Annotated in this window: 333 protein-coding genes, 5 tRNA genes, 11 pseudogenes and 1 riboswitch; of the genes and pseudogenes, 161 read left to right on the top strand and 188 right to left on the bottom strand. The window is 68.7% G+C overall.

Annotated features, from left to right (window positions below; genetic code table 11):
* From ACS5Q7_RS11245 to ACS5Q7_RS11215, 7 genes are all read left to right on the top strand, one after another.
* The coding region (locus ACS5Q7_RS11245) for a hypothetical protein (RefSeq protein WP_478339383.1) at window positions 1–760 on the top strand (760 nt) is incomplete at its 5' end.
* On the top strand, window positions 757–1,404 hold the full coding sequence (locus tag ACS5Q7_RS11240) for a DUF3540 domain-containing protein (protein WP_478339382.1): 648 nt from the start codon (window positions 757–759) through the stop codon (window positions 1,402–1,404). The genes ACS5Q7_RS11245 and ACS5Q7_RS11240, both read left to right, overlap by 4 nt.
* Window positions 1,405–1,414: 10 nt before the next feature.
* On the top strand, window positions 1,415–3,166 hold the full coding sequence (locus ACS5Q7_RS11235) for a tetratricopeptide repeat protein (RefSeq protein WP_478339381.1): 1,752 nt from the start codon (window positions 1,415–1,417) through the stop codon (window positions 3,164–3,166).
* Between the two features lie 108 nt (window positions 3,167–3,274).
* Complete coding sequence (locus ACS5Q7_RS11230) at window positions 3,275–3,712, top strand: GlcG/HbpS family heme-binding protein (protein WP_478339380.1); 438 nt, start codon at window positions 3,275–3,277, stop codon at window positions 3,710–3,712.
* Window positions 3,712–5,304 carry a peptide ABC transporter substrate-binding protein gene (locus ACS5Q7_RS11225; RefSeq protein ID WP_478339379.1) on the top strand — a complete coding sequence of 531 codons (1,593 nt, stop codon included), beginning with the start codon at window positions 3,712–3,714 and terminating at the stop codon, window positions 5,302–5,304. The genes ACS5Q7_RS11230 and ACS5Q7_RS11225 overlap by 1 nt, the downstream gene beginning before the upstream one ends.
* Window positions 5,301–6,224, top strand: a complete 924-nt coding sequence (locus ACS5Q7_RS11220; RefSeq protein ID WP_478339378.1) for an ABC transporter permease — start codon at window positions 5,301–5,303, stop codon at window positions 6,222–6,224. The genes ACS5Q7_RS11225 and ACS5Q7_RS11220 overlap by 4 nt, the downstream gene beginning before the upstream one ends.
* Window positions 6,221–7,285 carry an ABC transporter permease gene (locus ACS5Q7_RS11215; protein WP_478339377.1) on the top strand — a complete coding sequence of 355 codons (1,065 nt, stop codon included), beginning with the start codon at window positions 6,221–6,223 and terminating at the stop codon, window positions 7,283–7,285. The genes ACS5Q7_RS11220 and ACS5Q7_RS11215 overlap by 4 nt, the downstream gene beginning before the upstream one ends.
* A gap of 144 nt (window positions 7,286–7,429) precedes the next feature.
* Here ACS5Q7_RS11215 and ACS5Q7_RS11210 read toward each other — a convergent pair whose 3' ends face one another.
* Complete coding sequence (locus ACS5Q7_RS11210; protein WP_478339376.1) at window positions 7,430–8,380, bottom strand: D-2-hydroxyacid dehydrogenase family protein; 951 nt, start codon at window positions 8,378–8,380, stop codon at window positions 7,430–7,432.
* 9 nt (window positions 8,381–8,389) lie between these two features.
* Window positions 8,390–10,024, bottom strand: coding sequence for a dihydroxyacetone kinase subunit DhaK (locus ACS5Q7_RS11205; RefSeq protein ID WP_478339375.1), 1,635 nt, complete (start codon window positions 10,022–10,024; stop codon window positions 8,390–8,392).
* Between the two features lie 231 nt (window positions 10,025–10,255).
* Between ACS5Q7_RS11205 and ACS5Q7_RS11200 the strand changes: the two genes are divergently transcribed.
* The 4 genes from ACS5Q7_RS11200 to ACS5Q7_RS11185 are packed head-to-tail and all read left to right on the top strand — an operon-like array spanning window position 10,256 to window position 14,599.
* A complete protein-coding gene (locus ACS5Q7_RS11200; protein WP_478339374.1) occupies window positions 10,256–11,272 on the top strand; it encodes a TRAP transporter substrate-binding protein in 1,017 nt (338 codons plus the stop codon).
* Window positions 11,272–12,879, top strand: coding sequence for an acyl-CoA synthetase (locus ACS5Q7_RS11195; protein WP_478339373.1), 1,608 nt, complete (start codon window positions 11,272–11,274; stop codon window positions 12,877–12,879). Before ACS5Q7_RS11200 ends, ACS5Q7_RS11195 begins: the two co-directional genes overlap by 1 nt.
* A gap of 33 nt (window positions 12,880–12,912) precedes the next feature.
* Window positions 12,913–14,283 (top strand): FAD-binding oxidoreductase, encoded by a 1,371-nt coding sequence (locus ACS5Q7_RS11190; protein ID WP_478339372.1) that lies wholly within the window; start codon window positions 12,913–12,915, stop codon window positions 14,281–14,283.
* A gap of 4 nt (window positions 14,284–14,287) precedes the next feature.
* Window positions 14,288–14,599, top strand: coding sequence for a DUF167 domain-containing protein (locus ACS5Q7_RS11185; protein ID WP_478339371.1), 312 nt, complete (start codon window positions 14,288–14,290; stop codon window positions 14,597–14,599).
* Window positions 14,600–14,602: 3 nt separating this feature from the next.
* On the opposite strand, the gene ACS5Q7_RS11180 is transcribed toward ACS5Q7_RS11185, so the two are convergent.
* From ACS5Q7_RS11180 to ACS5Q7_RS11150, 7 genes are all read right to left on the bottom strand, one after another.
* Window positions 14,603–15,025, bottom strand: a complete 423-nt coding sequence (locus ACS5Q7_RS11180) for a type II toxin-antitoxin system HicB family antitoxin (RefSeq protein ID WP_478339370.1) — start codon at window positions 15,023–15,025, stop codon at window positions 14,603–14,605.
* Window positions 15,025–15,213, bottom strand: coding sequence for a type II toxin-antitoxin system HicA family toxin (locus tag ACS5Q7_RS11175; RefSeq protein WP_478339369.1), 189 nt, complete (start codon window positions 15,211–15,213; stop codon window positions 15,025–15,027). Before ACS5Q7_RS11175 ends, ACS5Q7_RS11180 begins: the two co-directional genes overlap by 1 nt.
* A gap of 82 nt (window positions 15,214–15,295) precedes the next feature.
* A complete protein-coding gene (gene kce, locus ACS5Q7_RS11170; protein WP_478339368.1) occupies window positions 15,296–16,225 on the bottom strand; it encodes a 3,5-dioxohexanoate:acetyl-CoA acetone transferase in 930 nt (309 codons plus the stop codon).
* Window positions 16,226–16,227: 2 nt separating this feature from the next.
* Window positions 16,228–17,151: a 3-hydroxyacyl-CoA dehydrogenase gene (locus ACS5Q7_RS11165; protein WP_478339367.1), complete on the bottom strand. Its 924-nt coding sequence runs from the start codon at window positions 17,149–17,151 to the stop codon at window positions 16,228–16,230.
* Window positions 17,148–19,706, bottom strand: coding sequence for a branched-chain amino acid ABC transporter ATP-binding protein/permease (locus ACS5Q7_RS11160; protein ID WP_478339366.1), 2,559 nt, complete (start codon window positions 19,704–19,706; stop codon window positions 17,148–17,150). Before ACS5Q7_RS11160 ends, ACS5Q7_RS11165 begins: the two co-directional genes overlap by 4 nt.
* Before the next feature lie 8 nt (window positions 19,707–19,714).
* On the bottom strand, window positions 19,715–20,590 hold the full coding sequence (locus ACS5Q7_RS11155; RefSeq protein WP_478339365.1) for a branched-chain amino acid ABC transporter permease: 876 nt from the start codon (window positions 20,588–20,590) through the stop codon (window positions 19,715–19,717).
* 10 nt (window positions 20,591–20,600) lie between these two features.
* Complete coding sequence (locus tag ACS5Q7_RS11150; RefSeq protein WP_478339364.1) at window positions 20,601–21,857, bottom strand: ABC transporter substrate-binding protein; 1,257 nt, start codon at window positions 21,855–21,857, stop codon at window positions 20,601–20,603.
* Window positions 21,858–21,976: 119 nt separating this feature from the next.
* Here ACS5Q7_RS11150 and ACS5Q7_RS11145 point away from each other — a divergent pair, with 119 nt between their 5' ends.
* The 3 genes from ACS5Q7_RS11145 (at window position 21,977) to ACS5Q7_RS11135 (ending at window position 24,280) form a co-directional block, all read left to right on the top strand.
* Window positions 21,977–22,687 carry a GntR family transcriptional regulator gene (locus ACS5Q7_RS11145; RefSeq protein WP_478339363.1) on the top strand — a complete coding sequence of 237 codons (711 nt, stop codon included), beginning with the start codon at window positions 21,977–21,979 and terminating at the stop codon, window positions 22,685–22,687.
* Between the two features lie 27 nt (window positions 22,688–22,714).
* Window positions 22,715–23,482 (top strand): SDR family oxidoreductase, encoded by a 768-nt coding sequence (locus tag ACS5Q7_RS11140; RefSeq protein ID WP_478339362.1) that lies wholly within the window; start codon window positions 22,715–22,717, stop codon window positions 23,480–23,482.
* 66 nt (window positions 23,483–23,548) lie between these two features.
* Window positions 23,549–24,280 (top strand): dihydrofolate reductase family protein, encoded by a 732-nt coding sequence (locus ACS5Q7_RS11135; protein WP_478339361.1) that lies wholly within the window; start codon window positions 23,549–23,551, stop codon window positions 24,278–24,280.
* Here ACS5Q7_RS11135 and ACS5Q7_RS11130 read toward each other — a convergent pair.
* Both ACS5Q7_RS11130 and ACS5Q7_RS11125 read right to left on the bottom strand, forming a co-directional pair.
* The gene (locus tag ACS5Q7_RS11130; RefSeq protein ID WP_478339406.1) at window positions 24,255–25,262 is read right to left on the bottom strand and encodes an alpha/beta fold hydrolase; all 1,008 of its coding nucleotides are present in this window, start codon (window positions 25,260–25,262) and stop codon (window positions 24,255–24,257) included. The genes ACS5Q7_RS11135 and ACS5Q7_RS11130 overlap by 26 nt on opposite strands.
* Before the next feature lie 43 nt (window positions 25,263–25,305).
* On the bottom strand, window positions 25,306–26,367 hold the full coding sequence (locus ACS5Q7_RS11125) for a WcbI family polysaccharide biosynthesis putative acetyltransferase (RefSeq protein ID WP_478339360.1): 1,062 nt from the start codon (window positions 26,365–26,367) through the stop codon (window positions 25,306–25,308).
* A gap of 296 nt (window positions 26,368–26,663) precedes the next feature.
* On the opposite strand from ACS5Q7_RS11125, the gene ACS5Q7_RS11120 reads away from it, so the two are divergent.
* Complete coding sequence (locus ACS5Q7_RS11120; protein WP_478339359.1) at window positions 26,664–28,361, top strand: methyl-accepting chemotaxis protein; 1,698 nt, start codon at window positions 26,664–26,666, stop codon at window positions 28,359–28,361.
* Between the two features lie 19 nt (window positions 28,362–28,380).
* Here ACS5Q7_RS11120 and ACS5Q7_RS11115 read toward each other — a convergent pair whose 3' ends face one another.
* Window positions 28,381–30,252 carry an ABC-F family ATP-binding cassette domain-containing protein gene (locus ACS5Q7_RS11115; protein WP_478339358.1) on the bottom strand — a complete coding sequence of 624 codons (1,872 nt, stop codon included), beginning with the start codon at window positions 30,250–30,252 and terminating at the stop codon, window positions 28,381–28,383.
* 168 nt (window positions 30,253–30,420) lie between these two features.
* On the opposite strand from ACS5Q7_RS11115, the gene ACS5Q7_RS11110 reads away from it, so the two are divergent.
* Window positions 30,421–31,476: an HD-GYP domain-containing protein gene (locus ACS5Q7_RS11110; protein ID WP_478339357.1), complete on the top strand. Its 1,056-nt coding sequence runs from the start codon at window positions 30,421–30,423 to the stop codon at window positions 31,474–31,476.
* Window positions 31,477–31,480: 4 nt separating this feature from the next.
* Here the strand turns inward: ACS5Q7_RS11110 and ACS5Q7_RS11105 are convergent, their stop codons facing one another.
* Window positions 31,481–32,386 (bottom strand): UDP-3-O-acyl-N-acetylglucosamine deacetylase, encoded by a 906-nt coding sequence (locus ACS5Q7_RS11105; RefSeq protein WP_478339356.1) that lies wholly within the window; start codon window positions 32,384–32,386, stop codon window positions 31,481–31,483.
* Window positions 32,387–32,596: 210 nt separating this feature from the next.
* On the opposite strand from ACS5Q7_RS11105, the gene ACS5Q7_RS11100 reads away from it, so the two are divergent.
* Genes ACS5Q7_RS11100 through ACS5Q7_RS11085 form a run of 4 tightly spaced genes read left to right on the top strand, consistent with a single transcriptional unit; the run spans window position 32,597 to window position 36,018 of the window.
* Window positions 32,597–33,283: a Crp/Fnr family transcriptional regulator gene (locus ACS5Q7_RS11100; RefSeq protein WP_478339355.1), complete on the top strand. Its 687-nt coding sequence runs from the start codon at window positions 32,597–32,599 to the stop codon at window positions 33,281–33,283.
* Window positions 33,284–33,287: 4 nt separating this feature from the next.
* On the top strand, window positions 33,288–34,331 hold the full coding sequence (locus ACS5Q7_RS11095; RefSeq protein ID WP_478339354.1) for an ABC transporter ATP-binding protein: 1,044 nt from the start codon (window positions 33,288–33,290) through the stop codon (window positions 34,329–34,331).
* Between the two features lie 8 nt (window positions 34,332–34,339).
* On the top strand, window positions 34,340–35,251 hold the full coding sequence (locus ACS5Q7_RS11090) for an ABC transporter permease (protein WP_478339353.1): 912 nt from the start codon (window positions 34,340–34,342) through the stop codon (window positions 35,249–35,251).
* On the top strand, window positions 35,248–36,018 hold the full coding sequence (locus ACS5Q7_RS11085) for an ABC transporter permease (protein WP_478339352.1): 771 nt from the start codon (window positions 35,248–35,250) through the stop codon (window positions 36,016–36,018). Before ACS5Q7_RS11090 ends, ACS5Q7_RS11085 begins: the two co-directional genes overlap by 4 nt.
* Here the strand turns inward: ACS5Q7_RS11085 and ACS5Q7_RS11080 are convergent.
* Together ACS5Q7_RS11080 and ACS5Q7_RS11075 are read right to left on the bottom strand one after the other, a co-directional pair.
* On the bottom strand, window positions 35,996–37,459 hold the full coding sequence (locus tag ACS5Q7_RS11080; RefSeq protein ID WP_478339351.1) for a sodium:solute symporter family protein: 1,464 nt from the start codon (window positions 37,457–37,459) through the stop codon (window positions 35,996–35,998). The two genes, ACS5Q7_RS11085 and ACS5Q7_RS11080, sit on opposite strands and share 23 nt — an antisense overlap.
* Window positions 37,456–37,659, bottom strand: a complete 204-nt coding sequence (locus ACS5Q7_RS11075) for a DUF3311 domain-containing protein (RefSeq protein ID WP_478339350.1) — start codon at window positions 37,657–37,659, stop codon at window positions 37,456–37,458. Before ACS5Q7_RS11075 ends, ACS5Q7_RS11080 begins: the two co-directional genes overlap by 4 nt.
* A gap of 269 nt (window positions 37,660–37,928) precedes the next feature.
* Here ACS5Q7_RS11075 and ACS5Q7_RS11070 point away from each other — a divergent pair, with 269 nt between their 5' ends.
* Window positions 37,929–38,057: a hypothetical protein gene (locus ACS5Q7_RS11070; protein WP_478339349.1), complete on the top strand. Its 129-nt coding sequence runs from the start codon at window positions 37,929–37,931 to the stop codon at window positions 38,055–38,057.
* 193 nt (window positions 38,058–38,250) lie between these two features.
* Here ACS5Q7_RS11070 and ureG read toward each other — a convergent pair whose 3' ends face one another.
* From ureG to ACS5Q7_RS11035, 7 genes are all read right to left on the bottom strand, one after another.
* A complete protein-coding gene (gene ureG / locus ACS5Q7_RS11065) occupies window positions 38,251–38,871 on the bottom strand; it encodes an urease accessory protein UreG (RefSeq protein WP_342165691.1) in 621 nt (206 codons plus the stop codon).
* Between the two features lie 10 nt (window positions 38,872–38,881).
* Window positions 38,882–39,568: an urease accessory protein UreF gene (locus tag ACS5Q7_RS11060; RefSeq protein ID WP_478339348.1), complete on the bottom strand. Its 687-nt coding sequence runs from the start codon at window positions 39,566–39,568 to the stop codon at window positions 38,882–38,884.
* Window positions 39,561–40,019, bottom strand: a complete 459-nt coding sequence (locus tag ACS5Q7_RS11055) for an urease accessory protein UreE (protein ID WP_478339347.1) — start codon at window positions 40,017–40,019, stop codon at window positions 39,561–39,563. Before ACS5Q7_RS11055 ends, ACS5Q7_RS11060 begins: the two co-directional genes overlap by 8 nt.
* Window positions 40,016–41,743, bottom strand: coding sequence for an urease subunit alpha (gene ureC / locus ACS5Q7_RS11050; protein WP_478339346.1), 1,728 nt, complete (start codon window positions 41,741–41,743; stop codon window positions 40,016–40,018). The genes ACS5Q7_RS11055 and ureC overlap by 4 nt, the downstream gene beginning before the upstream one ends.
* Before the next feature lie 31 nt (window positions 41,744–41,774).
* Window positions 41,775–42,395, bottom strand: coding sequence for an urease subunit gamma (locus ACS5Q7_RS11045; RefSeq protein WP_478339345.1), 621 nt, complete (start codon window positions 42,393–42,395; stop codon window positions 41,775–41,777).
* A gap of 703 nt (window positions 42,396–43,098) precedes the next feature.
* Window positions 43,099–43,281, bottom strand: coding sequence for a hypothetical protein (locus tag ACS5Q7_RS11040; RefSeq protein ID WP_478339344.1), 183 nt, complete (start codon window positions 43,279–43,281; stop codon window positions 43,099–43,101).
* 130 nt (window positions 43,282–43,411) lie between these two features.
* The gene (locus ACS5Q7_RS11035; RefSeq protein WP_478339343.1) at window positions 43,412–43,888 is read right to left on the bottom strand and encodes a Ros/MucR family transcriptional regulator; all 477 of its coding nucleotides are present in this window, start codon (window positions 43,886–43,888) and stop codon (window positions 43,412–43,414) included.
* A gap of 257 nt (window positions 43,889–44,145) precedes the next feature.
* Between ACS5Q7_RS11035 and ACS5Q7_RS11030 the strand changes: the two genes are divergently transcribed.
* The 3 genes from ACS5Q7_RS11030 (at window position 44,146) to ACS5Q7_RS11020 (ending at window position 46,922) form a co-directional block, all read left to right on the top strand.
* Window positions 44,146–45,300, top strand: a complete 1,155-nt coding sequence (locus ACS5Q7_RS11030) for a CaiB/BaiF CoA transferase family protein (protein ID WP_478339342.1) — start codon at window positions 44,146–44,148, stop codon at window positions 45,298–45,300.
* Window positions 45,301–45,324: 24 nt separating this feature from the next.
* Window positions 45,325–46,074: a glucose 1-dehydrogenase gene (locus ACS5Q7_RS11025; protein WP_478339341.1), complete on the top strand. Its 750-nt coding sequence runs from the start codon at window positions 45,325–45,327 to the stop codon at window positions 46,072–46,074.
* Window positions 46,075–46,154: 80 nt separating this feature from the next.
* On the top strand, window positions 46,155–46,922 hold the full coding sequence (locus tag ACS5Q7_RS11020) for an HTD2 family dehydratase (protein ID WP_478339405.1): 768 nt from the start codon (window positions 46,155–46,157) through the stop codon (window positions 46,920–46,922).
* A gap of 4 nt (window positions 46,923–46,926) precedes the next feature.
* Here the strand turns inward: ACS5Q7_RS11020 and ruvX are convergent, their stop codons facing one another.
* Window positions 46,927–47,424 carry a Holliday junction resolvase RuvX gene (gene ruvX / locus ACS5Q7_RS11015; RefSeq protein ID WP_478339340.1) on the bottom strand — a complete coding sequence of 166 codons (498 nt, stop codon included), beginning with the start codon at window positions 47,422–47,424 and terminating at the stop codon, window positions 46,927–46,929.
* 148 nt (window positions 47,425–47,572) lie between these two features.
* Here ruvX and ACS5Q7_RS11010 point away from each other — a divergent pair, with 148 nt between their 5' ends.
* From ACS5Q7_RS11010 to gatB, 5 genes are all read left to right on the top strand, one after another.
* Window positions 47,573–47,782 (top strand): hypothetical protein, encoded by a 210-nt coding sequence (locus ACS5Q7_RS11010; RefSeq protein WP_478339339.1) that lies wholly within the window; start codon window positions 47,573–47,575, stop codon window positions 47,780–47,782.
* 87 nt (window positions 47,783–47,869) lie between these two features.
* Window positions 47,870–48,157 (top strand): Asp-tRNA(Asn)/Glu-tRNA(Gln) amidotransferase subunit GatC, encoded by a 288-nt coding sequence (gene gatC, locus ACS5Q7_RS11005; protein ID WP_478339338.1) that lies wholly within the window; start codon window positions 47,870–47,872, stop codon window positions 48,155–48,157.
* A 61-nt stretch (window positions 48,158–48,218) separates the two neighbouring features.
* The gene (gatA, locus tag ACS5Q7_RS11000) at window positions 48,219–49,700 is read left to right on the top strand and encodes an Asp-tRNA(Asn)/Glu-tRNA(Gln) amidotransferase subunit GatA (RefSeq protein WP_478339337.1); all 1,482 of its coding nucleotides are present in this window, start codon (window positions 48,219–48,221) and stop codon (window positions 49,698–49,700) included.
* Window positions 49,697–49,996, top strand: coding sequence for a hypothetical protein (locus ACS5Q7_RS10995; protein ID WP_478339336.1), 300 nt, complete (start codon window positions 49,697–49,699; stop codon window positions 49,994–49,996). Before gatA ends, ACS5Q7_RS10995 begins: the two co-directional genes overlap by 4 nt.
* 205 nt (window positions 49,997–50,201) lie before the next feature.
* Complete coding sequence (gatB, locus tag ACS5Q7_RS10990) at window positions 50,202–51,674, top strand: Asp-tRNA(Asn)/Glu-tRNA(Gln) amidotransferase subunit GatB (protein WP_478339335.1); 1,473 nt, start codon at window positions 50,202–50,204, stop codon at window positions 51,672–51,674.
* 313 nt (window positions 51,675–51,987) lie between these two features.
* On the opposite strand, the gene ACS5Q7_RS10985 is transcribed toward gatB, so the two are convergent.
* Window positions 51,988–52,455, bottom strand: coding sequence for an Lrp/AsnC family transcriptional regulator (locus ACS5Q7_RS10985; RefSeq protein WP_478339334.1), 468 nt, complete (start codon window positions 52,453–52,455; stop codon window positions 51,988–51,990).
* A gap of 123 nt (window positions 52,456–52,578) precedes the next feature.
* Between ACS5Q7_RS10985 and ACS5Q7_RS10980 the strand changes: the two genes are divergently transcribed.
* Both ACS5Q7_RS10980 and ACS5Q7_RS10975 read left to right on the top strand, forming a co-directional pair.
* A complete protein-coding gene (locus ACS5Q7_RS10980) occupies window positions 52,579–54,996 on the top strand; it encodes a transketolase-like TK C-terminal-containing protein (protein WP_478339333.1) in 2,418 nt (805 codons plus the stop codon).
* A gap of 174 nt (window positions 54,997–55,170) precedes the next feature.
* Window positions 55,171–55,629, top strand: a complete 459-nt coding sequence (locus tag ACS5Q7_RS10975; RefSeq protein WP_478339332.1) for a helix-turn-helix domain-containing protein — start codon at window positions 55,171–55,173, stop codon at window positions 55,627–55,629.
* A gap of 6 nt (window positions 55,630–55,635) precedes the next feature.
* Here ACS5Q7_RS10975 and rsmD read toward each other — a convergent pair whose 3' ends face one another.
* The 4 genes from rsmD to ACS5Q7_RS10955 form a co-directional block, all read right to left on the bottom strand.
* Window positions 55,636–56,193 (bottom strand): 16S rRNA (guanine(966)-N(2))-methyltransferase RsmD, encoded by a 558-nt coding sequence (rsmD, locus tag ACS5Q7_RS10970; RefSeq protein WP_478339331.1) that lies wholly within the window; start codon window positions 56,191–56,193, stop codon window positions 55,636–55,638.
* Window positions 56,194–56,204: 11 nt separating this feature from the next.
* The gene (locus ACS5Q7_RS10965; protein ID WP_478339330.1) at window positions 56,205–58,160 is read right to left on the bottom strand and encodes a pseudouridine synthase; all 1,956 of its coding nucleotides are present in this window, start codon (window positions 58,158–58,160) and stop codon (window positions 56,205–56,207) included.
* A gap of 101 nt (window positions 58,161–58,261) precedes the next feature.
* Entirely contained in the window at window positions 58,262–58,438 is a 177-nt protein-coding gene (locus ACS5Q7_RS10960; RefSeq protein WP_238249729.1) for a DUF1328 domain-containing protein, read from the bottom strand.
* Window positions 58,439–58,555: 117 nt separating this feature from the next.
* Window positions 58,556–58,747, bottom strand: a complete 192-nt coding sequence (locus tag ACS5Q7_RS10955) for a CsbD family protein (RefSeq protein WP_478339329.1) — start codon at window positions 58,745–58,747, stop codon at window positions 58,556–58,558.
* A 122-nt stretch (window positions 58,748–58,869) separates the two neighbouring features.
* Here ACS5Q7_RS10955 and ACS5Q7_RS10950 point away from each other — a divergent pair, with 122 nt between their 5' ends.
* Window positions 58,870–59,319 (top strand): nucleoside deaminase, encoded by a 450-nt coding sequence (locus ACS5Q7_RS10950; protein WP_478339328.1) that lies wholly within the window; start codon window positions 58,870–58,872, stop codon window positions 59,317–59,319.
* Between the two features lie 229 nt (window positions 59,320–59,548).
* On the opposite strand, the gene ACS5Q7_RS10945 is transcribed toward ACS5Q7_RS10950, so the two are convergent.
* Window positions 59,549–61,372, bottom strand: a complete 1,824-nt coding sequence (locus ACS5Q7_RS10945; protein WP_478339327.1) for an outer membrane beta-barrel protein — start codon at window positions 61,370–61,372, stop codon at window positions 59,549–59,551.
* A gap of 215 nt (window positions 61,373–61,587) precedes the next feature.
* A complete protein-coding gene (locus tag ACS5Q7_RS10940) occupies window positions 61,588–66,423 on the bottom strand; it encodes an NAD-glutamate dehydrogenase (RefSeq protein ID WP_478339326.1) in 4,836 nt (1,611 codons plus the stop codon).
* A gap of 147 nt (window positions 66,424–66,570) precedes the next feature.
* On the opposite strand from ACS5Q7_RS10940, the gene ACS5Q7_RS10935 reads away from it, so the two are divergent.
* The 4 genes from ACS5Q7_RS10935 (at window position 66,571) to ACS5Q7_RS10920 (ending at window position 70,220) form a co-directional block, all read left to right on the top strand.
* Window positions 66,571–66,990 (top strand): MarR family winged helix-turn-helix transcriptional regulator, encoded by a 420-nt coding sequence (locus tag ACS5Q7_RS10935; RefSeq protein ID WP_478339325.1) that lies wholly within the window; start codon window positions 66,571–66,573, stop codon window positions 66,988–66,990.
* A gap of 19 nt (window positions 66,991–67,009) precedes the next feature.
* Window positions 67,010–68,299 (top strand): MFS transporter, encoded by a 1,290-nt coding sequence (locus ACS5Q7_RS10930; protein ID WP_478339324.1) that lies wholly within the window; start codon window positions 67,010–67,012, stop codon window positions 68,297–68,299.
* A gap of 183 nt (window positions 68,300–68,482) precedes the next feature.
* A complete protein-coding gene (locus ACS5Q7_RS10925; protein WP_478339404.1) occupies window positions 68,483–69,649 on the top strand; it encodes a multidrug effflux MFS transporter in 1,167 nt (388 codons plus the stop codon).
* 76 nt (window positions 69,650–69,725) lie between these two features.
* Window positions 69,726–70,220, top strand: coding sequence for a DoxX family protein (locus ACS5Q7_RS10920; protein WP_478339323.1), 495 nt, complete (start codon window positions 69,726–69,728; stop codon window positions 70,218–70,220).
* A gap of 3 nt (window positions 70,221–70,223) precedes the next feature.
* Here the strand turns inward: ACS5Q7_RS10920 and ACS5Q7_RS10915 are convergent, their stop codons facing one another.
* The gene (locus ACS5Q7_RS10915) at window positions 70,224–71,660 is read right to left on the bottom strand and encodes an MDR family MFS transporter (protein ID WP_478339322.1); all 1,437 of its coding nucleotides are present in this window, start codon (window positions 71,658–71,660) and stop codon (window positions 70,224–70,226) included.
* 226 nt (window positions 71,661–71,886) lie between these two features.
* Here ACS5Q7_RS10915 and ACS5Q7_RS10910 point away from each other — a divergent pair, with 226 nt between their 5' ends.
* From ACS5Q7_RS10910 to panE, 3 genes are all read left to right on the top strand, one after another.
* The gene (locus tag ACS5Q7_RS10910; RefSeq protein WP_478339321.1) at window positions 71,887–72,774 is read left to right on the top strand and encodes a DUF3313 domain-containing protein; all 888 of its coding nucleotides are present in this window, start codon (window positions 71,887–71,889) and stop codon (window positions 72,772–72,774) included.
* A gap of 147 nt (window positions 72,775–72,921) precedes the next feature.
* Window positions 72,922–74,415: an IMP dehydrogenase gene (guaB, locus tag ACS5Q7_RS10905; RefSeq protein ID WP_478339320.1), complete on the top strand. Its 1,494-nt coding sequence runs from the start codon at window positions 72,922–72,924 to the stop codon at window positions 74,413–74,415.
* Between the two features lie 19 nt (window positions 74,416–74,434).
* Window positions 74,435–75,385 carry a 2-dehydropantoate 2-reductase gene (panE, locus tag ACS5Q7_RS10900; RefSeq protein ID WP_478339319.1) on the top strand — a complete coding sequence of 317 codons (951 nt, stop codon included), beginning with the start codon at window positions 74,435–74,437 and terminating at the stop codon, window positions 75,383–75,385.
* Window positions 75,386–75,416: 31 nt separating this feature from the next.
* Here panE and ACS5Q7_RS10895 read toward each other — a convergent pair whose 3' ends face one another.
* On the bottom strand, window positions 75,417–75,596 hold the full coding sequence (locus ACS5Q7_RS10895) for a hypothetical protein (RefSeq protein ID WP_478339318.1): 180 nt from the start codon (window positions 75,594–75,596) through the stop codon (window positions 75,417–75,419).
* Window positions 75,597–75,774: 178 nt separating this feature from the next.
* Here ACS5Q7_RS10895 and ACS5Q7_RS10890 point away from each other — a divergent pair, with 178 nt between their 5' ends.
* A complete protein-coding gene (locus tag ACS5Q7_RS10890) occupies window positions 75,775–77,076 on the top strand; it encodes an RsmB/NOP family class I SAM-dependent RNA methyltransferase (RefSeq protein ID WP_478339403.1) in 1,302 nt (433 codons plus the stop codon).
* Window positions 77,077–77,101: 25 nt separating this feature from the next.
* The gene (locus ACS5Q7_RS10885) at window positions 77,102–77,353 is read left to right on the top strand and encodes a hypothetical protein (protein ID WP_478339317.1); all 252 of its coding nucleotides are present in this window, start codon (window positions 77,102–77,104) and stop codon (window positions 77,351–77,353) included.
* Between the two features lie 36 nt (window positions 77,354–77,389).
* On the opposite strand, the gene ACS5Q7_RS10880 is transcribed toward ACS5Q7_RS10885, so the two are convergent.
* Window positions 77,390–77,479 (bottom strand) — tRNA-Ser (locus ACS5Q7_RS10880).
* Window positions 77,480–77,630: 151 nt separating this feature from the next.
* Here ACS5Q7_RS10880 and ACS5Q7_RS10875 point away from each other — a divergent pair.
* A tRNA-Arg gene (locus tag ACS5Q7_RS10875) sits at window positions 77,631–77,707 on the top strand.
* A gap of 71 nt (window positions 77,708–77,778) precedes the next feature.
* Here the strand turns inward: ACS5Q7_RS10875 and ACS5Q7_RS10870 are convergent.
* Window positions 77,779–78,495, bottom strand: a complete 717-nt coding sequence (locus ACS5Q7_RS10870) for a GntR family transcriptional regulator (protein WP_478339316.1) — start codon at window positions 78,493–78,495, stop codon at window positions 77,779–77,781.
* A gap of 149 nt (window positions 78,496–78,644) precedes the next feature.
* Here ACS5Q7_RS10870 and ACS5Q7_RS10865 point away from each other — a divergent pair, with 149 nt between their 5' ends.
* The 4 genes from ACS5Q7_RS10865 to ACS5Q7_RS10850 all read left to right on the top strand — a co-directional run bounded on the left by ACS5Q7_RS10865 (window position 78,645) and on the right by ACS5Q7_RS10850 (window position 83,112).
* Window positions 78,645–79,943, top strand: coding sequence for an MFS transporter (locus ACS5Q7_RS10865; protein ID WP_478339315.1), 1,299 nt, complete (start codon window positions 78,645–78,647; stop codon window positions 79,941–79,943).
* Between the two features lie 29 nt (window positions 79,944–79,972).
* A complete protein-coding gene (locus tag ACS5Q7_RS10860) occupies window positions 79,973–81,049 on the top strand; it encodes a tartrate dehydrogenase (protein WP_478339314.1) in 1,077 nt (358 codons plus the stop codon).
* A gap of 113 nt (window positions 81,050–81,162) precedes the next feature.
* Window positions 81,163–82,575, top strand: coding sequence for a pyruvate kinase (gene pyk / locus ACS5Q7_RS10855; protein ID WP_478339313.1), 1,413 nt, complete (start codon window positions 81,163–81,165; stop codon window positions 82,573–82,575).
* Between the two features lie 276 nt (window positions 82,576–82,851).
* Window positions 82,852–83,112 carry a hypothetical protein gene (locus tag ACS5Q7_RS10850; RefSeq protein ID WP_478339312.1) on the top strand — a complete coding sequence of 87 codons (261 nt, stop codon included), beginning with the start codon at window positions 82,852–82,854 and terminating at the stop codon, window positions 83,110–83,112.
* Here ACS5Q7_RS10850 and bhcR read toward each other — a convergent pair.
* Window positions 83,097–83,924, bottom strand: a complete 828-nt coding sequence (gene bhcR, locus ACS5Q7_RS10845) for an HTH-type transcriptional regulator BhcR (protein ID WP_478339311.1) — start codon at window positions 83,922–83,924, stop codon at window positions 83,097–83,099. The two genes, ACS5Q7_RS10850 and bhcR, sit on opposite strands and share 16 nt — an antisense overlap.
* A 187-nt stretch (window positions 83,925–84,111) precedes the next feature.
* Between bhcR and bhcA the strand changes: the two genes are divergently transcribed.
* From bhcA to bhcD, 4 genes are read left to right on the top strand one after another with little or no spacing between them, the layout of a single operon-like run.
* On the top strand, window positions 84,112–85,302 hold the full coding sequence (gene bhcA, locus ACS5Q7_RS10840; protein ID WP_478339310.1) for an L-aspartate--glyoxylate aminotransferase BhcA: 1,191 nt from the start codon (window positions 84,112–84,114) through the stop codon (window positions 85,300–85,302).
* Between the two features lie 14 nt (window positions 85,303–85,316).
* A complete protein-coding gene (gene bhcB / locus ACS5Q7_RS10835; protein WP_478339309.1) occupies window positions 85,317–86,264 on the top strand; it encodes a beta-hydroxyaspartate dehydratase BhcB in 948 nt (315 codons plus the stop codon).
* 13 nt (window positions 86,265–86,277) lie between these two features.
* Complete coding sequence (bhcC, locus tag ACS5Q7_RS10830; protein ID WP_478339308.1) at window positions 86,278–87,441, top strand: 3-hydroxy-D-aspartate aldolase BhcC; 1,164 nt, start codon at window positions 86,278–86,280, stop codon at window positions 87,439–87,441.
* Window positions 87,442–87,457: 16 nt separating this feature from the next.
* Window positions 87,458–88,423 carry an iminosuccinate reductase BhcD gene (bhcD, locus tag ACS5Q7_RS10825; RefSeq protein ID WP_478339307.1) on the top strand — a complete coding sequence of 322 codons (966 nt, stop codon included), beginning with the start codon at window positions 87,458–87,460 and terminating at the stop codon, window positions 88,421–88,423.
* Between the two features lie 217 nt (window positions 88,424–88,640).
* On the opposite strand, the gene ACS5Q7_RS10820 is transcribed toward bhcD, so the two are convergent.
* From ACS5Q7_RS10820 to ACS5Q7_RS10800, 5 genes are read right to left on the bottom strand one after another with little or no spacing between them, the layout of a single operon-like run.
* A complete protein-coding gene (locus ACS5Q7_RS10820; RefSeq protein WP_478339306.1) occupies window positions 88,641–89,636 on the bottom strand; it encodes a hypothetical protein in 996 nt (331 codons plus the stop codon).
* A gap of 29 nt (window positions 89,637–89,665) precedes the next feature.
* Window positions 89,666–90,985 (bottom strand): cytochrome c, encoded by a 1,320-nt coding sequence (locus ACS5Q7_RS10815; RefSeq protein ID WP_478339305.1) that lies wholly within the window; start codon window positions 90,983–90,985, stop codon window positions 89,666–89,668.
* Between the two features lie 8 nt (window positions 90,986–90,993).
* Window positions 90,994–91,539 carry a (2Fe-2S)-binding protein gene (locus ACS5Q7_RS10810; protein WP_478339304.1) on the bottom strand — a complete coding sequence of 182 codons (546 nt, stop codon included), beginning with the start codon at window positions 91,537–91,539 and terminating at the stop codon, window positions 90,994–90,996.
* A complete protein-coding gene (locus tag ACS5Q7_RS10805) occupies window positions 91,536–94,373 on the bottom strand; it encodes a xanthine dehydrogenase family protein molybdopterin-binding subunit (protein WP_478339303.1) in 2,838 nt (945 codons plus the stop codon). The genes ACS5Q7_RS10810 and ACS5Q7_RS10805 overlap by 4 nt, the downstream gene beginning before the upstream one ends.
* 10 nt (window positions 94,374–94,383) lie before the next feature.
* Window positions 94,384–95,772 (bottom strand): nucleobase:cation symporter-2 family protein, encoded by a 1,389-nt coding sequence (locus ACS5Q7_RS10800; protein ID WP_478339302.1) that lies wholly within the window; start codon window positions 95,770–95,772, stop codon window positions 94,384–94,386.
* A gap of 353 nt (window positions 95,773–96,125) precedes the next feature.
* Between ACS5Q7_RS10800 and ACS5Q7_RS10795 the strand changes: the two genes are divergently transcribed.
* Complete coding sequence (locus ACS5Q7_RS10795) at window positions 96,126–97,484, top strand: 8-oxoguanine deaminase (protein WP_478339301.1); 1,359 nt, start codon at window positions 96,126–96,128, stop codon at window positions 97,482–97,484.
* Between the two features lie 6 nt (window positions 97,485–97,490).
* Here the strand turns inward: ACS5Q7_RS10795 and ACS5Q7_RS10790 are convergent, their stop codons facing one another.
* A complete protein-coding gene (locus ACS5Q7_RS10790) occupies window positions 97,491–98,000 on the bottom strand; it encodes an ureidoglycolate lyase (RefSeq protein WP_478339300.1) in 510 nt (169 codons plus the stop codon).
* Complete coding sequence (locus ACS5Q7_RS10785; RefSeq protein WP_478339299.1) at window positions 97,997–98,836, bottom strand: bifunctional allantoicase/(S)-ureidoglycine aminohydrolase; 840 nt, start codon at window positions 98,834–98,836, stop codon at window positions 97,997–97,999. Before ACS5Q7_RS10785 ends, ACS5Q7_RS10790 begins: the two co-directional genes overlap by 4 nt.
* Before the next feature lie 132 nt (window positions 98,837–98,968).
* On the opposite strand from ACS5Q7_RS10785, the gene ACS5Q7_RS10780 reads away from it, so the two are divergent.
* Window positions 98,969–99,898: a LysR family transcriptional regulator gene (locus ACS5Q7_RS10780; protein ID WP_478339298.1), complete on the top strand. Its 930-nt coding sequence runs from the start codon at window positions 98,969–98,971 to the stop codon at window positions 99,896–99,898.
* Here the strand turns inward: ACS5Q7_RS10780 and uraD are convergent.
* The 3 genes from uraD to ACS5Q7_RS10765 all read right to left on the bottom strand — a co-directional run bounded on the left by uraD (window position 99,895) and on the right by ACS5Q7_RS10765 (window position 102,777).
* Complete coding sequence (gene uraD, locus ACS5Q7_RS10775; RefSeq protein ID WP_478339297.1) at window positions 99,895–100,404, bottom strand: 2-oxo-4-hydroxy-4-carboxy-5-ureidoimidazoline decarboxylase; 510 nt, start codon at window positions 100,402–100,404, stop codon at window positions 99,895–99,897. The genes ACS5Q7_RS10780 and uraD overlap by 4 nt on opposite strands.
* Window positions 100,405–100,583: 179 nt before the next feature.
* Window positions 100,584–101,507, bottom strand: a complete 924-nt coding sequence (puuE, locus tag ACS5Q7_RS10770; RefSeq protein WP_478339296.1) for an allantoinase PuuE — start codon at window positions 101,505–101,507, stop codon at window positions 100,584–100,586.
* 31 nt (window positions 101,508–101,538) lie between these two features.
* On the bottom strand, window positions 101,539–102,777 hold the full coding sequence (locus ACS5Q7_RS10765; protein ID WP_478339295.1) for a urate hydroxylase PuuD: 1,239 nt from the start codon (window positions 102,775–102,777) through the stop codon (window positions 101,539–101,541).
* A 204-nt stretch (window positions 102,778–102,981) separates the two neighbouring features.
* Between ACS5Q7_RS10765 and uraH the strand changes: the two genes are divergently transcribed.
* From uraH to ACS5Q7_RS10750, 3 genes are all read left to right on the top strand, one after another.
* Window positions 102,982–103,335 carry a hydroxyisourate hydrolase gene (gene uraH / locus ACS5Q7_RS10760; protein WP_243954333.1) on the top strand — a complete coding sequence of 118 codons (354 nt, stop codon included), beginning with the start codon at window positions 102,982–102,984 and terminating at the stop codon, window positions 103,333–103,335.
* A gap of 62 nt (window positions 103,336–103,397) precedes the next feature.
* Complete coding sequence (locus ACS5Q7_RS10755; RefSeq protein ID WP_478339294.1) at window positions 103,398–103,835, top strand: hypothetical protein; 438 nt, start codon at window positions 103,398–103,400, stop codon at window positions 103,833–103,835.
* A gap of 84 nt (window positions 103,836–103,919) precedes the next feature.
* Window positions 103,920–106,082 (top strand): molybdopterin-containing oxidoreductase family protein, encoded by a 2,163-nt coding sequence (locus ACS5Q7_RS10750; RefSeq protein WP_478339293.1) that lies wholly within the window; start codon window positions 103,920–103,922, stop codon window positions 106,080–106,082.
* 28 nt (window positions 106,083–106,110) lie between these two features.
* Here ACS5Q7_RS10750 and ACS5Q7_RS10745 read toward each other — a convergent pair whose 3' ends face one another.
* Window positions 106,111–107,133 (bottom strand): sensor histidine kinase, encoded by a 1,023-nt coding sequence (locus tag ACS5Q7_RS10745; protein ID WP_478339292.1) that lies wholly within the window; start codon window positions 107,131–107,133, stop codon window positions 106,111–106,113.
* Between the two features lie 206 nt (window positions 107,134–107,339).
* Between ACS5Q7_RS10745 and ACS5Q7_RS10740 the strand changes: the two genes are divergently transcribed.
* Together ACS5Q7_RS10740 and ACS5Q7_RS10735 are read left to right on the top strand one after the other, a co-directional pair.
* Window positions 107,340–107,999 carry an SCO family protein gene (locus ACS5Q7_RS10740; protein ID WP_478339291.1) on the top strand — a complete coding sequence of 220 codons (660 nt, stop codon included), beginning with the start codon at window positions 107,340–107,342 and terminating at the stop codon, window positions 107,997–107,999.
* 35 nt (window positions 108,000–108,034) lie between these two features.
* On the top strand, window positions 108,035–110,719 hold the full coding sequence (locus tag ACS5Q7_RS10735) for a ricin-type beta-trefoil lectin domain protein (protein WP_478339290.1): 2,685 nt from the start codon (window positions 108,035–108,037) through the stop codon (window positions 110,717–110,719).
* On the opposite strand, the gene ACS5Q7_RS10730 is transcribed toward ACS5Q7_RS10735, so the two are convergent.
* Genes ACS5Q7_RS10730 through ACS5Q7_RS10715 form a run of 4 tightly spaced genes read right to left on the bottom strand, consistent with a single transcriptional unit; the run spans window position 110,699 to window position 113,028 of the window.
* Window positions 110,699–111,604, bottom strand: coding sequence for a type II secretion system minor pseudopilin (locus ACS5Q7_RS10730; protein ID WP_478339289.1), 906 nt, complete (start codon window positions 111,602–111,604; stop codon window positions 110,699–110,701). The two genes, ACS5Q7_RS10735 and ACS5Q7_RS10730, sit on opposite strands and share 21 nt — an antisense overlap.
* Window positions 111,601–112,212: a hypothetical protein gene (locus ACS5Q7_RS10725; RefSeq protein WP_478339288.1), complete on the bottom strand. Its 612-nt coding sequence runs from the start codon at window positions 112,210–112,212 to the stop codon at window positions 111,601–111,603. Before ACS5Q7_RS10725 ends, ACS5Q7_RS10730 begins: the two co-directional genes overlap by 4 nt.
* Entirely contained in the window at window positions 112,205–112,579 is a 375-nt protein-coding gene (locus tag ACS5Q7_RS10720; protein WP_478339287.1) for a type IV pilus modification PilV family protein, read from the bottom strand. Before ACS5Q7_RS10720 ends, ACS5Q7_RS10725 begins: the two co-directional genes overlap by 8 nt.
* Window positions 112,576–113,028, bottom strand: coding sequence for a pilus assembly FimT family protein (locus tag ACS5Q7_RS10715; protein ID WP_478339286.1), 453 nt, complete (start codon window positions 113,026–113,028; stop codon window positions 112,576–112,578). The genes ACS5Q7_RS10720 and ACS5Q7_RS10715 overlap by 4 nt, the downstream gene beginning before the upstream one ends.
* A 167-nt stretch (window positions 113,029–113,195) precedes the next feature.
* Here ACS5Q7_RS10715 and ACS5Q7_RS10710 point away from each other — a divergent pair, with 167 nt between their 5' ends.
* The 4 genes and pseudogenes from ACS5Q7_RS10710 to ACS5Q7_RS10695 form a co-directional block, all read left to right on the top strand.
* Window positions 113,196–114,746 carry an ABC transporter substrate-binding protein gene (locus ACS5Q7_RS10710; protein WP_478339285.1) on the top strand — a complete coding sequence of 517 codons (1,551 nt, stop codon included), beginning with the start codon at window positions 113,196–113,198 and terminating at the stop codon, window positions 114,744–114,746.
* 73 nt (window positions 114,747–114,819) lie between these two features.
* Window positions 114,820–115,983 (top strand): acyl-CoA dehydrogenase family protein, encoded by a 1,164-nt coding sequence (locus ACS5Q7_RS10705; protein ID WP_478339284.1) that lies wholly within the window; start codon window positions 114,820–114,822, stop codon window positions 115,981–115,983.
* A gap of 134 nt (window positions 115,984–116,117) precedes the next feature.
* Window positions 116,118–117,310: pseudogene (nhaA, locus tag ACS5Q7_RS10700) on the top strand (Na+/H+ antiporter NhaA).
* Window positions 117,311–117,358: 48 nt separating this feature from the next.
* A pseudogene (locus ACS5Q7_RS10695) lies at window positions 117,359–117,538 on the top strand (transposase); the annotation flags it as partial.
* Here ACS5Q7_RS10695 and ACS5Q7_RS10690 read toward each other — a convergent pair.
* From ACS5Q7_RS10690 to ACS5Q7_RS10660, 7 genes and pseudogenes are all read right to left on the bottom strand, one after another.
* Window positions 117,526–117,771 (bottom strand): annotated as a pseudogene (locus ACS5Q7_RS10690) (transposase); the annotation flags it as partial. The pseudogenes ACS5Q7_RS10695 and ACS5Q7_RS10690 sit on opposite strands and share 13 nt — an antisense overlap.
* 284 nt (window positions 117,772–118,055) lie before the next feature.
* Window positions 118,056–118,976 (bottom strand): NAD-dependent epimerase/dehydratase family protein, encoded by a 921-nt coding sequence (locus ACS5Q7_RS10685; RefSeq protein WP_478339283.1) that lies wholly within the window; start codon window positions 118,974–118,976, stop codon window positions 118,056–118,058.
* A complete protein-coding gene (locus ACS5Q7_RS10680; RefSeq protein WP_478339282.1) occupies window positions 118,973–119,551 on the bottom strand; it encodes a dTDP-4-dehydrorhamnose 3,5-epimerase family protein in 579 nt (192 codons plus the stop codon). Before ACS5Q7_RS10680 ends, ACS5Q7_RS10685 begins: the two co-directional genes overlap by 4 nt.
* Entirely contained in the window at window positions 119,500–120,738 is a 1,239-nt protein-coding gene (locus tag ACS5Q7_RS10675) for a methyltransferase domain-containing protein (protein ID WP_478339281.1), read from the bottom strand. The genes ACS5Q7_RS10680 and ACS5Q7_RS10675 overlap by 52 nt, the downstream gene beginning before the upstream one ends.
* Window positions 120,739–120,847: 109 nt before the next feature.
* Entirely contained in the window at window positions 120,848–121,918 is a 1,071-nt protein-coding gene (rfbG, locus tag ACS5Q7_RS10670; RefSeq protein WP_478339280.1) for a CDP-glucose 4,6-dehydratase, read from the bottom strand.
* On the bottom strand, window positions 121,903–122,670 hold the full coding sequence (rfbF, locus tag ACS5Q7_RS10665; RefSeq protein WP_478339279.1) for a glucose-1-phosphate cytidylyltransferase: 768 nt from the start codon (window positions 122,668–122,670) through the stop codon (window positions 121,903–121,905). The genes rfbG and rfbF overlap by 16 nt, the downstream gene beginning before the upstream one ends.
* A gap of 1,581 nt (window positions 122,671–124,251) precedes the next feature.
* A pseudogene (locus ACS5Q7_RS10660) lies at window positions 124,252–124,518 on the bottom strand (IS5/IS1182 family transposase); the annotation flags it as partial.
* A 61-nt stretch (window positions 124,519–124,579) separates the two neighbouring features.
* On the opposite strand from ACS5Q7_RS10660, the pseudogene ACS5Q7_RS10655 reads away from it, so the two are divergent.
* Window positions 124,580–125,230, top strand: a pseudogene (locus tag ACS5Q7_RS10655) (transposase).
* A 717-nt stretch (window positions 125,231–125,947) separates the two neighbouring features.
* Here ACS5Q7_RS10655 and ACS5Q7_RS10650 read toward each other — a convergent pair.
* Window positions 125,948–131,215: a rhamnosyltransferase WsaF family glycosyltransferase gene (locus tag ACS5Q7_RS10650; protein WP_478339278.1), complete on the bottom strand. Its 5,268-nt coding sequence runs from the start codon at window positions 131,213–131,215 to the stop codon at window positions 125,948–125,950.
* 31 nt (window positions 131,216–131,246) lie between these two features.
* Window positions 131,247–132,371: a class I SAM-dependent methyltransferase gene (locus ACS5Q7_RS10645; protein ID WP_478339277.1), complete on the bottom strand. Its 1,125-nt coding sequence runs from the start codon at window positions 132,369–132,371 to the stop codon at window positions 131,247–131,249.
* A gap of 1,188 nt (window positions 132,372–133,559) precedes the next feature.
* Here ACS5Q7_RS10645 and ACS5Q7_RS10640 point away from each other — a divergent pair.
* From ACS5Q7_RS10640 to ACS5Q7_RS10620, 5 genes and pseudogenes are all read left to right on the top strand, one after another.
* Window positions 133,560–133,688, top strand: a complete 129-nt coding sequence (locus tag ACS5Q7_RS10640; RefSeq protein ID WP_478339276.1) for a hypothetical protein — start codon at window positions 133,560–133,562, stop codon at window positions 133,686–133,688.
* Window positions 133,689–134,068: 380 nt separating this feature from the next.
* Window positions 134,069–134,475, top strand: a pseudogene (locus ACS5Q7_RS10635) (dTDP-4-dehydrorhamnose 3,5-epimerase family protein); the annotation flags it as partial.
* Window positions 134,476–134,489: 14 nt separating this feature from the next.
* Window positions 134,490–134,758, top strand: a pseudogene (locus ACS5Q7_RS10630) (sugar nucleotide-binding protein); the annotation flags it as partial.
* Window positions 134,759–134,784: 26 nt separating this feature from the next.
* Window positions 134,785–135,303: pseudogene (locus ACS5Q7_RS10625) on the top strand (sugar nucleotidyltransferase); the annotation flags it as partial.
* 79 nt (window positions 135,304–135,382) lie between these two features.
* Window positions 135,383–136,478: pseudogene (locus tag ACS5Q7_RS10620) on the top strand (IS3 family transposase); the annotation flags it as partial.
* Window positions 136,479–136,559: 81 nt separating this feature from the next.
* Here ACS5Q7_RS10620 and ACS5Q7_RS10615 read toward each other — a convergent pair.
* From ACS5Q7_RS10615 to ACS5Q7_RS10575, 9 genes are all read right to left on the bottom strand, one after another.
* On the bottom strand, window positions 136,560–137,117 hold the full coding sequence (locus tag ACS5Q7_RS10615) for a cytochrome b (protein ID WP_478339275.1): 558 nt from the start codon (window positions 137,115–137,117) through the stop codon (window positions 136,560–136,562).
* A complete protein-coding gene (locus ACS5Q7_RS10610) occupies window positions 137,114–137,713 on the bottom strand; it encodes a class I SAM-dependent DNA methyltransferase (RefSeq protein ID WP_478339274.1) in 600 nt (199 codons plus the stop codon). Before ACS5Q7_RS10610 ends, ACS5Q7_RS10615 begins: the two co-directional genes overlap by 4 nt.
* The gene (locus ACS5Q7_RS10605; protein WP_478339273.1) at window positions 137,710–138,858 is read right to left on the bottom strand and encodes an acyl-CoA dehydrogenase family protein; all 1,149 of its coding nucleotides are present in this window, start codon (window positions 138,856–138,858) and stop codon (window positions 137,710–137,712) included. The genes ACS5Q7_RS10610 and ACS5Q7_RS10605 overlap by 4 nt, the downstream gene beginning before the upstream one ends.
* Window positions 138,859–139,009: 151 nt before the next feature.
* On the bottom strand, window positions 139,010–140,095 hold the full coding sequence (locus ACS5Q7_RS10600; RefSeq protein WP_478339272.1) for an ABC transporter ATP-binding protein: 1,086 nt from the start codon (window positions 140,093–140,095) through the stop codon (window positions 139,010–139,012).
* Window positions 140,095–140,928, bottom strand: a complete 834-nt coding sequence (ugpE, locus tag ACS5Q7_RS10595) for a sn-glycerol-3-phosphate ABC transporter permease UgpE (RefSeq protein WP_478339271.1) — start codon at window positions 140,926–140,928, stop codon at window positions 140,095–140,097. The genes ACS5Q7_RS10600 and ugpE overlap by 1 nt, the downstream gene beginning before the upstream one ends.
* Window positions 140,928–141,809 (bottom strand): ABC transporter permease subunit, encoded by an 882-nt coding sequence (locus ACS5Q7_RS10590; RefSeq protein ID WP_478339270.1) that lies wholly within the window; start codon window positions 141,807–141,809, stop codon window positions 140,928–140,930. Before ACS5Q7_RS10590 ends, ugpE begins: the two co-directional genes overlap by 1 nt.
* Window positions 141,810–141,836: 27 nt before the next feature.
* Complete coding sequence (gene ugpB / locus ACS5Q7_RS10585) at window positions 141,837–143,180, bottom strand: sn-glycerol-3-phosphate ABC transporter substrate-binding protein UgpB (RefSeq protein WP_478339269.1); 1,344 nt, start codon at window positions 143,178–143,180, stop codon at window positions 141,837–141,839.
* Window positions 143,181–143,325: 145 nt separating this feature from the next.
* The gene (locus ACS5Q7_RS10580; protein WP_478339268.1) at window positions 143,326–145,128 is read right to left on the bottom strand and encodes an ATP-binding response regulator; all 1,803 of its coding nucleotides are present in this window, start codon (window positions 145,126–145,128) and stop codon (window positions 143,326–143,328) included.
* Entirely contained in the window at window positions 145,125–145,721 is a 597-nt protein-coding gene (locus ACS5Q7_RS10575; protein ID WP_478339267.1) for a response regulator, read from the bottom strand. The genes ACS5Q7_RS10580 and ACS5Q7_RS10575 overlap by 4 nt, the downstream gene beginning before the upstream one ends.
* A 131-nt stretch (window positions 145,722–145,852) precedes the next feature.
* On the opposite strand from ACS5Q7_RS10575, the gene ACS5Q7_RS10570 reads away from it, so the two are divergent.
* The gene (locus ACS5Q7_RS10570; protein WP_478339266.1) at window positions 145,853–146,149 is read left to right on the top strand and encodes a hypothetical protein; all 297 of its coding nucleotides are present in this window, start codon (window positions 145,853–145,855) and stop codon (window positions 146,147–146,149) included.
* 86 nt (window positions 146,150–146,235) lie between these two features.
* Here ACS5Q7_RS10570 and ACS5Q7_RS10565 read toward each other — a convergent pair.
* The 6 genes from ACS5Q7_RS10565 to murI all read right to left on the bottom strand — a co-directional run bounded on the left by ACS5Q7_RS10565 (window position 146,236) and on the right by murI (window position 152,425).
* Window positions 146,236–146,311, bottom strand: a tRNA-Ile gene (locus ACS5Q7_RS10565).
* Window positions 146,312–146,905: 594 nt separating this feature from the next.
* Window positions 146,906–147,337 (bottom strand): GNAT family N-acetyltransferase, encoded by a 432-nt coding sequence (locus tag ACS5Q7_RS10560; protein ID WP_478339265.1) that lies wholly within the window; start codon window positions 147,335–147,337, stop codon window positions 146,906–146,908.
* A 5-nt stretch (window positions 147,338–147,342) separates the two neighbouring features.
* Window positions 147,343–148,056: a WbqC family protein gene (locus tag ACS5Q7_RS10555; RefSeq protein ID WP_478339264.1), complete on the bottom strand. Its 714-nt coding sequence runs from the start codon at window positions 148,054–148,056 to the stop codon at window positions 147,343–147,345.
* A gap of 6 nt (window positions 148,057–148,062) precedes the next feature.
* A complete protein-coding gene (locus tag ACS5Q7_RS10550; RefSeq protein WP_478339263.1) occupies window positions 148,063–149,343 on the bottom strand; it encodes a DegT/DnrJ/EryC1/StrS family aminotransferase in 1,281 nt (426 codons plus the stop codon).
* The gene (locus tag ACS5Q7_RS10545) at window positions 149,328–151,478 is read right to left on the bottom strand and encodes a tetratricopeptide repeat protein (protein ID WP_478339262.1); all 2,151 of its coding nucleotides are present in this window, start codon (window positions 151,476–151,478) and stop codon (window positions 149,328–149,330) included. The genes ACS5Q7_RS10550 and ACS5Q7_RS10545 overlap by 16 nt, the downstream gene beginning before the upstream one ends.
* A 77-nt stretch (window positions 151,479–151,555) precedes the next feature.
* A complete protein-coding gene (murI, locus tag ACS5Q7_RS10540; protein ID WP_478339261.1) occupies window positions 151,556–152,425 on the bottom strand; it encodes a glutamate racemase in 870 nt (289 codons plus the stop codon).
* A gap of 235 nt (window positions 152,426–152,660) precedes the next feature.
* On the opposite strand from murI, the gene egtB reads away from it, so the two are divergent.
* Both egtB and egtD read left to right on the top strand, forming a co-directional pair.
* The gene (egtB, locus tag ACS5Q7_RS10535) at window positions 152,661–153,932 is read left to right on the top strand and encodes an ergothioneine biosynthesis protein EgtB (protein WP_478339260.1); all 1,272 of its coding nucleotides are present in this window, start codon (window positions 152,661–152,663) and stop codon (window positions 153,930–153,932) included.
* 59 nt (window positions 153,933–153,991) lie between these two features.
* On the top strand, window positions 153,992–154,951 hold the full coding sequence (egtD, locus tag ACS5Q7_RS10530) for an L-histidine N(alpha)-methyltransferase (protein WP_478339259.1): 960 nt from the start codon (window positions 153,992–153,994) through the stop codon (window positions 154,949–154,951).
* Between the two features lie 4 nt (window positions 154,952–154,955).
* On the opposite strand, the gene ACS5Q7_RS10525 is transcribed toward egtD, so the two are convergent.
* The 5 genes from ACS5Q7_RS10525 to ACS5Q7_RS10505 form a co-directional block, all read right to left on the bottom strand.
* Window positions 154,956–156,245: a flavin monoamine oxidase family protein gene (locus ACS5Q7_RS10525; protein WP_478339258.1), complete on the bottom strand. Its 1,290-nt coding sequence runs from the start codon at window positions 156,243–156,245 to the stop codon at window positions 154,956–154,958.
* Between the two features lie 40 nt (window positions 156,246–156,285).
* Complete coding sequence (locus ACS5Q7_RS10520) at window positions 156,286–156,558, bottom strand: hypothetical protein (RefSeq protein ID WP_478339257.1); 273 nt, start codon at window positions 156,556–156,558, stop codon at window positions 156,286–156,288.
* A 91-nt stretch (window positions 156,559–156,649) separates the two neighbouring features.
* Window positions 156,650–159,130: an ATP-dependent Clp protease ATP-binding subunit ClpA gene (clpA, locus tag ACS5Q7_RS10515; protein WP_478339256.1), complete on the bottom strand. Its 2,481-nt coding sequence runs from the start codon at window positions 159,128–159,130 to the stop codon at window positions 156,650–156,652.
* Window positions 159,131–159,168: 38 nt separating this feature from the next.
* Window positions 159,169–159,537, bottom strand: a complete 369-nt coding sequence (gene clpS / locus ACS5Q7_RS10510) for an ATP-dependent Clp protease adapter ClpS (protein WP_478339402.1) — start codon at window positions 159,535–159,537, stop codon at window positions 159,169–159,171.
* Window positions 159,538–159,782: 245 nt separating this feature from the next.
* The gene (locus ACS5Q7_RS10505) at window positions 159,783–160,073 is read right to left on the bottom strand and encodes a phasin family protein (RefSeq protein ID WP_478339255.1); all 291 of its coding nucleotides are present in this window, start codon (window positions 160,071–160,073) and stop codon (window positions 159,783–159,785) included.
* Between the two features lie 265 nt (window positions 160,074–160,338).
* Here ACS5Q7_RS10505 and ACS5Q7_RS10500 point away from each other — a divergent pair, with 265 nt between their 5' ends.
* Complete coding sequence (locus ACS5Q7_RS10500) at window positions 160,339–161,805, top strand: SPOR domain-containing protein (RefSeq protein WP_478339254.1); 1,467 nt, start codon at window positions 160,339–160,341, stop codon at window positions 161,803–161,805.
* A gap of 142 nt (window positions 161,806–161,947) precedes the next feature.
* Here the strand turns inward: ACS5Q7_RS10500 and ACS5Q7_RS10495 are convergent, their stop codons facing one another.
* The 3 genes from ACS5Q7_RS10495 to ACS5Q7_RS10485 are packed head-to-tail and all read right to left on the bottom strand — an operon-like array spanning window position 161,948 to window position 164,033.
* Entirely contained in the window at window positions 161,948–162,658 is a 711-nt protein-coding gene (locus ACS5Q7_RS10495) for a J domain-containing protein (protein WP_478339253.1), read from the bottom strand.
* Window positions 162,658–162,903, bottom strand: a complete 246-nt coding sequence (locus ACS5Q7_RS10490; RefSeq protein WP_478339252.1) for a hypothetical protein — start codon at window positions 162,901–162,903, stop codon at window positions 162,658–162,660. Before ACS5Q7_RS10490 ends, ACS5Q7_RS10495 begins: the two co-directional genes overlap by 1 nt.
* Entirely contained in the window at window positions 162,900–164,033 is a 1,134-nt protein-coding gene (locus ACS5Q7_RS10485; RefSeq protein WP_478339251.1) for a S1C family serine protease, read from the bottom strand. Before ACS5Q7_RS10485 ends, ACS5Q7_RS10490 begins: the two co-directional genes overlap by 4 nt.
* Before the next feature lie 401 nt (window positions 164,034–164,434).
* On the opposite strand from ACS5Q7_RS10485, the gene ACS5Q7_RS10480 reads away from it, so the two are divergent.
* Entirely contained in the window at window positions 164,435–164,650 is a 216-nt protein-coding gene (locus ACS5Q7_RS10480; protein WP_147909957.1) for a hypothetical protein, read from the top strand.
* A gap of 49 nt (window positions 164,651–164,699) precedes the next feature.
* Here ACS5Q7_RS10480 and ACS5Q7_RS10475 read toward each other — a convergent pair whose 3' ends face one another.
* The 4 genes from ACS5Q7_RS10475 to ACS5Q7_RS10460 all read right to left on the bottom strand — a co-directional run bounded on the left by ACS5Q7_RS10475 (window position 164,700) and on the right by ACS5Q7_RS10460 (window position 170,764).
* Window positions 164,700–168,137, bottom strand: a complete 3,438-nt coding sequence (locus ACS5Q7_RS10475) for an SbcC/MukB-like Walker B domain-containing protein (RefSeq protein WP_478339250.1) — start codon at window positions 168,135–168,137, stop codon at window positions 164,700–164,702.
* 171 nt (window positions 168,138–168,308) lie between these two features.
* Window positions 168,309–168,932: a DUF4194 domain-containing protein gene (locus ACS5Q7_RS10470; RefSeq protein ID WP_463849881.1), complete on the bottom strand. Its 624-nt coding sequence runs from the start codon at window positions 168,930–168,932 to the stop codon at window positions 168,309–168,311.
* Complete coding sequence (locus tag ACS5Q7_RS10465) at window positions 168,925–170,307, bottom strand: Wadjet anti-phage system protein JetA family protein (protein WP_478339249.1); 1,383 nt, start codon at window positions 170,305–170,307, stop codon at window positions 168,925–168,927. The genes ACS5Q7_RS10470 and ACS5Q7_RS10465 overlap by 8 nt, the downstream gene beginning before the upstream one ends.
* Before the next feature lie 37 nt (window positions 170,308–170,344).
* Window positions 170,345–170,764, bottom strand: coding sequence for an FKBP-type peptidyl-prolyl cis-trans isomerase (locus ACS5Q7_RS10460; RefSeq protein ID WP_478339248.1), 420 nt, complete (start codon window positions 170,762–170,764; stop codon window positions 170,345–170,347).
* Window positions 170,765–170,988: 224 nt separating this feature from the next.
* On the opposite strand from ACS5Q7_RS10460, the gene ACS5Q7_RS10455 reads away from it, so the two are divergent.
* Window positions 170,989–171,213 carry a hypothetical protein gene (locus ACS5Q7_RS10455; protein ID WP_478339247.1) on the top strand — a complete coding sequence of 75 codons (225 nt, stop codon included), beginning with the start codon at window positions 170,989–170,991 and terminating at the stop codon, window positions 171,211–171,213.
* Window positions 171,214–171,262: 49 nt separating this feature from the next.
* On the opposite strand, the gene coaBC is transcribed toward ACS5Q7_RS10455, so the two are convergent.
* The 4 genes from coaBC to ACS5Q7_RS10435 form a co-directional block, all read right to left on the bottom strand.
* The gene (coaBC, locus tag ACS5Q7_RS10450) at window positions 171,263–172,537 is read right to left on the bottom strand and encodes a bifunctional phosphopantothenoylcysteine decarboxylase/phosphopantothenate--cysteine ligase CoaBC (protein WP_478339246.1); all 1,275 of its coding nucleotides are present in this window, start codon (window positions 172,535–172,537) and stop codon (window positions 171,263–171,265) included.
* Between the two features lie 46 nt (window positions 172,538–172,583).
* Window positions 172,584–173,306 carry a di-trans,poly-cis-decaprenylcistransferase gene (locus tag ACS5Q7_RS10445; RefSeq protein ID WP_478339245.1) on the bottom strand — a complete coding sequence of 241 codons (723 nt, stop codon included), beginning with the start codon at window positions 173,304–173,306 and terminating at the stop codon, window positions 172,584–172,586.
* A gap of 77 nt (window positions 173,307–173,383) precedes the next feature.
* On the bottom strand, window positions 173,384–173,776 hold the full coding sequence (locus tag ACS5Q7_RS10440; RefSeq protein ID WP_478339244.1) for a transcriptional regulator: 393 nt from the start codon (window positions 173,774–173,776) through the stop codon (window positions 173,384–173,386).
* Window positions 173,763–174,377, bottom strand: a complete 615-nt coding sequence (locus ACS5Q7_RS10435) for a hypothetical protein (RefSeq protein ID WP_478339401.1) — start codon at window positions 174,375–174,377, stop codon at window positions 173,763–173,765. Before ACS5Q7_RS10435 ends, ACS5Q7_RS10440 begins: the two co-directional genes overlap by 14 nt.
* Before the next feature lie 174 nt (window positions 174,378–174,551).
* Here ACS5Q7_RS10435 and uvrB point away from each other — a divergent pair, with 174 nt between their 5' ends.
* The 3 genes from uvrB (at window position 174,552) to ACS5Q7_RS10420 (ending at window position 179,715) form a co-directional block, all read left to right on the top strand.
* Complete coding sequence (gene uvrB, locus ACS5Q7_RS10430; protein WP_478339243.1) at window positions 174,552–177,230, top strand: excinuclease ABC subunit UvrB; 2,679 nt, start codon at window positions 174,552–174,554, stop codon at window positions 177,228–177,230.
* A gap of 74 nt (window positions 177,231–177,304) precedes the next feature.
* Window positions 177,305–177,829 carry an ankyrin repeat domain-containing protein gene (locus ACS5Q7_RS10425; protein ID WP_478339242.1) on the top strand — a complete coding sequence of 175 codons (525 nt, stop codon included), beginning with the start codon at window positions 177,305–177,307 and terminating at the stop codon, window positions 177,827–177,829.
* 140 nt (window positions 177,830–177,969) lie between these two features.
* Window positions 177,970–179,715, top strand: coding sequence for an outer membrane protein assembly factor BamB family protein (locus ACS5Q7_RS10420; RefSeq protein WP_478339241.1), 1,746 nt, complete (start codon window positions 177,970–177,972; stop codon window positions 179,713–179,715).
* A gap of 4 nt (window positions 179,716–179,719) precedes the next feature.
* Here the strand turns inward: ACS5Q7_RS10420 and ACS5Q7_RS10415 are convergent, their stop codons facing one another.
* From ACS5Q7_RS10415 to ACS5Q7_RS10400, 4 genes are all read right to left on the bottom strand, one after another.
* Window positions 179,720–180,874, bottom strand: a complete 1,155-nt coding sequence (locus tag ACS5Q7_RS10415) for an acyltransferase family protein (protein ID WP_478339240.1) — start codon at window positions 180,872–180,874, stop codon at window positions 179,720–179,722.
* Between the two features lie 184 nt (window positions 180,875–181,058).
* Window positions 181,059–182,384 (bottom strand): O-antigen ligase family protein, encoded by a 1,326-nt coding sequence (locus tag ACS5Q7_RS10410; protein ID WP_478339239.1) that lies wholly within the window; start codon window positions 182,382–182,384, stop codon window positions 181,059–181,061.
* Between the two features lie 113 nt (window positions 182,385–182,497).
* Window positions 182,498–183,427 (bottom strand): alpha/beta hydrolase, encoded by a 930-nt coding sequence (locus ACS5Q7_RS10405; protein WP_478339238.1) that lies wholly within the window; start codon window positions 183,425–183,427, stop codon window positions 182,498–182,500.
* Window positions 183,428–183,512: 85 nt separating this feature from the next.
* Window positions 183,513–184,457 carry a lytic transglycosylase domain-containing protein gene (locus tag ACS5Q7_RS10400; protein WP_478339237.1) on the bottom strand — a complete coding sequence of 315 codons (945 nt, stop codon included), beginning with the start codon at window positions 184,455–184,457 and terminating at the stop codon, window positions 183,513–183,515.
* Between the two features lie 111 nt (window positions 184,458–184,568).
* Here ACS5Q7_RS10400 and ACS5Q7_RS10395 point away from each other — a divergent pair, with 111 nt between their 5' ends.
* From ACS5Q7_RS10395 to ACS5Q7_RS10380, 4 genes are read left to right on the top strand one after another with little or no spacing between them, the layout of a single operon-like run.
* On the top strand, window positions 184,569–186,203 hold the full coding sequence (locus tag ACS5Q7_RS10395; RefSeq protein WP_478339236.1) for an ABC transporter ATP-binding protein: 1,635 nt from the start codon (window positions 184,569–184,571) through the stop codon (window positions 186,201–186,203).
* Between the two features lie 3 nt (window positions 186,204–186,206).
* Complete coding sequence (locus tag ACS5Q7_RS10390; RefSeq protein ID WP_478339235.1) at window positions 186,207–187,427, top strand: phosphopentomutase; 1,221 nt, start codon at window positions 186,207–186,209, stop codon at window positions 187,425–187,427.
* A 9-nt stretch (window positions 187,428–187,436) separates the two neighbouring features.
* Complete coding sequence (locus ACS5Q7_RS10385; RefSeq protein ID WP_478339234.1) at window positions 187,437–187,625, top strand: DUF1192 domain-containing protein; 189 nt, start codon at window positions 187,437–187,439, stop codon at window positions 187,623–187,625.
* A 1-nt stretch (window position 187,626) separates the two neighbouring features.
* Window positions 187,627–188,895, top strand: a complete 1,269-nt coding sequence (locus tag ACS5Q7_RS10380; RefSeq protein WP_478339233.1) for a leucine-rich repeat-containing protein kinase family protein — start codon at window positions 187,627–187,629, stop codon at window positions 188,893–188,895.
* Window positions 188,896–189,087: 192 nt separating this feature from the next.
* Here the strand turns inward: ACS5Q7_RS10380 and ACS5Q7_RS10375 are convergent, their stop codons facing one another.
* Genes ACS5Q7_RS10375 through fliL form a run of 4 tightly spaced genes read right to left on the bottom strand, consistent with a single transcriptional unit; the run spans window position 189,088 to window position 192,252 of the window.
* Window positions 189,088–189,936 carry a MotE family protein gene (locus tag ACS5Q7_RS10375; RefSeq protein WP_478339232.1) on the bottom strand — a complete coding sequence of 283 codons (849 nt, stop codon included), beginning with the start codon at window positions 189,934–189,936 and terminating at the stop codon, window positions 189,088–189,090.
* Window positions 189,937–189,950: 14 nt separating this feature from the next.
* Window positions 189,951–190,457 carry a DUF6468 domain-containing protein gene (locus ACS5Q7_RS10370; protein ID WP_478339231.1) on the bottom strand — a complete coding sequence of 169 codons (507 nt, stop codon included), beginning with the start codon at window positions 190,455–190,457 and terminating at the stop codon, window positions 189,951–189,953.
* A gap of 6 nt (window positions 190,458–190,463) precedes the next feature.
* The gene (gene fliM / locus ACS5Q7_RS10365) at window positions 190,464–191,678 is read right to left on the bottom strand and encodes a flagellar motor switch protein FliM (protein WP_478339230.1); all 1,215 of its coding nucleotides are present in this window, start codon (window positions 191,676–191,678) and stop codon (window positions 190,464–190,466) included.
* Between the two features lie 7 nt (window positions 191,679–191,685).
* Entirely contained in the window at window positions 191,686–192,252 is a 567-nt protein-coding gene (gene fliL / locus ACS5Q7_RS10360) for a flagellar basal body-associated protein FliL (protein ID WP_478339229.1), read from the bottom strand.
* A gap of 249 nt (window positions 192,253–192,501) precedes the next feature.
* On the opposite strand from fliL, the gene flgF reads away from it, so the two are divergent.
* Genes flgF through flgH form a run of 4 tightly spaced genes read left to right on the top strand, consistent with a single transcriptional unit; the run spans window position 192,502 to window position 195,928 of the window.
* Window positions 192,502–193,242 (top strand): flagellar basal-body rod protein FlgF, encoded by a 741-nt coding sequence (gene flgF, locus ACS5Q7_RS10355; RefSeq protein ID WP_478339228.1) that lies wholly within the window; start codon window positions 192,502–192,504, stop codon window positions 193,240–193,242.
* An 11-nt stretch (window positions 193,243–193,253) separates the two neighbouring features.
* Window positions 193,254–194,045 carry a flagellar basal-body rod protein FlgG gene (gene flgG / locus ACS5Q7_RS10350; RefSeq protein WP_478339227.1) on the top strand — a complete coding sequence of 264 codons (792 nt, stop codon included), beginning with the start codon at window positions 193,254–193,256 and terminating at the stop codon, window positions 194,043–194,045.
* A 23-nt stretch (window positions 194,046–194,068) separates the two neighbouring features.
* Complete coding sequence (gene flgA / locus ACS5Q7_RS10345) at window positions 194,069–195,157, top strand: flagellar basal body P-ring formation chaperone FlgA (RefSeq protein WP_478339226.1); 1,089 nt, start codon at window positions 194,069–194,071, stop codon at window positions 195,155–195,157.
* A gap of 30 nt (window positions 195,158–195,187) precedes the next feature.
* On the top strand, window positions 195,188–195,928 hold the full coding sequence (flgH, locus tag ACS5Q7_RS10340) for a flagellar basal body L-ring protein FlgH (protein WP_478339225.1): 741 nt from the start codon (window positions 195,188–195,190) through the stop codon (window positions 195,926–195,928).
* A gap of 7 nt (window positions 195,929–195,935) precedes the next feature.
* On the opposite strand, the gene ACS5Q7_RS10335 is transcribed toward flgH, so the two are convergent.
* The 7 genes from ACS5Q7_RS10335 to ACS5Q7_RS10305 all read right to left on the bottom strand — a co-directional run bounded on the left by ACS5Q7_RS10335 (window position 195,936) and on the right by ACS5Q7_RS10305 (window position 201,168).
* Window positions 195,936–196,379 carry a DMT family transporter gene (locus ACS5Q7_RS10335; RefSeq protein ID WP_478339224.1) on the bottom strand — a complete coding sequence of 148 codons (444 nt, stop codon included), beginning with the start codon at window positions 196,377–196,379 and terminating at the stop codon, window positions 195,936–195,938.
* An 80-nt stretch (window positions 196,380–196,459) separates the two neighbouring features.
* On the bottom strand, window positions 196,460–197,761 hold the full coding sequence (locus ACS5Q7_RS10330; RefSeq protein ID WP_478339223.1) for a Gfo/Idh/MocA family protein: 1,302 nt from the start codon (window positions 197,759–197,761) through the stop codon (window positions 196,460–196,462).
* A gap of 74 nt (window positions 197,762–197,835) precedes the next feature.
* Window positions 197,836–198,186, bottom strand: a complete 351-nt coding sequence (locus ACS5Q7_RS10325) for a PilZ domain-containing protein (protein WP_478339222.1) — start codon at window positions 198,184–198,186, stop codon at window positions 197,836–197,838.
* 89 nt (window positions 198,187–198,275) lie between these two features.
* Window positions 198,276–199,043, bottom strand: coding sequence for a phosphatase PAP2 family protein (locus tag ACS5Q7_RS10320; RefSeq protein ID WP_478339221.1), 768 nt, complete (start codon window positions 199,041–199,043; stop codon window positions 198,276–198,278).
* A gap of 15 nt (window positions 199,044–199,058) precedes the next feature.
* A complete protein-coding gene (locus ACS5Q7_RS10315) occupies window positions 199,059–199,289 on the bottom strand; it encodes a helix-turn-helix domain-containing protein (RefSeq protein ID WP_478339220.1) in 231 nt (76 codons plus the stop codon).
* Between the two features lie 233 nt (window positions 199,290–199,522).
* Window positions 199,523–200,041 (bottom strand): 2'-5' RNA ligase family protein, encoded by a 519-nt coding sequence (locus ACS5Q7_RS10310; RefSeq protein WP_478339219.1) that lies wholly within the window; start codon window positions 200,039–200,041, stop codon window positions 199,523–199,525.
* A 26-nt stretch (window positions 200,042–200,067) separates the two neighbouring features.
* Entirely contained in the window at window positions 200,068–201,168 is a 1,101-nt protein-coding gene (locus ACS5Q7_RS10305) for an SPL family radical SAM protein (RefSeq protein ID WP_478339218.1), read from the bottom strand.
* Between the two features lie 80 nt (window positions 201,169–201,248).
* Between ACS5Q7_RS10305 and ACS5Q7_RS10300 the strand changes: the two genes are divergently transcribed.
* Window positions 201,249–202,178 (top strand): alginate O-acetyltransferase AlgX-related protein, encoded by a 930-nt coding sequence (locus tag ACS5Q7_RS10300; protein ID WP_478339217.1) that lies wholly within the window; start codon window positions 201,249–201,251, stop codon window positions 202,176–202,178.
* Here ACS5Q7_RS10300 and ACS5Q7_RS10295 read toward each other — a convergent pair.
* Window positions 202,172–202,387, bottom strand: coding sequence for a hypothetical protein (locus ACS5Q7_RS10295; protein ID WP_478339216.1), 216 nt, complete (start codon window positions 202,385–202,387; stop codon window positions 202,172–202,174). The two genes, ACS5Q7_RS10300 and ACS5Q7_RS10295, sit on opposite strands and share 7 nt — an antisense overlap.
* Before the next feature lie 217 nt (window positions 202,388–202,604).
* Between ACS5Q7_RS10295 and ACS5Q7_RS10290 the strand changes: the two genes are divergently transcribed.
* From ACS5Q7_RS10290 to ACS5Q7_RS10270, 5 genes are all read left to right on the top strand, one after another.
* Window positions 202,605–203,078, top strand: coding sequence for a hypothetical protein (locus ACS5Q7_RS10290; protein ID WP_478339215.1), 474 nt, complete (start codon window positions 202,605–202,607; stop codon window positions 203,076–203,078).
* 113 nt (window positions 203,079–203,191) lie between these two features.
* On the top strand, window positions 203,192–204,094 hold the full coding sequence (gene trxA / locus ACS5Q7_RS10285) for a thioredoxin (RefSeq protein ID WP_478339214.1): 903 nt from the start codon (window positions 203,192–203,194) through the stop codon (window positions 204,092–204,094).
* A 73-nt stretch (window positions 204,095–204,167) separates the two neighbouring features.
* Window positions 204,168–204,833: an LON peptidase substrate-binding domain-containing protein gene (locus ACS5Q7_RS10280; protein WP_478339213.1), complete on the top strand. Its 666-nt coding sequence runs from the start codon at window positions 204,168–204,170 to the stop codon at window positions 204,831–204,833.
* A gap of 14 nt (window positions 204,834–204,847) precedes the next feature.
* The gene (locus ACS5Q7_RS10275; protein WP_478339212.1) at window positions 204,848–205,054 is read left to right on the top strand and encodes a Trm112 family protein; all 207 of its coding nucleotides are present in this window, start codon (window positions 204,848–204,850) and stop codon (window positions 205,052–205,054) included.
* A gap of 201 nt (window positions 205,055–205,255) precedes the next feature.
* Entirely contained in the window at window positions 205,256–205,645 is a 390-nt protein-coding gene (locus ACS5Q7_RS10270; protein WP_478339211.1) for a hypothetical protein, read from the top strand.
* A gap of 6 nt (window positions 205,646–205,651) precedes the next feature.
* Here ACS5Q7_RS10270 and ACS5Q7_RS10265 read toward each other — a convergent pair whose 3' ends face one another.
* From ACS5Q7_RS10265 to ACS5Q7_RS10250, 4 genes and pseudogenes are all read right to left on the bottom strand, one after another.
* Complete coding sequence (locus ACS5Q7_RS10265; protein WP_478339210.1) at window positions 205,652–206,014, bottom strand: SpoIIAA family protein; 363 nt, start codon at window positions 206,012–206,014, stop codon at window positions 205,652–205,654.
* Window positions 206,015–206,059: 45 nt separating this feature from the next.
* Window positions 206,060–208,441 (bottom strand): annotated as a pseudogene (locus ACS5Q7_RS10260) (primosomal protein N'); the annotation flags it as partial.
* Between the two features lie 334 nt (window positions 208,442–208,775).
* Window positions 208,776–210,020, bottom strand: coding sequence for an App1 family protein (locus ACS5Q7_RS10255; protein WP_478339209.1), 1,245 nt, complete (start codon window positions 210,018–210,020; stop codon window positions 208,776–208,778).
* Between the two features lie 13 nt (window positions 210,021–210,033).
* Window positions 210,034–210,432, bottom strand: a complete 399-nt coding sequence (locus tag ACS5Q7_RS10250) for a DUF3775 domain-containing protein (protein ID WP_463849843.1) — start codon at window positions 210,430–210,432, stop codon at window positions 210,034–210,036.
* 259 nt (window positions 210,433–210,691) lie between these two features.
* Between ACS5Q7_RS10250 and ACS5Q7_RS10245 the strand changes: the two genes are divergently transcribed.
* Together ACS5Q7_RS10245 and ACS5Q7_RS10240 are read left to right on the top strand one after the other, a co-directional pair.
* Window positions 210,692–212,098 carry a hypothetical protein gene (locus ACS5Q7_RS10245; RefSeq protein ID WP_478339208.1) on the top strand — a complete coding sequence of 469 codons (1,407 nt, stop codon included), beginning with the start codon at window positions 210,692–210,694 and terminating at the stop codon, window positions 212,096–212,098.
* Window positions 212,099–212,176: 78 nt separating this feature from the next.
* Entirely contained in the window at window positions 212,177–213,496 is a 1,320-nt protein-coding gene (locus ACS5Q7_RS10240) for an HlyC/CorC family transporter (protein ID WP_478339207.1), read from the top strand.
* A 14-nt stretch (window positions 213,497–213,510) separates the two neighbouring features.
* Here ACS5Q7_RS10240 and ACS5Q7_RS10235 read toward each other — a convergent pair whose 3' ends face one another.
* The 4 genes from ACS5Q7_RS10235 to groES all read right to left on the bottom strand — a co-directional run bounded on the left by ACS5Q7_RS10235 (window position 213,511) and on the right by groES (window position 216,182).
* Complete coding sequence (locus ACS5Q7_RS10235; RefSeq protein WP_478339206.1) at window positions 213,511–213,807, bottom strand: type II toxin-antitoxin system RelE/ParE family toxin; 297 nt, start codon at window positions 213,805–213,807, stop codon at window positions 213,511–213,513.
* Between the two features lie 2 nt (window positions 213,808–213,809).
* On the bottom strand, window positions 213,810–214,046 hold the full coding sequence (locus tag ACS5Q7_RS10230) for a type II toxin-antitoxin system ParD family antitoxin (protein ID WP_478339205.1): 237 nt from the start codon (window positions 214,044–214,046) through the stop codon (window positions 213,810–213,812).
* A gap of 117 nt (window positions 214,047–214,163) precedes the next feature.
* On the bottom strand, window positions 214,164–215,807 hold the full coding sequence (groL, locus tag ACS5Q7_RS10225; protein ID WP_478339204.1) for a chaperonin GroEL: 1,644 nt from the start codon (window positions 215,805–215,807) through the stop codon (window positions 214,164–214,166).
* A gap of 84 nt (window positions 215,808–215,891) precedes the next feature.
* A complete protein-coding gene (gene groES, locus ACS5Q7_RS10220) occupies window positions 215,892–216,182 on the bottom strand; it encodes a co-chaperone GroES (protein WP_238249590.1) in 291 nt (96 codons plus the stop codon).
* 205 nt (window positions 216,183–216,387) lie between these two features.
* On the opposite strand from groES, the gene ACS5Q7_RS10215 reads away from it, so the two are divergent.
* Complete coding sequence (locus ACS5Q7_RS10215) at window positions 216,388–217,323, top strand: magnesium transporter CorA family protein (RefSeq protein ID WP_478339203.1); 936 nt, start codon at window positions 216,388–216,390, stop codon at window positions 217,321–217,323.
* A gap of 177 nt (window positions 217,324–217,500) precedes the next feature.
* Here ACS5Q7_RS10215 and pdeM read toward each other — a convergent pair whose 3' ends face one another.
* From pdeM to ACS5Q7_RS10200, 3 genes are read right to left on the bottom strand one after another with little or no spacing between them, the layout of a single operon-like run.
* A complete protein-coding gene (gene pdeM / locus ACS5Q7_RS10210; RefSeq protein WP_478339202.1) occupies window positions 217,501–218,214 on the bottom strand; it encodes a ligase-associated DNA damage response endonuclease PdeM in 714 nt (237 codons plus the stop codon).
* A 53-nt stretch (window positions 218,215–218,267) separates the two neighbouring features.
* Complete coding sequence (locus ACS5Q7_RS10205) at window positions 218,268–220,937, bottom strand: ligase-associated DNA damage response DEXH box helicase (protein ID WP_478339400.1); 2,670 nt, start codon at window positions 220,935–220,937, stop codon at window positions 218,268–218,270.
* On the bottom strand, window positions 220,934–221,890 hold the full coding sequence (locus ACS5Q7_RS10200) for an alpha/beta hydrolase (RefSeq protein WP_243954005.1): 957 nt from the start codon (window positions 221,888–221,890) through the stop codon (window positions 220,934–220,936). Before ACS5Q7_RS10200 ends, ACS5Q7_RS10205 begins: the two co-directional genes overlap by 4 nt.
* 198 nt (window positions 221,891–222,088) lie before the next feature.
* Here ACS5Q7_RS10200 and ACS5Q7_RS10195 point away from each other — a divergent pair, with 198 nt between their 5' ends.
* Window positions 222,089–222,418, top strand: a complete 330-nt coding sequence (locus ACS5Q7_RS10195) for a DUF6460 domain-containing protein (RefSeq protein ID WP_478339201.1) — start codon at window positions 222,089–222,091, stop codon at window positions 222,416–222,418.
* A gap of 150 nt (window positions 222,419–222,568) precedes the next feature.
* Entirely contained in the window at window positions 222,569–223,834 is a 1,266-nt protein-coding gene (locus tag ACS5Q7_RS10190; RefSeq protein ID WP_478339399.1) for an MATE family efflux transporter, read from the top strand.
* Window positions 223,835–223,841: 7 nt separating this feature from the next.
* On the opposite strand, the gene ACS5Q7_RS10185 is transcribed toward ACS5Q7_RS10190, so the two are convergent.
* Window positions 223,842–224,159, bottom strand: a complete 318-nt coding sequence (locus ACS5Q7_RS10185; RefSeq protein WP_478339200.1) for a hypothetical protein — start codon at window positions 224,157–224,159, stop codon at window positions 223,842–223,844.
* A 256-nt stretch (window positions 224,160–224,415) separates the two neighbouring features.
* Between ACS5Q7_RS10185 and ACS5Q7_RS10180 the strand changes: the two genes are divergently transcribed.
* Window positions 224,416–225,309: an HpcH/HpaI aldolase/citrate lyase family protein gene (locus ACS5Q7_RS10180; RefSeq protein ID WP_342164827.1), complete on the top strand. Its 894-nt coding sequence runs from the start codon at window positions 224,416–224,418 to the stop codon at window positions 225,307–225,309.
* On the opposite strand, the gene ACS5Q7_RS10175 is transcribed toward ACS5Q7_RS10180, so the two are convergent.
* Both ACS5Q7_RS10175 and ACS5Q7_RS10170 read right to left on the bottom strand, forming a co-directional pair.
* Complete coding sequence (locus ACS5Q7_RS10175; protein WP_478339199.1) at window positions 225,306–226,379, bottom strand: quinone-dependent dihydroorotate dehydrogenase; 1,074 nt, start codon at window positions 226,377–226,379, stop codon at window positions 225,306–225,308. The two genes, ACS5Q7_RS10180 and ACS5Q7_RS10175, sit on opposite strands and share 4 nt — an antisense overlap.
* Window positions 226,376–226,726: a DUF952 domain-containing protein gene (locus ACS5Q7_RS10170; RefSeq protein WP_478339198.1), complete on the bottom strand. Its 351-nt coding sequence runs from the start codon at window positions 226,724–226,726 to the stop codon at window positions 226,376–226,378. The genes ACS5Q7_RS10175 and ACS5Q7_RS10170 overlap by 4 nt, the downstream gene beginning before the upstream one ends.
* A 237-nt stretch (window positions 226,727–226,963) precedes the next feature.
* Here ACS5Q7_RS10170 and ACS5Q7_RS10165 point away from each other — a divergent pair, with 237 nt between their 5' ends.
* The 3 genes from ACS5Q7_RS10165 (at window position 226,964) to ACS5Q7_RS10155 (ending at window position 229,906) form a co-directional block, all read left to right on the top strand.
* Window positions 226,964–227,596 (top strand): S24 family peptidase, encoded by a 633-nt coding sequence (locus ACS5Q7_RS10165; protein ID WP_478339197.1) that lies wholly within the window; start codon window positions 226,964–226,966, stop codon window positions 227,594–227,596.
* A gap of 145 nt (window positions 227,597–227,741) precedes the next feature.
* Window positions 227,742–228,815, top strand: coding sequence for a two-component system sensor histidine kinase NtrB (locus ACS5Q7_RS10160; protein ID WP_478339196.1), 1,074 nt, complete (start codon window positions 227,742–227,744; stop codon window positions 228,813–228,815).
* 107 nt (window positions 228,816–228,922) lie between these two features.
* Entirely contained in the window at window positions 228,923–229,906 is a 984-nt protein-coding gene (locus tag ACS5Q7_RS10155; RefSeq protein WP_478339195.1) for a TIM44-like domain-containing protein, read from the top strand.
* A 22-nt stretch (window positions 229,907–229,928) separates the two neighbouring features.
* Here ACS5Q7_RS10155 and rsmA read toward each other — a convergent pair whose 3' ends face one another.
* The 5 genes from rsmA to lptF all read right to left on the bottom strand — a co-directional run bounded on the left by rsmA (window position 229,929) and on the right by lptF (window position 236,846).
* A complete protein-coding gene (rsmA, locus tag ACS5Q7_RS10150) occupies window positions 229,929–230,792 on the bottom strand; it encodes a 16S rRNA (adenine(1518)-N(6)/adenine(1519)-N(6))-dimethyltransferase RsmA (RefSeq protein ID WP_478339194.1) in 864 nt (287 codons plus the stop codon).
* Window positions 230,789–231,892, bottom strand: a complete 1,104-nt coding sequence (pdxA, locus tag ACS5Q7_RS10145) for a 4-hydroxythreonine-4-phosphate dehydrogenase PdxA (protein ID WP_478339193.1) — start codon at window positions 231,890–231,892, stop codon at window positions 230,789–230,791. Before pdxA ends, rsmA begins: the two co-directional genes overlap by 4 nt.
* 35 nt (window positions 231,893–231,927) lie before the next feature.
* On the bottom strand, window positions 231,928–234,513 hold the full coding sequence (locus ACS5Q7_RS10140; RefSeq protein ID WP_478339192.1) for an LPS-assembly protein LptD: 2,586 nt from the start codon (window positions 234,511–234,513) through the stop codon (window positions 231,928–231,930).
* 74 nt (window positions 234,514–234,587) lie between these two features.
* The gene (gene lptG, locus ACS5Q7_RS10135; RefSeq protein ID WP_478339191.1) at window positions 234,588–235,676 is read right to left on the bottom strand and encodes an LPS export ABC transporter permease LptG; all 1,089 of its coding nucleotides are present in this window, start codon (window positions 235,674–235,676) and stop codon (window positions 234,588–234,590) included.
* A 9-nt stretch (window positions 235,677–235,685) separates the two neighbouring features.
* The gene (gene lptF, locus ACS5Q7_RS10130) at window positions 235,686–236,846 is read right to left on the bottom strand and encodes an LPS export ABC transporter permease LptF (RefSeq protein WP_478339190.1); all 1,161 of its coding nucleotides are present in this window, start codon (window positions 236,844–236,846) and stop codon (window positions 235,686–235,688) included.
* A gap of 172 nt (window positions 236,847–237,018) precedes the next feature.
* Between lptF and ACS5Q7_RS10125 the strand changes: the two genes are divergently transcribed.
* The 4 genes from ACS5Q7_RS10125 to msrP all read left to right on the top strand — a co-directional run bounded on the left by ACS5Q7_RS10125 (window position 237,019) and on the right by msrP (window position 242,186).
* A complete protein-coding gene (locus ACS5Q7_RS10125) occupies window positions 237,019–238,527 on the top strand; it encodes a leucyl aminopeptidase (protein ID WP_478339189.1) in 1,509 nt (502 codons plus the stop codon).
* 19 nt (window positions 238,528–238,546) lie between these two features.
* Complete coding sequence (locus ACS5Q7_RS10120; protein ID WP_478339188.1) at window positions 238,547–239,305, top strand: hypothetical protein; 759 nt, start codon at window positions 238,547–238,549, stop codon at window positions 239,303–239,305.
* Between the two features lie 94 nt (window positions 239,306–239,399).
* A complete protein-coding gene (locus ACS5Q7_RS10115) occupies window positions 239,400–241,133 on the top strand; it encodes an AMP-binding protein (RefSeq protein ID WP_478339187.1) in 1,734 nt (577 codons plus the stop codon).
* A gap of 105 nt (window positions 241,134–241,238) precedes the next feature.
* Complete coding sequence (msrP, locus tag ACS5Q7_RS10110) at window positions 241,239–242,186, top strand: protein-methionine-sulfoxide reductase catalytic subunit MsrP (RefSeq protein ID WP_478339186.1); 948 nt, start codon at window positions 241,239–241,241, stop codon at window positions 242,184–242,186.
* Between the two features lie 16 nt (window positions 242,187–242,202).
* Here msrP and ACS5Q7_RS10105 read toward each other — a convergent pair whose 3' ends face one another.
* The 9 genes from ACS5Q7_RS10105 to carA all read right to left on the bottom strand — a co-directional run bounded on the left by ACS5Q7_RS10105 (window position 242,203) and on the right by carA (window position 252,919).
* Window positions 242,203–243,210, bottom strand: coding sequence for a zinc-dependent alcohol dehydrogenase family protein (locus tag ACS5Q7_RS10105; RefSeq protein ID WP_478339185.1), 1,008 nt, complete (start codon window positions 243,208–243,210; stop codon window positions 242,203–242,205).
* A gap of 171 nt (window positions 243,211–243,381) precedes the next feature.
* Entirely contained in the window at window positions 243,382–244,272 is an 891-nt protein-coding gene (locus tag ACS5Q7_RS10100; protein ID WP_243954023.1) for a LysR family transcriptional regulator, read from the bottom strand.
* 229 nt (window positions 244,273–244,501) lie between these two features.
* Complete coding sequence (gene trxB / locus ACS5Q7_RS10095; RefSeq protein ID WP_478339184.1) at window positions 244,502–245,479, bottom strand: thioredoxin-disulfide reductase; 978 nt, start codon at window positions 245,477–245,479, stop codon at window positions 244,502–244,504.
* Window positions 245,480–245,512: 33 nt separating this feature from the next.
* Window positions 245,513–246,484, bottom strand: a complete 972-nt coding sequence (locus tag ACS5Q7_RS10090; protein WP_478339183.1) for a mitochondrial fission ELM1 family protein — start codon at window positions 246,482–246,484, stop codon at window positions 245,513–245,515.
* A 2-nt stretch (window positions 246,485–246,486) separates the two neighbouring features.
* Window positions 246,487–246,987: a hypothetical protein gene (locus ACS5Q7_RS10085; protein WP_478339182.1), complete on the bottom strand. Its 501-nt coding sequence runs from the start codon at window positions 246,985–246,987 to the stop codon at window positions 246,487–246,489.
* 4 nt (window positions 246,988–246,991) lie between these two features.
* Window positions 246,992–247,468, bottom strand: coding sequence for a transcription elongation factor GreA (gene greA / locus ACS5Q7_RS10080; protein WP_478339398.1), 477 nt, complete (start codon window positions 247,466–247,468; stop codon window positions 246,992–246,994).
* An 88-nt stretch (window positions 247,469–247,556) separates the two neighbouring features.
* On the bottom strand, window positions 247,557–251,030 hold the full coding sequence (gene carB / locus ACS5Q7_RS10075) for a carbamoyl-phosphate synthase large subunit (RefSeq protein ID WP_478339181.1): 3,474 nt from the start codon (window positions 251,028–251,030) through the stop codon (window positions 247,557–247,559).
* Between the two features lie 159 nt (window positions 251,031–251,189).
* Complete coding sequence (locus ACS5Q7_RS10070; protein WP_478339180.1) at window positions 251,190–251,567, bottom strand: hypothetical protein; 378 nt, start codon at window positions 251,565–251,567, stop codon at window positions 251,190–251,192.
* A gap of 119 nt (window positions 251,568–251,686) precedes the next feature.
* Complete coding sequence (carA, locus tag ACS5Q7_RS10065) at window positions 251,687–252,919, bottom strand: glutamine-hydrolyzing carbamoyl-phosphate synthase small subunit (protein ID WP_243954029.1); 1,233 nt, start codon at window positions 252,917–252,919, stop codon at window positions 251,687–251,689.
* Between the two features lie 179 nt (window positions 252,920–253,098).
* On the opposite strand from carA, the gene ACS5Q7_RS10060 reads away from it, so the two are divergent.
* From ACS5Q7_RS10060 to ACS5Q7_RS10025, 8 genes are all read left to right on the top strand, one after another.
* Window positions 253,099–253,563 (top strand): GatB/YqeY domain-containing protein, encoded by a 465-nt coding sequence (locus ACS5Q7_RS10060; protein WP_243954030.1) that lies wholly within the window; start codon window positions 253,099–253,101, stop codon window positions 253,561–253,563.
* A 124-nt stretch (window positions 253,564–253,687) separates the two neighbouring features.
* Entirely contained in the window at window positions 253,688–255,568 is a 1,881-nt protein-coding gene (dnaG, locus tag ACS5Q7_RS10055) for a DNA primase (RefSeq protein ID WP_478339179.1), read from the top strand.
* 219 nt (window positions 255,569–255,787) lie between these two features.
* Complete coding sequence (gene rpoD, locus ACS5Q7_RS10050; protein WP_478339178.1) at window positions 255,788–257,770, top strand: RNA polymerase sigma factor RpoD; 1,983 nt, start codon at window positions 255,788–255,790, stop codon at window positions 257,768–257,770.
* 69 nt (window positions 257,771–257,839) lie between these two features.
* The gene (locus ACS5Q7_RS10045) at window positions 257,840–259,099 is read left to right on the top strand and encodes an adenylate/guanylate cyclase domain-containing protein (RefSeq protein WP_478339177.1); all 1,260 of its coding nucleotides are present in this window, start codon (window positions 257,840–257,842) and stop codon (window positions 259,097–259,099) included.
* 171 nt (window positions 259,100–259,270) lie between these two features.
* Window positions 259,271–259,399, top strand: a riboswitch (TPP riboswitch).
* Between the two features lie 68 nt (window positions 259,400–259,467).
* Window positions 259,468–260,685: a glycine oxidase ThiO gene (thiO, locus tag ACS5Q7_RS10040; RefSeq protein ID WP_478339176.1), complete on the top strand. Its 1,218-nt coding sequence runs from the start codon at window positions 259,468–259,470 to the stop codon at window positions 260,683–260,685.
* Window positions 260,682–260,894 carry a sulfur carrier protein ThiS gene (thiS, locus tag ACS5Q7_RS10035; RefSeq protein ID WP_478339175.1) on the top strand — a complete coding sequence of 71 codons (213 nt, stop codon included), beginning with the start codon at window positions 260,682–260,684 and terminating at the stop codon, window positions 260,892–260,894. Before thiO ends, thiS begins: the two co-directional genes overlap by 4 nt.
* A 3-nt stretch (window positions 260,895–260,897) precedes the next feature.
* On the top strand, window positions 260,898–261,698 hold the full coding sequence (gene thiG / locus ACS5Q7_RS10030) for a thiazole synthase (RefSeq protein WP_478339174.1): 801 nt from the start codon (window positions 260,898–260,900) through the stop codon (window positions 261,696–261,698).
* A complete protein-coding gene (locus ACS5Q7_RS10025; protein WP_478339397.1) occupies window positions 261,698–262,309 on the top strand; it encodes a thiamine phosphate synthase in 612 nt (203 codons plus the stop codon). Before thiG ends, ACS5Q7_RS10025 begins: the two co-directional genes overlap by 1 nt.
* A gap of 589 nt (window positions 262,310–262,898) precedes the next feature.
* Here the strand turns inward: ACS5Q7_RS10025 and ACS5Q7_RS10020 are convergent.
* From ACS5Q7_RS10020 to map, 6 genes are all read right to left on the bottom strand, one after another.
* Window positions 262,899–263,645: a proteasome-type protease gene (locus ACS5Q7_RS10020; protein ID WP_478339173.1), complete on the bottom strand. Its 747-nt coding sequence runs from the start codon at window positions 263,643–263,645 to the stop codon at window positions 262,899–262,901.
* Window positions 263,646–263,672: 27 nt separating this feature from the next.
* Entirely contained in the window at window positions 263,673–264,497 is an 825-nt protein-coding gene (locus ACS5Q7_RS10015) for a transglutaminase family protein (protein WP_478339172.1), read from the bottom strand.
* Between the two features lie 50 nt (window positions 264,498–264,547).
* Complete coding sequence (locus ACS5Q7_RS10010) at window positions 264,548–265,489, bottom strand: alpha-E domain-containing protein (protein ID WP_478339171.1); 942 nt, start codon at window positions 265,487–265,489, stop codon at window positions 264,548–264,550.
* A 59-nt stretch (window positions 265,490–265,548) separates the two neighbouring features.
* Window positions 265,549–266,985, bottom strand: coding sequence for a circularly permuted type 2 ATP-grasp protein (locus ACS5Q7_RS10005; RefSeq protein WP_478339170.1), 1,437 nt, complete (start codon window positions 266,983–266,985; stop codon window positions 265,549–265,551).
* A gap of 98 nt (window positions 266,986–267,083) precedes the next feature.
* A complete protein-coding gene (gene radC, locus ACS5Q7_RS10000; protein WP_478339169.1) occupies window positions 267,084–267,833 on the bottom strand; it encodes a RadC family protein in 750 nt (249 codons plus the stop codon).
* Between the two features lie 8 nt (window positions 267,834–267,841).
* On the bottom strand, window positions 267,842–268,666 hold the full coding sequence (gene map / locus ACS5Q7_RS09995) for a type I methionyl aminopeptidase (protein ID WP_478339168.1): 825 nt from the start codon (window positions 268,664–268,666) through the stop codon (window positions 267,842–267,844).
* A 210-nt stretch (window positions 268,667–268,876) separates the two neighbouring features.
* On the opposite strand from map, the gene ACS5Q7_RS09990 reads away from it, so the two are divergent.
* The 4 genes from ACS5Q7_RS09990 to ACS5Q7_RS09975 all read left to right on the top strand — a co-directional run bounded on the left by ACS5Q7_RS09990 (window position 268,877) and on the right by ACS5Q7_RS09975 (window position 271,160).
* Window positions 268,877–269,134, top strand: coding sequence for a zinc-finger domain-containing protein (locus ACS5Q7_RS09990; protein WP_478339396.1), 258 nt, complete (start codon window positions 268,877–268,879; stop codon window positions 269,132–269,134).
* 17 nt (window positions 269,135–269,151) lie between these two features.
* Window positions 269,152–270,357 (top strand): FAD-dependent monooxygenase, encoded by a 1,206-nt coding sequence (locus tag ACS5Q7_RS09985; protein WP_478339167.1) that lies wholly within the window; start codon window positions 269,152–269,154, stop codon window positions 270,355–270,357.
* A gap of 35 nt (window positions 270,358–270,392) precedes the next feature.
* Window positions 270,393–270,479 (top strand) — tRNA-Leu (locus ACS5Q7_RS09980).
* Window positions 270,480–270,680: 201 nt separating this feature from the next.
* Complete coding sequence (locus tag ACS5Q7_RS09975; protein ID WP_478339166.1) at window positions 270,681–271,160, top strand: hypothetical protein; 480 nt, start codon at window positions 270,681–270,683, stop codon at window positions 271,158–271,160.
* 52 nt (window positions 271,161–271,212) lie between these two features.
* On the opposite strand, the gene ACS5Q7_RS09970 is transcribed toward ACS5Q7_RS09975, so the two are convergent.
* The 4 genes from ACS5Q7_RS09970 to ACS5Q7_RS09955 form a co-directional block, all read right to left on the bottom strand.
* Window positions 271,213–272,898 (bottom strand): methyl-accepting chemotaxis protein, encoded by a 1,686-nt coding sequence (locus ACS5Q7_RS09970; RefSeq protein ID WP_478339165.1) that lies wholly within the window; start codon window positions 272,896–272,898, stop codon window positions 271,213–271,215.
* Between the two features lie 152 nt (window positions 272,899–273,050).
* Window positions 273,051–273,440: a hypothetical protein gene (locus tag ACS5Q7_RS09965; RefSeq protein ID WP_478339164.1), complete on the bottom strand. Its 390-nt coding sequence runs from the start codon at window positions 273,438–273,440 to the stop codon at window positions 273,051–273,053.
* A 116-nt stretch (window positions 273,441–273,556) separates the two neighbouring features.
* Entirely contained in the window at window positions 273,557–274,282 is a 726-nt protein-coding gene (locus ACS5Q7_RS09960) for a YoaK family protein (protein ID WP_478339163.1), read from the bottom strand.
* Window positions 274,283–274,351: 69 nt separating this feature from the next.
* Window positions 274,352–275,947 carry a gamma-glutamyltransferase family protein gene (locus ACS5Q7_RS09955; protein WP_478339162.1) on the bottom strand — a complete coding sequence of 532 codons (1,596 nt, stop codon included), beginning with the start codon at window positions 275,945–275,947 and terminating at the stop codon, window positions 274,352–274,354.
* A gap of 97 nt (window positions 275,948–276,044) precedes the next feature.
* On the opposite strand from ACS5Q7_RS09955, the gene ACS5Q7_RS09950 reads away from it, so the two are divergent.
* Window positions 276,045–277,580, top strand: coding sequence for a cation:proton antiporter (locus ACS5Q7_RS09950; RefSeq protein ID WP_478339161.1), 1,536 nt, complete (start codon window positions 276,045–276,047; stop codon window positions 277,578–277,580).
* Between the two features lie 3 nt (window positions 277,581–277,583).
* Here the strand turns inward: ACS5Q7_RS09950 and gshB are convergent, their stop codons facing one another.
* Both gshB and ACS5Q7_RS09940 read right to left on the bottom strand, forming a co-directional pair.
* Window positions 277,584–278,540: a glutathione synthase gene (gshB, locus tag ACS5Q7_RS09945; protein ID WP_478339160.1), complete on the bottom strand. Its 957-nt coding sequence runs from the start codon at window positions 278,538–278,540 to the stop codon at window positions 277,584–277,586.
* Between the two features lie 32 nt (window positions 278,541–278,572).
* On the bottom strand, window positions 278,573–278,860 hold the full coding sequence (locus tag ACS5Q7_RS09940; RefSeq protein WP_478339159.1) for a hypothetical protein: 288 nt from the start codon (window positions 278,858–278,860) through the stop codon (window positions 278,573–278,575).
* Window positions 278,861–279,258: 398 nt separating this feature from the next.
* Here ACS5Q7_RS09940 and ACS5Q7_RS09935 point away from each other — a divergent pair, with 398 nt between their 5' ends.
* Both ACS5Q7_RS09935 and ACS5Q7_RS09930 read left to right on the top strand, forming a co-directional pair.
* A complete protein-coding gene (locus ACS5Q7_RS09935) occupies window positions 279,259–279,450 on the top strand; it encodes a hypothetical protein (protein WP_478339158.1) in 192 nt (63 codons plus the stop codon).
* Window positions 279,451–279,546: 96 nt separating this feature from the next.
* Window positions 279,547–280,377, top strand: a complete 831-nt coding sequence (locus ACS5Q7_RS09930; RefSeq protein ID WP_478339157.1) for a hypothetical protein — start codon at window positions 279,547–279,549, stop codon at window positions 280,375–280,377.
* 316 nt (window positions 280,378–280,693) lie between these two features.
* Here the strand turns inward: ACS5Q7_RS09930 and ACS5Q7_RS09925 are convergent, their stop codons facing one another.
* The 3 genes from ACS5Q7_RS09925 to ACS5Q7_RS09915 are packed head-to-tail and all read right to left on the bottom strand — an operon-like array spanning window position 280,694 to window position 284,210.
* Complete coding sequence (locus ACS5Q7_RS09925) at window positions 280,694–281,293, bottom strand: DUF1254 domain-containing protein (RefSeq protein ID WP_478339395.1); 600 nt, start codon at window positions 281,291–281,293, stop codon at window positions 280,694–280,696.
* Window positions 281,281–281,952 (bottom strand): DUF1214 domain-containing protein, encoded by a 672-nt coding sequence (locus ACS5Q7_RS09920; protein WP_478339156.1) that lies wholly within the window; start codon window positions 281,950–281,952, stop codon window positions 281,281–281,283. The genes ACS5Q7_RS09925 and ACS5Q7_RS09920 overlap by 13 nt, the downstream gene beginning before the upstream one ends.
* Window positions 281,953–281,963: 11 nt before the next feature.
* On the bottom strand, window positions 281,964–284,210 hold the full coding sequence (locus ACS5Q7_RS09915) for a transglycosylase domain-containing protein (RefSeq protein ID WP_478339394.1): 2,247 nt from the start codon (window positions 284,208–284,210) through the stop codon (window positions 281,964–281,966).
* A 220-nt stretch (window positions 284,211–284,430) separates the two neighbouring features.
* Here ACS5Q7_RS09915 and ACS5Q7_RS09910 point away from each other — a divergent pair, with 220 nt between their 5' ends.
* Window positions 284,431–284,928, top strand: coding sequence for a YcgN family cysteine cluster protein (locus ACS5Q7_RS09910; RefSeq protein ID WP_478339155.1), 498 nt, complete (start codon window positions 284,431–284,433; stop codon window positions 284,926–284,928).
* 9 nt (window positions 284,929–284,937) lie between these two features.
* On the opposite strand, the gene ACS5Q7_RS09905 is transcribed toward ACS5Q7_RS09910, so the two are convergent.
* The 3 genes from ACS5Q7_RS09905 to ACS5Q7_RS09895 form a co-directional block, all read right to left on the bottom strand.
* On the bottom strand, window positions 284,938–285,588 hold the full coding sequence (locus tag ACS5Q7_RS09905; RefSeq protein ID WP_478339154.1) for an NrsF family protein: 651 nt from the start codon (window positions 285,586–285,588) through the stop codon (window positions 284,938–284,940).
* Window positions 285,588–286,145 carry a sigma-70 family RNA polymerase sigma factor gene (locus ACS5Q7_RS09900; protein ID WP_478339153.1) on the bottom strand — a complete coding sequence of 186 codons (558 nt, stop codon included), beginning with the start codon at window positions 286,143–286,145 and terminating at the stop codon, window positions 285,588–285,590. The genes ACS5Q7_RS09905 and ACS5Q7_RS09900 overlap by 1 nt, the downstream gene beginning before the upstream one ends.
* A 113-nt stretch (window positions 286,146–286,258) precedes the next feature.
* Entirely contained in the window at window positions 286,259–286,912 is a 654-nt protein-coding gene (locus ACS5Q7_RS09895; protein WP_478339152.1) for a DUF1223 domain-containing protein, read from the bottom strand.
* Window positions 286,913–287,224: 312 nt separating this feature from the next.
* On the opposite strand from ACS5Q7_RS09895, the gene ACS5Q7_RS09890 reads away from it, so the two are divergent.
* Complete coding sequence (locus ACS5Q7_RS09890; protein WP_478339151.1) at window positions 287,225–288,046, top strand: glycosyltransferase family 2 protein; 822 nt, start codon at window positions 287,225–287,227, stop codon at window positions 288,044–288,046.
* A gap of 5 nt (window positions 288,047–288,051) precedes the next feature.
* On the opposite strand, the gene ACS5Q7_RS09885 is transcribed toward ACS5Q7_RS09890, so the two are convergent.
* The 3 genes from ACS5Q7_RS09885 to ACS5Q7_RS09875 all read right to left on the bottom strand — a co-directional run bounded on the left by ACS5Q7_RS09885 (window position 288,052) and on the right by ACS5Q7_RS09875 (window position 289,918).
* Window positions 288,052–288,828 (bottom strand): creatininase family protein, encoded by a 777-nt coding sequence (locus tag ACS5Q7_RS09885; protein WP_478339150.1) that lies wholly within the window; start codon window positions 288,826–288,828, stop codon window positions 288,052–288,054.
* Window positions 288,829–288,893: 65 nt separating this feature from the next.
* Window positions 288,894–289,430 (bottom strand): protein phosphatase CheZ, encoded by a 537-nt coding sequence (locus ACS5Q7_RS09880; protein ID WP_478339149.1) that lies wholly within the window; start codon window positions 289,428–289,430, stop codon window positions 288,894–288,896.
* Window positions 289,431–289,534: 104 nt separating this feature from the next.
* Window positions 289,535–289,918, bottom strand: a complete 384-nt coding sequence (locus ACS5Q7_RS09875) for a response regulator (protein WP_238250447.1) — start codon at window positions 289,916–289,918, stop codon at window positions 289,535–289,537.
* A gap of 242 nt (window positions 289,919–290,160) precedes the next feature.
* On the opposite strand from ACS5Q7_RS09875, the gene ACS5Q7_RS09870 reads away from it, so the two are divergent.
* Window positions 290,161–291,147: a bifunctional riboflavin kinase/FAD synthetase gene (locus ACS5Q7_RS09870; RefSeq protein WP_478339148.1), complete on the top strand. Its 987-nt coding sequence runs from the start codon at window positions 290,161–290,163 to the stop codon at window positions 291,145–291,147.
* Window positions 291,148–291,196: 49 nt separating this feature from the next.
* Entirely contained in the window at window positions 291,197–291,415 is a 219-nt protein-coding gene (locus ACS5Q7_RS09865) for a DUF2093 domain-containing protein (protein ID WP_478339147.1), read from the top strand.
* A 40-nt stretch (window positions 291,416–291,455) separates the two neighbouring features.
* Here ACS5Q7_RS09865 and lpxK read toward each other — a convergent pair whose 3' ends face one another.
* The 3 genes from lpxK to ACS5Q7_RS09850 are packed head-to-tail and all read right to left on the bottom strand — an operon-like array spanning window position 291,456 to window position 294,555.
* Window positions 291,456–292,448 carry a tetraacyldisaccharide 4'-kinase gene (gene lpxK, locus ACS5Q7_RS09860; RefSeq protein WP_478339146.1) on the bottom strand — a complete coding sequence of 331 codons (993 nt, stop codon included), beginning with the start codon at window positions 292,446–292,448 and terminating at the stop codon, window positions 291,456–291,458.
* Window positions 292,448–293,767, bottom strand: coding sequence for a 3-deoxy-D-manno-octulosonic acid transferase (locus ACS5Q7_RS09855; RefSeq protein WP_478339145.1), 1,320 nt, complete (start codon window positions 293,765–293,767; stop codon window positions 292,448–292,450). Before ACS5Q7_RS09855 ends, lpxK begins: the two co-directional genes overlap by 1 nt.
* A complete protein-coding gene (locus ACS5Q7_RS09850) occupies window positions 293,764–294,555 on the bottom strand; it encodes a lysophospholipid acyltransferase family protein (protein WP_478339144.1) in 792 nt (263 codons plus the stop codon). The genes ACS5Q7_RS09855 and ACS5Q7_RS09850 overlap by 4 nt, the downstream gene beginning before the upstream one ends.
* Window positions 294,556–294,742: 187 nt before the next feature.
* On the opposite strand from ACS5Q7_RS09850, the gene ACS5Q7_RS09845 reads away from it, so the two are divergent.
* A complete protein-coding gene (locus ACS5Q7_RS09845; RefSeq protein ID WP_478339143.1) occupies window positions 294,743–295,279 on the top strand; it encodes a VIT1/CCC1 transporter family protein in 537 nt (178 codons plus the stop codon).
* Window positions 295,280–295,336: 57 nt separating this feature from the next.
* The gene (locus tag ACS5Q7_RS09840; RefSeq protein ID WP_478339393.1) at window positions 295,337–296,263 is read left to right on the top strand and encodes a metallophosphoesterase family protein; all 927 of its coding nucleotides are present in this window, start codon (window positions 295,337–295,339) and stop codon (window positions 296,261–296,263) included.
* Between the two features lie 3 nt (window positions 296,264–296,266).
* Here ACS5Q7_RS09840 and ACS5Q7_RS09835 read toward each other — a convergent pair whose 3' ends face one another.
* The gene (locus tag ACS5Q7_RS09835) at window positions 296,267–296,425 is read right to left on the bottom strand and encodes a hypothetical protein (RefSeq protein ID WP_243954067.1); all 159 of its coding nucleotides are present in this window, start codon (window positions 296,423–296,425) and stop codon (window positions 296,267–296,269) included.
* Between the two features lie 317 nt (window positions 296,426–296,742).
* Here ACS5Q7_RS09835 and ACS5Q7_RS09830 point away from each other — a divergent pair, with 317 nt between their 5' ends.
* Window positions 296,743–298,140: an amidase family protein gene (locus ACS5Q7_RS09830; protein ID WP_478339142.1), complete on the top strand. Its 1,398-nt coding sequence runs from the start codon at window positions 296,743–296,745 to the stop codon at window positions 298,138–298,140.
* A gap of 3 nt (window positions 298,141–298,143) precedes the next feature.
* Here the strand turns inward: ACS5Q7_RS09830 and ACS5Q7_RS09825 are convergent, their stop codons facing one another.
* The 4 genes from ACS5Q7_RS09825 to ACS5Q7_RS09810 all read right to left on the bottom strand — a co-directional run bounded on the left by ACS5Q7_RS09825 (window position 298,144) and on the right by ACS5Q7_RS09810 (window position 304,899).
* Window positions 298,144–299,274 carry a M20/M25/M40 family metallo-hydrolase gene (locus ACS5Q7_RS09825; protein WP_478339141.1) on the bottom strand — a complete coding sequence of 377 codons (1,131 nt, stop codon included), beginning with the start codon at window positions 299,272–299,274 and terminating at the stop codon, window positions 298,144–298,146.
* Window positions 299,271–300,752, bottom strand: coding sequence for a M81 family metallopeptidase (locus tag ACS5Q7_RS09820; RefSeq protein WP_478339140.1), 1,482 nt, complete (start codon window positions 300,750–300,752; stop codon window positions 299,271–299,273). Before ACS5Q7_RS09820 ends, ACS5Q7_RS09825 begins: the two co-directional genes overlap by 4 nt.
* Before the next feature lie 275 nt (window positions 300,753–301,027).
* Window positions 301,028–303,361, bottom strand: coding sequence for a penicillin acylase family protein (locus ACS5Q7_RS09815; RefSeq protein ID WP_478339392.1), 2,334 nt, complete (start codon window positions 303,359–303,361; stop codon window positions 301,028–301,030).
* Window positions 303,355–304,899 carry an acetolactate synthase large subunit gene (locus ACS5Q7_RS09810; RefSeq protein WP_478339391.1) on the bottom strand — a complete coding sequence of 515 codons (1,545 nt, stop codon included), beginning with the start codon at window positions 304,897–304,899 and terminating at the stop codon, window positions 303,355–303,357. The genes ACS5Q7_RS09815 and ACS5Q7_RS09810 overlap by 7 nt, the downstream gene beginning before the upstream one ends.
* A 204-nt stretch (window positions 304,900–305,103) precedes the next feature.
* On the opposite strand from ACS5Q7_RS09810, the gene ACS5Q7_RS09805 reads away from it, so the two are divergent.
* The 5 genes from ACS5Q7_RS09805 to ACS5Q7_RS09785 all read left to right on the top strand — a co-directional run bounded on the left by ACS5Q7_RS09805 (window position 305,104) and on the right by ACS5Q7_RS09785 (window position 309,910).
* Window positions 305,104–306,702 carry an ABC transporter substrate-binding protein gene (locus tag ACS5Q7_RS09805; RefSeq protein ID WP_478339139.1) on the top strand — a complete coding sequence of 533 codons (1,599 nt, stop codon included), beginning with the start codon at window positions 305,104–305,106 and terminating at the stop codon, window positions 306,700–306,702.
* A gap of 16 nt (window positions 306,703–306,718) precedes the next feature.
* The gene (locus ACS5Q7_RS09800) at window positions 306,719–308,104 is read left to right on the top strand and encodes an amidase (protein ID WP_478339138.1); all 1,386 of its coding nucleotides are present in this window, start codon (window positions 306,719–306,721) and stop codon (window positions 308,102–308,104) included.
* 170 nt (window positions 308,105–308,274) lie between these two features.
* On the top strand, window positions 308,275–308,913 hold the full coding sequence (gene nthA, locus ACS5Q7_RS09795) for a nitrile hydratase subunit alpha (RefSeq protein WP_478339137.1): 639 nt from the start codon (window positions 308,275–308,277) through the stop codon (window positions 308,911–308,913).
* Window positions 308,910–309,569, top strand: coding sequence for a nitrile hydratase subunit beta (gene nthB, locus ACS5Q7_RS09790; protein WP_478339136.1), 660 nt, complete (start codon window positions 308,910–308,912; stop codon window positions 309,567–309,569). The genes nthA and nthB overlap by 4 nt, the downstream gene beginning before the upstream one ends.
* Complete coding sequence (locus ACS5Q7_RS09785) at window positions 309,566–309,910, top strand: nitrile hydratase accessory protein (RefSeq protein WP_478339135.1); 345 nt, start codon at window positions 309,566–309,568, stop codon at window positions 309,908–309,910. The genes nthB and ACS5Q7_RS09785 overlap by 4 nt, the downstream gene beginning before the upstream one ends.
* 96 nt (window positions 309,911–310,006) lie before the next feature.
* Here the strand turns inward: ACS5Q7_RS09785 and ACS5Q7_RS09780 are convergent, their stop codons facing one another.
* The gene (locus ACS5Q7_RS09780) at window positions 310,007–310,873 is read right to left on the bottom strand and encodes an MBL fold metallo-hydrolase (RefSeq protein ID WP_478339134.1); all 867 of its coding nucleotides are present in this window, start codon (window positions 310,871–310,873) and stop codon (window positions 310,007–310,009) included.
* Between the two features lie 169 nt (window positions 310,874–311,042).
* Here ACS5Q7_RS09780 and ACS5Q7_RS09775 point away from each other — a divergent pair, with 169 nt between their 5' ends.
* From ACS5Q7_RS09775 to ACS5Q7_RS09760, 4 genes are all read left to right on the top strand, one after another.
* Window positions 311,043–311,273: a hypothetical protein gene (locus ACS5Q7_RS09775; RefSeq protein ID WP_478339133.1), complete on the top strand. Its 231-nt coding sequence runs from the start codon at window positions 311,043–311,045 to the stop codon at window positions 311,271–311,273.
* 80 nt (window positions 311,274–311,353) lie between these two features.
* Window positions 311,354–314,779 carry an acyl-[ACP]--phospholipid O-acyltransferase gene (locus ACS5Q7_RS09770; protein ID WP_478339132.1) on the top strand — a complete coding sequence of 1,142 codons (3,426 nt, stop codon included), beginning with the start codon at window positions 311,354–311,356 and terminating at the stop codon, window positions 314,777–314,779.
* Window positions 314,780–314,798: 19 nt separating this feature from the next.
* Window positions 314,799–316,835, top strand: coding sequence for a penicillin-binding protein 1C (gene pbpC / locus ACS5Q7_RS09765; RefSeq protein ID WP_478339131.1), 2,037 nt, complete (start codon window positions 314,799–314,801; stop codon window positions 316,833–316,835).
* Between the two features lie 90 nt (window positions 316,836–316,925).
* Window positions 316,926–317,978: a cytochrome-c peroxidase gene (locus ACS5Q7_RS09760; protein WP_478339130.1), complete on the top strand. Its 1,053-nt coding sequence runs from the start codon at window positions 316,926–316,928 to the stop codon at window positions 317,976–317,978.
* Window positions 317,979–318,110: 132 nt separating this feature from the next.
* On the opposite strand, the gene ACS5Q7_RS09755 is transcribed toward ACS5Q7_RS09760, so the two are convergent.
* On the bottom strand, window positions 318,111–318,272 hold the full coding sequence (locus ACS5Q7_RS09755; protein ID WP_478339129.1) for a hypothetical protein: 162 nt from the start codon (window positions 318,270–318,272) through the stop codon (window positions 318,111–318,113).
* A gap of 250 nt (window positions 318,273–318,522) precedes the next feature.
* On the opposite strand from ACS5Q7_RS09755, the gene ACS5Q7_RS09750 reads away from it, so the two are divergent.
* The gene (locus tag ACS5Q7_RS09750) at window positions 318,523–319,575 is read left to right on the top strand and encodes a hypothetical protein (RefSeq protein WP_478339128.1); all 1,053 of its coding nucleotides are present in this window, start codon (window positions 318,523–318,525) and stop codon (window positions 319,573–319,575) included.
* Window positions 319,576–319,579: 4 nt separating this feature from the next.
* Here ACS5Q7_RS09750 and ACS5Q7_RS09745 read toward each other — a convergent pair whose 3' ends face one another.
* Both ACS5Q7_RS09745 and ACS5Q7_RS09740 read right to left on the bottom strand, forming a co-directional pair.
* Complete coding sequence (locus ACS5Q7_RS09745; protein ID WP_478339127.1) at window positions 319,580–320,296, bottom strand: MarC family protein; 717 nt, start codon at window positions 320,294–320,296, stop codon at window positions 319,580–319,582.
* 20 nt (window positions 320,297–320,316) lie between these two features.
* Entirely contained in the window at window positions 320,317–321,051 is a 735-nt protein-coding gene (locus tag ACS5Q7_RS09740) for a class I SAM-dependent methyltransferase (RefSeq protein WP_478339126.1), read from the bottom strand.
* A 186-nt stretch (window positions 321,052–321,237) separates the two neighbouring features.
* Here ACS5Q7_RS09740 and gloB point away from each other — a divergent pair, with 186 nt between their 5' ends.
* The 11 genes from gloB to lpdA all read left to right on the top strand — a co-directional run bounded on the left by gloB (window position 321,238) and on the right by lpdA (window position 333,869).
* On the top strand, window positions 321,238–322,008 hold the full coding sequence (gloB, locus tag ACS5Q7_RS09735) for a hydroxyacylglutathione hydrolase (RefSeq protein ID WP_478339125.1): 771 nt from the start codon (window positions 321,238–321,240) through the stop codon (window positions 322,006–322,008).
* A gap of 349 nt (window positions 322,009–322,357) precedes the next feature.
* Window positions 322,358–322,933: a TetR family transcriptional regulator gene (locus ACS5Q7_RS09730; RefSeq protein ID WP_478339390.1), complete on the top strand. Its 576-nt coding sequence runs from the start codon at window positions 322,358–322,360 to the stop codon at window positions 322,931–322,933.
* Window positions 322,934–323,300: 367 nt separating this feature from the next.
* Window positions 323,301–324,263 (top strand): malate dehydrogenase, encoded by a 963-nt coding sequence (gene mdh, locus ACS5Q7_RS09725; protein WP_478339124.1) that lies wholly within the window; start codon window positions 323,301–323,303, stop codon window positions 324,261–324,263.
* Window positions 324,264–324,421: 158 nt separating this feature from the next.
* Window positions 324,422–325,618 carry an ADP-forming succinate--CoA ligase subunit beta gene (gene sucC / locus ACS5Q7_RS09720; RefSeq protein WP_478339123.1) on the top strand — a complete coding sequence of 399 codons (1,197 nt, stop codon included), beginning with the start codon at window positions 324,422–324,424 and terminating at the stop codon, window positions 325,616–325,618.
* Between the two features lie 2 nt (window positions 325,619–325,620).
* Window positions 325,621–326,505: a succinate--CoA ligase subunit alpha gene (gene sucD, locus ACS5Q7_RS09715; protein WP_243954091.1), complete on the top strand. Its 885-nt coding sequence runs from the start codon at window positions 325,621–325,623 to the stop codon at window positions 326,503–326,505.
* Window positions 326,506–326,657: 152 nt separating this feature from the next.
* Entirely contained in the window at window positions 326,658–329,660 is a 3,003-nt protein-coding gene (locus ACS5Q7_RS09710; protein ID WP_478339122.1) for a 2-oxoglutarate dehydrogenase E1 component, read from the top strand.
* A gap of 88 nt (window positions 329,661–329,748) precedes the next feature.
* Window positions 329,749–331,059, top strand: a complete 1,311-nt coding sequence (gene odhB, locus ACS5Q7_RS09705; protein WP_478339121.1) for a 2-oxoglutarate dehydrogenase complex dihydrolipoyllysine-residue succinyltransferase — start codon at window positions 329,749–329,751, stop codon at window positions 331,057–331,059.
* 40 nt (window positions 331,060–331,099) lie between these two features.
* A complete protein-coding gene (locus tag ACS5Q7_RS09700; protein WP_478339120.1) occupies window positions 331,100–331,351 on the top strand; it encodes a DUF4160 domain-containing protein in 252 nt (83 codons plus the stop codon).
* Window positions 331,348–331,638 (top strand): DUF2442 domain-containing protein, encoded by a 291-nt coding sequence (locus ACS5Q7_RS09695; protein WP_478339119.1) that lies wholly within the window; start codon window positions 331,348–331,350, stop codon window positions 331,636–331,638. The genes ACS5Q7_RS09700 and ACS5Q7_RS09695 overlap by 4 nt, the downstream gene beginning before the upstream one ends.
* Before the next feature lie 11 nt (window positions 331,639–331,649).
* Complete coding sequence (locus ACS5Q7_RS09690; protein WP_478339118.1) at window positions 331,650–332,405, top strand: SDR family oxidoreductase; 756 nt, start codon at window positions 331,650–331,652, stop codon at window positions 332,403–332,405.
* A gap of 63 nt (window positions 332,406–332,468) precedes the next feature.
* Window positions 332,469–333,869: a dihydrolipoyl dehydrogenase gene (gene lpdA, locus ACS5Q7_RS09685; RefSeq protein ID WP_478339117.1), complete on the top strand. Its 1,401-nt coding sequence runs from the start codon at window positions 332,469–332,471 to the stop codon at window positions 333,867–333,869.
* Between the two features lie 4 nt (window positions 333,870–333,873).
* Here lpdA and ACS5Q7_RS09680 read toward each other — a convergent pair whose 3' ends face one another.
* Entirely contained in the window at window positions 333,874–334,857 is a 984-nt protein-coding gene (locus ACS5Q7_RS09680; protein WP_478339116.1) for a tyrosine recombinase XerC, read from the bottom strand.
* Window positions 334,858–334,893: 36 nt separating this feature from the next.
* Window positions 334,894–335,289, bottom strand: a complete 396-nt coding sequence (locus tag ACS5Q7_RS09675; protein ID WP_478339115.1) for a (R)-mandelonitrile lyase — start codon at window positions 335,287–335,289, stop codon at window positions 334,894–334,896.
* A 127-nt stretch (window positions 335,290–335,416) separates the two neighbouring features.
* Between ACS5Q7_RS09675 and ACS5Q7_RS09670 the strand changes: the two genes are divergently transcribed.
* A complete protein-coding gene (locus tag ACS5Q7_RS09670) occupies window positions 335,417–335,737 on the top strand; it encodes a YnfA family protein (RefSeq protein ID WP_478339114.1) in 321 nt (106 codons plus the stop codon).
* A 6-nt stretch (window positions 335,738–335,743) separates the two neighbouring features.
* On the opposite strand, the gene ACS5Q7_RS09665 is transcribed toward ACS5Q7_RS09670, so the two are convergent.
* Entirely contained in the window at window positions 335,744–336,319 is a 576-nt protein-coding gene (locus ACS5Q7_RS09665) for a peroxidase-related enzyme (protein ID WP_478339113.1), read from the bottom strand.
* A 108-nt stretch (window positions 336,320–336,427) separates the two neighbouring features.
* Between ACS5Q7_RS09665 and ruvC the strand changes: the two genes are divergently transcribed.
* Window positions 336,428–337,063 (top strand): crossover junction endodeoxyribonuclease RuvC, encoded by a 636-nt coding sequence (gene ruvC, locus ACS5Q7_RS09660; protein WP_478339389.1) that lies wholly within the window; start codon window positions 336,428–336,430, stop codon window positions 337,061–337,063.
* A 16-nt stretch (window positions 337,064–337,079) separates the two neighbouring features.
* On the opposite strand, the gene ACS5Q7_RS09655 is transcribed toward ruvC, so the two are convergent.
* Window positions 337,080–337,163 (bottom strand) — tRNA-Tyr (locus ACS5Q7_RS09655).
* 748 nt (window positions 337,164–337,911) lie between these two features.
* On the opposite strand from ACS5Q7_RS09655, the gene ACS5Q7_RS09650 reads away from it, so the two are divergent.
* A complete protein-coding gene (locus ACS5Q7_RS09650) occupies window positions 337,912–338,319 on the top strand; it encodes a DUF3597 domain-containing protein (RefSeq protein ID WP_478339112.1) in 408 nt (135 codons plus the stop codon).
* Window positions 338,320–338,369: 50 nt separating this feature from the next.
* Here ACS5Q7_RS09650 and ACS5Q7_RS09645 read toward each other — a convergent pair whose 3' ends face one another.
* Window positions 338,370–339,500, bottom strand: a complete 1,131-nt coding sequence (locus ACS5Q7_RS09645) for a polyamine ABC transporter substrate-binding protein (protein ID WP_478339111.1) — start codon at window positions 339,498–339,500, stop codon at window positions 338,370–338,372.
* Between the two features lie 2 nt (window positions 339,501–339,502).
* Complete coding sequence (locus ACS5Q7_RS09640; protein ID WP_478339110.1) at window positions 339,503–339,859, bottom strand: RidA family protein; 357 nt, start codon at window positions 339,857–339,859, stop codon at window positions 339,503–339,505.
* Between the two features lie 213 nt (window positions 339,860–340,072).
* Here ACS5Q7_RS09640 and ACS5Q7_RS09635 point away from each other — a divergent pair, with 213 nt between their 5' ends.
* Entirely contained in the window at window positions 340,073–340,336 is a 264-nt protein-coding gene (locus ACS5Q7_RS09635) for a GlsB/YeaQ/YmgE family stress response membrane protein (RefSeq protein ID WP_478339109.1), read from the top strand.
* A 55-nt stretch (window positions 340,337–340,391) separates the two neighbouring features.
* Here ACS5Q7_RS09635 and ACS5Q7_RS09630 read toward each other — a convergent pair whose 3' ends face one another.
* The 3 genes from ACS5Q7_RS09630 to rpsO all read right to left on the bottom strand — a co-directional run bounded on the left by ACS5Q7_RS09630 (window position 340,392) and on the right by rpsO (window position 343,492).
* The gene (locus tag ACS5Q7_RS09630) at window positions 340,392–340,613 is read right to left on the bottom strand and encodes a YgaP-like transmembrane domain (RefSeq protein WP_478339108.1); all 222 of its coding nucleotides are present in this window, start codon (window positions 340,611–340,613) and stop codon (window positions 340,392–340,394) included.
* Window positions 340,614–340,788: 175 nt separating this feature from the next.
* Complete coding sequence (gene pnp / locus ACS5Q7_RS09625) at window positions 340,789–343,023, bottom strand: polyribonucleotide nucleotidyltransferase (RefSeq protein WP_478339107.1); 2,235 nt, start codon at window positions 343,021–343,023, stop codon at window positions 340,789–340,791.
* A 199-nt stretch (window positions 343,024–343,222) separates the two neighbouring features.
* A complete protein-coding gene (gene rpsO, locus ACS5Q7_RS09620; protein ID WP_478339106.1) occupies window positions 343,223–343,492 on the bottom strand; it encodes a 30S ribosomal protein S15 in 270 nt (89 codons plus the stop codon).
* 309 nt (window positions 343,493–343,801) lie between these two features.
* On the opposite strand from rpsO, the gene ACS5Q7_RS09615 reads away from it, so the two are divergent.
* Together ACS5Q7_RS09615 and ACS5Q7_RS09610 are read left to right on the top strand one after the other, a co-directional pair.
* Window positions 343,802–345,178, top strand: a complete 1,377-nt coding sequence (locus tag ACS5Q7_RS09615) for an APC family permease (protein ID WP_478339105.1) — start codon at window positions 343,802–343,804, stop codon at window positions 345,176–345,178.
* A gap of 143 nt (window positions 345,179–345,321) precedes the next feature.
* Complete coding sequence (locus ACS5Q7_RS09610; protein ID WP_478339104.1) at window positions 345,322–346,341, top strand: SMP-30/gluconolactonase/LRE family protein; 1,020 nt, start codon at window positions 345,322–345,324, stop codon at window positions 346,339–346,341.
* A gap of 8 nt (window positions 346,342–346,349) precedes the next feature.
* Here ACS5Q7_RS09610 and ACS5Q7_RS09605 read toward each other — a convergent pair whose 3' ends face one another.
* Window positions 346,350–347,204, bottom strand: a complete 855-nt coding sequence (locus ACS5Q7_RS09605) for a formyltransferase family protein (protein WP_478339103.1) — start codon at window positions 347,202–347,204, stop codon at window positions 346,350–346,352.
* Window positions 347,201–347,959, bottom strand: coding sequence for an SDR family NAD(P)-dependent oxidoreductase (locus tag ACS5Q7_RS09600; protein ID WP_478339102.1), 759 nt, complete (start codon window positions 347,957–347,959; stop codon window positions 347,201–347,203). Before ACS5Q7_RS09600 ends, ACS5Q7_RS09605 begins: the two co-directional genes overlap by 4 nt.
* Window positions 347,960–348,225: 266 nt before the next feature.
* Here ACS5Q7_RS09600 and ACS5Q7_RS09595 point away from each other — a divergent pair, with 266 nt between their 5' ends.
* Window positions 348,226–350,217 (top strand): capsular polysaccharide biosynthesis protein, encoded by a 1,992-nt coding sequence (locus ACS5Q7_RS09595; protein WP_478339101.1) that lies wholly within the window; start codon window positions 348,226–348,228, stop codon window positions 350,215–350,217.
* An 11-nt stretch (window positions 350,218–350,228) separates the two neighbouring features.
* On the opposite strand, the gene ACS5Q7_RS09590 is transcribed toward ACS5Q7_RS09595, so the two are convergent.
* Window positions 350,229–351,575, bottom strand: a complete 1,347-nt coding sequence (locus ACS5Q7_RS09590) for a capsule biosynthesis protein (RefSeq protein ID WP_478339100.1) — start codon at window positions 351,573–351,575, stop codon at window positions 350,229–350,231.
* A gap of 384 nt (window positions 351,576–351,959) precedes the next feature.
* Between ACS5Q7_RS09590 and ACS5Q7_RS09585 the strand changes: the two genes are divergently transcribed.
* Window positions 351,960–353,144 (top strand): polysaccharide biosynthesis/export family protein, encoded by a 1,185-nt coding sequence (locus ACS5Q7_RS09585; protein ID WP_478339099.1) that lies wholly within the window; start codon window positions 351,960–351,962, stop codon window positions 353,142–353,144.
* Between the two features lie 70 nt (window positions 353,145–353,214).
* Here ACS5Q7_RS09585 and ACS5Q7_RS09580 read toward each other — a convergent pair whose 3' ends face one another.
* The 3 genes from ACS5Q7_RS09580 to ACS5Q7_RS09570 all read right to left on the bottom strand — a co-directional run bounded on the left by ACS5Q7_RS09580 (window position 353,215) and on the right by ACS5Q7_RS09570 (window position 363,714).
* Entirely contained in the window at window positions 353,215–354,579 is a 1,365-nt protein-coding gene (locus tag ACS5Q7_RS09580; RefSeq protein WP_478339098.1) for an aminotransferase class I/II-fold pyridoxal phosphate-dependent enzyme, read from the bottom strand.
* A complete protein-coding gene (locus tag ACS5Q7_RS09575; protein WP_478339097.1) occupies window positions 354,576–362,015 on the bottom strand; it encodes an SDR family NAD(P)-dependent oxidoreductase in 7,440 nt (2,479 codons plus the stop codon). The genes ACS5Q7_RS09580 and ACS5Q7_RS09575 overlap by 4 nt, the downstream gene beginning before the upstream one ends.
* A 367-nt stretch (window positions 362,016–362,382) precedes the next feature.
* Window positions 362,383–363,714, bottom strand: coding sequence for a UDP-glucose dehydrogenase family protein (locus tag ACS5Q7_RS09570; RefSeq protein WP_478339096.1), 1,332 nt, complete (start codon window positions 363,712–363,714; stop codon window positions 362,383–362,385).
* Between the two features lie 267 nt (window positions 363,715–363,981).
* Here ACS5Q7_RS09570 and argB point away from each other — a divergent pair, with 267 nt between their 5' ends.
* The 3 genes from argB to ACS5Q7_RS09555 all read left to right on the top strand — a co-directional run bounded on the left by argB (window position 363,982) and on the right by ACS5Q7_RS09555 (window position 366,087).
* On the top strand, window positions 363,982–364,875 hold the full coding sequence (gene argB, locus ACS5Q7_RS09565; protein WP_478339095.1) for an acetylglutamate kinase: 894 nt from the start codon (window positions 363,982–363,984) through the stop codon (window positions 364,873–364,875).
* Window positions 364,876–364,945: 70 nt separating this feature from the next.
* The gene (locus ACS5Q7_RS09560) at window positions 364,946–365,680 is read left to right on the top strand and encodes a pyrimidine 5'-nucleotidase (protein WP_478339094.1); all 735 of its coding nucleotides are present in this window, start codon (window positions 364,946–364,948) and stop codon (window positions 365,678–365,680) included.
* Complete coding sequence (locus tag ACS5Q7_RS09555; RefSeq protein ID WP_478339093.1) at window positions 365,677–366,087, top strand: metallopeptidase family protein; 411 nt, start codon at window positions 365,677–365,679, stop codon at window positions 366,085–366,087. Before ACS5Q7_RS09560 ends, ACS5Q7_RS09555 begins: the two co-directional genes overlap by 4 nt.
* A gap of 20 nt (window positions 366,088–366,107) precedes the next feature.
* On the opposite strand, the gene ACS5Q7_RS09550 is transcribed toward ACS5Q7_RS09555, so the two are convergent.
* Window positions 366,108–367,445, bottom strand: a complete 1,338-nt coding sequence (locus ACS5Q7_RS09550; protein ID WP_478339092.1) for an aminotransferase-like domain-containing protein — start codon at window positions 367,443–367,445, stop codon at window positions 366,108–366,110.
* Window positions 367,446–367,549: 104 nt separating this feature from the next.
* On the opposite strand from ACS5Q7_RS09550, the gene ACS5Q7_RS09545 reads away from it, so the two are divergent.
* Entirely contained in the window at window positions 367,550–367,750 is a 201-nt protein-coding gene (locus tag ACS5Q7_RS09545) for a DUF1127 domain-containing protein (protein WP_478339091.1), read from the top strand.
* Window positions 367,751–367,881: 131 nt separating this feature from the next.
* Window positions 367,882–368,289, top strand: coding sequence for a 50S ribosomal protein L19 (gene rplS, locus ACS5Q7_RS09540; RefSeq protein ID WP_478339090.1), 408 nt, complete (start codon window positions 367,882–367,884; stop codon window positions 368,287–368,289).
* 82 nt (window positions 368,290–368,371) lie between these two features.
* On the opposite strand, the gene ACS5Q7_RS09535 is transcribed toward rplS, so the two are convergent.
* The 5 genes and pseudogenes from ACS5Q7_RS09535 to ACS5Q7_RS09515 all read right to left on the bottom strand — a co-directional run bounded on the left by ACS5Q7_RS09535 (window position 368,372) and on the right by ACS5Q7_RS09515 (window position 371,746).
* Window positions 368,372–368,767, bottom strand: coding sequence for a LysE family translocator (locus tag ACS5Q7_RS09535; RefSeq protein ID WP_478339089.1), 396 nt, complete (start codon window positions 368,765–368,767; stop codon window positions 368,372–368,374).
* A gap of 65 nt (window positions 368,768–368,832) precedes the next feature.
* Window positions 368,833–368,976, bottom strand: a pseudogene (locus tag ACS5Q7_RS09530) (LysE family translocator); the annotation flags it as partial.
* 57 nt (window positions 368,977–369,033) lie between these two features.
* Window positions 369,034–370,230 (bottom strand): lytic murein transglycosylase, encoded by a 1,197-nt coding sequence (locus ACS5Q7_RS09525; protein WP_478339088.1) that lies wholly within the window; start codon window positions 370,228–370,230, stop codon window positions 369,034–369,036.
* Between the two features lie 105 nt (window positions 370,231–370,335).
* Window positions 370,336–370,938 carry a 3-isopropylmalate dehydratase small subunit gene (gene leuD, locus ACS5Q7_RS09520; RefSeq protein WP_478339087.1) on the bottom strand — a complete coding sequence of 201 codons (603 nt, stop codon included), beginning with the start codon at window positions 370,936–370,938 and terminating at the stop codon, window positions 370,336–370,338.
* A gap of 70 nt (window positions 370,939–371,008) precedes the next feature.
* Complete coding sequence (locus ACS5Q7_RS09515; RefSeq protein ID WP_478339086.1) at window positions 371,009–371,746, bottom strand: HisA/HisF-related TIM barrel protein; 738 nt, start codon at window positions 371,744–371,746, stop codon at window positions 371,009–371,011.
* 6 nt (window positions 371,747–371,752) lie between these two features.
* Here ACS5Q7_RS09515 and ACS5Q7_RS09510 point away from each other — a divergent pair, with 6 nt between their 5' ends.
* Together ACS5Q7_RS09510 and ACS5Q7_RS09505 are read left to right on the top strand one after the other, a co-directional pair.
* Window positions 371,753–372,799 (top strand): hydantoinase/oxoprolinase family protein, encoded by a 1,047-nt coding sequence (locus ACS5Q7_RS09510; protein ID WP_478339085.1) that lies wholly within the window; start codon window positions 371,753–371,755, stop codon window positions 372,797–372,799.
* On the top strand, window positions 372,796–372,996 hold the full coding sequence (locus ACS5Q7_RS09505) for a hypothetical protein (protein WP_243955969.1): 201 nt from the start codon (window positions 372,796–372,798) through the stop codon (window positions 372,994–372,996). Before ACS5Q7_RS09510 ends, ACS5Q7_RS09505 begins: the two co-directional genes overlap by 4 nt.
* Window positions 372,997–373,139: the final 143 nt, after the last annotated feature.

Here is a 373,139-nt window from a genome sequence, read left to right as displayed (position 1 = left end):
TGCCAGCCTTCACCGCTTGGCCGGCTGCGCTCGCCCGACCAAATCCGCTGGCCAAGCTACCCATGGTGGCGCGGCCTACCGCGCACTAACTTTGATCTTGGACCACCTCGTGGGGGCCGATCACTCACCGGGCAAACGGGCAAATATAGAACTTAATTCGGAGGGAAACTTCGAACTTAAAGTCAAAGGCCATAGCAATCTGCACGTATCAGGAAATTCGACAAGCAAAAAAATTGGAACGACATTTGATTATTTCATCGGTGCAAAAGCTGCCTTGCTCGTTGGACTTGAATCCTCAGTAAAAATGTCAGGATCAGTGACAGTCTTTGTCGGCATCGAAGTGGTGTTCAAAGCGTCAGGTCGAATGAGCATCGCGATGGCGGCCGAAAAAAGTGTCACCTTTGGCGTCCTCTCAACGACTACGTTCGGACGGAAGATAGATGCTGTATTTGGCGCAGATTCGAAGACCGTAGTCGGCGATTCTCGAAAGAACGTCATTGGATTTGATAAAAAAATGACACTTGGCGACTTCAAATTGATTGAGGGCAATTCTTCAAGTATTGTAAATGGAACGGATGAAAAAATATTTCGGATGAACGCAACGATCTGCGACATTGATTATAAAAAAGAATTAGCGAGCGCAGAGGATAGTGAGTTGAAATCAGCGAAAACAGAAATGACAACGAAGTACGATGAACTGACGGCCAAGCAAGTGACTGTGGCGAATCTCATATCTTCCAACCTGACATTGTTCCAATGACCATGCTCGTCCAAAGGTGCCCTTCTCCCGCTATCACGGAAGAAATTCAACGGCCCTATGCCAGTGCGGTCGTGCTGGAGATTGGCGAAGGTGGAAACTGGGCCGAAATCGCAGCGGGTGATCGCATTTCACCGGTCCAGATCGCGGCGGGTTGTGTACTTCGCCCGCAAGCCGGGGATATCGTATTGGTATTCCACGATGGCGAAGACCAGTACATCATCCAGGTACTGCGGCGCTTCAGCAATCATGCCGCCACACTTTCTATGCCCGGCGGCGGTGCCCTCGCGATCGAGGGCGAGAGCCTCACCCTGACCGGGCGGCGACGTCTCCTGCTCAGCGGCGACCGGCTGGACCTGCATGGCCGCAGCCTCGCCCTCGTCGCCGAGACGACGACGTGGCTCGGCAAGGTCCTGACCGGTGTGGTGGACCGCTTCCGCCTCTCGGCCCGCAGCCACGAGACCAGCGCCGAGACGCTCGTGGAGAAGGTCGGGGAACGCACCGCCATCATCGAAGGCATCGATTCGGTGCGTGCGGAGACCCGCGTGGTGACGGTGACGGGCGTCGCCAGCGAGACCGCCCAGAGCAAGGTCGTCGCCGTCGCGGACGATCTTCGCATGGACGGCAAGCGCATCACGATGGGCTGAGGCCGCGGATATGAGCGAAGCGTCCAGGCCCGCCACGGCCCTGCATCGTGAGCGACTGAGCGCGACCGAGCGGTTCGCCGCTGCCGGCCGTTATCGGGAGGCCGCCGCCCTCATCGAGGCGGCTCTGAAGGAGCACCCCACCGACCCAGAGGCGTTGAACGCCTACGGGGCGCTGTGCCTCGCTCAACGCGACTTCGCCCGGGCCAGCGAAATCCTCGGCGCGGCGGCGACCGCCAATCCCGATCACCCCAGCCTCATCGCCAATCTCGGCCTTGCCCATCAAGCGAGTGGGCGCCACGATGAGGCCCGCCTATGCCTGCGGCGAGCCGTGGCCCTGGCGCCGGACAGCGTCGTGCCGCTGCAATCCCTGGCGATGGCGCGCTTTTTCGCCGGAGATTTCGGCGAGGCGCGGGAAGCCGCCGACAGGCTGCTCGCCCTCGATCCCGGCTCGGCCACCGTCCCGGGCCTGCTTGGCCTGCTGGCACTGGCGGAGGGAGATTGGACGACCGCCGCCGAGTCGTTCCAGATTGCGCTGGAGCGAGGCTCGAAGGAGCCGAATGTCCTGCGGGGCCTGTCCGCCTGCTTCTTGAGAGGCGGGGAGACGGCCCAGGCGCTCGCCCTGGCCGAACAGGCTCGCATCGTCGATCCCCTGGATGTCGACACCCTCGAACACCTCGCTCGCTGCCAAGCGGAGGCGGGCCTCTGGAAGGAGGCGGAGGATACATGCCTCGGGGTGCTGGCCTTCGCGCCCGACCATCTCGGCCTCCGGGTGATCCACGCGCGGATCAGGATGGCCCTGGGACAACCGGAGGCCGCGCTGGCCGACCTGACCCGGTTCACCCGCGCCCATTCCGGTTCGGTCGAGGCGCTGGTCGCCCTCGCCTCGGCGGCCCGGCAGACCGGACAATTGGCGCAGGCTCAGCCGCTGCTGCGGGAGGCGTTGCGGCGCGAGCCGGACCACGCCCTCGCCCTGTCGCTCGATGCCGAGATCACCCTGGCGCTGGGGCAGCGCCTCCCCAGGATCGAAGGCGGGATCCCGCCCGGCGCCCGCATCCTCGTGCCGGGGGATATGACGGCCGGCGAATTCGTCACGCTGGCAAGGTTCCTCCCGCCCCTCGCCAACGAAACCGGCAGAGTGAAGCTCAGCGCCGCCGATCCGTTCCGGCCGCTCGCCGCCCACCTTTCGGTCGATCTCGACATGGGGCCGCCACTCCCCGACGAGGCGAGTTTGGCCCTGCCGATGCTGTTACGGTATCTGGAGGAGGGCGCGCCGGTCCCATACCTCGAGCCCGATCGCGACTTTGCGGCTTTGTGGCATCATGCGTTGTCCGAGCACCCGCGCCCGTGGATCGGCGTGCTGTGGGACGGGGAGGCCCCTGGCCTCACGATGGAGCAGATCCGCCGGGCCATGCCGCTCCAAGCCAGCGCGGTGAGCCTGATGATCGGCCGCCATCGCCACAGCCTCGCGGATTGGCCCGAGGCCATCGATGCTGGCTGCCACATCCATGGGTTCGCCGACATGATCGCGGCGATCGCCAATCTGGATTTCGTGATCGGGCCCGACCTCGCGCCGATGCAGATCGCGGGCGCTCTCGGCCGGCCGGGCGCCGTGGCGGTGGGAACGCATCAGCCCTGGTATTGGGCCACCGAGAAAGACGCGTCGCTGTGGTTTCCGACCCTGCACGTGGCGCAGCAGACGCGGATTGGCGACTGGGAGGGCGTGATCGCGTGCATCGGCGAGGCGGCTGCATCGTCCGGTTGAAGGCAAACTTCAACGCCGTCCTGACCTTCTCTTCGAAACGCGGTTTGCCAGCGCGGCTTGTCCGGCTCTAAGGGTCCTGCGCACGCATCTCCCGAGAAGGAACGCCGGATGATCGACCTGACCCTCGACGCGGCCCGCATCATCGTGGCGACGGCCCTCCGCACGGCGCGCGAGCGCGGCCTCAAGCCCTTGGCGGTGGTGGTGTACGATGCGCGTGGCGCGTTGAAAGCTGTCGAGGTCGAGGACGGCACCTCTCTGCGCCGGGCAGAGATCGCCTGCGGTAAGGCCAACGGATCGCTGGCGCTGGGCATGGGCTCGCGGGCGATCCATGCCCGCGCCGAGGCGCAGCCCTATTTCGTCGCCGCGGTCAGCCATATCGCCGGGCCGGCGGCGCTGGTGCCCGTGCCGGGCGGCGTGCTGATCCGTGGCAAGGACGGGCGGTTGCTCGGTGCGGTCGGCATCTCGGGCGACACCTCGGACAACGACGAGATCTGCGCCGTGGCCGGCATCGAGGCCGCCGGCTGCGTGGCCGAGACCGGCGCCTGATGCGCCTGCGCCGGCGGGATTGGCTGGCCGGCGCTGCCGCGCTCGCGGCCACGTCGGCCGCTGCGGCCGGGGCCGATCCCCTCTACCGGCGCGGCAACGACGCCGACCCGGAAACCCTCGATCCGCACAAGTCCTCCACCGTCGCGGAGGCGCATCTCCTGCGCGACCTCTGCGACGGGTTGCTCTCCTACGACAATCACGGCGCCATCGTGCCCGGCGCGGCGAGGGACTGGACCGTCTCGGAGGACGGCACGACCTATCGCTTCACGCTGAATGCAGACGGGCGCTGGTCGAACGGCGAGCCGGTGACGGCGGCGGACTTCGTCTATTCGCTCCGGCGGATCATGGATCCGGCCACGGGCGCCAAATACGCCGAGGTGCTGTTTCCCATCGCCAACGCGGCCGCGATCAATCGCGGCGAGAAGCCCGTGGAGACTCTCGGCGTCTCGGCGCCGGACCCGGCGACGGTCGAGATCAGGCTCGAGGAGCCGACTCCGTACTTCCTCGAACTCCTCACCCATCAGACGGCGGCGCCCGTCCACGCCGCCTCGGTGGCGCAGCACGGCGAATCCTTCACCCGGCCGGGCAACCTCGTGACGAACGGTCCCTACCGGCTGATCGACAACGTGCCCGGCGACCGCATCCTGCTGGAAGCGAACCCGCACCATCCCGCCGCCGCCACGGTGGCGATCCGCCGGGTCGCCTTCCTGCCGACGCCGGATCTGTCGGGCGCCGTGCGCCGCTACGCCGCCGGGGAGATCGATTCCCTGTCCGACCTGCCGGGCGACCAGATGGTGGCGCTTCAGGACCGGTTCGGACCGCAGGTGGTGCTCGGCCCGGCGCTGGGCCTCGCGGCGCTCGCCGTCAACACCCGCAAGGCGCCGTTCTCGGACGTTCGGGTGCGCCGCGCACTCTCCCTGGTGATCGACCGGGACTACCTCGCCCAGGCGCTCTTCGGCGACACGATGAGCCCGGCCTATTCCCTCTGCCCGGAGGGCCTAGACCATTACCGCACGCCGCCGGAAACGGCGGGACGCAAGGGCCTGCCCATCGACCACGAGGAGGAGGCCCGCGCCCTCCTCACCGCCGCCGGGTTCGATCCGAAGAGCAACCCGCTCAAGGTCGAGTATCGCTTCAACATGAGCGACAATAACCGCAATACGGCGGTGGCGCTCGCGGAGATGTGGCGCGACCTCGGGATCGTGACGCGCTTCGTCTATACCGATGCGAAGACGCATTTCGCCTATCTCCGCGACGGCGGCGATTTCGACATCGCGCGCATGTCGTGGATCGCCGACTATTCCGATCCGCAGAACTTCCTGTTCCTGCTCCAGACCGGCAATGACGGCTTCAACGCCGGCCGCTGGTCGAACCCGGATTACGACGCGCTGCTGAAGGAGGGCGCCCGCGAGCGTGACCTCGCGCGGCGGGCCGACCTCCTGTACCGGGCCGAGGAGATCGCGCTGCGCGAGCTGCCCTGGATTCCGCTGATGCATTACCGGACCAAGGCGCTGATCTCGCCGCGCCTTCAGGGCTACCACCCGAACCTGCGCAACGCCGCGCCGACCCGCTACCTCAGGCTGACGGCATGATCGGCCTCGTCCTGCGACGGCTGGGGCAGGGGGTGCCGACGCTGCTCGCGGTAGTGGCGCTGAGCTTCTTCCTGATGCGCCTCGCGCCCGGCGGGCCGTTCGATCTCGAACGTCCGCTCTCGCCGGCCGCGATGGAGAACCTGCGCAGGGTCTATGGGCTGGATCGACCGCTCATCGCGCAGTTCGGTAGCTACCTCGCGGCGTTGGCGCGGGGCGATCTCGGGCCGTCGTTCTCGTTCCGTGACATGAGCGTCGCCGGGCTGATCGCGCGGGGCCTGCCGGTCTCGGCGACCCTCGGCGCCCTGGCCCTCGTTGTCGCCTGTGTCCCCGGCATTGGGCTCGGCTGCATCGCGGCGCTGCGGCGGGACGGATGGATCGACCATGCCATCGGGCTCGGCGCCGCGCTCACCCTGTCGCTGCCGAGCTTCGTCGTCGCGCCCCTGTTGCAGATCGCCTTCGGGCTCACCCTGCGCTGGCTCCCGGTGAGCGGATGGGAGGCGGGCGATCCGCGCCATCTCATCCTGCCCGTCCTCACCCTGGCCCTGCCACAGATCGGGGCGCTGGCGCGCCTGACCCGCGCATCTCTCGGGGAGGTGCTGCGCACCCAGCCGGTGCGGACCATGCGCGCCTTCGGCCTGCCGCCCGTCCTCGTCACGCGCCATGCCCTGCGCGGGGCGTTGCTGCCGGTGGTGGCCTATCTCGGGCCGCTCGCCGCCGCCCTGCTGACAGGCTCGGTGGTGGTGGAGACGATCTTCGGCCTACCGGGCATCGGGCGCTACTTCGTCGAGGGCGCCGTCAACCGCGACTACACGCTGGTGATGGGCGTTGTGCTGCTCGTGGCGGTGCTGGTCATCGTCCTGAACCTTGCCGCCGACCTCGCCTGCGCGTGGCTCGATCCGCGCCTGCGGGCGGGAACATGATCCGGCGGCTGCCCCGCGCGCGGAGCGCCGTTGCCTCCCTCGCCGTGCTGGCGCTTCTGGCGCTCGCCTGCCTCGTCGGCCCCGCCTTCACCGGCCACGAGCCCGACCGTTTCTACCCGGACCTGCGCCAATTGCCCGCCGGGCTGACGGCCCAGCCGGACGACGCGCATCTGAAACCCGCCCTGGACCGCATCGCGTTCCGAATGCGTGCCCGCGTCGCCACCTTCGCGCGGGACGGTGACCGCCTGCACCTCACCCTGGCGGCGGACCAGCCCATCGACCGGCGCAGCCTCGTCTACCTGCCGCGCTCCGACCTGTTCGGCTCGCCGTCGGTGGTGGCGGAGGAGGAGGGCGGGCGCCGACTCGTCCTCGACGTACCGATCCGCCATCTGCGCTTCCTCCTCGGAACCGACGTGCATGGACGCGACCTGCTCACCCGCAGCCTCGTGGCGGGGCGGGTCTCCCTGGCGGTGGGGCTCACGGCGACGCTGGTGGCGCTGCTGATCGGCGTCGGCTACGGCGCGGTGGCGGGCTATGCCGGCGGGGCGTTGGACGCCGCGATGATGCGCGCGGTCGATGCGCTCTACGCGCTGCCCTTCGTGTTCTTCGTCATCCTGCTGCTGGTGTTCTTCCGGGCGAGCCTCGTGCTCATGCTGCTCGCCATCGCCGCCGTGGAATGGCTGGACATGGCGCGGATCGTCCGCGCGCAGACCCTCTCCCTGCGCGAGCGCGATTTCGTCCGCGCCGCCCGCGCGCTGGGCCTGTCGGCGCGGGGCATCGTGCTCCGGCACATCGTGCCGAACACGCTGGGGCCGGTGGCCGTCGCGGCGACGCTCCTCGTGCCGCGCGTGATCCTGTTGGAAAGCTTCCTGTCGTTCCTCGGCCTCGGCGTGCAGGAGCCGCAGACGAGTTGGGGCGTGCTGATCGCGGAAGGCGCCCGCGCCATCGAGGCTGCGCCGCACATGCTCGCCGCGCCGGCCGCCTTCCTCATCGCGACGCTGGTCTCGCTGAACCTCCTCGGCGACGGCCTCGCCGACGCCCTCGACCCCCGAACCGGCTGACACCCTCGCTGCCAGTGCGCGCGCCCCCGTCATTGCGAACGGAGTGAAGCAATCCAGGGCAGCGGGACGTCTCACGAGGTTGGCGGAACCCTGGATTGCTTCGCTGACGCTCGCAAAGACGGGGGTGATGACCGGCGCGGGCGCTTATCCCAACAGACGCACCGGCGCCCCGGCCTGCCACGCCGCGATATCCTCGACGGCCTGGGTGAAGAAGCGCGTGTAATTTGCCCGCGAGACGTAGCCGAGATGCGGCAGGGAGAGGACGTTCGGCAGGCGGCGGAACGGGCTGTCGGAGGGCAGGGGCTCTATGTCGAACACGTCGAGTCCGGCGCCCGCGATCCAGCCTTCCTCCAGCGCGCGGAGCAGGGCGGCCTGATCCACGAGCCCGGCGCGAGATGTGTTGATGAGGTAGGCGCTCGGCCGCATCCGCCGCAACTCGGCCTCGCCGACGATGCCCCGGCTGCGCTCGCTCAGCACGAGGTGCAGGGTGAGGAAGTCGGCGGCCTCGCAGAGGGCTTCCTTGGACGGCGCCAGCGTCGCACCGGCCGCCTCGGCGCGCTCCGCCGTGAGGTTCGGGCTCCAGGCGAGCACGTTCATGCCAAAGGCCTGCCCCACCCGCGCGACGAGCGCGCCGATCTTGCCGAGGCCGAGGATGCCGAGCGTCGCGCCGGACAGGTCGGCGCCGATGCTGGTCTGCCATCCTCCGCTATGAATGTTCGCGACTTCCTCCGGCAGGTGCCGGGCGAGGCCGAGGATCAGCGCCCAGGTCAGTTCGGTGGGCGGCGTCGGGCTCGAGTCCGTGCCGCAGACGATCACGCCCCGTGCCTTCGCCGCCGCGAGGTCGATGGAGGCGTTGCGCATCCCGCTGGTGACGAGCAGCTTCAGCTTCGGCAGACGCGCGAGCAGATCCGCCGGAAAGGGCGTCCGCTCCCGCATGATCACCAGGATTTCGGCCTCCGCGATCCGCGCCACCAGGGCCTCCCGGTCGCCGATATACTCCGCGACGGTAGAGACATCGATGCCGTCGAGGCGCCCCCACTCGGCAAGCGAGAGGGCGGCGTTCTGGTAATCGTCGAGGATCAGGCAGGTGGGCATCGTCGGCTTTCAGGCGAGGGCGGCGAAGGCGATGGCGATGGCCGACGCGCCGGGATCCTCGACGCCCCGCAGATCGCCCGCCGCGAGGTAGCTCGACCTGCCGGTCGCGGCGCGGCTCATGCCGGCGGTGGCGCGGGCGCCCTCGCGGGCAGCCGAGGCCGCGCCGGCGAGATCGCCCGATCTCAGCGCTTCGATGGCGGGGATGAGGGCGTCGAGTAGGGTCCGGTCGCCGGGATTGGCGCCGCCATAGGCCCGCACTCGCACGACGCCCTCCGCCAGGGCATCCGGCCAGCCGGCTCCGTCCGCAAGGGCCGCGCCGCCGGCGGCGAAGAAGATCGAGGCAAGGACGCCGCTCGACCCGCCGGCCGCGCGGCCGATCCGTTCGGCCAGGGCGCGGGCTAGGGCAGGCGGATCGGCTTGCGGCAGCCGGTCGAGATCGGCCAGCACGGCGCGGGCGGCGCCCGCGAAGGTGGTGCCGGTGTCGCCGTCGCCGACCTTCGCGTCGAGGGCGTTGAGATCGGCTTCGGCCGCGATCAGCGCCTTTGCCACCGCCGCGATGCGCCCGGCGGCGAGGGCGTCCTGCGAGGGCGTGAAGCGCTCGCCTTCGAGACCGCCGGGAAGCGGCTTCACCGCGGGCGCCACCACCGTCACCGCCGCCGGCCACGACGGCACGGGCACCGGGGCGAGCAAAGCCTCTTCCATCGTTCCGTCGAGGGGAAGGAAGCTGAGGGACGCGCCGTGCATGTCGAGCGCGGTCATGGCCGGAGCCGGGCCGAGGAGCAGCCGCACCCGCTTGCCGAGATCGGTCGCGAGCACGGCGCGGGTCAGGACCTGCATTTCGAGGGCGGTCGTCGCGCCGAGATTGTTGACGAAGAGCGCCAGCGGCCCAGCCGCCGGCAGCGTCGGCGCAAGGCGCTCGGCCATGATCCGCGCCAGTTCGGAGGCCTGCGGCAGGGCGAGGCGCTCGACCCCCGGCTCGCCATGGATGCCGAGCCCGAGTTCCGCCTGCCCCTCCGCCATGCGCTCGGCCCTGTGCGAGCCGGGGATAGTCGCGGTGGAGACGGCGATGCCGAGCGACCGCGCGACCGACGCCGCCTTCCGCGCCCGCTCCGCGACCTCCGCGAGGGGCAATCCGGCGGCGGCGGCATGGCCCGCCACCTTGTGGACGAACAATGTGCCGGCGATGCCGCGCGGCTGCTTGGCCTCCGGCAGGGCGATGTCGTCGGCCACCAGCACCGTCTCGACCGCGATGCCGAGGCCCCGCGCCCGCTCGGCGGCGAGGCCGAAATTGAGCCGGTCGCCCGCGTAGTTCTTCACCACCACGAGGCAGCCCGCCGGGCCGCTCACCGCGAGGATGCCCGCCAGCACCGCATCCGCCGAGGGCGAGGCGAAGACATCACCACACACCGCCGCGTCGAGCAGCCCTTCTCCAACGAACCCGGCATGGGTGGGCTCATGCCCCGAGCCGCCACCGGAGATGACGGCGACCTTGTTGGGATCGCGCTCGGCCCGGACCACGACGCGGATGTCGGGATAGCCGTCGAGCCGGGCCAGCGCCCCGCCCCGCGCGGCCAGCAGCCCGTCGATGGCGTCGGTGACGAGGCTGTCGCGCGCCTCGATGAAATGCCCGAGCAGTTGCGCCATGACACCCCTCCCCATTGGCCGCGATACCCCGCGCGGTCCTGAATTCGAGGGTGGCGCGATCCGTGTCGGCTGACAACGGCCATGGGCGCCCGGCGCATCGTATGTCTTGGCCGTTGACACGACCTCGACCGAAGCTATCGATGGCTCCGCATACAAAATCCGCGGGGTTCACCCGTGGGTCACGAGGAAATGCCGGGCTCGTTCGAAGCCCCCACCGGGAAGGCGTTCGCCATGCTTGTCACCCGCCGCCGCATCCTGTCGGCCGGTTCCACCGCTTTGCTCGCCGGGGTCGCCGCGCCCCACGTCGCCCGCGCCCAGCGAGCCGAGTTCACCTACAAATACGCGAACAACCTGCCCGACACGCACCCGATGAACGTGCGCGCCCGGGAGATGGCGGAAGCCCTGCGCACCGAGAGCGGCGGCCGGTTCGACCTGAAGATCTTCCCGACCAGCCAGCTCGGCTCCGACACCGACACGTTGAGCCAGCTGCGCAACGGCGGCGTCGAGTTCTTCACGATGTCGCCGCTCATCCTCTCGACGCTCGTGCCGAACGCCTCGATCAACGGCATCGGCTACGCCTTCCCCGACTACGACAAGGTCTGGGCGGCGATGGACGGTGAGCTCGGCGCCTGGGTGCGCGGGCAGATCGCCAAGGCGAACCTCATCGCCATGGAGAAGATCTGGGACAACGGCTACCGGCAGACGACCTCGTCCACCAAGCCGATCGCGACGCCCGACGACTTTAAGGCCTTCAAGATCCGCGTGCCGGTGTCGCCGCTCTGGACCTCGATGTTCAAGGCCTTCGATGCCGCGCCGACCTCGATCAACCTGAACGAGACCTATTCCGCCCTCCAGACCAAGATCGTGGAAGGCCAGGAGAACCCGCTGGCAGTCATCTCCACCACGAAGTTCTACGAGGTGCAGAAGTACTGCTCCCTCACGAACCACATGTGGGACGGATACTGGTTCCTGGCCAACCGCCGCGCCTTCGAGAAGCTTCCCGCCGACCTGCGCGAGATGGTGGCCAAGCACATCAACGCCGCCGGCATGAAGGAGCGCGAGGATGTCGCCAAGCTCAACGCCAACCTTCAGGACGAGCTGACCAAGAACGGTCTCGCCTTCAACAAGCCCGACCCGGCGCCCTTCCGCGACAAGCTGCGCAAGGCCGGCTTCTACACCGAGTGGAAGGGCCGCTACGGCGAAGAGGGCTGGTCGATCCTCGAGAAGTACACGGGGAAGCTCGCCTGATGGCGGCCACCGCGCCGCGCGGCGGGGTCGCCCCCTGCACGCGGCGGGTGATGAACCTCGCCCATGTCCTGCGCAAGAACGGCCGTCGCCTGCGCGACGGCCTCGGCCTCGTCCAGGCCGAACGCCGCTGGACATGGGCGGACCTCGATTCCCGCGTCGATGCCATGGCCGCCGCGCTCGCGCAGCGCGGCGTGGTGAAGGGCGACCGGGTGCTGGTGCAGTCGCGCAACTGCCACCAGTTGTTCGAATCGATGTTCGTCTGCTTCCGGCTCGGCGCCGTCTGGGTGCCGACGAACTACCGGCAGACTCCCGCAGAGGTCGCCTATCTCGCCAAGGCGAGCGGCGCCCGCGCGATGATCTGCGGCAGCGTCTTCCCCGACCACGCCGCCGCCATCCGGGCCGAGTGCCCCGCCATCGACATCGTGGTCGAGATCGGCGGGGCGACCTTCGGGGAGGATTACGACACCCTCGTCGCGGACCATGCGGGGCAGGCCGCTCCCACGGCGGATGTCGAGCACGACGACCCGTGCTGGTTCTTCTTCACCTCCGGCACGACCGGGCGGCCCAAGGCGGCGGTGCTGACGCATGGCCAGATGGGCTTCGTCATCACCAACCACCTCTGCGACCTGATGCCGGGCACGCAGGAGGGCGACACCTCCCTCGTCGTGGCGCCGCTCTCGCACGGCGCCGGCATCCACCAACTGGCGCAGGCCGCCGCCGGGGCGACGACGGTGCTGACGGCCGGCGACCGGCTCGACCCGGCGGAGGTGTGGTCGCTGGTCGAGGAATGGCGCATCGCCAACATGTTCACGGTGCCGACCATCGTGAAGCTGCTGACCGAGCACCCGTCGGTGGCGCATCACGACCATTCGAGCTTGCGCCACGTCATCTATGCCGGCGCGCCCATGTACCGGGAGGATCAGAAGCGGGCGCTGAAGGCCATCGGGCCGGTGCTTGTGCAGTATTTCGGCCTCGGCGAGGTGACGGGCAACATCACCGTCCTGCCGCCGCGTCTCCACGCGGCCGAGGATGGGCCGTCGGTGAAGGTCGGCACCTGCGGCTTCGAGCGCACGGGCATGCAGGTCGATATCCAGGACACGGAGGGCCGCTCCCTCCCGGCGGGGGAGACCGGCGAAATCTGCGTCTGCGGCCCGGCGGTGTTCGCGGGCTATTACGACAACCCGAAAGCCAATGCGGAGGCGTTTCGCAATGGCTGGTTCCGCACGGGCGACCTGGGCCATCTCGATGACGAGGGCTTCCTGTTCATCACCGGCCGCGCCTCGGACATGTACATCTCCGGCGGCTCGAACGTGTATCCGCGCGAGACCGAGGAAAAGCTTCTGAAGCACCCGGCCATCGCCGAGGCCGCGATCCTCGGCGTGCCCGACCCGACCTGGGGCGAGGTCGGCGTCGCGGTCTGCGTCCTGCGGCCCGGCGAAGAGGTGGACGAGGCTGCGCTGATCGCATGGCTCTCGGCCGAGGTGGCGCGCTATAAGCTGCCGAAGCGTATCTTCTTCTGGAACGAGTTGCCGAAATCCGGCTACGGCAAGATCACCAAGCGCGCCATCCGCGAAGGGCTCGACGCCAGAGGCAGCCTTCCGCTGTGACCGTACGCTCACTCGAATGATAGCTCACGCGCCATGACCCAAGCGTCCGCGATTCTCGACCGCCTCGCCGCCATCGTCGGGCCGAACGGCCTCGTGACGGGCGAGGAATTGCGCAGCCGCCCGGCCGCCTGGACCCGCCCCGCCGAACCCTGCGCCGCCCTTGCCCTCGTGCGCCCCCGCGACACGGAAGAGACCTCCGGCGTGTTGAAGGCCTGCGCGGAGATGGGGGTGAGCATCGTGCCGCGCGGCGGGGCCACCGGCCTCGTGGACGGCATCCTCTGCGAGACCGATCAGATCACCCTCTCCACCGAGCGGATGACCGGCATCGCCCCCGTCGATCCCTTGTCGATGACCGTGGTGGCGGGCAGCGGCGCGACGGTGGAATCGGTGCAGAACGCCGCCCGCGACGCCGGCCTGTTCTTCCCGCTGGATCTCGGCGCGCGGGGCTCGGCCACCGTGGGCGGGACGATCTCCACCAATGCCGGCGGCCTGCGCGTTCTGCGCTACGGCATGATGCGCGAGATGGTGCTGGGGCTCGAAGCCGTGCTGGCGGACGGCACCATCGTGTCGTCCATGCGCCCGCTCATCAAGAACAACACCGGGCTCGACCTGAAGCAGTTGTTCCTCGGCACGGAGGGCACGCTCGGCATCGTCACCCGCGCGGTGCTGCGCCTGCGGCCGGAACCGGCGGGTTACGTCACCGCCCTCGTCGCCTGCCCCGGCGTCGATGACGGTGCCCGGCTGCTGCGGGCCGCGCAATCGGCCTTCCAGGGCCGCGTCTCCTCCTTCGAAGGCCTGTGGCCCGACTTCTACCGGCTGATGACCAAGCCCGGCCGCGCCACCCCGCCGCTCGGGCCGGACTACCCGTTCTACGCCATCATCGAAGTCGAATGCGTTCCGGAGGAAACGGACCGCTTCGTCGACCTCCTCGACCGCCTGATGGGCGAGGGCACGGTGCTCGACGCGGCGCTCGCCTCATCCGAGGAGCAGCGGCAGGCGATGTGGCGCATCCGCGACCGCGTGGAAAACATGAACGCCGACGGGATCGAGCGCGCCTTCGACGTAAGCGTGCCCCTCGACACCATGAACGGTTACGTCGAGGGCGCCCTGGCGCGGATGGGCGCGATCCCCGGCTGTCGCGCTGTGGTCTATGGCCATATCGGCGACAACAACCTGCACTGGAACACGACCGACCTCGACGCCGCCGGCAACGCGGCCATCGACGCGGCGATCTACGAACCGTTGGCCGAGTTGAACGGCTCGGTCTCGGCCGAGCACGGGATCGGCTTGATGAAGCGGGGCAAGCTGAAGCTGTCGCGCTCGCCGGAGGAGATCGCCACGATGCGGCTCATCAAGCGGGCGCTGGATCCCGACAACCGGCTGAATCCTGGCAAGGTCTTCTGAGGCCATGGCCCGCTCTCCCGCCGAGGCGGACAAGCCCGCGCGCCTCGTGGTCAGACTCACCCCGCGCGGCGGAAGGGACGCCGTGGACGGTTGGATGCGCGATGCCGATGGCGCGCCCTGCCTGAAGGTCCGGGTCTCGGCGCCGCCGGTCGAGGGCGCAGCGAACGAGGCGCTGGAAAAGCTCATCGCGAGCACGCTGAACGTGCCCGGCCGCGCCGTGAAGGTCGTCGCCGGCCATCAGGCACGGGTGAAGCGGCTGGAGATCGCGGGGATCGCTGAGGCAGACCTGACGCGGGTGTTCGGCGCGGTGCCTTGAAGTCTAAGCGGCGGCCCGAACGTCCAGCGACAATTCCCGACCGAGTGCGGCGAACGCGGCTTCAAGCTGCTCCAGCTTCGATCCGTGATCGAGGCGGAAGAGGCGATCGACGCTCTCCCGCTTCCAGCCGAGGCGCCTTTGCAGTTCCGCGCGGGTGATCCCAGCTTCCCGCAGCGCCCAGTACAACTCGACCTTCAGCCCAGTAAGGGCCGGGAGCCGAACGGTGTCGCCTCTTTCTCCCACAGGACGGGGAATTGCTTCACCATCGGCAATCATACTGGCAAGGGCAGTCTCGATCGCATCGACGGCGTGACGACGCGCGTCGGCTTCGGTGTCGCCGTAGGTCAGGACGATCGGCAGGAGCGGGCATGTCACCAGCAGCGTGCCGTTGTCGTCCGGTTCAAGGGTGATGGGGTAGGCCAGCATCACTTCAAACCCAATTGCCGCTTGATCGCGTTGACGAGCCCAGTGCCCAACTCCTTCCGGCCACCATGCATGGGGAGTTCGGTCTTTCGATCTCCCCGCCTGACGATGATATGGCCGGAGCCGCCACGCTTCGGTTCGAACGTGCAGCCCTGGGCCGCCAGCCATCGCCGAAGCTCTTGTGCATTCATCGATATAGCTTGCTCAACACCTGTGTTGAAGTCAACACAAGTGTTGATTGCATGGTGCGGCCGGCCTTGCTGGGGAAAACCCTCAGAAGCCCACCTTGTCCCCGCCCTTCAGCGACAGCATCTCCCGCGCCTCGTCGGGCGTGGCGACCGAGAGGCCCAGCCCTTCGATGATGCTGCGCACCCGGCGGACCTGGGCGGCGTTGGTCTCGGCGAGCTTCCCGGGGCCGTCCCAGAGGCTGTCCTCCAGGCCGACGCGGACGTTGCCGCCCATCGCGGCGGCCATGGCGGCAATGTTCATCTGGTTGCGGCCCGCGCCGAGCACCGACCACCGGTACTGGTCTCCGAACAGCCGGTCGGCGGTGCGCTTCATGTGCATCACGTCGTCCGGGTGGGCGCCGATGCCGCCCTGAAGGCCGAACACGGTCTGGATGAACAGCGGCGCCTGCACGAGGCCACGGTCGAAAAAGTATTTGAGATTATAGAGATGCGCGGTGTCGTAGCATTCGAACTCGAACCGCGTGCCGTTCGGGCCGCAGGTGGTGAGGATGTGCTCGATCTGCCCGAACGTGTTGCGGAAGATGATGTCCTTGTTGCCGAGGTAGTCGCGCTCCCACTGGTGCTTCAGATCCTTGAAGCGGTCGAGCATCCCGAACAGGCCGAAATTCATCGAGCCGAGGTTCAGGGAGGCGACCTCCGGCTTGAACGTGGCGGCGGGGCGCACGCGCTCTTCGATGGACATGGTCGGCGCGCCGCCGGTCGTGAGGTTCACGACGCAGTTCGAGCGCTGCTTGATGACCGGCAGGAACTTCGCGAACGCCTCCGGGCTCTGGTCCGGGCGCCCGTCCTGTGGGTCGCGGGCGTGCAGGTGGACGATGGCCGCGCCCGCTTCCGCCGCGCCGATGGCGGCGTCCGCGATCTCCTCGGGCGAGACCGGCAGGTGGGGGGACATGCTCGGCGTGTGGATCGCCCCCGTCACCGCGCAGGTGATGATGACCTTCCGCTGGGTGGCCATGCTCAATCCTTCTGTTGGCTCTTATGGGCGCGAAGGGCGGCCAAGCGCTCGTCGCGACGTTTCATCCGCGCCGGCAGGTCGCCGGGCGCGGTCCATTGGGCAAGAATCGTCTCGACCGCCGCCGGTTCGTAGACGGCGGGGGCCGGCGGCTCGGCGGCGAGGCGCTTGTAGAAGCCGGTGTAGCGCGCGCAGTAATCCGAGATGCCGCCCGGTGCGTTCAGTTCGATGGTCTCGAACGGGCCCATGAAGCTCCAACGCAGGCCGAGCCCATCCTTGACGGTACGGTCGAGATCCTGCGGCGTCACGTAGCCCTCCGAGGCGAGGCGGAAGGCTTCCGCCAGCAGCGCCCCCTGGAGACGGTTGAGGATGAAGCCCTCAACCTCCTTCAGCACGGTGATCGGCACCTGCCCGATGGCCTCGTAGACGGCCCGCGCCCGTGTCAGGGCGGACGGATCGGTCCAGGGCGCGCCGGAAATCTCCACGAGGGGGATGAGATGCGGCGGGTTCACCGGATGGCCGATGAGGCACCGGCCCCTTCCGGCGAGCTCCTCGGTGAAGAGCGAGCAGCGGATCGCCGACGAGGACGAGGCGATCACCGTCTTCGGCGGCGCGAGGGCGTCCATCTCCGCGAAGAGGGCGCGCTTCACCTCCGCCACCTCAGGCCCATTCTCCTGCACGAAGGTGCAGCCGGCCAGGGCTTCGGCGAGGCGCGGCACCGCGCGGATGCGGCGGGCGGCGCCCTCGGGATCGTCGCAGAGACCGTGGGCGGCGAGCGTCTGCAATCCTTCGGCGCAGAGCGGCACCGCCCCGGCGGCGACGCCCTCGGCCTTGTCGAAGAGGCGCACGTCCCAGCCGGCGCGGGCGAAGATCATCGCCCAGGCCCGGCCGATCAGGCCCGAGCCGACGATGGCGACGGATTCGGTCATAGCCACAGCACCTTGCGCCTCAGTTCCTGGTCTTCGCGCAGCAGGCGCGACTCGCCGCTCCACTGCACGGCGCCGCGTTCCAGGGCGACCGTCCGGTCGGACAGCGCCAGAGCGAGGTCCAGGTGATGGTCGACGATGATGATCGCGAGTTCGCGGCGCAGCCGGTCGAAGGCTTCGAACAGCTCTTCCGTCACGGCCGGCGACAGGCCCTCGAAAGGCTCGTCCAGCAGGAGCAGGCGGGTATCGCCGGAAAGGGCGCGGGCCACCGCCACCATCTGCTGCTCGCCCCCGGACAGGCGGGCGGCGTCGACGGTCCAGCGCTGTTTGAGACGCGGGAAGAATTCGAGCACCCGCTCTTCGTCCCAATGGATGCCCGCGCCGGTAAGCCGCCGCAGGCGCCCGAGGCCAAGGTTTTCAGCGACCGTCATGCCGGCGAACAGGGCGCGGCCCTGCGGCACGTAGCCGATGCCGAGCCGCGAGATCCGGTCGGGCAAGAGACCGGCGATGTCCTGATTGTTCAGGGCGATCCGGCCGGAAGCCGGCGGCGCGATGCCGATCAGCGTCTTCAGCAGTGTCGATTTGCCCGCACCGTTGCGGCCGAGCAGCGCCACCACCTCACCTTTGCGGACCGTGAGGTTCACGCCGTTGAGGATGTGCGACTTGCCGTAGAAGGTATTGACCCCCTCCATGGCGAGGAGATCTTCCTTCGCGGCAGAGCTGGCGCGGGGCTTGGCGGCAATCGCCTCCGTGCCCGAGCCAAGATAGACCGCCTGCACCTTCACGTCGTCGCGGGCGTCGGCCACGGTGCCGTCCACCAGAACGGCGCCATCGGCCATCACCGTCACCCGGTCGGCGAGGCGGAACACCCGGTCGATGTCGTGCTCCACCAGCAGGACGGGGATGTCGGACGACAGCGCCTTGATGAGGTCGCCGACGCGTTCCCGCTCAGCCGCCGCGAGGCCTGCCAGCGGCTCGTCGAGGAGCAGCACGCGGGGCCGGGTGGCGAGCGCGAGCCCCATGTCCAGCAGGCGCTGGCCGCCGTAGGACAGGCTTCCGGCCTCCGCCCGCTCGATGCCGGCGAGGCCGGTCCAGCGCAGCAATTCGGCGGTGTCGTTCTCGATCTCGCGGAGGCTGAGCGCATCCCGCCACGGGCTGAAATGCGACGGGTGGCGGGCCTGGACGGCGAGGCGCACGTTCTCCTGCACCGAGAGGCCGGGGAACAGGTTGGTGATCTGGAACGAGCGGCCGATGCCGGCCCGCGTGATGGCGTGGGGTTCGAGGCCGCCGATGTCGCGGCCATCGAGGGTCACGCGGCCATTGTCGGGTCGGTAGAGGCCGGAGAGCAGGTTGAAAGCCGATGTCTTGCCCGCGCCGTTGGGGCCGATCAGGGCGTGGAGCGTCCGGTCCGCGACGGCGAAGGACACGCCGCGCACCGCCGCCACGGCTCCGAAGCTCTTGGCGATCCCGTCCGCGACGAGGACCGGGCCAGTGCCTCGACCCTCGGCGATGAAGCGCGGCGGCACGCGCCCGCTCGCCCCGGCGCGCCGGGCGGCCATGGCCGCGCCCTCGGTCGCGACCTTGCGGAAGGGCTTCAGGAGCCGCGTCCCGATGCCGACGAGCCCGTCCGGCGAAAGCACGATGAAGGCGACGAACAGCAGGCCGAAATACAGGAGCCAGTCGCCCGTGTAGATCGACAGGAACTCCCGGAACAGGATGAAGAACAAAACCCCGATCGCCGGCCCGAGGAACGAGCGCATCCCGCCGATCACCGTCATGGCGAGCAATTCGCCGGAGAAGGCGATGGAGATCGGGTCGGCCGAAGCGAAGCGGTGGTTGTAGGCCGAGAGCGCCCCCGCCAGGCCCGTGATGGTGGCGGAGAGCACGAAGGCCGCGAGCTTGTAGCGGTTGGTTGCGTAGCCGAGGAAGCCGGCGCGCTGCTCGTTCTCGCGGATCGCGACGAGCACGGTGCCCATGGGTGAGCGGCGGAAGCGCCACAGGCAGAACAGCACCAGCGCGGCGATGGCCGAGGTCGCGGCGTAGAGCGCGCCGGGGGTGTCCAGCGCGGCCCAGCGCTGCACGCCGCCGATGCCGTTCTCGCCGCCCGTCATGTCCGTCCAGCGGAAGGCGATGGCGTAGAGCATCGCCGTCAGCGCCAGCGTTAGGAGTGAGAAATACACGCCCCGCCGCCGCAGAATCAGCGCCCCTGCCACCAAAGCGCAGCCGGCGGTGATGGCGAGCGCGCCGACGAGGGGCAACGCCATGTCGCCGGGGAGCACGCGCGTTTGCAGTATCGCCACGGCATACGCTCCGATGCCGAACCACGCCCCGTGGCCGAAGGAGACTAGCCCCGTCCAGCCGACGAGAATATTCAGGCCGAGCACGGCAAGGGCGAAGATCACCACGTCCGTGGCGGTGATCAGGGTGAGGCCGATCGCGTCGAGGGCGAAGGGCAGGGCGACGAGCGCGGCGAGGGCGGCCCAGAGCTGGCGGCTCTCGCGGATGAGGCCGCCGCGCTGGGGCGGGGCGAGGGGCAGGGCCTCGGCGGTACCGGACATGGCGGGCCTCACTCGAACCGGGCGATGTGTTCGCCAAACAGGCCGCGCGGCCGCAACAGCAGCACGAGCACCATCAGGCCGTAGACCGCCGCCTCGGTGGCGGGCGGGTATGCATAGGCCGTGAGGCCCCGCACCACGCCGACGATCAGCGCCGCCAGCACGACGCCCCAGAAGGAGCCGAGCCCGCCGATCACCACCACCACGAAGGCGAAGGTCAGGATCTCGGCGCCCATGGCCGGCTGCACGCCCGTCACCGGGGCCATCATCGTGCCGGCGAGCGCAGCCAGCCCGGTGGCGATGACGACGACCGCCGTCATGTACGGCTTCAGCGAGATGCCGAGGGCCGCCACCATGTCGGGGTTCTGCACACCGGCGCGGACGACGCGGCCGAAGGCGGTCTTCTTGAGGAGCAGCCACAGACCGAGCACGCAGACGAGTGCCACGGCGAGGATCGCGAGCCGATAGCGCGAATAGATCAGGTCGCCGATGAAGACCTGCCCTCGCAGCCAGGGCGGGATGCCGAAGGGCAGGGGGGCCGCGCCGAAGGCCATGCGCAGCGCCTGCTCCGCCACCATGGCGAGACCGAATGTCAGCAGCAGGCCCAGCGCCGGATCGCCCCGGTAGAACCGCCGCAGCACGAACCGCTCGATTACCAGGCCGAGCAGCCCGACCGCCAGAGGCGAGGCGATGAGCGCCCCGCCGAAGCCGATCTCCGGCGCCAGCGCCACGGTGAGATAGGCGCCGATGGCGTAGAACGCCCCATGCGCCAAGTTCACGATGCCGCCGAGGCTGAAGATCAGCGACAGGCCGAGCGCGATCAGCAGATATTGCACGCCGATCAGCAGGCCGTTCAGCACCTGCTCCAGGATGAAGACGAGCGTCATGGGCGCGTCCTCAGGCCGGGAAGGTGCAGGCGTTCTCCTCCTTGGTGGTCGCAATGACCTCCAGGCTCTCCCCCGCGCCCGGCAGCGGGCCGGACGAGGTGAAGATGTCGTAGGGGTTCTTGACCTTTTCCGGCGGCAGGGCGGTGATGGCGTACATCTCCTGCATCAGTTCGTGGTCCCACGCCCGGAAGTAGCCCTCCCGGCCCTTGTGGATGTCGAACTTCGCGCCGCCTTCGAAATACTCCACGAGCTTCATCGAATCGGTCGATTTCGTCTCGTTCATCGCGCGGGCGAGGATCTTCGTCGCCGTGTAGTCGCCCCAACCCTGGTTTTCGGGCGGGCGCTTGTACTTGGCCTTGAACGCGGCCACGAACTTCTGGGCCGAGGGCGAATCCACCATGTGGTGCCAGATCACCGGCCACGTCCCGAGGAAGTTGCCCGGTCCCGCACCCCAGGCAAGGGCCGTGTCGAACCCGAACCCGGCGACCGGGAAGGGCAGGCCGAACTCGCTGTATTGCTTGAGGAAGTTGGTGATCTGCGCGCCGGCAAGGTTGCAGATCACCGCATCCGGCCGCGCTTGGCGGATCTTGAGCAAGAAGGGCGAGAAGTCGGTCAGCTCGGTCGGAATCAGATCCTCGCCGACGATCGTCGCACCGTTGGCGGCGAAGAACTTCTTGGCCTGCTTCAGGAGATCGTGCCCGAAGGCGTAGTCGGCGGTCAGGGTGTAAATCTTCTTGCCCTTGATCAGCCCCTGGTCGAGCAGCGCGCGGCCGGCGGCGCGCACCATCATCGTGTTCTGGGCCTCGACGTGGAACATGAAGCGCTTGCAGTCGGAGCCGCGCAGGGCATCCGAATTCGCGCCCGTGTTCAGGAACAGCGTCTTCTCGCGCTGGGCCACCTGGGAGATCGCCAGCGCGGACGCCGAATTGATCTCACCGACGATGCAGGCCACCTTGTCCCGCTGCACCATGCGCTCGGCCTTCGCCGAGGCGGTCTGCGGGTTCACGCTGTCCTCGGTCAGCAGCTCGACCTTGCGCCCGTTGATGCCGCCCGCCGCATTGATTTCCTCGACGGCGAGTTGCGCCGCCTGCACGGCGAATTCGCCGAGCGGGCCGAGAAAGCCGGTGCGCGGCGTCAGGTGGCCGAAGCGGATCACATCCGCCTGCCCCTGCGAAAGGGCCGGCGCGGCCAAGGCCGGTGTGAGCAGGGCGGCACCGCCGGCGCGAAGCAGCGTCCGGCGTGACATCGTATCGGTGAGATGGCTCATGGCGCGGGACCTCCCCAGACGTTTCCTCCAGCCGGGTCCTTGATGCGGCTCTGCGGCCCGCCCGAACTGTGATCACACATCACTAGCGCGATAGTGCATCTTTCGTCTAGTGTCGGCACATGAGTTCCTCACCGGCCCTTGCGGAGTTGCCCCAGATCGAGCGGCGCACCCTGGCGGACACCGCCTACGACGCCCTGTGCGATCTGCTGGCCTCAGGACGCCTCGCGCCCGGCGACAAGCTCTCGCTCCGGCAGACGGCGGCGGCGCTGGGCGTGTCTGTGATGCCGGTGCGCGAGGCGGTGAGCCGTCTCGCCTCGGATGGCGCCTTGGAAGTCGCGCCGAACCGCGCCCTGCGGGTGCCTGTCCTCGGTGCGGAGGCGTTCCGCGAACTCGCGGAGACGCGCATGGCGGTCGAAGGTCTTGCCGCCGCGCGGGCCGCGACCCGGCGCAGCGCCGAGGAACTGGCGACGATCCGCCGGGCGGAGGCCTCCTTCCGCTCGCTGGCCGAATCGCCCCACCCGGACGGCACCCGCGCGGTGGCGCTGAATCGCGACCTGCATTTCGCGATCTACGCGGCCTGCGGCCTCGCCCCGCTTCGGGAGATCATCACCCGCCTGTGGCTGAAGGCCGGGCCGGTGCTGAACCTCGACCTGAGGGCGCACCCGGAACGGCTGCGGCAGGGTTTCGCCGTCCGCCGCCACGCCGAGTTGCTCGCGGCCATCGCGGCGCAGGACGGCCCCGCCGCCGAAGCGGCCATCGCCGCCGATATCGGCGACGCGGCGGACTTCATCCTCTCGCGCGGCGCCCTCCCGGCGGCTGGTGCGCCTTGAACGACCTCCAACCCGACAGGACGGACCATGGACCTCGGCATCAACGGATTGGGCGTGCTGGTGACGGCGGGCGGCAACGGCATCGGGCGAGCCATCGTCGATGCCTTTCTCGAAGAGGGCGCGCGGGTCTTCACCTGCGATGTCGATGAGGCCGCCCTGGACGGGCTTCCCGCCGAGGTCGGGCGATGCCGCGCCGATGTCGGCGAACGGGATCAGGTCGCCGCGCTGATGGAGGCGGCGGTGGCCGATCTCGGCGGCCTCGACGTGCTGGTGAACAATGCCGGCATCGCCGGGCCGACCGGCCGGGTCGAGGACATCGCCCCGGAGGAATGGGACCGCTGCCTCACCGTGTGCCTGACGAGCCAGTTCAATTGTGCCCGGCTCGCGGTGCCGTATCTGCGGGCGAGCGACAACGCGTCGATCGTCAACCTGTCCTCGGCGGCCGGCAAGTTCGGCTTCGCCCTGCGCAGCCCCTACGCGGCGGCGAAGTGGGGGGTGATCGGCTTCACCAAGTCGCTGGCCATCGAGCTGGGCGAGGCGGGCATCCGCGTGAACGCGATCCTGCCGGGCCTCGTGGCGGGCGACAGGCAGCGTCGGGTGCTCGAAGCCAAGGCGCAGCAGCAGGGTACGAGCTTCGCGGACATGGAGGCGCGGGCCTTCTCCTTCGTCTCGATGAAGGAATACGTCACCGCGCGGCAACTGGCCGACCAGATCCTGCTGCTGGCCTCGCACCGGGGCCGCACGATCTCGGGGCAGGCCATCTCCATCGACGGCGACACGCGGATGCTTTCGTAGAACGTTCCGGAACCAATCGCGTCGCCGAAGCGATACCGGCTTTCCGCGACGCGATCCGAGCCGACCATGGACACTGCCCACGCCGACCGCCCTTACGTCCTGTGCCACATGACGAGTTCCGTCGATGGCCGGATCAAGGTCCGCCGCTGGCTGGCCGATGCCGACCGGCATTACGAGCGGATCCATGCCGAACTTGGCGGCGACGCCTGGATGTGCGGGCGCATCACCATGCAGGGCTATGCCGACAGCGCCGATCCGCTGCCGCAGCCTCCCACCGATGACGGCGTGCCGGTCCCGCGCGAGGATCATGTCGCGAAGCGCGACGCGAACGGCTACGCCATCGCCCTCGACGCGCGCGGCCGGCTCGATTGGGGCGCCCGCAACGACATCACCGGCGATCATGTGGTCGTGGTGCTGACGGAATCGGTGCCGGACGAGCATCTGCGCGCCCTCAAGGCCGGCGGCCAATCCTACCTGTTCGCCGGGGAGCGTGAGGTCGATTTCGCGCTGGCCGTGCGCAAGCTGAAGGCGCTGTTCGGCATCGAGCGGCTGCTGGTCGAGGGCGGTGGCCACATCAACGGCTCGATGCTGCGCGCGGGCGTCATCGATGAACTGAGCCTGCTCCTCGCGCCGGCCGTCGATGGCGTCTCCGGAACGCCCGCCGTGTTCGATGTCCGTGGCGACGAATCCGACAGCATGGGCAAGCGTCGCAAGCTCGATCTGCAATCCTGCGAGCGGCTGGACGACGGCACCGTCTGGCTGCGCTACCGCATCACGCCCGTCGAGGCGGAAGCCTGACCGCCGCGAGGAAACTTTCGTAGAAGGCCGTCACGGCGCGCAGCCGCTCGAATTGCGGCAGCGCGCCGGTCGGCACCGTGTCGATCCGCCAATTGCGCCGGTCGGCGAAGCGGGGGGCGAGGCGGTAATCCACGAAGTCGCCGCGCTGGCCATGGATCATCCACACCGGGAGGCGGAGGCGGTCGTAGAGCAGCGTCGAGTCGGTCGGGAACAGGTGCCCGGCGATGAAGCAGTAGGGCGCGTGCTCCGCTCCCGGCTGGTGGGCCGTCGCGTAGGCGTAGTCGAGCAGCCCCTCATCGATCTTGGTGGCGCCGAAGGTTTTCTCCAGGAAGAAGCGGATGCTCACCCGGCTTGCCAGCGCATTGAACAGCGTCGGACCCAGCACCGGCCGGTCGAGGATCTGGCGCACGATGTCCCGCCCGCGATGCCCATCCGGCGGCCCGTCGCCGGAGAGGCGGCCATCGAAGCCGGTGGGGCTGATCAGTCCGAGCGTCGCGTAATCCGCCGGACGGGCGAGGCAGGCCTTGGCGAGGTAGGAGCAGGAGAGCGAGAGCGCGATGGCGTCCACCGCGTCGCCGCCGTGCCGGGCGCGGATGCGCGCCACGACGGCATGGATCGCCTCGGCCATCAGGCGCGGCGTATAGCGGCGACGGCTGCGCTCGGAGAAGCCGAAGCCCGGCAAGTCGAGGGCGTAGACCGGCCGGGTCTCCCGGTAATGCAGGTAGAGCGGGCGCGTCTCGTAGGCGCTGCCGGCGGCGTTGATCGAGTGGATCAGCAGGAGCGGGCGCCCGCTGCCCTCCGGCGAGGCATAGTACGACACCGTTCCGGCCTGCGGATCCGACACGCTCTCGCGGGCACCGGGCAGGGCGGCGGGCAGGGGCTCGGGCGTCTCGCGCAGGAAGTTCCGTGCGACGGCCATGGCTCCCACCGAGGCGGCCAGGGCGAGGATTGTGCGCCCGGAGGGGCGAGCAAGCGAGCACATCGGATCGAGGCGGATCAAGTTGAGGTGGCCCGTCAACGCGGTGTCAGGCCGAAGGTGCCAGGACATCGCCACCCAAAAGCCGGCGAGAGGCCGAGGGTGAAGGCGCGTCGCCCGCGTGCCCGGCTGCCGCGCGCAGAAAATCGACCGTGGCGGCATCTCCGCGCCAAGCCTGAACCCGCTGGTTCACCAGGATGTCCCTGGGGCGTCTTCCGTAATAGGCGTAGGCCGCCGCGATGTAGGCGGCTCGCGTCATCGTGCGGGCCGGGCCGGAACGGGGCGTCTCTGCCTTGAAGAACAGGGCGCTGCCCGGCACGCCGTAATGCTGCGCGATCTCCGGGTAGACCGGCCAGCTGCCCATGCCGCCGAGATCGTCAGGCAGGAAGGCGTCGAGGTCGCATGGCTCGAACGGGATGCCCGCCTTGCCCAGCAATCCGCGGGCGATGTCGCTCATCACGTAAAGTTTCGGGTGGTTGGTCGAGTGCATGAAGCAGCCGCGCCGTGCCCACCGATTCAGATGCTCGTCGAGGTCGTAGCCAGCCTCGGCGCCTAGGCGGCGCAGGCTCACGACGGACTGGTCCCAGAAGTCGTAATAGCCGAGCCGCTCGAAGACCGGCTCGCTGAACAGGCGGAGCGTCTGCCCCGGCGAGAAGCCCGCGAGATAGGCGTAAAGCGTCACCGCCGAGTGCGAATGGCCCATCGGGCCGGATAAGAGCCCGCGCAGGGTCGCGTGGTCCTGCACGCCGATGGACACGACATCGGGGTGGTACGCCGCGAAGGCGATGGTCGGGATGACGTGGACGTTCGGCCGAGCGCGCAGGTCGAGGATCGTGCCCCCATCCCGGAAAGGCGGCAGGTAAATGTTCGTGAACACCGCATCGTAGCGGTCGGCGCGCGCGATCACGTCCGCGAGGCGGCCATAGCGGCGGCCGAGGGTGAAGACCGACAGGAAGTCCACCTGCGCATCGGGCAGGAGGTAGCGCATCGCCTTCGCCACGGCGCCTGCTTGGCAGATCCCGAGCACGAGCAGGCGGGGCGAAAGCTTCCGGGGCTTTCCGACTTGCGAAAGCCAGTACTGGGCTCGCCGAACTGCGTCGAGGGAGGACATGGCCCGTCCATGGCACGACATCGCCCGACGGGCAATCGACGCCGTGAGGCATAACAACCTACGATAGATATCACCGTTCTACTTGTGTTTTTGATTGTATAAATGACCAGATACTCTTTATATAAATTCTAGAAACTGGTTTAAAGACTGTTTTTCTGCCAAAATTTTTCTCGCAAGACCATCGATCGCCGCACCGAAGGGGTCTCGCGCTCAGACTTAAGGGAAGGTTTTGCGCGAGGCTTAGGCAGCGACGCTCCATCGTGAGGAGCCGTCGGGCTTCGCTGGCGATGGGACCCATGCATTTTTTCCGTGACACGCGCCTCGTGGTGAAGGCGGCCATTCCCCTCATCATCCTTGCGGTTCTGTCGGGGGGGTTGGTGCTCTATGCGCGCGGGATGCTGATGAGCCTCGCCGAGGACATTCGCCTGATCACCGACGTGCAGGTCATACGTCTCGAGAACATCCTCGAGTTGAATATCGAGGCGAGCGAAGCCTCGATCGCCGTGCGCAACATGGTCCTCGACAAACGCGAGGAGCGCCTGAGCGCGAACAAAGTTCGGTACGAGACGGCTATCGCTGCGGCGAAGGCCGCCATCGATGGACTGAACCGCATCGCCGATTCGGCCGAGCGGCGGTCGGCCAACGACAAGATGAGTGAGAATCTCAACGAACTCACGACCGTCATGGAGCACGCGATCGCCCTTCGAGTGAAAGGTGACTTCGAGGCTTCGGCCAAGCTCATCGTGGTGGACACGTCGGCAGCGCATTTGAAGCTGCGGGACATGATCCAGAGCCGCACCGCGCTTCTGAAGAAGGAATTGGAGGCCGTGCGCGACGCGACCGCCCAGGCCGAGAGCCACGCGGATTTCGTGCTGATCGGCTCGGCGCTATTGGGCCTCCTTGTCACCGCCGTCCTGTCCTTTGTGATCGTCGTCTTCGGCATCAATCGACCGCTCGGACGCCTCGTCTCGGTGCTGCAGCGGATGGCCAAGGGTGAGATCGACGCGCAGATTGACGAGGCGGCGCGCGGCGATGAGATCGGCGCCGTCGGCAAGGCGGTCGAGGGCATCAAGGAGATGGTCTCGAAAAAGGCCATCGAGCAGGCCGAGATGCAACATGTCGCCGAGGAAGCGGCGGCGCAGGAACGCCGACGCGCCATGGTCGAACTGGCGGACGGGTTCGAGGCCGCCGTCGGCGGCATCGTCGGCATGGTCTCGTCCTCGGCCACCGAGTTGCAGGCCACCGCCCAGCAGATGAGCTCCGCTGCCGCCGAGACCGCCGCGCAGTCGACCACCGTCGCGACGGCCGCCGAGGAAGCGGCCTCGAACGTCGGCACCGTCGCGGCGGCGGCGGAGGAACTCGGCACCTCGGTGCAGGAGATCGGCCGGCAGGTGCAGGGCTCGGCCACGCTGGCCCAGGCCGCCGTGGGCGAGGCCGACCAGACGGCAGCCCTGGTCCAGGCCCTGCGCCAGACCTCGGCGCGGATCGGCGACATGGTCGGGCTGATCTCGAACATCGCGAGCCAGACCAACCTACTCGCGCTGAACGCCACCATCGAGGCCGCCCGCGCGGGCGAGGCGGGCCGCGGCTTCGCGGTGGTCGCCGCCGAGGTGAAGGAACTGGCCAACCAGACAGCCAAGGCCACCGACGAGATCGGCAGCCAGATCGGCGAGATCCAGGGGGTGACGGATCAGGCGGTGTCGGCGATCGGCGCGATCACCGGGCGGATCCGCGAGATCAACAGCGTAGCGACGTCGATCGCGGCGGCGGTGGAGCAGCAGGGCACGGCGACGCAGGAGATCGTACGTAACGTGGCCCAGGCATCCTCGGGCACTTCGGAGGTCACGAGCAACATCGTGAGCGTGGCCCGCGCGTCGGAGGATACCGGCGCGGCGGCGCGGCAGGTTCTGTCGGCGTCGGGCGAACTGTCCCGGCAATCCGAGCACCTGACGGAGGAAGTCGCCCGCTTCCTTCAGACCGTCCGGGCCGCCTGAGCGAGGGGAGGCGGCCCGCTCAGGCGAGGGCCGCTTCGATCTCCCCGGAGAGTTCCAGCCATTCCTCTTCGGCCGAGGCGAGGGCGCTGGCGGCGTCGGCGCGCATCTTGGCGATCTCACCGGCCTTCGCGGCGTTCTCGCGGAAGGCGGTGCCGTCTTCCAGCGCGGCGTCGATCTTCTGGATGGCGGCCGAGAGCTTGGCCATCCGTGCCTCGACGCCGTCGAGGCGCTTGCGCAGGGGGGCGAGCGCCGCCCGGCGCTCCACGCCCGCTCGCCGGGCCTCCGCCTTCTGGCCGCCGACGACCTCGGCCGCGCGCTCGCCGTCGCGCTCCGGCCCCGCCAGCACGAGGCGGCGGTAATCGTCCATGTCGCCGTCGAAGGTCTTCACCGTGCCGTCCGTGACGAGCCACAGCCTGTCGGCACAAGCCTCGATGAGGAAGCGGTCGTGGCTGACGAGGATCACGGCGCCCTCGTAGTCGTTGATCGCCTCCACGAGGGCTTGGCGGCTCTCGATGTCGAGGTGGTTGGTCGGTTCGTCGAGGATCAGCAGGTGCGGCCCGTGGAAGGCCGCGAGCCCCATGAGCAGGCGGGCCTTCTCGCCGCCGGACAGCTTCTCGACGGGCGTGTCGGCCTTGGCCGCGCCGAAACCGAGGCGAGCGGTCGCGGAGCGCACCTTCGCCTCCGGCACATCGGGCATCATGGTGCGCACGTGGGCGTAGGCGCTCTCGGACGGGCGCAGCTCATCGAGCTGGTGCTGGGCGAAATACGCCACGTCCATCTTGGACGAGCGCTTCATCTCTCCCGCCAGAGGCGGAAGGCGCCCGCCGATCAGCTTGCAGAAGGTCGACTTGCCGTTGCCGTTCGCGCCGAGCAGCGCCACCCGGTCGTCCGGCGCGAGGCTGAGGTTGAGGCCCGTCAGCACCACGCGCTCGCCATAGCCCGCCTTCACCCGGTCCATCGCGACGATAGGCGGCGAAAGCGGCTTTTCCGGGCTCGGCAGATGGATCACCGGCACGTCGTCATCGAGGAGGGCGGCGATCGGCTCCATCTTGGCGAGGCGCTTCATGCGCGATTGCGCCTGCCGCGCCTTGGTCGCCTTGGCCTTGAACCGGTCGATGAAGCTCTGCAGGTGCGCGCGTTCCGCATCCTGCTTCGCCTTGGCCTTCGCTTGAAGCGTCCGCTTCTCGGACAGTTGCCGCGCGAAGCTCGTGTAGCCGCCCCGGTAGATCGAGAGCTTGCCCCGGTCGAGATGCAGGATGTGATCGACGGACGTGTCGAGCAGGTCCCGGTCGTGGCTGATGACGATGGCCGTTCGCGGATAGCGTTCGAGATAGTCGTACAGCCAGAGCGTGCCCTCGATATCGAGGTAGTTGGTGGGCTCGTCCAGGAGCAGCAGGTCGGGCTCGGAGAACAGCACCGCCGCCAGCGCCACGCGCATCCGCCAGCCGCCGGAAAAGTCCGAGCAGGGTCGCGCCTGCGCCGCCGCATCGAAGCCGAGGCCGTGCAGGATCGCCGCCGCGCGCGCGGGCGCCGAATGGGCGCCAATATCCACGAGACGCGTCTCGATCTCGGCCCGGCGCAGGCCGTCCGCGTGCTCGGCCTCCGCCATCAGCGTGGCGCGTTCGGTATCGGCGGCGAGCACCACCGCGTGAAGGGTTTCCGGCCCGGCCGGCGCTTCCTGCGCCACGGCGCCGATGCGCATGCCCTTGGGCAGGGAGATCGCCTTCGAGTCGACCGGCAAATCGCCGAGGATCGCCCGGAACAGCGTCGTCTTGCCGGCCCCGTTGCGGCCGACGAGCCCGACATGGGCGCCCTCCGGGATGGTGAAGCTCGCGGCGTCGAGAATCAGCCGTTCGCCGATGCGGTAGGTGAGGTCGTTAACGCGCAGCATCGCGGCGTTCTGGCCGGGCGCGGCCCGCGAAGCAAGGCCCGTCCGTAAGGGGGCCCTTAACGGTTTGGAATCCTCGCGCTGTATCTATTAGTCGATGCGACATAGCGAGCATTTGCAGTCGAGAAAATTGCCTATAGACATTATGACTGCATCAGAAAGACATATTTCGTGGCAAAATCGATACTCGTTCTGACGGATAATCCTGAAAACGGTCATCGCCTCGCCCGCTCCCTCGGTGGGGGCGCCCTCCTGCACGACCTTTATGACGACGGCCCGATTGCGGGCGAAAACCGGGTGGTGGTCGCCGACATTCACTTCCCGCACTCGGATTCGATCAACCGGCTCAAGCATGCGCTGGCGATCGCGCGGGGGCCGGCCACGCCCCTTCTGTACCTGTTCCACGGCAACCAGGAGCGAGGCGAGATCCAGGCGGCCATGCTCGGCGCCACGAAATGCCTCTCGGCCATGTCCGCCGCCGCGCTGCTGGCGAAGACAGTCGAAACCCTAGCACCATCGCCGTCGGGCACACCGAAAACGCCCATCGAGCATGTTCAAGCTGCCCGCGCGGCATTCGCGGAGCTGTTCACGCCGGAAGGCCCGGCGCACGATCTGGTCGATACCGGCACGGAGATCGTCAATCGGGCGATCCTCGACATGAAGGTCGGGAACTGGCTCAGCCTCGTCGCCGCCTTCGACGACGTGACACACCGGCATTGCCTGACCGTCGCCGGGCTGGCAGCCGCCTTCGCCGCGACACTGCACTTCAACGCGACCGACGCGCATCTCCTGACCAAGGGCGCGCTGCTGCACGACATCGGCAAGGCGCGCATTCCGCTGGAGATCCTGAATAAGCCCGGGCCGCTCACCGTGGACGAGCGGCATGTCATGGCGCAACATGCGCAGATCGGGTTCGACATGCTGCAAGGCCGTGGGTTCAGCGATGCCGCGATGCAGGTCGTGCGCTCGCACCATGAAGCGCTCGACGGCTCGGGTTATCCCGATGGGCTCCGTGGTCGCGCGATACCCGACATCGTCCGGCTGGTGACGATCTGCGATATCTTCGCCGCGCTGATCGAGCGGCGGTCCTACAAGGCGCCGATGGGCGCGCGCACCGCCTACGAGATCATGCTCGGCATGACGGGCAAGCTCGATGGCGATCTCCTGCGCGCCTTCGGCCCCGTGGCCTTCGCCAGCGACATCGAGGACGTCCAGCTCTCGGCGTGAGTATTCAGACCAGTTCCCACGCCGTCCGGTCGCCCATGAGCGCGGCGACGAGCGCATGGTTGAGGTCGTGGCACGTGTGGGAGGCGATGACCAAGCCCTCGATCGGATGACCCACCAGGGCGAGGTCGCCGACGATGTCGAGGACCCGGTGGCGGACGAGTTCGTCCTCCATGCGCAGGCCGCCGATCACCCTGTCGCGGAACAGCAGTGCCGCCGAGCGAGGTCCGCAGCCCTGAAGCAGGGGCTTGCGCGTGACCAGGCCATAGGCCCGTCCCGCCATCACACGGATGAAGCGGCCGAAGCTGCGCGCGGGGGCGATCTCTATGGGGAACGCCTCGGGCAGGATCGGCCCCTGCCAATCGAACGCCCCGAGATGACAGAGCTCGATATGGGCGCAGACCGTGAAGTCACCTCCGGGGCCGATGGACAGGCGGCGGTGACGGTCGGTGACGCTGATCGGCCGAATGACGCGAAGGATCCGCGTCCGCTCTGCCTGTTCGAGGCGGCCCGCCGCCGCGATGCCCTCGCACCACGGCACCGCGCTGCCGTCGAAGATCGGCAATTCCTCGGCGTCGATTTCGATCAGCGCGTTGTCGATGCGCAGCGCATAGAGCGAGGCGAGCAGATGCTCGACGGTGCGCACGATCACGCCCTCGAAGCGGAGCGCCGTGCAGGCCGGCTGCGTCTCCTGATGCATCCAGAGGGCCGGGATATCGACGCAGCGTCCGTCGCGCATCCGCCTGCGGAAGACGATCCCATGGCCTGTCGGCGCGGGGGACACCCTCACGCGCGCCCTGCGCCCCGTATGCAAGCCGCGCCCGGACCGCTCGAAGGCACCGCCGAGGGTGGCTTGGCGCCGGCCCGTCTCCGCGCGAAGCGATGGAGCGGAGAGGTTCAGGACGTTCGGCATTATAAGTTAGTCTGTCGGCGAGGAGATCCATATGCCTCGATCCACGCCAAAGGAGGAATCACACTGTCGTGGTGGCTTGACCCTGCGCGACGCCCCGGCCACCATCGATCCAGGGCCCGGCGGATCTCGCATCGCGAGGGGGCGGGCGGTTTCTATCCTGGGCGCCGGCCGTAAGCCGAAGGGGCTGGGGGACGGCGAGGTACATCGGTAATGGCGCGCCTGGGGTCCATTCCGTTCTTCAAGGATGCGGGTATCGAGCTCGTGACCTTCGAGAACCGCTGCCATTGGCGGCGCTTCGATGAGAACGAGACGCTCGTCGACTTCGACGACATTTCCACGGACGTCTATTTCATCGCCTCGGGCGAGGTGCGCATCCTCAACCGGACGCAATCGGGCAAGGAAGTGATCCTCGGCGAGATGCGCGGAGGCGCGTTCTTCGGCGAACTCGCCGCCATTGACGGGATCGGCCGTTCGGCCAACGTTACGGCGCTGACGCGCGGCGAGGTCTGCGTCGTGCCGGCGAGCGTGTTCCGGCAGATCGTCTTCGCGTCCGAGGCCATCGCCGACCGGCTGATGCGCCTGCTCGCCAAGCGTGTGCGCGAACTGAACACCCGGCTGATGGAGCATGCGCTCCTCGATCTGCGCCACCGGCTCTATGCCGAGTTGCTGCGCCTTTCCGTGCCCCGGGCGGGCGCCGGCGGTGAGCGCGTGGTGACGCCGCCGCCCTATCACCACGTCCTCGCGGCACGCATCGGCTGCCGGCGCGAGCAGGTGACGCGGGAATTCACCGCCATGGCGGCCGAGGGCCTCGTGGACCGGACGCGCGGCGCCCTCGTCCTGCGCCGGCCCGACCTGTTGGAGGCGCGGGTCGCCGAGGCCCTGCGCGAGGATTCCTGACCCCTTGGCGGCGCCATCCCTGAGGATCCGGGGCCTCGTCAAACGGTTCGGCACGCATGTCGCCGTCGATGGCGTCGATCTGGAACTGGCGCCGGGGGAATTCTTCTGCCTGCTCGGCCCCTCGGGCTGCGGGAAGAGCACGCTCCTGCGGATGATCGCCGGGTTCGAGAGCCCGAGCGGGGGCGTTATCGAAGTCGGCGGGGCCGACATCACCGCCCTGCCGCCGCATCGGCGCCCGGTGAACATGATGTTCCAGTCCTACGCCCTGTTTCCCCACATGAGCGTGGCGGCGAACATCGCCTACGGGCTGAAGGGGCGGCCGGATGCAGGGGAGCGTGTCGCGGCGCTGTTGCGCCTCGTGCGCCTCGACGGTTTCGGCGAGCGCCGGCCGGACACGCTCTCGGGCGGCCAGCGCCAGCGGGTGGCGCTGGCCCGCGCCATCGCCCGCGAGCCGGGGCTTCTCCTGCTGGACGAGCCCTTGGGCGCCCTCGACCGGGGATTGCGGGAGGAGACGCAAGGTGAGTTGCGCAGCCTGCAACGGCGGCTCGGCACGAGCTTCGTGGTCGTGACGCACGATCCCGAGGAGGCGATGATGCTGGCCGACCGGATCGGGGTGATGGAGCGCGGGCGCCTCGTGCAGGTCGGCAAACCCACCGATCTGTATCGTCGCCCGGCCAGCCGCTACGTCGCGGGCCTCCTGGGCGACGTGAACCTCATTCCCGGCCGGATCGGGCCGGCGGGTCCGGGCGACACGAGGGAGATCGTCACCGCTCATGGCACGCTGACGGCCCAGGCCGGCGATGCCGTGTCGGCCGAGGGCGCGGAGGTCGTGATCGCGGTGCGGCCGGAAAGCCTGATCCTCGGCGAAGGCACCCTGACCGCCACCGTCGAGGACGAGACCTTCCTCGGCGACCGCATCCGCCGTGTGCTGCGGCTGCCCGACGGAACACTCCTGCGCGCGAGCGGCCCGCCCGGTCCCGGCCCGGCACGGGGAGCGACGACGCCTGTCGGCTTCGCCCCGGCGGATGCCGTCATCCTTCCGGCCTGAGGCGCGCGATGGCGGCCCCCAAGCCCGACAGGATCGTCGCCCGCCTTCTCCGGCTTCCGCCGTTCCTGTGGCTCGGCGCGTTCTTCCTCTTGCCGTTCCTCGTCACGCTGAAGATCAGCCTGTCCGAGCCGGCGACGGCCATTCCGCCGTACCTGCCGATCCTCGATTGGCAGGGCGGCCTCGACGGCTGGTCGAGCTTCCTCGAAGCGCTGAACTTCACCAACTACCTGACGCTCGGCCGCGACGACCTCTATCGGGCGGCCGTCATCGGCTCGCTCTCCTATGCGGGGGCGGCGACGCTGCTGCTCGCCCTCATCGGCACGCCGATCGCCTACGCCCTCGCCCGTGCGCCTCGGCGCTGGCAACCCGTGCTGGTGGCGCTCGTGGTGGTGCCGTTCTGGACGAGCTTTCTGATCCGCATCTACGCCTGGATTGCAATTCTGAAGCAGGAGGGGCTGTTGAACCTCGTGCTCCTGAAGCTCGGGGTGATCTCTCAGCCTCTGGTGATCCTGAACACCGACGTGGCGGTGATGATCGGCCTCGTCTACGCCTACCTGCCGTTCATGGTCCTGCCGCTCTACGCGGTGATGAACCGGCTCGATCCGAGCTTGGGCGAGGCCGCCGCCGATCTTGGCGCGAGCCCGACGCGGGTGTTCTGGACCGTGACGCTGCCCCTCAGCCTGCCCGGCATCGCGGCCGGCGCCGGGCTGTGCTTCATCCCGATGGTCGGCGAGTTCGTGATCCCCGACCTCCTCGGCGGCTCCGAGACGCTGATGCTCGGCCGGGTGCTGTGGAGCGAGTTCTTCTCCAACCGCGACTGGCCGCTCGCGGCGGCGGTCGCGGTCGTGCTGCTCGTCATCGTCATCGGCCCGGTCGTGCTGTTCCGCGATAGCCTGCGGGCGGGCGGAGAGGGCGCATGAGCGGGGTGACGCGCGCCGCACTCTGGCTCGGGCTCGGTTTCCTCTACGCGCCGATCCTCGTGCTGGTCGCGTATTCCTTCAACGCCTCCGCGCTGGTTACGGTCTGGGGCGGATTCTCCACCCGCTGGTACGCGGCCCTGTTTTCCGACGCGCCGCTGATCGCCGCCGCCTGGGTCTCCCTGCGCGTGGCCGTGCTCGCGAGCCTCATCGCGACCATCCTCGGGACGCTCGCCGCCCTGGCGATGGAGCGGCACGGGCGCTTCCCGGGGCGCTCGCTCTTCACCGGCCTCGTCTACGGGCCGATGGTGATGCCGGAGGTGATGATCGGCCTGTCGCTGCTCCTCACCTTCATCGGCATCGGGCTCGATCGGGGGGTCGCCACCATCGTCATCGCGCATGCCACCTTCTCCACGGGCTTCGTCGCGGTGGTGGTCTCGGCGCGGCTGCGCGGGCTAGACCGCTCGCTGGAGGAGGCTGCGGCGGACCTCGGCGCCGGGCCGCTGCGGGTGCTCGGCACCATCACCCTGCCGCTCCTGGCGCCGGCCATCGCGGCGGGGGCGCTCCTCGCCTTCACCCTGTCGCTGGACGATCTCGTCATCGCGAGCTTCGTCTCCGGCCCCGGCGCGACCACCCTGCCGATGCGCCTTTACAGCCAGGTGCGGCTCGGGGTGAACCCCGAGATCAACGCGGCCTCGACGCTGCTCGTCGGTCTTGTCAGCGTCGCGGTGCTGGCCGCCTCGTGGCTCACCGCGAGGCGAGGGGCCTGACGCGCTCGGACGGCTGTGCGAGCTTCGCGACGAGGGCCGTGACGACGAGGTTCAGCACCAGCGCCAGCACGCCGATATTCACGTCGCGCATGGGGCCGAGCTGCGGGTAACGCGCGAGGCTAAACCCGCCGATGGTGGTGGCCGCCACCGTCGCCACGCCCGCCACGATTCCCGCCGCCGCCGCGCGCTTGTCGAGGGGGTTGCGGCGCATCAGGCTCGCGAGGAAGCACGGAAAGAGCTGCGTGACGAAGTTGTAGCCCATCAGCAGCAATTGGACGATGGTATCGCCGCCCGACAGGGTGAAGCCGACGCAGACCAGCGCCATCACCGGCACGAAGGCCTTCGACAGGCTGGCGGTCGCCGCGTCGTCCATGCCGGGCCGCAGGGGCCGCACGATGTTGTTCGCGAGGAGCGTCGCCCCCGCGATCAAAATCATCGAGCCGGGCACGAGGGCGGTCAGCACCCCCGTCGCGCCTATGATGCCCACGAACCACGGCGGGAAGCTCTGGAGCGACAGCTTGAACAGGGCGAGGTCGACATCCGGCCCCGCCAGTCCCGGCACCTGCAGCACGGCGGCGAAGCCGACCACGAACACGAACAGGTTGATCAACTGGTAGAGCGGCAGGACCGCCGCGTTGCGCCGGAACGAGCGTGGCTCCTTCGCGGTGTAGAGCGAGCCGAAGGTGTGCGGCCACATATAGGCGCCCAGCGCCGTCAGGAGCGTGGTCGTCGCGAACCATGTGGGGCTTTGGCCTTGGGCCGGCAGGGCGAGGAAGCCGGGCTTCTGCGCCTCGATCGTCCGGAACATGGCCTCGTAGCCGCCGTAATAGTGCAGCGGCAGGTAGATGCCGAGGAACACCACCACGCAGAGGATGCTGATATCCTTCAGCACGGCGTTCCAGGCCGAACCGTGCACCCCCGACACGACGACGTAGGCGGTGACCGCGACGGCGCCGATCCATACCGCGACGGTGGGTGAAATCGCGCCGTAGGAGGCCGTTGAGACGATGATGCCGAGGCCCTTGAACTGCAGGACCATGTAGGGAACGAGCGCCACGAGCCCGACCAGGGCCACGAGCATCCCGAGGCCGGGGCTCTCGTACTTCGCGGCGAAGAAATCGGGCTGCGTGAAGAGGCGTCGCTCCTTGGCGAAGCGCCAGACCGGCGGCAGCAGCCAATACGAGGTCACGTAGCCGAGGGTGAGGTAACAGAGGATGTAATAGGCCGGCGCGCCCTTGCCGTAGGCGATGCCGGAACCGCCGAGGAAGGTGAAGGTCGTGTAGATCTCTCCCGCCATCAGCAGGAAGACGAAGGCGGTGCCGAAGCCCCGCCCACCCACCGTCCATTGCTCGAGGCCCATGTCCCGCCCGGCGCGGGCGCGAAGACCGAGGCCGAGGGCGGCCGCGAAAGCCGCCGCGACGATGACGAGGGCGGCGCTCAACGGCCTTCCTCCGAAGCGCGGTTCTGCGGATCGGTGATGTAGATGAGCGCCATGATCGCGCTGGTGGCGAGCACGCAGAGCACCAGCCACGCCAACAGGAACGGCAGGCCCAGGATAAAGGGCTCGACCCGGTTCAAGAAAAATGGGCCGATCAACATGCCGAAAAACGGCAGAGCCGCGAGCCACCGGAGATGTCGCATGGACTGCCTCCTCGTCAGACGCCGCCAGGGCGGCCACGCGAGGGGGGAACAGTCCATGGCGCCGGACGGTTCACCGTAGCCGGCGAAACTGTCGCCGTTACTTTTGTGCGAAATCGCACGGTCGAACGGCCAAGCCGGGATTACTCTCGGGTCTTCTGACTTTCGAGACACGTCCCATGACGAATCTCTTTCGCATACTCGCATTCGGGGTCGCGCTTACTGCGACGACGCTCGCCGCACAGGCCCGACCGGTTCACCACGGAAAGGCCGTGGCGGCGACCCCGGCCAAGGCCCGGCAGGCGGCGATGGACGGTTTCTCCGCCCGGATGAACCGCCTCGACGCCCTGATGGGCACGTCGCCGACGGCGCGCACCCGCTCGGCCTCGGCCGAGCGTTAGCGCCGTCATCGAACAGGTCGGTTCAGCTCGGCCTCCCCTCCCTACCCTCATCCTGAGGTGCGGCGACAGCCGCCTCGAAGGAGGGCTCCAGGGATCGCAGCGCTGTCTGGAGCCCTCCTTCGAGGCCCGCCGGGGCGGGCACCTCAGGATGAGGCGGAGGGTTGGGTCCGCCTCACTATGATCGGTAGCGAACCTAGCGCCCGAGGCCGCCGGCCTCCTCGATGAAGCGGGCGACGGTATCCGCGCCGTCGCCCGCCCGAAGGGACGCGAAGACGTAGGGCCGCGCGCCGCGCATCCGCTTGGTGTCCGATTCCATCACCGACAGATCCGCCCCGACCAGGGGCGCGAGATCGGTCTTGTTGACGATCAGCAGGTCCGACCGGGTGATACCCGGCCCGCCCTTGCGCGGGATCTTCTCGCCGCCAGCCACGTCGATCACATAGAGGGTGATGTCGGCGAGTTCCGGCGAGAACGTCGCGGCGAGGTTGTCGCCGCCGGATTCGATCAGCACCAGATCGAGCTTCGGGAATTTCGCCCGCATCTGCGCCACCGCGGCGAGGTTGATCGAGGCGTCCTCGCGGATCGCGGTGTGCGGGCACCCGCCGGTCTCGACGCCGAGAATCCGCTCCTCCGGCAGGGCGCCGGCCACGGTGAGGATGCGGGCATCCTCTTTCGTGTAGATGTCGTTGGTGATGGCGCAGATCTCGTAGCGGTCGCGGAACCGCTTGCAGAGCTGTTCCATCAGCGCCGTCTTGCCGGAGCCCACCGGGCCGCCGATGCCGACCCGCAGGGGTCCGTTGGCGGATGTGCTCATCGCTGAAGCCTCATGATCGGAAGATGCGGGAATACTGCGTCTCGTGCCGGAACGAGCCAAGATCGAGCCGCAGGCAGGAGGAGCCGATCTCGTCCAGGCTCGCGCCCTCGGCCGCTTGCGCCAGCGACACAAGACGGGCGGAGAGGGCAGCCACCACGCGCGTGCCCGCCGCCTGCCCCACGGGCGCCGACCGCAGGGCCGCCGAGACGAGGTTCTGCACGAAGGCGAGGGCGTAGGCGCTAAGGACGGGCCGCAGCGACATGCCATGCGCGCCGGAGGCCGCGCCTACCGCCACCGGATAGGCCACGGCCGCCGCCAGCGCGGCCGATAGGTCCTTAAGGGCCGGGCAGGGCCATGCGCCGAGCGTCGCGTCGAGGAAGCTGCGCCCCTGCTGGCTGGTCTCCAGATGCAGCTCCCGCGAGGGGGCAAGGGCCAAAGCCAGGTCGTTGACGGCGGCGAGGTCGTCCGTCCCCCGCGCCAGCGCGGCGGCGTGGGCATGGCGCACGAGGATCAAATCGTTGCGGAGCGATCCGCGTTCGCAGACATCGCCGAGCCACGCGGCGAGGCTGTCCTCGCCGGTGACATCGCCGGCCTCCACCGCCGCTTCGAGCCCGTGCGAATAGGCGTAGGCCCCGACGGGGTAGCCGGGGGAGAGCCACGCGAACAGCCGAAGCGCCTCGGCGGCGTCCTCAGCCATGGGAATGGGAATGGCCGTGGCCGGAATAGGCGCCGCCCTCGGGGCGGAACGGGCGCTCCACCTCCTCGGCCGTGCCGCCGAGGCCCCGAACCATCTCCGCGAGCACGTGATCGTAGGCGATCCAGACAGCCTCCGGCCCGATCTCGGCCGGGATGTGCCGGTTGCCGATGTGCCAGATCAGCCGTCGCAGGGCGTGCTCGGTTGGCGCACGGATTTCGAGAAGGCGCTCCGGCGCCGCCTCGACTTCCACGAGCCGCCCGTTCTCCAGAACGAGGGCGTCGCCGTCATCGAGCACCGTCGCGTCGGCCAGATCGAGCAGGAAGCGCGTGCCGCCAACACCCCGCATGGCGGTGCGGCGGCGGTGGCGCTCGCCATGGTCCAGCACGACGCGGTCGACGATCTCGCCGCCCGTGAGGGCGGCGGCACGGAGGTGGCGTGTGGCGCGGATCAAAATAAAAAGTACCTCTGAGCCATCGGCAGGATGTCGGCCGGTTCGCAGACCAGCAACTCGCCATCGGCGCGCACGTCATACGTCTCGGGATCGACCTCGATGACCGGGGTGGCGTCGTTGAGGATCATGCTCTTCTTCGAGATGCCGCCGCGCACGTTCTCGACCGCCACCATCTGCTTCTGCACGCCGAGCTTCTCCCGCAGGCCATCCTCCAGGGCGGCCTTCGAGACGAAGGTGAGCGCGGTGGAATAGGGCGCGCGGCCGTAGGCGCCGAACATCGGCCGGTAATGGACCGGCTGCGGCGTCGGGATCGAGGCGTTCGGGTCGCCCATCGGCGCGGCGGCGATGGTGCCGCCCTTCAGCACCAGATCGGGCTTCACGCCGAAGAAAGCCGGCGTCCACAGCACGAGATCGGCGAGCTTGCCGGGTTCCACCGAGCCGATATGCCGGGATACGCCGTGGGCGATGGCCGGGTTGATCGTGTACTTCGCCACGTAGCGCCGGGCGCGCAGGTTGTCCGTGCCGGATGAATCGCCCGGCAGGGCGCCGCGCTGGCGCTTCATCTTGTCGGCGGTCTGCCACGTGCGGATGATGACCTCTCCGACCCGGCCCATAGCTTGGCTGTCCGACGACATCATCGAGAGAGCGCCGATGTCGTGCAGGATATCCTCGGCGGCGATGGTCTCCTTGCGGATCCGGCTCTCGGCGAAAGCCAGATCCTCGGGAATCGACGGGTCGAGGTGGTGGCACACCATCAGCATGTCGAGATGCTCATCGATGGTGTTGCGGGTGTAGGGCCGCGTCGGGTTCGTGGATGAGGGCAGCACGTTCGGCAGCCCCGCCACCTTGATGATGTCCGGCGCGTGGCCGCCGCCCGCGCCCTCGGTGTGGAAGGCGTGGATCGTCCGGCCCTTGAAGGCGGCGATCGTGTCTTCCACGAAGCCCGATTCGTTCAGCGTATCGGTATGGATCATCACCTGCACGTCGTGTTCGTCGGCGACGCTCAGGCAGGTGTCGATGGCGGCGGGGGTGGTGCCCCAATCCTCGTGCAGCTTCAGCGCGCAGGCGCCACCGCGCACCATCTCGATCAGGCTCTCCGGGCGCGAGGCGTTGCCCTTGCCGGCGAAGGCGAGGTTCATCGGGAAGGCATCCGCCGCCTCGATCATCCGCGCGATGTGCCAGGGGCCGGGGGTGCAGGTGGTGGCGAAGGTGCCGTGCGCCGGGCCTGTCCCACCGCCGAGCATCGTGGTGACGCCCGAGCACAGGGCCTCCTCGATCTGCTGCGGGCAGATGAAGTGGATGTGGCTGTCGAAGCCGCCGGCCGTGAGGATCTTGCCCTCGCCCGCGATCACTTCCGTGCCCGGCCCGACCACGATGTCGACGCCCGGCTGCACGTCCGGGTTGCCGGCCTTGCCGAGCTTGAAGATCCGCCCGCGCACGATCCCGACATCGCATTTCACGATGCCCCAATGGTCCAGCACCACCGCGTTGGTGATGACGGTATCGACCGCGCCCGCCGCGTTCGGCGCCTGCGATTGGCCCATGCCGTCGCGGATCACCTTACCGCCGCCGAACTTCACTTCCTCCCCGTACGTGGTGAAGTCGCGCTCTACCGTGATTTCCAGGGAGGTGTCGGCCAGCCGGATCCTGTCGCCGGTCGTCGGCCCGAACATGTCGGCATAGGCCGCGCGCGGCAGGCTCGCGGGCTTCGGGGTGTTGCTCACGGCGTCGGCCTCCGTACTGCGCTCGCACCCATCACAGCTTGCCCATCACGTCGCCGCGGAACCCGTGGACGATCCGCTCGCCCGACAACGGCACGAGCGACACCTGCCGGGTCGAGCCCGGCTCGAACCGCACGGCCGTGCCCGGCGCGATGTCGAGGCGCTTGCCCCGCGCCGCCGGCCGGTCGAACACGAGGCCGGGATTGGCCTCGAAGAAATGGTAGTGCGAGCCGACCTGGATCGGCCGATCGCCAATATTGGCGACCTCGAGAAGGGTCCGCTCGGCATCGGCGTTGAAGACAATCTCGCCCGGCTGGGTCGTCACCACGCCGGGCACGTCCTGCGAGGCCGCGCCGCGAATCGGGTGATGGACCGTCACGAGCTTGGTGCCGTCCGGAAAGGTCGCCTCGACCTGGATGTCGTGGATCATCTCAGGCACGCCTTCCATCACCTGATCGGCGGTGAGGACCGTGCCGCCCGCCGCCATCAGTTCGGCGACCGTGCGCCCGTCGCGGGCCCCCTCGACCACGAAATCCGTGATCAGCGCCACCGCCTCGGGATGGTTGAGCTTCACGCCCCGGGCGAGCCGATTGCGCGCCACCTGCGCCGCCATGGCGATCAGCAGCTTGTCCTTCTCGCGGGGGGTGAGCAGCACGATCGCCTCGTCTGGTGGCCGGTCAACGCCGCCGGAGCAAGGATCATGCTCGGCTATGCGTCAAGGGCATCCGCTGGTTGAGCGAGGGGCCGGGCGCTCAGCGGAGGACGCGATCCACAATTCCGATATCCCAGAACCGATCAGCAGGGAGGAGGGTCAGGATCTCCACTCCGCCCGGCCTCGCGCGGCGTGGCAGCCACTGGCCATGGTCGGGGCGGGCGGCGCCAGGGAGCGGCGGGAGATCGCCTTGCGCGGCTACTGTTCGCGTCGAGGCAGCCCCAACCCTCCGCCACCGTCCTTGCTTCGCTGCGCTCGCAAAGATGGTGAGGGTGTCGTCGGCGGCTTAGAAACGTCTTCTCCTTCGCCGGACTTTCACAGCTGCCTGCTAGAGCCGCACCCGAACGAGTTGATTCAGCCAGCCTTCTCCAGATCGCCCCCTCATCCTGAGGTGCGGCGACGCCGCCTCGAAGGAGGGCTTCAGGGATCGCGCGGCAGGCTGGAGCCCTCCTTCGAGGCCCGCTGACGCGGGCACCTCAGGATGAGGTGAGTGGGTTGGGGCGCCTCACGATGATCGGTCGCGGCGCTAGGGCGGGATGGCACGCCTCGACCGCCCCTCAATCCTTCGGGAGGAGGGTGAAAGCGACCGACGCACAAACCCCGCCCATCCGCAGGCGCGGACGAGCGGGGTCGAGGTTCGAGACGTTCAGGAGCCGGCTTCTTCTCCGATGGCCAGCAGCATGGCGCGAAGCCGGGCGGTCCGCTCATCGCGGGCTCGCCGATCGGCGCGGAGGGCCGAGTGAAGCGCTTCCGATTCCGCCTTCCGCTGCCGAAGATTTGCGTCGTTCGAAGCCGACGCGCGCGTCATCGCGTAGACGACAGCGTCCATGTCGCACCTCCCAGGATCGTTTGAGCCTTTCGGTAGTATTCCGCGTGAAAGCGGTCCAGCCCGAATAATAGGCATTGCCCAACGAACAGGGACGAAAGCCCGTCGTTGTCTCACGACAACGCGGATTTCCTTAGGCGGCGTTGCGACTCGCCTGACGGGCAGCCAAAGCGCCCGGACGGCCCAGGCCGATCTCCTTGGCCAGGGCAGAGCGGCGCGCGGCATAACTCGGCGCGACCATCGGGTAATCGGAGGGGAGGCCGTAGCGCTCGCGATAGCTGTCCGGGTCGAGACCATGGCTGGACAGGTGCCGCTTCAGCGTCTTGTAGACCTTGCCGTCGATGAAGCTCACGAGGCCGTCGCGTCCGATGGACTTGCGGATCTCGCCGTTCGACGGGCGATGGACCTTGTCGGCTTCCTTCGTGCCGCTGTCGGCCATGTCGGTCTCGGCCAGCCGCTTCAGCGCGGCGTGCACAGACCCGATCAGCGCCGGAAGCTCGGCCGCCGGGAGCGGATTGTTCGCCACGTAGGCGGAGATCACATCGCTCGCGTACAGTGCGAGCTGATGCATTACATCACCACCGGTAGGTTGCGCGGCGCCATCTGCCATGTTGTCGGTCCCCTTTGTTTTGATTCGTTCGTCAGTAATGTCACCAGGTATCGGGTATTTTCAAGATCCCGTTGTTACTTTTGCTCGCGATCACCATAAAGAGAGTGCGCAAACTAAACTCGAGGTTTTGTGCAATCTGAGTTCCTCACTCTGTGAATGAATCGAACCCCCTCCCGATGATTGGACAGCGTGGATTGGGTGGGTTGGACAGGCCGCGGACCCGCGCCATGTGAAGGGCGGGACGGGGAGGGGATGCGATGCCGCCGGAAAGGCAGGGCCGAGGGACTTCGCTGCCGTTGAAGGGTCTGACGGTGCTGGCCCTGGAGCAGGCGGTGGCCGCGCCCTATTGCACCTCGCGGCTCGCCGATGCCGGTGCCCGCGTCATCAAGATCGAGCGGCCGGAGGGCGATTTCGCCCGGGGCTACGACGCGGCGGTCAACGGGCTGGCGAGCTACTTCGTCTGGCTCAACCGGGGCAAGGAAAGCCTCGTGGCCGACATCAAGAACCCGGACGACGCGGCGCTGCTACACCGGATCCTCGAAGAGACGGACGTGTTCGTGCAGAACCTCGCCCCCGGCGCCGCCGCGCGGGCCGGCTTCGGCTCGGCGGACCTGCGTCGCCGCCATCCGCGCCTCATCACAGTCGACATCACCGGCTACGGCACGGGCCATTCCTATTCGGACATGAAGGCCTACGATCTGCTGGTGCAGGCCGAGAGCGGGCTTGCCGGGATCACCGGGCATCCCGCCGGGCCGGGGCGGGTGGGCGTCTCGGTCTGCGATGTCGCCTGCGGGATGGACGCCCATGCCGCCGTGCTGGAAGCGCTGATCGCCAGGGGCATCACGGGGGAGGGCGCCGCGCTGGAGGTCAGCCTGTTCAGCGGCGCCGCCGACTGGATGAACGTGCCGCTCCTCTACTTCGAGGGCACGGGGCGAACGCCGCAACGGCTCGGCCTCGCCCATCCCTCGATCAGCCCGTACGGCGCCTATGCCACCGCCGACGACAGCCTGGTGCTGATCTCGATCCAGAACGAGCGGGAATGGGCCGCTTTCTGCGCGGGCGTGCTGGACGAGCCGTCCCTGGCGCGGGCCGAAGGCTACGATTCGAACAATGCCCGCGTCGCCAATCGCGAGGCGGTCGATGGCCGCATCGGGCGGGCGCTCGGCCGGCTCACCCGCGACGAGGCTGCCGCGCGGCTGAAGGCGGCGGGCACCGCCTATGGGTTCGTGAATACCCTCGCCGATCTCGCGACCCATCCGGCGCTGATCCGCGCCGAGGTCGAGACGCCGGCCGGGACGGCGCGGATCGTGGCGCCGCCGGTCCTGATCGACGGCGAGGTCCGCCCCCTCGGGCCGGTCCCGGCGGTGGGCGAACACAGCGCGCGCATCCGGGAGGAATTTCGGGCGGGCTGAGACCAAGCAAGACGGGAGGACAGAATGCGGCTCGAAGACAAGATCGCCATCGTCACCGGCGCCGGAGGCGGATTCGGCGCCGGCATCGCGGAGCGCTTCGCGGCCGAAGGCGCGCGGGTCGCACTGGTCGACATCCGCCGGGAGGCGGTTGAGGATCTGGCGCGCAAGCTCGGGACCCAGGCCATCGCGCTTGCGGCGGATGTCGGCTCGGCGGCCGACGTGGCCTCCGTCATCGAGGAGACCGGCAAGCGGTTCGGCGCGCCGCAGATCCTCGTCAACAATGCCGGCACCACCCACCGCAACAAGCCGCTGATGGAGGTGACGGAGGAGGATTTCGACCGGGTCTTCCGCGTGAACGTGAAGTCGATCTTCCACTTCGTCCGCTCGGCCGCGCCGGTGATGCGCGACAATGGCGGCGGGGTGATCCTCAACGTCAGTTCGACGGCGGCGCTCAGGCCGCGTCCGGGGCTGACATGGTACAACGCCTCGAAGGGGGCGGCGAGCCTCGCGACCCACTCGCTCGCCCTCGAACTGGCACCCTGGAAGATCCGCGTGAACGCCCTCTGCCCCGTCATGGGCGCGACCGGGCTGCTCGAGGATTTCATGGGCATGCCCGACACGCCCGAAAACCGTGAGAGATTCATCGCGACGATTCCCCTTGGCCGGCTCTCGACAGCACGGGACATCGCGGCGGCGGCCCTGTTCCTCGCCTCCGACGAGGCCGCGTTCATCACGGGCATCGACCTGCCGGTGGATGGCGGACGGACCGCGTGAGGGAGCCGGTGGTGAGCAGCGATTTCGCGGAGTGGATCGGCCGGACGCGCGAGAACAGTGACCTCGTGACGCCCCGGCTGATGGCCGAGTTCCGGGCGACCTTCACGCCTCATCTGGCGCCGGTTCCGGCGGGGGGGGCATGGCCCGCGCTGCATTGGTGCCTCGCGCCGGACACCCCGGCCATCGACGCCCTCGGGCCGGACGGCCACGCGGCCAAGGGCGGCTTCCTGCCTCCGGTGCCGCTGCCCCGGCGGATGTGGGCCGGCGGCGAGGTCGAGACGCTGGCGCCGCTGCGCGAGGGCGATCCGGTGACGCGCACCGAGACCGTCCGCGACATCGCCTTCAAGGAGGGACGCAGCGGGCGCCTGTGCTTCGTGACGGTCGATCACGTCGTGAACGGCCCGCGCGGCCCCGCGATCCGCGAGCGGCAGGACATCGTCTACCGCGAGGCGGCCGGTGCGCAGACCGGCGCGGGCGCCGAGGCGGAGCGCGGCGATCCTGCGGATTACACCGCGTGTTGGACGCTGCCCGCGACCCCGACGCTTCTGTTCCGCTATTCGGCGATGACCTTTAACGGGCACCGTTTCCACTACGATCAGCCCTACGCCACGAAGGTCGAAGGCTATGTCGACCTCGTGGTGCACGGGCCGATCCAGGCGACGTTGCTCATGAATTTGGCCACGGCGATGCTCGGCCGGGTGCCGGCCCGCTTCCGCCACCGGGGCGTCTCGCCCATGACCGCGAACCAGGATTTCCACATCTGCGGGCGCGCGACCGGGGATGGCTGGGAGGGCGTGACCCTCGATGCGGCGAACCGCGTCTGCATGAGGGCGAGCGCGGCCAACTGAAGCGCTACCGCTCCTCTTCGTCGCCGGCATCCTCGTCGGCGATGTTGCGCATCACGTCGAGGCATCCCTGCAGGATGTAGGCGGCGGCGAGCTTGTCCACGAGTTCGCTCCGGCGCTGGCGCGAGGCATCCGCCTCGATCAGCGCCCGCGTGACGACCGCCGTCGAGAGCCGCTCATCGAAGTACAGCACCGGCAGGGGCAGGATCGGCGCGAGGTTGCGGGCGAAGGCGCGGGTGGATTGCACGCGCGGCCCCTCGCTCCCGTCCATGTTGAGGGGCAGCCCCAGCACCAGCCCGCCGACGCGATGCTCCGCGCAGATCGCCTTCAGCCGCTGGGCATCCGGCGTGAACTTCACGCGCTTGATCGTCTCCAGCGGGGTCGCGATCTGCCGGCCCAGATCCGACAGGGCGAGCCCGATCGTCTTGGTGCCGAGGTCGAGGCCGATCAGGCGGGCGCCCCCGCGCGAGGCCACCGCGAAATCGCGGAACGTCTGCTTGTCCATGGCGCAGGGCCTACGCGAGGCGCGCCCCCGGCGCCACCGTCCCGTCCACAGACTTAACCATCTCCGCGCTCGCGCCGGATGTACGGGGAGCCCAAGCCCGCTAAGTAGGTTGGTTAAGACTTCGTTAATCGGCTTTGCGGGGACGGCAGTGCGGGTCGCTTCAATTTCGAGCCAAGATTCGGCCAGCCAGGAATTGTCCACGCGGGAATCGCGGGGGCGCCGCCGCCGCCACCGCTGGATGCTGGTCCTCGCCTTCGAGGTTCTGGTGTTCGGCGCGGCGCAATCCGTTCTGCGGCCGGTCAAGGCGCCGGGCATCGCCGTGGAACAGACCCTGCGGCCGAACCACGTCGTCACGTGAGCGCATTGCGTTGCGGGGCTTCGAACCGCAATGCTATAGCCCGCCCGGCCGAGGGAACGAGTCCCCGGCCACGATGAACGGGGCGGCATGTCGGTCGACGAGAAGACTGTGCGGCGGATCGCACATCTGGCGCGGATCGCGGTCACCGACGAGGAAGTCGGGCCGCTGGGCGCCGAACTGAACAACATCCTGGCCTTCGTGGAGCAACTCGGCACGGTCGATGTCTCCGGCGTCGAGCCGATGACCTCCGTGCTGCCGATGGCGATGAAGAAGCGCGAGGATGCCGTGACCGAGGGCGGTCGCGCGTTCGACGTGGTCGCCAACGCGCCCGAGACGGAGGACAATTTCTTCCTCGTGCCGAAGGTCGTCGAGTAATCCTCCGGGCCGGACCCTTCCGTTTGCACGCGCCTCCGGGGCGCGCAGGGACTTGAGACGCGTGAGCAGCCCCAACGAACTCACCCTTGCCGAGGCGCGGGACGCCCTGAAGGCGAAGACCCTCTCGGCCCGAGAGCTGACGCAGGCGCATCTCGACGCCATGGCCAAGGCGCGCGCGCTCAACGCCTACGTCCTCGAGACGCCCGAGCGCGCGCTCGCCATGGCCGACGTCTCGGACGCGAAGATCGCCGCCGGCGAGGCTCGCCCGCTGGAGGGCATTCCGCTCGGCATCAAGGACCTGTTCTGCACCCACGGCATCGAGACGACGGCCGGCTCCAAGATCCTCAAGGGCTTCGAGCCGCATTACGAATCGGCGGTCTCGGCCAATCTCTGGCGCGACGGCGCCGTGATGCTCGGCAAGCTCAACCTCGATGAGTTCGCCATGGGCTCCTCGAACGAGACAAGCGCCTTCGGCAACGTGGTCTCGCCCTGGCGGCGCAAGGATTCGGACGCGCAGATCGTCCCCGGCGGGTCCTCCGGCGGCTCGGCGGCGGCTGTCGCGGCGCGGCTCTGCCTCGGCGCCACCGCCACCGACACGGGCGGCTCCATCCGCCAGCCCGCCGCCTTCACCGGCACGGTCGGCATCAAGCCGACCTACGGGCGCTGCTCCCGCTGGGGCACGGTGGCCTTCGCCTCCTCGCTGGATCAGGCCGGCCCCATCGCCCGCACGGTGAAGGATTGCGCGATCCTGCTCGCGTCCATGAGCGGCGCGGATGCCCGCGACACCACCTGCGCCGACCTGCCGGTGCCGGATTTCGAAGCCTCGGTGGGTCGCGGCGTGAAGGGCCTGACCATCGGCATCCCGAAGGAATATCGGGTCGACGGCATGCCGGCCGAGATCCAGAGGCTCTGGGACGAGGGCGCGGCGTGGCTGAAGGCGGCCGGGGCGACGATCAAGGAGATCTCGCTGCCGCACACCTCCTACGCCCTGCCGGCCTATTACATCGTGGCCCCGGCCGAGGCCTCTTCGAACCTCGCCCGCTACGACGGCGTCCGCTACGGCCTGCGCGTGCCGGGCAAGGACATCGCTTCGATGTACGAGAACACCCGCGCCGCGGGGTTCGGCCGCGAGGTGAAGCGCCGGATCATGATCGGCACCTACGTGCTCTCGGCCGGCTACTACGACGCCTATTACGTACGCGCCCAGAAGATCCGCACGCTGATCAAGCGCGACTTCGAGGCGGCCTACGCGGAGGGCGTGGATGCCATCCTCACCCCGGCGACGCCCTCGGCCGCCTTCGGCATCGGCGAGAAGGCCAATGCCGACCCGGTGGAGATGTACCTCAACGACGTCTTCACGGTGACGGTGAACATGGCGGGCCTGCCGGGCATCGCGGTGCCGGCGGGGCTCGACTCGCAGGGGTTGCCGCTGGGCTTGCAGCTCATCGGCCGCCCGTTCGATGAGGAGACGTTGTTCGCCGCCGCGCAGGTGATCGAGGATTCGGCCGGAAGGACGCAGCTTCCCGCGCCGTGGTGGGCATGACCGTCCCGTTCTATCCCTGGACCGTCTGGATCTGGGCCGGGTTCGACCCCGCCTTGATCGTCGTGGCGCTCTATCTCGGCTGGAAGGCCGATCAGTTCGGCAAGTGCTTCATCGCGGCGATCATCGCCTTCGCGATCGCCGTGCTGTTCTCGTGGGCGGTGTCGGCGGCGGGCATCCCCTGGCCGGCGCCGATCACCCATGACGGGCCGACCTTCTTCACCGTCCGCGCCGTGGCGGCCCTGCTCTGGGCGATGCTCGGCTACGGCGCGCGCTGGGTCGCCAGCCGGCGCGCTTGATCTTTTCGCGACGCGGCTCGTAATTGACCGCGATACGGCCGCTCCCACCCGCGCCCTCATCCTGAGGTGCCCGCGTGCGCGGGCCTCGAAGGATCCTCCAGCGGTCGCACGATCCCTGGACCCCTCCTTCGAGGCTGCTGCGCAGCACCTCAGGATGAGGGTGGAGGATGGGACGACATCACCGCTCAGTGCCTTCGGACCGATCATGAACGCACCCGTTGACCCCAAGAAGCTGATCAAGGGCGGCCTGCACGACTGGGAAGTCGTGATCGGGATGGAAATCCACGCCCAGGTCACCAGCAAGGCGAAGCTCTTCTCCGGCGCCGCGACGGCGTTCGGCGGCGAGCCGAACGATCACGTTTCGCTGGTCGACGCGGCGATGCCGGGGATGCTGCCGGTCATCAACCAGGAATGCGTCGCGCAGGCGGTGCGCACGGGGCTCGGCCTGAAGGCGCAGATCAACCTTCGCTCGGTGTTCGACCGGAAGAACTACTTCTACCCGGATCTTCCCCAGGGCTACCAGATCTCGCAGTACAAGGATCCCATCGTCGGCGAGGGCGAAGTGCTGGTGGATATGCTCGACGGCACGTCCTTCACCGTCGGCATCGAGCGGCTCCATCTGGAGCAGGATGCCGGCAAGTCCCTGCACGATCAGGACCCGACCCGCAGCTTCGTGGACCTCAACCGGTCCGGCGTGGCGCTGATGGAGATCGTCTCCCGGCCGGACCTGCGCTCGTCGGAGGAGGCCAAGGCCTACGTGACGAAGCTGCGCACGATCCTGCGCTACCTCGGCACCTGCGACGGCGACATGGAGAAGGGCAACCTCCGCGCCGACGTGAACGTCTCCGTCCGCCGCCCCGGCGAGCCGCTGGGAACGCGCTGCGAGATCAAGAACGTCAACTCGATCCGCTTCATCGGGCAGGCCATCGAAACCGAGGCCCGGCGCCAGATCGCGATCCTTGAGGATGGCGGCAAGATCGATCAGGAGACGCGTCTGTTCGATCCCGGCAAGGGCGAGACCCGCTCGATGCGCTCGAAGGAAGAGGCGCACGATTACCGCTACTTCCCCGACCCGGACCTGCTGCCGCTCGAATTCGACCAGGCCTTCGTGGACGACCTCGCCAAGGGCCTGCCGGAACTGCCGGACGCCAAGAAGGCCCGGTTCGTCAGCGCGTTCGGGCTTTCGCCCTACGATGCCGGGGTGCTCGTGGCCGAGCGCGCCTCCGCCGATTATTACGAGGCGGTCGCCAAGGGCCGGGACGGCAAGGCGGCGGCCAATTGGGTCATCAACGAGCTTTTCGGGCGCCTGAACAAGGAAGGGCTCGGCATCGAGGAGACGCCGGTCTCGGCCGAACAGCTCGGTGCCATCGTGGACCTGATCGGCGAAGGCGTGATTTCCGGCAAGATCGCCAAGGATCTGTTCGAGATCGTGTGGTCGGAGGGCGGGGACCCGCGCGCCATCGTCGAGACGCGCGGCATGAAGCAGGTGACGGACACCGGCGCCATCGAAGCCGCCGTGGACGACATCATCGCCAAGAACCCGGACAAGGTCGCCCAGGCGAAGGAGAAGCCGACCCTGCTCGGCTGGTTCGTCGGCCAGACCATGAAGGCGACCGGCGGCAAGGCGAACCCGGCCGCCGTCAACGCGCTGCTGAAGGCCAAGCTCGGGATCGAGTGAAGCGGGCGGTCTCTCCGCTGCGAGATCCGTAGCGGCGGGCATCCCACCCATGGCCTCATCCTGAGGCGCCCGCATCAGCGGGCCTCGAAGAAGGGCTCCAAAAATCGCGGAGCCCTCTGGAGCCCTCCTTCGAGGCGGCTGACGCCGCACCTCAGGATGAGGGAGGAGGGTGGGACCGGCGGTCGAACAGCGACTTCTGCAATACCCCCCGCCGTCATTGCGAGCGCAGCGAAGCAATCCAGGGAGCCGCCACATTCTGAGGCGTCCCGCCGCCCTGGATTGCTTCGCTCTCGCTCGCAATGACGGTGGCGGGTCAGAGCGGCAGCACGTTCGTATACTTCACTTGGCCGAGGGCGAAGCTCGATTCGATCGAGCCGACGCCGCCGAGGCGCGTGAGCTTGTCCTTCAGGAAGCGCTCGTAGGCGGCGAGGTCCGGCACCACCACTCGCACGAGGTAGTCGTGCCGGCCGGTCATCAGGTAGCATTCCACCACCTCAGGCCACCGCGAGACCGCCTCGGCGAAGCGATCGAGTTCCTCCTCGCGCTGCCGTTCGAGCTTCACCGAGGCGAAGACCGAGATCGGCAGGCCGACCCGCGCCTGATCGACCAATGCGACGTAGCCCTTAAGGATACCCGCTTCTTCCAGAAGTCGGATGCGCCGCAGGGTGGGGGAGGGTGAGAGGCCGACCCGTTCGGCGAGGTCCTGCACCGTGATCCGCCCGTCGCGCTGCAATTGCGCGAGGATCTTGCGGTCAATCGCGTCGATGGCGCGCTCTGGCATATTCCGCCGCCCCGGGCCGCCCCATTAGCAGCTTCAGCCAAAAAATAATCTCGCCGGGGCGGATTTGGCAACTTCCGCCTTTTCCTCCGTGAGATGGTGGCCCATCTGCCGAAGAGACCGCCGATGTCCCCCGCCATCTCACCCGACGCCACCCCCGCCGATCCGCGCCTGCCCTTCCTCGGGGAACTCGAACGCCGCGCCCTGTGGCTGTCGACGTGGATGATCCACAACGCCAACCACATTCGCCCTAATCACGACGGCATGAAGGTCGGCGGCCATCAGGCGTCATCCGCCTCGATGGCGACGATCCTCACAGCGCTCTACTTCGCGGCGCTTCGTCCCGAGGACCGCGTGGCGGTGAAGCCCCATGCCGGGCCTGTCTTCCATGCCCTTCAGTATCTGGCCGGGCGCCAGACCCGCGAGAAGATGGAGAACTTCCGCGGCTTCGGCGGCGTGCAATCGTACCCGTCGCGGACCAAGGATACCGACGACGTCGATTTCTCCACCGGCTCGGTCGGGCTCGGCGTCGCGCAGACGCTGTTCGGCTCGTTGGTGCAGGATTACGTCCGTGCCCACGGTTGGGGCCTGGAGCGGCCGGAGGGCCGCATGGTCGCCCTCGTCGGCGACGCCGAGATGGACGAGGGCAACATCTTCGAGGCCCTGATGGAGGGCTGGAAGCACGGCCTGCGCCGGACGTGGTGGATCATCGATTACAACCGCCAGAGCCTCGACGCGGTGATCCGCGAGGGCCTCTACACCCGCTTCGAGGAGATCTTCCGCTCCTTCGGGTGGGACGTGGTCGTCCTGAAATACGGGTGCCTGATGGACGCGGCCTTCGCCGAGCCCGGCGGCGAAAGCCTGCGTCAGTGGATCGACACCGCGCCGAACCAGCTCTACGCGGCCCTGACGTTCCAGGGCGGCGCCGCGTGGCGCAAGCGCCTGAACCAGGATCTCGCGAGCGAGCCCGAGGCGCTGGCCCTCATCGCCCGGCGCGATGACGAGGAACTGGCTGCGCTGATGGGCAACCTCGGCGGGCACGACATGGTGAACCTGCTCAAGGCCTTCGAGGCAGCCGACAACGACCGCCCGACCGTGTTCATCGCCTACACGGTGAAGGGCTATGGCCTGCCGCTCGCCGGCCACAAGGACAACCATTCGGGCCTCCTAACCCCGGCCCAGACGGAGCTGTTCCGCGACAAAGTCGGCGTCCGTGCCGGCCACGAATGGGAGCCCTTTGAGGGCGCGCAGATGCCGGAGGCGGACCTGCGCCACTTCATCGAGCACTCGCCGTTCTTCTCGGCCGGGCCGCGCCGCTACTCGGCGCCGAAGCTGCCGGTGCCGGAGGATTTCCCGTGCCCGCGCCAGCCGAGCCTATTTACGCAGGCCGGCTTCGGCCTGATCCTCAACGAGTTGGCGAAACAGGATACGCCGCTCTCCGAGCGCATCGTCACCACCTCGCCCGACGTGACCGTCTCCACCAATCTCGGCGGTTGGGTGAACCGGCGCGGCCTGTTCGCGAAGCAGGAGATGCGCGACCTGTTCAAGTCCGAGCGCATCCCGTCCACCTTCAACTGGGACTTCTCCACGAAGGGCCAGCACATGGAGCTGGGCATCGCGGAGATGAACCTGTTCCTGCTGCTCTCGGCGCTGGGTCTCTCCGACCGGCTGTTCGGCGAGCGGCTGATCCCGATTGGGACGCTCTACGATCCCTTCATCTGCCGGGGCCTCGATGCCCTGAACTACGCCTGCTACCAGGACGCCCGTTTCATCATCGGCTCGACCCCCTCGGGCGTGACGCTGGCGCCGGAGGGCGGCGCGCACCAATCGATCAACACGCCGCTGATCGGCATGGCGCAGGATGGGCTCCTGACCTTCGAGCCCGCCTTCGTGGACGAACTCTCCGTCATCATGGCCCATGCCTTCGATTACGTGCAGCGGGACGGCAAGGAGGGCGGCTCAATCTACCTGCGGCTCTCCACCCGCAGCCTCGCCCAGCCGCAACGTGAGATGACCCCCGCGCTGAAACACGGGATCATCGAAGGGGCCTATTGGCTGCGCGAGCCCGGCCCGAACGCCGACCTCGTCGTGGCCGTGACCGGCGCGCCGACGCCCGAAGCGATCGAGGCGGTCGGCTTGATGGCCGAGGACCGCCGCGACATCGGCCTGCTCGCCGTCACCTCCTACGACCGGCTCAATGCCGGCTGGTCGGCGGCGCAGCGTGCCCGCGAAGACGGAGACCGGGAGGCCCGCTCGCATATCGAAGATCTGCTCGATGGGCTGCCCCCGCATTGCCGGCTCGTCACCGTGGTCGACGGGCACCCGGCGACGCTCGGCTGGCTCGGCTCGGTTCATGGCCACCGCACCCGCGCCCTCGGCATCGAGCGGTTCGGCCAGACCGGCACCGTCGCGGACCTGTATCGGCACTACGGCATCGACGCGGAGGGCATCGTCGCCGCCGCCGGGGCGCTCTCGCCGGAGCGGCCGATCCGCTCGCGCGGCTATGGCCACCGCATCGGTCGCGGCGGGCCACTTCACGCCTGAAGGCATACCCCGGCCAGGCGCCAAACCGCGCCTGGCCGATTTTCTGTCAAAGGGAGGCGGTCTTTCCGCGCGCGAGGCATGGCGTCTTCGGCAGCTTCGCATTAGATCGCATTGCGACCAGGGGTTGAGGCATCGAGGGAATTTGGCGGTCCCAAACCCTGCCGGAGCATGCGCATGAGACAACCGAAGCCGAAGCAGTCCACGCCCGTCGATCAGGGCATCGGGAGCCGGATCGCGCTCCTTCGGACGGCGAACGGCCTGAGCCAATCGCAGCTGGCCGAGGCGCTGGGCATCAGCTTCCAGCAGGTCCAGAAATACGAGGCCGGCAAGAACCGGATCGGCGCCGGGCGCCTTCAGGCCATCGCCGACCGGCTCGGCGTGTCCGTCGCGACCTTCTTCGAGGACACGACGCAGCCTCCCCCCGATGACGCCGTCGAGTTGCTGCTTCACAGCGACGGGGCCATCGACCTCCTGCGGGCCTACGCCTCGATCCGCGACGAGGAGGTGCGCCGCAGCATCCTCACCATGGTGAAGGCGATGCTGCGCGTCTCCAAGGTGACTGCCGGCACCGACGAAGACACGGCGAAGGCGCCCGCCGCGAAGCCGCGCGCGGAAAAGCGCTCCGCGCACTGAGCCCCGTTACGCCGCGTAGCGCGCGATGGTTACGGCAGTGTCGCCATAGACGCGCCGTTCCAGTTCGGTGAAGCCCTGCGGCAGGCTCACCGTCACGGAGGCGACCTCTTCGACGACGGCCAACGCATCCTGGGCGAGCCAGCCGCCTGACGCGGCACTCACCAGGGCCGCCGGGGCGAGATCCCTGCCATACGGTGGATCGCAGAAGAGCAGGGAGAAGCGCCCGGCCGGGCCGGACTCCCCGAGCTTCGTCGCGTCGCGCCGGAACAGGCGGGTGATGCCCTCCGCTCCGAACGCCTCGATATTCGCGCGGATGACGCTGCGTGCCTCCGTGCCCTCATCGACGAGCAGCGCATAGGACGCCCCCCGCGACAGGGCTTCGAAACCGAGGGCGCCCGTCCCGCTGAACAGGTCGAGGACCCGCGCGCCCTCCACGGCATCGTCGTAGCCGTGGGTCAGCACGTTGAAGAGGGACTCGCGCAGGCGGTCGGAGGTCGGACGGATGGCATCCGTCCGAGGGGTGGCGAGGCGCCGCCCGCGCCACTGCCCGCCGACGATCCGCATCGGCGCCGACCTTAGCGGTCGCCGCGCGGCGGACGGCCGCCACCCTTCGACCCACCGGGCTTGCCGCCGCCGGGACGGCTACCGCCGGGCTTGCCGCCACGACCGGCCGCGCCGCCGGGCTTACCGCCACCGGGCCGGCCACCGCCGAACGACTTGCCTGCCGGGCGATCACCGAAGGACTTGCCCGCCGGGCGGTCCCCGAAGGACTTGCCCGCGGGACGATCGCCGAACGACTTTCCTGCCGAACGGTCACCGAAGGACTTGCCCGCCGGACGATCACCAAAGGACTTGCCTGCCGGACGGTCGCCGAACGACTTGCCCGGGCCAGCGGAACGGCCCCGGAAGCCCTCACCCTCGGGGCGGGGACCGCGCCGCTCGCCACCACGGTTGCCGCCGGCGTCGTTGCGCTCGGTCGAGCGGCCGCGGAAGCCCTCGCTCTCACGGCGCGGTCCGCTTACCCGGAAGCTGGAGCCCTCGGCATCGTCACGCGGGCGCGCCGCCCTCGGCGGACGGGCGGAGAAAGGCCGATCCTGGGCGGACCGGTCCTGCCCGCGCGGGGCGCGCTCGTCGCGACGTTCCTCGAATTGGGCACCACCGGGGGCCGCCTTCGAATAGCGGCGCCGGGGCTGCTCCTGTGCGGCAGGCTGGGCCGGCGTGGGCGACAGCCGCTCCACCAGTACCCGACGGTCGCCGGCCTTGATGGCACCGACACGCTCGCGCCCGCGCTCGGCCGCCGCCGCCTGATCGATGCGGGGGTCGGCACCGCGACGGGGCGGACGGCCGGGCTTGTAGGGCCCGTCATTCGGTTTCTCTTCGCGCCACACGGAGCGGTGGGGGCCAGGGCCGGCACCGCCGGTCGAGACGCGCTGCGGCGCAGGCCGGGCCGGGGCACGGCGGTCCTGGCGCTTGCCCTGATCCGACTCGGAGCGGGCCGGCTTGGCCGAGGCGCCGAAGGTCGCGATGGGCTCGCGCACGGGGCTTTCGAAATCGACCCCCGCCTGCTCGGCCAGGGTCTTGCCCAACTGGTCCTTGAGGACGCGGGTGCGCACCTCGTCCACCAGCCCGACTTCGAGATCGCCGAGCTGGAACGGCCCGAACGACATGCGGATGAGCCGGTTCACCTGCAGGCCGAGATGTTCGAGGATCCGCTTGACCTCGCGGTTCTTGCCCTCGCGCAGGCCGAGTGTCAGCCAGAGGTTGTCGCCCTGCACGCGATCGAGGGTAGCCTCGATGGGGCCATACTCCATGCCGTCGATGATCACGCCCTTGGAGAGGCGGTCGAGCTGCGCCTGATCGGTGTCGCCATGGGCGCGCACGCGGTAGCGGCGCAGCCAGCCCGTATCGGGATGAGCGATGACCTTGGCGAGGCCGCCGTCGTTCGTGAGAAGCAGCAGGCCTTCGGTGTTGATGTCGAGGCGGCCCACGGCGACGACGCGGGGCATGTCCTCGGGCAGAACCTCGAAGACGGTCTGGCGGCCCTCGGGGTCGCGGGCGGTGGTGACGAGGCCGCGCGGCTTATGGAAGATCCACAAGCGCGTACGCTCGCGCGCCGGCATCGGCTCGCCGTCCACGACGACGACATCGTCGTCGGTGACGTTCAGGGCGGGGGAATCGATCACAGCGCCGTTGACGCTCACACGGCCTGCGAGAATCATCGCCTCGGCATCCCGGCGGGAGGCGAGGCCCGCTCGCGCAATCGCCTTCGCGATGCGCTCACCGGCAAAGACCGGTTCGGCCTCGCCCTCGGTGGGCGCTGACTCTACGGGGGCGGCGGGCGCTGCGGCGCGGCGCTTCACGGGAGCATCGCCGGAGGGGGCGGAGCGGGCCTTGCCGCGCGGCGCCTTCTCTTCGGTCAGTTCCTTGGCGCTGCCCGCGTCGGTCGCCGGCCGCCAGGAGGGGTCGCGCTCGTTGGACTGCGCGTCGTCCCCGTCCTTGCCGGAATTGTCGTCGTTTGGAATGTCGGTCATCCGCGGCCCATACCAGAGCCGCCCTTCTCAGGCGAGACCAACAAGGGCATCCGGCGGGCGAGGATACGCAATCGCCCGGCCGGATGGCTCATTCGAGCCTGTTACAGCCTGGGCGAACGCCCGCGCATCACGCCGAACACGGCCGAGATCAGAAACAGGGCGATGGCGACGAAGAAGACGAGCTTGGCCGCTTCGACAGCCGTGCCGGCGATGCCGCCGAAGCCGAGAAGGGCCGCCACGAGGGCGACGACGAGAAAGGTAATGGCCCAGCCGATCATGGGAAACTCCTACGCCGTGGGGACGAGCGATACCCCCACGGCATCGCCCAACTCAGGAACGACACGGCCCGGCGCGCTGGCGTTTCCTCGGAAACGTCGCGGCCGGGCCTGAATGGATCAGAGCTTGTCGGTGGCCGACTTGACGGCGCCCTTGGCGTCGCCGACCGTGCTCTGGGCCTTGCCCTTGAGCTCCTGGGCGGCACCGTCGGTCTTCATCTTGTCGTTGTTGGTCGCGTCGCCGATTCCCTGCTTGGCCTTGCCGACCAGCTCGTTGGCCGCGCCCTTGATCTTGTCGGTGGTGCTGCTCATGGCGTCACTCCATTCTGTCTTGTTACGGCAAAGCCGCATCGGCCTAGCAACGGGCAAGCATCCAGGAATGTTCCGGTTGTTAACATCTTCGCCGATCACGAAGCTCGGAGCACCGCGCATCGATGGCTGACGCGGCGCCGTTCGACCTCGCCTTCGCGGCCGCCCGCCGAGCGGCGGAGGAGGGGGAGGTGCCGGTCGGGGCCGCCGTGGTGAAGGACGGGCGGATGGTCGCGGTGGCGCATAACCGACCTAAGGCGCTCCGCGACCCCACGGCCCATGCCGAAATCCTGGCGATCCGCGCGGCCTGCCTCGCCCTCGACGACGAGCGCCTGTCGGGCTGCGATCTCTACGTGACGCTGGAGCCCTGCCCGATGTGCGCGGGGGCGATCTCCTTCGCCCGGATCCGCCGCGTCTATTATGGCGCGCTCGATCCGAAGGGCGGCGGCGTCGAGCACGGGCCGCGCGTCTTCAATCAGCCGACGTGCCATCACGTGCCGGAGGTCTATGGCGGTTTCCGCGAAGCGGAGGCCGCCGCGCTGCTTCGGGACTTCTTCGCCGCGCGGCGCGACTAGAGTCGAACGCGAACGATTTGGTTCAGCCAGTGTTCCCCAAATCTTCCCCTCATCCTGAGGTGCGGCGAAGCCGCCTCGAAGGAGGGCTCCAGGAATAGCGCGGCAGGCTGGAGCCCTCCTTCGAGGCCCGCTGACGCGGGCACCTCAGGATGAGGGGAGAGGGTTGGAGCCGCCTCACTATGATCGGTAGCCGTCCTCAGACGGTTTCGCTTCAGCTTGGATCGTCAGCTCAAGGGTTCACGCGCATCCCGAGCAGGAACGTGTTGTCCCGGAAGCTCGAGAAGGGCGAGTTGCTGTTGATCTGCTGATAGATGTAAGTGCCGCGCAGCGTCAGCCAGCGGTTGAAGCGGTAATCGAGCCGGGCGGTCGCCGAGAAGCCGTTGTCGCGGATCGTGCTGTTCTTGTACTCGTTGTGCAGGATCGAGCCGCCCAGCACGATGGACAGGTTGCGCAGCAGATCGTGCTGCACCTCCAGCGTCGCGATTTCGGTCAACACGCCCGCCGAGCCGGGAATCGTCGTTTCGGTGACGCCCGTGGCGGCGTTGAGGCGCACGGTGGTGAGCGGCGTCGCGGCCCAGACCAGCGTGGCGTTCACGAGCGGCGCATCGATATTCGCCAGCGTGCGATCGTTGTAGGTGCGGTGCTGGATGCCGGCCGACACCTCGCCGCTCACCTGCCGCGCGAGGCCCAGCGTGGCGCCGAACAAGACGCCGACGCCATCCGAATCGCGCTGGACGCCGGAGGCATCGAAGCGCTGATCGTAGACGCGGGTATCGCCGATCACGTCGATGAAGGGCTTCAGGTCGGGGTTGATCTCATAGGCCGTGCGCAGGCGCAGGCTGTACTGGTTGAGGTTGCGGTCCGACTGCCGGATCGTGCCGCCATTGGTGAGGCGCACATCCTCGAACTCGGAGCGGTCGACGAGGCCGCTCAGCGTCACCGAGAGGCGGTTGAAGGTCTGCGTCGCGCCGAGCGTCGCGCCGTACAGGGCGACGAGCGGGCGGCTCACGGCCGAGGCGGCCTGAAGGTTGGGGTTCGTCGTCCGCTGGGTATCCACGAGGAACCGGCCCTGCGCATCGATGCGCAGGTCGCGGTTGGCGTCGATGCGGAGGTTGACGATGCCATCCGCGGCCGGGCGGCTCGCCATCTCGTTCTGCGGCGTCTCGAAATAGGCGCCGCGGAGCGAGCCATCGAGCGAACTGGACGACCAGTCGCTTCGGAAATCCACCGTCGCCTCGGTGCGCAGGGCAGCGGAGCCCTTCGCGAGCTGGCGCGTGGTCTGGTCGGGGTTCGAATCGTAGCCGATGCTCTGGGCGAAGGTCGGCAGCACGGTGAAGGTGCCGATGTTGTAGCCGATGGGCGCATAGGCCGGGTCGGCGGCGGGAATCGGCCGCGAGAGGTCGGTGCCGAGGATGAAACCCGGCGTCAGCAAGCCGAGGGCCGGGTTCGTGGCCAGAAGCGGCAGGCGAGATCCGGTGCCGGTGACCGGCAACGGGATACCGACCACGGCTTCCTGCACCACGGGCGTCAGGTTGGGCGATTGCACCGGGGCCTGAGTGCCGGCCCGTATCACCCCTTGCACGGCCGAGCCGCTGCGCCGTGCCGGTGCCGCGCGGAGACGAAGGGCGGGAGACAGCCCGCGATTGAACACCGCCGTCGACTTTCCGCCCGTGCGCTGGCCGCCGACCGTCACCCGGTCGTCGAGGCGGAAGGTGTTCGGGTCCTGAACGCCCTGGTTCGCGGCATTCGGTACCGAGGCGCCCGCACCGGAATCGCCGCCGATTCCCGGCCTCGGCTGATCGGGTCGGCCATCGTTGGTCGGCCCATCGGACAAACGCTTGCGTAATTGCGGCAGGCCGTTCGGCCCGGCATCCAGCCCGGTGCCGGGATTGTCCGGCGCGCCCTGGACCGGGCTGATCGCATCGAAGCGTGGGGTCTGCGCGGCAGCGACACCCGGAAGCCCGACGAGGCTCAGAACGACGACCGCGCCGGCGGCCGGCGCAAAGGCGGCGCGCGCTGTTCCGGCCTCGCTGTCGGTCTTCCGGCCCCGCACTCGCCGCTCCCGTTCTGCAGAACGCAACGCAAGATCGGCAAAAGAACCGACCTGAAAGCGTCGATTGCAACCGATCACATGGTTAATCGGTCGTAGCAGCGTACGGTTAATGGGCGGTCAACGGCTGTAAGCCGGCAAGACCTCGGCGCGGCGATCCATTCATTGCTATCGCCGAAGCCGGGATCTTTCCCGGCCTCGGTTTGCGGGCTTTCCGATCAAGTCGCGCGGGCGAGATCGGCGAGCAGGCTCGCGGCGACGGTCGCCTTCGACACCGTGAGGTTCGAGGCCGCGATCCCCTCCACCGCGTCGCGGATCCGGGCGAGCGCCGGTCCCCGCGCCTTCACCCAGGCCGCCACCGCCTCCGGCCCGGCGCCGATATCGGCGACGACCTCGGCGGTGAGTCGGCGGTGGGCCGAGGCGATGCCCGCCACCGCGCGTTCGAGGGCGATACGGTCGAACGTGTCGGCCACGGGCGCCGTGCGCGCGGCGGCGGCCAGGGCGTCAAGGCCGAATTCGTGTTCCAGCACGAAGTGGGTCGAGGCGATGTCCTCCACCGGCCGCCCGCTGGTCTCGGCGACACGAACGATGTCGGGCGCGGACACCAGGGCGCGCAGGCTCGCGAGGCGACGGGCGCGAGGCTGCGCCATGCCCCGCTCGGTCAATTCCGCCTCGCGGGCCTCGACCTCGGCACGGGCTTCCGCGCCGAGAACCTGCGGCAGCGCCGCCTCGACCGCCGCGACGCCGTCCCGGTAGCGGGCGACGATGGGCGAGAGGCCACCCGAGAGGTCGAGGTTGCGGATGAACCAGACGATGCGGTTCGCCAGAACCTCCTGCACCTCGGCATAGAGGTCGAGTTGCGCCTGCCCGCCGATCCGGCCGCTCAGGTCGTCGATGGCGAGGTTCAGTTCCATCAGGCCGAAGGCATCGCGGGTGGCGGCGTAGGCCTTGGCGATGGTGGCGGCATCCGCCCCCGTCCCGTCGACGAGGCGCGTCACCAGCGAGGGGCCGCCCCGGTTGACGATGATGTTGGCGAGCGCGGTCGCAATGATCTCCCGGCGCAGGCGATGGCCCTTGATGGCGTCGGGGAAGCGCTCGCGCAGCTCCTTCGGGAAGTAGCGCTGCAACTCGCGGTCGAAATAAGGGTCGTTCGGCACGGCGCTCGACAGGATCGCGTCGTGCAGCGAGAGCTTCGCGTAGGCGAGGAGCACCGCGTATTCCGGCCGGGTCAGGCCCTCGCCCCGGCGCATCCGCTCGGCCAGCGTGCCGTCGTCGGGCAGGTATTCCACCCCCCGGTCGAGGCGCCCATCGGCCTCCAGCGCCTGCATGGTCCGCATGGCGAAGCCGGTCTCGCCGAGCCCGCCGCGCTGGGCGAGGGACAGGCTGAGGGTCTGCAACTCGTTGTTGCGCAAGACGAGGCGCCCGACCTCATCGGTCATGGCGGCGAGCAAGGCGTTGCGCGCCTCGTAGGTCAGGCGGCCGTCGCGCTCGGGGCCCATCAGGGCGATCTTGATGTTCACCTCCACGTCCGAGGTGTTCACGCCGGCCGAGTTGTCGATGGCGTCGGTGTTGAGGCGAACGCCGGAGCGGGCCGCCTCGATGCGCCCGCGCTGGGTGAGGCCGAGATTGGCGCCCTCGCCGATCACCTTGGCGCGCAGCTCCGGCGCGGCGATGCGGATCGCGTCGTTGGCGCGATCACCGGCATCGTCGTCGGTCTCGGTGGTGGCGCGGATATAGGTGCCGATGCCGCCGAACCAGAGCAGGTCGGCGGGTGCCTTCAGGATCGCCTGCATCAGCTCGGCGGGCGTCGCCTCGGCGCGGTCGAAGCCGAGGGCGGCGCGGATCTCCGGCGAGAGCGGGATAGTCTTCAGGCTGCGGGAGAACACCCCGCCGCCGGGGGAGATCAGCGACCTGTCGTAATCCGCCCAGGACGAGCGACCGAGGGCGAACAGCCGCTCGCGCTCAGCGAAGCTCGTCGCCGCGTCGGGGTTCGGGTCGAGGAAGATGTCGCGGTGGTCGAAGGCCGCGACGAGGCGGATGGTCTTCGAGAGCAGCATCCCGTTGCCGAACACGTCGCCCGACATGTCGCCCACGCCGACGACGGTGAAGGGGTCGGATTGGGTGTCGACGTCCATCTCGAGGAAGTGGCGCTTCACCGCCTCCCAGGCGCCGCGCGCCGTGATGCCCATGCCCTTGTGGTCGTAGCCCTGGCTTCCGCCGGAGGCGAACGCGTCGCCGAGCCAGTGGCCCTTCTCGATGGAGATGGCGTTGGCGATGTCGGAGAAGGTCGCGGTGCCCTTGTCGGCGGCGACGACGAGATAGGCGTCGTCGGGGTCCTGCCGCACGGTGTTCGGCGGCGGGACGATCTCGCCGTCGACGATGTTGTCGGTGAGTTCGAGCAGGGTGCGGATGAAGATGCGGTAGCTCTCGGTGCCCTCCGCCATCCAGGCCGCCCGGTCGGAAGCCGGCGGCAGGCGCTTCGGAAAGAAGCCGCCCTTGGCGCCCACGGGAACGATCACGGCGTTCTTCACCTGCTGCGCCTTCACGAGGCCCAGGATCTCGGTGCGGAAATCCTCCGGCCGGTCGGACCAGCGCAGGCCGCCGCGCGCGACGTAGCCGAAGCGCAGGTGCACGCCCTCGACGCGGGGCGAATAGACGAAGATCTCGAAGAGCGGGCGGGGCAGGGGCATCCCCGAGACCTTGGCGCAGGCGAACTTGAAGCTGATCGTCCCGCGCGGAGCGCCGGCCGCGTCGACCTGGAAGAAGTTCGTGCGGATCGCCGCCTCGATCAGGTTCACGAAGCGCCGCAGGATACGGTCGTCGTCGAGGCTCGTGACCTCGGCGAGCGCGGCCTCGATCCTCGCGCGGATCCCGGCCTGAGCCTCGTCGCGATCACCCTCCGCCGCCGGGTCGAAGCGGGCGCGGAACAGGGCGACGAGATCGCGGGTGATGCCCGCGTGCCGGGCGAGCGTCCCGGCGATGTAGTCCTGCCCGTAGCGGATGCGCAGCTGCCGGAGGTAGCGACCAAAGGCGCGCAGGAGCGCGGCCTCGCGCCAGGGCAGGGCCGCTTCGAGCACGAGGCGGTTGTAGCCGTCCGATTCGGCGAGATCGTCGGCGATGGCGAGCATCGCGGCTTCGAGGGGCTTCTCCAGCGCCGGCACGTCGATAGAAGCGCCGGTCGCGCGCTCGATCAGCATGTCGTGCAGCCAGACCCGCTCGGTCTCCCCCGTGCCCGGGGGCTCGACGCGGTAGGTGCGCTCGTTGATCACGCGGAAGCCGAGGTTTTCCAGCCCCGGCACCCGGTCGGACAAGGCGATGGCGGTGCCGCGCGAGAACACCTTCAGGCGGATCTGCGCGGGCGGGTCCGTCTCGCGCCGCCCGATGGAGACGGCGCGGGGGTTGGTTTCGCCGAGCGATTCGAGGTTCGCGATGTCGTCCACGGCGACGTCGGGCAGGAAGTTCTCCCGGTAGGCGGCGGAGAACGCCTCGGCGTAGCGGGCGGCGAGGCCGCGCGCCCGGCCGCGATCCGCCAGGGCCGCACGCAACCCATCCGCCCAGGTGCGGACGATGGACGCGATGCCGGCCTCGAGGGTGGCGGGGTCCCGCTCCGGCGGCGTCTCCTCCGAGAGGCCGATGATGTAATGGGTGCGCGCCAGCGGCCCTTCCGGGAAGTCCGGCTGTGCGAGCGAGAGACGCCCGCCGTAGCTCTGCGCCAGATAGGCGCCGATCTTGGCGCGGATGCCCGAATCGTAGCGATCCTTCGGCACGTAGACGAGGAGCGAGACGAAGCGCCCGAACCGGTCGGGCCGGGACAGGACGCGGATGCGCGGCCGGTCCGCGAGGTCCACGATGCCGAGGGCGAAGCGCGTCAGGCGGTCGATGTCGATCTGGAACAGGTCGTCGCGGGGATAGGTCTCCAGCACGGCGAGCAGGCTGCGCCCGGCATGGCTCGTCGGGTCGAGCCCCGCGCGGGCGACCACCGCCTCGACCTTGCGGCGGATCACCGGCACGTCGCGGGCCGGGCTCGCATAGGCGGCCGCCGTGAACAAGCCGACGATTCGCACCTCCCCCGCGAGCTTGCCGGACGGGGAGAACAGCTTCACCCCGATATAATCGAGGTGGTCCGAGCGGCGGACGCGGCTGCGGGCGCTCGCCTTGGTGATGATGAGCGCCTGCGGCTCCTCGAGGAAGGCGAGGATTTCCGGGGTGTAGTCCACGAGGCTCCCGCCCCGGCGCAGCACCGCCGTGCCGGGATCGCGCAGGACGCCGAGGCTCGAACCGGGCACCAGCGGATGCTGGTCGCCCTGGATGCCGTGCTCCTGCATTCCGAGGAGGGTGAAATGGCCGTCTCCGAGCCAGTTCAGGAAGGCGCGGGCCTCGCTCGTCTCGGTTTCGGGCAGGGGGGAGGGCGTGTGCCCGTAGCTCTCGGCCAGGGCGGCGAGCCGGGCCTGCATCGCCTCGTGGTCGGCGGCGACATGGGCGACGTCGTGGTGGACCTGAACGAGGCTCGCTTCTAGGAACTTGCGCGCCTCACCCTCCACTCGGTCGAGATGGATGTGCAGCAGGCTCTCGCGGGCGAGCGTCCCGTGGGCGTCGGCCGTCGTCTCGCCCACCACGCGGACCAACGCGCCGCTCGCGTCGCGCTCGACCCCGAGGATCGGGTGGGCGACGAGCTGCGCGGTCAATCCGTGGAAGGTCAGCGCCGCCAGGGTCGAATCGAGCAGGAACGGACGGTTGTCGTTGACGATCTCGAGGACCGTCACCTCCCGCGTCTTCCCCTCGCGCGGCAACGAGAGGTCCGACAGGCGCAAGCGCGCGGGATCGCCGGGGTGACGGGGTGCGGCCAGGAAGTCGCGCGCGCGGCCCGCGAGCTCGGCCAGGGCATCGGCCGGATAGGGCGACAGGTCGTCCGGCGGAACGCGGCCGAACAGGTCGCGCACGAAGCCGCCGGGACCGCCCCTGCCGGCCACGAGGTCGGCTGCGGCGTCGATGAGCCCCGTCCGGGCGCTGCGCTCTTCGTGGGAGGAGAGGGCGGTGGCGGTTTCGAGGGTCATGCGCGTCTCCCGTACCGGGTTTGCAGACGGCGTGAGCGTTAGCAGAGCCGACCCGCGTGTCGATGACGCCCGGCGGGCCGCGCGAGTTAATCCCATCGATCCGTCACCCGCTTGCCGGGGGGCAGATAGGTGCATATACACGCATCCATGAGCGGCGCCCCGGCCCACGAGTTCGATACCTGCACCTGCGGCGCGCTGCGGCGGGCGGCCCGTGCCGCGACGGCGCTCTACGATCAGGCGTTGAAGCCGACCGGGCTGCGCGTCACGCAATTCGCGATTCTCAAGATCCTCGACCGCTGCGGGACGCTGCCCGTCACCCGGCTCGCCGCCGAAGCGGCGCTCGAACGCACCACCATGGCGCGCAACCTCGATCCGTTGGAGCGGCGCGGCCTCGTGCGCATCAGCACCGCGGAGACGGATGCGCGCAGTCGCCTCGCCGAATTGACGGAGGCCGGGCGCGCGACGCTGGCCGAAGCACGGCCGCACTGGCAGGCGGCGCAGAAGGAACTGGCGCAGCGGGTCGATCCCGACTCGGTGCGGGCATTGGCCGAAGCGATGCGCACGTGAGCGCGGGAGACCCGAAACGATGACCTCCTCCGCTGACGTGCGCGCCAACCCGAGATTGCACTACGCCTGGGTGGTGGCGGCGGTGACGTTCGTCGTGCTGCTCGTGGGCGCCGGGGTGCGCGCCACGCCGGGCGTCCTGATCGTGCCCTGGGAGAAGGAGTTCGGCTGGAGCGCGGCCACGATCGGCATCGCCATCGCCATCAACATTTTCCTCTACGGGATGATCGGCCCCTTCGCGGTGGCGATCATCGAACGGTTCGGCCTGCGCGCCTCGGTCTGCGGCGCGCTGCTGATCCTCGCCGTCGGCACCAGCGCCACGAGCCTGATGCAGGCACCCTGGCAGATGATGCTGCTGTGGGGCCTCGTCGTGGGCTCGGGGTCCGGCATGGTCGCCAACGTGCTCGGCGCCACGGTGGCCGGGCGGTGGTTCGGCCAGCGCCGGGGCCTCGTGATAGGCCTGCTGACGGCGAGCAGCGCCACCGGCCAGCTCGTCTTCCTGCCGCTGCTGGCGCGGCTCGCGGTCGATCAGGGGTGGCGGACGGTCTCCTTCACCGTGTCGGGGGCGACGCTCGTCCTCGTGCCACTGGTCTGGCTGCTGCTGCGCGACCGGCCGTCCGATCTCGGCCTGCCGCGCTACGGCGAAACCGCCCTTCAGCCGGTGCCGGTGCTGACGGAGAATCCCGCCAAGCGCGCGCTGCGCGGCCTCGCCATGGGCCTGCGCTCGAAGGATTTCTGGCTGCTCGCCGGCACGTTCTTCATCTGCGGCGCCTCGACCAACGGTCTGGTGGGCACGCATCTGATCCCGGCCTGTTTCGACCACGGCATCCCGGAAGTCACCGCCGCCGGCCTGCTGGCGCTGATGGGCATCTGCGATCTCGTCGGCACCACGGCCTCCGGCTGGCTCACCGACCGGTTCGATTCGCGCAAGCTGCTGGCGTGGTACTACGCCCTGCGCGGCCTCTCGCTGATCTTCCTGCCCTATTCGTTCGATCTCAGCTTCTACGGCCTGTCGCTCTTCGCCGTGTTCTACGGGCTCGACTGGATCGCCACGGTCCCGCCAACGGTGAACCTCGCAGGCAAGGCCTTCGGCGAGGGCAATGCCGCGCTGATGTTCGGCTGGATCGCCGCCGCGCACCAGATCGGCGCGGCCTCGGCGGCGTGGCTCGGCGGCGTCGCCCGCACCGGCAGCGGCACCTACACCCAGGCCTTCGTGGCGGCGGGCATCCTGTGCCTCGTGGCGGCGATGATGTCCCTGTTCGTCGGGCGCCGGACGGAGGCCGATGCCGGGATGCGTCCGCTGCCGGCCTGAACTGCGACCCGTGCGGGGCGATGAGCGTTAGATAGGGACGTGCCGTGGCGGCGTGCCGCCCGGCCCTCCCTGTCCGCGAGTCGCCCTTTGTCCGATGCCCTTCCGACGGTGAAGACCGCCGAGTCCCGCCGCGCCTGGGTGGGACCCGGCTTCACCGAATTCGTCGCCATCGTCGCCCTGATGATGGCGGTGACTGCGATCTCCATCGACAACCTGCTGCCCGCCTTCCCGGCCATCGAGGCGCGCTTCGGCGTCGCCGATCCGAACCACCTGCAGCTTCTCGTCTACGTCTACATGCTGGGCTTCGGGCCGGCGCAGATCGTCTATGGCCCGCTCTCGGATGCCCTCGGGCGACGGCCGGTGCTGCTCGCCAGCCTCGGCGTCTACGTCGCGGGCTGCGTGCTCGCCATGCTGGCGCCGAGCTTCGGCTGGCTGCTCGCGGCGCGGGTCATCCAGGGCATGGGCGCGGCGGGCGGGCGGGTGCTCTCCACCGCCATCGTCCGCGACCGCTTCGCCGGCCGCGAGATGGCGAGCGTGATGTCCCTCATCATGATGGTGTTCCTGATCGTCCCGATGATCGCCCCGGCCATCGGCGGCGCGATGCTGGCCTTCGGCTCGTGGATCTACGTTTTCGTCTCGATGCTGATCCTCGCCTTCATCGTCACGGCGTGGTTCGGCTGGCGGATGCCGGAGACGCTGCACCCGGAGTATCGCCGCCCGCTCTCCCTGAAGGCGACGGCGCAGGCGGTGCGGCTCACCCTCTCCACCCGCGTGGCGGTCGGCTACGCCACGGCCCTCGGCCTGCTGACCGGCTGCATCATGGGCTATGTCGGCTCGGCGCAGCAGGTGTTCGACACCGGGCTCTACAAGCTCGGCCCGCTCTTTCCCGTCGCTTTCGGCCTCGTGGCGGGCGCCATGGGCGCGGCGACGCTCATCAACGCGCGCGTCGTGCGCCGGCTCGGGATGCGGACGCTCTCGCAGGCCGGGACGCTCGCCTTCACCATCGTCGGGTTGGGGCAGGTGGCGCTGGGATTTGCCTATGGCGGACACCCGCCGCTCGCCCTGTTCCTCGGCGTGCTGGCGGCGAACCAGTTCCTCATCAGCTTCGCCATGCCGAACTTCAACGCCCTGGCGCTCGAACCCCTCGGCGCGGTGGCAGGCACCGCCTCGTCGTTCCTCGGCTGCTACACGACGATCCTCGGCGCGCTGTGCGGCTACCTGATCGGCCATGCCTTCGACGGCAGCGTCATGCCCATCGGCATCGGCTACGCCACCCTCGGCGGCCTCGCCCTGGCGGTGGTCGCCTGGACGGAGCGCGGACGGCTGTTCGCGCCCGGATCATCCACGTGATTCACGGTTGCGCTTAACGGGGCGTTCAAACGATCCCGCGAGTCTGAGGGACTTCCTCGCGCCCCGGACCAAACCCATGCTCGCCCGCGCCAACGATGCCACCCTGCTCGCCGCGCGCCTGTTCCTCGCGGCGGCGCTGCTGCCGACCGGGATCGCCCGTGCGCTGAACGTCTCCGGCTTCGCCCTGACGCTCGCCGGTTCCGGGATGCCCTTCCCGAACGCCGTGGCGACGGCGGGTGTGGTGGTGCAGGTGTTCGGGCCGCTCGCGATCATCCTCGGGGTGCTGCCGCGCCTCACCGGCCTCGCGCTGGCTCTGTTCGCCGCCGCGACGGCCTGCGTGCTGCACGCCTTCTGGCACTTCACCGGCCCGGCCCTGGTCGCCGAGCGGACGCTGATGCTGGCCGATCTCGGCCTCGCCGGCGGCTACCTGCTTTACGCGATGACCGGTCCCGGCGCCTGGAGCTGGCAGGGTTGGCGGTCCGGTGCCGTTGCGCCCCGTGCCAAGGCGACATCGAAATCCGGTGCGAAGTCGGGCGGCGGTCGCCGGGCACCCCAGGCCCGCGCGGCCTGAGCCTCAGCTCCGCCCCGGCGCCGTGTTCGACGGCGTCGCGGCGATCTGGCGGCCGGACACCTCGGCGCCGGCCTCCGGCGCGAGGGCGCGGAACGGAAACACCGACAGGATGGAGATGACGGCCACCGCCAGGAAGGCCGGGCCGAAATCGGACGCCTCGATCGCCGTCCGTCCGTGCAGGGCCGCCGTGCCTTCCAGGGCCAGCGCCCCGAAGGTGACGCCGAGGCTCAGCGAGAGTTGCTGCGCCACGCTGGCGAAGCTTGTCGCGGCGCTCATCTGCGGCTTATCGAGATCGGCATAGGCGATGGCGTTCACGCAGGTGAACTGCACCGAGCGGCAGCACCCGCCGACGAACAGCACCATGAGCATCACGAGGTGAGGGGTCTGCGCCGTGAACAACCCGTTCACCGCCAGGAAGCCCGAGGCCAGCATGGCGTTCACCACCATCACCCGCCGGAAGCCGAAGCGGCGCAGGATCGCGGGCGCCATCGCCTTTACGAACATCGCCCCCGCCGCCGCCGCGAAGGTGATGAGCCCGGAGCGGAGGGCATCGAGCCCGAAGCCGATCTGCAGCATCAACGGCAGCAGGAAGGGGATGGCCCCCGTGCCGATGCGGAACAGGCTTCCGCCCGTCACCGCCGCGCGGAAGGTCGGATAGCGCAGCAGGTCGAGGCGCACGACGGGGTGCGCCACCCGCCGCGAATGCCGGAAATAGGCGGGCAGCAGGATGAGCGCGGCGGCGAAGCATCCCCAGGTCACGGAGGACGGCAGCAGGTGCCGGCCGAGGGAGGCGAGCCCGAGCATCAGCGAGGCGAGGCCGGAGCCCAGGAGCAGGAAGCCCAGCACATCGAGCGGCGGGCGCTCCTCCTCGCGCAGGTCCTCGAAATAGAGCGTCGCCAGGATGAACCCGACGATGCCGATGGGCACGTTGATGAAGAAGATCCAGCGCCAGTCGAGCCAGGTGGTGATGAGCCCGCCGAGCGGCGGCCCGATCACCGGCCCGACCATCGCCGGCAGGGTGAGATAGGAGAGGGCGGTGACGAGCTGCGCCTTGGGCGCGGAGCGCAGCACGACGAGGCGTCCCACCGGCACCATCATCGCCCCACCCATGCCCTGGAGGAAGCGGGCCGCCACGAACCCGCCGAGCCCGTTCGCCCCGGCGCAGGCCAGCGACCCGGCGAGGAACACGCAGAGGGCCGCGCGGAACACCGTGCGGGCGCCGAACCGGTCCGCCGCCCAGCCGCTGACCGGGATGAAGATCGCGAGGCTGACGAGGTACGCGGTCAGCGCGAGCTTCAGGGCGATGGGATCCTCGTGCAGGCTCGCCGCGATGCTCGGGAGGGCCGTGGCGATCACCGTCGAATCGGTGTTCTCCATGAACAGGGCGGTCGCCACCGTGAGGGGCACGATCCGTTGGGAAAAGGTCAGGGAGCGAGGCATCGGACGGGAGACGCGCAAGGCGATGTGGGGTTGCGGCGTTTTCCATCCTGGCGTTTCAGAATTGTATCCGCGAAGCCACAGGCGGCCCTCGGCGGCATGGGCCGGGCAGCTTGGCCGCTATCCTCACGGGGGCGTGAGGGCTAAGCTTCCGGAGAGGATCGGCAACGCGCCCATCCGGCCCGCGCGAGCGGGTGCTCCGTCGTGAGCGTGATTATTGAGAGAGCGGATGCAGTTCAGCCGGCCCGACCGTCGCGCCTTGTCTCGCCTGTTGGCTGCGGCGGCCCTGATGACGGGGGTCGCGGCCTGCGGCACCGTGCTGATCAACACCTCCGGTTCGCTGACGCGCTACGACCGGCTCCAGCGCTCGGCGGCGACCGCCACCGAGGCGCGGCTGTACATCGACAAGCCGGCCGTCGCGCGTGCGCGCACCGTGCGCATCATTCCCACCGCGTTCCCGGCCGAGGTGGAGGGGTCCGCCCCGCTCTCGGCGGCTGACCGCCGGCTCATCGCCAATGCCGCCGACCGGGCGCTCTGCTACGATCTGTCCCTGCGCTACGACATCGTGACGAGCCGGGATGCGGACCTCACCGTCCGTGCCCAGGTGACGCGCGTCGAGCCCACCAATCTCATCGGCGCGGGCGGCACTATCGCGGGCTCGGCCGCCCTCACAGTGGCCTCGCAGGTCGGTGTCGGCTTCGCGGAGGGCATCGGCCGCATCCCGGTTCCCCGCCTGCCCATCGGCCTCGGCAGCCTCACCGTCGAGGCCGAGGCGCTCGACCGGCGCCACCAGCAGCGGGCCGCGATGGTCTGGGGCGGCGCGGCGAATTCCTTCACCAGCCAGCCGCGCTTCTCCGCATCCAGCGATCCCTACGATCTCGCGGGCGAGTTCGGGCAGGATTTCGGGTACTTCATGGCGCGCGGCGAGGATCCGTTCCTGGCCCCCAACACGCTGCCGACCTGGGACCGCATCCGCGTGACCATCCTCGGCGAGGCGCCCCTCGACCCGGATTGCGAAGCCTTCGGCCGGGCCCCCGGCATCGACGGGATCGCGGCGGATTACATCGGCCTGCCCCCGGAGTTCACCGACAAGGGGCCGGCTGTCCCGGCTCGCTGAGGCCGGCGCACCGTCGAGCCATGCACACAGTCTTACCGCGACGCGGCATCCTCGCATTGGCGTGGCCGCGTTTCGCGTGATAGGGGCACTTGCCAACCCGCTCCCCGCTGCGCGACCCGCGCCGCTCGTTCCAAGGACCGTTGGCACATGGCCCGACTCAGTTCCGCGTCGATCATCGAGGGCCTGACCTTCGACGACGTGCTGTTGAGGCCCGCCGCCTCTTCGGTGATGCCGACCGAGGTGAACATCGCCTCCCGGCTCACCCGCACCATCGCACTCCACATGCCCATCATGTCCTCAGCGATGGACACGGTGACGGAGGCGCCGATGGCCATCGCCATGGCCGCCATGGGCGGGCTCGGCGTCATCCACCGCAACCTCGAACCGCCGGAGCAGGCCGAGCAGGTCCGCCTCGTCAAGAAGTACGAGTCCGGCATGGTGATGAACCCCATCACCGTCCACCCCGACGAGACCCTGGCGGACGCCCTGGAGATCATGCGGGCGAACCGCATTTCCGGCATCCCGGTGGTCGAGCGCGGGCCGAACGGCAATCGCGGCAAGCTCGTCGGCATCCTCACCAACCGCGACGTGCGCTTCGCCACCGAGGCGAGCCAGCCGGTCTCCGAGTTGATGACCCGCGACCGGCTCATCACCGTCCGCGAGGGCACGACGCAGGACGAGGCCAAGCGCCTGCTGCACCAATTCCGCATCGAGAAGTTGCTCGTCGTCGACGACCATTACCGCTGCATCGGCCTGATCACGGTGAAGGACATCGAGAAGCGGGTCGCCTACCCGAACGCGGTGAAGGACGAGCAGGGCCGCCTGCGCGTCGCCGCCGCGACCACGACCGGCGACGGCGGCTTCGAGCGGGCCGAGCGCCTGATCGATGCCGGCTGCGACGTGATCGTGGTCGACACCGCCCACGGGCACTCGATCAAGGTGCTCGACAGCGTCCGCCGGGTGAAGCAGCTCTCCAACGCCGTGCAGGTGGTGGCCGGCAACGTGGCCACGCGCGAGGGCGCCCAGGCGCTGATCGATGCCGGCGCGGACGCCATCAAGGTCGGCATCGGGCCGGGCTCGATCTGCACGACCCGTATCGTCGCGGGCGTCGGCGTCCCGCAGCTGACCGCCCTGATGGAGGCCGTCGAGGCCGCGTCTGAGGCCGGCGTTCCGGTGATCGCCGATGGCGGCATCAAGTACTCGGGCGACCTCGCCAAGGCCATCGCGGCCGGCGCCTCGGTCGCCATGCTCGGCTCGCTGCTGGCGGGCACCGACGAGGCCCCCGGCGAGGTGTTCCTGCACCAGGGCCGCTCGTACAAGTCGTATCGCGGCATGGGCTCGGTGGGCGCCATGGCCCGCGGCTCGGCCGACCGCTACTTCCAGGCCGAGGTGAGCGACACGCACAAGCTCGTGCCGGAGGGCATCGAGGGCCAGGTCCCGTACAAGGGTCCCGTCGCCGCCGTCCTTCACCAACTTTCCGGCGGACTGCGTGCAGCCATGGGCTATGTCGGCGCCGCCACGGTGCCGGAGTTCCAGGAGCGGGCTCAGTTCATCCGCATCACCAATGCGGGCCTGCGTGAGAGCCACGTTCACGACGTGACGATCACGCGCGAGAGCCCGAACTATCCCTCGCGGACCTGACGAACGAAGGACGAAGCCGATGCGCACGCTGGTGGTCGGTGCTGGGGCGACGGGCGGTTACTACGGCGCGCGGCTCGCGGAGGCGGGCGCCGACATCACCTTCCTCGTCCGCCCAGCCCGGGCGGAGAAGCTGGCCTCGGAGGGCTTGAAGGTGTCGAGCCCCCTGGGGGACCTGCACCTTCGCGCGCCGCGCACCGTGACCGCTTCCGACCTCGCGCAGGCCGGCGCGTTCGACCTCGTGCTCCTGTCCTGCAAGGCCTACGATCTCGACGCGGCCATCGCCGACGTCGCCCCGGCGGTCGGTGAGGGCACCGCGATCCTGCCGGTGCTGAACGGCATGGCGCATCTCGACGCGCTGGATGCCCGGTTCGGCGCGGGGAGGGTGCTGGGCGGAAGCTGCGCCATCGCGGCGACCGTCACCCCCGACGGCACGGTCCGGCAGATGTCCGAACTGTCCAGCATCACCTACGGCGAGCGCGACGGCAGCACGTCCGACCGGATCGCGTCCATCGACGCGATGATGAAGGCCGCTTCGCCCAAGCTTCAGCCGCGCCTCTCCGACAGGATCCAGTTGGAGATGTGGGAGAAGTGGGTCTTCCTCGCGACGCTCGCGGCCGGAACGACCCTGATGCGCGCGGCGATCGGCGACATCGCCGCCGCGCCGGGCGGCAAGGCCTTCCTGACGGCCCTCCACGAGGAATGCACCGCCATCGCCACGGCGGCCGGCAACGCACCGCGCGAAAAGGTGGCATCGGGCGCACGGACGCAACTGACGGCCGAGGGCTCGACCTTCACGGCGTCGATGATGCGCGACATCGAGGGGAAGGGGCGCATCGAGGCCGACCACGTGATCGGCGACCTGATCGCCCGCGGCAGGGCGCAGGGCATCGCGACGCCGATGCTCGACCTCGCCTATACCGGCCTCAAGGCCTACGAGGCGCGCCGGGCGCGCGAGACCAAGCCGGCGTGAGGGACGGCGCCGAAGCGCCGCCCGCACAGGATCAGTAACGCGGCGGCGGCGGGGGCGGGTTGCCGTATTCGAGCTGCGTCTTGGCGTCGACGGGCCGGCGCGGGGGCGGCGTCAGGTCGGTGGCGGCCGGCGCCGTCGCGCAGGCGGCGAGCAGCGACGCGGCGAAGCCGAGCAGGACGATCCGACCGGCAATTCGGGTATGGGACGACATGGGCAGTGCAACTCCGGTGAAGGCTCGGACCCGACCGGGCCGCGAAGCACGACGGGCCACCCTGGCGCCAAAGCTTGGCCTTATCGTGACCACGGCAAAATCTCTTTCGTGACGCGGAGTTCGGGGCTATCGCCGTGGCAGACCCCCATCCGCACCCATCGACCCGAGGAGTGAGCCCCTGACCCCCGCCGCACGCTGCGCTGCCGCCATCGAGGTGCTGGCCGACATCACCGAGCGCCGCCGTCCGGCCGCCGACGCCCTCAAGGATTGGGGCCTCGCCCACCGCTTCGCCGGCTCCGGTGATCGCGCGGGCATCGCGAGCCTCGTCTACGACGCCCTCCGCCGCCGGGCTTCGGCCTGTTGGATCATGGAGTCCGACACGCCGCGCGCCATCGTCATCGGTTCGCTGCGCCTGCAGCAGGGTCTCGCCGCGCCGTCCATCGCGTCCCTGTTCTCGGGTGAGGGCTACGCTCCCTCGGCTCTCACCGCCGAGGAGCGGGCGCGCATCGAGACCGCCACCCTGGACGACGCCCCGCCTGAGATCGCCGGCGACGCCCCTGCCTTCGTTTTGCCCGAGCTCGAAGCAGCATTGGGTGACGATCTTATCCCGGAACTGCGGGCGCTTGCCCGCCGCGCGCCCCTCGACCTCCGGGTGAATGCCCTGCGCGGCCCGCGCGAGGCCATTCTTCCCGCTCTCGAAGGCTACGGCGCCGTTCCGACCCCGCATTCGCGCCAGGGTCTTCGGATCCCGGTCGGCGCCGATGGGCGCGGCCCGGCGCTCCACGTGGAGGCCGAGTTTCTCGAAGGCTGGTACGAGATCCAGGACGAGGGCTCGCAGCTCGCGGCCGAAATCGCCGGGGCGAAGCCGGGCGAGACCATCGTGGATCTCTGCGCCGGAGGCGGCGGCAAGACATTGGCGCTCGCCGCCGCGATCGGCAATGCCGGCCGCCTCATCGCCACGGATGGGGATCCGCGCCGCCTCGCCCCGATCCACGAGCGCCTGCGCCGCTCGGGTGCCCAGGCCGAGGTGCGCACTCCCCGTGGCGGCAAGCAGCGCGCGGACGTGCTCGCCGACCTCGACGGCACGGTGGACCGCGTGCTGGTGGACGCGCCCTGCACCGGATCGGGCACGTGGCGCCGCAACCCGGATGCCAAATGGCGCCTGCGTCCCGGCAGCCTCGCGACCCGCCACGCCGAGCAGGCGACGGTGCTGGACCGCGCGGCGGCCCTCGTGCGCCCGGGGGGGCGCATCGTCTATATCACCTGCTCGCTCTTCCCCTCGGAGAACGATGCGGCCGTCGCCGCCCTGCTGTCGCGGCAGGGCAGGGCCATCGTGCCCGTCCCCCACGCCGAGTTGCTGGCGACGGCCCCGGCTTCGCTCGGCGATGCGGTCCGCCGCACGCGCCACGGCGTTCAGATGACGCCCCTGCGCACGGGCACGGACGGCTTCTACGTCGCCGCCCTCGAACGGCGCCATTGAGCTTTCAGCACAGGATCGACCGCCGATGGCGATGAGGACGAGCTACGTGGTGCAGCCGTTCGAGCTGCACCGCAAACGCCTGCGGCCGGCACGGCAGGAGGCGTCTCAGACAGAGAGCGGCGCCCTCAAGAAGGCCGAGAACCTGGCGAAACGCGTGCCCGGTGCGACGGCGCTCAAGATCGTCGCCGACGATGAGACCGGGGAACTGGAAAGCGTGACGATCCTCGGCCAATGGGGCGAGATACCCGACGACTTCGCCGAGAGCCTGCAGGGCTGAGCGCGGCGCGGCAGCGTTCGACGATGCGCGCGGCGCTGGCGGAAGGGGTGAGATTCGAACTCACGGTGGAGTTGCCCCCACGGCGGTTTTCAAGACCGCTGCCTTAAACCACTCGGCCACCCTTCCCGACGCAGGCGCGCCGATCTACGGCCGCGCCGGACGCTCCGTCAACCGTTCCGGCGGCGAAGGGGAAGTTGCAAACAGCGCTTGCCAAGTTCGGCGCGAGCCACTAGAAGCGCGTCAACCCCGGCGCGCAACGCTCGCTGCCGCGGTTCAGGCGCCCGTAGCTCAGCTGGATAGAGCACCAGACTACGAATCTGGGGGTCAGAGGTTCGAATCCTTTCGGGCGCGCCATCATACTTCCTAATCAGCAGTAGACACTCCAAGAGCTTTACTGCTCGCGCCTCGCGCGTGCCTCGGCACTGCTACAGGTGCTTAAGTCCGAAGCTTTCCAACAGCGGCAACAACTCGTCCCGTGCCCTGAGCCGGTGATCGTGAAGGCGATCATGGGCCGCCGCCGCGTCGCCCCGGTGGATCGCTGCGATGAGGGCCCGGTGCTCGGCGACCGAGGCCCCGAGTTCGCGACGCAACTTCAGCGTCAGCATCCGCGCCCGGTGCGATTGGTCGTTGATGGTCTGGATGATCCGGGTCATCCGGCCGTTGCCGGCGCGCTCCACCAGCGTGCGGTGGAACAGTGCGTCGGCTTGGCCCCAGGCCGGAAGGTCGCCGGCCTGCCATGCCGTGTCCATCGTGTCCGTGTGCGCGGCGAGTTCGGCCGCCACGGTGTCGCGCTCCGCAGCGGGGAGGGCGGCCAGCAGCTCGGCGGCACGGCCCTCAATGGCGACGATCACGTCGTAGATCTCACGCATGTCCTCGGGCGCCAGCGCGCAGATCAGGACACCCTTGCGCGATAGGACGCGAACCAAACCCTCTTCCTGAAGGCGAATGACAGCCTCGTGGACCGGCGTGCGACTCATGCCCAGACGGTCGGCGATCTCCTGCTCGGAGGCCTGGTAACCGGGCGCGAAACTCGAATCCTGGATCGCCGTCTTCATCGCGGCGTAGGCGTCGTTCACCATCGACGGACGGCGATCAACCTCCCGTACCGTCACAGCTTTCGCGGCTCCGCGTCTCGTCGCCATCCGGCCCCCGCATGATGGCACCGTCGTACCAACTTCCATGCAAGGTGCAATGCAGGATTGACAGCGACCCATCCAACGCGTCAGTAAACGCCAACTTGCATGCAAGCTGGCGCACGAAGACCGGCAGGCGGGGTCGCTTGGAGGAAACGATGGACAGCTCGCTCGAGCGGGCGACCATGCGCAGGGTCGCGTGGCGCCTGATCCCTTTCATATGCCTTCTTTACTTCATCGCTTTCATCGACCGCGTGAATATCGGCTTCGCGGCCCTGACGATGAACAAGGATCTCGGCTTAACCTCAGCCGTCTTCGGCTTCGGCGCCGGCGTCTTTTTCTTCGGCTACTTCCTGTTCGAAATCCCGTCGAACATGATACTCGACAAGGTTGGCGCGCGACTGTGGATCGCGCGGGTGATGATCAGCTGGGGGCTGATCTCGGCGGCCTTCGCGTTCATCAAAGGTGAGTACAGTTTCTACATCCTCCGCTTTCTGCTCGGTGCGGCCGAAGCGGGTTTCTTCCCCGGCATCATTCTCTACCTCAGCTACTGGTTTCCGGCCCGGTACCGGGCAGCGGTGGTCTCGCTGTTCATGGCGGCGGCGCCGATTTCCGTCGTCCTCGGTTCGCCGCTCTCCAGCGCGCTCCTCGAATTGGAGGGCGTGATGGGTCTGCACGGCTGGCAGTGGATGTTCCTCGTGGAGGCGGTGCCCGCCGTGCTGCTCGGCATCGTCGTGCTGTTCTTCCTCACCGACCGGCCGGAAAAGGCGACGTGGCTCGCCCCCGACCAGCGCGACTGGCTCGTCGCCGAGATGAAGGCCGAGAGTGACGCGCGAGGGAGCGTTGCCAAGCACGGCATCCTCGCGGGGATGGCCGATCTGCGAGTGCTTGCCCTGGCGCTCGTGTATTTCGGGACCTCGGCCGGGCTCTACACCCTCGGCATCTGGGCGCCGCAGATCATCCGGGGATTCGGCCTGTCGACCATGGCCGTGGGCTTCCTCAACGCCGTGCCACCGACCATTGCCGTGGTGGCGATGATCCTATGGGCGCGCCATTCCGACCGGACGGGCGAGCGCACATGGCACGTCGTCATCGCCTGCCTCGTGGCGGCGGCCGGGTTGATGCTCGCCGGGGCGGCCTCCTCCGTCGTCGCGGTGATCGCCGCCCTCAGCCTCGTTAATATCGGGATCAGTGCGGCCAAGCCCCCGCTCTGGGCCATGCCGACGATGTTCCTCTCGGGCTCGGCGGCGGCGGTCGGCATCGCGACCATCAACGCCATCGGCAACCTCGGCGGCTTCGTCGGACCCTGGGTGATCGGCTGGATCAAGGACAGCACCGGCAGCTTCGCCGGCGGCCTCCTGTTCGTCGCCGCGCTCCTCGTGCTCTCGGCGGTGCTCAGCCTCGTCGTCGCCCGGCTCGGGCGGCGTCCTGAACCGGCCGGCGCCATCGCCCGCTGACCTTTCCTCATGACCTTCGGAGAGACACCATGAAGACCTACAGGATCGCCGCCATTCCCGCCGACGGCATCGGCATCGAGGTCATCGCCGCCGGCATCGAGGTGCTGAACGCGCTGGCCGGGAAGACCGGCAGCTTCGGCTTCCAATTCGATCACTTCGACTGGGGCTCGGACTATTACAAGAAGCACGGCATGATGATGCCCGCCGATGGCCGAGACCAGATCCGCCACCACGATGCGATCTTCTTCGGCGCGGTCGGTGCGCCGGACGTGCCGGACCATATCAGCCTGTGGGGCCTGCGCCTCGCGATCTGCCAGCCGTTCGACCAATACGCCAACGTCCGCCCGACGCGGATCCTGCCCGGCATCACCAGCCCGCTGCGCCACGTCTCGGGGCCGGAACTCGATTGGGTGATCGTCCGCGAGAACTCCGAGGGCGAGTATGCCGGCGTCGGCGGGCGGGTGCATCAGGGCCATCCGAACGAGGTCGCCACCGACGTCTCGATGATGACCCGCTCCGGCGTCGAGCGGATTATCCGCTACGCCTTCGAGCTGGCGCGCTCGCGCCCGCGCAAGCTCCTCACCGTCGTCACCAAGTCGAACGCCCAGCGCCATGCCATGGTGATGTGGGATGAGATCGCCGCCGAGGTCGCCGCCGGTTATCCCGACGTGACCTGGGACAAGATGCTGGTCGACGCGATGACCATGCGGATGACGATGAAGCCGCAGACGCTGGACACCATCGTCGCCACGAACCTGCACGCGGACATCCTGTCCGACCTCGCGGCGGCGCTCGCCGGCTCGCTGGGCATCGCGCCGACGGCCAACATCAACCCGGAGCGGACCTATCCGTCGATGTTCGAGCCGATCCACGGCTCGGCCTTCGATATCACCGGCAAGGGCATCGCCAACCCAGTGGCGACCTTCTGGACCGCCTGCCAGATGCTCGAACACCTGGGCGAGAAGCCCGCCGCCGACCGGCTGATGCGCGCGGTGGAGCGCGTCACCGCCGATCCGAGCCTGCACACGCCGGACCTCGGCGGCAACGCGACAACCCGGCAGGTGACGGATGCGGTGATCGCCGCAATCGAGGGCGACAACGAGTAAGACCGGCATCGCCGGTTTCCCTGCGGCGCCGGGCGGTGGCATCATCGCCCGGCGGAACATCCGCACAGACGAGCGATTCTCCGTGCGATCCGATCCCTCTCTGCGAGGCCGCCATGCGCCGACACCGCTACGCCAAGATCGTCGCCACCGTCGGGCCGGCGAGCCATTCGCCGGAGATGCTGAAGGCCCTGTTCCTGGCGGGTGTCGACACGTTCCGGCTGAATTTCAGCCATGGCTCGCAGGACGATCACGCCAGGGTCCACGCCGCCATCCGCGCCCTGGAGGACGAGGTCGGGCGGCCCATCGGCATCCTGCAGGATCTGCAGGGACCGAAGATCCGCGTCGGCACGGTGCGGGACGGGCGGCTCGATCTCGTCGCGGGGGAACGGGTTCGCTTCGTCCTCGATGGGTCCGAGGGCGGCAAGGACGCGATCCCCCTGCGCCACCCCGAAATCTTCGCCGCCGTGGTGCCGGGCCAGGACCTCCTGATCGATGACGGCCGGGTCCGGGTGCGCGTGGTCGGGCTCGAATCCGACGCGATCGAGGCCGAGGTGATCACGGCCGGGACGATCTCCAACCGCAAGGGCGTGAACCTGCCGGGCACGCTGCTTGATGTCTCGCCGCTGACGGCCAAGGACCGTGCCGACCTCGCCTTCGGCCTGGAACTCGGTGTCGACTGGGTGGCGCTGTCCTTCGTGCAGAAGCCGTCGGATGTAATCGAGGCACGCGGCCTCATCGGCGACCGCGCCGGACTGATGACCAAGGTCGAGAAACCCCAGGCGCTGGAGCGGATCGACGACATCATCCGCCTGTCGGACGCGGTGATGGTGGCGCGCGGGGATCTCGGCGTCGAGATCCCGCACGAGGACGTCCCCGGCCGCCAGAAGGAGCTGATCCGTGCCTGCCGCCTTCAGGTGAAGCCGGTCGTGGTGGCGACGCAGATGCTCGATTCGATGGTCAACGCTCCCGCCCCGACGCGCGCGGAGGCCTCCGACGTCGCCACCGCCATCTATGACGGCGCGGACGCGGTGATGCTGTCGGCCGAGTCGGCCACGGGGCGCTACCCCGTCGAGGCCGTTGGGATGATGGACCGCATCATCCGCTCGGTGGAGCGGCACAAGCTCTACCACTCGATCATCGCCGCTTCTGAGCCGGGGGAGGAGGAGACCCCGCCCCACGCCGTGGCCACCGCCACCGCGACCCTCGCAGAGGCCGTTCACGCCGCCGCCATCGTCGCCTTCACGTCGAGCGGCACCACCGCCGCTCGCGTCGCCCGCAAGCGCCCGGCCGTGCCGATCCTGGCGCTGACGCCGGACCTGAACACCTCGCGGCGCCTCAGCCTGCTCTGGGGGGCCCACAGCGTGCGCACGGACGATGTCGATTCCTACGAGGAGATGACCGCCGCCGCCTGCCGCCACGCGCAGGACGAGGGCTTCGCCAAGCCCCACGACATCATTGTCACCGCCGCCGGCATCCCGTTCCACACCACGGGCAACACCAACAACATCCGGGTCATCCAGATCTGAGGCGGCCCTCGCTCCCTCACCGTCATTGCGAGCGGAGCGAAGCAATCCAGGGATACGCCACATTCGGAAATGGCCCGCCGGCCCTGGATTGCTTCGCTGCCTCTCGCAAAGACGGTTGAGCGGACGATTCCGATCAAACCGAAACCGCTCCAAGCGTGCGAATCCGCACGGGAAATAGGCGCCGGCTGTTGGCGGAAGAGGCAGCGCTGCCCACTTCAGGGTCATAATGAGCGTCCGCCATGCGGCGGCGCCGGAAACTACCTCGGGATGCCCGCCATGTCCGTCCGTCTTCTCGCCGGGGCCGCTCTCGGCCTCCTCGTGTCCACCACCGCTTTCGCGCAGAGCTACACCGCCCCCGCCGGCACTCCTGCCGTCACCGCCCCCGGCGGTCTCGAAGGCCGCGCCGTTGGCCCGAACCTGTATGATGGCCGCAATGTCGGCCGGGCGGGCGTGGTGTTCGGCGACGAGGATGGCGTCGCCACCACCGGCTCGATCCGCCACCACGCGGCGCCGTACGGGTCTTACCGCGTCCGCTGATCGCCAGTCGCCCCGAGGAGCCGCGAGACCGTCGCGGCGCCCCGGCGCACATGCTCCCCGATCTCGCGCACCTTGTCGTCGGACAGCCGGTGCGTGGGGCCGGACACTGAAATACCCGCCACCGCCTCGCCATGGACGTTGAGGATCGGCGCGGCGACGCAACGCATGCCGGTCGTGCGCTCCTCGTCGTCGATCGCGTAGCCCCTCGCGCGGGTGGCTTCGATGTCCTCGGTGAGCAGGGCGAGCGATCCAATCGTCTTCGATGTGAAGCGTTCGAACTCCCGGCCCCGGAAGAGGCGCTCGATCCGTTTTGGGTCGAAGGTGCTGAGGAGGGCCTTGCCGATTCCCGACGCATGCAGCGGCGAGAGAGAGCCCGGCGGGAAGAACGCGCGGATCGTTTCGTGCGTCTCGACCTGGCTGACGAACAGCACGTTCCCGTCCTTCTCGACGCCGAGATTGGACGTTTCACCCGTCTCCTGCATCAGCGTCCACATGGCCGAGCGGCTACGTTCCACCACGTTGCCGCGACGCAGGAAGGCCGCGCCGAGGCGGTAGGCCTCCGCGCCCACATGCCATTCCTGCTTGTCGGCGGTGATCTCCACGAAGGCGCGTCGTTCGAGGGTTGCCAGCACCCGGTGCATCGTCGCGACCGATTGCCCGAGCTTGCCCGCCAGTTCCGAGAGCGTCAGACCGTCCCCGTCCGCCAGCACTTCGAGTACATCGAGGGCGCGGTCGAGGGCCTGGATCGTGCCCGTTGGCTTTGCCCCGCCGAATCCTTTCGGCCGCCCGCGCCGACGATTTCCCGCCTCCATCCGCCCCTCCCGCATCTGCACTGTGCGGAATTAGGGTGGAAAAATTTTTCAATCAACGGAAAAAGATAAGTTGCTGTCATCACGCGGCTTTCGTCGCCGATAGCGCAAATGAAAAACTTTTTCAAAAAAATATCAAAGTCGGGCCGGTGGTGCTACTTTCCAAGGCAACGGAGGAGATCGCCCGACCATGTTTGCGCAGAACCCAGTCTTCATTCCCGGCCCGACCAACATGCCGGAAGTCCTCCGCCGCGCGGCGGACATGCCGACACTCGATCATCGCTCGTCGCTGTTCGGGGAGATCCTTCAGCCGGCCCTCGCCGGCGTGAAGGCCGTGCTGAAATCCGCCGAGGCGCAGGTCTTCGTGTTTCCCTCCACCGCGACCGGCGGCTGGGAGACGGCGCTCGCGAACACCCTTAGCGAAGGCGATACGGTGCTCGCCGCCCGCTACGGCATGTTCAGCCATCGCTGGATCGACATGGCCCGCCGCCACCGCCTCGATGTCCGCGTCATCGAGGCGCCCTGGGGCGAGGGCCTGCCGGCAGACCGTTTCGCGGAAGCCCTCGCCGCCGACAAGGAGCACGCGATCAGGGCGGTGCTCGTCACCCACAACGAGACCGCGACGGGCGTGAAGTCGGATGTCGCCGCCGTGCGCCGCGCCCTCGACGCCACCGGGCACCCGGCGCTGCTGCTCGTGGACGGGGTCAGCTCCATCGCCTCCATGGATTTCCGCATGGACGAGTGGGGCGTCGACGTCGCCGTCACCGGCTCGCAGAAGGGCTTCATGCTTCCCGCCGGCCTCGCCATCGTCGGCTTCTCGCCGAAGGCCATGGACGCCGTGACCCGCGCCGACCTGCCCCGGACCTATTTCGACATCCGCGACATGGCGAAGGGCTACGCGAACAACGCCTACCCCTACACCCCGGCCGTCGGCCTGCTGAACGGGCTGAAGCTCTCCACGGAGCTTCTGCTCGCCGAGGGCCTTGAGAACGTCTTCGCCCGCCACCGCCGCATCGCGGACGGCATCCGCGCGGCGGTCGCCGCCTGGGGGATGCCCCTCTGCGCCGCCCACCCGGATCTCTATTCCGACACGGTGAGCGCCATCCGCACGCCGGAGGGCTTCGATGCCACGCAGATCGTCACCCATGCCGCCAAGAAGTACGACGTCGCCTTCGGCGTCGGCCTCGGAGAGGTGGCGGGCAAGGTGTTCCGCATCGGCCATCTCGGCAGCCTTACGGACGTGATGGCGCTCTCCGGCATCGCCGCCGCCGAGATGGCGATGGCCGATTGCGGGCTGCGCATCGAGCTCGGCTCCGGTGTGGCGGCGGCCCAGGCGGTCTATCGCGGCGAGGCCTCGGCCTCCCTGCGGGCGGCGGCGTGAGGGAGGCGGGCAGGATGGTCACTCCCTCCCTCGACGATGTGCTCGCCGCGCACGAGCGCATCCGGCCGTACATTCATCTCACCCCGGTCCTGACTTCGCGGATCATCGACGAGGCGGCCGGTGCCTCGCTGTTCTTCAAGTGCGAGAACCTGCAGAAGGCCGGTGCGTTCAAGGCACGGGGCGCCTCCAACGCCGTGTTCAGCCTCACCGAGGCGCAGGCGGCGAAGGGCGTGGCGACCCATTCCTCGGGCAACCACGGCACCTGCCTGTCCTACGCCGCGAGCCGGCGCGGCATCCCGTGCACGGTGGTGATGCCCCGCACCGCACCGCAGGCGAAGAAGGACGCCGTGCGCGGCTATGGCGGGCGCGTGGTGGAATGCGAGCCCTCCACCTCGTCCCGCGAGGCGGTGTTCGCGGAGGTCGTCGCGGAGACCGGCGCCGAGTTCGTCCACCCTTACAACGACCCGCGCGTCATCGCGGGGCAGGCGACCTGCGCGCGGGAGCTGATCGAGCAGGTCGAGGATCTCGATGCGGTGATCGCCCCCATCGGCGGCGGCGGAATGGTGTCGGGCACCTGCCTGACGCTGGCGGGCCTCGCGCCGCATATCGCGGTCTACGCCGCCGAGCCGGAGCAGGCGGACGACGCCCATCGCAGCCTGAAGGCGGGCCATATCATCGCCGACGATGCCCCCGTGACGGTGGCGGACGGGTTGAAGGTGCCGCTCAAGGATCTCACGTGGCACTTCGTGCGCAACCACGTCGAGGATATCCTCACCGTGTCGGAGGCCGAGATCGTCGCGGCCATGCAGCTGATCTGGAAGCGGCTGAAGATCGTCATGGAGCCGTCGAGCGCGGTGGCGCTGGCGGCTGTGCTCAAGAACCGAACCGTCTTCGCCGGCAAGCGCGTCGGCGTGATCATTACCGGCGGCAACGTCGATCTCGACAAGCTGCCTTGGCAATAAGGGGAAAGACGCCATGAACGCCCACACCCGTATCGATGAACTCGAAGTCGGCTACGACGTGCCCGCGCTGCCCGGCATGCGCGAGGACGAGATCCAGACCCCGTGCCTGATCCTCGATCTCGACGCGCTCGAATCCAACATCCGCAAGATGGGCGATTACGCCAAGGCGCACGGTATGCGCCACCGCGCCCACGGCAAGATGCACAAGTCGGTGGATGTGCTGAAGCTCCAGCAGGAATTGGGCGGCGCCTGCGGCGTCTGCTGCCAGAAGGTCTCGGAGGCGGAAGTCTTCGCCCGCGCCGGCATCAAGGACATCTTGGTCTCGAACCAGGTGCGCGATCCGGCCAAGATCGATCGGCTGGCCCGCCTGCCGCGCTTCGGCGCGCGGATCATCGTCTGCCTCGATGATGTCGCCAACGTCGCCGACCTCTCGGCCGCCGCGCAGAAGCACGGCACGCAGCTCGATTGCTTCGTCGAGATCGATTGTGGCGCGGGCCGCTGCGGGGTGAAGACGACGCCGGAGGTGGTGGCCATCGCCAAGGCGGTCGCCGCCGCGCCGAACCTGCGCTTCGCCGGCATCCAGGCCTATCAGGGCGCCATGCAGCACATCGACGGGTTCGCGGAGCGCCGCGCGAAGCTCGACGCCGCGATCGCCCAGGTGAAGGACGCCGTCGAGGGGCTGAAGCGCGAGGGGCTGGAGCCCGAACTCGTGAGCGGCGGCGGCACCGGCAGCTACCAGTTCGAGAGCGGATCGGGCGTCTACAACGAGCTGCAATGCGGCAGCTACGCCTTCATGGACGCCGATTACGGCCGCATCCTCGATGAGGACGGCAAGCGCATCGATGCGGGCGAGTGGAAGAACGCCCTGTTCATCCTCACCAGCGTGATGAGCCACGCCAAGGCCGACAAGGCGATCTGCGATGCCGGCCTGAAGGCGCAATCGGTCGATTCCGGCCTGCCCTTCATCTACGGGCGCGACGACGTGAAATACATCAAATGCTCCGACGAGCACGGGGTGATCGAGGATGCGCAGGGCAAGCTGAAGGTCAACGACAAGCTGCGCCTCGTGCCGGGCCATTGCGACCCGACCTGCAACGTCCACGATTGGTATGTCGGCGTCCGCAACGGCAAGGTTGAGACGCTGTGGCCGGTCTCGGCGCGCGGCAAGGCCTATTGAGGCGGGTGAGGCAGCGATGATCATCGTCCCCGAGAACCGGATCGACGGCCTTCTCACCGAAGCGGAGTGCTTCGACGCGGTGGAGAAGGTCTTCGCGTCGATGGCCCGGCGTACGGCCGGCAACTTCCCCGTGGTGCGCGAGGCCATCGGCCATGCCGATGCGCTCTACGGCTTCAAGTCCGGCTTCGACCGGGAGAGCTTGGCGCTCGGCCTCAAGGCCGGGGGCTTCTGGCCGGGCAACGCCGCGAAGGGTCTCACCAACCATCAATCGACGGTGTTCCTGTTCGACGCGGATACCGGCCGCTGCCGGGCGGTGGTGGGGGGCAACCTCCTCACTGCGCTCCGCACGGCGGCGGCCTCCGCGATCTCGATCCGCCATCTCGCGCGCAAGGACGCGCGGGTGCTCGGCATGATCGGCGCCGGCCACCAATCCGCGTTCCAGTTGCGCGCCGCCCTGGCGCAGCGCCCGTTCGAGCGGGTGCTGGCCTGGAACCTCCACCCCGGCATGTTCGGGCGGATGGAGGCGGTGGCGAAGGAGCACGGCGTGCCGTTCGAGGCAGTGGAGCTCGACCGACTCGGGGCCGAAGCGGACGTGATCGTGACGATCACCTCCTCCTTCGCGCCGATCCTGAAGGCATCGCAGGTGAAGCCGGGCACCCATGTGGCGTGCATGGGCACCGACACGAAGGGCAAGCAGGAGGTCGAGGCCGAACTCCTCGCCGCCGCGACGGTGTTCACCGACGAGGTGGCGCAATCGATCGGCATCGGCGAGGCGCAGCACGCGGTAGCGAAGGGATTGATCGCGCCGGATTCTATCGTGGAGATCGGCGCGGTGATCAATGGCGACCATCCCGGCCGCACCTCGGACGCGGAGATCACCCTGTTCGACGGCACGGGCGTCGGCCTTCAGGACCTCGCCGTCGCCTCGGCGGCCGTGGACCTCGCCGTGGCGAAGGGACTGGCGATCGAGGTGGAGTTTTAAGAAAAGACGCGCTTTCCCCTCTCCCCGCTCGCGGGGAGAGGCCCGTTTGCACCTCGTCGTGCAAACGGGGAGCGAAGGCGGAGCCGTCGCGAAGGTGAGGGGGCGTGCCGAGGGTGTCTCCTCCGGCACGCCCCCTCACCGTCGGCTGCCGCCTCGCTCCGGCGACGGCAAGGTCGCCGGAGCCCTCTCCCCGCTCGCGGGGAGAGGGGATGCGCTCTCAGAACACGTGAAAGGCGAAGCCGGCCAGGAAGCTCTTCTCTTCCGTACCCTTGAACGTCGCTGTCTCGACATTGCCGAACTTGTTCAGCCAGTACTGGAAGCCGATGAACATATCGACTTTGTTCGGCTGGTCATAGACCAGCTTGCCGAGGTCGAGAACGAGGTTCGTGCGCGACAGGAATTCCAGCCCCCGCTTCGGGTTGAAGGCGAAGTCCGCCACGTTTTGCACGCCCCGGCCCTTCGGCAGGACGATGTTGTTGAACCCCGTCACGCTCAGCGGCAACCCGGTGAACGTCAGCGGGAAGTTGTAGACCACTTCGAATTCGGGAACGACGTCGAAGCTCTGGTCGCGATCCGGCTGCACGTTGAAGCCGTTGCGGTTCCACTCCTTGTAGGCGTGGACCGACAGGTTGAGGAACCCGGCCGGCACGTCGAAGGCGAAGTTCAGGCCGCCGACCACGTCGCGCTTCTTCGAGCCGAAGGCGTCGTTCTGCGAGTTGGCGTCGAAGCCGAAGGCCAGCGACACGTCCTTGACGAGGCCGGGGATGGCGAAGGCCTTGGTGTTGGTGAGCGCGTTCAGGCTGAGCGTGCCGCGATAGAGGCCGTAGGCTTCGGTGTTGCCGTAGTCCTGGAAGAACGGGTTGCCGATGGTGCCGGGTGGGTTGGTGGTGCCGGCGGGGAATTGCGAGCCCGACTTCAGGATGTCGAGGGAGAAGAAGTTGGTGCCGTAGGCCCAGGCATCGGCATGGGAGATGTTGAGGATCTGCTTCGGCGCCTCGCGGGAGACGAAGCTGCCGTCGCCGCGCTGGATCTGCACGCCGGGAGAGACGGTGGGGAATTGGTAGCGGTAGCCGACCTGCGTGTCGGCGAAGAGGAAGAACGGCGCCTCCACCGGCGCCGCCTCCGTCTTGACCGTGGCGATGTCGGCGGCCTGCGCCCCGCACGCCATCCCGAACGGCAGCAGCGCCGCCGCGACTCGACCGAGTGTGTTCATGTCCGCCCCCAATTCCGATCCGGCCGCCTTCAGTTCGAAGCGTCGGCCCTGTGTCCCGCGCGCAGCCGCGCCACCTCGTCCGGCGAGACGGCCTTGTCCTGCCCGCCCCATTGCGCCCGCATCCACGTGGCGAGGTCGGCGAGCGCCGCGTCGTCGAGGAGCGTCGCGAAGCCCGGCATCGCCTCCATCCGCTCGTTGTCGGGGAAGCGCTGCGCCGGCAGCCCGTGCAGCGTCGCCCGGATCAGGCCGCTCGCGCCGGAGACCCGCATCAGCGCGTTGCTGCGCAGGGGCACCGAGACGTGGGGAATGCCCTCGCCGGCATGGCCGTGGCACCCGGCGCAGAGCCCATCGTAGCTGGCGCTCGCCCGCATCGCGACCGCCTGAGGCACCGCCACGGGGGCAGGGGCGGCGGGGCGCTCCGGCTCGGCGGGGAGGGCGTCGCGGTCGAAGAGATAGGCTGACAGGGCGGTGAGGTCCGCCTCGTCCATGTGCTGCGTCGAGTAATGCACGACGTCGAACATCTGGTGCGTGGCGCCGCCCTGGGCCGAGAGGCCCTTGGCCATGAACCGCGTCAGGCTGTGCGGGTCGAAGCCCATCCGGCGCAGGCCGGCGGGGGTGATGTCCGGCGCCTCGACCCCCTCGATCGCCGCGCCCTGGAGCGCCGCATCGGAGCGCATCGCCTGCAGCGCGTTGCGCGGCGTATGGCATTCGCCGCAATGGCCGAGGGCGTCGGCGACGTATTGCCCCCGGTTCCAGAGGTCCGACCGCTTCGGGTCCGGCGTCACGACCTGCGCGGGCAGGTTGAGGACATTCCAGCCGGCCAGCGTCCAGCGCTGATCGAAGGGGAAGGCGAGGGTGTTCGCCCTGTTCGCAACCGCGACCGGCGGGCGGCTCATCATGTAGGCGTAGAGGGCGTCCACGTCGTCGGGCGAGAGGCCCCGGTACGACGTGTAGGGCATGGCCGGGTAGAGGTGGCGCCCGCCCGGCGCGATGCCGTCGCGCAGCGCCCGGTGGAAGTCGGCCCGGCTGTATCCGCCGATGCCCTCCGCGCTCGGTGTGATGTTGGTGGCGAAGATCGTCCCGAAGGGCGTCTCCAGCGGCAGGCCCCCGGCATAGGGGGCGCCGCCGCGCGCGGTGTGGCAGGCGAAGCAATCGGCGGCGGCGGCGACCTTCGCCCCCCGCGGGGCGAGGGCGCGCATCGCCTCTTGCGTGAGCGGGGTCTCGACCTCGCGCGAGACGGCGCTGCGTTCGAGCACGCCCGAAGCCACGAGGGCGGCCCCGACGAGGGCGCTCGCCACGAGGGCGGCGCCGAGGCGCTTGGCGGGGAGGGAGCGGGGGAGCGTCGGCATGGCGGTGCTCAGGCCGTCGTGAGGCCGGGGGTCGCCAGCACGAGGTCGCGCACGGCCTGGTGGTAGCGCACGTATCCGGTGCAGCGGCAGATGTGCGGGTCGAGCGCTTCGGTGACGACGCGCTCGACCTCGTCGCGGCGGACGGGCTTCCGCTTCAGCCGCTCGACCAGCACGCTCGCCCCGGTGACGAAGCCCGGCGTGCAGTAGCCGCACTGGAAGGCGAAGTTCTCGATGAACGCCGTCTGGACCGGCGACAGCACGAGGGACCCGTCCGGCGCCGTGTGGGCTTGGCCCTCGACGGTGCGGACACTGCGGCCCTCGAACCAATGCGCCCCGGTGATGCAGGAGCGCATCTCGCGCGGGCCGGCCTCTTCCTCCACCATCACCGTGCAGGCGTGGCAGATGCCCTGGCCGCAGCCCATGCGGCTGCCGGTGAGGCCGAGCCATTCGTGCAGGACGTCGAGGAGGCTCGTCCCCACGGGGACGGGGAGGGGGCCGACCATCTCGCCATTCACGCGGAGCGTCAGGTCGCGGGTCTCGATTGCGGCGCTCATGCCAGTGCCTCGCGGATGCGCTCGGGCCGGATGGGGAGTTCGTGGAAGCGGTGGCCGATGGCGTGGGCCACGGCGTTGGCCAGCGCCGGGACGACGGCGATCATCACCACCTCGGCGATGCCCTTGGGCGGGTCCGTCTCCGAGAGCGGCGGAAGAATCTCCACCGTCTGGTTCCACAGGGCCACGTCGCGGGCGCGGGGCAGCTCGTAGCGGTTCCAGTTCCAGGTGCCGTCGCCGGGGCCGTCCTCGTAGAGGGGCAGCACCTCCTTCAGCGCGTGGCCGATGCCCATGGCAAGCCCGCCCTGCACCTGCCCCGAGACCAGTTCGGGCACGATCTGCCGGCCGCATTCGAGGATCGAATGGTGCGAGAGGATCGTGACCTCGCCGCTGCCGGTATCTACTGCGACCTCCGCCAGCGTCGCCATGGGCGAGTAGTAGGTGGTGCCGACGTTGTTGCGCTGGGTCGGCGGGTAGAAGACCGCCGCGCGGGGCAGGAAGTGCCAGCCGGCGGTGCTCATCAGCGCCTTGCGCTCGGGCGCCGCGCCCGCGCCGTAGCGAAGCGAAAGGGCGTCGATGGGCAACCGCGTGCGGCCCGCATCCGGCAGGTCGAACTCGGCTTCGGCCCATTGCCAGCGATTGAAGGTGTGCAGCGTGACGCCGACCGGCAGGCCGAGCCGGTGGGCCTCGGCCGCGACCTCGGCCAGCGACAGCGCCGGCAGGCCGCCGCCGAGCACCTTACCGTCCGCGAGGCGCAGCGAGTCGCGGGTCAGCTCGTTGTACGAGGCGAGCGCTCCGCCCTTGCCGCCCCGCGCCCACAGGGAGCGCGCGGCGGGCCAGATCGCGTGATCGGCCAGGAAGCGCGCCGCCGTGCGGGTGGCATGGCCGAGGTAATAGGCCGAGTTCGTCGCGCTCATCGGCGAGGTGAAGCGGGGCACCCAGCGGGGGTCCTGCGCCCGCTTGTCTTCCTCGGCCTGGGGCGTGGTGTAGGGCTGATCGGTGGTGTGGAGCGGCATCTCCGGCCAGCGGACCACGCCGAACTCCGTCCGCGCGGGCACGCGGCCGAGGATGTCGCCCACCATCGCCGCCTGCGAGGTGGTGACGCCCGGCCCCATCTCGTGGGCGACGTGGCGAAGGGCCAGGGCGCCCTGCGCATCGAGTTCGAGGGAGCACACGGCCGCCTCCGCGCCCGTCCCGTAATCCTTGTGGACCTGGGCAAAGCCGACCCCGTAGCGCCGGCCGGGATGGGCGGCCTCGTAGGAGGCCTTGCGCGCCTGACGCTCCCGCCACAGGGGATGCGCGGCGGCCTTGTGCAGGATCTCCTCGTTGCGCAACGCGCCGGCCGGCACCGCGCCCTGGCTGTTGCGCTGGCCTGTGCGGAGGACGTTGCGCAGGCGCAGATCGATGGCGTCCATACCGAGGAGCGCGGCGGCCTCGTCCACCATCATCTCGGTGGCGGACATCGTTTGCAGGGTGCCGAAGCCCCGCGTCGAGCCAGCCTCGACGGCGCGCGAGGCGTGGGCGATGGCCTGGAAGTCGCTCTTCGGCAGGTAGTAGATCGACTGCGCGGCGGTGGCGCCGACGAAGGACACCGCGACCGAGTAGTTCGGCCGGCCACCGCCATCGCAGGCGTAGCGCCCGGTCATGGCGCGGAAGCGGCCGGTCTTTCGGTCCACCAGCAGGGCGTTGTCCATGCGGAAGGCGTGGCGCTTCAGCCCGTTCTGGAACTGCTCGAACCGGTCGTTGGCCAGCCGCACCGGGCGCCCATTGCCGTAGAGGGCGGCCACGACGCAGAGGAACGGGAAGATGTGGTGGTCCTTCGTCCCGTAGCCGACGGTGTAGCCGACCTTGAGAGCGACCTCCTTCAGGGGAAAGCGTGACGTCGCGACCAGGGAGGCAGCGGCCTCGGCCACGTCGTAGGGCGATTGCGTCGCCATCATCAGGTGCAGGACGCCGGAGGCCGGGTCGTACCAGACGTTGCCGTTGTCGGCTTCCATGGCCGAGGCGTCGGTCGATTGCGACAGGTAGGTCCGCCGCAGCACGAGGGCGTCCTCGCCCGCCGCGTCGATCTCGGCAGCGATGGTCTGCGCCGCCGCCATGCCTTGGGCGAAGGCGCCGTCCTGGCCGGGTTGTGGCCAGGCGGGCTCGTCGCCGGAGAAGCCCGCGAAGATCGGCGAATGTTCGTAGGGCGAGAAGCGGTCTGGGCCGTCGGCCGTCTCGCCCTCGATCCGCACCCAGCGCGAGGCGCCGTAATGGGCCGGCGGCTTGGCGCCGGTCTCAGCGCCATACTGCACCACATCGTCGGCGAAGCGCAGGCGGCGCTTGGCGGCGCTGAAGCGCGGGAAGTCGTGATAGATCAAGATCGCCACCGGCTGGCCGAGGAGGCGCGGGGTCTCGCCCTCCGGCACGAGGAACCAGTCACCGAAGAAATCGGCATGGGGCACCGCCACCTTGTCCGCCACCAGATCTTCGTGCCGGACGATCCGGTCGGGCTGCAGCGACGGCGGCAGGCGGGAAAGGTCGAGCCCGGTGAAGGCGCGGTCGGCGCGGGTCGCGGCGATGAGGAAGGCATGGGCCTGTTTCTCGGGCCAGCCCGCCAGATCGCGGGACCGGTAATCCCGGGAGAAGGTCTTGGAGCCCGTCACCTTGGCGATGGCGTCGAGCCGGTAGCGGGGGCGGCCGGGGGCGGCCCAGGCCGGGCCGTCCGAGGGTCCGGCCTCCAGGAGCTGGGCTCTGGCGGGGGGCGCCAGGAAGGAGACCTTCACGGCGATGCCCGCCGCGGCCCCGGCCTTGAGGAAGTTGCGCCGCGAGAGCGGGGCGTGGTGCGAAGCGGGCATGGATGTCCCCTCAGGCGCGGTCGAGGGCGGCGTGCGGGAAGGCGGGTTCCCGGTCGGCCGGATGGAGCTCGACCCCTTCGCCGAGGCGATCCGAGTTGAGCAGCAGGTTGAGGACGATCGCGCCGATGGCGCCCAGCGTGATCCCGCTGTGCAGGATCGGCCCGGCCCAGGCCGGGGCGGTGGCGGCGAAGAGCTTCGGCGCGGCCATGGGGATGAGGCTGAGCCCGATGCTCACGGCCACGACGATCTGGTTGCGCCGGTCGCCGAGATCGGCGCCGCCGACGATCTTCAAGCCCGCCGCCGCCACCATGCCGAAGATCACGATGCCGGCGCCACCGAGGACGGCGGGCGGGATCGAGGCAACCACGAAGGCCACCTTCGGCAGCAGGCTGACGGCGAGGATGATGCACCCCGCCGCGACGGTGACGTAGCGGCTGCGGACCCGCGTCATGTTCACGAGGCCGACGTTCTGAGAGAACGAGGTGTGCGGGAAGGTGTTGAGGCAGCCCGCGATCAGGGTGGAGAGCGAATCCGCCATCAGGCCGCGCGTCAGGGTGCGCTTGTCCACCGGCTTGCCGACGATGTCGCCGACCGCGAGGAACATGCCGGTCGACTCGACCAGCGTGACCATCATCACGATGCACATGGCGGCCACCGCCGTGACGTGGAAGGTCGGCCAGCCGAAGTGGAACGGCGTGACGAGGGCGATGAGCGGGCGGTCGCCGAGACCGTCGAGGCGGAACAGGCCCAGCGGCCATGCGAGGCACAGGCCCGCGATCAGGCCGATCAGCACCGCGATGTTGGCCACGAACCCGGTGGCGAAGCGGCTGACCACGAGGATCACCGCCAGCACGAAGGCGGCGACGCCGAGATGGACCGGGGCGCCGAAATCGGGGGCGCCGAAGCCGCCGCCGGCCCAGTTGATGCCGACCGGCAGCAGCGTCACCCCGATGATGAGAATGACCGTGCCGGTCACGAGCGGCGGGAAGAAGTTCGCGAGCCGCGCGAAGAACGGCCGCAGCAGCAGGCCGAAGATGCCGGCGCCGATCGTGGCGCCGAAGATGCCGGGCAGGCCGATGGTCGGGTCCTGCGCCATCGCCACCATCGGGCCGACCGCCGCGAAGCTGACGCCCATGATGACCGGCAGGCGCACGCCGAACATGCCGATGCCGAGCGACTGGATGAGGATCGCGAGGCCCGTCACCAGCAGGTCGCAATTGATGAGGTAGGCGACCGTCTCGGCCGGAAGGTTCATCGCCGCGCCGAGGATCAGCGGCGGCGCCACCGCGCCCGCGCTCATCACCAGCACATGCTGCATCCCGTAGGCGAGGAGCTTCGGGAGGGGCGGAATGGCATCGACCGCGTCGACCTCGCGCGGCGTCCTCAAGGTGTCGGTCATGGGCGTAACCTCCGGGGGCCGCGCCGGGCCGGACCTCTGGCGGGTCCGTGTCGTCCGGTGCGGGATCGCGGCCCGCCGGGGAGGGGCGAGGCCAAGCATGCGCCGCCGAAATGGCTGGCCCCTGAAAATTGCATGACGGCTAAGGAATGCTACGCGCGAATTTCGGAAGCACTTTGCGAAAAATCGCCAAGGTCCGTCGGGGCGCGCTCCCGTATGCTCGGCCTCGCTGACGGCCCCGAGAGGGTGCGCCCGGCACGGTGTTCCTGTCGCCATGGGGCGGCATCTGGCCGTGCGGGGAACGCGCGTTGCATCGACGGCGCTTCCCCCACGAGGCGCGCCCGGAGAGTGAAGCGATGACGTCCCTGCTCCTGAGGAACGCCGACATCCTTGTGACGATGGACGAGGCCCGGCGCGAGATTCGCGGCGGCGCGGTCTATGTCGAGGATAACCGCATCGTCGCGGTGGGTCCGGAAGCCGAGGTGCCCGCCCAGGCCGACACGGTGCTCGACATGGCGGGCCACGCGGTCATGCCCGGCCTCGTGAACACCCACCACCACATGTACCAGACGCTCACCCGCGCAGTGCCCGCCGCGCAGGATGCCGAGTTGTTCGGCTGGCTGAAGGCGCTCTACCCGATCTGGGCGCGGCTGACGCCGGAGATGGTCCGCGTCTCGACGCAGACCGCCATGGCCGAACTGATCCTGTCCGGCTGCACCACGTCGAGCGACCACCTCTACATCTACCCGAACGGCTGCCGCCTCGACGATTCCATCGAGGGCGCCGAGGAGATCGGGATGCGCTTCCACGCCGCCCGGGGCGCCATGAGCGTCGGCGAGAGCGACGGCGGCCTGCCGCCCGACTCGGTGGTGGAGAACGAGGCCGCGATCCTCAAGGACACGCAACGCCTGATCGAGCGGTGGCACGACCCGTCCCGCTTCGCCATGCGGCGGATCGTGGTGGCGCCGTGCTCGCCCTTCTCGGTGAGCCGGGGGCTGATGCGTGAGTCGGCCGACCTCGCCCGGCGCTACGGCGTCTCGCTCCACACGCACTTGGCCGAGAACGACAACGACGTCAGCTACAGCCTCGAAAAGTTCGGGATGACCCCGGCCGAATACGCCGCCGATCTCGGCTGGACCGGCCCCGACGTCTGGCACGCCCACTGCGTGAAGCTCGACGCGGCGGGCATCGCCCTGTTCGGCCGCACCGGCACGGGCGTCGCCCATTGCCCGTGTTCGAACATGCGCCTCGCCTCCGGCATCGCGCCGATCCGCCAGATGCGCTGCGAGGGCGTGCCGGTGGGGCTCGGCGTCGACGGCTCGGCCTCGAACGACGGCTCGCATATGCTCGGCGAGGCCCGTCAGGCCATGCTCCTCGCCCGCGTCGGCTTCGGGCCGGCGGCGATGACGGCGCGGGAGGCCCTGGAGATCGGCACGCTGGGCGGCGCCAAGGTGCTGAACCGCGACGACATCGGGGCGCTCGCGCCCGGCATGGCCGCCGACATCGTGGCCTTCGACCTGCGCGGCCTCGACATGGCCGGCGCCCTGCACGATCCGGTGGCGGCTTTGGCCTTCTGCGCGCCGCAGAAGGTGGCGTGGAGCATCATCAACGGCCGGATCGTGGTGCGAGAGGGCCGGCTCACGACCCTCGACACGCGGGCGCTCGCCGCCCGCCACAACGCGCTCGCCGCCACGCTGGTGAACGGCGAGGCGTGAGACGCCTCAGGCGGTGGCCTCCGGCAGTGCGACCGTCCACGGCTCCGGGAAAGTGAACTCTTCGAGGTTCGCCCCGGCGCCGGCGCGGTCCACCACCACGAAGTCCTGCGCTTGCCTGAAGGGCGTCAGCACGCCGTGCCACGTGTTCCGGGCGTAGCAGACGCCCTGCCAAGGGGCCGTGACGAAGGCCTGCGGGCGGCCCGGCCTCCCGTCCTCGTCGGGGCAGACGATGACGAGGAACGGCGCGTCGGTGAGCGGGATGAAGGCCTGGGCGCCGAACGGGTGACGCTCCACCAGCCGGAACACCAGCGGCAGCGGATAGGCCTGCGCCTCCACGAGCCCGACCACCACGCGGGATTCCTCGCCGGAGACGAGGATATCCGCGAGGTCGTGGAAGCGCCGGGCCTTGCCGGCATTCATCGGGCGCGGCTGCGTCACCGACTTGTCGATGACCTGCCCGAACGGCGCGAAGGCCTCGGCCGTCAGGGGCCGGGCGACGAGGGTGCGGTCGCTCACCGGCGGCCTCCCAGGACACGGAGGGACGGATGACGGTTCACGTCCTTGTAGAGCAGATAGCGGAACGGCCCCGGCCCGCCCGCGTAGCAGGCCTGCGGGCAGAAGGCGCGCAGCCACATGAAGTCTCCGGCCTCGACCTCGACCCAGTCGCGATTGAGCCGGTAGACGGCCTTGCCTTCGAGCACGAACAGCCCGTGCTCCATCACATGGGTCTCCTCGAAGGGGATCGAGGCGCCCGGCCGAAGGGTCACGATGTTCACGTGCATGTCGTGGCGCAGGTCGTCGGGGGAGACGAACCGCGTCGTCGCCCAGGCGCCGTCGGTGCCGACCATGCCCACGGGCTCCACCGCCGATTCGTGCGTGACGAAGGAGGTCGGCCGGTCGAGGCCCTGCACAGGCTCGAACGCCTTGCGCACCCAATGGAAGCGCATGGTCTCGCCCGCCTCGTTGCGCAGCGACCACGCGGCGCCGGGGGCCAGATAGGCGTAGCTGCCCGGCCGCAGGGCGTGGGTGCCGCCGTCGAGGGTGAGGCGGGCCTGGCCCTCGACCACGAAGATGACGCCTTGGGCCTGCGGGTCCGGCTCGGGCTGATCGCTCCCGCCGCCGGGGGCGACCTCCATCAGGTATTGCGCGAAGGTCTCGGCGAAGCCCGAGAGCGGGCGGGCGATGATCCAGGCGCGGGTGCCGTCCCAGAAGGGCAGGGCGCTCGTCACGATGTCCCGCATCACCCCGTGCGGGATCACCGCATAGGCGTCCGTGAAGACGGCGCGGCCGGTCATCAGCGCGGTCTGGCCGGGATGGCCGCCGCTCGGTGGGTTGTAGGGGGAATGCGTCATCGCCCGATCCGACACTGGTTCCGGCCGCCCCGAACGGGGGGCGCCCTCGGCGGCAGCTTAGCCGCCTCGCCCCCGGAGAGCCCGGAGGAAATTTCGTTGACAGTTTCAAACGGCTTCTGAAGATCCCATCGCATGATCTCGCTCGAGAGCATCCGCATCTTCATGCGCTCGGCGGAGAGCGGCAGCTTCTCGGCGGCGGGGCGCTCGCTGCGGCTCTCGCCGTCGGTCATCAGCTACCGCATCCAGACATTGGAGGAGCATCTCGGCTGCCTCCTCCTCACGCGCACCACGCGGCGCATGAGCCTGACGGAAGCCGGGCGCCTGTTCTACGACCGCTGCCTCGACATCACCGCCGCCGTGGAGCAGGCCGAGAAGAGCGTCGAGCAGGCCGGCGCGGCGCCGCGCGGCGCCTTGAAGGTGACGGCGCCGATCGGCCTCGGGCGGAGGGTGATCGCGCCGCTGGTGCCGCACTTCCGCGCCCGTCATGGCGAGACGGATGTGCGGCTGCGCCTGTCCGAACACCTGCTCGACCTCGTGCAGGAGGCGGTGGACGTGGCGATCCGCCTGTCGCAGATGCGCGATTCCACCTTCACCCTGCGCAAGGTGGCCGAGATCGAGCGGGTGCTCTGCGCCGCGCCGTCCTATCTCGACCGCAATCCGGCGCCCGCCGAGCCGGCGGACCTGCTGACGCACGATTGCCTGCTGCTGCGCTTTCCCGGCTCCGAGCAGTTCCGCTGGACGTTGGTCGATGGCGAGGAGACGGTGACGTTGCCCGTCTCCGGCCACATCGATTCCGATGATGGCGACACCCTCACCGATTGGGCGCTCGCCGGGGAGGGGATCGTCCTGAAGCCGCTGTTCGAGGTGGCGTCGTATCTCGCCGAGGGGCGCCTCGTCCCCGTCCTCGAACACACGCCGCCGACTTCGGCGACGCTCGGCCTGCTCTACCCCTCGCGAAAGATGCTCTCGGCCCGGACCAAGACCTTCGTGGATATGGCCCACGAGGCCCTGCGCGCCCATGTCGGCGAGGGGCTCGCGTTGCTCGGCAAGCGGGTGGCCTAGTCGTCGATCAGCGCTTCGAGGCGCAGGGCGGCGATGCGGCCGACCTGCCGGAGGGCCTCCTGCCGCTCGGCCTCCGGCGTGTTGCCGAGACGCGCTTCGAGCCGGGCGAGAATCGTGTCGCGGTCGAGACCCTTCACGGCGATGATGAAGGGGAAGCCGAATTTCTCGGAGTAGGCCGCGTTGAGCGCCTGCATCCGCTCGACGGAGGGAGCGGGTGCCTCGAGGAGGCCGCTGCCGCCCTGCTCGCTCATCGAATGGGCGGTCAGCTCACCCCGGAGCGCGGCACGGCTCGCGAGTTCCGGGTGGGCGCGCAGCAGGGCGAGACGATGCCCCTCGTCGGCGCCCGCCACCGCCGCCTCCATCGCCGCGTGAAGGGCCGCGCGAGAGGCGAAGGGACGATGCGCAGACGCCGCTTCCGCGACCCAGGGTGAGTGCTCGTAGATCTCGGCGAGACGGGCGACGAACTCGCTCTTCGGCAGGTCGTTCAGCGCGGCGATGGCGATCACGGATTCTCAGTCCTCTTCAAGTGCAACGGGCGCGTTGCCGACCAATCTCCATCCTCGCCCTCATCCTGAGGTGCCCGCCTCGGCGGGCCTCGAAGGAGGGCTCCAGAACGCGCAGCGATCCCTGGAGCCCTCCTTCGAGGCGGCTGACGCCGCACCTCAGGATGAGGTGGAGGGCGGGATCACCGCTCCGCGGGGTGGTGCTCGGCCCAGTGGCGGGCAATGTCGATCCGCCGTGTCACCCACACATCGGGATGGCTCAGCACGTGGTCGAGGAAGCGGGCGAGCGACGGAAGCCGCGCGGGCCGCCCGACGAGGCGGCAATGCAGCCCGATGGAGAGCATCTTCGGCGCGGCGACGCCTTCCTCGTAGAGGCAGTCGAAGGCGTCGCGCAGATGCGCGAAGAACTGCTCGCCGGTGGGGAAGCCCCCCGGCACCGAGAAGCGCATGTCGTTGGTGTCGAGGGTGTAGGGCACCACGAGGTGCTGCTTCCCGCCGACGCGCACCCAGTAGGGTAGATCGTCGGCGTAGCTATCCGAATCGTAGAGGAAGCCGCCCTGGTCCACGACGAGCCGCCGCGTGTTCGGGCTGTCGCGGCCGGTGTACCAGCCGAGCAGCTTCTGGCCCGTGAGGCCCTGGATCGTCTCCACCGCGCGGGCCAGATGCTCCCGCTCGATCTCCTCCGGCACGTCCTGGTAGGACAGCCAGCGCCAGCCATGGCCGGCGATCTCATGCTCGTCGCGCAGGAAGGCTTCCACCACCACCGGGTTGCGGGCCAGGGCCTGCGCCACGCCGAAGATCGTGAGCGGCACGCCGCGCTCGCGGAACAGGCGCAGCACCCGCCACACCCCCGCGCGGGCGCCGTACTCGTACAGGCTCTCCATGCTCATGTGGCGGTTGGGGAAGGGCAGGGCGCCCGCGATCTCCGAGAGGAAGACCTCCGCATGGGGGTCGCCGTCGAGCACGGAGCGCTCGCCGCCCTCCTCGTAGTTCAGCACGAACTGAACCGCGACGCGGGCGCCGTTCGGCCAGCGCGGATTGGGGGGGGTCGGGCCGTAGCCGATGAAGTCGCGGGGGGCGTCGTCGCCGGAAAACGGAGCGGTCACGGGAGAGGATCCTGCGAAGGGGGCGGAAGGGTTAGCGCGCGGCGAGCCAGCGTGCGAGTTCCGCCCGTTCCTCGGGCTGAATGTCGGTGATGTTGTTCGGCGGCATGGCGTGGGTCAGCACCGCCTGCATGCGGATCGCCGAGGCAAAGCGCGCCACATGCTCGGGGGTGTCGAGGAGCACGCCCTTGGGCGGGCTCACCATGTCCGGCCATTGCGGCTCGGCGGCATGGCACATGGCGCAGCGGGTGCCGATGACGTTCATCACGCTCTCGTCCACGGGCGGGTGCGCGGCCGAGGCGAGGTTCACCGGCTGCACCGGGGCGGCCTCGGCGGAGGCGGTCCAGCCGATCCGCTCGCGGGCGACGGGGGAGGAGGCGATGCTGATTGCCGCCGCGATGGCGACGCAGGCCGTGGCCACGCCCCAGGTCCACCAGCGGTCGCCGCCCCCGGCGTTGCGGACGTTGAAGAAGTGGCGGACCACGCCCCCCGCGATCACCACGAGGCCGACGATCATCCAGCTATAGGGCGAGGACCAAGCCAGCGGGTAATGGCCCGACAGCATGAAGAACAGCACCGGCAGGGTGAGGTAGTTGTTGTGCGAGGAGCGGTTCTTCGCCTGCTTGCCCCAGGCGGGGTTCGGCACGCGGCCCGCGACAAGCTCGGCGATGGCCTTGCGCTGGTTCGGCATGATGACGAAGAACACGTTGCCGGTCATCCAGGTGGCGATCACGGCGCCCGTGTGCAGCATCGCCGCCCGGCCGGAGAAGACCTGCTGGAAGCCGAAGGCGAAGGCGACCACCGTGAGGAACACCGCCGTGGCCAGCAGGGGCGGCCGGTTGGCCAGTGGCGAGCGGTTCAGCCCGTCGTAGATCAGCCAGCCGAGCGCCAGGGCGCCGATGCCGATGAGCGCGCCGGTCAAGGGCGAGATCACCCGCACCGCCGGGTCGATCAGGTAGAGGTCGGCCTGCCCGTAATAGACCCAGCACAGCAGGAAGAAGCCCGACAGCCAGGTCGAGTAGGATTGCCATTTGTGCCAGATCAGGTGCTCCGGCATCCGGTCGGGCGCGACGAGATACTTGCGCACCTGATAGAAGCCGCCGCCATGCACCTCCCAGGCCTCGCCGCCCTTGCCGGCGGGGATCGCGGGGATCGCGCGCAGGCTGGCGTCGAGGTGCATGAAGTAGAACGAGGCGCCGATCCAGGCGATCGCCGCGACGACATGGGTCCAGCGAATGAGGAAGCCGCCCCATTCGTGCAGGATCGGATACATGGGACGGGTCCCTCTCGCTCGGGTGATGCCGGCCGGGCTCGGCGCGGGATCGCAGCAAGAGGTGTGCCCCGAAGCCGGGCCGGCGGCGAGCCGTCCGGCGGGTAAGGTCTTTCAAAACGCTTCGAAAGATGGAGGGCGGTTTTCGGGTTGCGCCGCCGCCGCGCCGCGTGCTCGTCTCGCGCATCCTCCGCGAGACCTTATCCCATGGGCCACCTGTCCACCCACGTCCTCGACACCACCGCAGGCCGTCCGGCCGCCGGGGTCGCCATCGAACTGCGCCGCCTCGGCGCCGACGGGTCGAGCGAGCCTGTCGCGTCCACCGTCACCAACGCGGACGGCCGCACGGACGGGCCGCTCCTCGAAGGCGCGTCCCTGCAAGCGGGCACCTACGAGCTGCTGTTCCATGTCGGCGCGTATTTCGCCCGGACGGGGGCGGGGCCGGAGCAGCCGTTCCTCGACGTGGTGCCCGTGCGGTTCGGCGTCACCGACCCGGCGGCGCGCTATCACGTCCCCCTCGTCGTCACGCCGTGGAGCTATTCCACCTATCGCGGCAGCTGACGGCTCGATTGCGCGACGGGGCGTTTCGCGCGAGACTGACGCCCGCCGCAGGAGACGCGACCATGCGCGCCCTCACATCCGCAGCCATCCCGTCCGCCGAAATCCGGCCGGCGCGGACGATCCTCGTCCTGGCGACGATCCTCGTGCTCCTGGTCGCGGGCGCGGCAGCGCTGCGGGCTCCCGCCGCGATCGCCGATCCCGACCTCGCGCGGCTGCTACGCTTCATGGCGGCGATGAAGGGCGTCTTCGCCCTCGCGGCGTTCGCCGCCTGCTACTGGCGCCTCGCACGGCCCGCGACCCCCTGGCGGGTCGCCGTCTACATCGCCGGGCCGCCGGCCATGGCGGGCGGGGCGCTCGCCCTATTCACTTTCCAAAATGTCGCCATGGCGGCGGCGGGCCTGCATCTCGGCCTGTTCGCCGTGCTGGCCGCCGCGCTCACCGACCGCGACTTTCTGCCCGACTTCCCCCGCCGATTAAATCGGCCAGTCGATTTGGACTAATTCGACTTTTAGTGCACGTTCCGCGTGTACCGAGCCGCTGCCATGCCTCCCTAAGAAGGCACGACGCTCGGGCGCGGAGGAAACATGAACGAGATCGTCAAGCCGGACTCGCTGATCGTCGCCCAGGCCGAGAGCCTGACGGAGACCTTCTTCGGAGGCTGCCCGCACGATTGTCCCGACACCTGCTCGATGCTGTTCGACGTCAAGGACGGCCAGCTTCAGGGCGTGCGCGGCAACCCGGACCACCCGATGACCCGCGGTGGCCTCTGCGTGAAGCTCAAGGATTACGAGAAGCGCCACTACCATCCCGACCGGCTGCTCTACCCGATGAAACGGGTCGGGCCGAAGGGCTCGAAGGAGTTCGAGCGCATTACCTGGGACGAGGCGCTCGACACCATCGTCACCCGCTGGAAGGCGATCATCGACCAGCACGGCCCGCAGGCCATCGCGCCCTACAGCTACCTCGGCAACCAGGGTCTCGTGCACGGGCTGAACGGCGGCGACGCCTTCTTCAACCGCATGGGCGCCACCGTCACCGAGCGGACCTTCTGCGGCGAGGGCTCCTGCACCGCGTGGCTGCTGACCGTCGGCCCGACCGCGGGCCTCGACCCGGACAGCTACATCCACTCGAAGTACATCGTGATCTGGGCCTGCAACTCGGTCAGCACGAACCTGCACCACTGGGCCATCGTGAAGGACGCCCAGAAGAAGGGCGCCAAGGTCGTCGTCATCGACGCCTACGCCTCCCGCACCGCCAAGGCCGCCGACTGGCACATCGCCCCGAAGCCCGGCACGGACGGCGCTCTGGCCATGGCGCTGATCAACTCGATCATCGCGCAGGGCCTCGTCGATCAGGATTACGTCGACAACTACACGGTCGGCTTCGAGGAGTTGAAGGAGCGCGCCGCCGAGCGCACGCCGGAATGGGCCGCCGAGATTACCGGCGTCTCCGCCGACGACATCCGCAAGCTCGCCCGCGAGATGGCGACCGAGCAGCCGGTCGGCATCCGCATCGGCGTGGCGCTGGAGCGGCATTACGGCGGCGGCCAGACCATTCGCGCGGTGGCCTGCATCCCGGCGCTGACCGGCGCGTGGCGCCATGTCGGCGGCGGCATCACCCAGTTCGGCGTGTGGGAGCACCCCTACAAGTTCGACGTCATCTGCCGCCCCGACCTGATCCCGGAGGGCACCCGCGTCGTCTCGAACCTTCAGATCGGCCGCGCCCTGACCGGCGAGATGAAGCTCGACCCGCCCATCATGTCGATGATGTGCTGGAACTCGAACCCCGTGACGCAGGCCCCGGAGACCGACAAGATCGTCGAGGGGCTGATGCGCGAGGACCTGTTCATGGTCTCCGCCGAGCACTTCATCTCGGACACGGCCTCCTACGCCGACATCCTGCTGCCCGCCACGATGGGAGCCGAGATGGAGGACATGATCCTCTCCTGGGGCCACCTCTATCTGACCTACAACACCAAGTGCGCCGAGGCGCCGGGCGAGGCGATCCCGAACAACGAGATCTTCCGCCGCCTCGCCGCCCGGCTCGGCTACGAGGAGGAGAACTTCAAGTGGACCGACTCGGAGTGCCTTGAGCACTACGTCGATTGGAACGCGCCGGCCTGCGAGGGCATCGACCTCGCCTACATGCGCGAGCACGGCTTCGCCCGCCTGAAGGTCGGCACGCCGGACGACAGGGCGCCCCACCGCGAGGGCAACTTCCCCACGCCGACCGGCAAGTGCATGCTGAAGGTCGAGGGCGCCACGAACTTCGTCGCGCCGCCGTTCCGCCAGATGTACGAGGGCTTCCAGCCCGGCGAAGCGCTCGATCCGCTGCCGGATTACCTCGGCCCGCGCGAGTCGCACACGAACGACCCGGAACTCGCCAAGCGTTTCCCGCTCAACATCGTCTCGCCCAAGAGCCATTACTTCCTGAACTCCTGCTACGCGAACATGGAGGACAAGCAGAAGGGCCAAGGCGAGCAGTTCGTGATGATCAGCGCCGAGGATGCGCAGGCGCGGGGCATCCTGGACGGAGACCGGGTGAAGGTCGCCAACGACCGCGGCGCCTTCAAGGGCGTGGCGCGGATCACCGACGACGTGAAATCCGGCATCGTGGTGGCGACGCTGGGCTACTGGCGCCAGCTCAACGAGGGCACGGTGAACAGCATCTCGTCGGGCGCCTTCACCGACATGGGCCACGCGCCGTCCTTCTCGGACAACCTCGTCGAGGTCTCGCGCGCCAACTGAGGGGGAGTGACGGGCGGGAAACCGCCCGTCAGCCCACCGGTACGCTCATCTCGAAGCGCATCCCGTCGCCGTCGATCGTGCGCGAAAAACTGCCACGCAAGCTGCGCTCGATGGTCTGCCGCAGAAGCCGCGAGCCGAAGCCCGTTCCCTCGTTCTCGACCGCGCCGGGTTCGGCACTGCCCTCGCACCATGTCAGGCGCAGGGTGTCGCCGGCCATGCTCCCCTGCACCCGCACCGATCCAGCACCAGAGAGCGCCCCGTACTTGGCCGAGTTGGTCGCGAGTTCGTGGAAGATCATCGCGTAGTCGTTGGTGCGGTCGGCCCCGATCACCACGGTCTCATCGATGGCAACGGCGATGTTGCGGCCCTGTTGGTAGGGCGACAGGATCCGCTGCGCGAGGTCCTGCAATCGGACATTGCCTTGATCGAGCCGGTGCGAGCGTGAGGCGAGGGTCGTCGCCTCGTGGAGCACGCCGAAGCGGCGAGCGAGGTCCTCCGCGAAGGCCGGCATCGAGGTCGCCTCCCGGGCGACGAGGGAGGTGAGGGCGCGGGCGACGCTGAACATGTTCGAGACACGGTGCGCCAGTTCGGCGGTGAGAAGCCGCTCGGCCTCCTCCGCGCGCTTATGGTCCGTCACGTCCATGAAGATGGCCTGGAGCCATTCGCCGACCCGCCCAGCCTCCCCGCCGACGCCCCGCGCCGAGATCCAGCGCGCCTGCGGCCCTTCGCCGATGCGGAAATCGAAGCTGTAGGGGTGCGGATCGGCGGCGCTCGCCTCCCAATCGCGGACCATCCCGAGGCGATCCTCGAGGTTCACCCGCGCGAAGAGGTCATCGATGCCGATGACCGAGCGGCTGGTGCCCCAGAATTCCTGACAGAGGCTGTCGAGCCGCGCGAGCCGGCGCACGGGGGACCAGGCCCATAGCCCGACCCCGCCCCGGTGGATCGTGTCGCTGAAGCTCGCCAGCGTCCACGCCTCATCGGCCGCGCCAGCCCGCTCGGTCATGGCTGCCTGGGTTTGCTCCGTCGCATCGATCGGGTCGAGGCCCATGGGTTCGATTCTGTCCTCTCGTCGCCCCGCCGAAGCGCCGGAATCGGGGCCATCGCAACGGTTCAAGGTCATGCCGCACCGGCCGCGCGTGTCAAACCCGGCGGATTGCCGCTCGCCCCTCGAATTAGCCAATTTCATTCACTCTGGCACGAGGAAACTGCAGGTTGAGCAGATTTCTGCAATGCTCGTGTCTTAAAGCGTGTGCCATGGAAGCGTCGACAACCAGTCGTCGCATCATGCCGTTGGCACGAATGAAGATCATTGCCCTTGTAGCCGCCCTCGTCCTGGCGGGACCGACCTTCGGCATCTGCCCCGCACGGGCCGGAGGCGGTTCGAGCGACCTCGAAAATCTCGTCTGGCCTAGGGGCGCACCGTCCCGTCACGACGTTCGAGGCCAGATGGTCACGGCGTCCGACCTCACGGACAGGCTGACCATCGTGTCCTTCGCGAGCGCGGGCTGCACCATTCTCTGCGTCACGCGGACGATGGATCTCGACAAGCTCGCCCGTGATCTGCCCGCCGCCCTGCGCGACCGCGTGGCCTTCCTCATTCTCGACACCGATCCCGAGGCCGACGATGCCGTCCGTCTCCGCGCCTTCGCGGACGGGCTTCTCGGACCCGACAGGCGCCTGCGCTTCTTCGCCTCCGATGCCGAGGAGACCAAGGCGCTGGCCAAGCGGCTGCACTACCCGGCCGAGCGCCTGCCGGAGCCGCCCCCGACGGTCCTGCTCTTCGACCGGAGGGGCAACCTCGCCATGACCTATGGCGGCGATTCCCTGGATGCGCCCCGCCTGAAACGGGACCTCGCGATCCTCGACACCTTCGCCCAAGGGCTCGGCCAGCCGGCCGCGCCCGCCTCTCACTGACCCCCAACTCCCGATTACGGACTACGGACCTCGACATGACCGTCTCGACCCCCACCCATGCCGCTTCGCGGGCGCGCCGGCTCGCGCTTCTCTCGGCCACGATGCTGGCGGGGTGCCTGCTCACCCCGGCCAAGGCCGCGCTGTTCAAGGTGGTCGTGAACCAAGTGCCGGATCCGCTGCTGTCCGGCCTGTCGATCCCGCCCAACGCGGCGACGATCGGGATGTATTCCGGCGTCTATAACTGGCCGATCAACGCCATCACCCTCGGCCTCCTGCCGAACGGCAAGGTCGTGTCCTACGGCACGGCGGTCAACGATCCGGCCATCCAGGACGGCCGCACCTTCGACATCTGGGATCCGAGCAAGGCCGGGGCGCCGGATTCCCATGTCACGCTCCAGGGCGTGGTCGGCGTCAACAGCTTCTGCGCCGCGCAGGCTTACCGGCTCGACGGCTCGCTGATCTCGTCCGGGGGCATCTTCGACAACGGCAACGACAAGGGCAGCGTCATCCTCAACCCGAGCGCCACGTCCATCGGCGCCGTCTCGGCCAAACTCGCCAACGACCGCTATTACGCGAGCATGCTGACCCTGCCGAACGGGAAGCAGGTCATCTTCGGCGGCACCTACCCCTACGCCGCGGTCAACGGGAATCCGCAGGGTGCGATCGACAGCGGCCAGATGAACGCGATGACGCCGGAACTCTTCGGCGGCAACCAGTGGAACAGCCTGTTCGGCGCCAACAGCCGCGACGCCTTCGGCCCGGACAACAGCCGCTACTGGTTCCCGCGCGCCTGGGTCGCGCCGAACGGCAAGGTCTTCGGCATCGCCTCCGACAAGATGTGGTACCTCGACACGACCGGCAACGGCTCCGTCACGGCCATGAACTTCCTCAGCCCGCAGAAGAACGTGGGCTCGGCCAACGACGCGCCGAACGTCGGCCCCGGCTCGACGGCGGCGATGTACGACACCGGCAAGATCCTCCAGGTCGGCGGCAACGCCTACACGAACGGTGACGGGTACCTATCCTCGAACCGGGCCACCACCATCGACATCAACGGCGCCACCCCCGTCGTGAAGGATGTCACGCCGATGCAGTACGGCCGCGCCTTCGCCAACGCCACGGTGCTGCCCACGGGCTTCGTCATGATCAACGGCGGCAGCTTGCATGTCGATGATGCCGGCCCCAGCGCCGTCACCCAGACCGAGATCTGGAACCCCTACAGCAACCAGTGGATCCATGCCGCCTCGGCCGCGATCTATCGCGGCTACCACTCCAGCGCGATCCTGATGCAGAACGGCGCCGTGTTGACCTCCGGCGGCGGCAGCCCCGGCCCGGTGGCGAACCAGAACTCGGAAATCTACTACCCGCCCTACCTGTTCGTTGGCACGAACGGCGGCTCGGCCCTCGCCCCGCGCCCGCAGATCGTCAGCCTCTCGACGCTCCAATTGCCCTACGGCCAGAGCACCCAGTTCGAGCTGACCTCGCAGAACGGCCTGTCCCAGGTCGTGCTGGTCGGGAACGGCCTCGTCACCCACGCCTTCAACTCGACCCAGCGCCGTTACGTCGCCAGCTTCTCCCAGTCGGGCAACACGGTGACGATCCAGACGCCGCCCTCGGGCAACATCGTCCCGCCGGGCTATTACCAGCTCGTCGCCATCGACAGGAACGGCGTACCTTCCCCGGGCGTGATCGTCGCGGTCGGCAACAACGTCGCCGCCCCGACGCAGGCCACGACCTACGTCGCCTCCGCGCAGGGCAGCAACGGCAGCGGCGGCTCGGGCACCGGCGGCAACGGCGGCAACGGCGGTTCCAGCAACGGCGCTTCGAACGGCGGCGGGGCGTCGGGCTCCGGAACGTCCGGCGGCCTCAGCACCGTGTCCGGGACCATCGACGTCCTGAAGCCGTCGCATACCGGCATGTGCCTCGCGATCAACCGCGGCGACACCAGTGACCGGGGTCCTGTGACCCAGCAGCCGTGCAACGGCTCCAACGAGCAGTCGTGGCGCCAGACCTCGGTCAGCGGCGGCACGACCTACACCAACATCGCCTCCGGCAAGTGCCTGGATCTCACCCTCGACAACCAGCCGGTCTCCCCCGGCGCCGCGATCTACCAGTACAGCTGCCACGGCGGCAGCAACCAGGTGTGGCAGGCCAAGCCGCAGGGCGTCGGAAGCGCCCTCGTCTCGGCCTATAACGGGCTCTGCGTCGGCGTCTTCGGCGCCTCGACCCAGGCGGGCACGGGCACGGTCGGCTGGACCTGCACGGGCGTGCCGGACCAGACCTACACCGGCAACGGCGGCCGTCCCCTCGTGTCGGCGCAGTCGGGCCTCTGCCTCTCGGTGCCCGCCGGGAACAAGGACGACCGCGCTCCGGTGACCCAGCAGACCTGCACCGGCGCCGCCGAGCAGCAATGGCGCCCGATCGCCGGCAACGGCGGCACGGCCTACATGAACGTCGCCTCAGGCAAGTGCCTGGACCAGAACCTCGATACCCAGCCCGCCGGCCCCGGCGCGACGGTCTACCAGTACACCTACCTCAACGTGAACAACCAAGCCTGGACGCCCAAGCCTGTGGGCGGGGGTAGCAACCTCGTCTCGGTGAACTCCAACCTCTGCCTCGGCGTGCTCGGCGGCACCGGTCAGGCGGGCCTGGGCACGGTGGTCTGGACCTGCAACGGCGCGGCCGACCAGATCTTCAACTCAACTGCCTCGAAGCTCTGAGGGCGTCAGCGCCGCGCGGATCGCGGCGCAGGCGGGATGATCGGTGCCGGGCGTGGCGGACAAGGCCACGCCCGGTTGCCAGACGAGGAAGTCGGTCCCGGTCCGGGTGCCGCCGAGGGCGTAGACCCCGACGCGCCCGGCCCGCGCCGTCCCCTGCGCGAGGGTGACGGACATGCGGAAATACTGGCGCGGGGAGGGTGTCCGCCTGCCGCCCTGCGGCGGTGCGGCCCCCGAGACCCCCAGCCGCCGGACCAGGGCGGCGAGGTCGAACGACCCGGCTTCGTTGTAGACCGTGAGCGCCGGCTGGAGCCGCGCCGCGATCTCGGGGGTCATGGATGGGAGCCGCCCGATCTCATCAACGCTGAGGAAGGGGCCATTGCGCGGGCCGTAGGGGAGGCCCTTGGCACGGTATTGCGGCAGTTCGGCGCCGCCATTGGGCTCCGGCACGTCGTCCGCGTCGCGGTAATCAACGATCTCCGCGCCGAGGGCGAGGGCGGTCGAATCGGGAATGCCGAGGAGACGGAACGCCTCCTCCATCGCGGGACGAGGCGTGCGGTTCAGGTCGATCAGGCGGCCTTGGTCCTCGATGGACAGCAAGGCCATCCGGCCCAAGGGCAGGGCGCAGGCGATGGGGCTGCCATCCTCCGGCAGGCCGAGCCCCGCGAGGCGGTAGGTCCGGGCCACCGCGAGGTCGTGGGCGAGCAAGCGGGTGATGCCATCCGCCATGCCCTGCAAATTCGCGAGATCGGCGCGGGTGCGGGCGAGGGCGGCGTTCGCCCGCGTCTGCAGGATCGCGGTGGCGAGGATCGCGCTGACGGCGGCGAGCACCATCACCACCGACACGAGGACGAAGCCGTCTTCGTCCTTCCGCGAATCGCCGGTCACCGCACGTCTCCCGTGGCGATCAGGAGGGGCGGCCAGCGCCGCCGGTCGGCCGGCGCGAAGGCGATGCGCACCTCGATCAGGTCGGGCTGGCGGTCGGGGCGGACCCAGGCCGTCGCCCAGGTGGCGGGCATCCCCTTGGCGGTAGCGCCGTAATAGCGGAGCCCCAGGGCCGCGACCCCTTCGAGCAGCACCTCCGAGCGCGCCGTCGCCGCGATGCCCTGGAGCGTTTCGAGGGGCACCCGGCGCTCCACGAGGTCGAGGAAGCCATCCCCGCGCGGGATGCCCGCGACCGTCGCCACTAGGTCCGCCGGCCGCTCGACGGCGCGGTCGGGTGCGATGGCGGCCGAGAGACCGTCCGGGCCGCCCTGCAAGACCGGTTGCGTGCCGTCCATGTGGCGGCTCGCGAGACTTCCCAGGGTGCGGCGCAGGTGATCGCGCACCGCCTGGACCTGACCGGCCCCCTCGGCGGCGGCCACGGCGGCTGAGGACCGGCCCGCGACGCGCACGGTCTCGATCAGCAGAACCCCGATCAGCGCCGCAAGCGCCAGGGAAACCAGCACCTCCACCAGGGCGAAGCCGTCCTCCGAGCCGGACTTGCCCTCACGCATCGGGTTTACCCGGCACCAGGGTGGTGTAGATCGGCCGTCCCTCCGGGCCGCCGAGCGTCAGGACGAGGCGCCAGACCGCCGGGCCGCGCCGCTCGGGCAGGGCGGCGCGCACGTCGCTCACCGTCAGCGTCCAGATGCGCCCGTCCGCGAAGCGCCCCTCGCCGAGCCCCGCCACGAGAGGCCCCGCCGCGATCCGCTGCAGGCAGATCGATTCGGCCTCGTCGGCTTCCGTCTGCCAGAACGCCGCGCGGCGCAGGCCCGTCACCGTCTCCCCCGCGATCTGCATGGCGAGAATCATGCCGATGGCGGCGATGGCGAAGGCCACCAGCACCTCGACCACGGTGAAGCCGTCCTCGGACGTGCTCACGGCATCGTCCCCCTTGAGACGCGGCCGAGCAGCGTGCCGACCGTCAGAACCCGCCCGCCGATGACGATGCGCCCTCCACTCGATCCGCCGTCCGGCAGGAAGCGGATCTCGCCAGGAGTCGCGGTGGCGGCCTCCTCGACCTGAACCAGCACCGGCAGGGGCGCCGTCGCGATGGGCGCCGCGCCGGGCCGTGAGGAGAGGAACCGCCCCGAATCGGGCTCGAACACGAGATGCGCCGTCTGGCCGGAGCGAAGCGCCTGCACCCGCAGCAGGACCATCTCGGAGCCGAGAATGGCCGCGATGCGATCGGCCCGGCGTCCGACACCGCTGCCGGCGAATTGCGTCGCGACCGCCGCCGCGAGGCCGATGATCACCAGGGTCACGAGCATCTCCACCAGGGTGAAGCCCGCGTCCTCGCCTGCCTCCTCCATGGTTGCTCGGGCCGACACGTTCGCGACGTCTCCCAACCCCGGCGCGAGGTTGCACGCGCGTGAGACAACCGGAGCATGGTGAAGATTCGGTTTCGACAACCGGCCGATGCCAATGGCCCGGCCCATGCTACGCTCGCGTGCCTTCCACAACGGAGCGTGTGATCGTGCTGAACAGACGACGTTTCATGGCCGTGTCCGGAGCCGCGCTCGCTGCGCCGGCCCTCGCGCAGGGCGCGAACTCGCGGGTGCTCAAGTTCATCCCGCAGGCAGACCTGACGGTCCTCGACCCGATCTGGACCACCGCCTACGTCACCCGCAACCATGGTCTGGCGGTTTTCGACACGCTCTACGGCCTCGACGGCAGCTACCGCGCCCAGCCGCAGATGGCGGCGGGCCATGTGACGGAGGACGACGGCAAGCGCTGGAAGATCACCCTGCGGCCGGGCCTGAAGTTCCACGACGGCACGCCGGTTCTGGCGCGGGATTGCGTCGCCAGCATCAGCCGCTGGGGCAAGCGCGATGCCATGGGCCAATCGCTCATGAGCTACACGGACGAACTCACTGCGCTGGATGACACGACGATCCAGTTCCGGCTGAAGAAGCCGTTCGTGCTCCTGCCGGACGCACTCGGCAAGGTCGGCTCCAACATCTGCGCGATCATGCCGGAGCGGCTGGCCAAGACCGACGCCTTCACGCAGGTGACGGAGATGGTCGGCAGCGGGCCGTTCCGCTTCAAGGCGGACGAGCGCATCGTCGGCGCCCGCGTCGTCTACGAGAAGTTCGCCGATTACGTCCCCCGCGAGGGCGGCGAGCCGCAATGGACCTCCGGCCCGAAGCGCGCCTACGTCGACCGGGTGGAATGGACGATCATCCCCGATCAGGCCACCGCCGCCTCCGCGATGCAGACCGGCGAGATGGATTGGTGGGAGCAGCCGCCGGCCGATCTCGTGCCGACCCTGCGGGGCCTCACCACCGCCATCAAGGACCCGACCGGCCTTATCGGCACGCTGCGGATGAACCAGCTCCTGCCGCCCTTCGATAATCCGGCGATCCGCAAGGTGCTGCTGAAGGTGGTGGACCAGACCGATTACATGCAGGCAGTGACGGGCACCGACCCGAAGCTGATGCACGCGCCTGTCGGCTATTTCTGCCCGAAATTGCCGATGGCGAATGATGTCGGCCTCGATGCCCTGACCTCGAAGCGCGATTTCGAGGCGGCCAAGAAGGAACTCGCCGCCGCTGGCTACAAGGGCGAGAAGGTCGTGCTCATGGGCGCGTCCGACTTCCCGACCCTCAAGGCGCTGGCCGACGTCGCCGCCGACATGCTCTCCCGCGCCGGGTTCAACGTCGATTATCAGGTGATGGATTGGGGCACCGTCGTGCAGCGGCGGGCGAAGAAGGACCCGATTGCGCAGGGCGGCTGGAACGCGTTCTGCACGTTCTGGGCGGGTCTCGATCAGGCGAACCCGGCCGTCAGCTCGTTCCTGCGCGGCAATGGCGCGGGCGCGGCCATCGGCTGGCCGACCAGTGAGAAGATCGAAGCCCTGCGCACGCAATGGCTCGATTCGCCCGATGTCGCCAGCCAGAAAGCGGTGGCCGCCGAGATCCAGAAGCAGGCCTTCGTGGACCTGCCCTACCTGCCCCTCGGCCAGTACTTCGTGCAGACCTCGTACCGGCCCAACATCTCGGGCGTGCTCGAAGGCGTGCCGGTGTTTTGGAACGTCAAGAAGGGCTGAGCCCTGCGGCGTCCCGCCGGGTCTGCTGGCGGGACGCCCTCCCGATCCTATCTCGGGGGCGGGAGGTGCACCGATGCAGACGATCGACCACGGCAGCCATGGCGAGATCCGCGATGCGGTGCGGGCGCTCTGCGCCGACTTTCCGGCGGAGTATCACCGCCGCATCGACGAGGCGCGCGGCTACCCGGAGGCGTTCGTCGAGGCCCTGACCAAGGCCGGCTGGATGGCCGCACTCATCCCCGAGGAATACGGCGGCTCCGGCCTCGGGCTGACGGAAGCCTCCGTCATCATGGAGGAGATCAACCGCTCCGGGGGCAATTCCGGCGCCTGCCACGGCCAGATGTACAATATGAACACCCTCGTCCGCCACGGCTCGGAGGAGCAGCGCCGGCAATACCTGCCCCGAATCGCTGCGGGGGAGTTGCGGCTGCAATCCATGGGCGTCACCGAGCCCGGCGCCGGCACCGACACCACCAAGATCAAGACCACGGCCGTGCGCCGGGGCGACCGCTACATCATCAATGGGCAGAAGGTGTGGATTTCGCGGGTCCAGCATTCGGACCTGATGATCCTGCTCGCCCGCACGACGCCCCTCGATCAGGTGAAGAAGAAATCCGAGGGGATGTCGATTTTCCTCGTGGACCTGCACGAGGCCGTCAAGAAGGGCCTGACGGTTCGGCCGATCCTCAACATGGTCAACCACGAGACCAACGAGCTGTTCTTCGACGAACTTGAGATCCCGGCCGAGAACCTGATCGGCGAGGAGGGCCAGGGCTTCAAGTACATCATGACCGGGCTCAACGCCGAGCGCGCGCTGATTGCCGCCGAATGCATCGGCGACGGCTACTGGTTCATCGACAAGGTCACCGCCTACACCAAGGAGCGCATGGTGTTCGGCCGCCCGATCGGCCAGAACCAGGGGGTGCAATTCCCCATCGCGGAGAGCTTCATCGAGGTCGAGGCGGCCAACCTCATGCGCTACGAGGCGTGCCGGCTCTACGATGCCGGCGAGCCCTGCGGCGCCCAGGCCAACATGGCGAAATACCTCGCCGCCAAGGCGAGCTGGGAGGCGGCCAATGCCTGCATCCAATTCCACGGCGGCTTCGGCTTCGCCGCCGAATACGACGTGGAGCGCAAGTTCCGCGAGACGCGCCTCTATCAGGTCGCGCCGATCTCCACGAACCTGATCCTCTCCTACGTCGCCGAGCACATCCTCGGCCTGCCGCGCTCGTTCTGAGCATCCTGGCCGAAAGGCCCTCAGGTTCGCATCGACGAGCAAAGAAGGAGGGAGGTGCGTGCCGTCTCTCCTGCCAAACGCGGACGCGCGCTTACCGATTTGGCTTGAACCAGTACCATAACTTTGGCACCCCCTTGGGCAAGCAAGCACCGCGCTTGATCCATCGCCCGGCATCAGCCCTTAGGCGCCTGTTGACCAGCGAGGCCGGCGGCAGCCTCGTGCTGATGGCGAGCGCAATGCTCGCCCTGATGGTGGCGAATTCGGATCTCGCTTGGATCTATTTCACTGCGCTGAAGGCCCATCTCGGACCACTTAGAGTGCTGCACTGAATCAACGACGCGCTGTTAGCCGTGTTCTTTCTGCTCGTCGGGCTGGAGATCAAGCGTAAGATGCTCGATGGGCGGCTGCGCACGTGGCCCGACCGCATCCTCCCGGGAGTCGCCGTCCTCGGCGGCATGATCGCACCGGCCCTGGGCTACGTCGCCGTCATCAGGCATTCGCCCGAGACCCTGCACGGCTGGGCGATCCCCGCCGCCACGGACACCGCCTTCGCCCTCGGGGTTCTCGCGCTGCTCGATGCGCGGGTACCGGTGTCGCGCAAGGTGTTCCTGACGGCGCTCGCCATCATCGACGACCTCGGAGCCGTGCTCGTCATCGCGGCCTTCTAAACTACGGACCTTTCCCTGCCGATGCTCGGCAGAGTCACTGTTACCTTGGTGCTGCTCTACGGGATGAACCGGGCGGGCGTCTCGTGGCTCGCCCCCTACCTATTCCTCGGGCTGGTGCTGTGGATCTTCGTGATCGAATCGGGCGGCCGCGCTACCACCGCCGGGGTGCTTCAAGCCCTCACGATCCCGTTGCGCCTCAGCGCTGGCAAGCCGGACGATCCAGCCTCGCCTCTCCACCGGCTGGAACACGCGATCCAACCATGGTCGGCCTATCTCGTGCTGCCGATCTTCGGCTTCGCCAATGCCGACGTCTCTCTCGCGGGTTTCGAGCCGAAAATGCTTCTCGATCCCGTCACCTTCGGCGTGGCGCTCGGCCTGTGCCTGGGTAAGCAGCTCGGAGTGTATGGCTTCGTCGTCGCCTGCGTGAAGTCAGGGCTGGCGCAGCGCCCGGCTCATGCGAGTTGGACACCGGTCTACGGCGTCGCTCTGCTCTAAGGCGTCGGCTTCACCATGAGCCTGTTCACGGTGTCCTCGCCTTCGCCGATTCCTCCTCCCTTGAATCGAAGGTGAAAGTCGGCGTGCTCGCGGGCTTCATCGCCTGCATCGTCGTCGGAGCTCTCGTGCTCCTCGCCGCTCCAGGGCGAGGTTGTACGCGCTGAAAACGCAACCGGCTTCGTCCGCACAACAACCGCGCAGTGAACCGTCCGCAAGTCATCGGCGTCGACGACTGGGCTCTGCGCAAGGGTCGAACCTACGGCACTATTGTGGTCGATCTCGAACGTCGTCGTCCCATCGATCTGCTGCCTGATCGCTCGACCGAGACCCGGGTTGCGTGGCTCCGCCGCGAGCCGCAGATCCAGTTCGTGGCGCGCGACCGCTCGACAGACAAGTCCGCCACGAGCCGCCGCAATTGAGCGTTCTTGCGCTCCAGTTCCTTCGTCTTCCTGGCCTGGTCGACCTAAAGGCCGCCATACTCCTTGCGCCGGCGGTAGTAGCTCTGCTCAGAGATCTCCGCCTCCTTGTACGCCAGCGCCAAGCTCTTGCCTTGTGCCGTTTGCACCTCGATCTGGCGCAGCTTCAGCACGACCTGCTTCCCAACCGTCTTCTGACCTCGCCGCATGTCCGAACCCTTCGGTCCTGACTGATCCTCTCAATCAGCCCGGTCCAAGGCCAGCTGGTAAGGTCAGATTAAAAATTGAAGATACAGGACGACATGTTCCCAATAATTCACGGGTGAGAAAATTCATAATGCGACTAACGAGGGCAGGATGCTTTTTTAATTCACAGGTCTAATTCAATACAGCGCTTTAATACACAATGAATATACCAATGCTTCCGGATTTAAAGAAAGTCAGACGTTCCTGCGGATTTGCCAACGATCAAATGCAAAATAGAGTTGGAAGACTATGCTGTGCGTGCATTCGCAGTCGATACCTCGCGCCACCATTTGGCGGTGTGCCGTAGTCCGCTCTCGAGATCAAAGCGCGGGCGAAATCCGACCGCTTCAGTCAGGACCGTTGTGTCGGCGCAGAGCAGAGGCGGGTCGCCGGGCGTCGAAGGACGGGCTCCAAAGGAGACCTGGTCGATCCCGCCTAATTCTGCCGCCAGAATTTCGATTAAGCGACGCACGGTAACGGGCGAGCCGGAAGCTATATTGAACGGGCCGCGATGCGGACTGTGAAGAGCTGCGACGAAAGCGCCGGCGACATCCTCGACGTGAAGAAAGTCGCGCTTCTGCAAACCCTCGGTCGTATCTACAGGCTGGCAGAGAGACAAGGCGGACGCGACATCCGAGACCAGTCGGTTTTTGGCCTCCCTCGGCCCGTACAGCCAAAAGATGCGACCCCACGCGATTGACAATCCCGACTGATCACCAAACGCGCACACGGCCCGCCGAGTCGCGTCTTTGATCGTGCCGTACAGCGTCGCGGGGACGATGGGCGAGCCTTCGTGGAGCCGGCCATTGCCAGTCCAGTCGTACTCGGCGCAGCTCCCCGCCATCACGGCGCGCACTCCTCCGCTGTCAGCGAAGGCTCGGGTGAGCGAGAGGGTGACAGCCGCCCAATCCAGGTTATCGGGGGCGGTCCAGAAGTGGCCCGGCGTCGCATTCCAGGCCAGATGGATGAGGTGGGTTGGCTTAACGCGGTCGATGAGCTCTTCTGCGGCTCCCGCCTGGAGGAGGTCCGTCGCTTGAAACTCGACTGCCATTCCTGCCATGCTATCCGGCCGTCGTCCGGTGCCAACAACGGCAACGCCACTCTGCGCAAGTTGCGCTACGACGTTCCGGCCGATGAAGCCGGAGGCGCCTGTCACCAGGACCCTCATGGTTGCCAATCCGGATAGGTCGCGTCGCGCTCCGACATGAACGGGTCTGGTAAGGGCCACTCAATCCCGAAAGCGGGATCGTTCCATCGCACGCCGTCACTGAAACCCGGTCGGTAGGCGGGTGTTATTTGATAGAGAACGTCCGTGTCGGCTTCGAGTGTTTGAAATCCGTGCGCCAACCCCGGGGCAATGTAGAGGCCTATCGCGTTCTCGGTACTCAGCGTCTCGCCATACCACTGTCCACGTGTCGGAGAGCCTGGCCGAAGATCCACCGCCACATCGAATATCGTGCCACGCACGCAGCGCACAAATTTCGCCTCGGAATGTGGATGGGGTTGGAAATGCATGCCTCGCAACGTTCCCGCCGCTGTATTACGCGAGAGGCTAGATTGCTCGAACTGTCTTGGCAGACCATGCGCGGCGAACTCATCGGCGCAAAAGGTGCGCATGAAGCTTCCTCGCGCATCGAGCCGGGGATCTGGAAATATACGCCAGAGCCCAGCGATTGGCGTCTCCTGAAAGATCACGGATGAATCTGGATCGTTGGTATAGGCGTTACGAAACGCCCGCCCCATTCGCGCACGCCGCGCATCTGCTCCATGATCTCGTCCTTGAGGTTCCACGGCATGATTAATACGTAGTCTGGGCGGCGTTCGAATATCGCCTCTGGCGCATGGATTGGAATTCGAACGCCTGGCAGAAGCCGGTTCACCTTGTGGGGGCTACGATCAACCGTGAATTCGACAAGCTCTGGGCCCACACCGCAGTAATTAAGTAGCGTGTTGCCCTTCGCTGGAGCCCCATAGCCTACAACCACCTTACCTTCCTGCCGTGCGGTGATCAGAAAATCCAGAAGGTCGCACTTGGTCTTCACGACCTCTCGGGCGAAGCGACGATAAGTCTCGAGGTCGCTAAGGCCTGCATCGCGTTCCCGCTCGAGCATTGCTGCAACCCTCGGCGTGTCGGGTCGCGCGGCGTTGTCTTCGTGGCAAATATACAGGCGCAGGGATCCGCCGTGAGTCGTCAACTCCTCCACGTCGAACACGCGCATGCCATGCGCCGCAAAGATACGATGCGCGATTGTGAAGGAGAGATAGCTGAAGTGCTCGTGATATATTGTATCGAACTGCCCGTATTCGATTTGGCGCAGCAGGTGTGGAAACTCGACGTTGGCGATGCCGTCGGGCTTTAGCAATATACGGTATCCCGAAACGAAATCGTTGATGTCAGGAACATGCGCGAGAACATTATTCGCTGCCATCAAATCTGCGCGAACACCCTTATCGGCGAGTCGCGTAGCCGTCTCACGCCCGAAGAACGCAACCTCGCTGGGAACGCCCCGTTGCTCTAAAGCAACTCTTGCGGTATTCGCGGTCGGCTCGACACCAAGGACAGGAATCCCCGCTTGCTTGAAGTACTGAAGCAGGTAGCCGTCGTTAGAGGCAATCTCAACCACCAGCGAATTTGCGTCAAGACCCTCGCGCGCGATCATACTGTCCGCGTAAGTTTTCGCGTGGCGCAGCCATGATTCCGAATAAGAAGAAAAGTAGAGATACTCGTCCGAGAACATATTCTCGGCCTTTTCAAAGTCAATAAGTTGAACAAGAAAGCATTCTTCGCAGACGTAGGCGTGAAGCGGGTAAAAAGGCTCCATCGCCTGTGCGCGCTCAACGGCCACGAAATCGTTTGAAATCGGCGACATGCCGAGGTTTGCAAAGGTAACTCGCAGCGGTGTGCTGCAGAAACGGCAACAGCCTTGCATGGCGACGTCCTTCCGGCACTCTTATCCGCGGCCGCGACAGCGGGAAAGCGTGGCTGTGATGAGGAAATGGTGCTCGCATAAGAGTGCGTCGCCCAAGCCCGGCAGCGCCCTACGCTAAACCCTCGTAACGTCCGATTTGCTCGTTTGTAATGGTCAAGGCCGAGCGGCCGTCCCGAATCGCCTTGTACCATTCCACGGTCCAGGCCAATGCGTCATGGACATGCAGGCGTGGGCGCCATCCCAACCGCAGCCGCGCCTTCGTTGCGTCCACTCTCAGCAGCATGGCTTCCTTGGCCCAAGCCGCGTCGTCTTGCTTCCAGGCAGCCCCCTCGCCCCAGAGCTCCACGACATGCGTGACAACCCTGCCAACTGTCCAGGCGTCATTGTCCGAAGGGCCGAAGTTCCATCCCTCTGCCACCTCTCCGCCCTGCCGGTAAAGCATCTCGGCAAGCACAAGGTAACCCGAGAGAGGTTCTAGGACGTGCTGCCAGGGCCGAGTAGCGAGGGGATTGCGTATCATCACCGGTGAGCCACGCTCGAAGGCTCGCACGCAATCTGGCAACAAGCGATCGGCCGACCAGTCGCCTCCACCGATCACGTTGCCGGCTCGGCCAGAGGCCAGAAACGGTCCCGAGGAGTTCTTAAAGAAAGAGCGCCGGTAAGAGGCTGTCACAAGTTCAGCGCAACCCTTACTGGCGCTATACGGATCCGAGCCACCCATCGCCTCGGTCTCGCGGTAGGCCCAGATCTGCTCGCGATTCTCGTAGCACTTGTCGCTCGTCACGTTGACGAAGGCACGCACCGAGCTGGTTCGCCGCGCCTCATCAAGGACCCTCACGAGGCCCATCACATTCGTATCGAAGGTAGTCGCTGGGTCTTCGTACGACGGATGAACGAGGGCCTGGGCCGCCATGTGAATGACGATCTCAGGTGAGGATGCTCTGAATGCCTCCGCAACGGTATTGGGATTGCGGATGTCACCGATATGCTGGCCGCCAGGTCTATCGAGCATGTCCCAAAGCGTTGCCTCTGCATCTGGTGCGAGGGCTAGGCCATGCACCGATGCTCCAAGCCTCTGCAGCCAGAGGGCGCACCATGCGCCTTTGAAGCCGGTGTGACCCGTCAGGAGAACGCGCTTTCCGGCCCAGAATGCCGGGGAGGGGGTTACCAACGCTTCCACTTGGCGTGCCCGCTCGACCAGAGATCTTCGAGATAACGCTTGTCCCGCAGGGTATCCATCGGCTGCCAAAAACCTTCATGGAAAAACGCTGACAGTTGGCCGTCCCGTGCCAACCCCTCCAGCGGCTCACGTTCCCATGTCGTCTGGTCATCAGCGATGCGGTCTAACACGCTTGGCGAAAGCACAAAAAAGCCGCCGTTGATCCAGCTTCCGTCCCCTTGGGGCTTTTCGATGAAGCCGTTGACCCGCGTGCCATCAACCGCGAGCGCACCAAAACGCCCCGGCGGCCGCACGGCTGTCACGGTAGCGTCTCGCCCCTCACGCTTATGGAAGTTGATGAGCGCACCGATATCGACGTCTGACACTCCGTCGCCGTAAGTCATGCAGAAGTGGCCGTCGGACACTTGGTCTCGCACGCGCTTAAGGCGTCCCCCTGTCATCGTCTCCGGGCCAGTGTCGACCAATGTCACACGCCAGTCCTCGGCACGACTGTGATGCACCTCTACCTTGTTTTTACCGATATCGATCGTCACATCGCTGAGATGAAGATAGTAATTGGCAAAAAATTCGGCGATCTGATAACCCTTATACCCAAGGCAAACAACGAAATCATTGATACCAAATGACGAATAAATTTTCATAATATGCCATATGATCGGTCGTCCACCGACTTCGACCATCGGCTTTGGTCGCGCCTCCGTTTCCTCGGACAGGCGCGTACCCAGGCCGCCAGCAAGGATGACCGCCTTCATATTAGACTCCGACACAAAACCTCTCAAAGAAGCACGAGGACGGCCCTACAGCCTTCCAACTTCGCAGTTGCGCCCGATCAGCTTGGAAGAACGCACGCAACCGTTGTGCCAGCCGCCGGCACCGCTTCCTTCGCCGCGACGTAGCCGCGCTGCCGATTTCCGCCACGGCTTACTCCACGCAGCGGCATACCGCAACATTTGAGAGCTATCCGATTTGGATGGAGCGGTTGGCGGTGTGATGAGGTGGTCGGCGAAGGAGAGCGGCGATGTCAACAGCGTCTCCACCGATCTGCATCAGCGTGTGGTCTAGGTTGTCGCGGTCAGCACATCTCGGCACAAAGCTTCTGCACAATTCCGGGTCAGGCTGGCGCGCTTAAGGCGCCAGTGTAGGCAATTCGCTCGTAAGGGCCGTCGCGCCGAGGCCCGTAGTCCGGGATCAGCGCTTGCTCGCGATCGAGACTCAGAGGCGGCGGTGGTCTCGGCAGGCCTGTCGTCTTTTTTCTCAGCGAGCTTTTCGGGATTGAGCCAAGTGCATGTGCGGCAGAAGGTAAGCGCAAGCGATGCACGTTATTAGCGCGTGCTGCTGCAACTCGGTCCGCGAGTGTCCCTCGAAGTAATTGAGGCCGAATTCCTCCCTGAGTTGCCGATGTGCCCGCCCGCAGACCCAGTGCGTCTTAATCTTGCCGTTTGGTCTCGAGGTAATGTTCGGAGCTACAGGTTCGAAAGGTAGTAGCTGGGCTTACCGGAGACGCGCTACACACCCACCACTTGGACCTCGTCCCCCGGACTGTGGCAATTGTCGGCCCCGACCAAGCTGTCGCTCACCGGCACGTGGGTCATATAAGATTGGGCCACGAGCGCTCCCTTCGCGCCCTGCCGCTACGTCACTGGCCGTCAGGGCAGCGCAACCAAAACCGCCCCGGCTTCCTTCGGCTACAGATCCGTCGTGAACTTGCGCGCTCGCCCGACCGGCTCGACGAGCCGCACGCCAAGATCGTAGCTTTTTTGGTTTCGGGCGATGCCCACTGTCTAGGTCAAGCCGCGCGCGTCGCGGCCGTGCCAGAACGCAAAGCCGGCTGCGCCAGCGTTGGCCAGCACCACGCCGTATCCCATTGCTCCAAGGCCGAACGCCATCGAATCCCGTGAGCGCGATCTTGCGAATGCGTCGCGGCGAAGCCGCCGCCTTGAGCACACCGGTCCGCACGTACCGCGCGGGTGCATCGACCCAAAAAAACGCCTGAGAACGCTGCCAGGTGCGAGAGCGAGCGCTCGCGCTTCCGAGCGTGGTATTCAAAAAACACGGCCGCGGCAGCGCACGCCCAGATCCGACAGGGTTCCATCTTGGTCACGCTCGGCACCAGAATCAGAATTATCAAATCGTTAACGGGCAGTGTCCGTCGTCAGGTGGTTCGAAACGGTATGAGACGCTCAAGAATGAAGGCTCTGATTTAGCTGGGCACCTCCCATTACCGTGATGACGGCAGTCTGGTGGATGGTTCAGCGGAAGTTTGAGCGCTTTGGCGACTTGATGCTGGCTTCGCACTGGTCGCGAACAGGGCGAATAGCCCTTGATCCCGACCCTTAGGCCATCCCCGCCCGGGAGCCGGTGAGCCAGACCGCCCGGTTCATGTTGTACGTGAGGTTGGCCAAGCCGATCTTCGTCCGGGCTCCCGCCAAGCCGATCGTGCGCACCACAAGCCCCGTCGGCCCCTTCTGCCGAGCGAAAATGTGCTCGACGGCGGCGCGGAACTTCGACTTCTCGCCGTTGGCCCGCGCGACGTTCCTCGCCATCGACTTGCCCGGCGGCTTCTCGCAATGGATGCGGGAGCGGAAGCCGGAGACCTCCAAAAATCTCGCGGTTTGAGGTGGTTCGTGGTGTGATCGCGTCGGCGGTAGACGAGGTGCTGCGATGCGCGGTCAACCGGGTTTCTTCGACGTCGACGTGCGCCCGAAGGATCTCTCGGCCAAGGTCGATGCGCCGGAGCGGCTGAACGCCATCGTCGACGTCGAATTGTACCGGGCCGATCTCGTCCGGGCGATGACCCGCTTGGATGGGTCGAGGGGCGGCCACCCACCGTTCGATCTCGTGTTCATGTTCAAGGTGCTGAGTGCCAGCCCTCAGCTATAAGAACCACGTCGGTATCGCCCGCCGCCATGGTCCGATCCGGACCTGGACCGGCGCCGATACGGCCCGCCACGATGGGCTGCAACTGCCCGGCCTCTTATCCGAGGCCAACACCGCCGGGAACGTCTGGGCCGACACCGCCTACCGCTCGAAGCAGAACGAGGCGTACCTGGCGGAGCATGGCTTCCGCTCCCGCATCCACCGCAAGGAGCCGTCAGGCAAGCCGATGGCAAGGAACGTTGCCCGGGCTAACGGCGAGAAGTCGAAGGTCCGCGCCGCAGTCGAGCACGTCTTCGCCCGGCAGAAGGGACCGATGTGGCTCGTGGTGCGCACGATCGACTTGGCGCGAGCCCGGATGAAGATCGGGCTAGCCACGTCGCATACGACTTGGACCGCGCAGTCTTACTCACCAGCTCCCGGACGAGGACGGCCTGATGAGCGGGATCACGAGCCCTAATCCGGCTCGCGTGATTGATGAGGCTCACAACAAATTCGCAAAAGGGTCAGACACTCACGACACCCTTCCAGGCGCCGCCGTCAAATCGGTATTTGGAGCTGTCCTGCTGGATAATAAGGTAAAGCGGCCGAAGAGTGATGGCGTGAGCGTCGGTCCATGGGATCTGACGTTTGATCCGCCCCCTTCACCTAGCTGGGCGCTCGCGGCCCAAGCTGCGTAGCCAATCAGCCGCTTCTTGCCGGCATGGAAGCAATGCCTCGGACCAGTTGCAATACAACGAGCTGAGGATGCCCTCACCTCGACACTGCTCGGAGATTCCGTCCTAACCGACGGGACCTCGAACATGATGCAGCAGTTCTCCTCGGACTAAAACTGCCGGCGCGTTGCCCGAGGGACATTTTGGAGCACGGCCTCTGCCGGCTTTTGCACCCGCTTAGAGAACTGCCTCATCTTCGCTACTGCGGCTTCCACGGACCACTCATCCACCATTCGTAAGGCCCGCAATCTGCCTCAGGAGCGCGATCGCGGACAGCCCAGGCCTAAGCCCTCTTCTCAAATGGAGAGTTTATGATCCTCGTCCACCTTTCTCGGCCGCATCCTATACCCCATGAGACAACGGCTCGGAGTTGCGGCCTTAGGACTGGGCATGGGTTCCCTATAAATCCTGCACCCAATCACGTTGGTTTAGCAACACATCACTTTTCGTGGATCCCACGGGCCCGGATAAGACCCCCAATCCCGCGGATCACCCAATCTTCTCGAGCGTCATGCTCATCGCGATAGGTCATAACTCCGTTACTCAATCCACGAGCGGTGTCGCCAATCAAAAGATCAATGTCACGTGTGACGCCCCGCATGAGTGGCTCATACGCCAGGATACGACTATGCCGGTTAGCGTACATGCCCATCCATAGACCAAGACTTCTTAGGCATACGTTATCGGGAGCTTGATCGAGCGCAAACAGAAGCGCAGTCCGACGAGCCATGACAAGATCAACACTCAAAGCGTCAGCGGCCTGAGCTTTGATGCCGCTAAGCAGATCTTCACCCCGATCAAATATAGATTTTCCAGAGCAACGATCGTAGAACCATCGAGGGGCGATGCGAATAGATGGACCAGCAACGACTTCACCAGACGGCCGACTTATAACACCTCCGACGAAATCGACCGCTGAGCATAATTCAAAATGGCGAAGCCCATGCCAAAGCCCGTCTACATCCCACAGCTCGATTGCCGGCCCTTTGATGAAGACCAAATCACTTTTAGATTTCTCCAAAATGTTCTTGATTTGACGAATGGGTACCGAACCGCGTTCGCAGCAAACACTAAAATGTTCAGAAAAGGGCGGATGTTCCCGATCGTCATCCTGGTGGCCTATTGCGATCAACGCGATAGTTGGTGCGTTCAGCGGCAGACGCCTGAGGTAGAAATCGGGCATTCCAACGTTAGCTGGGTACGGCTCGACGACGAGCTCGTCTGGACACTTGGAGTGTTGCCGGACAAATTCCAAGGCTGCCTTAACCGACTCGAGACTTCCTTGAAAGGTTTCGCCACTATTCGAAATCGATTTTTCGTGCTGACGCCAGTGATAAATCACATGCCGAAGATGACGTGCGCTGAAGCCAGCGAACTCAAACCGAAGCAGTATGTCCCAATCCTGTGCATACTGGGTCGAACTTGATGTAAACGCAGCAAGTTTCCGGGCCTCTTCCGTCGAGAAAAGAATACTGTGCCAAATAAATGAATGAGCCCGCAGGTGAACTGGATCATAATCCGGCCGCAGAAAGGCATGAACATTCCTGCTGCCAACCAAAAGATCCTCATCAGTATAAAATATGCGGGTATCAGAAAATTGCCTGATGCCTCTATCAAGTAGTTCGACTGCATCTTCAGTCAAAACATCATCAGCATCGAGGCACAGTGCAAAAGGTTGACTTGCTCGCTCAACGCAAAAGCGAAGACCTCCGTGAATACCAAGGTTTACGGGCTCACTGTAGAAGGTGATAACGCCGTCTTGGGACAGTCGCTCGAGTATTACTTTTAGATCATCTGAAATTGGCCCGTGAGCAAGAACAATCCATTCTTTCGGTCGCCGCATTTGTTTGCGGATCGAGTCTGCTGTGACCTGGAAGAGATAAGGATCAGTCCGAATGTAGACAGTGGTCAGAATAGAAATAGGCGCAGGGTGCTCGGGGCTGACTATCTGCTCCCGAGTCTGGACGATACGCTCGCGCAAAAAATCATCGTATGAGAACCAAGGTTTATGGGGAGGGCGTTCTGGCGACCTAAGAGACAGATTCGCGCTTCGGAATGGTCTGCCAAAACGGCAAGCTCCTAAATCACCGAATCGAAGAGCAAGACGGAGAGCATCTGTAGAGCTGAGTACAGGATCCGAACCTAGGGGAAGTTCGATAGCGAGTTCGGGGTCAAGCACCACTTTCTGACCCAGCTCTTGAGCGAGTGCGCCAAGCCAAGGGCCTAGCATAGAAATCCCGAAAATTGCGGGCAGCTCGTCGAGTGCCCGATGAAGTAGGTCTGCCCGGACCCACGCACCGCGGCAGGAAGCCCCACCGACTTGCTGCGGCATGGTTGGGTCGTATGGTCCATGGCTGCCGAAAGAATCACCGCCGAACCAAAACGCCGACTCAATCACTCTCCCAGCGACTGAGACACACCCGGACACTTGACATATTTTGCCATCTACTTGAATGATTGCCAAGCGCTTTGCCAGATCAGGATCTCGCACCGGAGTTGCTTCCGGTGAAAGCCAGAGCCATGCCTGACGAGGAATGCCGTCTAATGACTTGAGGAGGCCCGATCGCTCGATACGCTCGGGCAACAAGATTAAATGTACGCCGAAATCTTTAGTGTTTAAGTCTGAAGGTAAGCCTTTGCTCTGAATTCCATCATCTTTAGCCACATTCAAATCTCGGGCATGAAACTGAACCAATCTCTCAACCAGCTCAGCCGGCTGTCTACCTTCCGTGACCAGGCATTGGATCAGAGCTGAGAAACCTTCATCTCGACGCATCAGGGCGGAAATCCATTCCGTCTGACTTACCAAAGCTTTCTGCGAAACCGCGATGGCGAACTCGGAAACGCCGCCGTATGAAAGTTTTATGCGGTCGAACGTCGGTAGCAGTGCCGCAGTATCGTTCCAATCTTGCATAACGGGAATGGCAATGACATCCGGCATCGCCGATTGCTCGACAAAAGCGCCGATGATGCGCAGTGCATCTTCAGACAGCTGCATACCGGCTGCGGCAACGAAGAAATATCGCGCCCTATCAGTCAGAGTTTCAATTTTTATTTCAGAAGACCAACTGTCGGTGGTTGAGACTTTGACCGAGAGCCCTTGATGATCTGCGTAAGGGCGAAATAATTCCTCAATTGTTGTAATGGCTTCCTCTTCGCAGAACACATGCCAGGTAATTTTGCGTGCGGTATCCTGCAATATCAGGTTCTCGGCGAACGCACAGAGCCATGCCAAATCCATCGGACCAGCATAAGTAAGCACATCAACCACTATGCCTTCTGAGGATGGCCTATAATCCGCCCGGCGAAGATCGAGGATGCTCCGATCTAATTGCGAGAAGGCAGATGCCGACGATGCAGGCTCCGCTTCCATCCCAGCAAGAGAGTACGCCCGCCCTGTAATCCCATGTTCGGCAAGTTTCTCAACTAGCTTCGGAACCACCTTCAAAAGTGCTTCTCGCCATGAGCTTGGCAAAACTGGCGCGGTCGAATGAGATCTCGAACTGCTTTCGCACGAAATGCGGGCGCGGACGATAGCCTCAACAATATCTTCGACTGTAGCTGGGGCCCCGATGATCTTGTCCGAAAGTGCGGAGAGGCGCTGACTCGTCTTCACACCGAAGGTAGTCGTTACGGCAACTCCACGGCAAGCAGCCATCTCAAGCGGTGGATAGCTAGGATGGGGAGACATCATCAAAGAAAGCAGAATGTCTGCGCTCCGCATCAGCTCCCCATACGCCTTAAAATCCATCCAAGGCGCGGCCTTCAGTACATAGCCTCGCCCGAGGGGGATCGGCTCGAAGCCTTCCCCCATTCCGATAAATTCCCAGGTAGCTCCATCGAATACGCCAGCTTCAACCGCTGCCCTGATCGCTGCAACACCTAGCCCAAAGAGATTGCGCTCGGCCATCGTCGGGCGAGCGTAGAACAAAAATATCTTAGTAGAACTGCTAGATGGCGATTGAACAAAGAAATGGCGTGAATCGACCGCGGGATCGAAATACAACGCCTGTTCTGCGAACTCAGCCCTCCCATAAATGCCAACTCGATCAGAAATGAGCTGGTCTAGGAGTAATTTCGAGTTGACGATGGGGATATGAGGAAGGCTGTAGGTCTGCACAGCATTCGCATGAATTGTCGAAAGACCATAAAATAAACTCTCATAATCTTGAATAAGATATAGTATTTCTTTGTTTCTTAGTAGTGATGCTGCGGCGCTGGCGGGGTAGGCCGTCCACCACGCGGTCGCCAAAAAAATGTCATTGTAACCTACCTTGAATGGCACTTCCCTGTCGTGAGCATCGAGGAATTTTACGTCGAGTTTTTCGACGTCCACACCGCTTATCTGTTTAAGATGAAGCTTGAGGTCTGTGAGGTCCGTATCTGGGGGCGCATCGAGCGAGACGAAGTTCACGGGCAAACCCTCGGAAGCTAATAAGCAGCCAAGGATGTATGCTGTATTAGGTCCACCGGTTGCATATCGCCGATTAAGACCGGGCAGTACGATCGACACCGCGGGCCGAAGACTAAGATTTCGGTCTACCTCGATGTTCATAGGCTCGAAGCCGTGGTACCGTCCAAGATCGAAGAGGTGGTCTTCACGAAAGCTCGCGAGCGCCGCTGCTGTGATTTGCCCAGTCTTAGCGTAACTGTTCGAAGGAGCGGCCGATGCTCTTTCCGGCTTTACTCGGCAACTCTCCGGTTGCGACAAGAAACTCGTCAAGGGATCGGAGACTTGCGTTCCAGCAGCTTTGTGGAGATCGAGGTATCGAGATACACTGAACCGCGGACCGGGATCGCAGCCTTCCCGCCAACCGCGCGCCGTGTAATGCGAAAATGCTTCGCCTACAGAGCCGATCCGATCGGAGTAGCGATCATAATACCAGCGAGGATTAAAGTAGATGTTCGGCTGGCGTCCCTCGCTTATCCCTGAGTAAATGAAGTGTTGAAGTGGATCGATGCCTGCCTGAGCTACGTCGGGGTACTTTGAAAGATACCACTTCTCGTCAAAGAGAGGACTTGGGCGTGCGCGATCGGAATGCTCTTTGGAGAGGAAATGGGCTAGCGGCTCGGCATCGCCGGCACTGGCACACTCATGCATATACCATGACGGAGCGAAGAGAGGACCAGGCTGACAGCCCTGACGCCAGCCGGTAGACGTATAGTCAAATAGGGCTTCCCCAGCCCTGGAAACCCGGTCTGGATAGGAGATGAGATACCAGTCGGGATCGAAAAACGGATTAGGCCGACGTCCTTCGTTCATGCCCGATGACATGAAATGCTCCAGGGGATCGATTCCCGCCTGTGCCACGTCGGGATAGCGGGAGAGATACCAAGTGGAGTCTACTAAAATGCCGACTCCAGGGTGCTTATGTGATCGATTTTGTAGATAATCTACAAGCGGATTGACTAACTCGAAATTAGTGCCGGGGCGCGAAGCAATATATTGTTTAGTATCGAAGAAAGGCCCTGGGTTGCGCCCTTCGCGTGCTCCATACCTTATATAGTGCTCGGCCGGATCCACTGGATCCGCAGCGACATCTGGGTACGCTGCGAGGTACCACTGGGTACTAAAGAAACCGCTCGCGAGTATCAGCGCCCGATCGTCCTCCGACAGCCGCTTTTTTTTCTTCGAAAATGAAATTTGGCCCATCAGCGCACCTATCAGACCGGATCTATTTAAATAGCTCGCCGCGAAGAGCCACAAGCATCTATGAATCTTCGCGCCAGCTTACTTCTTATTTAGAGTCTGGGCTGTTTTTGTGATTCGCTATTATAGCCTGCATGTGGGCGTCCTTTTCTGTTAAAGCCAATCGAAGCGCTGCACTCTCGCCTTTCAGAGCATTGAAAATTTCGTTTTGTGCCGCCTGCGTCTCTAAAGCTTTTTCGTTCAGCTCACCGATGCGGCACTGAAGCCTTTGTATCTCTTTAGCAGCAGCCTCTGAACTTTCTTTTGCGTGAGCAGACTCGGCCTTCAAAGCCTCAATGATTTCCTTTGACTCGCGCATAACCCAAGCGAGGCGTTCTTCAGCAACGGCTATTGAGGCAGCCTGCATTTCTGTCCTCGCAAGAAGGTGAGGATTAGCTTGAGAAAGGGCAGCTCGCCCAAATAAGACGTGGTCGAAAACGTAGCGTGGCCTTTCGTCAATTAGAGTGGAAATCAGAGGTATAACTTCGCCGTTTTCGCCGCTAATGATCCGTCTGTACGGTCTCGCCTTTTCGGTTTTAAGCTTCTCAATGACGCAAATCGAATCATAGAATGAAACGCTTGCTAAACTGCGCATTAATATACGATGCGCATACAAGGTTTCTTTGTCGATTTCGTCTTCACTGATATGTGTGCAATTAACTACATCAACCAGCCCCTTAAGATACTCTATAGACGAGCCCGCTCGTTGATAACCGCCATCGAATTCTGGGAGATAGCTGCAGTGAAGATCTTCAACAATGTAGAGACCGCCCGCCTTCAGTCGATTGAAGTATATATTGAAAGATTTTATAATGTCATTCGACTTATGCGACCCGTCATCAATGATTATATCGAAAGACTGATCTTTGAAATGCCAATCCGCTGCTATTGGGTCCGTAGCGTCAAATGACAAAGCTTTAATTTTTTCGGATGAAAAAGTAAGATCGGCTACACTGGGATTAATGTCAACGCCAGTAATGGATGAGTTTAGTGGTAAATATTCCGCCCATAGCTCCAGGGAACCGCCGTTCTGTACTCCAATCTCCAGTATAGAGATGGGCTCACCACGTTCTACAAAATGCGCCATCTCTCGTTCGTATATACCGAGGTAGTTTTCCCATTTATCGCAATATTTCAGTTTTTTATTCAAGAATATATCAGATAAGACGCTCATCGTGGTTCAGCTCTTTAGTTTGGGGCGATCTCGTCGGTGCCTCTCATCTTTAGACGACCAACGGCTGCGGTTAGCTCGCTCAGAAACTCGATCCTACAGGCGTCAGGTGTCAGTTCTACGGGCGGATTAGGTACGGACCGCAGACCGGGGAGTGACACCTCTTAATGTGTTACTGCTTCGTACGCAAAGCGGTACATCCGACTTATGGGCTGATCGACCTAAACAGAGTGGAGTCCCAGCAAGTTAAATCGGTTCGCGGATGATCAATCGGTTTGCAGGGGCCGAACCTCTTAGCCGTATCCGTAGACCCCCTCATAACCGCCAACAATCTTGGGTCGGCGCACTCACGCGATAACGGCTTGGACTCCCTAGACCTCACTCCTCGCACGGCCTGCCCCTGCATCACGCCCGTTCTTGTTTGCCTTGGCCATAAAGACCAGCATCGCCCACTTGCGCATCAGCATCTGGCCCCGCCGCGCCTTTGCAGGCAGGCCCTTGCGTTTGGCCGAGAGGATAACCTCGTGGGGTAGGGTTGACCTGACTGGGATTTTGAATCAGGTCAAGTGCGAGGCTACTGGATCGCCGCTGTCATGGGTCGCCGGTAGGCGGGATCTGATCGGGCGACAGGCGAAGGTGGTCGGTAGCCCGGGGGACAGTGTGGCCGAACCCAGTTTTGGAACATCATCCAAGCGGGCTTATACGAACGTAGTGACGAGGGGTGGTCGGCGAAGCAGAGCGCCGACGTCCTTAACCCTGTCCACCGATCTGCGTTAGCGGGTGATCCATGTCGTCGCGGTCGACGCATCCCGGCACGCAGCTTCCAAACGCAACGGAGTCGGTCTGGCAAGGGCCAGTTACTTAGGCGGCAATTCGCTCGAGAGAGCTATCTCGTGGCCAAGCCGATGGTCGGCAATCAGCGCTTGCATGTTCTCGCCCTGTGAGCGTGAGCCAGGCATTGACTCGCACAAGCTTCGGAACGCCGTTACTGGGCTCGGCATCTGCGTGGAACAGAACGGTCTCTCGCGTTCCTAATCGCTACGGCATCTCGCGAAAAATTGTCTTGCCTGCCTGATCTGCAATTGGCCGAGGAACGCGCCTTTTTCCGGTCTGTGTAAATGATTCCGGCGTGCCGGCGCGCTGACGGACGCGATCGTCGCGAGCTGGGAGGGAGGACCCGCTGGCTGCTATGTGGTCTTCACCGGCGGCGAGACCTTGTTCCAGCTCGACCCGGCGTCGATCGAAGCCGTGTACGGGCGAGGCTTCGAAATCGCCATCGAGACCAACTGGACTTTGCCGGCCCCCGCGAGAATCGACTGAATCTGCGTTAGCCCGAACGGACGCAGTCCCCTCGGGCTGACGAGCGGGGACGAGTTGAAGCTCGTCTTCCACCACTAGGATGCGCCGCCCGAAGCCTTTCCGAGTTGCGGTTCCGCCACCGCTTCCTCAAGCCCATGGACGGAGCGGAGGCCGCAGCCACCACCGGGGTCGCAATCGCCTATTGCCGCGGGGACGCTTGGTGGCGACTGTCGATCCAAACCAATAAGGTAATTGGGATCCCCTGACGGGCCGAGACCGACAAAAGGCTCTCTCTCGCCGCGATCGCAATTATAGAGACCCGGGATACCGGCAACGGAGGTTCGGGAAAGACCACGGCGAACTGACCTGCCGGGCAAGACGCTGCTACCCAGAGGTATTCCGTGGAGGTGATCGAGACGCGCACTCCCGACGTGAAGCGGATCATCCCGAAGCGCTTCGGGGATGCCCGGGGCTGGTATTAGAGAAGTTCCGGGCGGAGGTGCTCGCGGGTGCGGGCATCGCGGTGCCATTCGTGCAGGACAACCATTCGTTCTCGGTCCACCAGGGCATGGTGCGCGGCCCCCACTTCCAGAGTCCGCCGCAGCCTCAGGTGAAGCTCGTGCGGGTCATGTCCGGGGCGATCCTCGACGTCGCCGTCGACATCCGCCCCCACTCCCCAACCTAACGGCAGTATGTCGCCGTGCGCCCGGATGCAGAGGGCGGCGAGCAGCTGTTCATCCCGCACGGCTTCGCTCACGGCCTCTCCACCCTGAATCCGGACGAGTTGGTCGCCTACAAGGTCGATGCAGACCCGGACGCGGGCCATCAGGCACGTTCCACTGCGTCAATGCCGGCGCAACCACCTGGTGCGGCTTCGCCCGGGCGATCATGGCGCGGGCGGCCTGCCGGGGCGGGCGCTCCGTGCCAGTCGAGGGCATCCCGACCTCCGCCTACCCGACCCGGGCCCGCCGACCCGCCAACTCGCGACTCTCGACGGACAGCCTGACGGCCGCCTACGGCATCACCCCCGTCGGTGGGAGGCCGCCCTCGAGGACCTCCCAGACAGGCTGGTCGGGCCGGTCACCGCCTGAGCCGGAATGAGAGGGACACGCACCCGATGAAGGGCATCATCCTGGCCGGCGGCTTCGGCACGCGGCTGCATCCGGCGACGCTGTCGATCAACAAGCAGCTGCTGCAGGTCGACGACAAGCCGATGATCTACTACCCGATCTCTGTGCTGATGCTAGCCGGCATCCGCGAGATCCTGATCATTTCGAGCCCCGAGCACCTCGACAACTACAAGCGCCCGTTCGGCACCGGCGCACAGTTCGGGCTGTCTTTCACCTATGCGGTGCACCCACGGCCCGAGGGGCTCGCCCGGGCCTTCCAGATCGACCGCACCTTCGTGGGCGAGGACGCCGTGGTTCTGATCCTGGGCGACAACCTGTTCTTCGGCGCGGGCATGGCCGAGTTGCTGGCCCGGGCGGTGGCGCGTCCCACGGGGGCGACGGTGTTCGCCTACCATGTCGAGAACGCGCAGGCCTACGGCGTGATCAGCCTCGACGCGACGGGCAAGGCCACAAAGATCGTCGAGAAGCCGGACAAGCCGGGCTCGACCTGGGCGGTGACGGGCCTGTGACGTTCCACCAACGCTTTGGTCCGGCGTGAGTGCGAATTTTCCGGTTTTATAAGACCCTGGCTTGAGGAGCAAAGTGGTGAAGATGAGCAGATTTACCGAAGAGCAGATCGCGGTTCGTTAAAGCAGGCCGCTACTTTGACACCGGTCGCGGAGGTGCTGCGCCGAATGGTCATCTCCGAGCAGACATTCTACCGCGGGAAGAAGCTCTACGGTCGCTTGGGTACAGGCGAGCTGCGGCGTCTGCGGCAGTCGGAAGAGGAAAACCGCAAGCTCAAGCAGCTCGTGGCCGATCTGAGCCACGACCGGCACATCCTGCAGGACGGGCTCGCAAAAAAGCTCTGCCCCCTGCTCGGCGATAGGCGCTCATGCACCAGGGTCTGGAGGCGCACTGGGTGAACGAGTGGCGCAGCTGCGCCGCGCTCGGCGTCGGCTGGTCGAGCATGCGCTACCGCTCGACCAAGCCCGATCAGGCACGCTGCGGATGCGCAGCTGCGACCTAGCCAAGAGCCCGGTGCGCTACGGCTACTTCCGGATCTCCATCCTGCTGCGCCGAGGGGGCTGGCGGGTAAACCATAAAAGGGTCCACCGGCTTTACAGGGTTGAGGGCCTCAGCCTGCGGCACAAGCAGCCGCGCCGGCACGAGAGCGCGGCGCATCGCGAGCGTCAGCCTGCTGCGCTCCGGCCGAACGAACGCTGGTCGAAGGACTTTGTTCCCCACGCGCCGTTCGACAGCCGCCGACTGCGAGCCCTGACGGTCGTCTATGCGTTCACGCGCGAGGCTCTGTCGATCGAGGTTGACCAGGGCATCAAATACGAACAGGTCATGGCTGTCGTCGGCCGCTTGACGCTGCTGCGCGGAGCACCGAGCGAGATTCAGGTCGATAACGGGCTTAAGTTCGTCTCGAAGCCGCTCGACCGCTGGGCCTACGAGAACGATGTCACGTCGAACTTCACACGGCCTGGCAAGCCGCCCGACAACGCGCTGGTCGAGTCGTTCAACGGCCCGGCTGCGCGACGAGTGCCTGAATGCGAACAAGTTCTTGTCGTTGGCCGACTCGAGGAGCTCGATCGAGACCTAGCGGCGGCACTACAACCAGAGCCGTCCTCACACCGCCCCGGGGTGGCGAACGGCCCAGGAATTCACCCTGGCGGTGGCCCTGCAGGCCGCCGAAAAAGATACGAGAACTCACCTCCCGACCAGACCAAAATCCGGGGAACCTTCAGAGATCCGGACGCTCACCTTCCGGCCGGACCTAAATCCGAGGGACCCTCAACGTCATCCGCGTGAAAACGTCATCCTTCCAGCGCAGCCGATGGAGCAGCGCCATCGCGACATGTCCGAGGACGACAATCATCAGCGTGAAGCCGAGCCAATAGTGCAGAAGGTCGGCGGGGGCGATCATCCACTCGATCTTGCTGTCCCGTCCGGGCATCAGCGGAATTCCGTAGGGCGTGAAGGGCTTGCCCGAGCCGTACTGGCGCAGCAGCGCGAGGCTCGGGATCATGATCATCAGCGCGTAGATCAGCCCATGCCCGAGTGTCGCGGCACGACCGATCCGGTCATCATGCGACGGACGCCGCCGGAAGTTCGCCAGCCCCCAGATCCCGCGCAATAGGACCAGAACGAAAAGGGTGAAACCGAGGGTGAAATGGCTTCCGCCAACGAGGCGCGTCACGGCGGTATCGCCGATGGTGACGTAAAGGAGCGCTCCACTGAATTGCCATGCGAACAGCGCGGCCATCAGCCAGTGGAAGGCGCGGCTGATGCGGCCGTAGCGCTTCGGGGTGTCGAGCCAGCTGGCCGTGGTCATGCCTGCTCCGCCGATTCGTTTTCGAGCACGTCGAGGCGGTAGGCGTCGGTTGCGGCATGATGCACCCGGCGCAGGAACGTGTTTCCGGCCGCCATGAATGCGTCCGCAGCCGCATCGCCGCTCATGGGGTAGTGGGTCAGTCCGGTCCAGTGAACGAGGACCACCATGCCGCCGGGGCTCAGGCTGTCCCTCACCCGTACGACGAGGCGTGCCACGTCGCCGGGATCCAGGAAATAGACCACCTCCGACAGGACGATCAGGTCGAAGCGGCCAACTGGCCAGTCGCCGGGCACTCGGGCGCGGGCGAAGCGGACATGGCCGAGGTCGCGGTTGCGCTCGCGGGCCTGTTCGAGCGCCGTCTCGACCACGTCGAGGCCGAGAATGGCATCGCAGCGTTCGGCCAGCATCCGCGTCAGCACGCCGATGGAGCAACCGACCTCGACAGCCGAGGCGTAGCGCGCCCGCGGCAGGGCCGCGAGGGTGGCAGCGTATTTGGCCCGCTCGTAGTCGCTGCTGGCGAGCTGCCAAGGATCGACGTTGCCGGCGTATTGGCCGTCGAAGTAGCTCGGTGGCATCGAGGACGTGAAGCGGCTCACGGGACGTCTCCGCCCCAAAGGTCGCCCGCCATGCCCTCCGCGTCCAGGATCTCCTCCGCCGCGCCGACGAGCGCGCCATCGGGAGCCGGCTGACGCAGGTAGGTGGCGAGATCGCGCGACAGGCGTTCCAGGGGATGGCCGCGCAGGAAGCCCTGGAGCCCCACGGAGCGCTGGGCCAGTTGCAGCACGTCGAGGCCCGCCCGCTCGACGGCAAGGCGAACGAGGTTGATGCAGGCGACGATCCGTTCGGGCGGCAGGATGTCGTCAGAAACGGTTTCGGCGCCACGCTTCACCCAGTTCCGCGCCCCTTCGAGGGCCAGCGCGCCCTCGCCAAGGCGCGCGAGCTGGTGCGGATCCGCGCCACGGCCGGTGCGGACGAGATGCGCCCGCCACGCATCGAACACCGCCTCGATCCCGCCGAGTTGCACGGCCGCGAAGCGCCACGCCCCGCTGGAGAAGGCGGGTTGGCGAAAATAGGCGTCCGGCGCGCCGAGCATGTCCTCTCGGCCGAGCGGCAAGCCGGTGAAGTCGAGGGTGCCGGAGCACGAGGCGCGCATCCCCTGAGACTGCCAGCTCGACAGGTCGGCGCGCGTGCCGCTCTCCAGCGGCACCACCAGCATGTGCGTGCCGGGCGCGCCCTCCCGGCGTGCGGTGACGAGGGCGCGGGTGACGCGCCCCGCCCCGGAGGCGAAGGTCTTCACGCCGCCAAGGCGCAACCCTTCCTCGGTTTCGGTGATGACGAGGCCGTTCTCCGGCGGCTCGGTGTTCCAGACGCCGAAGAGATGCCCGGCACGGGCATCGGCGAAGAGCCTCTTGCGCTGGGCGGGATAGCCGTGGGCAGCCACGAGTTGGAGCGCGTTGACGTGCCCCTCGTAGAGCCGGCCGAGGGCGAGGCTGCCGTAGCCGACGAGGCGCAGCACCTCGACGAGCGTCGCCGCAGCCGGCTCGTCGCCGAGCCCGGCCCCACCGTCCTCGGCCGGAATCGGCGCGGCGAGGAGGCCGAGATGCGCGAGGTCGGCCACGTCCTCGCTCGGAAAGCCGTCGTCGTGGTCATGCGCGGCTGCGCGAGATGAAGCCGTTGCCGCGACCCGTCGCGCGGAAGCGACAGCATCGTAGGCGAGGTCCAAAGGCGTTCTCTGGTCCATCCGGCGCTTTCATCTCGGGTCCAAGGCCATTCGATCCGCGAAGACCAAAGCCCCACTCCGACAACCGGACGGATGCCGAATCTTTCGCATAGGTTTTGTGCGCCATCGGAGCGCACGCTCGCCTTCCCGGAAATCGGCGGGTCGACGAGGCCTATGAGGAACGAACGGCCGAGCCTGCCGGATCAATCCGCTGGCCCGATTCCCGATCGAAGACATGGATATGGGCACCCGGAAAGCTGACGCGAATGGACTCGCCCATCGCAGGCCGGTTGGCGGTCCTGACGGTCAGTGCCTTCCCGTCCGGCCGGGCGGCATGGATCAGCATTTCCGATCCCAAAAGCTCGATCACCTCGACAGGCCACGCCATGCCCTCCGGGTCGAGCGCGACGTGCTCGGGGCGGATGCCGAGGATCACCGGATAGCCGTCCGGCCAGTCGTAGCGGTTCAGCCCCAGGTCGATCTCGGTGCCCTCGATCGCGATGGCGGTGCCGTTCCGGCGGAAGAGGCCGGGCAGGAGGTTCATCGCCGGCGAGCCGATGAAGGCCGCCACGTAGGTGTCGGCCGGGCGCTCGAAGATCTCGGCGGGCGTCGCGAGTTGCACCGGCACGCCCTGGTGCATCACCAGCAGCCGGTCGCCGAGCGTCATCGCCTCGACCTGATCGTGCGTGACGTAGAGACTCGTCACCTTCAGCCGGCGCTGCAAGCGGCGGATCTCGCCGCGCATCTGCACGCGCAGCTTGGCATCGAGGTTCGACAGGGGTTCGTCGAACAGGAACAGCTTCGGATCCCGGACGATCGCCCGGCCCATGGCGACGCGCTGGCGCTGGCCGCCGGAGAGTTGGCGCGGCTTGCGCTCGAGGAGCGCGTCAAGCCCGAGCAGCGACGAGGCCGCATCGACCTTGGATCGGATCTCGGCCTTGCGCAGGCCGCGGATCTTCAACCCGTAGGCCATGTTCTCGAACACGCTCATATGCGGGTAGAGGGCGTAATTCTGGAACACCATGGCGATGTCGCGCGCGGAGGGGTCGAGCCGGGTCACGTCGCGCCCGTCGATCAGGATCCGCCCACCGGTCGGCGTCTCCAAACCCGCGACGAGGCGCAACAGGGTGGATTTCCCGCAACCCGAGGCGCCCACGATCACCAGCATTTCGCCATCGGCGAGGGCGAGGTCGACCCCCTTCAGAATCTCGTTGCGGCCGAAGCTCTTGCGCAGTCCTTCGAGCCTCAGGCCCGCCATCACTTGTCCCCTTCGGTGAGGCCCTTCACGAACCAGCGCTGCATCAGGAGCACCACCGCCACGGGCGGAACCAGCGCCAGCACTGCGGTGGCCATGACCTTGTTCCACTCAGTGGCGGTGTCGACGCCGATCATCTTGACGATGCCGATCACCACCGTGTCGAGCTTCGGGTCGGTCGCGACGAGGAGCGGCCACAGGTACTGGTTCCACCCATAGACGAACAGGATCACGAACAGCGCCGCGATGTTGGCGCCCGAGACCGGGATCACGATGTCCCGCAGGAAGCGCAGCGGCCCCGCGCCATCCATCCGCGCGGCTTCCACCAGCTCGTCGGGGATGGCCAGGAAGGTCTGGCGGAACAGCAGCGTCGCCGTCGCGGAGGCGATCAGGGGAAGGGTCAGCCCGGTGAAGCTGTTGATCAGGTCGAGGGACGACATGACCTGGAAGGTCGGGATCAGCCTCACCTCGACCGGTAGCATCAGGGTCAGGAAGATCAGCCAGAAGGCGGTCATGCGGAAGGGGAAGCGGAAGAAGGTCACGGCATAGGCCGAGGGCAGCGACAGGGCGATCTTGCCGAAGGCGATGGCCAGCGCCATCCCGGCCGAGACGAGCAGCGCCCGCCACACCGGCCCCGCCCCCGCCGAGCCGTCGAGCAGCACGTCGCGGTAGACGCCGAGCCCGTCGAGGTTCGGCACGAGAGAGACCTCGCCCCGCGCGATGGCGGCGGAATCCTGCGTCGAGCCCGCGATGGCGATCCAGATCGGCAAGGCGAAGATCAGGACAGCCAGCAGGAGGACGGCGTGGGGAACGAGCTTAAGGGAGAGCCGTCGCATCAGGTGACCGCCTTCCGCCCGAGGAAGCGGAATTGCAGGGCGCAGAGGACGATCACGCCCACCATCAGCACCACCGATTGCGCCGAGGACGAGCCGACATTCGCGTTGACGATGCCGTCGAGATAGACCTTGAGCACCAGCGTCTGGGTCGATTGCCCGGGTCCGCCGGCATTCACCGCGTAGACCGTCGCGAACGTGTCGAAGGCCGCGTAGACGAGATCGACCACGAGCAGGAAGTACACGGTCGGCATCAGCAGCGGCAGCACGATGGTGCGGAACAGGCGGAAGCCTCGGGCTCCGTCGATCCGCGCCGCCTCGATGATCGTCTTCGGGATGGCCTGAAGCCCCGCCAGGAAGAAGATGAAGTTGTAGCTGATCTGCTTCCACGCGGCGGCGAGGATCACCAGCGCCATGGCCTGCGTGCCGTCGAGCTTGTAATCCCAGGCGATGCCGACCCGGTTCAGCCACGCGCCGACGAGGCCGATCTGCGGGTGGAACATCAGCACCCACAGCACCGCCGCCATTGCCGGCGCCACTGCATAGGGCCAGATCAGCATCGTGCGGTAGAAGGCCCGGCCGCGGATCTCCGTATCGGCCAGGACGGCGAGCACCAGCGCCACGCCCATCGAGAGCAGGGTGACGCAGAAGCAGAACAAGGCCGTCCGCCCGATGGCCGCCACGTAGAGCGGATCACCGAACAGGTCGGCGAAGTTTTCCAGCCCGACGAATTCCGTGCTGGTGCCGAAGGCGTCCTCGCGCTCCAGGCTCGACTTGACCGCCTGCAATGCCGGCCACAGGAAGAAGACGAGCGTCAGCCCGAGCTGAGGCAGAATCAGCAGTGCCGGCAGGAGCTTGCCCGGAAAGAGTGTGCGTCGTTCCATCGGCGCGGAGCCTTCCGATCCGCCGCGTCAGCCGCGAGCGGATTTCTGGAACTCGCGCAGCACGCGGTTCCCGCGGGCGACGGCGCTGTCCATGGCGGCCTGCGCACCCTGTTGGCCCTGAAGCGCCTTCTCGATCTCCTCGTAGAGGATCACCCGGATCTCCGGCAGGCGGCCGAGCCGAAGCCCCCGCGAGTTCGGGGTGAGTTCACCCCGCGCCAGCTGCCGCGCCGGCACGTCGGTGCCGGGGTTCGTCTCGAAATAGCCGGCCTGCTTCGTCGCCTCGTAGCCGGCGCCGGTCACGGGGACGTAGCCCGTGTGCTGCGCGTAGAGGGCGACCTGCTCGGGCTTGGCGATGAAGGCATAGAAGGCCGAGACTGCCTTGTACTCGGCCTCGGTGCGCTTGGGCGCAGTCATCGCCCAGAGGCTCGCGCCGCCGATGATCGAGTTGTTCGGCTTCGGATTCAGCGCGGGCTCTGTCGGCAGGAACGCCTCGGCGTAGCGGAACTTGGCGTTCTTCACGATGTCGGCGCGGCCCGAGGACGAGCCGAAGCCGATCGCGGCCTGCCCGGAATAGAAGATCGCGTCCGGCGCCGTGTCGCGGCCGGCATACTTGAAGGCGCCGTCCTTCGAGAGGTCCATGAAGCGCTGAAGCTGATCGACGAAGGGCTTCGTATTGATGAGCAGTTGCGCGCCGAGCCCGTCATAGCCGTTGCCCTCGGTGGCGTAGGGCAGGTTCTGGATGGCGGCGTATTCCTCGAACTGGATCCACGTCATCCAGGCGGAGGTGCTGGCGATGGGCGTTGCCGCCTTGGAGGCCAGGGCGCGGGCCGCCTTGGCGAAGTCGTCATAGGTGGCAGGCGGCGTGTCAGGGTCGAGCCCGGCCTTCTCGAAGGCGTCGCGGTTGTACCACATCACCGCCGTCGAGGAGTTGAACGGCATGGAGGCGAGCTTGCCGTCCGGCAGGCTGTAATAGCCGCGCACGCCGGGAATGTAGGCGTTGGGGTCGAGGGCGAGCCCGGTTTCCTCCGCGAGCTTCCACGCCGGCTTGATGGCCGGACCCGCCTGCAGCATCGTTCCGGTGCCAACCTCGAAGATCTGGACGATGTGCGGCGCCTTCCCGGCGCGATAGGCGGCGATGGCCGCCGTCAGGGTCTCCGGGTAGGTGCCCTTGAACACGGCCTCCAGCGTGACCTCGGACTGGCTGGCGTTGAAATCCCGCGCGAGGCGTTCGACCTCCTCGCCGTTCGCCCCGGACATCGCGTGCCAGAGCACGATGGGCGTCCTGTCGCCGGCGGCGGAAGCGGAACGGGGCTTCAGCGCGGTCCAGGCGGCCAAAGAGCCGGCGCCGGCCAGCAGCACACGACGATCCATCAGAACCCTCCCGATCGCGGGATCACGCGGCCCGTTTCGACGAGCCTGCGCAGTCCCGTGGCCGCGCTCCGGCGCCCGCGATCACCATGCACGGGTGATTGACCGGAATAAACCCATGGTGCCGTTCGGTCCGCAGGCAGGTCGCTCAGGTCGCAACTTCATCGAGGGATTCCCGCTCGCCGCTCGACGGGGGCTGTTTCACCGGCAGCATCGCCAGCAGGGCGGAGCGGAGCATTTCCGGGCGGACCGGCTTGTGGACTAGGGGAATTCCGCTGTCCAAGGCCTCCCGCAGGCGCGCCGGTGCCGTGTCGCCGGTGATGAGGATCGCGGGGATCTGGCGGCTCCAATGCCGCCGCAGGGTCGCTATGGCGTCGGCGCCGGTCTGGTCGTGACGCAGGCGGTAGTCGCAGATCAAGACATCCGGCGGAGGTTCAGAGGCGGGATGCCGCGCGACGTCGGCTGGATCCTCGAAGGCACGGCACTCACAGCCCCAGCCGGTGAGCAGCGCCACCATCGCGTCGCGCACGATGGCATCGTCATCGACGATCAGGATCCGCGCCCCGCTCAGCGAGCCGTCGTCGAGCGCGATCATCTCTCCGTCGCCCGCGTCGGCCGTCTCGAACGTCCGGGGGACGAGGATGCGGAAGACGCTGCCGCTATTCACCTTCGACGAGAGGGAGAGCGCATGCCCCAGCGAGGCGGACAGCCCCCGCGCGATGGCGAGGCCCAACCCGAGTCCCTTGTGCCGATCCCGTTCCGGGTTGCCGAGCTGGTAGAATTCGCGAAACACATCCTCCTGCTTGTCGTCGGGAATGCCGATCCCCGTATCGTAGATTTCGATGGAGACGTGGGCGCCCCTGCGCCGGCAGCCGATGAGAACGCCGCCGCGCTCGGTATAGCGGATGGCATTGAGGATGAGGTTGCGCAGGATCAGCTCGAGCAGCGCGGGGTCCGACACGACCATCAGATCGGTCTGCGGCGTCCGGTAGATCAGGCGCTTGGCATCGGCCAGATGGGCGAGATCGTTCTCGATCTTGTCGAGCAACGGCTGGAGCTCGATGGCTTTCGGGCGAGGCGTGACGACCCCGGCTTCCACGCGGGAGAAATCGAGCAGCGTGTTGAGCATGTCCGTCGAGGCGACGTTCGCGGCCTGGGCGCTGCGCAGGATGCGCCGCTGCGCTTCGGCCAGATGGGTCTGGCTCAGCGCCTGAAGGAACAAGCCCAGCGCGTGGACGGGCTGCCGCAGATCGTGGCCGGCGGCAGCGAGGAATTGCGATTTCGCGGAATTGGCGTGCTCGGCATCGCGCCGGGCCGCGTGGGCGGCGGCCGTTTCCTCGCGCAGCTGCTCGACCAGATTGGTGTTCTCGAAGCGGAGCTCGATCGATTCCCGGACGCGGCGGCTCGCGAGGACGACCTGCCCATATTGCCCCACGACGAAGAGGACCGAACAGATCGCCAGCGCGCGATAGGGAGCGCCGCCGAGCGACCAGAGCGTCCCGGAGGCGATTGCGGCAATGGGCAGGACGAGCGCGAGGTAGAGGTGGCGTCGCGGTGCCAGTAGCGAGACGCCGTTGCTGCAGGTGGCGCCGAGCAGCGACATCGTCAGGATGCTGACCGCAGGCACCTGAAGGGGCAGCGCGATCCAGATCAGCGACCCAAGGATCGAACCCTCGAGAATCTTGCTGAGGAACACGATGCGCTCGATCGAGCGGGCCTTATCGGGCCGGTCCACGCTGTGCCGCGCCCGGCGCGCGAAGGCCGCCGCCGATAGTCGCTCGGCGAGGAAGGCACCGTACCAGCCGAGGAGCAGGGTGTGCGAAGCCAGCGTCCACAGCACCGCGAGCATCAGCGTCGAAACGAGGAAGCCCACGGCGACCGACTGCGTGACGCCGTCGAGGACCAGCCGCAACTCCTCGGCGGTGATCCTGTGGTCCCGCGACCGCGTCATCGGATCAACCCGAGCTGCTGGGCCTTGAACACGGCCTCCGCCCGCCGCGTGACAGCCAGGACCGTCAACAAGCCCTGCACGTGGCCGCGCACCGTATGTTCCGACAGCCCGAGCTGGCGGCCGATCATCTTGTTGGACAGGCCGCGCCCGACGAGGGCAAGCACCTCCGCCTGCCGGGGCGTCAGCGATGGGCAGACCGGACCACTGGGCGGCGGGACGGCCGGAGCGTTGTCCAGCATCTCGCGCAGGACGCTCATCATTCGGTCGGGCCTGTCCGTCTTGGAGAGGAACGCGTAGGCGCCCTGAGCCAGCGCGGCTTCGACCGTGTCCGGCATATCCAGCGCGGACACCACGATGATCCTGGCGGCGGGCCAGCGTCGCTGAAGCAGGACCATCCCGGTGAGGCCGCTCGTTCCGGGCAGCTGTATGTCGAGAAGAATCACCGTCGGCACGATCGTATCGATGGCGAGCGCCTCGTGAAGCGAGGCACTGTCGAAGATCGGAATGCGGGCGAACGCCGTCGAGAGCATCGACACGATGCCCGAGCGGAACAGCGCGTGGTCATCGATGATGAGGATCGCTTGCTGCGCCATGCCGAGCCTTGTGTAGAGCAAACGCGGAGGCGCCGTCGCGTCTTGTAGACCAGTCCATATGGACTGGTCCACGAAGTCTTGATGATCGGCTAAGTCACGGGGCGAGGATTGCGCTGACCCGAGAAGCGAGCATGATTTTTCGAGGCCAAAAACGCCGCACCTCGATGTCCCTGAGGCGCAGCATCATCCTGAATGCGGCCGATCCGTCGTTCGACGCCGGCAATGCCTTGATCCTGCGGTGGATCGGCGCCGCCGCGAGGAAGCGCAGCAAGGTGGCCCAACGGCCGCCGCAGCCACTCGCCGACAATGTGACGATCCTCAAATGGGAGCACACCTTCGGGCGCATGGCGAAGACGGACACCGAGACCCTAGAATCTCAGGTCGTCGTCGTGCAGTTCAAGCCGGCCCGGCACGTTTCGGACCGGTAAGGACTACCCTGACCAGGCAACGAGCGGCGGACGCGCGGCTGTTTGCTCGGTGAACGATAGGCAATTACAGCAATTCAACTGATGAATGGTGGGCCCGGTAGGACTCGAACCTACAACCAGACCGTTATGAGCGGTCGGCTCTAACCATTGAGCTACAGGCCCAAGCTATTCATCGGGAACAGCCATTTGGCTTCTGCCACGACTCTGCTCGTTGAACGACGACAGGGCCCCCGACAGAAACCGCCACTTCAGTAGCGGCCGGGGGAGGGCGGAGCAAGGGGTGTTCACGCTCGATACCATGCCACGCCGTGGACCCCTCTCGAAGTCTGGCGAATCGGCAGCTTGGCAAGAACCCGCGCCGCATGAGCCGAGGTTTTCGAAGAGCGCTTCAGATTTTACGGCTCAATCCATCTCCCTTCTCCCGCCCTCATCCTGAGGTGCCGGCGCGCAGCGTCGGCCTCGAAGGAGGGTTCCAACCTGCCGCGCGATCCCTGGAGCCATCCTTCGAGGCCCGCTGACGCGGGCACCTCCGAGCCCGACCGAAAAAGTCGCGACGTCGCCTCACACCTCACCGTCTTTGCGAGCGTGAGCGAAGCAATCCAGGGGCGGGCGAGTCGCTTCCAATTGTGGAGCGTCCCTGGATTGCTTCGTTCCTCGCAATGACGGAGGCGGACGCGACCTCTCCGGCCAGAATCTCAGGATGAGGCGAAAGGGTGGGTGCTGCCGCAACGTCAACAGTCGCCGCTTCTGAAGCGATCAGAATTGCAATCGAAGTTTGATTGCATTGTCGGACGCGCTCTCCTCTCGAAAACCGAATGCGCGATAAAGGGCAAGTGCCGGAGCGAGTCGGTGGACTTCAAGTGCGATGGAAGTCGCGTCTTGCCGCACGTGAGCGATGGCCGAGGCGAGAAGCCTTCGCGCGATCCCCTGGCGGGCGAAGGCCGGCTCGACGCTGACGTTGCTGACGAAGGCCTGTCGGGTCTCGTTCGCGCGATAGATCGCCACCAGTCCGATCAAGCGCGGTCCGTCCCAGGCCTCGAATCGTTCGGCCCGCTCGGCCAGCTTGGCGGCGTAAACTGGAATCGCGACGCGGGAATGGAGGGGAGGGACAAAGGACGAGGAGCAGACCTGAAGATGCCGGGCAATCTCATCCGCCGCCGACAGATCGCGGGCGAAGCGCAACGGCATGGCGCTCAGGTCACATCGGCCGCGGAAAGGAGATCGCATGCATTCAGCAAGTCGCGCGTCCCCTCCCGTCCGTTGAACATCAGCACATCGATGATGGACAGCCAGGGCACGAACGGCCCGTCGAACTGAGGATAAGGTGCCAGCCGGGCCTTGAGAAAGCGCAGCGAAATCCCGCGCGCCTCGAACTCGCACGGATCGTAGAGCGCCGTTCCGCCGATCGGGTTGACGTAGGTCGTGGCCGAGAGGCGCTCGCAAAGGCCGAGCACGCGATCCTGCCGCCGCAAATCCGTGCCGCCTTCGAGCTCGGACGCCGTGATGAGGGGCGTGGCGATCTCAAGATGTTCGGTAACGCGGATCAGACTTTCGCGCAGATGCAGGAACAGGTTCCCGGCGCGGTGGTGCAACACCGCTTCGACGAGGGGCATCGTTTCCCGAATATGCGGTGCCCGGCGGTAGGCACCCGCGATCTGTGCGCAGAGCTTGTCCGGTGCGAAGTCCGGTGCGACGTGACGTTCGACGATGTCGAGATCGTCCGAGCCCTTCGCGAGCGGCAGGGTGAAGGTAATAGGCTCACCGTTCCGCAGGAAGCGGTTGCGGTTGATCCAGCCCTTCTTGGTGTACTTCACCGTATCGTAGATCACAAAGTGATCCACGGCGGCTATCAATTGAAAGTAGCCGATATAGGGAAACAGATAAGGCTGCATGATCGCGACCCGCATAGCCGGTCACCGGCGCAGCGGATCGGCGATGCGGGCGATTGTCCTGGCGATCACGTCGGGTTCCAGATCGGGATAGATCGGCAGGCAGAGGATCCGGTCGGCGGCCCGCGCCGCGTGGGGCAAGCCGGCGCGACCGGCGCTCGGCAGGCCCGCATACATCGGATGGTCCGAGATCAGCGGATGGAAGTAGCGGCGGGTGTGGATGCCGTCCTGCTTCAGGATTTCCCAAAGGGTATCGCGGGGCGTCGCGTAATCCGGCCCGACGAGGATGGGGAAATACGAGTAGTTCGCCCGCACCGCGCCGATTCCGTCGAGGCAGGCGATACCGGGGATGCCGGCGAGCCCGGCCCGGTACGCGGCGTCGATGGCGCCGCGCCGATCGATGACGTTATCGATGTAGCGCAGTTGCAGGAGGCCGAGCGCGGCGTTGAACTCGCTCATCTTGCCGTTGAGGCCGACTTCGATGACGCACGTCTCGCCGTCGTGGCCGAAGTTCTTGAGCTTGTCGATCTGCTCCTTGCGTGCCGCGTCACGGCAGATAATGGCGCCCCCCTCGAAGGTGTTGAACACCTTCGTCGCATGGAAGCTCAGGACGGACAGATCTCCGTACCGCAGGATCGAGCCGCCGGCATCCTTCACGCCGAAGGCATGGGCGGCATCGTAGACGACCTTCAGCCCGTGCCGGTCAGCGATGGCGTGGAGGCCGGAGACGTCGCAGGGATACCCGTAGCAGTGAACGGGCAGGATCGCGCGGGTCCGGGGGGTGATCGCGGCCTCCACCGCCCTCGGATCGAGGTTGAGGGTGATCGGATCGATATCCGCGAAGACGGGGGTGAGCCCGCTCCACATCAGCGCGTGTGAGGTCGCGACGAACGAGTAGGGCGTTGTGATCACCTCGCCCGACGAGAGGCCCACGGCGCGCAGCGCCATGATGAGCGCGGTGGTCGCGTTGTTGAACAGCGCCACGTGCGGCACGCCGAGATACTCGGCCAAGCGCCGTTCGAACTCCTGGTGGAACGGCCCGCCATTGGTGAGCACCTTCCGGTCCCAGATCTCCCGCAGCATCGGCTCGAATTCGGCGTAGGGCGGCAGGAACGGCTTGGTGACGTAGACCGGCCCGGTCGGGCGAGGCGCGGGCGTCTCGCGGAGCAGGGCGGGGTCGCGGGCGGCGGCGGCGAGGCGTTCGGCCAGGGCGTCGTCGAGAAGCGGGGAGGGCGCGCCCGCTGCCGCGGTCTTGCGCTTGCGTCGAGGGCTCGCCTCGGCCGGATCCTTTACCTGCGCGCGCATGGCTCACCTGTCGCCCACCGGGTCCACATCGCGCGAAATGCCTTCCCGACCTCATCCGCGAGCCGGGCATGGTCCATCATGGGGCTGGCGAGCAGCCGCTCGCGCAAGCCCTGGCGGAGGCGGGTCAGGCGCTCCGGGTCCGTGGCGAGGGCGACGGCCGTCGCGACGTAACCATCCTCGGTCGTCGCGACGAGTTCCTCGAGATCGACGGCGCCGAGCACCACGGCGCCGGCGCGCTCCGGCGCCGTCGCGCCGCACAGGGTCACGAGCGGCACGCCCATGCTCAGCGTGTCGCAACTCGTGGTGCCGCCGTTATACGGGAACGGATCGAGCGCGATATCGACGTTGTGGTACAGCTCGAAATAGCCGCTCGTCACGCGCGGTTGCAGGATCATCCTGTCGGGATCGATCCCGGCCTGGGTCAGCCGCTCATCGACCTGCGCCCGGACCTCCGGGGTATCGATGTCGCCCACCACCATGAAGAGCCGCGCGTCCGGAACGCCGGCGAGGATGCGGCCCCAGGCCCGGAGCGCGGCGTCGCTCACTTTCTCGAAGCGGTTCAGGACGCCGAAGGTGATGAAGCCGTTATCGGCGAACGGAGGCCGCTCGCGTACCGGCGGCGTCTCGTCGGCGAGGCGGTAGGTCGCCGAGACGCGCGGCAGGCGCCACAACTCCTCGGTGTGCAAGGCATCGCATGTCTCGCCGTCCTGCACGGTGTCGGTGAGGCGGTAATCCATGGCGGCCAAGCCGGTCGTGGCCGGGTGGCCCATCCACGTCACCTGGATCGGCGCGGGCTTGCGGGCGAAGACGAGGAGCCGGTGGCCGGCGCTGTGGCCCGACAGGTCCACCAGGATATCGATCCGGTCGGCTTCGATCCGGTCGGCCGCGGCGTCGTCGGAGATGCCGGCGATGTTCAGCCAATGGTCGAACAGCGGCTTCATCCGCAGCGACAGGCCGTCCTCGGCCGCGCGCGCCATGTAGGCGTGGGTCTCGAAGGCGGCGCGGTCGAACTTCTCGAGGAAGGGTTCCAGGAAGCGTGCCACCGCGTGGGAACACAGGTCGGCCGAGACGAAGCCGACCTTCAGCTTCCGGTTCGGATCCCGGTCGTTCGGGAAGGCGCGCCGCCGCAGCAGCGGATCCGCGAAGAACGCTCCGAAGGCGCGTGCGTCGGCGGCATATTCCTCGGCCGGGATGTCGCCCGCGTAGAGCTTGGTGAAGAGCCGGTTCGAATGGGCGGCGATATCGCGCGGCGCCAGTGCGATGGCCCGGTCCATCGCCGCGATGCTTTCGTGCAGGCGACCGAGGCTCTTCAGGACCTGTCCGCGATTGACATAGGCCGCGGCACAATTCGGATCGATCTCGAGCGCCCGGTCGGCGTGATGCATCGCCTCGGCGAAGCGCGAGCGCTTGTGCAGGAAGCCCGCGATGTTCGAATGGGCGACGGCGAGGCCGGGGTCTAGCTCAAGCGCCTTTTCCAACGCGGAGAGGGCGCCGTCCAAATCCTCCATCATCGTCAGCAGGGCGCCGAGGCCGGCAAAATACAGCGCGCGGTCGGGGGTGCGGTAGATGGCGATGCTGATGAGGTCGAACGCCATCTGCAGCCGGTTCGTCCGGGCCGCGACGGCGCCCGCGAGGAAGGTCGCGTCGGGGTGCGTGTCGTCGAGGGCGATGGCCAGGTCGAGGAAGGCTTCCGCGCTCGCGAAATCTTGTTCGTCGTAGTAGGCGCGGCCGAAGGCGACGGCGCGCTCGACCAGCACCGCGACCGCCTTGGCCGTTGCGGTAGCGAGGCCCGACGCGCGGAACCGCTCGGCAACCGCCCGGGCCTCCCGCAGGCGCTGCGCTTCGAGCAGGGCGCCGATCAGGGCAAGCCAGCAGGCGGCGTTGGTCTGCGCGCCCTTGAGGGCGGCGGCGAAATGCGGGATCGCGGCGGCGGCACCCTCGCTGCGGCTGACGAGCAGGCCGAGTTCGTAGCGCGCGTTCGCGTGGTCCGGCGCCATGTCGAGGACGCGGCCGAGGTTCCGACGCGCCTTGTCGAGCCGGCCCGCCTCGCGATGCGCCACGGCCTTGGAGAGGAAGCGCTCGGCGGCTCCCGGCGCCCGGTCCCGCCCGGCCAATCCGCCGCCATGTTCGAGCATGCCCAGCCCCTCCCAAGAGCGGGAAGCGTGAGCGCAGCCTTCCTAAAACACCGTTAAGATCTCAAAGGCTCAGGATGTTACTGCATACGCAGGGGCATCGCCTCGACGGTGACTTCATTGATGCCCCGAAGCGTGAGGCTGTCGCGCAGCGGCGCCGTCAGGCTGGTGCCGGCGGTGAAGGCGGCGAGCACGCCGTGCGCCTCCGTGCGGGAGCCCGGCCCGATCAGTTGCACGACCCGCCGGGCGATGGCCGGGGCGGGGTCGATCCATGTCACCGGCCAGGGGGCGAGCGCCCGCAGGCGCGGCAACAGAAGCGGGTAATGGGTGCAGGACAGGCAGACGACATCCGTCCGCCGATCGTTCTCGCCGGTCACGAAGCAGGGGGCGATCTCGGCCGCGAGCGTCGCGTCGTCCACGGGAGCCCCGGCCATTTCCGCCTCGGCGAAGGCGGCGAGGTTGCGCGAGCCCACCAGGGTGACGGCGCAGGCGGAGGCGAAGGTCGCGATGAGGTCGCGCGTGTAGGATCGCGCCACCGTGCCGGGCGTCGCCAGCAAGGTGATGAGACCGCTGCGGGTCGTGGCCGCCGCCGGCTTGATCGGGGGCACGACGCCGACGAAAGGTGTGGAGAAGCGCTGCCGCAGAGCGGGCAGGACGAGCGTCGAAGCGGTGTTGCAGGCGATGACCACGAGGTCCGGCCGGTGAACCGCGATGAGCTGGCCCATCACGTCGAGCACCCGCGCAACGAGGTCGGCTTCGGACAGGCGACCGTAGGGAAAGGCCGCGTCGTCGGCGGCGTAGACATAGCGCGCGTCGGGCCGCGCCCGCCGCACGGCATCGAGGACGGTGAGTCCGCCGAGGCCGGAATCGAACACGAGGATCGTCGGCTCCGGCGCCGCGCCGACCGGGGCGAGGGACAATCCGGCACCGGCCATCAGGTCGATCCGCATCGCAACGCTCTCTTCTCCCCTCTGAACGGATAACGACCATCCGGTTCGCTGGTTAAGGCCGTCTCAAAGCGGCGAGAGAAAGGCCCGCCATCCCGTCAATCCACTGGCCACCATCGTCAAGCTGAACACAATCGCCGCGCTACGGTTGCAGCCCCTATTTGGGAGACTATGTGCCCCGGCACGCCTCAGGGCGAGAAAACTCTCCTTCGGGATCTGATCGAGAGGGAAGGATCGCATGGCCGCCACCGCCGCAATCCCCATGGACCATCGGTCCGGCGCTCCGCGTCCGGCCTTTCCGCCGCCGCATGTCGGCGCAAGGCCCATCGACCGCCAAGCCTGGATCGCCGCCTTTCGGGCGGTGCGCGCGGAGACGGAGCGGCGGGCCGCGCCGCTCTCCCCGGAGGATCAGCAGATCCAGTCCATGGAGGATGCGAGCCCGACCAAGTGGCACCGGGCGCACGTGACGTGGTTCTTCGAGCAGTTCCTGCTCGCCGAGCATCTGCCGGGCTACGCGATCCACGACCCGCGCCTGCACTACCTGTTCAACTCCTATTACGTGGCCGCCGGGCCGCGCCAGCCGCGCACGCAGCGTGGGCTGATCACCCGGCCGACCTGCGACGAGGTGGCGGGCTACCGGGCGCATGTCGACCGCGCCGTCGAGGCGCTGCTCGGCCAAGCCTCGGACAAGGCGCTCGCCGACATCCTGCCGATCCTCGAGATCGGGCTCTACCATGAGCAGCAGCATCAGGAACTGCTCTGGACCGACATCCTGCATGCCTTCGCGCAGAACCCGCTCGATCCGGTCTACGACCCCTCCTGGCGTTTCCCCGACGCGTCGTCGGAGACCGGGACGGTGTCGCTGGAGCACGGCATCACCGCCATCGGCCACGAGGGCGAGGGCTTCTCCTACGACAACGAATCGCCCCGGCATGACAGCCTGATCCTTCCGGTGCGGATCGACCGGGCGCTGGTGCGCAACCGCGACTGGCTCGCCTTCATGGAGGATGGCGGCTACGCGCGTCAGGACCTCTGGCTGTCGGACGGATGGTATGCGGGCCAGGCCCAGGGCTGGGAGGCGCCCGGCTACTGGCGGCGGCACGAGGGTGGCTGGGTGCAGGCGAGCCTCGCCGGCCCCAAGGCGGTCGATCCCGACGCCCCCGTCACCCATGTGAGCTACTACGAGGCGGATGCCTATGCCCGCTGGGCGGGCAACGTCCTGCCGACCGAGTTCGAATGGGAAGTAGCCGCCCGCAACGGCGACCTGCCCGACGCCTACGGCCTCGTCTGGCAATGGACCCGGAGCGCCTACCTTGCCTATCCCGGCTACCGGCCGCTGCCGGGCGCGCTCGGTGAGTACAACGGCAAGTTCATGTCGAACCAGTTCGTGCTGCGCGGCTCGTCGGTGGCAACGCCCGATGGGCATGCGCGACCGACCTATCGCAACTTCTTCTACCCCCATCAGCGTTGGCAATTCACCGGGCTGCGTCTGGCCGAGCCGCTGTCCTGACCGGCGCGCCGCCCGTTCGTGCGGCGCCTCGCCATCCCGTTCGTGACCCGGAGTTCGCCGTGACCGTCAATCCGACTTTCCCCGAGGCCGTCGCGGCCGATCCCACCTTCCTGGCCGATGTCCGCGCCGGCCTTTCGCAGCCGCGCAAGACCCTCTCGCCGAAGTACTTCTACGATGCCGCCGGCTCGGAGCTGTTCGAGCAGATCACGGCCCTGCCGGAATATTACCCGACGCGGACCGAGGTCGGCATCCTCGATGCGCGCGGCGACGACATCGCGTCCTATCTGCCGAAGCAGGCGGCGCTGGTCGAGTTCGGCAGCGGCTCGACCGCCAAGCTCCGGCGCCTGCTGCGCCATCTCCCCGACCTCGCGGCCTATGTGCCGGTGGATGTCTCCGGTGAGTTCCTGGCCGCGCAGGCGCAGACGCTGCGCACGGATTTCCCGGGCCTGTCGGTCGAGCCCGTCGTGGCCGACTTCACCAAGCCCTTCGCCCTGCCCGATACGACCGGCATGGCGCCGCGGGCCGGCTTCTTCCCCGGTTCGACGGTCGGCAATTTCGAGCCCGATGAGGCGCGCACGCTGCTCGACAGCTTCGGCGCGATCCTGGGGCCGGATGCGCTCCTGATCCTCGGCGTCGACCTCGTGAAGGATACCGCCCGCCTCGAAGCGGCCTATGACGACGCCGCCGGCGTGACGGCCGCGTTCAACATGAACCTGCTGAAGCGCATCAACCACGAGCTCGGCGGGGATTTCGACCTCGACGCGTTTCGCCACGAGGCCGTCTTCAACACGGAGGCCTCACGGATCGAGATGCATCTCGTCTCGTGCAAGGACCAGACCGTGCGCATCGGCGGTGACAGCTTCGCCTTCCGCGAGGGCGAGTCGATCCACACAGAGAGCAGCTACAAGTACACGCTCGACAGCTTCAAGGCGCTCGCCGCCCGCGCCGGCTGGCAATCGGTGACGGCCTGGACCGACCCGGAGGCGTTGTTCAGCGTCCACGTGCTTCGGCGAGACTGACGGGTCAGGCCGGGAGCCGTTTGAGCAGTTCGCGGGCGGCGCGCTCACCGTCGAGGGTCGCGCCGCCGACCGTCATGGCGCCGCCCCCGGCCAAGGCTTCGCCCGCCAGGAAGATGCGCTCGCCGATCGGCGCGCGAAGGGCGTCGCGGGCTCCCGCTCGGCCCGGCGCCGCGATGGAATAGGATCCGCGCGCGTACGGATCGGTCCACCACCCCGCGAGGCGCCCGCCCGTCACCGCGCCCGAGGCCTTGGCGCCGAGGATCGCGGCGAGCCGTTCGGTGGCGAGGGCGACGGCCGCCGCCTCGCCGGCGCGGCAGAGGTCGCGGGCGAGATCCCCGCCGAGATTGGCAACCGCCACGGCGTGGCCGAACGGACCCATCTCGAAATAGATCGTCGGCCCGTCATGGGCGACGCTCACGGCGTCACCGAGGGCCTTCGGATCGACCTTTCCGGGATCGAGGCGAAGGGCGATCTTGGTGTAGGCCCCCATCGACAACCCATCGAGCGCCGCTTGTGTCAGCGAGGGCAGGGCGGGGGCGAAGGCGAGCGTGCCGCTCTTCAGCACACCGACCGGCACGGTCACGATGGCGGCGGTTGCGTCGAGCGTGCCGGAAGCCGTGTTGAGCCGTACACCCCGACCCGACCAGTCGAGGCTCAGGACGGGGCAGTTCAGCCGAACCGGCAGGGCGGCGAAGTGCCGGGACACGAGGTCGCCGTAGCCATCCACCCAGAGATCGGTGCCCGACCACAGGCGGTCGTAATCGGCCGCCGAGACGCGGCCGGGATCCTCGCCCAGGGACAAGCGGCTCAGGCCGGAGGTCGCCACTTCCGCCTCGGGGCCGGCGAGCTTTGCCTCGTCAGCGAGGGACATGTCCGCGCCCTTGGGCACCAGGATGGCGTCGAGTCCCGAGAATCCGGCGCGGCGGCGGACGCGCTCTGCCTCGGTCGCGGGCCGTCCGTCGATGAACAGGGTGCGCGCCCAGCCTTCCTGATCGTTAAACGTCGCGCCGTCCTGCCGGGCGATGGCGGCCCAGGGGTTCCGTTCGGCCCAGTGGATGTATTGCGCGCCCGCATCGAAGGACGCATCCGGTCCCAGCGAGTGGTCGGTATGAGCGCGACCGCCGATCCGGTCTCGCGCTTCGAGGATCACGACCGGGTGTCCCGCCCGGCGCAGCGCCTCCGCCGCCGCAAGGCCCGCCGCGCCCGCGCCGACGACAGCGATGGGGCCGGTCTCCGCCCGCACGATCGCGGGCATCAGGGCCAGCGCCCCAAGGGTCGATCGGCGCGTGATCATGGTGTCGGATCCCGCCTCGTGCGGCGCGGGCCGAACCGCGTCAGGTGCGCCGCTTCTCCATCATCGCCTTAACCTGCATCAGCTGGTCCCAGACCTGGCCGGGCGATGTTCCCATGAACTCGAAGCCGGCCGTGACGCTCCAGTAGATGCCGAAGCAGATCAGCGGCACCAGCACCCAGGCCAGAATTTCCTCGCCCTTACGCCGACGACGGCGGCGCTGGCGGCGCAGTTCCCGGCCGGAAGGCTTCTGCTTCTGGGCAGTCGCATCACGCGGCACCGTCGAGAGGGGGCCTTCCCGCAGGTCATCGTTCATCGGGCGCCTCCTCCCCGCGGCGCATGCGCGTCGCGGGGGTCATAGACCGGGTGATCGGCGACCGGAAGCCCGTGCCCCGGCCGGACGATCATCACGCCCGGACGAGAGGCACTTTGGGCACGGTCTTCACGCCGCCGCCCGAACCGCCGCCGCCCTTGTCGTCCTTGGGCGACTTCTTGCGCGTCACCGACCGGGGCTTCGCGCGCTTGCGCTTGGCCGCGTTGGCGACATCCTTCTCGGGCTTCGGCATGGCCGGACCGGCCGGGAACTCGAAGGTCAGCGATTCCTTCTCGCCGGCCTTGGCTTCCTCGTCCTCCGGCTTGCGGACGACGACCTTCACGGCGCCGCCATCCTTCAGCTTGCCGAACAGCACCTCGTCGGCGAGCGGCGTCTTGATCGTGGACTGGATCAGGCGAGCCATGGGCCTGGCGCCCATCGCGTCATCGTAGCCATGCTCCACGAGCCAGTCGCGGGCCTCGTCCGACAGCTCGATGGTGACGTTGCGGTCGGCGAGCTGGGCTTCGAGCTGAAGCACGAACTTGTCGACCACCTTGGCCACCACTTCCTTCGGCAGGTGGCCGAACGAGATGATCGCATCGAGCCGGTTGCGGAATTCCGGCGCGAACAGGCGGTTGATCGCCTCCACATCGTCCCCCGAGCGCTTGGTCTGCGTGAAGCCGTAGGCCGACTTCGCGAGATCCGAGGCGCCCGCGTTCGACGTCATGATGATGATGACGTTGCGGAAATCGACCTGCTTGCCGTTGTGGTCGGTCAGCTTGCCGTGGTCCATCACCTGCAACAGGATGTTGAACAGGTCCGGGTGGGCCTTCTCGATCTCATCGAGCAGCAGCACGCAATGCGGGTGCTGGTCGATGCCATCGGTGAGCAGGCCGCCCTGGTCGAACCCGACATAGCCGGGAGGCGCGCCGATCAGCCGCGAGACGGTGTGCCGCTCCATGTACTCCGACATGTCGAAGCGCAGCATCTCGACGCCCAGCGACGCCGCCAATTGCTTGGCCGCCTCGGTCTTGCCGACGCCGGTCGGACCCGCGAACAGGTACGAGCCGATGGGCTTGTCCGGGTCGCGCAGGCCGGCGCGGGCCAGCTTGATCGCCGAGGTCAGCGCCTCGATGGCGCCGGTCTGGCCGTAGACCACCCGCTTCAGGCTCTCGGTCAGGTTCTGGAGAACCACCGCGTCGTCCTTCGAGACGGTCTTCGGCGGGATGCGGGCCATCGTGGCGATGGTCGCCTCGATCTCTTTGACGCCGATGGTCCGCTTGCGGCGCGCCTCCGGCACCAGCATCTGCGAGGCGCCGGTCTCGTCGATCACGTCGATCGCCTTGTCCGGCAGCTTGCGGTCGTTGATGTAGCGGGCCGACAGCTCCACCGCCGCCTTCACGGCGTCGGTCGTGTACTTGAGCTTGTGGAACTCCTCGAAATACGGGCGCAGACCCTTCACGATCTCGATCGCATCCGGGATCGACGGCTCGTTGACGTCGATCTTCTGGAACCGGCGCACCAGGGCGCGGTCCTTCTCGAAGTACTGGCGGTACTCCTTGTAGGTGGTCGAGCCGATGCAGCGCAGCGTCCCCGAAGCCAAAGCCGGCTTCAGGAGGTTCGAGGCATCCATCGCGCCGCCGGAGGTCGCACCGGCGCCGATCACCGTGTGGATCTCGTCGATGAACATGATGGCGTTCGGGTGCGCCTCGATCTCCTTCATCACCTGCTTGAGGCGTTCCTCGAAGTCGCCCCGGTAGCGGGTGCCGGCGAGCAGCGTGCCCATGTCGAGGGAGAACACGGTCGCCTCGGCCAGAACCTCCGGCACCTCGTGCTGGATGATCTTGCGGGCAAGGCCCTCCGCGATGGCGGTCTTGCCGACGCCAGGGTCGCCCACCAGCAGCGGGTTGTTCTTCTGGCGGCGGCAGAGAACCTGGATCGTGCGCTCCACCTCGGCGTGGCGGCCGATCAGCGGGTCGATCTTGCCGTCGCGTGCCTTCTTGTTGAGGTTGACGCAGTAGGCGTCCAGCGCGTCGCCCTTCTTCTTGGTGCCGCGCGCCTCGCCCTCGTCGCTCGGGCGCTCGGGCGGACCCTCGTCCTCGGCCCCGCGCACCGGCTTCGAGTCGCTGGCGCCGGGGCGCTTGGCGATGCCGTGGCTGATGTAGTTCACCGCGTCGTAGCGGGTCATGTCCTGCTCTTGCAGGAAGTAGGCGGCGTGGCTCTCGCGCTCGGCGAAGATCGCCACGAGCACGTTCGCCCCCGTCACTTCCTCGCGACCGGAGGATTGGACATGGATCACCGCCCGCTGGATCACCCGCTGGAAGCCGGCCGTGGGCTTGGCGTCCTGGCGTCCGTCACCGGTCAGGTTCGAGAGTTCGGTGTCGACGTATTCGACGAGGCTGCGGCGCAGCGTGTCGATCTCGACGTTGCAGGCCCGCATCACGGCGGCCGCGTCCTGGTCGTCCACCAGGGCGAGAAGCAGATGTTCGAGCGTCGCGTATTCGTGGCGGCGTTCGCCGGCCAGGGCGAGCGCCCGGTGAAGGGCTTGTTCTAGGCTGCGTGAGAAGCTTGGCAAAGCGGGCCTCTGTCCTTCGTGCCTACCGCGAGCGGCGCCTATTTCTTTTCCATAACGCACTGAAGAGGATGTTGGTGCTTGCGGGCAAAGTCCATGACCTGCGTCACCTTGGTCTCCGCGACCTCGTAGGTGAACACCCCGCACTCACCGACGCCGTTCTGGTGAACATGCATCATGATCCGGTACGCGTCCTCGTGGTTCTTGTTGAAGAACCGCTCCACGACGAGCACCACGAATTCCATCGGGGTGTAATCGTCGTTGAGGAGCAGGACGCGGTAAAGGCTTGGCCGCTTCGTGCGCGGCTTGGTGCGGGTGATGATCGCGGTGTTCGAGCGGTCGTCGCCGCCGGGCTCCCTCGAACCCGAGGCAGTCACCGCGTACCCCGTCCGCACTTGCTCCGTTCCCATCATCGGGACCCGTGTCATATCCGTCGAACCGATCCCTAAAGGCAGAACAGACCGTCCCCCGAAGCTCTCTGGCGATCGGTGGAATCGGTGCTGTCCGACCGAACCTTCGTCGCTCGGTCTCCAATCTACAGACCGTGAGCCGACTTCGCCAGACGCCTGCGCGCTCGTGTCCGCACTTAGCGCTCCCGGCGGCGGGGCGCAGGCCCCTCCGGTGCGGCGGAACACGTCGGCAGGCGCGGGCACGGTCACGGTTCTCGCCGTGGCCCCGCCGGGCGCAGCATCTGGCCGACAAGCGCCGTGACCTGATCGCTCAGGACCACCGTGCGGGCGAGGGCGCGCTCCGTCATCCGGTGGGCGAGGGCGCCTTGCAGCGTCATCACCTCACCGGCGTTACGGCAGGCTGCCATGCGCCCAACCGTCGCGACGAGATCGTCGTAGCTCTGCTTGCCGAGATCGAGCCATTCCAGCCCGATGGTCTGAGCCGTGCGGATCGCCGTCCCCGTGCCACGCAGGGGGGTGGCGAAAGGCTTCTGCATCGGGCGCCTCCTTCCGGCGGGCCGGCTCCGGCGAGGGCTGGGATGCGTCGGGCGGCATGGGAGTTTGTGCGCCGCCCCCGGCACCGTCAAGTCACCGGGAAGCGACCCGCGCCGCTGCAAGAAAAGCGTTCCGTACCAATCCGATTAACCCGCCCGTAACCGCGCCGCCGCATGGTTCTGGGGATGCGGGCGCACCACCACGACGGGCGTCCTTGAGAGGGGCGGGGGCCGGTGCGGAACCGGCACGGCAAGGGCGTTCGGGCGCATGCGTATGGTTGTAGTTCCCGGCCTCACGGCCCGCGCGGTTCCAGCCGCGCTGGTCGCGGTAGCGGTCCTGACGTCCCTCACCTCACCCGCCGACGCGCGGCGCGGTCGCCACCACCGGCACGCCGCCCATGCCCGCCACGCCACGGGCGGCGGCTACAACCCGCCCTACGCGGCGATGGTCGTGGATGCCAAGACCGGCAAGACGCTCCATGCGGTGAACGAGGACGCCCTGCGCCACCCGGCCTCGATCACCAAGGTGATGACGCTCTACATGCTGTTCGAGCAGATGGAGCGCGGCAAGTTCGCCCTCGATTCCGAACTGACCATGTCCGCCCACGCCGCCGCGCAGGCGCCGTCGAAGCTCGGCCTGCGGCCCGGCCAGACGATCTCGGTCGAGGATGCGATCAAGGCGATCGTCACCAAGTCCGCCAACGACGTGGCCTGCGCCATCGGCGAGAACATCGCCGGCTCCGAGGAGCGCTTCGCGGAGATGATGACCGCGAAGGCCCACGCCCTGGGCATGAGCCGCACGCATTACGCCAACGCCTCCGGCCTGCCGGACCCCGAGCAGCTCACCACCGCCCGCGACCTGACGATCCTCGCCCGCGCGATCCAGGACCGCTTCCCGCGCTACTACCGCTACTTCCAGACCCGCTCCTTCGCCTTCCGCGGCCGGGTCATCGGCAACCACAACCACCTCCTCGGCAATGTCGAGGGAGTGGACGGCATCAAGACCGGCTACACCCGCGACTCGGGCTTCAACCTGATGACGGCGGCGAAGTCCGACGGGCACCAGATCGTCGCCATCGTGCTGGGCGGCCGCTCCGGCGCCAGCCGCGACCAGATCATGGCCAAGCTCGTGCGCACCCACTTGCCGGTCGCCTATGCCGGCGCCCGCACGGCCCCGCCCGTGGTCGAGGTCGCCGAGCGCGCCCGCCCGGCGGTGGTGGCCGATGCCGTGTCGCGCACCCGTACCCAGGTCGCCTCGGCCGAGGACGAGGACGTCGAGACCACGAGCTCCACCGGCGAGCCGCTGGACATCTCCCCCGCCCGCACGACCACGCCGGGGGGCAGCCGGGCCCTGCCGAAATCCGCCCAGGCCTACGCCGCGCAGGCGAGCCAGCCCGCCTTCCCGAACAGCGGCAAGATCGTCGCCCGCGTCGGCTCGAACGAGCGCGACGACCCGCCGAAGCCGCTCGCCGGCTCGAAGGTCACGCCCACCGCCTGGGTGATCCAGCTCGGCGCCATGGACGACGAGGACAAGGCGCGCTCCATGCTTGCCCAGGCCCGCGCCAAGGTCGGCGGCAGCCTGTCCAAGGCCGCGCCCTACACGGTGAAGGTCGAGCATGGCGGTGCCACGCTCTACCGTGCCCGCTTCTCCGGCTTCGCCGAGCAAGAAACGGCGCAGGATGCCTGCGTCACGCTCAAGCGCAGCGGCTTCAGCTGCTTCGCCACCCGCAGCTGATCCGCCGGTAGCAACGGCCCTTCAAGACATTTCGTCTACCATCGAATGGCTCGCCTCCGGCCCCGTCGCCGGGCGGGCGAGAGAGGCCGGTTTCCCGATTGGAAGCCGGCGACCGGACGCAACCTGGCAACGCGCGTGGAGTTCAGCGATGTCGGTTCAGCAATCGATCCCGGGCCGCGTTGAGCCGCGCCGCCCCCTCGGCACTTCCCCCCTGGTCGGGGTGGGCGCGCTTCATCAGCGTCCGGTGGGCCGACCGGATCTCCTCAGCGGGCGCCCCGCGCTCAAGCCCCAGGATCTGGTACGCCTCCTCCTCCGCCATCGCCCCTGGCTTCGCCGCGCCGCCCGGCCACGCGTCGCGATCACCCTCAGCGTCTACACGCCATCCGGGCGCCCGGCGGTCGAGATAAGCCTGTAGGAGCGCCGCACCCTCCGAATCCTCCATTCGGCAGAGGGCGAGGAGCCCGGTCAGCGCCGGCAGGTCGAGGGCGTCGAGGCGCGCGCCCCCGAGCGGACCCGAGCGGACGCGGCCCTCGCTGAAGCTCCCATTCGGGTGGATGACGATGGCGATGAGGCGGCTACGCACGCTGCGCCCGGCCACGGAACGCCCTGGGACGAGGCCGCGAAACCGCCGCCCGATCCCCTCCGGCCCCTCCAGGCTCCAGATCCCGCCGATCCCGAACAGGGCGGCGAACAGCAGGTTGCCGTGGAGCAGGAAGAACCCGGCGGCGGCCAGCGCCGCCCAGCCGGCGAGGAGATGACGGGGAAAGGTGGCGAAGGCCGCGCCGAGGCCGCCCTTCTGCTTCGAGAGCCACCACAGAACGACGACGCCGATCAGTCCAAGGGCGATCAGCATCAGCGACTCACACCATAATCGGCTTGGGCGCGACCGCCGATCCGCACGGATACGCCGTTGCCGAGATCGCGGAACCCGTCCGCGCGGGACTTCTGCCGGGCACCCGCGCCGCAGGAGGGAACCGACGACAGATGCGCGCCCTCCGGCAGATCCTCGGCGCAGAGCCGGGGCTGGCTGCCCTTTTCGGCCGCGAGGGCCAGTGCGGGCAACAGAAGGGCGAGGGTCAAGGCGAGGCAGCGCGTCATTGCCGGTTCTCCGCCACGTCCGTCGTGCCGACCCGGACCTTTCGCATCCGGCCGTCCCGCAGGATACCCAGTTCCACGCTCGCGCCGATGCCGGCCTCGGCAATCGCCGCCGTCAGGTCCGCCAAGCGATGGACCTCACGCCCCTCGGCAGAGACGATGATGTCGCCGACCGTGCCGGTCTGCATGTCGACGCCACGGATGCCGGCCTGGGCGGCGGGCGAGTTGCGCAGGACCCGCAGGACGACGACGCCGTCGATCCCGAGGCGCGCGGCGGTCGCTTCCTGACCGGCGATGATGCCGATGCCGGGATTGCGCACCCGGCCGGCGCGGATCAGCTCCGGCACGACGCGGTTGACGACATCGACGGGGATGGCGAAGCCGATCCCGGCGCTGGCGCCGGACGGCGAGACGATGGCCGTGTTCACGCCGATCAGCCGCCCGGCGGAATCGAGCAGCGGCCCGCCGGAATTGCCCGGGTTGATGGCGGCATCCGTCTGGATCACGCCCGAGACCTCGCGGCCCTCGCTGGTGGGCATCCGGCGGCGTACGGCGCTGATGACGCCGGTCGTGAGGGTATGGTCGAGGCCGAACGGGTTGCCGATGGCGAAGGTCGACTGGCCGACCTTCAGATCGGCCGAGGTGCCGATGGCCAGCGGCGGCGGCAGGTGCGCGGTCCGCCCCAGGCGCAGCACGGCGAGGTCGTAGGACGGCGCCATCCCAACCAGGGTCGCCAACACCACCTCGCCCGAACTGAGCCGCACCGAGACCGACCCGCCCGATTGCGCGGCGGCCTGCACGACGTGGGTGTTGGTGACGACGTGGCCCGCGCCATCCCAGACGAAGCCGGTCCCGGTCTGCGTCCCGCCGCCCTGGCCCTCCTCCTCGTTCTCGATATCGAGGAGCCCGCGATCCTGCGCGGCGGCCTGGGCGAAGACATGGACCACGGACGGGCTCGCCCGCTCGAACAGCGCGATGGTCGACTTCTCCGATTCCGCGAGGTCTCCCCGCGCTGCGATCACGCGGGGCGTGCTGGCCGAGTACAGCAGGGCTGTGACGTAAGGTTGCACCACCGCCAGCCCGAGGAAGAGCAGGACCAGCGCGAGCACGAGGCGTCGGGTGCGGTCCGGCACGGGTCTCTCCGAGGCGATGAGCTAGGGAACGGCGTCTGAGCGAGGCCTTAAGTGCGCGTTCAGGTTCGGGGCGTCAACAAGTCCCCATGCGCCGATGCGGTTCGGCTACAGCCACCTCAACCGCGTCGGCGCAGCTAACGGATTGGTCATGTTTCAAGTGTGACTATCATCGCAAGTGCAGCACAGTGATCTTGCGCCGAATTCCAGTCGCAGCCCTCGCAATGCTGCCTCACCTCCGCAGCGAAGGCGGAGTCGACGGGAAAGCGGCACGAATTGATCTCAAAGCTGCCGCACTGAAGCTTGTATTGGCCGCCACCGTACTGCCGTTGGCCCGCCCGGGTCCGCGGCGGGACAGCGTCTGACTCCGAAGTCTGCGTTTCTCGAAGGAAGAGTCCACCACCATGGAAACCGAAGCTCTCGAACGCCCTGCCGATCTGACGATCTGGCGCACGGCTCCGGCGAGCGCTCCGCTCGCGCAACCCGAGCGGTACGGCACCCTGCGCGAGGCGATCGCCGCCGCTGCGGGTGCCCTGACCGATCCGGCCAAGCAGCCCTGGATCATCACCGAGGAAGGCGAGATCCTGTCCCCGAACTGGATCCGCACCTACCTGAACTGACTATCGGGGATTGCGGGGACGGCGAAACCGCCACCCCGCGCCCTCCGGGCTATTCCGCGGCGTCCCGCTGGCGGAAGCCTTCGATCCCCCGGTGATCGGGGTTGATCGCGTGAAGCGCCCGCCGCGCGGCTTCGAGCGGATGCTCCGACTCGATCCGCACGGTGGTGAGGTCCGGGCTCTTGTAGACCGTGACGATGGTATCCATCACCTCGGTGAGGGTCGTGCGCTTGTCCTCGGGCGCGGCGATCAGCAATTGCAGCCCCCACGCCCGGTAGAGATCGACCAGCGCCTGAGAGTTGCGCACGTCGAGCTTCGAGAAGGCCTCGTCCAACAGGCAGAGGCCGAGCCCCGGATGCTCCGCGCCAGGCCGGTCGCCGGGATAGTAGGCGCTCGCCAGCGAGGCCGCGATGGCCACGTAGAATGGCGCCTGCGCCTCGCCGCCGGAGCCACGCAGGGCACGGGCCGACATCGTCGTCCGGTTGCCGGCCTTGTCCTTCATCCCGATCTCGTAGACGAAGTAGTTGCGGTAATCGGCGAGCCGGCTGGCGTCCTCCTCGCCCGCGATCAGCGCCGTGATCTCGGCCAGCGCCGAGGCCATCGGCCCCTCCACCTCCCCCGTCAGCAGCGCCTGCGCCGCCTCCGGTGAGCGCGCGGCCTCCACCGCCAGGGCGTGGACCGCCGCGTAGCGCCGATCCACCGCCGCCTCGAACGCGTAGGTCTGGCCGGTGAAGGAGCGGGCGGACAGGCGCTCGTTCAGGGCCGCCAGCCGCGTATGGACGCGCTCGAACCGGTCCGCGAGGCGGGCCAGCAGATCCTCCGTCATCAGGCGGCGCATCTCGGCCTCGGCGCGGGCCGCCTGATCGCGGTAGCGGCGCAGCTCGTGACCCTCCACCGCCTCGTATTCCCGCCGCACCCAGGCGAACCCCTCGATGGCCGGCACGTCGCCGGCCCGCAGCGGATTCTCGATCCGCCATGTCGCGCAGGCCTCCGCCAGCTCGCGCTCGGCCACGCGGCCATGGGAGCGCGCCGCTTCGGCGGCCTCCCGCGCGCGGTTGCGCTCGGCGGCGGCCAGCGCCCCGGCGCTCTTGGCGTCGAGCCCGGACAGCGCCTTGCGCGCGGCGGCGACGATGGTGGGGTCGAACACCTCCATCCGCGCCACGCGCACCCGCGCGGCATCGCCACCCGCGCATTGGCGCAGCGCTCCCCGCCGCGCGGCGAAGGCGGCGCGGGCGGCCTCGCGCATCGTGCCGACGCGGGCCTTGAGCGCGGCCTCGTCGGCGAGCATCCGGTCGAGCTTGGGCTCCAGATCCTCGGACAGTTCGCGTAAGTAGGCCACGCGCTCTGCGTTCAGCGCCGCGATCTCCGCGTCGAGACCGCCGGTGTCGCGCTTCACGATCTCGGCGCGCTCGGTCTGCAGCGAGCGGCGGCGGCCGTCGAGCCCGTCGAGTTCTCCGCGCAGCGTGTCGATGTCGTCGAGGCCGCGCTCGATCCGGGCCCGGATCGCCGCCGCCGTGCGCGCCGCCTCTCGCAGCACCGCCGCCTCGCCGCGCAGGCGCCGCGCCTCGGCGGCCGCATTCTCGTGAACGCGGCGGCTCTCCGGCGTCGGCCCGCGATGGCCGCGCGTCATCATCAGGTCGACGCTGCGCGTCACCGAATAGGCCATGCCGGCCGTCGTGCGTCCGCTCGGCGCCACGGCGCGTGAGAGCCGCGCCAGTTCGGCATCGTTCCGGGCGAGGTCGTATCCGCCGATCCGCACGCCGAGGAAGGCGCGGGCATGGGGGTCGCTCGATTCGATGACGGACATGGCGCCGTCATCGTCGTGGCGCGCGCGCTGACGGGCGGTGTCGGTGGTCTTCACGAGGATGCAACGGTGGAACCGGTCGCGTCCGGCCTGGAGGACGCCGAAGGCGTCCTCCAGCCGGTCGGGCTCCACGATCAGCGCCTCGCGGGCGCGGCCGAGCAGCGCCTCGATGGCCGGACCCCAGGTCGGGTCCACGATCTCGGCGCGCTCGCAGATGGCGACGGCCTCGATGCCCTTGCGCTCCAACTCGGCCCGGAAGGCCAGCGTGTCCGAGGACAACCGCGCGCCCGTGCCCGCGCCGGCGCGCGGGGCGGTGCGCTCGGCCTCGGTCTCCGCACTGCGAGCCTTGAGGGCAGCGTCCTCGGCGGCGCGCTCCAACGCCTCGTCGAACGGGGCGAGGCGCGACAGGCCCTCGATCAGTTCGGCCAGTTGCCCGTCCGAGCGCATGATCTCGTCGGGCGGGGTATCCTTGCGCAGGCTCGCCCGGGCGCAGGCCTCGGCGAGGCGGGCGGCCTGCGGCGCCACCGGCCGGAGCACGGGCGCCACGGATTGCAGCCGCGCCATCTGCCCGACCAGAGAGACCAGATCGCCGACGCGGCCGGCGAAGTCCTTGCGGTCGCGCTCCAGCATGGACAGGCCGAGATCGGCGGCGGAGAGGCGCTCGCCCATCGCCTGCCCGGCCTTCAGCGCCTTCTTCTCCGCGATCTCGCGGTCGATGTCGCGCACGAAGCCCCGGCTGTCGGTGACGCGCTCGCGGGCGACGCGCAGGGTATCGGCGCCCTCGCGCAGCTTCTCGCGCACGGCGGTGAGATCGAGGGTCCGGCGGCGCAGTTCCGCCACCGCCGCGCGCAGCTCGTGCTCGGCCGAGGCGATCACCGCCTCGCCCCAGGCCTCGTAGCGGTCGCGCAGGCGCTTCAACCGGACCAGTCGCGCCTCCAACTCGCCGAGCGTGTCGAGGAGCGACTTCCAGGTGGCGATGGATTGGCGCACCCGGTCGACGTTCAGCGGCTCGGGATCGAGCACGAAGGCCCGCACGAAAGCGCTGGTGTCGAAGATCGGCTTGAACGCGACAGCGTTGGCGAAGCTGCGCAGGAAGTGGCGCGGCTCCGGGGCGGGCGCGCCCTCGCGCAAGGCGCCAAGCAGATCGGCGGTGAAGCGCTCGCCGGAGGTGCGGTACTCGGTGAAGCTCTCGGCCTTCGCCTTCAGGTCGGCGGCGATCTCGGACCAGGGCGCGGTGAAGGTGCCGGCCTCGTTCGAGCGCGCGTAATCCGCGATGGAGAAGCGGTGGCCGACGGCGATGAAGCGCGAGAGGACGCTCTCCTTCGCCTCGTCCGCCCGCGCCGCCAGGGCGAGGCCGGCGGTGACGACCCGGCCGGAGGAGGGGTTTTCGAAGGTCAGGGCGAGGATCGTCTCGCAGGATTCCCGCGTCGGGCGCCCGCCCTCGGCCGGGTCGCTGATCCAGCCGAGGCAATAGTCGCGCACGGTCCGCGCGCTGCGGCCCGAGGCCGAGGCGTTCAAGGCAAGGCGACTCGCGTTGTTGCCGGCCAGCACCGTGCCCACGGCATCGAAGATGGTCGACTTCCCGGCGCCGGTCGGCCCGACGAGGGCTGCGGCACCCCGAATCCTGATCTGCTCCCGGCGGATCAAGTACCAGTTGGAAATCGCGATATCGGTCAGGAGATACAAGGGATGGAGTCCGCCGGGCGGCTTGGGGTGCCGGACCAGTTGGCCGGAGTCGCGCCGAGACGCAAGGGATAGCATTCGGGGGATCTGCTCGTGTTTCCGGTGTTCGTCGGACATGGATGAGCTGCGGTCGCGCCCCACCCCGTCATCGCGAGCGAAGTGAATTGTCAGCCGCTACCCACGCGCATCGGCCCAGCCGCGCAGGCGCTCCATCCACGCGTCGGAGGCGATCACCGTCAGGCCGGGGAGGAGGGCGAGCGGCGTGACGCGCTCGATCCGGTCGCGTTCGCCGAGCTTCAGGCCGCCGCGCCGGGCGAAGAGGCGCAGGATTTCCCCGAGTCGCCCTTCGTCGGGCGGATCGTTGCGCGCGGCGGTGCGAATCTTCTCGACGATCTCGTCCGTGGTGCATTCCACGATGCCGTCCGTGCCGACGCGGGCGTCGCGCAGGCCTTCCTCGTAGAGAAGCCGCAGGGCGAGCAGCACCAGCGTCTCGTCCTTGCGCAGGCGCTCCCCCGCGATGTCGTAGCGGGGGGCATCCGCCGCCGGGCTGAGGGACACCATCTGGTCGCGGTGGGCGACCGTCAGCGCGTAGCCGAGGCAGGCGAAATAGTCGGTGAAGAACGGTGCGTAGTGGCGCGCGAGTTCGTAGGCGCGGCCGATCCCCGGCGTGTCGGCGTAGATCACCTGCGCCTTCAGCATCACCTGAAGGGCGCGGATCAGCTCCTCGGCGTCGGGGGCGCGGGAGCCGGGGGGAGGGGGCTCGTCGCCGTCGATGATGGCGCGGAATGGCTCAAGCACGGGCGCTTCCCCGATTGCGCCGGTCGACCACGAAATCCGGGCAGTCGAGCCAGCCATTGACCAGCCGCTCGGTCAGGTGCGTCACGGCATAGGCGTCGGCCAATTGGCCCTCGAACAGCAGGTCGATCTCGCGCAGGCGCTGGAACACGACGAAATCGTCCACATCGTCGATCGCGAGGAGCGAGCCGCGCAGGGGCTTGCCGCGCGTCAGACGCGCCTCCACGAAGTCGCGCATCCGCTCCGGCGTCACCGTCACCCGGCGGCGGAAATCGGCCTTGGCGGCGGCGAAGGCATCCACCGCCGGATCGATATCGAGATCGGGCAGCGCCTCGATGAAAATCTCCGCCCGCCGGGCGCGGGGCGATTGCAGGTGCGCCTCGCCGATGGGCGGGCGCAGGAGGGAGAGGTCGGCCGGTACGTCGGGCGCATCGTCCTCCTCGCCCACCACCTGAAGCAGCGCGGCGATGCGCTCGACGGTGCCGGGGTCGGGCGCCTCGGCGTAGCGCAAGGTCGCGCCGATCCGGCGCTCGAGGCGCACCACCACCGCGTCCACGGCGTCGAGGTGGCTGTCGACGCCCTCGAACACGGTGAGGATCTGGGCGAGGTCGGCCCGCACCGCCCTCTCGCCCGCCAGCAAGTCGGCCGCCCGGCCCTCGCGCACCGCCCCCTCGGCGAGGGCGCGCACGCCGAGCGCATCGCCCAGCGCCCGGTGCGCGAGGCGCATGACGCTCGCCCGGAAGCGGAACGGATTGTAGCGGGTATGGAGCGTCCGATAATCGCGGATCAGGTGCCGCTCCACGAATTCCTCGAAGAACAGCCGGAACGAGGCCGCCCGGTCGGGCTCGCGCAGGATGCGCTCCTCGACCTTGCGCATTCCCGCCGCAAGGCCACGGACGTGGGCGAGGAAGCCATCGGCCGCGCGGGCGGCATTGGCGAGCGATTCCGAGCGGTTCGCCGGATCGGCCAAGGCGGATTCGAGGCCGCCGAGCACATCGAGGACGGCGCCGCCATAGGAGCGCGTCTCGCCCCGTTCGAGGCGGGACAGTTCTTCGAGGAGGAGGCGCGCCTCCGGGTCGAACTCGACGACGGGGACGTAACGCTCGCGGCGCTCGATCAGCCAGCCGGCATCGAGCAGGCGGCGATAGGGCACGGCCCGGCGTTCGACCGGATCGGGGGGAACAGGCTCGTCGCCATGGACGTCGGGCTCGCTCCAGCCGGCGGCGAAGTCGCCGATCTCGGCCAGGAGCTCGGCCTTGCGCACCGGCTCGGCGCCGAGCACCTTCCGGTGCAGATGCAGGAGCAGAGCCGCGTTGAAGGCGCGGCTCGGCGAGGCAAGGGGCCGGAAGAGGTCGTCGGACAGCTGCGCGAACAGCATCGAAACGCGTTCCCTACGCCCGCGCAGCCCTCACGCCTTACTTGGCGCCGAGCAGCTCGACGTCGAAGATCAGCGTCGCGTTCGGGGGGATGACGCCACCCGCGCCACGGGCGCCGTAGCCCAGCTCCGGCGGGATGATGAGGGTGCGCTTGCCGCCCGTCTTCATGGTCATCACGCCCTGGTCCCACCCCTGGATCACTTGGCCGGCGCCGATGGTGAAGGAGAAGGGCTGGTTGCGGTCGCGGGAGGAATCGAACTTCTTCCCCTTCTTGCCGCCCTCATCGAGCCAGCCCGTGTACTGCACGGTGACCTGCTGACCGGCCTTCGGCTGCGGGCCGGTGCCCACCACCTCGTCCTGGTACTTGAGACCGGTCGGCGTGGTGACGGTCTCGGCGGCGTTGGCTGATGCGGTCATGGCGATCAATACGGCTCCGGCGACGAGGGACAGGCGGGTCATCGATCCTCCCTGAGCCGGTCTCGAACCACCGGCCTTCGGGGGCTTCTAGAACCGGGGGAGGGCGCGAGGCAATGCGGGCGGCGCAATCCAGGCCGCCCACTTGGTTAACGCGACCTGGGGATAACCTTTCCGTAAGGATTCCCTTCAGCCGCCGTTCAACCGGCGGAGCGCAGCTTGACCGTGCGCTCTCGACCGAGGGCGTTCGCACCGGATCACCACCCGCCATGCTCGCCTTCCGGGCAATTTCCGCCTCTGTCGACGCCGGCCCGGCGCCGGAGCGGTCGCGGCACCCGATCCTGTCGAGCATCATGCCGGCCCTGGATACGGCCTTCGGCCTGGAGCACCCGGCGCTCTTTCCGGACGCGATCACCGTCTTAGTCGCGAAACTGACCGAGGCCCTCGACGCGCTGCCAGCCGAGACGGACTTCGTCTTCCTCGAAGCGGCCTAAATGCCACTCCGTCGTTGCGCGCGCAGCGAAGCCATGACGATCTGAGCCTTCACGACGCGGCGTGCAGTTCCGCCAGCCGCGCCACCAGCCGGCGGGCGACGTCCTCCTTTGCGGCGCGCGGCCACGATTCGACGCTGCCGTCGCGCGAAATGAGATGCACCGCATTCTCCGCGCCACCCATCACACCGCCCTCGGCCGAGACATCGTTGGCGACGATGAGATCGCAGCCCTTCCGGGCGATCTTCGCGCGGGCATGATCGAGCACCGAGTCGGTCTCGGCGGCGAAACCGACCACATAGCCGGGGCGTCCCTCGGTGCGGTGGGCGATGGTGGCGAGGATGTCGGGGTTCTCGGCGAGCGCCAGGGGCGTGGGGCCCGAGCCGTCCTTCTTGATCTTCTTCTCCGTCGCCTCGATCTCGGGGCGCCAATCGGCAACGGCGGCGGCGAAGATCGCGATATCGACGGGCAGGCCTGCTTCCACAGCGGCCAGCATCTCCCGCGCCGTCTCGACGCGGACCATAGTCACCCCCGGCGGATCCGGCAGGGCGACGGGTCCGGACACCAGCGTCACAGCCGCGCCCGCCTCGGCCGCCGCCGCCGCGATGGCGTGGCCCTGGCGCCCGGAGGATCGGTTGGCGATGTAGCGCACCGGGTCGATGGGCTCGTGCGTCGGGCCGGAGGTGATCAGCACGCGCCGGCCGGCGAGGGGGCGCGGCAGCGCCGGACCGGGGCGTCCGGCGAGGAAGCCGAGGCCGGGCTTCTCCCCCGCCGCCTCATCCAGCATCGCCACCACCGCGTCGGCGATTTCATTGGGCTCGGCCATGCGGCCCGGGCCCGATTCGGGTTCGGCCATCGCGCCGGCATTGGGTCCGACCACCCGCACACCGTCGCCCTGCAAGGTCGCAAGGTTCCGCTTCGTCGCCGGATGCGCCCACATCTTCACGTTCATCGCCGGGGCGATGAGGATCGGCAGGGTCGTCGCGAGCAGGATGGTGCAGGCGAGGTCGGGGGCGTGCCCCCCGGCCATCCGCGCCATCAGGTCGGCGGTGGCGGGCGCCACCACGACCGCATCCGCCTGCCGCGCGAGCTTGATGTGGCCGATCTCGGCCTCGTTCGCGCGGTCGAACAGGTCCGTATGGGCCCGCTCGCCGGCCAGGGCGGCGGCGGCCAGCGGCGTCACGAATTCCTGCGCCCCCGCCGTCAGCACCGGGCACACGCTCGCCCCGCGCTCGCGCAGGCGGCGAATCAGGTCGAGGGATTTGTAGGCCGCGATCCCCCCGCCGATGACGAGGAGGATGCGGCGGCGGGCAAGCGGCAGGCTCATGCGATTAGCCTCTGCGCCTCACGCCACCGACGTCAAGCGAGGCGGGTCAGGCCGCCACCGGCACACGCGACGATTTCAGGCCGCCGAAACGACGGTCCCGCCGCGCGAAATCTGCCACGGCGAGGCTCAGGTCGTCAGGGCCGAATTCGGGCCACATCCGGTCGGTGAAGTGCAACTCGGCATAGGCCGCCTCCCACAGGAGGAAGTCGGACAGGCGCTTCTCGCCGCCGGTGCGGATCAGCAGATCGACCTCGACCGGCGAGCCGTGCATCTCCCCCGCCACCAGGGCGCCGAAGCTCTCGCGGGTCACCTCATCGCCTTCGAGGCGGCGCGCCGCCGCGATGATCGCATCCCGCGCCGAGTAGTCGACGCAGATCCGCAGGTGCAGCCGCTTGCCCTCCGCCGTCGCGGCCTCGGCGGCGTCGATGGCCTCCGGGATGCCGGCGGGGAGGCGGTCGCGCCGTCCGACGACGCTCAGCCGCGTGCCGGTGCGGGCGAGGCGCTGGGTCTCGTTGCGCAGGTAGCTCCGCAGCAGGCGCATCAGCCCGCCGACCTCGTCGGCCGGGCGCTGCCAATTATCGGCGGAGAAGGCGTAGAGCGTCAGCGTCCCGATGCCGAGATCGGGGCAGGCTTCCGCCGTCCGGCGAATCGCCTCGACACCCCGTCGGTGCCCGGCGATGCGCGGTAGCCCGCGACCCGTCGCCCAGCGGCCGTTGCCGTCCATGATGATGGCGGCGTGCAGGGCGCGAGGCTCCGCTTCGCTTTGCATCGTAAAGTCTCCGGACGAGTCGGCGGAAGGCGAGTGCATCGGATCCCGGTTAACGATTGCTGAGCGGTCTGGCGATGTCAGGCCGGTTTCGTGACCGAACCGAGGCCGTTCTGTCGGGCGGGATCGGAGGCGCGCTCGGCGGCACGGGCCGCATCGCGCACGACTTGCTCCAGCACGGCGAGATAGCCCAGGAAGCGATGGCGTCCACTGCTGGTCAGGCGGCAGATCGTTTGCGGTCGATTGTGAGACACGCCCTTCTCGAGGCTCACGAAATCCGCCTCGCTCAGCACCGAAAGGTGCCGGCTGAGGTTGCCGTCGGTGAGCCCGCAGAGGCGCTTCAGATCGGGGAAGGGCAAGCCCTTGGGATGCGCGGCGAGCGAGGTCAGCACGCTCAGCCGCGCCTTCTCGTGGATGATGCGGTCGAGCCCGTCATAGGAAAAGCGGCCCGTGGCGCGGTCAGAGGTCGACATCGGCCCCTCCCGCACGCTGCACGATCACCGCCAGCATCCCCTGGCCGATCACGAAGGGCAAGCCCATGGCCCAGGGCGAGAGCGCCTGCGTTCCGGCCGACACGGCGATGACCGTCAGCCCGGCGAGGAGATACCACGCCCCGACACCCTGCACCGCTCGGGGCAGGATCCGCGCGGAGGCGAACAGGCCGAGGCCGACCAGCACCTGCCACAGGCCGGGCAGCAGCCAGATCTCGTCGGGGGCGAAGCGGGCGATGACGAGGCCGAGGCAGGCACCGGCCCCGGCCGAGGGCAGGAACACCTCGATGGCGCTCAGGACCATCGCGTCGGCGAGGCCGGAATGGAGCCGTCGCGTCCGGCGCAGGGTCTCGACACCGATCAGGGCGAAGGCGACGAGGGCAGCGGCGATCCAGAGGCCGAAGAACAGGCCGGGCCGAGCGACGGCGTTCCCGAGCCAAAGGGCCTGACCGGCCGCCGTCGCCAGGGCAATTCCGCCCGTCGCGGCCAGCGTCGCGGAGCCGAGGCCACGAAACGCCGTATCGCGGGCGATCTGGGTGCGGATCGCCACGATATCGGCCAGGGCCTTGTCGAGGTCCTGCACCTGCCACCCCCGCGCATCGCAAACCTTGGATTTGAAGTATCGCGCGGCCCGTCCGGTCGCAAGCATGGTTGAAACAGGGAATTCGGAAATTGTCGGCTGGCGGACCGGCCGCAATCGTCGATCTTGGCGTCGGAGCGCCTTTCTCCCGCCGCGCCGGCGTCCCATATTGTTCCCATGCCGACGCCGAGAAAGCCCCGCGCTGCCGCCACCTCCTCGAAGGCCGACAAGCCGGTCCTGCAACCGCTCGACAGCCATCTGGCCGAGCTCCTGAATCCCGCCCTCAACCGCACCCGGCCGAAATCGCCGGATGTCGGCGGCGCGCGGCCGGGCAAGCCCGCCGGGCGCAAGAAGGGCGGCAAGGGGTTCGCCGAGGCGCCGCAGGCCGGCTTCACCGTGGGCGACGCGGCCGAGATCGATCCCAAGCTCGCCCAGGCCCTCGGCCTCACCGGGCCGGAGGACGGCCCCGCCCCGGCGGGCGTGTCCGACCATGAGCCCGTGGCCGATGGCGGCGCCTCGGCGACGGTCACGGCGCTCGAACGGTTGCTCATCGAGGGCAACCCGCTCTTCAAGAACGGCCAGACCTGGACGCCCCACCGCCCCGAGCGCCCGGCCAAGTCCGAGGGCGGCGTCAAGTTCGTCCTGAAGTCCGAATTCTCCCCGGCGGGCGACCAGCCCACGGCCATCGCCAGCCTCGTCCAGGGGGTACGGGAGCATGAGCGCGACCAGGTGCTGCTCGGCGTCACCGGCTCGGGCAAGACCTTCACCATGGCGAAGATCATCGAGGAAACGCAGCGCCCGGCGCTGATCCTCGCGCCGAACAAGACCCTGGCGGCGCAGCTCTATGGGGAGTTCAAGGCGTTCTTCCCCGACAACGCCGTCGAGTACTTCGTTTCGTACTACGATTACTATCAGCCGGAAGCCTACGTTCCGCGCTCGGACACGTTCATCGAGAAGGAATCCTCAATCAACGAGCAGATCGACCGGATGCGCCACTCGGCCACCCGCGCCCTGCTGGAGCGGGACGACGTCATCATCGTCGCCTCGGTCTCGTGCATCTACGGTATCGGCTCGGTCGAGACCTATACCGCGATGTCGTTCACGGTGACGCTGGGCGAGCGGATCGAGCAGCGCCAGCTGGTCGCCGACCTCGTGGCGCTTCAGTACAAGCGAATCCAGTCCGATTTCGCCCGTGGCACCTTCCGGGTGCGGGGCGACGTGATCGAACTCTGGCCCGCCCACTTGGAGGATCGCGGCTGGAGGATCGGCCTGTTCGGCGACGAGATCGAGTCCATCGTGGAATTCGATCCGCTCACCGGCAAGAAGATCAGCGACCTCAAGTTCGTGAAGGTCTACGCCAACTCGCACTACGTGACGCCGCGCCCGACGCTGCAGCAGGCGATCAAGGGTATCAAGACCGAGTTGAACGGCCGGATCGAGGAGCTGACCCGGATGGGTCGGCTTATCGAGGCGCAGCGCATCGACCAGCGCTGCACCTTCGACATCGAGATGATCGAGGCCACCGGCTCCTGCAACGGCATCGAGAACTACTCCCGCTACCTCACCGGGCGCAAACCCGGCGAGCCGCCGCCGACCCTGTTCGAGTACCTGCCGGACAATGCCCTCGTCTTCACCGACGAGAGTCACGTCACCGTCCCGCAGATCGGCGGCATGTACCGGGGCGACTTCCGCCGCAAGGCGACCCTGGCCGAGTACGGCTTCCGGCTGCCCTCCTGCCTCGACAACCGCCCGCTGCGGTTCGAGGAATGGGATGCGATGCGCCCGCAATCGGTCCATGTCTCGGCGACGCCGGGCAAGTGGGAGATGGAGCAGACCGGCGGCGTCTTCGCGGAACAGGTGATCCGCCCCACCGGCCTCGTGGACCCGGTGATCGAGATCCGCCCGGCCCGTAGCCAGGTCGATGACCTCCTCGGCGAGGTGAAGGCCGTCGCCCAGGCCGGCTACCGGACCCTGGTGACGACGCTGACAAAGCGCATGGCCGAGGACCTCACCGAGTACCTGCACGAGAACAGCGTGCGGGTCCGCTACATGCACTCGGACATCGACACGCTGGAGCGCATCGAGATCATCCGCGACCTGCGGCTCGGTGCCTTCGACGTGCTGATCGGCATCAACCTCCTGCGCGAGGGTCTCGACATTCCGGAATGCGCCCTGGTGGCCATTCTCGACGCGGACAAGGAGGGCTTCCTGCGCTCGGAAACCTCCCTGGTGCAGACCATCGGCCGGGCGGCGCGCAACGCGGATGCCCGCTGCATCCTCTACGCCGACAGCATCACCGGCTCGATGGAGCGGGCGATGGCCGAGACCGAGCGCCGCCGCACGAAGCAGCTCGCCTACAACGAGGAGCACGGGATCACGCCGCAGAGCGTGAAGCGCGGCATCGCCGACATCCTCAACAGTGTCTACGAGCGCGACCACGTTCAGGTCGATACCGGGCTCGCCAAGGACGCGATCACCGTCGGCCACAACCTCAAGGCGGTGCTCGCCGATCTCGAGAAGCGGATGCGCGCCGCCGCCGCCGACCTCGACTTCGAAGAAGCCGCCCGCCTGCGCGACGAGCTCAAGCGCCTTCAGGCAACGGAGCTTCTGGTCTCGGACGATCCCATGGCCCGCCAGGGCGACGTGGAGCGCGAGGCCGGTCGCTACGGCACGAAGGGCCCGCGCGGGGGCAGCCGGATCAGCAAGCCCGACCTCGACAACATGGGCCCCGGCACCGACCGCGAGTTGCCGGCGGACACGCCCCTCTGGCAGGAGCGCCCGAAGCCGCGCTCGACCCAGGGGCTCGGAGGCCAGCGCCCGAAGTACAAGGGTGGTGGCGGGCGCAAGCGCGGCTGAGCCGCCGCTACAATGCGGCGGCGGATGCCCCATCTACCGGGCCGCAACCCTCTCGCGGACGACACGCGCGCGCCATGACCGATCAAAAGCCCGAACTCGATTCCGACACCCTCGCCTTCGTCGGCCGGGTCTTCCAGTTCGCGCGGATGGGCCATGCGGAGGAACTGGCCACCCTGTTCGGGCAGGGCCTGCCGGCCAACCTGCGCAACGACAAGGGCGACAGCCTGCTGATGCTCGCGGCCTATAACGGGCAGCACGAGGCGACGCGGGTCATCCTCGAAGCCGGGGGCGATCCCGAACTCGCCAACGACCGGGGTCAGACGCCCCTGGCCGGCGCGGCCTTCAAGGGCGATCTCGCCATGGCCGAACTCCTCCTCGCACACGGGGCACAGGTGGACGGGGTCGGCGACGGCACCCGCACCGCGCTGATGACGGCGGCGATGTTCGACCGCACGGAAATGGTCGACTTGCTGCTCGCCCGCGGCGCGAACCCGGACCTGCGCGACGCCTCCGGCCAAAGCGCTGCCGACATGGCGCGGGCCATGGGCGCGCAGGCTACGCCGGACCAGCTCGACCGGGCGGCGCGAAAGGGGGTTTAACACCCCTCCCTACCCACCGCCGTCATTGCGAGCGAAGCGAAGCAATCCAGGGCGGCGGGACGCTTCCGGATGTGGCGCGTCCCTTGTCGTCCTGCGCGTCACGCCCGAGTTGAGCGGGCAAGATCAATCGGGGAAGCGCCGTGACGAAGTTGATTGGACTGCCAGGGCTTCTCCTCGCCCTGGCCACCCCAGCCCATGCCGCCGAGACCGATTGGCCGGCGTTTGGGCACGATCACAGCAACCGCAACTTCTCGGAACTGGCGCAGATCGACCGGGGCAACGTCGCGACGCTGCGCCCCGCCTGGATGTTCCAGACCGGCGTGACCGGCTACTTCCAGGCGCAGCCGATCATGGTCGATGGCGCGCTCTACCTCTCGACCACGCAGAACAATGTCGCCGCCCTCGATGCGAAGTCGGGCAAGGTGCTGTGGACCTACCTGCACAAGCCGCGCACCGACAAGATCTTCGGGCCGCCCTCGAACCGGGGCGTCGCCGTCGCAGACGGCCTCGTCTACGAGGCGACGATGGACGGGCGGCTCATCGCCCTCGACGCCAAGACCGGCAAGGTTGTGTGGGACAAGGAGGCGGTCCGCCCGGAGGAGGGCGAGACCGAGACGGCCTCCGGCCTGGCGGACAAGCTCGGCGGCAAGCCGGTGCAGGGGTCGAGCCGCCTCGGCTTCAAGATGCCACCGCTGGTGGCCGAGGGGCTGGTGATCGTCGGCGTGACCGGCGCGGGCTACGGCCTGCATGTCGAGGACCCGAAGGGCGGGCTCGACGGTGGCGCGGTGGTCGGCATCGAGGGCGGCTACGGCCGCCGGGGCTGGCTCGCCGCCTACGACGCCAAGACCGGCGAGGAGCGCTGGCGCTGGTACGTCACCCCCTCCGAGGGGTGGGAGGGCGGCTTCGTGGACAAGACCGCCGACGGTGAGCCGCTGCACCGGGACATCGCCGCCGAGAAGGCCGCGGCGCCCGCCAACCGCGACGCGTGGCGGGTTGGCGGCGGCTCCCTCTGGATGACGCCTGCCTACGACCCCGCCCTCGGGCTGCTCTTCCTCGGCACGGGCAACCCGGCGCCGCAGAATTTCGGCCTCACCCGGCCAGGCGACAACCTCTACACGATGTGCCTCGTCGCCCTCGACGTGCACACGGGGACGCTGCGCTGGTACTACCAGCAGGTGCCGCACGACGAGTGGGGCTACGACGTCGCCGCGCCGCCTTTCCTGCTCGACGGGCCGAACGGCACCAAGGCCGTCGCCTCGGCGAGCAAGACCGGCTGGATCTATGTCCACGACCGGGCGAGCGGCAAACTGCTCGAGCGCTCCGAGCCGTTGCTCGATCAGAAGAACCTGTTCGTCCCGCCGAGCACCGAGGGCACGGTCGTGGCGCCGGGGCCGCTCGGGGCGGTGTCGTGGCCGCCCACCGCCTACGATGGCAATCTCGCCTATGTGCAGGTCCGCCATGGGGCCACGACCTACACCGTCAACGCCGTCCCCGCTGGGCCGGGGCGCCCAGAAATCCGCTTCACCGAGACGAGCGCCGCCAAGGGCGAGCCGTCGTTCAGCACCCTCACCGCCGTCGACTTGAAGGGCGGCGGCAGGATCGCGTGGTCGGTGAAATCGGGCAGCCGGCTCTCCGGCGGTACCCTCGCGACCGCCGGCGGGCTCGTCTTCTCGGGTGAGGAGGACGGCCATCTCGATGCCCACGATGCCGCCACCGGCAAGGTCCTGTGGCGCTTCCAATGCGGCGCCGGCATCAGCGGCCCGGCGATGACCTACGCCATCGACGGGCGGCAATACGTGGCGGTCGCGGCGGGCGGCGCGTCCTACACGCAGTCGTCCGGGTTCGGCACGGGCGATTCACTGGTGGTGTTCACCCTACCGGAGTGAGACGTCACGCCCCGGCGCGGGCGACCGGGATCGGCCGTTCCAGTGCAGGACGGGCGCCACGCAGGATCCGACGCCGGGCCGGCTCTTCCACCGTCAGATGCACCAGCGTCGCCACCACGAGGCTCCCGAGGCATGCCAGCCCGATCCCGGCCCACGGACGGCCCGAGAGCCACCCGTGCAGCAGCACCTTGTCGGCCGTGTTCAGCAGGGCGAAGACCGGAATGTGCAGCAGGTAGAGGGCGAAGGAGATCTTGCCCAGAAACACCAGCGGCCGGGAACAGATCGGCCCCCGACGCATCGCAGCGCAGGCCAGGATCAGCGGCGCCCAGGCGAGCATCGTGATGCCGTTGTGGAGGATCGGATCGGGGATATAGCCGCTGCCGGCCACGATCAGCGCTCCGAAACCGGCGGATACCGCGAGCAGGAGCGGGGTAGGCAGGCTCACATGGCGCCAGGCCGCGTACAGCAGCAACCCGGCGATGAACTCGGGCAGGTGCAGCAGCGGGAAGTACTTCACGAACTCGGCGATCAGCACCGGGCGGATGCCGCCCGGTTCGGGGGCGATCAGCGAGACGCCGCCGCTCGATGCCTGCCAGACGGCGGTCGCCAGCGCGGCGGCGGCGACCCAGAAGGCGAGTGTGGCGAGCGCGATCCGCTTCGGGTTGCGCAGGACCAACGGCAGCAGGATCGGAAACAGGGCGTAGAAGAAGAATTCCACCGAGACCGACCAGCTGGGGCAATCGAGGGAGCAGGCCGCCCCCGGCACCCAGGCATGGATCCCCAGCGGCGCCAGCACGGCGCCCGAGGCCATCAGGGCCGTCAGCGGCATCGGCTGCTTCATCGTCCAGGCGAGAAACCACGGAACGTGGATCACCAGTGCCAGCAGGAAGACCGGGTAGACCCGCGCGAACCGCGCCCGGTAAAACAGCGTGCGAGCCGGCTTCTGGCTGAGGTCAGCATCGCTGTAATTATAGGCGAGAATGAAACCAGACAGCAGGAAGAAGAACGTCACCCCCGAATAGCCCAAACCGATGAAGCCGCTGCCGTCCGCGTCGGGGAAGTAGTAGGGCGTATAATGGAAAGCCACGACATAGGCTGCCGCGAAGAACCGCAAGGCCGTCAGTGCGGGCAGCGCTTCAACCTTTGGATGTATATTCACGGCAGGCGTCGAGCGCTGATCGAACATGGCGGAAAGGTCCGGATTGCACCGCCGATCGGACCATTCCGCCCGTCGATTTCGGCGCTTTATCGAGCTTAGCAAGCTGACGCTATAAGTTGATCCAAAATCTGCGCCTAAAAGCGACGGATCACACTTATCGAAAATTAGCCCTACCGAAGCCTGCTCACACGATGACGGGGCGGACGGTGAGAATCCGCAATCCGGCAATCGCCATCACGATCATGCCGAAGGCGGGTGTGTTCGGGTTGAACAGGATCGTCTCCAGCGACGCCGAGAGCAGCACCATCTGCCACAGGCGCAGGAACAGTTCGGCCGAGGGGTCGGCCGAACCCTGCGGCAGGCGATAGAGGACATCCCGGGTCGGCAGCGCGATGAAGACGATCAACGTCAGCAGGAAGCCGGGCAGGCCCATCGCAAGGGCCGCGTCGAGGAACGAGTTGTGTGCCTGGGTCGCCATCTGCACCCAGTTGGAATCCGGGTTCACCACCGACGCGTAGACCGTCCGCTCGGTCAGCCAGAAGGCACCGAAGCCGAAGCCGGTGAGCGGCTTCTGGCTGATGTTGTCAATCGCGAACGACCAGATCTCGTTACGGGCCGTGAAGGTCGCGTCGGGCAGCACGACATCGAGCACCGCGCGCACCGGCGGCAGCACGATAGACCCGATGGTGATGGTCATGAGCACCAGAACCGGGCCGACGAGCAGCAGCATCCGCGCCATCCGCGAGTGCAGGATCCCGCACAGCCAGGAAATCGCCAGCACCATCACCAGGGTGATCATCGGCGTCTTCGATCCGCTGCCGATCAGGAAGATCCCGGCCCCGACGACCATGGTCCAGCCGAGCCAGCCGCTGCGGACGGCGGCGATGAACAGGCCGAAGATGACGAGGATCGTCATCGCCATGCCGGCCTCGTTCTTGTGGGAGAAGATGCCCCGCCACAGCCCGTCGTGGCCGATCTCGCCCGTCAGGTCGAAATGCGAATGGATCGTCAGGCCGGGCACCAGGAGCAGGCCGAGATAGCTCGCCACCAGCACCGTGAACCCAGACATGGCGAAGGCATCGGCCAGTTGCCGCGCCGAACGCGCCACGATGAGCAGGCTCACCGCGAGGAAGGCGGCGATGACGTAGAGCGCGAGGCGCCGGAGGGAGAGGAGCGGGTCACTCGCGAGAAGCGAGGTCGTGAGCAGCCAGCCGCCGAACAGCAGCACCGGCAGGCTCGCCACCGGGCGCAGGCGCTGCAGGCCGAGGTGCCAGACCATCGGGATGCCGACGAGGATCATGCCCCCGAACAGGAGCTGCGTCGCGAGGCTGCCGCCCTCCACCTCGCCGATCGGCGTGGGGTCGCTGAGGTCCGTGAACCACGCGTGGTTCAGCAGGGCCACCAGCACGAAGACCATGTAGGAGAGGCGCACGAAATCCGGCAGGTCGCGGTCAGTATGGCCCGCGGCCGGTCGGCTCGTGGAGATGACGGTATCGGTCACCGTGCTCACAGGTCGGTCTCGCCACTGCCGGCCCGAACTGAATCTGCCGGAACATCCGCACCTTAGCGCAGAGGCCTATAGGCAAAAGCTAACGGACCCGCGAATGTCCCGATAATCTCTCGTTAGGGTTGAAGTTTCACGGATCGGGCCGGATCGGTCATCGTATACTGTGTCCGGCCCGCGGCCTGCCGCATGAGGAACGACGACATCTCGGACAGTTCCGGTGCCTTCGAGCGGAAGGTGACGGAGAGGGCGAGGAGCGTGTCCTTGTGATCGAGGCCGCGATAGACCCGCTCCTGAACCGGAACGTTGGCGGCGCGCAGACGCGCGGCAAGGCTCGCCGTGTGGCGCGGGCGGACCGTTGTGTCGCCGTCGCCCGTGGCGAGGAAAGCCGGGGGCGAGAGCGGTCCGGCGAAGTTGACGGGCTGCGTCTGGGACAGGTCGGGGGCCTTCCCGAACACCTTGATGGTGGTGTCGGTGTCGAGGGGCAGGAAGTCGTAGGGGCCGGAGAGGCCGGCGACCGCCCGGATCGTCTTCGGATCGACGCCGACGCCTTCGAGGTAGCGCGGGTCCAGGCCGAGCATCACCGCGTTGTAGGCTCCCGCCGAATGGCCGGCGAGGACGATGCGGCGCGGATCGCCGCCATAGGTCGCGATGTTGTCGCGCACCCAGGCGATGGCGGCGGCGCCGTCGTTCAGGAAATCTGGGAAGCGGGCCTTCGGGTAGAGCCGGTAATCCGGCAGCACCGTCACGAAGCCCTGCGCGGCCAGCGCATGGCCGACGAAGGCATAATCGTCCTTCGAGCCGCTGTCCCACGAGCCGCCATAGAAGAAGACGAGAACCGGGGCGCCTTCCGCGCCTGCAACGGGCACGTAGACGTCGAGGGTGTTGCGGTCGTTCTTGCCGAACACCTGGTTCCGCGCCGCCAGTCTGCCGCCGGCATCGCGGGGGCCGATCGCGTCGAAGAGCGACAGGGGAGATGCGTTCGAGAAGCCCAGAGCCGCGAGGCCCAGGCAGATGAGGCTGGCAAAGGCGGTGAGGAGTCGTGTCATATCCCGTCCGGTTACGCCGTGCCGTCGGAAGAATCACCCGCCTCAGGGCAGATTGATGACGCAGGCGTGGCGTTGAGAAAATATTTCAGGTTCGCAGAACGATGCACGCCCCTCCCGCGCGGCGGATCTTGCCGCAGAGGGTATCCGCCGCCTGCCGCGTCTCGGCGGGGATGCGGATGCGGTAGAACGCGCGCGTCCCCCGGTTGCGCAGGCGGGTGCCGATGATCATCGGGCGGACCTCGCCGATCACCCCAGCATAGGTGCTGCGCGTCCGCGAGAAGCTTTGCAGCGCCAGCGCCTTCGAGAAATTGCCCGCGAGCTGGATGCCCCAGGGCGCGGCCGGGCCCTCCGAGCCGCCCAGCGCGAAGCGGTCGCCACGGCTGGGCACCCGCAGGGCGGCCGTGACTTGGAGGCAGGTCAGCGGCTTCTCCGGCGCGGCCGTCGAGTCGGCGGGCTTCGGCGCCGGGGCGCCGCCCTCGGGGTACTCGATCTTGCCGCCGGGCGGCGTGCGCCATTCCTCCGGCGAGCGGCCGGTGATGGACAGAACGTAGGCGCGGGTTTCGGCCGGCAGGCCGCCGCTGCCCGCGAGCCAGTTCGTCACCCGCGTCGGGCCGCCATTGTAGGCCGCCGCCGCAAGGCCGAGATTGCCGAATTGCCGCTTCAGGTCCGCCAGCAGATGCGCCGCGTGCGGGATCGCCTGCTCCGGGTCGAACGGATCGAGCAGCCCGCGCTCCTTCGCCGTGCCCGGCATGAACTGCGCGACGCCCTGCGCGCCGGCCGGACTCACCACCCCGACGCGAAAGCTCGATTCCCGCCAGATCAGGCGGGTGAGGAAGGCCACCGGCAGGTCCCGCGTCTTGGCGGATTCGTCGATCAGTCGGCAGAGCGCCTGTTCGACCGTCTCCGTCGCGCCCTCGGAGGGTGCGGCCACAACGGGCGTGACCCATCCCGACAGGGACAGGATCGCCAGGCCGATGCGCAGCGCCTGGGACACGGGGCGGGGCAGGGGAATGGCGCTCTCCGATGGCATCGCGCGACCCGGGCGACGGGCCGCAACTAGGTCCGGGATTCCCCCGATCAATGCAAGTCGGTCGCGGCGGCCGGCACTGTGACGCGGGGCCGTCCGCGCTATAAGGCCTCCATGCCGGATCCGCAGTCGTCTCTCCTGTCCGTCGAGAACCTGTCGGTCGTCTTCCGCTCGCGGGACGGCGACACGAAGGCCGTCGACGGCGTCGATTTCCACATCGCCCGGGGCGAGACCCTGGCGCTGGTCGGCGAATCCGGCTCGGGAAAGTCGGTCTCGGCACTGGCGGTCCTGCGCCTCCTCGATCCGGCGGCGGTGCAGGGTGGGCGCATCCTGTTCAAGGGGCGCGACCTCGCCGCCCTGCCGGAACGCGAGATGCGCGACGTGCGCGGCGCCGACATCACCATGGTTTTCCAGGAGCCCATGACCTCGCTGAACCCGCTCCATACGATCGAGCGGCAGATCGGCGAGGTGCTGGCCCTGCACCGCCGCCTCACCGGCAAGGCGGCGAAGGCCCGGATCCTCGAACTGCTCGAACTCGTCGGCCTGCGGGACGCCCGGTCGCGGATGGGCGCCTATCCGCACGAACTCTCGGGCGGCCAGCGGCAGCGGGTGATGATCGCCATGGCGCTCGCCTGCGAGCCTGACCTCCTCGTGGCCGACGAGCCGACCACGGCACTCGACGTGACCGTGCAGGCGCAGATCCTCGCGCTCCTCGCCGACCTGCAGAAGCGCCTGGGCATGGCGATGCTGTTCATCACCCACGATCTCGGCATCGTGGAGCGCATCGCCGACCGCGTCTGCGTGATGCTCAAGGGCCGGATCGTGGAGGCGGGGGAGACCGCCGCCGTCTTCCGCAACCCCCAGCACGACTACACACGGCGCCTCATCGCCTCCGAGCCGAAGGGCCGCGCGAACCCCGTCGCCGCCGACGCGCCGAAACTGGTCGAGGCGGGGCCGATGAAGGTGTGGTTCCCGCTCAAGTCCGGGTTCCTGCGGCGCACCGATGGCTACGTGAAGGCCGTCGACGGCGTGTCGGTGAAGGTCCGCGCCGGGGAGACGGTGGGGGTGGTGGGCGAATCCGGTTCGGGCAAGACGACGCTCGGCCTCGCCATCCTGCGGCTCACCGCTTCCGAGGGACCCATCGTGTTCATGGGCCGGCGCATCGAGGGCTATTCCACAAGCCAGATGAGGCCCTTGCGGCGGGACATGCAGGTGGTCTTCCAGGATCCCTACGGCTCGCTCTCGCCGCGCATGGCGGTGGCCGACATCGTGGCCGAGGGGCTGGTCGTGCAGGGCGCCGTGCGGAACCGGACCGAGCGCCGGGCGGTGGTGGCGAAGGCGCTGCACGATGTCGGGCTCGATCCGGCGACGATGGACCGCTACCCGCACGAATTTTCCGGCGGCCAGCGGCAGCGCATCGCCATCGCCCGCGCCATTGTGCTCGGTCCGAAATTCGTGGTGCTGGACGAGCCGACCTCGGCCCTCGACCGCTCCGTCCAGGCGCAGATCGTGACCCTGCTGCGCGACCTTCAGCGCGAGCGCGGCCTCGCCTACCTGTTCATCAGCCACGACCTGAAGGTGGTGCGGGCGCTCGCGAACCATGTGGTGGTGATGCAGAACGGGCAGGTGGTGGAGGAGGGCGCCGCCGAGACGATCTTCGCCAACCCGCGCACCGAGTACACCCGCACCCTCTTCAAGGCCGCCTTCGCCCTCGACAGCGATGCGCCGACCGAGCTGGAGCCCGCCTGAGCCGTGGCCCGCGCGCTCCTCATCGTGCTCGATTCCGTCGGGATCGGCGGCGCTCCCGATGCCGCCGCCTATGGCGATGCCGGCTCGGATACCCTTGGCCACATCGCGCGGGCCTGCGCTGAGGGGCAAGGCGACCGGCAAGGCCTGCGGGCCGGGCCGCTGCGCCTGCCGCACCTCATCGCCCTCGGCATCGGCCTCGCCGCGCGGGGCGCCACGGGTACGGTGCGGCCCGGTCTCGACTTGGCCGCCGAACCGGACGGGCTCTACGGCAACGCCGTCGAGACCGCCGCCGGCAAGGACACGCCCTCCGGCCATTGGGAGATCGCCGGCCTGCCGCTGCCGGAGCCCTGGGGTACGTTCCCGGACGAGCGGCCCGCCTTTCCGCGTGAGTTGACCGACGCCCTGGTCGCGCAGGGCGGCCTGCCCGGCATCCTCGGCGATTGCCACGCCTCCGGCATCAGCATCATCGAGGCGCTCGGCGCCGAGCATGTGCGGACGGGACAGCCGATCTGCTACACCTCCGCCGACAGCGTTTTCCAGATCGCGGCGCACGAGGAGAGCTTCGGGTTGGAGCGGCTCTACGATCTCTGCCGAACCGCGCGCCGTCTCTGCGATCCGTATCGGATCTGCCGGGTGATCGCCCGGCCCTTCGTGGGCTCGGCGGAAGCCGGCTTCCGCCGCACCGCCAACCGCAAGGATTTCGCCGTCACGCCCCCCGGCGCGACGCTTCTCGACCGGGCCGAGGCGGCGGGCCGCGAGGTGGTGAGCGTCGGCAAGATCGGGGACATCTTCGCCCACCGCGCCACCGGCCGCGAGTTGAAGCCCGGCGCCAACGCCGCCTGTCTGGACGCCGGGCTCGCCGCCCTCCGCGACCTCGCCGAGGGCGGGCTCGTGTTCGTGAACCTCGTCGATTTCGACACGGAGCACGGCCATCGCCGGGACGTGCCGGGCTACGCCGCCGAACTCGAAGCCTTCGACGCGCGCGTGCCCGCGATCCGCGCCGCCCTGCGGCCCGGCGATGTGGCGATCATCACCGCCGACCACGGCAACGACCCGACCTGGGCGGGCACCGACCACACCCGCGAGCAGGTGCCGGTTCTGGCCTTCGGACCCGGCATCGGCGCGGGTCACATCGGCCGGCGGGACAGCCTCTCCGACATCGCCGCCTCCCTCGCGCGCCATCTCGGCCTTCCCGCCGTGGGGGCGGGCAAGCCCTTCCTGTAGGAGCGTTTCATGTGGGACGACGACAAACCGCGCAAAGCGCCGACGCACGAGATCGGCCAGCCCCTCGACACGCTCTCGCTCTCGGACCTCGATGAGCGGATCGCGCTGCTCCGCGCCGAGATCGCCCGCATCGAGGCCGCCCGCGCCGCCAAGGAGGCCGCGCAATCCTCGGCGGATTCCTTCTTCAAGCGCGGTTGAGTTGGACCGCGCGGCCACACTGGCGGCCCTGCGCCGGGGCGATCTCGCGGGCGCGCGAGAAGTCCGCCTGCCCGACGGGTTGCGTGCGTTCCCAACGGACCTCTACGGCCTCGCCGACACCCTCGAAATCCTCGATCTCGGACGGGGGAGCTACACGCTGCCCGTCGATCTCGGCCGCTTTCGCGCCCTGCGGGCTCTGTTCTGCTCGGGTACGCCTTTCGCGGCATTGCCGCCGGTCCTCGGCGATTGCGAGGCGCTGAGCCAAGTCGGCTTCCGGGGCTGCGGCATCGCCGAGGTGCCGGCCGAAGCGCTCCCACCGCAATTGCGCTGGCTGACCCTCACCGACAACGCGATCACGACGCTGCCCGGCGAACTCGGGCACCGGCCGCGCCTTCAGAAGCTGATGCTGTCCGGCAATGCCCTCGCCCACCTGCCGGAGAGCCTTGCCGGGCACCGCACGCTCGAACTCGTCCGCTTCGGCAGCAACCGCTTCGAGCGTCTGCCGCCCTGGCTCGCCGCGCTGCCGGCGCTCGCGTGGGTGTCCTATTCCGGCAACCCCGCCGAGCCGCCGAGCCCAATCACGCAGGCGCCGCTCGTGCCCTGGCGCGACCTCGCGGTCGGGCCGCTCCTGGGGGAGGGGAGTTCGGGCCGCGTCTATCGCGCGACATGGCGCGGCGATGTCGCCCTCAAGCTGTTCAAGGGCGCGATGGGCAGCGACGGCCTGCCCGAGCGCGAGATCGAGGCCTGCCTCGGTGCCGGAGATCATCCGGCATTGATCGGCGCCCTCGGCCGCATCGTCGGCCACCCCGAGGGAACGCCCGGACTGCTGCTGCGCCTCGTGCCGCCGGATTGGCCGGTGCTCGCAGGGCCACCGAGCCTCGCGAGTTGCAGCCGCGACGTCTACGACTCCACGCTCCGGCTCGACGCCGGGGCGGCACGGCGCATCGCCGGCGCCATCGCCTCGGCCACGGCGCATCTGCACGGCCGGCGGCTGATGCACGGCGATGTCTACGGCCACAACATCCTGTGGGATGGCGCCAGTGGCGCGGCGGTGCTGGGCGATTTCGGCGCCGCCTCGACCCTGCCGGACGGCGACGCGGGGCGGGCCCTCTCGCGGATCGAGACCCGTGCGTTCGGCATCCTGCTGGAGGAGCTTTTGAGTCTCTGCCCCGAGACGCCCCATGACCTCGGCGCCCTCGCCACGGCCTGCGCCGATACCGACACGGCGGCCCGGCCAGACATGGCAGAGGTTGCAGCCGGTCTGCGCTGAAACGCGAATTGCAGCCGGCCGCGGATCAGTCTGCCGAGAGAGATGATCGTTCCGAGGATGCCGGGCGTGCAGGCCACCGCCGCCGTCATTGCGAGCGTAAGCGAAGCAATGACGGAGAGGGTGCGGTCGACTTTCAGAAGCCGCTTCTACGATGCCGTCGAGAACTCTCGCGGAACTCCGACGTCCTGGGCGCTACCGCGCGGCCGGCGCGTCGATGGCGGGCAATTCGCCGGGCGGCAGGGCCGGGCTGCCGGCCTGGGCCTGCGCCGCGCCACCGGATCCACGGGCGCGGTTAGCGAGCGCGACGGTCAGGCGCTCGGCCGCCTCGGGCTGCATCACCGCCAGGATCTCGGCCATCTTGCGCGGGTTCATCGACACCACGAGCGGCACGAGCACATCATGGCCGAGCCGATCGAAGACCCGCGCGGCGTCCTTCGGCTTCATCGTCTCATACATGGTGACGATGCTCTTCAGGCCCTGTTTCTCGGCCTCGTCCTTCGCCTTGGCGGCGGCATCGTTCTTGTCCTCGACCTTCTTAAGGTCGCCGATGCCGGTCTCGATCTTCTTCTCCGCTTCGTCGAGCATCTTCTCGCGCAGGTCGAGCTCGTCGCTCCTCTGCTTGAGCGCGTTGCGGCGGGCGCCGAGCTTTTCGAGCAGCGCCTTCTCGCTTGGCGACGACTGGTCCTGCGCTGGCGGCTGGGCCTGGGCCGGCTCCGGCGCGGGCGCAGCCGGCTTGGACTCCTCCTTCTTCGGCTCGACCGAACCCGTCGTCTCGGGGTCGGGGATCTCGTAGCCGGTCCGCGCCTTGGCGATGGCCCGCGCGAAGGCGGGCAGGCTCGCCTCCGGTATCCCGGCCTGCGAGAGCGTCAGCAGCTTCAGCAACAGCAGCGCCCCGGCCGAGAGGGCGACGGCATCGATCAACCGCAGCTTCAGCGAGCGTTCCGGCTTCGGCCGGGGGCGACGCAGGGCCGTCAGCCGATCGCGCACGACCGCCGTCACGTCCTTCGCCGGGCCGGCGGGTTCGGGTGCCTTCTTCGGCAAGGAGCGCGGTCTCATCAGGCGGCGCGGGCGCGGACGCGGGCGAGCGCCCGCTCGGTCATGGCGAGGGCGGCGGCGGCGGCGGCGCCGAGGCGCTCACCGTTCGGGCCTTCGGTGACGGCGGGCGCCGGGCGAGGCGGTACCTCGATCTTCGGCTCGGGCCGCACCTCGACCGGGCGCGGCGCCACGGGCGCGTTGCGGGCGCCGGAGACGATGGTGGCGATGCGCGAGAGCACCGCCTCCCCCGCCTCGACGCCGCCCGTGAGCGTCGCGGTGCAGGCCTGCGCCGCCTGGATGCGGTCGGCCAGCGTCCGGTCGCAATCGTCGAGGGCACTGCGCAGGCCCGTGATGGCGCGCTCGGCATTGTGGGTCGCGACCATCAGGTCGCCGATGGTCGAGCGCAGAGCCGACTCGTCGCCCTTCATCTGGCCGATGCGCTTCGATAGGCGCAGGGAGGTGACGATGGTCGCGGCCAGAAGGACGGCCACGAGGAGATCGGCGGCGACGGTGACGAAGAGACTCATGCCGGCCTACCCGTCCGAGTGGTTGTTCATGGAGGCCTCGTAGGCCTGGAGCGTGGTGCGGGAGCGCCGGAGGGGGCGCGTCACCTGCACCGCGATGTTGCCGTCGACCCGGCCGATCCGCCCCTGGGTGAGGGCCCATTCGCCGCAGCGGACGGTGACGAGGTCCGTGGGCTTGGCGTCGAACATCAGGGTATCGCCGACACGTAGCCGCATCACCCGCTTCAGCGGCAGCATCATTTCGTGCAGCACCGCTTCCATGGCGACGTCCGCCTGCCAGATCTCGGTGGCGAGGTGGCCTTCCCACACCTGATCGCGCCCGAGCTTCTCACCCATGAAGCTCTGGGTGAGGAGTTCGCGGATCGGCTCCAGCGTGGCGTAGGGGAACAGGATCTGCATCCGCCCGCCGCGCCCGTCGACGTCGAGGCGCAGGCCGATCAGGATCGCCGCGTTGCCGGGCCGGGTGATGGTCGCGAAGCGCGGGTTGGTCTCGATCCGGTCGATGAGGAAGTTCACCGGCGAGAGCGGCTGGAAGGAGAGTTGCAGGTCCGCGAGGATGATCTCCACGAGGCGCCGCACCAGCGTCATCTCGATGGCGGTGAAGGGCCGTCCGTCGAGGCGGCTCGAGAGGCCGCCGCGCTTGCCGCCGAGCAGCAGGTCGAAGGTCGCGTAGGCGAGGTTGGTGTCGACCGTAACGAGGCCGGAATTCTCCCACGGGTCGGCCTTGAACACGCCGAGCAGGGTCGGCAGCGGGATGGCGTTGACGTAGTCGCCGAACCGCACCGACGTGATGTTGTCGAGAGTCACCTCGACGTTGTCCTGGAACAGGTTGCGCAGGGAGGTCGACAGCAACCGGATCATCCGGTCGAAGACGATCTCCAGCATCGGGAGGCGTTCGTACTGGACGACACCCGAATCGACGATGGCGCGCACGCCCCCGGCCCCGGAGGCCGAGAGTTCGCGCATGGAGAAGCCCAGGACGCCGTCGATCTCTTCCTGGTTCAGGATGCGATCGTTGCCGGCGAGTTCGGGGAGGTTGTCGCTCTCCCCGTCCTCGATCATCGTCGCCCATTCGGCGGCGACGTCGCTGGCGTTGCGCGTGGTGCCCTGTTCGGCGAGGGCCGCGCCCCATTCCTCGGCGAGCGATGAATCGCCGCCCTCGGCCCCCTGCTCGAGCAGGGCCGCCGACCAATCGTCTTCCTCGACCTGATCCTCCGGTTCCATCACCGCCTCACTGGATGATCAGATCCTTGAACAGCACCGCATCGACCTTGGCCGGGTACACGGCGACGTTCACGCGCTTCAGAAGCTCCTCGCGCAGGCGATAGACGCCGACCGAGCCGGAGAGGTCGCTGGCGCGGACTTCGCGCAAGTAGACCTGGAGCGTGTCCTCGATGCGCGGGGTGAGCGACTTCACGTCCTCTTCCTGCTTGGGATCCTTCATCTCCAAGCTCACGCGCAGCTTGGCGAATTTGCCCTTGTCCTGCCCGGCATCGGGGCTGAGGTTGATGATCATCTCGCGCAGCTCGACAAAGGCGATCTGCTTCTTCGGATCCGCCGCGCCGCCATGCCCGCCGCCGCCACCTCCCCCGCCATGGGCGGACGCTTCGGCGGCCGGCGCGCCCTCCTTGGCCTCGTCGGCGTGGCCACCCTTCATCAGGAAGAAGCCCGCGCCGCCGCCCACCACCACGAGCAGGCCGGCGGCCGCCATGATGATGAGCTTCTTCTTGCTCTTCGGGGCCTCGGCGGCACCGCCTTCCCCCGCCGGGGCGCTCGCCTTCTTGGGCTTCTTGGCCATGGGGCCGTCACTCGCGAAGCTGAATGGAGGTCGTCGAGGTCAGGTATCGGCAGATGCGGTTAACGCGCCGTTAAGGAGGCAATTTCTGCCGGGCCGGCTTTGCCGCAAGGACTGTTCATCATAGCCGGGAACCGCGCAGCATGCTGAATAAGTGATTGTCTCGACTGCTTAAATCGCCCCGTCGCGAGCTGGCACGGGGGATGCTCATTGTCCTGTCGCCCCGGTCGTTCGTGGGCGCCAGAGTTCACGATGCAGAATGCCCTCCTCGTCGGTGTGTCGAGCCAGGTCGCGCTTCAGCGCGAGCTCGACGTCATCGCCAACAACATGGCGAACGTCTCGACCAACGGCTTCAAGGGCCGCAACAGCCGCTTTCAGGAGTACCTCGCGCCGACGGCGCGGGCGGACAGCTTCACCCCGCCCGACCGGCGCATCTCCTACGTCATCGACCAGGGCACGACCCTGAATCTCGATCAGGGTCCGATCGAGCAGACCGGCAACCCCCTCGACGTCGCCGTGAAGGGCACGGCCTTCATGGCCGTCCAGACGCCGGGCGGCGAGCGCTACACCCGCAACGGCGCCCTCACGGTCAACGCCCAGGGCCAGCTGGTGACGAGCGACGGGTTCGCCGTCGCGGGCGATGGCGGCCCGATCACCGTCAACCCGCAGGAGACGGGTCTCTCCATCGGCCCGGACGGCACGGTCTCGACCAACCTCGGCATCAGGGGGCGGATCAAGCTCGTGACCTTCGCCAACCCCGCCAACCTCGTGAACGAGGGCGCGAACCTCTACTCGTCCACCGCGCCGGCACGCCCCGCCGGCCTCGACGGGCGGCTCGAATCCGGCGCGCTGGAGCGCTCGAACATCAGCCCGGTCCTTGAGATGACCCGGCTGATGGACGTGAACCGCTCCTACGCCCTCGTGACCAGCATGATCACGCGCATGGACGAGCTTCGCGGCTCGGCCATCTCCAAGCTCGCCAACGTGGCCTGAGGTAGCATCCGATGCGCGCGCTCTACTCTGCCGCCACCGGCATGGCGGCCCAGGAACTGAACGTCCAGGTCATTTCGAACAACATCGCGAACCTGCGCACCACCGGCTACAAGCGCCAGCAGGTGCATTTCCAGGACCTGCTCTACCAGAACATCCGCCGGGCAGGCTCCTCGACCTCCGAGCAGAACACCCAGCTTCCCGCCGGCCTCGCCCTCGGCTCGGGCGTCAAGACCACCTCGACCGCCCGGGTGATGTCTCAGGGCACCCTCAGCTCCACGGAGAAGGATTACGACGTCGCGATCCGCGGCGAGGGCTTCTTCCGCGTCACCCTGCCGGACGGCCGCACCGCCTACAGCCGCGACGGCTCCTTCGACCTGTCGGCCTCGGGCCAGCTCGTCACCCGCGACGGCTACCTCGTGGACCCGGCGATCACCGTGCCGAACACCGCGACCTCGGTGACGATCAGCGCGACCGGCGCCGTGCAGGCGACCCTGCCGGGACAGACCGCGCCGCAGGCGTTGGGGCAGTTCCAGCTGTCGCGCTTCGTCAACAAGGTCGGCCTCGAATCCATCGGCGACAACCTGTTCGTCGAGACCGCCGCCTCCGGCCCCGCGATCAGCGGCCTACCCGGGTCGGAGGGCTTCGGGAACCTGCAGCAGAGCTATCTCGAAGAGGCGAACGTCAACGCCGTCACCGAGATCTCGTCGCTGATCGCGGCCCAGCGCGCCTACGAGATGAACTCGAAGGTCGTGACCGCCGCCGACCAGATGCTCTCCACCACGTCCCAGATGTTCCGCGGCTGATGGCCGGCACGGGATCCTTCGTCATGACCGACCACGCCTTCGCTTCCGACGACCTCGCCGAGGTGGCCCTCAGCCCGATCGTGCAGCCGCGCCGGCCCCGCGCGCCGCTGCCGGCGCCGGGGATGCTGATCCGCGCCGCCCTCGCCCTCGTCGTCTTCGTGATCCTCGGCGCAGTGGCGATGCCGGCCATGGCCGAGACCGCCGCCCCGCGCCTGCGCGGCGACGTGACCGCCAAGACCGACATCCTGACGCTGGGCGACCTCGTGGAGAACGTGCCCACGGCGCTCGCCTCCCGCCCGCTGTTCCGGGCGCCGGCGCTCGGCTCCACGGGAACGATCCAGACGCGCCGCATCGCGGAGGCCGCCGCCGGCCTCGGCCTCGGCCTCGTCGAGACCGGCGGCCGGATGCAGATCGCCGTGCAGCGCGCCGCCCGCCGGGTCGGCCCCGCCGAGATCGAGGTGGCGCTGAAGCGCGGCCTCGAAACGGGCTACGGCCTCGACACCGATCTGATGGCGATCCGCCTCGACGGCGAGGCGCCGTCGATGCTCGCCCCCCTCGACCTCGCCGGCCAGGCGAGCGCCATCGACATGGTCTACGACCAGCGCTCGCACCGTGTCTCGGCGCTGGTGAGCCTCGGCGACCGGCAGGCCTCGCTGCGCGTCTCCGGCGTGGTGGTCGAGATGCGGGAGGTGGCAGTCCTGGCCCGAGGCCTCAACCGGGGCGAACCGATCCGCGAGGGCGACCTCACCCTCGAGAAGCGCCCCCGTGACGGCGTCGGCAGCGACGTTCAGTCCAGCGTCACCGCCGCCCTCGGCGAGGTCGCCCAGCGCAGCCTGCCCGCCGGCACCGTCCTGCGCGAGGGCGACACCGCCAAGCCCGACCTCGTCGCGCGCGGCGAGACGGTCACCATCGTCTATTCGACCCCCGGCATCAGCCTCTCGATGCGCGGCCTCGCCAACGACAACGGCCGGATGGGCGCCGTCGTCAACGTGGTTAACGTTGCCTCAAAGAAGGTGCTGCAGGCTACGGTCATCGGCCCTGGCCGCGTCTCCGTCGGTCCCGGCGGCGGCCCGCAGCTCCAGGCCAGCGCCGCCACGACAGCCCTGCGCTGATCACCCGTCCCGCGTCGAGGAGTTCCGCCGATGCGCCTGATCGCTCGTCTCACCACGCTCGCGCTGCCCTTGGCGCTCGGCGCCTGCAACACCGCCGACCGGCTGGCCAATATCGGCGCGACCCCGGCCCTGTCCGCGATCCAGGACCCGACGGCGCAGCCGGGCTACAAGCCGGTGCGGATGCCGATGCCCGACGTGCAGCCGGTCTCGTACGCGCCGAACTCCCTGTGGCGCACGGGCTCGCGGGCCTTCTTCAAGGACCAGCGCGCGGCCAAGGTCGGCGATCTGCTGACCGTCAACGTGGCCGTGACCGATCAGGCCAACATCAGCAATGAGACCAAGCGCACCCGAGCCAATTCCGAGACGTTCGGACTGCCGAACGCGGTGGGTCTCGAAAACACCACGGTGGGTAAGGCGGCCGGCATAGGCGGTACCGCCCTGCTCAACGCGACCTCGGCCAGCTCGAACGACGGCGTCGGCTCGGTCCAGCGGGCGGAGACGGTCACGACCAACGTGGCGGCGGTGGTCACGCAGGTGCTGCCGAACGGCAACCTCGTGGTCGAGGGCAAGCAGGAGATCCGCATCAATTTCGAGGTGCGCGAACTCGTCGTGGCCGGCGTGGTGCGGCCGGAGGACATCGCCGCCGACAACACCATCGATTCCACCAAGATCGCCGAGGCCCGTATCGCCTATGGCGGACGCGGCCAGATCACCGACGTGCAGCAGCCGCGCTACGGCCAGCAACTGGTGGACATCCTCCTGCCGTTCTGAGCCCCGCTCAGAACAGCGCCACCAGGGCGACACCCGCGACCATCAGGACGGCGCCGAGGATCCGCCACAGGCTCGCCGGGTGAACCTGGAAGCCGATGAGGCCGAAATGGTCGAAGGCGATCGAGCAGACGACGCCCACCGTCACGATGATGCCGAGGAAGGATGCCGCCCCGATGGACGGGGCGGCGTAGAGTTGGGAGAGGATCAGCAGCGCGCTGCAGAATCCGCCTAACCATGCCCACCAGGGCACGCTCGCCATTTGCTGGCCCGTCGGCAATTCGAGCTTTCCGGCGGCGAGCCCGCCGACCAGCAGGATCAGCGCGCTGAACACAAGGATGATGAGGCCTGCCGTGACCGGCGCGCCGAGCGACTTCGACAGCGTCGAGTTCTGTCCGGGCTGGATCGCGTTCGCGACGCCGGCGAGGATGGTCAGCCCATAGAGAAAGATCATGCTCGGCAAGCCCCGGGTTCCGCAGTGAAGCTCCGGGGGAAAGCGAAGGCGCGGGGTTCTGCCGCACCAGCCCGCTTCGCTCAGGCCGCGTCCTCCGGCTCCGGCCCGCGCGTGGCGTCGAGGCCGCTGCCGGTGCCGGGGAGGGGGCCGGTCTTCACCGGGGCACCGGTGCGGGCCGATTCGTAGATCGCCTCCATCAGGATCTGGTCCTGAAGCCCCTCCTCGCCGGGCGTGTGCGGCTTCAGGTTCTCCTGGATGCAGCGGGAGAAGTGATCGATCTCCAGGGCGAACTGGTTCTTCGGGGTCAGGAGCTTCTCGTCCCGTGCGGCGCTCTTGCCCTCCGACCGGCCGACGAACAGCCGCTGCCCGCGATAGGCGAAGGCGTTCTGGAGATCGAAGGCGCCCAGTTGGCTATGGACCGTCAACGAGCGCGACTCGTGTACGCCATAGCTCGCGATGCACTGGGCGATGGTGCCGGAGGGGAAGCGAAGGGTGAAGGTGATCGTCTCCTCGACCTCCTTGAACTTCGGGTCGTCGGGCGGGGAATAGGCGATGGCCTGGACCGACTCGGGCTCCTCCCCGAGGAGCGCCCGCGTGCCGTTGAGGCAATAGAGGCCGATATCCGGGAGCGAGCCGCCCCCCGAGAGGGCCTTCTTCAGCCGCCATTGCTCCGGCAGGCCCGTGGTCTGCCCGTTGAAGGCCTGGATCAGCCGCGCCTTGCCGAGGCTCCCGCCGCGCACGGCCTTCGTGAGCGCCCGGTTGAACGGCTCGTACTGGCAGCGATATGCGATCATCAGCTTCACGCCGCCCTTGGCGCAGGCGTCGATCATCTCCCGGCATTCCGGGGACGAGACCGCCATGGGCTTCTCGCAGAGCACGTGCTTGCCCGCGCCGGACGCCGCCACGACGTTGTCGCGATGCACGGCGTTCGGCGTCGCCACATAGACCGCCTGAACCTGCTTGTTCTGCTTGAGCCGGTCCCACTCGTCGTAGCCATAGACCGCGTCGTCGGGCAGGCCGTGCTGGCGGGCGACGAGCTTCGCCTTGTCCGGGCTCCCGGACATCAGCGCCACGAGGCGCGACCGCTTGGCTTCGCCGAAGGCGGGGAGGATCTCGTCAAGGCTGAGGCGGCCGAGGCCGACGATGCAATAGCCGACGCGTTGCTCCGGCGGCTGCGGCGCCGGGCTCGGGGCAGGGGTCGGGTCTCCGGGACCACGCCAGTTCGGGAAGAGGACGCGGCTGCCCTGGACCGCGCCGGTATCGGCCGGGACGGAGGGTCCAGGGGTCGCCGCATGGGCGCCCGTGCCGCCGAGGGCAGCGCCAGCCAGCGCGCCCCCTGCCGCGAGGAGGCTGCGCCGGGAGAAGCGTTCTTCGTCCGCCATGGGGCTCCGCTCATCGAATCGGGCTTCGGGAACCCGGTGCGGCGAGACGGGGTTCCGGCCCGCGACGGATGCCCTCAGTGCATCGCGTCGCCCGGCCCTGCGACCAAAGCCGCCCGCAATCGGGCGATCTCGGCATCCCGTTCCTTTAACACCGTCCGGGCCTCCATGGCGGGGTCATCCGCCTCGAAGCGGAGACCAACCATCTCGCCGTCCCGCCACACGACGCGGCCGAGCCGGCATTCGCCCCGGATCGGGACGCGCAGGATCACGCGCTCGGGCAGGATCGCGCCCCTGGCGAGGCGGAGCCGTGCGCCGGTCAGCGAGACATCGCGCACGGTGCAGGGCAGCTCAGGCAGGTAGGCGGCCGTTTCGACCATGCCGCCGAGCAGGACCCGACGGCGGGTATCGTCTCTCCGTTCCAGCACAACCATCCGCTCCTCACGAGTCCGTGAGCAGTGGTAACGGTTTCTTCACCGTCTGGCTGCGTGTCCGGCCGGACAACGTGAGGTCATGATTAACGCGTCGGCGGGCCGGTGGGCGGATCGTTCACTTCGACCTCGCCGCGCTGCTGCAATTGCAGGGCGATGAACCAGCAGAGCGAGGCCCAGGCGGCGCCGACACACCATCCGGCCACCACATCGCTCGGCCAGTGAACGCCGAGATAGATGCGGCTGATGCCGACGAGCAGCGTCACGCTCACGCCGATGCCCATCACGAGAGCTTTCACCTGGCGGTTGCGATCCACACGCGCCAACAGGATCGCCAAGGTGAGGTAGGCGATGGCTGACATCATCGCGTGGCCGCTTGGAAAGCTCGCGGTGAAGACCTCCATCCCGTGCGGAACGAGATCGGGCCTGGGCCGGTGGTAGAACAGTTTCAGCACCGTCGAGACCAATTCGCCGCCGCCCACCGCTCCCAGGACGTAGAGGGCGATCCTCTTCCGGTTCGACAACGCGAGGTAGGCCGCCACGGCGGCGGTGACGAACACCACCGTGAACACGCTGCCAAGCCCGGTGATGTCGCGCATGGTCTCCTCGACCCAGCGCGGGCCGATGGGATCGGACAGGTCGGCGGGGTTGCGCAGGGCCAGCAGGATGCGGCGGTCGAGGGCTTCCGTGGACCCCTCGCCGACCTCATGCGCAAGGGCGAAGAAGCCGTAGCCGAGGGTGCTGAGGCAGAGCAGCGCCACGAGCGGCCCGACCTCGTTGAGGCGTAGCCAGAACCAGACGGCCGTGGCCCGTCCGGTGATCGGGTTGCGGGCCCAGCGGGTCGAAGGGGTCAAGGGCCGTTCCTCACGTCACACGCCGCGTGAGCGCTCCACGGGGGCGAGGAGTGCGGCCGGCGTCGTCTTCACATGTTCGGCCAGCTTGACGATCGTCATGAGGGAAGGGTTCCGCCGGCCGCGCTCGATACCGGACACATAGGTCCGGTCGATCCCCGCCACGAGCGCCAACGCCTCCTGCGACAGGTCGCAAGCCTTCCGTGCGGCCCTCAGGTTCTCGGCCAGGACGATCCTGTAGTCCACCATGGGCGGACAACGCCGCCTTGCAGACCCAGCGTCCACGGACTCAGCGTCACATTTCGGGACGATTGCGGCTTCCTCAGGTCCTGAAATCGATGGCTGAAGAGCACGATCCGCCCCCGTCTTTGCGAGGCGGAGCCGAAGCAATCCAGAGCGCGCCATCTCCGAAGAGGAGTGTGCCGGCTGGATTGCTTCGCTGACGCTCGCAATGACGATGAAACGATCAGCCGGACGAGGGATCACGCGTTCTCCCCGAACGGGATACGCGCCACCCGGTCCCACGGACCGCCCAGGTAGCGCCACAGCATCACCGCCGGGGCCGTGAAGCGGAACGGCGCGAAGCCGTCCTGAAGCGAGGCGTGGAGGGCGCGGGCGGTTTCGGGCGAGACCTTGTTCTGCACGGTGACATGGGGGCGCCAGCCCTGGCGGTCCTGCGCCGTGAGCCACGGCGCGAACTCGCGGGCGAGCCGGCCCCGGAACGTGTCGAGCGGTTCCGAATGCAGCACGTAGGCGACGCCCCGTCCGGTGAAGCGCACGCCCGTCACCGCCACTTCGGGCGGCGGGAGGGTGCGGGCGAGGGCGGTGATCGCCTCCAGCACGCCTCGCTCCCTGTCCCCCGGCAGATGGTGGAACAGGGTCGAATGGGCGGGGATTTGATTCAGCTTCTCCGGGAAGTGGCGACGGCGCTCCCCGTCGAATCGCGCGAAGGTGTCCTCGTCGAAGGCGAGGGTGAGGATGAGGGGGGCCGGCTCTTGCATCGGTCGCGACATGGCGCGCCGGATGCTCAGGTCCAGTAGAGCACCCGCGCGCCGGGCAGGGCACGGGCGATCTCCCCGGTGATCGCGGCACGCATCGCGTCCATCTGCGGCTTCGGCAGGACGTACTTCGCCGAGCCGAATTTGGTGAGCTTGCGCGAGCGCTCGGCCTCGTCGAGGGGCAAGTCGGAACCGGGATACCAGCCCCGCAGCACCTCCTTCGAGCCGGGTGTGAAGCGGTGCGTGATCAGTTCCGCGGTGAGATCGAGATCGGGAACGCCGGACAGGGCGTCGGCCGCGTCGTGGATCAGCCCGGCATAGGCCTCCTGCCAGTCGGGGATCGGCAGGATCGGCGCGATGGTGAGCCCCACCGGATATCCCGCCATCGCGACCTGCCGGAGGGCGTCGAGGCGGGCATCGAGGGGATCGGTTCCGCCCTCGTAACGGGCCGCGCCGCGCGCGTTCACCGAGAAGCGGATGCGCGTCCGCCGCCCATGGTCGAGGTCGAGCAGGGGTGCGACGGCGGCGAACTTCGTCGTGAAGCGCAATTGGACCGGTGCGTCCCAGGCGCCGAACCGGGCGATGGCCGCCGAGAGCGAGCCCGTCAGGTGCTCGATGCCCAGCGGATCGGTGTAGCAGGAGGCCTCGAAGGTCGTGCCCTCGGCCGCCCGGGCGGCGGAGGCCGAGGTGACGTTCCCGCGCCCGAGATAGGATTCGAGGTTGCCGAGGATGTCGCCGAGATTCGCATAGGCCCGCGTCACCGGCGGGCCTGAGAGCGACCCGGCGAGGTAGCAATATTGGCAATGGGCCGGGCAGCCCTCGGCAAGGTCGAACCGCCAATCGGCCGAAGGCGGGATCGGCTGCAATCTCAGCTTGGTCGGCGGCGCGACGGTGATCGCCAGCGTCGCCTTGGCCTCGGTGTAGGCGCGGCGCGGATCGGCCTGGCGCGGCAGGCTCAGGCGGTTGGCCGCCAGCCGTTCCACCGGAAGGCCCTGCTGCTCGATCCGCGCCACCATCGCCCGCCCATGGGCATGGTCGAGGGCCGCTGGCGTCACCAAGACCCGGCGCGGGCGCCACAGGCGCGGCGCGCGGAGGCCGCGCGCCTCGGCGGGGGGAGATGCAACGGCCATGTCCATTCCGTGCGAACGCCGCAACCGCCGGGCGGGGTCCGCCTTCCCGCCGCCGAGGCGTGCGGCTAAAGCTCCCCGCGATGGCCGAGACCGACAGGACCCACGTGCATACCGGCCGCGACGGCTGGCTCTTCCTCATCGGCGGCCACAACCGCGTCATGGACCGCTATCGCGGCCCCCTGGCGCAATGGTGGCTGCTGCGCCGCTGGACCCGGCTGATCGCGGCCCGCGCCGCACGGGCGGAGCGACTCGGCATCCGCTGCCTGCACGTCTTCGTGCCGGAGAAGCTCTCGGTCTACGACAACAAGACCGACGGGCTGCGCTACGCCCCCGGCAACGCCTCGACGCGGCAGCTGGCCCGCCGGCTCGGCCACAGCCACGCCTATCTCGACCTGCTGGCGCCGCTGCGCGCGGCACGCGACGGCAACGTGCCGCTCTACCTGCGCACCGACACCCATTGGTCGCTGGAAGGATGCCTGCTCGTCTACCGCGCGATCATGCGCGCCCTGAGCGCGACCCCACCGGCCGACATCGCGGCGCGGCTTCGGATCGACTGCCCCGAGGTGATGGATCTGGGCGCCAAGCTCGCCGAGCCGCCGGTCGAGGCGGTGGAGCGCATGGCGATCCTGCGCGACGCCGCCCGCGTCGAGACCGGCCCGCTGCTCGCCGCCTACGAAGCGGCCGGGCGGGCGACCGAACTGCATACCGGCGCGCATGTCGTCTATCGCAATGCAGCGGAAACCGCCGATCCGCGCCGGCTGGTGCTGTTCGGTGATTCTTGCGCGCATTTCGCGCCATTCATGCTCACGGGCTTACTGGCCGAAAGCTTCCGTGAGGTGCACTTCGTCTGGTCGTCCAGCCTGGACTGGCGCTACATCGAGGCGGTGAAGCCGGATATTCTGCTCTATGAACTGGCCGAGCGATTCCTGGCGCGGGTGCCTTCGGACGATTACGACGTGGCCACGGCCGCACGGCGCGGGGCGCCGCCGAGGCCGCTGCCGGCTCAGTAGATGGCCGGGTCGATCATCGCGAAATCGCCGGGCTGGTACTGGCTGACCGACGCCGGCGCGTAGGCGATGCCGAGCAGAAGCACGAGAATGGTGGCGAAGCAGGCGAGGGTGGCCGTGACCGTGTCCGCATGCCGCCGCAGCGCGTGGATCGCCATGCATCCGAGCGTGAATAGGGCCGCCTCCGCGACGGGCGCCAGCGCGGGGATCATCGCAATACTCCTCGAGCAGTAAAGTATCAGGGCGAGGGCGCCCGAGCACCCGTCAGCCCGAACACGATGCCGTGTTTTGCTGCGCTGCAACAGAGGGTTCGCCGCAAGTCTGGTCTGCGCCAGACGGGTCGAAACCGTACGTTCCCTCGACGCCGGCATTCGCGCGCCTAAGTCAGGGCAAAGGGCGATGACCCTGCGGGAGGAACACGAAAACGCCATGACGGCCACACTCCGTTTCACCCTCGCCTGTGCCGCTCTCACGGGGTTCGGCATCCACGGCGCCGCCGCCCAGACCGCCTTCAAGCTGGAAGGGGCCTGCGAATCGCTTGTGGTGGCGGGCCGCGACGTGAGCGCCCAATGCTCCCCGATCCTGACCAACGCCGTGAGCCGCAACCGCACCACCTTCGACTTCATGACGAAGGACGGGCAGGTGATCAGCTTCTCCGGCAACGGCGCCCAGCAGGAGGCGACGGAGGAGACCGACCCGCTCCAGCCGATCAACGTCGTCTCGGAGAGCAAGACCGGCAGCGAGGTCGGCGCGCCGGTCCTCGCCATCGGCGCCTGCCGGTTCTCGACGCCGGAGCCCGGCCGCACCTCCATCGCCTGCGAGGCCAAGACGGCGGATGGGCGGGTCTATTCAGGGACGTTCGTGACCGCCGCGAAGGCGGCGTCGGGTGCGCCATCTCGCTGAGCGAGGCCGACGCGGGGGTGGACAACCGCGAAGCATCGGCGCGGCGGACTGGTCAGAGGCGGCCCGAAGCCCCATCTACCGGCGATCACGGGAAAAGTTCCGAAGCCAGATCGATGCTCAACGACCTCAGCGCCGGCGGCGCTTCCGCCGACCTGATCAAGGACACCACGACTGCCTCCTTCCGGCAGGACGTCATCGCCGAATCCATGGACCGCCCGGTTCTGGTGGATTTCTGGGCGCCCTGGTGCGGGCCGTGCAAGCAGCTGACCCCCGTTCTGGAGAAGGTCGTCCAGGCCGCGGGCGGCAAGGTCGTGCTGGCCAAGATGAACATCGATGAGCACCCCTCCATCGCGGGGCAGCTCGGCATCCAGTCGATCCCGGCGGTGATCGCGTTCGACAAGGGCCGTCCGGTGGACGGCTTCATGGGTGCCGTGCCCGAGGGTCAGATCAAGGAATTGATCGACCGGCTCGCCGGCTCCGGTGGCCCGTCGCCGATCGAGGCGGCCCTGGAAGAGGCGGCCTCCCTCGTGGAAACCGGCGACCTCGCGGGCGCCTCGGAAATCTACGCGGCGGTGCTCGAACAGGAGCCCGACAACCTCACGGCGCTGGCCGGCTTCGCCAAGCTGCAGCTCGACGCCGGGGAGATCGAGAACGCCAAGCGTGTGCTCGCCATGGTGCCGGAGGAAAAGGCGAACGATCCGGCCCTGGCCGGCATCCGCGCCGCCCTGGAACTCGCGGAGCAGGCCGCCTCCCTCGGCGATCTGGCGGGGTTCCAGAAGGCCGTCGAAGCCAACCCCGACGACCATCAGGCGCGGTACGATCTCGCGCTGGGCCTCGCGGGGCGCAACCAGCGCGAGCAGGCGGTCGATCACCTGATCGAGATCCGCAAGCGCGACAAGACCTGGAACGACGACGCGGCGCGCAAGCAGCTGCTTCAGTTCTTCGAGGCCTGGGGGGTCATGGACCCCGATACGATCCGCGGTCGGCGCAAACTCTCGGCGCTGCTGTTCTCGTAGCGCGCCGGCCCCATCCCGGACGATGAAGGCGCGTCCGGAAGCCGGGCCGGGAGAACGCGCCAGAGGAGGTGCGATGAGCACGCATTCCGGCTTCCACCGTGCGGCGGACTGCCCCGCCGTCATTCCGGTGTTTCCGTTGCCCGGCGCCCTGTTGCTGCCGAGGGGACAGATGCCGCTCAACATCTTCGAGCCGCGCTATCTCAAGATGGTGGACGACGCCCTGCGCGGTGATCGGCTGATCGGCATGATCCAGCCCGATCCGGACGGCACGGCCTCGGCCCACCCCAAGCTGTTCCGCGTGGGCTGCGCTGGGCGCATCACCCAATACGCCGAGACCGGCGACGGCCGGTATCTCATCTCGCTGACGGGCGTCAGCCGCTTCCGGGTCGAGAGCGAGGTCGCCTCGGCCGACAGCTACCGCCTGTGCCAGGTGAGCTACGACGAGTTCGCCATGGACTTCCAGGCGCGGGCGGGCGAGGAACAGGTCGACCGGCCGGGCGTCCTGAAGGCCCTGCGCGACTTCGTCGAGTCGAACGACCTCAAGGTCGATTGGGCGGGGATCGACGAGGCCCCCAACGAGGCCCTCGTGAACGCGCTGTGCATGATGAGCCCGTTCGGGATCCGCGAGAAGCAGGCGATGCTCGAAGCGGCGGACCTCAAGACCCGCGCCGAGATCCTGATCGCGGTCACGCAGATGGAACTGATGCGGGGCTCCGGCCCCGAGCCGACGATGCAATAGGATTCCACCCCGTCATGGCCAACGACCTTACCGCCCCCGTCGAGGCGACCCGCGTCGATCCCAAACTCCTCGAAATCCTCGTCTGCCCCCTGACCAAGGGCACGCTGGAATACGATTCCGCCCGGCAGGAGCTGATCAGCCGTTCGGCCAAGCTCGCCTACCCGATCCGCGACGGTATTCCAATCATGCTGCCGGAAGAAGCGCGACCGCTGCACGACTAAACTCTTGTCGCTGCGAACGTAACGAAAGCTCGGCCGTATCGCCGAGCTTTCGCTCAGTTACGAAATAATACATATTTGTCGGGCGCGGCCATATTCATGCCGCGCAATTTGGTTTACAACGACTCATCCCGCAACAACGCTGACGACCGGACGCGAAATCGCGCCGCGGCGTCGCTGTATTTGCAGAGAGCCGTTCCCAGGATGACCTTCACCGTTCCGACTGTCTTCGCCGCCGCTGCCCTGACCGCCGGTGCCTTCACCGCGTCCGCAGCGGCCGGGCCCGACCGGCACAATGGCACCTGGGCGGTGGAACTCGTGACCGACAGCGGATTGTGCAGCGCGCGCTACAGCTACAGCGTCGCCATCCACGACGGCGAGGTGCGGCCCGCTTCGGCGACCGGCGCGAGGGTCAGCGGCCGGGTCTCGCCGGATGGGACAGTGGGCATCACGGTCGCCGGAGCGGGCGGCTCGGGCACCGGCACCGGGCGCCTCGGCGGCACCCAGGGGTCCGGAACCTGGGCCGTATCCTCGCTCTGCTCCGGCCGCTGGACGGCCCGGCGCGGCGACACGCGCACCGCCCAGGCCGAGTAACAGCCCTCAGGCCGCAGCGGCGAGCCAGGAGCGCGCCTCGGCGAGGCGCTCGCGCTCGAACACCTTAATCTTGTAGGGCGAGACGAACGCGAAGGTCTCGGCCATCATCTTCAGCCACGGCGCATCGGTGACGAGGGCCACGTGGCTAACGCCCTTCATCATCGAGATGCCGAAGCGCGGATCCTTGAAGAAGGCCGCCGGCTCCATGCCCTGGAAGCTGCGGATATCCTCCAGGAGCTTGATGCGCTCGCCCTTGTCGAGGTCCGCCTTCATGGCGGTGATGGCCGCGTTCATCTCCTCGTCGGAGATCTTCCCGTCGACCACGATTTCGGCCACGTTCGAGTCGGGCGTCTTGGTGTAGCTCAGCACTGATCGCTCTCCGTCCACGGCGTCGCAGCCGACGCGCCCTGTCTCCTACAAAAAGCTCTGCGGGTCGACATCGATCGTGACCTTGAGGTTGCCACGCGGCTTCGGGGCGCGGGCCAGCCACTCCCGCAGGTAGGCCTGCATGTCGACGTTGCGCTCGGTCTTCACGAGCAGCCGGAAGCGGTGGCGCCCCCGGATCAAGGCCAGCGGCGCCTCGGCGGGGCCGAGCACCATCACCCCCGCCGGAGGGTCCGCCTCGCGGGCCAGCGCCTGCCCGTAGGCCTCGGCCACCGCCTTGTCGGTGGCGGAGACGATCAGCGCCGCGAGCCGGCCGAACGGCGGCAGGCCCGCCGCCTCGCGGGCGGCGATCTCCTCCGCGTAGAACCGCTCCGCATCGCCCGAGAGCAGGGCGGCGATCACCGGATGCTCCGGCTGGTAGGTCTGGACGAGCGCCCGGCCCGGCTTCTCCCCGCGCCCGGCCCGGCCCGTCACCTGTTGCAGCAACTGGAAGGTCCGCTCGGCGGCGCGCGGGTCGCCGGAGGTGAGGCCGATATCGGCATCGAGCACGCCAACCAGCGTCAGGCCGGGGAAGTTGTGCCCCTTGGCGACGAGCTGCGTGCCGATCACGAGGTCGCATTCCCCCGCCGCCACCGCTTCCAGTTCCTGGCGCAGCCGCTCTGCGCCGCCGGGGAAGTCGCTCGACAGCACGATGATGCGCTTGTCCGGGAACAGCCCGGCAGCCTCCTCGGCGATGCGCTCGACGCCGGGGCCGCAGGGGGTCAGGTGGTCGAAGGCGCCGCAATTCGTGCAGGCCTCCGGCCGCCGCTCGGTGTAGCCGCATTGGTGGCAGACCAGCGCCCGGCGGAATCGATGCTCCACGAGCCAGGTCGAGCAATTCTTGCACTGGTAGCGGTGGCCACAGGCCCGACACAGGGTGAGCGGGGCATAGCCCCGCCGGTTCAGGAACAGCAGCGCCTGCTCGCCGCGCTCCAGGGTGTGCTTCACCGCGTTGATGAGGGGAGGGCTGATGAAGCTGCCCTTCGCCGGCGCATCGCGCCGCATGTCGATGGCCGCGATGTCCGGCAGGCGCCGTCCGCCGAACCGTTCGGGCAGGACGAGGTGGTCGTAGCGCCCCCGCGCCGCGTTCACCCGGCTCTCGATGGAGGGCGTCGCCGAGGCGAGCACCACCGGGCAGCCTTCGAGTCGCCCCCGCACCACCGCCATGTCGCGGGCGTGATAGTGGACGCCGTCCTCCTGCTTGTAGGCGGCCTCGTGCTCCTCATCGACCACGATCAGGCCGAGCTGCGCGAAGGGCAGGAACAGGGCCGAACGCGCGCCCACCACGACCTTCGCCTCGCCCGAGGCGACGGCGACCCGCAGCCGCTCCCGGCGCCGTCCGCCGATGCCGGAATGCCAGGCCGCCGGGCGGACGCCGAACCGTTCCGCGAACCGGTCGAGGAACTGCGCGGTGAGGGCGATTTCCGGCATCAGGATCAGCGCCTGACGCCCCGCCCGGACGCAACTCGCCACCGCCTCGAAATAGACCTCCGTCTTGCCCGAGCCGGTGACGCCTTCGAGGAGGACCGGCTTCGCCGTGCCGGCCTCCGCGCTCGCCGCGATGATCGCATCGAGCGACGCCACCGCCTCGGCCTGTGCCTCGGAGAGGGGCACGCGGGGGTGGTCCGGGTCTGGCTCGGGCGCCACCGGCTCCGGCGCGATGGCGAGCGTCTCCAGCGCCCCGTCATCGATGAGCCCATCCACCACCGAGAGCGAGACGCCGGCCTCCTTGGCGAGGGCGCTCTTGCCGCGCAACTCCCCGTCGGCGGCAATGGCGAGCACCTTCGTGCGTGCAGGCGTCGGCCGGGACGGGGGCTTGCCGGAACCGCGCACCGCGACGCGGGCGATTTCCGCACCCGCCGCCTCGTCGGGCAGGCGCAGCACCATCGCGAGCGCCGAGCCCCGTGGGGCGAGGGTGTAGCGGGCGATCCAGTCCACCAGCCCGCGCAGGGTGCCGTTGAGCCGGGGAACGTCGAGGATGCCGGTCACAGGCCGCAGGTTCGAGCCGCCGACGCTCTCGGCGACGTTCCACACCACCCCGACCGTCTCACGCGGGCCGAGGGGCACCTGCACCACGTCGCCGGCCGTCACGGTCAGCCCATGCGGGACGACGTAGCTGTAGGGCGTATCGATCGCGAGGGGGATCTGGATTTCGGCGACGGTCGGCATGTTCTGCCTTTGTACCATAGCGGACAGTAATTGGCTCCTGCCCGCCCTCGTCGCCGAAAGGAAATTTACGAGTGGCGGCGCACGGCGTAGCGGTAGCGCCGTCCCTCCTCGTCCAGCAACTCGCTGTCGGAACTCTCCCGCCAGACGATCTCGTCGCCGGGGCCGGCGGCGTCGGTGAGCACGGTGCCGCGCACGATGTCGAGCGCGAGGCCCGCGCCGTAGCTCATGGCGGTCGCGTCGGTAATGGCGGCCCCGATATCGCCACCATCGGGAAGGCAAGCGAACAGGACGCCGTCGGCGATGGCGAGGGTGTAGGTCTGCATGCGGCGGCTCCAACTCAAACGAGCAGCACGGAAAGGCGGCGAACCTAGGAATCCCGGCGGCCAGGAGAAGCGCGTTCTCCGAATTGCTGCAATGCAACAACAGGCCGGACGTTCCGTGATCCGGTCCAACTCAGCGGTGGGTTCAGCGTCTCAAGACCACCTCCAGGGTCGTTTCGCACGAGCGGAAAGACACTTGAGTCACCCGAACGGTGCCGTCACACTCGCGTGAGCGACGATGCCTCGGGCGGAGAGACGACAACGGTCGTCGGCACGCTCTCCTCGTCCGAGAACGCCGCGAGGACCTGGGGAGCCAGGGCTTCGCCGGAAGCCGGGATGAGGTGAACCGTTTCGGTGCGAGGCGGCGGCGCATCGCTGCCGGCATGCTCGTCGGCCACGGCGGCGACCGCATCCGGCGCGATGAGCCCGAGCCCGGCCGCGTGGCGGGCGATGGCGACGCTATCGGCGGCCAGCACGAGACTCGATCCGGTCGCCGCGACGGCGCCCGCGAGGCGCACCACCTCCTCCGTCCGCGCGGCATCCCGCGAGACGTTGCGGATATAGACCGCCTTCACCCGCCCGGGGTTGTCGGCCACGATCTGCGCGTAGACCTCGGGGTCGTGCTGTCCGCTGTCGCCGATCAGCACGAAGGGCCGGTCGTGGTAGAGGTCGAGCATATGCCGGATCAGCGCCTGCTTGTGGTCCTCGGCCTTGCGCGGGAGCGGGTGGGTCCAGGACAGGCCCCATTCCCGCAGGAACAGCACCGGCCCCGCCGGAATGTCGTGGCGCCGGAAGAACTCGGTGAGCATCTCGTAGAGGCCCCAGGGCGCCCGCGAGACGTAGAGCATCGGGTTGCCCTCGCCCCCGCTCGGGCCGACATGGAGCGCGCGGTAGAGCGACGTCACGCCGGGAAAGGCGACGCGGCTTTCTGCATCCTCCACGAAGAGCCGCCAGAGCATCTTCAGCTTGTTTGCGACACCCGTGAGCATCACCGTGTCGTCGATGTCGCTGACGACGACGTAACCGCATCCAACGGGCGGGATGTAGACCTCGCCCTTTGCCGGGATGGGCGGATCGGCCTCCAGGGTGAGCTGGACCTCGTGCCACGGCCCCTCGACCGGGGGCAGGGATTGCGGGCGCAGATGCACCCGGAAATAGCCGTCGCTGTCCGTCACGACCCGCGTCTCGGCCCCGCCGAACCGGGCGAGGATCGAGGCATCCGCGACGATGCGCCGGGAGATGCGGCGGCGGACGTCGCGCCATTGCGCCCGCAGGGAATCGGGATCCTCGCCGGGCCTGTCCGGCGATTGGCGGAACACCCGGCCGATCAGGAAGATCGCCTCGGCCGAGCCGTAGCCCCGGTAGGGTTCGACCACGAGCCCGCCGCGCCCCTGCGCCCGCCGGACCGGGCGGGCGACGACGCGCAGCGCCTTTCGCGCGGCCCGGCCGGCTCGTGTCGACATGCCGCGAACGGCCTCAGGCCTGCGGGAGATCGGGGGTGAGGCCGAGGGCGTCGAGGCCTTCCTCCAGCAGGTCGCCGGCATCGGGTGAGCCAAGCAGTTCCTTCACCGCGCCTTCTCCGGCCGCCTCGCGTTCGCGGGCGAACTTCACGGCGGCGTCCCACTCCTCCGGCTCCATGTCGCCACGGCCAATGTAGAGGAGCGCCAGAAGCTCGGCGCGGGAATCGTCGTCCATGCCGGCGATCATGCCGCGCACCTCCGATTCGGTCGCGTCGTCGGTGCCGGAGACGAGCACGTCGGTGGCGCCGTCATCGATGGGGTTCGAGCCGGAATCCGGATCGGTCGGGCCTTCCTTCACCTCGATCGCGCGGAGCCGGATGACGATATCGGCGACGGTGTCGGGGGCGAGGTCCATCGATGTCTCCTGAGGACGCATGAAACAGCAGGGCATCCACGCCCCTTGAGCCGCGACAACGGGCGAGGCGCGCGGCGGTTCGCTCCGGCTTTTCGGGGAAAGCGGCAGAGTGCGTGGTCCACACCGTTCGGCGGAACGAAGCGGCGCCTTACGGGCTTGCAGAACGCCGATGACGACCGACCCTTTCGCCCCGCCCGCGACACTAGCCGCACGGCTTCCCGCCTGGGCAAGTTTGCTTGCGGGCGCCGGCCTATTCTGGTTGGCGACATCGCCCGCCGAGGCGCGGCCGAGCTACGACGGCAGCGCACCGACCTGCTTTCTCACCGCTGGGGGCGCTTTGGAGATCTGCCGCGACGGCAGCGAGGCGGAGGGAGTCCTCGCGGCCCCCTCGCCCTGCGCCTTCGCGCGCGGCATCCAGCTCCTGCGGCTCCCGAAGACCGGCATCACGGCTGTCTTCCAGGGCCAGAGTCCGCTCGGAAAGACGCGCCGGGGCGAGGATTGCCCGGAGCGCCGGGTCACCGACCCGCGCGACGGGGGCGCCCTTCAAACCGGCCGCAGCCCGGAACAGCTGGCGACCATCCTGCCGCCCGCGCAATCACGCTTCGGCGTCGCTCTGCCGGAGGAGCGGCGACGGAAGGGCGAGGAGCCGACCCAGGAAGGCATCGGCCCGCGCGACCCGATCGCCATCGCGGGCCGCGATTGGGCCGGCGAGGAGTATTCCTACGTCTTCCTGCTGGGGCAGGAACCTTCCGCGACAGGGGCCGAGACCACCGAAGAGACGCCGGGCCGCCGGGGCAGGCGCCGCAATCGCGAGAGTTCCGAGGCGGCGATGCCGGCCTCCTTCCGCCGCGTGCAGATCGCGGCGCGCACCCTCGATTTCACCACCTTCGAGATCCGAACCCGCGGCGCCGACGGCAGGCTCGCCTGGGTGCCCGTCACGCAGGAGGAGAAGAAGCGCCGCTCCGATCCTCCGACGCCGACGGCGGTACTGGACGAGGCAGGCAAGCCGCTGATGTCGGCCTGCCAGGCCCCGCCCTTCGCGACGCAGGGACTCGTCGGCTCGATCAGCATCGTCGAGCGCACCTACCATTACTTCTACACCGACGTGCTGCCCGAGGATTGCGGCCTGCCGCCCGAGCAGCGGCGCATGGGCCTCTACCTGCGCACGTCCGGCGACCTCGCCGCCGACAGGGTGTGGTCTGCCGCGCGGCGCCTCGGCCCGGCCTTGCCGCCGAACAGCCTCGTGCGGGTGGCCCGCGCCAAGGGCACCACCCGCTGGGCGGTGTCCTATACCTGCAACCGGCCGGCGAACGCCCCCGGCGGGCCGGTGGCCGATATCTGCCTGCAATACACCGCCGACCTCGACCCCGCCGGGATCGGTGCTTTGACGCTCTACGCGGATCCGGTCGAAGCGGGGCGCTCGCCCGCCTATCTCGGCCTGCGCTCCGGTGGCAACGGCGCGGGCCGATTCGATCGCAGCACGCATTTCTGGATGACCGACGCCCACGGCAACCTCGACCTGCCGGCGATCTATGCCGGCAAGTCGGGGCTGCTGACCTGGGTCGACCGCCTTGCCCCAGGCGCCGGGGGCTACGAGGGCTCGAAGGTCTACGGACGTCCCGCCTATTGGGCGACATGGACGGTGCGCAAGACCGGAACGCCCTGACGGGAAACACATGCGCCGCGCTCACGGGAGCGTTATATGGCTCTCCTAGCGCCAGGGGCGGCGCGTCAGATCTGACTGATGGACACCGAAACAGACCTCTGGTTCGCCGCGAGCATCGTCCTGATCTCGCTGATCCTCTCCGCCTTCTTCGCGGGCGCCGAGACCGCCTTCACCGCCGCTTCGCGGGCGCGGATGCACGCCCTGGAACAGGGCGGCGATCCCCGTGCCAGCATCGTCAACCGCATTCTCGCGATCCGCGAGCGGTTCATCGGCGCGATGCTGATCGGCTACAACATCGTCGCCATCGGCGCCTCGGCCTTCACGACGAGCGTGCTCACCGCCCTGTTCGGCAAGAGCGGCGTGATCTACGCCACGGTCGGCATGTCGGTGCTGGTCATCGTCTTCGCGGAGGTGCTGCCGAAGACGCTCGCCATCTCCAACCCGGACAAGATGGCCCTGCTGATCGCGCGGCCCGTGGCCTTCGCCGTCGCGATGATGGGTCCGCCCGCGCTCGCCATCGAGCAACTGGTTCGCCTGATGCTGAAGCCGTTCGGCATCACCATCGGCGAGCACCAGTCGATCCTCACCGCCGCCGAGGAGATCCGCGGGCAGGTGGCGCTGCTCCATAGGGAAGGCGGCGTCGAGCGGGCCGAGCGCGACATGCTCGGCGGCCTCCTCGACCTCTCGAACCTCTCCGTCTCGGACGTGATGGTCCACCGCACCAAGATGCGCGCCATCGATGCAGACATGCCCTCGGTGGACATCGTCCGCGCGGTGCTGGCCTCGCCCTACACCCGCATGCCGCTCTGGCGGGGAACGCCGGAGAACATCGTCGGCGTGCTGCACGCCAAGGACCTGCTTCGCGCCCTGGATGCGGCGGGCGGCGACGCCTCGGGCCTCAAGGTCGAGGAACTGGCGCTGGAAACATGGTTCGTGCCCGGCACGACGACCCTGCGGGCGCAGCTCAAGGCGTTCCTTTCGAAGAAGACCCACTTCGCCCTCGTCGTGGACGAGTACGGCGAGGTGATGGGTCTCGTGACCCTGGAGGACATCCTGGAGGAGATCGTCGGGGACATCGCCGACGAGCACGATGTGACGGTCTCCGGCGTGCGCCTTCAGGGCGACGGCTCGGTGAACGTCGATGGTGGCGTACCGATCCGCGACCTCAACCGCGCGATGGACTGGAACCTGCCCGACGACGAGGCCACCACCATCGCCGGCCTCGTCATCCACGAGGCGCGGACCATTCCCGACACGGGCACGGCCTTCAACTTCCACGGCTTCCGCTTCCAGGTGCTGCGGAAGGCGAAGAACCGGATCACCACACTGAGGATCACGCCGCTGTCGGGGGTGGTCCAGCCGCCGACACCGGCATTGGAACATCGCGATACGGTCTGAGGGTCGAGACCTCGTCAGAGATGGCGCCTCGGGTCCATGCGCCCGTGAAGCACGCGCACGATCTGGATACGTCCGTCGTCTTGCCGCCGGTAGTAGACGGTGTGAGAGCCTACTACGAGTGTCCAATAACCCAGTCGGATATCGTTGGCGTTTCGCCCAGGTCTGTGACCGCTCGCGATGTCGCCGAAGGCGGTGGCGAGACGCCGTAGGTACGTCTCGGCTTGGTCGGCGTCCCAATGGCCTGCCGTATAGCGCCAGATTTCGTCGAGATCACCGCGTGCCCGTGGCGTGATCGTGTAGTCCGAACTCACGGCTATTGGTTGCGCTTGCTCAGCAGGAACTCCTCGACATCGAACGGCTCGGCGGGACCGCTGCCTTCGCCTTCGATGAGCGCCGCACGCACGCCCTCCAGTTTGGCCTCTTGCTCTTCGAGAAGGCGCAGCCCGGCCCGGACGACATCACTGGCCGAACCGTAGCGTCCGCCCTCGACCTGCCGCTCGATGAAGCGCGAAAAATGGTCGTTGAGCGCGATCGAGGTATTGCGTCCCACGGAAACCTCACCGGCGAGCGTGTTACCAATTCCTGGTAACTTTGCCCTCGTTACGCCCAAAAGAAAAGGGGCCGCCGTTCGGCGACCCCCTTCCCGTTTCAATAGGTGGCGTCGGACTTAGAAGTCCATGCCGCCCATGCCGCCGCCGCCCGGCATCGCGGGGGCGCCGCTGTCCTTCTTCGGCGCGTCGGCGACCATGGCCTCCGTCGTCACCAGCAGGCCGGCGACCGAAGCCGCGTCCTGAAGGGCGGTGCGGACCACCTTGGCCGGGTCGACGATGCCGGCCTGGATCATGTCGACGTACTCTTCGGTCTGGGCGTTGAAGCCCCAGGTCTCGGAGTCCGTCTTATCGGTGATCTTGCCGACCACGATCGAGCCCTCGACGCCCGCGTTCTGGGCGATCTGGCGGATCGGGGCCTCAAGGGCCTTCAGGACGATCTTGATGCCGGCCTGGACGTCCGGGATATCGGACTTCAGCTCGGCGACCGCCTTCTTGGCGCGGAGCAGGGCGGTGCCGCCGCCGGGAACGATACCCTCTTCCACCGCAGCGCGGGTGGCGTTCAGGGCGTCGTCGACGCGGTCCTTCTTCTCCTTCACCTCGACCTCGGTCGCGCCGCCGACGCGGATCACCGCGACGCCGCCCGCGAGCTTGGCCAGACGCTCCTGCAGCTTCTCACGGTCGTAGTCCGAGGTGGTCTCCTCGATCTGCGCCTTGATCTGCGAGATACGACCCTCGATCTCGGACTTCTCGCCGACGCCGTCGATGATCGTGGTGTTCTCCTTCTCGATGCGGACGCGCTTGGCGCGGCCGAGCATCGGGAGAGTCACGTTCTCGAGCTTGATGCCGAGATCTTCGGCGATCATCTGGCCCTTGGTCAGGATCGCGATGTCCTCGAGCATCGCCTTGCGGCGATCACCGAAGCCCGGAGCCTTCACGGCCGCGACCTTCAGGCCGCCGCGCAGCTTGTTCACGACGAGCGTGGCCAGGGCCTCGCCCTCGATGTCCTCGGCGATGATCAGGAGCGGCTTGCCGGTCTGCACCACGGCCTCGAGCACCGGCAGCATGGCCTGGAGCGACGAGAGCTTCTTCTCGTGGATGAGGATGTAGGGGTCCTCGAGCTCGGCGACCATCTTCTCCGCGTTCGTGATGAAGTACGGGGAGAGGTAGCCACGGTCGAACTGCATGCCCTCGACGACGTCGAGTTCGGTCTCGGCGGTCTTGGCCTCCTCGACGGTGATGACGCCTTCGTTGCCCACCTTCTGCATGGCGTGGGCGATCATCTCGCCGATCTCCTGGTCGCCGTTGGCGGAGATCGTGCCGACCTGGGCGATCTCGTCGGAGGTCGAGACCTTCTTGGCGCGGGCGATGATGTCCTTCACCGCGGCGGCGGTGGCGAGGTCGATGCCGCGCTTCAGGTCCATCGGGTTGATGCCGGCGGCCACGTACTTGGCGCCCTCGCGAACGATGGCCTGGGCCAGCACGGTCGCGGTGGTGGTGCCGTCACCGGCGATGTCGTTGGTCTTCGAGGCCACTTCGCGCACCATCTGGGCGCCCATGTTCTCGAAGCGGTCGGCGAGCTCGATCTCCTTGGCGACCGTCACGCCGTCCTTGGTGATGCGCGGGGCGCCGAAGCTCTTCTCGATCACGACGTTGCGGCCCTTGGGGCCGAGCGTCACCTTGACGGCGTCCGCGAGGATGTCGACGCCGCGAAGCATCTTGTCGCGGGCGTCGGCGGAGAAACGAACGTCTTTCGCTGCCATGTCCTAAGCTCTTTCGGTTCGAGGATGCCCCGAGGCCGGGTTCGGCCTCGAAGGGGCTTCAAGCCTGTAGGTGCCGGATGGGGGTCAGAGGTTGACCACGCCCATGATGTCCGACTCCTTCATGATGAGGAGGTCTTCGCCGTCGATCTTGACCTCGGTGCCGGACCACTTGCCGAACAGCACGCGGTCGCCGGCCTTGACGTCGAGGGGGTTCACCCGGCCGTTCTCGTCGCGGGCGCCCGGCCCGACGGCGATGATCTCGCCCTCTTGCGGCTTCTCCTTGGCGGAATCCGGGATGATGATCCCGCCCTTCGTCCTCTCTTCGCTCTCGATGCGGCGGACGACCACTCGGTCGTGCAGCGGACGGAACTTCATGAGCTGCCCTCTTGCTTCAGGTCTGGAGATGGCGTTGATGCGGCCCGGCGGGTCGCCTCGACCCCATGGTTAGCACCTCTGTTAGCACTCTCTTCCGACGAGTGCCAACGCGACGGCGAGATAGCCATCGTGGTGTTCCAAGTCAAGATGGTCGCACCCGTTGGGGCCGCGTGACGGCCCATGCCTGCCAGGATTTCCGCCCGCCATGCTGAAGAAACACGGGGCGGTCTGGATCGACCTGCTCGACCCTTCCGCCGAGGAAGTCGCGTCGGTGGAGCAGGAGACCGGCCTGCGCATTCCGACGCGCGCCGCGCTCTCCGAAGTGGAATCGTCGAGCCGCCTGCGCCGGCTCAAGGGCGGGTTGTCGCTCTCGACGCCGATGATCACCTTCGAGCAGGCGGATTCGCAGTTGAAGCCCCTGGGCTTCCTGCTGACGAAGGATCACCTCGTCACCGTCCGCTTCCACGACCTGCGCGCCTACGGACAGGCCGCCAAGCGCCTGACGGAAGAGGAGGCCGGCGATCCGGCCGAGACCTTCATCGTCCTGCTGGAGGAACTGGTCGACAGCCTCGCCGACGCGCTTGAGGAGATGGCCGCCGATCTCGATTCGCTCTCGAGCCGCATCTTCGACTTCGATGTGCGTGGTCCCTCCGCCCGGCGGATGGAAGAGCCGCCGCCCCGCCGCCGCGACCTTGCCCTCCGGCGCATCCTGCGGGCGATCAGCCGCCGGGGGAAAGTGCTCGGCAAGGTGCGGGCGAGTTTGCTCGGGCTGGAGCGAATCCTGCCCTTCGTGTCGAGCGCCTGCGACGGGCTCGAACTCACCGACGACGGACGGTTCGAGACGATCCGCCGGGACATCGAATCGCTGGACGAATTCGAGACGCGCCTCGCGGAGAACGTTCAGTTCCTCCTCGACGCGGCCCTGGGGCTCATCAACATCGAGCAGAACAACGTCTTCCGGGTGCTCACCGTCGTCTCGGTGGTGGGCGTGCCGCCGACGCTGATCGCGTCCATGTACGGCATGAACTTCAAGCACATGCCGGAACTCGATTGGGCCTACGGCTATCCCTACGCCCTCTGCCTGATCTTCATCAGTGCGGTGATCCCGATCATCTATTTCAGGATACGCGGCTGGTTTTAGCGGGGCTGTCGCTCAGACGGCCAATCCCGTCATTGCGAGGAACGAAGCAATCCAGGGATCCGCCACGGTCTGAGACGTCCCGCTACACTGGATTGCTTCGCTGCGCTCGCAACGACGGCGAGGGTGGCGCGGACCTTGCGCGAATGCCGCGACGGTCCACCCCCCGCATCGCCACGATCAATCCCGCGCCAGCTGCGCCCGGCCGATGGCGAAGACGCGGCCGTCGCCGAGGAGATAGGCCGTGAAGCCCTTCGGGAAGGCGGCGTCGAAGGCCTTGTCGCGCACGTTCAGGCCGCCGGCGAAGGCGCCGAGCGCGGGCATGACGAGGCGCTGACCGTCGGTGACGAAGCAGCGCCGCCGCACGGCCCGGCCGCGGGCCGCCACCTTCCCGCAGGGGTGGAGATGGCCCGCGATCTCACCGGAGGAGGGGGCCTCGCCCGGCTCGTGGCGCAGCACGAGATTGCCCAGGGTCAACGCCTCGGCGTAGCGCCCGCCGACGCCCTCCTGCACCGCCGCGTCGTGGTTGCCGGCGATCCAGACCCAGTCGCGCCCCTCCTGAAGGGCGGAAACCATCGCCCGGTCGCCGGGCTCCATGCGCTCGGGGCCGCGCGCATCATGGAAGGAATCGCCGAGCGCGACGACACGGGCGGGGTCGTGGCGCACGATGGCCTCGTGCAGGCAGGCCAGGGTCTCGCGGGTATCGTAGGGCGGCAGGAACTGGCCGGACCGGGCGGCGAAGGCGGAGCCCTTCTCCAAATGAAGGTCGGAGACGATCAGCGTGCGGTGGGCTTCGAGCCAGATCCCGCCGCAGAGATCGAGGGTGAGCACTTCACCCGCAACGGTGATCGTCGGGTGCTTCTGGGTCTTCTCGAGTCGGAGTCCGGCCGCCACCAGGGCATCCTCTATCGCGTCGGGGGAGGGCGAACCGTCGTGCGGGCCTCGGCTCAAGCCAGGGCCTCTTGAAGAAGCTCCGCCTCCGCCTCGGCCAGAATCTCGTCCGCTCCCTCGCCGTAGACCCGCTCGCGGCCGATCTCCAGCATCACGGAGACGGACAGCGGCGACACCCGGTCGAGGGCGCGATGGATGATTCGCCCCTGGATACGCTCTAGCATCACGCCGAGCCGCCTGACGTCGAGGAGTCCGGTTGCCGCATCCTGCCGCGCGGCGGCGAGCAGCAGGTGGTCGGGCTCGTGCTTGCGCAGCACGTCGAAGATCAGGTCCGTCGAGATCGTGACCTGCCGGCCGGTCTTTTTCTGGCCGGGGTGGTGGCGCTCGATCAGCCCGGCAATCACGGCGCATTGCCGGAAGGTGCGCTTCATCATGGCCGATTCATCGAGCCACGCTTCGAGGTCGTCGCCGAGCATGTCCTCGCCGAACAGCTCGGCGATGAAGTCGGGATCGAACGCGGCCCGCTCCGAGATGTCCCACGTCATCCAGATGGCGATGCCGTAATCGTTGGCCGCGAAGCCGAGCGGCCGGAGCCCCGCCCGTTCGAGGCGCCGGGTGAGCAGCATCCCCAACGTCTGGTGGGCGAGCCGCCCCTCGAAGGGGAAGGCCGTGAGGTAGTGGCGCTTGCCGCGCGGGAAGGTCTCGACCAACAGGTCGCGCTCCCCCGGCAGAACCGAGCGGCGGCGCTGCTGCACGAGATAATCGCCGATGGATGTCGGCAGCCGGTCCCATTCGAACGGATCGGCGATGATCGCCCGCACCCGTGCCGCCAGGAAGGTCGAGAGGGGGAACTTCGAGCCGGCATAGGAGGGGATCGCCGGGTCTGTCCCCGGCGGGGCGCGGGTGACGAGGGCCTCGTCCTCGGCCAGCCCCTCGAAGCGCAGGGTCTCGCCCGCGAACAGGAACGTGTCGCCGGGCGTCAGGGTATCGGCGAACTCGTCCTCGATCTCGCCGAGCACGCGGCCGGTCTTCGGCAGCACCGTGCCGGGCTTGCCGCGCAGGCTCCGGCCGAGGCGCACCTTCACCCGCGCCGCCTCGACGATGGTGCCGACATTCATGCGGTATTGCTGCGCCGTGCGGGCGTCACGCACCCGCCACAGCCCGTCCGGCCCGCGCAGGATCTTAGCGAAGCGTTCGTAGGCCCGCAGGGCGTAGCCGCCGGTCGCCACGTAGTCGATGACCTGCTCGAACCGCTCCCAGGTCAGCCCGGCATAGGGCGAGGCCGAGACGATCTCGTCGTAGAGGTCGCTCGCGTCGAAGGCGTCGGCGCAGGCCATGCCGAGGACATGCTGGGCCAGCACGTCGAGGGCGCCCTCGCGGGCGTCGGGGGTATCCTGGGCCGCCTCCTCGACGGCATCCAGCGCCGCCTGACATTCCAGCATCTCGAAGCGGTTGCCGGGGACGAGATAGGCCTTGGACGGCTCGTCCATCCGGTGGTTGGCCCGGCCGATCCGCTGCATGATCCGGCTCGCTCCCTTCGGCGCGCCGACATTCACGACGAGATCGACATCGCCCCAGTCGATGCCGAGGTCGAGGGTCGCGGTGCAGACGATGGCCCGCAAGCCCCCCGACGCCATCGCCGCCTCCACCCGCCGCCGCTGGGCGGCATCGAGGGAGCCGTGGTGGATCGCGATGGGCAGCGTGTCCTCGTTGAGCCGCCACAGTTCCTGGAAGGTGTATTCGGCCTGGAGCCTCGTGTTGACGAAGACGAGGGTCGTGCGGTGCTGCTTGATGAGGTCGTAGATCGCCTCCATCGAGTGCCACGCCGTGTGGCCGGAGATCGGCAGCGGGCGGCCGAGGTCGAGCATCCGCAGGTCGGCGCGGGCCCCGCCCGCGACCACCACGAGGTCGGCCAGAGCCGAGGCGTTCCCTCCCCCCTCAGCGGGGGAGGGTGGCCCCCGAAGGGGGTCGGGAGAGGGGAGCGCGACATCGGCGGATGTGGCACCCGTCGCGCCCTCGTCGGAGACCGTGCTCCCCTCTCCCCCCCCGCTGCGCGGGGTACCCTCCCCCGCAGAGGGGGGAGGGAGACGCGGAACCGTCTGCGGCACGAGATAGCGCCGCAACTCATCCGGCTCGCGCACCGTTGCGGAGAGGCCGATCGAGACGAGGCCGGGGCTCAGCGTGTGCAGTCGCGCCATCGCCAGCGACAGGAGATCGCCCCGCTTCGAGGTGACGAGCGCGTGCAGCTCGTCGAGGATCACGCAGCGCAGGCCGGCGAACAGGTCGGCGGCCTCGCGATGGGCGATCAGCAGGGACAATTGCTCCGGCGTCGTGAGCAAGATGTCGGGCGGGCGGCTGACCTGCCGGGCGCGCTTGTGGGACGGGGTATCGCCCGTGCGGGTCTCGACGCGGACGGGGAGATCCATCCCCTCGATGGGCGCATCGAGGTTGCGGGCGATGTCGACGGCGAGCGCCTTCAGCGGCGAGACGTAGAGCGTGTGCAGGGCGGGCTTCTTCGCCTTGCCGCCGCCGCGCTCGGAGAGCGCAACGAGGCTCGGCAGGAAGCCGGCCAGGGTCTTGCCCGCGCCGGTCGGCGCCACGAGGAGCGCGGAGCGCCCCGCCCGTGCGAGGCGCAGCAGATCGAGCTGATGGCTGCGGGGCTCCCAGCCCCGCGCGGCGAACCACGCCCGGAAGACTGGGGGGAGATCGTCCGCCCGGCCGCTCAGGCGAGGGCCATGAGGAAACGGTCGATCAGTTCGAGGGCGCGCTCACTCATCGCGCCGGGATGGCGCACGAAGATGTGGCACCCCCCCGGATAGATCGCCGTGTGCCCGCCATTGCCCGCCGCCGCCCAGCGGGCGGACATGTAGAGCGTGTCGTCGATCAGCGGATCGCAGGTGCCGACCGTGAATAGGGCCGGCGGCAGGCCCTTGAGGTCGGCGTAGATCGGCGAGACGTCCGGCCGGCGCCGGTCGATCCCCTCGCGCACGTAGCCGTCCGCGAAGCGGGTCAGGTCCTCGGTGTTCACCACGAGGCGTTCCGACCCCCAGTTCCGCACCGAGGGGGTGAGGCCGAGATCGAAGAAGCCGGCGTTGAGGTTCGCCCCACGGAAGGCGCGGCCGAGCCCGTGCTTGTCGCGCAGGCGCAGCATCACCATCACGGCGAGGTGGGCGCCCACCGATTCGCCGCCGATGGTGAGCGCCGAGACGCCGAACTCGGCCCGGCCCTTGCCGACGAGCCAGAGTGCCGCCGCCTCGCAATCGAGGAGCGCGGCCGGGTAGGGGTGTTCGGGGGCGAGCCGGTATTCCACCGAGAGCGTGACGAATCCGCAGGTGTCGGCGACCCGCTCCAGCCACGGGTCCTGTTCGTCGGCCGAACCCCAGATCCAGCCGCCGCGATGGATGTGCAGATAGGCGCCGCGCACCTTCGCCCCCGGCTTCGGCCGGATGCAGCGCACGCGCAGCGGGCCGTCCGGCCCGTCAATGGTCAGCCATTCGGCCCGCGCGCTGCGCGGCATGGCCGGGGAGGCCTGGGTGCCGGCCCGGCGGCGCGCGCGCACCTCCGCGATCGGCAGCGTCCAGGGGTCCGGCTGCGCGGCATGGGCCGCGACGATCTCGGCATTGAGCCGCTTCGTCTCGGGATCGATCGTCGCCGGGTCGAACAGGGCGTGGTCGATCATTCTCTCGTCTCTGTCGGCCGGCGGGGCTCGGGCGGCATCCCGACCATCTTGGCGTGAGTCGCCATGCTTGCCATCTGGGGCGGGGCGGCGAAATCCGCCACAGTCGCGGATGTCACCGGCTTTCGCGCCGGTGTGGTGCGCCGGCCACGGTTATGCCCGGTTCCGGGACGAAGTTAGGGCGCTCGAGCGAGACGAACGATGCTTCTCAACCACGATCGACACCAGACCGGCGTGCCGCCCCATTCCGCCTACCCGACGGGGCAACCCTCGACCCTGCGCCGGTTCCTCGGCGGATCGCCCACCGGCGTGTTCCTGCGTCTGCTGTTCCTGTCGATCCTCGTCGGCGCCTTCATGTCCATGCTCGGCGTCACGCCGGGGCTGCTATTCTGGCGCGCGGTCGATTCGATCCAGGACCTCGTCCATCTCGCCGCGAGCCAATTGCATGACCTGACCGGCTGGGTCGTGGCCGGCGCCCTCGTCGTGGTGCCGCTCTGGCTCGTCGCCCGGCTGTTCGCCGTCTCGCGCTAGGAAAAGCCCGGCGTCGCGTGCGCTGGCGCACGGACGCCCCCACCATCGCGGCGGGACGGCTAAACGACCGTCCCTTCAGCGGGCCCCATCGTGACCGCTTCCGCCGCCATCCCCGTCAACCACGCCCGCGTGCTGCGTCTCGCGCTGCCGATGACGCTCGCCAACGTGACGACGCCGCTGCTCGGCTTCGTCGGCGCGGCGGTGATCGGCCGGCTCGGGGACGCGGCCCTGCTCGGCGCCATCTCGCTGGGCGCCGTCATCTTCGATGCGATCTTCTGGTCCTTCGGCTCGCTGCGCATGGCGACGGCGGGGCTCACCGCGCAGGCTGTCGGCGCGGGGGACCGGTCGGAAGTGGACCGCACCCTCGCCCGCGCCCTGGCGGCCGGCGCGCTCGCGGGCCTCGCCATCGCGCTGCTGCAATGGCCCCTCGGGCAGGCTGCCTTCGCGGTGAGCGGCGCGAGCCCGGCTGTGGTCGCGGCCCTGTCGGCCTACTTCCACATCCGCATCCTCTCGGCGCCCTTCGTGCTGGCGAACTACGCCCTGCTCGGCTCGGTGCTCGGCCGGGGGCGGACCGATCTCGGCCTCGTGCTGCAGGTCGCGATCAACCTCATCAACATTGCGCTCACCCTCGCCCTAGTGCTCGTGGCCGATCTCGGCATCGCGGGGGCGGGTCTGGCGGCGCTCGGCGCGGAGGCCGCCGGCCTGGTGCTCGGGCTTTTCGTGGTCTCGCGCCTCGGCTCGCGCCCGTTCCGGGTGCCGCTGGCGGAGATCCGCGACGCGGCGGCGCTGAAGCGGACGCTGGCCGTGAACGTCGACGTCATCCTGCGGACGCTCGCGATCATCGCGGCCATCGTCACCTTCTCGGCGCTCGGGGCGCGGCAGGGCGACGTGATCCTCGCGGCGAACGCCGTCCTGTGGAATCTCGTGCTGATCGGCGGCTTCTTCCTCGACGGCTTCGCCACCGCCGCCGAGACACTGTGCGGGCAATCGGTCGGCGCCCGCGACGCGGACTCCTTCCGTAAAGCCGCGTCACTCAGCCTGCGCTGGTGCCTCGGGTTCGGCCTCGCGGTGAGCCTGCTGGCGCTGACCGGCGGGGGTGCCTTCATCGATTTCGTGACGACGAACGGCCCCGTCCGCGAGGCGGCCCGGAGCTACCTGCCCCTGGCCGGGCTCGCGCCCGTCGCGGCGGCCTCGGCCTTCGCCTACGACGGCATTTTCATCGGCGCGACATGGACCCGGGCGATGCGCAACCTCATGCTCATCGCCCTGGCCGTCTTTACCGGCACCGTGGCGCTGGTGCAGGCCCTCGGCCTCGGGAACACGGGGCTCTGGGTCGCTCTCATCGTGTTCCTCGCGGCGCGGGGCATCGGCCAGCGGATCGCCTATCCAGGCCTCCTGCGGCGTACCTTCGCCTGAGCGAGGCTCAGCGCGGATCCTTCCACGTGGTGGCCGTCGCCACCGTCGCGGGGCGGGGGACCGTCGCCTCGGCCCGGCGCTGCGGCGCCCGGCGCGTGGAGACCACGCGACGGCTGCGGCGGACATGGTGGCGGCCGCCGCGCTCAGACGAGTTGCCGATGACGCCGCCGATCACGGCCCCCGCCACCGCGCCGATGGGGCCGCCGACGAGGGCGCCCGCCACGGCGCCCGAGCCGACGCCGATGGTCGTGCGGCTCTGGGCCGAAGCGGCCTCAGGCGTCGCCAGGATACCGGCCAGCGCGAGCACCAGAAAAGTCCGTCTCATCAATAAGTCCAAGATTGCCGTGCGTTCGGCGGGCTTAGAATTGCCGACCGTGACGAAAGCACGGCCGTCGTCTGTTCTCAGGCCGGTGTCAAACCGTCCGGGCCCTCAATTGCCGATGCAAAACACCGATGTGCTGCGCGCCGTCGTCGTTTAGTGTGCGGCGCAACGCGACCACACCGGAACGGGCCACCGGCCGGGCGAAGGGTCGACCGATGAACAGCCGTGGCCGGAGGGCCGCGAGGGAAGGATGGTGCCGATGGCCACGCTGACCGATCTCCGCCTGCGCCGCAGCGTGCTCTACATGCCGGGCTCGAATCAGCGGGCGCTGGAGAAGGCGAAGTCGCTCCCTTGCGATTCCATCATCCTCGACCTGGAGGATGCGGTCGGCCCCGATGAGAAGGAGACGGCGCGCGAGCAGGTCTGCGCGGCGGTGAAGAACGGCGGGTACGGCGAGCGCGAGTTGATCATCCGCGTCAACGCCCCGCAAACGCCCTGGGGCGAGGCGGACCTGCACGCGGCCATCGAGGCCAAGCCCGACGCGATCCTTATGCCGAAGGTGTCGTCTCCCGCCGTGCTGGAGAACATCGCCGACCGGCTCGAATCCCTCGATGCGCCGGAGGATATCCGCATCTGGGCGATGATCGAGACGCCGGCCTCGATCCTCAACATCCACGACATCGCAAAGGCCCGGCGCGACCACCGCAACCGGCTCGCCTGCTTCGTCCTCGGCACCAACGACCTCTCCAAGGACACCTGGGCCAAGATCGTGCCCGGCCGCGCGCCGTTCATGCCGTGGATGATGACCGTGCTTGCCGCCGCCCGCTCGGAGGGCCTGACCATCCTCGACGGCGTGTTCAACGACATCTCGGACGTCGAGGGCTGTCGCGACGAGTGCCGTCAGGCGCGCGATCTCGGCTTCGACGGCAAGACGCTGATCCATCCGAGCCAGTTGGAGCCCGCCAACACCTCCTTCGCCCCCACGGAGGAGGAGGTGCGCCGGGCCAAGATGGTGATCGAGGCCTTCGAGAAGCCGGAATACGCCAAGCGCGGCGTCATCAAGCTCGAAGGCCGGCTCTACGAGCGCCAGCACCTCGCCATGAACCGCCGCGCCGTGAACTGGGCCGAGGCGATCCAGGCCAAGGGGTTCTAAGCTTCGGCCAGAGTCCGTGCGTCCCGCCCGACGAAATCGGCCACCGCCGTGCCGCCCTCAACGCGGACCCGTTCCGCGAGGCCGCGCTTGATCCGTCCGACGAGGCCCGGCCCTTCGTAGACCAGGGCGGAATAGAGCTGCACGAGGCTCGCCCCGGCCCGGATCTTGGTCCATGCGGCTTCGGCCGAATCGACGCCGCCGACCCCGACGAGGGGGATCGCATGGCCGACCCGCTGCCACGCCTGCGCCAGCATCCGCGTCGCCGGAACGAAGAGCGGACGGCCGGAAAGGCCCCCGGTCTCGCGGGCGAGGCGGCTTTCGCGCAAGGTCGCGGGCCGGTCCACGGTGGTGTTCGAGACGACCAACGCCTGGACCCCGCGCCGCAGGGCCGTCGCGCAAACCGCGTCGAGGGCGTCGAGGGCCATGTCCGGGGCGATCTTGAGCAGGATCGCGGCCCCCGCGCCGGCCTCGTCGCGGGCCGCAACGACGCGGGCCAGGAGCTCGTCGAGGAACGCCTCGCCCTGAAGGTCGCGCAGGCCCGGCGTGTTCGGCGAGGACACGTTCACGGTGACGAACGCGACATGCGGCACCAGAGCGGCCGTGCAGGCGGCGTAGTCGGCGAGCCGGTCGGTCGACTCCTTGTTCGCCCCGATATTGACGCCCACGATGCCCGGCCGACCGGCCCGCGCCTTCAGCCGCGCGGCCACCACGGCGAGACCTTCGCTGTTGAGGCCGAAGCGGTTGATCACCGCTCCGTCGGCGGGCAGCCGGAACACGCGGGGTTTCGGATTGCCGGGCTGCGGCCGGGGCACGACACCGCCGACCTCCACGAACCCGAAGCCGAGCCCGAGCAGGGCATCCGGCACCCGTGCGCCCTTGTCGAAGCCGGCTGCGAGGCCGACCGGGTTCGGGAAACGCCGGCCCAGCACCTCGACGGCGAGGCAGGGATCGTCCGGCGCGGGCGCAGCGGCGGGGAGGGCCTGGAGGGCACGGATCGTGAGGTCGTGCGCGCGCTCGGCATCGAGCCGGTGCAGCAGGGGCCGAACCAGGGGGAAAGCCGCGTCGATCATTGCGGAAGAATCCCCTCCGGGACGCTGTGGCGGCCATCCGGGCCGAGCGGCATCTCCTCGACCGACACGACCGCCGAGAGCGGCAGGTCGCCGTAGAGATGCGGGAACAGGTCGCCGCCGCGCGAGGCCTCGTAGCGCAGGGCCTCGCCCAGCCGGTCGCCCTCGACGGCGACGAGGAGCAGGTCGTCTTGCCCGGCGAAGTGGCGGGCGGCGGTCTCGGCCACCTGCGCGGCGGTGGAGAAATGGATGAACCCGTCCGCGACATCGACCGGCGCGCCGGTGAAGCGGCCCCGTCCTTCGGCTTCCCGCCAGAGCGCGCGCGGGCAGATCTTGTAGATGAGCGGCATGATCAGGTTCCCTTGGCGCATCGGATAGAGCCAGCACCGGCCTCCGGCAACGGGCGAAAGCACGGAATCCAGTCTTTCACGAAGGTCACTTAAGTCTCGATTGCAATTCGCGCGGCGTAGTTCTAGTTTCCTAGAAATAGGCTGCGCGTCTCAGCCATGCCGGCTATCGGATCGTGACCGGCGCGGATCATGCGGGCCGGGGTCTCAGGACCAACTTGACCAGACTCGGCGGGTCGCATGCTGTCGCACGAACAGATTTGGAACGCTATCGACCGCCTCGCAGAGCGCCACGGCTATTCCGCCTCCGGCCTCGCCCGCAAGGCCGGGCTCGATGCCACGAGCTTCAACCGCTCGAAGCGGGTCGGCGCGGACGGGCGAAAGCGCTGGCCCTCGACCGAATCGATCTCGAAGGTTCTGGCCGCCACGGGGGCCAGCCTGGACGAGTTCCTGCGGCTGATCGAGGCCCGCGCCGTGCCGGCCCGGACCATGGTGCCGCTGATCGGCCTGACCCAGGCGGGGTCCGGCCGGGTCTTCACCGATGACGGCATGCCGACTGGCGGGCCGGGCTGGGAGGAGATCGAATTCCCCGACCTCGGCGAGGAGCGCGCCTTCGCCCTGGAGGTGCAGGGCGATTCGATGAATCCCCTGTTCCGGGACGGCGACGTGCTGATCGTGTCGCCCACCGCGAGCGTGCGCAAGGGCGACCGGGTGGTCGTGCGCCTGCATGGCGGGGAGGTCCTGGCGAAGGAGCTGCGGCGGCGCACCGCGCGCACCGTCGAGTTGGCCTCCCTGAACCCCGAGCATTCCGACCGGGTGCTGAATATCGGCGAGATCGCCTGGATGGCCCGGGTGATGTGGGTCCGGCAGTAAAGCCGGATACTCTCGGCCCAACACTGTCGGCCCGACACTCTTGGCCTAACACTCTTGGCCCGGCACTCTTGGCCGAACACACTTGGCCGAACCGGACGCAGCCGCTATCGCTCCGGCAGGTGAGGACGATGTGGCGAAGGCGGGAATGGCGCAGCCGAACACGGATCCCGACGAGGCCACCCGTGCAGTGCTCGCCGCCCTGCCGACCCCGAGCCTCACCCTAGACGCGGACGGCACGATCCTGTGGACCAACCCGGCCCTGGATACGCTCACCTTCCATGAGCCCGGCGCCCTGGTCGGCAAGGGTCTCGACGCTCTCGCCTGCCCCGGCACCGCCGGCGCGGACGCGTCCCTGGACAGGCCGCAGGAATTCCTGGCGCGCCGGGCGGACGGCGCGACCTTCTGGGCGAGCCTGACGCTGGCGCCTCTCCCGGGCAGGGCGCACAGGATCGGCCAGATCCTCGACGTGACGACACGGCGCGAGGCCGAAGCGGGCCTCGCCCTGTCCCGCCAGCGGGAGGCGCTGGGCCTCCTGACGAACAGCGTCGCCCACGAGTTCAACAACTTCCTGCAGATCCTGATCGGCTACATCGACGGGCTGAAGCGCCGCCTCGGCGACCGGCCGGAGCCGTTCATCCAGCGGGCGATCTCGCGCTCGGCCGACGCCACGGAGCGGGCCGCGATCCTCACCCGCCAATTGCTCGCCTATTCACGGCGCATCGCGCCGGATGTCCGGCCGGTCGATCTCGATGCGCTCATGGCGGATCTCGGCGAGCAACTGGCGACCGACCTTCCGCCGGGCATCCGGCTCGCCATCGAGACCACGCCCGGCCTGCCCCGGGCGATCACCAACCCCACACAGATCGAATTCGCCCTGCGGCACCTCGTGGCCAATGCCTGCGAGGCCATGCCGGACGGGGGCACGCTGACCCTGTCCACCTACCGCATCGAGCCGGGCGACCGCTCCCTCCAGAACCCGGGTGCGGGCGCGGTGGGGATCGTGGTCGGCGATACCGGCCAGGGCATGTCGCCGGAAATGCTGGCGCGGGCGCTGGCCCCGTTCCAGACCAGCCGGGAGGCGGGCAGGGGCGCGGGCCTCGCCATCGTCCACGGGCTGATGAAGCGCCAGAACGGCACCATCTCCCTCGACAGCGAGCCCGGCGGAGGCACCCGCGTGCGCCTCGTCCTGCCGGCGGCACCGGATCGGACGCTGCACTGAAGCGGCGCAATGCGCAGCTTGGCGCGGCGACGGACTAAAAGCCACGCCCAACCGTTCCCATATCGTCATCGGCGGCTCCGTCGCCGGTTCGTCTTCAGAGGCGTTACATGTCCACTCTTCATTCGCGCAGCCGGCGCAAGGCGGCGCTCCTGGCGCTCGCTGCGGCGCTGACCGTCGCGGCCCCGATCGCCGAGGCGCGGCCCGGCGGCGGCGGATCCATGGGTTCGCGCGGCTCGCGCACCTACACCGCGCCCTCGGCCACGCCGACCGCCCCCGGCGGCGGCATGACCATGCAGCGCAGCCAGACCGCGCCCTCGCCGGGCATGAACAATCCCGGCATGGCCAACCCCGGCATGCAGCCCTCCGGGCGGCGCTTCGGCGGCGGCTTCTTCGCGGGCCTGCTCGGCGCCGGCCTGCTGGGCGCTCTACTGGGCGGCGGCTTCTTCGGCGGCCTCGGTGGCCTCGCCTCCATGATCGGCCTGCTGTTCCAGGTCGGCCTGCTCGTGCTCGTCGTGATGCTGGCGATGCGGTTCTTCCGCCGCCGCAACGGCGAGCCGGCTGCTGCCAGCTATGCCCGCACCGGCCCGAACCCCGGCAACGGGGGTCCCATGGGTGGCCCGATGGGCGGTCCGGCCGCCGGCCCGATGGGTGGCATGGCGAGCGGCGCACCGCGCCAGCCGCAGATGCGGCAGGTGCAGATCGGCCCGACCGACTATCAGGCGTTCGAGCGGCTGCTCACCGACATCCAGGATGCGTATTCCCGCGAGGACCGCGTGACCCTGTCGAACCTCTCGACCCCTGAGATGGTCGGCTACTTCGATGAGGAGTTGCAGGGCAACGCCTCGCGCGGCGTCGTGAACCGGATCTCGGACGTGAAGCTCCTGCAGGGCGATCTCGCGGACGCCTGGGGCGAGGACCGCACCGACTACGCCACCGTTGCCATGCGCTACGCCCTCAAGGACGTGACCATGGAGCGGGGCAGCGGCCGGATCGTCGCCAACGGCGACCCGGAGGCGACCGAGTTGTGGACCTTCCAGCGTCAGCCCGGCCGGGGCTGGGTGCTCTCGGCGATCCAGCAGACCAACCGCTGATCGTAAAGCAGGCCGGCGCCCCTCAGGCGCCGGCCTTTTTCCTGTCCGCGTCCCAGGCGTTGGCGAGGGCGACGAAGCCCTCCACCGGAATTTCCTCCGCCCGCGCCGTCTCCGTGATTCCCACGGCGTCCAGCAACGGCACCGGATCGGGGATGAGGGCCTTCAAACTCTGGCGCAGCATCTTGCGGCGTTGCCCGAAGGCCGCCCGCGTCACGGCTTCCAGCGCATTCGCCCGGCAGGGCAGGGGCACGGCGCGGGGGACCAGCCGGACCACGCTCGACGTCACCTTGGGCGGCGGCACGAAGGCCGAGGGCGCCACGTCGAACAGGATCGACGCCTCCGTCCGCCATCCGCACAACACGCCGAGGCGTCCGTAATCGGCGCGCTCCTCCGGGGTGGCGACGATGCGCTCGGCCACCTCCCGCTGGAACATCAGTACCGCGCTGTCCCACCACGAGGGCCACGCCTCGCCGGAAAGCCAGCCGGTGAGCAGGGCCGTGCCGACATTGTAGGGCAGGTTGGCGACGATCCGGGCCTTGCCCGAACCCACATGCGGCCGGGGATCGAACGCCAGTGCGTCGGCATCGATCACCTCGAGCCGGCCGGGATAATGCGCGGCGATCTCGGCGAGCGCGGGGAGGGCGCGCGGATCGCGTTCGATCGCCACGACGCGCTCCGCCCCCTCGGCCAGGAGCGCGCGGGTGAGGCCGCCGGGTCCAGGCCCGACTTCCACCACCGTCACCCCGTCGAGGGGTCCGGCGGCGCGGGCGATGCGGCCGGTGAGGTTGAGGTCGTAGAGGAAGTTCTGGCCGAGCGCCTTCTTCGGTTCGAGGCCGTGGCGTGCCACCACCTCCCGCAGGGGCGGCAGACCGTCGGTTGCGCTCACAATTCGTCCTCGGCATCGAAATGGCGGGCGCCGGGGGCCCGCACCCGCCCGGCATAGACGCTCGTCGGGATGTCCGCGTCCCGCGACAGCCGGGGCACCGAGCCCGCGAGCCGCTTGGCGAGGCGGATCGCGGCGATGAGGCTGTCCGGCCGCGCGAGGCCCTGTCCGGCGATGTCGAAGGCGGTGCCGTGATCCGGCGAGGTGCGCACGAAGGGCAGGCCGAGGGTGACGTTCACCCCGTCGTCGAAGGCGATGGTCTTGATCGGGATCAGCGCCTGATCGTGGGTCGGGGCGAGGGCGACGTCATAGCTTGCCCGGGCGCGGGCATGGAACAGCGTGTCGGCGGGCAGCGGCCCCCGGATGTCGATGCCCTCCGCGCGGAGACGCGCCACGGCGGGGGCGAGCACGTCGCGGTCTTCGAGACCCATCGTGCCGGACTCTCCCGCATGGGGGTTCAGCCCCGCGAGGACGAGGCGCGGCTCGGGCAGGCCGAACCGCTCGCGCAGGTCGCGGGCGACGATGCGCGCGGTCTCCTCCACGAGGTCCTGGGTGAGCAGACCCGGCACGTCGCGCAAGGCGACGTGGATCGTCACCGGGACGACGGCGAGGGTCTCGCTCCAGATCATCATCACCGGCCGGGGCGGCGCGACGCCGGGCGGGACGGCCAGCGCCGCCAGGAATTCCGTGTGGCCCGGGTGAGCGAAGCCCGCGCGGGTCAGCACATGCTTGGCGATGGGATTGGTGACAACCGCCGACGCCCGCCCGGCCTGGACCAGCCCCACGGCCGCGCTGATCGATTCGATCACCGCGCCGGCATAGGCTGAATCGGGCACGCCGGGTGTCGCCTCGACCATCGCGCCGCTCGGCAGCGGGACGACCGGCAGGGCACGGGGGAACACCTCCGCGGCGGATTCGGGATCGACCTCGGCCACGGGGACGAGGCGGTCGAGCCTGAGCGCCAGACGTTCGAGGAAGGCGGGATCGCCGAGCACGAAGAACGGCGGCAACGGATTCGGGCCGCCGCGATCGAGCCACGCGGCGAGCGCCAGTTCGGGACCGATCCCGGCGGGATCGCCGAGGGTGAGGGCGAGGGGGGCCATGGCGCTCTATACCGCGCCCGACAGCGCCCGCGCCATCACCGCGCGGAAGCGATGCCGTCCGCCGTGGTCGCGATGCCGACGTTCTGGCGCAGATCCGCTTCGCCCAGCGTCTTCAACTCGATGCGCAAGAGCACCGTCTGGTTGCGCTCGCGGACACCGGTCGCCGTAGCGATGGGCGAGTTGATGTAGTTGAGCGTGACGGTGGTGCATTCGTCCTGATAGCCGCCGCCGAAGCTCGCGCCCGCGAAATAGTAGCGGCCGGGATTCTCGTAGATCGGCGCCGCGCCGATCGGGTTGGCGAAATAGCCGGCCAGGGCGTCGCTGTAGGTGTTCCGCACGTCGAGGTAGTGGGTCAGGTCGAGCAGCATGGAGCCCGAGACGAACCAGTTCGGCGTGATGTTGTAGGTCGCCGAGGCCGTCACGCCCTCGCGGTAGTGGCTGTAGCCCAGGAGCGGTTGCGCCTCGTAGTAGGAGTAGAACAGCGAGGTCGTGAGCGGCACGAAGGGGGCGAAGCGGGCGGTCACGCCCGTCTCGAACCGCGCGACGTGGAAGTCCGACTGGTTGAACCGCGCCCGCGTGATGAACGTGATGTTCTGGTTCGGCGACAGCTGGAAGCGCCCGACATAGTCGGACAGCGTCTTGTCGAGGCCGGATTCGAGGCCGGTATTGGCGAGGTCGCCCCGGCGGAACGAGTTCACTCCGGCAAGCTGGATCGACTCGCCGAACATCACGTTCGCGTACCAGCCCGAGGGCGTGACGACGGAGTACTGGCCGCCGAGATTGGTGCGGATGCCGCCCTCGACACGGTCGTAGCCGGAGAACTTGTCCCACTCGAACAGCGACGTGTCGTCGAAGACGAGGCTCTGCGCGTCCTCGTTCGGCAGGCGGCCGATCTTGGTCTCGGACGGGCGCAGGAGAAGCTGGCCGATGGGCTCCAGCGTATGGACGCCCAAGCCGCCGAAATTCGCGACGAACGGATAGCGGTAATCGAGGCCGACCGTCGGCATCACCCGGCCCGACACGCCGTCATCGATCCGCGCCACCGAGGGGGCGAGGTCGTTCTGGTAGCCGGACAGGTTGGGGTTCACGAAGAACGCATCCGCCCGCAGCGAGGCGAAGGGCGTGAACTTCTGCCCGTAATCGTCGATGAAGCTGCGCCGCCACGTCAGCTGCGCCGAGGCGCGGGTGTTCTGCCCGGCCAGGCCCTGGATCAGGCAGGCGCCGCGGGCGAACACCGCACAGGTCTGGTACAGCGGGAAGCTGATGCCGTTGATGCTCGGCGAGAACAGGTAGTTCGTCGTGCGCGGCAGGCCCTGGTACTGGGTCACGTCGCGGTCGAGGCTGGTGATGTTCGCCTGGAAGCGCACCTCGCCGCCGATCTCGGACGGGCCGTTGACGCGCTTGTCGTAGTCGATGACCGGCGCGACGATGGGCTGCTGCTTCTGCCAATCGAAGCTCGACAGGCCTTTGAAGTAGTAGCCGCGCGCGTCGAAATACGAGCGGTCGCCCTGGCCGGTCAGGTAGGCCGTCGACACCGCCTCGCGGAAGAAGTCCGTGGTGATCGACTGGTTGCGGATGCGGTAATTGTCGAGGAACCACTTGTCCGTGACGCCGACCACGTCCCAGCCCGTGCGCCAGCGCTCGTTGATGTAGAAGCGGCCCTGGCTCTCGATCGAGCCCCGGAAGTCGCGCTCACCCGCGCCGAGCGGGCTCGGCAGGAAGGCCGAGGGCGTCGTCTGCGAGATGCCGGACAGGCGCAAGCTGTAGTAGCCGTTGTCCACCCGCTGGCGGAACTCCGCCTGCCCGAGCACGCCCTGGCGGCTCAGGAAGGTGGGCGTCAGCGTCAGGTCGTAGTTGGGCGCGAGGTTGATGAAGTACGGTAGGGACACGCCCTTGCCCAGCGCCGTCGTCGAGATGAAGCGCGGGGTCAGGAAGCCGGTCTTGCGCCGCTCGCTCGGATCCGGGGCCTCGAAATAGGGCAGGTACATCACCGGGATGCCCGCGATCTCGAGGGTCGATTCCTCGAAGTAGATCGTGTGCGTCTCGTTGTTGTGGATGATCTTCTGCGCCTTGATCTGCCACAGCGGCGGCTTCTCCGGCGCGTCCTTGCACGGCTCGCAGGCGGTGTAGCTGCCGTAGTCGAACGAGGTCTGCTCGCCGTTCACGCGCTCGCCGCGCGGCGCCGAGAAGCGCACCCGCACGGTCTCGTTCTTGCGCTCGACCGATTGCTGCACCCGCAGCGAATCCACGAAGCCGGTCTTGAAATCGTCGGTGAGCTCCATGCGCTCGCCGGTCACCACGCCGCCGTCAGCCTCGGTGAGGCGAACGTTGCCTTCCGCGAAGACGCGGCCGGTGCCCCGGTCGTAGCGCACGCGGTCGGCCTGGAGAGTGCGGGGGCCGTAATGGAGTTCCGCGTTGCCGCGGGCGGTCACGGTGTTGTGGTCGTTGTCGTAGACGAGCTCGTTGGCCTCGACGAGAAGCTTCTCGCCCGGCTTCCCCTTCAATGCGGGATCTTTGGGCGTGGCGACGCTCTGGGCCTGCCCGCTCGACACGGGCAGCACCGCGACCGTCAGAGCCGCCGCGAGACCGGCGCTCCGCAGGATGTCGGCGACCTTACGCAACGCCAGTCCCAACTCCTGTGACGACTTCCGCCACGACACTCACACTCGTCTCCCGACCCGCGGGGCCGCAGGCTTCAGCCGTCCTCTTGGTACAGAAGCGCGAGCGTACCGAGAAGACTCCCTACCACCGCCGGGAACCAGGCAGCCACAGGTGTTGCAACTAAACCCGAGGCGCCGAGCCCTTCCATGATCTGGCGCACGACGTAGAGCGTGAACCCTGCCGCGACGCCTCCGAGGACGAGTTTTCCGACACCACCAAAGCGGAAGAACCGTAACGAAACGGTTGCAGCGACCAGAACCATCGCCACGAACAGAATCGGCCTCGCCCACAGCACATCGTACTGCAGCCGGTAGCGGGTCGCATCCAGCCCCGCCCGCTCGGTCTGTGCGATGGTCGCGGGGAGTTGCCAGAAGGGCACAGATTCTGGGCTAGTGAAGCGCTGTCGCACCCGCTCCGGTTGCAGGTTCGAGGCGATGAGGTAGGAGCCGAAGCTCTCGGGCGGCGCATCCGGCCGCATGATGCGGGCGTCGCTCAGCTCCCAGTATCCGTCGTGCAGAGTCGCACGCGCCGCGACGATCTGCGAGGTGAACTCTCCGTGATCGTCGAAGGTGAATACCCCGACGCCCGCCAGCGTGGTGGTGCCCTCGATCGCCGTCTCGGCGCGGATGATGGCCTCGCCGTCGACGCTCTTCTGGCGCAGCCACAGGTCCTTGCCTGAGGATGCCTTGGTGGACTTGGCGAAGATTTTCGCCTCGATCTCGGTGGAGCGCTGTTTCAGCATGGCCGAGACGGGGTTGTAAGCCCCCACCGCCACCGCCCCGAGGGCGAGGGCCACGAACAGACCCGGTTGCAGGAACTGCCACGCGGAGATGCCGGCGGCGCGGGCCACGACCAGCTCCAGCTTGCGCGACAGCTGGAGCATCGCGGCCATGGAGCCGAACAGCACGGCGAAGGGGAGCACACCCTCCGCGACCGTGGGCGTGCGGTAGAGCGACAGTTGCGCCATCAGCCCCGGCGAGGCCCCCTGCGACTCGCCCGCCCGGCGCAGGAGCTCCACGAAGTCCAGGGTGTAGACCAGCGCGAAGACGGTGATGAACACGCCGAGCACCGTGCGGGCGAAGCGCGCGGCGAAGTAGCGTCCGAGGGTGGGGCCGATCAGCATCGCGGGCCGCTACTGTGCCGGGGCGAGGCGGGGAGGGCGCAGCCGCCCCCGCACGAACCGGACGATGCCGGCATTGAAGGCCCGCACCCGCGGGCCCTGGAAGATCATGAGGCTCGACAGAACGATCGCGAGGAGCGGCACGCCGTAGATCGCCACCACCGCTCCGGTGCTGCGCGCCGCCGCGCTGACGGCGGCGAAGCCGCCGATGCGCAGGGCCACCACCGCGACGATGGCCCCGGCGATGGCGAGCCCCCGGCCCTGGCGGGTGGTGCGCGGATCGCCGAGGGCGGCGAAGGCGATGAACACCAGGGCCAGCGGATAGAGCGCCGCCGAGAGCCGGTCGTGAAGCTCGGCCCGGAAGCGGCCCTTCTGCAACTGGTAATAGGCTTCGCTTCGGTCAGGGAACAGAAGCTGCGACGTCGAGCGCTCGCGCGGCTTGTAGATCGTGTCCGAATCCGGCGGTGCGAAGGCGGCGAGGTCGATCGTGTAGCGGTCGAACTTCAGGATCGAGGAATCGCGGCTGTCCTTCTGCTGCTGAAGCACGGTGCCGTGTTCGAGGACCAAATAGCTCTGCCCGTCGATGTCGACGGCGTTGCCCTTGTCCGCAAGGTAGACCTTGGTCTTGCCCGCCTCGCGCTTGTCCTGAATGAACAGCCCTTCGAGCACGCCCCCCGGCCCGCGCTGGCGGAAGTGGAAGGTGATGCCGTTGTCGAGCTGCGTGAACTGGCCCTCCTTCACCACGTTGGCGATGAAGTCGCCGCGCACCCGGGTGATGACGTCGCGCAGTTCCTGGAAGCTCGCGGGCATCACCACGATCACCACCACGCCGACGAGGAAGCTGACGCTGAGCGCCAGGGTCACGAAGGGCCGCAGCAGCGATCGCGGCGGCATCCCGGCGGCCGACATCACGATCAGCTCGGAATCGCCGTTCAGCTTGTTGAGGGCGTAGATCGTCCCGATGAACAGCGCCACGGGCGCGATCACCACGATCAGCGTCGGCAGCGACAGCGCGGTGACGAACAGGAAGACGAGCAGCGTCTGCCCCTTGGCCGTCACGAGGTCGAGCTCGCGCAAGGCCTGGGTGACCCAGATCGTCCCGGTAAGGCCCAGCAGACAGGCCAGCGTGCCGCCTGCCGCGATCCGGAAGATGTAGCGTTCGACCTGCCTCATCGTCTGAGAGGCCTACTCCCTGGTTCGCTCCCCTACCAGCGGCATGACGGGATAAGTGGGGCAATTCCAGGGCTCTCGCGCCGCGTTGCGTTCTGCGTCTCAGCGGCTACACAGGTGAGATTGCGCATCGCGGCCGGCGTTCCACGGCCGAGGCGGCGGGATGGCTCCAAGCATGACGGACAAGATCGACATCGCCTTCGGGCCCTTCGGCCAAGGCGCGGGCAACGGCGGCCAGGGCGACCTCGTGGTGTTCGTCGGCGACGACCTCGCTCTGGGAGGCCCGGCGCGGGACGCCCTCGGCGGGTCCGGCGCGGACCTCGTCGCCAAGGCGGCGGCCTCGGAGAAGTTCAAGGGACGCTCCCTCTCGGCGATGGTGCTGCCGGCCCCGGCGGGCGTCTCCGCGGACCGGCTCGTTGTGGTCGGCCTCGGCAGCGAGGCGGATCGCGGCAAGCTCGATTGGCCGGCGCTCGGCGGCTTCACGGCGGCGAAGGTGTCCGGCCGCACGGCGCGGATCGTCCTCGACCTGCCGGGCGTGGCGACAGGGCCGGAGCAGGCCGCCGCCTTCGCCCTCGGGGCGCGGCTGCGCAGCTACACCTTCGACCGCTACAAAACGAAGAAGAAGCCCGATACCGAGGACAAGGCCAACACGAGCCTGACCCTCCTCGCTGCCGACCCTGCCGCCGCCTCCCGCGAGGCCGAGACGGCGCGCGGCCTTGCCGACAGCGTCATCCTCGCCCGCGACCTCGTGAACGAGCCGCCGAACGTCCTCTTCCCCGAGGAATTCGCCAAGCGCGCCGGCGAACTCGCCAAGCTCGGCGTCGAGATCGAGATCCTCGATCTCGCCCGCCTGCGCGAGATCGGCATGGGCGCCTTGCTCGCCGTGGCGCAGGGCTCGGTGCGCGAGCCGCGCGTGGTCATCATGCGCTGGAACGGCGGCGCCTCCGGCGAGGCCCCCGTCGCCTTCATCGGCAAGGGCGTCGTATTCGATTCGGGCGGCGTCTCGATCAAGCCGGGCGCCGGCATGGAGGACATGAAGGGCGACATGGGCGGTGCCGCCGCCGTGGTCGGCGCGATGCATGCGCTCGCCTCGCGCAAGGCCCGCTGCAACGTGATCGGCGCCATCGGCCTCGTGGAGAACATGCCTGACGGCGGCGCCTACCGCCCGTCCGACATCCTCACCTCCCTGTCCGGCCAGACCATCGAGGTCATCAACACCGACGCCGAAGGGCGCCTCGTCCTCGCCGACGTGATCACCCACATCGTCCGCACCGCCAAGCCGAAGGCGATGATCGACCTCGCGACACTGACGGGCGCCATCATCGTGGCGCTGGGCCAGGACATCGCCGGGATGTTCTCGAACGACGACACGCTCGCCCAGAACATCCACGCGGCGGGCGAGGCGACCGGCGAGGCGGTGTGGCGGATGCCGCTCATCCCCGCCTACGATAAGGCCATCGACTCGAAGTTCGCGGACATGAAGAACACCGGCGGGCGCCACGGCGGCGCGGCGACGGCGGCCTCGTTCATCAAGCGCTACGTCGAGGAAACGCCCTGGGCGCATCTCGACATCGCGGGCGTGGCCATGTCCTCGACCTCGAACGAAATCAACAAGAGCTGGGGCGCGGGCTGGGGCGTGCGCCTGCTCGACCGGCTGATCCGCGACCATTACGAGGCACGCTGACCGGCTGGGAGGGGCTTCCGTGACGGGCGACGCCTTCCTCGACGTGGTCGGATCGGGCTTCGCGCCCGTCCGGTCGCCCGCCCCGCGCCGCACGGCCCCGCGCGGGACCTGGGCGGGGCAGGGCGTCGTGGCCGCCCTACCGGTCGCGGCGGCGCTCCTTGCGCTGGCCTTGGTCGCCGCGAGCGGCCTGAGCCGCCGCTCCGGCCTGCCGGAGGCGCTGGAACCCTACGCCTACGGCTTCTTCCTCGACCGCTATCCGCTCTTCGCGTTCGCCCTGGTCTATGGCGCGGCGCGGATCGTCGCCGCTGCCGCCGGGCCGGGACCGGCTGGGACATTGCGCCGGGTCGTCTTCGCTCTGCTGGGGCTCGTCGCGCTGGCCGTGGCGGGGCTCTACCCGACCTTCGGCGGCCTGACCCTGCGGGGCGGTTACGCCACCGGCAGCATGGCCTTCCTGACCGGGCAGCCCCTGTGGCTCGCCTACGCCCTCGGTGCCGCCGTGGCGGCCTCGATGGTCGGCGGGATCGTTGGCGCGGCGGTCGTGGCCGCGAACCGTCCCCTCCGCCCGCGCTGGCGCCGGATCGGCTGGGGCGCCCTATCCTACGCAAGCCTGTGGTTCGGTGCGGGGGTGATCGGGCTTGCAAAGACGTTCGGCTTCGGCCCCTGGCCGGCGCGGGCCATGACGGCGGGCGAAACCGGGCTCGCGGCCGTGCTGCTGCTCGTGGCGATGGCGCCGCACACTCTGCTCGTCGCGTTACGGCACCGCCGCACTGTCGCCTGAGGCCAGCTTGCGCGCGTCACCCGCTTCGCCCACAGTTCTGGGCGAGGGGGCGGGATTGACGGCCGACAGAGCCGCACCTGCGGGAGAAACGCCAATGAATGCCAGCGTGACCATGAACCGCGACGCGGTCGGCGCGCCGGGCGGGTCGGCCACGCGGCCCTGGCTCGCCGCCTATCCGCCGGGCATGCCGGCCGAGATCGACGTCGCCAGCCTGAAGACCCTGCCGGATCTCTTCCGGCACAGCATCGCCACCTTCGCGGACAGGCCGGCGGCCACATGCTTCGGGTCCGACCTGACCTATGCCGAGCTCGGCCGGCAGGCGCGGGCGCTCGCCGCGTTCCTCCAGGCCGACGGGGTCGTCAAGGGCGACCGGGTGGCGATCATGCTGCCGAACGTGCCGTCCTACATGGTCGCCATCGTCGCCGTGCATCTGGCCGGGGCGGTCGTCGTCAACGTCAACCCGCTCTACACCAGCCGCGAGGTGGCGGCCCAGGTGAGCGACTGCGGCGCCCGCGTCCTGATCGTTCTCGAGAACTTCGCCCACACGGTCGCGGGTGCCCTCGGCGAGATCGACCTGCGCCGGGTCATCATCGCCTGCCCCGGCGACGGGCTCGGCCTCAAGGGGCAGGCGATCAACCTCGCCAGCCGCCACCTGCGCAAGGCGGTGCCGGCCTTCACGCTGCCCGCCGGCATGGCCGTGCGCTACGCCGTTGCCCTGAAGGAGCGGGCCGCCCCGCGCCCGGTGCCGGTCGCGCCGGACGATCTCGCCTTCCTGCAATATACCGGCGGCACGACGGGCGTCGCCAAGGCGGCGATGCTCACGCACCGCAACGTCGCGGCCAATGTCGAGCAATGCGTGACGTGGTTCCAATCGACGGATACCAGCCGTCTCCGGGTCACTGTCACCGCCCTGCCGCTCTACCACATCTTCGCGCTGACGGCCTGTTTCCTGTTCGCCGTGCGGACGGGGGGAAGCTGCCTGCTGATCCCGAATCCGCGCGACTGTGACGGCTTCGTGAAGACCCTCTCCCGCACCCGGTTCACCGGGCTCGCCGGCGTGAACACCCTGTTCAACATGCTGGTGAACCACCCGAAGATCGGCACGGTGGACTTCTCCCACCTCGATTTCGTCATCGGGGGCGGCACCGCCGTGCAGAGCGCCGTCGCGGCGCAGTGGAAGTCCCTGACCGGCAAGGCGATCGTGGAGGGCTACGGCCTGTCCGAAACTTCGCCCGTCCTGTGCGCGAACCCCTACGCGCTCAAGGATTTCAGCGGGACCATCGGCTATCCGCTGCCCTCGACGGATGTCTCGATCCGCGACCCCGACGGCGAGCCGGTGCCCCCCGGCGAGCGCGGCGAACTGTGCGCCAGGGGGCCGCAGGTGATGAGCGGCTACTGGAACCGGCCGGACGAGACCGAACGCGTGATGACGCGGGACGGGTATTTCCGCACCGGCGACATCGCGGTGATGGACGAAGCCGGGCAGGTCCGCATCGTGGACCGGCTCAAGGACATGATCCTCGTCTCCGGCTTCAACGTGTATCCGAACGAGGTCGAGGATGTGATGGCCTCGCACCCCGCCGTGCTCGAATGCGCGGTGGTCGGCAGCCCCTTCGCCGAAACCGGCGAGATGGTGGTGGCCCATGTCGTGCTGAAGGACCAGAGCGTCACGACCGACGCCCTGCGCGCCTACGCCCGCACGCAGCTGACCGGCTACAAGGTGCCCCGCACGGTGGTGCTGCACGATGCCCTGCCGAAGACCAATGTCGGTAAGGTGCTGCGGCGGGTCCTGCGCGACGAGACGCCGCCGGGACCGGACGCGACGTAACCTCGCGGGCCTTCTCGCCGAATGGTGAGGTGGGCCGGCTTGTCCCGCCCGCATTCCGGCCCGATCTCCCCTTCAGAGATCGAGGCATGAGGCAGGGAGAACACCATGTTGATCAGGCGCCATCGCGGGTGGGAAATCCCCGAATCCCAAGCCACGCCTGAGACAATCTTCCTCAACCGGCGAAGCCTGATCGGAGGCGCGGCAGGGCTGGCGGCGGGCTCGCTCATCGGCGGGCGGGCCTTCGCGGCGGGTGACGGCGGCGCCTACCCGGCGCCCCGCAACGACGCCTACACCCTCGACCGGGCTGTGACGCCGGAGCGCTTCAGCGGCGACTACAACAACTTCTACGAATTCGGCATGTCGAAGACGGTCCTGCCGGCCGCCAACGCGCTGAAGACCTCACCCTGGACGCTGAAGATCGACGGGCTGGTCGAGAAGCCGTTCGAGATCGGCGTCGATGACCTGATCAAGAAGATCGGGCTCGAAGAGCGCCTGTATCGCCACCGTTGCGTCGAGGCGTGGTCGATGGCGGTGCCGTGGACCGGCTTCCCCCTGTCGAAGCTCGTCGCGCTCGCCAAGCCGACCTCGGGCGCGAAATACGTGCGCTTCGAGACCTTCATGGACAAGGCGATGGCACCGGGTCAGCGGGTCTTCTACTACCCCTGGCCCTACATCGAGGGCCTGACGATGGCCGAGGCCGGCAACGATCTGCCCTTCGTCGTCACCGGCATCTACGGCAAGCCGCTGCCGAACCAGTTCGGCGCACCGATCCGCATCGCCGTGCCGTGGAAGTATGGGTTCAAGTCGGCGAAATCGATCGTGAAGGTGTCCTTCACCGCCGACCGGCCCAAGACCTTCTGGGAGGGCCTGCAATCCTCCGAATACGGCTTCTGGGCCAACGTGAACCCGGCCGTGCCGCATCCGCGCTGGAGCCAGGCGAGCGAGCGGGTTCTCGGCACTGACCAGCGCGTCCCCACGCTGATCTACAACGGCTACGGCGAGCAGGTGGCGGGGCTCTACAAGGGGTTGGAGGGCGAGCGGCTGTTCGTCTAGCCGCCCGCCTCCGGGCTCACATCTCCAGGCAGATCTTCCCGAAGTGGCGGTTGCTCTCCTGGTGCCGGAACGCCTCGACCATGGCGTCGAGGGGATAGCGGCTGTCGACGACCGGTCTCATCCCGTTGGCGTCGATGGCCCGCACCATGTCCATCTGCTGCCGGCGGCTGCCGACGAGCACGCCCTGAAGCCGCAACTGCCGGATCAGGGCGGGTACGACCTGCAGTGAGCCGGCGACGCCGGTGAGGATGCCGATCACCGCGATGTGGCCGCCGGTTCGGGCGGCCTCCATCGATTGTTCCAGCGTGCCGGGGCCGCCCACCTCGATCACGTGATCGACGCCCCGTCCTCCGGTGATCTCTCGGGCGGTCTCGCCCCAAGCGGCATCCTGCTTGTAATTGATGAGGTGGTCGGCACCGAGCGATTGCAGGCGCGACAGCTTCTCGTCCGATGACGAGGTCGCGATCACCGTCGCCCCGGCCATCTTGGCGAATTGCAAGGCGAAGACCGAGACGCCCCCCGACCCCTGCACCAGTACCGTGTCGCCGGCCTTCAGCTTCCCGTCGTCATGGAGCGCCCGCCATGCGGTGAGGCCTGCGGTGGTCAGCGTCGCCGCTTCGGCATGGTCCCAGCCGACGGGGGCATGGGTGAAGGCGGTCGCCGGCGCGGTGATCGCCTCGCGCGCATAGCCGTCGACGCCGTCGCCCGGCACGGTCGCGAACCCCACGACCTCAGGCTCTCCGTCGAGCCAGGTCGGAAAGAACGTGCTGACGACATGGTCGCCGACGGCGAAATCCGCCACGCCCGGCCCCACCGCCGTGACCTCGCCGGCGCCGTCCGACATAGGAATGCGGTCCTCGGGCGGTCCCCACATCCCGCTGACCACAGCGTAGTCGTGGTAGTTCAGCGAACTCGCCCGCAACCGCACCGTGATCTCGCCGAAGCCGGGCTCCGGCACCGGCCGCTGCGTCGTGCTCACCCGCTCGAACCCGCCGCCGGCCCCGACGACGAGTGCCTTCGTCATCTCACCCATTCCGACCTCCCAGATGCATCCGCATCCGGGATCTAGTGCAGCGTGCCGGGGAGGGCACGCTGGCCGAAGAACGAGCCTATGGTCTTGGCAACGCAAAGTTGCGATAACTATGGTTAATCAACCAGGGGTTGCATAAACCATAAAGACGAATGCCCGTCGCGCTCAATAGGTCCAGCGTTGCGCTTTCTGGACCAGGAAATCGCGGAAAGCCTGCACCCTGGCGACCGAGCGCATCTCCTCCGCATAGACGAGGTAGCTTTCCAGCGTCGGCATGTCGGTTTCCCGCAGCACCTGCACCAGGTTGTCATCCCCATCGACAGCATAGTCGGGCAGGATGCCGATGCCGGCCCCGGCCTCCATCGCCCTTTGCAGGGCGCCGATATTGTTCACCGTCAGATGGACCGGCCGCCGCTCGCGCCCGTCGCGCCCGGCATCGGCCAGCCAATGCGCGGCCAGCAGATAGGAAGGCTCGTTGCCGCCGAAGGAGACGATCCGGTGCTCGTCCAGCTCCTGGACGGTCTTCGGCTCGCCGAAGCGCTTCACGTAATCCTGGCTGGCGAAGGCGTGGTAATGCACCGTGAACAGCCGCCGCTGGATCAGGTCAGGCTGGGCCGGCCGGCGCATGCGGATCGCCACATCGGCCTCGCGCATGGCGAGGTCCAGTTCCTCGTTGGTGAGGATCATCTCGATCCGCACATCCGGGTAGAGGTCGAGGAACTCACCCACCCGCTGCGAGAGCCACGACACACCGAGCCCGACCGTCGTCGTCACCTTCAGATCGCCGGTCGGGCGCTCGGAGGTTTCCACGAGCCGCGCCCGGGTGTTCTCCAGCCGCAGCTTCATATCCTTGGCGGCCCGGAACAGGAGGTCGCCCTGCTCGGTGAGGATGAGGCCCCGGGCGTGCCGGTGAAAAAGCGGCGCCTTCAGTTCCCGTTCCAGGGCGCTGATCTGGCGGCTCACCGCCGATTGGCTCAGCCCGATATCGTCTCCGGCCTTGGTGAAGCTCCCCGCCTCGGCGACGTTGAGGAAGATGCGAATCTTGTCCCAGTCCAACGCGAGAACTCCCGGTCGTGCTGCGCCGCGGAGCCCGATGACCCGCTTCGGCTGGGCGGAAGCTGCCTCGATGCCCTCGACCGACAACGCCGTAGGGCCGACATTCACGCCACGGTGCCATGCGATATACGCATTCCTGCGTGGAGAATAGACCTATGCATCCGGCGCGGGCCTGTGAGGCCCGACGACCGGTGCATAAGCTAACGAAAAGCGGGGATGAGCGAGAGGGTTACTCCGCTGCCGCGCGGGCCGGGCTCTCGCCGATCTCGAGGTTGGCGAGGTATTTCTCGGCTTCCAGCGCCGCCATGCAGCCCATGCCGGCCGCGGTGATGGCCTGACGATACACGTCGTCGGTGACATCGCCCGCCGCGAACACGCCGGGGATCTCCGTCTCGGCCGTTCCCGGCGTCACCGTGAGATAGCCGCCATGCCGCAGGGGCAATTGCCCTTCGAAGATCGCCGTGGCGGGCTGGTGGCCGATGGCCACGAACACGCCGTCGGTCGGGACCTCAGTGATATCGCCGTTGCGCGTGTCCTTCAGGCGGACATGAGTGACGCTCGGCGCCGGCTTCTCGACGCCGCAGATCTCCTCGATCTCCTTGTGCCACAGCACCTCGACATTCGGGTGCTTGAAAAGGCGCTCCTGCAGGATGCGCTCGGCGCGGAACTGGGCGCGGCGATGCACGACCGTGACCTTCTTGGCGATGTTGGCGAGGTATAGCGCTTCTTCGACGGCGGTGTTGCCGCCGCCGACCACCACGACCTCGCGCCCCCGGAAGAAGAAGCCGTCACAGGTGGCGCAGGCCGAGACGCCGCCGCCCTGGAACTTCGCCTCGGAGGGCAGCCCAAGCCACTTGGCCTGGGCGCCGGTCGCGATGATGAGCGCGTCGCAGGAATAGGTCTCGCCGGAATCGGCTTCGAGCCGGAACGGCCGGGTCTTGAGATCGACCTTGGTGATGTATTCGGAGACGATCTGCGTGCCGACATGCTCGGCCTGAGCCCGCATTTGCTCCATCAGCCACGGACCCTGGATCGCCTCGGCGAAGCCGGGATAATTCTCGACATCGGTGGTAATCATCAACTGGCCGCCGGGTTGGAAGCCGGAGATCAGCAGCGGCTTCACCATGGCGCGGGCGGCATAGATCGCGGCGGTGTACCCGGCCGGGCCGGAGCCGACGATGATGAGCTTTGCGTGGGTGTGGGCCATGGGTCTCGAACTCTTCGTCTTCCCGCCTGGGCGTCAGTCTCGGCCACGGCGACGCGCAATATAGGCATCCGCCAAGGCCTGCGCGATCACCGGCGTCGCGTCGATTGGGGAATAGCGCAGATCCGTGAGCCGTCCGTCAAACGGCGCGAGCGCTCCGGCACGCGCCAATGCCGCATACATCGCCTTGTGGCGCGGTGGCGTGCCCTCGATCTCGCTGAGCAGGACCGGCGCGCCCGTCGCCACCGCCTCGCTCACCATGTTCACCGAATCGGAGGTGACGACGATCGCCTCGGCCAGCGCCAGCATGGCGAGGTAGGGGTTCTCGCCGCTCCCATCCCAGAACAAGCCGCCGGTCTCGGCCGCGAGCGCTTGCGCCGGCTCGCGCAGGCGCTCGGGCGTCCGGCGCGAGGTCGTCACCATCAGCCCGCAGCCTGCTTGCGCGAGTCCGCGTAAGCCGTGGAGGAGGCGTGCGATACCCTCGTCCGTGAAGCGGAGATGACGGCTGTCCCCCCCCAGCAGCACCGCCACACGCCGCCCACAGAGCCGGGCCAGCCGGGGATCGGGCGCGGCTCTCGCTGCCGCGAGCCGCTTCGCGGACAAACGATGCGGCGAGGTGACGGAGCGCAGCACATTGTGGCCCCGCAGGGAATCGTGCTCGGGCACCCAGATGAAGTCGGCGGTTCGGGCGCCCGTGCGCGGGTCCTTAAGGAAGGCGGTGAAGCCGACACCGAGGCGTCGGCTGGCGCGCAGATACGGCACCGCGCGGCGGCCGGAGGCGATGACGAGGGCGGGGAGGGGGCCGTGAAGGGCGCCGCCCGGCCGGCGCGGCCCCTGGCGCGGATCGATCGGCCCCCTGGGCGCGAACCACCCGAACGGGCCTGATGCCGGGATCCGGCGCAGTTCCGCATCGAGGCCCAGGCACTCGGCAATGCCGAGGCACTGATTCTCGTCGCCGGCCTTCCCGTCCGTGACGATCCAGGCATGCAGGCCTGCGAGGCCGGACACGGCTAGTCCCGTGGCAGATCGCGAGCGAGCCACTGGGCATAGATGTCGGCGATCACCGCGACGCGCCGACGCTCGTTCGCGGGGTCGTACCACGCACCGCCATAGCTCGACGGCGTGGCGGTCATTTGGTGATGGCGGCCGAGCACCTCGCCCCGGCGCCCGAGGAGGAGCGCATCGCCCTCCAGGTAATCGTTCTGCGTACCGCCGAGGCCGAACCGCCCGCCGCCATTGCCGACATAATCCCGCAGCGACAGGCCGGTGAGCACCACGACGAGGCTCGGTCCGCGTCCGCCGATCCGACCCGCGAAGTTCTTCCGCAGAGCGGCCGTCAGGTCGGCAGCCAGGGCCTCGGCCTGCAAGCCACCGCCCTTGGCGAGCAGGGGCCGCACATCGACGCGCACGTCGGCGAAAGCCAGCGTCGGCGGAAACTCCTCCGCCGACGCAGACCCGAACAGGCCGATGAGGGATGCGAGACCGGAGGCGACCCAGACGCGGCGAGCCATCGAATCAGCCGCCGAACCGGATTTCGACCACCTCGTAGGATTTGCCGCCGCCCGGCGTCGTCACCTCGACGGTATCGCCGACGGCCTTGCCGATCAGCGCGCGGGCGATGGGCGAGCCGATGGAGACCCGGCCGGAGCGCACATCCGATTCAGGCTCGCCGACGATCTGGTAGGTCTTCTCTTCCTCCGTGTCCTCGTCCACGAGTTTCACGGTGGCGCCGAAGATGATCTTGCTGCCCGAAAGCTTGGCGACGTCGATCACCTCGGCACGGGCGATCATGCTCTCGAGTTCCATTACCCGGCCCTCGTTGTGGGACTGGGCCTCCTTGGCGGCGTGATACTCGGCGTTCTCGGACAGGTCGCCCAGGGCGCGCGCTTCCGCGATTGCCTGGATGATACGCTGCCGCTCGACCTGTTGGCGATGCTTCAGCTCTTCCTCGAGTGCCGCATAGCCGCGGGTCGTGATCGGAACCTTGTCTATGCTCATCGTCTCGCGCCGTAATGAAGAAGCCCGGCCGGGAGCGGGTCACTCCCTCCGGGCCCTGATAGTGTTTCCAGGACCTGCAACTTCAGGCCGCAAAATATTCCTGCAACGCGCGTACCTTGAGATCGCCTTCGAGATAGGCCTTGATCCCTTCGGCCGCCGCCATCGCGCCGGCTAGAGTGGTGTAGTACGGCACCTTATGCAAGAGGGCGGCGCGGCGGAGCGAGCGCGAGTCCGACAGGGCGCCGGCTCCCTCCGTCGTGTTGAACACGAGCTGGATGTCGCCGTTCTTGATGGCGTCGACCACGTGGGGCCGCCCCTCCAGAACCTTATTGATGCGCTCGGACTTGAGGCCCTGCTCCACGAGGTAGCGCTGCGTCCCACCCGTGGCGAGGATGGTGAAGCCGAGATCGGCCAGGAGCTTCATGGCGGGCAGGATGCGCGCCTTGTCGTCGTCCCGCACCGACACGAACACCGCCCCCGACCGCGGCACCTGATTGCCCGCGCCGAGCTGGCTCTTGGCGAAGGCGACGCCGAAGCCGGCATCGAGGCCAATGACCTCGCCGGTCGAGCGCATTTCCGGTCCGAGCAGCACGTCGACGCCGGGGAATCGGGCGAAGGGGAACACCGCCTCCTTCACCGCGATATGCGGCAGGGTCTTCTTCACGAGGCCGAAGGTCGACAGCTTCTCCCCCGCCATGACCCGGGCGGCGATCTTGGCGATCGGCTCGCCGATCACCTTCGCCACGAAGGGCACCGTCCGCGAGGCGCGGGGGTTTACTTCGAGCACGTAGATCATGCCGTCCTTGATCGCGTACTGCACGTTCATCAGGCCGCCGACCTTGAGGGCCAGCGCCATGGAGGTGGTTTGACGCTCCAGTTCGGCGATAGTTTCGGCTGAGAGCGAGCGCGGCGGCAGCGAGCAGGCCGAATCGCCGGAGTGGATGCCCGCCTCCTCGATGTGCTCCATGATGCCGGCGATGAACACGGTCTCGCCGTCGCAGACCGCGTCCACGTCCACCTCGACCGCATCCGACAGGTAGCGATCGAACAGGAGCGGGTTCTTGCCGAGCACCGTGTTGATCTGCCCCGTCTTGTCGTTGGGGTAGCGCGCCTTGACGTCGGACGGGATCAGGCTCGGCAGGGTGTCGAGGAGGTAATCGGCGAACTGCGCCTCGTCGCGGATGATCGCCATGGCCCGGCCGCCGAGCACGTAAGACGGGCGCACGACGAAGGGCAGGCCGAGATCGGCCGCCACGAGCCGGCTCTGCTCCACGGAATAGGCGATGCCGTTCTTCGGCTGCTTCATCGCCAGCTTGTCGAGCAGGCGCTTGAACTGGTCCCGGTCCTCGGCAAGGTCGATGGCGTCCGGCGAGGTGCCGAGGATCGGAATGCCGGCGGCTTCGAGGGCGCGGGCGAGCTTCAGGGGCGTCTGCCCGCCGAACTGCACGATGACGCCGTGCAGCGTGCCCGCCTGCTTCTCGGTTTCGAGGATTTCGAGCACGTCCTCGGCGGTCAGGGGCTCGAAATAGAGGCGGTCCGAGGTGTCGTAGTCGGTCGAAACCGTCTCCGGGTTGCAGTTGACCATGATGGTCTCGTAGCCCGCATCGCTCAGCGCGTAGCAGGCGTGACAGCAGCAATAGTCGAACTCGATGCCCTGGCCGATCCGGTTCGGCCCGCCGCCGAGGATGACGACCTTCTTGGCGTCGGTCGGCGCGGCCTCGTCGACCACGGTCCCTGCGAAGGGCGCCACGTAGGTCGAGTACATGTAGGCGGTGGGCGACTTGAACTCAGCCGCACAGGTGTCGATGCGCTTGAATACCGGGCGCACGGCGAGCGCACGGCGCTTCTCGCGCACCTCGCTCTCTTCCATCTTGGCGAGGACGGCGAGGCGGGCATCGGAGAAGCCCGCCGCCTTCAGCTGCCGGAAGGCGCCCGGCGTGGTCGGCAGGCCGTGGGCCTTCACCCGCTGCTCGAGGTCCACGATGGCCTGAAGCTGCTCCAGGAACCACGGGTCGATCTTGCAGGAGGCGTGGACCTCCTCATGGCTCACGCCGAGGCGCAGGGCCTGCGCGACCTGCAACAGGCGGTCGGGCGTCGGGGTACCGAGCGCGGCCTTGATGGCGTTGCGGTCATCGCCCTTGCCCAGGCCCTCGATCTCGATCTCGTCGAGGCCGGTCAGCCCGGTCTCCAGCGAGCGCAGGGCCTTCTGGAGGGATTCCGCGAAGCAGCGGCCGATGGCCATCGCCTCGCCCACCGACTTCATGGCGGTGGTCAGCGTCGGCTCGGCGCCGGGGAACTTCTCGAAGGCGAAGCGCGGGATCTTCGTGACGACGTAGTCGATGGTCGGCTCGAAGGAGGCCGGGGTCGCACCGCCCGTGATGTCGTTGGCGATCTCGTCCAGTGTGTAGCCCACGGCGAGCTTGGCCGCGACCTTCGCGATGGGGAAGCCGGTCGCCTTCGAAGCAAGCGCCGATGAGCGCGAGACGCGCGGGTTCATCTCGATCACGATCATCCGCCCGTTCTCAGGGTTGATCGCGAATTGCACGTTTGAGCCGCCGGTCTCGACGCCGATCTCGCGGAGCACCGCGAGAGAGGCGTCGCGCATCACCTGATACTCCTTGTCGGTGAGCGTCAGGGCCGGGGCGACGGTGATCGAATCGCCCGTATGGACGCCCATCGGGTCGATGTTCTCGATGGAGCAGACGATGATGCAGTTGTCGTTCCTGTCGCGGACGACCTCCATCTCGTACTCTTTCCAGCCGAGCACGCTCTCCTCGATCAGCACCTCGTTGGTGGGCGAGGCGTCGATGCCGCGCTCCACGATGTCGAGGAATTCCTCGCGGTTGTAGGCGATGCCGCCGCCGGTGCCGCCCATGGTGAAGGACGGGCGGATGATCGCGGGCAGGCCGACTTCGGCCAGCGCGATCAGCGCCTGCCCGAGGGCATGCTCTCCGTAGCGCTTGCGCCGCTCGGACTCGCCCGCGTGCCACTTCTTCTCGAAGGCGGCGAGGGCGTCAGCGCGGGCCTGCTCGTCGGTGTGGGTGGCCTCGATCCGGGCGATCTCGGCCTGATACTTCTGCCGGTCGGCCTTCTTGACGGCCGAGGCGTTGGCCAATGCCGATTTCGGTGTGTCGAGGCCGATCTTGGTCATCGCGTCGCGGAACAGCGAGCGGTCCTCGGCCTTGTCGATGGCCTCGGCGGTGGCGCCGATCATCTGCACGCCGTACTTGGCGAGCACGCCCATCTTCTGGAGCGACAGGGCACAGTTCAGCGCCGTCTGGCCGCCCATGGTCGGCAGGATCGCGTCGGGGCGCTCCTTCTCGATGATCTTGGCGACGATCTCCGGGGTGATCGGCTCGACATAGGTCGCGTCGGCCATGTCCGGATCGGTCATGATCGTGGCGGGGTTCGAATTCACGAGCACGATGCGGTAGCCCTCCTCGCGGAGGGCCTTGCACGCCTGGGTGCCGGAATAGTCGAACTCGCAGGCCTGTCCGATGATGATCGGCCCCGCCCCGACGATCAGGATCGAGGAGATATCGGTGCGTTTGGGCATCGGACGCCTTGATACAGGCACGCGCACCCCGTCGTCGGGCATAACCCCACGACCGGACGCACGGCGGGATTGTCGTTGAGCCCTGCGTTTACACGGGGCTTCGCACCGGAGACAAGGGTGCGCGACCGGTCATCGCAAGGACGATGCCGACCTGTCCACTCATGCGGCCGCGGAAAGCGCCGTGATAGCCCTGTCGATGGCGAGGTAGAAGACGCCGAAGGCCACGACGGCAGCAGCGGCGAACTCGACGGCGACGTTCGGCAGGGTCTGCGCCCGGCGCAGGCTCTCGCGCCCGGCCACGATGGAGATCCAGGCGAGCGCCAGCACGGCCGGCATGGCGAACAGGTAGGAGAGGGTGCTCTCGATCCGGTCGAGGCCGGCGACGGGATCGATCAGCGCGCGGATGTTGCGCACCCACGGCGCGTAGGCCGCCGCGTAGAGGGCGGTGAGCCAAGCCAGGCCCGTCGCCACCCCGAGGTGGAAGCTGAAGGCACGGTGCAGACGCGAGAAGTCGTCGCTTGCCTGTCTGGCAATCATTGGGATCATCCCCCGCCGCGGCCGGCGCGATCGCGATGGCGTCGCCGTCTCAAGCCGTTGGCGGGGGATAAGCCTTCCGAATTCGGGGTTTTTGTGACCCCGATGGGGCAGTCTCGGGATCAGGCCTGCGGGGCCGATTCCGGCTTGCCCGAGCGCATCAGCGCCACGAACCGCTCGAACAGGTAGTGGCTGTCGCGCGGGCCGGGCGAGGCCTCCGGGTGGTGCTGCACCGAGAAGGCCGGGCGGTCTGTGAGCGATAGGCCGCAATTCGAGCCGTCGAACAGCGAGACATGCGTCTCGACCGCCGAGGCCGGCAGGCTGGCCGGGTCCACCGCGAAGCCGTGGTTCATGGACACGATCTCGACCTTGCCGGTCGTCTTGTCCTTAACCGGATGGTTCGCGCCGTGATGGCCCTGGCCCATCTTCACCGTGCGGCCGCCGAGCGCCAGACCCATGAGCTGATGCCCGAGGCAGATGCCGAACGTCGGCACCTTCTCATCAAGCAGCTTGCGGATCACCGGAACGGCGTACTCGCCGGTCGCGGCCGGGTCGCCGGGGCCGTTCGAGAGGAACACGCCGTCCGGCTTCATGGCCAGGATCTCCTCGGCCTTGGTGGTGGCCGGCACGACGGTGACGTCACAGCCCGCTTCCGCCAGCAGCCGCAGGATGTTGCGCTTCACGCCGTAATCGATGGCCACGACCTTCAGGCCCGTGCCCGGCGCCCGCTTGCCGTAGCCGTTGCCGAGCGCCCAGACGGTCTCCGACCATTCGGACGTTTCACGGCTGGTGACCGGCGGCACGAGGTCCAGCCCCTCCATCGGGGCGAGGGCGGCGGCGCGCGCCTTGAGGGCCTCGCGGTCGAACTGTCCGTTGGGGTCGTTCGCGATGACGGCGTTCGGCATGCCCTTGTCGCGGATGAGCGCGGTGAGCGCCCGGGTGTCGACCCCGGTGATGCCGACGATGCCGCGCGCCCGCAGCCAGCCGTCGAGATGCGAGGACGAACGCCAGCTCGAGGGCTTCGTCACGGCCGAGGCGATGACGGCGCCGCGCACGCCGGAGGCCGGCGCCGCATCGAGGCTTTCGAGATCCTCGTCGTTGGTGCCGACATTGCCGATATGCGGGAAGGTGAAGGTCACGATCTGCCCGGCATAGGACGGGTCGGTCAGGATCTCCTGATAGCCCGTCATGGCGGTGTTGAAGCAGACCTCGCCATCGGCCACGCCGGTCTGGCCGATGCCGAATCCTTCGAGGATCGTGCCGTCCGCCAGCACCAGAAGAGCGGTGGCGACGGGCTCGGACCAGGGCGCGGGCTCGGCCGTGGGGTGCGCGGACGCGCCGTCGTCTTGCAGCATCGGGACCTTCTCGCTTATCTCGTCGGCATCCGGCGCCTTGCGGCGCGCGCGGAACCCTCCGGCGCGTCTTAAAGACTGCGGCGTGTGACGTGGTCAATGTGGCTGCAACTCGCGTGCCGTTCAACGCCCGTCGTCGCGGGGCAGCCGCCCGCTTTTCACACCCTCTGAAGGACTTCGAGATGCAGTTGCGCGAGCGTTTCACCGCCGAGATGAAAGAGGCCATGAAGGCCGGCGACAAGGGCCGCCTCGCCACGGTGCGGATGATGCAGGCCGCCCTGAAGGACAAGGACATCGAGGCGCGCGGCCTCGGCAAGGACCCGGCCTCGGACGAGGACATCCTCTCGCTGCTCCAGAAGATGATCAAGCAGCGCACCGAATCGGCCACCGTCTACGAGCAGGCCGGCCGCCCCGAACTCGCCGAGAACGAGCGCGCGGAGATCGCGGTGATCGAGAGCTTCCTGCCGAAGCAGATGGACGAGACCGAGGTGAAGGCCGCCGTCGAGGCCGCCATCCTCGAGACCGGCGCGGCCGGGCCGAAGGACATGGGCCGGGTGATCGGCGCCCTGAAGGGCACCTTCGCCGGCCGCATGGACTTCGCCAAGGCGAGCGGCCTCGTGAAGGAAGCCCTCGCCGCGAAGGCGTGAGAGCCGGAACAACGCAACAGCGCGGTTCTGCCCGCAATCCCCCGGCGGGGCGGCGGGCGGGCCGGGACTCGGTGGGGTGGAACGCGCTATACTCGCCGGTCCCGCCCTCTGCCCCGCGATACCCTTGCGCTATCCGCCGCACATTCTGGAAGAGATTCGCGCCCGGCTTCCGGCCTCGGCCGTGGTCGGCCGCCGGGTCCAGCTGAAGAAGGCGGGACGCGAATGGCGCGGGCTGTCGCCGTTCAATGCCGAGAAGACGCCGAGCTTCTACGTGAACGACCAGAAGCAGTTCTACCACTGCTTCTCGTCCGGCAAGCACGGCGACGTCTTCACCTTCCTGATGGAGACGGAAGGCCTGAGCTTCCCCGAGGCCGTCGAACGGCTGGCGGGCGAGGCGGGCGTTCCCCTGCCGGCGCCGACCGTCGAATCGCGCGAGAGCGAGAAGAAGCGCGCCACCGCCATCGACGTGATGGAGATGGCCGCCGCGTGGTTCGAGGAGCGCCTGCGCTCGTCCAAGGGTGCGGACGCCCGCGCCTATCTCGACCGGCGCGGCCTCGGCGACGAGGTGAGGGCCCGGTTCCGCCTCGGCTACGCGCCGAACGAGCGCTACGCCCTGCGGGATCATCTCGCCGGCAAAGGCGTCGAGCGCGACACGATGGTCGAACTCGGCCTGCTCGCGGGCGGCGAGGATGTGGCCGTTCCTTACGATTATTTCCGCGACCGGGTGATGTTCCCCATCACCGACCTGCGCGGCCGGGTCGTCGCCTTCGGCGGGCGCGCGCTCGCCAAGGAGGTCCGCGCCAAGTACCTGAACTCGCCGGAGACGCCGCTCTTTCACAAGGGGCGGATGCTTTACAACCTGCACAATGCGCGGAAGGCCGCCCACGAGCGCAGCTCGATCATCGCCGTCGAGGGCTATGTCGACGTCATCGCGATGACGCTCGCGGGCCACGGGGAAACGGTGGCGCCGCTGGGCACGGCCCTCACCGAGGACCAGTTGGCGCTGCTGTGGCGCCATGCCGACGAGCCGGTGCTCTGTTTCGACGGCGACGGGGCGGGCGTGCGGGCCGCCCACCGTGCCATCGATGTCGCGCTGCCTCTGCTGGAACCGGGCAAGAGCCTGCGAATCGCCCTGCTGCCGGCCGGGCAGGATCCGGACGATCTCCTGCGCTCGGGCGGTCCCGCCGCCATCGACCGGGTGCTCGAAGCGGCCATTCCGCTGTCGGAACTGCTCTGGCGCCGGGCGGTCGAGGCCCAGCCCGTCGACACGCCGGAGCGCCGCGCCGGGTTCGCCCGCGCCCTACGCGCTACCATCACGACGATCCGCGACGAGACGGTGCGGCGCTACTACCGCGACGACGTCGAGGAGAGGCTGCGCGGTCTGTCGCCCCAGCCCCTGCGCAACGCGCCGCAGAACCGCGAACGTGGCCGGCGGCAGCCCGAGCCGGTTTCGCCACGCCTGCGGACAGCGCCCAGCGCCTCCGTCACCGCCTCGGCGGGGTTCAGCGGCGCCGCGCCCGTACGGGAATCGATGATCGCCGCCACCTTCCTCGTTCACCCGGAGATGGTCTCGACCTTCGGCGACGAATTGGCGGAACTGGACTTCGCTGATTCGGACTGCCGGGCCGTCGTCTCGGTGCTGCTGGCCTGCGCCACCGAGCACACGCTACCCGACGCGACTCTGTTGCAGGAACGCCTCACTCGCGCGGGACTGATCGAAGCCGCAGAGCGCGTGCTGGGTCTGGCCCGTTCGCGGGAGCGGGCGCAGCTCGATCCGCAGGGCGATCCGGCGCAGTGCGCGGACGCCCTGCGCCAAGCGATGATCTTGCACCGGCAGGCCGGAGCGCTACATAGCGAACTTCACGAGGCCCGGCAGGCGTTTGAGGCCGATCCGACGGACGCCGGCTGGACCTGGGTCTGCGACGTGAAAGAAAGGCTGGCAATCGTGCTATCGGCGGAGTCGGAGGCCGACCTTCCGGCGACGGATGCGCGGGGTGCGCCGTGACTTCCATGGTGCGCTGGCGCTATAGGCGGCTATCGGCTGTGGCTGCCCTGCGCTCGCAGCCTTAGTTAACACACGGTCAAGCCTAGGCTTGCATACGAAGATGGGGTCGCGCGGCTGACCGTCGCGATCCGCACCAGTTTTTGCATCGCGGCGTCGAAGGCGTGGACAGGCTCCCGATGCCTCCGCAATCCGCCGCAACGGGACAACAATAGGCTCATCATGGCGACGAAGGCAACGGAACGGGACGAGGCGGACGCTGCACCCGAGCAGCAGACCGACGGGCCGCTCCTCGACCTGTCGGATGCCGCGGTCAAGCGGATGATCAAGCTCGCCAAGAAGCGCGGCTACGTGACCTATGAAGAGGTCAACGAGGTGCTTCCCGAGGGCCAGTCCGACCCCGACCAGCTCGAAGACGTGCTCTCCCAGCTCTCCGAGATGGGCATCAACGTCGTCGAGGCCGAGGAGACCGAGGAAGCCGCAGCCGGCGAAAAGGCCGCGAGCGGCGAGGCCGACGAGGAAGAGGCCGAGGGCGGCGAAGTCGCCGAGGTGACGTCGACCCGCGCGGTCGCCGTCGCGACGACCACCCGCGAGCCGACCGACCGCACCGACGACCCGGTGCGCATGTACCTGCGCGAGATGGGCTCGGTGGAGCTTCTCTCCCGCGAGGGCGAAATCGCCATCGCCAAGCGGATCGAGGCCGGGCGCGAGGCGATGATCGCCGGCCTGTGCGAGAGCCCGCTGACCTTCCAGGCCATCATCATCTGGCGCGATGAGTTGGTGGAGGGCAAGGTCCTCCTGCGCGACATCATCGATCTCGAAGCGACCTATGCCGGCCCGGACGGGCGCAATGCGCCGCAATTGGCCGAGGGCGAGAGCGAGGGCGACGAGGACAGCGACGGACCGACGCCTCCCGAGGGTGGCGACGAGGAGGACGATCTCGAGAACAACGTGTCGCTCGCCGCGATGGAAGCGGAGATCAAGCCGCGCGTCCTCGAGACCTTCGACGCGATCGCCCAGAACTACCACAAGCTGCGCAAGGCCCAGACCGAGAACGGGACCGGCGCCGACAAGACCTCGGCGCAGACCAAGAAGCAGGGCGACCTCAAGGACATCGTCGTCGCCGACGTGAAGTCCCTGTCGCTCAACAACAACCGGATCGAGGCGCTGGTCGGCCAGCTCTACGCGATCAACAAGCAGCTCATCGGTCACGAGGGCCGGCTGATGCGCTATGCGGAGAGCCACGGCGTCGCCCGCGACGAGTTCCTGCGCCACTACCAGGGCTACGAGCTCGATCCGGCCTGGATGGACCGCGTCGGCACGCTCGGCGGCAAGGGCTGGAAGAACCTGGTCGAGAGGGGCCAGAAGCAGGTCACCGAACTGCGGGCGCAGATCCTCGACCTCGCCTCGGAGACGGGCCTCGAGATCGGCGAGTTCCGCCGCATCGTGAACATGGTCCAGAAGGGCGAGCGCGAAGCCCGGCAGGCGAAGAAGGAAATGATCGAGGCGAACCTGCGCCTCGTGATCTCCATCGCCAAGAAGTACACGAACCGCGGCCTGCAGTTCCTGGACCTGATCCAGGAGGGCAACATCGGCCTGATGAAGGCCGTGGACAAGTTCGAGTACCGCCGGGGCTACAAGTTCTCGACCTACGCGACGTGGTGGATCCGGCAGGCGATCACCCGCTCGATCGCCGATCAGGCGCGGACCATCCGCATCCCGGTCCATATGATCGAGACGATCAACAAGATCGTCCGCACCTCGCGCCAGATGCTGCATGAGATCGGGCGTGAACCGACGCCCGAGGAGCTGGCCGAGAAGCTGGCCATGCCGCTGGAGAAGGTCCGCAAGGTCCTGAAGATCGCCAAGGAGCCGATCTCCCTCGAAACGCCCATCGGCGACGAGGAAGACAGCCACCTCGGCGACTTCATCGAGGACAAGAACGTCGTCCTGCCGATCGACGCGGCGATCCAGTCGAACCTTCGCGAGACCACGACGCGCGTACTCGCGTCGCTCACGCCCCGCGAGGAGCGCGTGCTGCGCATGCGCTTCGGCATCGGCATGAATACCGACCACACCCTGGAAGAGGTCGGCCAGCAATTCTCCGTGACGCGCGAGCGCATCCGCCAGATCGAGGCGAAGGCGCTGCGCAAGCTCAAGCATCCGAGCCGCAGCCGGAAGCTTCGGAGCTTCCTCGACAACTGAGCCGACGGCCCGCGCCGCCGGCTCACGGCAAAGCCTTGCTTTGCCGTGACGGAAACCCACCTTGGCGCCATGCTCGAACGACGTCCGCCACTGCCCGGAACACCGACGGCCGATGCGGACGGCTCCGAGACCAGCGACGTCCCGTTCGGCGCGCTGGAGCCCTCGGTCGGCATCCGCGATTGGCTGCTCGGTGAGGGGGCCCGCATCGACAAGGCCGAGCACATGCTCGAAGGCCTTGCCGAGCGGCTGATCGATATCGGCGTTCCGGTGGACCGCGCCTCCACCGCCATCGACACGTTGCACTCGGAATATGCCGGCGTCGGCCGGGTCTGGACGCGCAACGGCGGTGTCACGGTGCGGCTTTTCCCGCACGGCAGCCGTTCCCAGGAAGCCTATCTCCGCAGCCCCTTCGCCGAGGTCCACCGGACCGGCCGCTGGCTGATCCTAGACCTGTCCGAGACGCCGGACGACGCCTACGCCATCGTGCCGGACCTCAAGGCGGAAGGGTTCACGCACTACGTCGTCGCGCCGCTGTTCTTCACGAACGGCACGCAGAACGGCATCACCTTCGCCACCAAGTGCCCCACGGGGTTCGAGCGCGAGCACATCGCGATCCTGCGCTTCATCATGCCGGCGCTGGCGGCGGTGATGGAGATGCGGGTTCTGAACAAGCAGCTCGATCACGTGCTCCGCGTGTATGTCGGCGACGAGCCGCACCGGGCGATCCTATCGGGCGACATCCGGCGCGGACAGGTCACGCGCATCCGCTCCGCGATCCTGTTCGCGGACATGCGCGACTACACGCGCATCTCCGCCGACATGACGCCGGAGGAGGCGGTGGCCCTCCTCAACGTGTTCTTCGATTGCCTCGTCCCGCCCATCGAGGGCGAGGGCGGCGAGGTGCTGAAGTATCTTGGCGACGGGCTGCTCGCGATCTTCCGCGAGAGCGGCGACGACCTCGGCGGCGCGGCCAAGGGCGCCCTGACGGCGGCCCAGCACATTCTGGCGGCCATCGACGAGGCGAACGCCCTCCATCAATTCCCGGTGCCGATCCAGGCGGGCATCGCCCTCCACCATGGCGAAGCAGCCTACGGCAATGTCGGCTCCGGCTCGCGCCTCGACTTCACGGTGATCGGCCGCGACGTGAACCTTGCCAGCCGGCTCGCCAAGCTCAACCGGGGGCTCGGCGAGGAGCTTCTGATGTCGAAGCCCTTCGTGGATTTCCTGTGGGGCGACCCGGTTCCGGTGGGCGTCCACGTGCTCCACGGCTTCGAGGAGCCGATGGCGGTGTTCAAACCGAAATTCCTGCGGCCGCGGAAAAGGGATTGAGGGCGGTATCCCCGTTCAATCCCGTCATTGCGAGCGAGAGCAAAGCAATCCAGTCGGCGCCGCCATATCCGGACAAGTCGCGCTCTGGATTGCTTCGGCTTCGCCTCGCAATGACGGCGAGGCGTGAGGGCCGGGGGGATTGACGCTTAGCCGATCAAAGGCCACATCTCGCTCTGTTCCAGGGAGATCCCCGGCAAGGGGCTGAGAAACCGATGGCACGCCCGTAAGGGCCTGCGGCGCGGAAATCCTTCGAACCTGATCCGGTTCACACCGGCGTAGGGATTGGACCGCGGCCGTCGTCCTGACAGGCCATCGCTTTTCACGAAGCACCCGGCCCGTTCCCTCCGCCAGACCAGCGGAGTGTCGCCATGGGGCTTCCGAGGCCCATTTCACCCATTGGCCAGCGTCGCGATCCGGGGCTCGCGGCCCGGAGCGCGAACCTACCCGAGCGCGCGGATGTCGCGGTCATCGGCGGCGGGCTGATCGGCCTTGCCAGCGCGTGGCGCCTCGCATCGAGGGGGCTTTCCGTCACGGTGATCGAGCGCGGCAGCGTCGGATGCGGCGCGAGCCTCGCCGCCACGGGGATGCTGGCACCGGCCGCCGAGCACGAGCCCGGCTCCGATCCGCTGCTGCCGCTCGCCATGGACTCGCTCGCCCGCTGGCCCGGCTTCCGCGACGATCTCGAAGCGGCGTCCGGCCTTTCCATCGACTACCGCCCCGATGGCACCCTGGTTCTGGCCATCGGCCGCGACGAGGTGGAACGCCTGCGCTTCCGCTACGAGCTGCAGCGCCGCTCGGGCCTCGACGCGACATGGCTCAACGGCACCGAAATCCGCCGGCTGGAACCGGTGCTGCGTCCCTCGGTGACGGCGGGCGTGCAATGCCCCCTCGATCATCAGGTCGATCCGCGCCTCGTCATGGCCGCGCTGGTGAAGGCTTGCGAGGCGGCGGGCGTGACGATCATCGAGCGCAGCGCCGTCACCGGCCTCGATTGGTCCGGCGGGCGCGTGACGGGGGTGGCCACGGAGGCCGGGCGCCTGCGCGCCGACACCGTCGTCCTGGCCTCCGGCGCGTGGAGCGGGGAGGGCGGGCTTCTGCCCGACAGCCTCGCCCTGCCGGTGCGCCCCCTCAAGGGCCAGGCGCTCGCCCTGCGGACCACGCGACAGACCGGAACGCTCTCGCGCATGGTCTGGACCGAGCAGGTCCACATGGCCCCGAAGAGCGACGGGCAACTCATCGTCGGCGCGACGGTGGAGGATTGCGGGTTCCGTGAGGGCGTCACGGCGGGCGGGCTCTACGCCCTGCTCGAAGGGGCCAGACGGGTGCTGCCCGGCATCGAGGAGATGGAGGTCGAGGCCGTGTGGAGCGGGTACCGGCCGACGTCGGACGACGACGCGCCGATCATCGATGCCATCGCGCCGGGGCTCATCGCCGCCACGGGCCATCACCGCAACGGCTACCTCCTCGCCCCCGTCACGGCGGACGCGGTCGCCGACCTCGTGGTCTCGGGCGAATTGCCCGCCGTCGCGCGGCCTTTCACGCTGGCCCGCTTCGCCCGGCCCGAGCCGAGGAGGGCGGCGCGATGAAGCTCTTCGTCAACGGCGAGCCCCGCGAGTACGACGCCGTCACCGTCGCGGCCCTGTTCGCCATCGAGGCCGAAGAGACCGGGATCGAGGGGCCGCAGGGCATCGCCATCGCCCTGAACGGCCGGGTTCTGCGCCGGAAGGAATGGGCGGACACCGCCATCACACCGGGTGATCGCATCGAGATCGTCCGCGCCATGCAGGGAGGCTAGAGCATGGACAGCATCGTCACGCCGCTGCGCCCCGAGGACGACGACGCCCTGGTGATCGCCGGGGTGCGGCTCTCGTCGCGCCTGTTCCTCGGCACCGCCGGCTACCCGACGCAGGCGATCATGCGCGACGCCGTCGAGGCGTCCGAGGCCGAGGTGGTCACCGCCTCGATCCGCCGGGTGTCCCTGCGCGGCCACGGCTCGGACACCGTGAGCCTGCTCAAGGGCCGCCGCTTCCTGCCGAACACCGCCGGCTGCGAGACCGCCCGCGATGCGATCATGACCGGCGAACTCGCCCGCGAGGCGTTGGACACGACGTGGATCAAGGTCGAGGTCATCGGGGACCGCGAGACGCTGTACCCGGACGTCGCCGAACTGATCGAGGCCTGCCGCCATCTGGTGGACGACGGCTTCACCGTCCTGCCCTATTGCAACGACGACCCCATCGTCTGCCGCCGCCTCGAGGACATCGGCTGCGCCGCCGTGATGCCGATGGGCTCGTTGATCGGCTCCGGCATGGGTGTCGCCAACCCGGCGAACATCGAGCTGATCTGCCGACGGGCGGGCGTGCCAGTCATCGTCGATGCCGGCATCGGCACTGCTTCGGACGCGGTGATCGCGATGGAACTCGGTGCCGCCGCCTGCCTCGTGAACACGGCGGTGGCCAAGGCCGACGATCCGGTGCGGATGGCCCGCGCCATGGCCCGCGCCGTCGAGGCCGGGCGCGAGGCGTACCTCGCCGGGCGGATCCCGCGCCGGGGACGCGCCGATCCGTCGAGCCCGCAACTCGGTCTTGTCGGCTCGTGATCTTGCCGTTGCCGCTGCTCGCCGTGACGGACCGCCACGGCCATCTCCGCCCGCTCCCGGAGACAGTGCGGGCGGTGCTCGCCGGGGGAGGGCGCTGGATCTGGTTCCGCGACCGCGACCTGCCCGTCGACGAGCGCCTGCGTCTCGGTGAGGCGGTGGCGGCGGAAGTGCGGGCTGCGGGCGCGTTCCTGACGGTCGGGGGCGACATCGCGCTGGCGGCGGCCCTCGGGGCGGATGGAATCCACCTGCCCGGCGGATCGGACGCCGTGGCCAAGGCCCGGGACAGGCTCGGCGCCGGGCTGATCGGCCTCTCTGCTCACAGCCTGCGCGACGTCGAGGCCGCGGCGGCGGCGGGCGCGGATTACGTGACGCTGAGCCCGATCTTCCCGACGGCCAGCAAACCCGGCTACGGCCCGGCCCTCGGCCTCGCCGCGATCACCGCAGCCGCCCGCCTCGGCCTCCCGGTCGTCGCGCTGGGTGGGATCGGCGAGGGGTCGCTCGCCCCGTGCCGAATGGCCGGCGCCACCGGGTTCGCGGTCATGGGCGGGGTGATGCGGGCGGACGATCCCGCTGGCGCCGCGCAGGAGCTACTGGCGGGATGGCACCACTGACGAGAGACGTGACGCCCCCTCTCCCCGCCTGCGGGGAGAGGCCCGCCGATACCTCGTCGTATCGGCGGGAAGCGCAGGCGCAGCCGAAGCGGGGGTGAGGGGGCTCGCAGGATGAGTCTCTTCTAGCCTCCCCCCCTCACCCCCGGCTGCCGCCTCGCTTCGCCCCCGACAAGGGGGGCTCAGCCCTCTCCCCGCAGGCGGGGAGAGGGGTACTCTGCACCCTGACGCGCTGGGTGGGATCGGCGAGGGGACGCTCGCCCCGTGCCGAATGGCCGGCGCCACCGGCTTCGCGGTCATGGGCGGGGTGATGCGGGCCGACGATCCCGCTGGCGCCGCCGGGGGTTGCTGGCGGGATGGCACCACCGACTTGAGACGTGACGCCCCCCTCTCCCCGCCTGCGGGGAGAGGCCCGCCGATACCTTGTCGTATCGGCGGGAAGCGCAGGCGCAGCCGGAGCGGTGGTGAGGGGGCTCGCAGGATGAGCCTCCTCCGGCCGGCCCCCTCACCCCCGGCTGCCGCCTCGCTTCGCCCCCGACAAGGGGGGCTCACCCCTCTCCCCGCCTGCGGGGAGAGGGGTACACTCTGCGCCCTAGGCCGCAGGCCCGTAGGGCGGGCGGGGGATCGCCCGGTGGGCGGCGCGCAGCGCGGCGGACCAGCGCTCGCGCAGGTCGTGGAAATAGCCCTCACCGGCCTCGATCCGGTGGTTCACTTCCAGGGTCAGCGCCCCGCGCCGCGCCAGCGCGATGTCGATGGGCAGGCCGACGCCGAGGTTCGAGCGCATGGTCGAATCCATTGAGACGAGGCCGACCTTCAGCGCGTCGTAGAGGTCGGTCTCGAACTTCACCGCCCGGTCGAGGATCGGCTTGCCGTATTTATGCTCGCCGATCTGCAGGAACGGCGCGTCGGTGCTGCACTCGATGAAATTGCCGGCCGAGTAGATCAGGAACAGCCGCATCGGCTCGTCGCCGATCTGCCCGCCGAACAGCAGCGAGATCGAGAAACGGATGCTCGCCGCCTCGAACCCCTTCTGCTCGATCATCCGCACCCGGCGGATCGCCCGGCCGACGAGTTGCGCCGCCTGGAACATGGTCGGCGCCTCGATGAGGCGCTGGGCGGGCTCGCCCTCCTCGCCGGGCACGCCCTCCTGCAACATGCTCAGCACGGTCTGGGTGATCGAGAGATTGCCGGCCGAGGCCAGCATCATCACCCGCTCGCCCGGCACATTGAAGTGGTGGAGCTTGCGATAGGTCGAGATGTCGTCGAGCCCCGCATTGGTGCGGGTATCGGCGACCATCACCAGGCCGTCCTCGACGAGGACACCGACGCAGTAGGTCATGGGTTCAGGTTTCCGGCATGGGATGCGTCAGCATTGGACCGCCGACCTGCCTTGCTCGACGCGGAGCTTCACGTCCAGCGTCTCTGTGCCGCCGCCCATGCGGCTGCCGCGGATCGGGGCCGCGCCGAGATAGTCGAGCCCCATGGCGAGGCGGATATACTGCTCCGACGGGCTGATCTCGTGCACGGCATCGAAGGCCACCCAGCCGAGATTCGGCACCAGCGCCTCGGCCCAGCCGTGCGGCGCCTCCACTTCGGCCGCTCCGTCGTCCCGCGCGCGGTAGCCAGCCACGTAGCGGGCCGGGATGCCCAGGTGCCGGGCGGCGGCGATGAAGACGTGGGCAACGTCCTGCGAGTTGCCGTGCCCCGCCGCCAGGGCCTTGGCCGCTGGCACGGCGGCCGTCGCGGGACCGGATTCGAACCGCACCGCCCCATGCACCGCCTCCATCAGACGGTGAAGGACGGTCAGCCGATCCTCGGCGCCACGGGCGGCATCCTCGGCGAGCGCGTGCAGCTCGGGGCTCGCGACACAGAAATCCGTCTCGCGCAGGTAGAACAGGTCGGGCAGCCGCTCGACCGAGCCGCGTACGACGCCGTGGGTGTCGTCGGTGTCCGCCTCTCCGATCACGCGGATCGTCAGGGTGCTGGCCGGCTCGTCCGGGGTGAACCAGTGGACGATGTTGCCGAACCCGTCCTCGCGGGCGGTCAGCCGACCGTCCACGGAGGTGTCGATCCGCCAGCGGCGAACGTACTGCCCGTCATGGTCGCGCGGCGTCAGGCGCAGGATCTGGATCAGGCCCCGTGCCGGCTGCTCGTAGATGTAGCTGGTCTCATGGACAACGCGGATGCGCATGCGCCCTTCCCGCCCGTGCTGTTCGACCGAACCCGGTCCCTCGGCCTGACTCAGCCGACGAGATACTGCTTGGCGATCGCTTCGCCCACCCCGTTGCTCTCCACGATGAATGCCTGGACGAACTCGTGCAGGCCAGCGTTGAAGATACGGTCGATGTTGTCGCTCTCCAGCTTCGCCAGCACGTTGCCGGCGAGGCGCTGGCTCGGCCCCCGCCGTCCGTAGGCATCGGCGATGAGGTCGAGGTATTCCACGATCACGCCGTAGCAATTGGCGAAGGAACGCGGCATCTGCTTGTTCAGCATCAGCAGATCGGCCACCAGCAGAGGCTTCACGCTCTCGCGGTAGACCCAGTGATAGGCCGTGAGCGCGGAGACTTCGCGCAGGATCGTCGTCCACTGGAAATAGTCGAGGCTACCGCCGATCTTCTCGTCCTGCGGCAGCAGGATCTTGTACTTCACGTCGAGGATGCGCGCCGTGTTGTCGGCTCGCTCGATCGCCGTGCCGAGGCGGGTGAACCAGAACGCGTCGTTCCTCAGCATCGTGCGGAAGGCCGAGCCGTCATAGGTCAGCGAGACGGTCTTCACCCAATCGAGGAAGCGGCCGAACTCGTCGCGGTTCAGGTCGCGCCCGGCATAGGAGCGCAGTTCGAGCCAAGCGCCGTTGATCGCGTCCCACATCTCGGTGGTCAGCGCCGTGCGCACGGAACGGGCGTTCTCCCGCGCCGCCTCGATGCAGGAGCGGATCGAGGACGGGTTGTGCGGGCTGAAGGCGAGGAAATCGCACACCGTGTCGGCGTTCACGACGCTGTAATGCGGCTTGAACAGTTCGGGGTCGCCGGCCGAGGCCAGCGCCGATTCCCACTCGTTGCTCTCGCCGTAACTAGAGGGGAGCGCGGCGAGGCGGTGCGCGGCGTCGAGGATGCGCGCGACGAAGTCGGCGCGTTCGACGTAGCGCGAGAGCCAGTAGAGGTTGTCGGCAGTCCTGGAGAGCATGGTGCGGCTCGATCGTCCCGGCCCCGGGGGGCTTACGCAGCGTTACGAGGGTTCGGCGTTCAGGCGTCGAGCACCCAGGTGTCCTTCGTGCCCCCGCCCTGGCTCGAATTCACCACGAGGGATCCTTCCTTGAGGGCGACCCGCGTCAGCCCGCCGGGCACGATGCGAATCTCGTCCGCCCCGCATAGCACGAAGGGCCGCAGGTCGACGTGGCGCGGGGCGATGCCGGAGGCGACGAAGGTCGGGCAGGTGGAAAGCGAGAGGGTCGGCTGGGCGATGAACCCGTCCGGGGCGTGGCGCAGCTTCTTGGCGAAATCGTCGATCTCGCGCTTGCTGGCATGGGGGCCGACGAGCATCCCGTAGCCGCCCGACCCGTTCACTTCCTTCACCACCAGTTCGGACAGGTTGTCCATCACGTAGGAGAAGGCCTCCTTCTCGCGGCAGCGATAGGTCGGCACGTTGTGCAGGATCGGCTCCTCGCCGGTGAAGAACTTCACGATCTCCGGCATGTAGCTGTAGACCGCCTTGTCGTCCGAGATGCCGGTGCCGACGGCGTTGGCCAACGTCACCGAGCCGCGCTCGTAGGCGTTCATGATGCCCGGCACGCCGAGCACCGAATCCGGCCGGAAGACCAGCGGATCGAGGAAATCGTCGTCGAGGCGTCGGTAGATCACGTCCACCTTCCGCGGCCCCTCGGTGGTGCGCATGTAGACCACATCGTCCTTGGTGAAGAGGTCGGACGCCTCCACCAGCTCGACGCCGAGCTTATCGGCCAGGAACGAGTGCTCGTAGAAGGCCGAGTTGTAGCGGCCGGGGGTGAGCAGCACCACGGTCGGGTCGCGGGTGGCCGAGGCGGGGGCGAGGCTGCGCAGGGTCGCGAGCAGGGCGTCCGGGTAGTTCTCGACCGGCGCGACCCGGTGCTTCGAGAACAGATCCGGGAACAGCCGGAGCATCACCTCGCGGTTCTCCAGCATGTACGACACGCCGGAGGGGATGCGGGCATTGTCCTCGAGGACGAAGAAATCCTTCTCGCCGGTGCGGACGATGTCGATGCCGGCGACATGGACGTAGAGGTCGTGCGGCACCCGGAAGTTGCGCATCTCCATCCGGTAATGGGCGTTCCGGTAGACGAGATCGGCGGGGATGATGCCGGCCTTGATGCACTCCTGGGCGCCGTAGACGTCCTTCAGGAACATGTTGAGCGCCGTGACGCGCTGCTTCAGCCCGCGCTCCAGGAAGTCCCATTCCGGCCGGGTGATGACCCGGGGGATGATGTCGAAGGGAATGAGCCGCTCGGTCGATTCTGTATCGCCGTAGACGGCGAAGGTGATGCCGATGCGCCGGAACAGCAGCTCCGCCTGGCTGCGGCGGGTGTTGAAATGGTCGGCCGGGGTCGAATCCAGCCACGCCTTCAGGCGTCCGTAAGCTTCGCGGAGGGTGGCCGGGTCGGCCGGGCCGCCCAGGCCGGTCATTTCATCGAAGGCTGCGGCAGCCATGCTGTGCTCTCTCCCACACGCTCAAGCTCTGGAGGCAAGAGACGCGCCATGGCCGTTAGCGTAGCGGCCCCGGGCCGCGTTGCCAGGGGGTGCCACTTCTAGATGAGCTTCAGCCCTTTCAGGCTCGCATGACCGTTACGCGCCATGATGACGTGATCGTGCACCACGATGTTGAGCGGCGCCAGGACGGCCACGATCTCGCGGGTCATGCTCACGTCCGCCGCCGAGGGCTTCGGATCGCCCGAGGGGTGGTTGTGGGCGAGGATGATCGCCGTCGCGGAGAGTTCGAGCGCCCGGCGGGCCACCTCGCGGGGATAGACCGGGGTGTGGTCCACCGTGCCGCGCCCCTGCACCTCGTCGGCGATGAGGTGGTTGCGCTTGTCGAGGAAGAGGATGCGGAATTCCTCGCGCGGGGCGAAGGCCATGGTCGCGCGCAGGTATTCGGAGAGGGCGCTCCACGAGGTGAGCACATCGCGCTCGCGGATTTCGCCCCGGGCGAGACGCCGGCCGGCGGCCTCCACGAGCTTCAGGTCCGTGACGACGCCCGGCCCGATCCCCTCGACTTCCAGCAGCCGTGCCCGCTCGGCGCCCAGCACCTCGGCGAGGCTGCCGAAGCGGCGGATCAACGCCTTGGCGAGGGGCTTCACGTCCCGGCGGGGAATCGCCCGGAAGAGCAGCAATTCGAGCAGTTCGTAATCGGGGAGAGCCTCACCCCCGGCCTCCGCGAACTTCTCGCGCAGGCGGTCCCGGTGACCGAGATAATGCGGCTCCTCGCCGGCTGGCGAAAGAGACGGCGCGGCGCTCTCGGCGAAGAAGCCCGGCCCGCGCCCGGATGGCGAGCGTGCCACGGCCGGCCTCAGGCCGCCGGATTGACCGGCTGGTGAAGTCCCTTGGGTGAGAGCGTGAAGATCTCGACCCCGGTCTCGGTCACGGCGACCGTGTGCTCGAATTGCGCGGAGAGGGAGCGGTCACGCGTCACCGCCGTCCAGCCGTCGCCCAGCACCTTCACGGCCGGACGGCCGAGATTGATCATCGGCTCGATGGTGAAGAACTGACCGGGCTTGAGCGGAACGTCGTAGCTCGCCTCGACGTAGTGCAGGATCGTCGGCGCGTCGTGATAGCTGCGCCCGAGGCCGTGGCCGCAGAAATCGCGAACCACCGAGCAGCGCTCGGCTTCGGCGAAGCTCTGGATCGCCCGGCCGATATCGTTGGTGGAGCCGCCTGGCTTCACCGCCGCGATGCCGCGCATCAGCGCCTCGTAGGTGATCTCGCACAGGCGCTGCGCCTTGCGCGGCACCTCGCCGACATAGGCCATGCGGCTGGAATCGCCGTGCCACCCGTCGAGGATGAGGCAGATGTCGAGGTTGACGATGTCGCCCTCGCGCAGGGGCTTGTCGTTGGGGATGCCGTGGCACACCACGTGGTTGATCGACGTGCAGATCGACTTCGGATAGCCCCGGTAGAACAGCGAGGCCGGATAGGCCTTGTTGTCCATGGCGAACTCGAAGGCGAGCTTGTCGATGGCGTCGGTCGTCACGCCGGGCTGCGTCGCCTCCATCAGGAGGTCGAGGGCCTGGGCGGTGAGGTGGCCCGCCCGGCGCATGCCCGCGAAATCCTCCGGGCCGTGGATCGGCGGCTCCGGCGCCCGGCGCGCCTGGGCGCTCGCCTGTTCCTGCATCATGATCAGCGGTTTCTGGTAGGATCGTCTTGCTGGCGTCGGTCCCTATGTACGGTGCGCCAGCCGGCAGGCCAAGCGCCACGCGCCGGGGGCGATGCGTAACCGGCATGTCCTGTCCGCGAGGCTCGCGCGCGGCCTCCCTTGCGCGGCCGGGGGCCGGGACGGCATAAGCGCAGGCGGACATGCCCCATGGTCGGGGCAGGCGAGGGCCGGATGGCAGGCAAGTCGGTACCGCATTTCCACAACGAACCCGGCGTCCCGGCCATCTCGGTCGGCGCGAAGGAGTTCATGTGCATCGGCGCGCTGCCGCCGTTCGACCACCCGCACGTGTTCCTCGACATGGGCGCCGACAACGAGATCATCTGCCAGTATTGCTCGACGCTCTACCGCTACGATCCGGCGCTGGCTGCCGGCGCGGCCGAGCCGGCCGAGTGCGTCTGGCACGACGATTCGGCGGCGGCGGCGGCCTGAAAGGGCGCCAAAGAGCGGTGTCGCCCGAACCGACCCCTCCTGCCACCCCCCTCGAGATCGGGATCGTCGGCGCCGGCATCGGCGGCCTGACGGCGGCGCTCGCCCTCTCGGATGCGGGCCACGCGGTCACGCTGATCGAACGCCGCACCGGGTTCAGCGAAGTCGGGGCGGGTATCCAGATTTCCCCCAATGCCAGCCGGGTGCTGGCCGGGCTCGGCCTGTCCGCCGCCCTGCGCAGGGCGGCGAGCGAGCCGCCGGGGGTCGAGGTGCGCTCCCTCGAATCCGGGCGCCGGATCGGCGGCGTCGCCCTGGGCGCTTCGGCGCGGGAAAGCTTCGGCGCACCCTATTACGTGATCCACCGGGCCGACCTGCAGACGCTCCTCCTCGACGCGGTGCGGGCGCGGCCGCGGATCCGCCTGCTGATGGACCGCTCGGCCACGCAGGCGCGGGAAGGGTCGGAGCGGGTGCTCCTCACCGCCGATACCGGCACGGGCACGCAGGAGCTGGATTTCGATCTGCTGATCGGGGCGGACGGGCTGCGCTCAGCGCTCCGCAAGCATTTCGATGATGCGCCCCTGCGGCCGGGGCGGGCTGCGGCGTGGCGTGCCCTGGTCCCGCGCGAGGCCGTGCCGGTTTCGCTCCAGGGCGAGGCGACGGGCCTGTGGCTCGGGCGCGGGCGGCATGTGGTGCATTACCCGGTGCGGGGCGGCAGCCTGCTCAACGTCGTGGCGGTCGTGCCGGAGGCGGTGGGCGAGAAGGGCTGGGGACGGCTCGGCGAGCCGGCCGTGCTGCGCGCCCATTTCCGCCGCTGCGCCGAGCCCCTGCGGGAGGTGCTTGCCCTGCCCGATTCCTGGCTCGTCTGGTCTCTGGCCGACCGCCCGGCGCCGCGCCCGATGGCGCGGGGACGGATCGCGCTGCTCGGCGATGCGGGCCATCCGGTCCTGCCGTTCCTGGCGCAGGGTGCGGCGCTCGCCATTGAGGACGCGGCGGTGCTGACCCGCTCCCTCGCCGACGCGCCGACCGTGCCGGACGCGCTGGATGCCTATGCGCAGGCCCGTGAGACCCGCGTGCGGCAGGTGCAGCGGGCCGCCCGCGCCAACGGGCGCAGCTACCATGCAAGCGGCATGGTCGGCCTCGTGCGCAACGTGGTGATGGGCCGTCTGGGACCGACAGGCATGAGAGACCGTTACGCCTGGGTCTATGGATGGACGCCTCCGGCTTGATCCCGGCGGGCGCGGCGTTTACCGCTGCGCCTGGAGCGGACGTGGCGGAACCGGTAGACGCACGAGACTTAAAATCTTGCGGCCGCAAGGCTGTGCGGGTTCGAGTCCCGCCGTCCGCACCAAGTCGTCGCCGCCATCATCAAACCCAACGCCCAATTCGCGCGACGAAATCTGCCGGCTGTGGCACCTGATCACTTCATCGTGTCCTCAGAAATCATTTCTATGATATTGAGCGCGATAAGAACCTGCGCATCATCGCCGATTGCCGATTCTCGAAACTTCGAGTGAGCGGCAAATAATACCTTCAACGATGGGAGGGGACGATGTTGCGCAGCGTGTCGCTATCTATACTTGTCATCGCTGTTTGCTCGGGCGCTGCGGCGCAGAATTTCCCGAAGGAAGGCTCAGCTTCTTACACGACGCACTATGTCAATATCTCCGCGACGCCGATGAAAATGGGCGACAGGCTCGTGTCCATCTACGAAAGCGCAGGCATCACCCGCAACGATGCCGGCGAGGGACCGTTCAACAACATGGGAACGCGGTGCCTGGGCCTGCGCGAAGTCAACGGCAACGAGGTGGTCAATCGCGGCAGCTGCATCGACATGGACAAGGACGGCGATCAGGTTTTCTCGACCTACCTCGCCGACGCCAAGAGCGGCCGGCATGAATTCGTCGGCGGGACCGGCAAGTATCAGGGCATAACCGGTTCGGCCGAATACACCTTCCAGTCGATGAAGGTGCCGGAAGGCGCGCGGCCGATGGTGCTCGTGCCGCACAAGGCGAATTGGAAACTGCCCTGAGCGATGCCGGCACGGAGGCGCCGCGCGCCGTCCGTGCCGGTTCGGCCCGTCCTCACGCAGCGCGGACGGTCGCCACGAAGCGCGTCATCTCGGCCTGAAGGCGCTCGGAATGGCGCGAGAGTTCGGAGGCCGCATCGAGCACTTGGCTCGCCGCCGCCCCGGTCTCCTCGGCCGCCCCCGCGACGTCGGCGATGGTCGTCGTCACCTCGCCCGTGCCCGTGGCCGCCTGGGCGACATTGCGGACGATCTCCTGCGTCGCCGCACCCTGCTCCTCCACCGCCGCCGCGATGGCCGTCGCCACGCCGCTGATCTCGCGGATGCGTCCGCCGATCGAGTCGATGGCCCGCACGGCATGGCCGGTCGACGCCTGGATACGGGCGATCTGGGTCGAGATGTCCTCCGTCGCCCGCGCCGTCTGGCCGGCGAGTTCCTTCACCTCCGAGGCCACCACGGCGAAGCCCCGGCCCGCCTCGCCCGCCCGCGCCGCCTCGATGGTGGCGTTCAGGGCGAGCAGGTTGGTCTGCCCGGCGATGTGAGCGATCATTGTCACCACGTCGCCGATCCGCGCGACGGCCTCGTTCAGCTCCTGCACGGAAGACGCGGTCTCGCCGGCCTCGTCCACGGCCCGGCGCGCCAGCTCGGCCGAACCCGCGACCTGCCGGCCGATCTCCTGCACCGACGAACCCAATTCCTCGGCGGACGCCGCCACCGTGGTGACGTTCACCGCCGCCTCCTCCGCCGCGATGGCGACCGTGTTGGATTGCGCGGCGGTGCGCGAGGCCGTGCCGGACATCGCCTGTGCCGTCGCCTGCAGCTGCGTCGCGGAGGACGAGACCAGGGTGGCGATCCCGCCGATGGCGGCCTCGAACCCGTCCGCCATCTGGCGCATGGCAGCCTGGCGCTGCTCCTCGGCCGAAAGGCGGGCCACGCGCGTCTCTTCCTCGAGCTGCCGCTCGCGGATGAGGTTGTCGCGGAACACCTGTACGGTCGCGGCCATGGCGCCGATCTCGTCCCTGCGGCCCGCGCCGGGGATGGCGACGGTGCTGTCGCCCGCCGCCAGCTTCTCCATCGCGCCGGTCATGCGCTGGATCGGCCGCGAGATCCGCAGGAAGCTGAACAGGGCCGCCAGCAGCGACAGCACCACCACGAGGCCGGCGGCGAGGCCCGCCGTGCGGATCGCGCCTTCGGCATCCGCGATGGTGCCGCTCACGGCGACCTCGGCGGCCTGCCTGTTCACCGCGACGTTCTTCTTCAGCGTGTCGGAGGCGTTGGTCGCCAGTTGCAGCAGGTCCGGCCCGAGCAGGATCGCCAGGGCCTCGCCCCGATTGCCCGCAGCCAGGGTGTCGATCACCGTCGCCTGCTGCGCGAGATACGTGGCCCACAGGGTCGAGAACCGCTCGTAGAGCGCACGCTCCTCGGCGGTCTTGTCCATGGCTTCGTATTCATGGCGCAGCTTGTCGATGGCCTTGCCGACGCCATCGACGGTCTTGCGGTTCTCCGCGAGGTCATTCGCCGTCTCCGACGACAGGACCAGCCTGTAGAGCTTCACCCGGTGGTCGCGGATCGCGGTGTTGATCTGGTTGACCGCGTTGATCGCGGGAAGCTTCACGCGGCCGATCTCGCCGACGTTCTGCTTCATTTCGGAGAGGCTTCGGACGGCGACGTAACCTTGCCCCGCCGCGACGAGCGCCGCCAAGCCGAACATGCCCCCGAGGGCCGCCTTGATCGAGACATGCATGATGAACGGCCGGTCTTGTGAACACTACCGTCATGCATAAAAATACATATTGAAGATTATATAAACGTCATCCATTTGCTGCTTGATCGAGCGGCAGCGATATGCTTCCGCACCCCGCAGCGATAAATGGATCGCTGCGGGGTCGGGGACGTTCACCAGGCGCCGTAGCCGTAGGGCCGGTCGCAATGGCGGCGGTGGCCGTAGCCGTAACCGGCGTAGCGGTAGCCATCGTCGGACTCGACGTCGTAGCGGCGCACGACGCGCTCGGTGCGGTAGACCGGCACCTCATCGACCTCGTAGGCGTGCACGCGCGGGGCCGGCGCGTAACCGTAGCCGTAGACCGGGGCGGGCCGGGCGTAACCGTAGCCATAGGCGGGCTCGGCATGGGCCTCGGAGATGGCGGCGCCGAGGAGGGCACCCGCCGCGAGACCGCCGATCACGCCGGCGGCGACCGCGCCGCCGCCCCGGGCCTGCGCCTGCGGAGCGCCGAGGGACCCGACCATGACCAGGGTGGCGGCGGCCAGGGTAGCGAACGTCTTCATGGCCCAACCCTCTCGATGTCTTCGGCCGGCTGTTCCGGCCATGGAGAGAGAATGCCGTGCGCCGCCTGCATCGGCCCTGAAGCCGTCTGGCAGCAATCGTTCAGCTTGCGGTGGCGTCAGACCGAGCGGGATTCCGCCGGCCCGGCATAGGCCCGCAGCCGCCGGGCCATGGTGATGCCGGGGATGGCCAGGCCGGCGAGGACACAGGCCGCGACGATGAGCAGCGCGGTGCCCATCACCCGGAACAGGACCACGCCGAGGATGCCGCCGCCGAGGAAGGCGGCCACGGTCACGAGGTGCAGGCGCAGCTTGTCCCGGTCGACGCAGGGGTGGCGTTCGAGGAGGTTGGCGAGCCCGATCCCGATATCCGTCACCATGCCGGTGACGTGGGTGGTGCGCACCCGCGCGTTGGTGATCTGCGTCACGGTGGCGTTCTGCAACCCGAGGAGGAAGCTGAGGCCCAGCGCCAGCACCGCGCCGCGCGCGTCTTCCGGCAGGAACGGGGCGGCACAGCCGAGCACCAGCAGCATCGCCGCCTCGCCGAGGATGCCGTAGGCATAGACCCCCGGCAGATGCCGCGTGCGCCCGGCATCGATGACCAGGGTCGCGGCCATCGCCCCCGCGACGAAGGCCAGCACGAGGAGCAGGCCGAACAGCGCCATCCGCACCTCGCCGAGGCCGAGATGGTCGGCGAGCGCCGAGACGTTGCCGGTCATGTTCGAGGAAAAGGTGCCGAAGGCGTAGAAGCCGGCGACGTTCAGGGCCCCCGCAATGGCGGCGAAGGTCCAGCCGAGGCGTTCGTCGATCCGGTACGTCCGGGTGGACCCTTCATGGACAAGCATGGCGGCGGCGGTCTGGTAGGAAGCGAAAGATCAAGCGCGGCCGTATCATACCGGCCGGACGTTACCGAGCTACAGCCCCAGCGTCCCGCCATCGGAGCGCGGATCGTGCGTGGCGGCGATGCGCCCGTCGCGGGAATGGCGCACCAGCATCCCGGCATGGCCGAGGGTGTCGCTGTAGGCCTGGCCCACCGACTCGATCTCGTGGCCCATCCGCTCCAGGGCGGAGAGGCAGGCGGGATCGAAGCGATCCTCGACCTTCACGCTGAGCGACGGCGCGCCCCAGGTGCGGCCGTAGAGCAGGCGTGGGGCATCGACGGCCTCCGCCACCGACATCCCGTAATCGGCGTAGCGGGCGAAGATCTGCGCCTGGAATTGCGGCTGCCCGTCCCCGCCCATGGAGCCGTAGGCCATCACGCGGCCGTCGTCGAAGCAGGCGAGCGCCGGGATCAAGGTGTGGAACGGCCGCCGCCCCGGCTCCAGCGGGTTCACCGAGGCCGGATCGAGGGAGAACGACACGCCGCGATTGAGCCACGCGAGGCCGGTTCGCGGCAGCACCGTGCCGGAGCCGTATTCCCAATAGACCGACTGGATGTAGGAGACGGCGAGCCCGTCCTTGTCGATCACGCCCATCCACACCGTGTCGCCGCTATGCGAGACGACCGGGATCGAGGCGGCCCGCTTCATCTCGATCCGCGCCGCCTCGGCGGCGAGGCGCTGCGCGTCGAGGAAGGTCGCGGGATCGTGGCGCAGGCGGGAGAAGTCCGTCACCACCCGGTCGCGGATGGCGAAGGCGCGCTTCGTCGCCTCGATCATCCCGTGGTAATGCGCGGCCGTCTCCGGCTCGGCGATGGCGAGACGGTCGAACAGGCCGAGGATGATAAGCGCCGCGAGGCCCTGGGTTGGCGGCGGGAAGTTGTACAGTGTCGCGTCCCGGCGGCGCAGGGTGAGGGGGGCACGCTCCGCCGGCCGGTAGGCCTTGAGGTCGGCGCGGGAGACCGGAGCGCCGAGCTTTTCGAGATCGACGCCGATCTCGCGGCCGATATCGCCCCGGTAGAAATCGTCGAGCCCGGCATGGCTCAGCTGTTCGAGCGTTCCGGCGAGCGCCGGGAGACGGCGCGTCTCGCCCGCCGGGAAGGGCTTGCCGTCCTTCATGAACGTCGCCGCGAAGTTCGGCGCCTCGTGCAGGGTGTCGCCCGGCTGCGGCGTGTAGCGCGCCTCGCTCGCCGAGACCGGCACGCCCTCGCGGGCCTGACGGGTCGCGTCGGCCAGCAGCGTTTCGAGGGGAAGCCGGCCGCCCAGCGCCTTGGAGAGTTCGAGGGCGAGCGACCAGCCGCCGACCGCGCCGGCCACCGTCACCATCGCCTCCGGGCCACGGGGCGGGATCGCGTCGTAGCCCTTCTCGCGGTAGCGGGCGATGGTGGCCTCGCGGGCCGCCGGCCCGCAGGCCTCGATGCCGCGCACCTTCCCGCCGCGCTCGCGGACCAGCCAGAAGCCGTCCCCGCCGAGGCCGTTCATGTGCGGGTAGACCACCGCGATAGAGGCCGCCATGGCGACCATCGCCTCGATGGCGTTGCCGCCCTGTGCCAGCACGGTGAGGCCCGCCTGCGCCGCGAGGCTGTGCGGTGCGGCGACGGCGGCGGACGAGAAGATCGGTGTCTCGGGCATGGCGTGTCCGGCGGGTCTTCCTGTCGAATAGGCGAGGGCGGCGGTCAACGCAAAGCTTATACCCGGCGCGCGCCTCGTCACGCCCTATGTCCCCTCGATGTTGATCTTCGAATGGACCGTCGCCGTCCTGCTTGGCGCGGTCGTCCTCACCGGCCTCGCGGCGCGGCTCGGCGCCCCGTATCCCGCGTTCCTCGCCATCGGCGGCATCGGGCTCGCCTTCATGCCCGGCGTGCCGAACCTGCAGCTCGATCCCGAACTGGCGCTTGCGCTGTTCCTCGCCCCCGTCCTGCTCGATGCCGGGTTCGATGCGTCCCTCCGTGACCTGCGGGTGAGCTGGCAGCCGGTGCTCGGCCTCGCTGTGGGCGCCGTGGTGGTGACGAGCCTCGCGGTCGCCGTCGTGGCGAAGGTGGTCGTGCCCGACATGCCGATCTCGGCCTGTATTGCGCTGGGCGCCATCGTCGCGCCCCCGGATGCGGTGGCGGCGATGGCGGTGCTACGCCATGCGCCGATGCCCCACAGGCTCGCGACCATCCTCAAGGGCGAGAGCCTGCTCAACGATGCGGCATCGCTGCTGCTCTACCGTCTTGCCGTCGGTGCCGCGATGGCGGGCAGCTTCTCGATGCGGGAGGCCCTCCCGGGCTTCCTGCTCGGCGTCGCCGCGAGTTTCGTCGTCGGCCCGCTGCTCGGGATCGCCTTCGTCGCCCTGCGCAAGCGGATCAGCGATCCGCCGACAGCCATCGTGCTGCAATTCGTTGCCGCCTTTGGCTTGTGGCTCGCCGCGGAGAAGGTGGAGATGTCGGGCGTCCTCGTGGTCGTGACCTTCGCGATGACCGTGGCGCGGCGGGCGCCCGGCGTCACCGCCCCGCGGGCGCGGATCGTCTCCTACGCCGTGTGGGACACGGCGGTGTTCGTCCTCAACGTGCTGGCCTTCGTGCTGATCGGCATCCAGATCGATCCGATCCTGGAACGGCTGAACCCCACCGACCAATGGCAGGCGATCCTGCTGTCGGGCTTCGTCTTCCTGACCGTCGTCCTGGCGCGGCTCGCCTGGGTTCTCCCGACGAGCGGCCTGCGCGGTTTCGGCCTCGGCCCCCACGGCGACCGGGCGCGGCTCGGGGCCGGGGTGGCGGTGGCCTGGGCAGGGATGCGCGGCATCGTCACGGTGGCCGCAGCGCTCGCCCTGCCGCAGGATTTTCCCCACCGGGACCTCGTGGTGTTCACGGCCTTCTTCACCGTGCTCGGCACCCTGGTGCTGCAGGGCCTGACGCTGAGCCCGCTTCTGAAGCGCCTCGCTCTTCCCGACGACGACCCCGTGGGACAGGAGGTCGGGCGCGGGCGGGCCGCTGCGTACGGCGCGGCGCTCGAAAGCCTCGAAGCACGAGAGGATTGTGCCGCGACGGATGCCCTGCGCGCGGAGTTCCGCTCCGCCCTCGCGGAGGCCGAGGCGCACGAGGAGGGGCGCGCCCCCGAGAGCCTTCCCGCCGACGCCGCGCGGCGCGAAGCCATCCTCGCCGCCCGGGACAAGGTGATGGAGATGCGCCGCCAGGGCGAGATCGGCGACGACGCCTATTTCCTGCTGGAAGAGGAGTTCGATTGGGCCGAACTCAGCGCGACCCCACGCGCCGAGTTGTAAGCGTCAGCCCGCCTTCCGCGCCGCGATGCGGGTTTCGATGGCATCCCACACCGCAACGGCGAGGTTCGGCCCGCCGAGGCGCTCGATGGCGCGGATGCCGGTGGGGGAGGTGACGTTGATCTCGGTGAGATGGCCGTCGATCACGTCGATGCCCACGAGGATCAGGCCACGACGCGCCAGTTCCGGCCCGATGGTCGCGCAGATCTCGCGCTCGCGTTCGGTGAGTTCGGAGGCCGAGGCCGCGCCGCCGCGCACCATGTTGGAGCGGATGTCCCCCGCCGCCGGCACGCGGTTGACCGCGCCCATGGCGACGCCGTCCACGAGGATGATCCGCTTGTCGCCCTCGGTCACGCGGTCGAGGTAGCGCTGCGTGACCCAGGCTTCCTTGAAGGTCGTGGCGAAGAGGTCGAACATCGAACCGAAGTTCGGGTCCTTCTCCGTCACCTTGAACACCGCCGCGCCGCCATGGCCGTGCAGCGGCTTCATCGCCACCGTGCCGTGCTCCAGGCGGAACGCCTCGATCTCCGCGCGGTCGCGGCTGATCAGCGTCGGCGGCATCAGTTCGGGGAAGTCGAGGACGAAGAGCTTCTCCGGCGCGTTGCGCACCTCGGACGGGTCGTTCACGACCAGCGTCTTCGGGTGGATCCGCTCCAGCATGTGCGTCGCCGTGACATAGGCCATGTCGAACGGCGGATCCTGGCGCATCAGCACCGCGTCGCATTCGGCGAGGTCCATCCGTTCCGGGGGCGCGAGGGTGAAGTGGTCGCCCTGCACGTCCCGGACGGTCAGGGCCTCGACCCGCGCCGTCACCCGCCGGCCCTGCATCGAGAGCCGGTCGGGCGTGTAGTGGAAAAGCCGGTGCCCCCTGCGCTGCGCTTCCAGCAACAGCGCGAAGGTCGTGTCGCCCGCGATCCGGATGTTCTGGATCGGATCCATCTGGACCGCGACGGTCAGGCTCATGGTGGCTTTCCCGTGCGCGCGTGATGCGCGTGTCAGTTGTTCGGCATCGACTTGCCGCCGGTGCGGCGATCATAGTCCCCGATGGCCGCGCGGCACTTCTGAGACAGCTTGGCACGGTTGCGCGTCATGCAACGGTCGGCATCCGGGCTGTTCGGATCGACGCCGATGCAGAGGCGGAAATAATCGTCGGCACAGCCGAGCTGAAGTCCCTGATCGTCGCGTTGCGCGTAAGCCGGAGCGGCCGACAGCGCCAGGAACGCGAGCGCGGCGAGCGCGGCGGCACGCGGCGAACGAAGGGATTGGTCCGGAACCAGTCGCATCCAGCCTTGTCCTTAACAAACGGTTGCGGGGCGGCGGACCGGCCCGCGTAGCGTCCGCATATCGGGCCAGCCGGGCTGTAGGCAAGCGCCCCGGCTGCCGCTTGTGTCGCACGTTGCAGAAATGCGCCGGCCGGCTCCCGACGAGAAAATGGCCCCGCCCGCATCCGGGCAGGGCCAGTGAAAGGGAGGAAACGCCCGCCATGGGCAAAGACGTCTCTGCAAGCCGCGCGCCAGTCGGGCATCGCCGCCACGGGGCTCGTGCAAGCATCTGTTAACCATCCCGTGATGATCTGCTCGGGCAGCACGAAGCCAGAATTCGAACATCCCACCACACGCCCCTTGCCGACGCCCATTGCCGGGCCTGGGCAAAAGCCCGGATCGCCGACAGGAGCCAGACCATGAACCGCCACCGGAAAATCGAGCACAACGCCGTCTCCTCGCCGACATCCCACGAAGCGACCGCCACGGGCGTGGTCGTCGCCTTCCCGTCGCGGGCAGCGCGGCCTGCCAAGCCGGCCCCCGTCTCCGGCGAGTCGCGCGGCCAGATCCTGCTTTTCCTCGGCGTCCGCTACGAGCGCCTCGCCTCCTGAACGACGCCTCGCCGGTCATCGGTATCCCCTCGGCACAGTGACGCGTCCGGCGCGGCCGGCGGATGCGACCGCACGCCCGCAAGCCCGTTCAGCGCCATGCATTCCAACACGAGTTTCCCGCACGCGGACGCGCCGCGCCCGAGCCGCGCCCTTCGCACCCTGTCATGCGGCCTCACCCTCGGCCTCCTCGTGTCCTGCGCGCAGCAGGGCGATTTCGGACGGCCCAAGGCGGGCGTCTGGAACAGCTTGGTCGATGCCACCGGCACCGTGGTGGCGGGCGAGCGCGGCGGCCCGGCCTCGGCCTCGCCGCTCACCGACGACGAGCAGGACCTGCGCAACCGCGCGTGGCGGTTCCTGATGCCCGCGACGACGCGCGAGGCCTTCCTCGACATCATCGCCAACCTGACCCGCGCGCGGGTGCTGCCACCCTCCTGGCGCCCCCACGATCCGGCGCGCTACCACGACGCGCTGCTCGCGGAGGACATCCGCTCGCAGGTCTCGCGCTATCGCCGCCTGACGGACGACGCGGTGGCCGACGCGCGGCTGATCCCGCCCTTCGCAGCGCTCGCCACACGGGTGGCCGATGCCGATGCGCGACGGCTGAGGAGCCTGCCCTTCGCGAAGACCCTCGACGATTGGGACGTGCGCCAGGCCGCCATGCGGGTAGCCGAGAATCGCTGCCTCGTGGCCTGGGTCCGGCTGGAGACGGGCGAACGGCTGGAAGCCTATCGCTACGCCCTCGAACACCTGTTCGCCGAGGCGCCGGACCCCGGTGCGGCCGAATCGGAACGCGCCCTGGCGATGCTCGCCGCGCGGCGCCCCCTGCTCGATCCCGTGCTGCCGCCGGATGCGGCTGTCCGCTGCGGCCTCGTTCCGGCACCGGCGGCCGCGGTCGCGGCGGGTGTGCCGCTGGTCGTGAAGGATTGATGGGTCAGGGCCGGTGTCGGTCAGACCGAGGCGGGCCTTCACTCATCCGCCGTCTTTGCCAGCGGAGCAGAGACGGGGGAGCCGGTGTCTATCCGGCCACACTCTTGCGATGAGGCGGCGGGGCCACCAACCCGTTCGAGCGCGGCTCTAGAGCGGTTTTGGTTTGATCCGGATCACCTGCTTCACCGTCTTTGCGAGCGACAGCGAAGCAATCCAGGGCAGCGGGACCTGAACGGATGTGGCGGATCCCTGGATTGCTTCGCTTCGCTCGCAAAGACGGGAGGCGCGGCATGAGCCGGGTTTTCCCGTAACCGCTCTAGCGCTTGGCCGGTTCGTCGGCAGCGGCATCCGTGGTGCAGGACACCGCGCGCACGGCGGCGTTGGCGGCCTCCCGCTGGCTCGGCAGGCCAGCGATCACCCGCACCACCACGATGCCGCGCCCCTCGGGGGCGACGATCCGCACGTCGCGGCTCGGCTCGTTGTCGTCGTCGTCGGCGAGCGCCTGATCGTACTGCGCGCGGGTGAGGATCACGAGGTCGAGGGCGCCGCGCACCGCCGCCTGATCGGCCACCGCGTAGAAGGCGCCCTGGCGCCCATGCGCCGCGAGCGAGAGGGCCAGCGAACCCGTGCGCGCCGAGACGCGCATCGGCCCGTCCGTCAGGTCGTAGGCACAGACGCCCACGGCCACCGCCGGATCGGGGATCGGCAGCCAGGCCTCCTGCGGCGCGGGCGTCTCGCCGGTGGCGAGGGCGTAGATCACCTGCGGATGGTCCAGGCTCTCGCTGGTGCGGGCGCGCGTCACCGCGTCCGTCTCCGCGAGGCGCGGGATGGCGAGCACCGCCGCGATGTGAACGATGCCGGCGAGCACGAGCCCCGCGAGGGTGGCGTAGGCGAAGCGCAGGCTCACGGGGCACAGCCCTTCCGGACGATGGAGGGCACGACGCTCCGGTCGAGGGAGCCGACGCCGGCGGCGGCCGGCGTGTCGTACAGGCGCAGCGCCAGACGCATCGGCCCGGTGGCGCGCGGGCTCGGAAGCCAGTTGCCCGGCTCGGCCTCGGGGGAGAGGGTGATGACGAAGCGCCCGTCCTGACGCCGCAGGATCTCGGTCGAAGTGAAGCCGTCGCGGATATGCGGGCGGTTCGGATCGCGGGTGCCGCGCCCGGCGACGGTCATCGTCCAAGCGCGGGCGGGGGGAACGGTGCCGCCGATGGCATAGGTGCAGGAGGCGTCGAGGGTGCGGCCATCGTCGTCCTCGGCGGCTGTCAGGAGCAGGCCCTCGCCCACCGCGAGGGGGATCTCGCCCCGGCGCGCGTTCACGGCGCGGGTATAGGGGTCGGCGTTGGTCGCCCCGGCACGGGGCCACGCCGTCCAGGGGCCGATGTGGAAACCGCCGAACGGATAGCCGCCGCGCGTCGCCCAATCGGCGCTGGCGAGGCCGAGCAAGGCTCCGAGCGCGAGGGCGTAGACGACGAGGAGGGGCGTACCGCTCTTGCGGACGAGGCGGGCGACGAACCCCCTGGCCGCTCCCGCCGAGGCGGGCAGGCGGGCGGCCTGCCCGGACAACGCGACCTTCATGGCCTCATGCCTCACGGCAGGGCGATGCGGCCGCCCACGGCGCGGGCGCCCTCGGCGACTTCGCGGGCGGGAGCGGCGGAGGCGCGGTCGTCCGAGCCCGGCTTGGCGTTGACGCGCGAACGCTCGGCGGCGCGGAACAGCCCGTTCAGCCCGCCGATCACCTCGAAGGAGCGGCGAGAGAGCTTGCCGAAGGCGCTGGCGTTCGGATCGACGGGCGCCGTGGCACCCCCCGCCGCCGCCTGCGCGGCCGCCTTCGCACTGTCCTTCAGGCCGGGCAGGCCCTTGATCTCGATGCCCTGGTGGGCCGGTTCCATGACGTCGTGCCAGGTTTGGGCGGGCAGCGAGCCGCCGGTCAGCTTGTTGGTGGAGGTGTGGTCGTCGTTCCCGTACCAGACGGCGGCGACGTAATTGCCCGTGTAGCCGACGAACCACGCGTCGCGGTAGGCGTTCGTGGTGCCCGATTTGCCGGCGACCTTGATGCCTTCGAGCTGCGCCCGTTTGCCGGTGCCTTCCTCCACGACCTTATTCAGCATGAAGTTCATGTCGGCCACGACCTGGGGTGACAGCACCCGCTCCGGCGCCTCGTCGGCGTGGCGGTACACGACCTCGCCAGAGGAATTGCGGATTTCGGTGGCGGCGTAGGGTTTCGCCTTGAAGCCGCCATTGGCGAACACGGCGTAGCCCGCCGCCTGATCGATCACCGTCACCTCGTCCGAGCCGATGGGCAGGGACACGGTGTCGATGAGCGGCGCCGTCACGCCCATGCTGTGGGCCATGGCGATGATCTTGGCGCGGCCCGCCTTGGCGGCCTTCGCCTCGTGGGAGATGCCCATCGCCTTGCCGAGGGCGATGGAGATCTTGATCGGGATCGTGTTGATCGACTTCGCCACCGCGAGCCACATCGGCACCCTGCCGGTATAGGAGCGCCCGTAATTCTGCGGGCACCAGTTGCCGATGCAGACCGGGCTGTCCACCACCGTCGTGTCCGGCTTGAACTGACCGGAGGCGAGGGCCGCCGCGTAGACGTAGGGCTTGAACGACGAGCCCGGCTGGCGCATCGCGTCGGTGGCGCGGTTGAACTGGCTCTCGCCGTAATCGGCGCCGCCGACCATGGCGCGCAGCGCCCCGTCCGGATCGAGGATCACCATCGCCGCCTCGTCGACGTCGTAGGCATCGCCGGACTTGCGCAGGATGTCGGCCACCACCTCATCGGCGCGCTTCTGCACGGCGAGGTCGAGGGGTGTCTTCACCGTGAGCACCCGGTCGCGGATCTTGCCGCTGTCGGCCATGGCCTTCACCTGACCGAAGGCCCAGTCGAGATAGTAGTCGGCGGTGATGTCGCGGGTGCGGGTGACGGGTGTCGCCGGATTGCGCAACGCCGTCTGAATCTGGCCCTCGGTGACGAAGCCGGCCTCGACCATGTTGTGCAGCACGTCCGCCGCGCGGGCGCGGGCGGCGGGCAGGTTCACGTGCGGCGCGTATTTCGTCGGCGCCTTGAACAGGCCCGCCAGCATCGCGCCCTCGGCGAGGCTGATGTCCTTGAGCGGCTTGCCGAAATAGTAATCCGCCGCCGCCACCGCGCCGAAGGTGCCGCCGCCCATGTAGGCGCGGTCGAGGTAGAGCTTCAGGATCTCGTTCTTGGTGAGGTGGCTTTCCAGCCAGAAGGCCAGGAACGCCTCGTTGATCTTGCGCTCGAGCGAGCGCTCATTCGTCAGGAACAGGTTCTTGGCGAGCTGCTGGGTGATGGACGAGCCGCCCTGCGTGTTGCCGCCGCCGCGCGAGTTGTTCACCAGCGCGCGCAGCGTCCCGATCGGGTCGATACCGTAATGGTCGTAGAAGCGCCGATCCTCCGTCGAGATCAGCGCCTTGATCATGATGTCGGGAAACTGGTCCAGCGATAGGGAGTCGTCGTGCTTGATGCCGCGCCGCCCGACCTCCGTGCCGTAGCGGTCGAGGAAGGTGACCGCGAGGTCCTGCTGCTTCAGCCAATTGTCGCTGGTGAGCTGGAAGGCCGGCTGCGCCAGGGCGAGCATGGCCAGGATGCCGCCGGTGCCGAGGGTCAGCGCCTCGCTCGTGAGGTCGAGGCCGATCCGCTTCCAGCCGCGCACGGCGAAGCGGCTCATGAAACGCTGGAAGCGCTCGTAGGCCTCGCCGGTCGAGCGCCCACTGTCGTAGAGCGACGCGTTGACCCACGCGTCGAAGGCGAGGGCCGCGCGCTCGATGCGGGTCTTGATCGCGTTCAATCTGGGCAGGCGCACGGTGATCGGATCCGGTGTTCGGGCGCCCTCGCGGCTACCCATTCCTTATCAGGGTTGCACGGCGGCGGCGAGGCGGCACGATGCGCAGGTTAACGCACGGACGCCTTCGCGGGCCCGTTTCCCAGCGGCGGGATCGTGATCGCGGTTAACGCGGCAATTGCGGCGCGGGCGGGACGCCGGCTTGCCTCGGGCCGTCGCGTCGGGCAGACGGACGCGGCCGATGTCCCGATCCTTCCCCAAATCCCAGCCCCTCGCGGACGCGCCGTTCTGGCGGACCAAGTCCCTCGAAGAGATGTCCCCCAACGAGTGGGAGAGTCTGTGCGACGGCTGCGGCCGCTGCTGTCTCATCAAGCTCGAGGATGAGGATACCGGCGAGGTGATGCACACCGATATCGGCTGCACGCTGCTCGACGGCTTCGCCTGCCGTTGCCGGGATTACACCCACCGCCAGAGGAAGGTGCCCGATTGCGTGCGCCTGACGCCGGAGGCGGTGCGCTCGATCCCCTGGCTGCCGCCCACCTGTGCCTACCGCCTCGTGCGGGACGGTTTGCCGCTCTACCCCTGGCACCACCTCGTCTCCGGCGACCGCGCCACGATCCACGAGGCGGGCATGTCGGTGCGCGGGCGCCTCGCGGGGACAGAGGAGGAGTTCGGCGAGGACGAATATCCCGAGCGCATCGTGGACTGGCCCGCCCTCTCGCCCGACGACGAGAGATAGGGCGACGCCTCAGTCCCGCGCCGTCGAGAGCAATCGCCCGCCCGCCAGCATGTTGAGGACGATCACCCCGACCACGACAACGGCATGGACGAGAAGGTCCGACACCGTCGCCAATTCCGGGTGGAACGGCACGAGGAGCGTCGCGGCGGCTCCCGCGACGGCGAGGCCGGCGAGCGCCGCCGTCAGGTTCGGGCGCAGGGGGCAGGCCCGGCGCAGCATCGCGACGATCAGCAGCGACAGCGGTACCGAAACGCAGACGAGAAACGTGAGGCAGCTCAGCGGCCCGTGCTCGTCGTGCAAGTCGAGAGCCGGGCTGAGCCAGGCCCGCAGGCAACCGAGCCCACTCGCGGCGACCCAGAGGGCAACGGCCGGCAGCGGCAGCAGCGCCCAGGCGGGCGAGCGGCCCGGCACGCTGGTCGCGAAGGCGGCATAGGCCGCCGTGATCGCGGTGAGCACCCCCCCGGCTGTCGAGAGCCAGAGGTCCGCGCGGCCGGTGCGGTGATCCAGCCCTATCATCGCGAACTTCGAGGCCAGGAGGGCGCCGATGACGACAGCCGCGCCGAGCCACAGGGCTGCCCGCAGCGAGGGACGGGGCAGGGGCCGCACGGGTTCGAGGTGCCCGGCAAGATCCTCGACGAGCCGGTCGTGGCGCGTGTTCATCATTCACTCCCCGGCGCGAGGCTGGCGCGCAGCGCCTTCAGGGCCCGGTGCAGGTTGACCTTGAGGGCGTTCTTGCTGCGCCCGGTGAGGGCAGCGGTCTCGTCGAGGCTCAGTTCGCGCAAGCCCAGATGCTCCACCGCCTGCCGCTGCCCCTCCGGCAGGGCGGCCACCGCCCGCGCCAGGGCCGCGCCGCGATCCCGCGCCTCGAGGCCCGCGCCGGGTGCCGGCATGGGATCGACTTCCGCCTCGTAGGCGAGGGGATCGAACACCTCCTGCGGACGCCGCGAGGTCCGGCGCAGGCGGTCGATGGCCCGGCGCTGGGTGATGGCGCGCAGCCATGGCATGAAGGGGCGGGCGGGATCGTAGCTCGCCCGCGCGGCGTGCAGGGTCATCAGCGTGTCCTGCACCACGTCGTCCACCGCATCGCCGCGCACGCCCTGCGACCGGGCGAACCCGGCGATGACCGGCAGGCAGGCACGCAGCAGCGCGCGGTAGGCGGACGCATCGCCCCGCTGCGCCGCCGCCATCAAGCCCGCCAGTTCGCCTTCGAGCGCCATCCTGGTTCCGGCCCGTGCCTCACCGCGCGCGCATTCTAGCCTAGACGGGAGATATGCGCGACCGATCGGGGCGAACCCGCCGGGCCCGAAGGCGAAGGAGGCGGCCATGGGCGTCAGCCTCCGATCCGCGCGGCGCCGATCACCCGGCCCGACCCGTCCTGGACGATGACGGCGGCGGCCTCCCCCGTCGGCCAGGGCAGGGTCCATTCCCGCGCCGCCCCGGACCAGCGGCCGATCTCGGTCACCGAACGGACGACGTTCGCCTGGGTGATGGTGCGCCCCGCATTCTCGCCCCGGGCGACCGAGGTGACGTGGTTCGGATCGAATCCGACGAGCGTGACGGTGCCAGAACCCGTGCCGGCGCCGAGGCGGACCGTAAGACCCCCCTCGCGTCCAAGGCTCACCGGCACCGCCTCGCCGGCCCGCGCCCTCGCCGCTGCGATGGCCGCGCGCACGGAGGCCTCCTGCGATCCGACGAGGCCGGTATGCCCGTCGATAACGGCTTCGGGGGTGTAGACCTGCCCGTCGAGCCGCCCCGCATAGGCGTGCTGCCGCTGGGTGGCGGCCGGCAGGGAATAGGTGTCCCGCCAATCGAGGTGGTTCCAGTAGGTGACATGGTAGGCGAGCGGCAGCACGTCGCCGCCCTCGTGGGCCAAGGCCGAGAGCACCGCCTCGGCCGGCGGGCAGGACGAGCAACTCTGCGAGGTGAACAGCTCCACCACCACCGGGCGGGCGCTGGCGGGGGACAGCATGGACAGCGCAGCCACGGCGAGAGCGGCCGGCCGGCGCAGCGCAAAGAGGGCATTTCGCATCGTTCGGGTGCCTCCAGCGGGACAGACCTGCCCCACGCACACCCATTCGCCCCCTCGCTGACGGCGGTTACGCCCGACCCGCGGTTTTTTGGAGCGGCCTTCGCGAACAGCAACCATAGATTTCGTACTGCCAAATATTCGCGCGCAAATGCGGTGGATCTCGCGGGATCCCGCCGTTTTCAACGCCGAACGCGCCATGAGCCCGAAATCATGGGGCCATAGAATGCTACAGGACCGCAGCGTTGAACCTTGATCGGATCGCTTGAGATGAACGGGAACCGTCCCGGCCGCCTCGATGTCATCATGCCGGCCTACAATGCCGCGGAGACGATCGCGGAGAGCGTACGCAGCGCCCTCGCATCGCCCCTCTGCCGGCGCGTCCTCGTGATCGATGACGCCTCCCGCGACGACACCGCCGCCATCGTCGACGCCCTGGCGGCGCGGGCCATGGGCCGGGTGGCACTCACCCGGCTGACGCGGAACGGCGGACCGGCCTATGCGCGCAACATCGGCCTCGCGCTGGCCCAGACGGATCTCGTTGCCTTCCTCGACGCCGACGATCTGTACGAGGACCGGGCGCTCGACGTCGCCGTCGCCGCCCTCGACGCCATGGCGGATCTCGCCCTCGTCCGTCTGGCGCTGAAACCGCTCGGCCTCGCGTCGGCCTTTCGGGACCATCCGAGCTTCCCGGAGGCCTGGACGTCGGTGACGTTCAGCACGCCGAGCAACGTGGTGGCCCGCCGCCGTGTCATCGTGGATGCCGGCGGCTTCCCGGAGAATGCGCTGTTCCGGCGCCACGGGGGCGAGGACGTCGCGCTGTTCAGGGCGATCACCCGCATCTGTCGGACGGGCACGCTGTTCACGGAACCGGGGGTCCTCTACCGCATCCGGCCGTCTTGCGCGGCCCTGCGCATCCTGCGCGCCCATCTCGACCCCACGCCAGCGCCCGAAATCGAGGCCGACATGCCGAGGGCGGAGGCAATCACCGAACGCATCATGCAGCGCCTTCAGGTGCTAAGCCCCCTCGCGGCCCGCGATCCGGTCGTCGTGGAAGTGCTGGTGACGTGGTCGCCGCTCGACGCCGCCTGATCCGGTCACAGGTCGAAGCGGCTCACCTCGCCGAGCAAGTCGATGAAACGCCTCGCGCCGTGAGCGAGCAGGCGCTCGCCCAACTCCGCGCTGCCGAGACGGGCATCGCCGATGGCGCCGGACGGATTGAGGTCGCCGGCCTTCCAGGCGAGCGCCGCCGGGCGGCCCGTGCGCAAGATTGCGTGAGTTCGGGCGATCTCGGCGCCGCGCGAGGGGAAATCCGCGATCCGGTCGCAACGCACGAGGTCCGGTCGAAGGGCCAGCATCAGCGCCGTCTCGATCCCGCCAGCATGGATACCGTGGGTGATCTCATCGGCGGGAAACAGCCCGTCCGGGTAGCCGAGCCGGCTCCACGAGGTCGTGACCGCGACCATGCCAAGCCGGTTGCGCAAGTCACCGGCCACGAGGTCGATCAACGCCGAATTGCCGCCGTGACTCGTGACGATGACGAGGCGGGTGCACCCCGCCCTGGCGATGCCCGTGCCGATCTCGGTCCAGGCGGAGAGCGCCGTGCCGGTGGTGAGGGTGAGCGTGCCGGGGAAGTCGTCGTGCTCGTCGGATTTGCCGATGGTCTGGATCGGCAGGATCAGGGCATCGATGTCGTCGGGCGTCTGCGCGACGACCCGGTCGAGATAGCCCCTGGCGATGTCGGTGTCGGTGGAAAGCGGCAGGTGCGGCCCGTGCTGCTCCGTGGCGGCCACCGGCAGGACCGCGACCGTCCGCGCCCGATCGCGGGCGGCGAACTCCTCGGTCGTCAGATCGGACCAGTATCGCGCCGCCATGTCCTCACACCGTCCGAGCCCGGCCCGGTGACGGTGTAACCGTCTCCCGGCGCCGGAGTCGATTGTCAGGCGAACAGCGCGTCGATGTCGTCCTGGCTGGTGGCGATCTCCTGCGCCTGGGGTCCGTTGAGCATCAGCTCGGCGGCACGCTCGCGGCGGGCGCGCTCGGCGGGATCGGAGATGGCGGCATCGCGCGCCCGGACGGCACTGATGAAACGGTCGAGCCGCTGTTCGAAGCTCTGGAGCGCGTCCACCACCTTGGAGATTCGCTGCCCGGTGATGTCCTGAAAGGCACAGGCCTCGAAGATCGTCCCGACATGCTCCTCCAGCACCGGCCGGCCTTCCGGCCCGTCCGGCATGTTGAGAAGCGATTCGGCGGCGGCCATGATCCGGTTGGTCGCCCCGGCCGTGGCGGCGAGGACGCTGCCAAGCTCCTCGTGCGCCATCGGAATCCGGTCGCGGGTCATCTCGTTGGCGCGCAAGGCCGCGATCTCGTCGCGCATATGCGTGATGTATTCGGCGATCTGGATGAGTTCGGAGACGACGGCCGCCGACTCGAACTCACGAATATCGGCGGACATTCGCCGCTGCGCGTCAGACATCTGCTCAACCTCGAGTGCAGGATCGCCGTCTGTGATCCGCCCATCCCCCCTGCCGTCCTGCCGGGGGCACGCGGCGGATGCGCCGTCGCACCCCGGTCGGGCCGTCAGCTGCCGCAGACGGCTTCGATCTTGGACTTGAGCGTCGCCGCGTTGAACGGCTTGACGATGTAGTTGTTCACGCCGGCCTTCTTGGCCGCGATGACGTTCTCCGTCTTCGACTCGGCGGTGACCATGATGAACGGCGTCGTGCGCAGGCTCTCGTCGGCCCGGACATGGCGCAGAAGCTCGTAGCCGGTCATCGGCTCCATGTTCCAGTCAGAGATGACGAGGCCGTATTTGCGGCCCTTCATGCGGGCGAGGGCGGCCGTCCCATCGGAGGCGTCGTCGACCTCTTCAAAGCCGAGCTGCTTCAGCAGGTTGCGGATAATGCGGACCATCGTCTGGTAATCGTCGACGACGAGGATCGGCATGCTCAGGTCGAGAGCCATGAACCAAATGCTCCGAAGTCACCCGGGGAAACTGATCGCCCGGATTGTTGGATTGTCCTGTCCGGCGGCATGACCGCGCGGAACCTGTCGAGACCTTAGCCGTACCGTCTTGCAAAGGCGTTAAAGCGCTTGAAGAGACCTCGCTTGACCGGCCGTGCCCGTTTCGGCAGGGTCCGGCCGCGTCAGGCCTCGGGCGGACGCCCCCGCCTTCCGGCGCTTTCGCGAGTTTCGACCCGGGATCCATGGCCTCAGGCGACGATACGACCGCGCGGCCCTTCCTGCTCTGCCGTGCGGACGAGCCCCTGCCCGCCGGCCTGCGCGGGGCGGTCGCGGCAATCGGCAATTTCGATGGCGTGCACCGTGGCCACAGAGCGCTGGCGGCGGCCGTGCGCGAGGAGGCGAGGGAGGGCCACCGCCCCGCAGTGGCCCTCACTTTCGAGCCGCATCCACGCGCCTTCTTCCGCCCCGATGCGCCCATGTTCCGCCTGACGGGCGAGCACGCCAAGGAAATCCTTTTCGCCCATAGCGGGCTCGACGGACTCATCGTCCGCCGCTTCGATGCCGATTTGGCGGGCACCGGCGCTCGCGCCTTCGTGATGGAGTTTTTGCGCGACGGGCTCGGGCTGTCGGGCGTGGTGGTGGGCCACGACTTCCATTTCGGCCGCGCGCGCGAGGGAACCCCGTCCGTGCTGCAGGAGCTTTGTCGCGAAGCCGGGATGACCTGTCGGCTGGTCGATCCGGTCGCCCTGTCGGGGGAGGAGGAGCCGGTGTCGTCCAGCAAGATTCGCACGGCCCTGGCCGATGGCGACGTGGCTCGGGCGAATGCGCTGCTGGGCTACCGCTGGTTCGTGACGGGCAAAGTCCGCCACGGCGACAAGCGCGGGCGCGTGCTCGGCTATCCCACTGCGAACCTCGCTCTCACCGATTGCGCCCTCGCCCACGGAATCTACGCGGTGCGGGTCCGGCGGCAGGACGGGGCGATCAACGACGGCGTGGCGAGCTACGGCCGCCGGCCGACCTTCGATGACGGCGCGCCGCTCTTGGAGGTGAACCTGTTCGACTTCTCGGGCGACCTCTACGGCCAGGAGCTGGCGGTGGAATTCGTCGCCTACATCCGCGGCGAGGAGCGGTTTGCCAGCGCCGATGACCTGATCGCGCGGATGCATCTCGATGCCGCCGAGGCGAGGCGGCATCTCGCGGCCGACACCGTGCCCTCCATGCTCGCCTGAACGGGTGGGACGGGTGTAGAAGGGCGCGGTTTGTCGTCGGAGGCGTGACGTGCTGGGCCGGTTGGATCGTGGACATTCGGGTGAGGCGGTCGTCTCCTACGGCGACGGCACGATGCGGGTGGTGAAGCCCGGCAGCTACGTGCGCTGCGCGGTGACGGGAGATGTCATCCCCCTCGACAATCTCCGCTATTGGAGCGTCGCCCGGCAGGAGGCCTATGCCACGCCGGACGCCCTCATGCAGCGCTTGAAGGAACACGGTCGTCCGTGAACACCGCCAAGGGGTTGCGCCGGAAAATCGAGGCGCAACTTCAACGGTGATTCGCTGCCGAAGCCAGGGCCTGAGCCACCTGCTGGCGCAGGGAATCCGGCTGCTCGAACGTGAGCAGGACGGGCAGAACGGACACCGACTCCAGCACAGCCGGGGGCAGGCGCACCGCATCCTTCTCGGTGGTGATGAGCCGGGCTCCGAGGCGGTCGGCCTCCGCGCTTAGGACCGTCCAGTCGCTCTCGCGATAGGGATGATGGTCCGGGAAGGCGCGGGTGGCGGCGAGCACCGCGCCCTGCTCGCGCAGCGTCGCGAAGAATTTTTCCGGCCGCCCGATTCCCGCAAAGGCAAGCCAGCGCCGGCCCGCGAGGTCCGTCCGCTGCGGCGTCAATTGCGCGCGATGGACGGGCAGCCCCCGCGCCCCAGCCTGCGCGGCAACGGCTTCGCCCGCCGCTCCCTCACCGACGAGGATCACCCCGCCGACATGCGGCCATTGCCGCTCCAGCGGCACGCGCAGGGGGCCGGCGGGGAAAGCGCGTCCGTTGCCGATCCCGGCGGCGGCATCGATGACGGCGAAGGAGAGGTCCTTCACGAGGCTCGGATTCTGCAAGCCGTCATCCATCACGATGACGGTTGCCCCCAGGCTCCGGCACAGGGCGGCCCCGGCGCGGCGGTCGCGGGCGATGATCGTGGGCCCGGCGCAGGCGAGGAGAAGCGGTTCGTCGCCGACATCGGCGGCGCCGTGCGACGCGGGTTCGACCCGAACGGGGCCGGCGAGGCGCCCGCCATAGCCCCGGCTGAGGAAGACGGGTCTCTCGCCCAATTCTCGCAGGAGCGCCGCCACGGCGAGCGCCGAGGGGGTCTTGCCGGCGCCGCCCAGGGTGAAGTTGCCGAGACAGATCACGGGGCAGGGCGCGCGCGCGCCGCGCCGGTCCATGCGGCGGGCACCGGCCGCACCGTAGAGGGCGCCCAGCGGCGCCAGCAGCCGCGCCATCGGGTGGCCCGGCCCGGCCTGCCAGAAGCCGGGCGGGCGCATTAGGCCCGGCCGCGCGCGGCCGGGTTCAGGCCCTGCAGCTTCATCTGAGCGACGAACGGGTCGAGCACCGCGAGGGTCCGTGCCACCGCGCCCTCGAACGGTTGCAGGGCGACGTGTCCCGCCTCGGCCATCTGCGCGAGGCGGGTGGGATCGCCGAGCAGCCGACCGACGGAATCCGCGAGTTCGGCCCCGTTGGCGACGAGGGCCGCGCCGCCGGCCCGGTCGAGGGCATCGTAGACCTGCGTGAAATTGCCCGTATGCGGCCCGTGCAGCACCGCCGCATCGAGGCGGACCGGCTCGATCGGGTTCTGGCCGCCGCGCGGCACCAGCGAGCCGCCAACGAAGACGAGGGGGCTCAGCCGGTAGAAGAGGCCGAGTTCGCCGATCGTGTCGGCCACGTAGAGATCGACGCTCGGATGCGGTCGCCCCCCCGCCGAGCGCCGGGTGTTTCGCAGGCCGGCGGCGGCGGCGCAGGCGGCGGCCTCGGCGCCCCGTCCGGGATGGCGCGGGGCCAGCACCGTCAGCAGGTTCGGGAAGCGGCCCTTCAGCTCGGCATGGGCGTGGGCGATGGCCGCCTCCTCGCCGTGATGCGTGCTCGCCGCCAGCCAGACCGGACGCCCGGCCAGCATCGGGCGGAGGTAGTTCAATTGCTGCGGGTCCACGGGCGGGACCGGCGCGTCGAACTTCAGGTTCCCCGCAATCGCGACGCGCGGGGCACCAAGCTTGGCGAAGCGAGACGCATCCTCCTCCGTCTGCGCGAGGCAGATGGCGATGCGCGACAGCAACGCCGCCGCCGTCCGCTTCGAGCGCTCCCAGCCGCGGAAGGAGCGCTCGGACATCCGCCCGTTCACGAGGATCAGCGGAATGTCGCGCTCGTCGAGGGCGACGATGGTGTTCGGCCAGATCTCCGATTCGGCCACCACGGCGATGTCGGGCTGCCAATGTTCCAGGAAGCGCTCGATCCAGCGGGGCGCATCGAGGGGCACGTATTGATGCACCGCGCCGGGGGGCAGGCGCGCGCCGATCAGGTCGGCGGCGGTCCGGGTGCCGGTGGTGACGAGCACCGAGTAGCGGCGGGCGATCATGCCCTCCACCAGGGCGACGAGGGACAGCACCTCGCCGACGCTCGCCCCGTGCATCCACACCAGCGGGCCGACGGGACGGGCGCGGCCCGGCAGGCCACGCCGCTCGCCGAGGCGGCGGGGATCCTCCTTGCCGCGACGGGCGCGCCACGCGAGCAGACCGGCCACCGCCGGTTCGCCGATGCGCAGGCCGGTCCGGTAGAGCCGCAGGGGAAGCGTCAGCGGGGGCCGTCTCACGCGGCGACCTCCGGCAGGCCTGCGACAGGGCCGGCACTCTCGCCGTAGTAGGCCGCGCGGTCATGACGCCCGACCATCGCGTAGGCGCGAGCGTGGACCCGGTCCATCTCCGCCTCGACGTGCCGGCGCAGGCGCTCGAACTCCTCGCCTTCGCATTCGCGCGGCACGTAGACCGGATCGCCGAGCACGATGGCGGCTCGGCCGAAGGGCAGGGCGAGGCAGGCGCGATCCCAGGATCCGAAGCGGATATGGCGGCTCATCACCACCGCCGAGGGGACGATGGGACGTCCCGAGAATCGCGCGAGGGTGAGGATGCCGGCGTCGCAGCGCCGGGTCACCTTCGGCACATCGGCGCTGAAGGCGACGCATTCCCCGGCCTTCAGGGCCTTGAGCATGGCACGAAGCCCCTCCGCGCCGCCCTTGGCACGGGCATCCGCCGCCCGGCGCCGGCCACGGGCGCCGGACGCGCGCATCACCCGCACGCCAAGGCATTCGAGGGCGATGGTGTTGATGTCGCCATCCGGGTTGCGGGAGATGATCGTCGCGACCCGGTCGGTCGCCCGCATCATCAGCGGCATCTGGATATGCTGGCCGTGCCACATGCCGAAGATGGCGGGCAGTTGCGCATCGAGCCACGCATGGGCGGCGGCCTGATCGCCGGACGGCCGCGAGCCCGTCTCCATGGTGAAGCGGTTCGTGGCGCGGACGAGGCGCAGGTAGCCGGCGGCGAGGCGTCCGAGCGCCCGCTTCACGAGCGGCTGTCGAAGAAGGCGCTTGAAGAAACTCATCACGGCCCGCGTGTCAGGCCCGGCGGCATAGACCCGCGAGGCGGACGGGTTCAAGCCGCCCGCGCACAAAGTCCGCCCCGGCGACGACCAAAGAGACCCTGCGCACAGGCCTCACAAAGACGTGTCACACCATTGTTTTGAGCTATTCCAAATTGTAGATTGGAACAGTTCCAGAAAGGGGGTCGTGATGGCGATGGTGATGGAAGAGGCGGCGGCAACCCTGGCCGAAGCGCGGCGGGACCTCGTGCTGCGCTATGTCCAGCCCGGCCTCGCGGGGCTGATCGACGGCTCGGTCTCGACGCTGGCGCCGATCTTCGCCGCCGCCTTCGCGACCGGGCACAATTGGTCGACCTTCCTCGTGGGGCTCGCGGCCTCGGTCGGGGCGGGAATCAGCATGGGCTTCACGGAAGCCCTGTCGGACGACGGCAGCGTGACCGGGCGGGGCAGCCCGCTGGTGCGCGGTCTCGTCTGCGGTGTGATGACCACCATCGGCGGCCTCGGCCACACGCTGCCTTACGCGATCCCGGATACCCTGCCGCCGGGCTGGCCCAACGCCTTCACGCTCGCCACAAGCCTCGCGGTGGCGGTGGTGGTGATCGAGCTGGCGGTGATCGCGGGCATCCGCACCCGCTACATGGCCACGCCGTTCTGGCGGGCGGCGCTGCAGGTGATGCTCGGGGGCGTGCTCGTCCTCATCACCGGGATCGTGATCGGCAGCGCTTGACGGCGGCGCCCGCCGCCGCGATGCCGGGGGCGAAGTCCGGAGCGCCCCCTCGCCTTGATCTTCCGCCTCGCGCATCTCAGCGACCCGCATGTCGGCCCCCTGGGCCGCCCGCGCCTCAGCCAGCTGTTCGGCAAGCGCGCCACCGGCTACGCCAATTGGCGCCGGGGCCGCTCGCGCAGCCACGACATGGCGATTCTCTCGCTCCTCGTGACGGATCTGCGGGCGCAGGGTGCCGGGCACATCGCCTGCACCGGCGACCTCTGCAACATCGGCCTGCCGAGCGAATGGGCTACGGCCCGCGCGTTCATGGAGGCGCTCGGGCCACCCGAGGATGTGAGCCTCGTGCCCGGCAACCACGACGCCTATGTGCGCGGTTCGCTGGAGGGGCTACTCGACGCCTGCGGTGCCTACACGGCGGACGATTCAGGCACACAGGCCCATTTCCCCTATCTCAGGCGGCGGGGTCCCCTGGCGCTGATCGGCCTGTCGAGCGCCATTCCGACGAAGCCCTTCGTGGCGAGCGGGCGCCTCGGCCCGCCGCAACTCGCGGCGGCGGAAACGCTGCTGCGGGCGCTGGCCACCGAGCCGGGGCGGCCCTGCCGGGTGGTGATGATCCACCATCCGCCCCATCCGGGCGGTGCCTCGCCGGGGCGCGAATTGAAGGACGCCGCCGCCTTCACGGCGATGATCGGGCGGGTCGGCGCGGACCTGATCCTGCACGGCCACAACCACATCGCGAGCCTCGCCCGCATCGCAGGGCCGGGCGGGCGGATGGTCCCGGTGGTGGGCGTGCCCTCCGCCTCCGCCCTGCCGGACGGGCACGGCGCGCTGCCGGCGCGACGGGCCGGCTACATGCTGTTCGACATCGAGCGGGCCAACGACGGCTACGCCATCGCGGCCCGGCGGCGTGGCCTCGACGCCGCCGGAACGATGGCCGATCTCGGCCCCCTCGATCTGGGGCCGAGCGCGGACCTTTCGATGTGAGGCTCAGCCGGCGCTGGCGAGGACCGGGGCCTGCATCCGGGTGATGCTGGCCTCGTAGCGTTCGGCCTGGGCGCGGGTGAGCCCGCTCACCAGGGCCAGATTGCCGCGATAGACCGTGTAGGTGCCGTCGTGGGTCGGCTTGACGCGAATGGCTTCGGACATGGAAACCTGCCTCTTGCTGGAGAAAGCTGCCGCAGGGGTTCATGAGGCACCGCACCCGTTCTGGGCCGGCACCCGAGTCGGACGCGCATCAGACGAGCGAGGTTAGGCAAGAGCCGCTTGGACGCAAGGCCGTCCCGTGGTGAAGTACGGATGGCCGCGAATGTGCAGCGCGGGAACTTGTTGTACAAACACGCAATCCAGCATCTGCCCAAATTATCGGCAGCGTCGATGCATTTTGTATAAGTGAGCGCCAGCTCAATTTAGCCGGTTCAACGACGATACGAATCAGCCAAGTCGCGGAACATCGAGGTTCATTCATGCAATTCTGGCGCCTGTCCGCGACGGAACTCGCAAGCCGCATCCGAGCCGGCGACCTATCGGCCCGCGAGGTCGCCTCCGACGCGCTGGACCGTCTCGCAGCGGTGAACGGGGCGCTGAACGCCGTGGTGGATCACCGGCCGGAGGAGGTCCTGGCCGAGGCGGATGCGGTGGATGCCGCCCGCGCCCGGGGCGAAAAGCTGGGGCCGCTCGCCGGGCTGCCGGTGACGACCAAGGTCAACGCCGACCAGCGCGGCTTTCCCACCACCAACGGCCTTCGCCTCCAGAAGGACCTCGTGGCGAAGGATGACAGCCCCGTCGTCGCCAACCTCCGGCGGGCGGGGGCCGTACTGCTCGGGCGCACCAACACGCCGGCCTTCTCGCTGCGCTGGTTCACCACCAACAGCCTGCACGGCGAGACCAAGAACCCGCACGATCCCGGCCTGACGCCGGGCGGTTCCTCCGGCGGGGCGGGCTCCGCCGTGGCGGCGGGCATCGGCGCCATCGCCCACGGCACCGACATCGCCGGCTCGGTGCGCTACCCGGCCTATGCCTGCGGAGTCCACGGCCTGCGCCCGAGCTTCGGCCGCATCCCGGCGTGGAACGCCTCCTCGCCCGAGCGCGGGATCGGCCCGCAGCTCATGGCGGTCTCGGGTCCGCTCGCACGCAGCATCGGCGATATCCGCCTCGGCCTCGCCGCTATGGCCGCGCCGGATCCGCGCGATCCCTGGTGGGTGCCGGCGCCCCTCGAAGGCCCGCCCGTGCCGCGACGGGTCGCCCTGTGCCTGCGCCCTGGCGGCCTCGCCATCGTGCCGGAGGTCGAGGCGGCGTTGCACGACGCCGCCCGGCGCCTCGAAGCCGCCGGCTGGCAGGTCGAGGAGATCGCGGACACGCCGCCGATCCGCGAAGCGAACGACATTCAGCTGACCCTCTGGCTCGGAGACGGCTTCGCCGCCGTCCGCGCGGCGGCCGAGCGAGAGGGCGATCCGGCGGCGATCGGCCTGCTCGAGGCTTTCCGCCCGAGGGCCGAGGCTCTGGGGCCGGACGCGATCACCCAGGCGCTGACCCGCCGGGCGACCCTCATGCGGCAATGGTCGGTATTCCTGGCCGAGAACCCGGTACTGCTCGTGCCCGTCTCAGGCGAATTGCCGTTCCCGGACGGGCTCGACCGGACGCCGGAGGGCATCGCCCGCGCCTTCGAGGCGCAGTTGCTTCAGGTCGCCCTGGCGCCGCTCGGCATTCCCGCCCTCACGGTCACGACCGGCCTCGTCGGGCGGAGTCCGGTCGGCGTGCAGGTGGTCGCCGGCCGGTTCCGGGAGGATCTCTGCCTCGCGGCGGGCGAGGCCATCGAGGCCGGAGGCGTCCCGCCGATGCCGGTGGACCCGGCGGGCGCCTGAGCCTCAGGCGCCGAGGCGCATCAGTAGCCCCGCGAAGAGCGCCGCCCGGCTCGGCAGGGAGTCGATGAGGACGTGCTCCTCCAGGGTGTGGAAGCCGTGGCCGAGCACGCCGAGCCCGTCGAGCGTCGGAATGCCCATGGCTCCGGTGAAATTGCCGTCCGAGCCGCCGCCCGCGCTGCAATGGGTGAGCACCACACCGGCCTCGGCCGCGAGGTCCCTCGCCATGGCGTAGAGGGCGAGCGTCCCGGCATCCGGCTCCCAGACCGGCCGGGTGACGCCCCGGCTGACGGTGAAGCGCACGCCGTCCTCCTCGCCGGAGAGGGCGAGCATCCGCTCGACCACCCGGTCGAGGTCGGCTTGGCGCTTGGCCATGCTCAGCGCCTGCCCCCGGCAATGGGTGGGCACGCAATTCACCCATTGGCCGCCCGAGACGATGCCCGTCGAGACGGTGCAATCGGCATCCGTCAGCGCATCGATGGCGAGCACCTTGCGGGCCATGGCGCGGATGGCGGACCGCCCCTCGCCCGGTGACGAACCGGCGTGGCTCGGCCGACCGACCGCCTCCAAGTCGAACCGGGCGATGGCGTAGCGGCCCGTCACCACCCCGTCGCCGGGCTGGCCGGGCTCCGGCACGAGCACGTAGGAATGCCGCGACGCCTCGGCCTCGATCAGGTCGCGGGTTGCTGGGCTGCCGATCTCCTCGTCGCTGGTGAACAGCACCGTCACCGGCAGGGGCGTTTGCGCCCCGGCGGCGATCAGGGCGCGGAGCGCGGCGACCGCGATGACGTTGCCGCCCTTCATATCGAGGATGCCCGGCCCGTAGGCACGGTCGCCCTCGATCCGCCACGGCAGGCGCGAGAGCGTACCCATGGGATGGACCGTATCGAGATGGCCGAGGAGGAGGATGCCCTTCTCGTCGCGCCGCGGATGCGGGAAGCGGGCCCGCACGCAATCGCCGAGGCCCATCCGGCCGGGGATGGTCTCGACCTGCGCGCCGATCAGCGCGAGGTCGCGGGCGGCCAGTGCCATCATGCGGTTGACCGCACCCGCGTCGTAGGTCGGGCTCTCGCATTCCACCCAGGCGCGCAATTGCGCGAGAAGGGCATGGGTGTCGAAATGAGGGTCGCGATTCATCGGGCAGCCTCCGGGGCCGGGCCGGCGAAGGGATCGTCCACGCGCGGCCAGAAATTCGGGTCGCGCTTGGTGTAGGGAATCGCCCCGTAATCGGGCGGCACCGCGCCCGGCGCCGCGACGTAGCGCACGGTGGAAGCGATGGGGACGAAGCCGGCATAGAAGTGCTGCATCGATTTCACGACCACGATGCGCTTGTCATCGAGGGTCAGGCCCAGCCCGGTGAACGCGTCGGGTGCGAAGGGCTGCTGGCGCTTGTGGGTGAGCACGAGGTGGATGCCGTCCGCTTCCACCCAGGCGGCGGGGCCGAGATTGGCCCGCCCGCCGCTCAACCCGCCCTGGCTGTGATCGTCCGAGAGGCCGCGCACGGTGACGCGCAGGTCCACCGGATCGCCGGAGGTGACGCCGCACTTGCCGCCGACCCGCAGGGCGAAGGTCGCGCCGAGCCCCGCCTCGTGACAGATGCCGACCGCGCCGGGGTCCCAGATCATGCCGAGCGCCGCGCCCTTCACGCGGCGGGCGACGAGCCGGGCGAGGATCGCCGTGTTGTCTGAGGGGGCGCCGGCGCCCGCATTGTCGGCGGTGTCGGCCAGCACCATCGGCCGGGGATCGTCGGAGGCCAGCGCCGCATCGATGGCGGCGTCGATGCTGTCGAAGGCGGTCGAGGCTTCCACCCGCATCGCCCAGATCTCGGCGGCGAGTTGGTCGGCCAGCTTCTGGGCCTTCGCCATGTCACCATCGGCCACAACGAGCATCTTCGCCCCGACATCGGCCACATCGGCGTAAGGAAAGCCGTGTCCGAAGGAGACCGAGAGGATGCCGTCGCGGCCCTCCAGGTCGAGCATCCGGCGCACGAAGCCGGCGATGGGCTCGCGGGTGGTCTTCCACATGCTGACCATCCGGCAATCGGCATAGGCCATGACCGTGCGGATGCGCTTCTCGACGGTGCCGACGACCAGAGGATAGAGGTCGCGGGCGCGGTCCACGATGTCGGTGTGGGGATATTCCTTATAGATCACCACCACGTCGGCCTTGCGGCGCAGCGTCTCCGTGAGGTGGCAATGCAGGTCGAGCTCGACGCCGATGGTCACGTCCGGCCCGACCAGGGCGCGGACCCGCTCCACCGTGTCGCCCTCGCAATCGTCGTAGCCCTCGGCCACCATCGCCCCGTGCATGAAGAGCATCACGGCCTGGACCGGCATCGCGGCGCGGAGGTCATCGAGCAGGGTATCGCGCAACTCCTCATAGACGTCGCGCAGGGTGATCCCGCCGGGCTGGGCGAAGGTCGAGATGCTCTCGGCGACCTCGTGGCCGTCGGCCTCGGCCATCTCGCGCCACGCCTTCAGGCCGATATTGCTGAGGGAGGGCGGGGCCCGGGTGCCGTCGCGGCGGGAGTAATCGGCCAGGAACGCCGCGCGGCCGGTCGGCAGCGGGGCAAAGGTGTTGGTCTCGGTCGCAAGCCCGGCAATGAAGATCTTCAAGACTTATCCTTCGTCAACATTCTTGCAGGGTGTCAAACCCTCGACCCGTCATTGCGAGCGCGGCCACGCTAGAGCCGCACCCGAACGCGTTGGTTCAGCCAGCCTTCTCCAGATCTTCTCCTCATCCTGAGGTGCGGCGCAGCCGCCTCGAAGGAGGACTCCAGGGATCGCGCGGCAGGCTGGACCCCTCCTTCGAGGCCCGCTGACGCGGGCACCTCAGGATGAGGTGAGTGCGTGGGGGCCGCCTCACCATGATCAGTCGCTGCGCTAGCAAGTCACGCGCCTTCCTCCGGCGTGAGGAGGATCACCGTCCGCGTCGCCGCCGCGACGGCCTCCGGCGAGTACGGCATCGGCGCGTAGCCCTGCCGGGCCCAGACCTCTCCGAGGTCGCGGTAATGGGGATCGCGCGGGTCGCCGGATTGGCCGGGCACGTTCACGAAGACGGACGCGTCCCAGGCGCCAACATCGACCACCATGCGGAACGAGGCGCCGTTGGTGACGCGGAACGAATCCGTGCGGTACTCGGCGTGCATCACGCAGGCGCCTGCGCCGCCGAGGGGAAACGGCCCGACATCCCATCCCTCGTCCCCCCCGAGGGCCGATAGGGGATGGGCGAACAACGCTTGGTGGAGGCGGCCCCAGGCCCAGGTGGAGGCATCCGCGCCCATCAGCTTGCCACAGGTTGCCCAGGCGGCGGCGAGCGTCGTTTCGAGGAGCGCTCCGGGCCGCTCCATCGCTTCGAGCCGGTAGAGCAGGCTCTCCGTGTCGCCAGGTGGGATGAACGCGCGGACCTTCGCATCGGGCACCAGTTCCGCGATCAGCGCCGGCCGCAGATGGCGGACCCAGAGCACTTCCACCAGGGCGGCGGCGGCGCTGTTGGGGCCAAGCCGGCCGTCGAAGCCCTGCAGCAGATCCTGCGCGGCGCGGGCCTCGGCGCTCCCGGCCGGGACGGCGCAGGCGACACGCGCGATGCGCAGGGCCGGCTCCGAGACGACATCGGCCTGCAACGCCTGCGAATCGGCCAGCGAGTGCCTGTCCTGCGAACCCAGCACCGCGCGCAGACGCGTGGCCCGCCACGGCTCGTGCCACTCGAAGCCGACCTTTTTGTCTTCGGCCGGGTAGCCCGGCGGTAGGTTCATCTCGTTGGCGGTGGCGAACCAGCCCTCGGCGGGATCGATGGCGCGGGGCAACTCGTCCGCATCGAGGAAGCCCGCCCAGTCGAACCGTCCGTCGCCCGGCACCGGCAGGAGACCGTCATGGCCCGGCCGGCGCGGCGCCTTGCCGGCCATGAACCACGCGATCCGCCCGTCCCGGTCGGCATAGAGCTGGTTCACCGATGGCGCCGACCAGTGCCGCAGGGCGTGCCCGAACGCCTCGGGGGTCTTCGCGTCGAGATAGGCGAGGCTGCCGAGATAGGCCGCCGAGCCCGGCGCGGACCACACCGTGGCCAGCGCGAAGGCGCGGTGCGCATCCTCCGCGATCACCGGCCGATGGCGGGTGAAGGCGAGCGAGACGATCTCGTCCGGCCCGCCGCGCACGGGGATCGCTTCATCGACGCGCGCGATCCGCTCCCAGCCCTCGCCGTGGCGGATCAGGTCGGGATCGTCCGCGTGCTTCTCGCAGACGAACAGATCCTCCTGATCCATCGGCGCGATGGTCAGGCTGAAGGCGGCGTGGCCGTTATGGCCGATGGAGATGCCGGGCAGCGCCGGCTCGCCCGCGCCGATCACGTCGAGGCCCGGGGCCGTGAGGTGGACGGCGTAACGCAGCGACGGGTTCAGATAGATCCGGTGCGGATCGCTCGCGAGGATCGGCCGCCCGGTGGCGGTGCGGCCGGGGCCGATGACCCAGTTGTTCGAGCCCTCGCTCGGCTCCGGCGGCGGGGCGCTTTGCCGCCCGACGGTGCCCTGCGCATCGACCTTCGACCACGCCCAGGCCTCCTCGCGGCTGGCGTCCAACCGTGCGGGGCTGAACTGCACCTGCGCGGTGGCGAGGCGGAACAGGTCGAGGAGGTCGTCGGGCCAGTCCGAGGCGTCGAGGCCGTCCGGCACGATGGGATCATGCGGCGGGTACAGGCGCTTGCGCAGGTCGTCGGTAACGTGATCGCCGCCGAGGGCGAGCACCTTCGCGCGGGCAACCTCGGAGAGGACGTTGCGCACGAGGCCGTGGCTACGGATGCGCACCACGTCCTCCGGCGCCCAGCGGGCGGGGCGCGTGCCCATCCGGCCGAACTCGGGCGGCAGACGCTCCGGCCGCGCCTCGGTCAAGGCGATGTAGGCGTTGAGCCCGCCGACGAAGGCCGTGACGATGGCTTTCGTGTCCTGCGGGCCGTAGGCGGCCCATTCGGCGGCCATGTCGCCCCGGTAGAGGAACAGGCGCGCGGCCCTGTCCTGCGCGAGGTAGCCCGGCCCGAAATCCGCCGCGAGCAAGCCGAGGCCGCGCTTGCGCCACAGGTCGAGTTGCCACAGCCGGTCGCGGGCGGCGTTGAAGCCCTGGACGCGGTAGGCGTCGAGGGCGCTTCCCGCCCGGATATGGGCGAGGCCCGATGCGTCGATCCGGATCTCCGCCGGCCCGGAGAGGCCGGACAGGACGAAGGATTGGCTCACAATACGACCTCGATGAGGTACGGCCCCTTCTCCGCGAGACCGTGCTTCAGGGCGTCGATGAACTCCGGCAGGGTCTCGACCCGCCGCCCGTCGACGCCGAAGCCGCGCCCGAGCGAAACCCAATCGATGGCGGGATCGTCGAGGCTCAGCATCCCGATGGCCTTCGGCCCGGGATTGTGCGCGCCGACATTGGCGAGTTCGCCGCGCAGGATCGCGTAGGCGCGGTTCGACCAGACGATGGTCACCACGTCGAGGCGCTCGCGGGCCTGCGTCCACAGCGCCTGGACCGTGTAGAGGCCGCTGCCATCCGCCTGGAGGTTGATGACCTTGCGGCCCGGCGCACCGATGGCGGCGCCGGTCGCCATCGGGATGCCGACGCCGATGGCGCCGCCGCTGAGTTGCAGCCATGAATGCGGGGCGCTCGCCTTGGTCAGCCCGAAGAAGTTGCGCCCCGTGGTCAGCGACTCGTCGCAGATCACCGCACCCTCGGGGATCAGCGCGCCGAGGACGGCGCCGATGGCGTCCTGCTCCAGGCGCTCGGAGGTGGGGATCTCCGGCCGGCGTCCGAGATCGGGGAGGGCGCCCTCGGGCGCGTTCACCGCCTCGGCCAGCCGCTCGAGGGCGTCGATCTGGTCCTGCTCCGGCGTCGCCAGCGTCAGGGTCGTGCAGCCCTCGGGAGCCAGCAGGCTGGGCTTGCCGGGATAGGCGAAGAAGCCGACCGGCTGGGTCGCGCCGATCAGGATGACGTGGCGGAAGCCCTTCAACGCGTCGATGGCCTGATCGATCGGATAGGGCAGGCGCTCGATCGGCACGGTGCCGACGCCCCGGTCGATGCGGGAATTCGAGGTCATGGCCAACAGCTTCGCGCCGGTCTTGCGGGCGATGCGGTCGGCGATCACCCGGCCCTCCTTGCGCACCGCCTGGTCGCCGAGGTGGAGCAGCACCGGCTCACCGCTCGCGAGCAGCTTCGCCGCCTCGCGGATCGCCTCGTCCTCGGCGCGGGCGCGCTCGGGGATCGGCGGCACGGCGGCGACGCCGGTGCCGGGATCCCAAGCCGTGTTGGCGGGCAGGATCAGCGTCGCGACCTGCCCCGGCGCGGTACGGGCAGCGGCGATGGCGTCGGCGCCGTCGCGGCCGATCTCCCCGGCGCTCATCCCCGTGCGCACCCAGGCCGACATCGGCCGGGCCAGCCCCTCGATGTCCGAGGTCAGCGGCGCATCGTATTGCCGGTGGTAGGTGGCGTGCTCGCCGACGATGTTGACGAGCGGCGAGCGCGCCCGACGGGCATTGTGCAGGTTGGCGAGGCCGTTCGCGAGGCCGGGGCCGAGATGCAGCAGTGTCGAGGCCGGCTTGTCGGCCATGCGGGCATAGCCGTCCGCCGCGCCCGTGGCGCCGCCCTCGAACAGGCAGAGCACGCAGCGCATCCCCTCGACCCGGTCGAGGGCGGCGACGAAGTGCATTTCCGACGTACCGGGATTGGTGAAGCAGACCTCCACCCCACCCGCCACCAGGGTGCGCACCAGACTTTCGGCGCCGTTCATCGGCGCAGCCGCCGCCTCATTCGTCGGTTCAGCCACGCCAATCCTCCCAGCACGCTTCAATTCCACTCATCGTGGCACGGTGAGGCGTCGGCGCAAGGGGCCTTCGACGCAACCTGAACACGTATGGCCCTGCGGCGTCATCGGTCCTCCTGGCGCGGGTCTTGCCCCGGCGCGGCGTCAGCCACGGTTTCCGGACACCCCACGATGTTCCCTCGACGGACTGCCTTCGCGCTCACCGCCAGCCTCGCCCTCGCCGCGCCCGCGCAGGCCGAGAGCGTGCTGCGCATCGCCATGACGGCCACCGACGTGCCCACCGCCACCGGCCTGCCGAACAACGGCTTCGAGGGCATGCGCTTCATGGGTTATCCGATCTTCGAGGGCCTCACGCAGTGGGACCTCACGCAGACGGACAGGCCGTCGGGCATCAAGCCGGCCCTCGCCCAGAGCTGGGAGCAGGACGCCGCCGACGGGCGCGTCTGGACCTTCCACCTGCGCCCGGGCGTGAAGTTCCACGACGGCACGGCCTTCGATGCGAACGCCGTGGTGTGGAACCTCGACCGCTTCTTCAAGAACGACAGCCCGCAATTCGAGGCGCAGGCGGCGGGCATCTCCCGCGCGCGGGCGCCCCTGGTCGCGAGCTACCGCAAGATCGACGACGCGACGGTGCAGATCACGACCACGCAGGTCGCCTCGTACTTCCCGTACATGGTCGTGTACCTCCTGTTCACCTCGCCCCAATCCTTCGAGAAGGCGGGCCGTGACTGGACCAAGGTGCCCGCCCTGCCGGCCGCCGGCACCGGCCCGTTCAAGATCGTGAAGGTCTCCCCACGCGAATCCGTCGATCTCGCCCGCAACCCCGACTATTGGGATGCCGGCCGCATGGCGAAGGTCGACCGCATCCGCCTGATGCCGATCCCGGAGGCGAATGCCCGCGTCGCCGCCCTGCGCTCGGGGCAGGTCGACTGGATCGAGGTGCCGGCCCCGGACGCGATCCCGTCGCTCAAGCAGGCCGGCTTCACCATCACGACGGGCTCCTACCCGCATGTCTGGCCGTGGATCTTCAACATCGCCGCCGCCAACAGCCCGCTGAAGGACGTGCGCGTGCGGCAGGCGCTGAATTACTGCGTCGACCGCGAGGGGATCGTCACCCTGCTCAACGGAACCGCCGAGCCCGCCTCGGGGTGGCTCAACGACAAGGACCCGAATTTCGGCAAGCCGGAGAACCGCTACGTCTCGAACCCGGCCAGGGGCAAGAAACTCCTGGCCGAGGCGGGCTACGGGCCGAGCAAGCCCCTGTCCCTGAAGGTGATGGTCTCGTCCTCGGGCTCGGGCCAGATGCTGCCCATGCCGATGAACGAGTACCTTCAGGAGAACCTGAAGCAGTCCTGCGATGTGGACGTGTCGTTCAACGTGGTCGAATGGCAGGTGCTGCTCAACGCGAGCCGGCTCCTGCCCGATTCGGGCAACCTGCAGGGTTCGAACGCGCTGAACGTCTCCTCGCCGTCTTCCGACGCGGCGGTGATGGAGCGGTATTTCTCCTCGTCCCGGTTCCCGCCGGGCGGCTTCAACTTCCCGAACTGGAAGGACGACAGGTTCGACGCGGCGCTCAAGGCGCTCGCGGAGACGAAGGACCAGAAGGTGATCGACGCGCAGACGCAGATCGCGCACGAACGCCTCGTGGACAATCCGCCCTGGCTCTACATCGTCCACGACCTGAACCCGCGCGCCATGTCGAAATCGGTGAAGGGCTTCGTCTCGCCGCAATCCTGGTTCGTCGATCTCACCCGCGTCAGTGTCCAGTGAGCGGTCGGAGCCCATCATGACCGAACTCCACACCCTTCCGGCCGCCGTCCTCGCCCGCGAGATCGCCGCGCGGAAGCTCTCGCCGGTCGATTGCGTCGAGGCGATGCTCGGCCGGATCGCGCGGCTCGAGCCGAAGCTCCAGGCCTTCACGGAGGTCTTCGCGCAGGATGCCCGGCTGGCCGCCGAGGGCGCCGACAGGGCGATCCGCTCAGGCCACGCGGTGGGCCCGCTCCACGGCGTCCCCGTGGTGCTGAAGGACCTGATCGACCTCGACGGCCGGATCACCATGGGCGGCTCGGCCGCCCACCGGACCCGCCGCGCCGTGCGCACGGCCACCGTGGCGCGCAGGCTGATTGCGCAGGGCATGATCGTGCTGGGCAAGACCCATACGGTCGAGTTCGCCTATGGCGGCTGGGGCACGAACCCGCATCTCGGCACGCCCTGGAACCCCTGGGACCTCCAGGTGCAGCGCGTGCCGGGAGGATCATCGAGCGGCACGGGGGTCGCGGTCGCGGCGCGGCTCGCGCCTTGGGGCATCGGCACCGATACCGGCGGTTCGGTGCGCCTGCCGGCCTCGTTCTGCGGCCTTACCGGGCTCAAGGTCACCGTGGGGCGGGTCTCGACCTACGGGATCGTGCCGCTCTCCGCGACCCTCGACACGCCCGGCCCCCTGGCCCGCACCGTCGAGGACGTCGCCCTGCTCTACGAAGCGATCTCGGGGCGGGACCCCCTCGATCCGGTGACGAGGGGCATCGTCCCGGCCGAGCCCTGGACCACGCTCGGCCGAGGTGTCCGGGGCCTGCGCCTCGCGCGGATGCCGGATGCCGAGCGCGAGGGCGTCGCGCCGGAGATGCTGGCCGCCTACGATTCCGCGCTCTCCTGCCTCGCGGGGGAGGGCGCCGAGATCGTGGACGTCGCCCTCCCGTTCCGGTTCGCGGATTTCGTGGCGATGAGCGACATCACCAACGCGGAGGCCTATTTCGAGAACGGGGCGCTCGCGGAGGATGCGGCCTCGCCGCTGGGCGACGCGGTGCGGGCGCGCATCCTGGCGGGCGCCCATGTCTCGGCCCAGACCTACCTGCACACGCAGCGCCGCCGCACGGCGATGAAGGCCCAATTCGCGGCGGCGATGAACGGGATCGACGCCCTGCTCACACCGTCGACCGAATGCGCGGCGATTCCCGTGGCCGAGGTGGACGAGGGGCATGTGCCCTCGCGCTTCACCCGCTTCGGCAACCTGCTCGACCTCTGCGCCCTGTCGCTTCCCTCGGGCTTCACGGCCGGCGGGTTGCCGCTGTCCCTTCAGATCGCGTGCCGAGGCTACGACGAGGCCATGGCTCTGCGCATCGGCCAAGCCTACCAGCGCGCCACCGAGTGGCACCTTCGCCAGCCGGATCTCTGACGATGCCGCGCCCGGCGAGGAGCGTCGCGCGGGCGCGGCGCTTCACCGGACCGATCTGACAGCCGATCCGGTCAGCCGCCGCAACGGATTGGCCGGATCGACCCGGAGGAATTCGTTTCGGGGTGGCTTCGCGCGAGCCGGGGGTGCATCCTCGTGGCGCGAGGCTCAGCATGACGCACGACCATCATCACGATCATGATCACCCGCACGGGAGCGAACTCACCCCCGTCGAAGCGCGGGTGCGGGCTCTGGAGTCGCTGCTCGTCGAGAAGGGCTACGTGCAGCCCGCCGCCCTCGATGCCCTGGTCGAGATGTACGAGACCAAGGTCGGCCCCCATCTCGGCGCCCGCGTCGTCGCCCGCGCCTGGACCGATGCCGCCTATCGCGAACGGCTCCTGAAGGACGCCACGCCGGCCATCGCCGAACTCGGCATCGGCGGGCGCGGCGGCGAGCATATGGTCGTGATCGCGAACACACCCGAGGTGCACAACATGGTCGTGTGCACCCTCTGCTCCTGTTACCCCTGGCCGGTGCTCGGCCTGCCGCCCGTCTGGTACAAGGCCCCGGCCTATCGCGCCCGCGCCGTGATCGATCCGCGCGGCGTGTTGAGCGATTTCGGCGTCGGCATCCCCGAGACCACGCGGATCACCGTGTGGGATTCCACCGCCGAGACACGCTTCATGGTGCTGCCGATGCGGCCCGCCGGCACGGATAGTTTTTCGGAAGAGGCGCTCGCCGCCCTCGTCACCCGCGACGCGATGATCGGCACCGGCCTGCCGCTCTCGCCCGGCGCGGAGATCAGGCCATGAACGGCGCGCAGGATCTGGGCGGCGCGCACGGCTTCGGGCCGGTGCGGCCGGAGCCGAACGAGCCGGTCTTCCATGCGGAATGGGAGAAGCGCGTCTTCGCCCTGGCGATGGGGATGGGGTTCACGGGCGCGTGGAACCTCGACGGAAGCCGCGCCACGCGGGAATCGCTGCCGCCCGCGCAGTATCTGGCGTCGAGCTATTACGAGATCTGGCTCGAAGCGCTGGAAGCACAGATCCTCGCGAATGGCCTCGCCACGCGGGAGGAGATCGCCACCGGCCGTGTGGCCGAGCCGCCCAAGCCCGTGGCCCGCGTGCTCACCGCCGACATCCTCGAACCGCGCTTCCGGGCGGGCTTCCCGAGCGACCGGGCGCCCGAGGGGCCGGCGCGTTTCGCCATCGGCGACGAGGTAATCGCGAAGGTGATGAACCCGGCCGGGCACACGCGCCTGCCGCGCTATATCCGGGGCCGGCGCGGAGTGGTCGAGGCGATCCACGGCGCCTTCGTCTTCCCCGACACCAACGCCTACGGACAGGGCGAGAACCCGGTCTGGCTCTACACGGTGGGCTTCGCGGCGTCGGACTTGTGGGGGCCGCAGGCCGATCCCGGCGGGCGCGTCACCATCGCGGCCTTCGAACCCTATTTCGACCCGGCATGAGCGCGCTGCGTCCGCAGGGGCCGTTCTCCGCGCCGTGGGAGGCGCAGGTGTTCGCCCTGGTCGTCTCGCTGCAGGAGGCGGGCCTGTTCACCTGGGGCGAATGGGCCGATGCGCTCGGCCGCACGATCCGGCCCGAGGGGGAGGGCGAGCAGGCCGCCGATTACGGCCGCTGGCTGGAGACGCTGGAACGCCTCCTCGCCGAGCGCGGCGTCACGGACGGCGCGAGCGTCGCGGCACGTGCCGAAGCTTGGTTGCGCGCGGCCCACGCGACGCCCCACGGCCAGCCCATTCTTTTGGAGAACGACCCGGAGCACCACGCTCGTCCGTCATTGCGAGCCTAGCGAAGCAATCCAGGGCAGCGCGACGCGCCCGAATGGTGCGGCTCCCTGGATTGCTTCGCTGCGCTCGCAATGACGGGGTGTGAGCGGAACCGCGCTCTACTTCCGCAGCTCGTCCAGCGGCACCGGATAGGCGTGCGGCCTCGTCGCGAGCATCGCATCGATCAGCGCCAGCACCTCGGCGCGGCCGCAATTGGCGGCGGGTTCGAAGGGCGTCCAAGTCTGGGTGAAATCGAGCCGCGCGAACACGTCGCGGTAGTGGCGTAGCTCGTTGATCGTCAGCGGGACGCCGCGCACGAAGGCCTTGTGCGCCGAGATCGTCCGCGCCCGGCGGAAATCCTGTGGGTCGAGTTCGAACTTCAAGGCGTCGCCGCAGAAGCAGATCCTGCGCTTGCGGTCGAACAGCACGGCGTGCCCGTCGAAATGCCCCGCCGTGCGGTGCAATTCGAGGCCTGGCAGCGGTTCGAGGAAGTCGTCGTAGGGCCAGCTCACCTGAAGCGCGGCGCTCCACGTGAAGTCCGCGGCGGGCAAGCAGAGTTCCGGGTCGAACCGATCCTGCAACTGGACCAGCGCCCCATAGGAATGCGGATGCGAGGCCGAAAGGATCTGCATCCCGCCGAGACGGGCGATCTGGTCGAGCGCCGCCTCGCTGAAGACCGGGCAGCCCTCGAAACCCATGTTCCCGGCCTCGGTCTGGATCAGGTAGGCGGAGGGACCGATCCCCGAGACCGGCTCGTTCCAGAAACGCCACACGCCCGGCTCCAATTCCTGCCAATGGCAAGGGAAGGCGTCCTGCGCCTCCGATTCGGTGCGGAAGCGCCAGCCGTCCTGCGGCACCACGTGGCGCGCGTCGAGGCACATCGGGCACGCGGCGGGCGTCTCGAAATGCCGCTGCCAGAACCCGCAATTGTCGCAGGTGTAGGCGGGCAGCTTCAGGGCGCCCGCGAAGGGCAGGTATCCGGGCATCGTGTCGCGTCCTCCGCCCTCACGCAGCGGTGAGCGCACCGCCTGAAACTGTCCCCGCCCGGCCCGGTTTCCAGACCACGCCGCGACATCGCCGTCCGGATCGGCCGCTCGACGCCGGCCCCGAACCAGGACACAGTACGGCCTCGGTGCGGATGGGAGACCCCCGCCCATGACGACAGCACGCACGATTCGGCTTCCATTCGACCGGTGGCCCATCGATCCCTGGCCCCGCGCCTCCCTCGGCGAGCGGACGGCGGTAGGCTCGGTGCTGATCCTCCTCCTGGCGCTGCCCTGCGTGGCGGCGGCAGTGGCGGTGGTGCTCATCGCGATCCTGACGCAGCACGCCTACCGCTCCTACGAGGCCGGCGCGATGCTGCGGGCACGGCTCATCCGCCGCTGAGGAAAAACAGTCTCGGGTCACGCAGGATTTGACCTTGGCGCCAAGCCTGGGTCAGTCATGGCGCGAGGCCGGAGACCACCATGTTCCGTTCGTTGATGACCGCGCGGCGTTTCGCGTCGCTATTCTGGTGCCAGTTCTTCTCGGCCTTCAACGATAATTTCCTGAAGAACGCGCTCGCCTTCCTCATCCTGTTCGGGATCGGGGGCCAGGCCGGAGCCTCCGAGGAGGGCCATGCCGGCGTGCTCGTCACCCTGGCGAGCGCGGTGTTCATCGGCCCGTTCTTCATCCTGTCGGGTCTCGGGGGCCAATGGGCCGACCGCTACGACAAGGCACTGATGGCCCGGCGCCTCAAGTTCGCGGAGATCTTCGCGGCAGGCTGCGCGGTCGCGGGCTTCCTTCTCCATTCCGTGCCGGTGCTGTTCGTGGCGCTCGGCCTGTTCGGGACGATCGCGGCCCTGTTCGGCCCGATCAAGTACGGCATCCTGCCCGATCACCTGCGCCGGGAAGAACTGCCCGCCGGCAACGCCCTGGTCGAGGCCGCGACCTTCCTCGCCATCCTGCTGGGCACCATCGCGGCGGGCACCGCCTCGGCCATGGGCGGCTCGGGCGCTCTGTTCGCCGCCCTCGTCATGGTCTTCGCCGTGCTGTGCTGGCTCTCCGCGCGGATGATCCCCGCGACGGGGGAGGGCGCGCCGGACCTGAAGGTCGATCCCAACATCGCCCGCTCCACCGCGAGCCTGCTGCGCGACCTCTGGGTCGATACGCGGCTGTGGCGCGGCTCGCTCATCGTGAGCTGGTTCTGGCTCGTCGGCGTGGTGGTGCTGTCGCTGCTGCCGGTGATGGTGCGCAACGCCTTCAACGGCACCGAGACGGTCATCACCCTGTTGCTGGCGACCTTCTCCATCGGCATCGCCCTGGGCTCTGGCCTCGCCTCCTGGCTCGCCAGCGGGCGGATCGTGCTGCTGCCGACGCCGGTCGGCGCGGTGCTGATGGCCGTGTTCGGCTTCGATCTCGCCTGGACGGTCTCGCACCTGCCGCCGGTGCCGGCCGAGGCCATCGGCCCCTCCGCGTTTCTCGCGACCGGCCACGGCCTGCGCACGGTCATCGACTTCCTCGGCCTCGCCGTGGCGGGCGGGCTCTACATCGTGCCGTCCTTCGCGGCGGTTCAGGCCTGGGCCGACAAGGCGATGCGCGCCCGCATCATCGGTGCGGTGAACGTCATCACCGCCGCCTTCATGGTCGGCGGCACGCTGGCGCTGGCGGCACTCCAGGCGGCGGGCCTGTCGATGGCGAGCCTGCTGGCCCTCGTGGCTGTGCTGAACCTCGTCGTCGGCGCGGTGGTGCTCGCCACCCTGCCGACGAGCCCGTTCCGGGACGCGATCTCGATCCTGTTCCGGGCCTTCTACCGCCTGGAGGTGCGCGGCCTCGACAACATCGAGAAGGCCGGGCCGAACTGCATCGTGGCCCTCAACCACGTCTCGTTCCTCGATGCGCCGCTCGCCCTGTCGCTCCTCGATCAGGAGCCGGTCTTCGCCATCGACAGCGGCATCGCCAAGCGCTGGTGGGTGAAGCCCTTCCTCAAGATGACGAAGGCGATGCCCCTCGATCCGACGCGGCCGCTCGCCACCCGCACGCTCATCAATGCCGTGCGCTCCGGCGAGACGCTGATCATCTTCCCCGAGGGGCGGCTTACCGTCACCGGCAGCCTGATGAAGGTCTATGACGGGGCCGGGCTCATCGCGGACAAGTCCGGCGCCATGGTGGTGCCGGTAAAGATCGACGGCCTTGAGCAGACAATCTTCTCGCGCCTGTCCCGGCGGCAGGTACGCCGCCGCTGGTGGCCCAAGGTGATTGTCACCATCATGCCACCCGTGCGGCTTACGATCGACCCGGCGCTGAAGGGCAAGACCCGGCGGCAGGCGGCGGGCGCGGAGCTCTACGACGCGATGTCCGAGTTGCTGTTTCGCACGGCCGAGATCGACCGTGGGCTGATGGCTGCCCTGATCGATGCGGGCGACAGCCACGGCTGGCGGCGCAACGCCCTGGAGGATCCCGTCACCGGGCGGCTGACCTACGGGCGGCTCGTGATGGCGGCCAACATCCTCGGCCGCAAGCTGATGCCCTACGCCCCCGAGGGCGGGCGCATCGGGCTGATGCTGCCCAACGCCAACGGCACGGTGGTGACGTTCTTCGCCCTGGCCTCGGCGGGGCGGGTGCCGGCGATGATCAACTTCTCGGCGGGGCCGAAGAACGTGCTCTCGGCCTGCGCCACGGCGGAGGTGTCCACGGTTCTGACCTCCCGCGCCTTCATCGAGAAGGGCCGCCTTGGCACCCTCGTGGAGGCGATGAAGGACAAGGTGAAGCTCGTCTACCTCGAGGATCTGCGCGCCACGATCACGACGGCGGATAAGATCCGCGGCTTCCTCGCCCCCCGCAAGCCGCTGGTGAAGCGCGGCGGCGAGGATCCGGCCGCGGTGCTGTTCACCTCCGGCAGCGAGGGCACGCCCAAGGGCGTCGTGCTCGCCAACCGCTGCATGCTCGCCAACGTGGCGCAGGTGGCGGCGCGGATCGATTTCGGGCCGATGGACAAGGTGTTCAACGTGCTGCCGGTGTTCCACGCCTTCGGGCTCACCGCCGGCACGGTATTGCCCCTGGTCTCCGGCGTGCCGGTCTATCTCTATCCGTCGCCGCTGCATTACCGGATCGTGCCGGAGCTCATCTACGGCTCGAACAGCACCGTGCTGTTCGGGACGGACACGTTCCTCACCGGCTATGCCCGCGCGGCCCATTCCTACGATCTGCGCTCTTTGCGCTACGTCGTGGCCGGCGCCGAGGCGGTGAAGGACACGACACGCCGGACATGGCTCGAAAAGTTCGGCCTGCGCATCCTCGAAGGCTACGGCGTCACCGAGTGTGGGCCGGTGGTCGCCCTCAACACGCCGATGTTCAACCGCTTCGGCACGGTGGGCCGCATCCTCCCCGGCATCGAGATCCGGCTCGATCCCGTGCCGGGCATCGACGAGGGCGGGCGCCTCGTCCTGCGCGGGCCGAACATCATGCTGGGCTACCTGAAATCCGATCAGCCCGGCCGCTTGCAGCCGCCGCCGGATGGCTGGCACGATACCGGCGACATCGTCACCATCGATGCGGAGGGTTTCGTGACCATCCGGGGCAGGGCCAAGCGCTTCGCCAAGGTCGCGGGCGAGATGGTCTCCCTGGCCGCCGTCGAGGCGCTGGCCTCGGAACTGTGGCCCGACCGCCTGAGCGCCGTCTCCGCCGTGCCGGATGCGCGGAAGGGCGAGCGGCTGGTGCTGTTCACCCAGGCGAAGGAGGCGACCCGCGCCGCCTACCAGAGCTTCGCCAAGGGCAAGGGCGCCTCGGACGTCTCGATCCCCGCAGAGGTGGTGGTGCGCGAGGACATCCCCCTGCTCGGCGCCGGCAAGATCGATCTCGTCGCCCTCGATAAACTCGCCCGGGAGCGCGCCGACGCCCCCGAGGCCGCCTGACGCGGAAGGGGGCCAGGGCATGGGCAGGCTACGGCTCCCCATCCTGGCCCTCGGCCTCGCCCCGCTCCTCGGCCTCGCGGCGCTCATCGCGTATGCCCTGTCCCTGCCGCCCCTGGACCTGACCGCCGCACGGGCGCGCTCGGTGGTCGTGCTCGACAGGGCAGGCGACCTGTTGCGCCCCTTCGCGACGGCGGATGGCCGCTGGCGCCTTCCGGTGAGCGCCGGGTCGGTCGATCCGCGCTACCTCGCGATGCTGCGCGCCTACGAGGACAGGCGCTTCGACCGCCATGCCGGCATCGACCCCGCCGCCGTCGCGCGGGCGGCGCTCCAGGGCCTGCGCCACGGGCGCATCGTCTCCGGCGGCTCGACCCTGTCGATGCAGGTCGCCCGCCTCGTGGAGCCGCGGGCGCAGCGCTCGGTGGCCGCGAAGCTGCGGCAGGCGGTGCGGGCGGTGGGCCTGGAACGCCGGCTCGGCAAGGCACAGGTGCTCGACCTCTACCTCGCCCTCGCGCCGTTCGGCGGCTCACTGGAGGGCGTGCGCGCGGCGAGCCTCGCCTATTTCGGCCGCGAGCCCGCCCGGCTCACTGTGGCGCAGGCGGCCCTGCTCGTGGCCTTGCCGCAATCGCCCGAGACCCGCCGGCCCGACCGCTTCCCCGAGCGGGCCAGGGCGGCGCGGGACCGGGTGATTGGCATCGCCCAGGCGCGCGGGCTCCTCACCGCCGACGAGGCGGCACAGGCGTGGGCGGAGCCCGTCCCGCATGGCCGCCGCCCCTTCCCGATGATCGCCGCCCACGCCGCCGAGGAGGCGGTCGCCGCCGAACCGTCGAACCCGGTGATCCGCCTGAGCCTCGACGGGCGGCTACAGGCAAGCCTCGAAGCGCTGGCCACGGAGCGGGCCGCCTCGGCGGGGCCGGTGCTGTCGGCGGCCATCGTGGTGCTCGACAACCGCGACGGACGCCTTCTCGCGCAGGTTGGCAGCGCCGGCTACCTCGACGCGAGCCGGCGGGGGGCCATCGACATGACCCGCGCCATCCGCTCGCCGGGCTCGGCGCTAAAGCCCTTCGTCTACGCCATGGCATTCGAGGCCGGGCTCGCCCATCCCGAGACGCTGATCGAGGACCGGCCCTCGCGCTTCTCCGCGAGCTACGCGCCGGAGAATTTCGACCTCACCTTCCAGGGCACGGTCAGCGCCCGGCGGGCCCTGCAACTCTCCCTCAACGTACCGGCCGTTGCACTGATGGAGGCGGTGGGGCCGGCGCGCTTCGTCGCGCATCTGCGCGCGGCGGGGGCCGACCTGCGCCTGCCCCGTGAGGCAGCGCCCGGCCTGCCGGTGGCCCTGGGCGGCCTCGGCCTCACCCTCACCGACCTCGCCCGGCTCTATGCCGGCCTCGCCCGGGAGGGGCGGATGCCGCCCCCGATGGAGGCCAAGCGAATCGCGGGGGATGTGGCGGCGTGGTACGTCACCGACATCCTGCGCGGGACACCGCCGCCGGACAACGCCCTGCCGAACCGCATCGCGTACAAGACCGGCACCTCCTTTGGCTATCGGGATGCCTGGGCGGTGGGATTCGACCGGCGCGTCACCATCGCCGTCTGGGCCGGGCGGGCGGACGGGGCCGCCGTGCCGGGTCTTGTCGGGCGGGTGGTCGCGGCGCCGATCCTGTTCGATGCCTTCGCCCGCTTCGGCGGCGAACCGGCCTTCGGCCCGCGCCCGGCCGAGGCTTTGGTCGCCGCCAATTCCGCCCTGCCGCCGCCCCTGCGCCGTCTCGCGCGGGACGAGGCGCCAGAAGGCGCGCCCATCCTCCGGATCGCCTTCCCCCCCGATGGCGCGCGCGTCGATCTGGGCCTGTCCGCGCAGGGCGGCAGGGCGGGGGAGGGCGTGGTCCTCAAGGCGGCCGGCGGCGTGCCGCCCCTCAACTGGATGGTCGACGGCTTGCCGGTCGACCGCACGATCAGGCGGCAATCGACCTGGGTGCCTGAGGGCGCCGGGTTCGCGCGGATCTCGGTCCTCGATGCGACGGGCGCCAGCGACAGCGTTGCCGTGCGTGTGGAATGATTGACGCATGCCAAGGTCAAGAACGGTTTACTGTGTACTTCCGCACCTTCTTCACCAATTCGCAACCTCGCTTTGCATAACCTCAACTGTATGTTGTGCAGGTTGAGGACATACGGCGCTGCCGCTGCGGCGCTCGCGGCTCTCGCAGCCGCTGCCGGTCCCGCCGGGACCGCGGAGGACGACCGCCGCGCCGTGTGGCGGGCCGCCTACCGGCCACCCTCCGCGATTCCCTTCCCGGAGGACAATCCGTACACCCCTGCCAAGGCGGATCTCGGCCGCAGGCTGTTCTTCGATCCGATCCTGTCCGGCGACAACAACCGCGCCTGCGTTTCCTGCCACAGCCCCGATCTCGCATGGGCGGACGGGCGCCCGCGGGCCGCCACGCTGGCGGGCAGCGACATGGACCTACGCACGCCCACCCTGCTGAACGTCGCGTGGCAGGACGGGCCGATGGGGTGGGACGGCAAGTTCCGCACCCTCGAAGTGGTGGCTCGCACGCCGATCACCGGCATCGGCAACATGAACCTCAAGATCCCCGAGGCGGTGAAGCGGCTGTCGGCGGACGAGAGCTACCGCGAGGCCTTCGCCGCCGCCTTCGGCGATCCGGCCGTCAGCGCCGAGCGTCTGGATGCGGCGCTCGCGACCTTCCAGCGCCTGATCGTCGCCGGCAAGGCGCCGTTCGACCGTTGGATCGGCGGCGACGAGGCGGCGATCCCCGAGGCCGCCAAGCGCGGCTTCGACCTGTTCAACAGCCGCGCGGGATGCTCCGGCTGCCATTCCGGCTGGTCCTTCACCGACAACTCGTTCCACGACATCGGCTCCGCCACCGGGGGCGATATCGGCCGAGGCCGGCTGATGCCGAGTTCGGTCGCCCTGCGCTACGCCTTCAAGACGCCGACCCTGCGCGAGATCGGCAAGCGGGCGCCCTATATGCATGACGGCTCGGTGGCGACGCTCGAAGCGGTCATCGACCTCTACGACAAGGGCGGGATCGAGCGGCCGAGCCGCTCCCGGCAGATCAAGCCCCTGAACCTCACGGCCGACGAGAAGGCCGACCTTCTCGCCTTCCTCGGCACGCTCACCGCCGACAGTGATCGGGACGAGACCTCGGCGGTCTTCCCGCCGGTGGCGCCGACGCCCTGACAGGGCTCGCCCGTCATTGTCCGGGTGAGACGCGGAATGAGCCGAGTTTCCCCGAAAACGCTCTGAGTTCGCGATGACGGATCGCGTATAGGGCCGCTCCGGTCCGATGGCGAAGGGGCGGTTGCGGCTTCCTCAGTGGAAGACCGTCAGCCCCGAGCCGAGCAGAACCAGCCCCGACACCAGGAACACGCCGCTTGAGGTCTCGAAGGCATCGGCGCGCAGGCCGGCGGACGGCGCGTGAGCCGCGAGGACCACGCCAAGGCAGAGGCTGAAGGCACTCGCCAGTCCGACCATGAACGAATTCTCCGCAAGGCGCTCCGGTTGCCCCGGCGCGACCGTGACGGCCACGCTAAGCGCGAAGCCTTAACCGCAAGCTTCCGACGGCCGTTCCTCACAGGCTGGGGATGAAAGGGGGCGGGCTCCTGGAGCACGGAATCCACAGCGTTAACCTTTCAGTCAGACTTGTTAACAAACGCTTAGCGTACCTGAGGTGAATCGATTTAAATTCATTTCATAGAGCACGGCCGATTTGGGCGAGGGTCTAATGCAGTCCCGATGGAAGTTGGTTTCTGGTCATCTTCCGCCCATTGCCCTGGCGGTCCCTTTGAGCCTAGCCCTCGCGGGCGAGGCCAGCGCGCACGTGAAGTGGTTCTGCGCCTACGATGTCTCGGGCCAGCCGCGCGGACTTGAGAACGTTCTGTGCCTCAACTTCGAATGGCTGGTGGCCTTGGCCCTGGCCTGCCTGATGTTCGGGTGCCTCGCCGAGGGCACGCCGCTGGGCACCGCCCTGCTCAACGCCCTCGACCGGGTGACGAGCCGCATCCGCACCGACACCGAGCTTCTGGTGCGCGCCACGGTCGGGTTCTTCTTCGTCTCGCTCTGGGGCCTCGGCGGCATCATCCTGACGCCGGAATTGAAGACCGACGTCGCCTGGATCCCATGGTTCCAGCTCGCCCTCGCCGGATGCCTGATCTGGCGCAGGACGATGCCGCTCACCGGCCTCGGGATCGTGTTCCTGTTCTCCTACGCCACTGCGCAATACGGGCTGTTCCACCTCGCGGACTACCCGGTGTTCCTGGGCGTCGCCACCTACCTGATCCTGCGCGGTCTCGACGTCTCGCCCTACGGCATCCGCCCCCTCGACATCGTCCGCTGGACCGCCGCGATCACCCTGATGTGGGCCTCGGTCGAGAAGTGGGCCTACCCGCAATGGACCGACCCGCTGATCGCGGCCAAGCCCTCCATGACGATGGGCGCGAGCCCCGAGCTCTTCATGCAGGCGGCCGGCGTCATCGAGTTCACCCTCGCCTTCGCCCTGGTCTGGACCCCGCTGGTCCGTCGCACCGCTGCCCTGATCCTCGCCGGCGTGTTCATCTCGGCCGTCTTCGAGTTCGGCAAGATCGACGCCATCGGCCATTCGGGCATCATCGTGGTCCTGCTCGGCATCGCCGCCGACGATGTGCGGGCCAAGGTCCGGGTCCGCGACACGGTGCTCGCCCCGGCCTGGTACGCCGCCTCCCTCGCGGGCTTCCTGCTGCTCTACTATCTCGGCCACGCCGCGATGTATGGCGGGTTCTCGGAACTGCCGGTGATCTGATCCCTCAGCGCGACCGGCCGAACGACGGGAAGGCATCGTTCAGGCCGGTCAGCAGGATCTGCGTCCCGACGCAGAGCAGCAGGAAGGCGAAGAGGCGCCCGAGCACCCGCGCCCGCGCCGGACCGATCAGGGCCACCACCCGGTCCGCCGAGCCGTAGACCAGGGCGACGATCAGGGCGACGCCGAGCGCCGCCAGCGTCACCCCGGTGTAGAAGCCGATCCTGTCGGCCAAGGCTTCGGGACGGCTCGCCCCCAGGGTGATCGCCACGGCGATGGTGCCGGGGCCGGTGGTGAAGGGCAGGGTGAGGGGGAAGAAGGCGATCTCGGCGAGCGAGCCGGAGGGCGCCTCCACCGGCAGATCCTGCGCCCGCTTCTCCCGCGAACCCGACGCCTCGGCCTGCTTGCGGGCCTCCCGCGCCTCCGGCCGGTTCAACTGCGTCCAAGCCGACGACATCACCACCAGCCCCCCGGCGATGCGCAGGGCGGCGAGGCTGACGCCGAAGAAATTGAGGATCGGCGTGCCCGCCCAGAGGGCGCCGAGCATGATCATCGCCGCGTAGACGCCGATCCGGCGCGACAGCAGGACCCGCTCGGCATGGCTGAAGCCGCCCGCCACCTGCGCGAAGATGAGCGAGCCGCCGATCGGATTGACGATGGCGATCAGGCCCGAAAAGGCCAGCAGGAAATGCTGGATCGTGGAATCGACGTTCACCCTGCCCATCCTCCGTGTCGGAGGACGGTCTAGCCGGGTGCGGGCGCCGGGACGAGTACGCGGGCCGGCGCGAGGCGACGGGAGCGGCGCACCTGTGCCACGGGAATCGGCCGGTAGAGCTGCTTCGTCGCGTCGATGACGTGCAGTCCCGCGAAGGGCATGGCCAAGGTCGTGCCGCAGGCCTCCCAGATCGGCCCGGTTCGCAGGAGCACGCGCGAGCGCACCGGGGGCATGTACAGGGTTTCGGCCCAGCCCTCCGGCGAGAACAGGGTGTCTCGCATCAGCCGCCCAAGCTGGGAGCGGCTGTAGGGCTGGCCATGGCCGAAGGGCGTCGCCTCGCGCCGCGCCCAGATCCCGCGCCGGTTCGGCACCACAAGCACCATCCGCCCGCCCGGCGTCAGGGTGCGCCAAACCTCCTGCAGCAACTCGGTCGGGCTCTCCACCGATTCGAGTGCGTGGACGAGAATCACCCGGTCGATGGCCGCCTCCGGCAGAGGCATCATGGTCGGGTCGGTGAGGGCGGTGCACGAGCGTCCGCTGCCCGGCCAATTCACCACGCCCTGGGACGCCGGCATGAAGGCCAGCGTCCGCTCGGCGATGCAATGGACCGGCGCCAGGTAGGGTGTCGCGTAGCCGATGCCCAGGACGCGCAACCCGGAGACCGACCCGAGAAAGGCGTGCACCGAGCGGCCGACGACCCGTCGGGTCGTGGCGCCGAGCGGCGTGGCATAGAAGGCCCTCAGGCCGTTGACGTCGAGGCGCATGGCCGCTCTACGCGCTGTGGTCTCACGATGGGCCCGGCGGGGCAATCGCCCCGCGCTCAGGGCCATCAATGGTGGCGAGAGGCGTCCTCGGCAAGACATGCCGGAACCTCGCTTCGGGAAAGCCTGTTTTTCCAACCGCAGCCTGACGCGCTATGACGTGCGAGGCATGCGGGGAGAGGCGTCGACGTGGAAGCGCAGGTCAAAACGTTTCTCTGCCGCACGGACAATATCGGCGTCCTGATCCGAGACCCCGAGACCGGCGCCTGCGCCGCCATCGACGTGCCGGACGCCGGCCCCGTCCTGAAGGCCCTCGACGAGACCGGCTGGCGCCTCACCGACATCCTCGTCACCCACCGCCACGGCGACCACATCGCCGGAATCCCGGAGGTGAAGGAGAGGACGGGCGCCCGCGTCACCGCTCCGCGCAAGGCGGGCGGCGATATCCCCGGCGTCGATGTCGCGGTCGGCGAGGGCGACACGGTGTCGGTCGGTTCGCTCGAGGCGCAGGTCTGGGAGACGCCCGGCCATTGCAACGACCACATTACCTACTGGTTCGAGCAGGCCGGCATCGTCTGCGCTGGAGATACATTGTTCACCCTGGGCTGCGGCCGTGTCCTCGAGGGGCCGCCGGAGGTCTTGTGGCGCTCGCTACAACGGTTTGCGGACCTGCCGGATGACACGAAAGTCTTCAGTGGGCACGACTACGTATTGTCGAACGGCAAGTTCGCGTTGGCCGCCGATCCCGACAACGCCGCCCTGCGCGCCCGTGTCGCGGAAGCGGAGGCGGCTCGTCGGGAGGGACGTTTCCTCATTCCCTCGAGCCTCGCTAACGAGCGCCGTACCAATCCCTTTTTGAGGAGCGGAAGCCCAGAACTGGCGCGCGGCGTCGATTTGCCAGCAGGTACCAGCCCCGAGAAGGTCTTCGTCACTCTAAGGTCGTGGAAGGATCGTTTCTGACCGTGTTGAGACGGGAAAAATTTGTTGCGTTCTCAAATCATTTTGAACATACGACACATAAGCGGCCACGAAGCTGCATGAGCACGCGGGCTCCCGGGGGGACACCGCACAGTCAACCGGAAGCGTTGATCCGCTTCTTTCGGAACGATGGGGGTCCGCCTCGCCCTACCACCTGTCCTCTTCCCGCCTACCGCTTCCGTTCCTCAAGCCGGATGTCGAATCCTCGAAGGACGACGAACCCGGCCTTAAGGTGACCCTTCCGGGAATCGACGGTGTTCCGCCTGCCGCGTCGCGTGATGGCGCCGAGGCTGGGGGCGCGACCAAGGCTCGGGCGCCGGTCTCGGCCGATATCCGGCTGTTGGGCATCGCCACGGAGCATCTCGCCCGGCTCGGGCCGAAACGCGTGACGGTGGTCGCCGTGGCCGCCGAGGCGGGCATGACGCACGCCAACGTCTACCGTTATTTCCCCTCCAAGGATGCGCTGCTCGACGCCGTGGCGGGGCGCTGGCTGCGGGACGTGGAGACGCGGCTCGCCGGTATCGCCGACGCCCCCGATCCGGCCGACGACAAGATCGAACGGCTTCTCGTGGCGCTCGCCGCCCTCCAGCGAGACGCCCTCACCAGCGAGCCGAACCTGTTCGCGGTCCATCTCGACGCCACCGTCGCCGCCCGACCGATCGCCCGGCGCCATCGGGTGCGCCTGCGCAGCCTCGTGGAGCGGGTCGTCGAGGAGGGAATCACCTCCGGCATCTTCTCGGCGCGGGACCGGGAGCGGGCCATCGCCTACATCTTCGATGCGAGCTACCGCTTCACCCATCCCCTCGCGATCCAGCACGACGCGGACGTGCCGAAAGACCTGATCGAGGCGCGGTTCGGCGCCGTGATCCACGCGATCCAGCGAGTCTTACGCGCTGGGGTCCTCTGAGACTCAGGGCGGGGTTCGCGGCAGACGCGGCCCCGCCCTTCTCATTTCCGAGCCGGGATTCGCCGCGCGGCATCCCCCTCGAAAAAGTGCAACTGACAGGTTCGACTTTCTGTCATTGCGGCCTCCGCGCTCGCTGCACCGCACCTAAAACCTTCGCAGCACAGCGATTTTAGCGACGGCGGATCACGCATCGCCGCCGCTGCCCCCCGCGATCCGGCGTTTCGGTCAAGCTGCATCGGGTTGAAGCCACGGTGCTTTTCGGCCACACAGCCGCGCAGATTTTCCGACGTAGGCGAAACCGGCGCAACGCCGCGTGTGCCGGCTCTCGCGCGATCGGACACGCGGTTTCACAGGAGGCAGACCCGACATGGCACGCAGCAAGATCGCCCTCATCGGTGCCGGCCAGATCGGCGGAACCCTGGCCCTTCTCGCCGGCCTCAAGGAACTGGGCGACATCGTGCTGTTCGACATCGTCGACGGCGTGCCCCAGGGTAAGGCGCTCGACATCGCCGAGGCCGCCCCGGTGGAGGGCTTCGATGCGAAGCTCGCGGGCGCCAGCGACTATTCGGCGATCGCCGGGGCCGACGTGGTGATCGTCACCGCCGGCGTGCCGCGCAAGCCCGGCATGAGCCGCGACGACCTGATCGGCATCAACCTCAAGGTCATGCAGGCGGTGGGCGAGGGCATCAAGGCGCACGCGCCGGACGCCTTCGTGATCTGCATCACCAACCCGCTCGACGCGATGGTGTGGGCGCTCCAGAAGTTCTCGGGCCTGCCGAAGAACAAGATCGTCGGCATGGCCGGCGTGCTCGACTCGGCCCGCTTCCGCCACTTCCTGGCCGAGGAGTTCAAGGTCTCGGTCGAGGACGTCACCGCCTTCGTGCTCGGCGGCCACGGCGACGACATGGTGCCGCTGGTCCGCTACTCGACCATCGCGGGCGTGCCGCTCCCCGACATGATCAAGCTCGGCTGGTCGACCCAGGAGAAGCTCGACGCCATGGTCGAGCGGACCCGCAAGGGCGGCGGCGAGATCGTCAACCTGCTTAAGACCGGCTCGGCCTTCTACGCCCCGGCCTCCTCGGCCATCGCGATGGCCGAGAGCTACCTGCGCGACAAGCGCCGCGTGCTGCCCTGCGCCGCCCATCTCGACGGCCAGTACGGCATCGACGGCCTGTTCATCGGCGTGCCAGTGGTGATCGGCGCGGGCGGCGTCGAGAAGGTCCTCGAAGTCGAGTTTAACGGCGACGAGAAGGCGATGTTCGAGAAGTCGGTCGCCTCGGTGAAGGGCCTCATCGAGGCATGTAAGGGTGTGGACGCCACGCTCGCGTAAGCTGCCAGCGAATAACGGACAGGGAGGGAAAAGCGAATAGCGAATAGGGAGTAGCGAATAGTGGGCGCCCCGGCCCCACCGCACTGCCTCAACTATTCGCTATTCGCTACTCCCTATTCGCTTTTTATTCCCTCTTCGCTCCTCTGAAAGAGGCACCGATGAACATCCATGAATACCAGGCCAAGGCGGTCCTGCGGGAATTCGGCCTGCCGGTCTCCCGCGGCGTGGCGATCTTCAACTCGTCCGAGGCCGAGGCGGCTGCCAAGGAACTCGGCGGTCCGGTCTGGGTCGTGAAGAGCCAGATCCATGCCGGCGGTCGCGGCAAGGGCACGTTCGTCGGCGCCCCGGCCGGCGCCAAGGGCGGCGTGCGCGTCACCAAGTCCATCGACGAGGTGAAGCAATATGCCGGCGAGATGCTCGGCCAGACACTCGTGACGATCCAGACCGGCCCGGCCGGCAAGCAGGTGAACCGCCTCTACATCGAGGAAGGCGCGCAGATCGCCGCCGAGTTCTACCTGTCGATGCTGGTGGACCGCGAGACCGGCGGCGTCGCCTTCGTGGTCTCCACCGAGGGCGGCATGGATATCGAGGCGGTCGCCCACGATACCCCTGAGAAGATCCACACCATCCCGGTCGATCCGGCCACGGGCGTGATGCCCCACCACGGCCGCGCGGTCGCCAAGGCATTGGGGCTCACGGGCGCGCAGGCCAAGGAAGCCGCGGACGTCACCGACAAGCTCTACAAGGCCTTCGTTGCGAAGGACATGAGCCTCCTGGAGATCAACCCGCTGGTCCTGACCGGCGACGGGCACCTGAAGTGCCTGGACGCCAAGATGGCCTTCGATTCGAACGCCCTCTACCGCCACCCGGACATCGTGGCGCTCCGCGACGAGACCGAGGAGGACGCCAAGGAGATCGAGGCGTCGAAATACGACCTCGCCTACATCGCGCTGGACGGCACGATCGGCTGCATGGTGAACGGCGCGGGTCTGGCCATGGCCACCCTCGACATCATCAAGCTCTACGGCGAGAGCCCGGCGAACTTCCTCGACGTGGGCGGCGGCGCCTCCGAGGAGAAGGTGACGGCGGCGTTCAAGATCATCACCGCCGACCCGAACGTGAAGGGCATCCTCGTCAACATCTTCGGCGGGATCATGAAGTGCGACGTGATCGCCAACGGCGTGATCGCGGCGGTGAAGGCGGTGGGGCTGCAGGTCCCGCTGGTGGTGCGCCTGGAAGGCACCAACGTCGAGCAGGGCAAGGAGATCATCCGCGCCTCCGGCCTCAACGTGATCCCGGCCGACGACCTGGATGACGCCGCCCAGAAGATCGTCGCCGCCGTGAAGGGAGCCTGATCATGTCGGTGATGATCGACGCCAATACCAAGGTCATCTGCCAGGGCTTCACCGGCAAGAACGGGACCTTCCACTCCGAGCAGGCGCTGAGCTACGGCACCAAGATGGTCGGCGGCACCTCCCCCGGGAAGGGCGGCTCGACCCATCTCGGCCTGCCGGTGTTCGACACGGTCGCCGAGGCCCGCGAGGCCACGGGCGCCGACGCCTCCGTCGTTTACGTGCCGCCGCCCGGCGCGGCGGACGCGATCTGCGAGGCCATCGCGGCCGAGATCCCGCTGATCGTGTGCATCACGGAGGGCATTCCGGTGCTCGACATGGTGCGCGTGAAGCGCGCCCTGGTGGGCTCCAAGTCCCGCCTCGTCGGCCCGAACTGCCCCGGCATCGTCACGGCGGGCCAGTCGAAGATCGGCATCATGCCGGCCAACATCTTCCGTCAGGGCTCGGTCGGCATCGTCTCGCGCTCCGGCACGTTGACCTACGAGGCCGTGTTCCAGACCACGACGGCGGGCCTCGGCCAGACCACGGCGGTCGGCATCGGCGGCGACCCGGTGAAGGGCACCGAGTTCATCGACGTGCTCGAACTGTTCCTGGCCGACGACAAGACCGAGTCGATCGTGATGATCGGCGAAATCGGTGGCTCGGCCGAGGAAGAGGCGGCGCAGTTCCTGCGCGACGAGGCCAAGCGCGGCCGCAGCAAGCCGATGGTCGGCTTCATCGCCGGCCGCACGGCGCCCCCCGGCCGTCGCATGGGCCATGCCGGCGCGATCATCTCGGGCGGCAAGGGCGGCGCCGAGGACAAGATCGCGGCGATGGAGGCGGCGGGCATCCGCGTCTCGCCGTCGCCGGCCCGCCTCGGCTCGACCCTGGTCGAAGTCCTGAAGGGCTGAGGACCTTTCCGGCGGCCCCTCGCGGCCGCCCGGCACAAGGCAATCGGGTGAGGGGCGCGCGGCGCCCTTCACCGCTTTCTAGAGCCGGCGACGTTCCGGCACCGCGATGCGGGTGGCTCCGCCGCCCGCCCGAGCGACAGGATGGACGGACCATGGCACGCCAGGACGTGAACGAAGCGCTCCTCGAAACCTCGTTCCTCTACGGCGCGAACGCTGCCTACATCGAGGAATTGCAGGCGGCTTACGCGCGCAACCCGCATTCCGTCGATCCCGAGTGGCAGAACTTCTTCAAGGCCCTCGGTGAAGACGAGACCCTCGTCGAGAAGAATGCCGCCGGCGCCTCCTGGGAGAAGCCGAACTGGCCCGTGCCGCTGAACGGCGAGCTGGTCTCGGCCATGGACGGCAATTGGGCCGCCCTGGAAAAGGCCATCGGCGACAAGATCGTCGCCAAGGAGAAGAAGGGCGAGGCCCTGCCGGGCAAGCCGGTCGATGCCGCGGCGGGCGGCGTCCTGGCCACCACCGGCGTCTCCGTCGAGCAGGCGACCAAGGATTCGGTGCGGGCGATCATGCTGATCCGCTCCTACCGTATGCGCGGCCACCTCCACGCCAAGCTCGACCCGCTGGGGTTGGCCCCGCGCGGTGACCACGAGGAGCTGCACCCGCAGCATTACGGCTTCACCGAAGCCGATTACGACCGCCCGATCTTCCTCGACAACGTGCTCGGGCTGCAATTCGGGACGATCCGTGAGATCGTGGACATCCTGGAGCGGACCTACTGCCAGACGCTCGGCGTCGAGTTCATGCACATCTCCGATCCCGCCGAGAAGGCGTGGATCCAGGAGCGCATCGAGGGCAAGGACAAGGAAATCTCCTTCACCCCCGAGGGTCGGCGCGCGATCCTCAACAAGCTGATCGAGGCCGAGGGCTTCGAGAAGTTCCTCGACCTCAAGTACACCGGCACCAAGCGCTTCGGCCTCGACGGCAGCGAGGCGATGATCCCGGCGCTTGAGCAGATCATCAAGCGCGGCGGCGCGCTGGGCGTGCGCGAGATCGTGTTCGGCATGGCCCATCGCGGCCGCCTGAACACCCTCACCACCGTGATGGCCAAGCCCTTTCGGGCGGTGTTCCACGAGTTCAAGGGCGGCTCGGCCTCCCCGGCGGAAGTCGAGGGCTCGGGCGACGTGAAGTACCACCTCGGCGCCTCGTCCGACCGGGCGTTCGACGGCAACAACGTCCACCTCTCGCTCACCGCCAACCCATCCCACCTCGAGATCGTCGATCCGGTGGTGCTGGGGAAGGTCCGCGCCAAACAGGACCAGTGGGCGAAGCCCAACGTCGAGCGCCGCACCGTGCTGCCGCTGCTGATCCACGGCGACGCCGCCTTCGCGGGCCAGGGCGTCGTGGCGGAGTGCTTCGGGCTGTCGGGCCTGAAGGGCCATCGGACGGGCGGCTCGGTGCACTTCATCATCAACAACCAGATCGGCTTCACCACCGATCCGCGCTTCTCGCGTTCCTCGCCCTATCCGTCGGACGTGGCGAAGATGGTCGAGGCGCCGATCTTCCACTGCAACGGCGACGACCCGGAGGCCGTGACCTTCGCGGCGAAGATCGCGGTCGAGTACCGTCAGAAGTTCGGCAAGCCGGTCGTCATCGACATGCTGTGCTACCGCCGCTTCGGCCACAACGAGGGCGACGAGCCGGCCTTCACCCAGCCGAAGATGTACCAGCGGATCCGCAAGCATCCGACCGTTCTGGAGACCTACGGTCGCAAGCTCGTGGAGAACGGCACCCTCTCGCAGGACATGCTCGACGCCCGCAAGGCCGAGTTCCGCGGGATGCTCGACAGCGAGTTCGAGATCGCCACGAACTACAAGGCCAACAAGGCCGATTGGCTCGACGGGCGCTGGTCGAACATGAAGGCCGTCCACGAGGACGTGGACGATCCGCGCCGGGGCCGCACCGCCGTGCCGGCCGAGACGATCCAGGAGATCGCCCGCAAGATCACGCAGGCGCCCCCCGGCTTCCACCTGCACCGCACGATCCAGCGCTTCATGGACAACCGCGCCAAGGCGGTGGAAACCGGCGCCGGCATCGATTGGGCGACGGCCGAGGCGTTGGCCTTCGGCGCGACGCTCCTCGACGGCAACCGGGTCCGGCTGTCCGGCCAGGATGTCGAGCGCGGCACCTTCTCGCAGCGCCACGCGGTGGTGATCGACCAGGAGAACGAGCAGCGCTTCACGCCGCTCAACAACATCCGCGACGGGCAAGCGCAGATCGAGATCATCAACTCGATGCTCTCGGAAGAGGCGGTGCTGGGCTTCGAGTACGGTTATTCGCTGGCCGAGCCGAACGCCCTCGTCCTGTGGGAAGCGCAGTTCGGCGACTTCGCCAACGGCGCGCAGGTGGTCTTCGACCAGTTCATCGCGTCCGGCGAGCGCAAGTGGCTGCGCATGTCCGGCCTCGTGCTGCTGCTGCCGCACGGCTACGAGGGGCAGGGGCCGGAGCACTCCTCGGCCCGCCTGGAGCGGTATCTCCAGGCCTGCGCCGAGGACAACATCCAGGTCGCCAACTGCACGACGCCCGCGAACTACTTCCACATCCTGCGCCGGCAGTTGAAGCGTGACTTCCGCAAGCCGCTGATCCTGATGACGCCGAAGTCGCTGCTGCGCCACAAGCGCGCCGTCTCGACGCTCAGCGACATCGCCGAGGGCTCGACCTTCCACCGCGTCCTCTGGGACGAGGCGGAGAGCGAGGGCAGCGAGTACAAGCTGGTCCGCGACGACAAGATCCGCCGCGTCGTGCTGTGCTCGGGCAAGGTCTATTACGACCTGCTGGAAGAGCGCGAGAAGCGCGGCATCACCGACATCTACCTGATGCGCGTGGAGCAGCTCTACCCGTTCCCGCTGAAGGCGCTGGCCAACGAGATGGCCCGCTTCCGCAACGCGGACGTGGTGTGGTGCCAGGAAGAGCCCAAGAACATGGGCGCGTGGTCCTTCGTCGAGCCCTATCTCGAATGGGTGCTGGGCCAGGCCAACTCCCCGGTGTCGCGCGCCCGCTATGTCGGCCGCCCGGCCTCGGCCTCTACGGCGGTGGGCCTGATGTCGAAGCACCAGGCCCAGTTGCAGGCGTTCCTCAACGAGGCGCTGGCCGTCTGATTTCCTGAGATGTCGGCGGTCGCGCCCCGCGACCGCCGGACCGATCCTGGGTCGCTTGGCCGACCCGCCGACCTGACAGAGCGAGACCATGGCAACCGACATCCTCGTCCCGACCCTTGGGGAATCCGTGAGCGAGGCCACGATCGGCCGCTGGTTCAAGAAGCCCGGCGATGCGGTGGCGGCCGACGAGCCCTTGGTGGAACTCGAGACCGACAAGGTCACCCTCGAGGTCAACGCCCCGGCGGCGGGCGAACTCGGCGAGATCCTCGTGAAGGACGGCGAGAGCGTCGAGCCGGGCGCGGTCCTCGGCTCCATCGTCGAGGGCTCGGGCGCGCCCAAGAAGCCAGAGCCGAAGGCCGCCTCCAAGGAGGCCCCGAAGCAGACCGCCGAGACGAAGGCCGAGAGCCGCAGCGAGGCGCCGAAGCCCGCCGAGGCGAAGTCCTCCGAAGGTGGCGCCGGCTACGGCAACCACGACGCGGGCGCCACGGCCCAGCAGCGCCCGGTGGGCGACAACGGCCCGGCCGTCGCCAAGCTCGCCCGTGAGTCCGGCGTCGATCCGTCCGGCGTCAACGGCTCCGGCAAGGACGGCCGCGTGACCAAGGGGGACATGCTCGGCGCCATCGCCAAGGGGCCGGCTGCGGCCCCGGCCAAGGAAGCCCGCCCGAGCATGCCGCGCGCCCCGTCCGCCCCGGACGACGCCTCCCGCGAGGAGCGGGTGCGCATGACGAAGCTCCGCCAGACCATCGCGCGCCGCCTGAAGGACGCGCAGGACACGGCGGCGATGCTGACGACGTTCAACGACGTCGACATGTCGGCCGTGATGGCGATGCGCAGCCAGTACAAGGACATCTTCGAGAAGAAGCACGGCACGAAGCTCGGCTTCATGGGCTTCTTCACCAAGGCGGTGATCGGCGCCCTCAAGGACGTACCGGCGGTGAACGCCGAGATCGACGGGCAGGACCTCGTCTACAAGAACTACTACCACATCGGCATCGCGGTCGGGACCGATAAGGGCCTCGTCGTGCCGGTGGTGCGCGATGCGGACGACCTGTCCATCGCCGGCATCGAAAAGAAGATCTCCGGCTTCGGCAAGAAGGCGCGCGAGGGCAAGCTCTCCATCGAGGACATGCAGGGCGGCACCTTCACCATCACCAACGGCGGCATCTACGGCTCGCTGATGTCGACGCCGATCCTCAACGCGCCGCAATCGGGCATCCTCGGGATGCACCGGATCGAGGAGCGCCCGGTGGTCCGCGCCGGCAAGATCGAGGCGCGGCCGATGATGTACCTCGCCCTGTCCTACGATCACCGCATCGTGGACGGGAAGGAGGCGGTCACCTTCCTCGTGCGCGTGAAGGAAGCCCTGGAGGATCCGGCCCGGCTCGTGCTGGATCTCTGATCGGAGGCCATCGAACCCGCCACGACCGGAGCGATCAACGATGCCGATCGTGGCGGAATTCGATGGCGTTCGGATCATGTTCTACGCGAACGAGCATCCGCCGCCGCACTTCCACGCCTATTGCGCGGAACATGTCGCGTGTTTCGACATCGCGACGTTGAGCGTGATCGAGGGCTTCCTACCTGTCGCGAAACGAAGGAAAGTCATGCGCTGGGCGGCGACCAGACAAGACGCCCTCCTCGAAGCTTTCCTCCGAACCACGTCGCATGAGAGGGTGGAGCGGATACCATGAAGCGTCTGCCGCGCGTCTCGTCGGCCGAACCAGTGATCCACGGTGTCCTCAAGCTCGTCTTCGTCGATGGGTACGAGGGCGTGGTCGATCTCCGCCCCCTTCTCGCGAAGGGCAAGGTCTTTGCTTGGCTGCAAACGCCCGAGAACTTTCGGTCGGTCCGGGTCGACGAATACGGGCACGCGATCAGCTGGACCGACGACACCGGATATCTGATCGATCTCGGCGCCGACTCCCTTCGGCGCGATTGTGAGCGGCAAGCCGAGATTCACAAACTGATGGTCGGCTGAGGAGCGGAGACGTGAGCGGACAAACCACCCCCGTCGCCGTCGTCACGGGCGGCAGCCGCGGCATCGGCCGCGCCGTGGCGCTGATGCTGGCGGATCGCGGCTACGCGGTCTGCCTGAGCTACGTCTCCGATGCGGGGGCGGCCCAGGCGGCGGTCGATGCGATCACCGCCAAGGGCGGGAAGGCCGTGGCCGTCCGCAGCGATGTCGGCGTCGAAGCCGACGTGCTCGCCCTGTTCGAGGCGGCCGACCGGCTCGGGACGCTGAAGGCGCTCGTCAACAACGCGGGCGTGGTCGATGTCGCCGGCCGCGTCGATGAGATGAGCGCCGCGCGGCTTCAGCGGATGATGACGACGAACATCGTCGGCAGCTTCCTCTGCGCCCGCGAGGCAGTGCGGCGCATGTCCACGAAACACGGCGGGCAGGGCGGCGGCATCGTCAACCTGTCCTCGGTCGCGGCCCGCCTCGGCGGCCCCGGCCAGTACGTGGACTACGCCGCCTCGAAGGGCGCCATCGACACCTTCACCACCGGCCTCGCCCGCGAGGTCGCGGCGGAGGGCATCCGTGTCAACGCGGTGTCACCGGGCATCATCGATACGGAGATCCACGCCAGCGGCGGGCAGCCCGACAGGGTCGCGCGGCTGGGGCCGGACCAGCCGATGGGCCGGGCCGGCACGGCGGAAGAGGTGGCGGCCCCCATCGTGTGGCTCCTGTCCGAGGACGCCGCCTACACAACCGGCGCCAACATCCTCGTCTCCGGCGGCCGCTGACGTCCCATCGCCTTACGGAACAACCCGTCCGGCCCCTCAAGCCGGAGAAGGAAACGAACGATCATGTCCTACGATCTCGTCGTCATCGGCACCGGCCCCGGCGGTTACGTCTGCGCGATCCGCGCGGCGCAGCTCGGTCTGCGGACGGCCGTCGTCGAGAAACGCGCGACCCATGGCGGTACCTGCCTCAACATCGGCTGCATCCCGTCGAAGGCGCTGCTCCACGCCTCCGAGGCCTTCGAGGAGGCGAACAAGCACTTCGGCGACCTCGGCATCGATGTCGGCACGCCGAAGCTCGACCTGAAGAAGATGATGAGCTTCAAGGCCGAAGGCGTCGCGGGCAACACCAAGGGCGTCGAGTTCCTGCTGAAGAAGAACAAGGTCGAGACCTTCCACGGCACCGGCCGCATCGCCGGGGCGGGCCGCGTCGAGGTGCTGTCCGAGGACGGCGGCAACCAGATGCTGGAGACGAAGAACATCGTCATCGCCACAGGCTCGGACGTGGCGAACCTGCCCGGCATCACCGTGGACGAAAAGGTCGTCGTCTCCTCGACCGGCGCCCTGGAGCTCGACCGCGTGCCGAAGAAGCTCCTCGTGATCGGCGCGGGCGTCATCGGCCTGGAGCTCGGCTCGGTCTGGCGGCGTCTCGGCGCCGAGGTGACGGTGGTCGAATACCTCGACCGGATCCTGCCGGGCATGGACGGCGAGGTCGGCAAGCAGTTCCAGCGCATCCTCGGCAAGCAGGGCATGGAGTTCAAGCTCTCCACGAAAGTCACGGGCGTCGAGGTCGGCAAGAAGGGCGCGACCGTCACGGTGCAACCCGCCGCCGGCGGCGAGGCCGAGACGCTGCAGGTGGACGTGGTGCTCGTCTGCATCGGCCGCGTGCCCTACACCGAGGGCCTGGGGCTGGAGAATGCCGGCGTCCAGAAGGACGACAAGGGCCGCATCCACGTCGACTCGCATTTCGCGACGAACGTGACCGGCATCTACGCCATCGGCGACGTGATCGCCGGGCCGATGCTCGCCCACAAGGCGGAGGACGAGGGCGTCGCCGTGGCCGAGATTCTGGCGGGCCAGTCGGGCCACGTGAATTACGCGGTGATCCCGAACGTCGTCTACACCTTCCCCGAGGTGGCCTCGGTCGGCCGCACGGAGGAGGAGCTGAAGAAGGACGGCATCGCCTACAATGCAGGCAAGTTCCCCTTCACCGCCAACGGCCGCGCCAAGGCCAACGGCACCACGGACGGGTTCGTGAAGGTGCTGGCCGACGCGCAGTCGGACCGCGTGCTCGGCGTGCACATCGTCGGCGCGGATGCGGGCAACCTCATCGCCGAGGTGGCGGTGGCCATGGAGTTCGGCGCCTCGTCCGAGGACATCGCCCGCACCTGCCACGCCCACCCGACCCTCACCGAGGCGGTGAAGGAAGCCGCGCTCGCGGTGAACAAGCGCGCCATCCACGTCTGAGGGGTCAGGCGCGCATCCGCGCCCGGGGATGGGCCGCCTCGTAGGCGCTCATCAGCCGGGCGGCATCGACCTGCGTGTAGAGCTGGGTCGTCGAGAGCGAGGCGTGGCCGAGCAGTTCCTGGATCGCCCGCAATTCGCCCTGCCGGGCGAGGAGATGCGTGGCGAAGGAATGGCGCAGGGCATGAGGCGTCGCCTCGTCGGGCAGGCCGAGGGCGCCGCGCAGGCTGGCCACGGCATATTGGATGATCCGGGGCGAGAGCGGGCCACCCCGAGCGCCGACGAAGAGTGGCCCCTCCGGCGGGAGGGGGAGGGGGCAGGCGGCGAGATAGGCGGAGACCGCCTCCGCCACGACCGGCAGAATCGGCACCATCCGCTCCTTGCCGCCCTTGCCGAGCACCGTGACCTGATCGACCCCCGGCACGGGGGCATCGATCCGACGCAGGCCGAGTGCCTCGGAGATGCGCAGGCCCGCCCCGTAGAGCAGGGCGAGGACGGCCGCATCGCGGGCGAGGATCCAGGGCTCGCGATCCTCGCCGGCACGGAGACCGACATCGGTCAGCGCCACGGCCGCCGTCACGGGCAGAGGGCGCGGCAGGCGGCGGGGCACCTTGGGCGAGCGCACGGCCGACAGCGCCGAGATGGTGCCGTGGCCCTCTCGCTCGAGATGCCGCCCGAAGGAGCGCAGGCCGGCGAGCATCCGCATGAGCGAGCGCCCGGAAATATCGTCCGCCCTGCGGGCCGCCATGAAGGCCCGGATGTCCCGCACCTTCAGGTCGACCAGCATCGCGATATTAGGCTCGCCCCGCCGCCCCGCGAGGTGGATCAGGAATTGCCGCAGATCGCGCGCATAGGCCTCCACCGTGTTGGCGGACATCCGCCGCTCGCGAGCGAGGCCGTCGGTCCAGCTCGCGATCGCCGCGCGCAAAGGGCCGTCCCCCGGCGGGAGCAGGGAGGCGGCGAGGGCGTCGGTGTCGGATCTGGGGCGCATGGCCCCATCAGAGCGCGGCGACGTTAACGCTCCGCTTCAACGGGTGTAATCCGTGTCCGAGACCTGTTCGAGCCAGACGACCGGGGAGCCGTAGAAGGATTCCTGCACGGCGATGTGGCTCATGGACGAGGTGGCGCTGGCCCCATGCCAGTGCTTCTCATCGGGCGAGAACCACACCACGTCCCCCAGCCGGATTTCCTCGACCGGTCCTCCGTCGGTTTGCACCCAGCCGATACCGTCCGTCACAATGAGCGCCTGACCGAGGGGGTGGGTGTGCCAGGCGGTCCGGGCGCCCGGCTGGAAGGTGACCCAGGCGCCGCCCGCCCGAGAATCGTCCGTCGGGCCGAACAGAGGGTCGATCGTCACGCTGCCGGTGAACCATTCCTTCGGGCCGTCCTTGCAGGCCCGCGTCCCAAGTCGCCTGATCTCCACGAGATCCATCCCCCTATAAGAAAGTCGTCCCGGCTCGGCCGGAGACCTTTTCAAAGATGGACTTAATGGCGCTCAACTCCAGCCCGATTTGGCTATATCCAGCTCCCATTTTCAGAAATATTGTACAATGAATTACATCGTCTACATTTTTGCTGCCGTGGCTGAAATCGGAGGCTGTTACGCCTTCTGGCTTTGGCTGCGACTGGGCCGCTCGGCATGGTGGGCTCTGCCCGGCCTCGGCTCCCTCGCGGCCTTCGCGGCGTTGCTGACCCTGGTGCAGAGCGAGGCGGCCGGGCGCGCCTTCGCGGCCTATGGTGGCGTCTATATCGGCGCGTCGCTGGCCTGGATGTGGCTCGTGGAGGGAGAGCGCCCGGACCTGCGCGACGGGCTCGGCGCGGCGATCTGTTTGCTCGGCGCGGGCCTCATCCTGTTCGGGCGCGGCCGGTAGGAGCCGTCAGCCCCGTCCCATTCCGAAGAATTCGGCGTTAGGCCGAAGGTCCGAGGCACTGGCGAGGCGGTTCGACAGGGCGAACAGGCCGGTGATCGACGCGATATCCCAGACGTCGTCCTCCGAGAACCCATGCTCCGCGAGGACGGCATGGTCCTCCGAGCCGACCGCACCCGGATCGAGGGCGAGTTTCACGGCGAAATCCAGCATCGCCTTCTGGCGCGGGGTGATGGCGGCCTTGGCGTAGTTGACCGCGACCTCGTCGGCGAGCAGCGGGTCCTTCGCCCGTATCCGCAGGATCGCGCCATGGGCGACCACACAATAGAGGCAGCGATTGGCGGCGCTCGTCGCCACCACGATCATCTCCCGCTCCGCCTTGGTCAGGCCACCCGCCTGGTCCATCAGCGCATCGTGGTAGGCGAAGAAGGCCCGGAATTCCTCCGGCCTGTGGGCCAGCGCGAGGAAGATGTTGGGCACGAAGCCCGCCTTCTCCTGCACCTGCTCGATCCGCGCCCGAAGGTCGTCGGGCATCTCGGACAAATGCGGCGCCGGGAAGCGGCTGATCGGACTCTCCTGGCGCATCCTCGTCCTCGTCTGGCTTGGAACCCGGCTTCGCGATACGGTCGGCAGCCGGCCTTCGTCCTGAAATCGGGCTCGTTGAGCCCGCAAGCGAGCACCATGAGCACCGCCATGAAGACCGGCACGAATGCCCCGGTCCGTATCCTCGGGATCGATCCGGGCCTGCGCCGCACCGGCTGGGGCCTGATCACCGCCCGAGGGACCAGCCTGACCTACCACGATTGCGGCGTCGTCACCTCGGATGGCGAGTTGCCGCTGGCGCTGCGCCTGCGCGAATTGTTCGAGGGTCTGGGCCGCATCTGCGAGGCGCTCCAACCCGATGAGGTCGCCGTGGAGGAGACCTTCGTCAACAAGGACGCTCAAGCGACCCTGAAGCTCGGCCATGCCCGTGCCGTGGCGCTGCTGGTGCCGGCCCTCGCCGGAAAGCCGGTGTTCGAATACGCCGCCAACCTCATCAAGAAGACGGTGGCGGGCTCCGGCCATGCGGACAAGGCGCAGATCCAGGCGATGGTGCGCTTCCTCCTGCCCAAGGCGGAATTCCGCGTCGCCGATGCGGCGGATGCGCTGGCCATCGCCGTGACCCATGCGAGCCACCGGGACGCCCATGCGCTGAGGGCCCGCCACCTCACCGGCCGGGCGCCGCGCACCCTGTCGGGTGTCGCTCAGGCGGGCCAGACGTTGGAAGGGAAGGGCTATTCCGCCGCCGCAGCAGCCCGCATCGAGGCTGCCCTGGCGAAATCGCGCTGATGGTGGGTGAGGATCTTGGTGGGGGAAGTAGGACTCGAACCTACGAAGCTTACGCAGCGGATTTACAGTCCGCCCCCTTTGCCGCTCGGGACATTCCCCCAAGGTCGGTGACGCCCGCCTGGGGCCGTCCCGCGCCGCCCTTATGGTGGGGGGGTGGCCGCCTGTCAACGCTTCCCTCGCCCGACCTGCGCAGTTAACCCCGGCCGCCTGCGAGGCTAGCCGAATCCCGCATTCGTAATACAAACGGGGGAGCAGGCATGTGGTGCGCAAGGATCGCACCGGCACGCCCTGGCCGTTCCCAGCACGGCTTTGATGTCAGTGCATGGAGTTCGGATGATACGCCTGTCTCCGCCGGGCGGAACGCAGTGTTTTACTGCCATCCCGCCGAATTCGACCGCATCTCCTCGCAAAAACGATCATGAGATGTGACGACAGGCCCAATACAGGCAACGATAGTATTGGCGCATGCAGATCGTGATTGAAATTATTTCATCGCATGAATATTGCGTATAAGTGCGCGACTTGCCCAAATGTGTCTTCGCACGATGTGAGTCCGCACTTATGGATGCGGTGTGTTGTCAGCTCCGGTAATAGAAGCTCTCCTGATCGTGATCTGCCTCGGAAGCCTTCTGAGCGGCGTGGTTTTGGCCGCCTTGTCCGTGAAGGATCCCGCGCGGGCCGACTTTCTCGAGCGGTGGAGTGGAATCTGCCTGATCGTCGGGCTCTGCCTGCTGGGGATGAGCCTACGTATTTCGCGCTGATGCGGTCATCGGCGGAACGTCACAGCGATGCGACATGTTGTCGATGCGCTGTGCCGCGGAGGGTGCAGCGCAGGACGGAGTAGACCCATGAGCCTTCTCGGCAACATCGTCAGCAAGATCCTCCACCCGTTCGGCGGTGGTGAAGCGGAGGCGGCCCCCTCGGCCACGACGTCGAGTTCCGGCCAGACCAGCACGCCAGCTCCCACCGGCAGCGCGGGCGGCGGCGGCGGTGGCGAGCCGGTGGATGTCGAGGCCGTGCTCACCGGCATGGCGGAGAAGAACCCGCAGAAGCTCGACTGGCGCCACTCGATCGTGGACCTGATGAAGCTTCTGAACCTCGATTCGGGCCTCGCGTCGCGCAAGCAGCTCGCCGACGAGCTGCACTACACCGGCGACAAGGAGGATTCGGCCTCCATGAACATCTGGCTGCACAAGCAGGTGATGCAGAAGCTCGCCGAGAACGGCGGCAAGGTGCCGGACGACCTGAAGCACTAGTCGGCTCGGACCCCTCCCGTGATCCAAGGATCACGGGAGGGCGCCTTCGCTCACCGCCCCGTGCGGACCCGCGTCCAGAGGCGGGTGATGAAGCGCTGGGTGCGTTCGTCCCAGGCGGTGTTGACCGAGAGGCGCTGCATCGTGGCCTCGTCCGGGTAGATGCCCGGGTTGTTGAGGATCTCCGGCTTCACATGCGCCTTCGCCGCGAGGTTGCCGCTCGCGTAGGACACGAAGTTCGTGTTGGCCGCCGCCACCTCCGGCCGCATCATGTAATCGAGGAAAGCCAGGGCCTCGTCCGGGTGCGGCGCGTCCTTCGGGATGGCGAAGGAATCGAACCACATCAGCGATCCCTCCTTGGGGACCACGTAGGCGACGTCGACGCCGTTATTGGCCTCGTCCGCCCGCTTCTTGGCCTGCAGCACATCGCCCGAATAGCCGACCGCCATGCAGATGTCGCCGTTGGCCAGCGCCTGGATGTATTCCGACGAGTGGAATTTCCGCACGCTGCCGCGCACCTTGTACAGGGCGTCGGTGACGAGGGTCATGTCATCCCAGCGCTTACTGTCGGCCTTGGCGCCGAAGAAGGGCAGCATGCTCGGGATCAGGTCCTCGGGGCTGTCGAGCATCATCAGCCCGCATTCCTTCAGCTTGGCGGCCGAGGACGGGTTGAGCACGACGCCCCACGAATTGACCGGCACGTTCGGCCCGAGCTTCTCCCGGACCAGGGCGACGTTGTAGCCGATGCCGGTGGTGCCCCACATGTAGTCGATGGCGTAGACGTTGCCGGGGTCGTAGCCCGCGAGCCGGCTCATGATGTCCGGCCACAGGTTGCCGAGGTTCTTCAGCTTCGCCTTGTCGAGGGGCCGGAAGGCGCCCGCGCGGATCAGACGCTGGAGATACGGCCCCGACGGCACGACAATGTCGTAGCCCGAGCGGCCGGCGAGCAGCCGCGTCTCCAGGATCTCGTTGTTGTCGTAGGTGTCGTAGACGACCTTGATGCCCGTCTCCCGGGTGAAGGCATCGAGCACCTGCGGGTCGATATAGTCGGACCAGTTGTAGATGTTCACGACCTTCTCGTTCGCCGGGCGCGCGGCGCCGGCGAACAGGGCGGTGCCGAGCGCCGCCGCGAGGCAGGCGCCGAGGGCGGCGAGCCGCCCCCGCCTCGGAAGACGGAGCGCCACGCTCAAGGAGCCCGCGCGGCGACGATGACGATCTCGACGAGGTATTCCGGCGCGGCGAGCTTCGCCTCGACGGTGGCGCGGGTCGGCGGGTTTTCCTTGGACACCCACGCATCCCAGGCGGCGTTCATCTCGGCGAAGTGCGAGATGTCGGCGAGGTAGATCGTGGCCGTCAGGAGCTTTTCCTTGTCGGTGCCGGCGGCGGCCAACAGGCGGTCGATCTGCTCCAGGATGTTCTGGGTCTGCGCGGTGACGCCCCGGCCGACCGGCTCGTCGGCCACCTGCCCGGCGAGGTAGACGGTATCGCCATACACAACGCCCTGGGACATGCGCGCCCCGGGCTCGATCCGCCTGATTGCCATCCGCTCTCTCCGTGATCCTGATCGACACGCCGGACGCCCGTCCGGCGGCGGCGTATCTGCCGCCGAGGATGGCTTGGCGTAAAGGGCGCGCGCGGTCACCAGTGTCGCAGACGGGAACCGCGAAAAAAATCCGCGCCGGGAGGACGAGTCGGGGCAACCGGTTGGAAAATCCAAACGTTCAGAGGGCGTCAGTGGCCCAAAGCGGGGAGAGACATGGGCATTCTCTGGACCATCATCATCGGTTTCCTGGCGGGAGTCGTCGCCAAGTTCATCATGCCGGGGCCGAACGAGCCTGCCGGTTTCATTCTGACCACGATTCTCGGCATCGTCGGTGCCTTCGTCGCGACCTTCATCGGTCAGGCGGTCGGCTGGTACGGCCCGAACCAGGGCGCGGGCTTCATCGGCGCCATCGTCGGCGCGGTGATCGTGCTGGCGATCTACGGCTTCGTCGCCAGCCGTCGCACCACCACTTACTGAAACCCCGCCGCAGCGGGCCAAGGGAAAGGGGCGCCCTCGGGCGCCCCTTTCTCGTTTAGAACTCGTTCGCCATCGACTTCAGGGCACAATGCCCGGTGGCACCACGCATGGCGAGGCCGACACCGACCACGAGGGCCGCGAGGCTCAACCACTTGTTGGGGCGCGGCTGGGCCGCCGCCGCCGCGATGCCGAGGCCGAGGGCCACGGACACCGCCCGTTCCGTGGTGCTCAGGTTCGGCTCGCCGCTGAAGATGTCGTGGATCATGTCGTTGGCCATCAGGCTCCTCCGCTTCCAATCGCGGGGCGAACGCCGGGCGCCGGAGGGCGTTCCCGCCATCAGGCATCCCCCCGTCATCGCGAGCGTGGCGGATGACGGGAGCAGGCAAAAAAGAAGCGCGGCCCCCGAGGGGACCGCGCTTCGTCGTCACGTCAGATCGTGAGAGGAGGGGCGATTACTCGCCCGCCTCGCGGCGGCGCTCGCCACGGTGGCTGCGGCCACCCTCGCGACCGCCCTCGCGGCCCTCGCGGGGCTCACGCGGCTCGTCGCCACGCTCGGAATCGCGCTGCGCCTTGATCTTGTCGGTGATGTCCTCGCCGGTCTCCTGATCCACGACCTTCATCGACAGGCGGATCTTGCCGCGGTCGTCCTGACCGAGGAACTTTACCTTCACCTTGTCGCCTTCCTTGACGACATCCGTCACCTTGGCGACCCGCTGGGCGGCAAGTTCCGAGATGTGGACCAAGCCGTCCTTGGCGCCGAAGAAGTTCACGAAGGCGCCGAACTCCATGCACTTCACGATCGTGCCGTCGTAGATCGTGCCGGCCTCGGGCTCCGCGACGATGGAGCGGATCCAGTTATAGGCCGCCTTGATCGCCTTGCCGTCGGCAGAGGCGATCTTCACGATGCCGGTATCCTCGATGTTGATCTTGGCGCCGGTCTTCTCGACGATCTCGCGGATCACCTTGCCGCCGGTGCCGATCACGTCGCGGATCTTGTCCGTCGGGATCTGCATCGTCTCGATGCGCGGCGCGTACTCGCCGAGCTCGGGGCGGGCGGCGGTCAGGGCCTTCGCCATCTCGGCGAGGATGTGGGCACGTCCGTCCCGCGCCTGGTCGAGGGCGACCCGCATGATCTCCTCGGTGATGCCGGCGATCTTGATGTCCATCTGGAGCGAGGTCACGCCCTCGTCCGTGCCGGCCACCTTGAAGTCCATGTCGCCGAGGTGATCCTCGTCGCCCAGGATGTCCGACAGGACCGCGAAGCGCTCACCCTCGAGGATGAGGCCCATGGCGATGCCGGCCACCGGACGGCGCAGCGGCACGCCCGCATCCATCAGCGACAGCGAGCCGCCGCAGACCGAGGCCATCGAGGACGAGCCGTTCGACTCGGTGATCTCGGACACGACGCGGATCGTGTACGGGAACTCGTGAGCCGGCGGCAGAACCGGACGGATGGCGCGCCACGCCAGCTTGCCGTGGCCGATCTCGCGACGGCCCGGCGAGCCCATGCGGCCCGTCTCACCCACCGAATAGGGAGGGAAGTTGTAGTGGAGCAGGAAGCGCTCCTTGTAGGTGCCTTCCAGCGCGTCGATGAACTGCTCGTCCTCGCCGGTGCCCAGCGTCGCGACCACGAGGGCCTGCGTCTCGCCACGGGTGAACAGGGACGAACCGTGGGCGCGGGGCAGCACGCCGACCTCGGAGAGGATCGGGCGCACGGTCTTCACGTCACGACCGTCGATGCGCGAGCCGGTGTCGAGGATGTTCCAGCGGACCACCTTCGACTGGGCCTCCTTGAAGGCGGCCTTGACCTTCTCGGCCGGGAACTTCTCCGCGCCTTCGGCGCAGAGGGCGGCCATGACCTTGGCCTTCACCTCATCGACGGCGGCGTAGCGCTCCTGCTTAACCGTCTTGGTGTAGGCGGCGCGCAGTTCGGCCTCGCAGACCTCGAGGACGGCCTGCTCGACATCGGCGTTCTCGGGGGCGTGGAAGTCGCGCGGCTCCTTGGCGGCCTTCTCGGCGAGGCGGATGATCGCCTCGATGACCGGCTGGAAGTGCTTGTGGCCGAACATCACGGCGCCGAGCATCACGTCTTCCGAGAGCTCCTTGGCCTCGGACTCGACCATCAGCACGGCATCCTGGGTGCCGGCGACGACGAGATCGAGGGAGGATTCCTCCTTGGTCTCGGTGACGAGCGGGTTCAGCTTGTAGCCGCCGTTGACGTATCCCACGCGGGCCGCGCCGATCGGGCCCATGAACGGCACGCCCGAGAGGGTCAGCGCCGCCGAGGCCGCCACCATGGCGACGATGTCGGGATCGTTCTCCAGGTCGTGGGTCAGCACCGTGACCGTGACCTGCGTGTCGTTGCGCCAGCCCTCGACGAAGAGGGGGCGGATCGGACGGTCGATGAGGCGGGAGACCAGCGTCTCCTTCTCGGAGGGACGGCCTTCGCGCTTGAAGTAGCCGCCCGGGATACGGCCGGCGGCGTAGGCGCGCTCCTGGTAGTTCACGGTGAGGGGGAGGAAGTCGATGCCGGCCTTCGGCTCCTTCGCGCCGACGACGCAGGCGAGCACCGATGTCTCGCCGTAGGTGGCGACGACGGCGCCGTCCGCCTGACGGGCCACCTTGCCCGTCTCGAGGACGAGCTTGCGGTCGCCCCACATCAGCTCTTCGCGTTGTACGTCGAACATGGTCTGTCTGTCCTTGCCTTCATGCGGCGGGCTTCGCCCGGCACGGCGGGGGCAAGACGACGGGGGGCTTCACGAAGCCCCCGGCGATCCTGCCCCGCTCTCGTGCGATGGGGCGGCCCGTGCGGCCTGCCCGAGCCCCATGCCCGGACCTGCCAAAGTCGAACGCGGCCCCGGAACCCGGAAGCCGCGTCGGTTGAGATTAGCGGCGGATGCCGAGCTTCTCGATGAGCGAGCGGTAGCGCGGCTCATCCTTGCGCTTCAGGTAGTCGAGAAGCGAACGGCGCTGGGACACCAGCTTCAGGAGGCCCCGGCGGGAATGGTTGTCCTTGCCGTGGGTCTTGAAGTGCTGGGTCAGGTTGGAAATCCGCTCGGAGAGGATGGCCACCTGCACCTCGGGGGAGCCGGTATCCTTCGCATCCGTGCGGTGCTGCTTGATGAGCGCGGTCTTGCGCTCTGCCGTGATCGACATCGCGTACCTTTCGGGTGTTTCTTAACGGTGGAGCGCCCTGCGGGGCGCCTTGAGCCTGCGGACCGGCCTGAGCCGGGATGTCGTCCAGCACGGTCTGCCGCAAGCGGTTCAAGCCCCGCCCGGTCAACCGGGTCGAGGCTATGGGATCCATACACGAAACCGGCGCGGATGCCACCCCCGGCGGGTTCGCGCCCGGTACGTGGTCCGTTCCCCCGCCGTATTTACGGACGCCGCGAAACTGTCCGAACGCGGAGCGGCTCGAAACTTGCGCAAACGGCTGCGCGCGCAAGTTGAAGCACGATGCCCCCAGTGGACTCTCCCGCGAATTCCCATCCCACCCTCGCCCGCGCCCTCACCGCGCCGGGGCTCGTCTGCATCGGCCTCGGCGGGACCATCGGCGCGGGCATCTTCGTCCTCACCGGCACGGCGGCCGCGCACTATGCCGGGCCGGCGCTGATCCTGTCCTTCCTGATCGGCGGGCTCGTCAGCGGGCTGGTGGGACTGTGCTACGCCGAACTCGCGGCGATGATCCCGGAGGCCGGCTCCACCTACGCCTATACCCGCGTGAGCCTCGGCCTGCTGCCGGCCTGGATCGTCGGCTGGGACCTCGTGCTCGAATTCGCCTTCGCGGCGGCGACCGTCGCCTCCGGCTGGTCGGGCTACGCGCAATCGCTGCTCGCGGATTTCGGCCTGCGCCTGCCGGCCGCGCTCGCCGCCGCGCCTGGGGCGGGCGGCACTATCGACCTGCCCGCCGTGATCGTCGTCCTGGCGTTGACCGTCCTGCTGACGCGGGGGGTGCGCGGGGCCTCCGGCGTCAACGCCGCTTTGGTGGCCCTGAAGGTGGCGATCATCCTGGCCTTCGTCGGCATCGGCGCCGCCCATCTCAGGCCCGAACTCTGGCACCCGTTCGTGCCCGCGAATGCCGGCGCGTTCGGCGAGTTCGGGACGAGCGGGATCTTCCGAGGCGCGGCGGTGGTGTTCTTCGCCTTCATCGGCTTCGAGACCGTCTCGACGGCGGCGGGCGAGTGCCGCGACCCCCAATCCGATGCGCCGAAGGGGCTGATCGGCTCGCTCGTCGTGAGCACGCTGCTCTACGTCGCGGTGGCCGCCGTGCTCACCGGGCTCGTGCCGTATCGCGAACTCGGCGTGCCGGACCCGATTGCGAAGGCGGTCGATTCCATCGGCCATCCCGGCTTCGCGCTGTTCGTGAAGCTCGGCGCCCTCGTCGGACTGACCACCTCTACGCTCACCGCCCTCTACGGGCAGGGCCGGATCTTCTACGCGATGGCCCGCGATCGCCTGCTGCCCGGAATCTTCGCCCGCATCCACACGGAGACCCGCGCCCCCGCCAACGGCCAGATGACCATCGGCCTCTGCACCGCCGCCGTGGCGGGGCTGGTGCCCATCGACGTGCTGGGCGAACTCGTGAGCATCGGCACGCTGCTGGCCTTCGGCCTCGTCTGCGCCAGCGTGCCGATCCTGCGCCGCCTCCAGCCGGACCGCCACCGGCCCTTCCGCGTCCCGGCCGCCGACCTCGTCGCGGCCCTCGGGCTCCTCGCCTGCGCGGCCTTGATGGTCTCCCTGCCGGCCGAGACGTGGCTGCGCCTCGCCGCCTGGACCGGCCTGGGCCTTGCGATCTTCTACGGGTACGGGCGCAGGCGCGCACGCTCCGCTGGTGGCGCCTGAAGCGATTGTTGCGGGCGACGCATCGATTGATCCAAATTTGACGTTGGACAGCCCCGCGCAGCCGTCCCACCGATGAGGCGCAACGACGACCCGCCGCGCTCGCGAACGAGCCACGAGACGGGCCGCGTCATCGGAGGAACGTCATGTCGGAGATCGTGAATCGCAGGCTCGTGCTGACGGGGGCCGCTGCGGCGGGGGCCGTCCTGGCCACGGCGCGGAGTGCAAGGGCGGCCTGGGAGCCGTCGCAGCGCCTGCCCGACCCGGCGGTGGAAGTCCTCGATCCCAGCTTCGCGAAGTACCGGCTGGGGCTGGCTGCGATCGAGCGGATCGCCACCGGCCTGCGCTGGGCCGAGGGACCCGTCTGGTTCGGCGACATGGACATGCTGCTGTTCAGCGACGTGACCAACGACCGGATCATGCGCTGGGAGGCCGGCACCGGCCGCCTGTCGGTCTTCCGCCAATCCTCGTCCTTCGCCAACGGCAACACCCGCGACCGCGAGGGCCGTCTGCTGACGTGCCAGCACCAGACCCGCAGCGTCACGCGCACCGAGCACGACGGCAGCCTGACCACCCTGCTCGACCGCTTCGACGGCAAGCCGCTGAACTCGCCCAACGACATCGTCTGCAAGTCGGACGGATCGGTATGGTTCACCGATCCGGCCTTCGGGCCGAACCCCTACGAGCGGATGGCGGCCCCGGAGCTGCCGGGGAACGTCTACCGGATCGATCCCGCGACGGGACGCGCCACGGTGGCGGTGGCCGGCATCAACGGCCCGAACGGGCTCGCCTTCTCCCCCGACGAGTCGAAGCTCTACGTCATCGAGGCCCGCGCCGAGCCGAACCGGCTGATCCGCGTCTACGACGTGGTCGACGGCGGCCGGGCGACGGCGAACGGCCGCGTCTTCTTCGATTGCGGAAAGGGAACGGCCGACGGGTTCCGCGTCGATGCCGACGGCAACCTCTGGTGCGGCTGGGGGATGGGCGAGGCCGAGGACGGCGTCGTGATCATCTCACCGCAGGGCAAGATGATCGGCCGCATCCGCCTCCCCGAACGCTGCGCCAACCTCTGCTTCGGCGGGCGGGGCCGGAACCGGCTGCTGATGACCTCCACCCACTCCGTCTACGCCCTCTATGTCGGCGTGCAGGGGGCGGTGGCCTGCTGAGGCACGCCCTACCGCAGCGACAGCTTCGCCGCCGCCGCGAGATCGGCCGCATCGGTGAGCCTCAGTCCCCTGCGCTTGAGGCTCGCCAGCATCGCCCGGTCGGGGAAGGGGCAATAGGGCAGGACGTCCGCCATCCGCCCCTCGGGCAGGGCGCCGGTCGCCGTCACCGTGTCGAGCAGCCGGTCGAGCATGGCGCGGCCGTGCTGGTGGAGCAGGATCGCGGCGCGGGTCGCCGTGACGTCGGCGGGCATCCGCACCGCCTCCTGTTCGAGGATCGCCCCGGCATCAATGGCGGCGGCGAGCCGGTGCAGGGTCATGCCGAACGCATCCGGCCCCTCCGCGAGGGCGTGGATGGTCGGCACCGGGCCGCGATGGCGGGGCAGCAGGCCGGGATGGCCGTTGATCCCGCCGAGCCGCGCCAGGGCGATGGTCTCGGGCTTCAGGATCTGATCGAAATGGTAGGTGAGGATCAGGTCCGGCGCGGCCTCGCGGAGGGCGCGGTGCATTTCCGCCCCATTCACGTCATCGACCTTCACGCTGCGGATGCCCATCCGGCGGCAGAGTGTCGCGAGCGGCGTCGTCTCCGGCATCTCGGTACTGCCGGCGGCGGCCTGGGTGAGGGGGGCGAGCGGGCGCAGCAGGTCGGGCAGGCCGAAATTCACCGCGAGATAGGGCAGGATCCCGGCGCCCGAGCGGCCGAGATGGCGGCGCAGCTGCCCCGTCAGGCCGCCGCCCGACGGCCGCTCCGCGTTGGACAGCCCGACGAGGACGATCTCATGCCCGCGATCCGCCACGAGGCGCCGCACGGTCCGGGCATTGGGCAGGGCTTCGAGGACGAGGAGCGCGATCCGCAAAGCCGTCACCGCTGGTTGAACTTGAACGCGGACAAGCTGACCCGCCGCACCCATTCGGGCAGCAGCAGCACGCAGCGGGCCAGAACCGCCAGCGGCAGGGGGAAGGACACCACGTCCCGGTCCTTCGCGAGGCCCTTGGCGATGATCGCGGCGGCCTGCTCGGCGCTCATCTCCAGGGGGCGCCAGCCCTTCAGGTCGCTGCCCATGGGCGTCTTCACGTAGCCCGGCGTCACCACGCTGATGCGCACGCCGAGCGGCCAGACCTTCTGGCGCAGGGCGAGGCCGTGGGCGATCAGCGCCGCCTTGGCACCGCTGTAGGTCGGCGCGTCGGCGAGCGGCGCATAGGCCGCGAGCGACGACATCAGCGCGATCTGGCCCCGGCCCCGGGCGAGCATCAGGGTCAGCGTCGGCAGCATCACGTTGAGCGAGCCGGTGTAATTGATGTCGGCGGTCTCGAAGGCCATCTCCTCGGTCTCGACCCGGCCTTCCTTGCCGCCGCCGTTGATGGCCGCGTTGACCACCACGAGATCGAGGGGCGAGCGGGCATCGACCTCGGTGAGGAGCCGGCGGATCGCCGCCCGATCACGGGTATCGCCGCGCGCCACCTCGGCCTCGGCGCCCTTGGCGCGGCAATCCCGCGCCACGGCTTCGAGGCGCGGCTCGTTGCGGGCGACCAGGATCAGCCGGATTCCAGGGGCGGCGTAATGGCGGGCGAGGGCGGCGCCGATGCCGCTCGAGGCCCCCGTGATCAGTATCGTCCTCACCGGGCGCCGCCCGGCCTGCCGCTGGTCGTTCCCGTGATGATCCTGCCCGCCATGATCCCCGCCTTGCCTCTCCGGTGCGCGGCCCCGTCCCGTCTCGCTTGACGCTGTCGAGACGATGTGGAAGGCCGCGCGCCGTCGCGGGCCTCGTAGAGTGCTCCCCGCCGAAGGGGAAGCCATTTCGGGCTGGACCTTTGCGGTGCTATGCCCAAACCCTCGCCTTCCGGGCCGTTATCCACGTCGGCGGGTGCGGCTCAACGGTTCCGGAGATGGATGATTCTCGGATGGAAGGTGGCAAGCTCAAGCGCCTGTGGCCCCGGACGCTCTCGGAGATCGAGATGCCCGGGGGCCGCTCGGTGCGGCGCCTCGGTAGCGAACCGGTCTCCCGCCGGGTCGGCCATGCCGACCGCTGGGACGAAGGCTTCCTGCGCCTGCCCGGCGCGCGCACGCAGCGCCCCCTGAGCTCCATCGTCGACGGGCTCGGCATCTACTACGACGCCACGGCCCGCAGCGAACTGGAGATCATCCTCCAAGAGGGCGGCTGGGAGAGCGACGAGATCCTCGCCCGCGCCGAGGCCGGCATCGACCTCTTGCGCAAGGCGCGGCTGAGCCTCGACAACGATCCCCGCCGCGCGGACCTGTCCACCTTGCTCGAAGGGCGGGATACGACGCGGCCCCTCGTGGTGATCGTGGATCAGGTCCAGAAGGACCCGACGATCGGCTTCGGGCTCGCCAGCGAGACGGGCTTCTCCACCATGCTCGCGGCGGCCGCCGCCGAGCACCCGGAGGCCGACCGCGTCGTCGTGATGGACCCCGCCGCGCGGCCGGGCACGATGGGGCATCTCGACCGGGCGGCTATCGAGGCCTCCGGCGCGCGGGCCATCTACGAGCCGGTGGAGGCGTGGTCGGTGATCGCGGCCGCCGCGCGGCTCTACGTGGTCACGAGCCATGTCGGCTTCGAAGCGGCGCTGGCCGGGCGTCCCGTGACCTGCTTCGGCGTGCCGTTCTACGCCGGCTGGGGCTTCACCGACGACCGCCTGGATCCGACCCGCCGCAGCCGCAACCGCACCCCGGCGGAAGTCTTCGCGGCGGTCTACCTGATCTGCTCGCGCTACTTCGAGCCCTATGGCGGCGAGACCTGCCGGTTCGAGGAGGCGGCGGCGATCCTGCGTCTCATCGTCGAGGAGCAGCGCGCCAACGCCGCCCGCACCCTCTGCATCGGTTTCGCCGCGTGGAAGCGGCGCTGGCTGTCGCGGGCCCTGGCCTCGCCGGGGCGGATCCCCGCCATCGCCGCCCCCCGTCACGAGCCGAAGCCCGCCGAGATCGCCCGCTATGAGCGCGTCGTCGCCTGGGCGAGCCGGGTACCGGACAGCCTCGGCGCCGCCTGCCGCGAGGCCGGCGTGCCGCTCCTTCGGATGGAGGATGGGTTCATCCGCTCCATCGGCCTCGGCGTGGCCCTGCGCCCTGGCGCCTCGCACGTGATCGACGCCACGGGCATCTATTACGACGCCACCGGCCCGAGCGACCTGGAGCGGATGCTGGAGGAGGGGGGCTTCCCCGCCGACGTGCTGGAGCGCGCCAAGCGCCTGCGCGCCGAGATCGTGGAGGCCAAGCTCAGCAAGTACAATGTCGGCACCGCGCCGATGCCGGCCATGCCGAAGCCCGGCCGGGTCGTGCTCGTGGCCGGCCAGGTCGAGAACGACGCCTCGATCAGGCTCTGCGGCGCCACGGTCAACCGCAATGCCGAGCTGTTGAAGCTCGCCCGGCGACGCCATCCCGACGCGGTGATCGCCTTCAAGCCGCACCCGGACGTGGAAGCGGGCCTGAGGCCCGGCTGGGTGCCGCCGGAGGAGGTGTCGGCCCACGCGGACATCGTCCTGCGCGACGTGTCGGCGGCCGATGCCATCGACGCCGCCGACCATGTCGAGACGATCTCATCGCTGATCGGGTTCGAGGCGCTGCTGCGCGGCCGCACCGTCACGACCCACGGCCTGCCCTTCTATGCCGGCTGGGGCCTCACCGAGAGCCCGGCCTGCCCGCGGCGGACCCGGCGCATCACCCTCGACGAGCTGGTCGCGGGGGCGCTCATCGTCTACCCGCATTACGTCGATCCGCGCACGGGCCTGCCCTGTCCGCCGGAGGTGATCATCCAGCGCCTGTCCGAGGGCGATGTCGGCCTGACGCGGCGCGAGCCGACCGTCGAGGCGGCCATGAAGCAGGTCTGGTCCCTGGCCTCCCGCCACCTGCTGCGGCGGCGGTAGACGAGGCGGCTTCAGACGTTCTGGAAGCCGAAGCCGTGCTCCGGCACGGGCTGCTTCTCCGGCGCGGCGGCGTTGCGCCGGGCGCGGGAGCGCATTTCGAGCCACGCGCCCTCGGTGAGGTCGAGGCGCGAGGCCGTCGCCTGCACGGCGGCGGCGAGACCTTCCTTGGCGTAGTACACGCCGCGGATCTGGATATGCCCAACGATGGCCCGGACGAAGGCGTGCCAGAGCTCCTGGCGCGGCGGCTTGGCCTCGGTCCAGAACCGGTCGAGCGGACCTTGGAAGGTCAGTCCCTCGATATCGTAGACCGCCGTGCCGAGAGTGATCGTCGGCACCGCGACGCGCATCGCCCAGAGGCCGACCGTGCTGTTGACCGTGATGCAGCCCTTCGAGGCTTCGAGCATCACGGCGAGGTTGCCGCCATCCACGAAGTCCACCCGGCCCGAGACGCCGTGCTTGGCCGCCGAGCGGCGGACGATCCGCGCCCAGTTGCGAAGGCCCGGATCGAGCGGGTGGGCCTTGATGACGAGGCGCGTGTCGGCCGGCGCGTTCTTGGCGAAGGAGGCGACCACCGTGTGGATCGGCGCCTTGAAGTCGAAGAACGGCGAATAGGCCCGCAGCTGGAAATCGTTCTCCATCTGCAAGGGCAGCACGTAATAGGGGGCCTTCTCCGCCTTCAGCTTCGCGACGAAGCGGTCGACCTTCGGGGAGGTGAACTTGGCGCGCAGGATGTGCAATCCGGTGCCGAGATAGACGAGCGCCGGGTGGTAGAGCTGGTGCGACCGGTAGAACGGGTAGAGGAACCACAGCCAGTTGGTGAGCATGTGGTAGGCGATGTCCCACAGCACCTGGGTCTTGAAGCTGTCGGTGTAGCGCGTCTCGAGATCCGGCTCGGGCAGGCCCTCGGCCAGCGTCATCACCGCCTCGGGATCGCGCGGGAAGCAGCTGTCGCCCGACATGCCGTCGCGCTCGAGCGTGATCCAGTCCGGCCTGAGGTAGCCGAAATCCGTCACGGTGACGTTCAGGTTGCGGGCCTTGGCCGCCGCGATCGCCACCTTGTGGTAGAAACGCTGCTCGCCGAGGAGCATCAGGTCGGTCACGCCCTCGCGGTCGATCAGGTCGGCGATGAAGGCGGGCCAGTTCTCCCGGCGGCCCCGGTAGTTCACGGCGCCCGGACGGCGCCAGAACAGCCAGTCGCCGAAGCAGAGGTTCACCCGCAGGCAGCGGTGGCCGCGCGCCTCGAGCTCGTCCGCCGTATCCGCGAAATAGGGAGTGACCGGCCCCTGCAGGAACAGGAACACCTGGCGCCCGCCCTGCCGGGGGGCGGCCTTGGCCGGGGAGCCGCGTTCGTTGCTCATGTCACCGCCGCTGCGACCCGTGCCGCGCATGCCGTTGCCGGCATCGTCATGCGTCCGGAAGGCTACAGGGCCGGGGGCGGGGATCAATGCCATGAAAGCCACACTTTCCGATCGTGCACCGTCGGAGCAGGGCCGGCGCTCCGTCGCGCCGAACGCCGCCGCATTCTCTGATCCCCTCCTGCCGATGAAAAGGCGGCAGCATCATGGTCGCAGGCGAGCGTGACGGTGTGTAAGGGGCCGATGTTGCGCAGATGGCACGCCATCGCGCACCGAAAGATGCGATCCTCGAACCGGCCTCAATTCACCGTTAAGCTGATGGCAGTCCTTCAGCCCCCTTATGGGGCGGCGGGCCGCGTCGACGGGCCCGGCACAGCGGATTTCTGAATGATGCGTTTGGGCAACCTTGCCGTCTCGTCGGCCTGCATCGCCACGCTGGCGATGTCGGGCTGCACGCTCCTGCCCGCGGCGGGTCCGACGGCCAACGCGATCCAGGCGGGGGCCGAGGTGCCGGATGCCGGCGGCGGCCTGCTCGCCCGCTACGAGATCATCGACGTCACCCCCGCCGTCATCGAGGCCCTGCGCGGACGCCCGCTCGACAGCCTGCTCGCCTCCTTCGGCGATCACCGCCCCTCCGCCGAGCCCGTCATCGGCATCGGCGACATGGTTGCCGTCTCGATCTGGGAAGCCGGCTCCGGCGGCCTGTTCTCCGGCCCCCTCGTCGCCGATCGCTTCTCCGCCGGCTCCAAATCCGCCCTCATCCCCGAGCAGCCGGTCGGGCGCGACGGCGCCATCTCCGTCCCCTATGCCGGGCGCATCTCCGTCGCCGGCCGCCGCCCGCAGGACGTGCAGGCGCTCATCGAGAACGAACTCGCCGGCAAGGCCATCCAGCCGCAGGTGCTCGTCTCGGTCACCAAGCCGATCTCGCAGACCGTCACCGTGACCGGCGAGGCCGTGGCCGGCGCCCGCCTGCCGCTCACCGGCCACGGCGACCGCCTGCTCGACGTGCTGGCCGCCGCCGGCGGCGTGCGCTCGCCGGTGTCGGAGACCTTCGTGCGGCTGTCGCGCGGCCCCGTGACGGCGACGGTGCCGCTGACGACGGTGGTGTCGAACCCCAGAGAGAACATCTACCTGCGGCCCAACGACGTGCTGACGCTGGTGCGCGACCCGCAGACCTTCCTGGCGGTGGGCGCGCTGGGCAACTCCACCGAACTGCCGTTCCAGGCGGACGGGATCACCCTGGCGCAGGCGCTCGCCAAGGCGCGGGGCCTGTCGGACTTCCAGGCCGACCCGGCGGGGACGTTCATCTTCCGGTTCGAGCCGGCGGCGATCGTGCGGCGCCTGGCTCCGGGCTCGAAGCTGACGGGCACGCCGCTGGTGCCGGTGGTGTACCGGATCGACATGCGCGACCCCAACAGCCTGTTCACCGCGCAGGCGTTCCGGATGCGCAACCGCGATCTGGTCTACGTGTCGAACGCGCCGTTCACCGAGGTCCAGAAGGTGCTGGGCGTCCTGTCCACCGTCACGGGGCCTGTGGCCTCCGCCGCAGCCGTGTACAGCTACTCGCGATAAGGCGAGCCCGAACGCAAAAGGCCGCGGACCTCACGGTCCGCGGCCTTTGTCATGTCCGGTCGAATGCCAGTCAGCGCTTGGCGAGAAGCTGCTCGATGAGCGAGCCGCCCTTGTCGATGGCGGCGATCTCCTCGGCCACGGCATTCACCGTGTCGGTGATCTGCTCCGGCGTGTGCTCGGAGGTCAGGAAGAAGCGCAGGCGCGAGCCCCGCTCCGGCACGGCCGGGTGGATGATCGGCTGCACGTTGATGCCGCGCTTGAACAGCCGGTCCGACAAAGTGACGGCCTTGAGCGAGTCACCGACGATCACCGGGATCACCGCGAGGCCGAGGCTGGTCCCCGTATCGAGGCCGAGCTTGCGCGCGGTCGCGAGGAACAGGTTGCCGTTGCGGCGCAGGCGCTCGACGCGCTCCGGCTCAGCCTGCATCACCTCCAGCGCGGCCTCGGCGGCCGCCGCGATCGGCGGCGACATGCCCACGCTGTAGACGAAGCCGCCGGCCGAGTGCTTCAGGTATTCGATCAGCGCGATCGGGCCGCAGATGTAGCCGCCGCAGCCCGAGAGGGTCTTCGACAGGGTGCCCATCCAGATGTCGACCTCCTTCGGGTCGACACCGCAATGCTCGAACAGGCCCGCGCCCGTGCGGCCGGTGACGCCGAGGCCGTGAGCCTCGTCCACCATCAGCCACGCATCGTAGCGCTTCTTAAGGGCGACGAAGCCGGCGAGATCCGGCGCGTCGCCATCCATGCTGTAGAGGCCCTCGATCACGATCAGCGCCCGGCGGTGCTCGTGGCGCGTCGCCTGGAGCACATTCTCCAGGGCTTCGAGATCGTTATGGGCAAAGGAGCGGCGCTGCGCCCCGGAGAGCTGCACGCCCGTGACGATGCTGTTGTGCGAGAGCGCATCGTGGAACACCACGTCGCCGGCTTCGAGCAGGGCGCCGATGGTCGTGACGTTGGTGGCGTGCCCGCTCACCATCACCACGCAACCCTCGGTGCGGTAATGGGCGGCGAGCGCCTGTTCGAGGCTGATGTGGCCCGGACGCTCCCCCGCCACCACGCGGCTCGCGGAGGCCGAGGTGCCGTAGGCTTCGATGGCCTCACGGGCGGCGCCGCTGACCTTCGGGTGTCCGTTCAGCCCGAGATAATCGTAGGACGAGAAGTTGGTGAAGGTCTTCTGGTCGATCCGCGTCGTGGCGCCGGCCTTGGCGTCGTGAACGCGGAAGAACGGGTTGCCGAGGCCGATCAATTCGGCGGCCGAGCGCTGCAACTTCAGCTCGCGGTAGCCCGGCAGGTTCTCGAAGTTCTGCGCCGCGCTCGTGCGCGACGCTTCAGGCGCCTTGGCCTGGGCGGGCCGGGGTGTCGCGCGCCCGAGGCGGTTCGTCACGAAGCCGGCCAGGGCCGCACGCCCGCCATCGGGCCGCGCAGATTGCGTCATCGCTGAGTCTCTTTGCTCTCGTTCTCGCGCGCCTCGATCAGGTCGCGCAGCGGTGCCATGACACTCGCGCTCACCTCACCGCCGATATGCTTGGCCATGAGGCTCATCGCGACGCCTGCCGTGTCGTCCATGGGCGCGGAAACCGCCTGAATTAAGGACTCCGACAGTTCGTTGACTGTCATTCCCGCCGAAAGACCCGCAGGCGGCGATTCGAGGCCGAAGCGCTCCTGAAGGCTCGCGCCGAGCTCGACGCCCATCAGCGAGTCGAGGCCGATCTCCGAGAGTTGACGCACGCGGCTGATGTCGTCCTTCGGCAGGCGCAGGATGCGGGCGATGTCGTCCACGATCGCGTCGGACACGGTCTTGCGCACCGTGTCGATGTCGGAGCCCTTGAGCAGGGCCGCGATATTGATCGTCTGGACCGCGCCGGCCTCCGCCTGCTGGTCGGATCCGAGTTCGGCGTAGCTCGGGGAGCGCATCGTGGCGAGCCGCTCGCGCGCCTTGCCCCAATGCATCGCCGCGATGGCGATCACCGCCTCGTCCGACGCGCCGCCCTGGCTCGACAGCGACTCGGCCATCAGGTCGAGGCAGCGGCGGGCCTCCATCGGCGTCACGCCGACGCGACCGGCCAGGGTCTCCATCACGGCCTTGTTGCGGGCGAGCATGCCCACATCGCCGATGGCACCCCAGGCCACAGCCAGAGCCGGAAGGCCCCGGCGGCGGCGCTGGCGCGCGAGGCCTTCCATGAAGCCGTTGGCGGCCACATAGGAGCCCTGGCCCGGATTGCCGATGAAGGTCGTGGCCGAAGAGAACATCACGAAGTAGTCGAGCGCCCGGTCGCGGGTGGCCGCGTCGAGGTGCTGGGCGCCGATCACCTTCGGGCCGATCACCGCGTCGAGGGCCGCGACATCCAGGTTGGCGATCAGGCCGTCCTGCAGCACCGCCGCCGCATGGATCACGCCGGCGAGCTTGGCGCCGCCGCGCTCGATCTCCGCGAGCATCCGGTCCACCGCCGAGCGGCTGGTGATGTCGACCGCCTTGGCCTCGACCTTGACGCCGCGCTCCGTCAGCTCGGCGAGGAGCGCCTTGGCCTCGTCCGTCGTTGCGCCCTTGCGGCCGGAGAGGACGATGTGCCGGGCGCCGCGATCCGCGAGCCAGCGCGCCGCCTCCAGGCCGAAGCCGCCGAGACCGCCGGTGACGAGATGCACGCCCTCGCCCGAGACGGTGAAGGGCTTGGCGACATCCTTGAGGACCGTGCCGGCCTTGGGCGGGCTGATCACGATCTTCCCGATATGCCCCGATTGCTGCATCAGCCGGAACGCGTCCGAGGTCTCGGCCGCCGTGAAGGGCTGGTAGGGCAGGGGCTTCAGGCCGCCGTCGTTGAACAGGGCCATCACCTCGCGGAACATCCGCGCGCCGTCGTCGCCCTGGTGCTGGATCACCTGATCGAGATCGACGCCGAAATAGCTGAGGTTCCGCCGGAACGGCCGCAGGCCGATATGGGTGTTGGCGACATAATCGCGCTTGCCCAGTTCCACGAAGCGCCCGAAGGGCCGGAGCGCGTTCAGCGAGCGCTCCATCGCCTCGCCGAACAGGCTGTTCAGCACGATGTCGACGCCCTCACCGGTGATCGCCCGCACGTCGTCCACGAAGGCGAGCGAGCGGGAATCGAGGACATGCTCGGCGCCGAGCGCCTTCACCAGGGCGCGCTTCTCGCGGGAGCCCGCCGTCGCGATGACGCGCGCACCCTTGAGCTTGGCGATCTGAAGCGCGGCGAGGCCGACGCCGCCCGCGCCGCCATGGACCAGCACCCACTCGCCGCGCCGCATCCGGGCGCAGGAGACGAGGGCGTAATAGGCGGTGAGGAAGGCCACCGGCACCGTGGCCGCCGCCATCGGATCGACGCCCTGCGGCATCGGCGCGACGACGAGGTCGGGCACCACGATGTGCGTGGAGAAGCCGGACTGGGCGAAGGCGACGACGGCGTCGCCGACCTTGAAGCCCTTCACGCCCGGCCCGACCGCCGTGACGCGGCCGGCGCATTCGAGGCCCAGGCGCGGGCCGGCGAAGCCGTCCTCCAGGATCTCTTCCGGGAGCATCGAGAGCGCCCAGAGAACGTCGCGGAAGTTGAGGCCGGTCGCCTCGACGGCGATCTCGAGCTCGCCGCGACCGGGCGCGACCCGCTCGGCGGGCCCCCACACCATCTCGTTGAGGCCGCCCGTGTTGCTGCGCTCCAGCCGCGCCGCCGGGGCAGGCACGTTGTCGGCCGGGTCGCGATGGCGCGGCCGGCCGGCATGGAAGCGAACGACCTGCGTGCTCTCGTCGTCCAGCACGATCTCGGTTTCCGGCGTGCCGGAGAGGATGAGGTCGCGCAGGCGCTCCGAGGCGCGCTTCGAGGACATCTCGGGCGAGAGGTCGATGCGGCGGATGTCGAGGTTCGGCACCTCGTTCGCCAGGGTGCGGGTGAAGGCCCACACGCCGGATTCGACGTTCGTGGTCTGGCCGCCGCGATCGCGGGTGGCGCCGGGGGCCACGACCCAGAGGCAGGTCTGGCGGGCGCCGAGATGTTCGACGCACCGCTTCAGGCTCATGCAGCGGTCGCGCAGGCGCTCGGCCGCCTCGCCGCCCCGGGTGAAGGCGCCGGCGAGGAAGACCACCGTGTCCGGCGTCTCCTTCTCCAGCTCCATCAGAGACGTCTCGGAATCGAGGATGATCGAGACGTGGACGCCGCCCGCGACGAGCAGCGTCGCGAGGGAGGAGGCGGTTTCGGCGGCGAAATCGTCGTCCGAGCCGATGATGAAGGCGAAGCTCTGCGCGGCGGCCGGAACCGGCCGGGCCGGAGCCTCGGCCACGAGGAGCAGATCGTCGCCGTTGCCGGAAACCGCCCGATCAACGGAGACCGAGACGAGGCCCGCCGCACTCAAGGTGCGCTGCCAGCCGCCGACATCGTCGAGCCGGCCCACGGGCAGGCCGCCCATGCCGTCCTCGAACCAATCGGGCGTGAGGCCGAACACGAGGTCGCGGAACAGGGAGATGCCCGGCTCCACGGCGACCATCAGGCCGCCGGTCGCCAATGCGGCCGACAGGTCGGCGACGAGGCCACGCTCGCCCCGGTGCAGGCTGCCCGCCCCGACGATGAGGTCGAACCCGCCGGCCGGAAGCTCCTCGGCGGTCTCGACCAGGGTCGCGGCGCGGCCGAAGGAGAGACGCGCCCGCTCGGCGAGCCGCCGGTCGGTCTCGAAGATGGTGAAGCGGGCCTCGGCCGTGGTGGCGAAGGCGGCGGCCTGGGCCGAGAGGGGGCCGTAGCCCACCTGCAGCACCCGCAGCGCGCGCTCCTTCGGCAGTTGCCCGAGGGCGCCGTCGAGGAGTGAGGCCAGGGCGTTGGCCGAATGGCGGGACGTGGCCGAGCGCAGGACGAAGGCATCCACCGCGCTCTGCGGCAGGTGCGGCACGTCGCCGATATCGCCCGCGAGAATGCGGTCCACTGTGGCGCCGACATCGGCAATCAGCACCAATTCGGCCGAGAGGTCGGGATGGTCCGCCGCGATCCAGCGCATGATCTCGTCGGGGGCGGGCAGGGCCGAACCGTCGCCGAGGCGCCACACGTCGTTCTCGTGCTCGGCGAGGCCGCTGCTCTCGAGTGCATAAAGGGCGTTGACCAGCCACGGGCGCATCGCCGCCGGCAGGCGACGATCGGTGAGCGAGACCGTGCCCGACGGCGAGAGGCCCTTGGCTAGGCGGAAGGCCAGGGACGTCGCCCAGCCTTCCAGAAGAAGGTGCCCCGGCGACAGGGTGGCGTCGGCCGGGCCCTTCACCTTCTCAGTCAGCGGGCGCACGCGCGCGGCCACGCTCGGGCGGCGCTCCATCGGGATCGCCGTCGGCTCGGTGGCGAGTTCGGCCACCTGCGAGATCGCGTAGGCCGCGAGTTCGTCGCCGCCCTTGGTCCGAAGGGCCTGGAAGCGGCCTTCGCGGATCGTGGCGATGACTTCGCCCTCGGCATCGAGCAGGGTGAAGTCGGCGAGGATGGAGCGCTCGTTGGCGCGCCGGGTGCGGATCACCGACCGGGCGATGACGGCGCCCGGCCGCACGAGGCGGATCTCGCCGAACCGCACCGGGATGTAGGCCTTGCCCGCCCCGTCGCCGAGGAGGTCGGCGAAGAGCAGGATCAGGCCGTGGAAGCAGGCATCGAGGCGCGAGGGCACCAGCGCGAAGCGCGGATCCGCCTCGGCCGGCTTGAGGTCGGCGACGATGGTCGCCTCATCGAGGCGCGCCGCCATGGCGACCTGCCGGAAGCTCGGGCCGAAGCCGAGCCCCGCCGCCTCGGCGCGGCCGTAGAGTGCCTCGCCGGAGAGGACATGCTCGCCCGCGCTGTCGAAATCGAACCCGTCGAGGTCCGGCTTGCGCGGGGCCGAGAACTCGCCCTCGACGATCTTAGCCTGGGCGTGCAGCTGCCAGGGCGTCTGGGTCAGGCGCGGACGGCTCAGCACCTGAATGCCGTTGCCGGATCCCGAGAGGCGCACCATCACCTCGCGCAGGGCATCCTCCGCGAAGATCATCGGCGCGACGATCTCGAACTCGGAGAGCACCACGGAGTCGTCGCGCAGGGCGGTCTGAGCGGCCGAAAGGGCCATCTCCACGAAGCCCGCGCCGGGCATGATCACCTGCCCCTCGACGCGGTGATCGCCCAGCTCGGGCACCGTGTCGGGATCGACGTAGCCGTGCCATTCCAGCCCGTCCGTCTCCGTGCGGGAGCCGATCAGCGGGTGGTAGGGCCGGGGGCTCAGGGCGCCGACGCTTTCGGTCGTGTCGTGCAGGCGGAAGGGGCGGCGCTGCCAGGGATAGGTCGGCAGGCGCACGTCGCCGCGCGGCGCGGAGCCGAACAGCTTGTCCTCGTCGACGGCGGCGCCCAGCACCAGCGCCGCGTTCACCGCCTTGGCGATGGGATCGCTGCCGGCGGCCTTGCGGTGCATGACGCCGACCGTGGCGATCTCGATGCCCAGCGGCTCCACCGCGTCGCCGACATGCGACATGAGGGTCGCGCGCGGGCCGACTTCCACGAACACGCGGGCGCCCCGGCGGGTCGCCTCCTGCACGGCGTCGCTGAAGCGCACCGGCTCGCGGATGTTGCGCCACCAATAGGTCGGCCCGACGGTCGAGCCGTCGAGGGCGGTGCCGGTCACGGTGGACATCATCGTCGTGCCGCCCGCCTGCGGGCGCAGGCCCGCGAGGTCGCGCAGCAGCGGCTTCTCGGTGGGGTCCATCAGCCTTCCGTGGAAGGCGTAGGCGAGGTCGAGCTTGCGGCCCCGGCGGCGCTTGCGCGACAGCGCCTTGAGCGCGGCGTCGATGTCGGCCACGGGGCCGGCGACCGTTACGGCCTTGGGGCTGTTGGTCGCCGCGAGGTCGAGGCTCGGGAAATCCTTGAGGAAGGCCGGAACCTCCTCCACCGGCATCAGCAGCACCGCCATGGTGCCCTGGCCGTGCGTCGTCTCCTGATGGTGGCTGCGGTAGAAGATGACCTTGACCGCGTCTTCCAGCGTCAGGATGCCCGCCGCTTCCGCCGCCGCGATCTCGCCGACGCTGTGGCCGAGCACGTAGCTCGGCATCAGGCCCTTGGCCCGCAGGGAGGCGGTCGAAGCGCTTTCGATGGCGAAGATCAGCGGCTGCGAGACGCTGGTGAGGACGAGACGCTCGTCGAGGTCGTCGGCGTAGAGGGCGTCCTTCAGCGACCAGTCGGCGTAGGTCTGGAACAGGCGGTCGATCCTGTCGAAGGTCTCCCGGAAGGCCGCGTTCCGCTCGTAGGCCTCGCGGCCCATGCCGGCCCACTGGCTGCCGTTGCCGGAATAGACGAAGGCCACCTCGGCGGCGCGGTCCACGGCGGTGCCGGTGAGGGCCACCTCGGAATCCTCGCCCTCGCCGACAGCGCGCAGCGCCGCCGCCACGTCGGTCGTGTCGTCGAGCGAGACGGCGAGGCGCGCGGGCATCCGCTCACGGCGATGGGCGATGGCGGCGGCGACGTCGGCCACCACCTCCGGCTCGGCCTCGAACCGCTCGGCGTAGTCGAGGGCCAGTTCGTTGAGGGCGGCGCGGCTCTGCGCCGAGATCATCAGCACCTGCGGCGCGCGGGCCGCGTCGGCGGAGGCGGCCGGAACCGGGTCGGCGTCGGTGATGACGACGTGGGCGTTGGTGCCGCCGAAGCCGAAGGAGTTCACGCCCGCGAAGCGCTGGCGGCTGCCACGGGTGATCGGCAGGCCCTGGCGCACCACCTGGAGGTTCAGGTCGCCGAAGGGGATATCGGGGTTCAACTCGGCCGCGTGCAGCGAGGGCGGCACGAGGTTGTGCTCGAGGGCGAGCGTCGCCTTCATCAGGCCCGCGAGGCCCGAGACCGGCTCGGTGTGGCCGATATTGGTCTTGATCGAACCGATCGGCAGCGGCGCACTGCGACCCTTGCCGAGCTTGGTGCCGATGGCCGACGCCTCGATCGGGTCGCCGACCGGCGTGCCGGTGCCGTGCGCCTCCATGAAGGCGAGGTCGTCGACGGCGATCTCGGCGTCGCGATAGACCTGCTCCAGCAGCGCAGCCTGGGCATAGCCCGAGGGGAGGGAGATGCCGGTGGTGCGCCCGTCCGAGTTCACGCCGGAGGCCGCCACGACCGCACGCACGGTGGAGCCCGCGCGCCGCGCCGCCTCGGCCGAGCGCAGCACCATCACCACGCCGCCCTCGGAGCGCACGTAGCCGTCGGCGTTCTTCGAGAAGGCCTGGCACAGGCCGGTGCGCGAAAGCATCTGCGCGGCGGAGAAGCAGATGAAGTTGAACGGGCTCGCGAGCACATTCACGCCCGCCACCACCGCCGTGTCGATCCGGCCGGAGCGGATCGCCTGCACGGCGTTGTCGAAGGCGACCAGGGAGGACGAGCAGGCGGTGTCGACCGTGAAGCTCGGACCCTTCAGGTCGTAGATGTAGGAAATGCGGTTCGAGAGGATCGAGAGCGTGTTGCCAGTCGCCGTATAGGCGTCGCCCGACGGCGCATCCATGATGCGCAAATTACCGTGATCGAGCGACGAGGCGCCGACGAAGACGCCGATATGGCTTCCCGCGACGTCGGATGGCCGCAGGCCGGCATCCTCCAGGGCTTCCCAGGTCAGCTCCAGCAGCATGCGCTGCTGCGGATCCATCTGCTCGGCTTCGCGCGGCGAAATGCCGAACACGGTGGGGTCGAACGACCACACGTCATCGAGCGCGCCTGCCGCGAAGGTGTAGCTCTTGCCGCGCTCGTGGGCGCGGGGATGCAGGAACCGTTCGAGCGAGAAACGATCGGAAGGGAGTGTGCCGACCGCGCAGCGGCCCTCTGAAAGCAGCTGCCACAGGCCCTCGACGCTAGGCGCCCCGGGAAGTCGGCAGGCGCGTCCGACGATCGCGATGTCTGTGCGTTGTGTCACGTTCGGTTCGCGGGCGCTCGTGAAGGTAAGGTGGCTCGGCTCTCGACGAGTGAGGACCATCTGGTCCCTTAGTATGGCGTCAATGCGGTGTCCAACCTTGGCCCTGCCTAGGACTTCGACCTAGAGGGAATTTGCGCCGTGATGTGACATGTATTCATCAGCGCTATCCACAATGGCTGCCCCATAAAAGCCAATTTCGAATCCAGGGCATGAGCCTCGTGATGATTGATTGATCATCCGAAGGCCGCCGTGCACTGCTTGGAAGCATTGTGCTGCGACAGTCTAGCCTATCGCACGCGGCCAATCCCGGGCGGGCCGACTACGGCCCGCCGATAGTATTTACCCGACTTTCGGATGTTCGACCGGCTCAGACAGCCGATGCCGGCGGGTTGCCGACGCCACGCCCGACGCCCTGATAGGCAAATCCATGTTGCGCTGCGGTAACGGGGTCGTAGATGTTGCGCAGATCGACCAGGACGGGCGTGCGCATCACCGCGCGAAGACGGTTCAGATCCAGGGCGCGGAAGGCATTCCATTCGGTGACGATGACGACGGCATCGGCATCTTCTGCACAGGAATAGGCATCCTCCGCGAAGGTCACGGCCGGAAGGAGCGGCCGGGCCTGCTCGATTCCCTCGGGATCGTAGGCGCGGACCTTGGCGCCGACATCCTGCAGGCCGGCGGCGATGGAGAGGGAGGGCGCCTCGCGCATGTCGTCCGTGTCCGGCTTGAAGGTGAGGCCGAGGAGGGCGATCGTCTTGCCGCGCACCGAGCCGCCGCAGGCGCGGATCACCTTGCGCGCCATGGCACGCTTGCGCTGGTCGTTCACCGCGACCACCGTCTCCACGATCCGCAGGGGCATCCCGTGGTCCTGCGCCGTCTTGGCCAGCGCCAGCGTGTCCTTCGGGAAGCACGAGCCGCCGTAGCCCGGCCCGGCATGGAGGAACTTCGTGCCGATTCGGCCATCAAGGCCGATGCCGCGCGCCACCTGCTGCACGTCGGCCCCCACCGCCTCGCACAGGTCGGCCATCTCGTTGATGAAGGTGATCTTGACGGCCAGGAACGCGTTGGCGGCGTATTTCGTCAATTCGGCCGTGCGACGTCCGGTCACGAGGATCGGCGAGGCGTTGAGGTAGAGCGGGCGATAGACCTCCCGCATCACGGCCTCGGCGCGGGGATCCTCGGTACCCACGACGATCCGGTCGGGACGCTTGAAGTCGCCGATGGCGGCGCCCTCACGCAGGAATTCGGGGTTCGACACCACGGCGAAATCGGCCTGCGGCGCGGTCTCGCGGATGATGCGCTCGACCTCGTCGCCCGTGCCCACCGGCACCGTCGACTTGGTGACGACCACCGTGTAGCCCGAGAGCGCCCCGGCGATCTCGCGGGCCGCGTCGTGGACGAAGGACAGGTCGGCGAAGCCATCGCCCCGGCGCGAGGGCGTGCCCACCGCGATGAACACCGCATCGGCCCCCGCCACCGCCTCGCGCAGCTCGGTGCGGAAGGCGAGCCGGCCCTGGCGGACATTGTCGAGAACCAGGGATTCCAGCCCCGGCTCGTAGATCGGCATCCGGCCGGCTTCGAGGGCGGCGATCTTGTCCGGGTCGCGGTCGATGCAGACGACGTCGTGGCCGAAATCCGCGAGACAGGCGCCGGACACCAGCCCGACATAACCCGCCCCGATCATCGCGATACGCATGCCCATCTCCCGGCAGCCGGCCGAGCGGCTTGCCGCGATGCAGCATGATCCGCGCACGGCATCGGCGCAACCGGACCGCTGGCGTGCGGTCCGATCTGTAGCCGCGCAGCAACACCGCGAAATCACGACGGTTTTTTGACGCCCGACGAATGCGCGGGTCGTCGATGTCGCGGGCTTCAACGGCCCGGACAAGTCCTGTAGAAGCACCTCGCCCTGAGACCCGAGCCCCCCGCCGACCTGCGGCGGGAAAGCTGGCAAAGGACCGCGATGACCGAACTGCCGAACGTGCACGTGCGCGCCGAGATCCTCGCCCAGGCGCTGCCGCACATGCAGCGCTACGATCAAGAGATCGTGCTGATCAAGTACGGCGGCCACGCGATGGGCGACCCCGAGGCGGCCCAGACCTTCGCGCAGGACGTCGTGCTGCTGGAGCAGTCGGGCCTGAAGCCCCTCGTGGTCCATGGCGGCGGCCCGCAGATCGGCAAGATGCTCGACCGGCTCGGCATCCAGTCCGAGTTCCGGGGCGGCCTGCGCGTCACCGACGCCGCCACCGTCGAGGTGGTGGAAATGGTGCTGGCCGGCTCCATCAATAAGCAACTCGTCGGCTGGATCTCGGGCCAGGGCGGCCGGGCCATCGGCCTGTGCGGCAAGGACGGCAACATGGTGCGCGCCAAGCGCGCCCTGAAGACGATGCGCGACCCCGAGAGCAACGAGGAGCAGGTGCTCGACCTCGGCCTCGTCGGCGAGCCGGACCATGTCGAGCGCGGCGTGCTCGACGCGGTGCTGAAGGCGGAACTGATCCCGGTGCTGGCCCCGGTGGCCTACGGCGCCGACGGGCAGACCTACAACGTCAACGCCGACACTTTCGCAGGCGCCATCGCCGGGGCGCTGCGGGCCAAGCGCCTTCTCCTCCTCACCGACGTGCCGGGCGTGCTCGACAAGAACAAGAAGCTCATCCCGGAACTCACGGTCGAGGATTGCCGCCGCCTCATCGCGGACGGCACCATCACCGGCGGCATGATCCCGAAGATCGAGACCTGCATGTACGCCCTCGACCGGGGCGTGGAGGCGGTGGTCATCCTCGATGGCAAGGTGAACCACGCCGTCCTGCTGGAGCTGTTCACGAATTACGGCGCGGGCACGCTGATTCGCCGGGGCTAGCAACCTCGGCCGTCGGCGCGCATTGTCATCGCCCGGCCTCGGGCCGCTCCTCTATCCTGCGACGGATTCCTTGTATCAGCCGACGCAAGACCACTTCACCGCCCCGGGCGCCCGCGGATTCGGCGATGTCGACACCTGGGTGTTCGATCTCGACAACACGCTCTACCCGAGCGACGCGCTCGTCTGGCCGCAGGTGGACGAGCGCATCACCCTCTACGTGATGCGCCTCTACGGGCTCGATGCCATCTCGGCGCGCGCCCTGCAGAAGCACTTCTATCATCGCTACGGGACGACCCTGAAGGCGCTGATGATCGAGGATGACGTGGATCCGCACGACTTCCTCGACTTCGCCCACGACATCGACCACTCGACCATCAAGCTCGACGCCCCGCTTGGCGCGGCCATCGAGAAGCTGCCCGGCCGAAAGCTCATCCTCACCAACGGCTCACGGCGCCACGCGGAGAACGTCGCCGCCAAGCTCGGCATCCTCGATCATTTCGAGGACGTGTTCGACATCGCGGCGGCCAATTTCGTGCCCAAGCCCGAGCGCGTCACCTATGAGCGCTTCCTGAAGGCGCACGGCGTCGAGCCGAAGCGGGCGGCCCTGTTCGAGGACATCGCCCGCAACCTCGCCGTCCCGCACGACCTCGGCATGGCGACGGTGCTCGTGGTGCCCCGGATCATCGACCCCTATCGCGAGGCCTTCGAGCAGGAGGCAGTGCGCGAGCCGCATATCGACCACATCACCGACGACCTCGCGGGCTTTCTCGTCACCTGCGTTCAACCGGCGGTCGGCGCGGCATGAACGGCCTCGCGGGCCTGCGCGCGCCGGACATCGCGGCCATCGAGGCTCTGGCCCACGATGCCTTCGCTGCCCTTCCAGCGGCCTTCCGCGCCCGTTGCGAGGGCGTGGCGATCCATGTCGAGGACTTTCCCGACGAGCAGACCCTCGACGAGATGGAGTGCGAGAGCGAGTTCGACCTGCTCGGCCTGTTCAGGGGGATCGGCCTCGCCCAGTCCGGCGATGTCGAGACCGGCCGGATGCCGAACGCGGTGTGGCTCTACCGCCGGCCGATCCTCGATTACTGGGCCGAGCACGACGAGACGCTGGGCGACCTCGTCACCCATGTGCTCGTCCACGAGATCGGCCACCATTTCGGCCTCTCCGACGACGACATGGAGCGCATCGAGGCGTCGGCCGGCGAGGTCTGACCGGCGCGGGTCCGATCACCCTACTCGATGATCTGCTCGTCGCCCGCCAAGGCGAGGGTGCGAAGCTGCCCGAGCGCCCTGGCGAGGTCGTCGCGGCCCGGCGAGGCGAGGGCGATCCGAACCGCGTTCTGCGCGTGGCCCGGCGTCACCGCGAAGGCCGAGGCGGAAATGATCGCCATGCCGCGCCGGAAGGCGGCGTTCGTGTAGGCCTCCGCGCGCCACTGGTCGGGCAGCCGAAACCACAGGTGATAGGCGCGGGGATCCCCGACGATCTCGAGATCCGCCAGCACCCGTCGCGCGATGGCCTGCCGCTCTGCCGCGTCCTTGCGCTTGATGGCGGCGAGACGTTCGGCGTCGCCGCTGCTCATCCAGTGGACGCCCGCCGCGAGGGAGAAGCCGGTCGCCGACCAGCCCCCCTGACGCAGGGACGCGCCGAGCCGCTCGCCCAATCCCGGCGGGGCCACGAGCATTCCGATCGTCAGCCCCGGCGCCACCCGCTTCGACAGGCTGTCGATCAGGATCACGTTCTCCGGCGCCAGAGCCGCCAGTGGCTTCGTATCCGCGAGGAAGCCATAGACGGCGTCCTCGATGGCGACGATGCCGGTTCTCCGCAGGACGGCGGCGAGATCCGCCCGGCGCTGCGCGCCCATCGTCGTGCCGAGGGGGTTCTGCAAGCTCGGCTGAAGGTAGAGGCCGCTCAACGGCGTGACACGGTGCGTCTGTGCGACGGCGTCCGGGCAGAGGCCTTCGTCATCCATGGCGAGGGGGATGAGGGCGATCCCGAGGCGCGATGCGATCCCCTTCACCACCGGGTAGGTGAGCGGCTCGCAGCCGATCCGCTCGCCCGGTGAGGCGAGGGCCGCCAGGGCGGCGGCGATGCCCTGCCGGCCATTGCCCGCGAAGCGGATGTCGGCCGGCGCCGGCGCGTAGCCCTCCGCCGCGAGGAACGACGCCGCCACCGCCCGCGCATGCGGCGTACCGGTCGGGCCATGCTGCTGAAGCGCCGCCTCGACCGCGCCGCTGCGTCCGAGCTTGGCCAGCGTCTCGGCGAGAACCGCCTCCTGCTCGGGCAGGTACGTCATGGTTCGCTGCAGGTCGACCGCGCTGGGCGGCGGCTCGGGGGGGACCGCCCGCGACGTGCCGAGGTCCGAGCGGACATAAGTCCCGCGCCCGACCTCTCCGATCACCAGTCCCCGGCGCGCCAGCTCGGCATAGACGCGGCTCGCGGTCGAGACCGCGATTCCCCGGGCGTAGGCGAACTCCCGCTGGGGAGGCAGCCGGTCGCCCGGCCGGAGCCGGCCCGCCGCCATGTCGGCGGCGACCTCATCGGCAACGCCCCGGAAGTCCGTCGACGGCATAATTGCTCCGAGCACAATGTTCCGATTGATCCGATGCAATTAGCGGGGCACATCGGAGCACGCAATCCCGGCCGGACTGCTTCCTCACCACCGGATCAGTCATCATGTCCGCGCACTTCGTGATCTCCGCCCGCCCGGTCTCCCTGACGCCGCCGAAGGACGGCATCGCATGGCCGAGCCTCTGGCTGCGCCGCCTCCGGCACCGGCGCGCCCTCGCCAGCCTCGACCCGGATCAGATCCGGGAGGCGGGTCTCGATCCGTTCGTCATCCGCGACGAGATCCTGAAGCCGCTCTGGCGACCGTAACGCGTCGAACACCAGACGGTCGACAAGCGACGCGCGCTGGTGTAGGAGCCCGGCCAACTCACAACAGGATCGCCGAAATCCTGGTGCTCGCCACCCTCGGGGCGGTTGGGCGCAACGGCTGGAGCATTGTCATGAACATCATCGAGCAGCTGGAGCGCGAGGAAGTCGCGCGCCTCGCCAAGACCATTCCCGATTTCGAGCCGGGCGACACGGTCATCGTCAACGTGCGCGTCAAGGAAGGCGAGCGGACCCGCGTCCAGGCCTACGAGGGCGTGTGCATCGCCCGGTCCGGCGGTGGCCTCAACGAGAGCTTCACCGTCCGCAAGATTTCCTACGGCGAGGGCGTCGAGCGCGTCTTCCCGGTGCATTCCCCGATGATCGATTCGATCAAGGTGGTTCGTCGCGGCAAGGTGCGTCGCGCCAAGCTGTACTACCTGCGCGACCGTCGCGGGAAGTCGGCCCGTATCGTCGAGCGCGTCGACCGGACCGCCAAGCCCGCCAAGGGCTCGGCCACCACGGCTCCCGCCGCCGCCGAGTGATCCTCCGGCCCTTCGGCCGCGCCATCCGAGCCCGCCCGGCTTCGCCGCGGCGGGCTTTTTCATACCCGCGCCGGATCGGCTGTCAGGGATGCCGCGCCAGGGCGAGACCGATGCCGGCGCCGAGGAAGAAGCCCGCGCCGAGGCGGTTGCGTCGCCGCTCGGGCATGGCCGCGATGGCCCTCAGCCGCCCCGCCGCGAGGGCCCAAACCGAATCGAGCATCAGGGACAGGGCGACGAACGTCGCGGCCAGCAGCACGAGCTGCCCGAAGGCATCGGGGCCGGGCTCGACGAATTGCGGCAGGAAGGATCCGAAGAACAGGAGCGTCTTCGGGTTCGTGAGCGAGACGAAGAACCCCTTGGCCACGCTGCGTCCCGTCCCGGCCGGCTGCGCCGCCGTGGGCTTCGGCCGTGCGTTCCAGGCATGGACCGCCAGCAGGACGAGATAGGCGACGCCGATCCAGCGCAGCACCGCGACCACGCCGCCGACATCTCCAGCAGGATGCCGGCGCCAAGGACGACGACCGTCAATTGCAGAACCATGGCGAGGGCGGCGCCGAGCACGGTCGCAAGCCCCGCGCGCAGGCCCTGGCTGAGGCTCGTCGCGAGGATGAGCGCCACGTTGGGGCCGGGCAGGAGGATCAGCCCGACCGAGGCGCCAACGAAGGTGAGGTAGACGGAGAGCGACATCGGAACCCGGCGAATCGGTCCGCCAACCCTAGCCCATCGCCGTCGCGGCTCGAAGGCTCAGCGCCGCAGGGCTTCGAGCACCTTGCCTCCGGGGCGGCCGGTGGCCGGCATCCCGAGCTTGCGCTCGATGTCCTTGATGGCGTCGCGGGTCTTCTGGCCGACCTTCCCATCCGGCTCGCCGACATCGTAGCCCATGCTGGTGAGACGCACCTGCAGGTCGCGCCGCTCGGCCCGCGACAGGGGCGGGTCGTCGGTCGGCCATGCCACCTGCACCCCCGGCCGCCCGCGCAGGCGGTCGGACAGGACGGCGATGGCGAGGCCGTAGGACTCGGCCGCGTTGTAGGAATAGATCGCGTCGAAGTTCCGCGTCACGAGGAAGGCCGGGCCGTCCGCGCCGGCCGGGGCGATGATGCCCGCCGCGCCCTCACCCGACAGGGGACGCCCGTCGACGCGGGTGACGCCGAGCGACGCCCAGTGCGAGATCGGCTTCTTGTTCTTGCGGCCGGCGGCGGCGACGTTGAAGCCGGAGGGCAGGCGCACCTCGTAACCCCAGGCCTGGCCGTTCTGCCACTTGGCGACGTGCAGGAAGTTGGCCGTGGAGGCGACGGCATCCGCCACCGAATCGACCACGTCGCGGCGCCCGTCGCCATCGCCGTCGACCGCGAGGCGCTGGTAGGTGGTGGGCATGAACTGGGTCTGGCCGAAGGCGCCGGCCCAGGAACCGGTGAGCCGCTCCGGCGCGATGTCGCCCCGGTCGATGATCTTCAGGGTGGCCATCAGCTCGCCCCGGAAGAAGTCCCGGCGGCGGTTGCCCGAGCAGGCGAGGGTGGCGAGCGACTGCACCAGCGGCATCTTGCCGAGGTTCTTGCCGAAATTCGATTCCACTCCCCACACGGCGGCGATGGTGTAGCGGTCGACACCGTAGCGGGCCTCGGCCCGGGCGAGTGCATCGGCGTGCTGTCGCATGGCGGCGCGTCCGTCCTCGACACGCTCGTCGTCCACGAGGGCGGCCATGTAGTCCCAGATCGGCGTCTTGAACTCGGGCTGCGCCTGCGAGAGCTCGATCACCTTGTCGTCGTAGGCGATGCCGGCGGTGGCGGCCTCGAAGGCGCGGCCGGAAATGCCGGCGGCGGCGGCCTGCGAGCGCAAACCCGCGAGACACCCGTCGAAATCCGCGCGGGCCGGCATCGCCGAGAAGCCGGCGAGCAGGCTCAACGCCACGGCGAGCCCCTGTGCGTTGGTCGGCTTCGGCATGGCGGGAGTCCTCATGTCGGCGGGCGCAATCTGGGCGCGGATTCAGGCGACATGTGGGTTAACGAAGGGTGACGAAACGCCCGTCACCCCCTGTCACCCGAGGCCTCAGGCCCACTCGCGCTCGGCCAGCTTCCGCTCGTAGGCATCGATGGCAGCGCCGCGCTCCAGGGTGGTGCCGATCTCGTCGAGCCCGTTCAGGAGGTTGTGCTTGCGGCCGGGTTCGATGTCGAAATGCAGGGTGCCGCCATCGGGGCCACGGATCGTCTGGCTTTCGAGGTCGACGGTCAGCGTGGCGTTGGCGCCGCGCTCGGCATCCTCGAACAGCTTTTCCAGGTCCTCCGGCGCGACGCGGATCGCCAGGATGCCGTTCTTCGCGCAGTTGTTGAAGAAGATGTCGGCGAAGCTCGTGGAGATCACGCAGCGGATCCCGAAATCGGCCAGCGCCCAGGGGGCGTGCTCGCGCGAGGATCCGCAGCCGAAATTGTCGCCGACCACGAGGATCTTGGACTGGCGGTAGGCCGGCTGGTTCAGGATGAAATCCGGGTTCTCGGATCCGTCCTCGCGGTAGCGCATCTCCGCGAACAGGCTCTTGCCGAGGCCGGTGCGCTTGATCGTCTTCAGATACTTGGCCGGGATGATCCGGTCGGTATCGACGTTGATCGTCCGCATGGGCGCCGCGACGCCCTCCAGGGTCGTGAACTTGTCCATCGTCTCTTTTGAAGTCGGCCGGGTTTCTGGAATCGCTCCGGTGTAGCAGTCTCCTGGCCGGGCCGGAAGTTCAAGCGAGCCCCGCCGCGTGCTCCCGCCGAAGGGTACCGTCGTGGAGGGCCGAGGCGACGAGGGCCCCCGCGATCCCCGCCGCCGCCAGGGCGCGCAGATCCTCAGGCCCCCGCACCCCGCCTGCCGCGTAGACGCGGCGACCGGGCGCCCGTATACGGATGGCCTCGAGCGCGGGGAGATCGGGACCGGCCCCCGCGCCGACGCGCGCCAGCGTCATGGCGATGACGTCGGCGGGCCAGAGGTCGGCGTCCTCGTGCAGGCTGTCGGGGCCCATCCGCTCGCCGCCGCGCGTGTCGAGGGACAGCACCGCCCGGTCGCCGAGGGCCGTCACGAGGGCGGCGTCCTCCTGGCTCTCGGTGCCGATCACCGGCCGCCCGAGGCCTTCGGCCAGGAACGCCTCCACCGCGTCGGCCCGCGCGAAGCCCGCATCGACCCAGAGCCCGATGCCGGGGCAGGCGGTCGCGATGGCGCGCAAGGCCGCGCGGTCGGGCGCCGTGCCGTCGATGATCGCATCGAGATCGGCCACGTAGAGGCACCGCGCCGGCCATGCCCGCAGCAGGCCGGACGCCACAGCGGCGGGGTCGGATCCCTTTGCCAAGGGCGTCTCGATCGGGGCATAGGTGGCGCGCTCGCCCCGGCGCGCCCGGACCACGCGCCCCCCGCGCAGGTCCAGCACCGGAATCACCGCGAAGCCGGAAGCCCCGGCCGCGTCCCCCACTCTGTCGAAGCTCGTCATCCGCGCATGTCGATTGCCAGCACCATCGTCGGGTGGGACCTCGGCGGGGTCCACGTCAAGGCCTCGCTGATTCGCGGCGGGCGGGTCGAGGCCGCCGTGCAGGCGCCTTGTCCGCTCTGGCAAGGGATCACGGCCCTCGACGCGACCCTGGCGACGCTGCCCGACTGGACGCGGCAGGAAGCGCACCACGCCGTCACCATGACGGGCGAACTCACCGATTGCTTCGCCGACCGCACGGCGGGCGTGGCGGCCCTGTCCGGCTGGGCTGCGGAGCGGTTGTCCGGCCCGGTGCGGATCTTCGCCGGCCGCGCGGGCTTCGTCGCGCCGGAGGAGGCGGCCGCCGCGTCCTTCGAGATCGCCTCGGCCAATTGGTACGCCACCGCCGCGCTGGTCGGACGCCTCGTGCCAGACGCGCTCCTCGTGGATATCGGCTCCACCACCGCCGACCTCATCCCCGTCATCGGCGGGCGCCCGGCCGCCACCGGCTACAGCGACGCCGAACGGCTCGAGACCGGCGAACTCGTCTATACCGGCGTGGTGCGCACGCCCCTCATCGGCCTGACCGATCACGCCCCCTTCAAAGGTCGTCGCACCCGGCTGATGACCGAGACCTTCGCCCACGCGGCGGATGTCTACCGCATCCTCGGCGATCTTCCGCCGGAGGCCGACCAGCAGGGTACGGGGGACCGCAAGGGCAAGTCGGTGGCGGAGAGCGAGACGCGCCTCGCCCGCATCGTCGGCCGCGACCGGGGGGAGGGCGATGCCCATGCCTGGGCGTCCCTCGCCGGCCATTTCGCCGAGGCGCAGTTGCGCCTCCTGCACGATGCGGCGGCCTCCCTGCTGTCGCGGCCGGATATGCCGGCGGACGCTCCCCTGGTGACCTGCGGCGCGGGCGCCTTCGTGGGCGACCGGCTGGCGGCTCGGCTCGGGCGCTCGCGCCGGGGCCTCGCCGAACTCCTCGCCCCGATGGCAGGGGAGGCGGCCTCGATCTGGATTTCGACCTGTGGCCCGGCCGTGGCGGTCGGCCTTATCGCGGAGGACCCGACTCGATGAGCGCCATCAAGATACTCGCGCGGATGCTGGCGGTCCGCGTCGGGCCGCATATCGAGCTGGCCGTCGAGGCAGAGACCGGTGAAGTGCTGAAAGTGCTCGCCACCGAGGATCAGATCGACCGGCTGATCGACGAGCTGGAGGATCTCCTCAACTCGCCCGCCGCGCCGGGGGACGACGAGCCGCCGGAAGCGGCCTGAGCCATTCCGCCGCCCTGGCCGACATCACCATCCCAACGTTCCCCCGCTCCGTCATTGCGAACGGAGCGAAGCAATCCAGGGCAGCGCCACCTTCGGAAACGGCCCGCTTCCCTGGATTGCTTCACTGCGTTCGCAATGACGGC

The organism is Methylobacterium sp. Gmos3 (genome assembly GCF_056430985.1).
This window is presented reverse-complemented; position numbering and strand designations above follow the sequence as displayed.

Bases quoted from the DNA above. Each gene is read 5' to 3' on its own strand.
- ACS5Q7_RS09665 (WP_478339113.1), bottom strand. From the start codon at position 336,319: ATGCGCCAGGAGAGTCCGATCAGCCGCTTCCCGGCGCCGCATTTGTCC.
- ACS5Q7_RS09885 (WP_478339150.1), bottom strand. From the start codon at position 288,828: ATGGCGGCGCGATACTGGTCCGATCTGACGACCGAGGAGTTCGCCGCC.
- ACS5Q7_RS09955 (WP_478339162.1), bottom strand. From the start codon at position 275,947: ATGCCCGAGACACCGATCTTCTCGTCCGCCGCCGTCGCCGCACCGCAC.
- ACS5Q7_RS11175 (WP_478339369.1), bottom strand. From the start codon at position 15,213: ATGAATGCACAAGAGCTTCGGCGATGGCTGGCGGCCCAGGGCTGCACG.
- pnp (WP_478339107.1), bottom strand. From the start codon at position 343,023: ATGTTCGACGTACAACGCGAAGAGCTGATGTGGGGCGACCGCAAGCTC.
- ACS5Q7_RS09870 (WP_478339148.1), top strand. From the start codon at position 290,161: ATGGCCTCAGGCGACGATACGACCGCGCGGCCCTTCCTGCTCTGCCGT.
- ACS5Q7_RS11130 (WP_478339406.1), bottom strand. From the start codon at position 25,262: ATGTGCTCGCTTGCTCGCCCCTCCGGGCGCACAATCCTCGCCCTGGCC.
- ACS5Q7_RS11135 (WP_478339361.1), top strand. From the start codon at position 23,549: ATGGACACTGCCCACGCCGACCGCCCTTACGTCCTGTGCCACATGACG.
- ACS5Q7_RS09905 (WP_478339154.1), bottom strand. From the start codon at position 285,588: ATGAACACGCGCCACGACCGGCTCGTCGAGGATCTTGCCGGGCACCTC.
- ACS5Q7_RS10270 (WP_478339211.1), top strand. From the start codon at position 205,256: ATGACCTTCACCGTTCCGACTGTCTTCGCCGCCGCTGCCCTGACCGCC.
- ACS5Q7_RS10405 (WP_478339238.1), bottom strand. From the start codon at position 183,427: ATGACACGACTCCTCACCGCCTTTGCCAGCCTCATCTGCCTGGGCCTC.
- ACS5Q7_RS09950 (WP_478339161.1), top strand. From the start codon at position 276,045: ATGTTGATCTTCGAATGGACCGTCGCCGTCCTGCTTGGCGCGGTCGTC.
- ACS5Q7_RS09875 (WP_238250447.1), bottom strand. From the start codon at position 289,918: ATGGCTCTCGACCTGAGCATGCCGATCCTCGTCGTCGACGATTACCAG.
- ACS5Q7_RS10940 (WP_478339326.1), bottom strand. From the start codon at position 66,423: ATGACCCTCGAAACCGCCACCGCCCTCTCCTCCCACGAAGAGCGCAGC.
- ACS5Q7_RS10685 (WP_478339283.1), bottom strand. From the start codon at position 118,976: ATGAGGGTCCTGGTGACAGGCGCCTCCGGCTTCATCGGCCGGAACGTC.
- ACS5Q7_RS11115 (WP_478339358.1), bottom strand. From the start codon at position 30,252: ATGCTGCGCGTTAACGACCTCACCTACCGCATCGGCGAACGGCTGATT.
- ACS5Q7_RS09680 (WP_478339116.1), bottom strand. From the start codon at position 334,857: ATGCGCCCCAGATCCGACACCGACGCCCTCGCCGCCTCCCTGCTCCCG.
- ACS5Q7_RS10745 (WP_478339292.1), bottom strand. From the start codon at position 107,133: ATGGGCCTCGACCCGATCGATGCGACGGAGCAAACCCAGGCAGCCATG.
- ACS5Q7_RS09515 (WP_478339086.1), bottom strand. From the start codon at position 371,746: ATGACGAGCTTCGACAGAGTGGGGGACGCGGCCGGGGCTTCCGGCTTC.
- ACS5Q7_RS09830 (WP_478339142.1), top strand. From the start codon at position 296,743: ATGCAATTCTGGCGCCTGTCCGCGACGGAACTCGCAAGCCGCATCCGA.
- ACS5Q7_RS10615 (WP_478339275.1), bottom strand. From the start codon at position 137,117: ATGACCACGGCCAGCTGGCTCGACACCCCGAAGCGCTACGGCCGCATC.
- ACS5Q7_RS10980 (WP_478339333.1), top strand. From the start codon at position 52,579: ATGTCCCCCGCCATCTCACCCGACGCCACCCCCGCCGATCCGCGCCTG.
- sucD (WP_243954091.1), top strand. From the start codon at position 325,621: ATGTCGGTGATGATCGACGCCAATACCAAGGTCATCTGCCAGGGCTTC.
- ACS5Q7_RS10255 (WP_478339209.1), bottom strand. From the start codon at position 210,020: ATGTCGACACGAGCCGGCCGGGCCGCGCGAAAGGCGCTGCGCGTCGTC.
- ACS5Q7_RS10935 (WP_478339325.1), top strand. From the start codon at position 66,571: ATGAGCGGCGCCCCGGCCCACGAGTTCGATACCTGCACCTGCGGCGCG.
- ACS5Q7_RS09900 (WP_478339153.1), bottom strand. From the start codon at position 286,145: ATGGCGCTCGAAGGCGAACTGGCGGGCTTGATGGCGGCGGCGCAGCGG.
- ACS5Q7_RS11030 (WP_478339342.1), top strand. From the start codon at position 44,146: ATGCCGCCGGAAAGGCAGGGCCGAGGGACTTCGCTGCCGTTGAAGGGT.
- ACS5Q7_RS10200 (WP_243954005.1), bottom strand. From the start codon at position 221,890: ATGATCGACCACGCCCTGTTCGACCCGGCGACGATCGATCCCGAGACG.
- ACS5Q7_RS10010 (WP_478339171.1), bottom strand. From the start codon at position 265,489: ATGCTCTCCAGGACTGCCGACAACCTCTACTGGCTCTCGCGCTACGTC.
- ACS5Q7_RS11020 (WP_478339405.1), top strand. From the start codon at position 46,155: ATGGCCGAGTTCCGGGCGACCTTCACGCCTCATCTGGCGCCGGTTCCG.
- ACS5Q7_RS11200 (WP_478339374.1), top strand. From the start codon at position 10,256: ATGCTTGTCACCCGCCGCCGCATCCTGTCGGCCGGTTCCACCGCTTTG.
- ACS5Q7_RS10400 (WP_478339237.1), bottom strand. From the start codon at position 184,457: ATGCCATCGGAGAGCGCCATTCCCCTGCCCCGCCCCGTGTCCCAGGCG.
- ACS5Q7_RS10725 (WP_478339288.1), bottom strand. From the start codon at position 112,212: ATGCGTGAGGGCAAGTCCGGCTCGGAGGACGGCTTCGCCCTGGTGGAG.
- ACS5Q7_RS11060 (WP_478339348.1), bottom strand. From the start codon at position 39,568: ATGGCTGAGGACGCCGCCGAGGCGCTTCGGCTGTTCGCGTGGCTCTCC.
- ACS5Q7_RS11090 (WP_478339353.1), top strand. From the start codon at position 34,340: ATGGCGGCCCCCAAGCCCGACAGGATCGTCGCCCGCCTTCTCCGGCTT.
- ACS5Q7_RS10910 (WP_478339321.1), top strand. From the start codon at position 71,887: ATGCAGTTCAGCCGGCCCGACCGTCGCGCCTTGTCTCGCCTGTTGGCT.
- ACS5Q7_RS10500 (WP_478339254.1), top strand. From the start codon at position 160,339: ATGCGTATGGTTGTAGTTCCCGGCCTCACGGCCCGCGCGGTTCCAGCC.
- ACS5Q7_RS10425 (WP_478339242.1), top strand. From the start codon at position 177,305: ATGACCGATCAAAAGCCCGAACTCGATTCCGACACCCTCGCCTTCGTC.
- ACS5Q7_RS10765 (WP_478339295.1), bottom strand. From the start codon at position 102,777: ATGTATCCGATCCTGCACGAATGGGGCGGCTTCCTCATTCGCTGGACC.
- ACS5Q7_RS09880 (WP_478339149.1), bottom strand. From the start codon at position 289,430: ATGTCTGACGCGCAGCGGCGAATGTCCGCCGATATTCGTGAGTTCGAG.
- ACS5Q7_RS10490 (WP_478339252.1), bottom strand. From the start codon at position 162,903: ATGACGCGCTGCCTCGCCTTGACCCTCGCCCTTCTGTTGCCCGCACTG.
- ACS5Q7_RS11085 (WP_478339352.1), top strand. From the start codon at position 35,248: ATGAGCGGGGTGACGCGCGCCGCACTCTGGCTCGGGCTCGGTTTCCTC.
- ACS5Q7_RS09580 (WP_478339098.1), bottom strand. From the start codon at position 354,579: ATGACGCAATCTGCGCGGCCCGATGGCGGGCGTGCGGCCCTGGCCGGC.
- argB (WP_478339095.1), top strand. From the start codon at position 363,982: ATGACCGAACTGCCGAACGTGCACGTGCGCGCCGAGATCCTCGCCCAG.
- ACS5Q7_RS09940 (WP_478339159.1), bottom strand. From the start codon at position 278,860: ATGCGACTGGTTCCGGACCAATCCCTTCGTTCGCCGCGTGCCGCCGCG.
- ACS5Q7_RS10930 (WP_478339324.1), top strand. From the start codon at position 67,010: ATGACCTCCTCCGCTGACGTGCGCGCCAACCCGAGATTGCACTACGCC.
- ACS5Q7_RS10925 (WP_478339404.1), top strand. From the start codon at position 68,483: ATGGCGGTGACTGCGATCTCCATCGACAACCTGCTGCCCGCCTTCCCG.
- pdxA (WP_478339193.1), bottom strand. From the start codon at position 231,892: ATGGCCCCCCTCGCCCTCACCCTCGGCGATCCCGCCGGGATCGGTCCC.
- bhcB (WP_478339309.1), top strand. From the start codon at position 85,317: ATGGTCACTCCCTCCCTCGACGATGTGCTCGCCGCGCACGAGCGCATC.
- ruvC (WP_478339389.1), top strand. From the start codon at position 336,428: ATGAAGACCGGCACGAATGCCCCGGTCCGTATCCTCGGGATCGATCCG.
- ACS5Q7_RS10750 (WP_478339293.1), top strand. From the start codon at position 103,920: ATGAACGAGATCGTCAAGCCGGACTCGCTGATCGTCGCCCAGGCCGAG.
- ACS5Q7_RS10815 (WP_478339305.1), bottom strand. From the start codon at position 90,985: ATGCCGACGCTCCCCCGCTCCCTCCCCGCCAAGCGCCTCGGCGCCGCC.
- ACS5Q7_RS10160 (WP_478339196.1), top strand. From the start codon at position 227,742: ATGGCGCAGCCGAACACGGATCCCGACGAGGCCACCCGTGCAGTGCTC.
- panE (WP_478339319.1), top strand. From the start codon at position 74,435: ATGCGCACGCTGGTGGTCGGTGCTGGGGCGACGGGCGGTTACTACGGC.
- ACS5Q7_RS09550 (WP_478339092.1), bottom strand. From the start codon at position 367,445: ATGCCGTCGACGGACTTCCGGGGCGTTGCCGATGAGGTCGCCGCCGAC.
- ACS5Q7_RS10300 (WP_478339217.1), top strand. From the start codon at position 201,249: ATGGCCGAGACCGACAGGACCCACGTGCATACCGGCCGCGACGGCTGG.
- ACS5Q7_RS10440 (WP_478339244.1), bottom strand. From the start codon at position 173,776: ATGTCGACCTCTGACCGCGCCACGGGCCGCTTTTCCTATGACGGGCTC.
- ACS5Q7_RS10020 (WP_478339173.1), bottom strand. From the start codon at position 263,645: ATGACCTACTGCGTCGGTGTCCTCGTCGAGGACGGCCTGGTGATGGTC.
- bhcD (WP_478339307.1), top strand. From the start codon at position 87,458: ATGATCATCGTCCCCGAGAACCGGATCGACGGCCTTCTCACCGAAGCG.
- ACS5Q7_RS10465 (WP_478339249.1), bottom strand. From the start codon at position 170,307: ATGCTGTTCGCGCAGCTGTCCGACGACCTCTTCCGGCCCCTTGCCTCG.
- ACS5Q7_RS10755 (WP_478339294.1), top strand. From the start codon at position 103,398: ATGCGCGCCCTCACATCCGCAGCCATCCCGTCCGCCGAAATCCGGCCG.
- ACS5Q7_RS09635 (WP_478339109.1), top strand. From the start codon at position 340,073: ATGGGCATTCTCTGGACCATCATCATCGGTTTCCTGGCGGGAGTCGTC.
- ACS5Q7_RS09780 (WP_478339134.1), bottom strand. From the start codon at position 310,873: ATGCCCGGATACCTGCCCTTCGCGGGCGCCCTGAAGCTGCCCGCCTAC.
- ACS5Q7_RS10795 (WP_478339301.1), top strand. From the start codon at position 96,126: ATGACGTCCCTGCTCCTGAGGAACGCCGACATCCTTGTGACGATGGAC.
- ACS5Q7_RS09570 (WP_478339096.1), bottom strand. From the start codon at position 363,714: ATGCGTATCGCGATGATCGGGGCGGGTTATGTCGGGCTGGTGTCCGGC.
- ACS5Q7_RS09585 (WP_478339099.1), top strand. From the start codon at position 351,960: ATGATGCGTTTGGGCAACCTTGCCGTCTCGTCGGCCTGCATCGCCACG.
- ACS5Q7_RS09960 (WP_478339163.1), bottom strand. From the start codon at position 274,282: ATGCTTGTCCATGAAGGGTCCACCCGGACGTACCGGATCGACGAACGC.
- egtB (WP_478339260.1), top strand. From the start codon at position 152,661: ATGGCCGCCACCGCCGCAATCCCCATGGACCATCGGTCCGGCGCTCCG.
- thiG (WP_478339174.1), top strand. From the start codon at position 260,898: ATGGACAGCATCGTCACGCCGCTGCGCCCCGAGGACGACGACGCCCTG.
- ACS5Q7_RS10985 (WP_478339334.1), bottom strand. From the start codon at position 52,455: ATGCCAGAGCGCGCCATCGACGCGATTGACCGCAAGATCCTCGCGCAA.
- guaB (WP_478339320.1), top strand. From the start codon at position 72,922: ATGGCCCGACTCAGTTCCGCGTCGATCATCGAGGGCCTGACCTTCGAC.
- sucC (WP_478339123.1), top strand. From the start codon at position 324,422: ATGAACATCCATGAATACCAGGCCAAGGCGGTCCTGCGGGAATTCGGC.
- ACS5Q7_RS11145 (WP_478339363.1), top strand. From the start codon at position 21,977: ATGAGTTCCTCACCGGCCCTTGCGGAGTTGCCCCAGATCGAGCGGCGC.
- ACS5Q7_RS10185 (WP_478339200.1), bottom strand. From the start codon at position 224,159: ATGAGACGGACTTTTCTGGTGCTCGCGCTGGCCGGTATCCTGGCGACG.
- ruvX (WP_478339340.1), bottom strand. From the start codon at position 47,424: ATGGACAAGCAGACGTTCCGCGATTTCGCGGTGGCCTCGCGCGGGGGC.
- ACS5Q7_RS09505 (WP_243955969.1), top strand. From the start codon at position 372,796: ATGAGCGCCATCAAGATACTCGCGCGGATGCTGGCGGTCCGCGTCGGG.
- ACS5Q7_RS10975 (WP_478339332.1), top strand. From the start codon at position 55,171: ATGAGACAACCGAAGCCGAAGCAGTCCACGCCCGTCGATCAGGGCATC.
- ACS5Q7_RS09930 (WP_478339157.1), top strand. From the start codon at position 279,547: ATGCATTCCAACACGAGTTTCCCGCACGCGGACGCGCCGCGCCCGAGC.
- ACS5Q7_RS09835 (WP_243954067.1), bottom strand. From the start codon at position 296,425: ATGTCCGAAGCCATTCGCGTCAAGCCGACCCACGACGGCACCTACACG.
- ACS5Q7_RS09965 (WP_478339164.1), bottom strand. From the start codon at position 273,440: ATGAAGACGTTCGCTACCCTGGCCGCCGCCACCCTGGTCATGGTCGGG.
- trxA (WP_478339214.1), top strand. From the start codon at position 203,192: ATGCTCAACGACCTCAGCGCCGGCGGCGCTTCCGCCGACCTGATCAAG.
- ACS5Q7_RS09850 (WP_478339144.1), bottom strand. From the start codon at position 294,555: ATGAGTTTCTTCAAGCGCCTTCTTCGACAGCCGCTCGTGAAGCGGGCG.
- ACS5Q7_RS10680 (WP_478339282.1), bottom strand. From the start codon at position 119,551: ATGGGGCGGGCGTTTCGTAACGCCTATACCAACGATCCAGATTCATCC.
- nthB (WP_478339136.1), top strand. From the start codon at position 308,910: ATGAACGGCGCGCAGGATCTGGGCGGCGCGCACGGCTTCGGGCCGGTG.
- ACS5Q7_RS09910 (WP_478339155.1), top strand. From the start codon at position 284,431: ATGTCCCGATCCTTCCCCAAATCCCAGCCCCTCGCGGACGCGCCGTTC.
- ACS5Q7_RS10125 (WP_478339189.1), top strand. From the start codon at position 237,019: ATGACGGACAAGATCGACATCGCCTTCGGGCCCTTCGGCCAAGGCGCG.
- ACS5Q7_RS11100 (WP_478339355.1), top strand. From the start codon at position 32,597: ATGGCGCGCCTGGGGTCCATTCCGTTCTTCAAGGATGCGGGTATCGAG.
- ACS5Q7_RS10335 (WP_478339224.1), bottom strand. From the start codon at position 196,379: ATGATCTTTCTCTATGGGCTGACCATCCTCGCCGGCGTCGCGAACGCG.
- ACS5Q7_RS11150 (WP_478339364.1), bottom strand. From the start codon at position 21,857: ATGAGCCATCTCACCGATACGATGTCACGCCGGACGCTGCTTCGCGCC.
- ugpE (WP_478339271.1), bottom strand. From the start codon at position 140,928: ATGCGACGGCTCTCCCTTAAGCTCGTTCCCCACGCCGTCCTCCTGCTG.
- carA (WP_243954029.1), bottom strand. From the start codon at position 252,919: ATGCTGCAAGACGACGGCGCGTCCGCGCACCCCACGGCCGAGCCCGCG.
- ACS5Q7_RS09775 (WP_478339133.1), top strand. From the start codon at position 311,043: ATGACGACAGCACGCACGATTCGGCTTCCATTCGACCGGTGGCCCATC.
- ACS5Q7_RS10545 (WP_478339262.1), bottom strand. From the start codon at position 151,478: ATGCTCGAACATGGCGGCGGATTGGCCGGGCGGGACCGGGCGCCGGGA.
- ACS5Q7_RS10780 (WP_478339298.1), top strand. From the start codon at position 98,969: ATGATCTCGCTCGAGAGCATCCGCATCTTCATGCGCTCGGCGGAGAGC.
- ACS5Q7_RS10115 (WP_478339187.1), top strand. From the start codon at position 239,400: ATGAATGCCAGCGTGACCATGAACCGCGACGCGGTCGGCGCGCCGGGC.
- flgG (WP_478339227.1), top strand. From the start codon at position 193,254: ATGCGCGCGCTCTACTCTGCCGCCACCGGCATGGCGGCCCAGGAACTG.
- ACS5Q7_RS11040 (WP_478339344.1), bottom strand. From the start codon at position 43,281: ATGGACGCTGTCGTCTACGCGATGACGCGCGCGTCGGCTTCGAACGAC.
- ACS5Q7_RS09935 (WP_478339158.1), top strand. From the start codon at position 279,259: ATGAACCGCCACCGGAAAATCGAGCACAACGCCGTCTCCTCGCCGACA.
- ACS5Q7_RS11155 (WP_478339365.1), bottom strand. From the start codon at position 20,590: ATGACGCTCGTCTTCATCCTGGAGCAGGTGCTGAACGGCCTGCTGATC.
- ACS5Q7_RS09545 (WP_478339091.1), top strand. From the start codon at position 367,550: ATGTCCGCGCACTTCGTGATCTCCGCCCGCCCGGTCTCCCTGACGCCG.
- ACS5Q7_RS10165 (WP_478339197.1), top strand. From the start codon at position 226,964: ATGCTGTCGCACGAACAGATTTGGAACGCTATCGACCGCCTCGCAGAG.
- ACS5Q7_RS10240 (WP_478339207.1), top strand. From the start codon at position 212,177: ATGGACACCGAAACAGACCTCTGGTTCGCCGCGAGCATCGTCCTGATC.
- ACS5Q7_RS09595 (WP_478339101.1), top strand. From the start codon at position 348,226: ATGGATGATTCTCGGATGGAAGGTGGCAAGCTCAAGCGCCTGTGGCCC.
- ACS5Q7_RS09755 (WP_478339129.1), bottom strand. From the start codon at position 318,272: ATGGTCGGACTGGCGAGTGCCTTCAGCCTCTGCCTTGGCGTGGTCCTC.
- gatC (WP_478339338.1), top strand. From the start codon at position 47,870: ATGTCGGTCGACGAGAAGACTGTGCGGCGGATCGCACATCTGGCGCGG.
- ACS5Q7_RS10155 (WP_478339195.1), top strand. From the start codon at position 228,923: ATGTCCACTCTTCATTCGCGCAGCCGGCGCAAGGCGGCGCTCCTGGCG.
- ACS5Q7_RS09610 (WP_478339104.1), top strand. From the start codon at position 345,322: ATGTCGGAGATCGTGAATCGCAGGCTCGTGCTGACGGGGGCCGCTGCG.
- lpxK (WP_478339146.1), bottom strand. From the start codon at position 292,448: ATGCGCCCGCCCGGCTTCTGGCAGGCCGGGCCGGGCCACCCGATGGCG.
- ACS5Q7_RS10275 (WP_478339212.1), top strand. From the start codon at position 204,848: ATGGCCAACGACCTTACCGCCCCCGTCGAGGCGACCCGCGTCGATCCC.
- ACS5Q7_RS09825 (WP_478339141.1), bottom strand. From the start codon at position 299,274: ATGAATCGCGACCCTCATTTCGACACCCATGCCCTTCTCGCGCAATTG.
- ACS5Q7_RS10385 (WP_478339234.1), top strand. From the start codon at position 187,437: ATGTGGGACGACGACAAACCGCGCAAAGCGCCGACGCACGAGATCGGC.
- flgF (WP_478339228.1), top strand. From the start codon at position 192,502: ATGCAGAATGCCCTCCTCGTCGGTGTGTCGAGCCAGGTCGCGCTTCAG.
- leuD (WP_478339087.1), bottom strand. From the start codon at position 370,938: ATGGACAAGTTCACGACCCTGGAGGGCGTCGCGGCGCCCATGCGGACG.
- coaBC (WP_478339246.1), bottom strand. From the start codon at position 172,537: ATGAGCCTGCCGCTTGCCCGCCGCCGCATCCTCCTCGTCATCGGCGGG.
- ACS5Q7_RS09890 (WP_478339151.1), top strand. From the start codon at position 287,225: ATGAACGGGAACCGTCCCGGCCGCCTCGATGTCATCATGCCGGCCTAC.
- lptF (WP_478339190.1), bottom strand. From the start codon at position 236,846: ATGAGGCAGGTCGAACGCTACATCTTCCGGATCGCGGCAGGCGGCACG.
- ACS5Q7_RS10520 (WP_478339257.1), bottom strand. From the start codon at position 156,558: ATGAACGATGACCTGCGGGAAGGCCCCCTCTCGACGGTGCCGCGTGAT.
- ACS5Q7_RS10885 (WP_478339317.1), top strand. From the start codon at position 77,102: ATGGCGATGAGGACGAGCTACGTGGTGCAGCCGTTCGAGCTGCACCGC.
- ACS5Q7_RS10800 (WP_478339302.1), bottom strand. From the start codon at position 95,772: ATGACCGACACCTTGAGGACGCCGCGCGAGGTCGACGCGGTCGATGCC.
- ACS5Q7_RS10965 (WP_478339330.1), bottom strand. From the start codon at position 58,160: ATGACCGACATTCCAAACGACGACAATTCCGGCAAGGACGGGGACGAC.
- ACS5Q7_RS10295 (WP_478339216.1), bottom strand. From the start codon at position 202,387: ATGATCCCCGCGCTGGCGCCCGTCGCGGAGGCGGCCCTATTCACGCTC.
- ACS5Q7_RS09695 (WP_478339119.1), top strand. From the start codon at position 331,348: ATGAAGCGTCTGCCGCGCGTCTCGTCGGCCGAACCAGTGATCCACGGT.
- clpS (WP_478339402.1), bottom strand. From the start codon at position 159,537: ATGGGAACGGAGCAAGTGCGGACGGGGTACGCGGTGACTGCCTCGGGT.
- ACS5Q7_RS10605 (WP_478339273.1), bottom strand. From the start codon at position 138,858: ATGGACCAGAGAACGCCTTTGGACCTCGCCTACGATGCTGTCGCTTCC.
- ACS5Q7_RS10480 (WP_147909957.1), top strand. From the start codon at position 164,435: ATGGAAACCGAAGCTCTCGAACGCCCTGCCGATCTGACGATCTGGCGC.
- ACS5Q7_RS10575 (WP_478339267.1), bottom strand. From the start codon at position 145,721: ATGGCGCAGCAAGCGATCCTCATCATCGATGACCACGCGCTGTTCCGC.
- ACS5Q7_RS09800 (WP_478339138.1), top strand. From the start codon at position 306,719: ATGACCGAACTCCACACCCTTCCGGCCGCCGTCCTCGCCCGCGAGATC.
- rpoD (WP_478339178.1), top strand. From the start codon at position 255,788: ATGGCGACGAAGGCAACGGAACGGGACGAGGCGGACGCTGCACCCGAG.
- ACS5Q7_RS10735 (WP_478339290.1), top strand. From the start codon at position 108,035: ATGACCGTCTCGACCCCCACCCATGCCGCTTCGCGGGCGCGCCGGCTC.
- ACS5Q7_RS10600 (WP_478339272.1), bottom strand. From the start codon at position 140,095: ATGGCGGGCCTGAGGCTCGAAGGACTGCGCAAGAGCTTCGGCCGCAAC.
- ACS5Q7_RS09975 (WP_478339166.1), top strand. From the start codon at position 270,681: ATGTTGCGCAGCGTGTCGCTATCTATACTTGTCATCGCTGTTTGCTCG.
- ACS5Q7_RS10315 (WP_478339220.1), bottom strand. From the start codon at position 199,289: ATGGTGGACTACAGGATCGTCCTGGCCGAGAACCTGAGGGCCGCACGG.
- ACS5Q7_RS10105 (WP_478339185.1), bottom strand. From the start codon at position 243,210: ATGACGAAGGCACTCGTCGTCGGGGCCGGCGGCGGGTTCGAGCGGGTG.
- ACS5Q7_RS11075 (WP_478339350.1), bottom strand. From the start codon at position 37,659: ATGCGACATCTCCGGTGGCTCGCGGCTCTGCCGTTTTTCGGCATGTTG.
- ACS5Q7_RS09555 (WP_478339093.1), top strand. From the start codon at position 365,677: ATGAACGGCCTCGCGGGCCTGCGCGCGCCGGACATCGCGGCCATCGAG.
- ACS5Q7_RS11105 (WP_478339356.1), bottom strand. From the start codon at position 32,386: ATGCCGAACGTCCTGAACCTCTCCGCTCCATCGCTTCGCGCGGAGACG.
- ACS5Q7_RS10920 (WP_478339323.1), top strand. From the start codon at position 69,726: ATGCTCGCCCGCGCCAACGATGCCACCCTGCTCGCCGCGCGCCTGTTC.
- bhcR (WP_478339311.1), bottom strand. From the start codon at position 83,924: ATGGAGGCGGGAAATCGTCGGCGCGGGCGGCCGAAAGGATTCGGCGGG.
- flgH (WP_478339225.1), top strand. From the start codon at position 195,188: ATGCGCCTGATCGCTCGTCTCACCACGCTCGCGCTGCCCTTGGCGCTC.
- fliL (WP_478339229.1), bottom strand. From the start codon at position 192,252: ATGGCCAAGAAGCCCAAGAAGGCGAGCGCCCCGGCGGGGGAAGGCGGT.
- ACS5Q7_RS10870 (WP_478339316.1), bottom strand. From the start codon at position 78,495: ATGGCGACGAGACGCGGAGCCGCGAAAGCTGTGACGGTACGGGAGGTT.
- ACS5Q7_RS10015 (WP_478339172.1), bottom strand. From the start codon at position 264,497: ATGCGCATCCGCGTTGTCCATGAGACCAGCTACATCTACGAGCAGCCG.
- ACS5Q7_RS09670 (WP_478339114.1), top strand. From the start codon at position 335,417: ATGAATTACATCGTCTACATTTTTGCTGCCGTGGCTGAAATCGGAGGC.
- ACS5Q7_RS10560 (WP_478339265.1), bottom strand. From the start codon at position 147,337: ATGCCGTTGCGCTTCGCCCGCGATCTGTCGGCGGCGGATGAGATTGCC.
- ACS5Q7_RS09745 (WP_478339127.1), bottom strand. From the start codon at position 320,296: ATGGGCAGGGTGAACGTCGATTCCACGATCCAGCATTTCCTGCTGGCC.
- ugpB (WP_478339269.1), bottom strand. From the start codon at position 143,180: ATGGATCGTCGTGTGCTGCTGGCCGGCGCCGGCTCTTTGGCCGCCTGG.
- ACS5Q7_RS10525 (WP_478339258.1), bottom strand. From the start codon at position 156,245: ATGATCACGCGCCGATCGACCCTTGGGGCGCTGGCCCTGATGCCCGCG.
- kce (WP_478339368.1), bottom strand. From the start codon at position 16,225: ATGGCCACCCAGCGGAAGGTCATCATCACCTGCGCGGTGACGGGGGCG.
- odhB (WP_478339121.1), top strand. From the start codon at position 329,749: ATGGCAACCGACATCCTCGTCCCGACCCTTGGGGAATCCGTGAGCGAG.
- mdh (WP_478339124.1), top strand. From the start codon at position 323,301: ATGGCACGCAGCAAGATCGCCCTCATCGGTGCCGGCCAGATCGGCGGA.
- ACS5Q7_RS10550 (WP_478339263.1), bottom strand. From the start codon at position 149,343: ATGCGCGCGCAGGTAAAGGATCCGGCCGAGGCGAGCCCTCGACGCAAG.
- ACS5Q7_RS11165 (WP_478339367.1), bottom strand. From the start codon at position 17,151: ATGACCGAATCCGTCGCCATCGTCGGCTCGGGCCTGATCGGCCGGGCC.
- ACS5Q7_RS10705 (WP_478339284.1), top strand. From the start codon at position 114,820: ATGCAGACGATCGACCACGGCAGCCATGGCGAGATCCGCGATGCGGTG.
- ACS5Q7_RS10195 (WP_478339201.1), top strand. From the start codon at position 222,089: ATGCTTCTCAACCACGATCGACACCAGACCGGCGTGCCGCCCCATTCC.
- bhcA (WP_478339310.1), top strand. From the start codon at position 84,112: ATGTTTGCGCAGAACCCAGTCTTCATTCCCGGCCCGACCAACATGCCG.
- ACS5Q7_RS10505 (WP_478339255.1), bottom strand. From the start codon at position 160,073: ATGCAGAAGCCTTTCGCCACCCCCCTGCGTGGCACGGGGACGGCGATC.
- msrP (WP_478339186.1), top strand. From the start codon at position 241,239: ATGTTGATCAGGCGCCATCGCGGGTGGGAAATCCCCGAATCCCAAGCC.
- ACS5Q7_RS09740 (WP_478339126.1), bottom strand. From the start codon at position 321,051: ATGCGCCTCGACGTCAACGGCCTGAGGGCCTTCTATGCCACGCCGCTC.
- ACS5Q7_RS10005 (WP_478339170.1), bottom strand. From the start codon at position 266,985: ATGGCTGCCGCAGCCTTCGATGAAATGACCGGCCTGGGCGGCCCGGCC.
- nthA (WP_478339137.1), top strand. From the start codon at position 308,275: ATGACGCACGACCATCATCACGATCATGATCACCCGCACGGGAGCGAA.
- ACS5Q7_RS10675 (WP_478339281.1), bottom strand. From the start codon at position 120,738: ATGCAAGGCTGTTGCCGTTTCTGCAGCACACCGCTGCGAGTTACCTTT.
- ACS5Q7_RS10460 (WP_478339248.1), bottom strand. From the start codon at position 170,764: ATGACCCGCCTGTCCCTCGTCGCCGGAGCCGTATTGATCGCCATGACC.
- ACS5Q7_RS11215 (WP_478339377.1), top strand. From the start codon at position 6,221: ATGATCCGGCGGCTGCCCCGCGCGCGGAGCGCCGTTGCCTCCCTCGCC.
- ACS5Q7_RS10180 (WP_342164827.1), top strand. From the start codon at position 224,416: ATGGCCACGCTGACCGATCTCCGCCTGCGCCGCAGCGTGCTCTACATG.
- rpsO (WP_478339106.1), bottom strand. From the start codon at position 343,492: ATGTCGATCACGGCAGAGCGCAAGACCGCGCTCATCAAGCAGCACCGC.
- ACS5Q7_RS09590 (WP_478339100.1), bottom strand. From the start codon at position 351,575: ATGAGCAACGAACGCGGCTCCCCGGCCAAGGCCGCCCCCCGGCAGGGC.
- bhcC (WP_478339308.1), top strand. From the start codon at position 86,278: ATGAACGCCCACACCCGTATCGATGAACTCGAAGTCGGCTACGACGTG.
- ACS5Q7_RS09710 (WP_478339122.1), top strand. From the start codon at position 326,658: ATGGCACGCCAGGACGTGAACGAAGCGCTCCTCGAAACCTCGTTCCTC.
- ACS5Q7_RS10955 (WP_478339329.1), bottom strand. From the start codon at position 58,747: ATGAGCAGCACCACCGACAAGATCAAGGGCGCGGCCAACGAGCTGGTC.
- ACS5Q7_RS10290 (WP_478339215.1), top strand. From the start codon at position 202,605: ATGACGGCCACACTCCGTTTCACCCTCGCCTGTGCCGCTCTCACGGGG.
- pbpC (WP_478339131.1), top strand. From the start codon at position 314,799: ATGGGCAGGCTACGGCTCCCCATCCTGGCCCTCGGCCTCGCCCCGCTC.
- ACS5Q7_RS11125 (WP_478339360.1), bottom strand. From the start codon at position 26,367: ATGTCCTCCCTCGACGCAGTTCGGCGAGCCCAGTACTGGCTTTCGCAA.
- ACS5Q7_RS10215 (WP_478339203.1), top strand. From the start codon at position 216,388: ATGCTGAAGAAACACGGGGCGGTCTGGATCGACCTGCTCGACCCTTCC.
- ACS5Q7_RS10280 (WP_478339213.1), top strand. From the start codon at position 204,168: ATGAGCACGCATTCCGGCTTCCACCGTGCGGCGGACTGCCCCGCCGTC.
- ACS5Q7_RS10820 (WP_478339306.1), bottom strand. From the start codon at position 89,636: ATGAACACACTCGGTCGAGTCGCGGCGGCGCTGCTGCCGTTCGGGATG.
- ACS5Q7_RS11220 (WP_478339378.1), top strand. From the start codon at position 5,301: ATGATCGGCCTCGTCCTGCGACGGCTGGGGCAGGGGGTGCCGACGCTG.
- ACS5Q7_RS09990 (WP_478339396.1), top strand. From the start codon at position 268,877: ATGGCAGGCAAGTCGGTACCGCATTTCCACAACGAACCCGGCGTCCCG.
- ACS5Q7_RS11195 (WP_478339373.1), top strand. From the start codon at position 11,272: ATGGCGGCCACCGCGCCGCGCGGCGGGGTCGCCCCCTGCACGCGGCGG.
- rsmD (WP_478339331.1), bottom strand. From the start codon at position 56,193: ATGCGGATCGTCGGCGGGCAGTGGCGCGGGCGGCGCCTCGCCACCCCT.
- ACS5Q7_RS09750 (WP_478339128.1), top strand. From the start codon at position 318,523: ATGCAGTCCCGATGGAAGTTGGTTTCTGGTCATCTTCCGCCCATTGCC.
- trxB (WP_478339184.1), bottom strand. From the start codon at position 245,479: ATGGCCCACACCCACGCAAAGCTCATCATCGTCGGCTCCGGCCCGGCC.
- ACS5Q7_RS10555 (WP_478339264.1), bottom strand. From the start codon at position 148,056: ATGCGGGTCGCGATCATGCAGCCTTATCTGTTTCCCTATATCGGCTAC.
- ACS5Q7_RS11120 (WP_478339359.1), top strand. From the start codon at position 26,664: ATGCATTTTTTCCGTGACACGCGCCTCGTGGTGAAGGCGGCCATTCCC.
- ACS5Q7_RS09770 (WP_478339132.1), top strand. From the start codon at position 311,354: ATGTTCCGTTCGTTGATGACCGCGCGGCGTTTCGCGTCGCTATTCTGG.
- map (WP_478339168.1), bottom strand. From the start codon at position 268,666: ATGATGCAGGAACAGGCGAGCGCCCAGGCGCGCCGGGCGCCGGAGCCG.
- ACS5Q7_RS09970 (WP_478339165.1), bottom strand. From the start codon at position 272,898: ATGCATGTCTCGATCAAGGCGGCCCTCGGGGGCATGTTCGGCTTGGCG.
- ACS5Q7_RS10330 (WP_478339223.1), bottom strand. From the start codon at position 197,761: ATGGCGGACGAAGAACGCTTCTCCCGGCGCAGCCTCCTCGCGGCAGGG.
- groL (WP_478339204.1), bottom strand. From the start codon at position 215,807: ATGGCAGCGAAAGACGTTCGTTTCTCCGCCGACGCCCGCGACAAGATG.
- ACS5Q7_RS09650 (WP_478339112.1), top strand. From the start codon at position 337,912: ATGAGCCTTCTCGGCAACATCGTCAGCAAGATCCTCCACCCGTTCGGC.
- ACS5Q7_RS11210 (WP_478339376.1), bottom strand. From the start codon at position 8,380: ATGCCCACCTGCCTGATCCTCGACGATTACCAGAACGCCGCCCTCTCG.
- ACS5Q7_RS11180 (WP_478339370.1), bottom strand. From the start codon at position 15,025: ATGCTGGCCTACCCCATCACCCTTGAACCGGACGACAACGGCACGCTG.
- ACS5Q7_RS11205 (WP_478339375.1), bottom strand. From the start codon at position 10,024: ATGGCGCAACTGCTCGGGCATTTCATCGAGGCGCGCGACAGCCTCGTC.
- groES (WP_238249590.1), bottom strand. From the start codon at position 216,182: ATGAAGTTCCGTCCGCTGCACGACCGAGTGGTCGTCCGCCGCATCGAG.
- ACS5Q7_RS09700 (WP_478339120.1), top strand. From the start codon at position 331,100: ATGCCGATCGTGGCGGAATTCGATGGCGTTCGGATCATGTTCTACGCG.
- ACS5Q7_RS10395 (WP_478339236.1), top strand. From the start codon at position 184,569: ATGCCGGATCCGCAGTCGTCTCTCCTGTCCGTCGAGAACCTGTCGGTC.
- ACS5Q7_RS10495 (WP_478339253.1), bottom strand. From the start codon at position 162,658: ATGCTGATCGCCCTTGGACTGATCGGCGTCGTCGTTCTGTGGTGGCTC.
- ACS5Q7_RS10070 (WP_478339180.1), bottom strand. From the start codon at position 251,567: ATGATTGCCAGACAGGCAAGCGACGACTTCTCGCGTCTGCACCGTGCC.
- lptG (WP_478339191.1), bottom strand. From the start codon at position 235,676: ATGCTGATCGGCCCCACCCTCGGACGCTACTTCGCCGCGCGCTTCGCC.
- ACS5Q7_RS10895 (WP_478339318.1), bottom strand. From the start codon at position 75,596: ATGTCGTCCCATACCCGAATTGCCGGTCGGATCGTCCTGCTCGGCTTC.
- ACS5Q7_RS10915 (WP_478339322.1), bottom strand. From the start codon at position 71,660: ATGCCTCGCTCCCTGACCTTTTCCCAACGGATCGTGCCCCTCACGGTG.
- gatB (WP_478339335.1), top strand. From the start codon at position 50,202: ATGAACGCACCCGTTGACCCCAAGAAGCTGATCAAGGGCGGCCTGCAC.
- ACS5Q7_RS10250 (WP_463849843.1), bottom strand. From the start codon at position 210,432: ATGGACCTCGCCCCCGACACCGTCGCCGATATCGTCATCCGGCTCCGC.
- ACS5Q7_RS11230 (WP_478339380.1), top strand. From the start codon at position 3,275: ATGATCGACCTGACCCTCGACGCGGCCCGCATCATCGTGGCGACGGCC.
- ACS5Q7_RS10170 (WP_478339198.1), bottom strand. From the start codon at position 226,726: ATGCCGCTCATCTACAAGATCTGCCCGCGCGCGCTCTGGCGGGAAGCC.
- ACS5Q7_RS10085 (WP_478339182.1), bottom strand. From the start codon at position 246,987: ATGGCTCGCCGCGTCTGGGTCGCCTCCGGTCTCGCATCCCTCATCGGC.
- pyk (WP_478339313.1), top strand. From the start codon at position 81,163: ATGCGCCGACACCGCTACGCCAAGATCGTCGCCACCGTCGGGCCGGCG.
- ACS5Q7_RS10370 (WP_478339231.1), bottom strand. From the start codon at position 190,457: ATGAGTCTCTTCGTCACCGTCGCCGCCGATCTCCTCGTGGCCGTCCTT.
- lpdA (WP_478339117.1), top strand. From the start codon at position 332,469: ATGTCCTACGATCTCGTCGTCATCGGCACCGGCCCCGGCGGTTACGTC.
- ACS5Q7_RS11225 (WP_478339379.1), top strand. From the start codon at position 3,712: ATGCGCCTGCGCCGGCGGGATTGGCTGGCCGGCGCTGCCGCGCTCGCG.
- ACS5Q7_RS10860 (WP_478339314.1), top strand. From the start codon at position 79,973: ATGAAGACCTACAGGATCGCCGCCATTCCCGCCGACGGCATCGGCATC.
- ACS5Q7_RS11035 (WP_478339343.1), bottom strand. From the start codon at position 43,888: ATGGCAGATGGCGCCGCGCAACCTACCGGTGGTGATGTAATGCATCAG.
- uraH (WP_243954333.1), top strand. From the start codon at position 102,982: ATGGGCCACCTGTCCACCCACGTCCTCGACACCACCGCAGGCCGTCCG.
- ACS5Q7_RS09920 (WP_478339156.1), bottom strand. From the start codon at position 281,952: ATGAAGGTCGCGTTGTCCGGGCAGGCCGCCCGCCTGCCCGCCTCGGCG.
- ACS5Q7_RS09510 (WP_478339085.1), top strand. From the start codon at position 371,753: ATGTCGATTGCCAGCACCATCGTCGGGTGGGACCTCGGCGGGGTCCAC.
- gshB (WP_478339160.1), bottom strand. From the start codon at position 278,540: ATGAGCCTGACCGTCGCGGTCCAGATGGATCCGATCCAGAACATCCGG.
- ACS5Q7_RS10580 (WP_478339268.1), bottom strand. From the start codon at position 145,128: ATGACGCGGTCGCGGGACCACAGGATCACCGCCGAGGAGTTGCGGCTG.
- fliM (WP_478339230.1), bottom strand. From the start codon at position 191,678: ATGGAACCGGAGGATCAGGTCGAGGAAGACGATTGGTCGGCGGCCCTG.
- ACS5Q7_RS09810 (WP_478339391.1), bottom strand. From the start codon at position 304,899: ATGAACGGCGCCGAAAGTCTGGTGCGCACCCTGGTGGCGGGTGGGGTG.
- ACS5Q7_RS09805 (WP_478339139.1), top strand. From the start codon at position 305,104: ATGTTCCCTCGACGGACTGCCTTCGCGCTCACCGCCAGCCTCGCCCTC.
- ACS5Q7_RS10045 (WP_478339177.1), top strand. From the start codon at position 257,840: ATGCTCGAACGACGTCCGCCACTGCCCGGAACACCGACGGCCGATGCG.
- ACS5Q7_RS10710 (WP_478339285.1), top strand. From the start codon at position 113,196: ATGGCCGTGTCCGGAGCCGCGCTCGCTGCGCCGGCCCTCGCGCAGGGC.
- ACS5Q7_RS11185 (WP_478339371.1), top strand. From the start codon at position 14,288: ATGGCCCGCTCTCCCGCCGAGGCGGACAAGCCCGCGCGCCTCGTGGTC.
- ACS5Q7_RS11235 (WP_478339381.1), top strand. From the start codon at position 1,415: ATGAGCGAAGCGTCCAGGCCCGCCACGGCCCTGCATCGTGAGCGACTG.
- ACS5Q7_RS10950 (WP_478339328.1), top strand. From the start codon at position 58,870: ATGGCTGACGCGGCGCCGTTCGACCTCGCCTTCGCGGCCGCCCGCCGA.
- ACS5Q7_RS10810 (WP_478339304.1), bottom strand. From the start codon at position 91,539: ATGAGCGCCGCAATCGAGACCCGCGACCTGACGCTCCGCGTGAATGGC.
- ACS5Q7_RS10590 (WP_478339270.1), bottom strand. From the start codon at position 141,809: ATGGAACGACGCACACTCTTTCCGGGCAAGCTCCTGCCGGCACTGCTG.
- ACS5Q7_RS10445 (WP_478339245.1), bottom strand. From the start codon at position 173,306: ATGCAAAGCGAAGCGGAGCCTCGCGCCCTGCACGCCGCCATCATCATG.
- ACS5Q7_RS10645 (WP_478339277.1), bottom strand. From the start codon at position 132,371: ATGAGCGTCTTATCTGATATATTCTTGAATAAAAAACTGAAATATTGC.
- ACS5Q7_RS11240 (WP_478339382.1), top strand. From the start codon at position 757: ATGACCATGCTCGTCCAAAGGTGCCCTTCTCCCGCTATCACGGAAGAA.
- ACS5Q7_RS10190 (WP_478339399.1), top strand. From the start codon at position 222,569: ATGACGCTCGCCAACGTGACGACGCCGCTGCTCGGCTTCGTCGGCGCG.
- ACS5Q7_RS10865 (WP_478339315.1), top strand. From the start codon at position 78,645: ATGGACAGCTCGCTCGAGCGGGCGACCATGCGCAGGGTCGCGTGGCGC.
- ACS5Q7_RS11025 (WP_478339341.1), top strand. From the start codon at position 45,325: ATGCGGCTCGAAGACAAGATCGCCATCGTCACCGGCGCCGGAGGCGGA.
- ACS5Q7_RS10060 (WP_243954030.1), top strand. From the start codon at position 253,099: ATGCAGTTGCGCGAGCGTTTCACCGCCGAGATGAAAGAGGCCATGAAG.
- uvrB (WP_478339243.1), top strand. From the start codon at position 174,552: ATGCCGACGCCGAGAAAGCCCCGCGCTGCCGCCACCTCCTCGAAGGCC.
- flgA (WP_478339226.1), top strand. From the start codon at position 194,069: ATGACCGACCACGCCTTCGCTTCCGACGACCTCGCCGAGGTGGCCCTC.
- ACS5Q7_RS10740 (WP_478339291.1), top strand. From the start codon at position 107,340: ATGGAAGCGTCGACAACCAGTCGTCGCATCATGCCGTTGGCACGAATG.
- ACS5Q7_RS11140 (WP_478339362.1), top strand. From the start codon at position 22,715: ATGGACCTCGGCATCAACGGATTGGGCGTGCTGGTGACGGCGGGCGGC.
- ACS5Q7_RS10850 (WP_478339312.1), top strand. From the start codon at position 82,852: ATGTCCGTCCGTCTTCTCGCCGGGGCCGCTCTCGGCCTCCTCGTGTCC.
- ACS5Q7_RS11160 (WP_478339366.1), bottom strand. From the start codon at position 19,706: ATGTCCGGTACCGCCGAGGCCCTGCCCCTCGCCCCGCCCCAGCGCGGC.
- ACS5Q7_RS10960 (WP_238249729.1), bottom strand. From the start codon at position 58,438: ATGATCGGCTGGGCCATTACCTTTCTCGTCGTCGCCCTCGTGGCGGCC.
- ACS5Q7_RS10570 (WP_478339266.1), top strand. From the start codon at position 145,853: ATGATTTTTCGAGGCCAAAAACGCCGCACCTCGATGTCCCTGAGGCGC.
- ACS5Q7_RS10175 (WP_478339199.1), bottom strand. From the start codon at position 226,379: ATGATCGACGCGGCTTTCCCCCTGGTTCGGCCCCTGCTGCACCGGCTC.
- ACS5Q7_RS09640 (WP_478339110.1), bottom strand. From the start codon at position 339,859: ATGGCAATCAGGCGGATCGAGCCCGGGGCGCGCATGTCCCAGGGCGTT.
- ACS5Q7_RS11190 (WP_478339372.1), top strand. From the start codon at position 12,913: ATGACCCAAGCGTCCGCGATTCTCGACCGCCTCGCCGCCATCGTCGGG.
- ACS5Q7_RS10455 (WP_478339247.1), top strand. From the start codon at position 170,989: ATGCTCGCCTTCCGGGCAATTTCCGCCTCTGTCGACGCCGGCCCGGCG.
- ACS5Q7_RS10805 (WP_478339303.1), bottom strand. From the start codon at position 94,373: ATGCCCGCTTCGCACCACGCCCCGCTCTCGCGGCGCAACTTCCTCAAG.
- thiO (WP_478339176.1), top strand. From the start codon at position 259,468: ATGGGGCTTCCGAGGCCCATTTCACCCATTGGCCAGCGTCGCGATCCG.
- ACS5Q7_RS10785 (WP_478339299.1), bottom strand. From the start codon at position 98,836: ATGACGCATTCCCCCTACAACCCACCGAGCGGCGGCCATCCCGGCCAG.
- ACS5Q7_RS09525 (WP_478339088.1), bottom strand. From the start codon at position 370,230: ATGCCGAAGCCGACCAACGCACAGGGGCTCGCCGTGGCGTTGAGCCTG.
- thiS (WP_478339175.1), top strand. From the start codon at position 260,682: ATGAAGCTCTTCGTCAACGGCGAGCCCCGCGAGTACGACGCCGTCACC.
- ACS5Q7_RS09760 (WP_478339130.1), top strand. From the start codon at position 316,926: ATGTTGTGCAGGTTGAGGACATACGGCGCTGCCGCTGCGGCGCTCGCG.
- rfbF (WP_478339279.1), bottom strand. From the start codon at position 122,670: ATGAAGGCGGTCATCCTTGCTGGCGGCCTGGGTACGCGCCTGTCCGAG.
- ureG (WP_342165691.1), bottom strand. From the start codon at position 38,871: ATGAGCACATCCGCCAACGGACCCCTGCGGGTCGGCATCGGCGGCCCG.
- rplS (WP_478339090.1), top strand. From the start codon at position 367,882: ATGAACATCATCGAGCAGCTGGAGCGCGAGGAAGTCGCGCGCCTCGCC.
- ACS5Q7_RS10305 (WP_478339218.1), bottom strand. From the start codon at position 201,168: ATGGCCGTTGCATCTCCCCCCGCCGAGGCGCGCGGCCTCCGCGCGCCG.
- murI (WP_478339261.1), bottom strand. From the start codon at position 152,425: ATGCGGATCGACCTGATGGCCGGTGCCGGATTGTCCCTCGCCCCGGTC.
- ACS5Q7_RS10310 (WP_478339219.1), bottom strand. From the start codon at position 200,041: ATGCAAGAGCCGGCCCCCCTCATCCTCACCCTCGCCTTCGACGAGGAC.
- carB (WP_478339181.1), bottom strand. From the start codon at position 251,030: ATGCCCAAACGCACCGATATCTCCTCGATCCTGATCGTCGGGGCGGGG.
- ACS5Q7_RS09785 (WP_478339135.1), top strand. From the start codon at position 309,566: ATGAGCGCGCTGCGTCCGCAGGGGCCGTTCTCCGCGCCGTGGGAGGCG.
- ACS5Q7_RS09845 (WP_478339143.1), top strand. From the start codon at position 294,743: ATGGCGATGGTGATGGAAGAGGCGGCGGCAACCCTGGCCGAAGCGCGG.
- ACS5Q7_RS09630 (WP_478339108.1), bottom strand. From the start codon at position 340,613: ATGGCCAACGACATGATCCACGACATCTTCAGCGGCGAGCCGAACCTG.
- ACS5Q7_RS10995 (WP_478339336.1), top strand. From the start codon at position 49,697: ATGACCGTCCCGTTCTATCCCTGGACCGTCTGGATCTGGGCCGGGTTC.